This window comes from Pseudomonas sp. SBB6, assembly GCF_024213215.1.
GTDB lineage: Bacteria > Pseudomonadota > Gammaproteobacteria > Pseudomonadales > Pseudomonadaceae > Aquipseudomonas > Aquipseudomonas donghuensis.
On record NZ_JANAVH010000002.1, the window covers coordinates 227,653 to 623,701 of the forward strand.

Consider the following 396,049-nt stretch of genomic DNA (forward strand, 5'->3'; position numbering starts at 1 on the left):
GCTGTCCCGGCAAGCTAAAACACCGTTAGTTTGCCACGACCCTGTGCTTATGCCTAAGTCGCAGTGCGCTGCAGGTGGCGCCCATGATTTACTGCAAACATCGGCGGAGCGCAGGCCAGCCTCCCCTTCAAACGCCAGGGCCCGGCATTTGAACCGACAGCGCGCGCAGTTTTCTTTCGAGATTGATCATGACAAGCCACACCATCGATGCCGACATCAAGGTCAAATGGCCCGAGGGCCAGAGCGCCTACAGCCCGGCCAGCGCCGAGGAGTTGATGCTGATCGCAGTCGACCTGTTGGTCAAAGACCTGGGCCACGACGGCGCACGCAGCTACATCGACCAGGTCTTCGAACGTTACGCCCATACGGCTACGGCAGACGCGCCAGGCGGCTACTGAGCAGGTCGAAAAAGCCCTGGGCATCGCCGTCGGCGATCCAGGTGACGTTCGCCGGCTGCTTCAAGGCCCCGTACCAGTCAGTGATGGTCTGGCCAAAGGTCGGCCCATCACGGCTGTCGACCTGCATGAATACCTGGCGGCCCGTGAACAGTTCGGGCTTGAGCAGGTAAGCGATCACCGTGGTGTCATGCACCGGCCCACCAGGGATGCCATAGTGCTTCATGTCGGCCTTGACGTAGGCGTTGAGAATATCCACCACGCGCTTGCTGGCCGCATTGTTCAGGTCGGCGATCTGTTTCAGCCGGGCCTCGCTGGTCAGCACCTTGTGGGTGACGTCCAGCGGCAGGTAGGTCAGCTTGACCCCACTCTTGAGCACCACTTCGGCAGCGTGGGGGTCGGCGAACAGGTTGAACTCGGCCACCGGGGTGATATTGCCGCCGTTGAAGTGGGCGCCGCCCATGACCACCACTTCCTTGATGCCGTTGACGATTTCTGGCGCCTCGATCAGCGCCAGGGCCAGGTTGGTCTGTGGCCCGAGCATGGCCACGGTGATGCTGTGCGGCTTGGCGCTGCTCAAGGTGTCGATCAGGTAGCGCACCGCATTGCCGTTGGCCAGCCCCTTCTGCGGCTCGCTGACCGTGACACCGGGCAAACCTTCTTCACCGTGGATGTCGGCGGCGTAGATCGGCGTGCGCAGCAGCGGCCTGGGCGCCCCGGCATACACCGGAATCTCTTCGCGCCCGGCCCACTCCCGGGCCAGGCGGGCATTGCGCGAGGTCTTTTCCAGGCGCACGTTGCCCGCCACGGTGGTGATGGCGCGGATGTTCAGCTCATCAGGCGAAGCCATGGCCAGGAACAGCGCCACCACATCATCGGCGCCAGGGTCGGTATCAATAATCAGGTCAATGGGCGCGGCCTGGGCGCCAGCCGACAGCATGGACATCAGCAGTACTCCTTGGAGCAATCGTTTGGCACAGCTCAACATAAGACACGTCCTTATGGTCAGAGGGAAAAGCGCTAGAAGGTCACCCCGGCAACCAGCGCGATGTTGCTGTAGGGCTGGCATTCACCGGTACGCACAATGGCGCGGGCGCTGCGGCTCAATTGCTTGAACTCGTCATGGCTGAGCAAGCGCCGGGCACCCAACTCGCCCTGGGCAGCCAACTGTTCGACCGTTGTCAGGCCCGGCGGCTGATGCTGGAGGATTTCGTTCGCCAGCACGTGGCTTTCGACCTGCATTTCACTCAGCACCACCCGCAGGGTGCTGGCGAAATCCGGAACACCCGGCGTCAACGCCAGGTCGATCAGTTCCACCCCTGGCGGCACCGGCAGGCCGGCGTCGCCGATCAGCAGGATGTCACCATGGCCAAGGGAGGCGACCAGGCGCGACAAGGCGATGTTGAGCAACGGGGTCTTCTTCATGGCTGCAGCTCGGCAAGGTGTGGAATCGAAGGCTGCGCACCGGCACGGGTGACCGACAGCGCCGCCGCGCGCTGGCCAAAGGCGATGGCTGCGCCCTCCTCTTCGCCGCGCGCCAGGGCCGCGGCGAAACCGCCGACAAAGGTGTCGCCGGCCGCCGTGGTGTCCACGGGTTGCACCACCGGCGCGGGGAAATGCCTGAACGCCTGGCCATCGGCAAACAACGCACCCTGGGCCCCCAGGGTGACGATCACTTTGCCCACGCCCAATGCCAACAAGCGCGTGGCGGCAACCTTGGCGCTTTCCGGGTCAGTGACCGGCACACCGCTCAGGGCCTCGGCTTCGCTTTCATTGGGAATCAGGTAGTCAATGCTGGCAAACCATTCGGCCGGCAGCGGGCCGCTGGCGGGCGCCGGATTGAGGATCACTGTCTTGCCCAGCGCCCTGCCCCGTTCAAGGGTGTAGGCGACGGTCGCCATGGGCACTTCCAACTGGCAGATGATCACGTCGGCGTGTTGCAGCAAGGCATCAAAACGCTGCACTGATTCGGGCAGCAACTGGCCGTTACCACCGGCAATGATGACGATGGCGTTCTGGCTGGCGGCGTCCACCACGATCAGCGCCACGCCACTGGACACACCGGCAGCAACGCTCACCGCCTGGCAGTCGATCTGTTCATCGGCCAGGGCCTGACGCAATTGCTGGCCATAGGCATCGTCACCGACGCAGCCGACCATCGCCACCTGCGCCCCCAGGCGCGCCGCCGCCACCGCCTGGTTGGCCCCCTTGCCACCGGGCACCGTGACGAAGGTTTCACCCACCAGGGTTTCGCCGCCGCGCGGCAAGCGCTGGGCGCGCGTTACCAGGTCCATGTTCAGGCTACCTACCACTACTACATTGGCGTGCATGTGCGGGCTCGTTCTCAGCGGTAATCATTGAAAAGGTCGGGGCGCGGCGCAGTCGACTCACGCAGGACGATGCTCGGCGCGACAATGCGCTGCTCCGGCGCGCCGCGCAGCGGTTCGGCAATACGCCGCAGCAGCAGTTCGGCGGCGTTTTCGCCCAGCTCGCGGATCGACTGGCCGACAGTGGTCAACGCCGGGAACACGTACTGGCTGATCTGGATATCGTCGAAGCCGATCACCGACAGCTCGCTGGGCACGCAGATATTGCGCTCGGCAGCGGCGCGCAATACGCCGATGCCGATCATGTCGTTGCCGGCGAAGATCGCCGTCGGCCGCTCGCCTTCGAGCAGCAGCGCCGCCGCGGCATAACCGCCGAGGCTGGTGAAATCGCTGCTCAGCAGCCAGTCCTGACGTGGAGTAACGCCAGCCTCGGCCAGCGCCCGATGGAAACCGGCCAGGCGCAACTGGGCAACGCTGGTGCTGGCCGGGCCGCCGATGCAGGCGATTTCGCGATGGCCCAGGTCCAGCAGGTGCCGGGTGGCCAGGTAAGCACCCTGCTCATGGTCGATGCGTACCAGGTCGGCGGCCACGCCCTCCAGGGCGCGGTCGACGATGACCATCGGCGTGCGCACGCTGGCCAGGCTGTCGAGCAGGTCGCGGTCTTCGCCGACCGAGGCGACGATCAGGCCATCAATGCGCTTTTCCAGCAGAACGCGCAGATAGCTGCGCTGCTTTTGCGGGTTGTCGTCGGAGTTGCAGAGGATCACGCAGTAGCCGTTGCGCTCGCAGCCGTCCTCGATCCCCCGGGCCAGTTCGGCGAAGTACGGGTTGACGCTGTTGGGCACCAGCAGGCCGATGGTTGCGGTGCTGCGCGCCTTGAGCGAGCGGGCCACGGCGCTGGGCACGTAGTCGAGTTCGGCAATGGCCGCCTCGACCTTGAGGCGCACCGGCTCACTGACCGGGCGGGTCTTGTTCAGTACATGGGACACGGTGGTGTAGGAAATCCCCGCCAGTGCCGCGACATCTTTGATGGTAGCCATTGTTTCAGTTCCGCCTGCGCGCGCGCCGGCTGCGGTAAGTGTCGAGGACCACGGCGATGACGATCACCGCCCCGGTGATGATGCGCTTGGTCGGTTCCGAGGCGCCGATCTGCGCCAGGCCTGCGGCCAGCACCGAGATGATCAGCACGCCGAAAAAAGTGCTGATCACCGAACCGCGCCCACCCATCAGGCTGGTGCCGCCGATCACCACCGCGGCGATCACCTGCAGCTCCAAGCCGGAGCCGGCATTGGGGTCGGCGGCCTCCAGGCGGGAAATCTGGAACAGCGCGGCGAGGCCCGCGAGCAGGCCCATCAACGAGAACACCAGGATCTTGTAGGGGCGCGGATCGATACCGGCCAGGCGCACTGCTTCTTCGTTGGTGCCGATACCGATCAGGTAGCGGCCGAACACCGTGCGCGTGAGTACCAGCTGGGCGAGGATGATCACCAGCAAGGCAATCAGGAACGACGGCGACACGCCAAAAGCCAGGGGGTTGGACAGCCAGGCAAAGGCATCGCCGATGTAGGCGGTGCGCGAATCGGTCAATTGATAGGCCATGCCCCGGGCCATTTCCAGCACGCCGAGGGAAACGATGAACGACGGGATGCGCCAGGCTACGGTGATCGAACCGGTGATACTGCCGGCCAGCGCCGCCACCGCCATGCCGAGCAGGGCCGCGGGCATCACGCTCCAGCCCCAGCCGAGCATCGCCACGCTGACCGCCGACCCGGCCAGGGCCAGCACCGAGCCCACCGACAGGTCGATGCCGCCGATGATCAGCACGAAGGTCATGCCCACCGCCAGCACCATCAGATCGGGAATCTGGTTGGCCAGGGTGCTGAAGGTGGCGTACGACAGAAAGTGACTACTCAAAAACGAGAACAGTACGATCATCGCCAGCAAGGCGCCGGCCAGGCCCAGGTAGGTACCCAGGCCAAAGTAGGTGCCGCTGCGCTTGGCGCTCGGGGCGGCGGTGTCCAGTTGCGTGGTTTTCATGGGGTTGTCCTGGGCGCCGCTTCATGCAGCAACGCATCACGTTTCTGATAGCCGGCAAAGGCCGCGGCCAGTAGTTGGTCCTGGGTCCAGCTGTCGCGCTCGAAGGTGTCGATCAGGCGCCCGGCGCTGAGCACGCCGATGCGGTCGCAGATCAGCATCAGCTCACGCAGGTCGCTGGACACCACCACCAGCGCCTTGCCCTGGCGCGCCAGTTCCGCCAAGAGGCCATAGATGTCGAACTTGGCGCCCACGTCGATGCCGCGGGTCGGTTCGTCGAACAGCAGCACTGAACAGTCGCGCTCCAGCCAGCGGCCGATCACCACCTTCTGCTGGTTGCCACCCGACAACTCGCCGACCACCTGCTCGGGGCTGGAACTACGGATGCGCATGGCGGCGATCTGCCGTTCGGCCAGTTCGCGCTCGGCCCCCCTGTCGACCACGCCCGCGCGGGAAATCGCCGGCAGGTTGCCCAGGGCGATATTGGCGCTGATCGACTGGCTCAACAGCAGGCCTTCGCCCTTGCGGTCTTCGGTGATCAGGGCAATGCCCTGGCGCACCGCAGCCACAGGTGAGTCGACCCGCACCGGGCGCAACGGGCTGCCCAGCTCGATACTGCCGCTGTCGGCGCGGTCGGCGCCGTAGATCAGCCGCAGCAGTTCAGTGCGCCCGGCACCGATCAGGCCGGAGATACCGAAAATCTCGCCGCTGCGTACTTCGAAGGACACCGCCTTGACCTTGTCGCTACGGCTGAGGTTGTTGACCTTGAGGATCGGCGCGCCGATGTTGCGCACGCCCAGGTCGATATGTTCGCCCAGCTCGCGGCCGACCATCAGGTTGACCAGTTGCTCGCTGTTGTAACGCTGCATCGGCTCGACACACACCAGCTTGCCATCGCGCAGCACGGCAATGCGCTGGGCGATGCGCTTGAGTTCTTCAAGGCGATGGGAGATATAAATGATGGCGACGCCGCGCTGCTGCAAACGCTCGATCTGGCTGAACAGCAGCTCCACCTCGCGGGCGGTAAGCATCGCCGTGGGCTCGTCGAAGATCAGCACATGGCAGTCGCCGATCAGGTTGCGGGCGATCTCGACCATTTGCTGATGGCCGATGCCCAGCTCGCCGACCGGGGTATCCGGGTCGATGGCGTCCAGGCCGACCTGGGCCATGGCCGCCACCGCCAGTTGGCGCAGGCGCTTGCGGTTGATCCAGCCGGCACGCCCGGGCAAATTGTCGAGAAACAGGTTCTCGGCCACGGTCAGGGTTGGCAGCAGGTTGAGTTCCTGCATGACCATGCGCACGCCCAGCCGCTCGGCGGCGGCGCGGCTGCCCGGTTGGTAAGGCTGGCCTTGATAGAGCATCTGCCCGGTGGTGGGCACTTCGAGGCCGCCGATGATCTTCGACAGAGTGCTCTTGCCCGCGCCATTTTCGCCGGTCAGGGCCAGCACTTCGCCCCGGCGCAGGCTCAGGTCGATATCGCCGAGCACCGGCTGGGCGTAGGTCTTGCCGATCGCGCTGACTGAAAGTACGACATCCGCAGTCGCTGACATTGCCTGTTCTCCTGGCGCCCGCCGCACGGCGGACGCCCATCATGCGACTACTTAGTGGGTGACCAGCTCGACCGGCGTCTGGATGACGTTGTCGGCGTCGACGTCGGCTTTTTCGCCCTTGAGCATCTTCAGCGCCGCCTCGATGCCGAACACTGCCTGCTTGGCGGCGTACTGGTCGGCGGTGGCGAGCACGCGGCCATCCTTGAGCATCGGCTTGATGGCGTTGATGTTGTCGTAACCGACTACCTGCACCTGGCCGGCCTTACCCGCTGCGCGCACCGCGGAAACCGCACCGAGGGCCATGCTGTCGTTGCCGGCCAGCAGGGCTTTAAGGTCAGGGTTGGCGTTGAGCATGGAGGCGGCGACGGCATTGCCCTTGGCAATTTCCCAGTCGCCCGACTGCACCGAGACGACCTTGATCTGCGCCGCTTGCATCGCATCCTTGAAGCCGGCGGTGCGCTGCTGGGCGTTGGTGGTGGTCGAGACGCCCTCGATGATGGCGACCTGGTCACCGGCCTTGAGCTTCTGCTTGGCCAGGTACTCACCGACCAGGCGTGCGCCCTTGCGGTTGTCGGGGCCTACGAACGGCACGCTGAGGTTCTTGCTCTTGAGCACCTCGGGGTCGAGGCGGTTGTCGATGTTGATCACGGTGATGCCAGCGTCCATGGCCTTTTTCACCACCGGCACCAGGGCCTTGGAGTCGGCCGGGGCGATGACCAGGGCATTGACCCCGGAGACGATCATCTGCTCGACGATACGGATCTGGTTGCCGGCATCGGTCTCGTCCTTGATGCCGTTGGACACCAGCTCGAATTCATTGGCGTGGTCTTTCTGGTAGGCCTTGGCGCCGTCTTCCATGGTCAGGAAGAATTCGTTGGCCAGCGACTTCATCACCAGCGCGACTTTGGGCTTGGCTTCGTCGGCCAGGGCTTGGGAAAAGGGGGTGGCGAGGGACAGCGAGGACAGTACGGCGAGCGCCAGCAGGCGTCCAGCAAAGGGCAGCTTCATGGGTTTACTCCGGATCTTATGATTTTTATCGGGTCGCAAACGTTTGCGTTAGCTCACTATGAGAACGTCACCCGGTTTTGTCAAATCCGCTGCCGGAGACCACTTGGTCAGTACGTGTAGGAATCATCCTAAAAACAACCGGAAAACCGAACACCTCTTGTACACAATATTCGGAATTCCGAATAGGAAAATGCTCCGTCCGCGCATCACCGACTCTTCTAAGCCCATGAAAAACAATAGAATCAAGATGAAAACCGACGAACGGCAGTTCTGGTATGAAATCTGCTCCCTGTAAGCGCGTTACACAGCAAACTCCAGCCAGAAGAGAAATCAACGATGAAAGCTGCGCTTAATTCCTTCGTTCCGGGCGCTATGGCCCTGCTGCTGTTAATGCCCGCAGGCGTCAACGCCAAGGAAGTCGAAAACCAACAGAAACTCGCCAACGTGGTGATCCTCGCCACCGGCGGCACCATTGCAGGCGCTGGCGCCAGCACCGCCAACAGCGCGACCTACCAGGCCGCCAAAGTCGGTGTCGACAAGCTGATCGCCGGCGTTCCGGAACTGGCCACCCTGGCCAACGTGCGCGGCGAACAAGTGCTGCAAATCGCCTCCGAAAGCATCAGCAACGAAAACCTGCTGCAACTGGGCAAGCGCGTTGCGGAACTGGCCGAGAGCAAGGACGTCGACGGCATCGTCATCACCCACGGTACCGATACCCTGGAAGAGACCGCCTACTTCCTCAACCTGGTCGAAAAAACCGACAAGCCAATCGTCGTGGTCGGTTCCATGCGCCCGGGTACCGCCATGTCGGCTGACGGCATGCTCAACCTGTACAACGCCGTGGCCGTTGCCAGCAACAAGGATTCGCGCGGCAAAGGCGTGCTGGTCACCATGAACGACGAGATTCAGTCGGGCCGTGACGTCAGCAAGGCCGTGAACATCAAGACCGAAGCCTTCAAGAGCCAATGGGGCCCGCTGGGCATGGTCGTGGAAGGTAAATCCTACTGGTTCCGCCTGCCGGCCAAGCGTCACACCGCCGATTCGGAATTCGACATCAAGAAAATCAGCAGCCTGCCTGCCGTGGACATCGCCTACGGCTATGGCAACGTCACCGATACCGCCTACAAGTCGCTGGCACAAAATGGCGCCAAGGCGATCATCCACGCTGGCACCGGCAATGGCTCGGTATCGTCCCGTGTAGCGCCTACCCTGCAGGAACTGCGCAAACAAGGCGTGCAGATCATTCGCTCGTCCCACGTCAATGCTGGCGGCTTCGTGCTGCGCAACGCCGAACAGCCTGACGACAAGAACGACTTCGTCGTCGCCCACGACCTGAACCCGCAAAAAGCCCGCATCCTGGCCATGGTCGCCCTGACCAAGACCCAAGACAGCAAAGAGCTGCAGCGGATCTTCTGGGAATACTGATCCAGTAACCCAAAGCGCTTGCCCGCCCTGTAGGACGGGCAAGCCTGCCTCCCCTACCCTCGCAAAAAATACTTTAAACAGACCGCAGCAAACCACGCGGTTTGCGGTCACATGCGCTCTTTCACCGACGAGCTGTTGCGAAATTGTTTACAGTAAAATACTGTATGCGCATACAGCTAAAAAAGGAACGCTTCGTGGCCACCACTTCCGCCCCTGCCAGCAGTTACGAGCAACTGGGCATCCGCATCCAGAAAATCATCAACGCCCCCACCGCGCAAAAAGCCCGCGCCGCGCTGATCTTCCGCCTGGAGCACGAATCGCCTGAAGACTGGGCGACCCTGCTCGAGGAAATCGCCGAGAACGACAACGTCACCCTCGCCTACCGCGACGACGGTGGCGTGCAGATTTTCTGGGTTGTGCCGAAGGAAGATTGAAAGCGCATGAGATTTCCGGTTTTTGCAGTAGCTTGCCTGTTGTTCAGTGTCACCACCGCCCACGCCGATGCACCACGTACCTTCAGCGAAGCCAAGAAGGTCGCCTGGCGCCTGTATGCACCGCAGTCCACCGAGTTCTACTGCGGCTGCAAGTACACCGGTAACAAGGTCGATTTGCAGGCCTGCGGTTATGTGCCGCGCAAAAATGCCAACCGCGCCTCGCGCATCGAATGGGAGCATATCGTCCCCGCCTGGCAGATCGGCCATCAGCGCCAGTGCTGGCAAAGCGGCGGGCGCAAGAACTGCTCGCGCAACGACAAGGTCTACCAGCGCGCCGAGGCCGACCTGCACAACCTGGTGCCGAGCATTGGCGAGGTCAATGGCGATCGCAGCAACTTCAGCTTCGGCTGGCTGCCCGAGCAGCGCGGGCAATACGGTTCGTGCCTGACCCAGGTGGACTTCAAGGCCAAGAAGGTCATGCCGCGGCCGTCGATTCGCGGGATGATCGCGCGCACCTACTTCTATATGAGCAAGCAGTACAACCTCAAGCTGTCCAAACAGGACCGCCAGCTGTACGAAGCCTGGAACAAGACCTACCCGCCGCAGCCCTGGGAGCGCCAGCGCAACCAACGGGTGGCCTGTGTGATGGGCCACGGCAACGCGTTCGTCGGCCCGGTGAACCTCAGCGCCTGCGGTTGAAGCTCAGGCCAGCGCCTGCAGGTAGGCGCTGGCCTGCTGGTAACGGGCCAGGCGGGCGATGTCGTCGGGGCCGGGAACGGCAATGCGCGACAGGTCGCTGTTGTCGGCAAGATCGGCCAGCTTGACCACCCGCGCCAGCGGATCATCACCGACACGCACAACGAACGCTTCGTAGCTTTCGTCATCGCGCCGGCTTAGCGCCTGCACCGCAGCGAGAATCTTCAGGGCAAAGCCTTCACGGGCCAGGTCCGAGAGCGTCATCGGCGAATCCTCGAGCACGTCGTGGAGCACCGCGACAATGCGCTGCTCGGGCGTCGAGACCCTGAGCATCACCCGCAACGGATGCAGGATATAAGCCGCCCCGCCTTTGTCGTGCTGCCCCTCATGTGCCCTCGCCGCCACCGCAATGGCCCGCTCCAGCGTAGACATATGGCCCTCCTGCTCAGCATTGATGTCGTCGCAGACGCGCCATGCTGTAAACATCGATCAACTCACCGTCACGCATAGCATAGTCAATCAATTGACCTTCCACCGCAAAGCCGAAGCGCTTGTACAAGGCAAGCGCCGGTTGATTGTCGGTGTACACGGTCAACTCGACCCGCTGCAGGCCCATCCAGTTGTCGGCCACCTCCAGCACCGCCTCAAGCAGCCGGCTGCCGACACCCTGGCCTTGCCAGGCGGGCGCCACGCCCATGCCGATCCCGCCACAGTGGGCACGGCGGATGCGGGCGTATTGTTCCAGCGAGCAACTGCCAATGACTTCGCCCTGGTGCAGCGCCACCAGAAACAGCATCCGTTCGTTGTCCAGGCTCAGTCGCTTGCGCCAGATCTCTGCTGACTGGTAAGGCATCTGCAGCACCTGGCGCGCCACCCGCGGGTCGTTGTACAACGCGGTCAGGCCCTCGACATGCTGTTCGGTACAACGCTGCAGGGTAATGGCGGCGGATGAATCACTCATGACGGCTCTCCTTGCGTATGAGCCGCCAGTGTACGAGGCGCTTGAAGCCGCTGGCTAGCGCGGGGCGTCGTGCTGGATGACGATCGAGTCGGTGCCCAGGCGCGCCATGACGTCGGCTTGCTGAGCCTCGGCTTGAGCCTTGTCCGGATAAGGGCCGAGCAGCACCACCGGCTTGCCGTTGCGGTAGACCACCGAGGACGGGATCTGCTTTTCGATCAGGCGTGCGGTCATGTCGCTCAGGGCGCCCATGTTCGCACCCTGGACGATCTCGACATCCCAGCCTTGTGGCGCAGGCTGGTCGGCCGCAGCGTCGGCGGCGCGCTGCAGGTCGGCACCGCCGCACTGCTCACGAATACGCAGGTTGCTGCCCTGCTCGGCGATGATGATTTCATAGCCGCTGGCTTGCTTGAGGGCTACGTAGCTGCGGTACGGCACAAAGGCGCCGGCGTCGTCTTTGCCGCGCACCTGGCCGCAAATGGTGCCTTGCTGGTCGATTCGCACGTTGGCGAACTTGGCTGTCTTGGGGGTCTGCAGGTGTTCGGCCACCTGCTTGTGCACGCCTTCGACTTCGTTCTCGCAACCGGCCAGAGCCAGCACCGCCATTACCACCGCCACTTTGCGCACGCGTCTATCTCCTGAATGCAAGCGGCGGATTTTAGCATTTGCGGGCAGGGCAATGGTTACTATCGACGGCTTGTAACAATGTCTGTGGGAGCTGGCTTTGGGACCGAAATGCAAAAAGGGCGACCCTTGCGGATCGCCCTTTTTGTTACCACACAGCAGTGTGGATTTGTTTGGTAGGCACAATTGGACTCGAACCAACGACCCCCACCATGTCAAGGTGGTGCTCTAACCAACTGAGCTATGTGCCTGCTGTGGGGCGCATAATACGCAGGTCTTTAACCTTCGTAAAGCGAAATTTCATAAAAAAATCAGCAGCTTTGCTTTGCCAGGCAAAATTGCCCAGAAACAAAAAAGGCGACCCTTGCGGATCGCCTTTTTTGTGTACCGCCAGCAGGGGCGGATTTGATTTGGTAGGCACAATTGGACTCGAACCAACGACCCCCACCATGTCAAGGTGGTGCTCTAACCAACTGAGCTATGTGCCTGCTGTGGGGCGCATTCTACGCAATCGACGAACAGTGTCAACTCTTTTTTTAACGCTAAGCCACTGAATAACAAAAGTATTTGCGAAAACCCGGGGTAAAGGATTTTCAACACACGACTAGCGGGTGTTTATTATTATTGATAGCATCGGTACAGTCGTAAAAAATATAAAACAGAGGTTTCGCAGCATGGCCAATACCCCTTACCCTCAGTCCTACTACGCCGCATCGGCCAATCCGGTTCCGCCGCGCCCGGCGCTGCAGGAAGAGGTACAGACCGATGTCTGCGTGATCGGCGCCGGCTACACCGGCTTGTCCAGCGCCCTGTTCCTGCTTGAGAGCGGTTTCAAGGTTACCATGCTCGAAGCCGCCAAGGTCGGTTTCGGCGCCTCGGGCCGTAACGGCGGGCAGATCGTCAACAGCTATAGCCGCGACATTGACGTCATCGAACGCACCGTCGGCCCCAAGCAAGCGCAACTGCTGGGCCACATGGCCTTCGAGGGCGGGCGCATCATCCGTGAGCGCGTGGCCAAATACAACATCCAGTGCGACCTCAAAGACGGTGGCGTATTCGCCGCCCTGACCGCCAAGCAGATGGGCCACCTGGAATCGCAAAAGCGCCTGTGGGAACGCTTCGGCCACACCCAGCTGGAGCTGATGGACCAGAAGCGCATCCGTGAAGTGGTCGACTGCGACCAGTACATCGGCGGCATGCTCGACATGAGCGGCGGCCACATCCACCCGCTGAACCTGGCCCTGGGCGAAGCCGCCGCAGTCGAGTCGCTGGGCGGCAAGATCTACGAGCAATCGCCAGCCATCCGCATCGAGCGCGGCGCCAACCCGGTGGTGCACACCCCACAAGGTAAAGTGCGCGCCAAGTTCATCATCGTTGCCGGTAACGCCTACCTCGGCGGCCTGGTACCGGAGCTGGCGGCCAAGTCGATGCCCTGCGGCACCCAGGTGATCACCACCGAGCCACTGAGCGAAGACCTGGCGCGCAGCCTGCTGCCGCAAGACTACTGCGTCGAAGACTGCAACTACCTGCTCGACTACTACCGCCTGACCGGCGACAAGCGCCTGATCTTCGGCGGTGGCGTGGTGTACGGCGCCCGTGACCCGGCCAACATTGAAGCGATCATCCGCCCGAAAATGCTCAAGGCTTTCCCGCAGCTCAAGGACGTGAAGATCGACTACGCCTGGACCGGCAACTTCCTGCTGACCCTGTCGCGCCTGCCGCAAGTGGGCCGCCTGGGCGACAACATCTATTACTCCCAGGGTTGCAGTGGCCACGGCGTCACCTACACCCACCTGGCGGGCAAGGTGCTGGCCGAAGCCCTGCGTGGCCAGGCCGAGCGTTTCGACGCCTTCGCCGAGCTGCCGCACTACCCATTCCCGGGTGGCCAACTGCTGCGCGTACCGTTCAGCGCCCTGGGCGCCTGGTACTACAGCCTGCGCGACCGCCTGGGCTTCTAAGCTCCCCTGCCCGGCCCGGCCTGCGCCGTCATTGCCCCAGGGCGCTGACGGCCTGCCGGGCCGCTTGTTCCTGGCCCGCCTGGGCCAGGTCATTGGCCGCTTTCAGCCAGCGCTGACGGTCAACCTGGGCCGGCAACTGGCCCGGCTGCTGGAGCAGCACCGCCCAACTCCCCTGCTTTTGCCAGGCTGACTCGAAATCGTCGAATTCCATCAAAAGGCGCCGGTTCGTCCCCGCCCGCAACAACACCCGCTGCTTGTAGCGGTCGTAGCCGACCAGCAAGGCATAGCGCGGCTCGCTCCAGAACGCCGAACCCTCCTGAAAACGCAGCAACACCGGATTGCCCGCCGCCACTTGCGCCAGCAAGGCGTCCAGGCGCGGGTCGAGCGGATAGACGACCATGCCGTACTCGCGGCCAACCCGCTGGATCGAGCCTTCAAGCTTGTCGATGTTGTGCGGCAGGCCCAACGGTTTGTCGAGCAGCCCCGGGGTGATGCGCACCCCCTGTTGCGACAGCAGTGCCGCCAAGGCCATCGACGCACTCTGGTTGGCTTCGCCACGGTAGAACGGTACCGAGCCGATCTCGACCCGTTGCGGCAGGCTTTTAAGCTGGGACGGCGGCTGGCTGGCGCAACCGGCCAGGGCCAGGCTCACCGCGCAGGCAGCCAGCAGGCGCCGTGGGGTGAAGCCGATTAGGGAAGTCAGTGGAGGCATGAACACTCGCTCGATGACGGCCGGCAGCCACTGCCCGGCCCTGAGCGCTGATCATAGGCTGGCCAGCGCCCGGGGTATAGCCCGACGCAGGCTTAGAACAAAGCGGCCCAAGCTGCTAGACCATCGGTCAATAGCCTGCAACATGCAAAGGGCTAGACTGAACAGGTGTCCGCGTGGCGAGCCTTGTTGCCTTGGCGCGGACGTGAGGAGGCAGACATGAGCCTGACAATGGCAATCCTGATGCTGGTCGGCGCCTGGTTGAGCGTCGCTGCCGCCATGCTCTGGGGGGTGTTGCGCATCGCCCGGCGTCACCATCCGCACCATCGTATTCAGCCTGAAGGCAAAGACGCGGTGCCGGTGCGGCGTAGTCGCCGGCATGCCGGGGCGCATTAGAAGCATCGCTGGCAAGCCGGCTCCCACAGGGGGCTTCGGGGAGGCATAAAGCACTGTGGGAGCTGGCTTGCCAGCGATGCAGACACCGCGCAGTCACAAGCACCGCGCCGCCCCCATCGCCGGCAAGGCCGGCTCCCACAGTTTCAACTTCAGCTGTTATCAGCCCTCAACCGCCTCGCGCTTCAAGCGCGCCCGGCGCGACATGATGTTCAGCACTTCGATCGCCGTCGAGAAGGCCATCGCCGCATACACATAACCCTTAGGTACGTGAGCACCGAAACCTTCGGCGATCAGGGTCATGCCGATCATGATCAAGAAGCCCAGGGCCAGCATCACCACGGTCGGGTTGTCGTTGATGAACTTGGCCAGCGGGTCGGCCGCCACCAGCATCACGATCACGGCACTGATCACGGCGATGATCATGATCGGCAGGTGCTCGGTCATGCCCACGGCGGTGATGATGCTGTCGATCGAGAAGACGATGTCCAGCACCAGGATCTGACCGATCGCCGCGGCAAAGCCCAGGGTGATGGTCGAAGACGCCTTGGCTTCAGCCTGGGCACGCGGGTCGACACTCTCGTGGATTTCCTTGGTCGCTTTCCACAGCAGGAACAGGCCACCGGCGACGAGGATCATGTCCTTCCAGGAGAAGGTATGGCCGAACACATCGACCACCGGCTCGGTGAGCTGGACGATCCAGGCCACGGTGCTGAGCAGGCCCAGGCGCATCACCAGCGCCATGCTGATACCAATGCGCCGCGCCTTGGAGCGGTAGGCCTCAGGCAACTTGTTGGTCAGGATCGAGATGAAGATCAGGTTGTCGATACCGAGGACGATCTCCATGGCCACCAGGGTGGCCAGGGCGACCCAGGCGGTCGGGCTTGCAGCGAGTTCCAACAAGTATTCCATGAATCAAATCCTGCATCGGGGTAAGGGGTGGGTCAGATGTCCTGGGCGCTGGCGTCGCGCTCGGGTTTACCGGCCTTGTCGCTGCCTTCGGAGCCGGTGGCTTCGCTCAGGGCCTGCTGGGCGGCTTCGTTGGTTTTGTCGATGGCCTCCTTGGCCGACTCCGCCGCCTGGTTGAGCATCTGCTGGGCGGACTTTTCCGCCTGCTCGCAACCGCTCATGGCCAGCAGGGCCAGCAGCAACACCAGGGGTGTACCGATGGATTTGACGTGCAGCATCTGTGGATCTCCGTGCAATTGATCGGTGCTCATTCAGGGGCACCGTGATGGCAAGGGATTCTAAAGAGACGAATACATCAGGAAAATTCGTATTTTCAGCGGTTATACTTCGGTTTTTACGAATCGGGAATCAGCATGCTCAATTACCGGCAACTGCATTACTTCTGGGTGGTGGCCAAGACCGGCAGCATCGTGCGCGCCTGCGAGCAACTGAACCTGACCCCACAAACCATCAGCGGGCAGATCACCCTGCTTGAACACACCTATGGCATCGAGTTGTTTCGCCGGGTCGGGCGCCAGCTGGAACTGACTGAGAGCGGCCGGCAAACCCTGGCCTACGCCGAACAGATGTTCCAGATTGGCGGTGAGCTGGAGGCGATGCTGCGGGCCCGGCCGGATGAACAGCAGATCCTGTTTCGGGTCGGGGTGGCGGATGTGGTGCCCAAGTCCATCGTCTATCGCCTGCTGGCGCCGACCATGGACATGGAAGACGCCCTGCGCCTGAGCTGCCGTGAAGACAAACTCGAGCGCTTGCTGGCGGACCTGGCGATCCAGCGCCTGGACCTGGTGATTTCCGACAGCCCGATGCCCAGCCACCTGGACATCAAGGGCTACAGCCAGAAGCTCGGTGAATGCGGGATCAGCTTTTTTGCCACGCCCGCACTGGCCGAACAGTACGGGCGTACCTTCCCGGCCTGCCTGCAACACGCGCCGCTGCTGATCCCCGGCCAGGAAACCGTGGTGCGCAGCCGCCTGCTGCGCTGGTTCGCCGAACAGCAACTGCAGCCGCGAATCGTCGGCGAGTTCGACGACAGCGCCTTGATGCAGGCTTTCGGCCAATCCGGCAGCGGCATTTTCATCGCCCCCAGCGTGATTGCCGACGAGGTGTGCAAGCAGTACGGCGTCGAACTGATCGGCCAGACCGACGCGGTCAACGAGTCGTTCTATGCCATTTCGGTGGAGCGCAAGGTCAAGCACCCGGGCATTGTCGCCATCACCGAAGGCGCCCGACGCCAGTTGTTCAACTGGTAACTGTTTGCAGGCGTGGGCTCATCAACCCCAGCGCCAGCAGCACCGACAGGCCGATGAGGATAGCGGCGGTGTAACCGAGGTTGGCCAGGCCCAGGGTGTCGATCACCCGCCCGCCAATCACCGCGCCCAGGCCAATGCCCAGGTTGGCCCCGGCGATGTTCAGCGATGCGGCAAAGGCCGGGGCCTGGGGCGCGGCCTTGATCAACCGCACATGGCTGACCAGGAACAGCGCCGCCTGGGTCATGCCCCAGATCCCCAGCGCCAGACCCAACCCGTACACCGTATGGATCGCCGGGACCACGGCAATCATGCCGACCATCATCAGCGCACAGAAAGCAGCCGAGGCTTTCAACGGATGACGATCGACCGCGCGACCGCCCAGGCTGTTGCCGATCAAGCCGACTGCACCAAAGCCCATCAGGCACCAGCCGACCAGCGCGCCGTCAAAGCCGGCCAGGCGCTCGAGCATGTCGGCCAGGTAGGTGTAGGCGGTGAACATGCCGCTGAACACCAGCACCGAGAGCAGCACATGGCCTTGCAGCAGGCGGCTGCGCAGGATGCCAAACTGGCCAAGCAGTGAAGTGGCCTGGTTATGCCGGGGCGTGCGCGGCAGGTAGACGTACAGCAGCAAGGCCTTGGCCAGGGCCAGCAGCGCCAGCACCGCAAAGGCCGCGCGCCAACCCAGGGCATCGCCGATCAGGGTGCCGACCGGAATGCCGAACACCGTGGCGCAGACCACGCCAAAGCTGATCTTGGAGATGGCCCGGCCGGCATAGGCCGGGCCGACGATATCCACCGCCGTCTCACTGGCCAAGGCCCAGAACACCGGCAAACCCAGCGCCGGGACCAGACGCGCCACGCCCATCACATAGAGGTTGTCAGCGATGGCAGCCAGGGCATTGGACGCCGCGAACACCAGCAAAATGCCAACAAACAGCCGCTTGCGCTCGAATCGCGCCGCCCAGGCGGTGAGGAACGGGCCAAAGCAGGCCACGGTGAAGGCGAACAGGGTCACCAGCAGGCCCGCCTGAGACACGCTGACCTCAAGGTCGCGGGCAATACCCGGCAGCAGGCCGACGATGACAAACTCGGTGGTCAACACAGTGAAGCCGGCCGCAGCCAGCAACAGGATGGGCAATAACATCTACACTCCGCAGCTGAACAAAAACGGCCAAGGCCGTTTATAAAGGGCGCGCATACTACACGCCCGCCCTACCGTCTGACACAGCGCAAATACCAAATGTGCCCTGCTGTGCTAAAGTCGCGCCCTTTTTCTCGGCCCTGCCCTGCCAGGTGCCCCATGCTCCAGCGCCGTGGTTCGCCCGCCGCCCCTGAACAAAACAGAGAAACACCTGCCATGACCCCTGTTCTAAACCTGTTGAACCGCACCAGCCTGGTGGTCCAGATCATGATCGGCCTCGTCGCCGGCATTGCCCTGGCCATGTTCGCCCCTGCCACCGCAGCAAGCCTCGGTTTTGTCGGCAAGGTCTTCGTCTCCGCCCTCAAGGCGGTGGCGCCGGTCCTGGTGTTCATCCTGGTCATGGCCTCGATCGCCAATCATCGTCACGGCACTGAAACCCATATTCGCCCGATCCTGGTGTTGTACCTGTTCGGCACCTTCGCCGCTGCCGTGGTTGCGGTAATCGCCAGCATGGCCTTCCCCTCAAGCCTCGCGCTGAACACCTCGGACGTCGCCCTGAGCGCACCCGGCGGTATCGCCGAAGTGCTGCAAAGCCTGCTGCTGAGCGTGGTCGATAACCCGGTGAGCGCGCTGATGAACGCCAACTTCATCGGCATCCTGGCCTGGGCCATCGGCCTCGGCGTGGCCATTCGGCATGCCGGGGAAACCACGCGGACGGTGGTCGCCGACCTGTCCAACGGAGTGACCTTGATCGTGCGCGTGGTGATTCGTTTCGCGCCGCTGGGGATTTTCGGCCTGGTCGCCTCGACCCTGGCACAATCCGGGCTCGACGCCCTGCTTGGTTACCTGCACCTGCTGGCGGTGCTGATCGGCTGCATGCTGTTCGTGGCGCTGGTGATCAACCCGATCATCGTGTTCTGGAAGATCCGTCGCAACCCTTTCCCGCTGGTGCTGCTGTGCCTGCGTGAAAGCGGCATCACGGCCTTCTTTACCCGCAGCTCGGCAGCCAACATTCCGGTGAACATGGCCCTGAGCGAAAAACTCGGCCTGCACGAAGACACCTACTCGGTATCCATTCCGCTGGGCGCGACCATCAACATGGCCGGTGCGGCAATCACCATCACCGTACTGACCCTGTCCGCCGTGCACACCCTGGGCATTGCCGTCGACATCCCGACCGCGATCCTGCTCAGCGTCGTCGCGGCCGTGTGCGCCTGTGGCGCTTCGGGTGTGGCCGGTGGTTCGCTTCTGTTGATCCCGCTGGCCTGCAGCCTGTTCGGTATCCCCAGCGAGATCGCCATGCAGGTGGTGGCCGTCGGCTTCATCATCGGTGTGCTGCAGGACTCGGCGGAAACCGCGCTGAACTCCTCCACCGACGTCTTGTTTACCGCCGCGGCCTGCCTGGCCGAGGAACGCCAGGCCGCCTGAGCCTGAACAGCAGCCGGTGCGTCCTGCACCGGCTGCTTGTGTTTTACCCTGTTGCGCACCTAGGCTAGAGGCCTTTCTTCGCATAGAGACAGGGCCATGTCCGCCGAACACCAAACCTCTTCCGACGCGCGTTTCAGCAGCAGCGAAATCCGCGTGCTCGGTTCGCTGATCGAAAAACAGGCCACCAGCCCGGAAACCTACCCGCTGACCCTCAACGCCCTGGTCCTGGCCTGCAACCAGAAGACCAGCCGGGAGCCGGTGATGAACCTCAGCCAGGGCCAGGTCGGCCAGGCCCTGCGCGCACTGGAAGGCCAGGGCCTGACCCGCCTGCAGATGGGCAGCCGCGCCGACCGCTGGGAGCAGCGCGTGGACAAGGCCCTGGAGCTGGTGCCGGCGCAGGTGACCCTGCTCGGGCTGATGTTCCTGCGCGGGCCGCAGACCGTTAACGAACTGCTGACCCGCAGCAACCGCATGCATGAGTTCGAAGATGCCGAGCAGGTCGTGCACCAGCTCGAACGCCTGATCGCCCGCGGTTTCGCCCTGCACTTGCCGCGCCAGGCCGGGCAGCGTGAGGATCGTTATACCCATGCGTTGGGGGATCCGGCCGAGATCGAGGCGATTCTGGCGGCGCGTCAGCAAGGGCCGGAGCGCTCGGCTGGTGGCGCAGTGTCACTGGAGCGGATCGAAGCGCTGGAAGCGCGGATTGCAGCGCTGGAAGAGCGATTGGCGCAGTTCGAGTAAACCCGGGGCTGCTTTGCAGCCCATCGCTGGCAAAGCCAGCTCCCACAGGGTTCAGTGCCAACAGATCCATTGTGGCAAGCCAGCTCCCACAGGGTTCAGTGCCAATAGATCCATTGTGGCAAACCAACTCCCACAGGGTTTGGTGCCCATAGATCCATTGTGGCAAATCAACTCCCACAGGGTTTGGTGTACACGGATCCACTGTGGGAGCCGGCCTTGCCGGCGATGGGGCCTACGCGCTACCCGCGGGCAAACGCCACCGCCCACGCCACCTGCTCCGCCGTGGGCCGCACCCCGGTGTACAGCACAAACTGCTCCAGCGCCTGCAAGGCAATGACCTCAAGCCCGGTAATCACCGGTTTGCCCAAGCGCTGGGCCTCGACGATCAATGGCGTCAACGCCGGCATCGCCACCACATCGAACACCCGCTGCGCCGCCGCAATTGCCTCGGGGGTAAATGCCAGCTGGTCGGCCTCGACACCACCGGCCATGCCAATCGGCGTGACATTCACCAACATCGGCGGGCACAGGTCGCCCAGCGTCGCCTGCCAGCGATAACCGCAACTGTCGGCCAACTGCCGCCCTGCCTGCTCATTGCGGGCGACGATGATGCCCTGGGTAAAGCCCGCATCACGCAAGGCACTGGCCACCGCCTTGGCCATGCCGCCGCTGCCGCGCAAGGCGAAGGCGGTAGAAGGGTAGACCTGGTGCTGCTCGAGCAATTGGCGCACGGCCAGGTAATCGGTGTTGTAGGCCTTGAGGTGACCGTCGGTGTTGACGATGGTATTGATCGACTCGATCGCCGCCGCCGACGGGTCGATTTCATCGACCAGGGCCATGCAGGCTTGCTTGTACGGCATCGATACACCGCAGCCACGAATGCCCAGGGCACGAATGCCACCGACCGCCGCCGGCAGGTCCTGGGTGGTCATGGCCTTGTAGTAATAATCCAGCCCCAGCTGCTGATACAGATGGTTATGAAAACGCACACCAAAGGTGCCCGGACGCCCGGCCAGCGAGATGCACAGCACGGTGTCTTTGCCTGGAACAACAGCCATTGAGTTCTCCCCTTCGAGCAAGCCGGCATTATGCCCAAATTCGCCGCCGACCACTGATCGGCTCTTACATAACCTTTACTCAGAAGCTGTGTGATTTTCGCAATTCCCGCAGTCTTATAAGTATCCCCGGCGTCGGGGTTGTTCTGTGAGGAATGGCTATGAACCGTCATGTTCCGATAATCGCCCTGCTGGTCGGCGCCCTGGCCGCCAGCGGGCAGGCAGCCGCCCATGGCGGTGGTGGTGGCCATTACCGGGTGGCGCCGCTGATTGGAGCGGCGGTGGTCGGTGCCGTGGTGGGTTCGGCGTTCTACGGCGGCCGCGACCGCACGGTCTATGTCGAACGCCAACCGGTGTACTACGGGCCGCCTCCGGTCTACATGCAGCCACCGCCACCGGTCTATTACCAGCCGTACCCGGTGGTCGAGCGCTACGTGCCGGTACCGCCGCCCTATTACCGCGAGCGTTACTATGGGCCGCCGCCGGTGTATTACGGGCCGCCGCGCTGGTGAAGAAATACCGCTGATGATCACTATCGAGCGCGTTGATTTCAACCGCTGCGCACTGGACGTTAAGGTAGGCCCATGATTCACGGGAGGACTCCCCCATGGCCCCTATCAACATCATGTCCGTCATCGGCAGCGCTGTCCCCGCCTCGCTCAGGGAGCTGGGCCTGCTGGCCTGCTGGTATCTGGTGCGCAATGGCGAACAGATCTCCGGGCCCTTGCCCTCGCTGCCCGCCACCCAGGCCCTCGCCGACCGGCTGGAAGGCCCTGGCCTGCAAGCCTGAGGGCCGCCAAGGTTTTATCGTGCGTTGCTCCGCACAGCCCCTTGCCCCGCCCTTTGGCGGGGCTTTTTATGCGCGGTCGATCCGTTGGCCGGGGATTGTTATCATCGCCCGACGTTGAATGAGCAGGCACGCAATCGGGACGTCGTCATGAAGGTAATCAACTGGGGAATGATCGGCTGCGGCAGCGTTGCCGAACGCAAGAGTAGCCCGGCCTTCTACAAGGCGCCGGGGTCGGCGCTGGTGGCGGTGATGGGCCGGCGCCCCGCCGCTGCCCAGGACTATGCCACGTGCCATGGCATCGCCAAGGTTTACAGCGATGCGGCGCAGTTGATTGCCGACCTCGCCAGCCATGGCCTGGACCTGTTCCAGTACCTGCTCGGCGACATCGTCGACGTCACCGGCTGCAGCGCCCGCCAGGCCGGCCTGTATGCCGCCGAAGACGCCGTGGCGGCCAGTTGGCGTTTCGCCAATGGCGCGTTGGGCACGGGCTGCTGGAGCTTCGTCGCCGACCGCCGCGAGGACCGTGTCGATATCATCGGCAGCAAAGGCCGGATCGGCTTTTCAGTGTTCGACGAGTACCCGGTGCGCCTGGACGCCGACGAGCAGCTCAGCCTGCAGATCGCCAACCCCGAACATATCCAGTGGCATCACGTACTGGGCATGAATGCGCATATTCGCGGTACGGCCAGGCACCCGGCAGTCGCAGCACAAGCGCTGAAGACCGACTGGGTGATGGATCGGATTCTGGGCCGCCAATGATCGTTTTTCACCGGTCTCAGAGCAGCTTTCGCATGAAGTAGCGGGTATGCCCCGGTGGATAGTCGGCGAGCTCACCAAAAACAGTAAAACCGAGCGTGCGGTAAAACGCCGGCGCCTGGAAGCTGAAGGTGTCCAGCCAGATACCGGTACAGCCCGCGCTTCGTGCCTGCGCTTCGGCGCAGGTCATCAACCGCCGTCCCACGCCCTGGCCGCGCAAGGTTTCGGGCACGCTAAGCAGCTCGATGAACATCCAGCCGGCGGAAATCCTGCCGTACAAACCACCACTGGCATCACCACCGTGAGGGTCGCGCAGCAACCAGGCGACGGTTTGCACGTGGGGTTCGCCGGCCTGGCTGATGTTGTAGGCGCGCAGTGGCTTGAGGATTGCTTCTCGGTGCTGCTCGGTGGGGCTGCTGGTGAACTCGATGTTGGCGGTCATGAAGAGGTCGTCCGGTTGACCAAAGAAGGTCAGGACAATAACAAATGCGCACCGAGAGAGAGAAGCTCACGGGTAGATCCAGCCCCGTCAGCTTGGCAAGCGCTGGCTGAAAGCAAACGGCTCCAGATGGGTGGCTGGGTCGGCAACTTGTTGATGCAAGCAATAATATGTATCATTTAGTTTCACATAAAGGGTGCGAGGGAGTGCATTGCCCACATAAAAATAAGGTCCAGGTAATGCTCAAAATGCTACTCGTGTATGGTCATCTGATTGCCACCTGTATTGCTCTGGGGAGGGTGTTACAGGCTGATCAAAAGCTATGGCGCTGGCGCAAGGATGTGTTGAGCCAGGTGCAGCGTGAGTATCTCGAAGAGACTCAAAAAATCGTCACGCTCGCATTACTGGCACTTTGGGGAAGCGGCATGCTGCTGGTGCTCCAGGGTTACCTCTATGAGGGGAGCGCGTATCTGCTCAATCAAAAGCTCTGGGCCAAGGTGAGCGTTGTTGCGCTGCTTAGTCTCAATGGCGCTTTGTTGCACCGGATGGGTTTCCCACTGCTGCAAAAAACTCCTTTTGTCTTGCTACACAACTCTGCCCGCACTCGCCTTGCTCTTTTGGGTGCTCTCTCTATGAGCGGCTGGCTATTTGCCGCTTTCTTGGGGGTAGCTCGAGCATGGAATCACGTCCTTCCTTACTTGCATGCAATGGGTGCTTTTACGCTGTTCTCGTTGGTTGCCTGTGTAGTGGCGCTGATAGCCGCCAGCGCAACAGGCAGCATGATGACAAGGTTGACGAGACCCTGAAATGTGCCCCTCAGATCAACGGTGAGTGCGAGTCCACTCATCCGCCACTTCACCCATCGTCAAGGGCGCGCCACTCTTAATCCAGGCCATGAATGCTCGATCGAACGTGAACGACGCCCCGCATTCGCCGGTGAGGAACTGCCGGACCTTCTGCGTATTGCGGTAGTTTTTGTCCAGCGGGGTGGTACGTGTGATGGGGCCAGCGTGCCAGTCGAAGATCATTTCCATTCCTTTGGTGATGTAAATCGTTAGTCACATGAGTGCGAGCCTAGCAGTACCCGCTGTTCGGTTCACTACTGCATCCTATCGTGGCGCGCAACCCGAGGATTCACCATGGACGATCAGCATAAGAAAATCACCGGATATCGCGACCCGAGCCAGTCTGAAATCGGCGGCATGAATTCGATCAAGGTCCTGGAGGCGGATGCCGGTGAAGGGTGGGCATTTCGCCTTGGTCGGGGCTCACCTCACCGACCTAAATCGAGCACGCTGGAAAGCCAGCTAATGGGTACAAAATGGGTACGGGATTAAATCTTTTTCATGTTCCGCCCAACGGATGCAGGGCAATCGACAGGATCTGAGCCATACTCCAGAATGCAGCGGTTTTTTGGGGGAAAACCCTTGCACAGCCAACGACATAACAACTTTTAGTGAGCCTCAACGTGAAAACTTCCCTTTCGATTCTTAGCCTGCTCCTGTTGCTCACAGGTACTGCGACTGTCACGTCGACCGCTGCTGCTCAACCCCCGGCCCAGCAACAACGCGATCCGGCGAAATTGCGCCTGGCCTCCGGCAGTGCCCTGCTGATCGACCTGCAAACCAACAAGGTGCTCTACGCCAACAACCCCGACCGGGTTGTCCCCATCGCCTCGGTGACCAAGCTGATGACCGGCATGGTGGTGCTCGACGCCAAGCAGAACATGGACGAGATGCTCACGGTCACCATCGCCCAGAACAAGGAAATGAAAGGGGTGTACTCGCGGGTCAAGCTGGGCAGCCAGCTCAACCGCAAGGACATGCTGCTGATCACCCTGATGTCGTCGGAAAACCGCGCCGCCTCGACCCTGGCGCACAACTACCCGGGTGGCTACAACGCGTTCATCAAGGCGATGAACGCCAAGGCCAAGGTGCTGGGCATGAGCCATACCCGCTACGTGGAACCCACTGGCCTGTCGATCAACAACGTGTCCACCGCCCGTGACCTCAGCAAGCTGCTGATGGCCGCGCGCAACTACCCGCTGCTGAGCCAGTTGAGCACTACCCGCGAGCAGACCGTGGCGTTTCGCAAGCCCAACTACACCCTGGGCTTTCGCAACACCGACCACCTGGTCAACAAGAGCAATTGGGACATCAAGCTGACCAAGACCGGCTTCACCAATGATGCCGGCCACTGTCTGGTGCTGTTGACCAAGATGGACAACCGCCCGGTGGCCATGGTGATTCTCGATGCCTTCGGCAAGTACACCCACTTTGCCGACGCCAGCCGCATGCGCCAGTGGCTGGAGACCGGCAGCACCAAGCCGGCTCCGGCGGTGGCCATGCGCTACAAGTCCGAGCGCAGCCAGGACCGTCAGTTGGCTGACTGAACACAAAAGGGCCTGTGTATGTACAGGCCCTTTTGTGTGGCTCTTCACGGGATCCTGTGGGCTATGATCCTTGGGTTGGTTTGGGTTGTTTTTGAAGCTGCGAGCTTATCCATTCTGTGTGGCGCCGCTGCCGGCCCCTTCCGCCTTTACGGCGGGTCCCTTTTGTTCTTGGCAAAAGGAACCAAAACCGCTCGCTCCCGCATACGGCCCTACGCTGCGGTGCCTCCTGAAGTCGCGAAGTTACGGGCGGCGCCTGCACGGGCGTATCTGCGAAAGCAGATTATGGCGTAGCCAAACTGACCCCGAAGCGAGGACCGCCCTGCTTCATCTTGATGCTGATCTTGATCTTCATGCACGTAATTCCAGGCGCCGCGAAAAGCGACTTCAGGAGGCCGAGCGGAGGTGCCTGTAGGGGCAGTGCGCAGCACCTTCGGCGTCAGCCGAAGACGCGAGATGTAGACTTGCGCAGCAAGTCGTAGGCCGCGATGCCCCGGAAGGCGCCGCAGCGAGGGGACCCGAAGCGCAGCGTAGGGCCGTATGCAGGAGCAAGCGGTTTTGCCTACTTCTTCCCAAGAGAAAAGTAGGCCGCCGTAAAGGCGGAAGGGGCCAGCAGCGGCACCACACAGAATGGATAAGCTAGCAGCTTCAACAACCCAGGGATCATAGCCCCCCGGGATTGCATTAAGAACCCTTTTTATGGCTCAGGCGTTGGTACTGACCAGCGAGCCCGAACTGCTGCCACCGGCTTCGGTCAGCGCCTTGAGCAGTGCCGCCGTGGCGCTTGCGATCGCCGCCGTGGTCGCGCCCACCGCCGACTGCGCGGCAGTAACGGCCGCAGCCTTGAGGGTAGGTTCCATGTCCCTGGCCAGGACTTCCTGCAAACGCTTCTGCTGCTCGGCCAATTGCTTTTGCAGCTTCTTGATCATCTCGCGCATTTGCTTGATGTGTGCCGGCTCTTCACCCGCGCTGGCGCTTTCCTTGGCTTCTTCGGCCTTGCCGCTATCACGCACCTTGGACATGTCAACGTTGACCGCACCCTGCGCCTCCAACCCGGCCGTTTTTTCCTGCCCGGTGATGGTGATGCCTGTGCCGATGCCGCTGTTCAATGGGGTCCCGTTGATTGAGACGGCGCTAAAACCTGCCATGTTTCTATCATCCTGATGGTATTGGGGTTAACCCGGCTATCGGCCGCGCAGGCTGAAACTTGAGCCAGGCGGGCCTCTGGATAAATTTGCCCAAGCGCCGTTCGTCCCTCCTGATACCCGTGCTTTGCCCCCGGCACGCCAGTGCACCGGGCAAGCCGTTCCGATCAGCCCAGTGTCGAGATGGCAATGACCAAGACCAAGACCCGTTCCCGCAAAGCCCTGTACATCGGCCTGCCGCTCGCCCTGGCGGCGGCACTGGGCGCGGCCGCAGCCGGTTACCTGTACTACAAGCAGGCGACCGGCTACCCGCGCCCGATCGTCGAGCAGGCCAATGCCCTGCATGAGCACATGCTGACGTTCGACAGCCACATCACCGTGCCGCTCAAGTTCGGTAACGAGGGTAACGAATTCGACAAGGACGGCCCCGGCCAGTTCGACTTGGTCAAGGCCGGCAAGGGCCGGCTCTCGGGCGCCGCGCTGACCATCTTTGGCTGGCCGGAGCTGTGGAACGGCCCCAATGCCCCGCATCGGCCAACCCCGGGGTTTGTCGACGAAGCGCGCAACCAGCAGGAAGTGCGCTACAAAATCATCAGCAACATGGTCCGCGACTTCCCCAATCAGGTCGGCATCGCCTATACCCCGGATGACCTGCGCCGCCTCAATGGCGAAGGCAAGTTCGCCATTTTCATCAGCATGCTCAACGCCTACCCACTGGGCCACGACCTGTCGCAACTGGACCTGTGGGCCAAGCGCGGTATGCGCATGTTCGGCTTCAGCTATGTGGCCAACAACGACTGGGCCGACTCCTCGCGACCGCTGCCGTTTTTCAACGACACCCCCGATGCCCTTGGCGGCCTGTCCGAGCTGGGCGAACAAGCCGTCAAGCGCCTGAACGACCTGGGGGTAATCATCGATGTCTCGCAGATGTCGACCCTGGCCCTGGAAGACGTCGCCCGCCTCAGCCGCACGCCCATGGTTGCCTCGCATTCGGCGCCGCGGGCGCTGGTGGACATCCCGCGCAACCTCAGCGACAAGGAAATGCAACTGATCAAGGACAGCGGCGGCGTGCTGCAGGTGGTGGCTTTCGGCACCTACCTCAAGCCCCTGAGCAAGCCGAGCCTGGACAAACTCGAAACCCTGCGCGCGCGCTTTGGCCTGCAACCGCTGCAAGGCCTGGCCAATGCCCTGATGCCCGGCGATGCGGTTATCGCCATCTGGCCGCAGGCACGCTTTGGCGAGTACGCCGGCAGCCTGTACGACATTGTCGAGCAGGAACCCAAGGCCACCCTCAAGGACTACGGCGACGCCATCGACTACGCGGTGAAGAAGATGGGCATCGACCATGTCGGTATCAGTTCCGACTTCAACGACGGTGGCGGCCTGGAGGGCTGGAAGGATGTCAGCGAGATCCGCAACGTGACGGCCGAGCTGCTCAGCCGTGGTTACTCCGAAGCCGACATCGCCAAGCTTTGGAGCGGCAATTTCCTGCGGGTCTGGGACCAGGTGCAACGAGCCGCCCGCCCCGTTGCCAGCACCTCTACTCCTTGAATCCAGGCAGCTTCAGACATGACTGACCGTCGCACCTTTCTCAAGCAGGCCGGCCTGCTCGCCGCCAGCCTGCCGCTGTTGCCCCAGGCCCTGGCAGCCGCGCCGGCGCCACTGAGCGGCAAGGACAAATGGCACAACCTGCGCCAGCTGTTTCCCCTGGACCCGGCCTATGCGCACTTCGCCAACTTTCTGGTCACCGCCCACCCGCGCCCGGTGCAGGAAGCCATCGACTACTACCGCGCCGAGATCGACCGCAACCCGGCGCACTGGGTTGACTGGGAAACCCAGATCGAATGGCAGCGCGAAGGTGAGGTGCGCGACTGGGCAGCCCGTTACCTGGCGGTACGCCCGCGGCAGATCGCCCTGACCGGCAGCACCACCGAAGGCCTGGGAATGATCTATGGCCGCCTCAAAGTCGCCCCCGGCCAGGAAATTCTCACCACCGAGCACGAACACTATGCGACCCGCAAAGCCCTGGCGTTCCGCCAGCGTCATGAGGGCACCCAGGTGCGCAAGCTGCGGCTGTTCCAGCAGCCACGGGAGATTTCCACCGACCAGGTGCTGAGCACCCTCGACCAGGCCATCAACGCCAACACCCGGGTGCTGGGCATGACCTGGGTGCACTCCGGCAGCGGGGTGAAATTGCCCATTGGCCAGATCGGCGAACTGGTGCGCCAGCACAATCGCGACCGTGACGAAGACCGGCGCATTCTCTACGTGGTGGACGGCGTGCACGGCTTCGGCGTGGAGGACGCCAACTTTGCCGACTTCAACTGCGACTATTTCATTTCCGGCACCCACAAGTGGATGTTCGGCCCGCGCGGCACCGGGATCATCTGCGCCGCCTCCGAGCAGATGAGCAACCTGGTGCCAACCTTTGCCACGTTCTCCGAGGACGAGGACTTTGCCACCATCATGACCCCGGGCGGCTACCACGCCTTCGAGCACCGCTGGGCACTGGGCAAGGCCTTCGAACTGCACCTGCAACTGGGCAAGGCCGAGGTTCAGGCGCGTATCCACCAGCTCAACGATTACCTCAAGCAGCGCCTGCTCGAACACAAGGCCATCGAGCTGGTGACCCCGCTCAGCCGCGAACACTCGGCCGGCTTCACCTTCATTCGGGTCAAGGGCCAGGACCCCGACGCCCTGGCCAATTACCTCACCAGCAACCGCATCGTCGTCGACGCCGTCGACCGCGACGCCGGCCCAGTGCTGCGCATGGCCCCGGGGCTGCTCAACAACGAGCAGGAAATCGACCGGGCCATGGCCCTCCTGATCAAGAAACTCTGAAAAGGCTCGCTCATGTCCGCACCCTTGATGTACCGCCTCTCCCTGGCCGCCCTGCTCACCGCGCTTGGCTGGTCGAGTGCCCAGGCCGCCAACGCCCAGACACCGGGTACGGTGTTTCGCGATTGCAAGGCAGCCTGCCCGGAAATGGTCGTGCTACCCGCCGGCAGTTATCAGATGGGCACCCCCGATGACGAAGTCGGGCGCCAGCCCGATGAAGGCCCGCTGCACACCGTGACGTTCGCCAAACCCTTTGCCATCAGCCGCTTTCAGGTGACCGCTGGCGAGTGGGACGCCTACCTGCGTGAGTCCGGCGTGGTGATTGCCGACGGCGACACCCGCCCCGGCCGCGAATGCAAGGCGAGCACACCGCGCTATGAACAAAAGCCACGCCAGCCGGCGGTGTGCATGAGCTACCACGATGTCCAGGCCTACGCCGAGTGGCTGTCGAAAAAGACCGGCAAGCATTACCGCATGGTCAGCGAGGCCGAGCGTGAATACGCCGCCCGCGCCGGCAGCAGCGGGCCGTTCCCCTTTGCCATGGACCCTGGCGCCGACTATCAGATCACCCGCAACGCCAACACCTACGGCCCGCGTGACGGCTTCAGCTTCAGCTCGCCGGTGGGCAGCTACCCGGCCAACGCCTTTGGCGTGTACGACATGCACGGCAATGTCTACGAATGGGTTGCCGACTGCTGGCACGAAAACTATGTCGGCGCCCCCAGCGACGGCAGCGCCTGGGTGGAACCTGGCTGCACCACCCGCCACATTCGCGGCAACGACTGGGGCGAGGCACCGATCTTTTCCCGCTCCGGCAATCGCAACGATCGCCCGGCCGATATCCGCGGCGACTGGCTTGGCCTGCGCGTAGCCCGCGAACTCTGATGCCTGGCGCGTGGCCCGGAAGCCACCGGGCCGCGCGCTAAATTCCCCGTCTATCCACTCGTTTCAAACGGTAGATCCCCCGCTGCCATCGACCGCAGCGGGGCCTGCTTGCCATCGCACCCGCCCCGAATTTCTCCTTCAAGGAATCGACGACATGAGCCAGACGACTTCGCACGATACCCTCCACGATCTGATCAGCGTGGGCTTCGGCCCTTCCAACCTGGCCCTGGCCATTGCCCTGCAGGAGCGCGCGCAAAGCAGCGGCCAGGCACTCAAGGCACTGTTCATCGACAAGCAGCAGGACTACCGCTGGCACGGCAACACCCTGGCCACCCAGAGCGAGCTGCAGATTTCCTTCCTCAAGGACCTGGTCTCGTTGCGCAACCCCACCAGCCCCTACAGCTTCGTCAACTACCTGCACAAGCAAGGACGCCTGGTCGACTTCATCAACCTGGGCACCTTCTATCCCTGCCGCCTGGAGTTCAACGACTACCTGCGCTGGGTTGCCGAGCACTTTGCCGACCAGGCCGTCTACGGTGAGGAAGTGGTGCGCATCGAGCCGCACTTCAACGGCGACGCCATCGACCTGCTCAAGCTGGTCTCGCGTGACAGCCAGGGCCGCGAGCACAGCCGCCTGACCCGCTCGGTGGTGGTCGGCAGCGGTGGCTCGCCACGTATTCCCAAGCTTTTCGCACCGTTCAAGCAAGACCCGCGGGTGTTCCACCACTCCCAGTACCTGGCGGCGCTCGAGCAGCTGCCGTGCGCCCAGGGCCAGGCCATGCGCATCGCCATCATCGGCTCCGGGCAAAGCGCGGCCGAGGCCTTCATCGACCTCAACGACAGCTTCCCGTCGGTGAAGGTCGACATGATCCTGCGCTCCTCGGCCCTCAAGCCTGCCGATGACAGCCCGTTCGTCAACGAGATCTTCGCCCCGGCCTACACGGACCTGGTGTTCGAGCAACAACCCCAAGACCGCGAAAAACTCATCGAGCAATACCACAACACCAACTACTCGGTGGTTGACGTCGACCTGATCGAGCGCATCTACGGCATCCTCTACCGGCAGAAAGTCGCGCACCAGTTCCGCCACTCGGTACTCTGCCGCCGTGAAGTGGAAGCGGTCTCGGCCACCGACCAGGGCATCGAACTGACCCTGCGCGATCACGCCACCGGCAAGGATCAGACCCACCGGTATGACGCGGTGATTCTGGCCACCGGCTACGAGCGCCGCTCGCACCGCGAACTGCTGGCGCCGCTGCAGGAGTACCTGCAGGACTTCCAGGTCGATCGCCATTACCGCGCCCTGAGCGATCCACGCCTGAAGGCGGGCATCTACCTGCAAGGTTTCTGTGAGGCCTCCCACGGCCTGAGCGACACCCTGCTGTCAGTGCTGCCGGCCCGCGCCGACGAAATCAGCCAGGCGCTGTACCACGCGCTGGACACGCCGCGTACCCTGCGCGAGAGCCCGCTGGCCGCCGACCTCATCAACGCCTGAAGCGAGAGACGTCAATGACCCGTCCATCCCGCAGCGCCGTTCGCGACCTGTTCGGCCTGCTCAAACCGTTCTGGCCGCTGGTGGCGATGTCCATCGCCCTGGGCATGGTCGGCGGCATCAGCGTCACCACGCTGCTGGCGACCATCAACAGCGCCCTGCACAGCGACAGCGGCCTGACCCAGGGCGTTGTCCTGGGTTTTGCCGGGTTGTGCCTGCTGGCGCTGCTCAGCACCATCTGCTCCGACATCGGCACCAACCACGTCGGCCAGCACATCATCGCCAAACTGCGCAAGACACTGGGCGAGAAGGTGCTCGCCGCGCCCATCGACCAGATCGAGCGATACCGCAGCCACCGCTTGATTCCGGTGCTCACCCATGACGTCGACACCATCAGCGATTTCGCCTTCGCCTTTGCCCCACTGGCGATTTCCCTGACCGTGGTGCTCGGCTGCCTGGGCTACCTGGCGATGCTGTCGTGGCCGATGTTCCTGCTGATCCTGCTGGCCATTGCCCTGGGCACCGCCGGGCAATTCATCGCCCGCGCACGCGGCCTGAAAGGCTTCGAAGCGGCGCGTGAAGCCGAGGACGAACTGCAAAAGTACTATCACGCCATCGCCGAAGGGGCCAAGGAACTGCGCATCCACCGCCCACGGCGCCAGCGCATGTTCGTCCAGGGCATCCAGGGCACCGCCGAACGGATCTGCGCCACGCAAATCCGCTCGATCAATACCTTCGTGATCGCCAAGAGCTTCGGCTCGATGCTGTTCTTCGTGGTCATCGGCCTGGCCCTGGCCATGCAGTCGTTGTGGCCGAGCGACAACAAGGCGGCGATGAGCGGCTTCGTGCTGGTGCTGCTGTACATGAAGGGCCCGCTCGATCACCTGGTCAGCACCCTGCCGATCGTCAGCCGCGCGCAGATTGCGTTTCGGCGCATCGCCGAACTGTCGCAGCAGTTCTCCTCACCCGAGGCTCACCTGCTGCTCAGCGACCACGGCGCGGCGGCGCCTGCGGTAAACAGCCTGGAACTGATCGATGTGACCTACACCTTCCCCCGCGTGGAGGGCTTCGAGCCGTTCCGGCTGGGGCCGGTGAACCTGCGTATCGAACAGGGCGAGATCATTTTCATCGTCGGTGAAAACGGCTGCGGCAAGACCACCCTGATCAAGTTGCTGCTGGGCCTGTACGCGCCACAAGGTGGCAGCATCGTGCTCAACGGCACGCCGGTGGTGGCCGAAACCCGCGACGATTATCGCCAGTTGTTCACCACCATCTTTGCCGACTACTACCTGTTCGACGATGTGGTCCAGGGTGACACGCAGATTCCGGCCGACGCCGACCGCTACCTGCGGCGCCTGGAAATCGACCACAAGGTCAGTGTCCGCGACGGGGTGTTCAGCACCACCGACCTGTCGACCGGGCAACGCAAACGCCTGGCCCTGCTCAATGCCTGGCTCGAAGAACGCCCGGTACTGGTGTTCGACGAGTGGGCCGCCGACCAGGACCCGACCTTCCGGCGGATCTTCTACACCGAATTGCTCCCGGACCTCAAACGCCTGGGCAAGACCATCATTGTCATCTCCCACGACGATCGCTACTTCGACGTCGCCGACCAGCTGGTGCGCATGAACGCCGGCAGCGTCGTCAGCGAACCGCAACTGGCCTGATCCCTTCGCACTGAAAAAGCCCGCGGCCGAAAATATTTTTCCGGTTTGCGGGCCTACGAACGTCTCATCCCCAGTAATAGAAATCATTATCAAACAAGTAGCCACCCGCCAAGAGCCCACCATGCCAGCACACGCCCTTTCACCTCTAGCCAAAGCGCTGATGATGCGCCGGCTGCTCAAACCCCGCGTTGTTTCCGCCACCCTCGGCCTGGCCCTGGCCCTGCCGCTGGCTGCCCAGGTGCAGGCACGGGAAGTGGCCTTCGACATTCCGGCGCAACCGCTGTCCAGCGCCTTGCAGAGCTTCGGCCAGCAGGCCAACGTGCAGCTGCTGTTCAGCCCTGACGATGTGATGAACCTGCGTGGTGCGCCGGTGCAAGGGCGCCTGCAGCCGGAAGCGGCGATTCGTATCCTGCTCGGTGGCACCAACCTCAACTACAGCCTGCAGGGCGATACCCTGACCGTCACCGGCCGCGGCTCGTCGAGCTCGGTCGAACTGGGGGCGACGACCATTGGTGCCACCGGGCTGGGGAGCACCACTGAAGGCACAGGCTCCTACACCACAGGCTCGACCAACACCGCCACCAAGCTCAACCTGAGCCTGCGCGAAACGCCGCAGTCGGTCAGCGTCATGACCCGCCAGCGCATCGACGACCAGAACCTGCGCAGCATCGGCCAGGTGCTGGAACAGACGGCCGGCATCAACGTACAGAGCCCGGGCAGTGACCGCTTGTATGTGTACTCGCGCGGCCTGGCCATCGACAACTACCAGTACGACGGCCTGCCCACCACTTCCTTCGCCTTCAGCCAGGCCCTGCCCCAGGCGCTGTCGGACATGGCCATCTATGACCGGATTGAAGTGGTTCGCGGCGCCACCGGCCTGATGTCCGGTGCCGGTGACCCCTCCGGGACCATCAACCTGGTGCGCAAGCGCCCCACCGACACCTTCAAGGGTTATGTCAGCGGCGGCCTCGGCTCCTGGGACCTGTACCGCAGTGAAGTGGACGTCTCCGGCCCGCTGACCGAAAACGGCAAGCTGCGCGGCCGCGCGGTGGCCGCCTACCAGCAAGGCAACAGCTTTACCGACCACCTGCAGCAGGAAAAGACCATCCTCTACGGGATCGTCGAGGCCGACCTGACCGACAGCACCCTGCTCACCGTCGGCGTCGATTACCTCAACAGCGACCCGCGCGGCTTCTCCACCACCGGCCTGCCGATCGTCGACAACAAGGGCAACCGCGTGCACATGCAGCGCTCGGCCAACGGTGCCAGCCGCAACAGCACCAACCGCCAGGAGACAGTCAACGCCTTCGCCTCGATAGAACAGAAACTGGCCCACGACTGGACCCTCAAGGTCGCCGCCAACTCGCTGTACGGCACCCGCGACTACAACTCGATCATCGTCGGCACCTCCACCGGCTTCGTCAACGCCGACACCGGCAACGGCCTGAAATATACCGCCACCAAGGGCGACAACACCCAGGAACAGCGCGGCCTCGACATCATGCTGTCCGGCCCCTTCGAGCTGGGCGGGCGCACCCACGAGCTGGTGGTCGGCTTCAACTACCAGGACTACGAAAACCGCCGCAACGGTTTCGGCCACCCGACCGCCGATGGCGGCAGCGACAACGGCGTCAGCGGCAAGCCGGTGAACATCTGGACCTGGGACAACTATGCGCCCACCCCGACCTACTCCATGAACCGCGAAGACGACAACCTCAAGCAGCGGCAGAACGGCGCCTACCTGGCCACCCGCCTCAAGCCCACCGACGATCTCTCGGTGATCCTCGGCGCGCGGGTCAGCAACTACAAGTACGACGCCATGCTGCACTACAACGTCCCGAAAATGGTGCGCAACAATACCGATGACTCGGTCAAGGTCAGCGGCGAAGTCACCCCGTATGCCGGCGTGGTCTACGACCTCAACGACATCCACTCGGTGTATGCCAGCTACACCAGCATTTTCAAGCCGCAGCCCTACCGCTCCCGCGACGGCAAGCTGCTCGACCCACGTGAAGGCGACAACTACGAAATCGGCCTGAAAAGCGAGTACTTCGGCGGCCGCCTGAACACCGCGCTGGCCCTGTTCGAGGTCAAGCTGGACAACGATGCGATCCCAGACGGCACCCTGCCCAGCAACGACCTGATCACCGCCTACAAGGCGGAAAAAACCAAGACCAAGGGCATCGACCTGGAAGTCAACGGCGAGATCATGCCGGACTGGAACATCGCCGCCAGCTATACCCATGCGGTGGTCAAGGACCATGACGGCGAGCGGGTCAAGACCATCGTTCCGACCGACCTGTTCAAACTCTGGACCACCTACCGCTTGCCCGGCGAGCTGGATCGCCTGACCGTCGGCGGTGGCGTGAACTGGCAGAGCGGCATTCACTTCACTGTCGACTCCTGGCAACTGAGTGCGCCGGCCAAGGCCAAGCAAGGCGACTACGCGACCTTCAACCTGATGGCCCGCTACCAGCTGACGCCCAAGTGGTCGACCACCGCCACCGTCAACAACCTGTTCGACAAGAAGTACATCAGCTCCCTGGATGACAACTTCTACAGCGGCTCCTACGGTGAACCGCGCAGCTTCCTGGTGAGCACCAAGTACGAGTTCTGATCGCCCCGCACACAAACGCCGTCCCGGCAAAGGCCAGGCTCCTGGGAGCGACCTTTGCCGGTGCGGCGTTTTGCTGTTCAGGCCTCAGCGTTCGAGCACCTGGCCAAGCCAGGCCGATGCCTGTGCGTAGACCTGCTCCACCTGGGCGACGATGCCGCCCATGCGCAAGAAGTCGTGGGACAGACCGGCTTCGACACTCAAGGTCACCTCGGTACCCGCCGCCTGCAACCACTGGGCATAGGCCAGGCCTTCATCATGCAGCGGGTCGTAGCCGGCCAGCGCCACGTAGGCCGGCACCTGGGCAATGGCGCTGCCGAGCAGCGGCGAGGCGCGCCAGTCGAGACGGTCGGCTGGCGTGCGCGCGTAGTGCTGGTAAAACCACTCCAGGGTGGCCGACTCCAGCAGGTAGCCTTCGGCGTAACGCTGATGGGACGCCCGCAGCTGGCTGATGTCGGTCACCGGATAGAACAGCAACTGCGCCACCGGCCGCAGTGCCGCTGGCAATGCCCCGGACGCGGCCATCGCCGCCAGCACCGTGGCCAGGGTCGCCCCGGCACTGTCACCGGCCAGCACCACTTTACTGCTGTCCAGGTGCAGGGCGCCGGCCTGCTCGACGAGCGCTGCCAGGCTGTCGGCGGCATCCTCCACGGCAGTCGGGAAGCGGTGTTCCGGCGCCAGCCGGTAGGCCGGGGCCAACACCGCGAACTCACCGCTGAGCGCCAGGCGGCGGCACACCGAATCATGGGAATCGAGGCTGCCGACCACATAGCCACCGCCATGAAAATAGAGCATCACCGGCAAGGCTTTACCGGCGCTGGCGCTGCGGCGATAGAGCCGCGCGGCAATCTCGCTACCGTCGCGGGTCGGCAACTGCAGGGCGCTGACCTGCAGCTCGCCCGGCGGGTTGGGGTCGAGGATCTGCGAAGTGGCCTCGAAATCGGCACGCGCCTTGGCCAGCGGCACCGCGTGCAGGGGCTGGCTTTTGCCGGTCAGGCGACCGAACTCGGCAAGCTCCAGAAAGGCAGAAAGATCAGGGTGCAAGGACATGGGAGCATCCAGACAGAATAATAGGAAAAAAGGCGGGGCCGGACGGCCCCACCCCGGGTTCAATCGACCAGCGTTTCGACCCGCAACAAGTGCCGCTGCAGCTGGGCAAGCAGCTCGCTGTTGGCCAGGATGTCGTAGTGACCGGCGTCGATACGCTGCCCTGCGGCCTGCACGTGCAGGCTCGCTTCATAGGCCTCGAGCAGCTCAACCGGCAGTTCAGCGCGCCACCACACCTGTGCCGCGCAGGCGCTGCGCGGCAATGGCTGCACGTGCCGGGACAGGGCCTTCAGGCGCAAGCCCACCTGGAAGGCACGGGCCAGTTCATCGGCTTCGAAGCGACTGGCCTGGGCCGGCGTAGCCGGCTGCAGCGCGGCCAACAAGGCGCTGAGCTGCGCCAGGTCAGGCTCGTCACTCGGCAGTTGGCCAGGTTCGACCCGCAGATTGGCGGTCTGGGCCAGGAACGCCGGCAGGTCGTCACGCCAGTCATCCACTTGCGCCAACGGATCGCGCCGCGGGATAAAACTGTCGACCAGGCCCAGGAAGCTCACCGTCTGCCCTTGTTTTTCCAGCTCCGCGGCGACCAGCACCGCCAGGGTGCCACCCAGCGACCAGCCCAACAGGCGGTACGGGCCTTGTGCCTGTTTCTGGCGAATGTACTGGGCGTAATCGATGGCCATCGACTCCAGCGAGTCATCCTCCCAGTCACGGTCCAGGAGCATTCGGCATTGCAGGCCATACACCCTGCACTGCCCTTGCAGGCGCCGTGCCAACGGCTCGTAGTCGAACACCGTGCCGAAGCCTGCGTGCAGGCAGAACAGCGCCGGGCCTGGCTGCGTGGCGCCATTGAGCGCCAGCACCGGGTCAAGCTCGCCAGCCTGCTCCTCATAACCCGACAACTGAGCAATGGTTGGCTTGGCCAGCATGTCGCGCAGCTTCAGTTCAAAGCCGGCCGGTGCTTGCTGGCGCACCTTGCTCAACACCTTGAGGGTGCGCAGCGAATCGCCGCCGAGCTCGAAGAAGTTGTCCGTGGCACCGACCTGCTCAAGCTCCAGCACCTCCTCCCAGATATCCGCCAGCAGGCGTTCCAGGGCGTTGCGCGGGGCCACATACGCCTTGCCCTTGAAGTCCGGGTCGGGCAAGGCTAGGCGATCGAGCTTGCCACTGGGGTTGAGCGGCATGGCCTGAAGTTCAAGGATCTGCGCGGGCACCATGTAATCGGGCAGTTCGCCCTGCAGGGCACTGCGCAACTGCTCGACCTGCAGCCCCTGCGCCGTGGCCACCACATAAGCAATCAGGCGTTTGCCCGCCTCGCTGTCGCGGGCCACCACCACAGCCTCGCGTACCCCGGCCTGGGCCCGCAGACGGGCTTCGATTTCACCCAGCTCGATGCGAAAACCGCGAATTTTCACCTGATGATCCAGGCGTCCCAGGTAGTCGATCACCCCGTCGGCGCGGCGGCGTACCAGGTCACCGGAACGGTACAGGCGCCCGCCGGCCTCGAACGGGCTGGCAACGAAGCGCTCGGCAGTCAGCCCCGGGCGCTGGTGGTAGCCGCGCGCCAAGCCTTCGCCGCCGATGTACAACTCGCCGGCGACGCCGTCGGGCAAGGGGTTGAGCTGGGCATCGAGGACATACAGGCTGCGGTTGCCGACACGCTCGCCGATCGGCGCGTAGGCCGCTTCGCAGCGGGCCCCGGCGGCGGCGCGCCAAAGCATCGGGGTGACCACGGTTTCGGTCGGGCCATAGCCGTTGGTGATCATCCGCGGGCGCAGGGTGCGCTGGACCAGGTCGAAGTTGGCCTCGGCGACGGCATCACCGCCAAAACAGTAGATGTCCACCGGCGGCGGGTTGTCCTGGCCCTGGCCATACTCGGCGATCTGCTTGAGGTAGGCCGGCGGGAAGCAGGCAATGCTGATGCCTTGCTCATGCAGCACCGCCCAGGTTTCTTCGGCGGTCCACAGGCTGTCGTCACGCAGCACCAGGCAACCGCCGGCCAACAGCGTCGACCACCAGCGCTCCTGGGCACCGTCGAAAGCGAACGACATGAACAGCAATTCGCGGGTTGCCGGGGTCATCTGGTACAGCGCGCCGATCGCCTGGCAATGCATGGCCAGCGGCCCGCGCGCCACGGCAACGCCCTTGGGCTTGCCGGTGGAGCCGGAGGTGTAGATCAGGTACGCCAGATGCTCTGCCTCGATGTGCACCGGCGGCGCTGTTTGCGGGTACTGATCCAGCGCCAGGGTGTCGAGGCTCAGCACCTGCGCCTGCGTGGTCTGCGGCAGGCGCGCCAGCACCCGGCTATGGGTCAGCAGCACCTTCATGGCCGAGTCTTCGACGATCCATTGCAGGCGCTCCTGCGGGTAGTCGATATCCAGCGGTACGTAGGCGGCGCCGGTCTTGTGCACGGCATACAGGGCCACGATCATCTGCACCGAACGGTTCAACGCAACCCCTACGCGCACCTCCGGCCCTACGCCCTGGGCACGCAGGCAGTGCGCCAGGGCATTGGCCTGCGCTTCGAGCCCGGCGTAACTCAACTGCTGCCCGGCGCAGACCACCGCCAGCGCATCGCCCTGGCTTGCGGCATGGGCCTGGACCCGCTCGAGCAGGCTCGGCGCCTGGGGCTCTGCTGGCAGCACCGGGTTGGCGGCGGCCAACGCCTGCAGGCCGCCGGCATCGAGCATGGCCAGGCTGCCGAGGGTCGCCTGCGGCTGCTCCAGCAAGGCCTGCAACAGCGTCTCGAAACCGGCGCGGATCTGCACCACGCTGTCGGCACTGAAGCGGTTGCGCAGGTAGAGGAACTCGATGCTCAGGGTTTCGCCCAGATTGACCGCCAGGTCCATCGGGTAGTTGGTGACATCGCGACCGCTGGTGGCGCCAAACTGCAACGAGCCCTGGCCGACCTCCCGCAGGCGCTCGTCGACCGGGTAGTTCTCGAACACGATGATGCTGTCGAACAGGCTGCGGCCACTGTGCCCGGCCCAGCGCTGGATGTCGGCAAGCGATGCATGCTCGTGGTCGCGCACGTCCAGGTTGTAGGCCTGCAGTTGCGCCAGCCAGTCGCCGACGCGCTGGTCTGGCCGTGGGCTTTGCAGGATCGGCAAGGTGTTGATGAACAGCCCGAGCATCTCGCCGGCCTGAGGCAGGCTGGCCGGGCGCCCAGCCACCGTCGCGCCGAAACAGACGCTCTGCTGGCCGGTGTAGCGCTGCAACAGCAGCAACCAGGCGGCCTGCACCAGGGTGTTGGCGGTGACCCGCAACTGCTGGGCGGCGTTGCGCAACTGGCGGGTGCGGGCAGCATCCCAATCCAGGTAGAGCGCATCGTGGCCGTGCAATTGGGCCGCAGGGCGCGGCCAGGTGCAGGCCGCAAGCTCGGTGACCTCGCCCAGGTCGCGCAACTGCTGGCGCCAGAACTGCTCCAGGGCCTGTTGGTCATCCTGTTGCTGCAGCCAGGCAATGTAGTCGCCGTAGCGCCCTTGCACTTGCACCGGGCGCCCATGGTAGGCCTGGAACACCTCTGCGAGCAGGCGTGAGCTGCTCCAGCCGTCCATGAGAATGTGGTGACGGGTCCAGATCAGGTGGCAACGCTGATCGTCAAGGCGCACCAGGGTGACCCGCATCAGCGGCGCGCGCAGCAGGTCGAAGCCCTCGCGGCAATCGGCGTGCACCAGCATTTCGATGGCGTCGCTGGCCACCGCCTGGCCACGCCAGTCGAGCACACGCACCACGGACGGCGCCTGCTTGCTCACCACCTGCAGCGGTTGGGCCAGGTGGCTGGCGTTCCAGAACCCGCTACGCAACACGTCGTGGTTGGCCACTGCCAGGTCCCAGGCCGCAACGAAGCGCTCAAGCTCAAGCCCCTGCACCGCGACGCTGGTCTGGTTGATGTACAAGCCGGCCTCGTCGGCTTCCAGGGAGTGGAACAGCATGCCCTGTTGCATCGGCGACAACGGGTAGATATCGGCCACCGCGCGCGCCGGCACCGGCAGGCCGTCGAGCTGGGCCTGGGTCAGCCCGGCCAGGGGGAAGTCCGCCGGGGTCAGGCCGCCGCTGGCCTCATGGCAACAGTGCTCGATCAGCGCCTGCAGTTCGCTGGCATAGTCGGCGGCCAAGCCTTCGACGACCTGGCTGTCGAACATCTGCGGGCTGAAAATCCAGCCGATGCTCAGCCGCCCTTGGTACACCTGGCCATTGAGGGTCAGCCAGTTGCCCAGTTCGGCCAGCTCGGCGCGCTCGCTGCCCGAGGCTTCACGGGCCACGCTAAACAGCGCATCGTCGCTCTGGCCGTCGAAGCTGTTGTCGAACTGCCCCAGGTAGTTGAAGGTGATGCGCGGCAACGGCCGCTGGCCCAGCGCCTGGCGCGCCGTGCTATCGCCCAGGTAACGCAGCAGGCCATAGCCGATGCCGTTATCGGGCACCGCCCGGACCTGCTCCTTGATCGCCTTGATCGCCTCGGCCAGGCCAGGCGCTGGCGTCAGCGCCAGTGGGTATTTGCTGGTGAACCAGCCGACACTGCGGGTCAGGTCGAGATCGGCAAACAGCTCTTCGCGGCCATGGCCTTCCAGCACCACCTGGGTACTCGACTGCCCGCTCCAGCGGCAGATCACCCGGGCCAGGGCAGTCAGCAGCAGCTCGTTGATGCGCGTGCGGTACGCGGCGGGCGCCTGTTGCAACAAGCGCTGGGTGGCGGCGTTGTCCAGACGGCTGTAGACGGTCCGGGCATCACGTTGCAACAACGGGCAACGGGCATCGCGCACCGGCAGGTCGTGAACCACCGCCTGCGCCTGCCAATAGCCGAGTTCGGCCTGCAACGCGGCACTGCCCGCGCGCGCCTGCAGGCGTTCGGCCCAGTGTTGTGCCGAACAGGTTTTGCCCGGCAGGCTCAAAGCCTGGCCGGCGGCCAATTGCCCGTAGGCGCTCTGCAGGTCTTCCAGCAGGATGCGCCAGGAAACGCCATCGACCACCAGGTGGTGCACCACCAGCAGCAAGCGCTGCTGGCCATCTTCGAGGCTCAACAGCACCGCCCGCAGCAACGGCCCATGGGCCAGGTCGAGGCTGCGCTGGGCCTGCTCGCAGATCGCCGGCAGCTGCTCAAGGCAGGTGTTGCGCTGCCACAACAGCTCGTCAGCGCCCGCGCCGGGGTGGTGCTCGGCGAGCCAGCCGTCAGGTGTCTGGCTAAAGCGCAGGCGCAAGGCATCGTGTTGCCTCAGCAAGGCCTGCAAGGCCGCCGTCAGGGCAGGCGCGGACAACGGCGTGCGCGGGGCAAGCAGCACCGACTGGTTCCAGTGATGACGGTCGACCACCTCGTTCTCGAAGAACATCTGCTGGATCGGCAGCAGGGTCAGGCGGCCCTCGACCGGCCCGCTCGCATTGGGCGCCTGGGCCGCACCGGCACTGGCAACCCTGGCCAGGCGTTGCACGCTCTGGTGCTGGAACAGGTCCTTGGGGGTAAAGCGGATACCCGCTTCACGCGCGCGGCTGACCACCTGGATGGAGATGATCGAGTCGCCGCCCAGCTCGAAGAAATTGTCCTGACGGCCAACCCGCGGGACCTTGAGCACGTCCTCCCAGATCGCCGCCAGTTGCTGTTCCAGCTCGCCTTGCGGTGCACTGTAGGCATCACTCGCCGCCTGCTGGGCGGGCGCCGGTAGCGCCTTGCGGTCGAGCTTGCCGTTGGCGGTCAGGGGCAGCTGCTGCAGCAGGATCAACTGCGCCGGGACCATGTAGTCCGGTAAGCGTGCGCGCAGTTCGCCCAGCAAGGCGGCCGCCACCTCGGCCGTGCTGCCGATACGGCTGACCACGTAACCGAGCAGTTGCTGGCCGCGCTCACTGGCGTGGCCGACGACCACCGCCTGCTCCACGCCGTCCAGGCTGCGCAGGCACGCAGCGACCTCGCCGGGCTCGACGCGAAAACCGCGAATTTTCAGTTGATCGTCGATGCGTCCCTGATAGTGCCACTGTCCGGCGCTCAGGCGCACGCCATCGCCGCTGCGGTACAAGCGCTCGCCGTTGCTGCTGAAGGGGTCGGGGACAAAGCGCTCGGCGGTCAGCCCCGGCTGCCCGAGGTAGCCGCGCGCCAGGCCTTGGCCACCGATGTACAGCTCGCCCGTGCCGCCGTCCGCCACCACCTGCAGGCTGGGGTCGAGCACCCGCACGCGGGCATTGGCCAGGGGCTGGCCGAGGCTGACCGGCGCGGCCTCGAGCGGCCCGGCGAGCACACCGACAGTGGATTCGGTCGGCCCATAGTGGTTGAACACCCGGCACTGCGGCGCCAGTTGCCGCACGCGCGCGAGCAGCGCCGGCGGACAGGCTTCGCCACCGAGCACCAGCAGGCGGCGCGGCAACACCTCGGCGGCCTGGGCCGAGGCCATCAACGCCGCCAGGTGCGAAGGCACAATCTTCAGCACATCGACCTGCTGGCGCTGCATGGCCGCGGCCATGGCCTGGGCGTCCATCGCCGTGTGCGGGTCGAACAGATGCAGAGTCCGCCCCGAGCACAGCGCGCCGAACAACACGGTGTGGCCGAGGTCGGCGGCGACCGTGGAGACCATCGCCATGCTCTGCGCCTGCTCCAGCGGCAGGCGTTGCAACAGGCCCTGGACATAGTTGGCCAGGGCGCCATGGCTGACCATCACCCCTTTGGGCTGCCCGGTGGAGCCGGAGGTGTAGATGACATAGGCGCAGCTCTCGGCCAGCGGCCGCGTGTGCAGCAGTTCGCCACTGGCGAGCGTTTCGGCGCCGGGGTGGTCGACACAGACCAGCACCTGACCCGCGACCCGCGGCATGTCGGCCTGCACCGCCGAATCGCAGAGCAGCACCTGGGCGCCACTGTCCTCAAGCAGCGTGCGCAGGCGATCAGGAGCGGCTTGCGGGTCCAGCGGCAAGTAGCTGGCCCCGGCCTTGAACACCGCCAGGATCGCCACGATCAGTGCCGAACTGCGCTCCAGGGCAATCGCCACCCGCGATTCGCGGCCCACGCCCAGTGCGCGCAAGTGCGCGGCCAGGCGCCCGGCCTGCTGATCGAGTTCGGCGTAGCTCAATTGCTGCGTCGCACACACCGTTGCCAGGCGCTCTGGCGTGGCCGCCAACTGCTGCTCGAACAGCGCCAGCACGCTGCTGGCGGCAAACCTGCACTGCGGCCCCTGGCCAAGCGCGGCCAGGCGTTGCTGCTCAGTGGCCGACAGCAGCGGCAGGTCCTCGATGCGCACCTGGACGTCGTCAACGATGGCCTGCAACAGCCCTCGCCACTGCCCGGCAATGGCTTCGATGCTGCGGGCATCGAACAGGTCGCTGGCGTAGACGAAGGTCGCCTCGATCCCGCCCGGATGCTCCAGGGTATTGAGGGTCAGGTCGAACTTGCTGGTGGTCAGCGGTTGCACCAGTGGCGTCATGTGCAAGCCGGCCAGGACTGGCGAGGCACTGCCAGGCTCTTCGCGCTGATGATTGAACATCACCTGGAACAACGCCGAGTGGCTCAGGCTGCGTTCGGCCTTGAGCACGTCGAGCAACTGCTCGAAGGGCAGGTCCTGGTAGGTCTGGGCCTGCAGGGCCGCCTCGCGCACCTGGGCGAGCAGTTCGCTGAAGCGCTGCTCACCGCACACCTGTGCCTTCATCACCTGGGTATTGACGAAGAAGCCGATCAGGCGCTCGGTCTCAGGCCGCCCCCGGTTGGCGATCGGCACCCCGACACGGATCTCCTGCTGGCCGCTCAAGCGCTGCAGCAGGGCCTGGAACGCCGCCAGCATCAGCACGAACACCGTCACCCCTTGGCGCGCGGCAAGGGCCTTGAGCTGCTCGCCCAGGCCGGCGTCCAGCGCGGCATCCAGGCTGGCGCCGGCATAGCTGCGCTCGGCCTGGCGCGGGCGGTCGAGCGGCAACTGCAGGACTTCAAGCGGCCCCTGCAATTGCTCGCTCCAGTAGGCCAACTGACGCTCGCGTTCGCCGTTGTCCATCCACTGCCGTTGCCACAGGGCGTAATCGGCATATTGCACCGGCAAGGCCGGCAGGCTTGGCTCGCGGCCCTGGCGGTAGGCGGCATAGGTTTGCATCAGCTCTTGGACCATCAGTTGCAACGACCAGGCGTCGGAGATGATGTGGTGCTGGACCAGGCTGAGGACGTGCTGCTCGTGCTCGACCTGCAACAAGGCGGCCCGCAGCAACGGCCCACGGGCCAGGTCGAAACCCTGAGCGCCCTGCCCGGCCAGAAACGCCTGAATCCCGGCCTCGGCCTCCACTGCGCCGGGCAAGGTCTGGCGCATCAGCGCCAGGCCAGACGGCGCCTGTATCTGCTGCCTGACCCCGTCCGGCGTTTCGATGAACAGCGTGCGCAGGCTTTCGTGGCGGGCAACCAGCGCATCCAGGCTGCGCTGCAGGGCGCCGACGTCCAGGCGGCCCTGCAAGCGGATCGCCAGCGGGATGTTGTACGCCGGGCTGTGCGGCTCCAGCTGCCAGAGAAACCACTGACGTTGCTGGGCATAGGAAAGCAGGAGCGGCTCGTCCTCGGCACGCTGGAACACAGGAGCGATCCCGAACAGGTTGATCCCTTTCTGTTTCAGCAGGACAGCCAGCGCTTTGCGCTCTTTCGAGGAAAGCGCCCCCACAGACTCTATTAACTTTTGCACGCCACGACCCCTTGTCAGGAAAGCAGTTTCTCAAGATCTTCGGCAGATAGACGTTTGAGAGCCTCCAGGGATTTAGTCAACTCGTCCTGTAGCGGCGAAAGCGCGTCCTGCAAGGCCTGGACCTGGGCACAGAAGGCCTCCAGGTGCTCGGCTTCGAACAGCAGCTTGAGCGGCACCTCCAGGGCCAGTTGGTCGCGCAGGCGCATCACCACCTGGGTGGCCATCAACGAATGACCGCCCAACTGGAAGAAGTTGTCGTCCAGGCCTACCTGCTCGGTGCCCAGCACCGCTTGCCAGGTCGCCGCCACCTGCTGCTGCAGCGCCGACTGCGGTGGCCGATGCAGCGCCTGAGCGCTCAGGCTTGGCGGCGCGGGCAATTGCCGGCGGTCGAGCTTGCCGTTGGGGCTCAGCGGCATTTCACTCAAGGCCACCAGGTGGCTGGGCAGCATATGTTCAGGCAGGGCCTGGCGCAGGAACTCGCGCAAGCCGGCGATGGCCTCGGCACTGGCCTGGCCTTCGGCAACCAGGTAGGCCACCAGTTGCGTGCCGCCGACCGCCTCGCGGGCGACCACCACCGCTTCACGTATCGCCGGGTGTTCCAGCAGCCGCGCCTCGATTTCCCCCAGCTCGATGCGCAGCCCGCGGATCTTGACCTGATGGTCGATACGCCCGGCATACTCGATTGCGCCGTCGGCGCCAAAACGTGCCAGGTCACCGGTGCGGTACATGCGCTGGCCTGGCACGAACGGGTCGAGCGGGAAGCGCTCGGCGGTCAGCCCCGGGCGACGGTGGTAACCGCGCGCCAGGCCGGCACCGGCCAGGTACAGCTCGCCCAGCACACCCTCGGCAACCGGCTCAAGGTTGCCATCGAGGATGTAGGTGCGCAGGTTGGCAATGGCGTGGCCGATCGGCACGCTGGTCCGGCCGTCATCGACACACTGCCAGTGGGTCACGTCGATGGCCGCTTCGGTCGGCCCGTAGAGGTTGAACAGAGCGGCCGCCGGCAGCTTGGCGAACACCTGCTGCTGGGCCTCGACCGGCAGCGCCTCGCCACTGCAGATGATCCGCGACAAGCCGCTGCAGCGGGCAACCTGCGGTGCCTGGAGGAACACCTGGAGCATCGACGGGACGAAGTGCAAGGTGCTGATGCCCTCACGCTCGATCAACTCGATCAGGCGGTCCGGGTCGCGGTGATCGCCCGGCGCGGCAACCACCAGGCGCGCGCCGGTCATCAGCGGCCAGAAGAACTCCCAGACCGACACGTCGAAACTGAACGGGGTTTTCTGCAGCACCGCGTCGCTGGCATCCAGGCCATAGGCTTGCTGCATCCAGCACAGGCGATTGACCAGGGCACTGTGGCGGTTGCCCGCACCCTTGGGCTTGCCGGTGGAGCCGGAGGTGTAGATCACATAGGCCAGGTGCTCGCCCTGCACCGCCACCTGCGGATCGTCTTCGCGGCTGGCGACCGTGTGCGCCTGGTCGAGCAGCAGCGTGCGCAGCCCCGGGGTCGGCGGCAGGCCGTCGAGCAACCAGGACTGTGTCAGCAGCAGTTCGATGCCGCTGTCCGCGAACATATGCGCCAGGCGCTCGCGCGGGTAGTCCGGGTCCAGTGGCACATAGGCGCCGCCGGCCTTGAGGATCGCCAGCAGGCCAATGACCATCTCCAGCGAACGCTCGGCGGCAATCCCCACCAGCACATCCGGCCCAACCCCTTGATCGATCAACGCCCAGGCCAGGCGGTTGGCGCGGGCATTGAGCTGGGCGTAGCTCAGGCTTTGCCCGCCATACACCAGGGCCGGTGCCTGGGGCGTGCGCTGCACCTGGGCCTCGATCAACTGCTGGATGCTGCACTGCAGCGGATAGTCGGCCAGCTCTCCCGCGCCCTGGGCAACCTGCTGAGCGCGCGCCTCGGCGCTGAACAGGCTGAGGCTGGCGACCGCCTCATGCCCCTGGCAGTCGCCCAGTTGCAGCAGCAGTTGGTGCAGTTGCGCCCCCAGGCGCTGCACCGCCGAGGCATCGAAATCGGCGCAGGTATATTTGAAGGTCACGCTCAACTGCTCGCCGGCATCCACCAGCAGGGTCAGCGGGAAGCCGTTCTGCTCATGACCGATCACCTCGCCAAAGCGCAAGCCGGCCGGCGCGCCCTGCTCCAGGGCCTGGGCCACCGGGTAGTTCTCGAACACCAGCAAGGTATCGAACAGCGGCTGACCGCTGTGCCCGGCCCAGCGCTGGATCTCGTACAGCGGCGTGTGCTCCTGCTCGCGCAGGTTGAGGTTGTGCGCCTGCAGGGCCTGCAGCCAGTGCTGCAACGATTGCTGCGCCCGCGCGCCGCCGATGACCGGCAGGCTGTTGATGAACAGTCCGATCTGCCGCTCGATGCCCTTGAGCTCGGCCGGACGCCCGGACACGGTGGCGCCGAAAGTGACATTGTCCTGGCCGCTGTAATGCTGCAGCAGCAATGACCAGGCGCCCTGCACCAGGGTATTGAGGGTGACCTTTTGCGCCCTGGCAAATGCGTGCAGGCGCTGGGTCTGCCCGATGCTCAGGGCCTGCTGGTGCTGAGCGCTGCCCACTGCGGCCTGAGCGGGCTCGCGGGCGATGGCCTGGCTCAGCAGGGTCGGGCCGTCGAAGTGTTGCAACTGCTGGCGCCAGAACGCCTGGCAGGCAGCGCCGTCGCGCCCCTGCAGCCAGCCGATATAGTCGCGGTAGCGGCCGATCGGCGCGTCCACTGTTTCACCGGCGTAGCGCTGCAGCACCTCCGCCAGCAGCTGTGCATTGCTCCAGCCGTCCATCAGGATGTGGTGGCTGGTGAAGATCAGCTCATGCATCTGCTCGTCGCGACGGATCAGGCTCAGGCGCAGCAATGGCGCGCTGTCGAGGGCAAAGCCGGCGTTGCGTTCCTGGGCTGCGAGGTCGTCCAGCGCCGTGGCACCGTGCGGCGCCCCGCGCAGGTCGATGCTGGCAAACGCCAGCGGCACATCGCGCACCACCACCTGCACCGGCGCGGCGAAATCGCCTTGCCAGTGAAACTGGCTGCGCAGGCTGTCATGGGCATCCAGCGTGGCCTGCCAGGCATGGCGGAAACGCTCGACGTCCAGGCCCTGGACCTGCACCCGCAGTTGATTGATGTTGTCACCGCAGGTTTGCGCATTCAGGGCGTGGAACAACATGCCCTGCTGCATCGGCGACAGCGGGTAGACATCGGCAATCTGCCCTGGCGCCAATGGCAGACGCTCGAGCTGCGCCTGGCTGAGTGCCGCCAGGGGGAAGTCCGACGGCGTTACCGCGCCGTTGCCGGGTGCCAGGCAATGCTCGACCAGTTGCACCAGTTGCTGGCTCAGGGCATCCGCCAGGCGCTGTACCGTGGCCGGAGCGAACATGGCCTGGCTGAAGGTCCAGTCCAGGGTCAGCTCACCGCCATACACCTGGCCGTTGATGCTCAACCAGTTACCCAGCGGTGCCTGGTCGCCCTGCTCGGCCCCGGACGCTTCACTGGCCGGGGCGAACAAAGCGTGCGGGTCATCGAAGCTGGCGTCAAACTGGCCCAGGTAGTTGAAGGTAATGCGCGGCGTCGGCAGGCGGGCCAGCGCCTGGCGCTGCTCGGCACTGCCGTAGGCGTGCAGCACGCCAAAATCCAGGCCCTTGTTGGGGATCGCCCGCAACTGCTCCTTGATGGCCTTGATCGAGGCGCCGAGGCTGTTGCCTGGGGTCAGGCAGGCCGGGAACGCCGTGGTGAACCAACCGACCGTACGGGTCAGGTCGATGTCCTCGAACAGCGCCTCGCGGCCATGCCCCTCAAGCTGGACCCAGGTGGAGGCCTGGCCGCTCCACTGGCAGATCACCTGCGCCAGGGCGGTCAACAGCAGGTCGTTGATCTGCGTGCGGTAGGCAGCCGGTGCCTGTTGCAGCAAGGCGCGCGTGTGCGGTGCGTCGAGACGGCTGCGCACGCTGCAGGCCTGATCCTTGCTCAAGCTGGCGTGGCGGTTGTCGCAGGGCAGGTCCTCGCCGGCGCTAGCGCCCAGGCCCGTCCAGTACGCCGCGGCGCCAGCACTGTCGGCACTGCCGGCATACTGCTGCAAGCGCCCGGCCCAGGCCTGCACGGCACTGGTGCGCGGCGACAGTTGCGCGGCCTGGCCAGCGGCCAGTTGGGCATAAACGGCTTGCAGGTCTTCGAACAGAATTCGCCAGGAAACACCGTCGACCACCAGGTGATGGACCACCAGCAACAGGCGCTGGCCACCCTCGTCCAGGTCCACCAGCAAGGCCCGGAGCAAAGGCCCGGCACCCAGGTCGAGGCTGCGCTGGGCCTGCTCGCACAGGCTCAGCAGTTGCTCTGCCGAGGCGGCGCGACGCTGCCACACCAGGCCCTCGCCAACCGCCGCGCAGTGATCGGCACGCCAGCCCTGTGGGCCGTGCACGAAGCGTTGGCGCAGCGCATCGTGATGCGCTACCAGCAGCTGCAATGCCTGTTCAAGGCGTTGTGGCTCAAGCACCTGACGCGGCGCCAGCAACACCGACTGGTTCCAGTGATGACGCTCGGCCACGGGGCTGTCGAAGAACTGCCGTTGAATCGGCAACAACGCCAGCTCGCCACTGGCCGGGCCCTGCTCGACCTGCAACGCGTGGCCGGTGAAGCTGGCCACCGTGGCCAGGCTCTGTACGGTCTGGTACTGGAACAGGTCTTTGGGGCTGAAATGAATACCGGCCTGACGCGCGCGGCTGACCACCTGGATGGAGACGATCGAGTCACCGCCCAGTTCGAAGAAATTGTCCTGGCGCCCGATCTGTTCACGCTTGAGCACCTGCGCCCAGATCTGCGCGATCGCTTGTTCAAGATCGCCCTGGGGCGCGCTGAAGGTTGTGCTGCCCGCCTCGTTTTCAGGCAGCGGCAACGCCTTGCGATCCAGTTTGCCGTTGACCGTCAAGGGCAGTTGCGCCAACCGCAGCAGGTGGCTCGGCACCATGTGCGCCGGCAGGCGAGCGGCAAGCGCTTCGCGCAGGGCGTGCACCTGGACCTCTCCCTCGGCCACCACGTAGCCGACCAGTTGCGGCCCGCGCGGCCCCTCCTGGGCCAGCACCACCGCTTCGCGCACACCGGCCTGGGCCTGCAGGCAGGCCTCGATTTCACCCAGCTCAATACGCAGGCCGCGCAGCTTGAGCTGATGGTCGATACGCCCGACATAATGCAGCTCAGCCTGCGCCCGGCGGCTCACCAGGTCGCCACTGCGGTACAGGCGCGCGCCAGGGGCACCGTAAGGGTCGGGGATGAAACGCTCGGCGGTCAGCCCCGGCCGGCGGTGGTAACCGCTGGCCAGCGAGGCGCCCCCCAGGTACAGCTCACCCAGGCCGCCCTGTGGGCAGCGCAGCAGGTTGGCGTCCAGCACCTGGGCACTGACGTTGCTGATCAGTGCGCCGATGCGGATGATGTCCTCGGGCTCCTGCCCGGTCAGCTCATGGCTGCTGGCATCGATGGTCGATTCGGTCGGGCCATAGAGGTTGATCACGCGGCCCTGCCAGTACTGCGCCAACTGTTTTACCAGGCTGGCCTTGAGCGCCTCGCCGCCGACGAACAACAGCCGCAGCGACGCCAGTTGCCCTGGCTGCAACGAACTGAGCAGCCCTTGCAGCAGCGAGGGTGCCAGTTGCAACACGCTGATGCGCTGCTCGGCCACCAGTGGCCACAGCTGGGTCAGGTCCTCGTTCAGCTCGGCCGGTGCCAGCACCAACGGCGCGCCGCACAGCAGCGGCAGCCAGAACTCCCAGACCGAGGCATCGAAACTGCAGGCAGTCTTTTGCAGCACCCGGTCATCGGCCTGCAGCGGATAGGCGCGCATCATCCACTGCATGTGGTTGGCCAAGCCGCCGTGGCGAATGGCAACGCCTTTGGGCTGACCGGTGGAGCCGGAGGTGTAGATCACATAGGCCAGGCTGTGCGGGTGCAGCACCAGCGCCGGCGCTCCCGGGTCGCTGGCCGGTACGCCCAGGGCCTGCTCGTCGAGCAGCAGGGTACGTGGCGCCGACAGCGTCCCCAGGCGGGCGCTGAGTGCGGCGTGGCTGAGCAACAGCTGCATGCCGCTGTCGTCGATCATGTACTGCAGGCGCTCGCGTGGGTAATCCGGGGCCAGCGGCACATAGGCCGCACCGGCCTTGAGCACCGCCAGTTGCGCCACGACCATCTCCAGGCTGCGCTCCAGCGCCAGGCCCACCAGGCTTTGCGCGCCAATGCCGGCCTCGCGCAGTTGCCAGGCCAGGCGGTTGCTGCGCGCCTCAAGTTCGCCGTGGCTGTACGACTGCCCGGCGACGATCAACGCCACCGCGTCGGGCTGGCGTTGCAGTTGGGCACGCAACATCGGCAACAGCAGTTCGCCTGGCGCCTGCTCTGCCAGGCCCTGCGCACAGGCGGGCTCGGTGTCCAGGGCAATGGCCTCCAGGCACTGCCGGGTATCACCGGCGAACGCCTGCAACAGCACCTGCCAGTGGCCGGCCATGCGTTCGATGGTCGCTGCATCGAACAGGTCCAGGGCGTAGGTCAGCGATGCCCACAGACGCTCACCCTCCTCGAAGGTGTCGAGGTTGAGGTCGAAGGGCGAGGCATGGCTGTCCCAGTTCAGCGCCTCGATGCGCAAACTGCCGGCAAGCCCGGCAACACTGGCACCCTGCCCGGCGTCGACCTGGTGGTTGAACATCACCTGGAACAACGGATTGAAGCTCAAGCTGCGCTCCGGCTGCAGGGCTTCGACCAGTTGCTCGTACGGCAGGTCCTGGTAGGCCTGGGCGGCGAGCGCGGTGCGTTTGACCTGTTGTATGAACGCGCTCAGTGTCTCGCGCCCGTGCACCTCGGCCTTGAGCACCTGGGTGTTGACGAAAAAGCCGATCAAGCCCTTGGTTTCGGCGCGGTTGCGGTTGGCCACCGGCACCCCGACGCGGATCTGCTGCTGGCCGCTGTAGCGGTGCAGCAGCAGTTGGAACGACGCCAGCAGCAGCATGAACAGGGTCACCCCTTCACGCTGGCAGGTACGCCGCAGGCCACTGAGCAATTCAGGCGGCAGGTCAATCTGCCAGCGCCCGCCACGGTAACTGCTTTGCGCCGGGCGCGGGCGGTCGTGGGGCAGCTCCAGCAAGGCCTGCTCATCACCCAGGTGCGCGGTCCAGTAAGCCAGTTGCCGCTCGCGCTCGCCGGCCTCCATCCAGCAACGCTGCCACAGCGCATAGTCGGCGTACTGGATCGGCAGCGCCGGCAGCGAGGCCGGTTGGCCCTGGCTGAAGCCCAGGTACAGCGCTACCAGTTCTTGCACCAGCACCTGCATCGACCAGCCATCGGCGACGATGTGGTGCAGCGCCAGCACCAGCACATGCTCCTGTTCGTCCAGGCGCAGCAAACGCGCACGCAGCAGCGGCCCGTGCTGCAGGTCAAAGGGCTGTTGCAAGGTGCTGTCGACAAAAGCATCGATCAGCGCCTGGCGCGCCGGGGCCGGGGCCGGCGCCTCAACACTGTGCAGCTCCAGCGCCAGTTCGGCGTGTGCCTGTACCCGCTGGACGGCGTGCTCGGCCTGTTGCTCGAAGGTGGTGCGCAGGCTTTCGTGACGCGCGACCAGGGCCGTGAGGCTGCGCTGCAGGGCCTGGCTGTCGAGCGCGCCGTGCAGGTGCAAGGCGGCCGGAATATGGTAGGCACTGCTGTGCCGGTCCAGTTGCCAGAGGAACCACTGGCGCTGCTGGGCGTAGGACAGCGGCAGGTCGCCGTGTTCCAGACGGCTGACCGGGATCGGCAGTTGCGCCAGGCTCATGCCCTTGCCGGCGAGTTTTTCCAGGAACAGCCGGCGCTGCTCCGCAGGCAGCTTGATGAAGCGCTGCACCAGCTGCGAATTGTCCATTCCAGCCATGTCAGTTCGCCTCCAGTTCGTTGAGAAAGTCAAACATGTCGCTCAGGTCTTCCTCTCGATTCGATGTCATGCACGCGGCCACGGCCTCGGCGTACTCCGCCAGGCTGCGGGCCTTGAAAATCAGCTCCAGGGCCAGGTCCGCGCCAAGCTCCAACTGCGCCTGGGCGGTGGCCTGGGTGGCCAGCAGCGAGTGCCCGCCCAATTCGAAGAAGTTATCCAGCAGACCGACCCGCTCGACCTTGAGCACCTGCTGCCAGATCGTCGCCAGGCGGCGTTGCAGGTCGCTTGCCGGGGCCTGGTAGGCTTCACTGCCGTGCAGCGCCTGGGGTGCGGGCAAGGCCTTGCGGTCAAGCTTGCCGTTGGGGGTCACGGGCAGCTGTTCGAGCTGCATCAGCTGGCTCGGCACCATGTACGCCGGCAGCTGGCTTTGCAGCTGCGCCTTGAGTGCGCTGAGCCAGGTTGCAGGCGCCTCAGCCAGGCCGTCGCGGCTGGCGACCAGGTACCCGACCAGGGTCTTGCCATGGGCGCCGTCATGGGCCACCACCACGGCCTCGGCAACCCCTGGCTGGGCTTGCAGGCAGGCTTCGATTTCGCCCAGTTCGATACGGAAACCGCGCACCTTGACCTGGTGGTCGATGCGCCCCAGGCAATCGACGATGCCGCTGACGCGCTGGCGCACCAGATCGCCGGAACGATACAAGCGCCCGCCAATGCTGCCGCTCGGGTCGGGCACGAAACGCTCGGCCGTCAGCCCCGGACGGTTCAGGTAGCCACGCGCCACCCCATAGCCCCCCAGGTACAACTCACCCGCCAGGCCATCGGGCAGCAGGTTCAATGCGGCATCGAGTACCTGCACGCTACGCTCGCCGACCCGGCTGCCGATCGGCGCATACGCCGCACCACAGGTGTCGCTCGCCGCCGCTTTCCAGATCAGCGGGGTGACCACGGTTTCAGTCGGGCCATAGCCATTGATGATGAACTCGGGTTTGAGCGCCCGCCGCGCCAGTTCGAAACTGGCCTGCGCCACGGCGTCGCCACCAAAGCAATAGATGCGCACCGCTGGCGGGTTGCCACGGCGCTCGGCCAGCTCGGCCAATTGCTGCAGGTACACCGGCGGGAACGCCGCCACCGTCACCCCGTGGCGGTGCAACGCCTCAAAGGTTTGTTCCGGGGTCCACAGGCTGTCGTCACGCAACAGCACGCGCCCGCCGTGGGTCAGGGTGGTCAGCCAGCGTTCGTGAGCGCCGTCGAAGGCAAACGACATGAACAGCAGCTCGCAATCGCTGGCGCTCATGCCGTAGCGCTCGCCGATCCGCGCGCAGTGCATGGCCAGTGGCCCGTGGGCCACGGCAACGCCCTTGGGCTGACCGGTAGAGCCGGAGGTGTAGATGATGTAGGCCAGGTTGTCCGGCTCGATCGCGACCACCGGCGCCTGTTGCGGCCAGTCGTCCAGGCACAGGCGGTCCAGGTGCAGCACCTCCAGCTGCGCCGGCAGTGACACCTCCCAGGCCAGGCGGGAGTCGCTGAGCAGCAAGGCCGCGGCACTGTCTTCGAGCAGGTAGGCCAGGCGCTCGGCCGGGTAATTGATATCCAGCGGCACATAGGCGCCACCGGCCTTGAGCACCGCCAGCAGCGCCACCAGCATCGCTTCGTCGCGGCCCAGGCCCACCGCTACCCGTACTTCCGGGCCTACGCCACGGGCGACCAGGGCATGCGCCAGTTGGTTGGCACGGCGCTCCAACGCGGCGAAGCTCAGGACCCGCTCGCCTTGCAGCACCGCCGGTTGTTGCGGCTGTTGCACGGCCCACTGGGCAATGCGCTGATGCACCAGCGGGTAATCGCCCGGCCCTTGCTGCAGGTTGCGCTGATGTGCCTGGGCACGTTCAGCGGCCAGCGGCAAGGCGATCTCGCCGAGGCGAACATCGCTGCCGGCCATGAACTGCTCCAGCAGGTTGAGCAGATGCGCCGCCAGGCGCTGCACCGCCTGCGCGCTGAACTGGCCGGCGGCATAGTCGAAGCCCAGGTGCAGCGACTCTCCCAGTTCCACAGCCAAGGCCAACGGGTAGTGCGTCTGCTCGTGGCTGCGCAGCGGGCCGAACTGCAGGCCGCTGTCGGCCTGGCGCTGCAAGGCCTCGGCGACCGGATAGTTCTCGAACACCAACAGGCTGTCGAACAACGCCTCACCGCCCAACCCCGCCCAACGCTGGATTTCGAACAGCGGCGTGGCTTCATGCTCACCCATGGCCAGGCTCAACGCCTGCACTTGCTGCAGCCACTGGCCAACGGTCAAGAACGGCTGCGGGTTGGCGATCACCGGCAAGGTGTTGATGAACAGGCCGATCTGCCGGTCGGCGCCGGGCACCTGGGCCGGGCGCCCGGCCACCGTGGCACCGAAGGCCACGCTGGCTTGGCCGGTATAGCGTTGCAGCAGTAACAGCCAGGCCGCTTGCACCAGGGTGTTGACGGTGACTTTACTGGCCCGGGCAAAGCTTACCAGGGCCTCGGTGCCTGAGCGGTCGAGGCTCTGCGCATAGGTGGCACGCCCGCCCGCCTCGCTAACCTCACCATAGGCGGCCAATGCCGGTGCCAGGTGCGTCGGTGCTTCCAGCCCGGCCAGGTGCTGCTGCCAGAACCCTGCGCTGGCCGCGGCGTCTTGCGCCTGCAACCAGGCAATGTAATCACGGTAACGCCCGGCCGCCGCCAACGGGGTATGGCCGTGGTAGCGTTCGAGCACCTCGCCGAGCAACTGCGCGTAGCTCCAGCCGTCCATGAGGATATGGTGGTTGGTGTAGATGAACTGATAACGGTCCTCAAAGCAGCGCACCAGGCTCAGGCGCAGCAACGGCGCCTGCTGCAGGTCAAACCCCTGCTCGCGGTCACTGCGCGCCAGGGCCTGTACGGCCTGGTCCAGGTCGGCACGCCCGCGCCAGTCGAACTCGGCGAAAGGCAACTCGACCTGCTTGCGCACAAACTGCAGCGGCTGGGGCAGTTCGCCCTGCCAGATAAACCCGCTGCGCAGGATGTCATGGGCCTGCAGGGTCTGTTTCCAGGCCTGGCGGAAGCGGGCAACCTCCAGCCCGCGCACCTCGACCTGCATCTGGTTGACGTAGTCCCCGTTGCCTTGGGCATACAGCGCATGGAACAACATGCCCTGCTGCATCGGCGACAGTGGATACAGGTCGTCGATCTCGCCCGGCACCAATGGCAGGCTGTCGAGTTGCGCCTGGTCCAGGGCCGCCAGCGCCACATCCGAGGGGGTCAGGCCGCCCTGTTGCGGGGCGCAGCAGTGCTCGATCAGCGCTTGCAGGGCGGCGCTGTAGTCCTCGGCCAGACAGGCGATCAACGCCGGCTCGAATACCTCGGTGCTGAAGGTCCAGCCCAGGCTCAACTGGCCCTCATAGACCTGGCCATTGAGGGTCAACGGCGCGCCCAGCGGCGCATCCGGGCTCTGGTCGCGGCTACCGCTGTCGCCGGCCGGACGCAGCAAGGCCTGGGCGTCGGCAAAGCTGCCGTCGAACTGCCCCAGGTAGTTGAAGATGATCGGCGCGCCGGGCAATGCCGCCAGTTGCTGGCGGGTAGCCGGGTCGGCGAGGTAACGCAGCACGCCGTAACCGATGCCCTTGTTCGGCACCGCACGCAGTTGTTCCTTGATTGCCTTGAGCGATGCCCCCACCTCGGTCCGGGGCGTCAGGCGCAACGGGAACAGGCTGGTGAACCAGCCCACGGTGCGGCTCAGGTCCAGGCCTTCGAACAGCTCTTCACGGCCATGGCCTTCGAGCTGGATATGCAGGCTGGGTTCACCGGTCCAGCGGCAGATCACCTGCGCCAGCGCCGTCAACAGCAGGTCGTTGACCTGGGTCCGGTACGCCTGGGGCGCCTGTTGCAGTAACTGGCGGGTGGTTGCCGCATCCAGGCGGCTGTACAGCGTGTGCGCATGGCGATTGAGCGCAGGCGCCAGCGATCGGCTGCCGGGCAACGGCCCGCCTGCGCCTTGGCCCTGGGCCTGCCAGAACGCCAGCTCATCGCGCAGTTGCGGGCTGTCAGCCAGGCGTTGCAGGTGCTCGGCCCAGCCCTGATAGGCGCTGGTGCGTGCCGCCAATGCAACGGCCTGGCCAGCGTGCAATTGCCGGTAAACGCTCTGCAGGTCTTCAAACAGGATGCGCCAGGACACCCCGTCCACCACCAGGTGGTGAATGGCCAGGAACAGTCGCTGACTGCCATCGGCCAGGGTCGCCAACAGGCCGCGCAGCAACGGCCCCTGGGCCAGGTCGAGGCTGCGCTGGAGCTCATCGCACACGCGGGTCAACCCGGCGCTGTCCTGCACCCGGGCTTGAACCAGCAAGCCGGGCAACGGCGCCTGGCGATAGTGCGCCGACCAGCCCTCGGCTGATTCGACAAAGCTCAAGCGCAGTGCATCATGGTGCTTGACCAAGGCTTGCAAGGCCTGCTCCAGGTGTTGCGGGTCCAGGTGCTGCTGGGGCTCGAGCAACACCGACTGGTTCCAGTGCTGGCGCTCGGCGATGGCCTCGGCGAAAAACGCCTGCTGAATCGGCAGCAGGATCTGCTCGCCACTGACCTCGCCGCGGGCAAGCGCTGCGGGCGCCTCGCCGCGCCGGGCGACAGCGGCCACACCCTGGACCGTCTGGTACTGGAACAGCGCTTTGGCGCTGAAGTGGATGCCGGCCTGGCGGGCACGGCTGACCACCTGGATGGAGATGATCGAATCGCCACCCAGCTCGAAGAAGTTGTCCTGCACGCCCACCTGTTCACGCTTGAGCACCTCGGCCCAAATGGCGGCCAGCTGCCTTTCCATGGCGTTGCGCGGCGCCTGGAACGCAGCCTGTGCCGCTACCTGCGGCAGCGGCAAGGCCTGGCGATCGAGCTTGCCGTTGGCGTTCAGCGGCAATTGTTCGAGCAGCAGCCAGTGCACCGGCAGCATGTGCTCCGGCAGGCGGGTGCGCAGGTGCGCCTTGAGCAGCTCCTGCAACCCCTGGTCAGCCCCGGGCGCGACGACATAGGCCACCAGTTGCGGCCCCTGGGCGCCAGGCTGGGCAAGTACCGCCACGGCGCTTACCTGATGGTGCGCACGCAGGCGCGCCTCGATCTCGCCCAGCTCGATGCGCAGGCCGCGAATCTTCACTTGATGGTCGATACGGCCAAGGTACTCGATGACCCCGTCGGTGCGCTGACGGCCCAGGTCGCCGCTGCGGTACAGGCGCGCACCGGGGGCCCCGAACGGGTCCGGCACGAACTGCTGCGCAGTCAGCCCCGGGCGCTGCAGGTAGCCACGGGCCAAGCCCTCGCCACCCAGATAAAGCTCGCCAACCACCCCCCCAGGCACCGGGTTGAGCTGGGCATCGAGCAGATAGGCCGAACGTGCCCCCACCGGGGTCCCGATCGGCGCATACGGCGCCGCTTCACCCGAGGGCTCGCAGGCCCAGATCAACGGGCTGATCAGCGCCTCGGTGGGGCCGTAGGCGTTGTACAGCTGCACGCCGCGCAAGTGCTCAAGCGCCGCCACTTGCTGCTGGCTCCAGGCTTCCCCGCCGAGAATGCAGGCACGCACGTTCAGCGCCGGGCTGCCCGGGGCGGCGGCCGCGATGATGCCGGTGAGGTAGCTGGGCGGCAGGTCGAGGACACTCAGGCCATGCGCTTGAACCTGGGCCAACAGCGCTTCATAACTCCAGTGAGTCACGTCGCCGATCAGCAGCGCCGCGCCCTGGATCAGCGGCATGAAGATCTGCTCGGCGGCCGCATCGAAACTCACCGAGGCAAACTGCAGCAGGCGATCTTCGGCGCTCAGTGCATAACGCGCTGCCGCTGCCTGGCAATGCATGGCCAGGGCGCCATGCTCGACCGCCACCCCCTTGGGCTGGCCGGTCGAGCCGGAGGTGTAGATGACATAGGCCAGGCTTTGCGCCGCAACCTGCGCGTGCTCCAGCGCCTCGCTCGAGCCACTGCCCAGCTGCTCTTCCAGCACCAGGCGCCGGCAGGTGCTGTCCAGCATCAAGCCATCGAGCAGTTGCCGATGGCCGAGCAGCAACTGCACGCCACTGTCCTCGAGCATGTAGTTCAGGCGCTCGGGCGGATACTGTGGGTCCAGCGGCACATAGGCGCCGCCCGCCTTGAAGATCGCCAGCAGCGCGGTCACCAGGGCCATGCCGCGCTCGGCAAGCAGCCCCACGCGCACCTCCGGGCCCACCCCGGCGGCGTGCAGATGACGGGCCAATTGATTGCTGCGCCGATCCAGCTCGGCATAACTCAAGCGCTGCTCGCCCTCGATCAGTGCCAGCGCCTCGGGCTGCTGTTGCACCCGCGCGGCAAACAGCTCGACCAGCGATTCGGCATGCACTGCCGGCGCCTGGCCGCGTGCACCGGCGAGCAACGCCTGCCATTGCCGGTCATCCTGCACGCGCAGTTGGCCGATGGCCTGCTCAGGCTGCTCGACCATGGCCCGCAACAGGTTCTGCCAGTGCCGGGCCATGCTTTCGATGGTCGCGGCATTGAACAACTCGGCGGCATAGATGAACGCCGCCTGGATGCCATGATCGGTTTCCAGGGTTTCCAGGGTCAGCTCGAACTGCGCCATGCCGCCAGGCAGCAGCATTTCCTGCGCGCTCAAGTGCGGCAGGCTGTTGCCCGCGGCTGCGGCACCGACGGTATTGAGGTGGTTGTACATCACCTGAAACAACGGGTTGTGCTGCAGGCTACGCTGCGGGTTGAGCGCCTCGACCAATTTGTCGAACGGCAGGTCCTGATGGGCCTGGGCTGCCAGCGCGGTATCGCGCGCCTGCGCCAGCAGGGCATTGACCGAGGCCTGCGCCGCCAGCGGCAGACGCATCACCAGGGTATTGACGAAGAAGCCCACCAGGCCTTCGAGCTCTTCGGCGTTGCGGTTGCTGATCGGCATGCCGATGCGGATATCGTCCTGGCCGCTGTAGCGCTGCAGCAGCAGGGCAAACGAAGCAATGAACACCTGGAACAGGGTCAGGTTGTTGCGCCGTGCCAACTGGCGGATGCGCTGTTCGAGCGCCACCGGCAAGTGCAGCTCGACCCGCCCTTCCCGGTAATGCTGGCCGGCCTGGCGCGGATGGTCGGTGGCCAGCTCCAGCACCGGATGCTCGGTGCCCAGTTGCCCACGCCAGTAGTCCAGCTGACGCGCCAGCTCACCGCCTTCGAGCCAGCGGCGCTGCCAGTGCGCATAGTCGCCGTACTGCACCGCCAGCGGTGCCAGGCTCAGCGGCTGCCGGCGCTGGAAGGCGCCATACAGGGCGGCGAACTCACGCCCCAGCACGCCCATCGACCAACCGTCGGAAATGATGTGGTGCAGGGTCACCACCAGGATGAAGTGCTCGGCCGCCACTTCCAGCACCTTGACCCGCAGCAGCGGGCCACGCTCCAGGTCGAACAGCGTGGCGATCTCGGCGCCGACGCTGGCCTGGATCTGCGCGCTGTCCGCCTGCTCCAGGCTCTCCCAGCGCACAATGAGCGGATCATCGGCGTCGACAATCTGGTACAGGGTCCCTTGCTGCTGGCTGAAACGGGTGCGGAAGGCCTCGTGCCGAGCCACCAGGGCGGCAAAGGTCTGCTCCAGGGCGGCACGCTCCAGCTGCCCCCGCAACTGCACCACAATCGGCGTGTGGTACGCCTGGCTTTGCGGTTCCAGGGTCCACAACAACCACTGCCGCTGCTGTGCGAACGACGCCGGCAACGGCTGCCCTGGCGACAGCCGCTGCAACGCCGGGCGGCCGCTGGCGGTGCCGGCCTGTTGCACCTGGCGGGCAAACTCGGCAAGCGTTGCGCTCTCGAACAGGCTGCGCAGCGGCACATCGACCTGCAGTAACCGGCGCACCCGGGAAATAATCTGCGTGGCCAGCAACGAATGACCGCCAAGGTTGAAGAAATTGTCCTGCAGCCCTACCCGCTCGACCTCCAGCACCTGTGCCCAGATCTGTGCCAGCTGTTCCTGCACGGCGTTCTGCGCTGCCTGATAGGGCACCTGCCGCGCCTGCAACTCGATGGCCGCCAGGGCGCGCAGGTCGAGCTTGCCGTTCAAGGTCAGCGGCAGCGCCGCCAGCACGACGTAATGGGCCGGCAGCATGTAGTCCGGCAGCACCTCGCCCAGGCGCTGCTGCAGCTGTGCGGTAAAGGTATGTTCACCGCTGTTGGCCAGGGACTCGTCCAGCACCAGATAGGCGACGATCTGCGCCTGGCCACCGACAGTGGCCAGGCGGGTGACGGCGTCCCTGACCGTCACCTGGCGCCGCAGGCAGGCGCTGATTTCATCGAGCTCGATGCGGTAGCCGCGAATTTTCACCTGATGATCGATGCGCCCGTGGAAACGAATCTGCCCGTCCTCGCGGTAGCTGGTCAGGTCACCGGTGCGATACAGGCGCTGACCGGCCTGGCCATGGGGATCGGGAACAAAACGTTCGGCGGTCAGCCCTGGGCGCCGGTGATAACCGCGGGCCAGGCCGGCGCCGCCGAGCAACAGCTCGCCGTTGACGCCCGCCGGCAGCACCTGCAGGCTGCCGTCCAGCACCCGTGCGCACAGGTTCGGTAATGGCCGGCCCAACGCCGGGACGCTGCCCTGGCTCGGCTCGATCGGCGCCGTCAGCGCGCCCACGGTCGACTCGGTCGGGCCATAGTGGTTGATCACCTGACACGCCGGCGCCCAGGCGGCAATGCGTTCAAGCAAGGCCGGCGAGGCCGCTTCACCGCCCAGCACCAGGCATTGGCGCGGCAACCCGGCGCCGCGGTGGCTGTCGCTGAGCAACGCCTCGATATGCGAGGGGACGATTTTCAGCACATCAATCTGCTCGCGCGCCATGTAGGCGGCAAAACGCTCGGCATCCAGGGTCAGGTCGAGGTCGAGCACATGCAGGGTGCAACCGGAGCACAGCGCGCCAAACAGGGTGGTGTGGCCCAGGTCGGCCGCAATGGTCGAGACCACCGCCATGCTTTGCGCCCCGGCCAGCGGCAGGGTCTGCAGGATGCCCTGGACATAGTTGACCAGCGAGCGATGGGCCAGGGTCACGCCTTTGGCCTGGCCGGTAGAGCCGGAGGTGTAAATCACATACGCCAGGTGCTCGGGGTCCAGCGCCAGCTGCAGGTCATCGTCACGGTATGCGCTGGTCGATTCCTGCTCGCCATCGAGCAGCAGTACCTGCAGCGTGTCCAGTGCCGGCAAGCGCTCAAGCAGGGCCTGCTGGGTCAACAGCAGGCTCACCTGGCTGTCTTGCAGCAGGTAGGCCAGGCGCTCGCGCGGATACTGCGGATCGAACGGCACATAGGCCCCACCGGCCTTGAGGATGGCCAGCAGGCCGACGATCATCTCCAGCGAGCGCTCAACGGCAATCCCCACCAGCACATCCGGGCCTACGCCCTGGGCCTGCAGGTGGCGGGCCAGCTGGTTGGCCCGGGCGTTGAGCTGCTGATAGCTCAGGCTGCGCCCGGCAAAGGTCACCGCGGTGCGCTGCGGCCAGGCAACGGCTTGGCGCTCGATCAACTGGTGGATGCACAACGGCGCATAGCTCACCGTCGGGCTCGGGCCCGACTGCTGGAGCACCGCCTCGCGGGCCTGCGCCGAGAGCATCGGCAATTCGCCGAGCGCCAGCTGCGGCGCCTGGACCATCGCCGTCAGCAGGTTCAGCCAGTGCTCGGCCATGCGCGCGATGGTGGCCGGGGCGAACAGCTCACTGCGGTAGGTGAAGGCCGCATGCAGTTGCCCGCCGCGCTCGAAGGTGTCCAGGGTGAGGTCAAAGCGGGTGGTCCGGCTGGTCCACTCCAGCGCCTGCAACTGCAGGCCGCCAGCGCTATGCACGGCGCTCAGGTCGGCGACTTGCGGCTGATGGTTGTACATCACCTGGAACAGCGGATTGTGGCCACTGTCGCGCTCTACACGCAGGCCTTCGACCAATTGCTCGAACGGCAATTCCTGATGGGCCTGCGCCCCCAGGGCCGTGCCCTTGATCTGTTGCAGCAAGGCACTGACGGCGGCACTGGGGTCGAACTGCAGGCGCAGCACCTGGGTGTTGACGAAAAAGCCGATCAGGCCCTCGACCTCACTGCGATTGCGATTGGCGATGGGCACGCCAATGCGGATGTCGTCCTGGCCGCTGTAGCGCTGCAGCAAGAGCCCGAAGCCGCCCAGCAACAGCATGAACAGGGTGATGTTGTGCTGGCGGGCGGCGCCGCGCAGTTGCTCGGCCAGCACTGGCGGCACGCTGAATTCATGACGGGCGCCGACCTGGCTGGGCCGTGGTGGACGCGGATAATCCAGCGCCAGCGCCAGCACCGGGTGCTCATCACCCAGCTGGGCGCGCCAGTAGTCCAGTTGCCGGGCCTGCTCACCCGCCTCCAGCCAGCGCCGCTGCCACAGGGCATAGTCGCCGTACTGAATCGGCAAGGCCGGCAGCTCCAGCGCCTGGCCACGGTCGGCAGCGTCGTAACGGCGAATGAATTCGTCGATCAGCACGTTCATCGACCAGCCGTCGGCGACGATGTGGTGCATGACCAGCAGCAACACATGCGCCTGCTCGCCCATACGCACCAGGCTCACCCGCAGCAGTGGCCCCTGGGCCAGGTCAAACGGCAACAGGGCCTGGCGCTCGGCTTCGGCCCGTACCCAGGCTTCGCGCTGGTCTTCAGGCTGGTCGCTGACATCGTGCCGGGCAATCTGCAGCGCCTGCGTCACCGGCACCCGCTGCGGCAGGTCATCCGCCCCCTGGATGAACGCGGTGCGCAGGGTTTCGTGACGCGCCAGCAGGCCGGCGAAGGCCGCTTCCAGCGCCTGAAGGTTGAGGGCACCGTTGAGGCGCACGGCGCTGGGCAGGTTGTAGGCACCACTGCCGGGCTCAAGTTGCCAGAGCAACCACATGCGCTGTTGCGCATACGAAAGGCTTCCCTGATCGGCCGTTGCGATCTGTGCCGGAATCGGAAACTGGGCAAAGTCGACACCCTCGCGGCGAAGGCTTTCGAGGAAGATCCGGCGCTTTTCCAGCGGCAACTCTATGAATCGGCGGGCAAGCTTGCGAGCATCTTCGGCATTCATCGACTTTCATCCATCCAGAGGAACAACGAGCCCGCAGGCCCGGTAATTCAAGAAAAACGGATGACTGCGAAGGAAAATTAAGCGCAACTGGCCAGATCCCCCGGCGCCTCTGAAACATTTGCTTTCAACTAACCCTGCGGGTTTTACGATTCTCGTTCGTCTTATCTATTGCAGTCCCAAGGCTGAGCATCGGCTCGACCTCAATTTCTCTGAAAAGACACCTGCAATGTCCCAGAAAGCGAAAAAGTCCAAATCCAGACTGTGGTTCCTGGTCCATAGCTGGCTCGCCCTGCCGATCTGGTTTTTCGTCCTGATCGTCTGCGTGACCGGCACCCTGGCGGTGGTCAGCCAGGAAATCGTCTGGCTGGCCAACCCCGATGTGCGCGCCAGCAAGCCCGATGGCGACGCCGAGCGGCTGAGCTTCCAGCAGGTGCTCGATGCCCTGCACAAGGCCGAGCCGGACATGGCCGTGAACTTCATCAGCCAGCCGGACGGTTCGCACTTTGCCCTGACCGCGGCGGTGACCTTCCCCGATGGCAGCGCGCCGACCCTGTACGTCAACCCCTACACCGGGGCGATCCAGGGCAAGAGCCCGTCGTTCAGCTTCGAGGCCTTTACCCGTGCCTTGCACGGCTGGTGGCTGGTGCCGTTCACCAACGGCTACAGCTGGGGCTGGTACCTGGTGTCGCTGCTCGGCCTGCCGATGCTGGCCTCGCTGGTCACCGGGCTTGTGGTCTATAAACGGTTCTGGAAGGGCTTCTTCAAGCCGACATTGCGCTTTAACCATGGCGCGCGGATCTTCTGGGGCGACTTCCACCGCCTGAGCGGCATCTGGTCGATCTGGTTCATTGCGGTGATTTCCATCACCGGCACCTGGTTCCTGATCCAGGCGATCCTGGCCGACAACCACATCACGATCTCCACCGAGCCGGTGGTGCCAGTGATTGCCCGCGAAGACGTGCCACGCACCGAAGCCGGCACACCTGCCCCGCGCATCAGCCTGGATGACGCCACGCGCATCGCCAAGGAGCAGATCGCCGGCCTGGACGTCAGCTTCGTCTCCCTGCCCGGCAACGCCTATGCCCACGTCTACCTGGGCGGGCGCGGCTGGTACCCGCTGATGTTCCAGACGGTCAACGTCAACCCGTACAACAGCAAGATCGAGTCGCAGTTCTTGATCGACGACCGCTCGACCCTGGAGTTCGTTACCGAATCCATGCGACCGCTGCACACCGGTGACTTCGGCGGCCTGACCATCAAGCTGATCTGGGCCTTCTTCGGCCTGGTGCTGTCGATGATGGTGTTGAGCGGCCTGCTGATCTGGACCAAGCGCACCGCCCAGGCCACCGCCGCTGCCCTCAAGCGCGAACGCAAGCCGCGCAAGCAGGCCACCACCGCTACCGATACCGTCACGGAGGCGAGCCTATGAGCAAGGCAGCCGTTATGCCGCAAAGCCCGTTGAGCCGCTTCTGGCACAAATGGCGCTTTCACCTGAACATCCTGCTGTTGCTGATCCCGCTTGGCTTCATGCCCAAGTATTTTGCCGACGCCGCGATGTTTCGCGGTGACAGCGGCCTGGGCGAGCGTGAGCTCGGCGAGGTCAAGGTCGGCCCGTGGAGCGTGCAACTGGCCGAGTTGCGCGACGAGGCACCGCGCGCCGATGGCCCTGCCGGTTACTTCAAGACGTTCAATATCGCTCTGTGCCAGGCCTGCATCGCCGAGGTCAAGGCCGCTTACCTGCGCATCGGCAAGCCGCGCAGCCTGCGCGCCGCCGGGACGATCTTCTTCGGCACCCCGTACCGCATGAGCACCGGCCTGCCGATCCCGCTCAAGACCCGTGCGGACGCCGAGATCTGGATCACCCTCGAAGGCTGGGACGGCAGCATGCACCAGGCCGCCGTGCCGTTGAGCAAGGCCTCGCCGGCTACCGTTGCCTGGCTGAACAAACAAGGAGGCAAATGATGAAGTTTCGTAAGCAGCTCCTGCCCTTGCTGCTACTCGGCGCTGCCGGCCAGGCGTTGGCACACAACCCGATGTGCGAATGCAAGGAAGTCGACGGCGGCCAGATCCAGTGCACCGGCGGTTTTTCCGATGGCAGCGGCGCGCCGGGGGTCACCCTCGATGTGATCGGCTATGACGAATCGATCCTGGTGCCCGGCAAGCTTGGCGATGACTCGAAGCTGACCTTCAAGCGCCCGGACGGCGAGTTCTACGTGCTGTTCGACGCCGGCCCCGGCCACGTGGTGGAAATCGACTACGCAGATATCGAGCAATGAGCCGCGTCCAGGTAGTGCGCCCGGCCGGCGCCGGGCATGAAACCTTGTACGTGCTGCTGGTCAGCCTGCTGATCCTGGCCGTGGCCGCCGGCATCGTTGCCCTGCGCGGCGAACGCCTTGACGAGGTCAGCATCGAGGCCCATCAGCTGGATGCCCGCCGCGACCTCAGTGCCGCCGAACAAGGGGTGTACGCCGACTTGCGGGTGGCGTTCGACGAGATCCAGGCACGCCGCGAAGACGAGCCGCAACTGCTGGCCGTCGAGGTCCTGGCCGAGGAAGGCTTCCCGCCCTTCGTGGCCGACGCCAGCGCCGCCAGCCGCGGCCAGCACCAGTGGCAGCTGCTGACGCCGCGCGCCTACCTGGGCCTGAGCCAGGCCCGCGAGGTGGCCGGCAGTTTCCTGCTGCTGGTGCCCGAAGCCGAGGACGGCGCCGCTGACGTCTGGTTGCAGCGCAGCGCTAACGCCAGCGTGCCTGCCGACTTCAGCCAGGCCGCCCTGATCGCCGCCGGCTGGCAACAGATCGCCGCCCACTACGACGCCGGCGTCACCCGCCAGCATCGTCATTGACACAAGGACGCCCCATGTTTCGCGCCCCCCTCGCCCGTCGCCTTCTCAGTGTGTTCCTCGCCTGCGCCCTGCCCGCCCTGGCCCTGGCCGATACCGGCAAGCCGCTGCGCATCGGCATCACTCTGCACCCGTACTACAGCTACGTGAGCAACATCGTCGGAGACAAGGCCGAGGTGGTGCCGCTGATTCCGGCCGGTTTCAACCCCCACGCCTACGAGCCGCGCGCCGAGGACATCAAGCGCATCGGCACCCTGGACGTGATCGTGCTCAACGGCGTTGGCCATGATGATTTTGCCGACCGGATGATCGCCGCCAGCGAAAAGCCCACCATCACCACCATCGAATCCAACAGCAACGTGCCGCTGCTGGCCGCTACCGGCGTGGCCGCGCGCGGCGCCGGCAAGGTGGTCAACCCGCACACCTTCCTGTCGATCAGCGCCAGCATCGCCCAGGTCAACAACATCGCCCGCGAGCTGGGCAAGCTCGACCCGGACAATGCCAAGTACTACAGCCAGAACGCCCGCGCCTATGCCAAGCGCCTGCGCAAGCTGCGTGCCGAAGCCCTGGCCCAGGTCACCGAAGCGCCGGGCGCGGAGTTTCGCGTGGCGACCATCCACGCCGCCTACGACTACCTGGTGCGCGAGTTCGGCCTGGAAGTCACCGCAGTGGTGGAGCCGGCCCACGGCATCGAACCCAGCCCCAGCCAGCTGAAAAAGACCATCGACCAGCTCAAGGCCCTGGACGTGAAGGTGATCTTCTCGGAGATGGACTTCCCCTCGGCCTATGTCGAAACCATCCAGCGCGAATCGGGGGTGAAGATCTACCCACTGACGCACATCTCCTACGGCGACTACAGCAAGGAGAAGTACGAGGTCGAGATGAAGCGCAACCTCGACACCGTGGTGCGGGCGATCAAGGAGTCCCAGGCATGACCGTGGCCCAGCCGCTGCTCAACCGCGCCTGCGGGCCGGACATCGCCTTTGCCGAGGTCGACCTGACCCTGGGCCGCACGCGGATCCTCGACAAGGTCAGCTTCAACGTCGCCGCCGGCAGCGTGCATGCGCTGGTCGGCCCCAACGGCGGTGGCAAGAGCTCGCTGATCAAGACCCTGCTCGGGCAGATGCCGCACCAGGGCCAGTTGACCCTGACCTGGCCCGGCGACGAGCAGATCATCGGCTACGTGCCCCAGGCCCTGGAGTTCGACCGTGGCCTGCCGATGACCGTCGATGACTTCATGGCCGCCATGTGCCAGCGTCACCCGGCGTTTCTTGGCCTGTCACGCAAGGTGGCGCCGGCCATCGATGCCGCGCTGCAGCGGGTCGGCATGCTCGACAAGCGCAAGCGGCGCATGGGCGCCCTCTCCGGTGGCGAGCGCCAGCGTGTACTGCTGGCCCAGGGGCTGATCCCGGCGCCGCAATTGCTGGTGCTCGATGAGCCGATGTCGGCGCTGGACGAAGCCGGCATCCAGGTGTTCGAACGCCTGCTGCACGACTGGCGCGCCGCCGGCACCACGGTGCTGTGGATCGAGCATGACCTGCAAGCCGTGGCGCGCCTGGCCGACCGTGTCACGGGCCTGAGCCGCCGGGTGCTGTTCGACGCGCCGCCAACCCAGGCGCTGACCCCGGAGCGCCTGCTCAGCCTGTTCTCCATTCACCCGCGCAGCGAGAGCACCGCCTGATGAACTACGAAGAATTTCGCCTGCTGATCCAGGGCTGGGCTACCGCCGGTTACCTGCCAGAAGCCCTGGCCTATGGCTTTGTGGTCAATGCCCTGCTCGCCGGCCTGATGATCGGCCCGGTGCTCGGCGGCCTCGGCACCCTGGTGGTGGTCAAGCGCTTTGCCTTCTTCTCCGAAGCCGTCGGCCATGCAGCGCTGACCGGTGTAGCCATCGGCATTTTGCTTGGCGAGCCCTACACCGGCCCCTATGGCAGCCTGTTCGGCTACTGCCTGTTGTTCGGCATCCTGCTGAACTTTTTGCGCAACCGCACCGGGCTGTCGCCCGACACGTTGATCGGCGTGTTCCTCTCGGTATCGCTGGCCTTGGGCGCCAGCCTGCTGCTGATGCTGGCCGGCAAGATCAACGTGCACATCCTCGAGAACGTGCTGTTCGGCTCGGTGCTGACCGTCAGTGGCCAGGACCTGCTGGTGCTCGGCATCGTCGCCAGCCTGGTGCTGGCCCTGGCCTTGCCGTTGTACAACCGCATCATGCTGGCCAGCTTCAACCCGCAACTGGCAGCGGTACGCGGCGTCGCGGTGAAGCGCCTGGACTACCTGTTCGTGGTACTGGTGACCCTGGTCACCGTGGCAGCAGTGAAAGTCATCGGCGCGATCCTGGTCGGTGCCCTGCTGGTGATTCCGGCAGCCGCGGCGCGCCTGATCAGCCAGTCGCTCAAGGGCTTTTTCTGGGCCTCGGTGCTGATCGCCACCCTGAGCACCCTGGTGGGCATTCTGCTGCCGATCGTCTTCGACCTGCCGGTGCCTTCGGGTGCGGCGATCATCCTCGTCGCCGGCTGCTGCTTCGCCCTCGCCGCCCTCGCCCGCGGCCTTGTTCCACGCCTGCAAGGAAACCCGGCATGACCTTCAAACTCCAGCACCTGTGCCTGGCCCTGGCGCTCGCCGGCCTGCCCACCCTGAGCCTGGCCCAGAGCGCCCCGGCAGCGGCCAAGCAAGCAGCGGCCGGGGTTACCGTCCTGGCGTCGCTGCCGGTGACCCACAGCCTGGCCAGCGCCCTGCTCGACGGCACCTCGGTGAAACTGCACCGGGCAGCGCCAGCGAATATTCCGGCCTCGCGCCAGCCGTCGTACTTCAGCGGCCGTGGTGGCGCCAGCCTGCAAAAAGCGGCCGGCGGCGCCGATGCGGTGATCGGCCTGCGCTCGATCTGGAGCGACGACCCGCTGTACCCGGTGGCCCGGCGCAGCAATATCCGCATCGTCGAAATCGACGCCGCGCGCCCGGTGGATGGCGCCCTGCCGGGCATCGCCGTGCAGGGCAACAATGCCTTTGCCGGCTACCCCTGGCTCAACCCGAGCAACCTTGGGCGCATGGCCGATGTACTGGCCAACGACCTGGGGCGCTTGAGCCCGGCGGACCAGCCGAAAATCCAGAGCAACCTGGCTGCCCTCAAGCGCCAACTGCTGGAGCTCAGCGCCGGCAGCGAAGCGCGGCTGGCCGAAGCGGATAACCTCAGCGTGGTCAACCTCTCGGATCGCCTGGATTACCTGGTCAGCGGTTTGAACCTGGACCTGATCGATCACCCGCAGGTGGCCGATGACCAGTGGGATGCGGCGGCGCTCAAGCGTCTGGGCGATGAACTCAAGGGCCAGGACGTGGCGCTGGTGCTGCATCACAAGCAGCCGAGCAAGGAAGTGGCCGAGGTGATCGCCGCGTCCGGGGCCAAACTGCTGGTGGTGGAGACCGATGCGCAAGATTCGCTGGTGGGGCTGAAGGCCAGTGTCGAGCAGGTGGTGGGGGCGTTGCTGGCGGGTAGCAGCTGACCTTGGCTATTTTGGGGCTGCTTTGCAGCCCATCGTCGGCAAAGCCAACTCCCACAGGTATTGCGGCGTTATCAGGGTCAATGCAAGACCCGCGATAGGGCCACCACCAACTCAACGTTTCATGCAGCGCTGATAGCGCTCATCCACCCGCTTGGCAAACCAGGCCGTGGTCAGTTTGCGGGTAATCTTCGGGCTCTTCAGTTCAATGCCCGGTAGCTGCGCCCGCGGCACGGCCTTGCCCGCCGTGCCGTCGGCCAGGGCATAGACACCCTTGTACAAGCGGGTGTCTTCGAACGCCAGGCTGTCGCCCTTCTCCAGCTGGTCGCGGATGCTGACGTTGCGCAAATCCAGCTTCACCCCCAGGCGCCTTGCTGCCTGCTCGGTGGTACCCGGCATGATCGCCCCCGGCGCGATCAGGTCGCCGTCCAGCGCCAGCTGCACGCCCGTGGCCCGGCTCAAGGCACTCTGGAATGCCGCGTTGCGACTGGCGTACCAACCGGCATTGAAGTCGCCAAAACGATAGAGCGGGCGATCATAGTGGGTGGGGTAACCGAGCAGGTGAGCGATGCCAAAATACAGGCCGCCACGGCGGCTGAAGACTTCCTGGCGGATGGTCCCGCCATAGGTGTAGGGATAGCCCTGGGCATGCTGTTCGGCAAAGTCGATGCTCACCTGCATCGGCCCACCGGTACGCACCGGGTTCAAACCACCGAGCAGGGTCTTGCCCATGAGCAAGGCGCCGATCAATTGATCAAACAGGTCGCTGAGTTCTTTTTCGCTGCGCACCGCATCCAGGCGCTGGCCGTAGGTTTTGCCGGTCGGCGAGCGGGTTTTCAGGGTGGCGTCGATCAGCAGTTTGGGGATGTGCAGGCTGGCCGCGCGGCGGTCGATCTCTTGCCGAGCGATACGGCCCAGGCCCGGCACTTTCGGGTCGGCCTGGAAGGTCGACTCCTGTTCGGTAACCGCCAGCACCGCGCACAGGTTGCTCTTGCTGGCGCTGATCTTCTGCGCGGCAAAGGCGCTCTGGATATCCCGCGCCCAGCCTTCACGGTCCTTGGTGCTGGCCGGCAGCAGGCGCACGATCTGTGCGCGCACCTTGGCCGGAGCCTGCTCAGGCGCTTCACGCTGGGTGACGCAGCCCTGAACCGTTAACAGCACGCTGATAACCACCAGCCAACCGGGTACTTGCATGGGCTCTCCCGCCACATCTGGCAACAGCTGCACAGTAGCGGCGCTCGGGCACGACTGCAATCAGCAGCCTGGTTTGCTCAGTTGCGTGCCGATGGTCACCGCGGTGATCGCCACCGGTTTGAAGCTCTGCAAGGCGACCGGGTCGAAACTGCGTTCGCAGTTGTATTGGGTTTCCATGACAAAGTCTTCGCCCTTGTGCTTCTTCATCTCGTCCGCCCATTTGTTCGAGGCAGCGATAGCCGCGTCGTCGGTGAGCATGACTTCGGCCAGGACCTGGGTGAAGCCGACCGCACGCGGCCCTTCCCACAGGGCATACACCGACGGGTCGGCGGCGTTGCCACACATTTCCAGACAGTCGGCGTAGAACTCCAGCGGGCCACCGGTGGACGCATGCAGCGCGGCAAAGGTCAGCGGCTGGTTGGCGGGCGGGGCGAAGGTGCCGATGAACGAGCTGAGGTCGGCCTTGCAGGTCGGCGACAGCTCCAGGCGCAGGTCGTTGATGCTGCCGCCGGTAGCGTCGGCAGTGATCTCGCAGCCCTGCACCTTGTAGGTGTGCTTGTCGCCTAAGCTGGTGCGGGCGATGCCTGCGACCGACTCGAAGTACTTGAGGTTGGTGCCGAGCATTTCACCGTTGAAGACCTGGGCGACAGTGGCCTGGGCCTGGGCGAACAACGGCAGGCAGGCCAGGGTCAGGGTCGAGCCGATAGTCAGCAGTGCACGCGGTTTCATCTGAACATCCTGTAAGCAATGAAGTGGCGCGCACTTTAATGCAGCGCCGCGCACAACACCACTGGCCAGCGTCTCAGTTTGACGCTTACGGCTGCTCGCCCACCATGTAGGTCTTGCTGATATGACGGAACTGCTCATGGGCCGAGCTGCCCATCAGTTCGAACACCACCATCTCGCGGGTGACGATCTGCGCCCCGGCGGCACGCATGCGGGCAATGCCGGCGTCGCGGTTGTGGGCGCCGCGACAATCACAGGCGTCCTCGACCACGAACACCTGCTTGCCCAGCTCCAGCAGGTCGAGCACGGTTTGCAGCACGCAGATATGGGTTTCCATGCCGCAGACGATCACCTGCTCGCGGGCCAGCAGCGATGCCGGCAGGCACTGGGCAGCGACGCAGGAGAAGTGCAGCTTCTCGACCACCTGAGCCGCCGGCGAGGCCTCCTTGAGCTGCGCCACGGTCGGCCCCAGCCCCTTGGGATACTGCTCGGAAATTACCGTCGGCAGGCCCAGGGTAGCGGTCGCCGCCAACAACCAGCGGGTGCGCGCCAGGGTGCCGGCCGGGTCGCTCACCGCGCCAATGAGTTTTTCCTGAACATCGATGACCAGCAGGCTGGCCTGGTTCGGCTTGATCAACATCGCGTGCACCTGTGCTCTGGCTAAACCCCAAGGCTCGCCCATTCGCCATCGCTGCGTCAACGTTCAAGCCGACAGGCGATGAGGTTCCAGGGCGGCGCTGAGCACGCCGAGCACCCGCTCTTCATGCTCATGGATGAAGAAGTGGCCGCCAGGGAAAATGTCCAGCGAGAAGTCGCCGAGCGTTTCCTCGCGCCAGGCCAGCAATTGCGCTTCGCTGGCCTTGTCGGCCTCCCCGCCCAACACATGCACTGGGCAACGCAAGGGCCCACGCTGGCGATACACATAACGCCCGCACAGCATGAAATCGGCACGCAGCACCGGCAGGGTCAGGCTCATCAGCTCCTGGTTGGCCAGCACCTCTTCCGGCGTACCCTGCAGCGTGCGCAGCTCGTCGATCAGTACCTCATCGCTTTTGGGCTCGCGCCAGTTGCCACCGTCGTAATCTCCGCGGCGGGTTGGCGCAGCCGTGCCGCAGGCAAACAGTGCCACCGGTGGCGGGCAGCCCAGGGCCTGCAGTTCGTGGGCCAGCTCGAAGGCCAGCAAGGCCCCCAGGCTGTGCCCGAGCAAGGCATAGGGCTGGCTGGCGGCCAGGCGCTGCTCATGGGCAAGCTGACGCGCCAGCACCTGCATGTCGGTCAACAGCGCCTCGCCCAGGCGCGCGCCACGCCCGGGCAGCTCCACCGGGCGCAGGTTCAGCCAGGCCGGCAGCTTGCGCCGCCAGCGGCTGTAAACCATGGCACTGGCACCCGAGTACGGCAGGCACAACAGGGTCAATGCAGACACAGGTGCCCCTTACTGCGCCGCAGCGGTTTCGGCCATCTTCTGGCGCAGGCTCAGCGGGCGCATGTCGGTCCAGACTTCGTCGATGTATGCCAGGCACTCCTGCTTCAGGCCGCTCTTGCCGACGCTACGCCAGCCCGCCGGGATCGCCTTGTAGTCGGGCCAGATGGAATACTGCTCTTCGTGGTTGACCACTACCTGGAACACGATGTCGTCGCGGTCGAATACGGATGTCATTGCCTGTCTCCTGGATTGATTGGGCCCGTCACGCGCGTGGCGTACGCTGGCGTTCTAGAGAACGAGCGACCGGCCCGACAAATTAGTCCGCGCGCGGTAGCGCCCTGGTTTCAGGTATTGGACTTGAGCTTGGTCCACAGCCGCGTGCTCAGGCGGGCGATGGCCGGTGGCAGGTCTTCGACGGTGAAGAGTTTTTCCATCACGCTCTTGGGTGGGTAGATCGCTGCATCTTCCTTGACCGCAGGCTTGAGGAATTGATCTGCGGCGCTGTTGGGGTTGGCATAGTGGATGCTGTTGCTGATGTTGGCGATCACTTCAGGCGTGAGCAGGTAGTCGAGGTAGGCGTAGGCGCTGTGTTCGTGGGGCGCGCTCTTGGGGATGACCAGCATGTCCATCCACAGGGTCGAGCCCTCCTCCGGGATCGAGTAGGCGATGTCGATGCCGTTGTTGGCTTCCCTGGCGCTGGCGGCGGCCTGGACCACATCACCGTTGAAACCGATCACCGCGCAGATGTTGCCGTTGGCCAAGTCGCTGATGTACTTGGAGGCATGGAAGTACTGCACATAAGGACGAATCTTCAGCAAGGCCTGTTCGGCCTGCTTGTAGTCCGCCGGGTTATGGCTGTGGTGCGCCAGGCCCAGGTAGTTGAGGGTGATCGGCAGGATCTGCGTCGGGTTGTCGATGATTGCCACGCCGCACTGGCTGAGCTTCTTGATGTTCTGTTCGTCAAAGAACAGTTTCCAGGAACGGGTGACATCGGTGCTACCGAAGATCGCCTTGATCTTCTCGACGTTGTAGCCGATGCCGGCGGTGCCCCACATGTAGGGAAAGCCGTATTGGTTGCCCGGGTCGTTGACTTCGAGCTTCTTCATCAGCACAGGGTCGAGGTTCTTCCAGTTGGGTAAGCGGCTTTTGTCCAGCGGCTGGATCGCCCCGGCCTTGATCAGCCGCGACATGAAATGGTTGGACGGGCTGACCACGTCATAACCGGTGCTGCCGGTCATCAACTTGGATTCGAGCACTTCGTTGCTGTCGTGGATGTCGTAGGTGGCCTTGATGCCAGTCGCCTTGGTAAAACTGGGCAAGGTGTCGTCGGCGATGTAGCCGTTCCAGTTGGAAATGTTCACTTCTTCCACCGCCTGCGCGGCAGCGGCAAACGTGGCGAGCAAGGCAACCAGGGGCAACGCTTTGAATGGCATGATCAATCACCTTTAGGGGAGCTTTGTTTTTGTTGGGCTAGGTGGGGTTAGATTTCAGTCCTGGCTCGCAGCGCCTCCACGCGCATACGCAGCATGGCACCGATGTCGAGCAGCGGCTTGGGCGGCAGCCAGCCGGGTTGCGCCCGGGCCATGACCGAGGTCAGCAGCGGCGAGCGCTCACCGCTGGCCAGTTCTGCCAGCAAGCGCCCCCACAGGGTGCCGCGGGCAACACCGGAGCCGTTGCAGCCGGCCACCGCGAACACGCCCTCCTCGACCTTGGCGAAATACGGCTGGCCGGAGCGCGAGGCGCTGAGGTGGCCGGTCCAGGTGAACTGGATGTCTTGGGCGCTGAACCATGGGAAGCGCCGCTGCAAGCCGCGCAGATGGTGCTGCTGGCGCTGCTGCAGTTCCCTCGGGCTGAGGTCGCGCGCGCGGTATTCGGCGGTGTTGCGGATCATCACCCGGCGGTCCGGGGTCAGCCGTACCGTGGCGCCCAGCGGCCGGGTCGAGAGCACGCCCCAGGGCTCGACGTTGCCGATGGCGCGGAACTCGGCGTCGGTCATCGGCCGGGTGAGGCTGGCGCTCAGTTCCATGGCGAAGGTGCCGCTGTGGTCGATGCCGGCACGCGGGATAAAAGCGTTCAGGCACACCAGTACCTGCTTGGCTTCGATGCTGCCATCGGCAGCGTTGGCGCGAATCCGGCCCTGGCCGAGGCGCTCAAGGCGGTTGATATCGGTGTTTTCATACAGCGTGACCCTGGCCGGCAGCGCATCGAGCAAGCCTTGCACGTACTTGGCCGGTTGCAGCAAGGCATTACCGTTGCCGCACCAGATCGCCGCCTGGTAATGGCCGGTGCCGAGCTTGTGCTTGAGCGCCTCACCTTGGAGGAACCGCGCCTCGGCGCCGACGGCACGCAAGGTCGCCAGCTTGGCTTCGACATGGCTGAGCTTGTGCGGGTCGTTGACCGCGAAAAAGTAGCCATCGTCGCGAAACTCGCAATCGATGTTGTGGCGCACGATGCGCTGACGCACTTCGTTGCTGGCGACTTGGCCAATGGCCGTGTCGGTTTCGTAGTCGGCAAAGCCTGCATGGCCGAGCAGTTCGCTGTCCGTCGGGTGTTCATGAGCGACGACAAAACCAGAGTTGCGCGCCGACGCGCCTTGCGCAGCGTGCTGGCGATCGACCACGACAATCCGCGCCTGCGGGTGCATGTCAGCCAGGGTATGGGCGGCACTGAGCCCGGTGATGCCGGCGCCGATCACCAGCCAGTCGGCTTTTTGCCCGCCGCTCAGGCGAGCGCGTACCGGTGAACTGCCCGCCAGGGCAATCCAGCCACATTGGTTTTTCATGCATCACCTCTCGACCTGTATGCACACAGCGCATGGACGTTTTATGCTGGTGGCGGTTGCCATGGCCAGAATCTAAAAGGTCTTTGCTGATTCAACCAACGTTATAAATTCATCGGGGCATTCGAAAAACGCATGGATAAAGTTCGCCACCTGCCGTCGCTGCAAGCCCTGCAGGCACTGGTTGAAGTTGCCGACGCTGGCAGCTTCACCCAGGCCGCGCACACGCTGTGCCTGACCCAGAGCGCAGTGAGCCGCAAGATCCAGTTGCTGGAGAGCCATTTTGGCGTAGCGATGTTCGTGCGCAGCAGCCGCAGCCTGCAGCTCACCGCCGAGGGCGAACAGGTGCTGGCCAGTGCGCGGAGCATTCTCGAACAACTGAAAACCCTTGAAGAGCGCCTGTCGCCGCAACAGCGCCCGTTCCGCATCCGCATGCACGTGTCGCTGGCGGTGCGCTGGTTGCTACCCAGGCTCAGCGAGTTCTACCGCTTGCACCCGGATGTCTCGCTGTCGATCGAGACCGTGGCCACAGAGGTGGTGGAACCGGCCAGTGACAGTGATGCGTACATTCTCTACCTGCCCGCGCCGTCCAGTGACTCGGCGTGCTCGACGCTGTTCGAGGAAACCCTGGTGCCGGTGTGTACGCCCGGCCTCGGGCTGGGTTCGGAGGCCGACCTGGTGCGCTTCGCCCTGCTGCATGGCTCTACCGATAAGCAGACCTGGAGCCAGTGGCTGGCGGCGCGGGGTGGCAAGGCGCTGGCGGATTACCGGCATATACCGTTCAACCTCGACGAACTGGCGCTGGATGCGGCGGCGCGGGGCCTGGGGGTGGCGATGACCGACCTGACGCTGGCGGCAGAGTCGATTGATCGCGGCGTGTTGATCGTGCCGTTCGGCCAGCCGCTGAAAACCGGCGGTGTCTACTCGTTGTGCCTGCAGGCCGCAGGGGCCGGGCATCCGGCGTGCGCGGTGGTGATGCAGTGGTTTGCCGAGCAGAGCGGTGGCTGATCCTGTTACATTCACCGCCTGTCCAACCCTCCAGAGCCTGAAAATGGATCTTCACGCACTTCTCGCCTTCACCCTGGTTGCCGCAATTGCCATCGCCAGCCCCGGCCCCGCCACCTTGATGGCGATCAACAACAGCCTGGCCTATGGGCCGCGTTATGCGGTGTGGTCCTCGCTGGGCAATGCCAGCGGGCTGTTCTGCCTGTCGGCGGCGGCCATGCTCGGCCTCGGTGCGCTGCTCGCCAGCTCCGAGTGGCTGTTCAACGCAGTGAAAATTCTCGGCGCCGGCTACCTGTTCTATCTCGGTGCCAAGCAGCTGATGAAAAAGAGCCCGATGCTGGCGAGCGACGTTGCAGCGGACCAGGCAGCGGTCAAGCCATCGCGCTTGAAGCTATACAAGTCGGCCTTCCTCACCGCCGCCACCAACCCCAAGGCAACGATGTTCTTTACCGCCCTGTTCCCGCAATTCATCGACCAGAGCGCGGCGCTGCTGCCGCAGTTCCTGATCCTCACCGCGATTTTCATGGCCTTGTCGCTGACCTCCTTGAGCCTGTATGCCGCCCTGGCCTCGCGGGCCAAAGGCGTACTGACCCGGCCTGAGTTTTCCAGGTGGGTCAGCCGGGTGGTGGGCTCGACGTTTATCTTCTTTGGTGCGGCGATCCTGACCATGCGCCGCCAGGGTGCTTAATGTGTGGACTCATCACGGGTCACACAGCCGCTTCCACAGGTAATGCCTCAACCCTGAGAACGGCGCAAATCCTGTGGGAGCTGGACTTGCCAGCGATCGAGCGCGTAGCGGTCGTATCTCAGGCAATGCCTGGTGTGTTGGCTGTACGACCCCATTGCGGGGGTACAAACCGGGGACATCGTTTACATTTAAAACCGGGGACATGGTTTACAGGCTAATACGCATGATCAGGAGGTATCCGATCATGCCCTGGAACCAAGAGTCCCCCATGGATCAACGCATCAGATTGATCAGCGCCTGGTTTTGGGGCCGCAGGTGCGGCCCATCGCCGGCAAAGCCGGCTCCCACAAAGGGCCAGTTCACCCGCAGTTTTTGGGTAGAAGCGACCGTAAGTCTTTAGTCCCAGCTCACACCACGCTGGCGCGCTGCAGGCTGCTGACATGCCCCACACCGGCCGCCTGCAAGCGGCTGACCAGATCGCCACGGGCCTCGCCGCCACCTGCGCGGATGTATTCAAGCTCGGCCGCGGTGATCAGCACCACCGGCACCAGGGTCACCGGCGACAGCGGCATGCCCTCCAGACGGGTCGGGAAATCCGGCGCCGGGCCGCCCAGCAGCACACCGATGCAGTCGTCCTCGGTCACGAAATGCTCGGGGAGCTGACCGCTGATGTGGTGCGACTGGCTGAAGCCGGGCAGCTCCAGAGACAACGCACCGTACCTTGCCAACTGCTGGGTGATGCCGCCGGCATCGGCCACGGTTTTGGCGATGTTCTCGATCAACTCGAATGCCCAACTGCGCTTGAACGGGTCGACTTCGCCCAAAGGTCCACGGGCATGTTCCGGGATGTCCGGCGTCTCGACGAACAACTCCATCTCGAAACCATTGCCCTGCCCTTCGGCATCATCGAAGGGGTCGGACAAGCCTTCGGTCGCCAGGATAATGGAGTCGCCACGGCGCACTACCCGATAGGCCTGACGGGTCGAGGGCCAGTGCGGACCGCCGGAAAAACTCGGGCTGATGAGGTAGGCCAGGACATCCCGTTCCACGCTACCGACGCTGCTCCAGTGACGATCCAGGCAGGCTTCACCGGCAAGCCTCGCGGCCTGGTTGGCATCTTCGGCTTGCGCGTTTGGCGGGTCTTCCTGGGGCGCTGGTCGTTTAAATGAGTCGAGTAGCTTTTTGAGGAGGTTCATCTGCGATCCTTGCGAGGTGGACATCAATGCTAACCACTCATTAGCATCAGCACTACCCCTGGCAAACCAGAACACCCATCCCATGCCTGCAACACTGAAAACCTGTTGGCCCCTAGGCTGGTGCAATGTGCCCGGCATCGACTACAGCGCAGCGACCATCGACCTGCAGGCCATTGTGCCGAAAGCCGGCGAAAAGGCCTGGGCGCGGTTTGACAGGCGCGACACGGTGCAGGCTGGCGATACCGTGCAACTGCTGTGGTGCCCTCCGGTGTCCGCCGTCAATGGCTGGAGCGAACAACCTTCGGAAATTGCCCTGAGCTACTTGCTGAAGGCGAACGTGGCCAGCAGGATGGGCGAACAGGACACCTATGCACTCGACATCCTTGGCGGCCAGCGGCTACTGCCGATGCTCCGGGCCCTGCCCCGCGATCAGGGTGCCTGGGCACTGCAGCAAGTCGCTGGCGAGCAAGGGCAGATCATTGCCCTGGAGGAAGCCTGCTGGAGTGCCAGCGCGGTGGTCGAGGGGCTGACCTACCTGAGTGCCTGCACACCGTTCGAAGCGCATATGGAGCTGCTACTCGACGTGACCGGCGATGAGGTTGTCGGGCTGTTTTCGGCGCATGTCGACCCGGGCGGGGCTTTCTACTCGTTTGGCCGGCGGATACTGGCAGGCCGGGAGTTGAAGGCGGTTGAGCAGGTGCTGAAGATTGCACAACCGCTCAAAGACTCTCAGGGCCACTACCTGCTGACTTGAAGGCCTCATCGCCGGCAAGCCAGCTCCCACAGGCCCTGCACCTCTCCTGAGAACAGCAGCAAACCTGTGGGAGCTGGCCTTGCCAGCGATGGGTTGCAAGGCAACCCCGAGGGCCTACTGGCCGAGCAACTCCCGCGACATCAACCACTGCTCCTTGCCCCAGGCCTCGAACCGCTCGCGCACGGTCCAGCCGCGCTTGGCGTAGTACGCGCTCTGGTCATGGGTGTGCAGGTACAGCGTGGCAACCCCGCTGTCTCGTGCTTGCTGGCAGATCCCTGCAATCAGTTTTTCTGCCAGCCCCTGCCCGCGCGCCTGCGGCTCAACCAGCACGCACGCCAGCCAGGGGCCAAGGTCCGGCCGCGCGGGCAGGTCATCGCGGGCCAGCGCTGCCCCGCCCAGCAAGCGTCCGTGCTCCAGAGCAATCAGGCATTGCCAGTCGCCGTTGCGTTGCCCTTCGGCAAACTCGCGCTGCCACGCCTGGAGCGAGATATCGGCGTACTCGTAGCTGAATTGCCGATACAACCGTTCGGCGAAGGTGTCGCAGTGGTGCATGTGTTGTGCAAGCCACTCCAGGTTCGGCATGTGCAGTCCTTTTTGTGTAGGGGTTCAGGTGCCCGAGCGCTCGGGCAACAGACTACGGTCAAACACGAACGGCGTCTCGGCTTTCGGCGTGTGTTCGAACAGTTGCTGGGGCCGGCCCATTTTCGGGAAGTTCTTGTCGCCGGTGTCGCGAATCCAGCCCTCGTCCTTCATGCGCTCCAGGCGCTTGCGCAGGGAGGTGTTGTTGACCGGGTGACCGAGGCAGGCCTGCACCGCGTTCAAGGCATCGAGCACGGTGAAGCGCTCTGGCGCCAGGTACAGCGGCAGGTTGGTATAAACCGCCTTGGACGCCAGGCGCTCGCACGCCAGTTGCACCAGCAGGTTATGATCGAACGGCAGCACCCGCTTGCGCCCGATGACGCTGGCGACCTCGACAAAGCACAGCTGCTCAGCCCCGGCCTCGACGTCCGGGCCAAGCAAGGCCAGGTAGTAGGTGCTCATCGACCAGCCACGCGGGTCGCGAAAGGCATTGCCTTCGGTGCCCACCTGTTCCAGGTGACGCGGCAGGATCCGGGCTTTTTCGCTCATCGCCCGGTCAGCCGCCGCCGCCAGGGTGTTGTCCGGGGTGCGGCCGTTGACGATCACTCCCGGCAGCGCCCATTCACCTTCGTGGGGCGCACGCTCACGCCGGTACAACAGCACTTCCAGCTGCTTGCTCTCGGGGTTCAGGCGCAACGCGACGATGTCGACGCTGGCCAGTACTTCTGCAGCACTCACTGTGGACTCCTATACACCTCAAACTCTGCAACGATGTCGGGCAGGCACCAGGCTGCCGGCAGCGCCTGGCCATTGCGCAGGCCGGCGCGAATCGCCGAACTGTGCACGCCCAGTTGCTCCTCGGCCACCAACAGGCCGAAGTCTGCCAGCAGTTCCCGGCCTCGATAGAAGCCAGCAACATTGGCCTGGTTGTCCTCGCCGACGACCAGGGCGATGTCAGCCCGGGCAATACCGCAGCGTTCACTCAACGCACACAGCAGGTCATAGCTGTACACCGCCCCGCCCTCGCCGCCCAGTTCGCGCTCCACGGCCGAGCAACTGACCCGCTCGCTACCCAGCCGCGCAATCAGCCGCTGCAACCAACGGCAACGCAGGTCGAAGTCGACCATGCGCTTGCCATGGGCATGCCGGTAACTGGGCACCACGACGACCTGATCGGCCCACTCAAGCGCCCGGGTCATCACGCTCAAGTGACCGGGGTGCGGCGGATCGAAAGCGCCACCGTAGACCGCCAGGCGAAACCGCGCCTGACCCGACTCATATATTTCACTATGCATACTATATCCACCGTGGCTGCTTCTGAAAAAGAAAAAGAAGTTGACACACATATTACACCTAGTGAATTATGTGTCCACACCCAGTGCAGGAGCCACCCCATGAAAATCGCCAGCTTCGATGTCGACGCCCAGAACGGCTTCACCGACAACGCCCCCGATGAGTTGCCTGTACCCGGCGGCGCCGAGATCGCCCCGGCACTCAATGCCATGGCCGAGCGCGCCAGCCTGCGCATCGGCAGCAAGGATGCCCACACGCCGAAAGCCGCCTGGGTGGTGGGCAGCCACGCCGAGATGCTCAAGCCTCTGGGCATGGCCAACGCCGACCTGACCTGGGTCAGCCACTGCGTGCCGGGCACCCCGGGTTTTGAACTGCTGGCCGGCCTGCCCGCGCCGATCGACTACGACTTCTTCGTGTGGAAAGGCATCGAACCCGACCTGCACCCCTACGGCGCCTGCTACCACGACCTGGCCAACCGCCGCTCCACCGGGGTCATCGAGTACCTCAAGGTGCAAGGCGTGCAAGCGGTGATCGTCGGCGGCCTGGCTCTGGATTTCTGCGTCAAGAACACCGCCCTGCAACTGCAGGCCGCAGGGTTTCAGGTGTTTCTCTACCAACCGGCATGCCGGGCGATTTCCGCCCAGGGTGGCGCAGCGGCCCTGGCCGAAATGACCGGCCAGGGCATCATCGCCTGCGCCGACCTCGCCAGCCTCGACCAGCAACTGAACGCATTCAAGGGAGCATGAACATGAGCGAGAGCGTCTTCGGCCCAAGCATCATCCAGAACCTGCTGGACACCGACTTCTACAAGATCACCATGATGCAGGCGGTGCTGCACAACTACCCCAACGCCGAGGTGGAATGGGAATTTCGCTGCCGCAACAGTGAAGACCTGACCCCGTACCTGGCCGAGATCCGCTACCAGATCGAACAGCTGGCCGAGGTCTCGATCACTCAGGATCAACTGGCGTACCTGGGGCGCATTCCTTTCATCAAGCCGGACTTCATCCGCTTCCTCAGCCTGTTCCGCTTCAACCTGCGCTACGTGCACGTTGGCGTCGATGACGCCGGGCAACTGGCGATCCGCCTGCGCGGGCCCTGGCTGCACGTGATCCTCTACGAGATCCCGCTACTGGCGATCGTCTCGGAAGTGCGCAACCGCTACCGCTACCGCGAAGTGGTGATGGAGCAAGTCGGTGAGCGCCTGTACCAGAAGCTCGACTGGCTCAAGGCCGAAGCTTCGCCAGCGGAACTGGCCGGCCTGCAGCTGGCCGATTTCGGCACCCGCCGGCGCTTCTCCTACCGGGTCCAGGAGCACGTGGTGCATACCCTCAAGCAGGACTTCCCGGGGCGTTTTGTCGGCACCAGCAACGTGCACCTGGCGCGCGAACTGGACATCAAGCCGATCGGCACCATGGCCCACGAGTGGTTCATGGCCCACCAGCAACTGGGCCCGCGGCTGATCGACAGCCAGGTCGCTGCACTGGAGTGCTGGGTCAAGGAATACCGCGGCCTGCTGGGTATCGCCCTGACCGACTGCATCGGCATGGATGCCTTCCTCAAGGACTGCGACCTGTACTTCGCCAAGCTGTTCGACGGCCTGCGCCACGACTCTGGTGATCCGCTGCTGTGGGCCAACAAGGCCATCGCCCATTACGAAAAACTCGGCATCGACCCCAAGAGCAAGACCCTGGTGTTCTCCGATGGCCTGAACTTCGCCAAGACCCTGCACCTGTACCGCGAGCTCAGCCCACGGATCAACGTCAGCTTCGGCATCGGCACCAACCTGACCTGCGATATCCCGGGTGTTGAACCCATGAACATCGTGATCAAGATGACCGCCTGCAACGGCGCGCCGGTGGCGAAGATCTCCGACAGCCCGGGCAAGACCCAATGCCGCGACGAAAACTTCGTCAGCTACCTCAAGCACGTGTTCAAGGTTGAAGGCCAGTAAAGGAGAAGCACATGAACAGTCGTCAGATCGAGATTGCCAAGGCCCTGGGCGTGGTGGCGCCCTTCGCAGATGACGCGGCAGTACAGAATGAGATCCGCCAGCGCATCGATTTCATCAAGCAGACCCTGCTCGATGCGCGCTTGAAGGTGTTGGTGCTGGGCATCAGTGGCGGCGTCGACTCGTCAACCGCCGGGCGCCTGGCGCAGCTGGCGGTCGAGCAATTGCGCGCCGAACAGGCCGACGGCGGCTATCGCTTCATCGCCATGCGCCTGCCCCACAACACCCAGCATGACGAACCCGATGCCCAGGCCGCACTGGCCTTCGTCGGCGCCGATGAGTGCGTTACAGTCAACATCGCAGACGGCGTCAACGGCCTTGCCGGGCAACTGCCGCAACTGGCCACGCTTGCTGACGGGCAACGGGATTTCGTCCTCGGCAACGTCAAGGCGCGCCTGCGCATGCTGGCCCAGTACACCCTGGCCAATGCCCGCAATGGCCTGGTGATCGGCACCGACCATGGCGCCGAAGCAGTGATGGGGTTTTTCACCAAATTCGGCGACGGTGCCTGCGACCTGGCGCCGCTGAGCGGGTTGTGCAAGGGCCAGGTGCGGGCCATCGCCGCCGCGCTGGGTGCACCTGAACACCTGGTGCACAAGGTGCCGACCGCCGACCTCGAAGAACTGCGCCCGGGCCTGGCCGACGAGCAGGTGCATGGCGTCAGCTACGCGCAAATCGATGCCTTCCTGCAGGGTGAAAACGTCGATGACGCGGTCGCAGCCATCATCATCAACGCCTACGACAAGACCCGGCACAAACGCGAATTGCCCAAGGCACCAGCGGCACGACTCGATACAATGCTGCCATCCTGAATGGACTCACCGGAGACAATCGTGCAACGCCTGATCCTCACCGCCCTGTCCGCCGCCGTCCTCGCCGGCTGCGCGACGCCCTCCAAGGAAAGCCTCGACCAGTACATCGGCAACATGCTCGCCCAGCCGCTGTCGACCCACAGTCTGTTTCGTGAAGGCGATGTGCTGAGTTTCCAGGTTAACGTATCGGCCAACAACGGTTTGAGTGATCGCAGCTTCCAGCTCGAAGCCTCCTGCGCTGAGCCGAACGTGGCGATCATGTACCTGGATGCCGACCAGCGCGCGTACTTCAAGAGCCCCAGCGGCTACGCCCCGCCGCAGCCGATGCCTGATCGCTTCCATGCCATCCTGCTGAACAACCCGAGCTTCGCCGGGGCCTGCAAGACTCAAGCAAAGCCCGACTGGCGCAAGCTTAAAGGTGAAGATGGCGAGCCATGGGTGCTGGTCGACCGCAACAGCATCAACAAGATGGGCAACGACGTCAGCCTGTGGGCCGCCTTCGACCAGCCGAGCATCCTCCTCGACCTGCCGTACAACGCGCCCTACGCGCAAAAGCGTGAGCATCACCGCTTCAACTGCAGCGCCGGTACCTACACCCTGCTGGCCGGCTACGATGTCGATGCCAACAACCGGGTCACCGACGGCATGGTCCCGTCACTGCCCAAGCCCGAGCCAGTGGCCGGCAGCAACGCCGATTACCAGGCGCTGTTCGCCCTGGCCTGTGCCACGCCGGATAAGGTCGCGCAGCTGGCGCCATTCAGCCCGCGCTTCAAGGCTCCGATCGTCACGGCGGTGTTGCCGCCGGTCAGCCCATCGGTGATGGTCGCCCTCGAGCGCCTGCAATTGCCCAAGCCGGCGCAGCCGCTCACGTACCTGGACGCCGTCGGCACCTCGACCATAAAAGGCAAGACCTCACCCATGCGCGAGGAGCAGTTCCTGTCGGTTGATGCCAATAGCCAGCAACTGATGGTGATCCTGCGCGGCAAGGGCTATGAGGCGCAAAAGATCACCTGGCGCGGATTGATCCCGCTGGTGAGCAAGACCGACTTCACCGGCATGAGCGAAAGCAGCGCGCTGACCAGCCTGAGCTTCAAGGGTGACTGGAAGACCATGGCGGTGGGCAGCAAGCTCAGCTATGCACAGCAAGGTGCGACCAACAACAACGTGATCGGCCAGTACGCCAAGGAGCTGAAGATCACCGAGTGCACGGTGCAACAGCAACTGCCGGCCAGCACCCTCAACGCCCGCTTGAGCGGTAGCGCCAAGGCGCTGGATTGCAGCGTGCAGGGTGACGAGGACAAACGCGTCAATCACCTGTTCTACCTGGAAGACTACGGCTACTTCTTCAGCGCCAGCATCGACAAGAACACCTTCTACTACAACGATCTGCGCCTGCAGACGGTGAAGTGAACCCTGGGGCCGCTGACGCGGCCCATCGCCGGCAAGCCGGCTCCCACATTGGATCGGCATGCACCATTCCCTGTGGGAGCTGGCTTGCCGGCGATCGACCGCGAAGCGGTCGCAAACCAGGCGACTCAGTCAGATTTGCAGCCCCCAAGCTTTGGCTGGCAAACTTCGCCCATGCACGATACCCCGCTACAACCCGCTCAGCTCGGCGTCGCCCTGCGTCGCTGGCGCCTGCTGCACCGCATCAAGCAAGCGCATGCCGCACAGCTGTTCGGCGTGGCGCAATCGACTGTCTCGCGCTGGGAAAATGGCAGCCAGGCCACAGGCCCAGGTCAGCTATCACCCGGCTTTCGAAGCCACGAGTTGATCACAACTGCCGACGGAATGATTTGCACCCACGGCGATCCTTGTACAAAATCGCCGCCTTTGCCTCGAAAGGATGCGTGCAATGAAGTTCGAAGGGACTTTCCAATACATGGGCCAACACGGGATCGTCTTCAACGTCTCGCAGATCACCCTCACCGACAGCGAACGCGGGCGCCTGCGCGAGCTGCATTTTGGCGAAGCGAAAAGCGCCCACTACGAGGTCAACAGCAAGGTTGTCGAGGTCTACGACAAGATGCTGGCCAAGAACCTGCCGTGCGTGATGAAGATCGCAATCTCCAAGCCGCTGACCCGGCAACAGGGCGACACCCTCAACGCTCAGCGCACCACGGTCGTCAACGCCTGCGCCTCGGCCTTCACCGCCGCCACTACCGGCGTGGCCTCCTCCTTTGTAGGTGTGCCCGTGGGTGCCGCCGTGCGTACCTACGCCAATGAAATCCTGCCGACCTACCATGCCGGCGATGTGCTGGTCAGCATTGACGCCCAAGTCAATGGCGGGATCGGCCCGCAACGAACCATTTCGACCATGATCATCAAGACCTGAGTGAGACTGCTCCGCAAACGCCGTCGGATTGAGCAGGTTGACTGAGGTTTTGTAGGGGGCTGTTCGCTAATTTGGGATCAGCCCTACTGTCTTGTAGGAATGGTACGACATACACCCAAAGTTGTTTTGGGCATCTTTCCCTGCTTGTCGATGAGGTGCGCGCGGCGCGTCTGTATTACACAGGGAAGGTTGTTGTGCAGATACAAAGAACCTATGAGTACGCCGGTCACTTCGGCATCGTTTTCCATGTCTCGCAGCTCGTCGTCATGCCGGATCATCGCGCACGGCTGCGCGAGTTGCATATCAGCGAAGCGAAGGGGGCGCACTACGAGGTCAACACAATGCTCGTGGCGCTCTACGACAGAATGCAGGCCGGCAATCGTGCCTGCGAGATGAAAATCGCTATTTCTCAGCCGCTTAATCGGCGTCAAGCAGATAAGCTAAACGACCAGAGATTTTATGCTTCCGGTGTTGTCGGCAGCGCTGCAGGGGGGGCCTGTTGGCTTGCTTACAAAGGCAATCGTCGGAACAGCCGTTACTGCGATAACAACTTACTTGGCTAAGCGCAGGCTCCCTACACACCACGCTGGTGACGTAATCGTCAGTGTCCAGGCCTCTGTCAGCGGCGGCATCGGCCCTCAGCAGTCAAGCGTTTCGACGATCATCAAGAATCAAGGCTGAAAAGACATGTCGGAATACAGTCAATTCTTTATCGCCTTCCTATTCTTCGTACTGATTGAGTGTCTGCTCAAACCCTCCAGACTACGAAAATGGCTAAGTTTGACGTTCTTGCTGGGAGGCCTGCTGGGTAGAGTCACGCTGAGCGAAAAAAGTTACTGGGGCAGTTTTGACCTGCATCTGGTTTCGCTTTTTGCAATTGTCGGAGGCCTTGAGTTGTTCTTCAGGCGCAACCGCCACGAAGAAGATGCCTGAGCAGAGCACACACCATGTCTGAAGTTACGCAGCTATGTTACGCGTTGATCCTCATCGCATTTCTGGATCATTGCCTAAAACCCTATTTAATTCGTAAATGGCTAGGACTTTTCCTATGCACTGCCGGCATCACTTTACTGTTTACACCGGGTGGCACTTATTGGGAGGCAATGGATCTGCCCCTAGCGCCTTTGCTCGTATTCTCGGCAGGCATGACCCTGATTATCGGACGCCGCAAGTTTCAACCAGACGAATGAACGAATATCTTCAGTACATAATCCTCCTGACCCTGTTCCGGGGGACGTCGCGGGCATTTTGTGGAGCATTGCAGGACGAATACGTCGATCCTGACGCTGGACAGCGTCCCCCCGGTGCAGTTGCTGCTCGACGAGCCGAGCAACCACCTCGACCTGCCCTCCCTCGCCGCCCTGGAAGCCATGCTGCGCCAGTATCGCGGGACCTTGCTGATAGCGTCCCACGACCAGGTGTTCCTGCGGCAACTGGCACTGGACGGCTACCTGCAGGTGGGCGAAGGCTCAGAACTGCACGTCTGCGGTGGATTGCAGGCGGGCAAAGGCGCCGCCCAGGGTCAGGTTGTGGTGGGCGATGATCGCCTCGGCCGACAAGCCGGGGGTGTCCATGCAGGTGTGGGCATCGCTGACCAGCACCACGTTGAAGCCCAGCTCGCGGGCAACCCGGCAGTTGGTGTCGACGCAGTACTGGGTTTTGAGGCCGACGATGACCAGCTCATCAATGGCGGCCTCGCGTAGCTGATCGGCCAGCGAGGTGGCAAAGAAGGCACTGGGGCGGGTTTTATCGAACACGATGTCGCGTGCAGGATCGACCGCCAGCGCGGGCAGCAACTGCCACGCGGGGCTGCCTGCGGCGATCGGCGACCCTTGCGGGCCGGTGTGGCGAACCGCAAAAACCGGCGCTTGGGCAGCGTGGGCAGCGCCAATCAGGGTGTTGACCTTGTTCAGTACCCGATCACCCTGCCAGGGTTGTTCGGGGCCATGGAACAAGCCCACTTGCATATCCAGGACCAGCAGTGCGCGTTTTGCTTGCATCTTCATCTCTCCGTGATTGGCCAGCCGGGACGGAGAAAAGACAAGGCCCCGTCCATTGCTGGCGGGGCCTTGGATTACCTGCTGCCTTAAGGTTAAACAGCCGTACCCGCCCCGCGTATGGCGGTGGTAGTGGTACGCGACGAGGTCAGCAGGCAAAGCTTCATACTTCGATAATGCGCCCGGACCGAGAAACCGTCAACGCCTGTTGCAACAGGCAGCGTCAAAGATTTTCACTGCGACCATGGTCCAATCTATGACTGGGCGTTCCCGATCTGCACGGGATGTATTATCGTGGCCGAGTGCGCAATAAGAACCGCCTGCTCCAGCAGGCATCTGCAACCGAATCGAGGGTGCCATGAGTAACGAAAGCATTAACTGGGACAAGCTGGGCTTCGACTACATCAAGACCGACAAGCGCTACCTGTCTTATTTCCGTAACGGCGAATGGGACAAGGGCACCCTGACCGAAGACAACCAGCTGCACATCAGCGAAGGCTCGACCGCGCTGCATTATGGCCAGCAATGCTTCGAGGGGATGAAGGCCTACCGCTGCAAGGACGGCTCGATCAACCTGTTCCGCCCGGACCAGAACGCCCTGCGCATGCAGCGCAGCTGTGACCGTCTGCTGATGCCGCAGGTGCCGACCGAACAGTTCATCGACGCCTGCAAGCAGGTGGTCAAGGCCAACGAGCGTTTCATTCCGCCGTACGGCAAGGGCGCCCTGTACCTGCGACCGTTCGTCATCGGCGTGGGCGACAACATCGGCGTGCGTACCGCGCCGGAGTTCATCTTCTCGATCTTCGCCATCCCGGTCGGCTCGTACTTCAAGGGCGGCATGACCCCGCACAAGTTCCTGATCTCCGACTACGACCGCGCCGCGCCACAAGGCACCGGCGCTGCCAAGGTGGGCGGTAACTACGCGGCCAGCCTGCAACCGGGCTACAAGGCCAAGCAAGCCGGCTTTGCCGACTGCATCTACCTTGACCCGCTGACCCACACCAAGATCGAGGAAGTCGGCTCGGCCAACTTCTTCGGCATCACCGCCAACAACGAGTTCGTGACGCCGAAATCGGCTTCGGTACTGCCAGGCATCACCCGCCTGTCGCTGATGGAACTGGCCGAATCGCGCCTGGGCCTGAAGGTCATCGAGGGCGACGTGGAAATCAACAACCTCGCCCGCTTCGTCGAGGCTGGCGCTTGCGGTACCGCCGCGGTGATCACCCCGATCGGCGGCATCCAGTACGGCGACAAGCTGCATGTGTTCTACAGCGAAAGCGAAGTCGGCCCGGTCACCCAGAAGCTCTACAACGAGCTGACCGGTATCCAGAGCGGCGACATCGAAGGCCCGGCGGGCTGGGTTGTGAAAGTCGCCTGACCTGCAATAGGGGCCGCGCTGCGGCCCATCGCCGGCAAGGCCGGCTCCCACAGGGGTCGGTGCATGCCGGCCCATTGTGCCCCTCTCCCCTAGATGAATTTTTCTTTAACCCGGGCACCGCCTATTCTTTGGCACAATCAGGTTTCTACCCGCCGCCCAGGTAAAAGCATGCCCCGCGTACTGACTATCGAAGACGACGCTGTCACCGCCCAGGAGATCGTCGCCGAGCTTTCCAGCCATGGCCTGGAAGTGGAATGGGCCAACAACGGCCGTGAAGGCCTGGCCAAGGCCATTGCCGGCGGTTACGACCTGATCACCCTGGACCGGATGCTCCCGGAGGTCGATGGCCTGACCATCGTCACCACCCTGCGCACCCTGAAGATTGCCACGCCGATCCTGATGATCAGCGCCCTCTCGGATGTCGACGAACGGGTCCGCGGCCTGCGCGCCGGCGGTGACGACTACCTGACCAAGCCGTTCGCGTCCGATGAAATGGCCGCCCGCGTCGAGGTGTTGTTGCGGCGCAACAGCGTGCCCCTGGCACAGACCCGCCTGCAGGTCGCCGACCTTGAGCTGGACCTGATCAGCCACGAGGCCAAGCGCGGCGATCAGACCCTCAACCTGCTGCCCACCGAGTACAAGTTGCTGGAATTTCTCATGCGCCACGCCGGCCAGGTGATTACCCGGATGATGATTTTCGAGGAAGTCTGGGGCTACCACTTCGACCCGGGCACCAACCTGATCGACGTGCACATCGGACGCTTGCGCAAGAAGATCGACGCTGCTGGCCAGACACCGCTGATTCGCACCGTGCGGGGTTCGGGCTATGCCATTGCCGAACCCGTCTAAGGGCTGGAGCTCGTCCACCAGCCGCCTGCTGGCGCTGTACAGCTTCCTGTTCGTGGCCTGGAGCAGCATCCTCATGGGGGTGCTGTACTTCGAGGTTTCGGGCTACCTGAACAAGCTCACCCGCCATTCCTTGCTGCAGCGCCAGCACCTGTTCGCGCACATGAGCGGCAAGCAACTCGATGACGCGCTGATTGCCAGCCAGGCGTTCGAGGAGCGCAGCTTCGATGCCTATGGGCTGTTCGATGGGCAGTTCAATCCGCTCGGCGGGCAGATCCGCCAGATCCCGCCCGAGCTGGGCCTGGACGGCAAGATTCATGAACTGAGCCGCTGCCTGGATGCCGACGAACCGCACCTGCCCCGCGACAGCTGCGACGCGGTGGCGATCAAGGTCCGCGATGGCCGCTGGCTGGTGCTGGTGCGCGACAACGGCTCGCTGTTCGTGGTCACCCGCATCATCCTTCATGCCCTGCTCTGGGGCCTGTCGCTGACCATCATCCCCGGCATCGCCGGCTGGTACCTGCTGCGCCGCCGGCCACTCAAGCGGATCCGCGCGATCCAGGCCAGCGCCGAGCAGATCGTCGCCGGCGACCTGACCCGGCGCCTGCCGCTGTCGGCGCGGCGCGACGAACTGGACATGCTGGCGGCCATCGTCAACGCCATGCTCGACCGCATCGAGCGCCTGATGCATGAAGTCAAAGGCGTGTGCGACAACATCGCCCACGACCTGCGCACCCCACTGACCCGTCTGCGCGCCCAGCTCTACCGGATTCGCCAGCAGGCCGGCGATGATTCACCGCAGGCCGAGGCGCTGGAACAGGCCATTGGCGAAACCGATACCTTGATGGCGCGTTTTCGCGGCTTGCTGCGCATCAGTGAGCTGGAAGACCGCCAGCGCCGCGCCGGCTTCGTCGAGCTTGATCCCCATGGGCTGCTGCAGGAGCTGCATGACTTCTACCTGCCGCTGGCCGAAGACGGCGAGATTGACCTGATGCTGGACATGCCTGAACAACTACCGGCACTGCACGGTGACCGCGAGTTGCTGTTCGAGGCGCTGGCCAACCTGGTGGGCAATGCCATCAAGTTCACCCCGGTGCAGGGTCAGGTACTGATGCGTGCACTGAGCGATGCCAAGGGTGTGCATATCGAGGTGCACGACAGCGGCCCGGGGATTCCCGAGGATGAACGAGGGGCGGTGTTGAAGCGCTTTTATCGCAGTGAAGAAGGCCAGCGTCACCCGGGGTTCGGGCTGGGGTTGTCGATCGTTGCGGCGATCGTTGACCTGCACGGCTTTGAGCTGGAGGTGGGGGGGAGTGAACTGGGTGGGGCGAAGCTGGTGTTGCATTGTAGAAGTTAGGGCCTCATCGCTGGCAAGCCAGCTCCCACAGGTCCTGGGTGCACGGGTCCTGTGGGAGCTGGCTTGCCAGCGATGAACGCCCCGCCGATCAGTCAGCCAAGCGCCAGGTCGTGCCGCCCTTGCCGTCTTCCAGCACCACGCCCATGGCGGTCAGCTGGTCGCGGATGCGGTCGGATTCGGCCCAGTTCTTGTCGGCGCGCGCTTGCAGGCGCGCCTGGATCAGGGCTTCAACCTCCACGGCATCGACCTTGCCTTCGGCACCGGCACGCAGGAAGTCATCGGCGTCCAGTTGCAGCACGCCGAGCAAGTCACCCAACACGCGCAGACGACCGGCCAGGCCAGCAGCGGCCTGTGGGTCGCTCTCGCGCAGGCGGTTGATCTCGCGCACCAGGTCGAACAGCACAGCGCAGGCTTCGGGGGTGCCGAAGTCGTCGTTCATCGCCACAGTGAAGCGCTCGACGTACTCCTCGCCACCTTCAGCCGCCACCCGCGGCAGGCCGCGCAGGGCGTGGTAGAAGCGCTCCAGGGCACCCTTGGACTCGCGCAGGCTGTCTTCGGAGTAGTTGATCGAACTGCGGTAGTGGCTCGACACCAGCAGGTAGCGCACCACCTCCGGGTGATACTTGTCGAGCACGTCGCGAATGGTGAAAAAGTTGTTCAAGGACTTGGACATCTTCTCGCCATTGATGCGAATCATGCCGCAATGCATCCACGCGTTGGCGTACTGCTTGCCGGTCGCGGCCTCGCTCTGGGCGATTTCGTTCTCGTGGTGCGGGAACTCCAGGTCGTTGCCACCGCCGTGGATGTCGAAGCTCTCGCCCAGGCAGCAGGTGGACATCACCGAGCACTCGATGTGCCAGCCCGGACGGCCCGGGCCCCATGGCGACTCCCAGCTCGGCTCGCCCGGCTTGACGCCCTTCCAGAGGACGAAGTCGAGCGGGTCCTGCTTGGCTTCGTCGACCTCGATGCGGGCACCGATGCGCAGGTCTTCGATCTTCTTGCGCGACAGCTTGCCGTAGCCGACGAACTTGCCGACCCGGTAGTACACGTCGCCGTTGCCCGGCGCGTAGGCATAGCCCTTGTCGATCAGGGTCTGGATCATCGCGTGCATGCCGGCGATATGGTCGGTGGCACGCGGCTCCTGGTCCGGCGGCAGGATGTTCAGGCGGCGCTCGTCTTCGTGCATCGCGTCGATCATGCGGGCGGTCAGGGCGTCGAAGGATTCGCCGTTCTCGTTGGCCCGGTTGATGATCTTGTCATCGATGTCGGTGATGTTGCGCACGTAGGTCAGGTCGTAACCGCTGTAACGCAGCCAGCGGGTCACCAGGTCAAAGGCGACCATGCTGCGCCCGTGGCCCAGGTGGCAGAAGTCGTAGACGGTCATGCCGCAGACGTACATCCGTACCTTGTTGCCTTCAAGCGGTTTGAAGACTTCCTTGGTCTTGCTGAGCGTGTTGTAGATGGTAAGCACGAGAGTTCCTTAGCTGCCCCACGAATCGCGCAGGGTCACGGTGCGGTTGAACACCGGGCGACCCGGCTGGGAGTCTTTCAGGTCGGCGCAGAAATAGCCTTCGCGCTCGAACTGGAAGCGGTCTTCTGGCTGGGCCTGGCCCAGGGAAGGTTCCGCACGACAACCGGTCAGCACCTGCAGCGAATCAGGATTGATGTTGTCAAGGAAGTTGCCGCCATCTTCGGTCTTCTCGGGGTTGGCCGAGCGGAACAGGCGGTCGTACAGGCGCACTTCGCATTCGACGCTGGCGGCGGCCGGCACCCAGTGGATCACGCCCTTGACCTTGCGGCCCTCGGGGTTCTTGCCCAGGGTGTCCGGGTCGTACGAGCAGCGCAGCTCGACGATGTTGCCGTCGGCGTCCTTGATGGCCTCGTCGGCACGGATCACGTAGCTGCCGCGCAGGCGCACTTCACCGGCCGGCTCCAGGCGCTTGTAGCCCTTTGGCGGCTCTTCCATGAAGTCGTCGCGGTCGATGTAGATCTCGCGGGCGAATGGCAGCGCGCGCACGCCCATGTCTTCTTTCGGGTGGCGCGGCAGCTCGAGGTTCTCGACCTGGCCTTCAGGGTAGTTGGTGATGACCACTTTCAGCGGGCGCAGCACGCACATGGCGCGGGGCGCGGTGCGATCGAGGTCGTCGCGGATGCTGAATTCGAGCATCGACATGTCGACCACGCCGTCAGAGCGGTTGGTACCGATCATTTCGCAGAAATTGCGGATCGAGGCCGGGGTGTAGCCGCGACGGCGGAAGCCCGACAGGGTCGACATGCGCGGGTCGTCCCAACCGTGGACGTGCTGCTCGTCGACCAGTTGCTTGAGCTTGCGCTTGCTGGTGATGGTGTAGTTCAGGTTCAGGCGGCTGAACTCGTACTGGCGCGGCTTGGCCGGCACCGGCAGGTTGTCGAGGAACCATTCGTACAGCGGGCGATGGCCTTCGAACTCCAGGGTGCAGATCGAGTGGGTGATGCCTTCGATGGCGTCCGACTGACCGTGGGTGAAGTCATAGTTGGGGTAGATGCACCAGGTGTCACCGGTCTGGTGGTGGTGGGCATGGCGGATGCGGTAGAGGATCGGGTCGCGCAGGTTCATGTTCGGCGAGGCCATGTCGATCTTGGCCCGCAGGACGCGCTCGCCGTCCTTGAACTCGCCGGCCTTCATGCGCGCGAACAGGTCGAGGTTGTCGTCGACCGAGCGCTCGCGGAACGGGCTGTTCTTGCCTGGGGTGGTCAGGTTGCCACGGTATTCCTTGGCCTGCTCCGGGGTCAGGTCGCAGACGTAGGCCTTGCCGGCCTTGATCAGCTCGACCGCCCAGGCGTGCAGCTGGTCGAAGTATTGCGAGGCATAGCGCACCGGGCCGGTCCACTCGAAGCCCAGCCACTTGACGTCGCTCTGGATCGCGTCGATGTACTCCTGGTCCTCTTTGGCCGGGTTGGTGTCATCGAAACGCAGGTGACAGGCCCCACCGAACTCCTGGGCCAGGCCGAAGTTCACACAGATCGACTTGGCATGGCCGATGTGCAGGTAACCGTTGGGCTCTGGCGGGAAACGGGTGACGATGCTGCTGTGCTTGCCCGAGTCCAGGTCTGCCTGCACGATCGGACGCAGGAAGTTCGCAGGGATGGCGGGAGCGCCTTTGGCAGCGGCGTTGGGAGCGGTGTCGGCAGTGGGCTTGCTCATAGGATCCTTGAATACGGGGTGCACGGCCTGGGTAGGCCGACTGAATCAAAGCGCTTATCATAGCCGAAGCGGTCGAGCTGCCGACAGCATCGTGCCGACAAACTGGCGCGATATTCGCCGGCGAATGCAAAAAAACTGCCGCGAATCACGTATCGCGGGCTGTAGACTGTGCGTCAGGTGTGTATCGCGATACTGCGCGAACTATTTTCCAATGCCTTGAATAGCGAGAATTTGAGCATGACCCAAGTCAAACTGACTACCAACCACGGTGACATCGTCATCGAGCTGAACGCCGAGAAAGCCCCGATCACCGTAGCCAACTTCATCGAATACGTTAAGGCTGGCCACTACAGCAACACCGTGTTCCACCGTGTGATCAAGGGCTTCATGATCCAGGGCGGCGGTTTCGAGCCAGGCATGAACGAGAAGCGTGACAAGCGTGCCAGCATCCAGAACGAAGCTGACAACGGCCTGAAGAACGACAAGTACAGCATCGCCATGGCTCGCACCATGGAGCCGCATTCGGCCTCGGCGCAGTTCTTCATCAATGCCTCGAACAACGACTTCCTCAACCACAGCGGCAAGAACGTGCAGGGTTGGGGCTACGCGGTATTCGGCAAAGTGACCGAAGGTACTGACGTCGTCGACAAGATCGAAGGCGTTGCCACCGGTTCCAAGTCCGGTCACCAGGACGTGCCGAAGGAAGACGTGATCATCGAGAAAGCCGAGATCATTGAGTGATACTGCTGATCTCTGATCTGCACCTGCAAGAAGAACGCCCGGACATTACCCGGGCGTTTGTTGATCTGCTCGACGGTCGTGCACGGCACGCCGAGGCGCTGTACATCCTCGGCGACTTCTTCGAGGCATGGATCGGCGACGACGCCATGACGCCCTTCCAGACCTCGATCTGCCAGGCCCTGCGCGCCCTGAGCGACAGCGGCACGCAGGTCTTCCTGATGCACGGCAACCGCGACTTCCTGCTCGGCCAGGCATTTTGCCAGGCCGCTGGCTGCACCCTGCTGGCGGACCCCAGTGTGGTCGAGATGGGCGGTGAGCCGGTGTTGCTGATGCACGGCGACAGCCTGTGCACCCGCGACCTGGCCTACATGAAAATGCGCCGTTACCTGCGCAACCCGCTAAGCCTGTGGATTCTCCGGCACCTGCCGCTGAGCACCCGCCAGAAGCTTGCGCGCAAGTTGCGTAGCGAAAGCCGGGCGCAGACGCGAATGAAGGCCAACGACATTGTTGATGTGACCGCGGAGGAAGTGCCACGGATCATGCAGCAGTTCGGCGTGCGCACCCTGGTGCATGGCCATACCCATCGACCGGCGATTCACAAGCTGGTGGTCGACGATCAACCGGCACGGCGTATTGTGCTGGGCGATTGGGACCGGCAAGGCTGGGCGTTGCAGGTGGATGAGCAAGGGTTTCAACTGCAGCCTTTTGCTTTTCCCTGATTGAAGGCCCTGCGGGCCTTATCGCTGGCAAGGCCAGCTCCCACAAGGGTCCTGTGCATACAGTTCCTGTGGGAGCCGGCCTTGCCGGCGATGCTTTTACTTCAATGCCCCGCCGACGCCGGCCCGGCCTTGGCCGCAAACGGCGGCTTGGCCAGCCACACCAACAGTATCAAACCGGCGAAAATCCACCCCATCAGGGTGAAGTAATCCACCGTCGACATCATGTACGCCTGGCTGCTGAGCATCCGCTCCAGCTGCGCATACGACTGCCCGCTCGCCCCGCCCAGCTGGCTCAACGCCTCGCGGGTGGCCGGATCAAAGGTGCTGATGTTCTCGCTCAGGTAGGCATGGTGCTGGTCCGCCCGGCGAATCCAGATCCAGGTGGTCAACGACGCGGCAAAACTGCCGCCCAGGGTCCGCAGGAAAGTCGCCAGCCCCGAGCCGTCGGCAATCTGCTGCGGCGGCAGGTCGGAGAGCAGGATGCTCAAGGTCGGCATGAAGAACAGCGCCACGCCGATGCCCATGAACAGTTGCACCAGGGCGATGTGCTGGAAGTCCACTTCGTTGGTAAAGCCGGCGCGCATGAAGCAACTGGCACCAATCGCCAGGAACGCCAGCCCGGCCAGCAAACGCAGGTCGAACCTGTGTGCGTACTTGCCGACAAACGGCGACATCAATACCGGCAACAAGCCGATAGGTGCCACCGCCAGGCCCGCCCAGGTGGCGGTGTAGCCCATCTGCGTCTGCAGCCACTGCGGCAGGATCAGGTTGATGCCGAAGAACCCGGCATAGCCACCGACCAGCACGATGGTGCCGATGCGAAAGTTGCGGTGCACGAACAGGCGCAGGTTGACCACCGGGTGCTTGTCAGTCAGTTCCCAGATAATGAACACCGCCAGGAACACCAGCGAGATCAGGCTGCCGATGACGATGAAGTTCGACTCGAACCAGTCCAGGTCATTGCCCTTGTCGAGCACGATCTGCAACGCACCGACGCCAATGATCAGGCTCAGCAGGCCGATGTAGTCCATCGGCTGGCGGCTGGTGCTGACCGGGCGGCTGCGCATCTGCTGGCGCACCACGGCAGCAGCGAACAGGCCGACCGGCACATTGATGAAGAAGATCCACGGCCAGCTGTAGCTGTCGGTGATCCAGCCACCCAGTATCGGCCCGGCAATCGGCGCCACCACCGTGACCATCGCCAATAACGCCAGGGCCATGCCGCGTTTGGCCGGCGGATAGACCGCAATCAGCAGGGTCTGGGTCATCGGGTACAGCGGCCCGGCAACGATGCCCTGAAGCACGCGAAAGCCGACCAGCTCGGGCATCGACTGGGCGATGCCACACAGGAACGAGGCCAGCACGAACAGCAGCGTGGCCCAAATGAACAGCTTGACCTCACCAAAGCGCCGGCTCAGCCAGCCGGTCAGCGGCAAGGCAATGGCGTTGCTCACCGCGAACGAGGTGATGACCCAGGTGCCCTGCTCCGAGCTCACGCCGAGGTTGCCGGAAATGGTCGGCAACGCCACGTTGGCGATGGTGGTGTCGAGCACCTGCATGAAGGTCGCCAGCGACAGGCCGATGGTGGTCAGCAACAGGCTCGGCGGCGTAAAGGAAGCCTGATTGGCGCTCATCGCTGCGCCGTCTTGCTGGAGCCTGCACTGTTGTCATGGATCAGCTTGGTGATCAGGGTATCGGCCTCGACCAGCTGAAGGTCGTACACCTGGGTGGCGAACGAAGCCTTCTGCGGCGGCTGCTGGGCCAGGACCGGGCCGCTCTGGTCGTGCAGGTCGACCTCGACCTGGGTCGACAGGCCGATGCGCAGCGGGTGCTTGGCCAGTTGCTCGGCATTGATATGAATACGCACCGGTACCCGCTGGACGATCTTGATCCAGTTGCCGGTGGCGTTCTGCGCCGGCAGCAAGGCAAAGGCGCTGCCGGTCCCGGCGCCGAGGCTGTCGATGCTGCCGTTGTACTTCACCTCACTGCCATACAGGTCGGCAACAATGTCCACCGGCTGGCCGATACGCATGTTGCGCAGCTGGGTTTCCTTGAAGTTGGCGTCGATCCACAGTTGATCCAGGGGGATTACCGCCATGGTCGCGGTGCCCGGCTGCAGGCGCTGGCCCAGTTGCACGGTGCGCTTGGCCACATAGCCTGTGACTGGCGCCACCAGCGTGGTGCGGGCGTGGTTCAGAAAGGCCTGGCGCAATTCAGCGGCGCCAGCCATCACCTCGGGGTGCGACGACACCACGGTGTCATCGACCAGCGCGGTGGTGGTGTTGAGTTGCTGCCTGGCATTGCTCAGGGCACTCTGCGCCGACGACAGGTCGTCGCGGGCGTGGGACAGCTCCTCCTGGGAGATGGCCCCACCGGCGGCGAGGGTCTTGCGCCGGTTGAAGTTTTCCTGGGCCTTGCTCAGCTCGGCCTGACGCGCCGCCACCTGGGCCTTCATGCCATCAACGTTGCTGTACAGGCCACGCACCTGGCGCACGGCGCGGGCCAGCTTGGCTTCGGCGGCTTGCAGGCCGACCTGGGCGTCGCTGGGGTCGAATTCAAGCAGCACCTGGCCTTCGTGCACCAGGTCGCCATCGTCGGCGCCGATGCTGACCACGGTGCCGGTGACCTGCGGGGTGATTTCCACCACGTTGCCGTTGACATAGGCATCGTCGGTCTCTTCGCTCCAGCGCCCATAGAGCTCGTGCCAGGCCCAGACTGCGCCGCCAGCGACGACGATCAGCAAGAGAAGGCCCAGCAGCCAGGTCTTGCGCTTGCGCTGATTGTTGAGGTCCTGCGTGGTGTCATCCGCAGAAGAAGTAGTGGCCATTTCTAATACCTTGGCTTAGTGAATGCGTGAAGTCGAAGGCAGCGCGGCTGCCTGGGTGTCGCCGGCAAAGCCTCCGCCCAGGGCCTGGAGCAACTGCTGCTCGACGCTGAGCACGTCGAGGTAGTTGCCGATGCCGGAGCCGTAGCGCTGCATCACCGTGTCGTAGGACTGCTGGGCCCAACAGTGCCTGGGTGCCCGCAGCGGCACTGAGGTTGAGGTTGGGGTAGAAACGGGTCTTGCTGGCGCCGATCTGTTTGCTCGCCGCTTCGACCCGCCAACGTGCGGCGACCAGGTCCGGGCCTTTGCCGAGCAATACCGCCAGGGCGATCTGGGTCAGGTCATGGACGATATAGGCCTGACCCAGCTGACTGTAGGCGCGGGCAACATCGGCGGCATAGGCGGCGGCGCTGGCCTGGTGGGCACGGGCGCTGGCGCTCATTTGCCACCTACACGCATGGCGGTCAGGGTGTCGCCGGAGGCCAGCAGCACCTTGGTCAGAATGGCTTCGAGGGTGGCCAGTTCGCCGGGCTCAAGCACACCGACCAGTTCGTTCATCGCCGCGGCGCCGATCTGCGGCAACTGGTCGGCGAGCTTCTGGCCTTCTTCGCTCAGTTCCAGACGAATCTGCCGACGGTCGTCAGGGCAACGGCGGCGGATGATCAGGTCTTTCTGCTCGAGACGGTCGAGCATGCGCGTCATCGAACCGCTGTCCACCGACAGGTAGCGGCACAGCTCGGCCGGGGTGTCGACGCCGTACTGGGCGACGATGATCAGCACCTTGAACTGTGCGGCGGTCACGCCATAGGGCTGCATATGGCTGTCGAGGATGCGGTCTTTGACCAGCGCGGCGCGGCCCAGAAGCATGCCGAGGGTGCAGTTCTGGAAGTTTTCCGGGGTGTAATGCTGCATGGACGGAGATACCTGCTTAGGCAGTAAGTTACACAATGTTACTGCTTAGGCAGCTAACGTCAAGGCATTAATTAGCTTGCTTATTATTTGCACGGCAAAAGGGGCTGCCTTGCCGCCCATCGCCGGCAATGCCGGCTCCCACAGTGGTTCAGTGCACGCAGCACTATTGTGGGAGCTGGCGTTGCCAGCGATGGGCGGCAAGGCAGCCCCCATTCAAAGCAGGTCAGTCAGGCAGGCACGCCACTATGAAAGCGAAACTCTTCATCCGGACTGCTGATCAGTTCGGCCTCGACCGCCCTGACCTTCTCCACCACCCGCTCGATATCCGCCGCATCACCGTACTGATGCGCGAGTTTCAGGTAACCCTGGTAATGCCGTGCCTCGCTGTTGAGCAGGCCGTGGTAGAACTTGCCCAGCTCTTCGTCCAGGTGCGGCACCAGCGCGGCAAAACGCTCGCAACTGCGCGCCTCGATAAAGGCACCGACCACCAGGGTGTCCACCAGCTTCACCGGCTCATGGGTGCGCACCACCCGGCGCAAGCCCGAGGCATAGCGCCCGGCCGACAACGGGCGCAGGGCAATCTTGCGCCGCTTCATCAGGCGCAACACCTGCTCGTGGTGCACCAGCTCTTCACGGGCCAGGCGCGACATCATGTTGATCAGGTCCAGGTGCGTGTTGTACTTGGCCATCAGGCTCAGCGCAGTGCTGGCAGCCTTGAACTCGCAGTTCTTGTGATCGATCAGCAGGGTTTCCTGGTCGGCAAGCGCCGCCTGGACCCAGGCGTCAGGAGTAGGGCAACCAAGGAAGGCTTCGATTTCGGGAATAAGGGACATAGGCTCACAAACAGGCAGGGCAAACGGCAAGACCGGCGATTATACCGGCAGTAGCGCCGATCACCAGTGAACTATGCTTGATACATATCAACGCCCGTTGCCGTTGGCGCCGACTATAGTCAGGCATTGGCCGCCATTTATGAAGGGAGTTCACGCTCATGCAAGAAGTACGCAGCATCCTGGTGGTACTTGATCCCGACCACGCCCACAGCCAGGCGCTGACCCGGGCCAAACTGATCGCCGGCGTCACCGGTGCGCGCCTGCACCTGCTGATGTGCGACAAGAAACAGGACCATGGCGCCCTGCTCAGTCTGCTGACCAGCCAACTGCATGATGACGGCTATGACAATGTGACCCACGAACAGGCCTGGCATGACACCCTGCACGAGTCGATCATCGATGTGCAGCAGGCCGAAGGCTGCGACCTGGTGATCAAGGAGCATCGCCCGGACAACCCGCTCAAGCGCGCCCTGCTCACCCCCAGCGACTGGAAGCTGCTGCGCCAGTGCCCGTGCGCGGTGTTGATGGTCAAGAGCGAGCGCCCGTGGACCGGCGGGGTGATCCTCGCCGCGGTGGATGTCGGCAACCACGACGAGGCCCATCGCCTGCTGCACACCAGCATCATCGATCATGGCTATGCGATCGCAAGCCTGGCCAAGGGCGAGCTGCATGTGATCAGCGCCCATCCGTCGCCGATGCTGTCAGCGGCAGACCCGGTGTACCAGCTCAAGGACACCATCGAGCGCAAGTACCGCGAGGAATGCGCAGCGTTCCAGGCCGAGTTCGACATCAAGGACGAGCGCCTGCATGTGGCCGAAGGGCCCGCGGATGTGCTGATTCCCTTTACCGCGAGCAAGTACGATGCGGTGGTGACGGTGATTGGCACCGTGGCCCGCACCGGGATTTCCGGGGCGCTGATCGGCAACACCGCCGAAGTGGTGCTCGATGCGCTGGAGTGCGATGTGCTGGTGCTCAAGACCGAAGAAGTGAAAGTGCACCTGACTGAACTGGCACAAGGCTGAGGGCCTCATCGCTGGCAAGGCCAGCTCCCACAGAAGATGTGCCTGACAGAGCCCCTGTGGGAGCCGGCCTTGCCAGCGATGGGCTGCAAAGCAGCCCCGGCTTTTTATCCCAAGGCATCCTTGAGAAACCCCGGCGCGATATAGCGCTGGTAATGGGCTTCCGACAGCAAGAAGAATTCCCGATCAATGGCATCGCGCAACTCGGGCAGCTCCCAGTCACGAAACTCCGGCAACAACACCATGCCGTAAGCGTCCAGCTCACGGATCACCCGCGCGCCGCGGGCAATCAATTGATACGCCCAACAATATTCGGACTGGTGCGGCACGAAGCGGATCTTGCGCTGCTCCAGTTGCTGGCGCAGGCGCGTGGCATCAAAGACTTCAAGTTTGGCCACCATGACCTGCACCAGCAATTGCTCCAGGCGCAGCCACACCGCACGTTTTTCATCTTCGTTGTAGCCGTTCCAGTTGATCACTTCATGGTGAAAACGCTTGCAGCCACGGCACACCAAGTCCCCGTAAACCGTGGAACAGAGGCCGACGCAAGGCGTTTTAATTGACTGATTGGACATGAAAAAATCGACAGCTTGGCGGTGGAACAGGCTGCCATGTTAGCCCTTTGTCTAACGAGGGTCACCCGCTAAAGTCATCCAGCGCGCCTTACCTTTATCGACTTTTTACCGTAGAATCATCCGGCCTTTTTAAGGCAGCAATGTCCGTTAGAAGCTGTTTTCAAAGCGTCACGAGCACAGTTCATCCGGTAGAACGGCGTTGGCCCGGGATATTCGCTTCGCGCATGTCCCGCGCCAGCCCTCATCAGCCTCCGTTCTACAGGCGTAAAACTTTGAAAGCAGCTTCTGTAAGGATTTCCTGCAACCCTGGCTACGCGGCCCAAGAAGCCGTATTGCGCACGGGTGCCGGAATTTCTGGATGAGCGTCCCGGACACCCATTTGGGACCACTGATGAGGGTAATAACTGTGCTTGAAGCCTACCGCAAACACATCGAAGAGCGTGCCGCCCAGGGTATCGTGCCCCAGCCGCTTAACGCCGAACAAACCGCAGGCCTGGTCGAGCTGCTGAAGAATCCCCCTGCTGGCGAAGAAGCAGTCCTCGTCGACCTGATCACCAACCGCGTTCCACCAGGAGTGGACGAAGCCGCCTACGTCAAGGCCGGTTTCCTTTCCGCCATCGCCAAGGGCCAAGCCTCTTCCCCGCTGATCGACAAGAAGCGCGCCGTTGAGCTGCTGGGCACCATGCAGGGCGGCTACAACATCGCCACCATGGTCGAGCTGCTGGACAACGCCGAACTGGCCCCTGTCGCCGCCGAACAGCTCAAGCACACCCTGCTGATGTTCGATGCGTTCCACGACGTCGCCGAAAAAGCCAAGGCGGGCAATGCCCATGCCAAGGCCGTGCTGGATTCCTGGGCCGCCGGTGAGTGGTTCACCAGCAAGCCAGCCATCGCTGACAAGTACAGCCTGACCGTATTCAAGGTCCCTGGCGAAACCAACACCGACGACCTGTCCCCTGCCCCGGACGCCTGGTCGCGCCCTGACATCCCGCTGCACGCCCTGGCCATGCTGAAAATGGCCCGTGACGGCATCGTGCCTGAGCAACAAGGCGCCATCGGCCCGCTCAAGCAGATCGAAGAAGTCAAAGCCAAAGGCTTCCCGGTGGCCTACGTCGGTGACGTGGTCGGTACCGGTTCCTCGCGTAAATCCGCCACCAACTCGGTGCTGTGGTTCTTCGGCGACGACATCCCGTACGTACCGAACAAGCGCGCTGGCGGCTTCTGCTTCGGCTCGAAAATCGCCCCGATCTTCTACAACACCATGGAAGACGCCGGCGCCCTGCCGATCGAGTTCGACGTCTCGAACCTGAACATGGGCGACGTCATCGACGTCTACCCGCACGCTGGCAAAGTCTGCAAGCACGGCAGCGAAGACGTCATCACCACCTTCGAACTGAAGACCCCGGTGCTGCTCGACGAAGTCCGCGCTGGCGGCCGTATCCCGCTGATCGTCGGCCGTGGCCTGACCGAGAAAGCCCGCTCCGAGCTGGGCCTGGGCCCAACCGACCTGTTCAAGCTGCCTGAAGCACCTGTCGACACCGGCAAGGGCTACACCCTGGCCCAGAAGATGGTCGGCAAGGCCTGCGGCCTGCCGGAAGGCAAAGGCGTGCGTCCAGGCACCTACTGCGAACCGAAGATGACCACCGTCGGCTCCCAGGACACCACTGGCCCGATGACCCGTGACGAGCTGAAAGACCTGGCGTGCCTGGGCTTCTCCGCCGACCTGGTCATGCAGTCGTTCTGCCACACCGCGGCCTATCCGAAGCCGATCGACGTCACCACCCACCACACCCTGCCGGATTTCATCCGCACCCGTGGCGGCGTGTCCCTGCGTCCAGGCGACGGCATCATCCACAGCTGGCTGAACCGCATGCTGCTGCCGGACACCGTCGGTACCGGTGGTGACTCGCACACCCGCTTCCCGATCGGCATCTCGTTCCCGGCCGGTTCCGGCCTGGTCGCCTTCGCCGCGGCCACCGGCGTCATGCCGCTGGACATGCCGGAGTCGGTACTGGTGCGCTTCAAGGGCAAACTGCAACCCGGCATCACCCTGCGTGACCTGGTCCACGCCATCCCTTACTACGGCATCCAGAAAGGCCTGCTGACCGTCGAGAAGAAAGGCAAGATCAACGCCTTCTCCGGCCGCATCCTGGAAATCGAAGGCCTGGACGAGCTGACCGTCGAGCAAGCGTTCGAACTGTCCGACGCCTCGGCTGAACGTTCGGCTGCCGGTTGCACCATCAAGCTGCCAGAAAAAGCCGTTGCCGAGTACCTGAAGTCGAATATCACCCTGCTGCGCTGGATGATCAGCGAAGGCTACGGCGATGCCCGCACCATGGAACGCCGCGCGCAAGCGATGGAAGCCTGGCTGGCCAACCCGCAGCTGCTGGCTGCCGACAAGGACGCCGAATACGCCGAGATCATCGAGATCGACCTGGCCGACGTCAAAGAGCCTGTACTCTGCGCCCCGAACGACCCGGACGACGCCCGTCTGCTCTCCTCCGTACAGGGCGAGAAGATCGACGAAGTGTTCATCGGTTCGTGCATGACCAACATTGGTCACTTCCGCGCTGCCGGCAAGCTGCTGGACAAGGTCAAAGGCTCGATCCCGACCCGTCTGTGGCTGTCGCCGCCAACCAAGATGGACGCTCACCAGCTGACCGAAGAAGGCTACTACGGCATCTACGGCAAGGCTGGCGCGCGCATGGAAATGCCGGGCTGCTCGCTGTGCATGGGTAACCAGGCACGTGTTGCAGCGAACTCGACCGTGGTGTCGACTTCGACCCGTAACTTCCCGAACCGTCTGGGCGATGGTGCCAACGTCTACCTGGCCTCTGCCGAGCTGGCCGCTGTTGCCTCGATCCTGGGCAAGCTGCCAACCGTCGAAGAGTACATGGAGTACGCGAAGAACATCGACAGCATGGCTGCCGACGTTTACCGCTACCTGAGCTTCGACCAGATCGCCGAGTTCCGTGAAGCGGCTGCGAACGCCAAGATCCCGGTCGTTCAAGCGTAAGCTGACTTAGCGTGAAAAAAAGCCCCGCCAATTGGCGGGGCTTTTTATTGGGCCTGCTTTGCAGGCCATCGCTGGCAAGGCCAGCTCCCACAGGGAATGTCTACACAGGACCACTGTGGGAGCCGGCGTTGCCGGCGATGAGGCCCTTCAGATCACGAACAAATCCACAAACCGCTGCACCGCCGTCGCTTCAAGCGCCGCCTGATCCTTGCACAGGGCAAAAATCTGCGCCGAACGCTGCCCGGTAAAACGCGTCGCCAGGTTGGCCTTGAACTTCTCTTCCAGCAACGGAATCCCCTCGGCCCGCCGCCGGCGATGGCCAATCGGGTACTCCACCACCACCTGCTCGGTGCTCGAACCATCACTGAAGAACACCTGCACGGCATTGGCGATCGAGCGCTTGTCGGACTCCAGGTATTCACGGGTAAAACGCGGCTCTTCGACGATCTCCATCTTCTCGCGCAGGCGGTCGATGATCGGGTGCGCGGCATGGAAATCATCTTCGTACTGTTCGGCCACCAGGTTGCCGAAAATCAGCGGCACGGCGGTCATGTACTGGATGCAATGATCGCGGTCGGCGGCATTGGCCAGGGTGCCGACCTTGGAGATGATGCGGATCGCCGATTCATGGGTGGTAATGACGATGCGCTCGATGTCATGCAGACGGTTGCGCACTTGCGGGTGCAGGGTCACTGCCGCTTCACAGGCGGTCTGGGCATGGAATTCGGCAGGGAAGCTGATCTTGAACAGCACGTTTTCCATCACGTAACTGGCGTATTTTTGCGTCAGGCTGAAGGCGCGCTTGTCTTCAGGCTTGAGCGCCAGATCCTTGTTGGTATGACTGAACAACACATCATAAAAGCCCCACTGCGGCGCACTCAGCACCCCGGGAATACCCATCTCGCCACGCAGGGCGATATCGGCCAGGCGCACGCCACGGCTGGAAGCATCCCCCGCCGCCCAGGACTTGCGCGAGCCGGCATTCGGCGCATGGCGATAAGTACGTAGCGCCTGACCGTCAACGAAGGCATGGGAAAGTGCCGCAAGAAGCTGTTCGCGATTGGCGCCCATGAGTTTGGCGCACACGGCTGTCGAGGCGACCTTGACCAGCAGCACATGGTCGAGGCCGACGCGGTTGAAGGAGTTTTCCAGGGCAATCACGCCCTGGATCTCATGGGCCATGATCATCGCCTCAAGCACCACGCGCATGCTCAAGGGCGCTTCGCCATTGGCCACACGTTTTTGCGACAGGTGATCGGCCACGGCCAGGATACCGCCGAGGTTGTCCGAGGGATGCCCCCACTCGGCGGCCAGCCAGGTGTCGTTGTAGTCGAGCCAACGGACGATGCAACCGATGTCCCAGGCCGCTTTCACCGGATCCAGGCGGTAGCTGGTACCCGGCACCCGCGCCCCGAACGGCACCACGGTCCCCTCCACCAGCGGCCCCAGGTGCTTGGTGCATTCCGGGAAGCGCAACGCCAGCAGGCCGCAGCCCAGGGTGTCCATCAGGCAGTTGCGCGCCGTGTCCAGCGCCTCCGGCGATTCGACCTTGAAATCCAGGACATAGTCAGCGATATCCTGCAGCACCCGGTCGTAGTCGGGGCGGTTGTTCAGATCAACGTTGGCACTCATTTCACATCTCTCTGTTGACGTAGGTAACAGGGAGCCAAGCGCCGCTACTGGTTAGAAGGCATCACCGGGTACCCGTACCCAGCCCTCCATCAGTACGCGAGCGCTACGGCTCATGATTGCTTTGGTGACAGTCCACTCGCCGTTCACCTGGCGGGCTTCGGCGCCAACGCGCAGGGTGCCCGAGGGGTGACCGAAACGTACGGCGCTGCGCTCGCCACCACCGGCGGCGAGGTTGACCAGGGTGCCGGGCACTGCCGCGGCAGTACCGATGGCGACCGCGGCGGTGCCCATCATGGCGTGGTGCAACTTGCCCATGGACAGTGCCCGTACCAATAGATCAACGTCGGCGGCGGCCACGGCTTTACCGCTGGATGACTGATAGGCCGCCGGCGGCGCGACGAAGGCGACTTTCGGGGTGTGCTGGCGCTTGGCGGCTTCGTCGACATGCTCGATCAGGCCCATGCGCACCGCACCATAAGCGCGGATGGTTTCGAACCGGGCCAGGGCTTGCGGGTCGCTGTTGATCGCGTCCTGCAACTCGGTGCCGGTGTAACCGAGGGCCTCGGCCTGGATGAAGATGGTCGGGATGCCGGCATTGATCAGCGTGGCCTTCAGCGTGCCGACACCCGGTACCACCAGGTCGTCGACCAGGTTGCCGGTGGGGAACATCGAACCGCCCTCGCCGTCTTCATCGGCGGCCGGGTCCATGAATTCGAGCTGCACCTCGGCGGCCGGGAAGGTCACGCCGTCCAGTTCGAAGTCGCCGGTTTCCTGGACTTCGCCGTGAGTGATCGGTACGTGAGCAATGATGGTCTTGCCGATATTGGCCTGCCAGATGCGCACCACGGCCACGCCGTCGTACGGGATGCGGCTACTGTCGACCAGGCCGGCGCTGATGGCGAACGAACCGACTGCCGCCGAGAGGTTGCCGCAGTTGCCGCTCCAGTCGACGAACGCGGTGTCGATCGAAACCTGGCCGAACAGGTAGTCGACATCGTGCTCGGGCTTGATGCTGCGCGAAAGGATCACGGTTTTGCTGGTACTGGACGTTGCGCCGCCCATACCGTCGATCTGCTTGCCGTAGGGGTCGGGGCTGCCGATCACCCGCAGCAGCAGCGCGTCGCGGGCCGGGCCCGGGATCTGCGCGCTTTCCGGCAGGTCGTCGAGGCGGAAAAACACGCCCTTGCTGGTGCCGCCACGGATGTAGGTGGCGGGGATTTTGATCTGGGGTACGTGAGCCATGGTTGAGTTGTCCTGTGAGTGCTTTGGGGGAGCTATCGCGGGTCAAGCCCGCTCCCACTGAACTGTGGGAGCGGGCTTGACCCGCGATGAGGCCCTACCTCAAACGGCCGCCGATTCGAGGAAGTCCTGGGCAAAGCGCTGCAGCACCCCGCCCGCTTCGTAGATCGACACTTCTTCGGCGGTATCCAGGCGGCAGGTCACCGGCACCTCGACGCGCTCGCCGTTGGCCCGGGTGATGACCAGGGTCAGGGTCGCCCGCGGGGTCCGCTCGCCGAGCACGTCGAAGGTCTCGGTGCCGTCGATGCCCAGGGTCTTGCGGTTGACGCCCGGCTTGAACTCCAGCGGCAACACGCCCATGCCCACCAGGTTGGTGCGGTGGATACGCTCGAAACCCTCGGCAACGATGGCCTCGACACCGGCCAGGCGCACGCCCTTGGCCGCCCAGTCACGGGACGAGCCCTGGCCGTAGTCGGCACCGGCAACGATGATCAGCGGCTGCTTGCGCTGCATGTAGGTTTCGATCGCTTCCCACATACGCGTGACCTTGCCTTCCGGCTCGATGCGCGCCAGCGAACCCTGCTTGACCTTGCCACCTTCCTGGACCATTTCGTTGAACAGTTTCGGGTTGGCGAAGGTTGCGCGTTGCGCAGTCAGGTGGTCACCGCGGTGCGTTGCGTAGGAGTTGAAGTCCTCCTCCGGCAGGCCCATTTTCGCCAGGTACTCACCGGCCGCGCTGTCGAGCATGATGGCGTTGGACGGCGACAGGTGGTCGGTGGTGATGTTGTCCGGCAACACCGCCAGCGGGCGCATGCCCTTGAGCGTGCGCTCGCCGGCCAGGGCGCCTTCCCAGTATGGCGGGCGGCGGATGTAGGTGCTCATCGGGCGCCAGTCGTACAGCGGGGTGACCTTGGGTCCGGTGTCTTCCTGCACGGCGAACATCGGGATGTAGACCTGGCGGAACTGCTCAGGCTTGACCGCCGCCTTGACCACCGCGTCGATCTCTTCGTCGCTTGGCCAGATGTCTTTCAGGCGGATTTCCTTGCCGTCGACCACGCCCAGCACGTCCTTCTCGATGTCGAAACGGATGGTGCCGGCTATCGCATAGGCCACTACCAACGGCGGCGACGCCAGGAACGCCTGCTTGGCGTACGGGTGGATGCGGCCGTCGAAGTTGCGGTTGCCCGAGAGCACGGCGGTGGCGTACAGGTCGCGGCCGATGATCTCTTGCTGGATGACCGGATCAAGCGCACCGGACATACCGTTGCAGGTCGTGCAGGCAAAGGCGACGATGCCGAAACCGAGCTGCTCCAGCTCGTCATCCAGGCCCGCCTCTTTCAGGTACAGGGCCACGGTTTTCGAGCCCGGTGCCAGCGACGATTTCACCCACGGTTTGCGCACCAGGCCGAGCTTGTTGGCGTTGCGCGCGAGCAACCCTGCGGCAATCACGTTGCGCGGGTTGCTGGTGTTGGTGCAGCTGGTGATGGCGGCGATGATCACCGCGCCATCGGGCATTTGCCCCGGCACTTCGTCCCACTGGCCGGCGATGCCCTTGCTCGCCAAGTCGCTGGTGGCGACCCGGGCGTGCGGGTTGGATGGCCCGGCCATGTTGCGCACCACGCTGGACAGGTCAAAACGCAGCACCCGCTCGTACTCGGCATTGGCCAGGCTGTCGGACCACAGGCCTGCGACCTTGGCGTAGGTTTCCACCAGCTTGACCTGCGCGTCTTCACGGCCGGTGAGCTTGAGGTAGTCGATGGTCTGCTGGTCGATGGAGAACATCGCCGCGGTGGCGCCGTATTCCGGGGCCATGTTGGAGATCGTTGCACGGTCGCCCAGGGTCAGGGCGCGGGCGCCTTCGCCGTAGAATTCCAGGTAGGCGCCAACGACTTTTTCCTTGCGCAGGAATTCGGTCAGGGCCAGTACCACGTCAGTGGCGGTGATGCCCGGCTGCGGCTTGCCCGAGAGCTCGACGCCGACGATTTCCGGCAGGCGCATCCACGACGCGCGGCCAAGCATGACGTTCTCGGCTTCGAGGCCGCCGACGCCGATGGCGATCACGCCCAGGGCATCGACGTGCGGGGTGTGGCTGTCGGTGCCGACGCAGGTGTCCGGGTAGGCCACGCCGCGCTCGGCGTGAATCACCGGCGACATCTTCTCCAGGTTGATCTGGTGCATGATGCCGTTGCCCGGCTGGATCACGTCGACGTTCTTGAACGCCTTCTTGGTCCAGTTGATGAAGTGGAAGCGGTCTTCGTTGCGGCGGTCTTCGATGGCGCGGTTCTTCTCGAACGCCTGCGGGTCGAAACCGCCGCATTCCACTGCCAGGGAGTGGTCGACGATCAGTTGCACCGGCACCACCGGGTTGACCTGGGCCGGATCACCGCCACCGTCGGCGATGGCGTCGCGCAGGCCGGCCAGGTCCACCAGCGCGGTCTGGCCGAGAATGTCGTGGCACACCACGCGGGCCGGGAACCAGGGGAAGTCGAGGTCGCGCTTGCGCTCGATCAGCTGGCCCAGCGAGGCATTGAGGCTAGCCGGGGCGCAGCGGCGCACGAGGTTTTCTGCCAATACGCGCGAGGTATAAGGAAGACGGTCATAGGCGCCGGGCTTGATCGCATCGACCGCCGCGCGGGCGTCGAAATAATCCAGGCCAGTGCCCGGCAGGTTCTTGCGAAATTCACTATTCATGGCACAGGGACTCAATCACGGTAAGGTCGGTGGCACAGCGGCCAGCCCGGAACCCTGTGGGAGCTGGCTTTGCCAGCGATGCAGACACCGCGATGCACCTGACACCGCGTCGATTCCATCGCCGGCAACGCCGGCTCCCACAACAGCACAAGCTCCGGTGCTGGCCCAGTGAGCCAGTCTCAGCGTTGTTCGATTGGCACGAACTTGCGCTGTTCGACGCCGGTGTACTCGGCGCTCGGGCGGATGATGCGGTTGTTGGCACGCTGCTCGAATACATGCGCCGCCCAGCCGGTCAGGCGCGAGCAGACGAAGATCGGGGTGAACAGCTTGGTCGGGATGCCCATGAAGTGGTACGCCGAGGCATGGTAGAAGTCGGCGTTGGGGAACAGCTTCTTCTGCTCCCACATGGTCTTGTCGATGGCTTCGGACACCGGGTACAGCACAGTGTCGCCCACCTCATCGGCAAGCTTCTTCGACCAGGCCTTGATCACTTCGTTACGCGGGTCGGACTCTTTGTAGATGGCATGGCCGAAGCCCATGATCTTGTCCTTGCGCGCCAGCATCTGCAGCAGCTCGGTGACCGCTTCCTGCGGGCTCTGGAAGCGCTCGATCAGCTCCATCGCCGCTTCGTTGGCGCCGCCGTGCAGCGGGCCGCGCAGTGAGCCGATGGCGGCAGTGACGCAGGAGTACAGGTCGGACAGGGTCGAGGCGCAAACCCGGGCGGTGAAGGTCGAGGCGTTGAACTCGTGCTCGGCGTAGAGGATCAGCGAGACGTTCATCACCTTGACGTGCAGCGCGCTCGGCTTCTTGCCATGCAGCAGGTGCAGGAAGTGGCCGCCAATGGTGTCTTCATCGCTGGTGCAGTCGATGCGCACGCCCTCGTGGGTGAAGCGGTACCAGTAGCACATTACCGCCGGGAACAGCGCCAGCAAGCGATCGGTCTTGTCGTGCTGTTGCTCGAAGGTCAGCTCCGGCTCCAGGGTACCGAGCACCGAGCATCCGGTACGCATCACGTCCATCGGGTGGGCGTTGGCCGGGATGCGCTCGAGCACTTCTTTCAGGGCCTGCGGCAGGTCGCGCAGGGTTTTCAGCTTTTGCTGGTACTGGGCCAGCTGCGCCTTGCTCGGCAGCTCGCCGTACAGCAGCAGGTAGGCGACTTCTTCAAACAGCGCGTGCTCGGCCAGGTCGCGCACGTCGTAACCACGATAGGTCAGGCCGGCACCGGCCTGGCCCACGGTCGACAGTGCGGTTTGCCCGGCCACTTGACCACGCAGGCCGGCACCACTGAGTACTTTTGCTTCGGCCATTGTCTTTCTCCTTTCTTGAATTTGTTATGGAATCTCAGGCTGATCGCGGGGCAAGCCCGCGCCTACAGAGGACCTCAGCCCTTTTTCTGGGCGAACAGTGCATCGAGCTTCTGCTCGAACACGTGGTAGTTGATGGCGTCGTACAGCTCCATGCGCGTCTGCATGGTGTCGATGACGTTTTTCTGCGTGCCGTCGCGACGCAGCGCGGTGTAGACGTTTTCAGCGGCCTTGTTCATGGCGCGGAAGGCCGACAGCGGGTAGAGCACCAGCGAGACATCGACCGACGCCAGTTCTTCGGTGGTGTACAGCGGCGTGGCACCGAACTCGGTGATGTTGGCCAGGATCGGGGCTTTGACCCGGTCGGCGAAGGTCTTGTACATCGAAAGCTCGGTGATGGCTTCCGGGAAGACCATGTCGGCACCGGCTTCGATGCAGGCGGCGGCGCGGTCCAGGGCCGCTTCCAGGCCTTCGACGGCCAGGGCGTCGGTACGCGCCATGATCACGAAACTGTCGTCGGTACGGGCGTCAACCGCGGCCTTGATGCGGTCGACCATCTCCTGCTGGGAGACGATCTCCTTGTTCGGGCGGTGGCCGCAACGCTTGGCGCCGACCTGGTCTTCGATATGAATGGCCGCGGCGCCGAACTTGATCATCGACTTGACGGTACGCGCGACGTTGAACGCCGAGGAGCCAAAACCGGTATCCACGTCCACCAGCAGCGGCAGGTCGCAGACGTCGGTGATGCGCCGTACGTCGGTCAGTACGTCATCCAGGCCACTGATGCCCAGGTCAGGCAGGCCCAGGGAGCCTGCGGCCACGCCGCCACCGGACAGGTAGATGGCCTTGAAACCGGCACGCTGGGCCAGCAGCGCGTGGTTGGCGTTGATCGCACCGACCACCTGCAACGGGTGTTCGGCGGCAACTGCATCGCGAAAGCGCTGGCCGGGACTGCTTTTCTGACTCATGACTCACCTCGTGGGCTGGAAGCGTCCAGATAGTGACGCTCGATGTTGCGTTTGGAGGCGCCGATGTGGCGGCGCATCAAGAGCTCGGCCAGTTCACCGTCACGGTCGGCGATGGCATCGAGAATCCGGTGGTGTTCGGCGAACGCCTGGCGTGGCCGGTTGGGCGTGGCGGAGAACTGGATGCGATACATGCGCACCAGCTGATACAGCTCGCCGCAGAGCATCTGCACCAGGGTGCGGTTGCCGCTGCCCTGGATGATCCGGTAATGGAAGTCGAAATCGCCTTCCTGCTGGTAATAGCCAAGGCCGGCCTGGAAGGTGGCGTCGCGCTCGTGGGTGTCGAGCACCCGGCGCAGCTCGTCGATCTCGGCTACGCTCATACGCTCGGCGGCCAGGCGGCAGGCCATGCCTTCAAGGGACTCGCGGATTTCGTACAGTTCGATCAGTTCGGCATGGCTGAGCGACACCACCCGCGCCCCGACATGGGGCACGCGCACCAGCAGGCGCTGGCCTTCCAGGCGGTGGATCGCCTCGCGCAGCGGCCCGCGGCTGATGCCGTAGGTGCGCGCCAGCTCAGGCTCGGAGATCTTGCTGCCGGGGGCGATCTCGCCTTTGACGATGGCCGCCTGGATACGCCGGAAGACGTTTTCCGAGAGGGTTTCGCTGTCGTCTGCCACTGTGCCGGGGGCTTGGGCTGTGTCCAGCATATTGTTGACACCTCACAAATCAATGAGGGCAAAACTAGCCAAATAGACACGCATAGTCAAAGACAAAATGAATATTGTCGACAATCGTCTAAGAGCGAACTTCAAGGTCCCGGTTGTTGTCTGAGTGCAGCCGCTGGCGCCAGCACACCAGCGTGATAGAATGCCGCGCCTCCCGACGGGGCACGAATAGTGTGTCTGTCATCTGTTCATGCAGGTGGCAGGTAAACGAGGAAGCTTGCGCAGTACTGCCAGTGGCCTTGACCCGAACATCGCACAGCACCGCGCCAGGATTTATGAGACTTACGCCCCTCCCCCTGTTGTTCAGCCTCTGTCTGTTGCCGGCCCTGGGCCAGGCTGCGGAAAAGACCGTGTACGGCCTTAATGAATACGCCCGCCTGGCCGATATCGACCTGGAAGTGGCGGCCAAACTCGACACCGGGGCCAAGACCGCCTCGCTCAGTGCCCGCGACATCAAGCGCTTCAAGCGCAACGGTGAGTCCTGGGTGCGCTTCTACCTGGCAATTGACGCTGCCCACTCGCATCCGATAGAACGACCACTGGCCCGCGTCAGCAAGATCAAGCGACGCGCCGGTGACTACGACCCGGACGAAGGCAAGGCCTATACCGCCCGCCCGGTGATTGCCATGAACATCTGCATGGGTACGGCCCTGCGCAGCATCGAAGTGAACCTGACCGACCGCAGCGCCTTCCAGTATCCGCTGCTGATCGGCTCCGAGGCCCTCAAGCACTTCGACGCGCTGGTCGACCCAAGCCTTAAATACGCTGCCGGCAAACCCGCCTGCGCCACTGACGCTCACACCGCAGAGTAATCCTGATGCGCTCTCTTACCCTCCATCTGAAAGTCCTGATTACCGTCCTGGTGCTACTGGGCATCCTGGTCACGGCCTATCAGATCTTCTTTCTCGGCATTCCGGTGACCGAGGATGAAACCGATGACCTGTGGAACATCGACGCCAAGGTCGAGTTCGTTGCCAGCCCCAAGGACCCGGTCAAGGTCCAGATGTTCGTCCCCCCGCTGAGCCGCGACTACGTGAGCCTCAACGAGAGCTTCATCTCCAATAACTATGGCGTCAGCGTCAACCGCGTCGACGGCAACCGCAAGGTGACCTGGTCGGCACGCCGCGCCAACGGCAACCAGACCCTCTACTACCGCCTGGTGCTGACCAAGCGCTACAGCACCGAAAAGGCCAAGATCAAGGGCCCGACCTTCCGCGACAGCCTGGCCGTCGAAGGCCCGGAAAAAGTCGCCGCCGAAGCCCTGATGGCGCCAATCCGCCAGCATTCGGCTGACGTCGAGACCTTCGTCGGCGAAACCATCAAGCGGGTCAACAACCTCAACGACGACAACGTCAAGCTGCTGCTGGCCGGCGACACCTCGTCGCTGAACAAGGCCAAGGTCATCGACCTGCTGCTGTCGATCGCCCACGTACCGGTGGAGAAGGTGCACACCATCCGCCTGGTCGCCGACCAGCCGCAAACCCCTGAACTGTGGCTGCGCAGCTTCAACGGCACCGACTGGCTGTACTTCAACCCGGACACCGGCGAGCAAGGCCTGCCGGCCGACCGCCTGCTGTGGTGGACCGGTGATGACAACCTGATCACCGTCGATGGCGGCAAGAAAGCCAACGTCAGTTTCAGCCTCAACAACAGCGAAATGAACGCCATTCGCCTGGCCAAGCTAACCGACGAGAACACCGACGCGGACTTCCTCGAATACTCGCTGTACGGCCTGCCGCTGCAGACCCAGCAGACCTTCATGATCATGGTGATGATCCCGATCGGCGTGCTGGTGATCCTGGTGCTGCGCAACCTGATCGGCATCCAGACCCTGGGTACCTTCACCCCGGTGCTGATCGCCCTGGCCTTCCGCGAAACCCAGCTGGGCTTCGGCATCATCCTGTTCACGGTGATTACCGCGCTCGGGCTGTCGCTACGTTCCTACCTCGAACACCTTAAATTGCAGATGCTGCCGCGCCTGTCGGTGGTCCTGACCTTCGTCGTGGTGCTGATCGCCGCCATCAGCCTGTTCAGCCACAAGCTGGGCCTGGAGCGCGGCCTGTCGGTGGCGCTGTTCCCGATGGTGATCCTGACCATGACCATCGAACGCCTGTCGATCACCTGGGAAGAACGCGGCGGTGGCCATGCCATGAAAGTGGCGATCGGCACCCTGTTCGCCGCCTCCCTGGCGCACCTGCTGATGAGCGTGCCGGAGCTGGTGTACTTCGTCTTCACCTTCCCGGCGGTGCTGCTGGTACTGGTCGGCTTCATGCTGGCGATGGGCCGCTACCGCGGCTACCGCCTGACGGAGCTGGTGCGTTTCAAGGCTTTCGTGAAGGCTGACGCCTGATGTTCGGTCTCTGGAAAACCTGGAAAGCCCTGGAGGCCCGGGGCATCATGGGTATCAACCGGCGCAATGCGGACTACGTCCTCAAGTACAACAAGCGCCATTTGTACCCGATCGTCGACGACAAGATCATCACCAAGGAGCGTGCGATCCGGGCCGGCATCCATGTGCCGGAAATGTACGGGATCATCTCCACCGAGAAAGAGATCGACAAGCTCGGGGAAATCATCGGCGGGCGCAGCGACTTCGTCGTCAAGCCTGCCCAGGGTGCCGGTGGTGACGGCATCCTGGTGGTTGCCGATCGCTTCGAAGACCGTTATCGCACGGTCTCGGGCAAGATCATCAGCCACGAGGAAATCGAGCACCAGATCTCCAGCATCCTCACCGGCCTGTACTCCCTGGGCGGCCACCGCGACCGCGCGCTGATCGAGTACCGGGTAACCCCGGACCAGATCTTCAAGAGCATCAGCTACGAAGGTGTGCCGGACATCCGCATCATCGTGCTGATGGGCTACCCGGTAATGGCCATGCTGCGCCTGCCGACCCGCCAGTCCGGCGGCAAGGCCAACCTGCACCAGGGCGCCATCGGTGTCGGCGTCGACCTGGCCACTGGCGTGACCCTGCGCGGCACCTGGCTGAACAACATCATCAGCAAGCACCCGGACACCACCAACGCGGTGGACGGCGTGCAACTGCCGAACTGGGACGGCTTCATGAAGCTTGCCGCCGGCTGCTTTGAGCTGTGCGGCCTGGGCTACATCGGCGTCGACATGGTCCTGGACCAGGACAAGGGCCCATTGATCCTCGAACTCAACGCCCGCCCCGGCCTGAACATCCAGATCGCCAACGACTGCGGCCTGACCCTGCGCACCCACGCGGTGGAGGCGCACCTGGAGCAACTGGCCAAAGACGGCCGCCAGGAGAGCGTCGAAGAACGCGTACGCTTCGCCCAGGAGCTGTTCGGCCACGTGCCGAGCTGAGTCAACACTCCGCCTGCGTCAGCCTGCCCGGCTGGCGCGGGCTGGAGACTCAATGTCGTAGTCAGCGCTAGGAGCATTTCCTACAGAGGACTACAATCGCCTCCCCGCATTCATAGCTGTTACTTGCATGCCGACCTGTACGCTCCACCCCCTGCCCTACCAGGCCGATCCCGCGGCCTACTTTGCGCGCATCCGCAAGGCGCCCGGCGCCGTGCTGCTCGACAGCGCCCGGCCAACGGCCGAACGCGGTCGCTTTGACCTGCTCAGCGCCTGGCCGCTGCAGACCCTGGCACCCACGGTGGATGAAAGCGGCAGCGCTTACCTGCAGCGCCTGCGTGACAGCCTGACGCAACTGGGCCGGGCGCAGGTACCCGATGGCATCGAATTGCCGTTTGCCGGTGGTCTGATCGGTTATTTGAGCTACGATTTCGGCCGACGACTGGAGCACCTGCCCAGCGTTGCCGTCGACGACCTGGGCCTGGCCGATGCCAGCCTTGGCCTGTATGCCTGGGCGCTGATCAGCGATCACCAGCAACAGCACAGCCAGCTGCTGTTCCACCCAAGCCTGGCCGAGGCCGAGCGTCAGCGCCTGATCGAACTGTTCGAGGCACCAGCCACTGTCGACACCGCCAGCTTTGCGCTGCAGGCGCCAATGCGCGGCGATATCAGCGCAGAACACTACCGCCAGGCCTTTGACCGGGTGCAGCAGTACATCCATGCCGGCGACTGCTACCAGATCAACCTCACCCAGCGCTTTCGCGCCCCCTGCCAGGGCGACCCCTGGCATGCCTACCAGGCCCTGCGCCAGGCGTGCCCGACGCCGTATTCGGGGTTCCAGCTGCTGGCCGATGGCAGCGCGCTGCTGAGCTTCTCGCCAGAGCGCTTCATCCGCGTCAGTAACGGCCAGGTCGAAACCCGGCCGATCAAGGGCACCCGCCCACGCAGCAGCGATGCCGGCGAAGATGCACGCAACGCCGCCGAACTGCTGGGCAGCAGCAAGGATCGCGCAGAGAACCTGATGATCGTCGATCTGCTGCGCAACGACCTGGGGCGCACCTGCGAGATCGGCTCGGTGAACGTGCCGGAGCTGTTCAGCCTCGAGAGCTACCCCAACGTGCATCACCTGGTCAGCAGCGTCACCGGGCGCCTGGCGGCCGGCAAGGACGCCCTGGACCTGATCGCCGACAGCTTCCCCGGTGGCTCGATCACCGGCGCGCCGAAAATCCGCGCCATGCAGATCATCGACGAGCTGGAGCCCAGCCGCCGGGCGCTGTATTGCGGGTCCCTGTTGTATGTGGATGTACGCGGTGAAATGGACAGCTCGATTGCCATCCGCAGCCTGCTGGTCAAGGACACTCAGGTGTGCTGCTGGGGTGGCGGCGCGGTGGTGGCTGATTCGGACTGGCAGGCGGAGTACGAAGAGTCGATCACCAAGGTCAAGGTGTTGCTCGAGACCTTGCAGGGCCTCTGAAAGGCATCGCCGGCAAGGCCGGCTCCCACAGGGAATGCATGCACTGGACCATTGTGGGAGCCGGCCTTGCCGGCGACGGGCTGCAGCGCAGCCCCAAAACCATCAGAGGCTCAACGACTGGTTCGAAGCCTTGATGAACGCTTTCTTCAACGCTTCAAAATCATGCACCGCCGGGAACTGCGGGAACTCGCGAATGACGTTCTCCGGCGCATGGAACAGAATCCCCGCATCCGCTTCGCCAAGCATGCTGGTGTCGTTGTACGAGTCGCCCGCGGCAATCACCCGGTAGTACAGGCTCTTGAAGGCCAGCACCGACTGGCGCTTGGGATCTTTCTGGCGCAACTGGTAACCGGTGACCCGATCGGATTCGTCGGTGATCAGGCGATGGCACAGCAAGGTCGGGAAGCCCAGCTGGCGCATCAGCGGCTGGGAGAATTCGTAGAAGGTGTCGGAGAGAATCACCACCTGGAAACGCTCCCGCAGCCAGGCGACGAATTCAATGGCGCCGTCCAGCGGCTTGAGCGTGGCAATCACCGCCTGGATATCGGAAAGCTTCAGGCCATGCTCATCGAGAATGCGCAGGCGCTGTTTCATCAGCACGTCGTAATCGGGAACATCGCGGGTGGTGGCTCGCAGCGATTCGATTCCGGTTTTTTCCGCGAAGGCGATCCAGATTTCCGGGACCAGCACACCTTCCAGGTCGAGACAGGCAATTTCCACGGCACACTCCTCGAACAACGCCAAAAATGGGAAGCCGCACTCTACATGCGCGGCGTCGACCCCGGCAATTTTTGTTAAGATCGGGGTATTACGAGCGCCAAGCGCCACTCAACGACCGGAAGCCGCCTGATGAGCCAACCCTTCGACGTCGCCGCCCTGGCCGCGACCTACGCCAACAAGTCGCCGCAAGACATCCTCAAGCTGGCCTTCGAGCACTTCGGCGATGACCTGTGGATTTCCTTCAGCGGTGCCGAGGACGTGGTGCTGGTGGACATGGCCTGGAAGCTCAACAAGAACGTCAAGGTGTTCAGCCTCGACACCGGTCGCCTGCACCCGGAGACCTACCGGTTCATCGAGCAGGTGCGCGAACAGTACAAGCTGCCGATCGAGGTCCTCTCCCCCGACCCCAGCAAGCTTGAGCCCTTGGTCAAAGAAAAAGGCCTGTTCAGTTTCTACAAGGACGGCCATGGCGAGTGCTGCGGCATCCGCAAGATCGAACCGCTGCGGCGCAAGCTGAGCACCGTCAGCGCCTGGGCCACCGGCCAGCGCCGCGACCAGAGCCCGGGCACCCGCAGCCAGGTGGCAGCGCTGGAGATCGACAGTGCGTTCTCCACCCCCGAGCACACCCTGTACAAGTTCAACCCGCTGGCACAAATGAGCAGCGAGGAAGTCTGGGGCTACATTCGCATGCTTGAGCTGCCGTACAACAGCCTGCACGAGCGCGGCTTCATCAGCATCGGCTGCGAACCCTGCACCCGCCCGGTGCTGCCGAACCAGCACGAGCGCGAAGGCCGCTGGTGGTGGGAAGAGTCGACCCAGAAAGAATGCGGGCTGCACGCCGGCAACCTGATCACCAAGGGCTGACCTCCTCGGGCTGACAATGGCGCTCAAGGTGCCGCTCAAGCTCCACGATCGCCTGGCGCAGCAATTCCACCAGTTGGCTGATGCGGTGGGCCGGGGCATGCGCGGCGCAGGCCTTCTCCAGCTGGGCGCAGATGTCCAGCAGATCGTGGGCGCGGATCATGCGCGCCCCGCCCTTGAGACGGTGCACCAGGTCGGCAAGCGCCGCCAGGTCCTTACCGTCGTGCAGCCGGTCCAGCCGCCGCAGATCCTGGCGGTTACTGCTGAGCAAATCGCCGAGCAGGGCTTTGACCTTGCTCTGGTCGCCCACGGCCAACACCAGCAGGCTGGAGATGTCCACGCCTGGCAACACAGCTAGCGGCGGGGCCTCGACCGGCACCGGCGCAGCGCACGCCACCCCGCCCAACGCCTGTGCCAAATCATCGATACTCAAGGGCTTGAACAGGCACGCATTCATTCCCGCCGCCCGGCAGCGGGCGCGTTCGGACGCCTGAGCGTTGGCGGTTACCGCCAGCACCCGGCAGGCGAGTCTGCCGGCCCGCCGCTCATGCTCGCGGATCGCCCGGGCCAGCCGGTAACCATCGAAGATCGGCATATTGCAGTCGGCAATGACCACATCGAACGGTTCTCGCAGCCAGCAGCGCAACCCCTCACCGCCGTGTTCGCACACCCGCACGCGATGGCCCAGGTAGCCAAGCTGGTGCATGAGCAGAATGCGATTGGCCGGATAATCATCCACCACCAGCACCTTTAGCGGTTTTACCCCGCCAGCGCCCTCCCGGCACCTGCCTGGCGCAGTGCTGGAAGCCGAGGGCGGCAGACAGGTCAGGCTCAACTGCAACTCGACGCGCGTGCCCACGCCAATGCTGCTATCGAGCTGCAGGCGCCCGCCCATCAGTTCGCACAACATCCGACAAATGCTCAGCCCCAGGCCCGCACCGTTGCGCCCCGTTTGCCGGTTGTTGCTGGCCTGGCAATAGGGCGTCCCCAGGCGTGACAGGTCGGCCATGGGAATGCCGACGCCGGTATCTTCCACCACCAGGGTGACGGCTACCCGGTGGCGCTGGCGCTGCGTTTCAAGGCGAACACGCACCGAGCCTTCACGGGTGAACTTGATCGCATTGCTGACCAGGTTGGACAGAATCTGCTTGAAGCGCAGGGCATCGAGCAGCACGTCGCTATCCAGCGCACCAGCGACCTCCAGATACAAGCGCAGGCCCTTGCTCTGGGCCTGCTGTTCAAACATGCGCACCACGCCTTCGACCTGCTGGCGCAACGGGGTACGCCGTGGTTCGAGCAGCAGTTGGCCGGATTCGATGCGGGTGACATCCAGCACATCGCCGAGCAACTCCAGCAGGCCGCGCGCCGAGCTTGAGGCCACCTCGATGGCCAGCCGATCGAGGACACCCTGTTCGGCCTTTTCCTGGGCCAGCTCGAGCATGCCCAACAGGGCATTCATGGGCGTGCGAATCTCATGGCTCATGGTCGCCAGAAATGTCGTCTTGGCCTGGTTGGCCGCCTCTGCCTGCTCTTTGGCGGCTTGCAGCTCAGCGTACAGTTCGCTCAAGGCCCGTTCGGCCCGTTCACACTTGCGGATCGACTGGCGCAGGTAGTGAATCCATACCAGCGCCAGTGCCAGCAAGCTGCCGACCAAGGCACACGCCTGGGCAATCAGGCGCCCGTTGTCGTGCCAGAAACTGTCGACTATCGCCAGCGTGGGGTTTTGCACCACCACCGCATGCGCATGAGCCTCAAAGGCGCGCAAGCCGCGGATCGCATCCGGCCAGATGCCTGGCGTTAGGTCGTCGGCGCCAGCCACTTCGGCCAGGCATAACAGGGCCAGCAACCCCAGCGCTTGCAGCAATCGAGCCTGCACACAATTGCGCAACCTAGACGAGCAGATTGCGCTTGGCGACATCCGCCAGGTCCACCAATGATTTGACCCTCAGTTTTTCGATCAGGCGGGTTTTATAGGTGCTGATGGTCTTGTTGCTCAACAGCATCGCATCACCAATAGCCTTGTTGCTCAAGCCCCGGGCCAATTGCTGCAGCACCAGCAGCTCACGGTTGGTCAGGCTGGCGATGCATTCGGCCTCCGTGGCCCGCACATCGACCCTGCTCACGGAGCTCAGGGCAACCTCGGGGAAGTAGGTGTAGCCGGACATGACCGCATGCACCGCCTTGCTCAGTTCGCACAGATCATCGGTTTTCGACACATAGCCGACCGCGCCGGCCTTCATGCAGCGCAGGGAAAAATAATCAGCCTGCTGGGAGGTCAGTATCAGGATCTTCAGCGAAAGCTTCATCGCCTTGACCCGGGCAATCACTTCCAGGCCATCAAGCCCCGGAATACTGATATCCAGGATCATCAGGTCAGGGCTCAGCTCACGGGCCAGGCGTACGGCATCGATGCCGTTATCGGCCTGGCCGACCACGTTGAAACGTTCGCTGGCTAGCAGCAAGTTGACGCTGGAGCGAATAAACGGGTGATCATCGACGATCAGGACATTACTCATGCTTTCCCTCATACCACGACGGTGACAGGGCCCGATTCACCCCTTGAAGGCAATCTCGCGGCGTTGCTCGCCCTCGACCAGTTCAAAGCGATAATGACGCCCGGCCTTTTTCTCGAACGCGCGGGTATTGCCCGGCAACACATGGTGCTTGGTCGCCGGGGCACAGTCCTGGTTGCCGGCGGCGCAGTCATTGAAATGATCGAGCACGATAGTGGTATTGCCCTTGTTGGGAATCAGGAAGCGCCCTGCCTCTTGCTCTACCTCGGTCTGGTAGTGGCTTGCCTGGGGTCGCACAAACAGGATCGAGCCATAACCGGCAAGGATATTGACCCCGACCTTGAGGGCGTTTTCATAGCGCTCGGCTTCATCTTCGCTAATCGCAAAACCGTCGTCGACTTCCGGCAGCACCGGGATGAAGCGCAACCGGAAATAGCGCTCGTGGTCACGCTCGCCGCGATAGAGCAAGCGCACCGCCTGCATGCCATTGGCGGGGATGATCAGCCGCGCGGGGCTGACCACCAGGCCACGCTGCAACGCCTCGCGGCCATCCATCTCGACCTCGCGCGCCTGCCCCTGGTTGTCGTAGAGCAACTCGACGACACTGACCTTGACGAATGCGGTGGTATCACCACTATTGCGCACGCGTTTGAGCAGCGTGCTTTTGCCGCCGTCCAGATAGTCGTAAAACGTACCAATGTTGAGCTCGGGACCGGCGAGCGCGGTGGTGGCCATCAGCATCAACAGCAGCGGTATTGCCAGCGTTCCTTTCATCTATTTAGCTCCCAGCATAACTGGCTAATTAATATCATTCTCATGCACTAGACGTGACCGAGCAACCTGCAGGGCCAGTAGGAAACGTCCTGAACTAACAGAGAAATTTCCATTGCCGACGGTTAGCGGTCGTCTAAAGCGCAGCATCCAGCACCAGCGTCACGTCCCCCTGATAGGTTTCACCCGGGTACATGAGCATCGAGGCGGTGTCTGCCTGGGACACTTCGAATAGCAGGCGCGCCTGGCGGTCAAGGGTGGCCTCGACGGTTTCGATGGTCAGCGAGGACGGAGCGCCAACCGGCAACACCAGGTTGTCCACCGGCGCACCCAGGTGCCTCATGCTTGCCGGCAGCGTCAGGGCGACCTTCAGCGGAACCTGATGGCCGCCGCGACCGCGAATGCCACAACGCCCACCCAGGTCATATTCGCAGCGGGTATGCACGCTGATTGCACCCGTAGTCCAGATCCGGAACGGCAGGATCCGGTACAAGCGTTGAGGCGCCGCGCCGCGATTGATCCAGTCCATCCAGCCGCCTGGTGGTTCAAGCACCGCCCGCTCGGAACCGGCCGGAAACTCGACCTTCAAGGGGTGTTTGACAGTGAACTCGAAATTCAGCGTTAGCTGATCGGTGCTGACGTTGGTGACTCGGTTGCCCAGGTCGAAGTCCGCCCCGCTACCACCGACGCTCAACTGCAACTGAGCCCGGTAGATGCCATTTTTCAACGAAAGAGGCGACGGCAACACCAGCTCAAAGCCCAGGCCCGTGACGGTGCTGTCGACGCTCACAACAGACCCGGCACTGCCGCTTCGTGCGTCCATGTAGCAACCGCCGGGCACCAGCATATCGACCCGGCCCAGGTACTGGGTAACGGCTCGATGTTCAGTAAACGCCGCAGGCACGCAAACACCCTGACTTGGCCCGATCCCGACCGCATAACCCGGCTGAATCCTCAAACCGAAATGCGTAGGCCTGAACCGGACAGAAAACGACTCTCCTTGCTCATTGACCAGATTCAGGGTTCTGGTTGCCGGCAGCCGGAAGTAGTACTTGTCACGAATATGCGGTGCACCGTGGATGAACGCGGTAGAGAATCTCAGCGGCAAACTGACCGTGTATCGATACTCGCTGCCCACGCAAGGCACAAACCCCGAACAGAATTCTGCCCGCGGCGTGGTGTTGACGAAACCACTGGGCGGCCTGCCGGTATAACCCGGTATGTACTCGCCGGTAATATCCACCACGCTGGCCTGGGCAACGCCTGCGAGCGGCCCCAGGGACAGCGCTGCCAGCGTCGCGAGAAGTGCGGCAAAGGCTGCGCACCGAAGTTTCTCCAGCCATCGCATCAAGCATCCTCCTTTGTTTGTTTCAGCTCGGCCTGGGCCACATTGGCCCCAGCGCAGGTCAGGTCACCGACCAGCAGAACGTCGTTCTCCCGGGTGTACTTGCCCTGATCGAAACTGACCAGGCACAAGGCATCGGCGCCCCGGCGAATTTCCAGGGTCGGTGTCGACTCGCTCATCTCGATGGCGAAGAAACCATCCGCTTCGCTGACACTGCGGCTGGCGTGATTGATCACCAGCGCGCCCCTGAGCGGCTGGCCCTTGGCGTCGACCAGGCGGCCGATCACGGTGAGGGTCTGCATCACGCGGATCCGGTGATAGTCGACCCCGCCACGGTTGAGGTGATACTCGACCGTCGCTGGCTGGATGACTGCCGCATGGGCGTCTTTACCTTCGAAGTCGAAGTGCACCTGGCCGGCCTTGTAGGCGCTGACCGGAATGACATTGCGCCCCGGGCGCAGCACGGCGCTGTGGCCGTGGTGGTCATCGGCACGCATGCGCACACCTTGCAGGTCCGACTCGACATCGACAATCAGGCCTGCCTCGTGGGGCAGGTACTGGCCAGACATCGCCACTTTGCCAGCGCCGATCGCCACCACGCTGTCGAGGTTCAAACCCGCGGTCAGCTCGCCGTTATAGGAGGAGCTTTGCGCATAGGCATCGCCATGCAGCAACGGGCTCTCGAACAAGGCGCTGCCGCCAAACCCGGTACCGTAGCGGTCCAGCGCAACCGTGCCGGCCAGGCTCTGCAAGGCGCCGTAGTCAACATCCTGCTGATAGGTCAGCGAGGCGTTCTGGTCGCGCGCACCGTCGCGGGACGTGCGACTGCCCAGGGTTGCCGAAACCCTGCGTCCCGGCCCGCCGAGGCTCATGCTCATGCTCAAGGTGACGCCACGGTTGCGCGCGTCGCCGGAACTGCTGGTGCCCGGACGGTCAAACAGCGACAGGTGCCAGTTGATGTCGGAGTTCAGCAGCTTGCCAAAATACCCCCAACCGATATCGTAACCGGTGCCGTTGGCGCCGGTCCCGCTGCTATGGGAAACCCTCAAGGTGGCCGTACTGTGTCGATCGACCCGATGGTTCAGCGACAGCGCGCTCTGGCGCACCTCGCGAACGCTGAAGTGCCGATACGCGCCGGGCTGATCGTCCTCGAACCTGCGGCTGTCCAGCCATGAGCGGCTCTGGCTGAACACCAGCGAACCCGAGGCGTAGTTGTAGATGCCTTGCAGGTCATAGCCGTTGCCGTGGTCTTCGGTGTGAAAAACACTGCCGTACAGCTTGAGCGGGTCGAGCACATCCCAGTCCAGCGAACCACCGTACTGCATGAGCTCGTCGATTCGCTGGGCAGAGAGCCCGAGCACCGCCCGCGGGTGCAGCAGGTAGTTGGTGAAAACGCCGGCCGTCAGGCTGTTGTCATAGTCCTTGTCCCAGTTGCTCCACAGGCTGCTCTGCTGCCCCAGATAAACGTTGTAGCGCCAGGGTGACTCGGCGTTGCTCCAGTTATTGGGCTTGTAGATGAAGGCTTCGCTGCGAGAGGTTTCCTGGTTGTCTTCAATCAGGCGCACTTCTACTTCATAGATGCCCCCTGGCAGCACCCGGGTATCCAGCGCCTGCAAGCCGGCCTGCACGGCCTGGCTGTTGATCAGCACACCATCGCGGTAGATTTCGGCGATGCCGGCGCGGTTCGGCGTGACATAGACCGGGGTGGTGCTGGCCTGGCCGTTGTTGACCGCCAGGCTGTCGCTGCTGCCGAGCATCAGGCCACGGGTGGTATCGGGCAGGTTGCCGAGCAAGCGCGGCTGACGGGTCAGGCCCTGGGCGCCCGGGGTGAAATACCCCAGGCGGAAAAAATGCTTGTCGTGCAAACGCTCGGCATAGAGCTGATCCACGCGGTGCCGGGTTTGCTCGACGTAGTCGCTGTTACGGTCGAACCGGGCCTCGCCCACGGTGGTCCAGTTACCGAAACTGCCCTGCCCCTGCACGGCATAACGACCGGTGGTTTCCAGGTCGCCACCGACCAGGTTCAACTGGTTGCGCAGCAGCAAGCCATGACTGCCACGCTCGGGCAACTGATGATAAAGCACCGGCTGATCGCTGCGCTCCGCTGCCGTGGTCAGGATCGACAGCTGCGAATTCACCAGGCTGTAGTGCAACGCCACCAGCCCCTGCGGACAACTGGACAGGCAGTTGCCCAGCAACCTTGGCGCCTTGAGCTGTTCACGCCAGCGCGAACGCTCGGTGTCGGAGGCGTGGCTCTCGAAGGTGTCGGTGAAGTCGAGCAGTTGCACCTGCTCATCGCGCGACAGCACCACCAGGGCATCGCCCAGGTAGCGCCCGTCGAGGTCGACACGAACTGCCAAGGGCACATCGAAGAAGTGCTCGCCAAATTCCTGCGGCAAGCCTTGCGCCTGGCTCAACACCCCCAAGGGCCCGGCCTGCCCCTGGGCATCGGCCCAGGCACAGGCCGTACCTGAGAGCACAAGACACCCCAAGGCCAGTCGAATGGATGCAGCGAGAGACAAGTAATTAGCCATGTCCATTTTTTCACAGGCAATACTCACCCCGCCCTCGATCGAACGAATGAGCGACGGGGTGAATAGAAGGGGATGGAAAAGCGCTTGGCTGGCGACTTACGGCGAGACGGTCTCGAACAGCATGTTGACGATGCCCTGGTAATTGCCCGGCACGTAGCCGTTCGGGCCGGCCGACTGGGCGGCTACGTCAAAGGCGACCAGGGTGCCTGCCGCTGCCGCGGCTGCCGGCACCACCGGAACCGAAGTGGTGGTCAAACCGGTACCGTTGACCGCAACGTCCAGGCCGATGCTGTTGGCGCCGCTGTTAATCACCGCCGGGCTGAGCAGGCGGGCAGAAATCGCCCCGGTGGTGCTCTTGACCTGCAGCTGCTTGCGGATCGGCTCAAGCGATTCGCGCAGGGCATTCCAGGCCATGTTTTGCGGTTCGTTCATCCAGTTGCCGCCCACCGGCTCGACATAGAAGTTCTCGGTCGGGATGGTGGCCGTTACGGTGACTTGTTTCTCCAGCGGGTCAGACGCAAAGACGTTGCCAACAGCCAGCAAGGCGAGAGGCAGGGCCAGGAAAGTGCGCTTCATGAATAAATCTCCTCGAATAGACCTGTGAAATCGTCACAGGTGACGTGCCAACGGCGAGTGCCGCACCGCGCAGGGCGGTTGGCGAGGAGGATTATTCGGCAGATGTCCGACGCAAAAAGTCGGACCACTCCCAGCAAGATTGGGAAATTTCCCAAGAAAATATTAGCGTTCAATCGCACAAAAAAGTTCTTCACGCGATCCTGGGGACTATGATTTTTGGGTTGGGATGAGATGTTGAGATTGCGAGCTTATCCATTCGTTGTGGTGCTGCGGCTGGCCCCTTCCGCCCTTACGGCGGCCTACTTTTCTCTTGGGAAAAGGTAGGCAAAACCGCTTGCTCCTGCATACGGCCCTACGCTACGGCGCCCTCCGGGGCATCGCGGCCTACGACTTGCTACGCCAAGTCTACGTCTCGCGACTTCGGCTGACGCCGAAGGTGCTGCGCACTGCCCCTACAGGCACCTCCACTCAGCCTCCTGAAGTCGCTTTTGGCGGCGCCTGGAATTACGTGCATGAACATCAAAATCCAGACCAAGCAAGTCGGTGCTCGCTTTGCCAGCGAGCTTTTCTCGCTCCTGCGTCAGCCAGGCTGCGCCAACATCTGCTTTCGCAGATACGCCCGTGCAGGCGCCGCCCGTAACTTCGCGACTTCAGGAGGCTGAGCGTAGGTGTCTGGAGGGGGCTGGTGCGTAGCACCCTTCGGCGTTAGCCGAAGTCGCGAGACGTAGACTTGGCGTAGCAAGTCGTAGGCCGCGATGCCCCTGGAAGGCACCGAAGCGAAGGAACCCGAAGCGCAGCGTAGGGCCGTATGCGGGAGCGAGCGGTTTTGCCTACTTTTCCCAAGAGAAAAGTAGGACGCCGTAAAGGCGGAAGGGGCCGGTAGCGGCGCCACACCGAATGGATAAGCTCCAACCCAACCCAACCCAACCCAACCCAACCCAACCCAACCCAAGGATCATAGTCCCCGGGATTCCGTGAAGAGCAAAAAACGCCCCAAAAGGGGCGTTTCCTGAACATCGGACAGCTACGCGCTGATCAGTGCACCGGCAGCTCGACACCTTCGAACAGCTCTTCAAGCTCTTGCTTGTTGTGGCACTGGATCGCCTTGGCCATCACTTCGCGGGTCAGGTGCGGGGCGAACTTCTCGATGAAGTCGCACATGAAACCGCGCAGGAAGGTGCCACGGCGAAAGCCGATCTTGGTCACGCTGGACTCGAACAGCTCGCTGGCATCGAGCACCACCAGGTCATTATCGAGCTTGGTGTCGACGGCCATCTTGGCCACGATACCGACGCCCAGGCCCAGGCGCACGTAGGTCTTGATCACGTCGGCGTCGGCGGCGGTGAACACCACTTTCGGGGTCAGGCCGCGATGGCTGAAGGCTTCGTCGAGCTTGGAGCGGCCGGTAAAACCGAACACATAGGTGACGATCGGGTATTCGGCCAGGGCTTCGAGGGTAAGCTTCGGCAGCTTGGTCAACGGGTGCCCTTGCGGCACCACCACGCAACGGTTCCAGCGGTAGCACGGCATCATCACCAGGTCACCGAACAGCTCCAGGGCTTCGGTGGCGATGGCAAAGTCGACGGTGCCGTCAGCAGCCATTTCAGCGATCTGCATGGGCGAGCCCTGATGCATGTGCAGGGCCACTTCCGGGTATTGCTTGATGAAGCTGCTGATCACCGGCGGCAAGGCATAACGCGCCTGGGTATGGGTGGTGGCGATCGACAGGGTGCCCTTCTTCTCGTTGGAGAATTCCTGGGCGATCTGCTTGATGCTTTCAACCTTGCGCAGGATCTCGCCAGCGGTGGTAATGATGCGCTCGCCGGCCGGGGTCACGCGGGTCAGGTGCTTGCCGCTGCGGGCGAACACTTCGACGCCCAGTTCGTCTTCAAGCAGGCGGATCTGCTTACTGATGCCCGGCTGGGACGTATACAGGCTCTGCGCTGTCGCGGAGACGTTGAGGTCGTGGTGCGCCACTTCCCAGATGTAGCGCAATTGTTGAAGCTTCATAGGTATCCCTCAAATCAGCTGGGCGTCACCGGCAGCAGCGACGATTTATAACTATATTAGTGGTTTGAAGAATAAATCTAGAACTATTTTAGCAGTCTTCCAGGAACCTACCTGCGCCACGCAGTTACGTCTTCCTACGCCCCAGGTGTTGCGCGAGCGGCACCATATACACCGGCACGGGCGACAGCTGCAGCAAGCGCACGGCGGTGCGTCCGATCGGGATATCAACGCCAGCGCCCTGGCTATGGCTACCGAAGATCAGCAAGTCGACACTCAGGCGCTGGGCCTGCTCGAGAATCACCTGCGCCGGATCGCCCTGGCGCACGCGCACAGCCTTGATCAGGGCCAGGTCGGCTTCCTCGCCCAATTCGTCACGAAAGTTTTCCAGAACCCGCTGCTCGATATTGGCCATCACCGTGGTGACGCCTTCGCTGTGCAGTTCATCGAGGGTCTGCTCGTCCAGGTAGCTTTGCAGCAGCGATTCGGCGAACTGGCCCATGGGCTCGACCGCATGAATGACGTAGAGCTCTGCGTTGAAGGTCCGCGCCAGCGCCAGCGCGTGTTGCATGACAAAAGGCGCGTACACACCGAGGTCAGTGGCATACAGCATGGAATGGATCATTCGACCTCCTCGACTGCCATGACGGCAGAGCAAGCTTCAGCTTAGCAGCGCCAAGAACCGTCGCAGGGCCGTCCGGCGCCGAGGTTTGCCCACTAGCCCAGGGTGGGTTCGTTGCTGATCCCATGAGGCACATGGCCAGTGGCGACGACACTGCGCGCACGCTCGCAATGGCCTGCCTGGTCGTCGAAAAACACATCGGCGGCAAAGGCTTCGAGGAACGCCGATTTGTCCAGGCCACCGAGGAACAACGACTCGTCCAGACGAATATCCCACTCGCGCAGCGTGCGGATCACGCGCTCGTGGGCCGGTGCCGAACGGGCCGTGACCAGTGCCGTGCGAATCGGGCAGGCGCCTTCGGGGAACTCCCTCTGCAGCACGTTGAGTGCCGCCAAAAATGGCTTGAACGGCCCACCGCGCAACGGCTCGCGGGCCGACTGGCGCTCGCTGGCCTGAAAGGCTTCGAGGCCACCCAGCTGATAGACACGCTCGGACTCATCGGAAAACAGCACCGCGTCGCCATCAAAAGCGATGCGCAGCTCGTCACTGGCGGCGCGGCGGGCACCACCGGAGAGAATGGTGGCAGCGGCGAAGCCGGCCTCCAGGGCGCTGCGTACATCATCGGCATCGGTGGACAGAAACAGATGGCAGCCAAATGCCGCCAGATAAGGATAAGGACTACGGCCGCCGACGAAGGCAGCACGGTAAATGCCCAGACCATGGTGCTCAATCGAATTGAAGACCCGCAAGCCTGTGTCGGCGCTGTTGCGCGACACCAGCACCACCTCGACCCGGGGCTGGCCGAGGCTGGCATTCAGGCCCAGGAGTTTTTGCACCAGCGGGAAGGCGTCGCCGGGTTCGAGCACCTGGTCTTCGTGTTCGATCTGGTACTGGCGGTAGACTTCAACGCCCTGGGCCAGGTACAGGCGGTGGCTCTCGCTGAGGTCGAACAGCGCTCGGGAGGAGATGGCGACGACCAGTTTGTCGCCGAGATTCTTGCTCATGTACTGTTCCCCTTGGGGCCTTATCGCGGGGCCAGCCCGCTCCTACATTGTGGGAGTGGCGATGCGGCGGCCCGACTTGACCCGCGATGCTGTTTGCCGATCAATAAAGGCCAGGGCCTGATACAGCGCCTGCATCTTCGGCAATTCACACCCCGCCGCCCTGGCCTGGGCCAACGGCTCGGCATAAATGGCCGCCAGCTCCAACGGCCGCTGCTGGGTAAAGTCGTGGTACATGCTCGGCCAGTAGTCAGGCATCTTCTCGGTTACCGCAAACAGGTGCTCGGCATAGCCTTGCGGCAGCTCATGGCCACACGCGCGCGCGCCCTGCACCACTTCGGCCATCAATGCCTGGATCAAGGCGCGGCTGTCGGCGTCGGCCATCAGCGGCGTGGTGCTGGCCTTGAGCAGCACTGACAAACCATTGTAGGGCACATTCCACACCAGCTTCTGCCAGCGGGCCTGGGCCAGGTTGGTCATCGCCTGGGAGTCGATGCCGGCCGCATGGAACAACGTCGCCCCAGCCTCGACAATGGACTGCCGGCTGTCTTCATCCGCCGCCGGACCACTGTGATAGCCAAGGTTCACCGCGCCCAACGACTGGTGCCGGATCACCCCCGGTGCTTCGCGGTTGACGCAGATAAAACACAAGCCACCGAGCAGGTGCAGGTCGGCGGGCAGCAACGGGCGCAACTGCTCTTCGACACCCAGGCCGTTTTGCAGCAGCACCACCTTGGCATCCGGCGCCGCGACCTGAGCGATCAACGGCGCAAGCTCGGCGTTGCTGGTGGTCTTGGCGCCCACCAGCAACCAGTCGCAAGGCGGCATGTCAGCGGCATCGGCATAGGCCAAGACCGGCATCTGTACAACGCCGTGAACAGCGCTGTCGAGCCGCAACCCGTGCTGCTGAACGGCCTCGAACTCGCTGCGCAGGAGAAAATGCACCTCGAACCCGGCACGCGCCAGCATCAGGCCGTAGAAGCCGCCAATGGCGCCGGTTCCGATCACGCCGATACGCGGGTTGCTCGTGCTCATCCTGCTCTCCTCAACCGTTCATTTTCTGTTCACATTTTTTACACGCAAATCATACGTCTTGCGAACCTTCACTATACTCAAGCGAACAAGGTCAAAAAATCGACACGGAGTCGAGCATGCGTGGGTTTCTGCTGCACCCGGACGACGTTCCGGTCGTACTGACCCTGCGTCAGTCGCCCAAACTGTTTCGCCAACGTCTGCACACTATCAGCCTGGGCGGAATCGCCTGCAACCATCCACGAGCCTACCGACGCGGCATGGCGGTGGATATGCTGATCCCCTCGCTCGGCGCCGAGGCACGCTATCCCGGTTATGTGGCCTGGTGCCAGAAGCAACAGGACGGCTATCGGGTAGGCATTGCCTTCGTCGATGAACAGGCACTGTTTGGCGCGCGCATGGGCGAACAGGTGTGCCAGATCCAGCACTTCTGCCAGGCGCAGACCCAGGCCGAAAGCCCGGACGCGGACCTTGAAACCCTCGCCCAGCAATGGGTCAGCCTGCACGCCGGCGAGTTCTCCGAAGCCAGCCTTGAGGCAAGTCATACCCGGGAAATCCTCCTTCCGGGCTAAAAACCCCGTGTCTGTGGGCTTTTCCTTGCAGGAAAGCCGCCCTTGCCCATTGTCGAGCCACGGTGTAACGCGCTAAGGTTCGGCTCCCCGCTGCGTACAATTTTCGCTGCTCCGCCGCACGGGGATCGCTGGCGGCCGGCACCCGTGACCTGACGAGTAACACGATGGCTGATTTACCGATCGATGACCTAAACGTTGCCTCCAACGAGACCTTGATCACCCCCGATCAGCTCAAGAAGGAAATTCCCCTCAGCGCTACTGCCCTGCGGACCGTGACTGCCGGTCGCGAAGTGGTACGCAATATCCTCGACGGCAAGGACCACCGCCTGTTCGTGGTGATCGGCCCCTGCTCGATCCACGACATCAAGGCTGCCCACGAATACGCCGAGCGCCTCAAGGTGCTGGCGGCAGAGGTGTCCGACACCCTGTACCTGGTCATGCGCGTGTATTTCGAAAAGCCGCGGACCACGGTCGGCTGGAAAGGCCTGATCAACGACCCGTACCTGGACGACTCGTTCAAGATCCAGGATGGCCTGCACATCGGTCGCCAGCTGCTGCTGGACCTGGCGGAAATGGGCCTGCCGACCGCCACCGAAGCCCTTGACCCGATCTCCCCGCAGTACCTGCAGGACCTGATCAGCTGGTCGGCCATCGGCGCGCGCACCACCGAATCCCAGACCCACCGCGAAATGGCCTCGGGCCTGTCCTCGGCGGTCGGTTTCAAAAACGGTACCGACGGCGGCCTGACCGTTGCGATCAACGCCCTGCAGTCGGTTTCCAGCCCGCATCGCTTCCTCGGCATCAACCAGGAAGGTGGCGTGTCCATCGTCACCACCAAGGGCAACGCCTACGGTCACGTGGTACTGCGTGGTGGCAACGGCAAGCCCAACTATGACTCGGTCAGCGTCGCCCTGTGCGAACAGGCCCTGGCCAAGGCCAAGATCAAGCCGAACATCATGGTCGACTGCAGCCACGCCAACTCCAACAAGGACCCGGCCCTGCAGCCGCTGGTGATGGAGAACGTCGCCAACCAGATCCTCGAAGGCAACCAGTCGATCATCGGCCTGATGGTCGAGAGCCACCTGAACTGGGGCTGCCAGGCGATCCCGAAAGACCTCAACGACCTGCAGTACGGTGTATCCATCACCGACGCCTGCATCGACTGGGAGTCGACCGAGAAGACCTTGCGCAGCATGCACGCCAAGCTCAAGGACGTGCTGCCCAAACGCCAGCGCGGCTGACAGGCAGATACAAAAACGCCGGGCAATTGCCCGGCGTTTTTGTTGGTGCGTTGAACAGCAGCGCTGATGGCTGCCCTTCGCGATCCTCAGGCCTTGTTGGTGGCGTGTTTTTGCTGACGCTCCATGTAACGCTCAACATAGGAGCACGACGGGATCACGGTATAACCCATGTCTTCGGCGTACTTGAGCGCCTGTTCGGTGAGTGCCGCAGCGATACCCCGGCCACGCAACGCGTTCGGTACGAACGTGCGATAGATATCCAGGGTTTGCTTACCCAGGTCCATGTAGGTCAGGTAAGCACGATGACCGTCCACATTGGTCTCGAATTGATGACCAGCCTGGTCATGGTGGATGGACAACGCCTCGCTCATCACTACTCCTCGCGGGTCTTGTGCTCTGACCCCTACCTTACCGATGTTTTTCCGGCGAAGGAACCTCTACGCCACCCCGTGCCCCATTGGACAGCGAGAAGAGCATGGCTGTTCTCTGGCAAATGAGCACGTACAAATAGTAGGCGCCCCACGCCCAGATGCTCAAGGTGGCTGGTCGCAAATTTCACCCACTTGTGGCAAGCGGACACGGCGGCGAGCATCGGCCTGAACAGTTGCCGGATGTTGTAGTGCTATGACGAAGGATGACACTTTAAGTCACTTTTAGTTCAACAAAATACGCACTTGCTACACTTGCAAGCACCCGCGCGGGCGGCGCCTTCACAGTTTTTCTACATTAGGCTGTGGCGGACCCGGGACAGGCGCATTTTTTTGCAGTTCTTGCGCTCTGTCAGTTTACTTACTACAAGTAATGGGTACTATGTACGCCGGCCAGTTTCTCTTTCTTGAGAGATGGCTATTTAATAGAAAGTCCTTGAAGGGGAACACGATGAACAACGTTCTGAAATTTTCTGCTCTGGCTCTGGCCGCAGTTCTGGCTACCGGTTGCAGCAGCGTATCCAAAGAAACCGAAGCTCGTCTGACCGCTACCGAAGACGCAGCTGCTCGTGCACAAGCTCGTGCCGATGAAGCCTATCGCAAAGCTGACGACGCTCTGGCTGCTGCTCAAAAAGCACAACAGACCGCTGACGAAGCTAACGAGCGCGCTCTGCGTATGCTGGACAAAGCCAGCCGCAAGTAATAGTCCTTCGGGATTGTTATTGGAAGCCGACCCACTTGTGGGTCGGCTTTTTTATTGCTGTCAGAAAAGTGCAACGCCAGAAACGACGAGGCCTGCACGATGGCAGGCCTCGGATAAAGCAGGCAGGGCTTACTGCATGTCGTAAGGCACGCTGGAAACCATCGGTGCCTGGCCGCTGGCACCATTGGGTACGGCAATTTCCACCGGCATGCCGTCTTCGGCTGCGATGACATCACGCACCATATCCCAGTTCATGCGCAGGTTGTTGGCCAGGTCTTCACGCTTGAGCAGGGCATTGATGACTGACGTGTGCTTGTCGACCACCGACGGATCGCCCTTGTCGTCCAGCGGCGTGTGCGCCTCGAGGTAGACCTTGCCGGCACTGAGGCCGAACTTGTAAGGCTCGTTGATGATGCGTACCGGCACACCGACCGGGGCCATCTTGGCCAGCTCAAGCACGTTGTTGTTGAACATGCGGAAGCAACCGTGGCTGGTGCGCATGCCGATGCCGAACTTCTTGTTCGAGCCGTGGATCAGGTAGCCCGGCACGCCAAGGGTGAACTTGAACGGCCCCAGCGGGTTGTCCGGGCCTGCCGGCACCACGGCCGGGAGGATGTCACCGTCTTCGGCGTGTTCCTTGCGGATCGAGGCCGGTGGCGTCCAGGTCGGGTTCGGGGTCTTGGCCGTGACCCTGGTGTTGGCGATCGGCGAGCCCCAGCCTTCACGACCGATACCCAGCGGGTAGGTGTGCACCACGTTCTGCCCTTTCGGGTAGTAGTACATGCGGTACTCGGCCAGGTTGATGACGATGCCTTCACGCGGGCCCGGCGGCAGGATGAAGCGGGTCGGCAGGATGATCTCGGTGCCGGCGCCCGGCAGCCATGGGTCGACGCCGGGGTTGGCGGCGATCATTTCCAGATAGCCAAGGTCGTTGGCCGTACCGATGTCGGCAAAGGTGTCTTCGTACTTGGCCTTGATCACCTGGACCTGGCCGATGACGTCTTCACCGGGAGGCGGCAGGGGGAACTCCAGCGCAGCAGCGGGACCTGCCGCCAGCAGGGCGGCCAGGGACAGGCAACAGGTGACGGCGGGAAAGCGCGGCAACATCCGGGAAATCCTTCGCTAATTCAATTGAGTCAAGCAATCGATTGTACACCGCCCCCTGCATAATCGGGAGATGTCCCGGCAGCGGTTGGCCGTACAGGGGATGAAAGGTTATATCAGCAGGTTACAGTTCGGGCCATACCGGCCGCGTGCCACGGCGCTGGGCATCGAGAATCGCCCGGCACAGCGAGCACAGGCGGCGGTCACGGTAAATGCTGCGCTCGGCCTGCGACCAGCGCGGTTGCGCCGGCAACAGGGTGCCGCACAGGGTACGGTCGACCGAGCCACCGAGCTCGAGCTGGCGGGCTACCAGGTGAACGCGGATCTCCTGGCAGGCGAACAGGTCAAGCTGTTCGTCAGGCTCGATCAATTGATAGGCATACAGGGACCAGGCGGGACGCGGCATCGGGGGCTCCAAATCGGGGGCGCAACATTAGCCGAAAGCCGGTCACTATAAAAGCGTCAAAGCAGCGGTTTTAGTTGCGACCAGGCATTTTCCAGCAACCTGGCCTGGGCGCCCTGCCCCGGATGAATGCCATCGGCCTGCATCAGCTCGGGCACACCGCCCACCCCTTCGAGAAAAAACGGCACCAGCGGCACCTGTTTTTCGCTTGCCAGGTTTTCATACACCTTGGCGAAAGCCTCGGTGTAGCGCTTGCCGTAATTGGGCGGCAAGCGCATGCCCAACAGCAGCACCTTGGCACCGGCGTTGCGCGAGCTGTCGATCATCGAGGCAAGATTTTGTTGCAATTGCGTTGGCAGCTGCCCGCGCAGGCCATCGTTGCCGCCCAATTCAAGCACCACCAACTCCGGCTTGTGCTCTGCAAGCAGCGCCGGCAGCCGCGCCTGGCCTCCGGCACTGGTGTCGCCGCTGATCGAGGCATTGACCACCTTGGCGTCGAAACCCTCGCGCTTAAGGCGTTGCTCCAGCAAGGCAACCCAGCCCTCGCGGGTATCCAGGCCGAAAGCGGCACTGATACTATCGCCGACAATCAGCACGGTCCCCGCTGCTGCGCCCTGGGCCATGCACATCAAGGCCAGGCCAGCACTCAATAACCACACTCGCATCGGATTCTCCATGGGCCCCAGCATTCTCAGTGCGCGCAACCTTAGCAAAGTGGTCCCCAGCGCGGAAGGCGACCTGACCATCCTGCACGAACTCTCGCTGGAATTGAAACAGGGCGACAGCCTGGCGATCGTCGGCGCCTCGGGCTCGGGCAAATCAACCCTGCTCGGCCTGCTCGCCGGCCTCGACCTGCCCAGTGCCGGCTCCGTGACGCTAGCGGGCCATGACCTCGGCCCGCTGGATGAAGACCAGCGCGCGCGGGTGCGGGCCGAGCACGTCGGCTTTGTGTTCCAGTCGTTCCAATTGCTCGACAGCCTCAACGCGCTGGAAAACGTCATGCTGCCACTGGAGCTGGACGGTCGCCGTGATGCCCGCGAGCACGCCCGCAGCCTGCTTGAGCGGGTCGGCCTGGGCCAGCGCCTGAGCCACTCGCCACGCCAGCTTTCCGGTGGCGAACAGCAACGGGTGGCCATCGCCCGCGCCTTTGCCGCCGAGCCTGCGGTGCTGTTTGCCGACGAGCCCACCGGCAACCTCGACAGCCATACCGGCGAGCGTATCAGCGACCTGCTGTTCGACCTGAACAAGGAACGCGGCACCACCCTGGTGCTGGTCACCCATGACGAACGCCTGGCCCAGCGCTGCCGTCGCCTGATCCGCCTGGACGCCGGCCACCTGGTCGCGCCGCTGGAGCCTTGATGAAGCGCTTGCCGTTGTTCCCCCTGGCCCTGCGCCAGTTGCTGCGCGACGCCCGCGCCGGTGAGTTGCGCGTGCTGTTCTTCGCCCTGTTGGTGGCGGTGGCGGCCAGTACCGCCATCGGTTACTTCGGCGCCCGCCTCAACGGCGCCATGTTGCTGCGCGCCACCGAATTCCTCGGTGCCGACCTGGTCCTGCAAGGCAGCTCGCCAGCCGCGCCCGAGCAGGTCAACCGTGGCACGGCGCTGGGCTTGCAACATGCCCAGGTGGTCGAGTTTTCCAGTGTGATCGCCACCGACAACGGTATTCAGTTGTCGAGCATCAAGGCGGCCAACGCTACCTACCCGCTGCGCGGTGCGCTGCGCAGCGCCGCCGAGCCCTATGGCGCCGAAACCGCTGGCGGCGGCCCGGCGCCAGGCGAGGCCTGGGTCGAACCGCGACTGCTGGCAGCGCTGGACCTGAAGATCGGCGACAGTATCGATGTGGGCATGAAAACCCTGCGCATGAGCCGGGTGCTGACCTACGAGCCCGACCGCGCCGGCAACTTCTACAGCCTGACCCCGCGAGTGCTGATCAACCTCGCCGACCTTGAGGCCACCGGGGTGGTGCAACCGGGTAGCCGGGTCAGTTATCGCGAACTCTGGCGTGGCGAGCCCGAAGCGCTGGCCAGTTATCGTGACGCGGTGAGCAAAAGCCTCGCCGCCAACCAACGCCTGCAGGACTCGCGCGACGGCAACCAGCAGATCGGCGGCGCCCTGGGCAAGGCCGAGCGCTACCTGAACATGGCCAGCCTGGTGGCGGTGCTGCTCGCCGGTGTTGCCGTGGCGCTGTCGGCCAGCCGCTTCGCTACCCGTCGATTCGATGCCAGCGCCCTGCTGCGTTGCCTGGGCCTGTCGCGCCGCCAGGCGTTGAGCCTGTTCTGCCTGCAACTGGCAATTCTGGGCAGCATCGCCGCACTGTGCGGCGCAGCGCTCGGCTGGCTGGCCCAGTTGGGCTTGTTCGAGTTGCTGCAAGGGCTGATGCCGGCACAGATTCCGCCCGGTGGCATTGCCCCGGCCCTGGCCGGGATTGCCACTGGCCTGGTGGCCCTGGCCGGTTTCGCCCTGCCGCCGCTGGCGGCCCTTGGCCGAGTGCCGCCGCTGCGGGTACTGCGCCGCGACCTGCTGCCGGTGCCGGCCAGTAGCTGGCTGGTGTATGGCGCCGCGCTGTTTGCCCTGGGCCTGATCATGTGGCGGCTGAGCCTCGACCTGCTGCTGACCTTCGCCCTGCTCGGCGGCGGCCTGGTCGCCGCCTTGCTGCTCGGCGGGCTGCTGTTGCTCGGCCTGCGCAGCCTGCGGCGCCTGCTCGCCGATAGCCCGCTGGCCTGGCGCCTGGGCCTTGGCCAGTTGCTGCGCCACCCGCTGGCGGCTGCCGGGCAATCCCTGGCCTTCGGCCTGATCCTGCTGGCCATGGCCCTGATTGCCCTGTTGCGCGCCGAGCTGCTCGACACCTGGCAGAACCAGTTGCCCAAGGACGCACCGAACTATTTCGCCCTGAACATCCTGCCCGACGACAAGAACAGCTTTGCCCAGCGCCTGACCGAGTTCTCTGCCGAAGCCGCGCCGTTGTACCCGGTGATTCCCGGACGCCTGACGGCAATCAACGGCGAGCCGGTGCAGCAGATCGTCAGCAAGGAAACCACCGGCGACCGCGCCGTGCAGCGCGACTTGAGCCTGACCTGGGCCGCCGACCTGCCCCAGGGCAACACCCTGACCGCAGGCCAGTGGTGGCAAGCCAAACCTGCCGTCGAGGCCTTGCCCGGTGTTTCGGTGGAAGCCGAACTGGCCCTGAGCCTCAAGCTCAAGCTGGGCGACCAACTGACCTTCACCATTGGCGGCCTGCAACGCCAGGTACAGGTCAGCAGCCTGCGCACGGTCAACTGGGACAGCTTCCAGCCCAACTTCTACATGATCTTCCAGCCTGAAACCCTGCAGGACCTGCCGACCACCTACCTGACCAGCTTCTACCTGGCTCCCGGCCATGACCCGCAGGTGGTGGCGCTGTCGCGGGCGTTTCCGGCGGTGACCATCCTCCAGGTCGACGCCCTGCTCGAACAGCTGCGCAGCATCCTCGCCCAGGTCACCCTGGCGGTGGAGTACGTGCTGTTGTTCGTCCTCGCGGCGGGCCTGGCAGTGCTGTTCGCCGGCTTGCAGGCGACCCTTGATGAGCGCATCCGCCAGGGCGCCCTGCTGCGTGCCCTGGGCGCCGGGCGCGGCTTGCTGGTCAAGGCCCGGCGCATCGAGTTCGGCTTGCTCGGGGCGGCCAGCGGCCTGCTGGCGGCAATCGGCTGTGAGCTGATCACCCTGGTGCTGTACCGCTATGCCTTCGACCTGCACTGGGGCCCGCACCCGTGGCTGCTGTTGCTGCCGGTCATCGGCGCCCTGCTGGTCGGCGGCGCCGGGGTCTACGGCACGCGCCGGGCGCTCAATGCCAGCCCGCTGGCGGTGCTGCGCGAGGGCTGATCAGGGTTTGACGTAGTCGATGGCGTTGACCCACCAGCACATCTCGCCGGAAGGGGTCTGGACGATGACTTCATCGCCGACCTCTTTTTTCAGCAAGGCGCGGGCCATGGGCGAGTCGATCGAGATGTAGTCCATGCGCCCGTAGATCTCGTCGTAACCGACGATGCGAAAACGCTTGGTCTCGCCCTCCTCGTTCTCGATCTCGACCCAGGCGCCGAAAAACACCCGGCCTTCCTGCTCCGGCGAATACTCGACCACGCGCATGTCTTCCAGACGCTTGCGCAGGTAGCGCACGCGGCGGTCGATCTCGCGCAGCAGTTTCTTGTTGTACTGGTAATCGGCGTTTTCGCTACGATCGCCCAAAGACGCCGCCCAGGTGACTTTCTGGGTGATATCGGGACGCTTTACCCGCCACAGATGGTCCAGCTCCTGCTTGAGCGCTTCGTGACCTTCCTTCGTGATGATTTGCGTACTCAACAAAAATTCTCGCTTACAGGCTGACTGAGTGGCTTGCAGGGCCTGATCATCAACCCTGCCGACGCGCGGCGCAACAGCACGTGACTTGTGCCTGGCGGTTCCAGTCCCAAAGGGAAACCGCAGACAACCACAACAATACGGTCTGACCCGCATGCACGCCCAACGCACCGCCTTGCACAACGAGTTGCACGCCCGCCCGTCGCTGTACTTCGATGAGCCGGTGCATGTTTTCCACCTGGCATTTCTCGGCACCGATGCCGATTGCAACGCTCTGCTGCAGCGCTGCTGCGCGGATGCGTTCGAGCCGAACGCCGCACAGGGCATCACCCAGCTGGACGGCCATCCGTTCAAATGGGAACGCCATGCCGAGTTCTTCACCCTGACGATGGTGGTACCCGCCACCAGCCGCGAGCTGAACTGGACCACCCTGCCCCCGGCCCTCGCCGCAGGCGTCGAGCCCTACCGCGAGCAGATGATCAACGCGGTGCAGGTACTGGTGCGCGACGAACAGGACCTGGACCTGAGCCGTTATGGTTTCAAAGACCCCTGCGGCTCCTGCGTGGGCGGCGGCGATGCCGTGGTGTGGAGCGATTTTCGCCTGACTGCAGATGGCACCAACCGCTTCCTGTTCATCAACCGCAGGCTCAATGCCTACCGTCAGGGGCGAATGATCCGTCGCCTGTTGGAGATCGAGACCTACCGGATGATGGCCTCATTGTCGCTGACCGCCGCCAAGGCCCTGAGCCCGCAACTGGACGCCTATGACCGCAAGCTGGTCAGCCTGTCGGAGCGCAACGTCAGCAGTGACGGCGGCAATGCCAAGGCATTGCTCGCCGACATCGCTCAGCTGTCGCGCCAGGTGGTCGGCAGCACGGTCAAGCACCGCCATCGCTTCAGCGCCACCCAGGCCTACGCGCAACTGGTATTCGAGCGCCTGGGCGAGCTGCGGGAAAGCCATGTCGGTGATTGCCAGCGCCTGGGTGTGTTCATCGAGCGGCGGTTCAAGCCCACCGTGCGTTACTGCGCGGTCACCGAACAGCGCCTTGAGCACCTGGCCGAGAGCGTGGCCAACCTTGGCGACCTGCTGCAGGCGCGGGTGCAGGTCGAGATGGAAGAACAGAACGCCGAGATCTTGCGCAGCCTCAACGCCCGCGCCGACACTCAGATCAAGATCCAGCGAGCGGTTGAAGGCCTGTCGATCATCGCCATCAGCTACTACCTGCTGAGCCTGTTCAAACTGTTCTATGCCGGCCTGCATACCCTGGGCGCGCAGATCAGCGCACGCGAGGCGTTGTTGGGCATGGCGCCGGTGGTGGTATTGATCATGCTGGTGATTGTGCTACGGATCAGGAAAGCCAAGGCACATTGAGCAACTGACCCGGGCTGTCACTCAAGCCCGGGTAATCAGGCCCTGCCGAGCGACACGGGTCAGGTGACCGAGAACTTCGGCGGCATCTTCGGCGCTGGGCGACTGAATCACCGCCAGATCGAAACGGTCGTTGGCGAACTGGCCAAGCGAGGCGCAGGTGTCGGCAAACTGGATCAGGAAGGCAGTGGCACGGCCTTTACGGCGTGGCCAGCCATCGAGGTAGCGCAGAAGTGTTGGCTGATGGCTGCCGCCCAAGAGAATACGCGGCGTGCGCGTAGCCTGGCTGGCAGGCAACGGGGTCAGGCAAACGCTGGAACGTGGACAACTCATGGAGTAGATCTCCGCCTCGCAAAACCCGCTGGGCTGCGGTGGGAGGCGTCACCGAACCAGCGTTTTAGCGGTATTTGGTGAAACCTCCAAAGAGGTAACCCTGCGCCCCGCAAGTAGCTGTTTAAATCGGCGCAAGTCAGCATCCTAGAGAAGCCGCGGGTCAGATGTCAACATGTGACTGCAGGAGCGGGCTTGCCCCGCGATAGCGTGCTGTCTGCCACATCCCATCGCGGGGCAAGCCCGCTCCCACAAGGGCAACGCGAATTGTGCTCTTGATCTGCTTTTGATCTTGATCCACCGGCCCCGTTAACCAGAAGGGCCGAGTGGAGGTGTTGCGAAGGGGCTAGTGCGCAGCACCTTCGGCGTTAGCCGAAGTTTCGAAACGTAGAGTTGCTTGCAACTCGTAGTTCGCAATGCCCCGTAGCGACACCGGAGGGAGGGAACCCGAAGCGCAGCGTAGGGCCCCTGGTAGAGCAAGAATTTTTGTTTACTTTTTTTTCGACTGAAAAAAGTAAGGCGCCGTAAGGGCGCAAAGGTGAATCAGCATCCCCGCCCCATCCGGATCTCCCTAAACCTTAACGAGCAACATCAAACAACACCCTTACTTGCGCCCACTACCTTTCCCCCCTTTGGGCTCCAGAGATTCACGCTCGCGGTCGAAGGCCAGGAAGTACTTGTTGACGCTGTTTACGTAGCTCACCGGCCCCATGCCCACCTGTTCCATGGCGATGCGCTCGGTCTGGAAGAACCACTGGTTGCCATTGAGCCCACGCCGCCGCGCTTCGGCACGCATCGCCTGAACCCGCTCCGGGCCCAGGTTATAGGCCGCCAGGGTGAACGCCATGCGTTCACGCTCGTTAAGCTGGTTGCTGGAAAAGAACTTGCGCCGGATCAGCGCCATGTAGCGGGCGCTGGCCTGAACATTGCCATCGACATTGGCAATATTGCTCACCCCCACCCGCTGAGCGGCGCTGGGAGTGATCTGCATCAGCCCGTGGGCGCCCCCTGCCCCGCGCGCGGTCGGGTCAAGGGAGGACTCCTTGAAGGCCACCGCAGCCAGGTTCAACCAATCGATCTTCTGTTCGCTGGCGTGGCGCTGTAGCACCGGGCGCAATGCCTCCAGGCGCTTGCGATCAGTGCGTGCCAGGGGATTGTGGACCCGGTACAGACGCCGGTAGATCCGCTCAAACGCCGCATCCTGATTGGCCGGCGCCTTGTAGCCCTGAAGAAAGCGGTCGACGCTGGCGTGCAGCATTACCGCGTCACGGCGCACGTACCAGCGCATGGCCTCGGGGCTGGCCACATGCAGTTTGCGCTCGACCCGCAGCTTGGGCATGACCTTGGCCCAGCGTTCGGCAATCGGCTGCTCGACCACGGTCAGGTGAAAAATCCCGGCCTGGACCATCTCCAGCACATCTTCGACCGCCAGTGTCGGGTCGACCCACTCGACCTTGATCGGTGCCAGCTTACGCAGGGCCAGCTTCTGGTTGATCTCATGCAGGGTGTCGCCGGCGGCACTTGAGCTGGTCAGTGCCAGGGTGCGCCCGGACAGTTGCTCGACGCGCTGGAAGCTACGCTCGCCCTTGCGCCCGACCAGCACCAGGGGCACCTTGTCGACCACCGGATCACTGGCACTGAGGCCACGGGTGGAGGTTGGATCGACCAGTTCGCCCGGCGCCACCAGGTCGGCTTCGCCGCGTTGCAAGGCGGCCAGCAGCTGCTCCTTGGCGCGGGGGATGATCTTCAGGCGGATTTCCTCGCCATCGCGGGCGCGGGCGTTGAGGTAGTGCTCAAAGGCGCGCAGGCGGTGGTACTCGACGCCCACCGGCTCGCCCTTGACCTCGCCGGAGCTGTTGCGGCTCTGGTTGACCAGCACCTTCAGCACCCGGCTGCTGCGAATCTGCGCCAGGTCGCGCACCTGGGTCTTGGGCACCGCCTGTTGCGGCCCGGCCAGACGCGCGCTGGCCGGCCCTGCCGTCAGCAGCGAGAAGCTCAGCACGATCAACAAAAACAGCGCTCGGGTCATCCGTTGCGAGGTCCGCGCGTGTGGGGTTGGCGCCATAGTTTGCAGTCGTTCCATGACAGTTGACCGCAAAAGACCACGACAACTCGTTGAAGTTCTTGGCTTTATCGATTTTCGTCGAGCTTTGTTATGCTGGCCGGCCCCCGGCCTGAGGTAGCACCATGCAACTCATCGACATCGGCGTCAATCTGACCAACCCAAGTTTTGCCGACAAACACCCGGCAATTCTCGAACGCGCCGAGGCCGCCGGGGTGGTGCAGATGATGGTCACCGGCACTAGCCTTGCGGGCAGCGAACAGGCCCTTGAGCTGTGCCAGCAGTTGGATGAAGGCGCCCAGCGCCTGTTCAGCACCGCCGGGGTTCACCCCCATGACGCCAGCAGTTGGAGCACCGACAGCAACCGCCAGCTGCGCGCCTTGCTTGAGCAGCCGCGGGTGCAGGCCGTGGGTGAATGCGGGCTGGATTTCAACCGCGATTTCTCGCCGCGCCCGCAACAGGAAAAAGCCCTGGAAGAACAGCTGGCCCTGGCGGTGGAGCTGCAGATGCCGGTGTTTCTTCACGAACGTGAGGCCAGCGAACGCCTGCTGGCGATCCTCAAGGATTTTCGTGACCGCCTGCCCGCGGCGGTGGTGCACTGCTTTACCGGCGAGCGTGCGGCGCTGTTCGGCTACCTCGACCTGGACCTGCACATCGGCATCACCGGTTGGATCTGCGACGAGCGGCGCGGCACCCACCTGCACCCGCTGGTCAGCAGCATCCCCCAGGGCCGCCTGATGCTCGAAAGCGACGCGCCCTACCTGCTGCCACGCAGCCTGCGGCCCAAGCCCAAAAGCGGGCGCAACGAACCGGCGTTCCTTACCGAAGTGCTGCGTGAAGTGGCCCTGCACCGTGGCGAAAGCGCCGAGCAGCTGGCTGCCCACAGCACCGCCACTGCCCGCGCCTTCTTTAACCTGCCCGCGATTATTTGACGCATATCAAAACGTCTTGATGATCGACTGGGCACAATGATGGCACCTTGCCAACAATGTTTCCGCTCAATCAGAGAAGACCTACCATGGGTGCCTGGCTTAGCAATATCTCCCTGAAGTACAAGTTCTGGGCCGTGAATGCGGTCGCCTTTGTCACCACGCTGTTTCTGGTGCTGTATGCCGTGCACCTTGAACAGCAGGCCCGGGCCCAGAGTGCACAAAGCAAAGCCCAGGCCCAGGCGCAGCTGCTGGCGGCCTGGCCAGCCGGGCAACCCCTGCCGAGCAACGCGCTGTGGCTGACGTACACCCCCGGCCAGGCGCCGCAGTTCGAAGGGCACAGCCTCGATGCGCTGGCCACGGCCCAAGGCTGGGTCGAGCTCGAAGGCATGCCGTTGCTGGGCGACAATCCGCTGGCCGGCGCCCAGGTCATCAGCCACGGCGATCAGCAGATCGCCGTGCTCGCGCCCTCCCCCAGCCTGATCCAGGTATTCACCGACCGCTTCACCAATTACGCCGTGTGCGTACTGATTCTGATGCTGGCGATGCTCTGCGCCTCGCAACTGCTGATCCGCTTCCTGCTCAGCCAGCTCAACACCCTCAAGGACGTGATGCTGCACGTGGAAAAAACCGGCGACCTGTCAGCCCGCGTGCCCCTGGCCTGTGGTGATGAAGTCGGACAGATGGCCAGCGCCTTCAATGCCATGCAGACCACCTACCACCGGGTGGTCAACACCGTGGCGCGCACCGCCGCACAACTGGATTCCGGCGCCGCGCGCCTGGCCGCGAGCATGAACGACGTGCGTCACGGCATGCTCGGCCAGCAGAGCGAAACCGACCAGGCCGCCACCGCCATCAACGAAATGACCGCCACGGTCTATCACATCGCCCAGCACGCCGGCGCCACCCGCGACCTGTCGCAGAGCGCCGACACCCTGGCCGGCAGCGGCCAGGAAGTGGTCAGCCGGGTACAGACCTCGATTGCCGGGCTGTCCAGCGGTGTACAACAGACCGCCGAAATGATCCGCCAGCTGGCCGACGACAGCCAGAAGATCAACGGCGTGGTCGGGGTGATTCACAGCATCGCCGAGCAGACCAACCTGTTGGCACTCAACGCCGCCATCGAGGCAGCCCGGGCCGGCGATCTGGGCCGTGGCTTTGCGGTGGTCGCCGATGAGGTACGCAACCTGGCCAAACGGGTGCAGGCCTCTACCGACGAAATCACCACCATGGTCTCGGCCCTGCAGGCCGGTACCCGCGACGCCGTGGACTTCATGCAGGAAAGCTCGTTCAAGGCCGACGACTGTGTGCAGCAGGCCCAAGAAGCCGGCGCTGCCCTGGCGCAGATCACCAGCGCGGTGGCGCAGATGCGTGAAAGCAATACGCAGATTGCCGTGGCCGCCGAGCAGCAGAGCCAAGTGGCCGAGGAAATGAACCGGGCGGTGGTGAGCATCCGCGACGTCACCGAAGAGACCGTGCAGCAGACCGTTGACTCGGCCACCACCAGCAGCGAACTGGCGACCCTGGCCGGCGAGTTGAACAAGGCCATCGGCCAGCTCAAGCTATAGGCGTCATAGCCGCCATCGATTGGCCCCTTTGCCGGGGCCACACTATTCTTCAGGCAAGCCCCTGAGGAATATTTCCATGAGCAAACGCCTGCCCAACCTGCCCGCCTGGCAATGGCGTGGTTATCACCACAACCACCGCAACCCGACCAACCTGGTGCTGCACCTGATTGCCGTGCCGCTGTTCATCCTCGGCGTGTTGCTGGTGCTCTCGGGGCTGTTCTCGCTGGACCTTGGGCAACTGGCCGTGGGCATCATCGCCCTGATCGCCGGGCTCGGCCTACAGCGTCAGGGGCACCGCCTGGAAGCCGAACAACCCGAGCCGTTCGCCGACCGCAAGGATGCCATTGGCCGCCTGCTGGTCGAGCAGTTCATCACCTTTCCGCGCTTCGTGCTCAGCGGTGCCTGGTGGCGTGCCTGGCGCCAGCGTCATCGCCGTTAAGCGAACACCGACACCGTCTGGCGACTGATTGCCAGCAACTCGCCAGAAGCGCTCCATAGCGCGGCCGAGGCATGCCCGTAACCATCGCGGGCGTGGTCGATCTGCGCACAGTACCGGCACCAGTCCAGGGTGCTCAGGCTCGGCACCGGCTGCACGAACTCGATGGTCCAGGTCAGGGTGCTGCCCGCCGCCGGTTTGCTCAGGTAAGGCAACAAGGTCGGCGGCCAGGCATCGACCAGCGCCAGCAGGTGCGCTTCACTGACCGGCTCATCCTTGACGTCACCGCGCAGGCGTACCCAACCGCCCATGCTGCGCGATGGCGTGTTGCTGAACGGCAAGCCGCCCACTGCCCAGCGCAGGGCCAGGTGGCGCATGAACTCCGGCGTGATCCCCTTGATGTAAGGCAGCTCGGGCGCGGCCTCCTGCAGGCTTTTCATTTCGACCGCCGGCAAGGCCGGAACATCGACGACCGAGTCACGCCCGGCACCGAAGCTGCCCTGGATCAGCGTCACCACTTGACCGTTCTGAGTTGCCCGGCCTAACAGCGAACTGACGGCCTTGCCCTCGCGCAGCAGCTCGACGTCGAAGCTGATCGGCACTTCGGGCTCGGCCGGGCCGACAAAGGTAATGGCCAGGGAGCGCACTGGACGCCCCGGCGAAGTTTTGGCCAGCATGGCCTCGTACACCAAGGCAGCCATCAGCCCGCCAAAACAGGCACGGCCCTGGGCCCAGCTTGAATCAATGGTCACCGCCTGGGGATGCTGGCGGACCGCCGTGAGCAACTGCGAAAAGTTCATGACGACCTCAGCGATCAGAAAAAGATTGATCTTAACCAGACAGCAGCCGGTCTACAGCACGCATTTCGGCCATTTCAGCGGGCTATCGCTGCGCAAGCCGAACCTGCAGGCGCTCCAGGGTGGCATCGGCGCGTTGCTCAGCCGTGGCCTGCTGCGCTTGCCAGTGGCTGACACACGGGGCCAGGTCGGGTTGCTGCTCGGCTTGCAGCAGCCACTGCAGCAGGTCGTGCCAGGTGCCCAGGTCACCCTGGGCACGCTTGAGGGCCTTTTGCAGGCGTGGGTTGGAGTGCTGCAATTGCGGGTAGGCTTCAGCCGCGTAGCGCACCCGCTTGATCAGCAGGCGCAGGCGATGGCGGTCGTGGGCGGGATCGTCGAGGGCCTCGCGCAGTTGCTTCCACTGTTTTCCCAGGCGTTTGTCGATGCGCTGTTGCAGGCGCCGGATCAGGCCCTGGCGCTGCGCCGCGCGCAGGAACACCGGGAAAGCGTCGACGATTGCCAGCAGGCGCGCCAGCTCGGGACTGGCGGCGACATTGGCGAAGGTTTGCCTGCGCTGAGCCAGGCGCGATTGCGCAGCGGCCGTCTGCTGTCGCTCGAACAACTGCGCGGCCAGCACCTCACGGTCACGCAGTGGTGTGGTCAGGGTACCCAGCGCCTGGGCAGCCGCTTCCAGCTGGTCGACACCGGGCAATTCGCGCAGCGGCCGCAGCAGGCTGCGCAAGCGCCGCACGCCGATGCGCAGGTCGTGCAGCGCCTCGCTGTCGGTATCGGCAGCCAGACGTGCCTGGCACGCCAGCAGGCGCACCTGCAGGCTCAGTACCTGGGCAATGACATGGTCAAGCATGGCCGACGACATGGTCTACTCCTGTATCAGCGCCCGGCGCGGGATTCGCGAATGTAGAAGCGGGCTTTCTGGGCCTTCCTGCTGCAGCCTTCGAACGCTTCGAACTGCTGCTGGGTCTTGGCCCCGGTCAACAGCGACAACGCCTTGGAGTAGCTGACGGTACCGGCGAAGCCTTCGGCCTTGGCCAGGTCGAGCTCCTTCCAGGCCGCGTCCAGCTGATTGGCGCAGCTGTCGCGGTAGGCCGTCTTGCCAGCGCAACCGGTCAGGACCAGGGCAATCAAGGGCAGGCAAATCCAGGCTTTCATCGGCAATTCCTCAGAAGAAAAAGTTCAGGGTGGCGACTTCGACGGCAAACAGTGAGAAAAGTGCCCTATTCAGCGTAGCGCAGCGCCGCTGACGATTGAAGCACAGACACAATTGGGCGCATTGTTAGACCATGGAAGCAGAACACCGGGGAAGCATCATGAAAAAGCGCGTCGCACTGGTTCTGGGTTCAGGTGGAGCTCGGGGCTATGCACACATCGGCGTGATCGAGGAAATCGAACGCCGCGGCTACGACATCGCCTGCATCGCCGGGTGCTCCATGGGTGCGGTAATCGGCGGTATTTATGCCGCTGGCAAACTCGATCAGTACCGCAACTGGATCGAGAGCCTGGACTACCTGGACGTGCTGCGCCTGGTGGACGTGAGCTTTCGCCTGGGGGCGATACGCGGTGAGAAAGTCTTCGGGCAGATTCGCAAGATCGTCGGCGAGGTCAATATCGAAGACCTGCGCATCCCCTACACGGCAGTCGCCACCGACCTCACCAACCAGCAGGAAATCTGGTTCCAGGAGGGCTGCCTGCACCAGGCCATGCGCGCTTCTGCGGCGATTCCCAGCCTGTTCACGCCGGTGGTGCAAGGCAACCGCATGCTGGTCGATGGCGGCATCCTCAACCCTTTGCCGATCATCCCGGTGGTCTCCAGCCACTGCGACCTGATCATCGCCGTGAACCTCAACTCGACCAACCAGAGGCAATACCAGTTACCGGTGATCGAACGCCCGGCAGCGTTCAAGTTGCGCTTTGACAGCCTGATCAACTCGCTGGGCTCGCACCTGCCGTTCCGGCGCAAACCGGCCGAGCAATTGATGCGCATCGAGCAGGAGCTGCAACCTGAGGCGGCGCACATTCCCAACCCCTGGCTCAGCGACGCGGCCGCCCCCGAAGCCCAGCAACCGGCTGCGGCGCCGGAAGCTGACGGCGCGCCGAAATCGGCGACCGGCTCGATCATCATCGACAACGTCGGGCCTGCATCCCTGCTGGACTTGATCAACCAGAGCTTCGAGGTGATGCAGACGTCACTTGCCCAGTACAAGATTGCCGGGTATCCGCCGGATGTGCTGATCAACGTGCCCAAGCGGGTGTGCCGGTTCTTTGAGTTCTACAAGGCGCCGGAGCTGATTGCCCTGGGCCGGGAAATTGCCCGCGATACGCTGGATAACTATGAGGCGGAGCGGCGTTGACTGCTAACAGCATCGCGGGGCAAGCCCGCTCCTACATTTGCTGTGGGAGCGGGCTTGCCCCGCGATAGGGCCCTTAATTCTGCTCCGGCCCGATCAGCCTGTACCCCACCCCAGGCTCAGTCACGATAAACCGCGGCGCAGTGGGGTCATCGCCGAGCTTCTGGCGCACATGGGCGACGACGATGCGCAGGTAGTGGCTGTCATCGACGTGGGTCGGCCCCCAGATATCCTTGAGCAGTTGCTGCTGGGTGATCACCCGCCCCGGATGGCTGGCCAGCTGCGCCAATAGCGCATATTCCTTGCGGGTCAGCGCCACCTCGATGCCGTCCAGGGTCACCCGGCGAAACGCCAGGTCGACGGTCAAGGGCCCGAAGCTCAGCGCCGATGCGGTGGCTGTTGCCTGCGGCGCCTGGCGCAGCAAGGCCCGCACCCGGGCAAGGAACTCCTGGATGCCGAAGGGCTTGGTCACGTAGTCGTTGGCACCGCTGTCCAGCGCCTCGACCTTCTGGATTTCACTGGCCCGCACCGACAGCACCAGCACCGGCACCGCACTCCACTCGCGCAGTTCACGCAGCACCTGCTGGCCGTCCATGTCCGGCAGGCCCAGATCGAGCACCACCAGGTCGGGGCGCGCCAATGCCGCCTGGGTCAGGCCTTCGGCACCGGTAGCGGCCTCCACCACCTTGTAGCCCTGGGAACTCAGGCTGATACGCAGGAACTTGCGGATTTGCGGCTCGTCATCAATGACCAGCAGGGTCGCGCTTTGGCTCATGGGGCTTCGCTTTCAGGCTCGGGTTGGGTCGGCAGCGGCAAGCATAGAGTGATGCAGGTACCCTTGCCATCGATACCGTCGCCCACGCGGATGTGCCCGCCATGGGCGCCGATCATGCCCTGGCAGATCGCCAGGCCCAGCCCCGTGCCCTGCCCGCCCCGGTCACCGCGGGCAGCGGTGTAGAACATGTCGAAAATCCGCTCGCGATCGGCCTCGGGAATACCCGGCCCTTCATCGCTGACGGCAAAGCACAACAACTCGCCCTCAGTGCTGACCTGAAGCGCCAGCCGCCCAGCCGCCGGAGAAAAACGTGCAGCGTTCTCCAGCACATTGATCAGCGCCTGCTCGATCAACGCGGCGTGAACGAACAACAACGGCAAGTCGGCCGGCACCTCGGTGCGCAGCTGCAACGGCGCCAGCACCACCCGCAGGCGGTTCAGGGCACTGCCGACAATGTCGGTGGGCGCCACCCAGTCGCGCGCCAGCTTCAAGCCGCCATGGCCCAGGCGGGTCATGTCGAGCAGGTTCTGGATGTAGCGATCCAGGCGTTCGGCTTCGTTGCGGGTGCCTTCGAGCAACTCCTGGCGATCGGCCTTGGGGATCGCCTCACCGAGGGCCAGCAGGCTGTCGATGCTGCCGCGCATGGCGGTCAGCGGCGTGCGCAGGTCGTGGGACACCGAGGCCAGCAAGGCGCTGCGCAGCTGTTCGGTTTCGCCATGCAAACGGGCCGATTCAAGCTGCTCGGCCAATCGCGCCCGGGCCAGGGCCTGGGCCAGCGGCTGGCTCAGGGCCTTGAGCAGGCGGCAATGCTGGGCCGTCAGTTGCTGGCCTTTGCGCGGTCGCACGCCGAGCAGCGCCAGGCGCGCCTCGTCCACCGACAGCGGCCACCACCACCAGCGGCCGTTGGGCAAGGTATCGCTGCCCTGGCCCGCCGCCTGGTCGTGCTGCCAGGCCCAGTCGGCGGCGGCACGCTCATTGTCGCTGAACTGCAGATCGCCGCCACTGGCCACTTGCAGTCGACCCTCGGCATCGCGTTCGAGCAGGCACACCTGCAGGTCCTGCCAGCCATCCAGGTGTTGGCCGGCGGCGGTGAACACCGCCTGGCGGTCGGTGGCGGCGGTGAGCTTGCGCGACAGCTCAAGCAACTGGCTGGTCTGCTCCTGGGTTTCGCGCAGGGCCTGCAACTGCCGGCGCTGGCGTGCGGCGAGGTTACCGGTGAGCGCTGCCATCAACAGGAAGAACAGCGAGGTCAGTACGTCTTCTTCACGCTGGATGCTGAACGAGAAAGTCGGCGGAATGAACAAAAAGTCGTAGGCCAGGAACGACATCGCCGCACAGGCCAGCGCCGGGCCCAGGCTACTGCGTACCGCCACCAGCAACACCGCGGCGAGAAACACCAGGGAGATGTTCGGCAAGGCCAGCACGCTGGCCACCGCCCAGGCCAGGCCGGACGCCAACAGGGTGGCGGCCAGGGCCAACAGGTAATGGCGCCAGACCCAGACCTTTTTCACCGCTGCACTGGGCGGTTCGGGCTGGGTGTCGCGGTCGAGCACGTTGATTTCCAGGCCATGGGCATCACGCAGCAAGCGCGTCGCCACCCCGGCGCCGAACAGCCGCCGGCGCAGGCGATCGCGTGACTGGCCGACCAGCACCAGGCTCGCGCGCCGTTCCAGGGCATGCTGGATCAGGGTCCTGGCCACCTCGCCGGCGCGCAACAGCACCACTTCGCCACCCAGGCGTTCGGCCAGTTGCTGGGCCGCCTGCAAGCGCTGACGTGCGGTTTCGTCGCGCAGCCGGCCGTTGTCGACGTGCACCAGGGTCCAGGGTAGATGGCGGCGCTGGGCGACACGGCTGGCATGCCGCACCAGGCGCTCGGCCTGGGCATCGCCATCAACGCCGACCAACAAGCGACCACGCAAGGCCGGGGCGTCCTGGCCAAGTTGGCGGTAACCGTGGGCCAGGTCCGCATCGACCTGGGCCGCCGCAGTCTGCATGGCCAACTCGCGCAAGGCGGTCAGGTTGGTTTGGGAAAAAAACGCATCGATCGCCGCCCGCGCCTGCTCCGGCACATACACCTTGCCTTCGCGCAGGCGCTCAAGCAGTTCGCGCGGCGGCAGGTCGATCAGCACCAGTTCGAAGGCTTCCTGCAGCACCCAGTCCGGCAGGGTTTCACGCACCTGCACGCCAGTGATGCCACGCACCTGGTCGTTGAGGCTTTCCAGGTGCTGGACGTTGACCGTGGTGTAGACGTCGATGCCGGCGGCGAGCAACTCCTGGACATCCTGCCAGCGCTTGGCGTGGCGGCTGCCGGGAGCGTTACTGTGGGCCAGCTCGTCGACCAGCACCAGTTGCGGGTGGGCCTTGAGCAAGCTGTCGAGGTCCATTTCTTCCAGCAGCATGCCGCGGTATTCGCTACGCAGCAGAGGCTGTTGGGGCAAGCCGCCGAGCAACGCCTCGGTCTCGGCGCGGCCATGGGTCTCGACCACTGCGGCCAGCAGCACCACCCCCTGGCGCAACTGGGCATGGGCGGCCTGGAGCATGGCGTAGGTCTTGCCTACCCCGGGCGCCGCGCCCAGAAACACCTTGAGCCGGCCGCGTCCTTCGCGCGGCAGCCCAGCCAACAACGCATCTGCGCGTTCGGAATTGCTCATGCTCACTGCCTGTCCTTATTTCGACGCCGGTGCCAGCCGCTCAAGGGCGCTGTTCAGGGCCAGCACATTGACCACCGGCGGGCCGATCAAGGGATGCAGGGTGGACTGCTCGACCAGCAGTTGCAAGGCCTCGGGCGCAACCTTGCGCGCCGCCGCCACCCGCGGCAGCTGGTAGGCCACCGCCGCAGGCGACAGGTGCGGGTCCAGGCCGCTGCCGGAGGTGGTCAGCAAGGCTAGCGGCACTGGCCCCTGCGCTTCGATGTACAGCTGCGCGGCGCTGCTCTTGACCCGCTCGGCCAACGCCGGATTGCTCGGTGCCAGGTTGCTGGCGCTACTGGCTACCGTGGCGTAGTCGCCCGCCGAAGGCCGCGACTGGAACCAGGCGTCGCCGTCGAAGCGTTGCGCGATCAACTGCGAGCCGCGCACCTGGCCCTGCTCATCGCGCAGCAGGCTGCCATTGGCCTGGTCGGGGAAGGCCACTTGGGCGATGCCGGTGACCACCAGCGGGTACACCGCGCCGGTGATCAGGGTCATCAACAGAATCAGGCTCAGGGCCGGACGAATATGGGTAGTCATGGTCATCTCCTTGGTTCAGACCAGCTTCAGGGCGGTGAGCAACAGGTCGATCAGCTTGATCCCGGCGAACGGCACGATCAGCCCGCCCAGGCCATAGATCAGCAGGTTGCGACGCAGCAGGTGGGCAGCACTGGCGGCCTGCACCCGCACCCCGCGCAGGGCCAGCGGGATCAGCACGACGATGATCAGGGCGTTGAAGACGATTGCCGAGAGGATCGCGCTCTGTGGGCTGCTCAGGTGCATCAGGTTGAGCACGCCCAGTTGCGGGTAGATCGCCGCGAACAAGGCCGGGAGGATGGCGAAGTACTTGGCTACGTCGTTGGCAATCGAGAAGGTGGTCAGCGCGCCACGGGTCACCAGCAACTCCTTGCCGACCTGGACCACATCCAGCAGCTTGGTCGGGTCGCTGTCCAGGTCGACCATGTTGGCTGCCTCGCGGGCTGCCTGGGTGCCGTCGTTCATGGCCATGCCGACATCGGCCTGGGCCAGCGCCGGGGCGTCGTTGGCGCCGTCACCGCACATGGCCACCAGGCGGCCGTCGTTCTGTTCCTGGCGGATGCGCGCCAGCTTCTTCTCCGGGGTGGCTTCGGCGAGCACGTCATCGACCCCGGCTTCGGCGGCTATCGCCGCAGCGGTCAGCGGGTTGTCGCCGGTGACCATCACCGTGCGGATGCCCAGTTTGCGCAACTCGGCAAAGCGCTCGCGGATGCCCGGCTTGACCACGTCCTTGAGGTGGATCACGCCGAGCAGGCGCTTGTCGAGGCACACCAGCAGCGGCGTGCCACCGCTCTGGGCAATCTTGTCCACTTCCCGGGCCAATGACGCCGGCATTTCCAGGCGTTGCATGCCGACGAAGGCCAGCACCGAATCCACCGCGCCCTTGCGATAGCGACGTTGCTGATAGTCGATGCCGGACAGCCGGGTTTCGGCGCTGAAGGCCACGGGCGTGAGCTGATCGGCCGTCGGTTCGCTGAAGTCATGCAACTGGCGCAGGTACTCGACAATCGACTTGCCTTCGGCAGTGTCGTCGGCCAGCGACGCCAGCAAGGCGCCCTCGCCCAACTCCCGCGCGGTAACGCCGGGCGCCGCATGCAGGGCGCTGCAGCGGCGGTTGCCGAAGGTGATGGTGCCGGTCTTGTCGAGCATCAGCACATGCACATCACCGGCAGCCTCTACCGCACGACCGGAGCGGGCGATCACATTCAGGCGCACCAGGCGGTCCATGCCCGCGATACCGATGGCCGACAGCAGGCCGCCGATGGTGGTCGGGATCAAGGTCACCAGCAGCGCCACCAGGAACACCAGCGGGATGCTGCCACCGGCAAAATGGGCGAACGGCTGCAGGGTCACCACGACCACCAGGAAGATCAGGGTCAGGCCGATCAGCAGGATGTCCAGGGCGATCTCGTTGGGCGTTTTCTGCCGTTTGGCGCCTTCGACCAGGGCGATCATGCGGTCCAGGGTCGACTCGCCGGGGTTGCTGGTGATGCTGATCAGCAGCCAGTCGGAAACCAACCGGGTGTTGCCAGTGACCGCCGAACGATCACCGCCGGACTCGCGGATCACCGGCGCGGATTCACCGGTAATCGCCGCCTCGTTGACTGCGGCGATGCCTTCGAGCACCTCGCCGTCGCCAGGGATCATTTCCCCGGCCGAGACTTTGACCACATCGCCCTTGCGCAGGCTGGTGGCCGGGACAATCTCGAAGCTGCCCGAGGCCGTACGGCGACGGGCACTGAGGCCCTGGCTGCCAGCCTTGAGGCTGTCGGCGCGGGCCTTGCCACGGCCCTCGGCGAGGGCTTCGGCGAAGTTGGCAAACAGCACCGTGAACCACAGCCACAGGGCGATCTGCAACGCCACGCCAGTGGGCACGCGGCTGTCAGGCAGCAAACACAGCAAGGTGGTGAAGATCGCGGTCAGTTCCACCACCAGCATCACCGGCGAGCGCTTGAGCTGGCGCGGGTCGAGCTTGACGAAGGCCTGTACCAGCGCCGGGCGCCACAGGGCGGCAACGGTGGTGCGCGCAGCTTCGGCGGCCTGCACCTTTACTTCGGGAATCGGCATATTCATCAGTTGTTCCTCACAAGCCCAGGCTCAGGTATTCGGTCACCGGCCCCAGGGCCAGGGCCGGCAGGAAGGTCAGGCCACCGACCAGCAGGATGGTCACCACCAGCAAGGTGACGAACAGCGGGCCGTGGGTCGGGAAGCTGTTCTGCCCCACCGGTGCGGATTTTTTCAGCGCCAGGCTGCCAGCCAGGGCCAGCACCGGCAGGATGTAGCCGAAGCGGCCGATCAGCATGCCCAGGCCGATCATCACGTTGTGGAAGGTGGTGTTGGCACCCAGGCCGGCGAATGCCGAACCGTTGTTGGCGCTGGCCGAGGTGTAGGCATACAGCAGTTGGCTGAAGCCATGGGCACCGGGGTTGCTGATCGCTGCCGCAGGTCCCGGCAGGCTGGCGGCCAGGGCGCCGAGCACCAGCACACCGACCGGCATCACCAGCAAGGTCGCCACCAGCAATTGCACTTCCCGCGCCTGTAGTTTCTTGCCCAGGTATTCCGGGGTGCGGCCAATCATCAGGCCGGCGAGGAACACGGCGACCAACACGTTGAGCAGCATGCCGTAGAGCCCGGCACCAACGCCGCCGAAGATCACCTCGCCGACCATCATGTTGACCAGCGCAACCATGCCGCTGAGCGGGTTGAGGCTGTCGTGCATGTTGTTCACCGAGCCGTTGGAGGCGGCGGTGGTGGTCACCGTCCAGAGCACGCTGGCAGTGGTGCCGAAACGGCTTTCCTTGCCTTCCAGCGGCGCGCTCTGTTCAACCAGCGGGCTGCTCAGCGCCGGGTTGGCCTGGTGCTCGCTCCACAGCGCGGTGCCGCCACCGATCAAGAACAACGCGAGCATGCCGGCGATGATCGCCCGGCTCTGGCGCATGTCCTTGACGTAATGGCCAAAGGTGAACACCAGGGCCACCGGGATGAGGATGATCGAAGCCACCTCGAACAGGTTGCTCCAGGCCGTCGGGTTCTCGAACGGGTGCGCCGAGTTGACGCCGAAGAAGCCGCCGCCGTTGGTGCCCAGTTGCTTGATCGCGATCTGGCTGGCGGCCGGGCCCAGCGGGATGGTCTGGTCGGCGCCCTGCAAGGTCAGTGCATGCACGTAATCGGCAAAGGTCTGCGGCACGCCCTGCCATACCAGCAGCAAGGCCAGCACCAGGCACAGCGGCAACAGGCCGTAAAGCGTGGCACGGGTCATGTCGACCCAGAAGTTGCCCAGGGTCTTGGCCGAGCGACGAGCGATGCCGCGGCACAGCGCGACCAGAACCGCCAGACCGGTGGCGGCGCTGACAAAGTTCTGCACGGTCAGGCCGAGCATCTGGCTCAGGTAACTGACCGAAGCCTCACCGCTGTAGGACTGCCAGTTGGTGTTGGTGACAAAGCTCACCGCGGTGTTGAATGCCAGCGACCACTCCTGCCCCGCCAGGTGCTGCGGGTTGAGCGGCAGGTAGCCTTGCAACTGCAGCACCGCGAACACCAGCACGAAGCCGGCGAGGTTGAAGGCCAGCAGGGCCAGGGTGTATTGCTGCCAGCTCTGCTCCTTGTTCGCGTCGACCCCGGCCAGCCGGTAGCAGCCACGCTCGAGCGGCCCGAGCAGTGTCGACAGCCAGGTACGCTGGCCCTCCATCACCTTGAAATAGAAACGCCCGAGCAAGGGTGCCGGGAGCAGTACCAGCGCAAAGAACGCCAGCAGCAACACGTAATCGTAACTGTGCATGGTCGCTCCTAGCCCCGATCGGCGCGCAGCAGCGCGACCAGCAGGTAGATCATCAAGGCCACTGCCAACAGCAGTGACACCCCGTCCAGAATGCTCATGAAAACTCTCCGTCCTTACGGCACGCGCCGCTGACGGTCATTGTCGGCAGAGTGGCTGTAAAGGGACGAGACCAAGAGCCCGGGGCGGGCATAAAGAATACGTAAATAACGCCGCCCAACTGTAGGAGCGGGCTTGCACCGCGATGAGGCCAGTACTGTCAGTAGATCCGGCGTCGCCTGGGTTGCGACCGCTGCGCGCTCGATCGCGGGACAAGGCCCGCTCCCACAGAAGGCTCGCGCCTACAGGGGTCTCCACTCAAGAGGCTGCTGGTAATTGGCAACCCAGTCGACCACCTGCTCGGCCGGCATTGGACGGGCGATGCAGTAGCCCTGGGCGATGTCGCAACCCAGGCCCATCAGCAACTGACCATGCTCGACCGTCTCCAGGCCCTCGGCAATCACCTGGCGGCCAAAGGCCCGGGCCAGGCCGATCACGGCGCGGGTCAGGGCCAGGTCGTCCTGGTCGTGGAGGATGTCACGGACGAACGACTTGTCGATCTTGATGGTGCGCGTCGGCAGGCGCTTGAGGTAACTGAGCGACGAATAGCCGGTGCCGAAATCATCCAGCGAGAATTGCACGCCCAGGCGCTGGCAAGCCTCCAGGCACTGGCTGACGCGCTGGATGTTTTCAATCGCCACCGACTCGACGATCTCCAGGTCGAGCATCGCCGGCGCCACGGCTGGATGACGGCCCAGCGACAACTGCAGGCGTTCGACAAAGTCGTCACGCTGCACATGGCGGGCGGCAATATTGACGCTGACCGGCCATTGATACCCCAGCGCCTGCCATCGCTGCATCTGGTTCATGGCCTGGTCGATGACCCATTCGCCGATCTCGACGATCAGGTCGGTCTGTTCGATCTGCGGCAGGAAATCAGCGGGCATCACCAGCCCCTTGCCCGGGTGCTGCCAACGCAGCAGCGCTTCAAAGCCGATCACCGCGCCGTTGTGCATGTTGACCTTGGGTTGGTAATGCAGGCACAGCTCGCCCATGTACAAAGCCTGGCGCAGGCGCGCCACGGTCTGGTGGGTGGCCTTGACCTCCCGGTCCAGCGATACGTCGAACAGGTGGAAACGATTGCGCCCACTCTGCTTGGCCACGTACAGGGCCTGGTCGGCGTGGCGCACCAGGGTATCGGTGTCCTCGTTGTCCTGGGGGAACAAGGTCACGCCGATACTGGCGCTGACGCGAATCTCCTGGTCGCGGATCGGGTACGGCGCGGCTATCGCGATCAGCACCCGGTCGAGCGCCGCCTGCAAATGCGCAGGGTCCTGTACATGGCGCAGGATCAGCACGAACTCGTCGCCCGACAACCGCGCCACGGCATCACCGCCGCGCAAGATGCCCTTCAGGCGCGTGGCCACTTCGACCAGCAGAAGATCGCCGCTGGCATGCCCGTAGCCGTCGTTGACCGCCTTGAAGCCATCCAGATCGAGCATGCACACCGCCAGCGGAATGTCCTCGTTGCGCGAATACTCCAGGGCCTGGTTGAGCAGGTCGGACAGATAGGCACGATTGGGCAGGCCGGTGAGCACATCGTGGCCCACCCGCCATTGCAGGGTATGCAACAACTGGCGCTTCTCGGTGACATCGAAGCGGATCGAAACGTACTTGCGCACCTGGCCGCTGGCCGGGTCGATCAGCGGCACCATAGTGCTGTCGACCCAGTACAACGAGCCGTCCTTGGCACGGTTGCAGATCTCGCCCTTCCAGACCCTGCCGGCGACCAGCGCGCGCCACATGTCGATGAAAAATTCCGGCCCGTGCAGGCCGGAGTTGAGAATCCGGTGATTGGCCCCGAGCAGTTCCTCGCGGCTGTAGCCGGAGATGCTGCAGAACTGCTCGTTGACGTAAGTGATCCGGCCACTGAGGTCGGTTTCGGAAAAGATCGCGGCGGCATCGACGGCCGTGCGGTAGTTATCGTCCATGAATTCCTCTGCGCCCTGGTGGCTAGCGGTTGAAACGCTCGACCAGGGCCCGCAGGCCCGAAGAAATGCTTTGCAGCTCGGCGCCGCGGTTGGCCGCGGCATTGGCGTTGCGCGCGGTGGCCTGCACCGTGCTGGCAACGTTGTTGATCTGCTCGCTGACTTCTTCGGCCACCGAGGATTGTTCTTGCGAGGCGGCGGCCATCTGCTGGCTCATGTCGCTGATGCGCTCGACGGCGGCACGAATGCCCTGCAAGGCGCGTTGTGCCTCCAGCACCTGGGCCACGCCCTGCTCGGCCTCGTTGATGCCCAGGTTGGCGATGCTCACCGCCTCGTCGGCACCGCTGCGCAGGTTCTCGATGATGCCCTGGATCTGCACGGTCGACTGGCGGGTCTTGGCCGCCAGGGCGCGAACCTCGTCGGCGACCACGGCAAAACCACGGCCCTGCTCGCCCGCCCGGGCCGCTTCAATGGCGGCGTTGAGCGCCAGCAGGTTGGTCTGCTCGGCAATCGCACGGATCACTTCAGCGGCGAGCATGATGTCCTGGGTCTGCCCGGCCAGGTGGGTGACCGCCTGGTTGATCTGGCTGACGGTGTTGGCCAGCAACTGGATGGCCTCGCGGCTGGTACCGGCAACCTGGCTACCCTGCGCGGCCAGTTGGTTGGCGGTCTGCGCCTGGACTGCGGTTTGCTGCACATGCTCGGCCACCTCGCCGATGGACGCCGCCATTTCGGTCATGGCGGTGGCGGTCATGTCGGTTTCCGCGCGCTGTTCCAGCAACGCGGTTTCGGTGCTCCTGGACAGACGGCTGGAGTCGCTGGCGGCTTCGGCCATCTGCGAGGCCAGGTCGCTCAGGCGGGTAAGCGCAGTCTTGAGCCGCGCTTCTTCGCTGATCAGGATCATCTGCAATTGTGCTGCCGAGCCCAGTTGATCGCTGTAGGTCAGGGCGCTGATCGGGTCGGCAAAGGTGTGATTCGAGCACGCCACGATCTGCCCAAGCTGGCGGCCCAACCGGCTGCGGGCCCAAAGGCCGATCAGCCCGAACAGGCCAAGGGTAATGCCCTGGCCCGGCCAGCCCGGCAGCGCCTGGTTGGCGGCCACTGCCACTGCACCGGCAGCCAATGGCAGGCTCATCACCTGGCTCAGTTGGGCCAGGCGGCGGCCGGCCGACACCGCAGGCTTGCCTTCACGCAACCGCGCATACAGCTCCTCGGCACGACGCACCTGCTCGCGGGTCGGCTTGACCCGCACCGACTCGTAGCCGACCAGGCGGCCGTCTTCGAGGATCGGCGTAACATAGGCGCTGACCCAGTAGAAGTTACCGTTCTTGCAGCGGTTCTTGACGATCCCCATCCAGCTCTGGCCAGCCTTGAGGTACTGCCACATCAGCGCGAACACCGCCGGTGGCATGTCCGGGTGGCGGACCAGATTGTGCGGGCTGCCGATCAGCTCGGCCTGGCTGAAACCGCTCATGGCGGCGAATTCGGCGTTGCAGTAGGTGATGTTACTGGCGGTGTCGGTAGCGGAAATAAGCCGCTGGTCCTCGCCGAAAGTCTGTTCGACCGAGGTGACCGGCATGTTGAGACGCACGATAAAACTCCATTTGCTGTGGTCTGTCAGGTTGTCCTGTGCAGCGCACGAACCATTCGTCCGACATCGAGATCAGCCTTCTGCCGAGGTGCTTTGCTGAATACTCTCAGCCTGCTGCCCCCGGTTGAAACTCGATGGCTTTTGGCCTGTCCAAACCGGTAATTCTACGAATTACATCACATTATGCAAATAAAGGTGATGAATCGTGGCGTTGCCTAATGCGCATAGATATCGTTAAGTTCTTGATTCTAAATGGGAATTAAGCGATGACAAATTCAAGTTTGGGTTCGGCCATCAGACGTTACCGCAAGGTAGCCGGGCTCACTCAGGCTGAACTTGGCGAGAAAACCGGTTTTGACCCCAAGACCATCAGTCGCTTCGAAACCGGCACCTACACCCCCAGCGTGGAAGCCCTGTCGACCTTCTCCGAGGCGCTGGGGATCAAACTCAAAGCCTTCTTCGCAGACGAGGACGACGAAGATGAGCAACGTGCCTACCTCTTCGGCGTCATCCATAAGGCGCCTTCCCAAGACCTGGGAAAGCTGATCGCGGCGGTAGACCTGGCCTTGTCCAAGCCTTAGTCCCGGCAACACGGAAAAAGCGGCAGGTTGAACCTGCCGCTTTTTTTTGCCCGGGTATTGCACCAACTGGTCAGACCGGTAAAGCCAATTCTCACCCACTCAACCGAAAAACCCTTGCAAAGCCGGAAAAACCGCGCTTACACTGCCCACGCACTGGACATACCGGTAAGACCACAATAATTAAGTCCTCCGCTCTTTCGCCCCCGTGGCATCGAAGCAGGGACACCGACCAGAGATCCCTCCCATGCTCAAATGGTGCTCGCGTTCGATCTTCCTCCAAGTGGTGTTGGGCCTTGTGCTAGGCATAGCCTGCGGCCTGAGCTTTCCTGAAGTTTCCCTGCAACTCAAACCCCTCGGTGACGGCTTCATCAAGCTGATCAAGATGTTGATCGGGCTGATCGTGTTTTGCGTGGTGGTCAGCGGCATCTCCGGTGCCGGCGACCTGAAAAAAGTCGGGCGCATCGGCCTGAAATCGGTGATCTACTTCGAAATCCTGACCACCATCGCCCTGGTGATCGGCCTGGTGTTCGCCTTTACCTCCGGCATCGGCAGCGGCGCCAACATTCACCTGGACCCATTGGCCAGCAGCGAAGCCAGCAACCTGGCCGAACGCGGCCAACACATCCACGGCACCGCCGCCTTCCTCATGGACCTGATCCCGACCTCGGTGGTTGGAGCGTTTGCCGACAACAATATCCTTCAGGTCCTGCTGTTTTCGGTGCTGTTCGGCAGCGCCCTGAACCTGGTGGGTGAAGCGGCCTCGGGTATCTCGCGGCTGATCAACGAACTGAGCCATGTGATCTTCCGCATCATGGGCATGATCGTGCGCCTGGCGCCGATTGGCGTGTTCGGTGCCATCGCCTTCACCACCAGCAAATACGGCCTGGAATCGCTGCAGCACCTGGGCGGCCTGGTGGCCTTGTTCTACCTGACCTGCACCGGCTTCGTGCTGCTGATTCTGGGCACCGTGATGCGCCTGTCGGGGCTGAAGATCCTGCCCTTCATCAAGTACCTGCGCGAAGAGCTGACCATCGTCCTCGGCACCGCCTCCTCCGACGCCGTGCTGCCGCAGATCATGCGCAAGCTTGAGCACCTGGGCGTGGGCAGTTCCACGGTCGGCCTGGTCATCCCCACGGGTTACTCGTTCAACCTCGACGGCTTCTCGATCTACCTGACCCTGGCTATCGTGTTCATCGCCAATGCCACCGGCACACCGCTGGCCATGACCGACCTGCTGACCATCCTGCTGGTGTCGCTGATTACCTCCAAAGGTGCCCACGGCATCCCAGGCTCCGCCCTGGTCATCCTGGCCGCGACCCTGACCGCCATCCCGGCGATCCCGGTGGTCGGCCTGGTGCTGGTGCTGGCGGTGGACTGGTTCATGGGCATCGGCCGGGCGCTGACCAACCTGATCGGCAACTGCGTGGCCACCGTGGCCATCGGCCGCTGGGAAGGCGATATCGACATGGAGCGGGCCAACAATGTGCTGTCGGGTAAACAGGGCTTCGGCTTTGCCCAGCGCAAGACCCCGAACGCCCATCAACAAGAGTTCTGAGTAACATGGCCGGCAGCCCCACTGCCGGCCACAGGAGCAAACCATGCAAGTGTTCTCATGGAGTGAACAATGATTACTTCATCGACCGTCGTGAACTCGGTGGTAGAAAAACTCCGTCAGGCCCTGGCCCGTGGCCAGTGGCGCTCCGGCGACATGCTCCCGGGCCAGCGCGAACTGGCCGAGCAACTGGGCATCAGCCGCCCGAGCCTGCGTGAAGCGGTGACGGTGCTGGAAACCCTCGGCCTGGTGCGTTCGATGCCGGGCAAGGGCGTGCTGGTGCTTGATGCCGATACAGTGCAAACCACCCTGCCCCAGAGCGGCGTCGCCGAGGCCAGCCTGGAAGACGTGCTGCAGCTGCGCTATACCCTCGAGCCGTTCATCGTCGGCCTGGTGGCGCAGTCGATCAGCAGCAAGGAAATCGGCCAGCTGCGCCTGACCCTGATGGACATGCGCGAGGCCCTCGAGGCCCAAGACAGCGAAGCCGGCGTCAACGCCTACATCGCCTTTCACGAAGAGCTGTTCACCCTGACCGCCAACCCGATCTTCCAGAGCGTGGTGCAGCAGACCAGCAACGCCCTCAAGCAAAGCGCCGCAGTGCTGCGCAACTCGCCCGAGCATTTGGCGGCAAGGCTTGAAGAAAACGAAGCGGTGGTACGTGCCATCCGCAACAAGAACAGCGCCCAGGCCAGCGCGCAGATGCGCCACCACATCCTCCAGGAAGGCCGGCGCATGGGTATCGAACTGAACATCCCGGACGATCATCCGGGCAACTGACCCCAGGAGTGCGACCATGAACGCCAGCGCCCACGCCCATGACCCTGCCCTGCCGCCACTGCTCGCCCAGGGTGAACGCCGGTTGTCGGCCGAGCAGATCTACCCGCGGCTGTTCGATGCCATCCTCGAACAGCGCCTGGCCCCTGGCAGCGCCCTGACCGAGCAAGCCCTGGGCGATGCCTTCGGGGTCAGCCGCACGGTGATCCGCCGGGTACTCGGGCGCCTGTCCGACCAACAGGTCATCGTCCAGCGCCCCAGCCACACCGCACGCCTGGCCGCGCCCGACCCACAGCATGCACGGCAGATCCTCAGCGCCCGGCGCCTGGCCGAAACCACCTTGATCAGCCTGGCGGCCAAGCGCTCACGGCCGGCCAAGATCCGCCAACTGCGCGAGCTGGTGGCCCGCGAGCGTCAGCACCATGAACAGGGCCAGCGCTGCACGGCGATTCGCCTGGGTGGCGAGTTTCACCTCAAACTTGCGGAAATGGCCGACAACGCACCCTTGGCACGTTTTCTCAATGGCCTGGTGCCGCAAACCTCGCTGATCATTGCCCAGTACGAAGCGCGGCCATGCAGTCATTGCGCCTGGCAGGAGCATGCGGCGATCATCGATGCGCTGGAGGACGGTGATGGCGAGGCGGCGTTGGCGTTGATGCATGAGCATCTGGACCATATCGAGGCCAAGCTCGACCTGGAGGGGTGACCGAAGGGCCTCATCGCCGGCAACGCCGGCTCCCACAATAAATCTGCATGCACCGAACCTGTGGGGGCTGGCCTTGCCAGCGCTCGCAATCCAGGCGACAGCTGTTGCCCGCCCGCTTTACCATGGGCCTCGATCGCCTTGGAGGGCACACTGATGAACGAAAGGATCACCTCGGTTAAACCCGAGCCCGCTGCTGCACCTGCGCCGCAAATGACGCCGCAACAGCGTCATCAGGTGCGCGTGGCGATGTCCGATGCCTTCGTCGACACCCACATCGAATACCTCTGGATCGCCCGCCACCTGGTAGGGTTTGACCGCGAGCTGCTGAAAGAAATCTTCTACAGCGAAGTCGCCCCCGCCTGCTACGGCAACATCATGACGCCGGTACCGCCGATCTGGACCGGTTTCGACGAAACCTGGCTGCAGGAAGAGATCGAAGAAATTCTCCAGGCACGCCGCGACAGCTGGTGGCGGCGCCATATCGACCGGGTGCTGAATGCCACCTGGGTGTGGTTTTTCTGCAAGGAAATCTGGGCAGAGATCGTCGAGGCGCTGGATCAGGCCGAGGCCGAACAGCAGCCCGAGTGACGGCACCTATACTCAAATAACCACCGTGCTCGACCTTCCCTAACCACAGGGGGCTGCGATTTTATGCCGCGTTCCCCGCTTACCGTGTTGCTGCTCGCCTTGTTCCTGGTGCTGGCTGGCTGCGGCTCGCGGCAAACGGTCAGCGAGCCGCCGCCCATCCCGGTCAGCGCGGCGACCTGGCAACAGATCGACCGCGACATCATCGACGCTTCGCTGGCCACCACCAGTTCGGTCAACGACTATGCCCGGCGCTCCATGCGGGTGTGGAAGGAGCGCGTGCAGCAGTACACCGAAAGCGACTTCATCCCCTGGTTCACCGGCTACTGGACCCAGCAATGGCTGACCATGAAAGTGGCCTGGTACAAGATGAACAGTGGCGAAGGCCGTGAAACACCGGAAAAACGCCTGGCCCTGTACCTGCAAGAGCAGTACCACGAGCGGGTGCTCGACCCGGTGGCCAAGGAAATCGACCCCGAAGCCATTCGCGACCGGGCCATGGAGCTGTATATCCAGCTGCTCGGCCAGCAACTGCAGCAGATCGCCCAGCGCTACCGCGCACCAACGGAGCAGTTCAACCTGCACCTGACGCGCATCCAGGCCATTGGCCTCGGGCCGCCGGCCAACAACAACGCATCGCTGCATCAACTGCTGTTCAGCAAACCGCTGGAACAGCAACCCGCCTATGCAGCCCTGGTCAAACGCCTGCACAGCGCCGTGCGCGCCGGCACCCAGCGCTCGGACATCGGCTTGTCATCGGTCGCCCAGCAAGCCAGCGAAAAGCTCGGCGCCACCCTGGCGCCACGGGGTATTGCCAGCGCCGTGGCGGCGGCGGTCGGGCGCGCCGCGGGCACGGTGATTTCTCTGGCGGCGACCGGTTTTGGGGTCGTGAGCCACAACCGCGAGCAACCGGCGATGATCGAACAACTGCGGGTGATCCTCAACGTGGCGCTGAACGAGGAGTGGCGCGATCTGATGGAGAATCGCAAGACCGGCGCCATGGCCGGCGTCTATTACCTGTCGGGGGAAATCGAAGACAGCCTGCTAGCCGCCGAAGGCCCCGAGCACGAGCCGCAGCCCGCCGCCCAAGTGATCACTCTACCCGCCCAGTAAGGGTCTTGTTCATGCCGGCTGCGCCTGGGCCGAGCTCGGCAGGCCAAAGATGCGGTCGAACAACCCGTTGTAGATGAAGGTGTAGCAGGGGATGAGAATGATAAAGGCCAGGTCCACCAGCACGGCTTCGACCAGGCTCATGTTCAGCCACCAGGCAATCAGCGGGATCAGGTACACCACCAACGTCAGCTGGAAACCGATGGCGTGCGCCACCCGCCGGGCAACACTGCGCCCGCGCTTGGCCTGACGGCTTTCCCAATACTCGAACAGGGTGTTGTAGATGAAGTTCCAGGCCATGGCGATGGTGGTGATCATCACCGCCAGCGGCCCGGTATTGCTCGGCGCGCTGTCGGCCAGGTAGGCCAGGCCCAGGGTCGACATGCACAGGCCGATCAGTTCATAGGCGGTCACGTAGACCAGTTTGCGTTTGACACCTTGCACGTTGCTAACCTCGGTTTTGCACTAAAACGCCGCCCTTTGGCGCGGCTGAGGCGGGCAAGCCTGCGTCAATCCTGTTGACAACCAAAGTCAACAGCTATCAGATTTACTGATAGGAGATTGCCATGAACTTTTCCAGCGACAACATCGAACTGTTTCTCGCCGTGCTCGACCGCGGCTCGTTTTCGGCCGCCGCACGCGCTCTGGGCCGAGTGCCTTCAGCGGTGAGCATGGCCATCGGCAACCTTGAAGCGGAGCTGGGCTTCAGCCTGTTCGATCGCACTCCCCGGGAAACCCGCCCCACCGCCATGGCCCAGGCGCTGGAGCCGCATGCGCGGATGATCGCTGATCAACTGGGGCAGTTGCAGGTGCATGCCCTGGAGTTGTCCCAAGGGCTGGAAAGCACCCTGAGCATCAGCGTGGTGCCGGACATCGAGCACAGGCGCCTGCTGGCAGCGATCAGAACCCTCAGCGAGCGTCACCCGTTACTGAATGTCGAGGTGCTGACGGCCCCACAGGAAGACGCCCTGCAACTGCTGCACGACGGTCGCGTCAGCCTGTGCCTGGCCTTTGCCGGGCTGGCAGTGGACGCCCGCCAGCGCTTTCAGAACATCGGCCTGGAATCGCTGGTGGCCTGCATCGGTCCGCAGCACCCGGCCCTGCAGCAGCGCCCGCGGCAGATCGTCTACCTCGAAGACCTGGCCAACGTGCGGCAGATCCTGGTGGCCAGCCGTGACCTGCCGCTGAGCGACACCCGCGCGCTGATCGGCAAGGCGCACTGGCGCACCGACAGCCTGGCCATGGCCATCGAGATGGTTGAAGCCGGCCTTGGCTGGGGCGACTTCCCGTTGTCGCGGGTGGCGCCTCTACTGGACGCCGGACGCCTGGTGCGCCTGGATTTCAGCAACACCCGCAACGAGTTGCAGCTGCCGGTGCATGCCTTCTGGCGCCAGCATCAGCCGCTGCAAAAAGCCGCCCAGGAGCTGGTGCGTTTGCTCGGGGTGCAGTAAAGCGCCTGGCTGAAACACGCACGCCAGAGCAGGCCGTAGGAAAATCCTGTCAGCCCCTGCGGCAAAACTACCTATCAATTTTTCCGCTTCGCGGCCGATACCTGTCTGGATAGGTACGAGCACACGCCAAAAGCGCCGCTCGGCACTCCTCTTTACTGGCACAAGGTCTCGGAACATGAACCTGAAATTTCGCCACAAGATCCTGCTGTGCGCCTGCGGCGTCGTGGTTCTGGCATTTGCACTGTTCACCCTCTACAACGATTACCTGCAACGCAACACCATCCGACAGAACATCGACTCGTCGGTCAAACAGGCCGGCGCACTGGCCGCCAGCAGTGTGCAGAATTGGATGAGCGGACGCATTCTGGTCCTGGAAAACCTCGCCCAGGACGTCGCCCACCAAGGCGCCAATGCCGACTTCCCGGGGCTGGTCGACCAGCCATCGTTCACCAACAACTTCCAGTTCACCTACGTCGGCCAGTCCAACGGCGTGTTCACCCAGCGCCCGGACGCGAAGATGCCTGACGGCTACGACCCGCGCCAGCGTCCGTGGTACACCGCCGCCGTCGCCGCCAACCAGACCATGCTGACCCCGCCCTACATGGCCGCGGTCGGCGGCCTGGTGGTAACCATTGGCATGCCGGTGAAAAGCAAGGCCAACGGCGAGCTGCTCGGCGTGGTCGGCGGCGACCTGAGCCTGGCCACCCTGGTCGATATCATCAACGCCGTGGACTTCGGCGGTATCGGCCACGCGTTTTTGGTCGACCGTAACGGCCAGGTGATCGTCAGCCCGGACAAAGACCAGGTGATGAAGAACCTCAAGGACATCTACCCGGGCAGCAACCTGCATATCGCGCCAGGCACCCACGAGGTGACCCTGAACAAGCAGGAGCGGATCATCTCCTTCGCCCCGGTCAGCGGCCTGCCGACGGCGGACTGGTACATCGGCCTGTCGATCGACCGCGACAAAGCCTACGCCGGCCTCAGCCAGTTCCGTACCTCGGCGATCATCGCCATGCTCATTGCCGTGGCCGCCATTGCTGGCCTGCTGAGCCTGCTGATTCCGGTGCTGATGCGTCCGCTGACCACCATGGGCCGCGCCATGCAGGACATTGCCCAGGGCGAAGGCGACCTGACCCGCCGCCTGGTGGTGGAGAACAAGGACGAGTTCGGTGAACTGGCCGGTGCCTTCAACCAGTTCGTCGAGCGTATCCATGCCTCGATTGCCGAAGTGTCCTCGGCCACTCGCCAGGTCCATGACCTGTCCGAGCGGGTGATGAGCGCCTCCAATGCCTCGATCATCGGCTCCGAAGAGCAGAGCATGCGCACCAACAGCGTCGCCGCGGCAATCAACGAGCTGGGCGCCGCCACCCAGGAAATCGCCCGCAACGCCGCCGACGCCTCGCAACACGCCAGCGGTGCCAGCGAGCAGGCCAATGATGGTCGTCAGGTGGTGCAGGAAACCATTTCGGCGATGACCGCGCTGTCGCAGAAGATCAGCGAATCCTGCGAGCAGATCGAAACCCTCAATGCCAGCACCGATGACATCGGCCAGATCCTCGACGTGATCAAGGGCATCTCCCAGCAGACCAACCTGCTGGCGCTCAACGCCGCCATCGAAGCGGCCCGCGCCGGTGAAGCCGGGCGTGGTTTTGCCGTGGTTGCCGACGAGGTGCGCAACCTGGCGCACCGCACCCAGGAGTCGGCCGAAGAGATCCACAAGATGATCACCACCCTGCAGGTCGGTTCCCGCGAGGCGGTACACAACATGAACGCCAGCCAGGTTTCCAGCGAAGAAAGCGTGCTGGTCGCCAACCAGGCCGGCGAGCGCCTGAGCAGCGTGACCCAGCGCATCGGCGAGATCGACGGCATGAACCAGTCGGTGGCCGCCGCCACCGAAGAGCAGACCGCCGTGGTCGAAAGCCTGAACCTGGACATCACCCAGATCAACGTGCTGAACCAGCAAGGCGTGGCCAACCTCAACGACACCCTGCGTCATTGCGATGCCCTGGCCCAGCAGGCCGGGCGCCTCAAGCAACTGGTCGACAGCTTCAAGATCTGACGCGTAAACAACAAAGGGGCCGCTCAGGCCCCTTTCTTTTACACCTCCCGCTACACCGCCAGCACCCGCTTGGCCCGCCCCAGGCGCAACCAGCCGATCAATACCGCCAGCATCAGCACGAAGCCCAGGTAGCCGAAGAACGGATAGACCTGGCCGACCAGGCTGATAAAGCCGATCAGGCTGCAGATAAACGCCGCCACTCCCGCCACCACCGAGCCCAGGCGAAAACTGCGGGTACCGGCCGGCAACAGCCGCGCCAGGAACGAATACAGTGTGCCCACCGCAGTGTTGACGATCATGCCGAAGATGATCACGCACATGATCACGCCCAAGGCCGGAGAGATTTCGCTGGCAATCGACAGCATCGGCATCGGCAGATCGGCGACGGTATCCAGGCGCGACAACAAGCCTGCGCTCATCACCAGCATCAGGCCGCCCAAGGCCGCACCGCCGAGAATCCCGCCCCAGATCGCAGTCTTCTCCAGGCGTGCCGAGCCACCGAGAATCGCCAGGATCGGCGCACCGGCGACAATGTTGTACGACACATACAGGAACGCGCCGAGCAGCCAGTGGCTGGTACCCGCCTGCTGCTGGCTGGCCACCTGATTCAGCGCGGCAAAGCTCAGCTCGCGGGTGAACACTGCGTACAAGGCGATGGCCGTGGCGATGAGGATCAGGAACGGCGTGACCGCCCCGATCAGCAGGATCACCTTCTGCACATCCAGACACACCACTGCCACCACCAGCAGGGTCACCAATACGCTACCGGTCAGCGCCGGAATGGCGAACTGCTGTTCAAGCAATGCCCCACCGCCGGCAAGCATCACCACGGTGACCGCAAACATGAAGAAGGTGATCAGCAGGTCAACGAACAAGCCCAGGTAGCGCCCACAAATGGCATACACCACATCCTTGTGCGAGGCGGCCTGCAAGCGGTTGCCCAGCCCGGCCAGGGCCATGCCGAGAAAAGTGAACAAGGCCGCGCTGACCAGCGCCCCGAGCAGGCCCCAGAGGCCGAAGTCGACAAAGAACAGCAACAGCTCCCGCCCCGAGGCGAAACCCGCGCCGACGATCACGCCGATAAAGGCGCCTGCAATTTTCAGCTGCTCTTTCATTTTCAACCCTCTGGTATCGATGGCCCTGCCCGGGCCTTGTTGTTGTTTTTACCCAGTGTTGCTGTGGTGCCTCAGTCGTTGCCGATCCAGGCCTGTACTTCGATCTCCACATCCACGCCCAGGGCCAGGCCGGCACTGACGGTGGAACGCACCGGGTAGCCGTTGGCGAAGACGCTTTTGTACACCTCGTTGAAACCGGCGAAATGGGCCATGTCGGACAGCCACACAGTGGCCTTGATCACCTGATCGAAACCGACGCCGCATTCGGCCAGGGTTTCGCCGATGCGTTCCAGAGCGGCCTGGGTCTGGACCTGAATGTCGCCACGCACCACTTCGCCGTCGGCGCGCATGGGGATCTGCCCGGAAAGGAACAGAAAGCCGCCGACCTTCACCGCCTTGGAGAACGGATACGGCAGGTGGCTGGGGATACGCTGGATAGTCGAGCTCATGGGAAATCTCCTTGGGGAGTTAACGAAAACGCGCCGGGGACAAGCATTGCGGCTCGACCCCTTCGGCGCTCAAGGTTGCTGCAAGCGGCTGCTCTAGCAGCAATGCGCAGGCCAGTTGCGAAGCGCCGGCAGCAGACTGGATACCGTAACCACCCTGCGCCGCCAGCCAGAAAAACGCAGGATTTTGCGGGTCGTGGCCGATCACCAGGTCGCCGTCGGCGACGAACGAACGCAAGCCCGCCCAGGTATGGCTGGGGCGGCGAATCGCCAGGGTGGTGATGGCTTCAATGTTGTAGATGCCGATGGCCACGTCGAGCTCTTCGGGCATCACGTCCTGGGGCTCGACCGGGTCGGCATTGGCTGGCGAGCCGAGCAACTGCCCGGCGTCGGGCTTGAAATAGAAACTCTCATCGACGCCGATCACTGCGGGCCAGCGACTGAAGGCCTGGTCTTGCGGGCCTTCGAAGGTAAAGGCCGAGCGTCGGCATGGCTGCAGGCCGACGGGTTGGATACCACAGACCGCCGCGACGTGATCGGCCCAGGCGCCCGCGGCGTTGACCAGTTGGCGCGCCTGAATACGACTGCCATCGGCCAGGCTCAACTGCCAGTGACCTTCGTGGTAGCCGCCTTCAACCACCTCGGCATTGCAACGCAACTGGCCACCGGCCTGGCGGTAACCGCGCAGGAACCCCTGGTGCAGCGCATGCACATCCAGGTCCATGGCACCGGGCTCCAGCACTGCTCCGGCCAATACCTCGGCACGCAGGCTCGGCACCAGCGCCAACGCCGCGTCACGGTCGAGCAAGGTGACGTCGGTGCCGTTGGCCAGGCTTTGCGCATAGGTGCTGTCGAGCAGTGCCTGCTGCTCCAGCGTTGCCACATACAGGCAACCCCGCGGCTCGAGCAACGCATGCTCACAGAAGCCCGGTGGCGGCGACTCATAGAATGCACGGCTGGCGCGGGTCAGTGCCTGGATCTGCGGCGTGCCATAAGCCTCCATAAACATCGCGGCCGAGCGCCCGGTGGAGTGGTAACCGGCCTGGGATTCGCGCTCGAGCATCAGCACCCGTTGTCCGTCAGCCAGGCGATAGCCCAATGAAGCGCCGGCAATACCGGCGCCGATGATCACGATGTCGAAGGTCTCTGTCATAGCCGTGCAATCGCCTGCGCAGTGAAATTATCATTTGTGAGAATTCTAATATATGAGAATTTCGGATTATGCAAGCGGCCACGGTAAGATGCGGGTCCGTTTTGTCTGACCGAGATGTTTGATGAGTGCCGACCGCTCCCCTGCCGACGACCGCCCTGGTGCGCTGCCACTGATTGACCGCGCCGAAGTCGGAGCGCGCCTGCGTAGCGTGCGCAAGGCCCAGCAACTGACACTCAAGCAACTGTCAGCGCTGTCCGGGGTACCGGTGTCGACCCTGTCGAAAATGGAACTGGCCCAGGTCTCGGTGAGCTACGAGAAACTGGCGGCGGCGGCGCGGGCGCTGAAGGTTGATATCGCCCAGCTGTTTCGCGCTTCAGGCGTGAGCGATATGCCGGTGCCGACCACGGTGGTGGTCAACTCCCTGCCCACAGCGCCCGGCTACAGCACCGGGACCTACGACTACCACCCGATCGCCGGAGAATTTCCCGAGCGGCTGATGACGCCAATGTATGCGCGGATCATCGCCCGCGAGCGGCAACAGTTCGATGAATTCATCCGCCATCCGGGACAGGAATTTGCCCTGGTGCTCAGCGGACGCGTGCGGATTGTGTTTGAGACGGGTGAGGCCGTGAGTATCGGCCCGCAGGAGACGGCGTACTTCAACAGCAATGTCGGGCATATTTATCTTTCCGAGACGGAAGATGGTGGGGATGCGCATGTGATGGTGGTGATGACGGATCGGTAACAGCGTTGTCTGTAACACCGCATCGCGGGTCAAGCCCGCTCCCACAGCGCCACGCGCTCAGCAAGAGCGAAGCGAATTGTGCTCTTGATCTTGATCTACCGGCCCCGTTAACCAGAAGGGCCGAGTGGAGGTGTTGCGAAGGGGCTAGTGCGCAGCACCTTCGGCGTTAGCCGAAGTTGCGAAACGTAGAGTTGCTTGCAACTCGTAGTTCGCAATGCCCCGTAGCGACACCGTAGCGAGGGAACCCGAAGCGCAGCGTAGGGCCCCTGGTGGGGCAAGCCCTTTGGTTACTTTGGGGCGACTGCCAAAGTAACCCGCCGTAAGGGCGGAAAGGTGACTCCGCGCCACCATCACAACCGGATAAGCCCCTCCTCTCACAGCCACCACCGGTTATAACCTAATAACGAACTAGTCTATTTGGCTATAAAAAAACCTTTATGCTGGCTGCCATCCGATCACGGGCACGTTGGGCGTTTAGGTTACTTATGGATGTAGGTTCTTTCGGTTTTACCATTGCAGGCCTGGTAGTAGGTTTCATCGTCGGCATGACCGGCGTCGGCGGCGGCTCCCTGATGACCCCGATCCTGCTGTGGTTCGGTATCAACCCCGCCACCGCCGTAGGCACCGACCTGCTCTACGCCGCCATCACCAAAGCCAGCGGCGTCTGGGTCCACGGCAAAAACAACAATATCGACTGGAAAATCACCGGCTGGCTGACCCTCGGCAGCGTCCCGGCCGCGGCCCTGACCCTGTGGTTCCTCGCCAGCCTCGATGCCGACACCCAAGCCGCCAACGCCATCATCAAGCAAGGCCTGGCCGTGGTGCTGGTGCTGACCGCCCTGGCCATCCTGTTCAAAAGCAAACTCCAGGCATTCGCCAGCAAACACGCCGGCGACCGCTATCACCTGAGCGGTACCAGCCTCAACCTGCTGACCGTAGTCACCGGTGTGATGCTCGGCGTCATGGTTTCGCTGACGTCCATCGGCGCTGGCGCCCTGGGTACCGTGGCGCTGTTCCTGCTCTACCCCTACCTGGTTACCCGCCGCCTGGTCGGCACCGAAATCGCCCACGCCGTGCCGCTGACCCTGGTCGCCGGCCTGGGCCATGCAAGCATGGGCAACATGGACTGGTCGCTGCTTGGCTACCTGCTGCTGGGCTCGCTGCCGGGCATCTACATGGGCAGCCACCTGACCGGACGGATTTCTGACAGCATCCTGCGCCCGTGCCTGGCAGGCATGCTGCTGATGATCGGCTACAAACTGGCGTTCTGAGTGTGTCGTTTGATCTACGAGTGCTACGCACTCGATCGCTGGCAAGGCCAGCTCCCACAGGGGTAGCAGGCGACATCAAGCCCTGTGGGAGCCGGCCTTGCCGGCGATGGGCTACGCCGTAGCCCCAAGGTTCAATCCTGCGTGCGCCACAGCACCGGCCACATCTGCGACCAGCTCCCACTGCAACTGCCCATCCGCGCCAGCGAGCGCAGTTGCATGCGCTGCCCATCAAAACGCCAGCTCTGATCGACACCGCAATCACCTATGCCGCGCCCCTTGGTAAAGCTACTGAGTACTCCGGTGTCTGCGTTGTACTCGACCGAGCCACCAAAGTCGCCCCACTGCTCCAGCCCGGGAAACTCCGCGAACTGCAGGGCCTGGGCCTGCTGCGGATGCGCCCGTGAAGTGGTGAACATGGCGTACTCGCAGTTGTAGGCGCCACAGCCATAGCGAAAGCTGACCAGCGCACGCTTGCCACTCAACGCATAGGCTTGGGCAGTATCGGGCTGCCAGTCATCACCCACGTCTTGCCAGGCATCGGCGCTGGCTGCATGCACGGCGGCGACAATGCGCCTGGCCTCTGCTTCCCCCAGCGGCTCGGGCCGTGCGAAGGGCGCCAGCTTCGGCAGCGCCGGCGCAGGCGGCACGGCACTGTCTGGCGCATCACCTGCACGCATGAAGGCACTGCGGTGGCCCAGCCGCCCCTGCACCGAATCGATCAGCAACAATGAGGCGCTCAGGCCATTGAGCGAACTCCCCAGCTCACCATCATTGCTTGCCGAGGTCAGCCGCGAGCCATTACGCAAGGCCTTGACCAAGGCCACGGCCTGCTCGCCACTCGCCCGCCAGGACACCACGCCGTTGTGCTGTTCTTCATGCAGTGCCAGCGCCAGAGGCTTGCCATCGAGCTGCAATGGCCCCTCCAGCGAACTCTGACTGTAAATCGTTACCTGCAACGGCCCATCCAGACCCGCGCCACGCACGATTTGAATACCCAACGGCATGCCGTCGACGCTTTCATCGGCCGCCAGTGCTGTACATTGGCGGGTGTTGTCACACCCCACCACCCAGTCCTTGAGGTGCCGGTACAAGGGTACCGGTTCTGCCGTCGTGGCCTGGGTAGCGCCGGGCAAGGCCAGCAGGGAGAGAAAGGCTGCGTGCAGCGGTGCGCTCATGATGAAGTCCGTTTCAGGTGAGCGCACATTCTACCCCTGGAACTTCTCGAAGTCCGGTTGGCACAGCGGGCTTGTCATTTACATATGGAAATTCGTATATTCGAATTTCCATATATCAAATCCGGACCGATTCGATGCTTACCCCTGCCGCCCTGTTCAAATGCCTGGCCGACGAAACCCGCGTTCGCGCCACGCTGTTGATCGTCCGCGAAGGCGAACTGTGCGTGTGCGAGCTGATGTGCGCACTCGACGACAGCCAGCCGAAGATCTCCCGCCATTTGGCCCAGCTGCGCAGCTGCGGCCTGTTGCTCGACCGCCGCCAGGGTCAGTGGGTGTACTACCGCCTCAACCCGCAGTTGCCAGCCTGGGTGAACGAGGTGCTGCAGCTGACCCTTGAGGCCAATGGCCAGTGGCTCAGCGACGTCAGCGAGCGCCTCGAGGCAATGGGTGATCGTCCTGTCCGTGCGACCTGCTGTTGAGGAATCAGCCCATGCGAGTCTTGTTCATGTGTACTGCCAACAGCTGTCGCAGCATCCTCTGCGAAGCGCAGTTCAATCACCTGGCCCCGGCCGGTTTCCACGCGGTCAGTGCCGGTAGTTTTCCCAAGGGCCAGGTGCATCCTCGCAGCCTGTCGACCCTGCAACGCGCCGGCATCGCCATCCACGGCCTGACCAGCAAAGGCAACGACGCCTTCGCCGACAACCCGCCAGACATCGTCATCACCGTCTGCGACAACGCCGCTGGCGAAGCCTGCCCGCTGTATTTCGGCCCAGCGCTGAAAACCCACTGGGGCCTGGCAGACCCTTCCGAGGCCCACGGCAGCGATACACAGATCGATGCCGCCTTTGACGCCACCCTGGCGCGCATAGAACTACGCTGCAAAACCTTCCTTGCCCTGCCCTTCGAGCGCCTGAGCCGCGACCAGTTGCAGGCTGAAATCGACCGCATCGGCACTTTGTAAACGGAGCCCCCATGAGCGACCACCTGCCCAATCTCGACCTCGGCCTGATCCCGGCCAACGCCCCCCATGATGGCCACAAGCCGCGCATCCTGCTGCTCTACGGCTCAACCCGGGAACGCTCGTTCAGCCGCCTGCTGAGCGAAGAAGCCGCGCGCCTGCTCGAGCATTTCGGTGCCGAAACGCGGATCTTCAACCCCAGCGGCCTCCCCCTGCCCGACGACGCGCCGGACAACCATCCCAAGGTCGTGGAACTGCGCGAACTCATGCAATGGTCCGAAGGCCAGGTGTGGTGCTCGCCAGAGCGTCATGGCGCGATGTCAGCGGTGTTCAAGGCGCAGATCGACTGGGTGCCATTGGCCATGGGCGCAGTGCGCCCGACCCAGGGCAAGACCCTGGCGGTGATGCAGGTGTGCGGCGGCTCGCAGTCGTTCAACGTGGTCAACCAGCTGCGCGTACTGGGGCGCTGGATGCGCATGTTCACCATCCCCAACCAGTCCTCGGTACCCAAGGCCTGGCTGGAATTCGACGGCAACGACCGGATGAAGCCTTCGGCCTACTACGACCGCGTGGTCGACGTGATGGAAGAGCTGGTGAAGTTCACCCTGCTGCTGCGCGGGCGCAGCGATTACCTGGTGGACCGCTACTCCGAGCGCAAGGAATCGGCAGAGGCGTTGTCACAGCGGGTTGGCCAGCGTTCGCTCTGAGCGGCGCGCTGCGCTTCCCTATTGCGGGCCTGCGTTGATGATCGACTGCGACGCCGCACCAGTTAGCGGTTGAACCGGCGGGCATACACCCGCCCCGCCGGGGATCATGTATGGGATTGAGCCGGTGCTTTGCGACCCAGGGAAATCAACTCGTTGGAGAAACACAGGCCGGTGATGATCAGGCCCGCACCCACGTACAGGCTTTCTCGCGGCACCTCATTGAGGACCAGGAACGCCAGCAGCGCAGCGAACAGGGGCTCGGTCAGCTCCAGCGCCTGCACCTGGGATGGTTTCAGGTACTCGATGGCCTTGGTGGTGCAAAAGAAGCCCAGGATGGTCGGTAACGTGGCCAGCGCCAGCAATGCGGCAATCGCCAGGGGCGACAGCTCGCCAATCACAAAGCCATCGGCCGCAGCCGGCATCAGCAGGTATAGGCTGCCGAAGAACAACAATTGCCGAGTGAAGTGCAACCCCCCGGAGACGCCCATATGCTTCATGGCCACTGAAAACGCCCCGTATCCGCAGCCGGCCATGGCAGCCAGGGTAGCGCCTTGCAGGGTGAACCCCTGTTGCAGGTCAGCACCAAAGATCACTGCAATGCCGGCGATGGCCAAGGCGGCGCCAACGGTAGCGTTTGCGGTAATGGGATCTTTCAGGAAGATCCGCCCCAACAGGATCGAGGAAATAGACGCACTGGCCATCAGCATCACCACCACGCCCGCGGCGGCGTAATGGCGGTAGGCCGATGTTTCGAAGTGGAACAGCACGAAGATTCCGAGAAACGCGCAAATCGCAGCCTGGGTCCACTTCGCCGTCGTTTGCGGGCGCCTGATGAACAGCACCAAGGCCGACAGCAGCAGGCAACCTAGAATGGTTTTGATCACAGCGACACTGCTGGCGGTGAAGCCATTTTCCATGAGCACTTTGCTCAGCACACCGATTGTCGCGTTCAACGCGGCGGCGGAAAGCGCAAAAACAACGCCTTTACCAAAACTGGATTGCATGAATGACCGTCCCTGTCGTTGCGTGGTGGCTCGCTAGAATATCCATCCAAATGAGGGATGCAAGCCAAAGATAAGAGCGCACTGGACAACCCACCTGAAAATCCTCGACTGTCTCCAGTACGGTGGGTCCACGCAGTGGGAGGGGTTGCGGGTTCGGTGGGCTGATGGGATGTTGACGCATCCACTCAGCGCGCTCCTTTTGGAAACTGAGTCAACTGGTCAAACTAGCGAGCATTGAGTAATGGACGCAAAAGCATTCGCGAACGCACTGAAGACCTCTATTAACGAGGTTAAATCGCAGGGTCATGAAACAGTCAATTGCGACAAGTTAATAACGTATATCGATAGGGTTGTCGAAGCCACCTCAACAGACAACAACCCCGAGGAGAACAGCGAAGTACTCAAGGCGAGACTCCAGCTTTCCCTGGACGCGCACAAACACAACCTGTCAGCCAATTCGGAAATGTTCAAAAGCATTATCCAATCAGGGCAAAACGCACTCAAGACGATGCTGCTACTGAATGGAGGAGCCGCGATTGCCCTGCTCGCCTTCATTGGCAAACTCTCAGACAACAACAGCAGCGCCATCCCAGAGTTCGCATATTCGCTAACAGCCTTTGTAATCGGGGCATTGGCTATCGGCATCACCTCTTGCTTGACGTATCTTTCGCAGATGGCCTTTGACAGCGCTGTAAAGTGGCACAACAACGTCGCCACTACCTTACAAGCCACCGGCGGCGTATTGGGTTTGGTTTCAATATCCGCCTTTGCATATGGCACCTATAAAACCTACCAAGCGCTCTTGTGCCTAGCTACTTGCGCGTAACCTGTCGAATAGCTGAGCTTGGCATTCCAGGTTCAGCCATCTTTGTCTCTCGTCGCTTTGCCCAGGCCGGGGCAGCCAGCTTGCGGGCGAATGCCTGGCACTCTTGGTAGACTATGGCACCTTTGTTTTTGATACGGATCCTGGCGAGGTGGTACATCGTACCCACGATCCATCAAAAAACGCCCAGCTAATGGTACAAAACACGTAACCGAAAATGCCCCTAGAATCAGCCACAACCCCAGTAATCCCGCGCCCTGAGCCGTCTCGCCGCTTCAGCGTTGCGCCGATGATGGACTGGACCGACCGCCACTGCCGGTTCTTCCTGCGCCTGCTCTCCAGCAACGCCCTGCTCTACACCGAAATGGTCACCACCGGCGCGCTGCTGCACGGTGATGCCGAGCGTTTCCTGCGCCATGACGAGGCCGAGCATCCGTTGGCCCTGCAATTGGGCGGCAGCGTGCCGGCTGATCTGGCCGCGTGCGCCAAGCTGGCCGAGGCCGCAGGCTATGACGAGGTCAACCTCAACGTCGGCTGCCCGAGCGATCGGGTGCAGAACAACATGATCGGCGCCTGCCTGATGGGCCATCCGGCGCTGGTCGGCGATTGCGTGAAGGCGATGCAGGATGCAGTGCAGATTCCAGTGACGGTCAAGCACCGCATTGGTATCAACGGTCGCGACAGCTATGCCGAGCTGTGCGATTTCGTCGGCCAGGTGCGCGACGCCGGTTGCCGCAGTTTTACCGTGCATGCACGGATCGCGATTCTCGAAGGCCTGTCGCCAAAGGAGAACCGCGAGATTCCACCGCTGCGTTACGACGTCGCTGCGCAGTTGAAAGCGGATTTTCCCGACCTGGAGCTGGTGCTCAACGGCGGTATCAAGACCCTGGCCGAATGTCAGGAACACTTGAAGATTTTCGACGGGGTGATGCTCGGCCGCGAGGCCTATCACAACCCGTACCTGCTGGCCGAGGTCGATCAGCAGCTGTTCGGCAGCACCGCGCCGGTGATCAGCCGCAGTGCGGCGCTGGCCAAATTGCGCCCTTACATTGCCGCGCACCTGGCATCCGGAGGCGCCATGCACCACATCACCCGGCACATTCTCGGCCTTGGCCAGGGCTTCCCGGGGGCGCGCAAGTTCCGCCAGTTGCTGTCAGTGGACATCCACAAGAGCAAGGACCCGCTGGCCCTGCTCGACCAGGCCGGCGAGCTGCTGCAGGGGCGTTAGTTCAGGAACCTGTGGCCGGTTCGGCACTCGAAGGCTTATCCCCTTCGCCCCGCTTGCCAGCCAGCCCTTGAGCGGCTGGCGGCGCTCGGGTAATGTCGAGCCATTGCACAGGACAGAGCACGCCCATGACTTCCAAGCTGGAACAACTCAAGCAGTTCACCACCGTGGTTGCCGACACTGGTGACATCGATGCCATCAGCCGCCTGAAACCGGTCGATGCCACCACCAACCCTTCCCTGCTGCTCAAGGCCGCCGCCATGCCCGGTTATGCCGAGCTGCTCAAGCAATCGGTCGAGCACAGCAAGGGCGATGTCGGCCTTGCCTGTGACGCCTTTGCCGTGGCGGTTGGCGCCGGCATTCTGAAGGTGATTCCGGGGCGTATCTCTACCGAGGTCGACGCCCGCCTGTCCTTCGACCAACCGGCGCTGCTGGCCAAGGCCCGGCAACTGATCGCGCTGTACGACAAGGCCGGTATCGGCCGCGACCGGGTGCTGATCAAGCTGGCCTCGACCTGGGAAGGCATCCGCGCCGCCGAGGTGCTGGAGAAGGAAGGCATCCAGACCAACCTGACCCTGCTGTTCTCCTTCGCCCAGGCCCAGGCCTGTGCCGACGCCGGAGTGTTTTTGATTTCGCCGTTCGTGGGGCGCATCTACGACTGGTACAAGAAGTCCACCGGCAAGGACTACGTCGGCGCCGAAGACCCGGGCGTGCAGTCGGTAACGCGCATTTACGACTACTACAAAACCAATGACTACAAGACCGTGGTCATGGGCGCGAGCTTTCGCAATATCGGCCAGATCGAACAACTGGCCGGCTGTGACCGGCTGACCATCAGCCCGGAGCTGCTGCAGCAGTTGAGCGAGGATCAGGGCGAGTTGCCGCGTATCCTCAAGCCTGGCAAAAACGGCGAGGCGCGTCAGCACCTGAGTGAGAGCCAGTTCCGCTGGGCATCGAACGAAGATGCCATGGCAACCGAGAAGCTGGCCGAGGGGATTCGCCAGTTTGCCCGGGATCAGGAGAAGCTGGAGGCGTTGTTGGCGGCAAAGGCCTGATACAAATCTGGGTTTGCCAGTGAGGGGTGCAGCGTAGAGCATCTTATCGGCCTTCAGGGCCTCATTGCGGGTCAAGCCCGCTCCCACCCATCAAGTGGGAGCGGGCTTGACCCGCGATGCTTTCGACTTTGCTTTCAGAGATGTTGATGTCTGAATCTTCCGAATTACCCGCAGTACTGGCCGGCCCGTTGCTGCGCCGCCTCGAACCCACGCGGATCGTGTTCTGGCTGGTAGCCTCCGAGCCGCTGCAAGCCGAGCTGCAACTGAGCTGCGCAGGCGTTAGCGCCGATATCGACTGCACGGTTGTCCCGATCGGTCGCCACGCCTTTGTCCACCTGCTCGACATCAACCTCGACAGCCCGCTGCCGTGCGACGCGCAGATCGACTACGACCTGCTCCTCAACACCCAAGGCATCGCCCAGTACGCCCCGCACCTGCTCTACCCAGGCGCGCAACGGCCGAACTTCGTCCTGCGCTCGCACCTTGAGCAACTGCTCCACGGCTCATGCCGCAAACCCCATCACCCGGCAGCAGACGGCCTGCTGTGCGCCGACCGCCTGCTGCTGGAACACCCCGCGCCACTGCAGCGCCCTGCCCTGCTGATGATGAGCGGCGACCAGGTTTACGCCGACGATGTCGCTGGCCCGATGCTGCGCGCCATTCATGCGCTGATCGAGCGCCTGGGGCTGTTTGGCGAGCACCTGCAAGGTGCGGTAGTCAATGACAGCGCCGCGCTCTACCGGCACCCGGCCAGCTATTACCACCGCGCAGACTTGCTGCCGGCACTGGAGAGCAACGAAACCCTGCGCGAGCGTTTTTTTGGTGGCACGCGCAAACCGATCTTCACCAGCAGCAACGCCGACAACCACCTGGTGACCTTCGCCGAAGTCATGGCCATGTACCTGTTGGTCTGGTCGCCGGTACCCTGGAGCCTGATCGAGCCACAGATGCCGGCGGGCCTCACCACCGAGCGCCAGGCGCGCTACCGCCAGGAACAACAGCTGATCAACGGCTTTGCCAGCGGCCTGGGCGGGGTTGCGCGGGTATTGGCACACTTGCCGAGCCTGATGATCTTCGACGACCACGACATCACCGATGACTGGAACCTGTCGGCACAATGGGAAGAAACCGCCTACGGCCATCCGTTCTCCAAGCGTATCATCGGCAACGCCCTGCTCGGTTACATGCTCTGCCAGGGCTGGGGCAACAACCCTGAGGCGTTCAGCGGGCTGCTGGAGCACTGCCAGGCTTGCAGCCACAGCGCCGATGCCGATGACTACCTCGACACGCCGCTGCAGGACACGCTGATCAACGAATTGCTGCGCTTTCAGGGCTGGCAGTTCGTCCTGCCGAGCAGCCCGGCGCTGCTGGTGCTGGACACCCGCACCCGGCGCTGGCGCAGTGAAAGCAACTTCAAGCGTCCCTCCGGCCTGCTCGACTGGGAAGCCCTCAGCGAGCTGCAACAAGCGCTGCTCGACCATCCTTCGGCGATCATCGTCTCGCCGGCGCCGATCTTCGGCGTCAAGCTGATCGAAACCGTGCAGCGGGTGTTCAGTTGGCTGGGTTATCCGCTGCTGGTGGATGCCGAGAACTGGATGGCCCATCGCGGTGCCGCGCAAGTCATCCTCAATATCTTCCGCCACTCGCGCACGCCGGGGCATTACGTGATCCTCTCCGGTGACGTGCACTATTCGTTCGTCTACGAGGTGCAGATCCGCCATCGTCAGCGCGCCCCGCACCTGTGGCAGATCACCAGCAGCGGCATCAAGAACCAGTTTCCCAAGCGCCTGCTGGATACCTTCGACCGGCTCAACCGCTGGCTGTACTCGCCACGCTCACCGCTCAACTGGTTTACCAAGCGTCGGCAAATGCAGGTGATCCCGCGTACACCCGCCCACAGCAAGGCCGGCGAGCGGCTGTGGAACAGCGCGGGCCTGGGCCAGGTGTTTTTCAACGAACAGGGGCAGCCGGCGCAGATTTTTCAGCTCAATGCCGATGGCAGCGAGGCGACTGAGTTTCCACCACGGGAAGCTGACTTGAAAGAGGTTTGACCGGCGCCAGAACGGCGCCCGGGTCGACGGTCAGGTACGTTCGAGGGCGTTGACCAGGTCGTGGAAGGCTTCGCGGTTGGAGTCGTTCAGGCCCATGAGGATCTTGTGCGCCTCGAGCACCTTGGAGCGCACCACGTCTTCGTTCTGGTCCTGGGACGGCAGGTCGGTCAGGCACTCCGGGCACGGGATCGGCCGGTCAACGATGTTGAACACCTGGTCAAAACCCATCGACTGCAGCAAGCGGGTGATATCGGCATGGGTGGTGACCACCGTTGGCAGCAACCCGACTTTTTGCCGCGACAGGATCGAGAGCTTGGCCAGCAAGCCCAGGGTGGTGCTGTCGATGCTGTTGGTTTCCGTCAGATCGATGACGATCGCCGAGAAATTCAGCGCCGTGAAGATTTTTTCAATCGTCGCATCCAGCGCCGAACATAAGGTCAGGCGCACTTCACCGACAAACTTCAGCACGAAGGTGCCATTCTGCTCGGCGAACTGGATTCTACCCGTACTCATTGAAGGTTCCTGCTCAACACCAATAGGGCGATATCATCCGGCATCTCCCCAAGCGTAGCTAATCCGAATCGTTGGCGCAGCCCATCCAGACTACCGCCCGCGGCCTTGATGATTTCAGGCAGGGCCGCCTCTTTATCTTTGAGTGTCTCACCCGGCAAAAGGTCCAGAATGCCATCAGATAGCAGGGTCAGGCTGAACTGCGGCGGCAACTCCAGGATATGGTCCTGGTAGACAGCCTCCTCGAACAACCCCACCGGCAATCCACGGCCTTCCAGGTAACGGCTCTGGCCCGGGGTGTAAAGCACTGGCAACGGCAGGTGACCGCCGATGCTGTAGGTCATGATACCCGTATCTTCGTCGATTACGCCGCCGACCATGGTCACATGCTTGCCCAGCTTGCAGTTGATCAGGCCCCGGTTGATGTGCCCGAGCACCTCGGAGGGCTTGAAGTCGCGCAACGTGCCGCCGCGCTTGAATTCGAACAGCAAACGGGTAGTCATGAACTTCAGCAGCACGGTGACGAAGGCTGACGAGGCGCCATGCCCGGAAACGTCTGCCAGGTAGAACGCGATCCGCCTGTCATCGACGCGGAAATAGTCGGCAAAGTCGCCCGACAGGTACAGCGACGGAATGATCTGGTGCTCGAACGACAGGTCGTCGGCCACCCAGGGGCTTTCCGGCAGCATGTTCATCTGCACCTGACGCCCTGCGGTCTGGTCCTCCTGCAGCAGGTGCAGGCTGGCCTCCAGTTCGCGGTTGGCGGTTTCGAGCTTTTCCCGGTAGCGCTGGTTTTCCAGCACCAGCCGTGCGCGATCCAGTGCCCGGCGCACCGAATGCTCGAGTACGGCGAGGTCTTCCAGCGGCTTGATCAGGTAGTCGGCCGCGCCCAGGCGCAGGGCCTCGACGGCGTCATTCATCACCCCGGCGCCCGATACCACGATCACCGGTAACTCCGGCGCGCGCTCGGTCACCTGGCGAATCAGCTCCAGGCCGCCCATTTGCGGCATGCGCAGATCGCAGATCACAAGATCAGGGTGTTCCTGTTCGAAGACCTGTAGGCCCTGCTGGCCATTGCTTGCCTGCAGGACGCTGAAACCGCTGTCTTCCAGGTAGGCGGCAAGACTCGCACGTACGACGTCGTCGTCATCGATTATCAGCAGCGTTGCACTGGTTTTCTGCATGTGGGCAAACGGCGCCAGGAATAGGTTGGGCGTAGGTGAGCGGGGCCCACGTACTGGATTCACTTCGAGCTACTCTTCTATGAGTTGTAGGACATCAAAACCTGTCCGGCAAATAGCAGAGGTGCCTTGTAAGGCGCAGACGGTACTCCCATCCGCCGGGCGTTTCAAGGGCACACCGATGGTCGCCGATGCTCTTTACAGCTGAAAGCACCGGGAGTTATAAAAACCCCTCCAACCGCAACGCAATGGAAGGATGCAGACATGAGTTCAGTGCACACGGACTACAGCGAGAAGCGCGATTTCATTCGCATGCGGGTGGATGCAGATGTCAGCCTGATCCACGCGGATCAAGTCATCGCTGCCGTCTGCCTGGACCTCTCCAGCAGCGGCATGCAGGTCCAGGCGCCACGCCCGTTCAAGGTCGGCGATAGGCTCGAGGTGCGTATCGACTCCGAGCACCAGGCGCTGAAGGGCCTGGAAGCAAGCACCGAGGTGGTGTGGATCGCCGACCAGCCTGGCGGCGAACAGAAGCTTGGCCTGCGCATCCTCAACATGAAATAAATGCAGACACAAAAAAGGCGACCCGAAGGTCGCCTTTTGTTTGCCTATGCGGATCAGAAGTCGTCGACGACTTCGCCATCCTTGACCTTGAATTCGCGATTCTGCAGATAAGCATTGCGAATGAAGATGTATTTGTCGCCCTTGATCAGCTTTTCTGCCGACAGCAGGCTGGCGCGGGTATCGACCACATCGACGGCCATGGCGGTGTTGCGGGTCGGCACATGGTCGATGTAGCGGTAGGGTTCGGTGTAGGTGTCCGGGTACTTGGCGATGGCATCACGCACAGTGCTTGGGCCGAGCAACGGCAGCATCACGTACGGGCCACTGCCTACACCCCAGTAGCCGAGGGTCTGACCGAAGTCTTCATCGTTGCGCTGCAGGCCCATCTTGGTGCCGACATCGAAGAAGCCGCCGATGCCGAAGGTGGTGTTGACGATCAACCGTGCGGTGTCGACGCCGGCCGCGTGCGGCTTGAACTGCAGGACGTTGTTGGCCAGGTTGGTGACGTCGCCCAGGTTACGGAACATGTTGTGGATGCCGTCTTCGAGGAACTGCGGGGTGACCGCCTGGTAACCCTGCGCCAGCGGCTTGAGGGCATAGGTGTCGACCGTGTCGTTGAAGCGGAAAATCGGCCGGTTGATGCTTTCCCATGGATCTTCTTCGGTCGCCGCCTGGGCCGCGACTACAGGTGCCAACAGCACGCCGGCACAGACACAGGCCCGGGTCATCCGATCGATCAGGCCGATCCTACGCATAGAGTTACTCCTCGAACTGGGGCAGACGCTGCGCGTCCTACGCCGAAAAATGAAGCAAGTATAAGGCCTCTGCTGCCGTTAAGCAGCTTGGCATAAACAGCGCCGCAAAAAAGTGAATAACTGTGTATCGGCAGCGTCACCAAAAGGTAACAACCCAAGCGTAGCCTGCAAGGTATTTCAGGGACCTTGCCATGCCAGACTCCCCCGCCATCACGGCCCTGCTGTTCGGCTTGCGCGGCTGCCTTGTCGAAGTGAACCCGGGCGCCGATGCCCGCACTCCCTGCCCGACTCCCGGCGCGCTGCCCACCCTTGACTGGCTGTATCAACAAAAGGTTCCTTGCGCCTGGCTCGATGAGCTCCCGGCCGCCGAGGGCAACCATCTGGCGCGCCCCCTGCCCGCCTGGCTCAATGGCTACCCCGGCGGCAACACACCCTGGCCTGCGCCAGATGCCTGCTGGCAGGCGCTGATGCACCTGCAGGCGGGTAAACTCGAGGGTTGCGTGCTGGTCAGTGACGAACCGCGCCTGCTGCAATCGGGCCTCAATGCCGGGCTGTGGACCATCGGCCTGGCGTCCTGCGGGCCCAGCAGCCAGTGGCAAGCCCTCTGCCCGCAGGAGCAGGAACGCAAGCGTGGCCAGGCCACCTTGCAGTTGTTTGCCCTGGGCGTGCACTCAGTGATCGACCACCTTGAAGCCCTGGCCGATTGCCTGGCGGATATCGGCCAACGCCGGCGCAAAGGCGAAAAACCCTGAAACAGCGCCATTGATCAGGGTCATGCAAAGCGCTGGCCGGTGGATTACTCTAGTAGACAGGGCATGGACCTTTCACCCGCTGCCGGGGTCCATGACTGTGCCTATTCATAGAGGGAGAACACCCATGCCTGCCCGCGAACTGCAACAGCAACTCAACGAGCTGCGCGAGCAACTGGAGCAAAACCCGCCACTTTCAGAAGTAGAGCGCGAACACCTGCATGAACTGATGCAGCAAATCGAGGCCAAGCTCGAACTGGAAGCCGCAAGCCCTGACAACGATCTGATCGATAGCGTCAACCTGGCTGTGGAAACCTTCGAAGCCAACCACCCCAGCTTGACCGGCATCCTGCGCAGGCTTGCCGTAAGCTTGCACAGCATGGGCATCTAAGCCCAGCTGAATAAAAAAGCCCCGTCATCGAACGGGGCTTTTTCGTTACTGGCGAACCAGTCGCAGGTTCGCCAGGGTCACCTGCCCGGTGCTGCGGTACGGGTTGATATCCAGCCCGCCGCGGCGCACGTAACGGGCATAGACCGTCAGGTGCTCAGGGTTGAGCAGGCGCTTGAGGTCCAGGTAAATACGCTCGACGCACTGCTCATGAAAGTCGGCATGCTGGCGGAAGCTGATCAGGTAGGTCAGCAGGCTGGCGTGATCCAGCGCCGCGCCACGGTAATGCACCGCCACACTGCCCCAATCCGGCTGACCGGTAACCGGGCAGTTGGACTTGAGTAAATGGCTGTGCAGGGTTTCTTCGACAACGTGGCTGCTGTCGCAACGCAGCAGCTCCGGTTGCGGCTGCTCATAGTTGCTGATGCTGACATCCAGCTCATCGATGCACACCCCCGGCAAGCCGACCACACCCTGCCCTTCGACCTCGGCCAGGCTACGGATCTGCACGCCCACCGGCTTGCCGGCGGCGGCGGAGAGGTCCTTGACCAGGCACGCCTGCAACGCCGCTGGCGACTCGAACACGGTCTGGTTCAGCGAGTTGAGGTACAACTTGAAGGACTTCGACTCGATGATGTTCGGCGAATCGGCCGGGATGGCGAACTCGCCAATGGCCACCACCGGCTTGCCCGACGGCAGCAACCAGGACAGCTCGAAGCAGTTCCAGAAGTCGACACCCAGCCATGGCAGGGTCTCGGCGCTGACGCCCAGCTCGGCCCATTTCGCCGCCCGCGGAATCGGGAAAAGCAGCGAAGGTGTGTAGGTGGCGACGTATTCGCTGGATTTACCCAGCGGAGAATGTTCGGCGGCAGGATGCATGGCTAAAACCTGTAGGAGCAAATGCGCCTAGTTTATCGGTTTTAGGCCATGCATTGGGTAATCGGCTGTTATTGGCCGATGGTCAGCCTGCCGACCATGCCCGCCTGGTAGTGACCGGGTACGTTGCAGGCGAACTCGATCGGCGTCGATTGACTGAATGTCCAGGTCAGCTCTGCGGTCTTGCCAGGTTCGACCATCACCGTATTCGGGTCGTCATGCTGCATGGCTGCGCCATGCTCCATGCCACCGTGGCCCATGGCCGAATGGTCCATCTGGCCCTGCATGGCGAGCATTTCTTTCTGGTGCTTGGCGTGCATCACGGCATCGCCCAAGCTGAACTCGTGCGCCACTGCGCCCTTGTTGATCAGCACGAAGCGCACCGTTTCCCCGGCCTTGACCGCCAGGCTGCGCGGCGCGTAGTACATGTCGCCCATCACCACTTCGACGGTGCGGGTAGCCTTTGCTGCTGCAGCCGGCTGACCAAAAGCATAGGAATGTGCCGGGGAAGCCAGCGCTGGCACGCTGAACAGCGCCAGGGCGCCGACGATAAGAAGGTGTTTCATTCAAGCCCACTCCAGGGTTGCGACGATTCAGGCTTCACTGTAGAAAACCGCCGCTGGCAGTCACCTGACAAAAAGATTACAACTTTGTCAGCTTGGCCACCCGACACACCCGGCGCGGTATAACCCTCCGGCAATCCACGCTAATAGAGCCTGCCGATGAAACTGTTGATCGTCGAAGACCAGACCAAGACCGGCCAGTACCTGTGCCAGGGCCTCAGTGAAGCAGGCTTCGCCACCGAGCTTGCCAGCGACGGCAATACCGGCCAGCACCTGGCCCTGACTGGCGACTATGACCTGCTGATCCTCGATGTCATGCTGCCCGGCCGCGATGGCTGGCAGATCCTTCAAGCCGTGCGCGCCGCCGGCCTGGATATCCCGGTGCTGTTCCTCACCGCTCGTGACGCGGTGGAAGACCGCGTGCATGGCCTGGAACTGGGCGCCGACGATTACCTGGTCAAGCCTTTCGCCTTCTCCGAACTGCTGGCACGGGTGCGCAGCCTGCTGCGCCGCGGCAGCAGCCCGGCGCAGGAAACCACCCTGGGCCTGGCCGACCTGCGCCTGGACCTGATCCGGCGCCGGGTCGAACGTGCCGGCCAGCGCATCGACCTGACCGCCAAGGAATTCGCCCTGCTCGAATTACTGTTGCGCCGCCAGGGTGAAGTCCTGCCCAAGTCGCTGATTGCCTCGCAGGTGTGGGACATGAACTTTGACAGCGACACCAACGTCATCGAAGTGGCGATCCGCCGCCTGCGCCTGAAGATCGACGACGCCCATGACAACAAGCTGATCCATACCGTGCGCGGCATGGGTTATGTGCTTGAAGAGCGCAGCGCCTGATGCGCCGCCTGTCCCTTGGCAGCCGCCTGGCGCTGTTGTTTGCCGCCTGCACTGCGGTGGTCTCGCTGACCGCCGGCATCCTTTTCAGCCGTGCCAGCGAAACCCATTTCATCGAACTTGACCAGCAATTGCTCAACAGTCGCCTGTCGTTGTTGCGCCAGATGCTCGAGGGCGCGGATGACCCGGCCAGCCTCGCCCCGCGCCTGCCTGCCCTGCAGACCGAACTCAGCCACCAGGCAGACCTTGCCGTGCGTATTCGTGGCAGTGACGGGCGCATCTGGTTCGACAGTCAGCCAGGCCTGCCCGATTCACCGCAGCGGGTCGGGCTCAGCACCTTGCACACCAGCGCCAGTGACTACCGTAGCCTGTGCGTCAACCTGAACAACGGCAAAGCCCAGCTGACGCTGTTTCTCGACATCACCCACCACCAGCACTTTCTTCAGCGCATGCAGCAGCTGATCTGGCTTACCGTCGGCCTCTCGGCGCTGGCTACCGCACTGCTCGGCGCCTGGGCTGCGCGCAGCGGGTTGCGGCCGTTGCGGCAGATGGGGGAAGTGGCCTCCGGGGTGTCGGCGCGGTCGCTGACCACGCGCCTGCCGGAGGGGCAGATGCCGGTGGAGCTGGCGGAACTGGCGCAGACCGTCAACGCCATGCTCGAACGCCTGGACGATGCCTTCCAGCGCCTCTCGGCGTTCTCCGCCGATATTGCCCACGAACTGCGCACGCCGCTGTCCAACCTGCTGACCCACACCCAGGTGACCCTGACCCGGCCACGCAGCCTGGACGAATACCGCGAAGCGCTGCACAGCAACCTTGAAGAGCTGCAGTGGATGGCGCAACTGGTCAACGACATGCTTTACCTGGCCAAGGCCGACCACGGCCTGCTGATGCCCAGCCGCCAACAGTTGGCGCTTGAGGAGGAAGCCGATGCCTTGCTCGAGTACTACGCCCCGTTGGCCGAGGACGCCGACGTGAGGTTGAGCCGCGAGGGGCAGGCGCCGCTGGCAGGTGACCGGCATATGTTGCGCCGGGCGCTGTCCAATCTACTGGACAATGCCTTGCGCTTTACTCCGGCCGGTGGCGAGATTCGCGTCACGCTTGAACAACGGGAAGGTCTGGTGCGGCTACAGGTGGCCAACCGTGGCGAGCCGATTGACCCGGCGCTGCTGCCGAAGTTGTTTGACCGCTTCTACCGGGCGGATCCGGCGCGGCGCGAAGGCAGCAGTGAGCATGCGGGATTGGGACTGGCGATTACCCGCTCGATCGTGCAGGCGCACGGGGGGAGTATTCGTGGGGAGTCGGCTGGGGGCTGGACCAGATTTGTGGTCGACTTGCCGACAGTGTAGCCCTCATCGCCGGCAAGGCCGGCTCCCACAAAGGCCCTGCCTACATCAGACCCTGTGGGAGCCGGCCTTGCCGGCGATCGGCCGCAGCGCGGCCGTAACGGCCATCACTCGTAACGCAAGGCGTACGCCGGCTCCACCTGCGATGCCCGCCACGCCGGGTACAGCGTCGCCAGGAAGCTCATGATCAAGCCGGCACTGCAGATCAGCGCCACGTCGCCCCACTGCAGCTCCGACGGCAAGGTGCTGATGAAGTACACGTCCGAGGTGAAGATATGCTGGCCGCTGACCCGCTCCAGCCAGCCGACGATCTGGCTGACGTTCAGCGCCGCGATCACCCCGAGCACGCCGCCAATCAAGGTACCGACGATACCGATCAGGCTGCCCTGGACCATGAAGGTGCCCATGATCTGCGCCGGCGTCGCGCCGATGGTGCGCAAGATGGCGATGTCGGCGCCCTTGTCGTTGACCACCATGATCAGCGTGGCAATGATGTTGAACGCCGCCACGGCGATGATCAGCAGCAGCAACAGGCCAATCATGGTCTTTTCCATCTTCATGGCGCTGAACAGGCTGCCCTGGGTATGGGTCCAGTCATCGGCGCGGAACTGCTCGCCAAGGCTCGCGGTAATCGCCTTGGACACCTGCGGCGCAGCGTACAGGTCCTTGACCTTGAGGCGCACGCCCTGCACCTGGTTCGGCGCCCAGCGCTGCATCTGCGCGGCGTCGGCCATGTGCATCAGGCCCAGCGAGCCATCCAGCTCGGCGCCCACCTTGAATACCCCGACCACGTTCAGGCGCTGCATGCGCGGGGTGATGCCACCTGGCGCGCTGCTGACTTCCGGCACGATCAGGGTCAGCTTGTCGCCGACGTTGAGGCGAAAACGCCGCGCGGTGATTTCGCCGATGACCACGCCGAACTCGCCCGGCTTGAGGTCTTCGAGGCGACCCTGAACGATATGCTGGGCCACGATCGAGACCTTGCCCTCCTCGGCCGGGTCGATGCCGCTGACCTGGATCGGCTGCATCGAGCCCTTGTAGGACAACATGCCTTCCATCTCGGTCAGCGGTGCGGCGGCGATCACTTCAGGGTTCTTCAAGGCTTCGGCCGCCACTGGCCGCCAGTCATCCAGCGGCTGGGCACCGAGCACGCTGGCATGCGGCACCATGCCAAGGATGCGCGAACTCATTTCGCGTTGAAAGCCGTTCATCACCGACAGCACCACGATCATCGCCAGCACGCCCAGGGACAGGCCGATCATCGAGGTCATGGAGATGAACGAGATGAAATGGTTGCGGCGCTTGGCGCGGGTGTAGCGCGCGCCGATGAAAATAGACAAGGGTCTGAACATGAACGAAAGCACCCGGGTAAAGAAAAGGAACCAGGTACCCGCCTAACGGTGGCGGGCACGTTGCGCGGGCAATCAGATCGGTACCAGGTGCCCGTCATCCAGGCGCAGCACTCGGTCCATCTGGCGCGCCAGGTTGAGATCGTGGGTCACCACCAGGAAGGCTGTCTGCGAGGCGCTGCTCAGCTCCTGCATGAGGTCCTGGATGCCCTGGGCGGTGTGATGGTCGAGGTTGCCGGTCGGCTCGTCGAGCATGACCAGTCCCGGCCGGTTGACCAGGGCCCGGGCGATGGCCACGCGCTGGCGCTCGCCACCGGACAGCTCGGCCGGCTTGTGGCTCAGGCGGTGCCCCAGGCCCACGCGCTTGAGCAGCGCCTGGGCACGTTCACGTGCTTCGGGAATGGCGGTGCGGCCGATCAGCAACGGCATGCACACGTTCTCCAGCGCAGTGAACTCCGGCAGCAGGTGGTGGAACTGGTAGACAAAGCCCAGGGCGCGGTTGCGCAGCAGGCCACGGGCGCGTTCGCCCAGCGCCGAGAGCTCTTCGCCGGCCAGCCAGACGCTGCCTTCGGAAGGCGTGTCGAGGCCGCCGAGCAGGTTGAGCAAGGTACTCTTGCCCGAACCTGAACTACCGACGATCGCCACCCGCTCGCCCGGGTGCAGCTCCAGCTGCAAACCGGACAACACCTGGACCTTCTCCGGGCCTTCCTCGTAGGACTTGCCCAGGTTGCGGCAACTCAGCACTGCTTTATCACTCATGCCCAACTCACTCATAACGTAGCGCCTCCGCAGGCTGGGTGCGTGCCGCACGCCAGGCCGGATACAGGGTGGCGAGGAAACTCAGGACCAATGCCGCACCGCAGACCATCCACACGTCCTCGGCCATGATCTGCGAGGGCAGGTAGTCGATGAAATAGACGTCGGCATTGAGGAACTTGTGCCCGATCAGGGTCTCGATGCCGGCGATCGCGGCGCTGACATTGAGCGCGGCGAAGATGCCCACCAGCGCGCCGATCAGGGTGCCGACCACACCGATCACCGTACCCTGAACCATGAAAATGGCCATGATCTGCCCGGGCGTCGAACCCAGGGTGCGCAAGATGGCAATATCGCCCTTCTTGTCGTTGACCACCATCACCAGGGTGGAAATGATGTTGAACGCCGCCACCGCGACGATCAGCAGCAACAGCAGGCCGATCATGGCTTTTTCCATGCGGATCGCCTGGTACAGGTTGCCGTGGCTGCGGGTCCAGTCGCGGGCATAGAACTCCTGCTCGCCGAGCTTCTGGGCGATATCCCAGGCCACCCGCGGCGCCTGGAACAGGTCGTCGAACTTCAGGCGCAGGCCCTGGACCTGGTCGGCCTTCCAGCGGTGCAGGCGGGACAGGTCCGAGAGGTTGGTCAGGCCCAGGTAGCCGTCGATCTCACCGGCGCCGACATGAAAGATGCCGACCACGGTAAAGCGCTTCATGCGCGGGAACATGCCAGCCGGGGTCACGGTGACCTCGGGGGCGACGAAGGTCAGCTTGTCGCCGACGCCAACGCCCAGCTTGGTGGCCGCCTTGTCGCCGATCATGATGCCGAACTCGCCGGGGGCCAGGTCATCGAGCTTACCCTCGCGGATAAAGTCGTCGATGATCGAGACCTGGCGCTCCTGGGCCGGGTCGATGCCGTTGAGCAGCACCTTTTGCACCTTGCCGTCATGGGTCAGCAGGCCCTGCATCTGGGTGAAAGGCGCCACCGCCAGAACCTGCGGGTTCTGCTTTACTTGACTGGCAAGGGCCGGCCAGTCGTTGATCGGCTGGCCGGTTTCCAGTGTGGCGTGGGGCACCATGCCCAACACCCGGGTGCGCATCTCGTGATCGAAGCCGTTCATGACCGACAACACCACGATCATCACGACAACGCCCAGGGCGAGGCCGATCATCGAGGTCAGGGAAATGAACGAGACGAAGTGGTTGCGACGCTTGGCACGGGTATAACGCGTGCCGATGAATACGAAGAGAGGTCTGAACATGTCGGGGCTTGTTCGGATGAAAGAGGAACGTCCTTGTGGCGGGGCTTGAATAGCAGCTTTACACTCAGACCACCGCCGCTACCATGGGTTCGCCATGTCGACATTAGATGAAGAAGATCGCCGCGAATACTACCGTATCGAGGATCGGATCGCACTGGAAATTAGCCCGTTGAGCGCCGCCGAAGCGCTTGGCACGGACTTGTTGCAAGATACTTCGCCGCTGTTCAACCTGCTCAGTGAATTGCACCTGAGCGAGTTCGAGTCCCAACACCTGCTGCGCCAGCTCAGTGACAAGGACCGCACCCTGGCCGCCTTTCTCAAGGCCCAGAACAAACGCATCGACCTGCTCAGTGCCGTGGTCGCGCAGACCTTGCTCGGGCAGTTGAGCGCGCCGCAAGCGGTGGTGCTGTCCGAAGGCGGCATCGAGTTCAGCCAGGCCGAGCCGCTGGCCGCTGACACCTGCGTTGCGGTGAAGATGGTGCTGATGCCCCAGGCCCTGGGCCTGTTGCTGCGCGCCAAAGTCACCCATTGCGACCGCAACGCCGACGGCCAGTACGAGGTCGGCACCGAGTTCATCGACATCACCGATGCCCAGCGCCAGCTGCTGGCCCGCTACATCCTGCAACGCCAAGCGCAACAACGACGCCAGGCCCTGGAGCAGAACGACCCAAGCGCCTCCTGAGTTTCACTTATTTGTTGAAGGAACAGACGTGACCACGATTTACGGCCACCGCGGCGCCAAGGGCGAAGCCCCCGAAAACACCCTCGCCAGCTTCCAGCAGTGCCTCGGGCACGGCGTGCGTCGCTGCGAACTCGACCTGCACCTGTCAGCCGATAACCAGCTGATGGTGATCCATGACCCGAGCCTCAAGCGCACCACGGGCCGGCGCGGCAAAGTGGTCGAACACTTCGCGGTCGATCTTGCGACGTATGACGCACGCAAGGGCGGCCCGGGCTGGGTCTCGCCCTGCCCTATCCCGCGCCTTGAAGAACTGTTCGAGAAATGCGAATTCGAGCACTGGCAACTGGAGGTCAAGAGTGCCTCGCGCACCCGCGCCGCCACCACCGTGCTGGCAATCCGCGAAATGGCCCAGCAGTTCGGCCTGCTCGACAAGATCACCATTACCTCAAGCTCACGGGAAGTGCTGGGCGCAGCGCTTGAGCTGACACCGGATATTTCCAGGGGACTGGTCGCCGAATACGCCTGGCTCGACCCACTGAAGGTCGCCCAGAACTATGGCTGCAACTTGCTGGCGTTGAACTGGACACTGTGCACCCCCGAGCGCCTGATCAAGGCTCAGCGCCAGGGGTTGCACGTGTCGGTGTGGACAGTCAACGAGCCGGCGCTGATGCGCAGGCTCGCCGACTTCGGCGTAGACAGCCTGATTACAGACTTTCCCGGTTTGGCCAGCGCCACCCTCGAGAATCGCTGAAATCGGTCTCCCCGGCCGGCTCAGGCCACCGGCCGGAGCCGCTCAAAAAAGCCGGTTGAGGCCGTCGTAAGCCGCTACCCGATAGGCTTCGGCCATGGTCGGGTAGTTGAAGGTGGTGTTGACGAAGTACTTCAGGGTATTGCGCTCACCCGGCTGATCCATGATCGCCTGGCCGATGTGGACGATCTCCGACGCCTGGTAGCCGAAGCAATGCACGCCAAGGATTTCCAGGGTTTCGCGGTGGAACAGGATCTTCAGCATGCCTTGCGGCTCACCGGCGATCTGCGCCCGGGCCATGCTCTTGAAGAAGGCCTTGCCCACTTCATAAGGTACCTTGGCCTGGGTCAGCTCCTGCTCGTTCTTGCCGATCGAGCTGATCTCCGGAATGGTGTAGATACCGGTCGGCACATCGTTGACGAACCGCCAGCTGCCGTTGTCGACGATGCTGCCGGCAGCCGAGCGACCCTGGTCGTGGGCGGCACTGGCCAGGCTCGGCCAGCCGATCACGTCACCGGCACCGTAGATGTTCGGCACGTGGGTGCGGTAGTTCTCGTCGACTTCGATCTGACCACGGCTGTTGACCTTGATGCCAATGTTTTCCAGGCCCAGCTTGTCGGTATTGCCGGTACGGCCGTTGCACCAGAGCAAGGCGTCGGCCTTGATCTTCTTGCCGGATTTGAGGTGCAGGATCACACCGTTGTCCAGGCCTTCGACACGGTCGTACTCTTCGTTGTGGCGAACGGTGATGTTGTTGTTGCTGAAGTGGTAGCTCAGCGCCTGTGAAATTTCCGAGTCGAGGAAGCTCAGCAACTGAGCGCGGTTGTCCACCAGCTCCACCAGCACACCCAGACCACTGAAGATCGAGGCGTACTCACAGCCAATCACGCCGGCGCCGTAGACGATCAGTTTGCGCGGGGTGTGGCCGAGGCTGAGGATGGTGTCGCTATCGTAGATACGCGGGTGGTGGAAATCGATATCGGCCGGGCGATACGGGCGCGAACCGGTGGCGATGATGATGTGCTTGGCCACCAGTTTCTCGACCACGCCGTTGGCGCAGACCACTTCGATGGTCTGCTCGTCGGCGAAGCTGCCGGTGCCGAAGAACACATCGACGCGGTTGCGCGCATAGTAGCCGGTGCGCGAGGCAACCTGCTTGGAGATCACCTTCTCGGCGCTTTTCAGTACGTCAGGGAACGAGAACCAGCGCGGTTCACCAATGGCCCGGAACATTGGGTTGGTGTTGAACTGCATGATCTGGCGCACTGAGTGACGCAGGGCCTTGGACGGGATGGTGCCCAGGTGGGTGCAGTTGCCGCCGACCTGGCGACGGCTATCGACCATCGCCACCTTGCGTCCTGCTTTGGCAGCATTCATTGCCGCCCCTTCTCCTGCGGGGCCGGAACCCAGCACCACTACGTCGTAGTTGTAGACAGCCATGCGTACTCCTTCAGAACAGGCCCGCGCGCCACATCGGCGGGCGGGGCTACCTCATGCCGCCAGCGGCGCCATGAAAAAATTCGGGTGCAGTCTAATCAAGCTTGAACGCCGCGCACATTAACCCTTGGTCGCGTCGTAGGCTATTTTTCTCTGCACTACATGTCATTTACACAAACCCTGTGGGAGCCGGCCTTGCCGGTGATGGCATCAGCGCAGTGTCAGCGATTGCGCGTCGCCTGCATCGCTGGCAAGGCCAGCTCCCACAAAAACTGGTTACTGCTTGTTCACCTGGGCAAAAGCCGGCGTGCTTCGGGAGACGAAACCTTCCGCAACCCGGGTCACGAACACCGCGGCAATCCCGTGTTTGAGGGCAAACTCCCAGCCTTTCTCGGGCCCGAGGATCAACAGCAAGGTCGAGTACCCATCGGCCATCAGCGTCGAACGGTCAAATACCGTCACCGCCGCCAGGTCGTGTTTCACCGGTTTCCCAAGGCGCGCATCGAAGGTGTGTGAATAGCGCAGGCCATTCTCCTCGAAATAATTGCGATAGTCACCGGAGGTCGACACACCAAAACCGTCCACGGCCAGCACTTGCTGGGCAATCTGGCGGTCAGTCCCCGGTAGCTCCAGAGCCACTTTCCATTTGCTGCCATCAGGTTTGCGCCCGATCGCCTTGAGTTCACCGGTCGCCTCGACCAGCAAATCCGCGATGCCCAGGGCTTTTAGCCGCGCCACCAGCAGGTCCACCGCATGCCCGGCAGCAATGCTGTTGAAGTCGACTTCCACCGGTGCATCCTTGCACAGCTGCTCACCGTTTATGCGCAAATGCCCATACCCGACCCGTTGGCGCGTGGCGGCCAGGGCCTGGGCATCCGGCACTTTTTCCCTGCGTGACTGCGGGCCAAAGCCCCACAGGTCGAGCAAGGGCTCCACGGTCAGGTCAAACGCCCCGTCACTCTGCTGCGCCAGCTGCTCGCCAACCCGCACCAGCGCCAGCACATCGGCCGGCATCGACTGGCAGCTGTTGGCCGGCAGCCTGTTGAAGGCCTCGATCAGCGAGTCGCTGCGGTAGGTGGAAAATCGCTTGTCGATGCCCTCGAGAATCCGCTCCACCTCGCGCTTGACCTGCTCCGGCGCCGGCCCCTGGGGCGTGCGCACATACTGCACGGTGTAGCTGCTACCCATGGTCGGGCCACTGATGCGTTCAAGGGTATTGCCCTGCCCGCACCCGGCCAGACTCAGCAACGCGCCTGTCAACACTGCCTTGCGCATCCAACCTCCTGGAGAAATTCAGGCAAAAAAAACGGGAACCCTGAGGTTCCCGTCTTTCACGACCAAGCCAAGCTTAGCGTGGGAAAGCAGGCGGATTGACGCCAGCCATGTCTTCCATCACGCGCACTACCTGGCAGCTGTAACCGAATTCGTTGTCGTACCAGACGTACAGGACAACACGGTTTTCGTTGCAGATGGTGGCTTCGGCATCGACCACACCGGCGTGGCGGGAACCGACGAAGTCGGTGGAGACCACTTCCTGGGAGCTCACGTAGTCGATCTGCTTGTGCAGGTCCGAGTGCATGGCCATCTGGCGCAGGTACTCGTTGATCTCTTCGCGGCTGGTGGCTTTTTCCAGGTTCAGGTTGAGGATAGCCATCGACACGTTCGGCGTTGGTACGCGGATCGCGTTGCCGGTCAGCTTGCCCTTGAGCACTGGCAGTGCCTTGGCGGCTGCAGTGGCGGCACCGGTCTCGGTGATAACCATGTTCAGCGGCGCGGCACGGCCACGACGGCTGCCCTTGTGGAAGTTGTCGATCAGGTTCTGGTCGTTGGTGAACGAGTGAACGGTTTCAACGTGACCGTTGATGATACCGAACTTGTCGTTGACCGCCTTCAGCACAGGAACGATGGCGTTGGTGGTGCAGGAAGCCGCGGAGATGATCTTGTCATCGGCGCTGATTTCGCCATGGTTGATGCCGTGCACGATGTTCTTCAGCGCGCCCTTGCCAGGTGCGGTGAGGATCACGCGGGCAGCGCCCGGGCAGGCCAGGTGCTGGCCCAGGCCGTCGGCGTCGCGCCATACACCGGTGTTGTCGACGATCAGGGCATTCTCGATGCCGTACTGGGTGTAGTCGACTTCGCTCGGGTTCTTGGCGTAGATAACCTGGATCAGGTTGCCGTTGGCAGTGATGGTGTTGTTGGCTTCGTCGATGGTGATGGTGCCATCGAACGGGCCATGTACCGAGTCACGACGCAGCAGGCTGGCACGCTTGACCAGATCGTTCTCGGCGCCTTTGCGCACGACGATGGCGCGCAGACGCAGGCCGTCGCCACCACCGGTTTTCTCGATCAGGATACGCGCCAGCAGACGGCCGATACGACCGAAGCCGTAGAGGACAACGTCGGTGCCTTTGCGCGCCGAAGCGTTTTGCTGGCCAACCACGTCAGCCATTTCTTCGCGCACGAACTGCTCGGCGCTACGGCCGTTGCCTTCTTGCTTGAATTTGTTGGCCAGCTTGCCCAGGTCGACCGAAGCGGCGCCCAGTTTCAGCTCGCTCATGGCTTTGAGCAGCGGGAATGTCTCGTGTACAGACAGTTCGGTTTCGTCGGTCTGGCGATGACGGGCAAAGCGGTGCGCTTTGAGGATCGAGATCACCGAGCGGTTGATCAGGCTACGGCCATAGATCGAGCTCACCACATTGTTATTGCGGTAGAGCTGACCGATAAGCGGGATCATCGCTTCTGCAAGCGCTTCACGATCAATCCACTCACCAAGACACTGGTCGGGCTTCTGAGTCACGGGAACCTTCCACATGTAGGGACAGAAAAAAGGGGCTACATTATGACGCCCCGCAGCCCATCGGGCAATGAGCGCCTGTCGCCGACAATCCACTACATGCTTTTAGCCTGCACAAACCTGACAGCGCGGGCCTGCGCCCGGTACAATTGGCGTCTTTGTCGCAACGCTTGGAGCTCGACCTCCCGTGCCTGTTCTGCGTCTACCGCACCTGCCGGCCACTGCCGGCAAACAAACCTGGGGCAACCTGCCGGGCGCCGCCCTGAGCCTGGCGATTGCCGAAGCGGCCAGCGCCGCCAAACGCTTCACCCTGCTGCTGACCGCCGACAGCCAGAGCGCTGACCGCCTCGAGCAGGAGTTGCGTTTTTTTGCGCCCGAGCTGCCGGTACTGCCCTTCCCCGACTGGGAAACCCTGCCCTACGACCTGTTCTCGCCGCACCAGGACATCATCTCCCAGCGCATTTCCAGCCTGTACCGGCTGCCGGAGCTCGATCACGGCATTCTCGTGGTGCCGATCACCACGGCCCTGCACCGCCTGGCGCCGACGCGCTTCTTGCTCGGTAGCAGCCTGGTCCTGGACATCGGCCAGAAGCTTGATGTCGAGCAGATGCGCACGCGCCTTGAAGCCAGCGGCTACCGCTGCGTCGATACCGTGTACGAGCACGGCGAGTTCGCCGTGCGCGGCGCGCTGATCGACCTGTTCCCGATGGGCAGCAAGCTGCCGTACCGCATCGACCTGTTCGATGACGAAATCGAGACCCTGCGTACCTTCGACCCGGAAACCCAGCGCTCGATCGACAAGGTCGACTCGGTGCGGCTGCTGCCGGCCCGCGAGTTCCCGCTGCAAAAAGAGGCGGTGACGCGCTTCAAGGCACGCTTTCGCGAGCGCTTCGACGTCGACTTCCGCCGCAGCCCGATCTTCCAGGACCTCTCCAGCGGCATCACCCCGGCCGGTATCGAGTACTACCTGCCGCTGTTCTTCGAAGACACCTCGACCCTGTTCGACTACCTGCCCCAGGACACCCAGGTGTTCTCCCTGCCGGGCGTCGAACAGGCCGCCGAGCACTTCTGGAGCGATGTGCGCAACCGCTACGAGGAACGCCGCATCGACCCGGCGCGACCGTTGCTGCCGCCCGCCGAACTGTTCCTGCCGGTTGAGGACTGTTTCGCCCGGCTCAAGAGCTGGCCGCGCGTGGTGGTCAGCCAGGACGACGTCGACAGCGGCGTCGGCCGCGAGCGCTTCCCGGCCCAGGTCCTGCCCAACCTTGCCATCGAAGCCAAGGCCAACCAGCCGTTGGCAGCGCTGTCGGGTTTTCTTGAGCAGTTCTCTGGCCGCGTGCTGTTCACCGCCGAGTCGGCGGGCCGTCGCGAAGTGCTGCTGGAGCTGCTTGAACGCCTGAAACTGCGCCCGCAAACCGTCGACAGCTGGAGCGCCTTCGTTGCCGGCAAGGAGCGCCTGGCAATCACCATCGCGCCGCTGGACGAAGGCCTGCTGCTGGATGACCCGGCCATCGCCCTGGTCGCCGAGAGCCCGCTGTTCGGTCAACGGGTGATGCAGCGCCGGCGCCGCGACAAGCGCAGCGACGCCAATAACGATGCCGTCATCAAGAACCTCACCGAGCTGCGCGAAGGCGCGCCGGTGGTGCATATCGATCACGGTGTCGGCCGCTACCTGGGCCTGGCGACCCTGGAAATCGACAACCAGGCCGCCGAGTTCCTCACCCTCGAATACGCCGAGGGCGCCAAGCTCTACGTGCCGGTGGCCAACCTGCACCTGATCGCCCGCTATACCGGCAGCGACGACGCCCTGGCGCCGCTGCACCGGCTCGGCTCCGAAGCCTGGCAAAAAGCCAAGCGCAAGGCCGCCGAACAGGTGCGTGATGTCGCCGCCGAACTGCTCGACATCTATGCCCGCCGCGCCGCGCGCAAAGGCTATGCCTTTGCCGACCCGTCGGTGGATTACGCCACCTTCAGCGCCGGCTTCCCCTTCGAGGAAACCCCGGACCAGCAGAGCGCCATCGAAGCGGTGCGCGAGGACATGCTCGCGGCCAAGCCGATGGACCGCCTGGTGTGCGGCGACGTCGGCTTCGGCAAGACCGAAGTGGCCATGCGCGCAGCCTTCATTGCCGTGCACGGCGGCCGCCAGGTAGCGATCCTGGTGCCAACCACCCTGCTCGCCCAGCAGCACTACAACAGTTTTCGCGACCGCTTCGCCGACTGGCCGGTAACGGTCGAGGTGATGAGCCGCTTCAAGTCGCCCAAGGAAGTCGCCGCCGCGGTGGCGGACCTGGCCGAAGGCAAGATCGACATTGTCATCGGCACCCACAAGCTGCTGCAGGACGACGTCAAGATCAAGGACCTGGGCCTGGTGATCATCGACGAAGAGCACCGTTTCGGCGTGCGCCAGAAGGAGCAGCTCAAGGCCCTGCGCAGCGAGGTGGACATCCTCACCCTGACCGCCACGCCGATCCCGCGCACCCTGAACATGGCCGTGGCCGGCATGCGCGACCTGTCGATCATCGCCACGCCGCCGGCGCGCCGGCTGTCGGTGCGTACCTTCGTCATGGAGCAGAACAAGAGCACGGTCAAGGAAGCGCTGCTGCGTGAACTGCTGCGCGGCGGCCAGGTTTACTACTTGCACAACGATGTGAAGAGCATCGAAAAATGCGCCGCCGACCTTGCCGAACTGGTACCGGAAGCACGCATCGGCATCGGCCACGGGCAGATGCGCGAGCGCGAACTCGAACAGGTGATGAGCGACTTCTATCACAAGCGCTTCAACGTGCTGATCGCCTCGACCATCATCGAGACCGGCATCGACGTGCCCAGCGCCAACACCATCATCATCGAGCGTGCCGACAAGTTCGGCCTGGCGCAGTTGCACCAGTTGCGCGGCCGGGTCGGGCGCAGTCACCACCAGGCCTATGCCTACCTGCTCACCCCGCCGCGCCAGCAAATCACCCCGGACGCCGAAAAGCGCCTGGAAGCCATCGCCAACACCCAGGACCTGGGGGCTGGCTTTGTCCTGGCCACCAATGACCTGGAGATCCGCGGCGCTGGCGAGCTGCTCGGCGAAGGCCAGAGCGGGCAGATCCAGGCGGTCGGTTTTACCCTGTACATGGAAATGCTCGAACGCGCGGTCAAGGCCATCCGCAAGGGCGCCCAGCCAAACCTCGACCAGCCGTTGGGCGGCGGCCCGGAAATCAACCTGCGCTTGCCGGCACTGATTCCCGAGGACTACCTGCCGGATGTGCATGCGCGGCTGATCCTCTACAAGCGCATCGCCTCGGCGGTGGACGAAGACGGCCTGAAGGACCTGCAGGTAGAGATGATCGACCGCTTCGGCCTGCTGCCGGAACCGACCAAGAACCTGGTGCGCCTGACCCTGCTCAAGCTGCAGGCAGAAAAACTCGGCATCAAGAAGGTCGACGCCGGCCCCAACGGCGGCAAGATCGAATTCGAAGCCGAGACCCCGGTCGATCCGCTGGTGCTGATCAAGCTGATCCAGGGCCAGCCCAAACGCTACAAGTTCGAAGGCGCCACCCAGTTCAAGTTCCTGGTACCGATGGAGCGCCCGGAAGAACGCTTCAACAACCTTGAGGCGCTGTTCGAGCGCCTGACCCCACAATCTGCGTGAAGGAAGATCCATGCGTGTAACGCGTAGCCTGACCCTGCTGCTGGCACTGATTGCCCCGACGGCATTTGCCAACGGCACCTATCAGGTCGAAATGATCCTGGTACGGCAGAACGCCGTGCCGGCGATTACCAGCAAGTCGGCCCCGGAAGACTGGCGCAATGGCGCCCAGATCGTCGCCGAGGGTGACCTGCGCCAACCAGCGCTCACCGACGAGGCGGCCAAGCTTGCCGCCGACCCGAACCAGTACACCGTGCTGCTGCACAAAGCCTGGAAACAGGATGCTGGCACAGTGGCGATCAGCGACGGCGAAGAACACTTCGACCAGTTCCCCATCGAGGGCAACCTGACCGTCAAGGAAGACCGCTTCATCGCCGTTGATGCCAGTTTCTGGGTCAACCAGTTCGACGGCAATGGCAGTGTGACCTTGAGCGAACCGCTCAAGCAGAGCAACAGCACCATCAAGAATGGAGAACTGACCTTCCTCGACGGCGGCCACCTGGCCCTGCTGCTCAAGGTCACGGCCAACCGGCCAGCCAGCGCTCCCACTGCGCCTGCGGAGATGATGGAGCAGTAAGCCGATGCCTAACGATGGTATTGCCCCCACGCCTCACCTGATTCTGGGCAGCCACGAGTTCAGCGCCTACGTGCCGCAAACCGGCAGGATGCAGCGCCAGCACCAGCACCGGGCGGCGCTGTCGTTCAACTATGACGGCATTCGCGCCAGCGGCAGGCACGTCAAGGAAGCCAGCCGCCTGGAGAGTACTGGCAGCCAACGCCTGCAGCGCCACGCCGAGGCCGAAAGCCAAATCCGCCAGACGCTCCAGCGCCTGGGCTTCAAGATCGCCACCCGGCAGAGCAAAGCCCTGCCGGAGAGCGCCGGCGACCTGCTTGAGCTGGCCTCCGAAGCAGCCTGGCTACGCTTCATGCTCAATGACCTGCCGACCCTGCGCGAACAAGGCTGGGAGATCGAGTACACCGACGACTTCGCCTTCAATCTTGCCGAGGTCGACAACTGGTACGCACAGATCGACGAAGCCAGCGGCCGGGACTGGTTCGACCTGGAACTGGGTATCGAGGTCAATGGCCAGCGCCTGAGCCTGCTGCCGATTCTGCTCAACGTGCTGCGCAGCCACCCGGAACTGCTCAACCCTGCGCAGTTGCACAAGCGCCGGGACGACGAACAATTGCTGGTGCAGATTCCCGCGCCTGCGGGTGAAGTGCGGCGCAACCTGCAAGTGGCCCTGCCCTACGGTCGCCTCAAGCCGGTATTGGCAACCCTGGGCGACTTTTACCTGCGTGAACCCGGCGAAACCAGCGTGCGCCTGCCGACGCTGGACGCCACGCGCCTCAATGCCCTGGAAGAGCTGCCGTTGAGCTGGCAAGGCGGTGAGCAGGTGCGCAGCCTGGCCGAGCGCCTGCGCGATATCCGCCTGCAACCGGCGCAAACGCCTGAAGGCCTGAACGCCACCCTGCGCACCTATCAGCTCGAAGGCCTGAGCTGGATGCAGGCCCTGCGTGAGCTGGAGGTCGGTGGCATCCTCGCTGACGACATGGGCCTGGGTAAAACCCTGCAAACCCTCGCTCACCTGCTCAGCGAAAAAAATGCCGGACGCCTGACCCGCCCGGCCATGGTGGTGATGCCCACCAGCCTGATCCCCAACTGGCAGGACGAAGCCGAACGCTTCGCCCCCGGCTTGCGCGTGCTGGCCCTGCAAGGCATCGGCCGACGCAAGCATTTCGGCAGCCTGCAGGACTACGACCTGCTGTTGACCACCTATGCCCTGCTGCCCAAGGACCTGGCGCACTTCAAGGGCCTGATGCTGCATGTGCTGATCCTCGATGAGGCGCAGTACATCAAGACCCCGGGCAGCAAGGCGGCCCAGGCGGCGCGCCAGCTCGAAGCCCGCCAGCGCCTGTGCCTGAGCGGCACCCCGCTGGAAAACCACCTGGGTGAGCTGTGGTCGCTGTTTCACTTCCTGCTGCCGGGCTGGCTGGGCGACGCCAAAGCGTTCAACCGCGACTACCGGGTGCCGATCGAGCGCCAAGGCAACGATGAGCGCCTGCAACACCTCAATGCACGGATCAAACCTTTTTTGCTGCGCCGCACCAAGGAGCAAGTGGCCACCGAGCTACCGGCCAAAACCGAGATGATCCACTGGGTCGAGCTCAGCGATGCGCAGCGAGACGTGTACGAAACCATGCGCCTGGCCATGGACCAGAAAGTACGCGCGGAGATCACCCGCAAGGGCGTGGCGCGCAGCCAGATCATTATCCTCGAAGCGCTGTTGAAGCTGCGCCAGGTCTGCTGCGATTTGCGCCTGATCAACAGCCAAGCCTCGACCGCGCGCGGCGCCCACTCCGGCAAACTCACCAGCCTGATGGAAATGCTCGAAGAACTGCTGGCCGAAGGTCGACGCGTCCTGCTGTTCTCGCAGTTCACCAGCATGCTGCGGCTGATCGAGGCCGAACTGCAGCACCGCGGTATCGCCTATGCCCTGCTGACTGGCGAAACCCGTGACCGCCGGGCACCGGTGCACAACTTCCAGAGCGGGCAATTGCAGATCTTCCTGATCAGCCTCAAGGCTGGCGGTGTCGGCCTGAACCTGACAGCAGCTGACACCGTGATCCACTATGACCCCTGGTGGAACCCGGCGGCGGAAAACCAGGCCACCGACCGCGCTTATCGAATCGGCCAGGAAAAACCGGTGTTCGTCTACAAGCTGATTACCCGGGGCACGGTGGAAGAGAAGATCCAGCAACTGCAGCAGGAAAAATCCGCGCTGGCGGCCGGCGTGCTGGATGGGCGGCAGGCGGGGGACTGGCGTTTGGCGGCGGAGGATATCGATGCGCTGTTTGCGCCGTTGCCGGGGAAGCGGCAAGGCACTAGATCCGGTTGAATTCATCGCGGGTCAAGCCCGCTCCCACCCTGTGGGAGCGGGCTTGACCCGCGATTGCAATCAATCAACCAGTTGCGCTTCCTTGAGCGCCCCAAGCGCCTCCAGCCAACGCGGCTGTTGACGATAGTCGGTACGGGCAAAGCCCTGTCCGCGCATCTGCGCGATGCGTGGCGACGGCTTGACCTTCAGGCGCTGGGCCGCCGTCAGGGCCAGCTCGGCTGCTGCGCGGTCATTGCACACCAGGCCCATGTCACAACCGGCGCTCAGCGCCGCCTCGATACGGCTGGCCGCATCACCGACCACATGGGCACCGGCCATGGACAGGTCATCACTGAAGATCACCCCATTGAAGCCCAACTCGCCGCGCAGGATGTCCTGCAACCAGCGCCGGGAGAAACCGGCCGGCTGGTTGTCCACCTGCGGATAGATCACATGGGCCGGCATCACTGCCGCCAACTGCCCGCTCAAGCGAGTGAACGGCACCAGGTCGGCCGCGCGGATCTGCGCCAGGCTGCGCTCGTCGGTGGGAATCGCCACATGGGAATCGGCCTCGGCCCAGCCATGACCCGGGAAGTGCTTGCCGCAAGCGGCCATGCCCGCGGCGTTCATGCCGCGAATAAAAGCACCGGCCAGCAGCGTGGCGCGCTGCGGATCACCTTCGAAGGCGCGGCTGCCGACCACGGCGCTGCGCTGGTGATCGAGGTCCAGCACCGGCGCAAAGCTCAGGTCCAGACCGACCGCCAGCACTTCGGTGGCCATCAGCCAACCGCATTGCTCGGCCAGGTATTCGGCGTTGTCGTTATCGGCAATCGCGCGCATCGCCGGCAGGCGCACAAAGCCCTGGCGCAACCGCTGCACCCGACCGCCTTCCTGATCCACCGCCAGGATCAACTCGGGGCGAATAGCGCGAATCGAGGCGCACAGCTCGCGCACCTGGCGCGGGCTTTCGATGTTGCGGGCAAAGATGATCAAGCCGGCCACTTCGGGCTGGCGCAAAAGCTGGCGGTCCTCGGCGGTCAGCCAGGTACCGGCGATGTCGACCATCAGGGAGCCTTGCAGGCTGGCACTCATAATTGATCCTTCAGTTGACGCTGATGTGGGCCCATTGGGGGCACGCGGCTTCGTCGATCTGCACCGGGCAATGCACCGGCACCTGGTCGAACAGGTTCAGCAGGTCGGCGTTGCGCAAGCGCACGCAACCATGGGACAACGGCACGCCCATAGGTTCGCTATCGGGGGTGCCATGCAGGTAGATATAACGATGGAAGGTGTCGACCGGCCCCAAGCGATTGACGCCCGGCTCGCAACCGCTGAGCCAGAGTATGCGCGTGAGGATCCAGTCACGACCGGGAAAGTGTTCGTGCAGTGCCGGCGACCAGATTTCGCCGGTCCAGCGCCGCCCCCTCAGCACCGCGCCTTGCGGCAAGCCGGCACCGATCTTGGCGCGCACCTGGTGGCGACCCCGCGGCGTGCAACCCGAGCCCTTGAGCTCACCGGCGCCGTTGCGCGCGGTGGAGACTTCAAGACGCAGGCGCAACTGCCCCCGGACGAACCCATAGAGGCATTGATCAGCAAGGGAGATATGCAGAAAATCGAGACTGGCCATGGGGCGCTAGCTTAGCCGATGCGGCTCGCCGCGCCCAGCCGTGGCGTCAGGCCTTGGCGGCGACCGGGGTGCTGCCGGACTTGCTGCGTGGGCGCAACTGCGCGGCAGCCATGGCTTCGTCAGTGACACCGCTGTCGGCGCGCATGCCGGCGGCCAGGAACGGCACCATCAGGCGCATGACCTGCTCGATCGAGGTATTGATGCCGAAATCGGTTTCGGCGATGGCGCGCAGGGCCTTGATCCCGGACATGCTGAACGCCGCGGCGCCGAGCATGAAGTGCACGCGCCAGAACAGCTCGATTGGCGGAATGCGTGGCGCGGCTTCGTTGACCAGCAGCATGTAGCGGCGAAACACCTTGCCGTACATGTCTTCAAGGTAACGGCGCAGGTGACCCTGGCTCTGGCTGAAGGCCAGGCCCAGCAGGCGCATGAAGATCGACAGGTCATTGCCGCTGCGTGGCTGCACCACCAGCGCCTGCTCGACCAGCATCTCCAGCAGCTCTTCAAGGCTCGGCTTTTGCTCGGGGCGGGCCTGGCGGCGCTCCAGCTCGCGCTCAAGGCTTGCGCAGAACGGCCCCAGGAAACGCGAGAACACCGCCTGGATCAGGGCCTTCTTCGAACCGAAGTGGTAGTTCACCGCCGCCAGGTTGACGCCGGCCTTGCTGGTGATCAGCCGCAATGAGGTTTCGGCAAAACCTTTTTCCGCGAACAACTGCTCGGCAGCATCGAGAATGCGTTCTACGGTTTCCGACTGGGCCATGACTACTCCGCCTGACAAACACTTGTTTGAAACATACGTTTCAAAGCGGTGACTTGTCAAGTCCGCGCAGCCGCTTTGCGGCCATGCGGTCACGTATTAAACCATAGCTGCAAGAGCGCCCATCGGCCTTTTCTTGGCGCCTGGCGCTTGCAGCCTGCCACCCACTGTATATAATCCCAGTCACTGTATAAAAAGACAGAGCGATCGACATGCTAAAACTGACGCCACGCCAAGCTGAGATTCTGGCTTTTATCAAACGCTGCCTGGAAGACAACGGCTTTCCGCCTACCCGCGCGGAGATCGCCCAGGAGCTGGGTTTCAAATCGCCCAACGCCGCTGAGGAGCACCTCAAGGCCCTGGCCCGCAAGGGTGCGATCGAAATGACCCCGGGGGCGTCACGGGGCATCCGCATCCCCGGCTTTGAAGCCAAGCCCGACGACAGCGGCCTGCCGATCATTGGCCGGGTGGCGGCCGGTGCGCCGATCCTCGCCCAGCAACACATCGAAGAATCCTGCAACATCAACCCGGCGTTCTTCCATCCCCGCGCCGACTACCTGTTGCGCGTTCACGGCATGAGCATGAAGGATGTCGGCATCGTCGACGGCGACCTGCTGGCCGTGCACACCTGCCGCGAAGCCCGCAACGGCCAGATCGTCGTCGCTCGCCTGGGTGACGAAGTCACGGTCAAACGCTTCAAGCGCGAAGGCAGCAAAGTCTGGCTGATTGCCGAGAACCCCGAATTCGCCCCAATCGAAGTCAACCTGAAAGACCAGGAGCTGGTGATCGAGGGCTTGAGCGTCGGCGTCATACGCCGGTAAAGGAGGCATCATGCAGTTCCCCCCTGCGTCACAGAACGTACCGCTGCAAGCACAATTGCCATTGTTCGAAGCATTCCTGGTCCAGCCGGTGCTACCCGGACTGAAAAGTGCCAAGCCAGCGCCCCACCCCGGCGCGGCCCAGGTTTTCAGCGAGCTGTCTTTGCGTGGCGCACTGGGTAGCTGCCAGAGCCTATTGGCCCCGATGCTGCGTGAACTGAGCGAGTTGAGCGAAGAGCATGACGCCCGCTGGCTGACCCTGATCGCCCCACCTGCCAGCCTGACCCAGGCCTGGCTGCGCGAGGCCGGGCTGAACCGCGAGCGCATCCTGCTGCTGCAACCGCGCGGCAACCAGAGCGCCTTGCAACTGGCCTGCGATGCCCTGCGCCTGGGCCGCAGCCACACCGTGGTCAGTTGGCTCAACACCGTCAGCAGCAGCGCCCGCCAGCAACTGAGCAATGCGGCTCGCGCTGGAGACGCACAAAGCCTGAACATCCGCCTCGGCTGATATCCAGGTCTGTTTCAACCATTGATTTCGCCAGGCTTCCTCAGGACGAGGAAGCCATGCAGGCGATCAGTGCAGGACCCGTGGCCCTTCGTCGCGTTCGATCTCGCCTTCTACCAGCTTGCCGGCCATCTGCACGCCAACACTGAGCATGGCCTTGGCCACTTCCACGTGCTGACCTTGCAAAAAGGCTTTGGCGTCCTCGGAGAAATCCAGGGTTACCAACGAACCCTCGTCCTCGGCACGGCGCAGCTCGATCCGGCCATCAGGCAACTCGACAATTTCTAGAAAGGACGTTGGCATAAGGGGCTGTTCTCCGCGAAAGGCCGGCATTGTACCAGCCACCGCCCCAATCAGCACTCACTCAAACCTTCACGAAAACGAACCGTAAGCCCCTTGAGGTTCTGCCGCCAGCTTTCCAGCTCTTCGCGCGACAGCGCTGGCGCCTCGGGTTCATCGAGGCTTAGTGCCTGGATCAGCGGCTGGGTAACGTCGGTTTTTGGCGCTTTTTTCGCGACCGGCGGTCGGAACAAATCGGCATAAGCACTTAGCAATTGCGCCAGCCAGGTTTCGCGCTGTTCGGCCAGTTCAACCAGTTCGGCCATCTCTGGAATGGCCACAGCCTCGAGCACTTCGCGGGTCAGCAACAGCTCGGCACGGGGTGCGCCGGCCTGGGGCAAACGATAGAACCCGGCAATCTCGTGACACAAGCCCAGCAGCGCGCCGTACAGGTGAAACAGCGCCGACTCACGCTCGGCCTGGATCAGCGCCTGGGCATTCATGGCCCGGCTTTCCTGCGCCTTGCCAAGGGCTTCGAGGGCCAGGCCTGCGAAGTAAATCTTCTGGTTGGTGCGGGTGTAGAGTTCCTGGGCCATCTGGGTGCCCTCCGAAAGGCTGCAAGGCGGTCTGTGAGTGTCACGGATTGCCCTGCCCTACTGCAAGTCTAGATGGCGACCGCTTTGCGGTCGATCGCCGGCAAGGCCGGCTCCCACAGAGTCGGCGACGATTGCACTCCCTGTGGGAGCCGGCCTTGCCGGCGATGGGCCGCGAACAGCGGCCCCAAGTTCAATCAGCGCTTGTCTTCGACCTTCCAGGCATTGCCGTCATAGAACGCACGCCAGCCGGTCGGCTTGCCATCGACTTCGGTCTGCACGTACTGCTCCTTGGTCTTGCGGCTGTAGCGGATGACCGCCGGGCGACCGTCCGGGTCCTTCTTCGGCGCCTCGCAGAGGAAGTGATACTTCGGATCGATCTCGTCCTTGTGCGGGATGATCTCGATCACCAGGGGTGCGCGGGTCTCGCGGTTTTTCGGGAACTGGCTGGCCGCCAGGAACAGCCCCGAAGCACCGTCACGCAGCACGTAGGTATCGTTGACCTTCTCGCACTTGAGCTCCGGCATCTTCACCGCATCCATCTTCGGCGGCGCCGCCTCGCCACTTTTGAGCAGCTTGCGGGTGTTCTTGCATTCGGCGTTGGTGCAACCGAAGAACTTGCCGAAACGGCCAGTCTTGAGCTGCATCTCGCTACCGCACTTGTCGCACTCAAGGCTCGGCCCTTCGTAGCCCTTGATGCGGTAGTTGCCTTCTTCGATCTCGTAGCCGGTGCAGTCGGGGTTGTTACCGCAGATGTGCAGCTTGCGCTTCTCATCGAGCAGGTAAGCATCCATGGCCGTCGAGCAGATCGGGCAGCGGTGTTTGTTGAGCAGCACGCGCGATTCCGATTCACCCTCGTCGTCGGCGGCGATTTCATCGCCCGGAACCAGGTTGACGGTGGCCTTGCAACGCTCTTTGGGCGGCAGGCTGTAGCCCGAGCAGCCGAGGAACACGCCGGTGGAGGCGGTGCGAATCATCATCGGCCGGCCACATTCCTTGCAGGCAATGTTGGTCAGGGTCGGCTGGTTGGCACGCATGCCCTTCTCGCCGTCTTCGGCCAGCTTCAACTTGTTGCTGAAGTCGCCGTAGAACTCGTCCAGCACGTTTTTCCAGTCGCGCTCGCCCTGGGCCACGTCATCGAGGTTCTCTTCCATGCCGGCGGTGAAGCCGTAGTCCATCAGGTTGGAGAAGCTCTCGGACAGGCGCTCGGTGACGATGTCGCCCATTTTCTCGGAGTAGAAGCGGCGGTTGTGCAGGGTCACGTAACCGCGATCCTGGATGGTCGAGATGATCGCAGCATAAGTCGAAGGACGACCGATGCCGCGTTTTTCCATCTCCTTGACTAGGCTGGCTTCGGAGTAACGCGCCGGCGGCTTGGTGAAGTGCTGGCTTGGGTCGATCTGGATCAGCTTGAGCACTTCGCCCTGGTTCATTTCCGGCAGCACATCGTCATCGCCCGGCTTGCTCTGTTGCGGCAACACCCGGGTGTAACCGTCGAACTTGAGGATACGGCCCTTGGCGCGCAGCTCGAAGTTGCCTGCGGTGACGCTGACGGTGGTCGACAGGTACTGCGCCGGTGGCATCTGGCAGGCCAGGAACTGGCGCCAGATCAGCTCGTACAGACGCTCGGCATCGCGCTCCATGCCACTGAGCTTGGTCGGATGGGTGTTGACGTCGGATGGACGAATCGCTTCGTGCGCTTCCTGGGCACCCTCTTTGCTGCCGTAGACGATCGGCGCTTCAGGCAGGTACTTCTTGCCGAACTCGCTTTCGATGTAGCTGCGGGCCATTTCCACCGCATCGACCGAGAGGTTGGTCGAGTCGGTTCGCATATAGGTGATGTAGCCGGCTTCGTACAGACGCTGGGCCATCATCATGGTTTTCTTCACGCCGAAGCCCAGGCGGTTGCTCGCGGCCTGCTGCAGGGTCGAGGTGATGAACGGCGCCGACGGCTTGCTGCTGGTCGGGCGGTCTTCACGCTTGGCCACGGTGTAGCTGGAGGACTTGAGCTGCGCCAGCGCTGCCATGGCCTGGGCTTCGTTGAGCGGCTTGAAGGCTTCGCCGTTCTCGCGGGCCACTTCGAAACGCACCTTGGCGTCCTTGGCGGTACCCAGGTCGGCGTGCACTTCCCAGTACTCTTCAGGAATGAAGGCACGGATCTCGCGCTCACGCTCGACCACCAGCTTCACCGCCACCGACTGCACACGGCCGGCGGACAGGCCGCGGGCGATCTTTGCCCACAGCAACGGCGAAACCATGTAGCCCACCACGCGATCGAGGAAGCGTCGCGCCTGCTGGGCGTTGACCCGGTCGATATCCAGCTCGCCAGGCTGCGAGAACGCTTCCTGGATGGCTTTCTTGGTGATTTCGTTGAACACCACGCGCTTGTAGCGGCTGTCATCACCACCGATGGCTTCGCGCAGGTGCCAGGCAATGGCTTCCCCCTCGCGATCCAAGTCGGTTGCGAGATAGATGGTGTCGGCATCTTTGGCCAGGCGACGCAGTTCGTCGATGACCTTCTCCTTGCCCGGGAGAATCTCGTACTTGGCTTTCCAGCCGTGGTCAGGGTCGACGCCCATGCGTGCGACCAACTGCTTGCGCGCCTTCTCTTTTGGCGACAGGGCCGGCGCTTCGCCTGCGGCGGCCTTGCCGCGCTTGGCGGCAGGCTCCTTGCTGGCGCTGGCCGAACCGCTGGTGGGCAGGTCTCGGATATGGCCGATACTCGACTTCACCACGTACTGGCTGCCCAGGTACTTGTTGATGGTCTTGGCCTTAGCCGGGGATTCCACAATGACCAGCGATTTGCCCATGGATCGGAAAATTCCTGAATACTGAAAATAAAAACACGGCAGGTACCTGACGCGGCACCGCTATATATAGTGGCAACAGAGTGAGGTCAAGCGCGGGGCTCTAGCCACCCTCGGCATCGGGCCGGGAAAACAGCTCGGTTTCAGCCTTGACCAAAGCAAAGCGCGGCACTTGCTCGCCGTCAACCTCGACCGACTCGAGAAACATCGAAAGCGGTCGCACCCACAGGCCGAATTCACCGTACAGCGCCTGGTAGAACACCACCCACTCCTCTGTTTCGGAATGGCGCGCGGTGCCGAACACACGATACTCAGGCCCCTTGTAATGCCGGTATACGCCTGGTTGTATCTGCATGTTGCTCACCCTCTTGAATAAAAAATTCCTGCAAAAACAAAAACCGGGGCACCAGGCCCCGGTTTCCACCCGCCGAACGCTTAAACGCGTTCGAAGATGGTGGTGATGCCTTGGCCCAGGCCGACGCACATGGTCGAAACGCCGAGGGTCCCGCCATTCTGCTTCATGACGTTGAGCAGAGTGCCGGAAATCCGCGCACCGGAGCAACCGAAAGGATGGCCCAGGGCGATGGCGCCGCCGTGCAGGTTAACCTTCTCATCCATCTTGTCGAGCACTTTCAGATCCTTCAGCACAGGCAGGGCCTGTGCGGCGAAGGCTTCGTTGAGCTCGAAGAAGTCGATATCGGCGATGGACAAGCCCGCACGCTTGAGTGCTTTCTGGGTCGCCGGAACCGGACCGTAGCCCATGATTGCCGGGTCGACACCGGCCACGGCCATGGAACGGATCACCGCCAGAGGCTGGATACCGAGGTCCTGGGCACGCTGGGCCGACATGACGATCATGCACGAGGCGCCGTCGGTGATCTGCGACGAGGTGCCGGCAGTCACGGTACCACCTTTGGGGTTGAAAGCAGGCTTGAGGGCCGCCAGGCTTTCCAGGGTGGTATCCGGGCGAATGGTTTCGTCGTAGTCGAAGACCTTGAGGAAGCCGTTCTCGTCGTAGCCCTGCATCGGGATGATTTCATCCTTGAACTTGCCTTCGACCGTCGCCTTGTGGGCGAGCTGGTGCGAACGCAGGCCGAACAGATCCTGCTGCTCTCGGCTGATGCCGTGCATCTTGCCAAGCATTTCGGCGGTCAGGCCCATCATGCCCGAAGCTTTGGCGGCGTACAGCGACATGTGCGGGTTCGGGTCGACACCGTGCATCATGCTGACGTGGCCCATGTGCTCGACACCACCGACGACGAAGACATCACCGTTGCCGGTCATGATCGCCTGCGCCGCGGTGTGCAGCGCGCTCATCGACGAGCCGCACAGGCGGCTGACGGTCTGGCCGGCGGCGGTGTGCGGGATCTGGGTCATCAAGGAGGCCATGCGGGCGATGTTCCAGCCCTGCTCCAGGGTCTGGTTGACGCAGCCCCAGATGACGTCCTCGACTTCGCTCGGATCGACCTTGGCGTTGCGCGCCAGCAGCTTGCTGATCAGGTGCGCGGACATGTCTTCGGCACGGGTATTGCGATGCATGCCACCCTTGGAGCGGCCCATCGGGGTGCGACCGAAGTCGACAATCACCACGTCTCTTGGATTCAGGCTCATATATTCACTCTCGCTCTATATCGTTGGGCGCTTAACCGAAGAAGCTCTGGCCATTCTTGGCCATTTCACGCAGCTTCGCGGTGGGGTGATACAGCGGACCCAGATCGGCGTATTTGTCGGCCAGGGCAACGAATTCGGCTACACCGATCGAGTCGATGTAACGCAGCGCGCCGCCACGGAAAGGAGGGAAACCAATACCGTAGACCAGGCCCATGTCGGCTTCGGCGGCGGTGTCGACGATGCCGTCTTCCAGGCAGCGGACGGTTTCCAGGCACAGCGGGATCATCATCCAGTTGATGATGTCTTCGTCGCTGACTTCACGCTGCTCGTAAACGATCGGCTTGAGCACGTCGAGGACTGCCGCGTCAGCGACTTTCTTCGGCTTGCCGCGCTTGTCGGTTTCGTAGGCATAGAAGCCCTTGCCGTTCTTCTGGCCCAGGCGCTTGGCTTCGTAGAGCACGTCGATGGCCGAACGACGGTCGTCCTTCATGCGGTCCGGGAAGCCTTCGGCCATGACGTCACGGCCGTGGTGGCCGGTGTCGATACCGACCACGTCCATCAGGTAGGCCGGGCCCATCGGCCAGCCGAATTTTTCCATGATCTTGTCGATGCGCACGAAGTCGACACCGGCGCTGACCAGCTTGGCGAAACCGCCGAAGTACGGGAACAGTACGCGGTTGACCAAAAAGCCCGGGCAGTCGTTGACCACGATCGGGTTCTTGCCCATCTTCTTGGCGTAGGCCACGGTGGTGGCGACCGCCACTTCGCTGGACTTCTCGCCACGGATGACTTCAACCAGCGGCATCATGTGCACCGGGTTGAAGAAGTGCATGCCGACGAAGTTTTCCGGACGCTTGAGGGCCTTGGCCAGCAGGTTGATGGAAATGGTCGAGGTGTTGGACGCCAGGATCGCATCTTCCTTGACCTGGCCTTCCACTTCAGCCAGCACTGCTTGCTTGACCTTCGGGTTCTCGACCACGGCTTCGACGACGATGTCGACGTTGCCAAAATCGCCGTAGGACAGGGTCGGGCGAATCGCGTTCAGCGCTTCGGCCATTTTCGCCGGGGTCAGGCGGCCTTTTTCAACGCGCTTGCCGAGCAGCTTGGAGGCTTCGTTCAGGCCCAGCTGGATGGCGCTTTCGTTGATGTCCTTCATCAGGATCGGGGTGCCCTTGACCGCCGACTGGTAGGCGATGCCGCCCCCCATGATTCCGGCGCCGAGCACGGCAGCCTGCTTCACGTCGCGCGCGATTTCGTCGTGGGCCTTGGCTTTGCGCTTGAGTTCCTGGTCGTTGAGGAACAGGCCGATCAGGCTCTCGGCAACCGAGGTCTTGGCCAGTTTGACGAAGCCTGCGGCTTCGACTTCCAGGGCCTTGTCACGACCGAAGTTGGCGGCTTTCTGGATGCTCTTGATCGCTTCGACCGGCGCCGGGTAGTTCGGGCCAGCTTGACCGGCGACGAAACCCTTGGCGGTTTCGAACGACATCATCTGCTCGATGGCGTTGAGCTTGAGTTTTTCCAGTTTTGGCTGGCGCTTGGCCTTGTGGTCGAGCTCGCCGCTGATGGCGCGCTTGATCAGGTCCAGGGTCGCAGCCTGCAGCAGCTCAGGGGTTACCACGGCATCGACGGCGCCGACTTTCAGCGCGTCTTCAGCACGGTTTTCCTTGCCGGCGGCAATCCACTCGATGGCGTTGTCGGCACCGATGATGCGCGGCAGGCGCACGGTACCGCCGAAGCCCGGGTAGATGCCCAGCTTGACTTCCGGCAGGCCGATCTTGGCGCTGGTGGCCATGACGCGGTAGTCGGCAGCCAGGCACATTTCCAGACCGCCGCCCAGGGCGATGCCATTGATTGCGGCAACGGTCGGCACGGCCAGGTCTTCGAAATCGCTGAAAATCCGGTTGGCTTCCAGGTTGCCGGCGACCAGTTCGGCCTCGGGCAACTTGAAGTTATCGACAAACTCGGTGATGTCCGCGCCGACGATGAATACGTCCTTGCCACTGCTGACAATCACGCCTTTGATCGATGCATCGGCTTTGATGGTGTCTACGGCCTGACGCAATTCGTTCAGGGTAAGACGGTTGAACTTGTTGACGGACTCACCCTTGAGGTCGAACTTCAGTTCGACGATGCCGCTTTCAAGAGCCTTAACCGTGATGGCTTTACCTTCGTAAATCATCAACTGATCTCCACGATATGGAAGCTGAACTGTACACGCCGATCGCTGGTGAAAGATCCGGCCGGCCATTGGCCGTTGTTGCCGAACCCTTGCTCCAGGCACACCCGCCAGCGCGATAGTCGGGATTCTGTAAGAGCCGTCTGACAATACAAACGCTCAATTCATACGCCCGTTTGATTTGGGTATGCACACATTCAACGAAAAGATCGCCGTTGTCAAATACCCAAAAGCACCGTGAAAACGCGACTTTCCGGTCATTTTCTGCTGACAGGGGGCAAACGGCTGCTCTGCTGATGGCACGCCATTCAGCGCTGCGATAGTGGTCAATGGCTTACACACGTTGATCATCGATCAACGCGAAACAAGAGAGGGAGTAGGCAGCAAATTACCGCTGGATGGCTACACTGCAAGGGACTGAAACATTACACCGGCCTGCCTGGCCTGCCCGCCCGATCTGTGCATCGGGCTTTTTATTGATAGCGATCAGGCCAGGGCGTTGAGCACTGCGGCAATATCCTGCAATACAGCCGTTTCACCGCGCTCGCCCCAGTACAAGGCAACCATCTGCGGGCCCGCCTCGACTTTGTAGACACTCTCCGGCAAGCGCGCCAACTGCTCGGCATGCGCGGCATCGGCGCAAGGCTCGCGCCACTGGTTGAGCCACACGCCGGGGGTGGTCTGCCAGTAGCACCAGCTGTCGCTACGGCCCTGGCGTCGTGGCCGCAGGTACTGTGCGCATGGGCTGGGTGGCTCCTTGGGCAGCCAGTGCGGCCACTCCTGGGGCGCCAGTTGCATGGCCAGGCCCATGCGCCGGGCTTCCATGCGCAGGGCCATCTGGCCGCTTTGCTTGCGCGAAGGACGCAGCCAGGCCAAAGGGCTGAGAATCAGCGCAAGGATTGACACCACTACCCAGACCGTCATATCAGTTGTTCCCACAAAGCGTTGCAAATGAGCTGGTTAGCCGTGATTCGAAGCGATCAGCCTGAAACCGACCATACTTTACCTATCGCGACTGTCAGGAGAGCTTCTCATGCCCTACGAACACATACTGGTTGCCGTCGACCTGACCGAAGAATGCGATCCGGTCATCAAGCGCGCCATGACACTGGCCGAGCCGACACAGACCAAGGTTTCCCTGGTGCATATCGTCGAGCCCATGGCCATGGCCTTTGGCGGCGACGTGCCGATGGACCTGTCCCAGCTGCAACAGCAACAGTTCGACCAGGCCAAGGAGCGCATGGATCGTCTGTTCAACAAGTACCCGGGCATCAACCGCGGTGATTCGCACCTGACCTACGGCCAGCCGCGCCAGGAGATCCACCAATTGGCCAAGGACCAGAAGTGCGACCTGATCGTGGTCGGCAGCCATGGCCGCCACGGCCTGGCCCTGCTGCTGGGTTCTACCGCCAACGACGTGCTGCACGGCGCACCCTGCGATGTGCTCGCGGTACGCCTGCAGAAAAAAGCCGAGTAACACCCGGGTGGGCCCGGCGCAGGCTCATGCGCCGGACCCTGCCCTTCAGCTGTCGAGTTCGGCCCAGCGCTCGACCAGCACGTCCAGCTCAGCCTGCATCTTCTCCAGGCTCGCCAGTACCGCACTGGTCTGCTCGATCGGGCGCTGGTAGAAAGCCGGGGCAGAAATCTCTTCCTGTACCGCCGCCATCTTCTGCTCCAGCACATCGATCTGGCCCGGCAAGGCTTCCAGCTCGCGCTGCAGCTTGTAGCTGAGCTTTTTCTTTGCCGTTTCAGCCACTGGCGCCGCTACCGGCGCAGGCGCCACGGTTTCGACCACAGCGGTGTTGAGTTCGGACTTGCCCGACTTGCTCTCGGTAACCCCGAGCAACTTCGGCGAACCGCCCTGGCGGATCCAGTCCTGGTAACCACCGACGTACTCGCGCACCTTGCCCTCGCCTTCGAATACCAGGGTGCTGGTCACCACGTTGTCGAGGAAGGCCCGGTCGTGGCTGACCATCAGCACGGTGCCCTTGAACGCCGACAGCACTTCTTCGAGCAGCTCGAGGGTCTCGACGTCGAGGTCGTTGGTCGGTTCGTCGAGTACCAGCAGGTTGGCCGGCTTGCTGAACAGCTTGGCCAGCAGCAGGCGCGCACGCTCGCCACCGGACAGGGCCTTGACCGGGGTCCGGGCGCGCTGCGGGCTGAACAGGAAGTCGCCCAGGTAGCTCAGCACGTGACGGCTCTGGCCATCGATGTCGATGAAATCGCGACCTTCGGCCAAGTTGTCGATCACGGTCTTTTCCAGGTCCAGCTGATGGCGCAGCTGGTCGAAATAGGCCACTTCCAGGCGCGTGCCGGACTCGACCTTGCCGCTGGTGGGCTCAAGATCACCGAGCATCAGCTTGAGCAAGGTGGTCTTGCCGGTACCGTTGGCGCCGAGCAGGCCGATGCGGTCTTCGCGCTGCAGGACCATGGAGAAGTCCTTGACCAGCTGCGGGCCGCCCGGATGGTTGAAGCTGACGTTTTCCAGGACCATCACCTGCTTGCCGGATTTCTCCGCGACATCGAGCATGATGTTGGCCTTGCCCTGGCGCTCGCGGCGTTCGCTGCGCTCGACGCGCAGGGCCTTGAGGGCACGCACGCGGCCTTCGTTGCGGGTACGCCGGGCCTTGATGCCCTGGCGGATCCACACTTCTTCCTGGGCCAGCTTCTTGTCGAACAGGGCGTTGGCGGTTTCTTCGGCCGCCAGTGCCGCTTCCTTGTGCACCAGGAAGCTGGCGTAGTCGCCGTTCCAGTCGATCAGGCCGCCACGATCCAGTTCGAGGATGCGCGTGGCCAGGTTCTGCAGGAAGGAACGGTCGTGCGTGATGAACAGCACGGCGCCGCCGAACCCGCTGAGGGCATCTTCAAGCCAGGCAATGGCGCCGATGTCCAGGTGGTTGGTCGGCTCGTCGAGCAACAGCAGGTCGGGCTCGGACACCAGCGCCTGGGCCAGCAGCACACGGCGGCGCCAGCCACCGGAGAGCTCGGCCAGGGTCTTGTCGGCCGGCAGTTGCAGACGGCTCAGGGTGCTGTCGACCAGTTGCTGCAGGCGCCAGCCATCGCGCGACTCGAGGTCGTGCTGGACGTGCATGAGCTTATCCAGGTCGGCATCGCTGTGGATGTTCTGGCTCAGGTGGTGGTACTCAGCCAGCAAGGCGCCGACGCCATCGAGGCCTTCGGCGACCACGTCGAAGACGGTACGGCCGTCGGCCACCGGCAACTCCTGCGGCAGCTCGCCGATCTTCAGGCCCGGGGCACGCCAGACATCGCCTTCATCAGGCTTCTGATCGCCCTTGACCAGGCGCAGCATGCTCGACTTGCCAGTGCCGTTGCGGCCGATGATGCACACCCGCTCACCACGGGCGATCTGCCAGGACACCTTGTCCAACAACGGCGTGGCGCCGAACGCAAGGGACACATCGCTTAATTTGAGCAGGGTCATGATCTTCTCCAAAAACCGGGCGCGCATTCTACCCGACTTGGGCCGGCTTCACATTAAGCAGCGCGTCCTGCAGTACCTTCCGACGACAGGCCGCTTCTTTACAAGCAGATACAAGCACAATGCTTTCATCCGCCTGCGGCAACCGGCTAAGCTAAGGCAATGCAACTCCAACAGTGCTGGCTTCGCCGTCACTTTTCATGGTCAAACTGCCCGGAAGTCTCATGCGCAGCCGCCTGCTCCACCTCGTATCCAGCCTGCTTCTCACTGCCTCGGCGGTGGGTGTCGCCCAGGCCACCGACATCACCCAGCAACGTCAATATTACGATGAAGCCAAACGCGCCCTGGCCAAGGGCGACAAGGGCCCCTACCTGCGCTATGCCGATGCCCTGCGCGACTATCCGTTGACGCCTTACCTGGCCTACGACGAGCTGACCGCCCGGCTGAAAACCGCCAGCAACGCCGAAATCGAGAAGTTCCTCGGCGCCCACGGCGACCTGCCCCAGGCCAACTGGATGAAGCTGCGCTGGTTGCGCTGGCTGGCCGAGCGTGGTGACTGGGCGACGTTTACCAAGTACTACGATCCGAAGCTCAATTTCACTGAACTGGACTGCCTCAATGGCCAGTACCAGCTCAGCCATGGCCAGCGCGCCGAAGGCCATGCCAGCGCAGAAAAACTCTGGCTGGTCGGCAAGTCGCAACCGGCGGCCTGCGATGCCCTGTTCGAGCGCTGGGCCGCCGAAGGCCAGTTGACCGAGCAAAAGCGCTGGGAGCGCGCCAAGCTGGCGGCACAAACCCGCAACTATGCGCTGGCCAATACCCTGGTCAAAAGCCTCAACACCCTGGCACCGCAAGGCCGCCTGCTGATCGACGTGGCGCAAAAGCCCGAACTGCTCAACCAGCCCGGGCGCTTCACCCCGGTCAACGAGGCGATGGCCGACGTGGTCAGCCTGGGCCTGCGCCGCCTGGCCCGCCAGGACCCGGAGCGGGCCATGAACCTGCTCGATGACTACGCCAACCGCATGCATTTCTCCCGCGACGAGAAAGTCGCCATCGCCCGCGAGATCGGCCTGACCCTGGCCCGCCGCTACGACCCACGCGCCCTGGACCTGATGACCCGCTACGATCCGGAGCTGCGCGACAACACCGTCACCGAGTGGCGCCTGCGCCTGCTGCTGCGCCTGGGCCGCTGGGAAGATGCCTACGCGCTGACCAAGCGCCTGCCGCAAGACCTGGCCAGCAGCAACCGCTGGCGCTACTGGCAGGCGCGCAGCCTGGAGCTGGCCCAGCCGAAGGACCCGCAAATCCTGCTGCTGTACAAAACCGTGGCTCGCGAGCGTGACTTCTACGGCTTCCTGGCCGCCGACCGCTCGCAAACGCCTTACCAGCTGAGCAACAAGCCGCTGGTGCTGAGCCAGCAGGTCGTCAACAAGGTCCGCAACACCCCGGGGGTCAAGCGCGCACTGGAATTCCACGCCCGCGGCCAGATTGTCGACGGGCGCCGCGAGTGGTACCACGTCAGCCGCCACTTCAACCGTGACGAGATGGTCGCCCAGGCCAAGCTGGCCTACGACATGCGCTGGTACTTCCCGGCCATTCGCACCATCAGCCAGGCCAAGTACTGGGACGACCTGGACATCCGCTTCCCGATGGCCCACCGCGATACCCTGGTGCGTGAAGCCAAGGTACGTGGGCTGCATTCGAGCTGGGTGTTCGCCATTACCCGCCAGGAAAGCGCGTTCATGGACGACGCCCGCTCAAGCGTCGGCGCCAGCGGCCTGATGCAACTGATGCCGGCCACCGCCAAGGAGACCGCGCGCAAGTTCAGCATCCCGCTGGCCTCGCCTGCGCAGGTGTTCAACCCGGACAAGAACATCCAGCTGGGCGCCGCTTACCTGAGCCAGGTGCACAGCCAGTTCAATGGCAACCGGGTACTCGCCTCCGCCGCCTACAACGCCGGCCCCGGCCGCGTGCGCCAGTGGCTGCGCGGCGCCGACCACCTGAGTTTCGATGTCTGGGTCGAGTCGATTCCATTCGACGAGACGCGCCAGTACGTGCAGAACGTGCTGTCGTATTCGGTGATCTACGGGCAGAAGCTCAATTCGCCGCAGCCGCTGGTGGACTGGCATGAGCGGTATTTTGACGATCAGTGATCGTGCAGCCATCGCCGGCAAGGCCGGCTCCCACAATAGACTTGCATGCACCTGTGGGAGCTGGCGTTGCCAGCAATGAGGTCAGTCCAGCCAGCCTATTCGGCGTTGTCCGAATTACGACCGCTTCGCGCTCGATCGCCGGCAAGTCCGGCTCCCACAGGATTGGCAGTGCCCTCAGGGATGGTGCAACAGCTGTGGGAGCTGGCGTTGCCAGCGATGCAAGGCAAAGCCTTGCCAGTTTACTCCAGCACCGTCACCGCCATCCCCACCTCAAGCACCCCCGCGCCATCCGCCACCAGGTTCTGGCCAAACAGCACATCCCCCTCCTTCTGCCGATAGGTGCGCAAGGTCGCCAGCGGTTCGCGGTCCGGGCTGCGCTCGCCGGTCTGCGGGTCAATGGTGGTCATGATGCAACGCTCGCACGGCTTTAGTACCCGGAACTCGACCGCGCCGATGCGGATACGCTTCCAGCCATCCTCGGCAAACGCCGCACTGCCCTCCACCACCAGGTTGGGACGAAAGCGCAGCATCTCCAGTGGCCGCCCGACCTTGTCGACCAGGTCATCCAGCGACGCCTGGCCAATCAGCAGCAAGGGAAAACCGTCGGCGAACGCCACGCGGTCGCTGTTCAGACCATAACCATTGGGTAGATAACGCGTGCGTTGCTCTGGCACATGAACCAGGCGCACGTCCTTGCCGATGAACCGACTGAGCCACTGCGCGGCAGCATCGCCGGCATCCGGCACGCGAAAGGTATCGCGCCAGATAGTGATGCCGCGCAGATCGCTATCGGGCTCCGGCACGCCAACGTGCAGCGTCGGGTAGCCGGGAGCCTGAAGGGTGAGGCTGCCGTCGGCGTTGTGCAAGGCCGCCAGCTGGCTCATCTGCGGGTACATGCGCTGGGTCAGAAAGCGCCCATTGTCACGCTCCACCAGCATCCAGCGGCGGTCCCCGCTCAACCCCAGAGGGTCCAGCGAGGAGGTTTGCAGCGCCTCACCGCGCGCTGATTTGAGCGGGTATCGGTACAACGCACTCAGGCGCATCATGACCTGCCTTGTGTCGGTTAAAACCCTAGCTTATACCGACTCAGGCCGTGGCTTCATCCAGCATCAGCCGTTGGCGCACGACATCGACCAGCTTGTCGGGTTGGAACTTGGAGAGGAAGTTGTCGCAGCCGACCTTCTTCACCATCGATTCGTTGAAGCTGCCGGACAACGACGTATGCAGCACCACGTACAGCGAGCGCAGGCGCGGGTCGTTGCGGATCTCGGTGGTCAGGCGGTAGCCGTCCATTTCTGGCATTTCGGCGTCGGTAAAGACCATCAGCAGCTTCTCGCAGACATCCTCGCCAGCGTCGGCCCAACCCTTGAGCATGCGCAGGGCCTTGAGGCCATCGCTGGCCACGTGCATCTTCACCCCCAGTTGCGACAAGGTGTCACGCAACTGCGCCAGGGCCACGGTGGAGTCGTCCACCAGCAGCACTTCGCGACCGCGGGCACGGCCCAGCACCGGATCTTCGAGCTTGTCGCGCGACACCTTGGCGCTGTACGGGACAATTTCCGCCAGCACCTTCTCGACGTCGATGATTTCCACCAGTTGCTCGTCGACCTTGCTGATCGCTGTCAGGTAGTGCTGACGACCGGCACTGGTCGGCGGCGGCATGATGGCTTCCCAGTTCATGTTGACGATGCGGTCGACGCCACCGACCAGGAAGGCCTGCACCGAGCGGTTGTACTCGGTGACGATGATGGTGCTGCCCGGGCCCGGTTCCAGCGGGCGCATGCCGATGGCCTGGGACAGGTCGATCACCGGCAGGGTCTGCCCGCGCAAGTTGACCACGCCACAGACGTACGCGTGACGCTGTGGCATCAGGGTCAGCTTGGGCATCTGCAGCACTTCCTGGACCTTGAACACGTTGATCGCGAACAATTGCCGGCCCGCCAGGCGGAACATCAGGATTTCCAGGCGGTTCTCGCCCACCAGCTGCGTTCTTTGGTCTACCGTGTCGAGAATGCCAGCCATCGAAGAGCCCCCAGGTGTGTCGAAAATGATCCCAATGGCCCTGTATCGGCCGCTTGTCGCAGAGCTTGACCCCTTGAAGAAAATGCTCTGCAGCCCATTGATGTCATTTTACCATCATGCTTTACTGCGCTCACCTCTCCGCTGTCGCAAACGCCCGCAAAGGGTCGTATCGAAAACACCGCATCAGGGAATCCCCTAGTGACAATCGGGTGAGACCTGATGTTCGCAATATCCATTAGCCATTAATGTGACGCCATTCTCATTGCATGAACGGAGTCAGGCTTTTGTCAGCGATCGCCTCATGGTGGCCAGCCCCTGCTCCAGCCTTTCGCGCTGGAGCCAAATGATGGCTAACGACGCACTGCACAACAGCGCCCTGCAGGATTTCCTGATCGACGCCCAGGTGCTGCTGACCAAGGCAGAGGAATGCCTGCTGCACCTGCAACTGATCGATAACGATCCGGATGCCTGCCACTGCCTGAACGATACCCTGGCAACCCTGGTGGAGCGCGCACAGACCCTTGGCCTGGTCGAGGTCGCCGCCTACAGCCAGCAGTTGCAAGCACTGCTGGAGCCGGCACAGGCGCAACCGGCACTGCAAGGTGAAGCCCTGCAGGCCCTGGAAAGCTGCCTGACCTTGCTGGCCTGGCAACTGGAATTGATCGACCCGCACACCGGCCGCCTGAGCCTGGACACCGAGGAACAGGTGCAGTTGCTCGATACCCTGGCCATCGCCCTGAGCCCGCAAGCCGCTCTAACCTGCGCCTCCTGCATCGAGACCCAGCACCTCTGCGAACACTCTGAACCGTCCATGACTGCGCCCGCCACCGCGCATGCCAGCGCACTTTCCTCGCCAACCAGGGGCAACTAAGCGGCATAACAACAATGCCCTGGCGAAGATAACCGGCTCCCCGACGAGTGCACACTAAGGTCAAACTTAGTGTATTTTCCGGCACCTCTAATTATTCGCAAAAAAATATTCCGTTTAATTGATATCGGGCAAAATTCCATCCCCACAAACTGATGGCATAGTGCTAGATTCGAAGGCAATCGGAACCGCCGTACCAGCCCGTAAAATCTGGCTATTCAGTCAGTTATCAGAGTTCGCGACCAATTGTATTTGAAGTGATACCATGCGCGCTGATGAAGTCATGCACCTCACCTGGCACCCCCAAGACAGAGCACGCCGACTTTCATCGCCACACCCCAGCGCCGACATTTAAACGTTATTGAAGGCAATTCGACAAAAGCCTCTAGTTTGACCTTTGCAAGGCTTTCAACAGCGATATTTCAGTGGCTTCATTTCCTATGCTCTCAAGCCTCAAGACACTCAAGCGCTGGCGCCCCGGCGCCTCTCTGTTGCGCTGGGCGACCGCCCTGCTGTGCCTGGCCTCGATTGCCGTCAACCTGGCCTTGTACCTGCTTGAGCAACCGTTGCCGGGCGCGGCCCTGGCCCTGCAACTGATCGCCCTGCTGAGCATTGCCTGGCAACTGCGCCAGTGGGCGCGCTCGATTGCCCTGCGCCCGGCGGAACTTGCCGACCGGTTGCTCAAGGTGCAAGAAAGCGAACGCCAGCGCCTGAGCCGCGAACTGCACGACGATATCGGCCAGCTGCTGACCGCCGCCAAGCTTCAGGCCGACTGGCTGCAACGTCGTGCCCCGGCTGAGCTACAGGAGCACTGCAGTACTTTGCGCAGCACCCTGGATGACACCCTGGCCAATGTTCGCGATGTCTCGGCCATCCTCAACCCCCGGCAGTTGGCCAGCCTGGGGCTGGAAGCCAGCCTGCGCGCCCACCTGCTGCGCACCCTGGAGAACACCAATGTGCACTGGAGCCTGGAGTGCCGTCAGCGCCTGGGCGGTATCCCGGAAGACATGGCAATTGCCGCCTTTCGCATCACCCAGGAGGCGGTGACCAACATACTGCGCCATGCCAGGGCCAACAACCTGGTGGTTCGTATCCAGCGCCAGCCCGAAGGCCTGGCACTGTCGATCAGCGATGACGGCCTGGGCTTTCTGCCCGCCAGCAATCCGGCCGACGAAGGCCAACGCGGCATGGCCGGAATGCTCGAGCGTGCCGGCTTGCTCAATGGCACACTGTCAGTCACCAGCCAGCCCGGCCTGGGCACCCAGATCGACGCCCTGCTCCCCTGGCCTCCCCGTACCCTCGAACGCGCCAAGACAAGTAACGCCCCATGACCTGTACATTGTTGTTGGTAGATGACCACTCATTGATCCGCGCAGGTGTTCGCGCACTGGTGTCAGATATACCCGGTTATGCCGTGATCGGCGAAGCCAACGACGGCGGCCAGGTGCCCGAACTGGTCATGCAACTGGACCCGGACATCGTCTTGCTGGATATCTCCATGCGCTGCACCAGCGGCCTGGACGCCTTGAGCCGCTTGCGCGCCCTCGGCTGTCGCAGCAAGGTGTTGATTCTCTCCATGCACACCGACCCGGAGCTGATCATGCAGGCCCTGGAAAGCGGCGCCCACGGCTACCTGCTTAAAGACACCACCGCTACCGAACTTGAGCAGGCGCTGGCTGCACTGCGTGGCAACGAGCGCTACCTGAGCCCGGCGATCGCCCACACCGTGATCAACCAGGCGCTGCTGCGCGCCCAATCAGGCAAGCCGGAAGCGGCCGAAAAGCATAACCTCACCGCCCGCCAACTGGAGATCCTGCGCCTGATCGTGCGCGGCAAATCGACGCGGGAAATCGCCCAGGGCCTGGGCCTGAGCATCAAGACCGTGGAAACCCACCGCTCGCAGATCATGAAACGCCTGCAAATCTACGATGTTGCCGGCCTGGTGCTGTTTGCCGTGCGCGAGCAGATCATCAGCCTGGACGACTGAGCAGCGGTGAACCTGGCGCCAGGTGCACACGCAAGGCCGTGACACAGCACGTGCCCGCCTCCAGCCTGGCGGCCATGGCCAATGCCCAGGGCCCATTGAGCATCGAACATCGAACATCGAACATCGAACATCGAGTATCGACGCCTTTTCTGGCGCGCCTTTACTGCATCGCACTTAACGTTTCAGCAGTCATTCGTACACCATTCATACAAATATCATTGAAAGCTTCGCCGCCCAGGCGCATCATTCGACAAATATTTGGCCTTTATGGGTGGCGCCAGTGGTAAAAGTCATTTAATTGACTAATTGCGCAAAAGCCTGCCAGGTTGCCCTGTTTACTTTTGCCGCACTGCCCAGGCAGTGCCCCTGACTCGAGGCTGTGAGATGAGTGTTCTGATCCCTTGTATCATCGCTGGCGGCGCCGGCACCCGCCTGTGGCCGGTATCGCGCGAAACCATGCCCAAGCCGTTCATGCGCCTACCCGATGGCCAGAGCCTGCTGCAGAAGACCTTCGCCCGCGCCAGCCGGCTGGCCGATGTCGAGCGGGTACTGACGGTGACCAACCGCGAGGTGTTCTTCCGCACCCAGGACGAGTTCCGCCAGCTGAACAAGACCAACCTGGCCCTGGACTATATCCTTGAACCCTTTGGCCGCAACACCGCTGCCGCCATCGCCGCAGCCGCCCTGCACTGCGCCCGGCTGTATGGTGAGGACGCACAATTGCTGGTGCTGCCGGCCGATCACCTGATCAACGACCTCAGCGCCTTCGACCAGGCTGTCAGCCAGGCCCGCGCGCTGGCTAGCCACGGCTGGCTGACCACATTTGGCCTGCTGCCGACCCGCGCCGAAACCGGATTTGGCTACATCGAAAAGGGCCAGCCGCTGGACGCCCATGGCTTCAAGGTCGCCCGGTTCGTGGAAAAACCCGATGCCGATACCGCACAGCAGTACCTCGAGGGCGGCCAGCACCTGTGGAATGCCGGGATGTTCTGCATGCGCGTCGATGCCATCCTGCATGAACTGGAACAGCACACCCCGCAACTGCTGGCAGCGGTCAATCGTTGCCTGGCCCAGAGCCCCTGCAAGGAAGGCGCGCGCGAGTGCCAGGTGGAACTGGACCCGGACAGCTTTGCCCAGGTGCCGGACATTTCCATCGACTATGCGGTGATGGAGGTCTCGCAACAGGTCGCGGTACTGCCCAGCCAACTGGGCTGGAGCGATATCGGCAGTTGGGAGGCGGTGCGCGAACTCATGACCGGCGACCCTCAGGGCAACCGCTGCACCGGCGAAACCGTGCTGCACGATGTGCGTAACTGCTACATCGACTCACCACGGCGCCTGGTCGGTGCGGTGGGCCTGGATAACCTGATCATCATCGATACCCCCGACGCCCTGCTGATCGCTGACGCGGCCCGCAGCCAGGAGGTCAAGGTGATCGCCCAGCAGCTCAAGCGCCAGGGCCACGATGCCTTCCGCCTGCACCGTACGGTCAACCGCCCCTGGGGCACCTATACCGTGCTCGAGGAAGGCCCGCGGTTCAAGATCAAGCGCATCATGGTCCGCCCCGATGCCTCGCTGTCGCTGCAGATGCACCACCACCGCAGCGAGCACTGGATCGTGGTCAGCGGCATGGCCTGCGTGACCAACGGCGAAGAGGAGTTTCTGCTCGACACCAACGAATCGACCTTCATCAAGCCCGGACGGGTGCACCGCCTGACCAACCCCGGGGTGATCGATCTGGTGATGATTGAAGTACAAAGTGGCGAATACCTGGGCGAGGACGACATCGTGCGCTTTACTGATATCTATGGACGCGCCCCGGAGCCAGCCGCAAGCTGATCCCCTTGGCGCGTCCATTTTTATCTGCATGCCGTTACCCGCCTGAATACTGAGGAAAGGGGTCATGCGCATACTCTGGACACTACCCTACCTGCCCTGGCCGACCACCAGCGGCGGTAAAACCCGGCAATACCACCTGCTGCGCAACCTGGCGCAGCGCGGTCATCGCATCACCTTGCTGGTGCAGTCGAAGATCCCGCCCGGCGACGCGGCCCGACAGGCGTTGGAGCCTTTGCTCGAACGCCTGATCGTGCTCCCCAGGCGCCCCTTGCACAGCCCGCTGAACCTGCTGGCGGCGATTTACCCCAGCTACCCGATGCGCGCCAGTATCAATGGCCTGGCGCCGCACCTGCGCCACTGCTTCGAGCAATTGCTGGACGAGCCCTGGGATGTGATCCAGATCGAACACAGCTATAGCTTTCAGCCATTCGAAAAAGCCCTGCAGAGTCGGGGGCTGCCGTTCGTGCTCAGCGAACACAACATCGAATCTGTCAACGGCGCCGCCTGTCACGACCGCTTGCCACTGTGGCTGCGCCCCTTCAATGCCTTCGATCGCTGGCGTTATCGGCGCTGGGAAAACCGTGTGCTCAGCCAGGCCCATGAAGTGGTAGCGGTCAGCCCCACTGACGCCGAGCACATCAGCCAGGTGACCGGCTCTGCGGTGTCGGTGGTGATCAACGGCGTGGACTGCGCGCATTACCAGGACATCCAGCCGTCGCTGCACAGCCAGCGCCTGCTGTTTGTCGGCAACTTCGAGTATGGCGCCAACCTTGAGGCCATCGAATGGGCGCTGGAGGACATTCTGCCGCAAGTCTGGCTGAGCAACCCGGCGGTGCGCCTGGCGGTGGTCGGCCACGCCTTGCCGCCCAGCTGGAAACTGCGCTGGACCGACCCGCGGATCGAATGGATTGGTTACCTGCCTGACCTGCGCGAACTGCAACGCAACTCGGCAATCTTCTTCGCCCCGCTACGCTACGGCGGCGGCTCGAAGATCAAGGTACTGGAAGCCATGGCCGCCGGGCTGCCGGTGGTGACGACGGACAAAGGTGTGTCTGGCCTGCAGGTGACCCATGGCGAGCACTATCTGGCCAGTGACGATGGCGACCAGTTGGCCCTGATGATTACCCAACTGCTGAACCAGCCCTGGCGCCTGCGCCAGTTGTCGCAAGCGGCCCGGGAGTTTGTCTGCTGCCGGCATGACTGGAGCGTCGCCGCTGCCCAGCTGGAAAGCGTGCATGCACGCCCCAGCCTGCGCGCGCCAAGCGGTGCCACCCTGGTGGACGGCACGCTGCTCAGCCGATCAGCCAAGTAGTTCGCTCAAGGGAATGAACTGGACGATATCGCCTTTGCCCGGGGTCTGGCCCTCACGGACTTCGACCAGCCCCTCGGCCCAGGCAGCGCTGCGCAATACACCCGAACTCTGGTTTTTGTAGATCAATGCACTGCCCTGCTCCAGACGCCCGCGCAGGTACTCGCGGCGGCTTCCGGCCTTGGGCCAGTCGAATCCGGCCGGTACCGGGAACTGCAGTGGCGTGACCTCGCTGACGCCCTGGCGGCGCAGCAGGTAAGGCCGGGTCAACAAGCCGAAGGTCACCAGGGTCGAGGCCGGATTGCCAGGCAAGCCGATGACCGGCACGCCTTTGTAATGACCAAAGGTCAGCGGCTTGCCCGGCTTGATTGCCAGCTTCCACAACGACAGCTCGCCTTCTTCACGCAGCGCGATACCCAGGTAATCCGCCTCGCCCACCGAAACGCCACCGGTAGACAGAATCAGATCGACGTGCTGCAACCCGGCCAGGCATTCGCGGGTTTTCTCCAGGTCGTCAGCAAGAATGCCAGCATCGATCACTTCGCAGCCCAGGCGTTGCAGCCAGCTGCCAAGCAACCGCCGGTTGCTGTTGTAGATCTGTCCGGGACCGAGGGGCAAACCGGGCTCGACCAGCTCATCCCCGGTCGACAGCACCGCTACCTTCACCCGCCGCACCACAGTCAGTTCGGCGCAGCCCAGTGACGCGGCCAGGCCCAGCTCGATTGGCCCAAGGCGCGTACCGGCGGCCAATACCGCCTCGCCAATCCGGGTTTCCTGCCCTTGCGGGCGAATGTTCTGGCCGACGCGCAGCGGCTCGGTGAAACGCACACGCTGATCGTCCAACAGCTCGGCGTTTTCCTGCATTTCGACGCAATCGGCCCCCACAGGCAGCGGCGCCCCGGTAAAGATTCGTGCACAGGTGCCCGGCTGCAACGGCTCGGGAGTATGCCCGGCGAATATCCGCTGGCTGACCGGCAACGGCGCGCCAGTCCAGTCGGCCAGGCGCAGGGCATAGCCGTCCATGGCGCTGTTGGGCCAGGGCGGCAGGTCGAGGCTCGATACCAGCTCATGGGCCAGCACGCGGCCTTCGGCGGCGGCCAGCGCGACCTGCTCGGTGTCGTTGATTGGCGCGGCTTCGGCCAGCGCGAGCAATTTGGCCAGGGCGTCTTCGACGGGTATCAATGGCGTGTGCATGGGCGTCTCAACCACGGCTTTCGCAGGGCGCAGCCTGCTTGAGGTGGGTGACGAAGTTGCACGGGCGATGACGGGCGTCGAGTTGCTCGGCAAGGATACCGTCCCAACCGGTGCGCACGGCATTGGTCGAGCCCGGCAGGCAACACACCAGGGTGCCATTGGCCAGGCCGGCCAAGGTGCGGGACTGCACCGTGGAGGTGCCGATATCGGCCAGGGAGATATGGCGAAACAGCTCGCCGAAACCATCGACCTGCTTGTCCAGCAGGCAAGCCACGGCTTCCGGCGTGCTGTCACGCCCGGTGAAGCCGGTACCGCCAGTGATCAGCACCACCTGCACCTGCTCATCGGCGATCCAGGTCGCGACCTGAGCGCGGATCTTGTACAGATCGTCCTTGAGCAGCACCCGCGCAGCGAGGGCGTGGCCGGCCTCGGTCAGGCGGTCGACAAACACCTGGCCGGAGGTGTCGGTCTCCAGGGTGCGGGTATCGCTGACGGTCAGTACGGCAATGTTCAGCGGCACGAAAGGTACATCTGCCTTGGCTTTCATGGGACCTTGAATCCATTGATAGGAACGAATGAGCGGTGTTATATCACAGCCCTGCCCGCCTCGCGCCCGCCACCGGGTCAGGCATTGTGCCCAGTCAATAATGCTGGATTGCCGCTATGCTGCAATCTGCACGGAACTTGCGCAGGCGCCATGCGTCTCAAGAACCATTACGCACCATCCTTTACTGGAGAAACACAATGATTCAACGGACTCTTCCCGCTTTCCTGCTCGCCCTGGGTCTTGGCACCCTGGCCGGCTGCGCTTCGCCAACCGTCATTACCCTGAACGACGGTCGCGAAATCCAGGCGGTCGATACTCCGCAATACGATGAAGACTCGGGCTTCTACGAATTCGAACAGCTGGACGGCAAGCGCACCCGCATCAACAAGGACCAGGTCCGTACCGTCAAGGACCTGTGAGCTGATCGACAAGCCGCTTTCGGGGGCTTGCCGAGGAGAGAATTTTGAGTAATATTTTCTCCATCGGAGTGTAGCGCAGCCAGGTAGCGCGTCTCGTTCGGGACGAGAAGGCCGCAGGTTCGAATCCTGTCTCTCCGACCAGATTACTCAGCGAAAAGCCCGCCCTCGTGCGGGCTTTTTCGTGCCCGGCAGACGAGCAGCACTGGCCAGCATTGCACGGCGACGGCGCTACCAGCAGAATGCGCGCCTTTCGAACATTGAGGTTGATTCACATGCGTAAGACTCTTGCCGCCCTGACCCTGGGCCTGGTGTGTGCACAAGGCGCCATGGCCGGCGATGGCCAGACCGCTGTAGGCGGTGGCCTGGGTGGTGTATTGGGTAACGTGGTCGGGCAGAAGCTGGGTGGCAGCACCGGCGCGGCCATTGGTGCCGGTGTCGGTGGCGCAGCGGGCAGCGCCATGGCTGCGAAGAAAGGCAACAAGACCAAGGCGGCCATTGGTGGCGGCCTGGGTTCGGCCGGTGGCTCGCTGGTAGGCGGCAAACTGGGTGGCAGCACCGGCTCGGCGATTGGCGCAGGCTTGGGTGGTGCGGCCGGTGGTGCGCTGGGTAATAACCTGGCGGACAGTCACCGCAAGAAGCGGCACTGATCCACAACCGAGCAGCCCTCAATCGCCGGCAAGGCCGACTCCCACAGGCGTAAGCCAAATCCACCGTGGGAGCCGGCCTTGCCGGCGATGCTTTTTGAAGGCCTGAAACAAACAACCCCCTGAACAGGGGGTTGTTTGTTTCTACCGTAGCAAATGCTTACAGCGCAGGCTCAGCCTGTACCGCAGCGGCCGCTTCCGGCAGCACCGGAACGTACAGCAGGCCCAGACGCGAGCTGCTCCATTCACGGGTCTTGTTGGTCAGCTCAAGATTGTTGTTGAGCTTCTGGCCATAGGTCGGAACGATTTCCTTCAGCTTGGCCTGCCACTCAGGGGTCTTGATGCGATCCTTGAAGGTCTTTTCCAGCACGGTCAGCATGATCGGCGCAGCGGTCGAGGCACCTGGCGAGGCGCCCAGCAGCGCGGCAATGGTGCCGTCCTGGGCAGCAACGACCTCGGTACCGAACTGCAGGATGCCGCCGTGCTCAGGGTCCTTCTTGATCACCTGGACGCGTTGACCGGCCTGCAGCAGCTTCCAGTCTTCGTTCTTGGCGTTCGGGAAGTACTCGCGCAGGGCCGTCATGCGGTCATCGAAGCTCAGCATCAACTGACCCATCAGGTAGGTGCTCAGGTCGATATTGTCGATACCGGCGTGGGTCATCGGCATGATGTTGTGGGTAGTCAGCGCCGCGAACATGTCCAGCAGCGAGCCGTTCTTCAGGAACTTGGTCGAGAAGGTGGCAAACGGGCCGAACAGCAGCACTTCCTTGCCGTCGATCACGCGGGTGTCCAGGTGCGGAACCGACATCGGCGGTGCACCGACCGAAGCCTTGCCGTACAGCTTGGCCTTGTGACGGGCAACGATGTCCTGGTTGTCGGTCATCAGGAACTGGCCACCGACCGGGAAGCCGGCATAGCCGTCTGCTTCAGGGATGCCCGACTTCTGCAGCAGCTTCAGGGCGCCACCACCGGCACCGATGAAGACGAACTTGGCCTTGACGCTGCTCTCGACACCCTTGTTGGCCAGGTCAGCAACGACCACGGTCCAGGTATTGTCGGCATTGCGCACGATGTCGCGCACTTCGTGCTGGACGTGCAGCTTGACGTTGTCGTGCTTGGTCAGCGAGGCGAACAGCTGGCGGGTGATCTCGCCGAAGTTGACGTCGGTGCCGATCGGCATGCGGGTGGCGGCGATCTTCTGGTCGGCAGCACGGCCTTCCATCACGATCGGTACCCACTTCTTGATCTGCTCGTGGTCTTCGGAGTACTCCATGCCACGGAACAGCGAGCTGTGCTGCAGGGCTTCATGACGCTTCTTGAGGAACTCGACGTTCTTGTCGCCCCAGACGAAGCTCATGTGCGGCACGTTGTTGATGAACGACTTCGGGTTGCTCAGCACGTTCTGCTCGATCTGGTAGGCCCAGAACTGCTTGGAGATCTCGAACTGCTCGTTGACCCCAACGGCCTTGCTGATATCGATCTTGCCGTCGGCGCCTTCGCTGGTGTAGTTCAGCTCGCAGAAGGCGGAGTGACCGGTACCGGCGTTGTTCCAGGCGTTGGAGCTTTCTTCGGCGACCTTGTCCAGGCGCTCGTAGATGTCGATCGACCAACCGGGTTCCAGCTCATTGAGGTAGGTACCCAGGCTTGCACTCATGATGCCGCCGCCGATCAGCAGCACGTCTACGGTTTTCTCGGGCTCACTGGGCTTGGAGCAACCGATGACACTCAGGCACAGGAGCGTCAGCAGGATTTTTTTCATAGTTCAATCCAATTGAAGTGAAGTAATTGGCAATGACCGCAGGTCCCGTAGTGCACGCCCGGATTCTTGTTGTTGCTCGCGCAGTCCAAGGCTCAGCGTAGCTGGTGCTCAGGCAGTCGGCCGGATGCACAGGCAATGGATGGCGGCTGGGGTTGTTCGATGGATCGGGAACGGTCGTCACGCCAGACACGGGGCAAGGCCGCCGCTGTCAGGGTGGGTCGCCTTAAAGCAGGAAACGGGCCAACTTTCACAAGACCAACGGCTAATAGCTAGGACGAGTCGTCGCACCCCAACTTTAACGGTTTAGCTGGCGACAATCCGCCACATTGCCAGGCTGCGGACGCTGGATGTGGCGGATTTCCCCCTTCGTTGCTCAAGCACTCAGGCGTGCGGTGACTTCGCCAAGCTGCCCGGACAGCCCGTGCAAATGCTGGCCGGCCTGCTCGGTCTGCTGCACGGCCTGCTGGTTGGTGGTGGCGATGCGGGTGATTTCCACCAGGTTGCGGGAGATATCCTCGGCAACGCTGGTTTGCTCTTCGGCGGCCGTGGCAATCTGCCGGTTCATATCGCGAATGGCCTCCACCGCCACGGTGATGCGCTGCAGCATCTGCCCGGCCTGCTGCACCTGTTCGGCCCCCTCTTCACTGCGCCGCTGGCCGCTTTCGATGGCCTTGACCGCGTCCACCGCGCCGGACTGCACGGCACTGATGATCTGGTTGATTTCAGCAATGGAGGCCGCGGTGCGCTGGGCCAGGCTGCGCACTTCATCGGCGACCACGGCAAAACCGCGCCCGGCCTCCCCGGCCCGCGCCGCCTCAATGGCAGCATTGAGCGCCAACAGGTTGGTCTGCTCGGCAATACCGCGAATCACTTCCAGGACCTTGCCAATGCGCCCGCTATCGGCTTCCAGATGACGAATCACCACGGCGGTGCCGGCGATTTCCTGGTTGACCACGGCAATGGTGTCGATGGTCTGCTGCATCACCTGCTCGCCGGCCTGGGCGCTGTGATCGGCTTCATCGGCGGCACGCGCGGCATCGGCGGCATGGCGGGCGACTTCCTGGGCGGTCGCGGACATTTCATGCATCGCCGTGGCGACCTGGTCGGTACGCTGGAACTGATCGTCGGTGCCGCGCGCCATGTTGCCGGCAATACCGCGCAGGTCGCCACTGGCGCTCTCCAGCTCCCCGGCGTTGCGCTGCAGGCGGCTGAAAGTGTCGGCAAGAAAGTCGCGCAGGGTGTTGGCCGCCACCGCCAGCCGCCCCAGCTCATCCCGACGGTCACTGGCGACCCGGGCCTCGAAGCGCCCCTGGCTCAGTTGCGCGACATAGTCGATCAAGCCGCGGATCGGCTCGATCAGGCTGCGGTTGACCAGCCACAGGCTGAACAGGCCGACCAGCACGGCCGAGCCGAACATCACCAGCAGCCCCAGCCAGACGGTGCGCTCAGCCGACTGGCTGATGGCCTGGGCGCGCGCCTGGGCATCAGTGCGCAGTTGCGTGACCAGCGCGCTCATCTGTTCGCTGGCGGCGCGGTCGACGCCTTTTACCGCCTGGTCGCCGACCGCAGGATCAGCACCCGCGGCCAGAAACGCCTGACGCCCTTGCGCGTATGCCTGGCCCAACTGCCGGTGACTGTCCTTGAGCTGCTCGGCGCGAGCCTTGAGCGGCTGCTCGCTGTGCTCGATCAACTGGTCAAGGATGCCTTGTACCTGCTGCTCGCGCGCCAAAAACTGCTGCCAGTACTTGTCCAGCTCGGTGGGCTGCTTGCCGCGCAGCAGCACGTTCTTCCATTCCTGGACCTGAACCTTGAACTGCAGGTTGGCCTCATCGATCAACTGCGACGCCTGCAACGGCCCGTCGATCAATTGCCCATAGCCACGCACGCTGGAGGACAACAATTGAAAACACACCAGGGCGATCAGCAGAATCGCCAGCAGGCTGCCGCCGAGCAAGGCGAGGATTTGCACTCTGAGGGATGTACGCAACATCGGAAGAAGTCCCGAAACAAGGAATGAGGACGCGACGCACGTGGCGTCGACCCGGCAAAGACCTCCCTGTCCTTGTTCTTTGGCCGCTGACGGCAGACCAAAAAAAAGCTGCCATCGATCGATAGCAGCCAGGTTCAAGCATTACGCAACAGCTGGAGCAGATAGTCTCAAGGCATTGCTACAGAATTGTGACAGTTTGCAGGAAGCCGTCACAAATCCGTCATGGTGTTGAACTGCAACGCCGCCAGCCGCGCATACAAGGGGCTCTCGGCAATCAGCTGGCGATGACTGCCGATCGCCACCAACCGGCCCTGGTCGATCACCGCAATGCGATCAGCATGCTGCACCGTGGCCAGGCGATGGGCGATCACCAGGGTGGTGCGCCCGCTCATCAAGGTCGGCAGCGCTTGCTGGATCAGGTGCTCGCTCTGGGCATCGAGGGCGCTGGTGGCTTCATCGAGCAACAGGATCGGTGCATCCATCAGCAATGCCCGGGCAATCGCCAGGCGCTGGCGCTGACCACCCGACAATCCGAGGCCTGCATCCCCCAGATGGGTCTGATAACCCTTGGGCAGCTGCAGGATGAATTCATGGGCATGGGCACTGCGGGCCGCGGCCTGGACCTGCTCGACCGTGGCATCGGCCCGCCCGTAGCGGATGTTGTCTTCCACCGTACCAAAAAACAGCGCCGGGTTTTGCGCCACCAGGGCGAAGTGGCGGCGCAGGTCCTGGGGATCCAGGCGACTGATATCCTGGCCATCGAGCCGGATGCACCCTTGCTGCGGGTCATAAAAGCGCAGCAGCAGGTCGAACAGCGTCGACTTGCCCGCCCCCGACGGGCCGACCAGGGCCAGGGTTTCGCCGGGCTCGACCGTCAGGCTCAAGCCATCGATGGCGGGCGGCGTCGGCCGTGACGGATAGGCAAAACCCACGGACTGCAACTCGACCCGCCCGCTGACCCGCGCCGCCGTACGCTGCAGGCCTTGCGCCGGCGCAACAATCTCGCTGCGCGCCGCCAGCAGCTCGGCAATCCGCTCGGCCGCCCCTGCGGCACGCTGCAGCTCACCGATCACTTCGCTCAAGGTGCCAAAAGCACTGCCGACGATCAGGCTGTAGAACACGAAAGCGGCCAGTTCACCCCCGGAAATGCGCCCGGCGATCACATCCATGCCACCGACCCAGAGCATCACCCCGACCGCGCCAAGCACCAACACGATCACCAGGGTGATCAGCCAGGCGCGCTGGAGGATGCGCTGGCGTGCCACAGCGAAGGCCGCCTCGACCGTCGTGGCGAATCGCTGCTGGTCACTGGCCTGATGGTTGTAGGCCTGCACGGTCTTGATCTGGCCGAGGGTTTCGGCCACGTAGCTGCCGACATCGGCCACCCGGTCCTGGCTTTGCCGCGACAGGCTGCGCACCCGCCGGCCGAAGATCAGGATCGGCGCCAGCACCAGCGGCAAGGCCAGCACCACGATGCTGGTGAGCTTGGGGTTAGTGACAAACAGCAGGACGATCCCGCCCAGCACCATCAAAGCATTGCGCAGGAACAACGACAGCGACGAGCCGATCACCGACTGCAGCAAGGTGGTATCGGCGGTCAGCCGCGACTGGATTTCCGAGCTGCGGTTGTTTTCGAAAAAGCCCGGGTGCAGATCGATCAGGTGGTCGAACACCTGCTGGCGAATATCGGCCACACAACGCTCGCCAATCCAGGACACCAGGTAAAAGCGGCTGAAGGTGCCGATCGCCAGGGCCAGCACCAATAGCAGGAACAGGCCGATGGACTGATTGAGCAGGTGCGGCGAGCGGGTCATGAAGCCCTGGTCGACCAACAGGCGGATGCCCTGGCCCATGGACAGGGTAATCGCGGCGGTGACTATCAGCGCCAGCAAGGCCAGCAGCACCTGCTTGCGGTAAGGACGGATGAAACGCCACCCCAGGCGCATGGCCTGGCGCTGGCGGGGAGAAAACCGGTTGAGCATGGAGTACGCCGTTTGTCTGCTGTTTGCGCCAGCCTACACCGGACCGCTCGTCCAGCGCCAAGGAACTCCCGGTAATGGCAGGCGTCGGCACCAGAACCTGGGCATATAAGACCCAGGGCGCAGCGGGCTAGACCGTTTCGGTCTAAAGTACCACTGGAGGTTTACTCACCTTTCTGGTGGAGTGGACAGGTCGCGCAGTGATAAACAAGAGAGCTGTCACAGGCCGGTCACGAGGCGATTCTAGTCTGAGCTTGCAACCTGATGAGGAGACAGGAAATGAGCTTGCAACAAGGCAATACCCAGGAAAAACCCGTGTCTAACCCGCAGGCATCGGTAGGCGGCACGATCATCGACAAGGATGGTAAAGAAATTATCATCACCGAAGAGATGATCCAGCATGCCTGCGAGGAGCTGGAAAAAAGCCGGGTAGAACTCGCCAAGAAAGACTGACCCACCCGAATTCTTCAACCCGGCGCACGCGCCGGGTTTTTATTGCTCGCGATTCAGACCAGCACTGCGCCCAGGGCGCGGACCAGCTGCGCCAACTGCGGTGCCTCGCCGTGCAAGCGCACGGCCAGGCCTTCGATCTCGCGACGCGGCGGGTAGTGTTTGCGCAGGCGGTCGAAGGCGGCCTTCTGCTGAGCCGGGTCGCGGCTCAAACTACGGCGAAAATCGGCATCGTCGCGGCGCGGGTCATACACTGCCCGGCACAGGGTGGCCAGGGCCCAGGCCGGATCGGTCTCGGCCTGCAAGGCGATTTCGGCCAGCCACGGCTGCGGTAGCAGGTCGGCCAGTTGCACCCGCTCAGGCTCGCCGCGCCAAGCGCAGAACGCCTGATAGATCTGCGCCGTGCCGCGTTGCTTGCCGTCCAGGCTGTAGCCGGCAATATGCGGGGTGGCAATCACGCAGAGGTCGGCCAGGGCCAGGTCGACCTGGGGCTCGCCTTCCCAGACATCGAGTACCGCCTGGAGGTCATCGCGCTCGCGCAGCAGTTGGCGCAGCGCCTGATTGTCCACTACCGGGCCACGGCTGGCGTTGATCAGCCAGGCCCCCGGGCGCAGGCGCGCCAATTGCTGCTGGCCCAGCAAGTGCCAGGTGGGTTGCTCGCCGCCGTGGGTCAGCGGGGTGTGCAGGCTGATCACATCGCACTGTTCAAGCACCTGCTCCAGGCTCACGTAGTCGCCGCCTTCGCGCGCCTGACGCGGCGGATCACACACCAGCACCTGCCAGCCCAGGCCACGCAGCACCTCGACCAGGCGCCCACCGACTTCACCGGCCCCCACCACCCCATAGGTACGCGCAGGCAAGCTGGCGCCGTCGAGTTCGGCCAGGGTCAGCAGGCTGCCAAGCACATAATCGACCACCCCACGGGCGTTGCAGCCCGGCGCGCTGGACCAGTGAATACCGGCCTCGGCGAAGTAATCCAGGGCCAGGTGATCGGTGCCGATGGTGCAGGTGCCGACAAACTTCACCTGGCTGCCGTCGAGCAAGGCCCGGTCGACCTGGGTCACCGAACGCACCAGCAGCACGTCGGCGTCCTTCACGCAGGCGGCATCGATAGCGCGCCCGGGATAACGGCGGATCTCGCCGAAGCCGGCAAAGAAGGCATCGAGCAGCGGGATATTCTCGTCAGCAACAATCAGCATGGCGCTCTCCTATCGGGGTGCGCAGTGTAGGCCGAGACGGGTGGACTGATCCACAGGCAGGCAAGGTTTCCTGACTGCCGCGTCAAGGCGTAGACTAGCCGGCTTTGCCCATCTTTTATGTGGACGCCTGCCTTGTGACACCGATGACCGCCGATACCCAAACCCCCTCCCTGTCGCGCCCGGCGCGGGTCCGCACCGAGCTGCGCGGCCTGCTGATGCTGGCCACGCCAATCATCATTGCCCAGTTGGCGACCACCGCCATGGGCTTTGTCGATGCGGTGATGGCTGGCCGGGTCAGCCCGCGCGACCTGGCAGCAGTGGCCCTGGGCAACTCGATCTGGATCCCGGTGTACCTGCTGATGACCGGCACCCTGCTGGCGACCACGCCCAAGGTTGCCCAGCGCTATGGCGCCGGCCAGCATGCCGAGATCGGCCCGCTGGTGCGTCAGGCGTTGTGGCTGGCGCTGAGCGTTGGCCTGATTGCCAGCGGCCTGTTGCTCAGCGCCGAACCGATCCTGCTGGTGATGAAAGTCGACCCGCAACTGGTAGCGCCGAGCATGGGCTATTTGCAAGGCATCGCCTTCGGCTTCCCCGGCGTCGCCCTTTATTACGTGCTGCGCTGCTATAGCGATGCCCTGGGCCGGACCCGGCCAAGCATGGTCATCGGCCTGTCCGGCCTGCTGCTGAACATTCCGCTGAACTATGTGCTGATCTACGGCCATCTGGGCCTGCCGGCCCTGGGCGGTGTCGGTTGCGGCTGGGCCAGTGGCATTGTCATGTGGTTCATGGCCCTGAGCATGGCCGCCTGGACCCGCTGGGCCCCGGCCTATGCCATGAGCCGGGTGCTGGTGCGTGTCGACAAGCCGCAATGGCCGGTGATCAAGCGCCTGGTCGGGGTCGGCCTGCCGATCGGCATCGCGGTGTTCGCCGAGTCGAGCATCTTCGCGGTGATTGCCCTGCTGATCGGCAGCCTCGGCCCGACCGTGGTCGCCGGGCACCAGATTGCCCTGAACATCAGCTCGCTGCTGTTCATGATTCCGTATTCGCTGGGGATGGCGGTGACCGTACGGGTCGGTCAGGCCATCGGCGCCGGGTTGCCACGCCAGGCGCGCTTCGCCGCCCTGGTCGGCCTGGGCGCGGCGCTGGTGTTCGCCTGCTTCTCGGCCAGCTTGATCCTGCTGATGCGCGAGCCGATCGCCTCGATCTACACCCCGGATACGGCAGTGATCCAGATTGCCGCGATGCTGATCGTGTATGCCGCGCTGTATCAGTTCTCCGACGCCATCCAGGTGATCGCTGCCGGCGCCCTGCGCGGCTACCAGGACACCCGGGTAACCATGATCCTGACCCTGTTCGCCTACTGGGGGATCGGCTTGCCGGTGGGTTATGTGCTGGGCCTGACCGACCTGTTCGGCCCGGCCAGCGGCCCTAACGGCTTGTGGGAAGGCCTGATTGCCGGGCTTACCTGCGCGGCGCTGATGCTGGCGATTCGCTTGGCGCGCAGCAGTGCCAAGCACATTCGCCGCGCCGAAAAGCGTTAGTCGAGCTTCTTGCGGATCCAGTACAGGTAGGTGCCCGCCTCTTCCTGCTGCTGGACCAGCTCGTGGTCCAGGAACACACAGAACTTGGGGATATCGCGACGGGTCGAGGGATCGGTGGCGATCACCTTGAGCAGGCCACCGGGGGCCAGGTCGCGAATGTGCTGGTGCAGCATCATCACCGGCTCCGGGCAGTTCAGGCCGGTGGCGTCGAGGATGGCATCTGGGGTGAAGTCAGTCATGTAGAACTCCGGAAACAATCAGCTATTGTCGCTCAAGCCACTGGCAAGGTCATCCTGTAGGAGCGGGCTTGCCCCGCGATAGCGGTTATCGCGGGTCAAGCCCGCTCCCACAGCCTCACCGCGGTTTCAGATCCAGGCGGCGCAAGTGGCAGGTCACTTCTTCGCGGTCGTGATACAGCTGCTTGCAGCCAATCGACACCTTGACCTTGCGCGCCTTGAAGCCTTCCTCGATGCGTTCGAGCAAGCGCCGCACTTCGGCATAACGCTGCTTCATCGGCAACTTGAGGTTGACCACCGCCTCCCGGCACAGGCCTTCGCCCAGCCAGGTTTCCAGCAAGGCGGCACTGCGCGCCGGCTTCTCGACGATATCGCAGACCATCCAGTCCACGGTCTGCTTGGGCTTGTAGGTAAAGCCGTCGGCCATCAGGTGCTGGACCAGGCCGGTGTCCATCAGGCTTTCGGCCATGGGGCCGTTGTCGATGGCGGTCACCAGCATGCCGCGCTTGACCAGTTGATAGGTCCAGCCACCCGGCGCCGCGCCGAGGTCGACCCCGGTCATGTCATCGGACAGCCGCGCATCCCACTGCTCGCGCGGGATGAAGTGGTGCCAGGCCTCTTCCAGCTTCAGGGTCGAACGGCTCGGTGCTTCGCGGGGGAATTTCAGGCGCGGAATGCCCATCGGCCACATCGCCGAGTTGTCCGCCGCCGCCAGGCCGACAAACACCCGCCGGCCGCTGACGAAGGTCAGCAGCAAACGTGGCTTGTGCGCATCCTCAACCAGGCGCCCGGCCTTGCTCAGGGCTTTGCGCAGCGGCACTTCGAACTTGCGGCAAAAGGTCGAAAGCTCCTTGCCGTCGTTGGTGTCCATCACCTCCAGCCACAGGCTGCCGCACTGCGGATAATCAGCCAGGGCTTCGAGCAGTACGCTGATGCGATCGGTTTCCGGCAGCTCGATGAACGCGCCGCGGGCCCATTGCCGGGGGAAGATCAGCTGGGCAAAACGCAGCTCGCGCATCATTTGCTCGGCACCTTCGGCGTCGTTGCAGATGAACTCGGCGCAGGCGCTCTGCGGCTTGGCCTTGGCGTAGCCGGCGACGTTCAGGCGCGCAGCGTGCTCGGCGATTTCGGCACAGACTTCACTTTCGAAACCGGGCCGGCAATGCATAAACAGGGTATTCATCTTCACTCCAGGACGGATGGCGCCCAATCACGCCAACCCTGACCGGGCGCAATACGCAGCGCCGGTAAATCGGCGAATGATAAAGGAAGTTCGGAACCTGCGACACTTCCTGCCGGTCCAGTACATGGTCAGGTCCGCCAAACAGGGCTAACCTGACCGTTCAGCCAGGTCCGTGCCGTGCGGACCGTCACAGAGGCGGTGAACCGGCGACAGCAGGGAAGATTGCCGTTCACCGGCGCAGAAGGAGTTGGTAATGCCCTCGCTCGATAGCCTGAAAACCCTCAAGACCCTGACGGTCGATGATCGTCTCTACCACTATTACAGCCTGCCCGACGCCGCTCGCACCCTCGGCGACCTGCAGCGCCTGCCGATGTCGCTGAAAGTGCTGCTGGAAAACCTGCTGCGCTGGGAAGACGGCAAGACCGTCACCAGCGGCGACCTTTCGGCGCTGGCCAACTGGCTCAAGGAGCGGCGCTCCGACCGCGAAATCCAGTACCGCCCGGCACGGGTGCTGATGCAGGACTTCACTGGCGTTCCGGCGGTGGTCGACCTGGCGGCCATGCGCGCGGCCATGGCCAAGGCCGGCGGCGACCCACAGCGGATCAACCCGTTGTCGCCGGTCGACCTGGTCATCGACCACTCGGTGATGGTCGACCGCTACGCCAGCCCGCAGGCTTTTGCCCAGAACGTCGACATCGAAATGCAGCGCAACGGTGAACGCTATGCTTTTCTGCGCTGGGGCCAGAACGCCTTCGACAACTTCAGCGTGGTGCCGCCGGGCACCGGCATCTGCCACCAGGTCAACCTTGAGTACCTGGGCCGCACCGTCTGGACCCGTGAAGAGGACGGGCGCACCTACGCCTTCCCCGACACCCTGGTCGGCACCGATTCGCACACCACCATGATCAACGGCCTGGGCGTGCTGGGCTGGGGCGTGGGCGGTATCGAGGCCGAGGCGGCGATGCTCGGCCAGCCAGTGTCGATGCTGATCCCGGAAGTGATCGGCTTCAAGCTGACCGGCAAGCTGCGTGAAGGCATCACCGCCACCGACCTGGTGCTGACCGTCACGCAGATGCTGCGCAAGAAAGGCGTGGTCGGCAAATTCGTCGAGTTCTACGGCGACGGCCTGGCCGACCTGCCCCTGGCGGACCGCGCCACCATCGCCAACATGGCGCCGGAGTACGGCGCCACCTGCGGCTTCTTCCCGGTCGACCAGATTACCCTCGACTACCTGCGCCTGTCGGGCCGCCCTGAAGCCACGGTGAAACTGGTCGAGGCCTACTGCAAGGCCCAGGGCCTGTGGCGCCTGCCCGGCCAGGAGCCGGTATTCACCGACGCCCTGGCCCTGGACTTGAATGAAGTCGAAGCGAGCCTGGCCGGGCCCAAGCGCCCGCAAGACCGCGTGGCCCTGCGCAATGTCAGCCAGGCCTTCGATGACTTCATCGGCCTGCAACTCAAGCCGTCGAGCAAGGAAGAAGGCCGCCTGGAAAGCGAGGGCGGTGGCGGCGTGGCGGTGGGCAATGCCGACCAGGCCGGCGAAGTCAGCTATGAGCATCAAGGCCAGCAACACCTGCTCAGAAACGGCGCGGTAGTGATCGCTGCGATCACCTCCTGCACCAACACCTCCAACCCCAGCGTGATGATGGCCGCAGGCCTGGTGGCGAAAAAAGCGATCGAGAAAGGCCTGCAGCGCAAACCCTGGGTCAAGAGCTCCCTGGCCCCCGGCTCCAAAGTGGTGACCGACTACTACAAGGCCGCCGGCCTGACCCAGTACCTCGACGCCCTGGGCTTCGACCTGGTCGGCTATGGCTGCACCACCTGCATCGGCAACTCCGGCCCGCTGGACGAAGCCATCGAGAGAGCCATCACCAGCGCCGACCTTACCGTCGCCTCGGTGCTCTCGGGCAACCGCAACTTCGAAGGCCGCGTGCACCCGCTGGTGAAAACCAACTGGCTGGCCTCGCCGCCGCTGGTGGTCGCCTACGCCCTGGCCGGCACCGTGCGCATCGATATCAGCCGTGACCCGCTGGGCATCGGCAAGGATGGCCAGCCGGTGTACCTGCGCGACATCTGGCCAAGCCAACGGGAAATCGCCGATGCCGTGGCCAGCGTCGATACTGCAATGTTCCACAAGGAGTATGCCGAGGTGTTCGCCGGCGACGCCCAGTGGCAAGCCATTGAAGTGCCGCAGGCGGCCACCTATGTATGGCAGGACGATTCCACCTACATCCAGCATCCACCGTTTTTCGATGCCATTACCGGGCCACTGCCGGTGATCGAGGATATCCACGGCGCCCGGGTGCTGGCCCTGCTCGGCGACTCGGTGACCACCGACCACATCTCCCCGGCCGGCAACATCAAGGCCGACAGCCCGGCCGGACACTACCTGCGCGACAAGGGCGTAGAGCCCCGCGACTTCAACTCCTACGGCTCACGGCGCGGCAACCATGAAGTGATGATGCGCGGCACCTTCGCCAATATCCGCATCCGCAACGAAATGCTCGGCGGAGAAGAAGGTGGCAACACCCTGTACGTGCCCACTGGCGAGAAACTGGCGATCTACGACGCGGCCATGCGCTACCAGGCCGATGGCACGCCCCTGGTGGTGATTGCCGGGCAGGAGTACGGCACCGGCTCCAGCCGCGACTGGGCCGCCAAGGGCACCAACCTGCTGGGGGTCAAGGCGGTGCTGGCAGAGAGCTTCGAACGCATCCACCGCTCCAACCTGGTGGGCATGGGCGTGTTGCCGCTGCAGTTCAAGCCCGGGCAGAACCGCAAGAGCCTGGCGCTGGATGGCCGCGAGCGTATCGACATCCTCGGCCTGAGCCATGCCCAGGTGCAACCGCACATGACCCTGAACCTGAAGATCAGCCGCGAGGATGGTCGCCAGGAACAGATCGAAGTGCTGTGCCGGATCGACACCCTCAACGAAGTGGAGTACTTCAAGGCCGGCGGCATCCTTCACTATGTGCTGCGGCAATTGATCGCAGCCTGAAGTCACGGCCCGGTCCTTGGTGACCGGGCCTTTGCCCTGTGCAGCAGAACACGTAGGATAAGCAGTAATGGCCAAAGGATGGCCGAGAGGCGTGTCCTCGACCGCAGTAACGCAGTCGAAGGGTTCACGTTTTGCTTTTCATAGGATGTCTCATGCTTGCTCCGCAATGGATCGGCCTGGCGCTGCTCGGCCTCGGTTATATCTTCGCCCTGTTCAAAGGCAACCTCGGCCTGCTGGCCCTGCCCACCCTGATTGCCCTGCTGTGCGCCGGCCTGCTGGTGCGCCGCGCCAGCCTCTGGCAAAAACTGGTCGGCCATGCCCTGTTCGTGATGCTGGCCATCGCCCTGGCCCTGCATATGCTGCCGGGCTTCAGCGGCGCCAAGGTTATCGACAAGGTGCGCTTTAGCAGCGATGCCCTGCCCTTTTCCATGTACCTGAACCTCGACAAGCCGCTGATTGGCTTCTGGCTGCTCCTGGCCTGCCCTTGGGTGCTGGCGCTGAAGAACAAGCGCCCATTGGCCAGCCTCGCCCTGACCTTACCCGTGGTTGTCGCGGTGTGCCTGGGCGCTGCCTGGCTGTTGGGGATGGTCGCCTGGGCGCCAAAGTGGCCAGAGCAAGGCTGGGTCTGGGCAATGAACAACCTGCTGCTGGTGTGCCTGACTGAAGAGCTGCTGTTTCGGGGCTATATCCAGGGCGGCCTGCAACGGCTGCTAAAGAACCAGAACCTGGCCCTGCTATTGGCCGCCACACTGTTCGGCCTGGCCCACCTGGGTGGCGGCTGGCAATGGGTGTTGCTGGCTGGCCTGGCCGGTATTGGCTATGGCCTGGCTTACCGTTATGGCGGCCTCTTCGCTGCGCTACTGTGCCATTTTGGCCTGAACCTGGCGCATTTTTCCGGTTTCAGCTACCCGATGCTGATGCCGTCGTGAACAGGCGGTCATTAGCTGACTTTTGTGTCAAAAGCATGAAAGAATGCAGCTAATTTGTTGAACTTTGCACGGATGTCTTAGCGCAGGTCAGATCAGGACTCCTTGATCAAAATCAAACCCTGCAAATATTCATTCAACAAAACCCCCGGCGTGCCGATACCTTTCGAAAGCCTTGCGGATTGAACAGCTAATGCGTAACAACCAGCCGATTACCCAGCGCGAACGGACTTTCCCAGCTCAGCAACGGTTGATTTCGACCACTGATGCCAAGGGCGTGATCACTTACTGCAACGACGCTTTCGTCGAGATCAGCGGTTTCTCCCGCGAGGAGCTGATGCGCGCGCCGCACAACCTGGTGCGTCACCCGGATGTGCCGCCCGCAGTATTTGCGCATATGTGGACCACGCTCAAGCAAGGCCTGCCCTGGATGGGCATCGTCAAGAACCGCTGCAAGTCGGGTGACCATTACTGGGTCAACGCCTATGTCACGCCGGTGTTCGAGAACAATCAGGTGGTGGGTTTCGAGTCGGTGCGGGTCAAGCCCTCCGCCGAGCAGGTACGCCGCGCCGAGGCCTTGTACCAGCGCATCAACCAGGGCAAGCCGGCGATTCCGCGTCGCGACAAGTGGCTGCCGGTGGTACAGGACTGGCTGCCGTTCATTCTGGTTAGCCAGGTCGGCTTTTTGATCGGTAACTGGCTGGGCCACTCCTGGGGCTTCGCCCTGGCCGCCGGCCTCTCGGTACCGCTCGGCCTGCTCGGCCTGAGCTGGCAGCAACGCGGCCTCAAGCGCCTGCTGCGCCTGGCCGAACAGACCACCTCCGACCCGCTGATCGCGCAGATGTACACCGACAGCCGCGGCGTGCAGGCGCGCCTGGAAATGGCCATGCTCAGCCAGGACGCACGGATGAAAACCTGCCTGACCCGCCTGCAGGACACCGCCGAACACCTTAACGAGCAAGCGCGTCAGTCCGACACCCTGGCCCACAACAGCTCCTCGGGCCTGGAACGCCAGCGGGTCGAGACCGAGCAGGTCGCCGCCGCCGTCAACCAGATGGCCGCCACCACCCAGGAAGTGGCCAACCACGTCCAGCGCACGGCCGATGCCACCCAGGAAGCCAATCGCCTGACCGGCCGTGGCCGCGACATCGCCGGGGAAACCCGCGAAGCCATCCAGCGCCTGTCGGCTGCCGTTGGCGAAACCGGCCTGACCGTCACTCAGCTGGCCCGCGACAGCGACGAGATCGGTGGCGTGGTCGATGTGATCAAGGGCATTGCCGACCAGACCAACCTGCTGGCCCTGAACGCCGCCATCGAAGCGGCCCGTGCTGGCGAGATGGGTCGCGGTTTTGCCGTGGTCGCTGACGAGGTGCGTCAACTGGCACAACGCACCGCCGAGTCCACCGGGCAGATCCACGGCCTGATCGCCAAGCTGCAACAAACCGCCAACAGCGCCGTGCAGACCATGGAAAGCGGTCATCGCCAGGCTGAAGAAGGCGTTGCACGGGTGATGGAAGCCGACCAGGCATTGGTGGGTATCAGTGAAGCGGTGGCCAACATCACCGACATGGCCACGCAGATTGCCGCCGCCACCGAAGAGCAGACTGCGGTTGCCGACGAAATCAGCCGCAACATCAGCACCATCGCCCAACTGGCCGACCAGACCTCGGAACAGGCCCAGCATTCGGCACTGCTCAGCGAAGAGCTGACCCGTACCGCGACCACCCAGTACTCGCTGGTGGAGCGTTTCAACCGCTGAGCCCTACCGCGCACCGCCTTTGGCGGTGCGCGGCTTCGCGCCTTACCAGTCGAGCGTCAGCCGGCTTTCGAAGTAACGCTCTGCGCCATTCAGCGGGTCCTTGAAGCGCAGGCTGTGGGCCAACAGCTTCAATGGTTTGCTGTAATCGTCCGGCCCCTGAACGATGTCCGGATAGAACGGATCATTGCAGATACTCGCGCCCAGCGCGGTCATGTGCACGCGCAGCTGGTGGGTCTTGCCGGTCACCGGCGACAGCCCGTAGCGCCACAGTTCGCCGTTTTTCTCCAGCACGTCGGCCAGGGTTTCGCTGTTGCTCAGCCCGTCCACCTCCTGCATGCGAAAGAACGGCTCGCCATTGACCAGGCGGCTCTTGTGCACCAACGGAAACGCACGCTCGGGCAAGGCGCGGGCGATGGCCTGGTAGCGTTTGTCGATCTGCCGGTTGGGGAACAGCGACTGATAGGCCGAACGGCTCTGCGGGTTGGCCGAAAACAGCACCAGCCCGGCGGTATGCCGGTCGATGCGGTGCAAGGGCACCAGATTGGGGTTGTCGAGACGACGGATCAGCCGGCGCAGCAAGGTCTGCTCGACATACTCGCCAGTCGGGGTGACCGGCAAAAAATGCGGTTTGTCCGCCACCACCAGGTGCTCATCGATGTGCAGGATGGCCTCTTCGACCGGAATCGGCTTCTCGTTCGGCACTTCGCGAAAATAATGGATGCGCAGGCCCGGACGGTAGACAAGCGTGGCGCTGATCGGCGCCCCCTGAGCATCCAGCACCCGGCCGCGGGCGATGCGATCGAGCCACTGCTCGCGGCCAATGGCCTTGAAGTGCTCGCTCAAGCAATCGAGTACCGTCGCCCAGTTGCCAGGCGGCAGGCAGACAGTACTGGCTTGATGCTGAGCCGGATCGAAGGGGGGCGTGGCCATGGGAACACTCGAGACAGGTGGACCGGCCATTATCCCCCATGCCCGCCCGCTCAGCCAGCTTCGGCGGCTGCAGCCTCGATGTACTCCTTGAGCCAGCGCAGCACCTCGACCGCCTCCCAACGGCTGGGATCGTAGAGGGCGTACAGCAGGCCCTGATAACCGACCACATCCAGCGGCCGATGATAGCCAGCACGCTGGAACAAGGCTTCGATCTCGGCGAAGCACGTGTTGAAGTGCACTTTGTTGAACGGCGTTTTGCCTTCCAGCACCAGGCCGTCAAGGCGCAACTCGAGCACCGCTTCACTCACGACCTCGACAGCCATGCGATTGACGGAATATTTCAGTTGTTCGACATTGACCATTGATCCGGACCCTCGACGCAAGCGCCACCCCTGTACTGTATTTATATACAGCATATTCAGAGATATCGCCGGCGTCAATCAGACAGCAGCTGTCAGACCAGGCCAGGGAGATAACCACTGTCGTAGCGAATGGTCAGCACCTGACGGCGCGGCACATTGGCGCTTAGGCCAAAGTGCACCCACTGGTCGAACTCCAGGATCAACTGATCGAACATCAGGTCACTGTCCATTACCCGCATGGCCAGCTCGCGGGGCGACAGCCCGGCAGCGTTGATATCCGCCGCCAGGCCTTGAGTATGAACACTGCCGGCTGAGCCACCGATCGCCTGGTTCAGCGCTTGCGAGCGGTAGCCGCTGCTGATCAGGATCGGCCGCCCGATCAGGCTGCGAATCTCTTCGAGCCCGGCGCTGAGCCGTTGCAGGTTGCTGATGATCTGCTCATTGGGGGAATTGTCGATACCGCGACGTGCGGCGGTTTCCGAGACGGTCATCTCGGCGAGAGTGAAATGCGGGGAAAGCAGCATAGGACCATTCCTTGGCGTTTTGAATTCGCCAAGGATTGTCCCCGCACCGCTCAATCAACGCACGACCGGAAGCGGCTCCCCGCCCACGACTGCTTTACTTCAGAAAGGTCACGACTTGTTCGGCGTCAAACGGCCAGTTCAGCTCCGCCCCGGAATCACATCGGCGCAGCACAGGAATTCGCAGGCCATAGGCTTCGAACATACCCTCATGGTCGGCGATATCAACCAGCTCGACCAGCAGCCCATGCTCAACAAACGGCATCAGCAGCGCCTCGGCCACTTCACACAGGTGACACCCCAGGGTGCCGAACAATTGGCATTCAGGAGGCATTTATGGGTACCAGCATCTGTAGGAACGGATCATTATTCTAGGTCTGCATTCGGGGCCAGTCGAGCGCCGCCCTTGAAGTCGGCGAACGGCATTGAAGTGCTGATGCACATCAATGGCCAAATGGCGCAAGTCGTTCAGACTTAATGGTTTTTTCGCTGTTTCGCAAGGGAGTGTTTTGTGTTTGCCAACCTGTTGATCATCCTGGCCTCATCGCTGGTCGTCATCGCTATCTTCCGGCGCCTGAAGTTGCCGCCGGTACTCGGCTATTTGTGCGTCGGTCTGTTCGTTGGCCCTACCGCCCTGGACTGGGTCAATGAAAGTGAGGAGCTGCCGGACCTGGCCGAAATGGGTGTGGTGTTTCTGCTGTTTTCCTTAGGGCTTGAGTTTTCCCTGTCGAAGATGCTTGCCTTGCGCCAGGTGGTGTTTGGCCTGGGTAGCCTGCAGGTGATCTGCACCAGCATCCTGCTTGCCGGGCTGCTGGCCCTGCTGGGCATGCCGAGCAACGCGGCATTGCTGTTAGGCGCAGGTCTTGCGCTCTCGTCCACGGCAATCGTCAGCAAGGAGCTGACCAGCCTCGGTGAGATCTTCAGCAGCCACGGCCAGAACGCCATCGGCGTGCTGCTGTTCCAGGATGTGGTGGCGGTGTTGCTGCTGACCCTGGTCCCGGTGTTTGCCGGCCAGAGCGGCCAGGCTTGGTATTGGGCCTTGCCCTTGACCCTGGGCAAGACCGTAATCCTCTTCGTCGGCCTGCTGCTGGCCAGCCGCTGGCTGCTGCCGCGCCTGTTTCATGAAGTGGCCAGCTCGCATTCGGCGGAATTGTTCGTGCTTCTGGCCTTGGTGATCGTGCTGCTGACTGCATGGCTGACTCATCTGCTGGGGCTGTCCCCGGCCCTGGGGGCCTTCCTCGCCGGCATGCTGCTGGGCGAAAGCAATTACCGTCATCAGATCGAAGCGGACATCCGCCCGTTCCGCGACATCCTGCTGGGGCTGTTTTTCGTCAGTATCGGCATGCTTATCGACCTGCAGCTGTTTGCCAGCCATGGCCTGCAGATCCTCGGCCTGACCCTGGCACTGCTGCTGGTCAAGGGCTGCATCGTCGCCGCCCTGGTGCGGGTGCGCGGCAGCGACGCTGAAACCGCCTGGCGCAGCGGCCTGGCCCTGGCCCAGGGCGGCGAGTTCTGTTTCGCCCTGATGGCGCAGATGCAACAGACCCAGCTGCTGCCCGAGGAGTTGGGGCACCTGCTGCTGGCCGCGACCTTCTGCTCGATGCTGGTCACCCCCCTGCTGCTCCGAGCCGCCCCCGGCATTGCCGCGCGCCTGCATCGCAAGCCCAACCAGGAAGTTCAACTGGAAGAAATCGAAGCCCAGAGCGCCTCGATGAACGGCCATGTGCTGATCTGCGGCTACGGCCGGGTTGGCCAGTCGATCGGGCGCTTCCTGCGCCGCGAGGACATTCCCTTTATCGCTCTGGATGACGACCCGGTGCGGGTTCAGGAAGCCGCCGCCGGGGAAAGTTGCGTGCACTACGGCGACTCGCGCCGTGGTGAACTGCTCACTGCCATCGGCCTTGAGCGGGCGCGGCTACTGGTGATAGCCGTGGACAAGACCGACATCGCCTTGAGTGTGCTCAAGGCCGCCCGCGCGCGTCACGCCCAGGTGCAGATCCTGGTACGCACCCGCGACGACAGCCAGCGCGACGAGCTGCGCGCGGCCGGCGCCACGGCGGTGGTCCCGGAGCTGCTGGAGTCGAGCCTGATGCTGGCCTCCCATGCCCTGGTGATGCTCGGCCTGCCGCAAGATCAGGTACAGCACCGGGTGGATGAGGTGCGCAAGACCCGCTACCGCCTGCTGCATGCCTTCTACCATGGCGCCCAGACCAGCCCGGTCGACAGTGAAGGCCTGCCCAAGGCCATGATGCACGCGGTCAACCTCGGCGCCGAAGCCTTCGCCTGTGGCCGTTCCTTGAGCGAACTGGGCCTTGAACAACTGGGCGTCGAGCTGCAGGCGGTCCAGCGCCAGGGCGAGGAGCTGCAAGTGGACACCGGCACCTGCCTGCACGCCGGTGATGCGGTGCTGGTCAGCGGCCCGTTGAGCGCCGTGGAAGCCTGCCAAGCACGCTTGCTCGCCGGGCGCTGAACGATTCAGTCCTGACTGGTGGCGCCGATCTTGTGAATCGACAGGTCGGCGCCGTAATACTCTTGCTCCTGACTCAGGCGCAGACCGAGCAACAGTTTGATCCCCCCGTACACGGCAAAGCCGCCGATCAGGGCCACCAGCACCCCGGCCAAACTGCCGAGCAGCTGGCTGACCAGGCTGACCCCGCCCAACCCGCCCAAGGCACTCTGGCCGAAGATCCCGCAGGCAATCCCGCCCCATACCCCGCACAAGCCATGCAACGGCCACACGCCCAGCACATCATCGATCTTCCAGGTGTTCTGCGCGGCGATAAAGCACCCGACAAACAAGGCGCCGGCAATCGCCCCGGTAGCCAGCGCGCCCACCGGGTGCATCAGGTCGGAACCTGCGCACACCGCCACCAACCCGGCCAACGGACCGTTGTGCAGGAAGCCCGGGTCATTGCGCCCTACCACCAAGGCCGCCACCGTTCCGCCAACCATGGCCATCAACGAGTTGACCGCCACCAGGCCGCTGACCCCTTGCAGGGTTTGTGCGCTCATGACGTTAAAACCGAACCAGCCGACGATCAGGATCCACGAACCCAGCGCCAGGAAAGGAATGTTCGACGGCGCAAACGCCACCAGCTTGCCGTCGCGATAACGGCCGTTGCGCGGCCCCAGCAGCAATACCGCTGCCAGCGCCAGCCAGCCCCCCACAGCATGCACCACGACGGAGCCGGCAAAATCATGAAAGCCTGCACCAAAACGCGCCGCCAGCCAGGCCTGCAGGCCAAAGTTGCCATTCCAGACGATGCCTTCGAAGAACGGGTAGACAAAGGCCACGATCAACACCGTGGCGCACAATTGCGGGGCAAAGCGTGCACGTTCGGCGATACCGCCGGAAATGATCGCCGGAATCGCCGCGGCAAAGGTCAGCAGGAAAAAGAACTTTACCAGGCTGTAACCATGCACCTGGCTCAACACCTGCGCCGGCTGCAGGAAGCTGACACCGTAGGAAATCCAGTAGCCGATAAAAAAGTACGCCAGGGTCGAAACGGCAAAATCGCTGAGAATCTTCGACAGGGCGTTGACCTGGTTCTTGTGCCGCACAGTGCCCACCTCAAGGAAGGCGAAACCTGCGTGCATGGCCAGGACCATCACCGCACCGAGCAAAATGAACAGCGTGTTGGAGCCGTGGACCAGGGTGTCCACTGCGCTTTGCAAATTTTCCATGGAGTAGGCAGGCCTGCAAAAAAGCACCAAGACAGCTCAGATACACTCCTTCGTGCACCAACCTGGATCGTTGTCACGGCCACCTCCCTGGCCAATCCGGGTGATACGGGAGTTTTTCCTTGGGTTTGTCGTGGATTGGGTTAAGGTTTACAGGTCCGGTGTTTGTCCACGCCCACAAGCGGCGCAGGCACCGGCCCCGGCGCACCACGGCAAAGCAAAAGCTGTACCAGTGAATTGCACTTGAACCTTCGCCCGCGCCCACGACTCGAAATAGCCATACACACTGTTAGGGAGAGCCCCATGGCCAGCAAATCGGCAAAGACTGCTCAAGAAATACTGATGGCTGACTTCCAGGCCCTGGTACGCGATACCGAGAAGCTGCTGGAACACACGGCAACCCTGGCTGGCGATCAGGCCGATGAACTGCGCGAACAGATCCACGACAGCCTGCTGCGCGCCCGGGAAACCCTGCAACTGACCCAGGACTCGGTACGCGAACAAGGCCAGGCGGCCCTGAGCGCCACTGAAGATTACGTGCAGAGCAATCCCTGGCAGTCGATCGGCATCGCCGCCGGTGTCGGCTTCCTGATTGGCTTGCTGGCCACCCGCCGCTGAGGACCGAGCATGGAAAGCGAACCACTGGCCGGCGCCGGCCCCTCCAGCAAGCGCCTCGGTGCGGCGGTACTGGGCCTGTTGCACGGCCATGTCGAACTGTTTGGCATCGAATTGCAGGAGCAGAAGGCCCGGACCCTGAGCCTGCTGCTGTTGGCCGGGCTGGCCCTGGTATTTGCCCTGCTGTTGCTGACCGCCCTCTCCGGCCTGGTGCTGGTGATGCTCTGGGACAGCTATCGTCTGGCGGGCATCGTTGGCCTGTGCGTGTTCTATGGGCTGGCGGCGCTGTTTTGCGGCCTGCGCCTGAAGGCTGCGGTGTTCGATGAATCGTCGCCGTTCAGCTCGACCCTCGAAGAACTTGCCAAGGACCGGGAGCGCCTGTTGCCATGAGCCTGCCTGAACTACCGCAATCGACCAACCGCCGAGAGCTGCGCAAGGCCCTGGTGCGCCTGCGCCTGGAGATGCACCGCCAGGAAATTCGCCATGAGTCCGGGCAACTGCTCAACCCCCTGACCCGCCTGCGCGCCATGGGCGACTCGCTGCAAGGCGGCCTGGGCATCAAGCACGCGCCGTTGTGGGGCATTGGTGCCGTGGTGCTGCTGGGCTTCCTGACCGGCAAAGGCGCCCGCAGCGGCAGCGTCAGCCGACTGGTACGCCTGGGGACCAGCTTGATTCCGTTGTTGAAGCTGGCCATGCAAGGGGCTGGTAGCAAGCGTTAAGTGCAGCGCCTGAACGACGACCGCTGCGCGCTCGATCGCGGGTCAAGCCCGCTCCCACAGATCTGCGCGTTTAGCAAGAGCGAAGCGAATTGTGCTTTTGATCTGCTTTTGATCTTGATCCACCGGCCCCGTTAACCAGAAGGGCCCCTGGTGGGGCAAGCCCTTTGGTTACTTTGGGGCGACTGCCAAAGTAACCCGCCGTAAGGGCGGAAGGGGCCCGCAACGCCCAAACAGTAAACGGATAAGCTCACAAAGCCACTTGCACCCCCAGACCCAAACCACGAAGCTACCCCCCTGCCCCCCGCACCGGAGAAATGGCCTTGGATTGGCACACCCTGCTCACCCGCGAACGCCTCGGCAAACCCCTGCACAGCCCCGAAGAACTCGGCCGCAGCCCGTTCCACAAAGACCACGACCGGATCATCTTCTCCGGCGCCTTTCGCCGCCTGGGGCGCAAGACCCAGGTACACCCGGTGTCAAGCAACGACCACATCCACACCCGCCTGACCCATTCCCTGGAAGTCAGCTGCGTCGGCCGCTCGCTGGGCATGCGCGTTGGCGAAACCCTGCGCGCCAGCCTGCCGCAATGGTGCGAACCCAGTGACCTGGGCATGGTCGTGCAGTCAGCCTGCCTGGCCCATGACATCGGCAACCCACCCTTCGGCCATTCCGGCGAAGACGCCATCCGCCACTGGTTCCAGCAGGCCGCCGGGCGCGGCTGGCTGGATGCGATGAGCGAGCCCGAGCGCGCCGACTTCCTTAACTTCGAAGGCAATGCCCAGGGTTTCCGGGTGCTCACCCAACTTGAGTACCACCAGTTCGATGGCGGCACCCGACTGACCTATGCCACCTTGGGCACCTACCTGAAGTACCCCTGGACTGCGCGCCATGCCGACGCACTGGGTTACAAGAAACACAAGTTCGGCTGCTACCAGAGCGAACTGCCATTGCTCGAACAGATTGCCCGCAAGCTCGGCCTGCCACAGCTCGAAGAACAACGCTGGGCACGCCATCCACTGGTTTACCTGATGGAGGCGGCCGATGACATCTGCTATGCCCTGATCGACCTGGAAGACGGCCTGGAAATGGACTTGCTTGACTATGCCGAAGTGGAGTCGCTCCTGCTGAGCCTGGTGGGTGACGACCTACCGGAAACCTACCGTCAGCTGGGTCCGGACGACTCTCGACGGCGCAAACTGGCGATCCTGCGCGGGAAAGCCATCGAGCACCTGACCAACGCCGCCGCGCGTGCCTTCGTCGAGCAACAGCACGCCCTGCTGGCTGGCACACTCCACGGCGATCTGGTCGAGCATATGCATGGCCCGGCCAAACGCTGTGTATTGCAGGCCAAGGACATCGCGCGCAAGAAAATCTTCCAGGACAAACGCAAGACCCTGCATGAAATTGGCGCCTACACCACCCTGGAAATTCTCCTCAACTCGTTCTGTGGCGCCGCCCTGGAGCAGCATGGCGGTCGCACGCCCTCGTTCAAGAGCCGACGCATCCTCGACCTGCTGGGTAACAACGCGCCAAGCCCCAACGCCTCGCTGCACACCTCCTTTCTGCGCATGATCGACTTCATTGCCGGGATGACGGACAGCTATGCCAGTGAAATGGCCCGTGAAATGACTGGCCGCTCCAGCCCGACCTGAACGGCTGCGACGCACTGTCCGGATACCGGACGGTGCGTGCGTATCCATAGCCAGTAGGAAATAACTTACACGCAGATAACGATCATCAACAGACTAGCACTTTCGTAACTTCACCTTACTTTCAACCCGCCCAACACCCGCCCTACAAAGAACCCTCTGTAATCTCCGTTTGCAAAGTTAGTAGGACTTTTCCTATATATCGATTAACACGCCTTGAGTTCATGTGCGACCTGTTCTATCTGCGTTAAGGTGCTATTTCTCTCTGACACCTTTATGGAAGTTCAACATGTACTCTGTATTCATCGTCGACGATCACCCGGTCATCCGCCTGGCGGTGCGCATGCTTCTGGAGAACGAAGGTTATCGAGTGGTCGGAGAATCGGACAATGGCGTGGACGCCATGCAAATGGTTCGTGAATGCCTGCCTGACCTGATCATCCTCGACATCAGCATCCCGCGGCTGGACGGCCTGGAGGTGCTCTCGCGCTTCCATGCCATGGGCGTCCCCGCAAAAATGAAAATCCTGGTACTGACCGCGCAATCGCCGGCGCTCTTCGGCAGTCGCTGCATGCATTCGGGCGCCGCTGGCTATGTGTGCAAAGCAGAAGACCTCTGCGAACTGCTCAGCGCAATAAAAGCTGTACTTTCCGGCTACAACTATTTCCCAAGTCAAGCCATCAACCCTGTACGTCGCCAGGATGATGCGGTATCGGAACTGGACCTGTTCAAACAGGTCAACGATCGCGAACTGATGGTTCTGCAACTATTTGCCCAAGGTAGAAGTAACAAGGAAATTGCCCAGGGCATGTTCCTCAGCAACAAGACCGTCAGTACTTACAAGAAAAGACTGATGCAAAAACTCAAAGCCAACTCACTGGTCGAATTGATTGAGATGGCGAAACGCAATGCGCTGGTTTGAGGCCACTCATGCATAGGCAACGCCTGATCCTGTTACTGTGCGCTGCCCTGGCCTGTCTGAGCCTTGCCGCCCAGGCAGATGAAGTCGCCGCCAGCCTGTTCACGCTGTTCAGCCGTGCCGGTGCGCTGCCCACAAAACTGCCACTGACGTCGACCCAGCGGATGTGGGTCCAAGGCAAGGGCCAACTGGTTCTGGGGACTTCAGCGCCGGATTACCCGCCCTTTGACATGACCGCCAGCGGCCGTGATTACGAAGGTCTGACCGCCGACTTCGCCGGGTTGATCGGCTCGGCACTGAACCTGCCGATCCAGGTTCAACGTTTCGCTACTCGCCAGGAGGCGGTAAAGGCCCTGGTACAAGGACAGATCGACCTGCTGGGCAGCACCAACGGCTTCGAGGCAGCGACTCCCGGCATTGCGCTGTCCAAGCCTTATGCCGTCGATCAGCCGGTGCTGGTGACCCGCGAAAACGAGTCACGCCCGCTCGATATGGGCTTGGCGGGCCTGCGCCTGAGCATGGTCTATCACTACCTGCCGTTGGATGAAGTGCTGGCCAGTTATCCCGATGCCACCATCCAGTCATACCCGTCCTACCAGAATGCCCTCAATGCGGTCGCCTTCGACCAGGCCGATGTGTTTCTGGGCGATACCATCTCGACCCACTACCTTATCAACCAGGGCCATCTGCAAAACGTCAAGATGGCCAACTTCGGCAAGCACGAGCCCGTAGGTTTCAGCTTCGCCGTGCGACACGACAACCAGACCCTGCTGGAACTGGTCAACACCACCCTCGACCTGGTGTCCAGCAGCACCCGAGAAAGCATCTTCAAACGCTGGAGTGCCGGCAGCGACGTCTTGCTGACCGACCGCAAACTGCAGTTGTCACAACGTGAGGAGCGCTGGCTGAGCGGGCATCCGGTGGTGCGGGTGGTGGTTAACGAAACCGCTGCGCCGTTGACCTTCTTCGATAGCGCCGGCAACTTTCGCGGGATTGCCGCCGATTTGCTGGAACTTATCCGCCTGCGCACCGGGTTGCGCTTCGAAGTGCAACGGGCTAGCGGCATCAGCGACATGATCGACCGCCTCAACCATGACCAGGCTGACATCATCGCAGCGATTTCACCCAGCCCTCGTCGCGCCGGGACCCTGGCGATCAGTCGCCCTTACCTGGAAAACTCCTACGTATTAATGACCCGCAAGGGTGCCGACAGCCCCGATTCGCTCGAGCAGATGGCCGGCCGGCGTCTGGCCCTGACCCGCGACAGCCCCTTGTACGATGATTTGCGCCAACGCTTTCCCGACATTCAACTGGTGGAGACCGAGAGCACGTTCTATTCCACTTCATTGCTGGCCAGTGGCCAAGTCGATGCGGCCATCACGGCGCTGATCAATGCCAACTTCAGCCTCGCGTCCCAGCGCGACCTGATGATCCGCTCCTCGGTCGGCGCGGAACCGGCCACCTTCGCCATGGCCACTGCGCGCAGCGCCCAGGAACTGGCGTCGATCCTCGACAAGGCGCTGTTGAGCATCGCCCCGGAGGAACTGGGCATCATCAATAGCCGCTGGCGCGGCTACAGCACAGAAACCGACGCCTACTGGCAAAAATACCAGCGCCTGATTCTCCAGGTGGTCCTGGGTACCAGCCTGTTGCTCCTGCTGTCACTGGCCTGGAACGCCTGGATGCGCCGCCAGATCAAGCAACGTGAGGCCGCCGAACGGGCCCTGAACGACCAGGTCGAGTTCATGCGCGCCCTGCTCAACGGCACTCCCCATCCCATGTACGTTCGCGATCGCGACGGACTGCTGCAAAGTTGCAACGACAGTTACCTGGAAGCTGTCGAGGCGCAACTGAGCGACGTGCTGGGCAAAAGGATCCAGGACAGCACCCTGGGCGACAGTTGCTATGCCAGTCAGATCCAGGCCGATTACCAGAAGGTCATGCACGAAGGGATCCCGTTGATCGTTGACCGGCCGCTGTTGCTCAAGGAGCGCGAACTGACCATCTACCACTGGATCCTGCCTTATCGGGATTCCCTGGGCGAAGTACAGGGGATCATTGGCGGCTGGATCGATATCAGCGAGCGACGCCAGCTGATTCAGGACCTGCGCCTGGCCAAGCAGCGCGCCGATGACGCCAATCGCGCCAAAAGCGTCTTCCTGGCGACCATCAGCCATGAAATACGCACGCCGATGAATGCCATCATCGGCATGCTCGAACTCACCCTCAAACGCGCGGATCAAGGGCATATCGATCGCCCGGCCATCGAGGTGGCCTACAATTCGGCCAAAGAACTGCTGGCCTTGATTGGCGACATCCTCGACATGGCGCGCATCGAGTCCGGGCACCTGACCCTCGCGCCGGAGCCTGTCAACCTGGCGGAGCTGGTCGAATCGGTCGGTCGTGTGTTCGATGGCGTGGCCCGGCAGAAGGACCTGCTCCTGCGCCTGCAGATTGCCCCGCAGGCCCACTGCGAGGTCCTGTTGGACCCCCTGCGTTTCAAGCAAATCCTGTCGAACCTGGTCAGCAACGCGATCAAGTTCACCGAAAAGGGCCAGGTCACCGTGCACCTGGCCCTGGAGCCCGGCCCCGCTGCCGACCGGCCGACCTTGCAGGTAATGGTACAGGACAGTGGCATCGGTATTAGCCCGCAGGACCAGCAGCGCCTGTTCCTGCCGTTCGCCCAGGCCAACCCGGACAGCAACCTGGCCCGCAGCGGTACTGGCCTGGGCCTGGCGATCAGCCGCGACCTGTGCCAGTCGATGGGAGGCAACCTGACCCTGCACAGCGTGCTCGGCCAGGGCACCCGTGTGTACATCGGCATGCCCATGACCCTGTTGGCGGCAACCCCCAAGCCTGCCCCGGCAACGCCAGAGCCCTGTGCCGTGCTGCCCCCCCTGCGCGTGCTGGTCATCGATGACCATCCCGCCAACCTGCTGCTGATTGCCCAGCAGCTGAATTTTCTGGGGCTTGAACATGCAAGCGCCGACAATGGACTGAGTGGCCTGAGCACCTGGCGCCAGGGGCAGTTCGATGTGGTGATCGTCGATTGCAACATGCCACAGTTGAATGGCTACCAGTTCACCCAGGCAGCGCGGGACCACGAACGGCAGTATCAATGGGTACCCTGCACCATCCTCGGCTACACCGCCAACGCCCAGCCGGAGGTACGCGAGCGCTGCCGCCAGGTTGGCATGGACGACTGCCTGCTCAAGCCCATCAGCCTCAATGCACTGAGCCGGCGCCTGGCCGAAGCGCCCTTGCTGGCCGCGCAGCCGCCAGCGCCCGCGCCGCTGCCATTCGACCTGCAGGGGCTGGAGCCGGTGGTGGGCAAGAGCATGAGTGATTTACGCCAACTGCTCGAAGAACTGCTGCGCAGTTTCAAACATGACCGCGCCTCGCTCAAGGCCATCGATCCGCTCGGCGATGCAGTGCAACTGATGAATCAGGCACACAAGATTCTGGGACCCGCCCGCATCATTCAGGCCGACAGTCTGATTCAGGCCTGCGAGCAGCTGGAGGCCGATTGCCAGAGCAACCAGGCAGCATCGGTATTGGAGGATCGCCAGCAGCAGCTACTGAGCGTCTTGAGCGCGCTTGAAGACGCGTTGCAGGGGTACTTGCACGCACAGCCAGCCCAACCATCGCGGGGCAACACCTGAACAGGCGGCGGGGCAGAAACGAAAACGGCGGCCACTGGGGCCGCCGTTTCAGCAGGATCAGGAAGCCGAGTTAACCGGGTTTTCCGGATACCAGGCGTCCAGCAACGGGCTGACTTCGATTTTGGTCAGTTCGCTGCGGCCTTTGAGCCAGCTTTCAACAGTTGCACGCTGCTCTTCAGTGACCGAGCCGCGCTTGGCGCTGCAGACCAGACCGAAGTCGTCGCCGCCAACGTAGTCCAGACCATTGGCATCCATGGCGTCATCCAGGAAAGCATCGAGGAAGGCGTCAATGGCTTCGTCGGACAGATCTTCCTTGAATTCCAGGTTCAGCTCAAAACCCAGCTCTTTAGTTTGACTACTTAGCGATGCATGTCATTATCGCTAGAACGGCCATTTTAAAGGCCTTCCAGACTAGATTACCAGCGATATAAAAATGACAATTGTCAAAAACCTCACCGCAATCACCTATCATCCCTTCAAGGCTATCGATGAAGACGTGAGGAGTCTTGTTGAGCAGGCAGCCGAGACGCTGCGCAAGGCGCTGAACCTCAAGAGCTACCTCATCAACCGCCCTCTTAAGATGCTCGAAGTCTACTGCGACCTCACAGGCCAGCTGATCACCATGGAGACGCTCAGAACACCGGAGATCCAGTGCATCCTTGAAGATTTCACGGTAGCGATGGCGGGCAAAAGCCTGACTGATATCGCTGAAAAGGAACGGTTGAAATTCTGCCGCCTTCTATACCAATGCCTCATCACGGCCCGGGACACCCAGCCTGACCTTCACCCCTTGGAATGGGACTTCACCCAGTTCGAGGCTGATGCTGCTATTTGCGCTTCGATCCTAGAGGCGGCCAACGATTTCCAAATTTGGTACTGGAATGGATGGAGCATTCACCGTCCTGACTACAGCTCAGCTCATCTTCGCCTCGCTCAGTTGGTGACTCCTTACGGGCAAGACTTCGTCCAGGATATTTTTACTGAGCTGGAGAAGCAGTACCGGAATCGTCCTGACCTATTCCGAATCGAATGGAACCATATGTTCGACTATATGGGTGAAAACGCTCATCGCTGGCCTGCTAGCACCTTCAAAACAGAAGCTGGCATTAAGCAATTTATGCAAGCCTTTGGAAAGGCACATTTCGAATACTGCGAGGCTGCCGACCTTGATGCGGAAACGCACATTAAAAATTACAACCGTTTCCTGAATAACCTTGAAGCCAACCTGTGCAAAACTGATGTCTGGGCGAAATTGTCATCTCCAATTAAGCGCCCGCCTCCGGCCACCAAACACCCCTCGCAAACTAAAATCAAGGAAACAGAAGACGGTCTGTTGGTACAAGAAAAGCTGCTCACAAGTATCCCGTTGCATGTAACCGATGTTGAAGCAGTCGAGATCCTGTTTTTCCACATAAAACATGACGTATCAATCGTACGCCGATGGGCAACCGCGCAAGCTGAAGATTTGAAAGCTCGATATACTCGCCGAGTCTCATTAGCCAAAGAAGGCAATAAAATCATTGAGCACGGCAAAAAAACTTACAGAAAATATTCTCTGGCAGACATTTGTGCCACGCTTGAGTCAATGGACAACAGTGTGCCTCTGAGCTTTCTTTGCAAAGTCTACACATATATTACCGGCGAAGAATGCAGCGCTAAGCAGTTAGCCCATACATTCGGTTTTCCAGTCGCCGGCAGCCTTTTTCCATTCCAATGTTTACTTGTGCTTGAACACCCGGAAATCACGACTGAGTTCCTGAGGAGTTTCGAACTCTACGACGAGCATGACTCTCTGAGTGGCTTCCACGAAGCGGCCAGGCAACTGATCGGCTATAAATCACGAAAGCAGCCAGATACGCGCGAGCAAGTGATCGATCTCAATGACATCTCCTTGAGCATTGTCAAAGACCTCATTGATATTACCAGCATTGGCCGACGCAAGCTGCGGTCTGAGCGAAACGACACCTATCGTTATCTGTTCCTAACATCAGGCCAGTCGTGCACATCTTTCCGATTGGCCAAAACAACAGCATGGAAAGAATCTTCGTTCGATAATGACAGAGGGTTGCGCGACAGACTGCTTGAACAGTTCAAACCCCATTGCGATCTGACAGACGCCGAGCTTCTCGGTTTCTTTAAGCGCATTCGCTTAACGACGGTGCGCGCATCCAGGGCAGTCGAGATTTTCATTCAAAGTAAAAGCTCTGAAGAGATGTCCAAAGCACTTGGACATGAGAACTATTATGCCGACTTGCTGAGCCACTATCTCCCGGACGCTCTTTTGGCGTTCATCAAGGCCCGTTGGATCAGGGTATTTCAGAAAGCAATGGTATGTGAGGCTATGAAAGATAGCCCTTACCTCTTCAGGGTGACCGAATTCAACACTATGGACGAGTTAGATAGCTTTTTGGAAAAGCATCGTATCCAGGAAATCCCGCCTGAGGCATCGGATCCGGAGCGCAAGGCGCAGCGCCAAGAAGTCAAGCGCACAGAGGCGATACTCTCGATTGGCGTACCGTTCCTGGCCTCGCTTCTTTCACTTGAAGCGGCTGTGAAAGCTTCCACCGACAGGATCAGGGTCTGCGGCAAGGCAGAATTCTGGGCATCTATTGCGGAAACGGTTCGAACAGAAATCACCAGCGGTACTAAGGGGGTGCTGAAGAAGTACCTGAAGGCCGCACTCGAATTAGTTGATGCGAAGAAAATGGAGGGGCTGATCTATGTCTCAGGTCGCTAAGCGTAAGCGCGGCTATGCGTTCCTCGACACATTCGGAGAAAACAACTCGGCGCCACACACGACCGCCCCTTGGCTACTCACCGACTTTGCGACGAATGTCTGGCGAGTCAAAACCTCCCAAAATGAGCCTTTCGAACTGCATTGGGGGGTTCAGCTCTGGGACGGCAGTCTGCTGACAGATGAGCATCATAGCGAGCTTTTGCGCTCTCTAAAGCATCTGCTGATCATCGGCGCCAATGGAGTCAACGAGGAATTCGCGACCCTTGCGCCGGTCTCTCAGAACATGCGCGTTATGAACGCGCTGAGGGTCGTTGACTACCTATTAATCCACGCCAAGGGATTCCAACTGATCCCATTCGGACTTGGGGCTCTAAACGGTGACGACCTTAAAGGTATTCTCAACCAGCTGGCATCTACGCCTCGTTTCGCGGATTCAGTTTACCAATGGCACGCTCGCGTTTCCGCATTCTGTGCAAAGGCGCTAAGCGAGCTTACCCAATCGGAAGAAGAAGAGATTTTTGCCAAGTATCCGACGATGAAGGAAGTCAGCGACGATGAACTGGAGGACTTGAAGCTCGACATCGCAGTTCCTGACATCCCAAGAGTCAGGGCAGCCCTGATGAAAGCTGACTTGTATTACGGTTCGAGCCATCTTGGCTGGAGAGTCAGTACCAAATCACTTTCAAAAATCCTCTACCCCGACACAATTCGTGGCTGGGGCACCCCAAAAACAGCACTTCATGCCCTTACATTTCACCCAGAAGACCAAAGGTACTTACGGGAGTATCCCGGCGTTAGTGTAACAACTGGGAATTCTGAAACTCTACAACAGAGCCTGTACTACTATTTTCGCTACACCATTGTTAATAGCGCAGCGCTGAAAGCGCTCGGACTGCCTTACCCTTCGGACACTGAAGAAATTATCGACTATATTCCTAAGGTCAACGAACCCTCTCGCTACAGAAGCGTTCCATCAGCAAACCTGATGAAGCTTTTCCGCAAAAGCATGGAATTCCATGTAGAGCATGGCAGAAAAGTTTTAGATGGATTTGTCAAAGTAGCAAGTTATTGCCGTGCTCAAGGCATCCCAATGATTCATATCACAGAAGAGGACTTTCGGAGGACTATTGGGCCAGAGCTTGTCAACCTGGGGGTAAAAAAACTAGGACTTTCCAGCCACAACAGTTTCGAAAATAGCAAGAACAAAGCGCACAGAGGAAATGGGCGCCAGAGTACAAGGCGTCGAAAAGGTACGCCTGAGAAATACTTTACTGATTTGAGAGCAAATTACGGCTTACTCGAATTGGTGTACGTCTATCTGGGAAGCATTCAAATGACGGTCGGCATGCTTATGGCCCGACGCGTCGACGAACTGGTAACGCTCAACGTAAAGAAGTGCCTAGACGAGAGCAAGTCATGGCTTATTTTTAAACTGGCCAAGTCGACGCGCAAAGCGCTGGGCTTACGCCAGCGCGAGTCTCGCCCCATCGACGCGATTGCGGTCGAGATGATCGAAGAGCTCCAGCGCTTTCAAAACCAACTGAAGGCAGCGGGAGTAATTGATGAGCTGACCGATTTGTTTGCCACTCCGTCATCACAGGGTTATGACGGCCTCCGAGATTGTACGCTACATCTTTACAACCGCCACCTCGACTTCGCCTGCGACTACTTCGAAAGTGATTTGAATGACAACGGTGAGCGTTATTACGTCCGCCAGCATCAAATGCGGCGTTTCTTCGCCATTATGTTCTTCTACACCAATAGTTACGGCGAGCTGGACACGCTACGCTGGATGCTTGGGCATCGTGATATTGAACACGTATGGCATTACTTGACTGAGTGTTTGGAGCCCAAAGATATCCGAGGGGCTGGCGCTCGGTATTTTGCTGATCGGGCCAAGCAAGATCGCCTGGAAAATTACGACAACCTCAAGAAGTTGTTGGCTGAAAAATTTGGTACGACGTCCTTCAAGCTGGTCGATGAGCAACAAATCGAAAGCTACCTAGAAGCAATGCAAGAAGAAGGCAAAGTACAGATCAAGCCGCATTTTTACCACGATGAAAACGGCAAGTCCATGAAGGTTCTTTTCATCGTAACAGAAGAACAATAAGGCGCACCCCAATGAGCACACTAACCAAACGCGAGCAAATAGAACAGTCCATTGAGAACATTTTCCGACTGCTTGAAGATGTTTGCCGTGCGCCTGGAACTTACGCCGAAAACGAAAAGGTGCTTCATGCACTGAGGAGTCAAGGTTGCCTTTGCGCGCTCGATGCCGAATTCAGCATTCGAAACGAACAGGTGGCCATTAAGCCGATAAGCCTGAATACACTGAAGAAAAAGCTGGCGAAAAACGGCCCTGACCGCGACTTCACCTATCTGGACAAACTACGAGCCTATGCCCAGGCAGCCATCACCGCACTGAGCGAAGATCCACCAGAACCGAAGAAGCGATCTAATAGCGCCCTGGAGCAGCAGGTTGAAGAGCTGAAGGCTTCGGTATCGCAACTCCACGCAGTAAACATGGTGCTCATACAAGCATTAGAGGTTAACCGGCGAGACCTGATTACTATCGCTGACACTCCAGGCACCGGATTGCGACAAAAGCGAATTAAAGATGCGATTGATCGAGTGATCAGGATCCTAGGGATGAACCCCGCTCCTTTCGATGACATTACCCTGTTGTCTACTGAAAAACACCTGAAGCTGGTGCCTAATGAAAAAACAAGTCCTTAAATACCCCGAGTCAGGTCAGCTTTTCACGCCCATACCGGAGCTTCGACTGTACGACTACATGACTGAAGGGGAATTTCACACCATCAGCGGCAATATGATGCCATTCATGTGCTGGCCTGATGGCTCACCTTGCTTGCAGGCAAATGCCTACATGATAAAACTTCGAATGCACTCTGGCCGAGGCGGAAATGGCCCATCGAGGCAGGGCACGAAAGGTGGATCATTCGGGCAGTACGCTGGACAGATCAGTCATTTGATCAGATTTTGCTACTACAACAAGACCAATTTCATCGCTTTATCCGACGACGACTTTTGTAATTTCATTGACGTCCTTCGCCAAGAAAGAAAGCTCGACAAACCCAAACAATTTAAGAGAAATGAGCGGACAATCACAGGCATCGGCAGGCGCTGTTTAAACTTCCTTGCTCATGTCGCCGAAATGAACGGAATACATAACTTCGTGGGAGTCAACGGTACCATTTCGATTGTTATGGTAGATTCCATCTACTACAGAAATGGTAAAGCATTGAAACGCTCAAGCGTCCATCACAGGTCGTTCAGGACACCGTCTGCGAAGAAAACTCGCAAGCCGATCGGTGAGGCCACCATCGCGAAATTGAGGGATGCAATTGACGCGACCTCGGCGTCCGATTTCTTGAGCACCCGCCGACATTTGATGATCTCGCTGTTTGAGGAAATGGGAACTCGCCGAGCCGAAACCCAGCCTTTGATGGTGGCCGACATCATTGCTGCCAGTAAAGTTAGAAAGCCAACGATCACGGTCAATACACTAAAGCGCGGCGGCTTGGGGATCACACGTGATCTGGAGCTGAGCCCGCCACTGATCGACGAGCTCATAGACTACATTCGCGGCCCGAGACGGGCCATTATGAAGAAGTTTAAGGACTCCCCGGATCACGGATACTTGTTTGTGACAGAGCGAGGGGGCCGACCCTTAGGCATCGACAGCATTACGACGGAGTTCTGGAAAATTAGGCGCGCAGCAGGAGTAGATGAGCAGGCTTGTGCTCACTTGTTCCGTCACTTATTTTGCACCAATGTAGTTGCCGAGCTAATTTCAGCAACTCAGGCGCTGAGTCCAGATTCGTTCAGGCAGACGTTGATGACCAACAAAATGCTGGCGGAGCGGGCGATGACAAAGAGCGGGCACGCCACCTTGGAGAGCTTGTTGGACTACGTCGATTCTGCGTTCAAACAGAAATCGAAGTACCAGCAGATCATTCAAAACGCCGAAGCTGCCCGAACCTATGAGAACTATGAGAAGCGCCGAAAGCGACTGCGTGACGACTTCAAAAAAGGCAAGCTCACAAAAGAGCAATACATTGAACGTGATGAACAGCTGGATGCTGCTATGGATCGCGACCTCCAAGCTGCATAGTCTCAGTTAGGAGGCCAACATGGAGTGCCCTCGAAGATGAAATGCTTGCACTCCAAGGTTTCTGAATCCTTTGGGCGGAGACCGTGAGAATAAAGATGCCTGGCTTTGCTAGCGCCTTGGCCCGTCTGACTGCTTACTTTGGTCGGTAGTGTCGTTCCAGGAATGCAGTTCGATGGTGCCCACCTGCACGGCACCGACCAAGGCTTCGACGCCGTTGATGGCCATACCCGCTTTGCGTGCTTCGGCCTTCGGCGCGTTTGTGATGTTCGGGCACCGGTGATTCCCACGGGCGCCCTGACCAGAGCGATGAGGCCGTCTTTCAGGTGAGGAAGAAGCAAGGGTGAGGCCTGAGCATAATATTCGGCCAAGTTTCTTTTAGTGAGGCCGTTAGTAGGGTCAATTTTTTGCTCAGGATGGGTTATCAGTCCTCTGGTCGCGGCAGCCATGTCATCCAACGTCGCCTGGGAAGACTGTCGCCCCTTCGGCGCGGGCGCCGGCTTCTCCTAATGATATCCTGGGCACGCTTGTCCGTCCGATTACCCGGGACAACGCATGAATGACCACGCCGTCGGAGGTGCGCTCAGCGAAAGTGACCTCGGATAGGAGCGTCGGCTGAAACGAGTGCATGCCTTTGCCGTCTACCCCTTCCGGTCGGTTCATGCCGGCATCTGTTTCTGCTCCATCGATGGCTTTCGTTTCGATGAAGCGCCACCGTAACCGGCGAGCCCCGATCTATACGCGATACAGCCCTCCCCGCCTGACCATGCGCCGCCGACACGAGCAGAGTGGGGATGAACAGTGGCTGTAGCTGAGTAGGTTTGCAGCCCCCTCCCCGATCAGTACACTGGTGGCCCATAGCCAGACAGCCTCGCTAGAGCTGCCCGTGGCACCATAGCTCAGCCGTATCGCCTGGCACCAAGTCGTTGTCACATCGTCGCCACGTCGCTACTAAGACATCCCGGCCTCGTACCAGGACGGCCAATCGGGCTTCATGCTCGACAGGGTGATTGGATTTGATCCAACTTTGACATGAGGGAGTTGTATGGGCATCAAGATGGATCACGCCTTCGACCAGAATGGCGATCGTTGGGAAGCAGATACATACACCAAGGGCACCGGCGCTGAGCCTTTGCAATGCAAATGCGGCACCCCAGTCGCTCATAACCCACCGTACACCCGGGAAATGTACGACAAATCTGTTTTCGTCCAAGGTTATTTTCGTCTCTATCCCAAAGGTGCTCATGCCGCGAATTGTCGTTTCGGGGTGGACGAGGAAATTAGCGACATTGCCAGTACCTCCGAAGATCTGATCGAGAGCATCCAGCACAATCGATACCGCATGCGGCTGGTGATGATCAAAGAAGCCTTGGAAACAGGTGGCCGTAACTTCGCGGACGATGGAGGCACCCGGGCCACAGCGGGTCGGACTTACACCCATAACCCAAACCTTCTTCCCGCCTACATCAACTCTGCCAAGCGAGCCCTCAAGCTTCGCGCGCTCTGTGACAACGACCAGGACATCGAACAGCACCTGGAGCTGGTGTTTGAAGGCAATGTGAAGGTCGCCTGGAATCAGTTCTATTTCGAGGCTGAGCGCCACGCAGAGGCGTATTACGCGGTGTCGCACAACGTCGTACAACACCCCATTGCGATTCAGGGCGCCGTGAGCAGCGTCAGGACTGAAATCAGGGGTGACAAGTCCAAGAACGTCATCAATTTGCAAATGAACAAATTCCGCGTCGACCCCGACGACTCGGAAAATGGCATCGGCCTTGAAGTGAGCATTTGGGCCAAGGATCCGGCTTGGCTCAAAGGCATTGAGAAGGACGATGAGATCGTGGTCTTGGGCATGTGGAAGCACTCCAGTACCGCACCCGAAAAAGCGCCCAGGGAGGGACGCTTCAAAACCCTGACCAAGCGCAGATTGACCTTGAACCTAGTTCTGAAGGCCCAAGTTTCCAAAATCGATCAGTAATCTCTCACGGCACAGACGACCCTACCCAAGCCAGCGTGCACCTGCATCAGGAACCCTCATGACCAATAAGACCCTCTACATCATTGGCAACGGCTTTGATCTTCACCATGGCCTTCCCACCCAGTACTGGCGATTCAAGAACTACCTGGAAGCGACGGATCGGGAGGTTTTCGATTGGGTCGAAAGCTACATCGCCATCGACGAAGACTGGGCGGAGCTTGAACTTTCGCTTGCCGACCTGGACACCGAGGACATTGTCACCGAACTGGAGGGCTTCCTCGTTCCCTACTCGGCTGAGGATTGGAGCGATGCTGGCCATCACGACTTTCAGTACGAAGTGGAGAAGGTCGCGACCGGTTTGTCGGCTGGGTTGCAGCAACACTTTGCGAACTGGATCAGATCCATCCCGATGCCTGACCGCGATCAGGTTCCCCAACTGCTGACGTCCCTGGACAAGGATGCGGCCTACCTGACATTCAACTACACCAGCACGCTGACGAAACTGTACGACATTGCTCCAGAGAACATTCTGCACATCCATGGTGAGGGCGAAGACGAGAGCTCTGATCTGGTGCTTGGTCATGCACGGGCAGCCGCTGATCGCTCGTCGCTCCAAGACGGGGTGGACGAGAACACTGATACCCGGTTTGCGGAGGCGATGAGCATTCTGGATGACTATTTCGAGAAGACTTTCAAACCGAGCGCCAAGATCATCGAGCAGCAAAAGCCTTACTTCGAAGGACTGAAATCGATCACTCAGGTCGTCGTCCTCGGCCATTCCCTTTCCAAGGTGGATGAGGCGTATTTCCTGGCGCTCGTTGAAGCCTTGCAGGCTAGCCCGCGTTGGACAGTGGCGGTCAGGTCGCTCAATGAGAACACGAGCAAAGCAGCGTGTCTCATCGATTTCGGTGTGCCCAACGAATGCATAGACTTCAAGCCATGGTCGCAACTGTAGCCAGCCTGCATCAACGCTCGCGGCCATCTATTGATAGCCAAAGCCCTGCCCGACCTGCGCCTGACATCAGGTGCGTCAGTTCGGCTCGGAGTGTGACCTGCCCAGGCGCCTGCCCGAGCGGCATTGATAATTGATACAGCCCCAACCTCTGGTATGCACAGTACTGACGAAGAAAAATGAGCATTCGGTTGGTCTTCCTTCTCCATCCAGTCGTCCTCGACCTCGGCCTGTAAACTAAATTTTTGACCTATTAACCAACGCGGTTTACACATCAAAAAAAAGGTTTACAGGGTCGTGAGCGGCGAAGCTCTGCTTGGTGGTGGTATCGACGCGACCGCCCGCGTCCCACGATGAATAATCCAGACGGCCTGCCTTATATGCCCGTGTCCACTCACCGGCCCATATAGCATTCACATGGACATTTTGCGCTCAAACCTGAACATCACCTCGTCCAACCAATGACGGTACGCCGCCGGCGTGGCAGGAATCAACAAGCTCCGCTCTTCCAGCTTCTGCTCAGATCGGAACGGCAACGAAACGCTGTTGGAAGATGAAGCCGGAGGCTCAGCGAAGAGCTTGTGGTCAACCCCAGTCAGGCTGATCTGGAACCACCCACTCTTCCCATCGCACAGCAACCCGAATGCAGCTTCAGCACCTGCTCTGACCCTGGATGGCGATAGGTAATACGAGTCCATGATGCCTCGCGACGTCGAAGCGTTGGCCAGTGAAATAGACAACCAGCACAACCCACTCTCATGGTGCCGCCACTTCACATCCGGGGTATCAATTCCCGTCTGATAGGCGCTATCGAAGTCCTTGTAGCCGCCTTTGATCGAGCCAAGCCCAGCCTGGCACAGCTTGAGAAAGAACGGATCGTGTTGAGCATGGGCGGCGCGCAACGTGTCGAGGGTTTCAGGCTGAGGCAAGAACGCTACCTCCAGGCGAGCTTCGTGGTCATAGCCAACCCGCCGGCCATTGCCATCTTTCTGCTGCAAGCGCTGTACGAACTCCTGCTCCGAGATGGCCTTACGATTCACGGAGAGTTGATTCAGGCCCTGAACGATGCCGTCTGATAGCTCATACTGATCAGAGAATGTCAGCCGGAACAGGCCATCGAGGTAGTCGGAGACTTCCCGAGAAAACGCTCTCTGGCTCTCTTCCATCTCCACTGTTTCGAGAAAAGCCAGGATAGGCTTGCCGGTCGTCTTCGCTCGCCGAAACTCCTGTTGAGTGACTGACTCACCAGTGGCAGTTTCGTAGCCGAAATTCGCGCCAAGGATCAGTACCACGACATCAGCTTGGTCGATCTCCGTCATGCACGCATGCTGCGAAGAGTAAGGACGTGCACCGAATTCCTCGCACATCACTGGCGTGTGCCCCAGCAGTGTGATCGCCTTCCTAGCTGCAGCCCGGTACTGCTCAAACCCTCCAACCACGGAGCTCACGAACACCTTCATAATGATCCCCCAATCTGTCGCCAACTGACGGCCTTAGGGGACTACTGTATGTCCTAACAGCGGTCAGTGCCAAGCACTCGACCTGAGCCAAGTAGCCCCCAAATTGGCGGGTGATCAGTCCTTCCCCAACTGCAGTGAACAGAGCTTTCAACAAGCAAACCCATGCTCGATCTGAGTCAGCACCTCGATCACCCGTTCCAAGCCTTCCTGGTCTTTCACGAAGTCGATAGGTGCCTCGCCACCGAATAACTGACTAGCCGTCGACAGCCATGCTGAGGCTTTGGCCCTGTCGCCAAAAACTTGCTCAGCTTTCTGCCACACCGCATCTAAATTTTGCACACGCCACCTCGCACTTCCGAGCTCGCTATCACCGTGCGAGCCTGGTCTGCTCTGTGATCACGGAAGGTCATGCAGCCAGGAAGAGCACCATGACTCCAGCCTGGCCAACCTTTAGAGGCATGCTGCCCATGACTGATCAGGTCATCCAAGAGTATCAAGCTCCTCTTCCTGATGCGACCTCACCAATCTGGTAGAGAGCACCAGAAGACGCTGAGCTTCACGTCCATGTGAAGGGCCACCGAGGCACGTACATGGACGCGAAAACGCGTTGCAGAGAACACAGATGGAGATGACCAGAACGACCGACGCCTTGACAGCTTCGCAAGAGTTACCGCACCATTTCGGCTATAGGTACGACTACAGGTGCCTGAGCCGCCCGCTGGCCCAAGTGAGAACACTGATAGCAAAAATCTGACGACTACCCACAAATCTTGGGCCTGAGCGGGCCAGAGCTCCGTATTGGATTTATGGGATAGCTATGTCCAAATCTCTTACCCCCACACAGCCCCTCACCCCCGAGCTTCTTCAGCAGATTAAGCGCGAAGCCAAGATCTTGAAGCGGAACAGCCAGAAGGCTTTGCGACATAAAGCTTGCTTGTCGATCGTCGCGCGCCGCTACGGCTTTGAGTCGTGGAAAAACTGCTTCGAGGCCTTCAAGAATACTTTCAAATCGTGGCGCGACCACGGTAAAGACCGCTGCGCAGCGGCGCCAGCCGACGAAAGCAAATCCTACTACTTTGTCCAGTTGCACGATTTCTTTGAGCGCAGCTTCTTTAGCCATTGGGTTGGGTGGTCGGATGACGGCTATGAGCTCCGGGTTCCCTCCCAGATCAACCCCACATGGTTCATCCGTGTCTTCAGGGAGACCAGAAAAGAAACGCTATACATGATCGAGACGAAGGAAGACTACAAACGCTGGACACTGTTCTGGCACGGCCCTGCATTGGTGGAGTGTGATCTGATGCTCTCGGAGGTGCCCACATTCCTCAGCCCCGAGCCGTCCTATGGCCGTCCTCGACTGAAGTAAATCGCACAATGAGAAGGGCTCGCATCCCAGGCTACGGGCCCTTCTCAATGCCTCCAGTTCGACTAGTCGAGCCTGTTCCGCATTGGTGCCAGCGATTACGACTCTTCAATGTGCTTGAGTACCTGCTCCAGCTTCTCCTTTGGCCAAAGGAGCTCTTTACCGTTTTCCCTAGAGGCGTTCAGAACCTGTCCCGGGTTCATGACGTTCACTTTGCGAATGACGCTAGCGACGGTCGCTTGGTGTACCTTCGTGGCGATGTTCAAATCGTGGGCTTGCAGCTGATCGGGGGTGAAGATGCGAAGATCTAGGTTCTGAGTCATGGCCAGCTCTCCTCAATAGCTCATTGTGAGCTCATCAATCTACGCCTGTTTCCAGCAAGCACAACGCCGCTCCTCCGACATGTTCATGCCGTCGACGAGCGGTGAGAAACCCTCACCACGCCAATGCTCAAGCCAGAGCAAAGGCCTCTTCCCCCGACTCTGGATGCCCTCCCCTCCCCCTGATGGCATGTTCATTCCAGGGGATTAGTTCTTTCTGAGCCCCACCGAGAGCCCCCAAGGCCATGGCGTTGACATGGAGCCCGGAAGGAGCAATCACTGCGTCAGGGATGGCCATTAGCTAGAATACCCCCGCCCAGGATAACGTCTGCGAATCCAAGAGTTTGGAATTCACCCTCCCCAGAACACAAGGAAGACCCTATCGAGCCTGTTTCGCCAAGCATGGCGTTAACTGGAGCCAGTGCCCTGTGAACTTCTCTATTTTGGAGCAAGTGGTGCTGGCTCGGAATGCTAGCCAGCATGCGGCGTCTATAACGTCTACGCGAGCTAGCCACAATTTCAGAGCTCTTCGAAAGCACCCAAGTCCTCTATTTGTCAGCAACTATGAGAAAAGTCTTCTGGCGAGCAAAGGCGGCAGCTGGAGGATGGCGCCCACCGTTCATGTGACCCGCGATGCGCTTCATGCCGCGATTGATGAGGGGATAAGCTTGCTAAATGGCTGGAGCATGGCTGAAATACAGCTCTCAGCGGTGCCTCCACCCATTCTCCTTGCGCGCCTTCACTGCTCAGGCGAAAGGAAGTGGACAGTCAGTAATCACGTGCTTCATGACGAGGGTGGAGATCAAACGCTGGACGTTCGGAAGCCTGGATAGCTCTTCATCGTAGAGACTCTGAAACGCATGAAGTTCAGTGGTCACCACCTCAACATGTAGTCCGGATCGCGGAACAAGCGCTGCGCTTGGGTGGGGCCAAAAATGTCGCAAAATGGCATAAAGTGTCGCAATTAAATAGCCTTGTACGGTACTGACCGCACAAAAGGCCATTTTTAGCGACGCGCTCAGAAATTCGCAGCTGTGCAATTTGAGCAGGCTGTGGCCAAGTTTCAGAAGAAGGTCAGCATGGGCTAGGCGCAGATGATAGCCAGGCTGGCATCAGGAAGGAGCATGATAGAGAGGGTGCAGCTACCACCTAGGTACGTTCAATTAACGGCGCGGAAGGGAGCGCATGTGCGTGCACACGATCTCCCATTGCCCCAGCCGGAAACGGTTGTACTGGCGAACCAGGACAACTTTTCCATGATCGGTCATGGCGTATTCTCCATCTGATCTCAGCGGGCCGCTGATAGCCTTTACACGCCACGTGCAAAGCGAGCAGATGAGTGCCAGGCAGGAAGGAGAGTCCTTCGGTGGTAGTTGCAGGCCCAATGCTATCAGTGGAAAGCCGGTGTGAAAAGGCCAGTACTTGCCTCGGTTAAATTTGCTCCCTTACCACTGATTAGCCTTCCAGCTCCCCTCCTCCCTGAACAACCTCACGCCATCATCTTGTCAAAATGCGCTTCGAAATTCGTTTCCACGAACACATCCTTGAAGCGGTCGATGAAGGTGGTAGGGTCGATTTCACCGAAGTCCGTGATGTTCACCGAGTCCGTATGGGACTCACGGTTGATGTAACGGAAAAACGCCCTGAATTCTGGCTTGTCCTCGCTGAGTTTCATCAGCGCCTGGCGCAGTGTGGGTGTCTGGTGCACGAAGCTGAAGTAATACTCCAAGATGTTGCGCATCATGTTTGGCAACACGTTGGGAGACGTCCTCCCCTGCAGGGCATCCTTGATCGTCTGCCAGCACGCCTGGTAGTCGTTTTGTATTTCCCGCTCCTCCATCGCCACCACCGAGCTGTATTCGGACTTGGTGATGCGGAACAGCGCAAATTCTTTCTCTCCATCCTCTTTCAACAGCTTGACCATTTCATGGAAGAAGAAGAGGTTGTGCGTCAGGATGATCACCTGCTTGAAGCGCTCCTTCGGCATCAGCACCTGACGCCTGATCAAGGACGCGATGTCGTAGACGTAGTTATGGGAAAGGCTCGAAATCGGATCGTCGATGACGATGATCCGATCACTCTTGAGCTTCCCAGCTCCAGAGCCCATCTCTCCGTTGCAAACCTCCAGGAAGTAGAGGAATGAGATCAGCGTTTTCTCGCCCTCGCTCAGGGTCTTGAACACCCCTTCAGTCTGGCCAGGACGCTCAAGCCGATATTGAGGTACAGTACCCTCCTCCCTGATCAGCGTAAAACCCTTCAGTCCAAGCATCCGCAACCAATATTTTATGTTCTCGACCGCTTGATCGATATTGGTGATTGACGCTCTGGAGGTTGTCACGATGCCCTGCTGCTCTTGGATACGATTTCTGAGGGCCTGGACTTCATCCTTGGCCGCCTGGCGTATTCGACCTTGTGCCCTCTCAACTTTGTCGAATGTCACGAAAAAGGCGTTGCACGCACCTCTGTACCACTTCCAAAAGCGTTGTTTGATGGCTTCCTCATGTTCCCTACGATTTCTTATCTTCGCGTTGATCTCGTCAATCTTCCGCTGTTCAGCCGCAATCGCAGCATTCAATTGAGCTGTTAAAGGAACGGTGGACTCCAACGTCGTTATCAAGGACGGACTGGTGATTTTCCCGGCCAAGGCTTGGAGGTTTTTTTGGAGCAAAGCCTGTAGCTTGGAGAGATGCAGCTTGATTGCTTGGTGCTGATACTCCGGAGCCTCGCACCGACGAAAAAACTGCTCGACTCCGCTCCGGTACCGACCTTCGAGTTGTCGCAGCACATCCAGGCGCTCCTCGTAGGTCTTGTCGAAGACTTTACGAACCTCAGCGTAAAAATCCGGTGGCAGATTTTGCTGGCAAAGCGGGCATTTGTCGTGCGCTTCTGTCTCATAACGCATAGCGTGCTTGACCCAGTCCGAGTTTCCCAGTCGCTGAATAAATGCAGAAAGGTAAGAGTCCCCTGACCCCGTAATTACCTCTTGCAAGATCGGATCACTCTCCAGACTTTGGGCTTGGAACGCGAGCGACGGGATGCCTGGCAGCTCCTGATCGCTGAACTCCTTGAGCGCAACTGCCTCAGCTAATAGCACTTGCGCAGTCTCGGTGGAGACCGCCAGCGGTACACTCCGGACGTGCTCTAGCAATCGCTCTCTGGTGTTGAGCGACTTGAAGCAATAAGCCAGAGCAGTACCATCAAACTCGCGCTTGGGCTTCCACACACTATCCAGGAGTACCTCATACGCAGCGTCACGAACCTTCTTGCTGTTAACTCCCTTCTCCATTTCAGCATCATGGGCGATCGTCAGCTCAGCAATGGACGCCTCTGCCGTCGCCAATGCTTCTTTGGCCTCAATGTTCCCCTCATTGAGCGTGAATACCCCTGGCTGAGAGGTCGCTTCCTGGAAGTTCTTCTCCATGAAGTGATGGTTGTAGACCAGCACCTCGCGGCCTACCTTAACCGGCTCAACCCCGCAGGCGTTGTAACAGGCCTCGCCTTGGGCTTGGAGGTAGCTGCCAATGGTGGTCTTTCCTGTGCCGTTCTGACCGTAGAAGAGGCTCACGCGCTTGAGCGGAGCGATGGAAACGGCAGCGTCAGGGGAGTAGCTGGAAACATTGCGCAGTAGAATTTTTTCGAGCATGACACAGTCCCTGGCAGAGGCAGATCCAGCTCAAAGATAAGCAGAAAATGTGCGATTTCATAGGGCCAGCATACCCTCTGAAACAACTATTGGTCTGACCGGCGTGAGTCCGGGGATGTTTCAGGTTCAGAAGCTCATGCCAACCTGGCTCAGAGTTTATGCGCTGGACTGATCAAGTTGGCTCACCTCTCGATTGAGTGGATGATCCACAAAGGGCACGATTGCGCTCGCTGACCAAGTTGGCGAATTGCATGAGGTCACTGATCTGCCCCATCCCTGACCGATCCAAGTGATACCCCTCGATCCCCACGGCTCTGGGGCCATCTCTGTCGCATTTTCTGGAATCGCCAATCATCACCACTCGATCTTTCTCTCGGGTTCTTTCAAACTCAGTGTGGCTGGCCTCCATCCCCAGTTCCCGGCAAATACTCAGGTAGATACGGGGGTCAGGCTTCATGACCCCGAGCTCGTAACTGAAAGCGTGACTCTGCACCTGCGGAAAGGCTTTTCTGACCACAGGGCCGTAGGGCTGGGCTAGGTTGGAACATATACCAATGACAACCCCTACTTCCTGTAACAGGTCAATCGCCTCAAGCGCGTCAGGGTAAAGCTCGATAGATGCCAGCTCCTTGCCTAACGCATGGTTCATCTCGTCTCGCTTCGAAGAAGAAAGCTCGATCTGCAGATGATCAGCTACATGGTCAAAACTGAGGTTCGCCGTCATAACGAAATGCGTGCTGTCGGGCGCTAGCGCCACACCCTGGCGACGCCCCTCTCTAAGTAGGGCACTGTAGGGGTTGGTACGTTGACCAATGCGAACAATGGTACCGAAGGCGTCGAAAACGACTGCCGAAATCATATGCCCTCCTTCCTGGCTAAACTGATTCAAACAGAGCGCCTCATGGGCTGGGACGAATACTAGCTTCACCGGCTTCCAGCCAATTCACGACGACGTAATGATCTCGACCGCAAAGGCTCTGAAGTAATACAAAACCCTGCTGTTCAACGACAGTCTTAGCCGGAGGGGTGGCGACAGTCTCTCCGTCTTGAATGAGGCCCGAGCGATCCGAGAATGCCATGGCCGAGTAGCGTGTCCCTACCCTCACTGCATCGATTAGGTAGGCATCGATGATCACACCCCACTGGATACGCTTCGCAGCTAAGACCCTCAGAGGGATGGGGGGCTCGTGGTTCAACGAGCACCTGGCGTCGTTCAACACTTCAAATCTCCAAAATTTTGCACGGGTTGAAACCGGTATCTTCTGATGGGTACCCACGCGGATTTGAGATCAGCCGACAGGGCCCGAAAGACCGATCGATTGCATGGTGGGTATGCCCGAAGATCCAGACATCAGCCTGGTCAACCAGCGTGTGCCAACGATTGAAATAGCCTGCACTCAAGTGCCCTGAGTACTCTGACCCTGAAGCCTCAGGTATGGGGCAGTGATGGGTTACGACGACGGTTTGACCGCGGAACGGTGTGGCGAGCTGCTCCCGGAGAAAATCGTACGAAGCACGATTCATTTCGATGAGATCTGCAGGCCGGATACGCCGATACTCAATGCCCGTACGGATCATTCGAAAATCGTTCATTCCCCGCACACACGCACTGGAGGCTACCATCACATCGCCGGTACCACTGAAATCTGTCCAACACGTCGCGACCAGAAATCGGACGTTCTTCGACATCCAGACTTGGTTATCCAGAACGTGGACATGCGAGGCGGCTACAGCCTCCATTTTTTCGCGAGTACGGGTGAGATGGCCTTTGTAAAACTCGTGGTTGCCGCTGCAATAAATCACATCACTGTTGAACGTCTCATTGGCCCACTTCACACCTCGGTTCAACAGGTCGATATCCCCTGCCAAAATCACAAGATCTACGTCAACATTCGGAGGGGTGAAAGGGTCAAATTCGTTGTGCAGATCCGAGTAGATCAAAATCTTCATTCAGGAACCTTTGCCTGGGCCGGGGTGGCGTGCCTGACCGACCACATAGCGTGCTGAGAAGCTTCTGCATCGCCTCCCAATTGACGGTTTATCGATATATTGATTCGTGGAGGCTGACCCTGTGTCATACCCATATTAGACATCTAGCGCGACCACCCCTAACCCACATTGATTCCCAGCTGGGAGAAGTCCTCCAACAGCCGCTTTCGACTCAGGATGGCTGGGATCCTGAAAATCTGCTTATAAGCTTGGTACAGGCCGAAGGGAATCAGCAGGAGGCCGGCACCGAAGGTCGCAGTCGCAATGACGATGCCCGCAGGGATCGACGCAACGCCAATCAGAACACCGGCCCAAAAGCCGGAACGTGACAGCTCACGAACTTCGTCAAGGTCATACTCTACCGTGCCATTTTTGGTTTCAAATGCGACCAGTACTACGGCGGACTTATGAATGTTTTTAACAAACCATGTTCTCGGGACATCCTGAGCAAACGCACCTTTGCGCTCAAGGTATTTTGGAACGATTAGGTTTTTATGATAAAAAATCTTGCCTGACTCATCCAACAAGCGAACCTTTTTATAAAGTCGCGCGCAGTCTTGAGAAGAGTGTAATTCATAGTTTTTTACCGTAACAGTTACTTTCTTCAGCTCCGACATCATGGCTTCCCTTAGTGCCCGTCCCGCAAGACAAATATTCAAACAGCCTTGATCGCTCGCAGGCTCATCGCCTACGCAAGCTCAGTCGTCTCCCACGGACAAAAAACACTCATCGCCAGCGCGTGACTCCTTCGGCCATGAAGACGAAAAACCCATACGATTCAATATATAGATTTGTCTGGAGTCAGGCAAACGCGGCATACCGTCTGCTTTTGGGATGCTGCCATGTCGATCCAGGAAGGCTTTGCCGCCGCGCTGCGGCTGATCCGCACGACCAAAGGACTGAAACAGAAGGATTTAACCGGAGCTGTGACCGGATCGCATGTGAGCCAGCTCGAAAATGGCAAGACTACTCCGACGCTCAAAGCAGCGGGCGAACTTGCACAGGCCTTAGGCCTGTCACCTTCAGCGTTGATCGCCGTTGCCATGGCTTGCGATTCGCGCGCAGCGCCAAGGGCCGTGTTGCTGCAAGCCATCAATGAGCTTGAGACGCTCGGCTTGGTTGATGAAGTCCCTCCTGCCTCAGCGGATGCTCTGGAGAACGCACATCCCACTAGCATCCGGGCAGCCGCTATTCGCGCCCAAGTCCAAGAGCTGAAAAGCCAAGGGCTTAAGCAGGTCGATGTGGCGAAGGAATTGGACCTCCCTAGGACTACAGTCCAGCGGCATTGGCATTAAAGCACTTTGGCTGACAGCCAACCCTCTGATCCCGCCGTTCTGATCTCAATGGAGCGCTGGCCCCATGATAACAGCCAGTTACAGACGCCAGGTTGTTCGATCCCACAAGGCTCCGAGTCATTCAGGCTCGATCATTTTACAACGGTTCGTTCTGGCGGGTTCTGCCACTGCTAACTCGCCTCCAACTCCTGTCATCCCGGTTCGATTTCAGCTTATAGTGATGCCCATAAGCCAGTATGCGCACACCAACCAGATTCGGTGACGCGCTCCCCCACGGCATCCGCCCATGGAAGGCTCACCACCCTTGGTTTATTGGAATGGAAAGATGAAAGCCGAAGAAAGCACCGTTGGGCATATTCTCACCGATCAGATCTGCTACGAAATTCCCCCCTATCAACGCCCCTACTCCTGGAAATCCGAGAACGTCCGCCAGTTGCTAGAGGACGTCTGGGAGGCCTACGAAAACTCCGACGAGGAGTATTTCATTGGCTCCCTCATAACAATCGAGATTGAGAAGGGTAAACGCTATGATGTGGTCGACGGCCAGCAGCGTCTAACCACTCTGAATCTAATTCTTGCTCGGCTTCGTGATCATGTTGAAGACGGCGCCGCCAAGGCAGTGCTGGGCAAGCGGGTACTACCCCGCAATGAGTTGACTGGTGAAACAGAAACGCCTCGTCTCTTACTGCGACGGAAGGATCAGGGCTTTTTCCGTCGCCATGTTCTCGACTCTCAACCACTACCGCCGCCTTCTGAGCGCAGCAAGCTCGACGCACCTCAGCAACGTATCACAGAAAACCTTGAGGCGATCGATTCGTTTATCGGGCAAAAAGACCAGCAAACCCTAAAGCTCTTCGCCAACTACTTACTGATGAAGGTGTATGTAGTTTTTGTGAAGACCGAATCGCTAAAATCCGCCTACCGCCTATTCAACGTATTAAACGCTCGCGGCATGTCTCTGTCGAACGCAGACTTGATTAAGAACATGCTTTTTAGTCAATTAGAAAGCAACCAAAGCCTCAATGATGAATTAGAAGATAGATGGTTGGAGCTTGAAGATATTGTTGGCATCGAGATGTTGGACAGTTTTCTCAGCCATCACCGAACCTCGATGATGGCGGCAAAAGCAAGAGGATCACTTCATGAAGAATATCGCTCGATAATTGACGGTTTTGTTGGCGGCCCCTTTGCGTTCCTAGACCAAGTCATCCTGTCAGCTAGAAACTTTATGCGCATCTGGGATTGCGAGTTCCAGGATGCCGCCTCGGTGCGAGCACTTAATGCTCTATGGCGTGTCAGCTATGACGAGTGGATACCGCCCTTGCTTGCATACCTTAACCAGCCAGTACGAGGTTTAAGCGAGGCAAAATTCCTTGATCTTCTGGAACGGATCACCATGCAGAACTGGGTGCGCCGTCTAGGACGAACAGCCAGGCTGACCGTTTACTTTAAGCTGATTAGCGCAATCAGAGCTGAGAAATCCGTCGATGAAGTTATTGGTGTTTTCCGAGCCCACGCCAATAATGACGAATTCATCAACCTTTTGGGTGGTGAAATTTACGGTAAACCTTTTGATGCAGCAGTGCTGTTGCGCTTAGAAGAGGCCGCTCAAGACGACTCGGTCACTAAAACGTACAGTGGCCGGTTGACCATTGAGCATGTCATGCCACAGGCGCTCAAAGATGCTTATTGGACGGATCGATTCGACACCGAGCGCCATGGCCTATGGCTTCACCGTCTCGGCAACCTTGCTATGCTTTGTGGGAGCAAGAATTACAAAGCACAATATTTTGATTTTGATCGCAAAAAGAAGATTTACTTAGATAGGGATAAGAAGGTTTCATTCGACCTGACTAAGGAAATATGCACGTTGGATGAGTGGACTGAAACAGCCTTGAAGGCTCGCCAAGAGCGTTTAATCAAATTGGCTCTTGCGACATGGCTAATTGATTAGAATGATGTCGGGAGTTGAGCTATCTATTGCACATGAATCACTAGGTGTTCACGCCGACGAGAGCAGCGTTGCAGAGGCTACCTTCCCTATGGACACTGAACCCACAATGTTGCGTACAGACAACTGGACAAGCCGCTGAAAACATTACAGGTGTAGGGCCATAGCGAAGGAGTTAATTGGACGCGAATGGAATTCGACTGCCCCCTACGATTGCCGGCGACCGGCCCACTATCGTCATAGGGCGATGGGCATCAATTGGCCAGAAGCTGTCAGCAGGTAGGTGAATCGAACGTCTACTCGTGAAAAGAGAGCACCCCAGCAAGGTGTGAAGAGGTTTACTGATGTGAGTCATGGCCGAGTGGACTGAAGGAAGTTTCGTAGCCGTAATTAGGTTCAGATCCTTCACCTTGGCGGCACTTTGACGCAACAGTCGCGCATCTGATGATTACAACGGCTCCTCTGCACGGGGGGATATCGTCTAGACCACGCAAGACCACTACGGCATGCGCGACGCAGCTAGCTAAAATTCAAGCCCCCTTCGGGATTAATGATGTATTCAATTACGACATCTTGCCCTTTAACATTTGAAGCTGGTGGAGCAATAGAAACGATACGAAACAGAGCATAATTATTGTAACGATTCTTCAGAATGACAATATCATCGACACTCGGAGAGCAGTCCTCAGGGGAGAGCTGGTACGAGCTTGCATCTTTCACATCCGTAAAATAATTGGCATCGCCAGCTATCGCGCTTCCGATAAGGCTAGGATGGTACCGTGTTATAAGATGGACAGAGGTTGCTGAGTTTGTCGAGAGGCTCGGGCAAAATTGGTAATCGCCATCCCCTATCTCGGCAGTCTTTCTGATATGAAGCTGCACTGTGACCTTGCCGGATTTTCTCTTAGACCTGTACCTAGGGTTAAACGGCCACCAGAGAGTCAAAATTGGAATAGCACTGGCACAAGTGACCACCAGGGGCTCCATATTAAAATGGGCATTACCGCCACACACTACTTCCAGAGCCAACCAAACCGCAGCCAAGATCAATGAGATGGAGGAGAGCGTTATCAGTGTATATTTCTGTGCTTTTGATAAATTCTGGCTCATCCAATAAAACCTGAAATTTCAAACATCGTTTTCTCCCATGCCTCGCCCCATAACCTTCCAAGCGAGCGGCGATTTCTGGCACCACATATATGTTTCAATCGCCTCGTCCCGGGTACATCTCTAGCACCTGAGCGAGTTCACATAGAACGGCATCCTTTAGGGAAATCACCACGGTCGGTGCACCCTCCACGAAGCAATCTAGCCCACGATGATATCTCACAACCCTTGAAATAGGCGCGCGCTTGGATAGCTCAGATCACCATTCACTGCTGCCGAGCTTCGAAAAGCTTGTTAGCAACAGCGAAGGCTTGAGCAAAGCAGAGACCGCGCGGGGGCCAGGCTTGCCCGCTTCAACCGTTGGACTTCTCCGGGAGCGATCGCCGGTGAACCTCGGGCTGTACTTCCTAAACATCAACATCACACTTTCCTTCTGGACAGAGTTGCCTGGTATCGAACCGCTCTCACGCTACCAAACTCGCAACTGAGAGAGCATCCCAAGGCATTGCACATTGTTGCCATCTCAACCTGCACGGCTTGCCCAACAGCTCCTCAGCGACTCCATGGCTGTGCAAGAATGCCAAACGCCTCTGCGTGTACTGCTCGCTGCAGCGAACCTGAGGCACATAGGAAAAAACGAATTCCATACGCGATTCCGCGAGGGAGGCAGCATGAAGCAATATGCAGCGAATAGCGTCGACGAGCTAAACCAACTCATAGCGAGCTTCGGTGGTGATGTGTTGTTTCGTGGTCAGACCTCCCATTACGGCGAGGAAGGAGCACCCTCCATCGGAACGTCCTTTGACAGGAAGGGGTGCATTCCCCGCGAAATGCTCAAATGGTGCCGTTACTCCCAAGGTGTGTTGGATGCATACATCACCCAGCATCGAGAAGATTTTGGCTTTCAGCAGGCGCTACTTCAGCATTACGGATGGCGTTCGTTTTACGTGGACTGCACTTCTAACCCTGCCGTGGCGGCGTGGTTCGCAAGCCACAAATACACCGAAAACACCACGCTGGAACTGAGTGAAGACGTCGAAGAGCAGTCGGTAATGGTCAGAAAGCGCATGGCCCATTATGCCCCGGTGATCGGGACTGGCCATTTGTATGTCATCAGCAAACAGGCCGCGAACCAAGTGGGCTTGGTTGACCTGACCACACTGACCGTTGAGGGTTTTAGGCCACGTACCGTGGCTCAGTCAGCATGGCTTCTGGGCCCTTTGCAGAACCCCATTCCGCAGAACTGCTACCTCGCACAGATCACTGTCCCAAGCGACGTACTGCAAAATTATGCCGCTGCCGGCGGCTTAACCGACACGAACACTCTATTCCCCTCTCCCGCTGAAGATCCGATCTTGAAATCACTGCTGGGGTTGCCTTGGGAGGAGATCAAATCTGAAGCAGCACTCAAAAATCTGCCTGCGTTCAAACGAGCACTGGAGCTTCCGGAGTACCACCCGAGCTACGTGAAGATCGCACGTGCACAAACGGCGTTCTATCGGGGCACCAGGATCCTGGATACCCAGATTTCGATCGATGGAGATCCTCACGGCGGAATCTTCGTCGAAATTCCGGATATGGCGCTCTATGGCTCAGCCGACCGGACTAAGCCCCTTCGCTTTCCTGAGATCGAGAAGCTGATCAAGGAGAATGGTACGATAGCATTCGAGGCTGACACGCTGATCAAGCATCCAACCCATGATCACCTGACCCTCTACCAGAAAGGCGTTGGCGTCATTCCTCGCGGGGCCGACCTGTTTGAGGTGTGTGAACTCATCGTCAAACATCCCGGAGTACAACTGACCGGCGCTGGCTTCATTACGGGTTGGACATATCGCAGACAGCCAAGCGGCGTTTGGATACGGGAGGCGCAGCCCACAGATTGTGCATGCGGCAATCCCATCGTCCACGCTCAGCACATCAGCGCGCTGCACATCGCAGAAGAGTTTTTGAGGGATCCCGAAGCCTTCGAGTAGCGAAGCATGTTGGCGCAGCCACGCAGATCGCCATGGAACACGGATGCCAATGCGCTATGTTTCCCATGTGCAGATGCAGGCATGACAGGTCGAATTTGCAAAGGCTCGCGCGTATCTACGCTGAGTCCACAGAGGAGTTGGTTCACGATGTATCCACCCTTCAACATGGAAGACCTCGCAGCCGGTGCCGTCGAGGCGTTCAAGATGCTCGGCGATGCACGTGCCATAGCAGTGCTCGTCTCAGGTGAATGCAGCTTGGAATTGGTCGATACCAATTTCGGCGTGAACTACTGGCAGCTCATGATCGCCCTGCCCGTCCCCCTGTACTACGCGATGACAGAAGCGGAGCGCGAAACCACATCAATGGCGATCAGCGACGTCGTGAAACCCTTCTACGCCAGGCTCACAGATGATGATCTCTCCGGCGTCACCATTGCACCTCGTGTTGGCGAGGCTCCAGACAACTGGCGAGATGAAGCATTGCGTTACGTGAAAGGCGAAGGCGTCACAAATCAAGGACGGGTTCGGAGTGACAACATCGCGTCCCGGGAGCATCAGGGGCTGCTGTTTCGCTCGAAAGCTGAGGTTACGCTTTTCATTGCCCTGACACGTGCCCAGTTGGCAGTATCACCACTTCCCGTTTTCGTCCGGATTGGCAAATTCTACAACCGCTTGGAACCCGACTTCGTTGTCGTCTACAAGGGACTCACCTTCATCATTGAGGTCGACGGCGATACCTATCATCGCGAGTCTCCTGCCGAGGCCGACAAGCGCTTGGTTCCACTGACCTGGGAAGGCGTGGAAGTCCGCAGGATTCGCGCAGCAGATCTGTCCAGCGATTCAGCCGCCGACGACGTCGTGAAGGATCTGATCGATTTCATGTCGAAGAGAAAGGCGGCTCGGTAAGCCAATATCCAAACCACTTTCTTGGTTTCATCCTTCTCACCGTTGCGCTCAGTGCAGCGTTTTGGCATTTGCATCTGAAAGAAGGCCAGACCCTCGCCAAGTTAAATACATCTGCCTACCTGATGCCGCTACTGGCCAACCTCAGCATCGGGCTGGGTAGCGTGACGATTGGCATCACACGTAAAGCCGCCAGTAAGAACCACGACCTGGAGTTCGCGAAGGAGCGGAAAGCGCTGCGTGAGCACGTTCAGGTGTACTACATGACCCACCAGCAGATGCTTCTGCCCAATCGTCAACTAGATCATCGCAAGGCCACCGCCTACATGGAGTAGCATCAGGGAAATTCCACATATAGGCTGCCACCGGGTAGAGGAAAATCAATGAGTTCGTACGGCGGGTACATCGAGAGGTTGGCCAGGAAGGTCGAGGCACGCTTGCAGGACATCGAGGCCATCTACAATTTCGACTTAGGGGATGAGTTCGAGATCGCCATTTGTGATTTGCTGGAGTCGCTACTCCCCGCCAAATACGGTGTCTGCCGGGGCTTCGTGGTGGCGGAGAATGGTGAAAAGGCTGGGGACGACCTCATCATCTACGACAAGATGTCCAGTCCAACCCTGCGCTCCAGTATGACCCGTCAATTTCCGGTCAAGGAGCAGATTCCTGTCGACGCAGTGTTCGCCTACATCGAATGCAAGCACTCGATCTCGGACGCTGACGTCCTGCAGAAGGCGGTCAACCAAGCCGAAGCAGTAAAGAAACTGGTGCTTACCCGCCGAGGCCGTTCAAACCCGGAATACCTGGCGAGCGGGCAGGTCTACAACGGAAAGGTCAGAGACTGGCCACGTACCTACCCCCCGCTCAAGAACCAGCCTTTTTGCGCAGTCTTTGCTCGCAAATACTCGCCGGACGTTTCTGTTCATCACATTAAAGGTGAGTACGCCCCAGATCTGCTGATTCTTGGAAATGACCATATCGCAACGCCTACCGTGTACATGGGGCCAGATGGCATCCACTCGTCCCTGTTTTCCGATACCAAGTTTGGCACCCCTCTATGCCGGGAGGTGGCTACCGGAATGCCTACGGCCTGGATCTAGTGATCCTTCTCCAAGCGCTTAGCTGGATTGAACTGTTGCCGATCGACTGGACGGATACGCTGAGCGACACCTTCTGGGAAAACCTGGGCAAAAGCACGTCAGGCTCTTCGTGATGAAAAAGCACAGTCGACGCGCGGGCCTGAGCAGGGAGCGAAAAAGCTTACTTGGGTGGATCATGCCCCCTACGCGTCGAGACGTTCGACAGCGATTCCTCACTGGAAGACCTATGCAAGGAAAACCTCGGCCTGACCAAAATAAACTGGAACAACACTCAGCTTGATGAGCGTCTCCCTCACCCCACCAAGAGAGGCCGGGGAACATCAAGCGTTGGACGACCAAGAATGGCTGGCGGCCAGGCAGCAGAACGGCTGGAGACCTTGGCTGAAAAGGCGTTCGCTTTGCGTTCAAAGCCAAAGCTCGATAACCCTGCCCATGCCGAGCAGAGCTATCAGCGCTGGGCTGATGCGGCTGAATCAGTTTATCAACTGATTGATAGGTGAAACCTCCAATCCATCTGGGCCAACCTCCTGCTTCGGCTTGGCGCATGTGAGCTAGCGGGAGGCAAATGAGTCCTTCGCTAAGCGGAGCGCGCAGATGTGAAGGATAGAGGCCCGGAGGGCCAAGACTGACCGTAGAGACAGGCTTAATTCACGACAGCCCGACCGCAAGGACACCGCAAGACGCCGCACAAGAGGAGGTGAGTTTCACTCCGACATGGGCATTGTTTCTTTCAATGCTCAGCAGGATTTTCCCCACTGAGGATTGACAATCAACAGCTCAGAATCCAGCACTGTCCGAGATATTAACGACAACGTTTCAAGCGTCGGTCGGGCCCGGATCACCCTACTGAGCTCCTGAGTATTAATCTCCTTCAGCCTTGACTTAGTCTTGAGTCGACGTACCTTCGCGCCCTCCACCGCCTCAATAATTTCTTCACCTAACCTGACCACTCCCTCGTTATCCAAAGACTTTAGTGCAGGCATATTGATCTTGCCATTGAGGAAGCGGCTCAACTTGGTGAAGCTTACTTGGGCTGGATCGTCTGAGCAGCGATAAGCCAAGCCACGTCGATTGAAAACGATGTAATGATTTTCTTCATCTGGAAGCTCCCCAATATCCGAAGGGCTAAATGCCATGGAATTATCGAGGATTGCGTCATTCAGATAGTGGCTATTTAGCTCTGCACATTCATAAAAAAGAGGGGCCGCGTAAGCAACAAAGTTTCCTTTGCTTTCGAGTTCAAGGAGCAAGTTGTGCTGGTCGGATCGCTGGAGAGAATGCAGATGCCACCGATAATAAACGCCACCCATGAGGTCGTGCTCCTTGCAATTCGTCCGCGCCATATAGTGGCTAAGCTTGAATTGCAGGAAAAGCGGAAGCCCCCCAACTATCTTGACGTCATACCCACCCCCTGCCTGACCTTCAGCATATAGCGTCGGGAATTGCGGCGCAGCGGCGATTGACGTCCCCAGCAGCTTGACGACTTCGCTGGTCACTGCGTAGCCATAGGAAAACTCGGAGATGTTAGGCGTCATAGATAGTCCCTATCGTAGTTTTTCGATGTTAGCCACGATGGCCAGGCCAAGGCTCGGCTACGGCAGTTCCAACTGTGGGATCGGTCGCGCGCCCTAGCTACTGGAACCTAACGAGATTGCCGATGAGTGCTGATTGCACATCCAGCTACGACTCGAAAAATTTAACGACCGACGCCAAGACGTAGGCCGGTATATTCTCAAGTACAACTTGACTCGCAGACTTCAATGGCGCGCGGATCGATTGGCTCAACCTTCAGTTGCCTGCCACTTCCCAACATAGCCAAGAAACTCTTCATGTGGCCTACGCACGGTTTTCCAACTGCTGATGTCGGCGAGTTCGTCTCTTGTCTTAGCCGTTGTGACCACAAGACGCCTCTTGGCGCGGGAAATACCCACGAAGAACGTGCATCGAACTTCTCGGGTGTCATTGCCCCAATAGGCCTCGTTCTCCAGACCTAGCAATATGACCGAATCAAACTCAAGGCCCTTGCTCTTGTGAACGGTCAGGATGCGGATTGACTGGTCATCAGACAGCTGGGCAAGAGCTTTGAGCAGGTCAGGCTCCTGGTCTAGTGCAGCATCAATATGTTTCTTGAGCTCACGGATGATCTCCTTCAAACGATCACGCGACTCGTAATCATGGGAAAGGCCCGTCAGCAGGCTCACACCCACCATGGACAGAAACTCTTTCAGTAGCGTCCACCTCTGAGCATAGTTTTTTGCGGCGAGATCCTCGGCAGCGGTCTTGCGTGCCTCCTTGATGAACCTGTTCCAACCGTTTCGCACGGAGCCCCCGTGGTCGTCGTCATCGGCTGGAATGATCCGCCTCAACAACCGCGTCCAGGCTTTCGGCTCCCGCGAACCATAAAGGCACAGCAGGAAGTCCACGACGACCAAGGCAATGGGCTCGGTGGTGATGTCCTGCATCTGATTTTCGTTGCGATAGGCGATACCAAGCCCATCAAGCGCAGAGGTCAACCGGACGGTGTAGGCCTCTGGATAACTCCTGACCAACACCGCAACTTCGGAGGGCGCCACACCCTCGACGTTGATCCAGGTGTTGATCTGATCGGCAAGACTGAAGGCCTCGTCGGTGCAGTCCTTGAAAGACTGAAGCAGGATCTCGCCGCCCTCACCGCCCAATAGCTTTGCGGGCATTTCAGAACCGGGATCGAGCACTTTGATGAGGTCGTTCTGCAGCCTGAGAAGCTGAGGTTGCGAGCGAAAATTGCGGTAGATGTTGAGATGGTTGGCTGCAAAATCCGCTTCAAACTTTCCGAATACGCCGTCGAGCGCGCCGGCCCAGCCCATGATTTTCTGTTTCACATCACCTACTGCAGTGACCCGGCGCGCCGTGCCGACAAAGATCTTGCTGACCAGTGCGTACTGTTCCTCCGTGCAATCTTGGAACTCATCGAGGAACACATCACTGTAGGTTTGCCTGATGGCATTAGCTGCCATGGGATAGACGTCGAGGATCTTCAGGGCCAACGGAATCAGCAGTCCAAATTCAGTCTGGACAGGGTGGGCCTTCCCCTTAGGTACCACTCGAAAGCCAGCATCCAGCGCATCGTCGCCGGTCAGAACAGGCCGAAATCGCTCGATAATTCGCTTTGCGAAGCCATGGAACGTGTAGCTGTCGAACCGGCTTGCATAGTCGGGCCCGCAACGCCGCCACACCCGCTCTTTGAGGTTATTGCTCGCATCGACCTTGAACGCGATGGCCAATATCCTCTTCGGGTAACGGCATGCCCCCGTGGTCAGCAGGAAGTCAGCGCGCTGGGCAAGCAGTTCAGACTTACCGGCGCCCGGGCCAGCAGTCAGCGCCACGCACCGTTTGACCTCCCTGACAGCTACCTCCGCATTTGGCTCCAAAACAATGCCTTCGGAGGGCTTCCAATCCTCCGGGGAGATCATTCCGACAGCCCTTCAATCTTGGCGATCACAAAGTCTGCTAGACGATTAAGAGATGCGGGCATCTTGGCTATCAACTGATCGTCCGTCAGTTTGGAAAGCGCTTCGATATGCGACTTGGGCTTGCTATCGAGCTTGAAGCGCTTGTGGTAGGCAACAAAGTGCTTTCGCTCAACCAACGAGTATTGGAAGCGGTCGTGATGATTATCGCCCAGCACTGACTTGGTCTGGCCCAGCTTCGGGACAACCAGATCTTCAGGGGCTACCGCGTACGCAGCTGGATAAGCTCTAAGCATAGAAAAATCCAGATCCATCGGCGCTGAAAAAAATACGCCCAGCGGCTCCAGATTCGCTATGCAGGATTTGTATTTCGGATCCTTCTCAACCTGCAGAATTTTATGGGTCATATCATTCCAGGCAGGTAGATTCTTGAGCTCGTCGTCTGTCAGGTACAGATCGTCTGGGCGATGCTTTTTCATCTCCATCGCGACGTATTTGATACGACCCCATCCCCCGCCGAAACGCGCCACATCCAAATCCAGCAGCGTGACGTAAGGGATCTTGAGACCACTGAGCAGTCTCCAGAAATGGTTGATATGGCGGCCACCTAGGGGGGCGATGGTAATGGCCGCTTCATCGACTTCAAGCTTCTTCGCTGCGAGCAGCCGAGGCAGGACTATTTCCTCACTGTCACCTTCCCCCAGGATGACCAGGCGGGAGAAATACACCTCTGGATAGGCTTGAACGGCCTCCCTCACGAACTTGTAGGCCTCACCCTTCTCGTTGGGTGGCATTTGAATCTTCGTCACCACGGTGCATCGCGACTCGTCCAACCTCAAATATCTTATGGCAGAAGGATCTACGCGCCGAAGCATCGATGGCGCATGAGTTGCAATCAGTGCCTGAGAGTCGGCAAATTTCGAGTCGCCCACCAACGCTTTGAGGGATGACACGATTCGTCCAAGGTAGTGCGGCGACAAGCTGTTCTCTGGCTCCTCCAAAGCAACGATGGTGAACACCGCAGGCCGCAGCTTCTCAGCATCAAAGGAATCATCATTGCCATGCAGCACCGCTCGCCCGACGGCTTGGGAGGACAAAACCAGCGAGAGGTAGAGCATCGATTTTTGCCCATCGCTGAGCCGTGAAAAATCGACCAACTGCTCGCCATGGCCTGGGGAGAAGGACACCGAAAGATGGCGCAGCAGCGACTCGATTTCGTTGGCCATGAATGTCACGCTCGGCTGCGTGAAAAACTGGCCCTTGTGGAGCTCTTTCCAAGTCTTGGTCAGGCCGGCGCTAAGACTGAGCACCGATTCATTCTGAGTCAGGCTCTGGGAAATATCCGTGGTGAGCTGCTGGATCGTCTCGCGCTGCTCCGACCAGTTCACGGCCCGCAGCAGACGCCCAAGCAAGGCGTTCGCGCCATAAGCGATATGGTCAGCCGGATCTCGGCGAGCCGGAAGGTAGTGAACCTGGATGAAGTTTCGCTCGTCCCTGGGCACCGGGGCGGTGTCGACGGGAGCATCATCTTCATCCACGTCCAGGACGTACACGAGACTCTGCTCGATTTCATCGTCAATACCAATGGTCGCATCCAGGCGGTATCTGACCCGAGGCACACCATCCGGGGTATCGAGGCGCATGTGCCCAAAGTGCGTTGGAATCGTCGGGTGTTCGTTCTCGTCGTCGCTGAGTTCGGGAAAGGTGAACTCGGCCTCGATCCAGAGCGCTCGCTGATCTGGCGCCTGCGTCTCATCGTGCTGGACGAAGAAATCCGATTTACGGAGTCGCCGCTGATTGGGGTCAAATGAAAAGAGGCGGCAAAGCGCCTGAAGAGTTGCGGTCTTGCCGGAGCCGTTGGGCCCGATCAGAAATGTGAGGTTGGCGAAATCAACGGTGACTGGTTCCGCACCAAACGACTGAAAACCACATATACGAGCGAACTGAAGCTTCAAATTAGAATCCTTTCCTTGTGGGATCAGTGGTGCGGGAGGAAATACGCTCCAATCCCAATCAGACGCTCAAACAATCCAGCGGAACATTGCGGGCGCGATCGCGCGAGCAGTACAGACGCGATTGAGCACATACAGCAGCCAAAGACCCCGAAGCCATTACGACGGTTCGGGGGGCCGAGTCTTTGTAGGACATGACAAAAGGTCAAATGCCGCTAAGCGTATGCGAGCATTTGGCGGATCTTGCGCCCCCAAGTTTTATCGTGGATGAAACGTTGATGGTCATGATCACCGTTGATGATCTCGTCCTTGGTCAGGGTCGAAAGGACTTCCCAATCCTCACCAAACTTGTAGGTGGCGTTATCCAAATGTGAGCTCTCAAGGAGATAAATCCCACGCGTGGAAAAGCCAAAGACGAAGTAGCCTTGATATCCCCCTCGGCCCGTCGCGAAGAAATCGGGCTCGAACCGAGTGATCTCTCTGATCCGGTGTTCGATCACTCCCTGCTCTGACGCCCGCAGACCGGCCAGATAGGGTTTTACGATGGCTTCAGCACTCTTCCATGGGTATTTCCCAGGGGGCAGCAAATCCCATTGCAACTGGCGGGCCTGCACCTTAGCGATGCGCTGCCGCTCAACGTCGAAAATCTCAAATTCCTGGAAGAATTCGAGCATGAGGTTCGCCAGGTGAACAAGCGCTGCGGGCGGTTCATCGACTTTCACCCGGCGAGTCACAATGTACTCTTTCCCATCGATGACGCTTAGAGAAAGGTGCTCCATGGGCGGACGAACAAAGTCGATGGGATACACATCCATTGTTCGAATTTGCACACCGCTGTGCTCTTGACCATGCCAGTCTTTCCAGCTTCGATATTGGGGGACTGATTTTTTGATTAGCGGGAGATCTCGCCGTTTAATCTCCTTGCCGCGAGCATTAAATTCGCTGATTTTTCCGATCACCGCAGGAAGGATCGAATCACCGTCTTTTTCGAGGTGAGCAATCGCCAGCCGCGCCTGAGCGTCTTGATCGACTTTGTCTCGCTCAATTACAAACAGCATCTCGCGCGCACCATGCGAGTGCGCGATGATTCTGTTGACGCTGTTGATCGACTTGCCTGTGACCATTGCATTCGCCCTTGCCATCCGTGAGAGAAGCCCAAGGTAGCATACTGCCAGCAGAACTGAAGTGGTTTGTCGGTTGGCCGAGACTCATGTGTCTCATGCACAAGATTTGGAATACGCAGGCAGTTCCTGCTGTATGGGGAGCTCTCGCAACCAGTCATAATCTTCACTAGAGGATGCCGAATCAGGGGGCAGTGGTTCCCCCCCCAAATACAGCTACTAGATGCAGAGGCTGCATCCGGCCCACCGATTATCTCGCGGAGCGCTCTGCGGGACACGTCCGTTGGTAGAGGTTGATCATCGCGGCAAAAAGGTAGCCAATAGTTGACTGGCCTATGGAGGTAATCGGCCTTTGACCCATAGCCGTTCACGCCCCGTGTGACTGCCTAGAACGCGACCTTGGCACCTCGGCTGATCGGACAAAGCAGGCATTTGAATGTGTTAGCTGATAGACTGCGCGCCGTAATTACTTTGAGGATTTTTTGATGGCCACTAACCGCTCCCGTCGTCTTCGCAAAAAGCTTTGTGTGGACGAGTTTCAGGAATTGGGCTTCGAGCTGAACCTGGAATTCAAGGAAGATCTGGATGATGAGGCAGTCGATGCATTCCTCGATGACTTCCTGACCGAAGCCATGGATGCCAATGGCTTGGACTATGTCGGCGGCGAAGACTTCGGGCTGGTTTGCAAGGCAGAACGCGGCTCGGTTACCGAAGAACAACGCGCAGCTGTCGAAGCCTGGCTCAAAGCTCGTAGCGAAGTGACCAAGGTTGAAGTCAGCCCTCTGCTGGACGCTTGGTACCCAGAGAAGCCGGTCAACGCTGCAAAGTGATCGTGCTGAGCCGCAGTCGCTAACTGCGAGCTAGTGAAAAGCCACCTTTCCAGGTGGCTTTTTTTTGCGTTCTCGAAAACCCAGGGGCCAAGCACAGCTGCATTCTGAGGCGAGGAATGATCAATCTCAACTTGCCCAACTCCCCCTCCTTTCCCACACGATCACCGTCATATATGACCCGCAGCTCAACCCGACTCAACGTCATTACGTGCCATGAGTTCGAGGTGCGACCACTCAACCCTAGTGTGTGAATCTGTTCTTAGGCCGACGCAAGCACCGGATGCGGAGGGGTTAAGGGGCACGATCTTGACGGCAGAATCTGACATTTCAAGGCGCGTGAGAGTCAGTACGAGATGTCACAAGCAGCACGGCAGGGAGGGGGGAGAATTGCTTAGGGAGCGTGAATCCGGTGAGGGCAGGCTTCGAGGGGGGGGCTAGAACGAGGGAATTTTTGACAACCAACCAACTATTTTTTGCTAATTAGCAAAACCTGGAATTCATCCACGCAGAGTTTTTTGCGCAGACGGCGGGAACGGTTAGTGGCCATGAAACAATCCTCTTGAGTATTAACGCGCGGCACTTTACCAGTTTCGCCGCGCCCTTGCCGGACTAAAAGCCGATAAGCTGCTGTTCGATCCGGTATTCACAGGCCCATGGGCGTTCGGCTTGGGGCATAATGCGCGCTATATTTTTCCGTATCGGGGCCTTCACCTTTTTTCGCTCCGTTTTTTTCACCCCTCGCTCGCAGGGTTTTATCGCACATGATCAGATCTCTTCGCCCTCTTCTGCTTGCCGGCCTGCTGATGCCCCTGGCGCTTTCCAGCCACGCGGCCGCAGTCAACACCACGCTCTCACCGAAAGTGCAGCAAGCGCTGAAAACCAACAAACTGCAGGATTCAGCCCTGTCGCTGGTGATGCTGCCGCTCAACGGCCCGGGCACCCCGACCGTGTTCAATGCCGATGTCTCGGTCAACCCGGCCTCGACCATGAAGCTGGTGACCACCTATGCCGCCCTGGAAATGCTCGGCCCCACCCACCAGTGGAAGACCGAGTTCTACAGTGATGGCCCGCTGCGCAATGGCGTGCTGCAGGGCAACCTGTACCTCAAGGGCGGTGGCGACCCGAAACTGAACATGGAAAAGCTCTGGCTGCTGATGCGCGACCTGCGCGCCAATGGCGTGCAGACCATCAGCGGTGACCTGGTGCTTGACCGCAGCCATTTCATCCAGCCGCAACTGCCGCAGTTCAACGATGACGGCGGCGATGAAAACAAGCCCTTCCTGGTCAAGCCCGACTCGCTGCTGATCAACCTCAAGGCCTTGCGCTTCGTCGCCCGTAACGACGGTGGCAAGGTCCTGGTGTCGGTCGAGCCGCCGATTGCCAACATTCGCATCGACAACCAGGTCAAGGCGGTCAACGCCAAGCAGTGCAGCGGCGACGTGCGCTACAACCCGGTGGTTCAGGCCGACGGCGTCAGCGTCGTGGTCAGTGGCCAGCTGGGCGATGGCTGCAACTCGCAAACCTACCTGTCGCTGCTTGATCACCCGACCTACGCCGCCGGTGCGGTACGGGCGATCTGGAACGAACTGGGTGGCAGCATCCAGGGCCGCGACCGGGTCGACAACGTGCCGAAAAGCGCCCGCTTGCTGGCGCGCGCCTTCTCTCCGGACCTGGTCGAGATCATCCGCGACATCAACAAGTACAGTAACAACACCATGGCCCAGCAGTTGTTCCTGAGCCTGGGTGCGCAGTTCCGTACCGACGCCGATGGCGACGACGCCCGTGCCGCCCAGCGTGTGGTGCGCCAGTGGCTGGCGAAAAAAGGCATCACCGCGCCGCACCTGATCATGGAAAACGGCTCGGGCCTGTCGCGCGCCGAACGGGTCAGCACCCGGGAAATGGCGGCCCTGCTGCAAGCTGCCTGGAACAGCCCGTACGCCGCCGAGTTCATCAGCTCGATGCCGCTGGTGGGCATGGACGGCACCATGCGCAAGCGCCTCAAGCGCACCGCCATGACCGGTGAAGCGCACATCAAGACTGGCACCCTGAATACCGTACGGGCCATCGCCGGCTTCAGCCGCGACAGCAACGGCAATACCTGGGCGGTGGCGGCGATCCTCAACGATCCGAAACCCTGGGGTGCTTCGGCAGTGCTCGATCAGGTCCTGCTGGACCTGTACCGCCAGCCAAAGCTGGTCAACAGCACCGCCGCCGTTCAGCCCTGAGCCTGGCTCAGGGCTGTTCGCCCTCGACCCGGTCGCGGCCAGCCTGCTTGGCCGCATACACCCCAGAGTCGGCGCGCAGCAGCAAGGCATCGGCGCCCTCCCCGGGGCGCCAGCCGGCTACGCCGAAACTCGCCGTGACCATGCCGACACCGTCCACCGGCACACTGCGCAAGCCCTGCCAGAGTTCCAAGGCCAGGGTGTAGGCCCGTTCGGCATTGCTGCCCGGGCACAGGACCATGAACTCCTCGCCACCCAGGCGGCAGAACACGTCGGTGCGGCGCAAGCGATGGTTGATGCGCTGGCACAGGCTGCGCAGCACATGGTCACCCACGGCATGACCATACAGGTCGTTGATCCGCTTGAAGTGGTCGATATCCAGCATGATCACTGCCAGATCCTGACTATCGCGCTGGGCCCGCTCAAGTTCGGTTTTGAGCCGCTCCTGGAAGTAACGCCGGTTGTGGATGCCGGTCAGCGAGTCCGTCACTGACAACGCCCGCAGCTCCTCCTCGACGCGTTTGAGATCGGAAATATCCGTCAGGTAGCCATGCCACAAGGTAGCGCCCTGCTCGGCCGGCTCCGGCGTGGCCTCGCCACGTATCCAGCGCATCCCGGCCGCCGGCAGCAGCACTCGGTACTCTTCACGCCAGGGCGTCAGGTGATCGGCGGAATAGCGGATCGAAGCACGCACCTGGGCCAGGTCGTCGGGGTGAATGCGCTCGAACACCGCCGTAGCGTCCTCGCGCAGCCGCTGCAGATCTATCTCGTAGATCTCGCGCAAGCCCTCGCTGGCGTAGCTGAAGCAGGAGCTGCCGTCGGGGTCGAGGCGGAACTGATAAATGCCGCCAGGCACCTCGGCGCTGAGTTTTTCCAGTAGGCGGTCACGGGCCGCCAGCGCCTCGTGCACGCGCTTGCGTTCAGTCACGTCAATACAAATGGCCAGGTGCCCGACCCACAGGCCGTGCTCGTCGAGCACCGCGGTGACCAGCATATTGGCCAGCAGGTGGCTGCCATCCTTGCGCAACAGGGTCCACTCGCCCGGTTCGCTCTCACCCTCCTGGACCGTCTCGGCAAACATCGCCTGAGCCGGACTGACCTCACGGCCGTAACGCTGGCTCAACGCCCGCGCACGCGTCTGCAGCTCCTGCGGCGATATCAGATCTTCAAGGGTCAGCTGGCCGATGACCTCTGCACTGTGATAGCCGAGCATGCGTTCGGCACCGGCGTTGAAGGTACTGATCACCCCGCGCAGACTGGTGGCAATGATCGCCACCTGGGTGGCGGCATCCAGCACGCTGCGCAGTTGGCTGTGGGTATCACGCAGGGACTGTTCGCTGACGCGCAACTCGGCGGTACGCTGCTCGACCAGGGTCAAGGCCCGCTGGCGCTGGCCGAACAGGCTGAACAGCAAGGCACTGAGCAACAGGCTGAGCAAGCCGCCGAGCAGCACCACGGCGTTGACCGCCGAGGAGCGGTTGGCGTCCATGAACGCCTGGCTGGGCTGGATATCCAGTTGATAGTCATGATCGGCCAGGCGCAACAGGTGGCTGGCGGCCAGATCCGTGTCGGCGCCTTCATTGCCGGACTGGAACAGCACCTCATGCCGGCCTTGCCCGGACAGGTCGAGAATGCGCACCACCAGGTTGTCCTGGCTCGGGCTGGGCAGACCTTCGGCCATCAACTGCTGCAAGCTGATCACCGCCACTACATAGCCGTCGGGGGACGTCGCAGCGTTGCCCGGGGCAAATACCGGTGCCACCATCAGCACCCCGCGCGCGTAGGCCGGGTCGACATTGGTCAGGTTAAGGGGCGCCGAGACGGCCATACTGCCCGGTTGCCGGGCGCGATCGAGGGCAGCCTGACGCAGCGGCTGGGACAGCATATCCAGCCCCAACGGCTGGGCCTGGCGGCTCAGGGCCTGGGTGTAGAAAACCGGATAATAGAGCGCCCGTTGCGTAGCGACCTGCAAAGTGCCGGCGTCATCGAGTTCGTAGATTGCAAAGGGTTTGCCCAGGAGCTGCGCCGCACTTTGTTCGAATGCAGCACGCGCCTCGCCAGCCACCCGCGGCGCCCAGGCATAGGCCTGGGTGCGGTACAGCAAGGGTTGGGCATAGCCGTTGAACTCGGCGAGGGTAACGCTGGAGGAGAACACGAAAAAACGGCGCAGGCCATCAAGACGCTGCACCTGATCCTCGAAGCGTTCTTCGATACGGCTGTAACGCTCACTGGCCAGCAGTTCGAAGCGTTGCCGCAACTGCTGGCGGTACAGGTCATGGGTCGCCAGCGCCAGCAGCGCTGTCAACAGGCTGCCGGCCACAAACGCCACCCCGGCCACCAGCCAGGCGGAAACCTCTTCGCTGACAAAGCCGAGCATCTTCGGACGAGCGGCGTGCATCGACATAGAAAGCACTCAAAACGCCAGCGTCCAGCGGATCGCAGGCTCTGATTGAGTTATAGCCATTAGCCATTAACGAAGCAATCATCGCCCGCGACAATCAGCCGATCAGCGCGCCTGAATTTTCCATGCCCGGTGAATCTTGCTGTTACGGGCAAAATCCGGGTCCAGGGTTTGGGCGGTGATCTCTTCCACGGCATAGCGTTCAGCCAGGTTTTCGTCGAGCTGGAACTTGCGGAAGTTGTTCGAGAAGTACAGCACACCGCCCGGCGCCAGGCGCGCTACGGCCAGGTCGAGCAACTCGACATGATCGCGCTGCACGTCGAACACCCCTTCCATGCGCTTGGAGTTGGAAAAGGTCGGCGGGTCGATGAAGATCAGCTCGTACTCGTCGCGACAGGCTTGCAACCAGGCCATGACATCGCCCTGCTCCAGGCGGTTCTTGTCCGAAAAGCCATTGAGCGACAGGTTGCGCCGCGCCCAGTCCAGGTAGGTTTTCGACAGGTCGACGCTGGTGGTGCTGCGCGCGCCACCCTTGGCCGCATGCACACTGGCGGTGGCGGTGTAGCAGAACAGGTTGAGGAAGCGCTTACCGGCCGCTTCACGCTGAATGCGCAAGCGCATCGGACGGTGATCGAGGAACAGGCCGGTGTCCAGGTAATCAGTGAGGTTGACCAACAGCTTGACGCCGCCCTCCTGCACCTCCAGGAACTGGCCCTGGGTGCTTTGGCGCTCGTACTGGCGGGTACCGGTCTGGCGCTCGCGGCGCTTGACCACCACCCGACTCTGGTCGATGCCCAGGGCTTGCGGAATCGCTGCCAGGGCGTCGAACAGACGCGCCTGGGCTTTCTCCGGGTCGATCGAACGTGGCGCGGCGTATTCCTGCACGTGCACCCAGTCCTGGTACAGGTCGATGGCCAGGGCGTACTCGGGCATGTCGGCATCGTACAGACGATAGCAACTGACGTTCTCGCGCTTGGCCCACTTGCCCAGTTGCTTGAGGTTCTTCTGCAGGCGGTTGGCGAACATCTGCCCGCCTTCACTCAGGCGGGCCGGCTCGCTGGCCACGGCAGCGGGCGAACGCTGCTCGGCAGCTTCGCCGTTGCGCTCCGGCTGACGGCGCTCGCCGGTGACGAACTGGTCGGGCTGGACCTTGATCAGCAGCAGCTTGCACGGCAAGGCGCCGTTCCAGAAGGCGTATTGCTTGTGGCTACGGATACCCATGCGCTTGCCCAGGTCCGGCGCGCCAGTGAACACCGCCGCTTCCCAGTTCAGGCAGGCCTGGCGCAGACGTTCGCCAAGATTCTGGTAGAGGTACAACAGGCTGGCTTCATCGCCCAGGCGCTCGCCATACGGCGGGTTGCAGATCACCAGGCCTTTCTGGTTCTGGTCCGGGCGCGGCTCGAAGGTGCCGACTTCGCCCTGGTAGATCTTCACCCAATCGCTCAGGCCTGCGCGTTCGACGTTGTTACGGCCCGGCTGGATCAGCCGTGGATCGGCTTCGTAACCACGGATCCACAACGGTGGACGAGCCAGGCCGGCTTCGGCACGGGCCAGCGCCTCGTCATGGAGTTTGCGCCACAGTGCTGGCACGTGGCCGAGCCAGGCGCTGAAACCCCAACGCTCGCGACGCAGGTTCGGTGCGATATCGGCGGCGATCATTGCCGCTTCGACCAGGAAGGTGCCCACACCGCACATTGGGTCAGCCAGGGCGCCGCCTTCGGCGGCGATGCGCGGCCAGCCGGCACGGATCAACACCGCGGCAGCGAGGTTTTCCTTCAACGGCGCAGCGCCTTGCTGCAGGCGGTAGCCGCGCTGGTGCAGGCTGTGGCCGGACAGGTCCAGGGACAGGATCGCCTCGCCGCGCTCCAGGCGCAGGTGCACGCGCAGGTCGGGGTTGAGCTTGTCTACAGACGGGCGCTCGCCGCTGCTGGTGCGCAGTTTGTCGACGATCGCATCCTTGACCTTCAAGGCGCCGAAGTGGGTGTTGTCGATACCCGAGCCGTGGCCGCTGAACTCCACCGCCAGCGAGCCGCTGGCTTGCAGGTGATCCTGCCACTCGACTTCATTGACGCCGTCGTAGAGGTCGTCGGCGTTTTTCATGTTGAAGCGCTTGAGCACCAGCAGCACGCGGTTGCCCAGACGCGACCACAGGCACAGCCGGTAGGCGGTTTCCATGTCGGCGCTGCCGCGAATGGCCGAGGTGTGCTCACGCACTTCTTCAAGGCCAAGGCCACGCGCTTCTTCGGCAAGCAGGCCTTCAAGGCCTTTGGGGCAGGTGAGGTAAAGTTCGAAACGGTCCGACATGGGGTATCCAGAGCCTTGAGCAATAAAGTGGAAGAGCAAGCGCATCGCCCTTCCGATGTTTAATCGAACGCCTTTCCACAGCGTTCGAGTGGCGCTCTTTTAGCGCCGGGCCGCCCGCCAATCTGACTTTTGCCATGGGCTGAAAAGTCTTTGATTGCCGGGCAGAATGAAAAATTCAGGCAAAAAACCGGGGAAAATGACCCTTCGTCGTTTTACCTTCGTTGTTACAAATTATCACATAGCGATGGCCAGATGACTTCGCTGTAGAGCAAACCCTGATCATAGCGGGCTTTGCGTCAGATCCTAATCAGACGCATTTATTTACTTATCCTCTGACCCTATGAAAGGTTACGTCCTTATGACAAAACGATCATTCACACTGTGTCGTGCATTGGTTAGAACTGGTCTCAGGTTGTCACCGCAACGGTACAACACTTGCGCTCGCGACGCCGGCAGCGAGCGCAAACCGGCAGAACGATTCTGCCCGACCTTCTAGAGGTCGACGGGACATTACAGTCAACAAGTGAGGGCAACACCCTATGAGAAGACTTAAGCGTGATCCGTTGGAACGAGCATTTTCACGTGGCTACCAATATGGGGTCACCGGCAAATCCCGCGAGCTTTGCCCTTTTACTCTACCGTCTGTACGCCAGGCATGGATCAATGGCTGGCGCGAAGGACGCGGCGACAACTGGGACGGTATGACCGGCACTGCGGGTATCCATAGACTCAACGAACTTCACGCCGTTGGCTGAACGAGGAACTGAATCCGATTACCATGCACGCCCCATCCGGGCGGCGGGCTAAGGCCCAGGGGCCCCTTGAGGGGGCCCTTTTTTATGCCTGCCGTTTTAGCGTGGCAAGGCAGCGATGGCGTCCACTGCCTCGCGGATCAGGGCCGGCCCCTTGTAGATGAACCCCGAGTAGATCTGTACCAGGCTGGCACCGGCGGCAATCTTCTGCGCCGCATGCTTGCCTTCGGTAATCCCGCCTGCGGCGATGATCGGTAGCTTGCCGCCCAGCTCGCCGGCCAGCACCTTGACAATATGGGTGCTTTTTTCCAGCACCGGCGCGCCTGACAGGCCACCCGCCTCATCACCATGCAACAACCCTTCGACGCCTTCGCGGCCAAGGGTGGTGTTGGTGGCGATCACCGCGTCCATGCCCGATTCGACCAGGGCCGAGGCGACCAGCGCGGTTTCTTCATCGCTCATGTCCGGGGCGATCTTGATTGCCAGCGGCACATGCTTGCCGCGTTCGGTCACCAATTGCGAGCGGCGCTCGGCCAGGGCGTCGAGCAGTTGCTTGAGCGAATCGCCGAACTGCAGGCTGCGCAGGCCCGGGGTGTTGGGCGAGCTGACGTTGACGGTGATGTAGCTGGCCTGGTCGTAGACCTTGTCGAGGCAAATCAGGTAGTCGTCGACCGCGCGTTCGACCGGAGTGTCGAAATTCTTGCCGATGTTGATACCGAGAATGCCGCGGTATTTGGCCGCACGTACCCGATTGAGCAGGTTGTCGACACCCAGGTTGTTGAAGCCCATGCGGTTGATGATCGCTTGCGCTTCCGGCAGGCGGAACAGGCGCGGCTTGGGGTTGCCCGGTTGCGGACGCGGGGTGACGGTGCCGATCTCGACAAAACCGAAACCCAGTTGGGCAAAGCCGTCGATGGCCGCGCCGTTCTTGTCCAGGCCTGCTGCCAGGCCGACCGGGTTGGCAAAGTTCAGGCCCATGACGGTGACCGGCAAAGAGGCCGGCGCCTTGGTCAGCAGCCCGTTTAGGCCCAGGCGGCCACCGGCGCCGATCAGGTCCAGGGACAGGTCATGGGAAGTCTCCGGGGAGAGCTTGAACAGCAACTGGCGGGCCAGGGTATACATGGGCGGCGTGAACTCGGGTGGCGGCGAAGGGTTGGCGATTATAGCCGGGTGACCACCACTTCGGCGAGTTCGCCGGGTTGCAGGGCGTGGCTTTGATAGAACGGAGTCAGGATATAAGTGGCCAGCAGCGCCCCTGTCCCGTTGGCCAGCCAGTAGTTCTGGCTGTCATTCAGGCCCATCGCGCCGATGTGCTGGGCGGTGGCCACGCCGGTGGAGATGATGGCAAAGGCGGTCATGCGTGGGATGCCAGTGTTTTCCAGACGGGTAACGATTTGCCGCCAGCCGGGAACCTGCACTTCGTAGTTGAGCCTGAACGACTGCTCGTCGACTGCCTCGTCGCGCCCGTGCATCCACGCTGAAAGCTCTTCATTGAGGGCAGGCTCAACGCTTTCGATCAAGCCATTGATCAAGGCCCCCACCAGGCCCGAATCCGTCCACAGCGCCGCGGCCCCGGCAGCGAACTGCAGGGCGCCATAGGCGATGCCATCGACCAGGTTGACCGGCAGGCTCAGCCCGGTATTGCTGCCAAGCCCGTGAAACGGCTGCAACAGGTCGCGACTGAGGCAATACAGGGCTACCGCCGGCGCCGATCCGGCCAACCCGGCGAAGATCGTCGCCGGCCCAGTAGCCAGGGCGGCGCCGAGGACCAGCGCCGAAACCGCGAGAAACGCGCCTTGTGAGGCCAGGTAGGCGGGTGTGGCAGTGCCGTTGTAGAGATGGTGCCCGGCAGCGGCGAGGGTCAACAGCAAAGGCAACGCCGAGCAGGCGGCACCGGTGATGATCGCTGCCGAGCCTGACACGCCTTCGGCGACTGCAGCGCTGAGCGCACTGCGGGCCATGGTCAGGGCGCAGACCGATGGCAGGTTGAAAGCGGTGGATACCAACAGGTTGTTGACCGGACGCGGCAGGTTGTCCAGGGTTTCGCGAAGTTGCGTTTGCAGAAATTGCGCCAGGGCACCGATGCGTTGGGGCACGGTCTCCAGAGGCTGCCCCTGCTGGTGAGCTAACACCCCACTCTGCGAATCAACGCCTGCTACAAAGGACTCTACTGCCTGGGTATCCGGTGCAGACAAGGTTATTTGCCGCTCAAAGTCTTCAAGTGTCCGGAGGATATCGATGCAGACATCTTTCTCTTCACGACCCAAATGCGCTTGCGGACCCAGCAAGTCAATCGGGTCAAAATCCGCTGGCATATCGATGACAACATACTCTGATGTCGTTGGCTGCTCTGGAGCCTCGACCGGCACAAAGCTGGTTTGACTGGCACTGCTGACTGAATCAACCATTGGCACTACCTCTTTCTTGTTGGGAACACCGCCCGCTTACCACTCAACCTCTTCCCGACTGTCCTCATCCCACTGCGGATTCATCGCCTGTTGCAAAAACGCCTTCATCTGCAACTCGAGACCGAACACCCGGGTATGCACACCGCGCATCTCCTGATACAGCAGATCCTCTTCCAGCCCGTCAGCCTTGAGCTGTTGCAAGACCTGCAAGACCACCGCCAACTGCGCGGCGACAGTGCGATAAGCCGGCCCGCCGCCCTGGCCGTCCGGCCAGTCGCGGATGCACTGGTGCAACGCCTGTGCGCCCTGCCCGCTCAGGGTGCGCAACTGCTGGTACAAAGCGTCGAACTGCAGCGGCGCCTGGGACATTCGCGACGCCAGGGATTGCACCGCCTCTGTTACATGCAGCGACGCTGCTGGGGTACCCTCAACACGCATCCTGGCTTGCCTCCTCGCCCTGTTCAGGCGTTGCCAACCAGCGCTGCAGGCTATCCGCCAGGGTCACCCGTGCGGCGTGATCCAGCTGGGTGTCTAGCCGTGCCAGGCCGTCGCAGCGCATCAGCACCCGCTCGGCCAGCTGCACTTCAATCACCTCGGGATGAAACTCCAGGGCCAGTTCACCCAGGTGCAGGCGATAATGGCTTTGCTGCTGGTAGTCGACCTGCAGCTCGCCCAGCCACTGGCGGCCCATTGCCCTCACGATTCGGGCGTGCGCGCCCTTGCTGTGCAGGGGCGCCTGCAATTGCAAGGGCTGGCCGATGTCGACGGCCGCTGCCGGCCAACCATCGACAAGCGCCTCGAGCCACTCGGCCTGCCCAAACACCTCGCGCAGCAGGCCGCGCGTCGTCTCGATCAGTTCACGGCGCACTTGCTCGGCCAAGCGTTGGCTCTGCAGCAAGGCGTCAGCCAGGTCCTGCGCGGCGTGCAACACGCCCTCGGCATAACCCTGCTGCCTGGCCGCCTCACGCACTGCATGAGCGTGCTTGTGTGCCTCGGCGACCTGTTGTTTGGCCGCTTGCCGGGCCTGCTGTTCAAGGGCCTGGCAGTGTCGCGCCAGGGCCCGCTCGGCTGCACGGACCTGCACCGGATCCAGGCCCGGGAGTGCGTTTTCACAGCGCAATGAATCGAGCATGCTGTACGGCCATCCGTAAAAGTCCGTGGTCCGCTTGCGCTGCCGGCAGCTCGGCTTGGCGGGCAACCACATCGGTTGAGAACTGCAGGGCCAGTCGCGCCACCAGGGCCACCGGTATCTGCGCCTGCCAGGCCAGCAAGGCATTGAGCCCGACCGCTTCAAGGCGCGCTTGCAGGTCCAGGCTCGATAACTCATCGAACCATGGTCGGGCACCCAGCGCGCAGCTGGCGAACGAGCGCTGTGCCGCTGGCAACCGATCGGTCGCAGCCCCGTCGACCAATGCCGGCCACAGCCGATAAGCACCGAGCAGGCGCGCCACCTGGGGCAACAGCAGCCAGTGCTCAAGCCATAATCGGGTAATGTCGTTATCCGGCCAGGTCTGCGGCATGGGCGGCAGATCCAGCCCTTGCACCAGCATCTCGTCCACGACCTGCATCACCGCGGCGCTGCGCAACGCGTCAGGCAGCTGGAGCCGCTCGGCACTGAGGTAGCGCGATGGCTGCCGGGCAATCTGATCGATCCACTCAACTGACGGCGACATCACCGGCCTCCCGCCGCTGGTACCATAGCCACCCCCCACCGCCTGCAAGGCCGACGATGAACAACAACAGCATCCACAGCCAAGGGCCCGGCATACGGCTCGCTTGCATGCCGTGCGGCGAGTGGTGCTGGATCGCCACACGCGGCGTCAACACCACCGATATGCGCTCGTAATCCACTTCGCTGAAGCTGTTTTTGAGAAAGCGCTTGAGATCGTCGATCAGAATATCGACCTCGCTGTCTGGTTCGTGCACGACCAACGCCGACAGATGCACCGGCGCACTGCTGCGCCCTCCTTCACCGGCGGCCAGGTCATAGCTGACATGCACCCGTGCCGAGACCACACCATTCAGCGCCGTCACCGACTGTTCCAGACGTTGTTCGATGGCCGAGTACAACCGCGCCTTCTCCGCCCGTGGCGAAGCCACCAGGGCGTCGGCAGGAAACATTTGCGCCACCTGCATTCTTGCCCTTGACGGCAGGCCGTACTGGGTCAACAGGTCAACAGCAGCCGGGAAATCCATCTGCGCGACCAGTACGGTGTAACCGCTCTTGCCGGTATCGACTTTCTGCACGGCAATGTTGTTGCGCTGCAGCAAGGCCACCACTTCATTGGCCTGCTGCTGATCCAGCCCCTGCAACAGCAACGGCTGGCGGCAGCCGAGCAAGAACAGGCACAGCAACAACCCGAGCAGCCACCTCATGACTGACGCAACAAGGTTTCGGCAGTGCCGACGACTTTGCGTACCAGGGTATTGAGCAGATTGATATCGACGTTGTACTGCCCGGTCTGTTCCTGCAACTGCGCCAACACCTGCGGGCTGGTGATGTCGGGACGCTGCAACAGTTGCTCGATACCGGCAACATGCAGATCGCTAGCCTGGGCCGACTCAGCGAAGGTTTGCAGCAAGCGGTCCTGCAAGGACACCGGAGCGCTGTCAGCACCTTGGTGCAGCGTGTGAATCTGGCGCGGTGCAAGGCCGGCAATGGAATCGATAGCCATTGATGCAAATACTCCTGAATGAGTGACCATCCACCGGGACGATCAACGAGCTGCCTGGATGATCGCCATGTCGATGTCCTTGAAGCCCTTGACCGTGTTGGTCTGCGCATTGCGAAATACGGTGTAGGAAGAGAACGCCGCCTGATACGCGGCCAGCAATGTCGGGTCGGAAGCATCGGCCTGCAAGTCTTCCAGCGCTTTATCCAGGGCTTCTTTCAACCCCTGCGCGCCCTGCTCGAAGGCATCCGCCTGACGCCCGAGAAAATCATCATGGAACTGGACCGGATCTGAAATGCTGCGCATGGTTCAACTGCCTGTATGGGGGGAATGAAATTGCCAGGAGGTAGACGAGGATTTGATGTACCCCTGCTCGCCCGCCTGGTATGAAAGACCCTTGAGCCGGTCGTCCTGAAGGACGATGGAAAAGTGCACAAAGCCCGAGCCCCATTGCTGCTCGAATCGGCGAATGAAGCGCCGGGTCGCTTCCAGCTGGCTGTCCTGCAAGTTGCCCTCGATGCGCAAGGCAACACTGCCCGACTGGTCACTGCGCCGGAACGGCACACCCAGCTGACGCAGGCCGGCAAGCGCTTGATCGATGCTTGCGCTGTCGTCCTGCAGCCGAAACTCGAGGTGCCCGGCGTAGGGAGCAAGCCGTAGCAATTGCTGCTCGAGACGGCTCTTCAGGGGTTGCTCCGGCGGTTTGCCGGCAAGCACCAGCAACGGCCGCTGCGGCTCGCTCAGGTCGAGCAGCCGGATCGCCAGCCCAGGTTCGAACGCCCGCAGTTGCTGCTCCAGCCGTTGCTGTTCCTGGGCCATCACGATGACCGCGACACCGCCCAACTGGTGACGCATCAGGACCTGACGATTCCAGGCTGCTTCGCGTAGCGAGTCGACCAGCACGTAGAGCAACTGATCGCGCCCTTGCACCACTTGCGCCTGAGCGCTGACCAGCGCCGTGACACTGCGCTGCTGTGCCGAGACGGTACGGTCCGGCAGCGACCAGACGCCCAACGAAACCACTAGCAGGCACAACGCAAACCCAGCGCTGGTGACGCGCAACGAGCCAAGCCGATTTTTCCCGTTGCCCGACCTCGTAGCGGCGTCTTGCACATTCCATTCTTGTGAACTCAAGCGAAACGCAACCTGCAATCCACCGATCTGCTGCCGTTGCTGCAAAGGCCAGAGCTGCCATGACGCTGATGGAGGTTGCAACGGCCTTACCCGCACCGATTGCCTCGCCTCGCCGAGCATGACCTCGAAACTGCACCCGCCCGTCTCCAGCAGTATGAACAACGCCTGCCCGGTGGCGGCAGCCAGCCCGTCAGCCGTCCCGACCATCACCCGGGTCGGGCCTGGGCCGGCTGCCAGGCTGAACTCGCAACCGGCCATAGGGCCATTGAACACGCGCATGACACAGGAATCTATCGAGGTCTCTTGCATACCAGCACTCTAGAAAAACGTGACCAAGCACGAACAGAGCAAAGCCTAAGAGAGCTGGCGCCTGCGATCCTGATGAGAATCTGATGATTGCCAGGCATCTGCTGCCAGTATCGGGAAATTCGCTTCGAGAAATGCCAGCAACTGGCCCAGCACCTGTTGCCGGCACCCGGCGAACCGTCGGCAATCCACTATCCGGTGATCATGTCCCCTGACCAGTTCAACCGCCAGTTGGTGGTAACCCTCGGTATCGACGCAATAACCACACAGGTAGTAACCCGGTGCCAAGCATTCGATCAGGTCGATGGCTTCCAGGGGGGTTGCACACAGGCTGGCCACCGACAGGGACAACAGTTCGACGCGCCGCTGCAAGGCATTGCGCACCACACCTTTGATGGTTTCGTTGAGTACCAGCGTCTCGAGTGGCTGCCCGCCGCGCAACGGCAGGATGGCCAGGGTAGGCAAACCCGGGCAACCGGCGAGCGCGTTGGACATGTGTTGCACCGGGCAAGTGAACCGATAGCCCTGGCCGTAAACGGTGACAATGAAATGGCGACGGTCCTTGAGCAACTTGCGCAATACGCAGATGCAGCGTGTCAGCGACTCTTCAGCGGTATCCAGGCCTGGCCAGACAGCGTCCAGCAAGCTGTCCTTGGATACCAGCGTACCGGCATTGGCCAGCAGCAGACGCAGGACCTGGCGTTCCTTGGGCGGCAGGTGCTGGCCCTGTTCGTCGTACCACAGCACACCATCGGGGCACAGGCGCCAGCCCTCGAATGCGTAGGTGACAGTGTTGGGGGGGTTGTAAAAGGCGGTCATCGGGGCGGGGCCTGTCATTATTGTTCGAATGCCCTGCAAGCACTCCGTGGGCTACTCGCAGGCCAATGACTATAAGAATTCCTTCCCGGCAAAAATGTAGGCATAAGGGTACGGACGCACCAAAGCTAATCCGTAGGACGATGTAGGACTATTCGGCTAAACACCCTTGCAGTGCCTGCTGAACCGTTCGAATCACGTCACCAACACAGCGCCAGTGCCTGACCGCCTCAGGGGCCAGCCGCCGGTCGAAACACTCATTGAGTGCCTCGGCCATCTCGACGATGTTCAGCGAATCACAGCCCAGGTCATGCACCAGGTCGGCCTCGCGCGTCACCTGCCCTGCATCGACACCCAGGCAGGTCATCAGTACGGCGATGACCTGCTGCTCCAGTGGCGAACTCACCAGGTACTCATGTGCTTGAGCATGTCGGCGAACTGGTTCAGGTGCGCCGACAGGGTCCTGTTGAAGTTGTCGTGATAGCTGTTAGCGTTGGAATACTTCTGACCCAAGGACTGCAACTGGTTTTTCATCCGCTCCTCCTGTGCGTTGAAGCCCGATTGCCAGACCTGAAACCTGGCGGGGTCCCAGGTCACAAACCTGTTTGGCGTTCCATCCTTGAGTTCTTTGAGCGGCCCCAAGTCCATTACCACGACATAGCCGCCGCTGGGTGACCTTTGCACGGTGTCGGGCGGCAGGCCCAGGGCCAGCTGCCATTTTATGGCGTCTTGTTGACTGGCCGCAGGCCTGCCCGGTGCCGGGAACAGGATGGCGGCACTGTTGGGCAATGAGAACTCCCGCTGTAATTCATTGAATGCCGCATGGAACAGGTCACCGCTGAAGTAAATATCTTTCCCCTCATTGCCGGCGGCGACCCAATCCCACATTTCGCTGGTCACGTTGCTGGTAAATGCCGCAAAAAACTTCTGATAGGCATCGAGAATATGGGTGTAAGCGCCCAGGTACTGATCCTTGATGATGCCAATCAGGTCAATCAACTTGTCAAAGAACTCGTTTGCCGCCATCGGCGTGTCTTGCAGCTCCGCAGGAAGGTCCTTGTTGATAGCCTCGGCCATTGTCTGCAGGTGCTGATCCGCTCGCAGACGGCCAGCCTCGGCAAGCGTTGCCGTGCAACACTCCACCGTACTGGCAAACACATGAACCTCCTGCTGGACAAAACTCAACCTGATGCGTTGGGTCACTTCCTCGGCGGCATTGAGCTCCGTTGCCAATTGATGCTGCAGCGCCTGATGGGCATTTTCCAATAGCTGCACACTCGCCAAGCGTCCCGGCACACCGTTTTTTGACAAAGGCACGGGCATTGGCGCAGCGTGCGGCACCTCGAAAGCAAGCGTTTCAGGTGCGTGCGAGTGCTCGCTACTCAGGGGATGGTGCGGCGTACTGTTAATTGCGGTGCTCATGCTGCCCCCATTTTATTTTATGGCCGACGCATTGGCGCGCGATTGCAACAACTGCAGGACCATGTCCATCAGCTTGTTGAGCAAGCTGGTATCCCCGCCATTCTTTTGTGCCACTTCATCAGCCAGGCCTTTGACCAGGCTCTGGGCGCTTTGTAGCAGCACCTCTCGCGAACGCGCCTGGTATTCACCCAGACGCACTGCGCTCGATACCGCATTGCTGACCGTCATCGCCAATGAGTTGATCATCTGCCCATATAGCTGCGGCTTCATGTAGCCTTTCTCATTCATCGCACCGAGCCACTCGGACTCCTGGGCCTGCTTGCGCGCCTTGAGGATCTCACGATCAAACCAGGCCAGTTCATCTGTGCTGGGTTTCGCTCCCTTAGGAATGAACTCCGACTCGTGAGGCGCCCCCTTGTCGTTCAGTGTGCGCACCTTTGTCGGCACACCCGGCTCAAAATCGGTACGCGCACGCATTGCCGTTAGATCGTTGCCAATATTATTGGCGTCCATGGCGGTGCGCTTGGTGGTACTGATATCCGCATGCTTGGCTGCAAGCCCCTTGAAACTATGGGTGGCGCCGCCAATCGACATTGCCCCCGCCAGCACCGCACCGCTGATTGCACTCATGAACTGCGCCTGGCCCCCATCGATGATCGCCTGCGCATTCTGCTCAGCCACCTTGGCGACAATCGTGGCAAACTGGCCACGCGACGCAGCATTGGCTATCAATACCGCCATTATCGTCAGGAGCGCATCGCGCAGAATGTTTGCATGCTCCTCCCAGGCCCCAGGATCGAAGCTCAGCGTGTCGAGGGTATCCAACACGCGTTCGCTCAACTTACTGGCCAATTCATCAACCGCGCTCGAATCCTCACTCGCCATCAATTGCACGACCTGATCCAGGCTCAGAAATGCCAGCGGCATGACTGACGAAGCAAGTACCTGGCCTTGCCCCAATCTCAATGAGTCGAGCACTGAGGCGATGTCGCGAAGCGCATCGCGCTGGCTCGAACCATCGACAAATACAGGTCTTACAGGGGCTACGGTATTAATAGTGGTCATGAAAGCTTCCTTAGATATTCCTGGCCATTTGTTGGCTGGTCGCACCCCTTTTCTGCAGGTCCTGGAGCACTTGCTCCACTTCCTTCTCTCGTGCTCGCATCCACTCGCCAAAGCGCTCAAGCAACTCCCCCATGTACTGGGTAATCGCCTCATTGACACTGCGGGAAAGCTCGACTTCGGCCAGGCGATCTGCCGCTTGTCTCTGGTGCGCGGCCCCCTTTACCTGAAACGTCGATTGCGCCGCCACGCTGCCGACCTCGACGACTGCCAACGCCATCTCTGCACGGGTGGCGTAAAGCGAAGCGGTGGTTTTATTGACGCTCAGCCCAAGCGCCTTGCTCAATTTGCCCAGCGCCTGGGTCAGGCTGCTGCCCACTGTGCTTGCCGCCTGCTGCAGGGTCTGCACCAGGGTCGGGAGCATTTTGCTGATCATCTCGCCTATTTTTGCCGCAACCTTGGAAATCACTGGCCCCAAGGCAGCCCCTGCGGCCATCGCAGCCAACGCCACAGCAGCGATGGTGGCGAAGATTCCAGCGATCATTCCACCGATCTCGGCGATTCGCTGCGCGGTTTTCTCACTGAAAATCCCGACCCCCTTGAGTACCTCGGCGTAGATTTTGGTGAACAACTTGATGGCTTCCTGCATGACCGCCATCAACGGCTTGGTAACCTCGCCCATGATCGAGACACCCGTGGTGTGCTCAACCAGTTTTTCGCTGGCCAGCAACGCCACACCAATCAGGGCCGCCGCCACACCGGCCAAGGCGCCTCCCGAAACCGCGGCCACCACCACGCCGACGATAGTCGCCACCACCGCAATCAGCGGCCCGAGGATTTTGCTCAGGCAGTTGCCGGTTTTCTCGGCCGCTTCAGCTTTGCGCGTTTCCTCCAAGTACTTGTCGGATTCGACCTGCATATGCTCCTGAACCTGCTTCTGCAGCGCCTGGAACAGGTCGCGGCTGAACTGTTCCGCCTCCTGCGCGGACTCACCGAGCAGATCGATGGTCTGCAAGCGAAGCAGCAACGCCTGGGCTGAAACATCGAGCAGGCGCTGGCTGATGGCCTTGAGCGGATCCCCGCCCACCCCTGCTTGCTGAACCTGAGCGGCCTTGTCCTGAACCTTGCTTGCCGCTTGATCCGCGGTTGCCACAATCAGGCGATGCTGTTCCAGGGTGGTTCGCAGATGCTGCTCGGCGCCGCGCAACTGAGTGCGCAGTTGCTGCTGTACAACCAGTTCAGCGTCATGCTCGGGCGTCCCTGGCTGCAACCCGCTCAAGCGCTCGTCACTTTCGCGCAACTGCTGATAGGTATGCGCCACCCGTGCTTGCGCCTGGGCCAACTGCTCATGACTGACTGCCACATCCGCTTCAGCTGCTGCCAGCGCTTCAACCGCCGCGGCATAGTGCTCAGAAAGCTGGGCCAAGCCATTCTGACGCGCCTGGAACAGCTCCAGCGTCTGATTCAAAGACCGCGCACGTTTGTGCCCTTCGAAATTATCCAGTTGCGCGGCGAGCGAAGCCATTACCGCTATAAAGTTCGCCTCCGCGCCCGCCGATGGTGTCGCCGGGGGTGTCAACTGGGGACGTCCGGCGACCGACTGGCCGGTACCGGAGTAATTGACCGAGGCCAATCCGCTTGCTGCGGCCAGGGCTAACGTTTCGGTGCGCGCCGCGAAAGCGGCGGCAGCGGCGTAGGGGGACGAAGATTCGGCGGCGGACTGCGCCGCGGTCTTGAACAATGAATCGATATTCACCTGAGTTACTCCTGCTCTTGGGTACGCAAGACTGCCAGTGCATCCAGCCCCGCCTGCGCTTGTGCTTTCAATTGAGGGTCATCGCTATCCTTGAGTACATACTCGAAACACAGGCGCGCTTTACCCGGTTTGCCCGCAGCCAACTGGCATTGGCCACTGTGAAACAATGCCCGATAGTCTTTGCGGCTTTGGGCAAAGGCCACGGCGTACAGGTCAATGGCCTTGTCGTAATGGCGCTTGAGCTGGTGCACCGCGGCCAGGCCCATCCAGTACTGAGGGTTGTAGAAGTCGTAGATGCACAGGAAATGAAACAACTTTTCGGCATCGTCCAACCGTCCTTGCTCGTAAAACTGGTAGGCAAAGGCATATAGGCTGTCCATCTGCGCGTCCTCCAGGCCTCGCAGATCCTTGAGGCTCGCACCGGCCATCACCGCATCGACTACGCCGAGGGCGGTGGCCTCATCCCGTGTCTTGTCGCCTTTCATCGAAACCCTCCTCGAAGCTAACGTTTGCATTGGGCCAGATACCCATAACGCTCGCTGCCATATAACGCTCATTACCAGGCCTCAGGCCTGCTCGACCTGCTCGAGCCAGACCAGCAGACGCAACACCTGCTCGACTTCCTGCACCTGCAGGAAGCTGTAACGCCGATGGGTCTTGAAAATGCGCCGGGCCAGGTTGACGTCGGTGATCACCGGCACCCCGACCTCCTTGGCATACTCGCGCACCGCCAGGGCGCGCTGGTTGGTCTCGATGACAGAGATGAACGGCAGCAGGCTGACCTCCGGGCGGAAGTAGATGCCGATGGCGATATGGGTGGGATTGGCCAGGATCATCCGCGAGTTGCGCACGTCGGAACGCACCTGCTCATTGAGCAGCTCCTGATGCAGTTGGCGACGCTTGCCCTTGATCTGTGGATCGCCGTCCTGTTCTTTGTGCTCGCGCTTGACCGAATGCAGATCCATCTTCATTTCGCGCATGAACAACCAGTACTCCGCCAGCGCATCGAGCACCACGATCAACACGATGCAGCCGAGGATCAGCATGAACAAGGCGAACAGCAGCTCACCCCAGATCGCCAGCAGCGCCAGCGGCGAGGCATGCAACTGAGCAAACAGCACCTGCCGGTACTGCCACCACATCAGGCACAGGGCCAGGGCGAAGCAACCCAGGTACAGCAGCGCCTTGAGCGTGTCCTTGAGCGTGCGTACGCTGAACAGCTTCTTGAATCCGTTGATCGGATTCAAGGCGCCCAGGTTGAGCTTCAGCGCTTCGCTGGCCAGACGAAAGCCAGTTTGCACCAGGGCCGGCAAGGCGCTGCCCAGGGTGCAGACCAGCACCATCGGCAGGATCAGTTCCAGGGCCAGACGCAGCAGGCTGGCGGTGTACTGCGCCAGATCATCCTCCATGCCACTGGCCAGGATCTGCCGGTACACCTGCATGATCTCCAGCACGCGGGCATCGTGGAGCATGAAGGCCAGGCCCACGAGCATCATGCAACTGGTGACCAGGTCGCGGGCCTTGAAAGTCTGGCCTTTGCGGGCGGCATCGCGCAGGCGTTTGGCCGTGGGCTTTTCGGTTTTCGAGGCACTGGAGGACATCAGTGCGGTTCCTCTGCCTGTAGGTACTGCGGCAGGTATTGAGGTACCGCGGCCATGCGCATGATTTCCTCGGGCAAATGCGTGCCGAAATACAGCAGCAGTACCACCAGCGCCACCAGGCTCTTGATGGTCAGCGAAACCGAGAAAGCGTTCATCTGCTGGGCATAGCGTGACAACAGCCCGAGCAGGGCCTCGCTGAGCAGCAATGCGGCCACCACCGGCGCACTGATCGCCAGAGTCTTGGCGACGATGGCATCCAGCAGCGCCGCGACAGCCGACAACGAAAACCCGCAACTGCGCCCGGGATCGCAGAGCTGGTAACTCAGCTCGATCGCCTGGAGCATCAACAACAGCCCGCCACCTTCCAGGTAGATGACAGCGGCAAACATCTGCAGAAAACCCGCCAACTCCGAATTGTCGACGCCGTTGGCCGGATCGATGACATTACTGAGCATCGCCCCACGCTGATTGTCGATGAGGTTGCCCATGCCGTGCAGAACCCAGAACGGCCAACACAGCAAGCAACCGAGCAAGGTGCCGATGCCCGCTTCACGCAACAGCAGGCCCAGAAACGCCAGGCTGTCGAGCGCCGGCAACTGCTCACCGATCAACGGCGTAAGCGCCAGTGCCAGCAGGAACAGCACCGCCTGGCGCGGCGCACCGGTCAGCACCCCACTGTTGAGGAAGGGCATCATGAAAAACAGCGGCGCCAGCCTTGCCACCCCCAGCAAGGCCACGGCCATCAGGTTGTGCAGTTCAAAAAACAGCCCCGCGGCCATCAGCGCAACGCCAACTGCAGCACTTCACGACTGAAACCGAGCAGCACCTCGCCGTACCAGTCAGACAGCAAAAACAGACAAAGCGAGACTGCAAGCAACTTGAAGCCGAACGGCAAGGTCTGTTCCTGCAACTGGGTGACCGTCTGGAACAGGCCCACCAACAGGCCGACCACGGTGGCGACCACCACCGGCCACGCCACCATCAGCAGAATCAGGTACAGCGCCTTGTTGCCCGCGTACACCAGCTCACCCATGCTCCACCTGCCCACGCACGGCCAGGTACTGCTCGACCAGGCCAGTGGAGAGCAAGGCCCAACCATCAAGGGCAACGAACAGCACCAGCTTGATCGGCACCGAGATGATCACCGGGCTCATCATCATCATGCCAAGCGCCAGCAACAGGCTGGAGATCACCAGGTCAACGATGACAAACGGCAGGTACAGGTAGAAGCCGATCTTGAAGGCGCTCTTGATCTCACTCAGGGCGTAGGCCGGCAACAAGGCGAACAGCGAAGGCTCGGCCTGCTCATCGTGCCACTGATCCGCGCCTGGTTGGCCACTGTGCTGGGCGCGCTCGAAAAACTGAGCAAGCTCAGGGTCGGTGTACTGGCGCAGGTAGCGCTTGTAGCTGCCCAGGCCGTTCTCGGCAAAGTCCACCACCGCCTCGATGTCGTTGAACGCGACCTGATGCTCCTTGTAATAGCTGTAGCCCTGCTGCACCACCGGGGTCATGACGAAGATTGCCAGCATCAACGCAATGGCATTGAGGCTCATGTTCGAAGGCACCTGTTGCAACCCCAGGGCGTTGCGCACGATCACGAAGACAATCGAGAACTTCAGGTAGCAGGTGCCTGCGGCCACCAGAAACGGCAACAGCGAGGCGAAGGCCAGAATGGCGATCAGCGAAACATCATTCATTGCCTGGCATATCCCGCACCTGATGCAACTCGAGCAGCAGCTGCTCGCCCTGGCGCACCAGCTCGCCACAGCCCAGCCACTGCCCGTTGGCACGCACCTGGACCTGCTGCAATGCCTGCGGGTCGAGCTTGAGCAGGCCGCTCTCGAGGCTCGCGGCCAGTTCGGCAAAGCTCAGGTCGACGGCGGGCAGAAAGAACTCCAGGGTCACCGGCAATGCCGCCAGCAATGGCTCTGTGCATGCCTGCTCGGGATCGGGGGAAGGGTCAGTGGTCATGTGTATTCCTTGCTCAATGAAACTGAACGCGCCGCCGAAGCGGCCGCCCAGACGCCAGTGCGGAGTGAAATCAAGAATGCGCAACAGGTCGCCCGCGACCGGTGGCAGCACCGGTCGCCACTGGCTCAAGCCAAGCAACAGCTCAAGGCTGGCAGGCAGCCCCGAGCACGGCTCAAGTACCGGTTCGGGCAGCGGCAACGCTGCGGGCAGTTCGCTCAGCCACAGCGACCCCGCAGCGCTGCTGAGCACCGGCAGCGGCCAGTGTGAAAACGCTGCGCCCGTCACGCGTTCGACCGACTCCAGGCGCTCGTAGGCCAATGCCGGCAGCGGCGCGGGTACGGGCTGCGGCAGGCGTTCGAACAGTTGGCGGATGTGTTCCGTGCACGGTGGGCGCAGTAACAGAGCCGACAGTTGCGGCAGACGCTGCTCCAGCCAAAGGGTGGCAACCACCAGCCCTGACCACCGGCCCGAGGCGCAATGGGCGCGAAACAGCAGGCAGTCGGTGTCTGCGGGCAGTGTGCTCATTTGCAGCTGCCCTGTATGGCGCAGCAAGCGCCGCTGAAGCGTTGCCTGGGGGTGAACCTGGCGCAGGGCGAGCGCACTCAACGCGGATCCTCCTGCTCATCATCCAGCTCGTCCTGGTTCGGCTGCCCACGCTCCTGTGGATGCTCGCCGGCGCGCTCTGCCAAGCGCCAGGCGGGCTGATCCAGCCGCGCCAGAGGTTCGCGCAACTGCTCCAGCACCAGGCTGTTGCTGGGGGTCAGCAGCATGCCCTGCGTGCTTTCACTGCCCGTGACCAGCAAGCTGCCGCTGACCCGACCGTTGTTGAACGGCACCCGCAAACCCTCGCCCGGCGCACAGGTTGACGCGGGGGCGATCGGCAGCATCGGGGCGGCAGGCGGCAGCGTGGGTAGCGATGGTTTGCCCTGCAGCGCAGATTGCGCAGCGCCAGGTACAGGTCGAAGTGGCTCGACAACCACCACAGGACTGGCCAGTACGGCGCCGGGTACGGCGGCCCTTTCACTATCGGTTTCGAGCACCGGTGCTTGCGCTGGCGCCGGTATTGCGGGCAATGGGCTCTCGATGCTCAGCACGGGTCCCGCAACAGGCGGACTACGCTGCTGCTCGCCAGTAACCGGCATCGCTACAGCAGACAGGGTTGGCGTTTGCGCTACGTCGGCAACCACCGCCTTTGCCTGCGGTGTGAGGCTCAGCTGCGGTTGCAGAAAAAAAGCTGTCAGGGCCTGCACAACAGCTTCGGGCATTTCTGGTAGTTCAAGTGGAAGCTCGAGCGCTTGCGGCTTCAGCGTTTCCAGATCAAGGTGCAGCGCGTTGCGATTTCCGACCGATGTGATCATTCGTTCCATACCTTGCCCTTGAGCCTCTGCTCATCCAGTTCGTTGTCTTCCTGGCGTTGCAGCAGCCATTGCCGATGCAACTGCTGCAGATGCTGCTGATACTTGTCATGGCGGCGCTGCAAGGCGCTCATCTGCTTTTGGCTGTCTGCTTGTTGCTGCTGCAGTTGCTGCTGTCGATGGCTGATCTGCTCCAGTTCCAGGGTCAACACCTGGGCCTGGCGGCGCAGCAAGGCCTGGCGACGCAACAGATCGAGCAACTGGCTGTGACTGAGCCGCTGGCCCGGCTCCTCGACCCGCAACTGGCGCAGCGTTGCCTGTTGTTGCTGCAGCTCGCCCGCCTGCAGCTTCAATTCCTGCAACTGCTGGGCGTTGCACGCCAGGTGCTGCTGCAACGCCTGCAAGCGCCCTTCGCCCAGGCGCAGCCAGGCCTGCCACTCAGGTGAACAGCGCATGCAGGGCCTGCTCCGCGTCGTCGGCCGTGACGGCCTGATCGCTGCTCTGGCGCAGCCATTGCTGCAAGTCATCACGACGCGCCAACGCCTGGTCATTGAGTGGATCGACGCCGCTCTGGTACTCGCCCAGTTCCAGCAGCAAGCGCATGGCCTGCAGCCGGGCCAGACACTCGCGGGCCTGGCCGGCCAGGGCAATACTCGCGACGCTGCACACCTGATGGGCAACCCGACTGGTGCTGCGCAACACATCAATAGCGGGAAAGTGGCCTTTGCCAGCCAGCTCGCGGCTCAGGTAGATATGCCCATCGAGGATCGAGCGGATTTCCTCGGCCAGTGGATCGGGCTCGTCGTCGCTTTCCAGCAGCACCGTGTAGAACGCCGTGATACTGCCGCTGGCCGTCACCCCCGGGCGCTCCAGCAGGCGCGGCAAGGCTTCGAACACCGAGGCCGGATAACCGCGCCGCGCCGGTGCTTCACCGGCGGCCAGGGCCAGGTCGCGACGAGCGCGGGCATAGCGGCTCAACGAATCGATCAGCAGCACCACACGCTGGCCGCAGTCGCGGAAATACTCGGCGACACTGGTGGCCACCAGGGCCGCGTTACAGCGATCGACCGCGGCGCTGTCGGAGCTGGCCTGTACCACCACGCTGCGGCTACTGCGCGCCGAACCGCGCAGGCGCTGGACGAACTCCGCGACTTCGCGGCCACGCTCGCCGATCAGGCCGATGACGAACACGTCCGCCTCGCTGTGCTCCACCAGCATGTCGAGCAAAGAGGTCTTGCCGGTACCGGCCGCGGCAAAAATACCCACCCGCTGACCGACGCCGCAGGTCAGCAGGGTGTCAATCACGCGGATCGCCGTGTCCAGGCGCTGGCTGACCGGACGGCGCTGGCTATAGTGCGGTGGTGGGTTGTCCAGACCATAGTGGTAAACCGGCAGGCCCTGGGCCGGCGCCAGGCGCTCGACCACCTGCCCGCGGGCATCCAGTACGGCGCCGAGCAGATCATCGCCACAGTAAAGGTGCATCGGTGCCCCCGTGGCCATTACCAGTGACTGGCGCGACAACCCCTGCGGCTCGCCCAGCAGGCTCAGCAGCGCCACTTCGGCATTGAAGCCGATGACCTGGGCCCAGGCTCGCGGCACGGGGTCGCGCCAATGCTGAAAGACTTCGCACAGCTCACCGATGGCCACGCCGGCCAGCGGCACCTCAAGCAGGGGCCCGAGCGAACGGCGCGGGTGCGCGCCCTGGCGGGCCAGTTGCAGCAGCGTCATCGCAGCACGAGGGCGCGCAGTTGCAGAAGCACGCCAAAGAACTCGTCCAGGGCCATGGCAAAGCCCTGGACACTGCTGTGGGCCTGGTCGGCCAGCAGCATGCGCAGCTCCAGGCTGTCGCCCTGGCCAAACAACTGTAATTGTTGGTTACGCGCAAAGGCACTGGGGCGCATCAGCAGTTGCAGGATCGGGTCGGCATGGCAGCGCAGCAAGGCCGGCGTCAATGGCACAGCCGCTGCGGAAAACCAGATATCGCCTGCCTGCTCGCTGATGCTGATGTCCGGCAGGTCATCCAGCAGCCGTTCAAGACGCGTGTCGCCGTGGTGATGCTGGCGCAAGGTGCCACGCAACAGGTTATCAACAGTTGCCATACCTACTCCTAGAGTGTCTTGATCACGTTGACCGAAATGTTCTCGGCGACTTCAGCGAAGGACATCACGTCCAGCTCCCTGAAGCGGCCATCAATCAGCTTCTTGATGTAGCGCCGGACATCCACCGAACACAGCAACACCAGGTCCTTGTGCGGGATGTACAGGTCGCTCAGGCCCGCGCCGGCGCGATCGAGCAGCTCTTCGACCTGGGCCGCATCAAGGTTGACGAAATTGCCTGCCGAGGTCTGGCGCACGGCCGAACGCACCACCTCCTCGAATTCGGCACCGAGCAACAGCACGTTGAGCGTGTCCTGCCGAGCGAACTTGTTGCTGATGTAGCGGGCCAGTGCGCCGCGGACATGTTCGACCAGGGCCAGGGTGTCCTTCTCGCGCGAGGCCCAGTGCGCCAGGGTTTCCATCACCAGCTTCATGTTGCGCACCGAAATGCGCTCTGCAACCAGCCGCTGCAGCACTTCACTGATCTTCTGCACGGTGACGTAGCGGTAGACTTCCTTGAGCAGGTCGGGGTACTGCTTTTCCAGTTCATCGAGCAGGTTCTTGGTTTCCTGGACGCCGAAGAACTCCTGGATATTGCGCGCCAGCACCACCGCCAGACTGTGATAGAGCTCCTGCTGGGCGGCCCGCAACGGATAACCGAGAGCGGCGATGGCCTGGCTCTGGCTGTCGGCGACCCACAGGCTTTCGACTTTATTACTGTCGTGCCCGCGCTTGATCTCGATCCCCGAGTCCTGCAACTGCTCAGCGAAATCGAGCAAGCGGTGATACTCGAAGAACAGGTCAAACTGGTCGGCGCGCACTTCGTTGATCAGGATAGTGACCTGGTGCTCGGGCAAGGTCTGCGCCGCCCGCAGGTGCGGCAGCGGAACACGCAAGCCGTAGTCGATGAAGAACTGGCTGCGCAAGCGCTCGGTGAAGCGTGCCTGCTGCAATTCGGCCAGCCGGGTTGACGGGACCAGCAACAGCAGCGGCAGGGTTTCGGTGTTCAGGTTGTCGATATCAACCAACCCCTGTGCCGATCCTGTGTCGCCAGCGGGCTGGGGGCTTGCGCCCTCTCCTGTCACAACCTGCTGCGCCCGGCGGCGCCGGCGCCAGAGCACAGCGACCAGGGTAATGGCAATGAACACGAACACCGCCAGCGGAAAACCCGGCAGCAAACCGACGCCCAGCGCCAGCAAGGCACTGACGCCAAGCACGAAGGGGTTGCCGAGCACCTGGCTGAGCATGTTGCGCCCCAGGTTCTGCTCGTCACCGTTGACGCGGGTGACAATGAACCCGGCACCGATGGCAATCAGCAACGCGGGAATCTGCGCCACCAGGCCATCACCGATGGTCAGCAGGGTGAAGGTCGACAGCGCCGTGGACAGGTCCATGCCCAACTGCCCGACACCAATGGCAATGCCACCAATGAAGTTGACGAAGATGATCACGATGCCGGCGATGGCGTCGCCCTTGATGAACTTCATGGCACCATCGAACGAGCCATACAGCTGGCTTTCACGCTCCAGCTCGCTACGTTTGGCCCGCGCCTGGGCGGCGTCGATGGCGCCGGCCTTGAGGTCGCCATCAATGCTCATCTGCTTGCCCGGCATGCCATCCAGGGAAAAGCGCGCGGCAACTTCCGCCACCCGCTCCGAGCCTTTGGTTATCACGATGAACTGGACAATGGTGACGATCGAGAAAATAACGAAGCCCACCACCAGGTTCTCGCCAATCACGAACTCGCCAAACGAGGCGATGATCTCGCCAGCATCGGCCTGGGTCAGGATCAGTCGGCTGGTGCTGATCGACAGGGCCAGGCGAAACAGGGTGGTCAGCAGCAACAGGGCCGGAAAGGTCGAGTAACTGAGAATGCGCTCGATATAGAACGAGCCCATGAAAATCAACAAGGACAGGACAATGTTCAGGCCGATCAAAAAGTCCACCAGCACCGTCGGCAGAGGAATGATCAGCATGGCGATGATCATGACCATCAACGCCAGAATCAGCAGTTCCGGACGCGCGGCGAGCCTGGCCAACCAGAGGTTCAGCAATGCCATGGGGTCACCCTCGCAACGCCGACGGCAGGCCGTGCAGGTGACGTTGCAACAGCACTTCAGCAGCGAAACTGCTGTCGGCCAGGTGCTCGAAACGCTCAGCCAGATACAGCAAGGCATGCTCTTCGCTGAACAGTTGCTCCGGCAGCGTCAGGCAGGCCCGGCGCACGCACTGCAAGAGGCCGGCGCGGGCAACCGCATCGACCTGCAGCAACATCGGGCCGAGCGCCTGCTGCAGCAATTCATCCAGTGCATGGGGGTAGCGCAGAACGCCGAGCAGCAGGACCAGCCAGTCCAGCTCGCTGACCGCGAAGCGCCCGAGTAACGCACCAACGAAACTGCGATCGGCCGAGCGTAACCGTTTCAACTGCCCGAGCAGAATCAGCAGCGGGCCGAACTCGTGCAGGCTGCAACTGGGGTCTTGGCCCTGGATATCGGTCAGCAGGCTTTCTTCTAGAAAGCTAAGGACGCTGTGGCGGTGCTCGGGCCCATACAGTCCGATCCACTGTTCGTAGTGGTCGGCAGCCTCGCCGTCGGACTCAAGAAAGTCCCGGTAGTTTTCTCGCAGGGCACCGGCGCGCACGGCCATGCGGCGCCCATAAAGCCGCGCCTTGAGCGCGGTGTTGATGCCCGCTTGCAGACGTTTGGGACAGGCTCGCTCACGCAATGCCTGCTCAAGTTGCAGCAGGCGCTTGCGGGTTTCATTTGGCAAGTCGGACTGGCGCAACAACAGACCGAGGATCAGCGCCAGGTCACTGTCATCGGCAAACAGCCGCGTCGCTTCCTGCAGCAGCAGCCTCAGGGGCAATTGCCGGTCCGCCGCCAGGGCCTGGAGTTGGCGCGCCTTGGGCGGGGCGTCGTCTTCGAGCACGCGCTCGAACAACTCGCTGGCCGACTCGTTTTTGAGCTCGAACTGGCGGCGGCGAAACTGCGCCATGACCTGGGCCAGGTCATCACTGCTTTGCACCGCATGCTGCAACAGGTTATTGCGCGGATCCTGGCTGTCATCCTGTGTTTCGGCCGTCGGCGCCTGGCTCTCGGCCGCCAGCTCCCGGCTCAGCCGTGCCTGCGCGGCACGCCCGCTCAGATGGGGTAAACCGGTAATCACAGCGACACCACGCGCAGGAAGGCCTTGCGCAAGCGCTCGTGCTGTTCGGCTTCGAACAGCTCCTGCTTCAGGCTCTGCGGGTCGAAGGCCAGGGCCTCGCCAATTTCCCGCGGCTGAATGAGAAACACCCGCACGGTGTTGGACGAGCGCTCCAGACGGTAGCTGAACAACCGGCCGATCCAGGGCAAGGCACCGAGCACTGGAACCCTGCCGACCTGCTCGGCGCTTTCATCGCGGCTGAAGCCACCGACCAACAGGCTTTTGCCTTGGGGTACGCGGGCTACGGTGCTGATCCGCGTGCGGCCGACCGTCGGCAATACTGTATCAGTACGGCGTGACTCCACCTCGTTACCATCTTCGATGTTCAGCGACATCTCGATTTCATCGCCCAAGGCAAAGCGTGGTAGCACGCTGACCAGGGTGCCATAGGTGACATGCTGCAGATCGACACTGCGCTCGCCAACCAACGGCGCATAGAAGGTGCGGTTGTTATCGAAGATCGCCGGGACGTTTTCCTGGGTCAGGATTACCGGCCGTGCCACCACATTGGCCAGGTCGCCACGGGCCAGGGCCGAGACCCGGGCGATGAACGACAGACCATCGAGGGTGGTGGCCGAGCCACCGTTGAACGAGATGGAAAACTGCGTTCCGACGTTGACCTGCCCCTGCCAATCGATACCCAGCTGCTCCAGCGCCTCTTTGTGCAGGTCGATGATCCACAGCGACAGCTCGACATGGCGCTTGGGCGTATCCAGCGCCTCGACCAGGTTTTCGATGAAGCGCACCTGCTCGGGCAGGCCCTTGACCAGCAAACTGTTGGTATCCGGGTAGGCGACCACACGAATGTTCGCCGCGGCCATTTGCTCCGCAGGCAGGCGCACGCCCTCCCAGGCGTCCTCGATCAACTGCTCGTTCAGCGTCGAGGTCAGCATGCCCGGCGCCTGCTCGACTGAGCCGGGCTCGCCTCGCAGATCGACCCGGGCTTTTTCGTCGCGCAGCAGGTTTTCGATGACGCTGGCAATGCCCGGGATGCTGACAGACTGATCGCGCAGCTCATAGCGGCGATCCCCCACAAAGGTATTAAGCAGGTGAATCACCCCGACCTGCTGGCGCCCCAGAAGGATCTGCGACGGCTCCTGATCAACCAAGGCCGCCGAGCGCTGGACCAGCTCGACATAGATCGGCGGCCCCGAGACATAGAACGTGCGCCGGCCATCGCCACGTAGTGGGTAGCGGGCATCAAGCAGGCCGGAGCGACGCAAGAAGGCGCGCAGGCTGTCAACGCTGGTGTTCTGCAACGAGACCACCGCGCTCTTGAGTTCGGCGCTGTCATACAGGTAGATCGCCTGGCCGTCGCTGTACCAGATCAGGCCCATCTGCCGCACCACGCGATCGAACACCTGTTGCGCCGAGGTCATGGCGAAATCACCGGAGATACGCTTGCCGGCAGCCGCCTTGCTGACGATGATCGGCTTGCCCAGCGGCTCGGAGAGGGCGACGAAGAAACTGCGCAGGCTTTCTTCCCGCGCCCGGTAGCTGTCCGCATGCGCCATGGCACTGTGAAACAGGCACAGCAGTAGGGTGCAGCACCAGATCAGCCCACGGCTGTCGAAACGCGCCACCCCGGTCATGGACGCAGGGTCCCGATGATATCGCCCAACTGGCTGGGCGCCACACCCAGCAGCTCACGCACCTCCCGCGAAAAGTGCGAGGACGAACAGTACCCCTGATTCTGCGCGACTTCAGTCAACGAGCGCCCTTCACGGATGCTCTCCAGCAATGCCCGCGCTACCCTCCAACCGCGCAGAGCCGGCTTGGTCGCCCCGCCCAATGCCTGATGGCACAAGCGGCGAAAGTGCGACACCGACACGCCATAACGCCGGGCCAGCATCTGCAGGCTGTCCTGACCAGTACCTTGCTCGAGCAGATAGCGGACCAACCAGTATTCCTCGCTGCTGCGCAAGGCTGTGGCAAAGCGTTCGAAGCCAAGGCTCGCACCCAGCGCTTGCTGGATGTACCAGGACTCAAGCAGCTGGGCCTCCCGGGCCACATCAAACGCCAACGGCAAGCAGGCAGCCGCGGTGCTGGTCACGGGCTGGTGCTGCGCGACCTCGCCCTGGTCAATGAACACCTGCAGCCTGGTCAGGGACTGGCAGCGGACGACTCGAAGATCTGCCGGCAGGCCATTGAACCGACTGTGAGCGGTAATCGCCAGCAACCCCTGCCAACCTGGCGCCACGCTCGATTGCGTTACCCCCTGCTGCCAGCGCAGCGGATGACGGCCAACCGTCACGTGCCAGACCCCTTCGGCCAGGTACTCGTTCAGTTCAAGTGACAGGAGCGGCTGAGACACCATGGCCTCCTTGGGCATCGACAGGTGGAAAGCTCGCCACAGTGCGCCAGCGCAGCCCGGCAATCCTGATGGAAAGCTGATGAGCCCTGGCACAGGCCTTGCTCCAGAAGCACAACACACAGGAGAACTTCACAGATGCCGAGCGCCAATCCGCTGGCCTGGGTCCATGGCAGTGACGCACCGGAGAAACCGCTACTGGAGCTGGGCTTCATGGCGCTTACCGATTGCGCCCCGCTGGTGGTCGCCGCCACCCAGGGCTTCGCCCAAACCTACGGTCTGAGTCTGAACCTCAGGCGCCAGAGCTCCTGGGCCAGCCTGCGCGACAAACTGCTCAACGGCCAACTGGACGCCGCCCACAGCCTGTACGGCCTGATCTACGCCCTACAACTGGGCATCGACGCCAGCGGCGCCACCGACATGGCCGTGCTGATGGGCCTGAACCAGAACGGTCAGGCCATCAACCTGTCGCCGGCCCTGCTGCGCCATGGCGTGACCAGTGGTGAAGCACTGCGGCGCTTCGTGCACCAAAGCGGGACAAAACTCACCTTTGCCCAGACCTTTCCCACTGGCACTCATGCCATGTGGCTGTATTACTGGCTGGCCAGCCACGGTATCCATCCGCTACACGACGTCCACAGCGTCGTGGTGCCACCCGCGCAGATGCTGGCGCACCTGCAGGCCGGACGCATCGATGGTTTCTGCGTCGGTGAGCCCTGGTCGGCGGGCGCCGTCGAACAGGCGCAGGGCTTTACCCTGGCCACCAGCCAATCGATCTGGCCCGACCATCCGGAAAAGGTCCTGGGCTGCACCCGGGCCTTCGTCGAGCAGCACCCGAACACTGCCAGGGCCTTGGTCATGGCGGTATTGGCCGCCAGTCGCTTTATCGAACAGAGCTGCGAGAATCGCCGCAACACCGCGCAACTGCTCAGCGGCAAGGCCTATCTCGACGCCCCATTGACCCACATCGAGCCACGCCTGCTGGGTCACTATCAGGATGGGCTGGGTAACCAATGGCAGGATCCGCACGCCTTGCGCGTGCACGATGACGGGCGGGCCAACCTCCCCTACCTGTCCGACGGCATGTGGTTCATGACCCAGTTCCGGCGCTGGGGCCTGCTGCGCACCGACCCCGACTACCTGGGCGTCGCCCGTGCGGTTCAGCAACGCGCGTTGTACCGCGATGCGGCCACAGCGATTGGCGTGCCCTGTGCCGATACGCAAATGCGCAGCAGCCAACTGATCGATGGCCGCCACTGGGACGGCAGCGATCCTGGCGCATATGCCCGCAGTTTCTCTTTGCATGCGCTGGCCGAAATGCCTGCTGCACTCACCCGCCCCTGAAGGAGACGCAAGCATGCTGCGAATCCTGTTGATCGACGACACCGCGAAAAAAGTCGGTCGCCTCAAGGCCGCCCTGGTCCAGGCCGGCTTCGAGGTGATCGAAGAGTCGGGCCTGACCATCGACCTGCCGGCGCGCGTCGAAACGGTGCATCCGGACGTGGTGCTGATCGATACCGAGTCACCGGGCCGGGATGTCATGGAGCAAGTGGTGCTGGTCAGCCGCGACCGGCCGCGGCCGATCGTCATGTTCACCGACGAACACGACCCCAGGGTAATGCGCCAGGCGATCCAGGCCGGGGTCAGCGCCTACATCGTCGAAGGCATCCAGGCCGCGCGGCTGCAGCCGATCCTTGACGTGGCCATGGCCCGCTTTGAAAGCGACCAGGCGCTCAAGGCCCAGCTGCAGGCCCGCGACCAGCAACTGGCGGAGCGCAAGCGGATCGAACTGGCCAAGGGTCTGTTGATGAAAATGAAGGACTGCAACGAAGAACAGGCCTACACCCTGATGCGCCGCCAGGCCATGAGCAAGCAACAAAAGCTGATCCAGGTGGCCGAGCAGATCATTGCCATGAGTGACCTGCTGGGTTAAACGCAACGCCCGGCCTCATGCCGGGCTGGCTCAGCCCGTGCGCGTTGAGGCTTCACTCAATTGTTGCGCCAGCCGGACAATCTCGTGATTGACACGGGATTTGTTGCACACGACATCATTCAACTCCCAGGCTTTTTCGAAGGCGACGGCGAGTGGGCTGCCCTGGGTAGTGTCGCCAAATACGGAGTGCATATTCACATTCGCTACCGCAGGCATAAACTTTTGCAGCTCTTCAATTCGATACCCGGCCATGACCTCTTCGAGGTTGTGACCGCCCGCAAGGAATACCAGCGCCGAACCCAAGACGCCAAATAGCTTTTTCTCTTCTATACCTGAAGCCCCCAACTCCAACAGCAAACGTAACTGTGCGAATGCGCCCCCGGAGGTCGAGTTGACGAAGGATTGAACCTCCGAAGCAGTCACCGCTGTCGGCCAACCGGCTGACAGATTTGGCACGCTACGATCTGTCGACTTCGTCAGGGCCTGGGTAAACATCAAATCATTGTACGGCGCCGTCCTTTTAATGGTTCCTGGATAAAGCGACTCGGACCATTCATCAATGACATCCTGACGGCCACGAAACTCAGCAGAAAATAATGCCGAACCAAAGTAAACGTCTTGGAATGCTGTTCGGTCCACGGCGTGTGCAGCGCTGAAAACAATGTCGCTCAAGTCCCGTAAAAAACACTGGACCTGATCATCGTCGAGCGTCGCCTGTGGGTCTAGCGCGACCCTGTAGCCACCGGCCTGAAGGTGCCGAACGACCGCAGCGTGTTCGCTCAGACTGGTATTGAATGCTTCATGGTGTTCACCGCGGGCGGCCATTTCAATCAGCTTTTCCTTCTGCTCCAGTTGCAACAACTGACGCTCGCCGGCAGCCCCGTCGCTACGCATCTTGTCAATTTTTTCCACGGCGCCCTGCAGTGCCTTGATACGTGCAGAGATGAACTCAACTTGATATTCGGAAGCCGAACTAGCGGTGCCTAGTGCATCCCGTTGCGCAATCAAACCCTCCAATTTAGTCTCAAGGTTTTCCTTGGATATATATAAATCACTCACGTAGTCCCTGGCCGCCTGGGCCAGACCACAAATTTGCGTACTCAATCTATCGTCCTGTGCAGCCTGACGAATGTACTCAGCCGACAACGCCGTTTCAAAGTATCGCCTGACCGGATCCTTGAACTGCCTGTGCTCGCTGACATCGAGCGTTGAAATATCCACGCCTTGAGCGCAAACATAATCACCCACCGTGCACTCGGGGCTACTGCCCACCAAATATAAACTCATGACCTGAGTCCAGTTTTCCTTCCCCGGTGCTGTCAACGTCAGCAGCGCCTGTCCTTTCGTCAGTCCTTCAACCGAACAGGCATTTTCAATGCCTGCATTACTTGGCGTATGGCCGATCAACGAAGACCCGATTTGCATACTCTTCACCTTTACACTGACGCATGGCTGCTGCCCGATGCAGCTGCCCCGTCACCGTGCATCGCCCCTCGCCAGCAATCATGATGAAAATCTGATGATGAGCTGAAATTTCTGGTCCGGCATTTGCTTGGCAATACTCAGCGGTAGCCAACGGCGGTTGCCCCCTTCACGACAAAGACGTCGCACCCCCACTCGCGCAAGCGGGTCGGGTGGCGACGTCTTTTTCGTTTCCGTCCCTGTTCAACGAGGTGTTCGATGAATACGAGTTTCTGGAAGTCCGGGCATGTCCCCACCCTGTTCGCCGCCTTTTTGTATTTCGACCTGAGCTTCATGGTCTGGTACCTGCTCGGCCCGCTGGCGGTGCAGATCGCTGCTGATTTGCAACTGACCACCCAGCAACGCGGCCTGATGGTCGCTACGCCAATCCTTGCCGGGGCGATCCTGCGCTTTGTCATGGGCCTGCTGGTGGACCGGCTGTCACCCAAGACCGCCGGGCTGATCGGCCAGGTCATTGTCATCGTCGCACTGTTCTGCGCCTGGCGCCTGGGTATCCACAGCTACGAACAAGCCCTGTTGCTCGGGGTGTTCCTCGGCGTTGCCGGGGCCTCGTTTGCCGTTTCGCTGCCGCTGGCCTCGCAGTGGTACCCGGCCCAGCACCAGGGCAAGGCCATGGGCATCGCTGGCGCCGGCAACTCCGGCACCGTGTTCGCCGCGCTGCTGGCCCCGGCCCTGGCCGCAGGCTTTGGCTGGAACAACGTCTTCGGTTTTGCCGTGATCCCGCTGCTGCTGACCCTGGTGCTGTTCAGCCTGCTGGCGCGCAATGCCCCCGAGCGGCCCAAGCCCAAAGCCGTGGCCGATTACCTCAAGGCCCTGGGCGACCGCGATAGCTGGTGGTTCATGTTTTTCTACAGCGTCACCTTCGGTGGCTTTATCGGCCTGGCCAGTGCCCTGCCCGGCTACTTCAACGACCAGTACGGCCTGAGCCCGGTGACCGCCGGCTACTACACCGCCGCCTGCGTATTCGCCGGCAGCCTGATGCGCCCGTTGGGTGGTGCCCTGGCTGATCGCTTCGGCGGTATCCGCACCTTGCTGGCGATGTACAGCGTCGCCGCCATCTGCATTGCCGCCGTCGGCTTCAACCTGCCCAGCGCGGTGGCCGCCCTGGCCCTGTTCGTCAGCGCCATGCTCGGCCTGGGTGCCGGCAACGGCGCGGTGTTCCAGCTGGTGCCGCAACGCTTTCGCCAGGAAATCGGCGTAATGACCGGGCTGATCGGCATGGCCGGCGGCATCGGCGGCTTCCTGCTCGCCGCGGGCCTGGGGACGATCAAGCAGCACACTGGCGACTATCAGTTGGGCCTGTGGCTGTTCGCCAGCCTCGGCATTCTCGCCTGGTTCGGCCTGCACGGCGTCAAGCAGCGCTGGCGCACCACCTGGGGCTCGGCGGCGGTGACCGCGGCGCGGGTCTGAGGGTTACCCCATGAGCCTGCAACTGAGCTTTGCCCAGGCCAGCGCCAGCGGCCCCCGGGAGGAAAACCAGGACGCCCTGCGCCTGGTGACCCCCAACCCGGAACTGGCCGCCAGCAAAGGCTACCTGTTCGCCCTCGCCGACGGTGTCAGCCAGTGCGCCGATGGCGGCCTGGCGGCGCGGGCGAGCCTGCAGGCGCTGGCCCTGGACTACTACGCCACGCCGGCCACCTGGGGCGTGGCCCAGGCCCTGGACCGCCTGCTGCTGGCGCAAAACCGCTGGCTGCGCGCCAACGGCGGCGGCCAGCCGTTGCTGACCACCCTCAGCGCCCTGGTGCTGCGCGGGCGGCGTTTTACCCTGGCGCATGTCGGCGACTGCCGGATCTACCGCTGGGCTGCCGGGCAGCTGCAACGCATCAGCGAAGATCACGTCTGGGACCAACCGGGCATGCAGCACGTGCTCAAGCGCGCCCTGGGCCTGGACCAGCACCTGCAGGTCGATTACCTGGAAGGCGAGCTGCAGGCTGGCGAATGCTTCGTCCTGCTCAGCGACGGTGTCTGGGCCAGCCTCAGCGAAGCGCAGATCAGGGCCGTACTGCGCGAACAGATCGACCTGCAGGATGCCGCCCAGACCCTGGTGAGCTCAGCCCACCACAGCGGCAGCCAGGACAACGCCAGCGCGCTGCTGGTACGGGTCGAGCAACTGGGTGCCAGCAACCTTGGCGATTCCCTCGCGCAACTGCAACAGTGGCCGTTGCCGGTCGCCCTGCGCAGCGGGCAGTTGATTGACGGCTGGCGGGTCGAACAACAGTTGGGCCACAGCCGCCAATCCCTGCTGTACCGCGTACAGGACAATCAACAACAGGCATGGCTGCTGAAAACCCTGCCTGCCGAGCGCAAGGACGAACCCGGTGCGCAGCAAGCCCTGTTGCTCGAAGAATGGTTCATGCGCAGGGTGGCCGGGCGTTATTTCCCCGAAGTGCACCCGGCCAGCCAGCGCCAGCACCTGTACTACCTGATGCGCGAATACCCGGGCCAGACCCTGGCGCAGCTTTTCGCCCGCAGCGGCCCTTTGCCGCTGGCCCAATGGCAGTCACTGGCCCAGCAACTGCTGCAGGCGGTGGGCCTGCTGCACCGGCGCAATATCCTCCATCGGGACATCAAGCCGGAGAACCTGCACCTGGGCGATGACGGTCAACTGCGCCTGCTGGATTTCGGCCTGGCCTTCTGCCCCGGGCTCTCCGAAGACCGCGCCCATGAGCTGCCGGGCACGCCATCGTTCATTGCCCCCGAAGCCTTCGAAGGCACGCCGCCCAGCGCCCAGCAAGACCTGTACAGCGTTGGCGTGACGCTGTTCTACCTGCTCACCGGCCACTACCCCTATGGCGAAATCGAGGCTTTCCAGCGCCCGCGCTTCACCCAGGCGGGCAGCGCCGCACGTTATCGCCCAGACCTGCCCGAATGGCTCGAACACAACCTCGCCCAGGCGCTGGTGGCCGATCCCCAGCAACGCTTTGAAACCGCCGAGCAATGGCTGTTGCTGCTTGAACAAGGCGAACGCCAGCCGTTGAGTGTGCGCCCTCGGCCACTGCTTGAACGCGAACCGCTGAAGGTCTGGCGCGGCCTGGCGCTGCTGTCCTTGTTACTCAACCTGATCCTGCTGATCAGCCTGCTAAAAGGCTGACGGCACCCTTTGCCGATGAGGAATACTCTATGCATGCGAAAGTCTGGCTGATTGGTGCCGGCCCCGGTGATCCGGAGCTTTTGACCCTCAAGGCGGTACGCGCCCTGGCCGAAGCCGAAGTCGTGCTGATCGATGATTTGGTCAACCCGCAGATCCTTGAACACTGCCCGCAGGCGCGAGTAATTGCCGTGGGTAAACGCGGTGGTTGCCGCTCCACGCCGCAAGCCTTCATTCAGCGCCTGATGCTGCGTTACGCCCGCCAGGGCCGCTGCGTGGCCCGCCTCAAGGGCGGTGATCCGTGCATCTTTGGCCGCGGCGGCGAAGAGGCAGCCTGGCTGCAGGCCCATGGCATCGAAACCGAGCTGGTCAACGGCATTACCGCCGGCCTGGCTGGCGCGACCCAATGCGGCATCTCGCTGACCTTGCGCGGCGTCAGCCGTGGCGTGACCCTGGTCACCGCCCACACCCAGGATGACAGCCCGTTGAACTGGCAGGCGCTGGCCCAGGGCGGTACCACCCTGGTGGTGTACATGGGCGTGAGCAAACTGGAAGAGGTGCAGCAGGGCTTGCTGGCAGGTGGCCTGGCGGCGCAGACGCCGGTGGCCATGATCGAGAACGCCTCGCTACCCCAACAGCGCGAGCAACGCAGCAGCCTGGCGCAGCTGTGCCTGGATGCCGCCCGCTTCAAGCTGAGCAGCCCGGCGATCCTGGTGATCGGTGAGGTGGCTGCAGCGGACAGTGCAGCGCTGATGCAACTGACGGCCTGAATCGCAGGCAAAGAAAAGCCCGGCCTAGGCCGGGCTTTTCAGTAGGGCTTGGACCAATTACTTGGCTTGGGCTTCTACTTGTGCTTCTACGCGACGGTTAACAGCGCGACCAGCGTCGGTGGCGTTGTCAGCAACCGGACGGGTTTCACCGTAGCCAACCGATTCAACGCGGCCCGACTCAACACCGTACTCGTTGGTCAGAACCTGTTTAACGGCGTTTGCACGACGCTCGGACAGCTTCTGGTTGTAAGCGTCAGGACCGACGGAGTCAGTGTGACCTTCAACAGTGGTGGTGGTCTGTGGGTACTGCTTCATGAAGTCAGCCAGGTTCTTGATGTCGCCGTAGCTGTTTTGCTTCACAACCGACTTGTCGAAGTCGAACTTGACGTCCAGCTCAACACGTACGACTTCAGCAACAGCTGGGCAGCCGTCAGCGTCAACGGTAACGTTGGCAGGGGTGTCAGGGCACTTGTCGACGTTGTCGCAGACGCCATCGTTGTCGCTGTCGGAGCAGACTTCAGCAACTGGAGCAGGAGCGGCTTCAACCTTGCCACCACTACCACCGAAGTTCAGACCCAGACCAACGGTCGGACCCCACTCGGTGTTGCCGTTGTCGATGTTGTACATGGCTTCAACGCCGGCACGGGCGAAGAACATGTCGGTGATGTACCACTTGGCGCCAGCGCCCAGGTTGGCGAAGGTGGAGTGGTCACGACCGCTGCGCTCAGCCTGGCCCAGGCTCTCGTGAGCGAAACCAGCCGAAACGTACGGACGCAGAGCGTCGCCGACGGTACCGAAGTGGTAGGTCGCGTCCAGCTTGGTCTTGGAGCCTTTGATGTCTTTGTTGAAGACGTCGCCACGAGCGTTGTGAGTCTCGTTGTAGCCCAGGTCCAGGGACAGGTCGTCGGTCAGGAAGTAACCAAGGCGAACACCAGGATTGGTGCCAGTGTTCTTGAAATTGCGCTCGCTATCGTAGTATTGCTTGGTGACGTTGCCTTCAATTTCGACCGCGCCTTGGCCTTGTGCCAGAGCGCCGAAGGAAGTTGCGGCTACAAGAGAACCAATGGCCAAGCCCAAGGTGTTTTTCAATTTCATCCGTTAAATCCCCATCTGGTGATAGTTAAGCAGTCCCACCAACATCCGGGGGACAACTCGACGGCAAGTTTAGCAGAACTTGCCGGTACGTTAGAGATATTTGCGCGCCACTAAGTTTCAGTGAGGCCCGCAAATTTCTCACGTAGCTTGTCAAGCGCACGCTTGTACCGCATTTTCGTTGCGCTCAGGCCCATGTGCATGATATCGGCGATCTCCTGGAATTCCAGCTCTGCGACAAATCGTAGCACCAGAATCTCGCGGTCAATCGGATTGACATGCACTAGCCATTTGTCCAGCCCGCCTTTCTCTTCCGGTTTAGGCGCCTTCTCTTCCGAGGCTTCCTCGAGTGGATCAAGACTCAAGGCATCCATCAGTCGACGTTTGCGCCGCTCCTTGCGGTACTGGGTGATGCATTCGTTGTAGGTGATGCTGTAGAGCCATGTCTTGAACTTCGATTTGCCCTCGAAGTTCTTCAGCCCATAGAGCACCTTGAGCATCACCTCCTGACAGACATCGTCAGCGTCCCGATCGTTCCCTAAATAACGTGCACAAACGTTAAAAAGGGTCCGTTGGTAGCGGCGCATGAGCTCCTCATACGCGCGAGTAACATGAAACAGCTCCTCATGCGAACGCGCCACCAACTCCTCATCAGTGAGCTCGCGGGGGTCGTAACGCATGGGCAGCGAGTGAACTTTATTCAAAACGGATCTGGCCGACAGTCAGGTCAATGTCGCCGCATACCCCTGCCTGGGGCATTTTTGCGGCGGCATACATTAGCAGGATTTGCCCGGTTAGCGGCTATTGACTCGCTGTTCGAGCAGAATCCGGTTGGACAACGAGACCAGCTCGCCGTCGTCGGTCAGCAGGGTCGTCTTGACCGTGCCGATCTCCTCGATGTGCCCTTCGACCTCGCCAATCCGCACGTGTTGGCCCACTTGATACAGTTCACGCACGTAAATTCCAGCCAGAATCTGCCCGGCAATTTCCCGGCTGCCCAGGCCCATGGCCAGCGCCACGGCCAGACCAACGGTAATCAAACCGATGACAATCACGTGGTTGAGCAGGTCGGTCTTGACCTCGAGCTGGCTGATTGCCACCGAGATACTGATGATAATCACCAGGCCCTGGGCGATACGCCCAACACCTGCGGCATACTCCAGACCAATGCCTTCGGCGGCGCCGCGCACCAGGCCGTTGACCAATTGCGCCAGCAATACGCCCGCCAGCAGCACCAGCGCCGCGCCGAACACTTTCGGCAGGTACAGGGCAAGCATGTCGAGGGTCGCCGAGACGCGCTCAAGGCCAAGGGATTCAGCGGCCGAGACGAGGAAAATCAGCAGGACGAACCAGTAGACGATCTTGCCGATCAAGGTCGAGATCGGCACTTGAATGCCAACCCGGCTGAGCATCTTGGTCAGGCCGGTGCCGCCCATCAGGCGATCCAGGCCGAGCTTGGCCAGCAGTTTCGACAGCAAGGTGTCGAGCAGCTTGGCCACGACGAAACCGAGCAACACCACAACCAGGGCGCCGAACAGGTTGGGAATGAAGTTCGCCACTTTGGTCCACAATGCTGTCATGGCAGTGACCAGGCTCTGGGTCCAGAGATCAAGTTCCATATTCAATCGGCCTTATCAGCTTTACGAGCGGTAGCGTTTCGGCGCACCGGCGCAACATGCGCCGAGCCATTGTTCACGGCAATCATCAGCGCCTGGCTCCAACGGCCCAGCAGGCTGAACAGATCGCCCGCGCCAACCTGGCGGTTGGCGGTTTTCAAGACCCGGCCCAGGCAGGCATCGTCGTCGCGGTCCTGGCCGGACGGCGATGCCTTGAGCAGGTCTCGCAGGGATTCTTCAAACGGATCGTGCATAGGCACCTCGCGCAATATCTGTCAAAGACGAGGTCGCCACACAACGGGTCACATGAACCGGCCAGGCAGTTTGTGACTGCATGTTCACAAATTTCATCTTCACACCCAGCGCAGGCGGCGAAACAGCCACCATTGCCCCAGCGCCAGGGCCAGCACCAGCAAGCTGGCGAAGAGGAAGCCGTACGGGCTGTCGGAACCGGGAATACCGCCGACGTTGATGCCCAACAGCCCGGTCACGAAGCTCATGGGCAGGAAAATGCAGGTGATGATGCCAAAGCGGTACATGGTCCGGTTCATCCGCTCGCTGCGGCGCCGGTCTTCGCTTTCGAGCACCAGGGCGGCGCGTTCGCGGGTCAGTTCCAGCTCTTCCAGGTAGCGGGTCAGGCTGTTGTTGAGCTCGTTCCAGTAATCGGCGTCGTCGGCGGCGAACCAGGTCCACTTGTTGCGCGCCAATTGCGCGTAGATTTCCCGCTGCGGGTTGAGAAAACGCCGCAATCCGGCCGCGCGTCGGCGGATCTGCTGCAGGCTGCCCTGGTCCGGGGCATAGCGTTTGTCGACTTCAAGCTTCTCTTCTTCGCCATCGACCACTTCCGACAGGTCGCTGATCAGCGCCTGGACCTTTTCGGTCAACAGTTGCGCCATGCTCAGCAGTAGCTCCGAGGCGGTTTTCGGCCCACGACCCTCGGCCAGTTGCTGCAGCAGTTCATCACTGGCGCGCAACGGCCGCAGACGCAACGAGATCACCCGCTGGGCCTCGGCGAAGATGCGCACCGAGACCATGTCTTCAGGCTCGGCGCCGGGGTTGAGGTTGACCCCGCGCAAAAACAGCAGCATTTGCGCATCCGGCAATGGCAGCAGGCGCGGACGGGTGTTTTCCTCCAGCAGCAGATCGCAGGCAAACTCGTTCAGGCCGCTGTCGTGGCGCAACCAGGTGCGGGTCTGCGGGTGGCTGCGGTCCCAGTGCAGCCACAGGCTTTCCTGGGGCTGCAGGGCAAGGGCGTCCAGTTCAGTTCGGGCGATCGCACGGGCACCGCCTTTGCCATCCAGCACCAGGGCATGCACCAGCCCCCATTGCGCATTTTCTTCCTCGAACATCCCTACCCCACTGACCGGTTTCAGAGCTTTACTCAGGCATTTTCAACGGGCTTGGCGAGACGATCACGCCGTTGTTGTCGGCGTAGATGTATTCGCCCGGACGGAAGGTCACGCCGGCAAAGGTCACTGGCACGTTGAGTTCGCCAATGCCGCGGCGCACGGACTTCAGTGGGTGGCTGGCCAGGGCCTGCACGCCGACATCGGTTTGCGCCAGGACATCGACATCACGCACGCAGCCATAGATCACCAGGCCTTGCCAGTGATTCTTCGCCGCCTTTTCGGCCAGCATGTCGCCCAGCAAGGCATGGCGCAGCGAACCGCCGCCATCGACCACCAGCACCTTGCCGGTGCCATCGAGCTCGACCTGCTCTTTGACCCGCGAGTTGTCCTCGAAGCACTTGATGGTGACGATCTCACCCCCGAAGGAGTCGCGGCCACCGAAGTTGCTGAACATCGGCTCCAGCACCTGCACCAGTTCCGGGTAGGCGTCGCACAGATCGGGGGTGATGTAATGCATGGGAAACTCCTGTCGATTATCGAGACGATGAATGTCGCAGTTTCACTCAGTGAACGAGGCCCAGCGAGGCGGCTTTAGCCCCAAGGCTACACGTCACTGGCGGTGCGGTCACCTTGGTAGAGCAATCAGCGAACAGATGTTCGCTGAAAAACCCAAAAAATGACCAAAACCTTCACAATCGTCATATCTTAACGGGATCAGCCTGCCGGCGAAATGCCCTGCGCCGTCTCCGGCAGCAAAGCTGCCCGCGGATCCTGCAACCAGCGCTCGACCAATGGCCAGACCTGCGCCTGCGCCGGCTTGCTGACCAGCATGTCGACATGCCCGAAATTGTCGAAGCCCTCTTCGCGCCCCAGGCGGACAAACTGCTTGTGCTCACTGCCCAACTGCTCGAACAGCTTGCGGCAGGCCCACACCGGGTCCTGGTGATCCCCCGCGCCGGCCACCGCCAGCACCGGCACCTCGACCCCGGCAAGCCCCGCCCACCAGTCACGGTCCTTGTCGCCAAAGCGGCCAAACAGGCCGAACCAGCGCATGCTCTCCAGGGCCAGGCCAATGGGTTCGTCTTCCGGCCCACGCTTGAGCCGCGCGCCGGAAATCTGCGCAAAGCGCTTGAGCAGCAGACGCCCGCCCCACTCTACCGGCGGCAACTTCAGCGGCCAGTAAGTACGGCTGACCTGGGTGCCGAAAAACGCCACGCTGGCCACCTGTTCGGCCCCCAGGTACTGGCCGCCCAGCGCTGCCGCCAGGGTCGTACCACCGAGGGAATGACCGATCCAGTGCGCCGGCTGGCCGGCCTGCTCACAGACGAAGGCGGCAATCACCGGCAGGTCGTAACGGGCGTAGTCGGCCACGCGGTTGTGCCGGTAGTCATGGTTGCGCGGCGACAGCCCGTGGCCGCGCATCTCCGGGATCCACACATCGAAACCGGCGCGCGCCAGGTATGCGCCCAGGCCAATGCCCCGGGGCGAATACCAGAAGCGCCGGTTGGAAAAGCTGCCATGCAGCAAAACCACCGGGGTGCCACGCACCTCGGCTTGATCGGCCATGCCAAGACGGGTGAGCGCCAGCTCCACGGTGCGATCCGGGCTGTTACCGGCTTTGATCCGGTACACGTCCTCGCTCAGGTCGCCACGGCGCTCGGCACTGAGCAAGGCCACGGGAAAAAGGGTACTGCTGCTTTGCATAAGGTTCTTGCACAAAAAAGGGCGAGGTCCATCACTGGAACACGCCCTGGAATACGGTCGAAACCTTCACCGGCGTAACGGCCAGGTGAAGGTTCCGGTTCAGCGCATCAGTTCGCGGCCTGGCCTTCAGCCAGGAAGAACCAGGTCTCAAGGACCGAGTCCGGGTTCAGCGAGACGCTTTCGATGCCCTGTTCCATCAGCCACTTGGCCAGGTCCGGGTGATCGGATGGGCCCTGGCCGCAGATGCCGATGTACTTGCCCGCCTTGTTACAGGCCTGGATGGCGTTGGCCAGCAGCTTCTTCACCGCAGGATTTCGCTCATCGAACAGGTGCGCGATGATCCCCGAGTCGCGGTCCAGGCCCAGGGTCAGCTGGGTCAGGTCGTTGGAACCGATCGAGAAGCCGTCGAAGAACTCGAGGAACTCTTCGGCGAGGATGGCGTTGGACGGCAGTTCGCACATCATGATCACGCGCAGGCCGTTGTCGCCACGGGCCAGGCCGTTTTCGGCGAGCAGGTCGACGACCTGGCTGGCTTCGCCCAGGGTGCGCACGAACGGCACCATGATCTCGACGTTGGTCAGGCCCATCTCGTTGCGCACGCGCTTGAGGGCGCGGCACTCGAGCTCGAAGCAGTCACGGAAGGCTTCGCTGATGTAGCGCGAAGCACCGCGGAAGCCCAGCATCGGGTTTTCTTCTTCCGGCTCGTAGAGCTTGCCGCCGATCAGGTTGGCGTATTCGTTGGACTTGAAGTCCGACAGGCGCACGATGACCTTCTTCGGCCAGAACGCCGCAGCCAGGGTGCTGATGCCTTCGACCAGTTTCTCGACGTAGAAGCCGACCGGGTCGTTGTAGCCGGCAATGCGCTTGTCGACGCTCTCTTTCAGTTCGGCAGGCAGGCCGGCGTAGTTGAGCAGCGCCTTGGGGTGCACGCCGATCATGCGGTTGATGATGAATTCCAGGCGCGCCAGGCCGACACCGGCGTTGGGCAGCTGGGCAAAGTCAAAGGCGCGGTCCGGGTTACCGACGTTCATCATGATCTTGAACGGCAGCTCTGGCATGGCGTCGACGGAGTTCTTGCGCACGTCGAAGCCCAGCTCGCCTTCGAAGATCAAGCCGGTATCGCCTTCGGCGCAGGACACGGTCACGCCCTGGCCATCCTTGAGCAGCTGGGTGGCGTTGCCGCAACCGACAACCGCCGGAATACCCAGTTCACGGGCGATGATCGCCGCGTGGCAGGTACGCCCGCCACGGTTGGTAACGATGGCGCTGGCGCGCTTCATCACCGGTTCCCAGTCCGGGTCGGTCATGTCCGAAACCAGGACGTCGCCGGGCTGGACCTTGTCCATCTCCGAGACGTCCTTGATGATCCGCACCTTGCCGGCGCCGATGCGCTGGCCAATGGCACGGCCTTCGACCAGCACGGTGCCGGTTTCTTTCAGCAGGTAACGCTCCATGACGTTGGCCTGGGCGCGGCTCTTCACGGTTTCAGGGCGGGCCTGAACGATGTACAGCTTGCCGTCGTCACCGTCCTTGGCCCATTCGATGTCCATCGGGCACTTGTAGTGCTTCTCGATGATCATCGCCTGCTTGGCCAGCTCGCTGACTTCGGCGTCGGTCAGGCAGAAACGGGTGCGGTCAGCCTTGTCGACATCGACGGTCTTGACCGAGCGACCGGCCTTGGCTTCTTCGCCGTAGACCATCTTGATCGCCTTGCTGCCCAGGTTGCGACGCAGGATCGCCGGGCGGCCGGCTTCCAGGGTGCCTTTGTGCACGTAGAATTCGTCGGGGTTGACCGCACCCTGGACGACGGTTTCACCCAGGCCGTAGGCGCCGGTGATGAACACCACGTCACGAAAGCCCGACTCGGTGTCGAGGGTGAACATCACGCCGGCGGTGCCGGTTTCGGAGCGGACCATGCGCTGCACGCCAGCCGACAGGGCCACCAGCTTGTGGTCGAAGCCCTGGTGCACGCGGTAGGAAATGGCGCGGTCGTTGAACAGCGAGGCGAACACTTCCTTGGCGGCGCGGATGACGTTGTCGACGCCGCGGATGTTCAGGAAGGTTTCCTGCTGGCCGGCGAACGAGGCGTCCGGCAGGTCTTCGGCGGTGGCCGAGGAGCGCACGGCCACGGCCATGTTCGGGTTGCCCTGGGACATTTCGGCGAAGGCGCTGCGGATTTCGGCGTTCAGACGCTCGGGGAACTCGGCTTCCATGATCCACTGACGGATCTGCGCACCGGTCTTGGCCAGGGCGTTGACGTCGTCAACGTCCAGCGCATCGAGGGCGGCGTGGATCTGGGTGTTCAGGCCGCTCTGCTCGAGAAAGTCACGATACGCCTGAGCCGTAGTGGCAAAGCCGCCGGGGACCGAGACACCGGCGCCCGCGAGGTTACTGATCATCTCGCCGAGGGATGCGTTCTTGCCCCCCACATGCTCTACATCATGGACGCCGAGCTTATCGAGGGAAACTACGTACTCTACCAAGGTGATCTCTCCACTAACTGTGTTGGAAAAGCTCAGGTCGCCCGCCTGCCAGCTCTGGCTTGGCCGGGCGCTTGTGGCCTGGACCTGGAAAATAAGTGAGAATGCCGAACGCAGTGTTCGGTAAACCGAACCTATCATATCCAAGATTCGTCACCAGCTTAAGGCCCAAGGCGCAAATGAAACGATCTGCTTTCTTTATCTCCGATGGCACCGGCATTACCGCCGAGACGCTGGGACAAAGTCTTCTAGCGCAGTTCGATACCATTCCGTTCAATAAATTCACACGTCCGTACATCGACAGCGTAGAAAAAGCGCGTGCGATGGTACAACAAATCAATAGCGCCGCTGAAAAGGACGGTGTCCGTCCGATCATCTTCGACACCATCGTCAATCAGGATATCCGCGAGGTGCTGGCCACCTCCAACGGCTTCATGATCGACATCTTCTCGACCTTCCTGGCCCCGCTGGAGCAGGAACTGACTGCCCATTCCTCGTATTCGGTGGGCAAATCCCACTCGATCGGCGGCAACTCCAACTATATGGAACGCATCGAGGCGGTCAACTTCGCCCTCGACAACGACGACGGCGCGCGCACCCACTACTACGACAAGGCCGACCTGATCCTGGTCGGCGTGTCGCGTTGCGGCAAGACCCCGACCTGCCTGTACATGGCCATGCAATTCGGTATCCGCGCGGCCAACTACCCGCTGACCGAAGACGACATGGAGCGCCTGCAACTGCCCCAGGCCCTGAAGAACCACCAGCACAAGCTGTTCGGCCTGACCATCGACCCCGACCGCCTGACCGCCATCCGCCACGAGCGCAAGCCCAACAGCCGCTACGCAAGCTTTGCCCAGTGCGAGTTCGAGGTGCGCGAAGTGGAGAACCTGTTCCGCCGCGAGAACATTCCGCACATCAACTCCACGCATTTTTCCGTGGAAGAGATTTCGGCGAAGATTCTGGTCGAGAAAGGCGTCGAGCGCAGGTTCAAGTAAGAGCGGGCTTGAGGCAAAAAAAGCCCCGGCAGATGCCGGGGCTTTTTCATTTCAGCTCACACTCAGGACGGCACCACCATCGCCTGGCCACTCAAGGCCAGGTCCACCAGCTCGCGGTTGGCCACCGCGTACATGGCGTAGTCGGTACCGGTCGCCGCGCGCAGCTCGTCGAGCATGGCACGCCAGCGCTCGACCATGACCCGGTGCTGGTTCAGCCACAGGGCCACGCGGGCGTCCATGTCCTCCGGCGCATCGTCCATCTGCAGCACCGAGATGGTGATCGCCCGCTGCTGCAGGTCGATATCATCGCGGAAGGCTTCGCGGGCCAGGGCCTGCCAGTTGTTTTCCACCGGCAGGTTGCTGATCTCCTGCAGGTACCAGGTCAGGTCCAGGGCGCTGCCAACGGCGAAGAAGGCCTTGGCCACTTCGGCCGGGTCCTGGCCGGTGACGTCGGACGCTTCGATGATCGGCAACAGGGTGTACAGGTGCGTGGTTCCAGCCACCATGCGCGCCAGCAGCTCCGGCACACCGGCGTCGACGAAGCCCTGGTAACGGGTCATCCAGCGCTCGCGGGTCGGCCCTTCGAGCAGTTCGTCGAGCTTCAGGCCCAGTGCGGCGATCTTCGGCCCGAAGTGCGCCACGTCACGGCCAGCATCCTGCTCGTTGCGACGGCTACGCAGGAACCAGCGGGTCGCGCGGCGGCCCAGGCGCATCAGCTCGTCCATCAGGGTCAGCTGGATTTCCGCCGGGACTTGATAATCCAGGGCCTCGATCTGACGGAACCAGTGCGGCAGGTGGAAGATGTCACGCACGATCACATAGGCACCGGCGACGTTCGCCGGGCTCATGCCGGTGGACTCTTTCAGACGCTGAACGAAGGTGATGCCCATGTTGTTGACCAGATCGTTGGCGATCTGGGTGCTGACGATCTCACGTTTCAGGCGATGGCGGCGCATGGCCTCGGCAAACTTGCTCACCAGCGACGGCGGGAACGCGGTTTCCATGTCGCGGGTCAGGTAGTCGTCATCCGGCACCAGCGACTTGAGCAGTTGTTCCTTGAGGTCGATCTTGCTGTAGGAGATCAACACCGACAGTTCGGCACGGGTCAGGCCCTGGCCGGCCGCCAGGCGCTCGGTCAGTTGCTCTTCGGTCGGCAGGAACTCGATGGCACGGTCCAGCTTGCCACGGCCCTCAAGGTCGGCCATCAGGCGCTTGTACTCGGCGATGCGTTCCTTGGCCCGACGTGCAGCCAGCGACAATGCCTGGGTCTGCTTGTAGTTGTTGCCCAGCACCAGGCCGGCCACTTCGTCGGTCATGCTGCCCAGCAGCTGGTTGCGCTGCTTCTCGGTCATGTCGCCGGCCTGCACCACTTCGTTGAGCAGGATCTTGATATTGACCTCGTGGTCGGAGCAGTCCACACCACCGGCGTTGTCGATGAAGTCGGTGTTGGTCGCACCGCCGTTCAAGCCGAACTCGACCCGGCCCAACTGGGTCATGCCGAGGTTGCCGCCCTCGCCCACCACCTTGCAACGCAGCTCGTTGCCGTCCACGCGCAGGGCGTCGTTGGCCTTGTCGCCGACGTCGGCGTGGCTTTCTTCACTGGACTTGACGTAGGTGCCGATACCGCCGTTCCACAGCAGGTCGACCGGCGCCTTGAGCAGTGCGTTGAGCAGCTCGGTCGGGGTCAGCTTGTCGGCTTCGATGGCGAAGCGCTCTTTCATCTGCGGGGTGATCGCGATGCTTTTTGCGCTGCGCGGGAAGATCCCGCCGCCTTCGGACATGATGCTGGTGTCGTAGTCGCTCCAGGCCGAACGCGGCAGGTCGAACAGGCGCTGGCGCTCGGCAAAGCTGCTGGCAGGCTCCGGGTTCGGGTCGATGAAGATGTGCAGGTGGTTGAACGCCGCCACCAGTTGCAGCTTGTCGGACATCAGCAGGCCGTTGCCGAACACGTCACCGGCCATGTCGCCAACACCGACCACGGTGATCGGGTCTTCCTGGACATTGATGCCGCGCTCGCGGAAGTGCCGCTGCACGCCGACCCAGGCGCCACGGGCGGTAATGCCCATCCTCTTGTGGTCGTAACCGGCCGAACCACCGGAGGCAAACGCATCGCCCAGCCAGAAGCCGTAGTCGATGGCAATGCCGTTGGCGATGTCGGAGAAGGTCGCGGTGCCTTTGTCGGCGGCCACCACCAGGTACGGGTCATCGTCGTCATGACGCACGACGTTGGCCGGCGGCACCAGGGCGCCGTCCTTGAGGTTGTCGGTGATGTCCAGCAGGCCGGAGATGAAGATCCGATAGCAGGCGATGCCTTCGGCCTGGATATCATCGCGGCTGCCGCCCAGCGGCAGGCGGCGAGGCAGGAAACCGCCCTTGGCGCCGACCGGCACGATCACCGAGTTCTTCACCTGCTGGGCTTTTACCAGGCCCAGCACTTCGGTACGGAAGTCTTCCTCGCGGTCCGACCAGCGCAGGCCGCCGCGGGCGACGTTGCCAAAGCGCAGGTGCACACCCTCGACCCGTGGCGAGTAGACGAAGATTTCGAACTTCGGCACCGGCTTGGGCAGCTCGGGGATCAGCTTGGGGTTGAACTTGAAGCTGAAGTACGACTTGTTATGACCCTGGGCATCGGTCTGGTAGAAGTTGGTGCGCAGGGTGGCCTTGATCAGGTCCAGGTAGCGACGCAGGATGCGGTCTTCGTTGAGCACCTGAACGTCGTCCAAGGCAGTCAGGATGGCCTGTTCCAGACGCTGCTGCTTGTCGTCGAGGTCGTCGCTGGTGAGCTTGCGCGCCAGGTAGAAGCGGGTCTTGAACAGCCGGGTCAGCTCGCGGGCGATGTCGGTGTGGTTGTTCAGGGTGCTGGCGATGTAACCCAGGTCGAAGCCCAGGCGGATCTGCTTGAGGTAGCGGGCGTAGGCACGCAGCAGCGCCACGTCGCGCCACGGCAGGCCGGCGGTCAGTACCAGGCGGTTGAAGGCGTCGTTCTCGGCATCGCCATTGACGATGTGCACGAACGCATCCTGCAGGGTGTCGTTGAGCTGCTGGATGTCGAGGTTCAGGCCTTCGGCGGCGGTGAAGGCAAAGTCATGAATCCAGTACTCGCGGCCATTGGCATGGCGCAGACGGTACGGGAACTCGCCGAGCACGCGCAGGCCGAGGTTTTCCAGGATGGGCAGCACGTCCGACAGCGCCAGCGGCGTATCGGCGTGGTACAGCTTGCAGTGCAGTTGCTGTTTGCCAGCCTGGGTCAGCGGCTGGTAGAAGCTCATCACCAGCGGCTTGCGCTCGGACAGGGTCAGCAGGTGCTGCATGTCGACCACTGCCGAATGGGCGGCGAAACGCTCGCGGTAACCGGCCGGGAAGCCTTTCGGGAAGTCGGCCAGGACATTGGTGCCCTGGGCTTCGCCGAAGCTTTCGACGGTCAGGCTGGCGTAGTCGTCCTGCCACGAACGGCAAGCCTGGATCACTTCGTTTTCCAGTTGCTGCGGGTCGATGTCGATGCGGTTTTTCGGGTCGACACGCAGGATCAGCTGGACGCGGGCCAGGACCGACTCGGAGAAGAAGGTCCAGAACTCGCAGTCGCTGGCCTTGAGGCGCTCCATCAGCACATGCTGGATCTTCTGCCGCACTTCGGTGGAGTAGATGTCGCGCGGCACGTAGGCCAGGCAGTAGCAGAAGCGCCCGTACGGGTCCTTGCGCAGGAACACGCGAATCTTGTTGCGCTCCTGGATCTGCACGATCGACATGACGGTGCTGAACAGCTCGTCGACCGGGGTCTGGAACAGGTCGTCGCGGGGCAGCACTTCGAGAACCTGGGCCAGTTCCTTGCCCAGGTGCGCCTTGGGGTCGAAGTGCGAGCGGCGCTCGACTTCGGCGACCTTGCCGCGGATATACGGGATCGCGCGTACGCTTTCGCCGTACACCGAGGAGGTGTACAGGCCCATGAAGCGGCATTCCTTGATGACCTTGCCGTCGGCGTCCAGCTGGCGGATCGACACGTAGTCCGGGTAGGCCGGACGGTGCACGCGGCTTGGGTGCGCGGCCTTGGCGAAAGACAGCAGCAGCGGCTCTTGCAGGTAGTTGACGGCGTAGTCTTCGATGCGCAGGTCTTCAGCGGTGAGGCCGGCGCGCAGCAGCCGGGTCAGGCCGAGGAACGACTGCTCGTCGTACTGCAGCTGACCGCCCTGGGCGTCGCCATGCACGACGAATTCTTCGTAGCCGAGGAAGGTGAAGTGGTTGCCCAGCAGCCACTCGAGGAACGCCTTGACCTCGGCCTTGTCGTTTTGCGCCGGGGCGTAGGCGATCTGCTCGACCAGCGCCACGACCTCGCGCAGCTTGACTTTCATCGGCTCGAAATCGGCGACGGCGACGCGCACTTCAGCCAGCACCTGCTCAAGCTCGTGGGTCAGCAGGTTGAGTTCGGCGGAGTTGGCGCAGCGGTCGATCTCCAGGTACATCAGCGACTCTTGCAGTACGCCTTCGCCCTGGGTGCCCTTGGGCAGGATTTCCAGCAGCTCGCCCTTCGGCCCGCGACGCACGCTCAGGACAGTGGTCTGCAGGGTGTGGATGCTGTAGCCGCGGCGGTTGAGCTCGGTGCGCACCGAGTCGACCAGAAATGGCAGGTCATGGTGCAGGACTTCGACCGCCGTGTGGGTCGACTGCCAGCCATGGCGCTCGTAATCGGGGTTGTAGACGCGAACCTGAGGCTGGGTGTGATCGAAACGCTCGATGATGCGCCAGGCAGAGAGGGTGCAACCGGCCAGGTCCGACATACGGCGCTGGGTAAGCTCGTCCAGAGAGATGATGCCGAAGAACTGTTCGGCGAACAGCGCCACTTGTGGCAGTGCCTGTTCGCTGATGTGCTGCGCCAGGGCCGCTTGCAGTTGATGCTGGAAGTCGGCTTTGCTGGCTGCGGTGAAAAACGCCATCTGTGGTACTCCGCTTGGGCTTTATTATTGAGTGAAGCGTCGCGCGCGTCCGCCGTTTACGGATCAACGATAGCCAACCCGTAGCAGGAGGACGGTAAAACCATAGAAACAGGCGCTCGATGTGACCTATAAGTCACATCTTCCCGCTCCACGGATGGGCATCTGCAAAAACGACTGCCAGACGGGCTGTGTCTTTACGGGTGTCCATCGACAGCGCAGCTTAACGAGTGCCCGCCCGCCCCTGCTTGCGATGCTGCGACATATTCGGTCATTGAGGTGCAACCGCACGTTTATCCACCGGCCGAAGACTGGCAGAATCCTCTTTCAACTTATTGATCGAGCCGCTCATGCAACTGAAAACCGCCCTGCTCTTCGCCACCCCCTGCGATGATGAAGAAGACAACATGGCCACCCTGTGCTGCCACAGCGACAAGGGCCAGATGTTTCTCATGACCCGCTATCCGGACGAAGACCGAGTGGACATTACCCTCGACGAGCATTACGCACCCGTCGAAGGTTTGAAGGTTACGTTCAGTGCCGAAAGGTTGCTGATTGAAGTTGCACCACTGGATGCCGACGCCCTCGGTGGTGACGACCATCTGGAAATCATCCTGACTTCAAAAGGCACCGACCTCGCCGAAGTCGAAGAAACCCTGCAGAACATCCTCAAGGGCACCGGCACCTACGTCAGCGAGCTGTAATCGCCCACGCGGTTTCTTGACAAGGAACCGCCGCAAAAGGCATTGTCTGACAACCTGATTAATGAGCTACCCTTCATGCTTGAGCTTCAGCGCCCCGATACCCTGGTCGAACGGGTTGTCGGCGCCATCCGTGCCGAAATCGATTCCGGTCGCCTGGCGGCCGAATCGCGCCTGCCCACCGAACAGCAACTGGCCGAGCAATTGAACGTCAGCCGCTCGGTGGTGCGCGAGGCCGTGGCTCAGCTCAAGGCTGACGGGGTGCTGATCGCCCGCCGTGGCCTGGGTTCGTACATCTCGCAAACCCCGACCGGCACGGTGTTCCGCTTTCCTTCTGCGCAAGGCCGCAGCCCGGACCTGGTGCAAATGTTCGAAGTGCGCCTGTGGATCGAGACCCAGGCCGCCTCGGTGGCTGCCCAGCGCCGCGATGCCGCCGACCTTGCGCGCATGAGCAAGGCCCTGCAGGAAATGCTCGACAAGCGCAGCGACTTTGCCGTGGCCGCCGCGGCTGATGTCGAGTTCCACCGCGCCATCGCCGAAGCCAGCAAGAACGATTACTTCGTCGCCTTCCATGATTTTCTCCGTGGCCAACTGGCCGCTGCCCGCCGTACTGCCTGGGAAAACTCCGCGGCGCATTCGGTGGGCGGCTCGGCCGATGCCCACCGTGAGCACCAGGCGCTGTACCAGGCCATCGCCGATGGCGACCGGGCTGGCGCTGCAGCTTGCGCCGAAGCGCACCTGCGAGCCTCGGCCAAGCGCCTGAAACTGGACCTGCCGAGCATCGACTGAACCCGCGTATTTAACGGGCGCCGATAGATAGCGCCCTTTTGTTTGACCTGCTTAGTCTGACAACCTGATAAGCAGACTCTATGACAAGAACAAACCAAGGTGACACCTGCATGATCTACGACTACTGCATCATCGGCGGCGGCATCGTCGGCCTTGCCACCGCCATGGCGCTGCTGGAACGCCAACCGGGCGCTTCGTTGCTGATCCTGGAAAAGGAAAGCAGCCTGGCCAAGCACCAGACCGGGCATAACAGTGGCGTGATCCACGCGGGCATCTACTACGCCCCGGGCAGCCTCAAGGCCGACCTGTGCAAGCGCGGCGCCCAGGCCACCAAGGACTTTTGCACCGAGCACCAGATCAAGTTCGAGGTCTGCGGCAAGTTGCTGGTGGCCTCCACGCCGCTGGAAGTCGAGCGCATGCACGCCCTGTACCAGCGCTCGCAACAGAACGGCCTGAAGGTCGAGCAGCTGGATGCCAAAGAGCTGCAACGGCGCGAGCCGAACATTATTGGCCTCGGCGGCCTGTTCCTCGATGCCACCGGCATCGTCGACTACACGCAGGTCTGCGAAGCCATGGCCCGGGTAATTCAGAAGGCCGGCGGCGAAGTCCACCTGCAAACCACGGTACGCGCTATTGTCGAAAGCGCCGACAAGGTCACCATCAGCAGCGACGACAAGGTCTGGAACGCGCGCCAGCTGGTCGCCTGCGCCGGCCTGCAATCCGACCGCCTGGCCACCCTGGCCGGGGTCAAAATCGACCACCAGATCATCCCCTTTCGCGGCGAATACTTCCGCCTGCCAGCGGCCAAGAACGACATCGTCAACCACCTGATCTACCCGATCCCCGACCCGGAGCTGCCGTTTCTCGGCGTGCACCTGACGCGAATGATCGACGGCAGCGTTACCGTCGGGCCCAACGCCGTGCTCGGCCTGGGCCGGGAGAACTACCGCAAGTTCTCGGTGAACTGGCGCGACGTGGCCGAGTACGCACGCTTTCCGGGGTTCTGGAAAACCCTCTGGAACAACCTCGGTTCCGGCACCGCCGAGATGAAAAACTCGTTGTTCAAAAGCGGCTACCTGGAGCAGTGCCGCAAGTACTGCCCATCGCTGAATGTCGAAGACCTGCTGCCCTATGAAGCCGGCATCCGCGCCCAGGCGGTGATGCGCGACGGCACCCTGGTGCACGACTTCCTGTTCGCCGAGACCCCGCGCATGGTGCACGTCTGCAATGCCCCGTCACCGGCGGCCACCTCGGCCATCCCGATCGGCCAGATGATCGCCGAAAGGATCTTCAACGCCCGCTGAACCCTGCTGCACACCTAACTACAAAGACAAAAAAGGAAACCTCAGATGTCGGTACATGAGGCGGCTGCGGCCGCGACCGAAACCCCGGAACAAAAAAGCAAGCGCCTGCGCAAGGTCGCCGCCGCGACCATCTTCGGCTCGATGCTGGAGTGGTACGATTTCTACCTGTACGCGACCATGGCGGCGATCGTCTTCTCGAAGATCTTCTTCGACCCGAGCAACCCGGCGGTGGCGTCGCTGCTGGCGTTTTCAACCTTTGCCATCGGCTTTATCGCCCGCCCCTTCGGCGGCGTGCTGTTCGGCTACCTGGGCGACCGCTTCGGGCGCAAGCAGGTGCTGGTCATCACCTTCTGCATGATGGGCGTGTGCACCACCCTGATCGGCCTGATCCCAAGCTACGCCTCGATCGGCATCTGGGCACCGATCATCCTCGTGCTGGTGCGCATCATCCAGGGCCTGGGCGCCGGCGCCGAGCTGTCTGGCGCGGCAGTGACCTCCTACGAGCACGCCAGCGAAGGCAAGCGTGGCAGCCAGGGCGCCTGGCCGGCACTGGGGCTGAACCTGGGCCTGCTGCTGTCGTCGCTGACCGTCTACCTGCTGACCATGAACGGTAACGAGTTCCTGCTTTCCGGCGGCTGGCGCATCCCGTTCATCTGCAGCATCGTGCTGGTGGGTGTCGGCCTCTGGGTGCGTAAAAGCATCCCGGAGACCCCGGACTTCAAAGAGCTCGACAAAACCCCGGCCGAAGACCAGGAATCGCCGCTCAAGCTGCTGTTCAGGAATGACCTCAAAGGCCTGGCCGTGGTGTTCTTCGTGGCCATCGGCTACAACGCCCTGAGCTACATCTTCAAGACCTTCTCGCTGGCCTACCTGACCCAGTACAAGGGCGTCGAAGCCCATGTCACCTCGCTGTCGGTGACCATCGCCAGCCTGGTGGCCATCATTGCCGTGCCGTTCTTCGGCTGGCTGTGCGACAAATGGAGCAGCAAGACCGTGCTGATGCTCGGCGGGATGTTCTCGGTGCTGTTCGCCTACCCGTTCCTGACCCTGCTCAACACCGGCGAGCCGATGATGATCTACCTGGCGATTGCCATCGGCACCGGCATCCTCGCGCCGATGATGTTTGCCCCGCAGGGTTCGTTCCTCAGCCGCCAGTTCCCGACCCAGACCCGCTCTTCGGGCTTTGGCACCGGGCGCGAGATCGGCACGGCGGTGGCTGGCGGCCTGGCACCGCTGGGTGGCCTGGCGCTGGTGGCCAATTCGGCGACCCACTCCACCGATGGCGTGGCGCTGATCCTGGTGGTGGCGGCGGTGCTGGTGGTGGTGTTTGCCCTGTGTGACCAGGGGCGCAAGCATTCCAGCTTCAAGAACTGAGTGACCGGCAAGGCTCTGCCTTGCATCGCTGGCAACGCCAGCTCCCACAGGGTCAGCGCGATCCCTGTGGGAGTTGGCGTTGCCGACGATGGGCTGCGCAGCAGCCCCTGACTTTGCGATTTGAACAAATTTCCCTGCTGCCGTTAGTCGCCAGCCCCCCGGATGCATTAAAGTATCAGCCCCCGCCCGGGCGCTTTTACGCCGCACGCCCTGGCTTTTTTCCAGGAACCTTCAACGATGGAACACCGTGAGGCGCTGATCGCGCTGCGCACCTTTCTTTCAACCCAGATCCTGGGCCAGGAAAAACTCGTCGAGCGCTTGCTCATCGTCCTCCTCGCCGACGGCCACATGCTGGTAGAGGGCGCCCCGGGCCTGGCCAAGACCAAGGCCATCAAGGAACTGGCCGAAGGTGTCGAAGCCGAGTTCCATCGTATCCAGTTCACCCCCGACCTGCTCCCTGCCGACATCACCGGCACCGAGATCTATCGCCCGGAAACCGGCAGCTTTGTGTTCCAGCAAGGGCCGATCTTTCACAACCTGGTACTGGCCGACGAAATCAACCGCGCCCCGGCCAAGGTCCAATCGGCGCTGCTCGAAGCCATGGCCGAGCGCCAGGTCAGTGTCGGGCGCAGTACCTACGAGCTGTCGCCGCTGTTCCTGGTGATGGCCACGCAGAACCCGATCGAACAGGAAGGCACCTACCCGCTGCCCGAAGCCCAGCTCGACCGCTTCCTCATGCACGTCAAGATCGGCTTCCCGGATGCCGCCGTCGAGCGGCGCATCCTCCAGCAGGCCCGTGGCGAAGCGCTCAATGGCGAGACCAAGCCGGAGCGCCGGGTCAGCCAGCAAGCGATCTTTGCCGCGCGCAAGGAAATCCTCGGCCTGTACATGGCCGATGCGGTGGAGGAATACCTGGTGCAGCTGGTCATGGCCACCCGCACTGCGGCCAAGTTCGACCTGGAACTGGCCGACTGGATCGCCTACGGCGCCAGCCCGCGGGGCTCGATTGCCCTGGACCGCTGCGCGCGGGCCCATGCCTGGCTTGCCGGGCGCGACTTCGTCAGCCCCGAAGACATCCAGGCGGTGCTGTTCGACGTACTGCGCCACCGCATCATTCTTTCCTTCGAGGCCGAGGCCGCCGGGATTGACCAGGACCGGGTGATCCAGCGCATCCTCGACGTCGTCGCCGTCGCCTGACCCCATGCCCAATCGCCTGCTGGCCGCGCCCGGAATTCGCATCAGCCTCACCGAGCTGATCGAGATGCGTCACCGCGTGCGCGAAGTGCAACTGTTCTCCCGGCCGGGCCAGCGCAGCCCGCTGGTGGGCCTGCACCACTCGAAACTGCGCGGACGCGGGGTCGACTTCGACCAGGTGCGGGTCTACCAGGCCGGCGACGATGTGCGCAACATCGACTGGCGGGTCACCGCGCGCACCCAGGAGCCGCACACCAAGCTGTTTCATGAGGAACGCGAGCGGCCGATCTTCATTCTCGTCGAACAGAGCCAGCGCCTGTTCTTCGGCTCGGGACTGATGTTCAAGTCGGTGCTCGCCGCCCAGGCCGCGGCGCTGATCGGCTGGGCCGCCCTGGGCCACAACGACCGCATTGGCGGCCTGGTGTTCGGCGACAACGAGCACTACGAGATCAAGCCACGGCGCAGCAAGCAGAGCCTGTTGCAACTGCTCAACCGCCTGGCGCGGGTCAACCAGTCGCTGCATACCGAAGCCGTGCCCCAGGCCGACAGCCTCGGCATTGCCCTGCGCCGCGCCCGTGAAGTGCTGCGCCCCGGCAGCCTGGCGATCATCATCTGCGACGAGCGGGCGCTGACGCCTGCGGTCGAACAACAGCTGAGCCTGCTTTCGCGCCATTGCGACCTGCTGCTGTTGCCGCTGTCCGACCCGCTCGACCACGCCCTGCCCGCCGCCGGCCTGCTGCGCTTTGCCCAGCGCGGTGCGCAACTGGAGCTCGACACCCTCGACCCGACCCTGCGCAAGAGCTACCGCCAGCAAAGCGAAGCGCGCATCGAGCGCTGGGAACTGCTGGCGCAAAAGCTGCAGGTGGTGTTGATGCCGTTGAGCACCCAGAGCGAAATGATCGAGCAACTGCGCGAGTACCTCAACGCGCAACGACCGGGGAAAACCTCGTGAACCCGCTCGATCAGTTGCAACCCTTGATCAGCCCGACGCCGATCGGCTGGTGGCCGCTGGCCCCGGGCTGGTGGGCACTGCTGTTGCTGCTGCCACTGCTGGTTTGGGGCCTGTGGCGGCTGCGCCACTGGCGCCCGGGCAAAAAAGCCATCGTGCGCGCCGAGCTGCCCCTGGACCCGGTACGCATCGAAGCCCTGGCCGAACTCGCGCGCCTGCCCAAACCCTACGACGGCGCCCCGGCCGGTGCCTGGCTGCAGCAGATCAACGCCCTGCTCAAACGCCTGTGCCGCAACCATTATCCGGGCAGCCACAGCCATACCCTCAACGGTCGCCAATGGCTGGCGTTTCTCGATAACCGCTGCCCGGCCGCCGGCCTGACCCGCTGGATGGTGCTGGTCGAAGGCGCCTACAAACCCGAATGCAAACTCGACGACAAAGCCATCAACGGCCTCAACCAGTCGGTCGAAACCTGGATCCGCAAACATGTTTGAGCTGGCCTGGCCGTGGGTCTTCATACTGTTGCCGCTGCCCTGGCTGGCGCGCCTGCTGCTGCCGGCCGCCGACAGTGGTGAGCCGGTGCTCAAGGTCAGCTTTCTCGATGAACTCGAAGGCCTGGCCGGGCGCCGCGCGCGCCTGAACCTGCCGACCTGGCGCCAGCAGGCGCCGTTCGTGCTGGTGTGGCTGTTGCTGCTGTTTGCCGCCGCCCGCCCGCAATGGCTGGGCGAGCCGTTGCCGGTGGCCGCCAGTGGCCGCGACCTGCTGGTGGCGGTGGACGTCTCCGGCTCCATGGACTTTCCCGACATGCAGTGGCAAGGCGACGACGTCAGCCGCCTGACCCTGGTCAAGGCCCTGCTCGGTGATTTTCTTGAAGACCGCCAGGGCGACCGCGTCGGCCTGATCCTGTTCGGCAGCCAGGCCTACCTGCAGGCCCCGTTGACCTTCGACCGGCGCACCGTACGTACCTTCCTCGACGAAGCGCAGATCGGCATCGCCGGCAAGAACACCGCCATCGGCGACGCCATTGGCCTGGCCCTCAAGCGCCTGCGCCAACGTCCGGCACAAAGCCGGGTGCTGGTGCTGGTCACCGACGGCGCCAACAACGGCGGGCAGATTCACCCGCTGACCGCCGCGCGCCTGGCCGCCCAGGAAAACGTGCGCATCTACACCATCGGCATCGGTGCCGACCCGGAACAAACCGGTACCGCCGGCTTGCTGGGCATCAACCCAAGCCTGGACCTGGACGAAGCCTCGCTCAAGGAAATTGCCGAGCTGACCGGTGGTAGCTACTTCCGCGCCCACGACGGCGAAGAACTGCATGCCATCGGCGAAGCGCTCGACCGCCTGGAGCCTGTGGCCCAGCAGCCAACCCAGGCGCGCACCGCCCAGCCGCTGTACAGCTGGCCGCTGGCCTTGGCCTTGGTGCTGAGCCTGCTGCTGGTGATCGAGCAGCAATGGCCGGACAACCTGCTGCAGCGCTTGCTGCGCCGCCCGCGCTTCTTGCAGCCGCACCCGGAATGGCGTCAGCGCCTGCAACGGCTGCGCTTGAGGAGGCGCCGATGAGCGAATTGTGGCCGCAATGGCTGCGCCCGCTGTGGCTGCTCGTCCTGCCGCTGCTGGCCTGGCTGCTATGGAAGCTTTGGCACCGGCAAAAACGCGCCGGGCGCTGGCAGATGATCCTGCCACCGGCCTTTCATGCCGTGCTGCTCGGTGGCGGCAGCGGCCGCGACAGCAAACTGCCGTGGATCGCCCTGGGCCTGGCCTGGTTGATCACCGTGCTGGCCCTGGTCGGGCCCAGCTGGCAGCGCCTGGAAGATACCCGCCAGCGCCCGGCCGACCCGCTGGTGATCCTGCTTGAGCTGACCCCGCAGATGCTCGCCGACGACGCGGCGCCAACCCGCCTGGAACAGGCCCGACGCAAGATCCTCGACCTGCTCGAGCACCGCCGCGACAGCCAGACCGCGATCATCGTCTATGCCGGCAGCGCCCACACCCTGGTGCCGCTGTCCGACGACCTGGCCACCAGCCGCAACCTGCTCGAAGCCCTGGATCCTGCGATCATGCCGCAAGCCGGGCAGCACGCCGACCTGGCCGTGCGCAAGGGCCTGGCCCTGCTCGCTCAGGCCGGCCTGGGCCAGGGCCGGCTGCTGTTGATCGGCTCCTCGCTCGATGCCCAGGAGCGCCAGGGCATTGTCCAGGCCCTCGGCCGCCAGGGCCCGAGCCTGTTGATGCTCGGCGTCGGCAGCGCCGAGGGGGCGCCGGTCAAGCAGGCCAACGGCGAGTTCCTCAAGGACGACCAGGGCGGGATCCTCCTGCCGCGCCTGGACAGCGCCAGCCTCAAGGCTTTTATCAACAGCACCGGCGGGCGCTACCGCAGCGCCCGCATCGACGACCTCGACCTACGCGGCCTGCGCCTGTTCGACAACCCGCGCAGCCTGCGTGACGATGGCCAGACCGTGCAACTCGACAGCTGGGCCGACCAGGGCTACTGGCTGTTGCTGCCACTGTTGCTGCTGGCCGCGTGCGCCGGCCGTCGCGGTTGGTTGTTCTGCCTGCCGTTGCTGCTGGCCGTGCCGCAGCCCAGCCACGCCTTCGAGTTCAACGACCTGTGGCTGCGCCCTGACCAGCAAGGCCAGCGCCTGCTTGAACAGCAACGTCCGGCCGATGCCGCCCGGCACTTCGCAGACCCACAGTGGAAAGGCCTGGCGCTGTATGAAGCTGGCGACTTCAACGGCGCCGCCCGCCAGTTCGCCCAGGGCAACAGCGCCGCCGACCATTACAATCGCGGCAACGCCCTGGCCCGCAGCGGTGAACTGGAAGCGGCGCTGGATGCCTACGAGCAGGCCCTGGAACGCCAACCGGAACTGCAACCGGCACTCGCCAACAAGGCACTGGTCGAACAGTTGCTGCAACAACGCCAGGCCGAACACGCGCCCGAGCAACCGCCGGAAGACAACCCGCAGAGCAACCCCAACAGCAGCAGCGACACTGCCAGCAGCTCGCAGAACGCCCAGGACCAGGCCGCGGCAAAACCTGCGCAGGATCCGGATGAAGCGGCCAAGGCTGAGGACAGCAGCAGCGAGCAGGCGCAGAACAGCGCCAGCGGCGCTGACGACGATGACACCACCCGGCCGCCCCAGCGCCCGGCTGACAGCAGCCTCGATGCCGAACAGCGCCAGGCCCTGGAACAATGGCTGCGACAGATCCCGGACAACCCGGCCGAGCTGTTGCGGCGTAAATTCTGGTATGAACAGCAACAACATCAGGAAACCCATCGATGAGTCGCGTTTGCGTCCTGGTCTTCAGCCTCTTTCTCGCCCTGCAGGTGCAGGCAGCGGCGCTGCTCGCCAGTGTCGACCGCACACGCCTGAATGCCGGCGAAACCCTTGAGCTGACCCTCGAGACCCAGGACGTCACCCAGTTCGGCAAACCCGACCTGACGCCACTGCAGGCCAACTTCGAAGTACGTGGCACGCGCCAGGTCAACAGCCTCAACAGCCTTGACGAGAGCAGCGCCAACACGCGCTGGATCATTACCCTGCTGCCGCGCCAGAGCGGCAGCGTGGAAATTCCCGCCCTGCAGCTAGGCGAAGTGCGCAGCCAGCCGATCAGCCTGCAGATCCAGGCCAACGAAGTCAGCCGCGAAAACCAGGGCCCGGTGTTCATCGACGCCAGCCTCGACCAGCCGCAAGTCTACGTCCAGGCCCAGGCGGTGCTGACCCTGAGCATCTACCACTCGGTACCGCTGTACGACGACAGCAGCCTCAGCCCGCTGCAACTGGACAACGCCAAGGTCGAGCCGCTGGGCGAGTCGCGCACCTTCGAGAAAGTCATCGACGGCGTGCGCCACGGGGTGATCGAGATGCGCTACGCGATCTACCCCCAGCAAAGCGGCGATCTGAAAATCCCGGCCCTGAACTTCAGCGCCACCGCCGCGCAGAACGATGCCGAGCAGGAGCTCAACTCCCCGCGCGCCGGCAAGCAGGTGCAGGTCAGCTCGACGCCGCTGGTGCTGACAGTCGACCCGATCCCGGCCGACTACCCGGCCAATGCGCCCTGGCTGCCGGCCAACAGCCTGACCCTGGAAGAACACTGGAGCCCGGACCCGGCCCAGCAGCAGACCCAGATCGGCGACTCGCTGACCCGCACCGTGATCCTCCAGGCCGAGGGCTTGTCCAGCGCCCAGCTGCCGCCGCTGCCGGGCACCGAAGTGACCGGCCTGCGCCGCTACCCGGACCAGCCGCAATTGCGCAACCAGGTCAACGACCGTGGCCTGCTCGGTGTGCGTGAAGAGCGTGAAGCGCTGGTGCCGACCCACAGCGGCCGGCTGGAACTGCCGAGCCAGGAAGTGGTCTGGTGGAACACCCGCGAAGATCACCTGGAACGCAGCAGCCTGCCCGCTCGTAGCCTGCAGATCGAGGACAACCCGGCGTTGAGCGCCGACAAGCCGGCCAGCGTCGATCCGGTCACGGTGCAAACCCACCTGCTCTGGCCCTGGCAGCTGAGTACCCTGGTACTGGCCCTGACCACCCTGCTGGGCTTTGCCCTGTGGTGGCGGGCGCGCTCGCAACCGGCGGTGCTGCGTGCGGCGCAAACCGGGCCGAGCCCGCGTACTCTGCTTGATGACCTCAAGCGCGCGTGCCAGGCCAACGACCCCCAAGCCACGCGTCAGGCCCTGGATGCCTGGGCGCGCCAGCAACCGGAAACCCTGGCCGAGATGACCGCACGTTTCGTGCCGCTGTCCGATGCCCTCGATGGCCTCAACGGCGCGCTGTACAGCGAAAGCGGGCAGTATTGGCAAGGTGAAGAATTATGGCGGGCCATTGGCACCATCCCGGCCGCCGAGCAGGTCCAGCCTGCGCAAAGCGAGAGCGGCAGCCTGCCGCCGCTGTACCCCAAATAACCTCAAGGCGTGGCGCCCCGGGCGCTATGCCGGCACACTGCGGAACCCTTCATGCGTCTGTTTCACACCTCCGACTGGCACCTGGGACAAACCCTGCACGGCCAGGAACGCGATTTCGAACACGCCTGTTTTCTCGATTGGCTGCTCGGCCAGCTCAAGCTGCGCCAGCCCGATGCCCTGCTGATTGCCGGCGACATCTTCGACACCGTCAACCCGCCGGTCAAAGCCCAGGAGCGGCTCTACGACTTCATCGTCCAGGCCCACGAACAGCAGCCCAAGCTGAACATCGTGATGATCGCCGGCAACCACGACTCCGGCTCGCGCATTGAACTACCGGCGCCGCTGATGCGCCGCCTGCGCACCCACGCCCTGGGCCGGGTGCAGTGGCTGGACGAAGGTGAACTGGACAGCGAGCGCCTGTTGATTCCGCTGACCAACGCCAAGGGCAAGGTCGCCGCCTGGTGCCTGGCGCTGCCGTTCCTGCGCCCGGCGGAAGTCACCGGTGCGCACCTGGGCGATGACTACCTGCGTGGCATTGCCCAGGTCCACGAGAAACTCATCGCCGCCGCCCTGCAACGGCGCAAGGCCGGCCAGGCGCTGATTGCCGTGAGCCACGCGCACATGGCCGGTGGCTCGGTCTCGGAAGACTCCGAACGCAGCCTGATCATCGGCAACGCCGAAGCCTTGCCGGCGCGCCTGTTCGCCCCGCAAATCAGCTATGTTGCCCTCGGCCATCTGCACAAGCCGCAGAAGGTCAACCGCGAAGAGCGCATCCGCTACAGCGGCTCGCCAATCCCGCTGTCGTTCTCGGAAATCGGCTATCAACACCAGATCCTCGAAATCGAACTGGACGGCGCCAACCTGGCCAGCGTCGAATCGCGCCTGGTGCCGCGGGCCGTGCACCTGCAACGGCTGGGCCCGGCGCCGCTGGCCGAGGTGCTCGAGCAATTGGCCGAGCTGCCGGTGATTGACCTGCTCGACGATCCGCAACGCCAACCCTGGCTGGAGATCCGCGTACGCCTGGACGAGCCCCTGCCCGACCTGCGCGCCCAGCTCGAAGGCGCCCTGCACGGCAAGGCCGTGCGCCTGGTGCGCATCGCGGCCGAGTATGCCGGCAACGGGCGCAGCGAGGATGAGCGCAGCGCCGACTTGCTGGAACTGGGCCAACTGACCCCGCACGAGCTGTTCAGCCGCGCCTGGGAACAGGCCTATGGCAATGCCGTCGACGAACAGACCCTGGCCGACTTTGCCCTGTTGCTCCAGGACGTCCAGCAGGAGGAAGAACAGCCATGAAGATTCTCGCCATCCGCCTGAAGAACCTGGCCTCCCTGGAAGGCCCGATCGAGATCGACTTCACCGCCGAGCCGCTGGCCAGCGCCGGCCTGTTCGCCATTACCGGGCCCACCGGCGCCGGCAAGAGTACCCTGCTCGATGCCCTGTGCCTGGCGCTGTTCGGCGCCGTGCCGCGGCTGAACAACATCGGCCGCGAGACAAAGCTGCCGGAGGTCGACAGCGACATCCTCACCAGCGACCCGCGCACCCTGCTGCGCCGGGGCTCGGGCAGCGGTTTTGCCGAGGTGGATTTCGTCGGCATCGATGCTCGCCGCTACCGTGCCCGCTGGGAAACCAACCGCGCCCGCGACAAGGCCAATGGCAAGCTGCAAGGCAGCCGCCAGAGCCTGCACGACCTGGACAGCGACCAACTGCTGAGCAACCAGAGCAAGGCCGAATACAAGCAACTGATCGAGTCGCGCCTGGGCCTGAACTTCGAACAGTTCACCCGCGCGGTGATGCTGGCCCAGAGCGAGTTCAGCGCCTTTCTCAAGGCCGATGACAAAGAACGCAGCGAGCTGCTGGAAAAGCTCACCAACACGGCGATCTACAGCCAGTTGGGCCGCCGTGCCTACAGCAAGAGCAAGGAAGCCGAGGAGGCGCACAAGGCCCTGCAGGATCAGGCCAGCGGCGTGATGCCCATGGCCGCCGAAGCCCGCGCCGAGCTCGACCAGCGCTATGGCGCAGCGCTGGAGCGCTTCAAGGCCGAACAGGCACACCTGCGCCAGCTTGAGCAGCAACGCACCTGGTTGAGCGAACTGTTGCAGTTGCAGGAGCAGGTGCACGCCAGCACTGCGCAACTGCACAGTGCCCAGCAACACAACGACAGCCTGCACGGCGAGCGGCTGAAACTGGCGCGCCTGGAACAACTGGCACCGCAGCGTCACCAGTTCGCCCGTCAGCAGGCGCTCAATGCCCAGCTCAGCCCGTTGGCGATGAGCATCGCCGCGCAGCGCCAGCTGCATGACGACCTGCACAGCCGCCAGCAACACGTGCAGGATGACCTGAGCAAGGCCCGCGAAGCCCTCACCCAGGCCCTGGCCCAACAAACCGACAGCGCGCCATCGGTACGCCAGGCCTTTGCCGAGCAGAACACCCTCGCCCGCCTGCACCAGGAACTGGCCAACAGCTCGACGCTCAAGCAGCAGGCCGAACAGGCCAGTGGCGAAGGCCAGCAACAGCTGTTGACCCTCAATGAACAACAACGCCTGAGCGAACAGCGCCTGCAGCAGATCGGCCAACAGCTGGAGCAAAGCGCGCCGCTGGCCGGGCTGAGCGAAGCCTGGAGCGCCTATCGCGACCGCCTGCAGCAACTGATGCAACTGGGCAACCGCCTCAACCAGGGCCATGCCGAGCTGCCTGGCCTGCAGGAGCGTGCCAGCCAGGCCAGTGCCCAGCTTGAGGAGCAGCGCGCCGCCCTGGCCCTGCTCTACCGCGAAGCCGAGGCTGAGCCCCAAGCCCTGGCCGAACAGATCGGCCTGCTCGGCGAGCTGCTGCAGAAAAACCGCCAGCAGCAGCGTCAGGTCGAAGAACTGAGCCGGCTGTGGAGCAACCAGCAGGACCTCGAACAGCGCCTGCAAGCCTTGCGCGAGCGCCAGCAAGCGGCGTTGAAGCAACGCGAGCAGCTGATCAGCGAAGGCCTCAATGGCAAGAACCAGCTGACCGCCGCCGAGCAGGCGCTAAGCGTTACCCGCCAGTTGCTCGAACGCCAACGCCTGGCCCGCAGCCAGAGCGTCGAAGAGCTGCGCGCGCAACTGCAAGACGACCAGCCCTGCCCGGTGTGCGGTAGCCAGGAGCACCCTTATCACCAGCCAGAAGCGCTGCTGCAAAGCCTCGGTCGCCATGACCAGAACGAAGAGGCCAACGCCCAGCAGGTGGTCGACGGGCTGAAGCAGCAGCTCGATGAGCTGCGCACTCAACTGGGCGGCGTCAACGGCCAGATCAAGGAGTACCTGCACCAGCAGGAGCAACTGGGCAACCAGCAACACGCGCTGCAGCCAAGCCTTGAAGCGCACCCGCTGTACCCGTCGCTGGTCGAGCAGGACGCCAGCCAGCGCAGCGCCTGGCTGGACTTGCAGGCACGCAACCTGAACCACGACATCAGCCGTGACGAACAGCGCCAGCACGCCCTGTTGACCCTGCAAAAAGACGCCGCGCGCCTGCAACAGCAATTGCAGGCGGCCCAGCAAGCCAGCCAGCAGGCCGACCAGCACCTGAGCCAGCAGCAAACGGCGCTGGCCAGTGACCAAGAGCGCCTGGAGCAGGAGCTGGCCAGTTTCGCCAGCCTGTTGCCAGCCGAGATCCTCAACGACCTGCGCCAGGAGCCGGCTGCCGCCTTCATGCGCCTGGACCAGCAACTGGCCCTGCGCCTGGACCTGCTGCAACGGCAAAAGGACGAACAGCAGGAGCACGGCGAGCGCCAGCAGACCCTGGACAAAGCCCAGCTGCAGCAACAGGCACGGATTCAGAAGCAGGAAGAACTGCAACAGCAGTTCAGCGAGCTGGAGCGCCAGCATCAAGCCAGCCGCGACAGCCTTGCCAGCCTGCTCGGCGAACAGGCCAGCGCCGAGCATTGGCAGCAGCATCTGGACCAGGCAGTGGAGCAAGCGCGCCAGGCCGAAACCCAGGCCGGCCAACAGCTGCAGGAAACCCAGGCACGGTTGATCGAACTGGCCGCCGAGCTCAAGGCCAAGGGCGAACGCCTGAGCGCGCTGGAGCAGGAACACCATGAGGTGCGCGGCCAGATCGAACAATGGCGCCAGGGCCACCCGGAGTTGGACGACAGCGGCCTGGAGCAGTTGCTGGCGCTCGACGACAACGCCGTGGCGCAACTGCGCCAGGGGCTGCAGGACAGCGAGAAGGCCATCGAACAGGCGCGCACCCTGCTGCAGGAGCGCCAGCAACGCCTGGACCAGCATCAGGCCCAGGGCAATGCCGAGCTCACCCGCGAAACGCTGGAACAGGCCTTCGACAGCCTGCAAGTGCAACTGACCGCCAGCGAACAGACCTGCGCCGAACTGCGTGCCGCCCAGGCCGAAGACCAGCGCCGGCAACTGGCTCACCAGGCCCTGGCCGAGCAGATCGCCACGGCCTACAGCGAGTGGCAGCGCTGGGCACGGCTCAATGCCCTGATCGGCTCGGCCACCGGCGACACCTTCCGCAAGATCGCCCAGGGCTACAACCTCGACCTGCTGGTGCACCACGCCAACGCCCAGTTGCGCCACCTGGCCCGGCGCTATCGGCTCAAGCGCGGTGGCAGCCTGCTCGGGCTGCTGGTGCTGGACACGGAAATGGGTGACGAACTGCGCTCGGTGCATTCGCTGTCGGGCGGTGAAACCTTCCTGGTCTCGCTGGCCCTGGCCCTGGGCCTGGCCTCGATGGCTTCGAGCACCCTGCGCATCGAATCGCTGTTTATCGACGAAGGCTTCGGCAGCCTCGATCCGGAATCGCTGCAACTGGCCATGGACGCGCTCGACGGCCTGCAGGCCCAGGGCCGGAAGGTCGCGGTGATCTCCCACGTGCAGGAGATGCATGAGCGCATTCCGGTGCAGATCCAGGTCCGCCGCCAGGGTAATGGCCTGAGTACCGTGGAGGTCAGCGGATGATCCTCTACTCGTTCCGCCGCTGCCCCTGGGCCATGCGCGCGCGCCTGGCCCTGCGCTACGCCCAGTGCCCGGTGGAGATCCGCGAAGTCAGCCTCAAGGCCAAGCCAGCCGAACTGCTGGCCCTGTCGCCCAAGGGCACGGTGCCGGTGTTGAGTGCCGATGACCTGGTGCTGGAGGAAAGCCTGGACATCATGCGCTGGGCCCTGGCCCGGCACGACCCGCACGATTGGCGGCTGACGGCCGACCCGCAGGCGGCGCAAGCCGCTGATGCGCTGATCGCACGCAATGATTGCCAGTTCAAGGTCCAGGTCAACCTGTACAAGTACGCCGAACGCTATCCGCAGCATTCACGTGAGGAGTACCGGGCGCAGACCGAAGCCTGGTTGGCCGAGCTGAATGAGCGACTGGCGCAGCAGACGTACCTGTTCGCGGACCATCCCAGCCTGGCTGACGCGGCATTGTTGCCGTTGATGCGCCAGTTTGCCGGGGTGGAGCCTGAGTGGTTCGCCCACGCCCCCTACCCGCACTTGCGGGCATGGTTGCAGGGGTGGCTGGAGTCGGCATTGTTCAAGGCGATCATGGCGCGTTGAACCCATCGCTGGCAAGCCAGCGATGAGGCCAGAAGCTACAGCGCCAGAATCGGCGAAGAATAGAGGAACAGCAACACCGCCAGAATTCGCCATTTCATGTGTTATCCCCTGACGCCAATAAATTAGCGTCAAATTCAATCACATGGCGATATGCTATTACCAGAAAAATCTACACGCTCAATGCTGCGACTTGTGGTCCAGCGCGGCGTAGAAGTTGGCACTTTGTTGCAGGTATTTCTGGGTATAGCTCTGGGTCGACGATTTACGCTCGCTGAGCTCGACATGGGCGTTGGCCGGCAGGACCACCGAAGCAGAAATGGCGGAAGCGGCGATGACCGGGAAAAGGTTGAAGTTCATGGCGCTGACCTCGAAGTCTGTGGTTTGAAGTGGCCGCTTGGGGCCGTGGTTCAAACTTACGCCGCTGGCGCGGCGCACAGAAATTCATTGCAGCAGTAGCCAACATCAAGGCAATTGATAGTCAGTTGACGAACTTCAGGTCCGACGGCGCATCCTGGGCCAGCTTCTGTACGGTTTCGCCCAGCAGGCCACTGCGTGGATCACGGCGGATCACCACGATCTGGTTGCTCTTCTGATTGGCCACCAACAGGTACTTGCCAGTGGGGTCGAGGGTGAATTCCCGCGGGTGATCGCCCTCGACACTGCGCCGCTGCACCTGCATCAGCTTGCCGCTCTTGTCATCCACGGCAAACACCAGCAGCTCGTTGGCCGTGCCACGGTTGCTGACATACAGAAAGCGCCCGTCGGCCGATAGGTGCAATGCCCCCGCCGCCTTGGCCGAGGCATCGTTCTGCTCGGTCAATGGCAGGCGCTGCAGCTCCACCAGCTTGCCGTCCTGATAATCGAAGGCCACCACTTGGGCGCTCATCTCCAGGGTCAGGTAGGCATGCTTGCCATCGCGGTCAAACAGCAGGTGCCGCGGCCCGCTGCCCGGTGGCAGGCTGACCGGCTCGACCGCGCTCAGTGGTTGCGTGGGGCTGGCGCCGTCGTAGCGGTAGACAAACACCTTGTCGGCCCCCAGGTCGCTGGCGAACACGTACTTGCCGTCGTCCGATGACACCACAGAGTGCACATGGGGCCCGGTCTGGCGCTCCGGGTTGACGCCGCTGGGCTTGTGCCGGTCTTGTTGCACCGAGGCTTGCAGATAGCCGTTACGCCCCACCGGCAACACACTCAGGCTGCCGCCCGGGGCGGGCAACACGCCGTAATTGGCGACGAACAGGTAGCGTTGGTCCTGGCTGAGGCTGGAATGGGTCGGTTCATCGCCCTGGCTTGGCACCTGGTTCAGCGCCTTGAGGTTGCCGTCCTTGCCAATCGCAAAACTGCCGACCTGGCCGTTGCCGGCGCCGTTCTCGTTGACGGCAAACAGCAGGCGCTTGTCCACCGAGAGGGTCAGCCAGGACGGGTTTTCGCTCATGAGGATCTGCAGCGGCGTAGGGTCGATCTGGCCGCTGTCGCTGTTGAAGCGGTAGCGGTAGATACCTTCGCTGCTGCCTGCGGTATAGCTGCCGACCAGCAGGTCGTGGGCCTGGGCGGTGAGCGTCAGGCTCATACTACTGGCGATCAGCAGATTCTTCAGCAGGCGCGTCATCGTCTTCCTCATCGCTGGCACTAAAGGCACTCATACAGACTAGCCGATGCTCGCCAGTGTCGGCCGAGATCAGCCAGTCGGTACCTTCAAGCCGGGCGGCGCCGATTTGCTCGGGGGAGAAGTTGTATTTTTTCAAGGCACGGCCGTCCATCAGCTCGATGCTCAGGCCGCTTTTATCGAAGGTGAAGTCAAAGGCGTGCAGGCCGTCGACCAGGAGCATGTCGCAGGATTCGAGGGCTTGGGAGAGGGTTGTCATTGCAGGAAGATCACTGGCGGGAAAACCCCATGATACCCGATCGTCAAAAGCATCGCCGGCAAGACCGGCTCCCACAGGTAATGCGCACCTGTGGGAGCTGGCCTTGCCGGCGATGGGCTACGAAGTAGCCCCGATTACAGCAGCGGTCAATGGGCAAAAATCGAACCACCCTCCTTGCCCACCATTTTCTCCGGTTTGATCAGGAACCGCGCCAGTGCCGGCAGCAGCCACAGCGCACCAAACATGTTCCACAGCAGCATGAAGGTCAGCATCAGGCCCATGTCGGCCTGGAACTTGATCGCCGAGAAGATCCAGGTGCACACGCCGATGGCCAGGCACAGACCGGTGAACAATACCGCCTTGCCGGTGGACTTGAGGGTCTGGTAGTAGGCTTCCTGCAGCGGCAACCCGGCGCGCAGGAAGCTCTCCAGGCGGCTGTAGATGTAGATGCCGTAGTCCACGCCAATGCCTACGCCCAGTGCCACCACCGGCAGGGTCGCGACCTTGACGCCGATGCCCATGTAGGCCATCAGCGCGTTGCCCAGCACCGAGGTCAGCACCAGCGGCAGGACGATGCACAGGGTCGCGGCGAAGGAGCGGAAGGTGATCATGCACATCACCGCCACGCAGATGTACACCAGGATCAGAATGGTCAGCTCGGCCGACTTGATCACTTCGTTGGTGGCCGCCTCGATACCGGCGTTACCGGCCGCCAGGAGGAATTCCAGGCCTTCCTTGTTATGGCTGTCGGCAAACGCCTGCACCGCCTTGACCGCACGGTCGAGGGTCTCGGCCTTGTGGTCGTTGAGGAAGATCAACACCGGCGCCAGCGAGCAGTCGGCGTTGTACAGGCCGTCGGCACGGGAGATCGAGCTGTTGAGCACGTCAGGGTTGCGCGACAGGCTTTCCCATTTCAGGTTGCCCTCGTTCATGCCCTTGATCACCTGCTTGGACACGGTCACCAGCGAGATCGCCGACTGCACCCCAGGGGTGTTCTCCATCTTCCACATCAGCTCGTCGATCGGCGCCATGGTTGCGTGTACCGAGCAGCCTTCGGTCGGGGTCTTGACCATCACCACCAGCACGTCGGAGCTGGTCGAGTAGTTGTTGATGATGAAGGCGTTGTCCTGGTTGTAGCGCGAGTCCGGACGCAGCTCCGGCGCACCCTGGTCGAGGTCGCCGATCTTCAGGTTCTGGCTGTACCAGAGGCCGCCACCGAAGGCCAGCAAGGCCAGGACGATGGACACCGGCGCGACCTTGGCGCTGGCGAAATTGGACAGCAGGCGCCAGAACGGATGCTCGCGGGTGGCGTCCTTCTTGCTGCGCTCGATGGCCTTCTTGCTGATGCCGACATAGGAGATCGCCACCGGTAGCAGGATCAGGTTGGTGAAGACAATCACGGCTACACCGATCGACGCACCGATGGCCAGCTCGCGGATCACGCCGATGTCGATGATCAACAGGGTGATGAAGCCCACGGCGTCGGCGAGAATGGCGATCATCCCCGGCAGGAACAGTTGGCGGAAGGTACGCCGCGCGGCGGTCAGGGCGTTGTCGGCATCGCTGGACTGCAAGGCGATGCCGTTGATCTTCTGCACCCCGTGGGAGATGCCGATGGCGAAGATCAAAAACGGCACCAGCATCGAGTACGGGTCAAGGCCGAAGCCCACCGCGTGCATCAGCCCCAGTTGCCAGACCACCGCCACCAGGGTGGTGATCAGCACGGCGATGGTGCTGCGGATGCACCAGGTGAACCAGTACAGCAGCACCCAGGTGATCAGCAGCGCGATCCCGAAGAACATCGCCACCATCATCAGGCCGTCGATCAGGTCGCCGACCTTCTTGGCGAAGCCGACGATGTGCACCTTCACATTGGGGTTCTGGGCCTGGAACTTGTCGCGGATCTTCTCTTCCAGCTGATGGGAGAACTGCTGATAGTCGAGCTTGATCAGCTTGCCCTGGTCCTGCGGGTCGGGGTAGGACTCCAGCAGCGGAATGTCGATGATGCTCGACTTGAAGTTGTTGGCCACCAGGCGCCCGACCTGCCCGGACTTGAGCACGTTGTTGCGCAGCTTGTCGAGGCTTTCCGGCGAGCCGTTGTAGGTCTGCGGGATGACTTCACCACCGGCGAAGCCCTCTTCGGTCACTTCGGTCCAGCGCACGCTGGGGCTCCACAACGACTTCAGCCCGGAACGGTCGACGCCGGGAATGTAGAACACCTCGTCATGCACCTGACGCAGGGTTTCCATGTACTCCTTGCTGAAGATATCGCCGTCGGTGGCCTCCACCGAGATGCGCACGGTGTTGCCGAGGTTGGCCAGGTCATTGCGGTGCTCGAGCATCTTCTCGATGAAGGGGTGCTCGAGCGGGATCATTTTTTCGAAACTGGTGGAAGGGCGAATCTGCGTGGCCTGCCAGAACAGGAACACGCTGACCAGCAAGCAGATGAGGATCACCACCGGGCGGTTGTTGAAGATCAGGCGTTCGAGCAAGGTCGTCTTGTCCTGATGATGTTGCTGGCTCATGTTGAACTGCTCCTGACCGGTCATGGCTGCACTCCTTCGGCGCCCTGGGCCGAAGCCAGGTGCACGCCACCCTGGCCTACCAGCACCAGGCGCCCTCCACTCAGCCCGCTGACGCCGGCCAGGGCGATGCGATCGGCCCGGTTGAACACGCTGAAGCTCTGGCCGTCGTCGCTGCTGCGCAACACACTGCCGCCATTGCCCACGAGTACCAGGCTGCCATCATCGAGAAGCGTAGCGCTTGCCAGGCCAAATTCGAGGTTGCCGCGCGCGGCTTTCAATTCGATCTGTTGCCAGCTATCGCCAAAATCCGTGGAACGGTAGAGGTTGCCGCGCAATCCGTAGGCCAGCAAGGTACGCGGCTGGGCGGTGCCGGTGACACCGAACAGCGAGCCTTCATAGGGGCCTTCGAGCTTTTCCCAGGTCTGACCGTCGTCGCTGGAGCGGAACATGCTGCCCTGCTCGCCAACGATGAACAGGCCGGCGTCTTTCACCGCGGCGATACCGTTGAGGTGGAACTGGTCTTCGTTGTTCAGCCGATCGCCGACCTCGTTCCAGGTCTTGCCGCCGTCGGTGGTTTCCAGCAATGCGCCGTAGGCACCCACGGCGAAGCCGTGCTGGGTGTCCTTGAACCAGACGTCGAGCAACGGCGCTTCGCGCGCCTGGTCTTCAAATTGTTTGCTCCAGGTGGCGCCACCGTCAGTGCTGGCGAGGATCTGCGCATCGTGGCCGACCGCCCAGCCGTGCTGGTCGTCGACAAAATAGACCGCCGTGAGCAGTTGCCGGGTCGGTACCTTGGCTTGGGTCCAGGTCTTGCCCTGGTCATCGGAAAACAGGATATGGCCGCGATCACCGACAGCGACCAGACGCGCGCCAGCCTTGGTGACGTCCAGCAGCAGGCTTTTTACCGCCTTGGACGATTCGGTGGAGTAGACATCGGTTGCAGCGGCTGCGGCCTCGACCGTGTTGGCCCAAAACCCGATTGCCACTACCAGCAAGCCGCTGGCGGCCAATGCCCAAGGGCGACTGCCGGCTTTACGCGCAGCACCGCCGAGACCCGCCATGACAGGCTCAGTCATAGATCTATCCCCCTTTATTGTTATTTGGGTCAATCTATATGCAGGTACTGCCAAAAACCGTGTTCCAGAGCCCCGCAATAGCTGAGAGCCATCCTATCGGGGTTTGCAAAGGACTGACAACGAACGGGACGTTATCTTTTGTTAAGCGGGGGGGATTTGCGGGGAAGCAATCGCTGGCAAGCCAGCTCCCACAGGGTCGGTGCATGCAGTTCCCTGTGGGAGCCGGCTTTGCCGGCGATAGGGCCATCAAGCCAGACTTTTGCTCACGACTTCATACACATCACTGGACAGCGAACCGCTGGCCAGAATGCGCTCCAACTCAGCCTTCATCAGCGCCTGACGCGCGCTGTCGTATTTGCGCCAGCGGGTCAGCGGCGCCAGTTGGCGCGACGCGATCTGCGGGTTGAGTGCGTTGAGCTCGATCACCAGGTCCGCCAGGAAGCGATAACCCGAGCCATCGCCAGCGTGGAAGTTGACCAGGTTCTGCCCGGCGAAGGCACCGACCAGGGCGCGGACCTTGTTCGGGTTCTTCATCGTGAACGCCGGGTGCTGCATCAGTGCCTTGACCCGTGCCAGGCCGCCCGGCAGGGTGCTGGCCGCCTGCACGCTGAACCACTGGTCCATGACCAGCGGGTTGTCCTTGAAGTGCTCGGCAAAGCTCTCCAGGGCCTTGGCCCGCTCGGCTTCGAACGGCGAATTGACCAGCACGGCCAGCGCGGTGAGACGCTCGGTCATGTTGTCACAGGCGTCGAACTGCTCCAGGGTCGCGGCCAGGACTTCAGGCTTGGCGCTGAGCATCAGGTACGACAGCACGATGTTCTGCAGGCTGCGCCGGGCAAAGTGCTCGGCCTCGGCGACGTACTCGGTGCCACGCGATACCCCGCGGTTGGCCTGGTAGCGCGCCTGCAGGGCCTCGAACAGCTGCTCGGCGATCTGTTGGCGGGCGAACTCGCGGGCGGCGTGGATGGCATCGACGTCGGCCACTTCGCTGATTTCGGTGAGGTAGGCCTCACTGGGCAGCGAAAGCATTTCGGCGACCATGGCCTGATCCAGTTGCTCGTTGGCCAGCACCGTGCCCAACGCGCTCACCAGGCGCTGGTCAAGCACCAGCTTGGCGCCCTGCTGGTGCTGGGCGATCAGCTCCTGCAGCACCTGCACCGACAGTTGCTGCCCCGCCTCCCAGCGGTTGAAGCCATCGCTGTCGTGCTGCATGAGGAACATCAGCTGGTCGCGGTCATAGGGGAAGCTCAGCTTGACCGGTGCGCTGAAACCACGCAGTAACGATGGCAGCGGCTTGGCGGCAACATCTTCGAAGGTGAAGGTCTGCTCGGCCTCGGTCACCGACAGCACCCGCGAAGTGCCGACCGCAGCCGCCTCGCCTTGCAGGCGCAGGGCGATATCATTGCCCTGGGCATCGAGCAGGCCCAGTTCCACCGGGATCACGAACGGCTTTTTCTCGACCTTGTCCGGGGTTGCCGGGCAGCTTTGACGGAAGGTCAGGCTGTAGGTTTGCGCAGCACTGTCGTAGGCCTCGCTGACCGCCAGGCGCGGCGTGCCGGCCTGGCTGTACCAGCGCTTGAACTGGCTCAGGTCGACGCCGTTGGCGTCTTCCATGGCCTTGATGAAGTCATCGCAGGTCACCGCCTGACCATCATGACGCTCGAAGTACAGGTCGCTGCCTTTGCGGAAACCCTCGGCACCAAGCAGGGTGCGGACCATGCGCACCACTTCCGAACCCTTCTCGTACACGGTCAGGGTGTAGAAGTTGGAGATCTCGATAAAGCTGTCAGGGCGCACGGCGTGGGCCATGGGCCCGGCATCTTCGGCGAACTGGTGGGTACGCAGGTAGGCGACATCCTCGATGCGCTTGACCGTGCGCGAGTTCATGTCGGCGCTGAATTCGGAATCACGGAACACCGTGAAGCCTTCCTTGAGCGACAACTGGAACCAGTCGCGGCAGGTCACGCGGTTGCCCGACCAGTTGTGGAAGTATTCGTGGGCGACCACCGCCTCGACCCGCTGGTGGGCGGCGTCGGTGGCGGTTTCGGCGCGGGCCAGCACGCAGCTGGAGTTGAAGATGTTCAGGCCCTTGTTTTCCATGGCGCCCATGTTGAAGTCGTTGACCGCAACGATCATGAAGATGTCCAGGTCGTACTCACGGCCGTAGACTTCTTCGTCCCAGCGCATGGACTTCTTCAGGCTGGTCATGGCGTGCTGGCACTTGTCGATGTTTTCCGGCTCGACATAGATGCGCAGGGTCACGTCACGGCCCGACTGGCGGGTAAACTTGTCTTCAACGCACCACAGGTCACCGGCGACCAGGGCGAACAGGTAGGCCGGTTTCATGAACGGGTCTTCCCAGGTCGCCCAGTGCCGGCCGTCGTCCTGCGGGCCGCTGCCGACCGGGTTGCCGTTGGACAGCAGCACCGGGTAGCGATGCTGCTCGGCGATCACCGTGGTGGTGAACGTGCTCATCACGTCCGGGCGGTCGAGGTAGTAGGTGATCTTGCGAAACCCTTCGGCCTCGCACTGGGTGCAGAACATGCTGCCGGACTTGTACAGGCCTTCGAGGGCAGTGTTGCTCTCGGGGTGGATCTTCACGCTGGTGTCGAGGGTGAAGGTCGCAGCCTTGGGCTGTACGGTCAGGTGGCTATCGTCAAGCTGGTAGTCGCCGGCAGCCAGGGCCTGGTCGTCCAGGGCCACGCTGAGCAGCTCCAACTGCTGGCCGTCGAGCACCAGCGGCGGCAGCCCGGCACCACGGGCCGGGTTGCGGCGCATGACCAGCTGCGCGTGGACCAGGCTGTGGTCCTCGAACAGTTCGAAGGTCAGGTGCGTCTCGTCAATCAGGTACTCGGGGGCCTGATAGTCCTTGAGGTAGATCACTTGCGGCTGTTCGGTACGCATGTGGCGGTCCTTTTTTACTGATGCACGGCGAGCTGGTACGCCGTGTATTTGCGAATATTGATCACGCCGGTGTCGAAGATCAGGTACTGGCCCTTGATGCCCAGCAGCGTACCTTCAGCCACGGGATTCTTGTCCAGGTTGAAGCTGACGATCTTGCTCGGGTAGGCCTCGACCGGGTAGCGGATTTCCAGGACCTCGGCGTCAGTCAGCGGCTGGATCGCCTGCAGGCCGAATCGCACCTGCAGGGCGCTGAAGCCCTCGGCGCAGCTGTCGAACAACTGCTGACGCACGGCCAGCAGGTCGACCGCCTCGGCATCGCCCTTGAGCAAGGCGCGCCAGTTGGTACGGTCGGCGACCTGGCTGCGGAACAGGTCTTCGACCAGCCCCGATTGCTGGCGGGTGGCAACCCGCACGATCGGCAGCGCCTGGCTGGCGCCCTGGTCAAGCCAGCGCGTCGGTAGCTGGCTGGCGCGGGTGATGCCGACCTTGATGCCCGAGGAGTTGGCCAGGTACACCACATGATCGGTCATGCAGAACTGCTCGCCCCACGCGGGTTCGCGGCAGGTGCCCTGATCGTAGTGGCATTTTTCCGGGGCCATGATGCACACGTCGCACTGCGCAAGCTTGGTCATGCACGGGTAGCAGTAACCCTGGCTGAAGCTGGTCTTGGTCTTGCGCCCGCAGTGGCTGCAATGGATGGCACCGAGGTATTCCAGGCGCACGGTCTTGCCGATCAAGGGGTTGACCGGCACTTCCTGCTCGCCCAGGCGAAAAGCGTACTGCACCACCGACGCGTCGAGGCGCGCCGACATTTTGCTGATGGAGCCGCGGCCGAGTTCGATCAATGGATCGCATCCGACTTGAACAGGATGTTCGCCACCGGTGCCGATTTGGAGCTGCATTCCTGCGGCCCCATGTAACCGGTGCGCTCTTCCTCGGGCAGGTTCTGCAGTTCCCAGGCGATCACCGCCTGCAGCGACAGCTCTTTCTGCTCGGTGGTGAGCTTGCGCCCGTCTGCCCATTTGCCCAGTTCCACGGCCAGTTTCAGGCTCTGGTAGATTTCCGGGGTGATGTTTTCAATCATTTGCGCAAAAGTGGACATAACGTCTCCCAAAATCAAGCGGTCAGTTTACGCCGGGCCAGCGCCCCGCCCAAGAGCCCGCTGAGGCAACCGACCAACAGCCCGCCGACATGAGCGGCGTTGGCGATCTGGCCGAAGCCGAGCAGGCTGATCAAACCGGACAGGCACAGCAGCAGCCAGACCAGCATCATTACCAGCACGCCGCGCGGCATGCGATACACAGGGTTGGGCGCCAGCCATTGGTACAGCCAGACATGCCCGAGCAAACCGTAGAGCACCCCCGACAGGCCGCCGAACAGGCTCGGGCCGCCAAACAGGTACTGGGCGGCGTTGGACACCAGGCTGAACAGCAGGGTCATGCCGAGCAGGTTCCACGGGCCCTGGCGCAGTTCGATGCGCCGGCCCAGCTCCCAGTACCAGAGGCCGTTCATGGCCAGGTGGAGGATGCCGAAATGCACCAGCATCGGTGTGAACAGGCGCCACCACTGGCCATCGGCAAGGCTTGCGGCCAGCGGGGTGAAGTACAGGTAATCGCCCTGTACGCGAAAATCGAGGAAAGTCAGCCAGCTCAAGGTGGCGAAGTTGTCGCCAAGCCCGGTGAGGCCGGCGACGATCAGGCACAGCAGCAGGATCGCCGCCGTGGCCTTGCTGGCGCGCAACTGCTCGCCAAAGCTTGGCTGTGCCGGTGGCGCCAGGGCGGTGTCGGCCGGCAATTCAAACTCCGCATTGCCCTCTGGGAAGCGCTGATACAGCTCGCGCACGTCTTCGGCGAAGTTCTCGGCCACCCACAACACCAGGTCGCCGCCCTCCTCGCTGACCCGGTGCGGCACCTGCAGGCGCCGTAACAGGCCGACAAAACCGCTGAGATCGGTACTCAGCGGCATGCGTAATACCTCCACTACAATCATTGGCTGGCCTCCGGCCGGTCGACATCGACCCAGACGAACTTGCGTGGGTCGATGCGGGTTTCAGCATCCAGACGGTAAGCGACCAGTTTGCCGTACAGCACCGCACTGTAGTCCAGGCAGGCCAGGTTGGCGCGGATCGGCGCCGGTTTGCCGCTGCGCCAGTAATGGCCGACAAACAGCATCGGTTCGTCCTCGCTGTAGCGCAGCAAGGCGTTCTTCTGGCTGTGGCTGAGCGGCGCGTTGGCCACCTGTTCGGGCAGCGCATCGGGCTGGAAGACGATATCGCCGTAGGTTTGCGGGTCTTCTTCCCAGAACTTGGTGCGGAAAAACGCGCGGGTCAGGCCGTCGCCCCCGGTCAGGGTCAAACCGTCCGGCAGGCGCATGTCGGTACCGCGCAACAGGCGGTTGCAGACCGTGGCGGCAAAGCTCTCCGGCACCGCCGAAGCCTGGATGAAATGCTCGTCGATGCGCCCGTCCGGGTATTGCTGGCGCAGCGGCTCGATCAGGCGCGCGTCCCAGCAGGCATGCACCAGGCGAAAACGCCCGGCATCGATGAACAGCGGCAGCTCGTAGAACCACTCGAGGAAGTCCTGCCAGTCGCCCGGATGCTGTTCGAACTGGGTCAGGGTCTCGTAGATCAGCCGCCCATGGCGCGGGGTGTGCTCGCGCACGTAATGCTTGCCGCTCTCGGGCAACGCCGGGGTGTTCCAGCCCAGGGCGTTGTACTCGTGGTTGCCCATGATGCAGTAGGCCTGGCCGGCTTCGACCATGTCATGGACGATGTGCAGCGCTTCGCGAATCCGCGGGCCACGGTCGATGATATCGCCGAGGAACAGCGCCTGGCGCGACGGATGACGCCAGACGCCGCCCTGGCGCGTGTAGCCGAGGGCATCGAGCAGGCGTTCGAGGGTGTGCGCACAACCGTGCACGTCACCGATCAGGTCGAAACTGCGAGCGGGATCGAGCATCACTCGCCTCCACCACCCAGGCGGCTGCCCCAGCCGAGCTTGGTCCGGCATACCTCATAGTAATTGTGATCCAGCGGGTGGATCAGGCGCAGCTTCTGCGGCTTCTTGTTCACCGTGATGGTGTCGCCCGGTGCACAGGTGAAATGGTTCTGGCCGTCGCAGGAAATCTGCGGGTAGATCTGCAGGTCCTTGGACACCACGATCTTCAGCTCGCTATTGCCGTCGACCACGATCGGCCGCCCGGACAAGGTGTGCGGGTACATCGGCACGATGACGATGGCGTCAAGCTTGGGGTGCATGATCGGCCCGCCCGCCGACAACGCGTAGGCGGTGGAACCGGTCGGGGTGGCGACGATCAGGCCGTCGGCCTTCTGGCTGCAGACGAACTGGCCGTCGATGTAGATCTCGAATTCGATCATCCGCGTCGACTTGCCCGGGTGCAGCACCACATCGTTGAGGGCGTCGCCCTGGCCGATGGCTTCGGCGTGGCGGCGGACCTCGGCCTGCAGCAGGAAACGGTTTTCCACCAGGTAATGGCCGTCGAGTACCTCGGCGACTTTCACTTCCAGCTCATCGGGGCGGATATCGGTCAAGAAGCCCAGGCTGCCACGGTTGATACCCAGCACCGGAATGTTGTGCCGGGCCAGGGCGCGGGCGGCGCCGAGCAGGCTGCCGTCGCCACCGACGACGATCACCAGGTCGCAGACTTCGCCCAACAGTTTGCGCGTTGAGATCTGCAGGCCGTGGCCGGGCAGGACTTCGGCGATGGTGTCCTCAAGGATGACGTGCAGATGCCGCTCCAGCAGGAATTTTTTCAGTCGGCGAATGGTATCGAGCACCTGGGAGCTGCCGAGGCGGCCGATGATACCGATATTGCGAAATTGCTCCATGGGGCTCCAGGGCTCTACGGCGGGTAAATAGGCGATGCTCGCCAAAGAGTTCGATTATGGGCGAAAGCGCCGTGCAGCGGCAAACGCCAGAGAAATTCGCCAGGCGCGCAGGCTTAGCGGCTATGCTCGCTGAATGAACCCGTTTCCCAGCCTGATCGACCTGCCCCGCCAGTTGCGCCAGCCTCAGGTGCGCGACCTGGCCTGGGTCATTCTCGCGCCGCCGATGCTGCGCGACACGCCGTGGCCGCAGCGCCATCCACTGGCCGCCAGCCGTTGGGTGGCCGAGCCTGAACGGCTGCAGCAGTGGCTGCTCGAACAGGACCGTGACAGCCACGCCCTGCTGTACTGGCTGACCCAGGCCAGCACCCGGCGCCTGGGGCTGTACTACGAACGGCTATGGCAGTTTGTCCTCCAGCATGCCCCGGGCGTGACCCTGCTGGCCGCCAACCTGCCGATCCGCAACGGCGGGCATACCCTCGGCGAGCTGGACCTGCTGCTGCGCGACAGTGACGGCGTGCACCACCTGGAACTGGCAATCAAGCTGTACCTGGGCCCGCAGCACGGCACCGACGACAACCCGGCGCAGTGGCTGGGGCCGGGTTGTCACGACCGCCTGGACCGCAAGCTTGCGCACCTGGCCGAGCATCAATTGCCGATATCGGCCCGTAGCGAAAGCCGCGAAGCGCTGGCGGCGCTGGAGATCGAGCAGTTCAGTGCGCAGTTGTGGCTGGGCGGCTACCTGCTGTACCCCTGGCCGGGACAGGCGCAAGCGCCGCGCGGGGCCAATCCACAGCACTTGCGTGGGCGATGGTTGCACCAGCGTGACTGGGCAGCGTTCCGTGCCCAGAGTGCGCCTGGTCGCTGGCAGCCATTGCCACGCCATGCCTGGCTGGCGCCGGCCTGTTACCCGACGCAGGACTGCTGGTCGGCACAGCGCTTCGAGACCTGGTTGCAGGCACTGGACCCGCTGGCGCCAGCGCAGTTGCTGGTGCGGCTGGTCGCGGGTGAGCGTGGCGAGTGGGAGGAGGCGGAGCGGTTGTTTCTGGTCTCGGACTTATGGCCGAACCTGCCAGGGTGACGGGTTTTGCAAGCCCGCTCCCACATGCACACAGATCCACTGTGGGAGCGGGCTTGACCCGCGATCAGGCCACCTCTAAACCACAGTCAAGCGCAGTGCCAGCGCCACCAGGGTCAGCAACAACACCGGCACCGTCAGCACGATCCCGACCTTGAAGTAATACCCCCAGCCAATCTTCACCCCCTTGCGCTCCAGCACATGCAGCCACAGCAGGGTCGCCAGGCTGCCGATCGGGGTAATCTTCGGCCCCAGGTCGCTGCCGATCACGTTGGCATAGATCATCGCCTCCTTGACCACACCCGTGGCAGAACTGGCGTCGATCGACAAGGCGCCGATCAGCACCGTCGGCAGGTTGTTCATGATCGACGACAGCACCGCGGTCAGCAGCCCGGTGCCCAGCGCCGCCCCCCACACCCCGCCCACGGCAAAACCGTCGAGCCAGCCGGCCAGGTAATCGGTCAGCCCGGCATTGCGCAGGCCGTAGACCACCAGGTACATGCCTAAGGAGAACACCACGATGTGCCAGGGCGCTTCCTTGAGCACCTTGCGCGTGGAGATTTTGTGCCCGCGTGCCGCCACCAGCAGCAACACCAGTGCGCACACTGCAGAAATCGCGCTGATCGGAATGCCCAGCGGCTCCAGGGCAAAGCAACCCAGCAGCAGGATCACCAGCACCAGCCAGCCGGCGACAAAGGTCGCCGGGTCCTGCACCACGCTGCGCGGGGCATCCAGTTGCAGCGGGTCATAGTTGCGCGGAATGTCGCGGCGAAAGTACCACAGCAGCACTGCCAGGGTGGCCGCCACGGCGACCAGGTTGACCGGCACCATCACCGCCGCGTAACGGTTGAAGCCAATACCGAAGAAGTCGGCAGAGACGATGTTGACCAGGTTCGACACAACCAGCGGCAAGCTGGCGGTATCAGCGATAAAGCCTGCGGCCATGACGAACGCCAGAGTCGCCGCCGGGCTGAAGCGCAGGGCCAGGAGCATGGCCACCACGATCGGGGTAAGGATCAGCGCCGCACCATCATTGGCGAACAGCGCCGACACCAGTGCCCCCAGCAGCACGATAAAACAGAACAAGCGCCGGCCACTGCCGCGTCCCCAACGCGCCACATGCAACGCCGCCCAGGCGAAGAAGCCGGCGGCATCGAGCAGCAGGCTGATGATGATCAGGGCGATGAAGGTGCCAGTGGCGTTCCAGATGATGTGCCAGACCACCGGGATATCGCTCCACTGCACCACCCCGCAAAGCAACGCCAGCAGCGCCCCGCCCGTGGCGCTCCAGCCCACGCCCAGGCCACGGGGCTGCCAGATCACCAGGGTAATGGTCAGCAGGAAAATCAAAGATGCCATCAGCATGAAGTACAAACCTTGCAAAATAGTGGGGCACAAGCGCCGGATTCTAGCGACAGATCAAGCCGGCCGTGATGAATTTCTGCTGCAATGCCCGGGTAACCGGCTGACAAGCGGTTACAGTTAGCTGACTGCGCCAGAAGAGCGCGGACTTCGACCTGATGATGAGGAACACCCATGACTCTGAGCCCAAACCAGGCCCGCTACAGTGGCCTGTCGATTGCCCTGCACTGGCTGATGCTGGTGCTGCTGGCGGCGGTCTACGCCTTTATCGAACTGCGCGGCATGTTTCCCAAGGACAGCGCCGAACGCGCATTGATGAAAGACCTGCACTTCATGCTGGGCCTGAGCGTGTTCGTGCTGGTCTGGTTACGCCTGGCCCTGCGCCTGGGTCGCCCGACCCCAGCGATCATTCCGGCGCCACCGGCCTGGCAGACAGGCCTGGCGCACCTGATGCACCTGGCCCTGTACCTGCTGATGATCGGCCTGCCGCTGGCCGGCTGGCTGCTGCTCAGCGCCGCCAACAAGCCGATCCCGTTCTACGGTTTCGAGCTGCCGGCGCTGATCGCCCCGGACCCGGACCAGGCCAAATTCATCAAGGGCTGGCACGAGCGTATCGGCACCTGGGGCTACTGGCTGATCGGCCTGCATGCGGTCGCCGGCCTGTTCCATCACTACGTGCAGCGCGATAACACCCTGCTGCGCATGTTGCCGCGCAACAACTAGGCAAAACCGCGGCGGCCCTGCAGGCCGCCACTGTGCAGGAAGATCAGCCGGGTGCCGGGGGCAAAGGCCCCGGCTTCGACCTCCCGGCGTAGCGCCAGCAAGGCTTTGGCGGTGTACAGCGGCTCCAGCGGCATCGCCGACTGCGCCTCGCACTCGGCCATGAACGCCAACAATTCGTCATCGACCTTGGCAAAGCCGCCACGGCAGGCCTCATGCAAGCGGTAACCAGCCTTGCCCACCAACGTTTGCACCGCCTCGGGCACGCCATGGTCCAGCGGCACGGCCAATGCGCCATGGACCTCGTGCCTGCCTGCTTCCGCCAGCACCAACCCGGCCAGGGTGGTACCGGTACCTGCCGCCAGCCACCAGCCGTGATAATCCGCCCAGCCCAGCGCCGCCAATTGCCCGTGCGCCTGCTCGACGATCAAGGCGCAGCCCTTGGCGCCCAGGGCCCCGCCGCCGCCTTCGGCGACACAATGCCAGCCGGGGTAGAGCGCCTGCCAGGGTTGCCAGAAACCCGGCTGATGACGCTCGCGATAGCCGCCATACCCCAGCCAATGCAGCTGCATGCCAAAGGCCTGCAGGTCGCGCACCGTCGGTGTGTCTTGCGCGTGCCCGCGCAGTAGGCCTGCGGTGGCAAAGCCGAAACGCTTGCCGGCGGCTGCCAGGGCATGCAAGTGATTGGAATGGGCGCCGCCAAGGCTGATCACCCCAGGCGCCCCCTGGGCCTGGGCGATTCGCAGGTGTTCGAGCAGCTTGAACCACTTGTTGCCGCTGATCAGCGGGTCGATCAGGTCCAGGCGCAACACCGCCAGCTCCACGCCATGCGGGCGCAGCCAGCTCAGGGGCAAGGCTTGCAGGGGCGCAAGGGGAAGGTCGTCGAATCTGCCGATCATGGGAGGGGCACAACAGGGCTGCCAGGGCAGCGCAGTGTAACAGCGCGACGGGCCCGGCAGCCCGCCGCGCTGCGCCAATCAGAGCTCGGCGGCCAGGCGCGAACCCTGGTTGATGGCGCGCTTGGCATCCAGCTCGACGGCGACATCGGCACCGCCGATCAGGTGCACCGACTGGCCGGCGGCGACCAGGCCGTCCTGCAGTTCGCGCAGCGGATCCTGGCCGGCACAGATGACGATGTTATCCACTGGCAGCACCTGCGGCTCGCCCTCGGCGATGCGGATGTGCAGGCCGGCGTCGTCGATGTTCAGGTACTCGACACTGTTGAGCATCTGCACCTGCTTGTTCTTCAGGCCGGTGCGGTGAATCCAGCCGGTGGTCTTGCCCAGGCCATCGCCGACCTTGGTTTTCTTGCGCTGCAGCAGGAACACCTGACGCGCCGGCGCATGCGGCTCGGCCTTGATGCCGGCCACACCACCGCGGGCTTCAAGCTGGGTATCGATGCCCCACTCCTTCCAGAACGCCTCACGGTCCTGGCTGGTGGCCACGCCCTGGTGCACCAGGTACTCGGAGACGTCAAAGCCGATACCGCCAGCGCCGATCACCGCGACCTTCTGCCCTACCGGCTTGCGCTGCAGCAGCACGTCCAGGTAGCTCAGCACCTTGGCGTGCTCGATGCCGGGGATGGCCGGCAACCGCGGAGCAATACCGGTGGCGAGGATGATCTCGTCAAAGCCGCCCGCCGCCAGCTGCTCGGTATCGACACGGGTGTTCAGGCACAGCTCGACGCCGGTGGTCTGCAGCTTGCGCTTGAAGTAGCGCAGGGTCTCGTAGAACTCCTCTTTGCCCGGCACGCGCTTGGCCACGTTGAACTGGCCGCCGATTTCGCTGGCCGAATCGAACAGGGTCACCTCATGGCCACGCTCGGCCGCCACGGTGGCAGCAGCCAGGCCGGCGGGGCCGGCGCCAACCACGGCGATGCGCTTGACCTGGGCCACCGGCAGGTAGTTGAGCTCGGTTTCATGGCAGGCGCGCGGGTTGACCAGGCAGCTGGTCAGCTTGCCGCCGAAGGTGTGGTCCAGGCAGGCCTGGTTACAGCCGATGCAGGTGTTGATCTCGTCGCCACGCCCGGCGGCGGCCTTGTTGACGAACTCCGGGTCAGCCAGGAACGGTCGCGCCATCGAGACCATGTCGGCATCGCCTTCGGCAAGGATCTGCTCGGCGACTTCCGGGGTGTTGATGCGATTGGTGGTGATCAGCGGGATCTGCACCGCACCGCGCAGCTTGGCGGTGACCTTGCTGAACGCCGCGCGCGGCACTTTGGTGGCGATGGTCGGGATCCGCGCCTCGTGCCAGCCGATTCCGGTGTTGATAAGGGTCGCGCCGGCCTGTTCCACGGCCTTGGCCAGCTGCACGATCTCTTCCCAGCTGCTGCCGCCCTCGACCAGGTCGAGCATCGACAGGCGGAAGATGATGATGAAGTTCGGCCCTACCGCTTCACGCACCCGGCGGACGATCTCCACCGCCAGGCGCATACGGTTCTCGTAGCTGCCACCCCAGCGGTCGGTACGCTGGTTGGTGTGGGCGGCGAGGAACTGGTTGATGAAGTAGCCTTCCGACCCCATGATCTCGACGCCGTCGTACTCGGCGCTTTGCGCCAGCAGCGAGCAGGTGACGAAGTCCTGGATCTGCTTCTCGATGCCCTCTTCATCCAGCTCGCGCGGCTTGAACGGGTTGATCGGCGCCTGAATGGCGCTTGGCGCTACCGATTTCGGGCTGTAGGCATAGCGACCGGCGTGAAGGATCTGCATGCAGATCTTGCCACCGGCCTCATGCACCGCTTGGGTGACGATGCGGTGTTTATCGGCTTCTTCCGGGGTGCTCAGCTTGGCGGCGCCGGAGTACACCCCGCCCTCCACGTTCGGGCCGATGCCGCCGGTCACCATCAGGCCGACGCCGCCACGGGCGCGCTCGGCAAAGTAGGCCGCCATGCGTTCGAAACCGCCGGGCTTTTCTTCAAGGCCCGTGTGCATCGAGCCCATCAGCGTGCGGTTACGCAAGGTGGTAAAGCCCAGGTCCAGCGGGGCGAGCAAATGCGGGTATTGAGCGGCGGCCATAGTGAACTCCACAACAAGCGTAATCACGGAATGCGGGCGCCTCGCCAAGTCTGGCGGGGCCCGTCAGTTATCTGAGGCCGACATTAAAGAGCCAGCGGGCGCGGCTCAATGACCGAAAGTGACAAGTTATTGATCCTACTGCGCGCGGGGTCTACCCTAGGGGCCGAATCCCTTGTCGACGCTGTCCCGTTTCATGCGAAAACTTCTGTTGTGCGCCCTGGCGCTGGTTGTCATTGCCGCCCTGAGTGGCTACGGGTTCTGGACCGAACAGCGCCCGGCCGGCCACTACCTGTCGGACCTGCGCATCGAGCTGGCCCTGAGCGAGGGCGTGCCGGCCGATCACGGCAATTTGCTGGGGGTCGAGCCGCAACTGTTCCCTGGCGACTACCAAAGCTTGCAACGCCTGCACCGCAAGCTGGCCGCCTACCTTGAACACGCCCGCGCCCAAGGCCTGATCAACGCCAAGACCATTGTCATCCTGCCCGAACACATCGGCACCTGGCTGTGGGCCCGTGGCGAGAAGAGCGAGCTGTATCAGGTCGCCCAGCGCCGCGAAGCCCTGCAGTGGCTGGAGCTGAGCAACCCGCTGCGCTACGGCCTGGCCATGCTCGGCGCCGAAGGCGACGACCGCCGTGCCGATGCGCACCTGCGAATGAAAGCCGGGCAGATGGCCGAGGATTACCAGCAGTTGTTCGGGGGCCTGGCCAAGGAGTTCGGCGTGACCCTGGTGGCGGGCTCTATCGTCTTGCCTGAACCTTATGTCGAGCGCGGCACCCTGCGGATCGGCTCCGGTGCCCTGTACAACGCCAGCCTGGTCTTCGCCAGCGACGGCTCGGTGCTTGGCCAGCCGCAGCGCCAACAGCACCCCGACAGCGAAGTGCGGCGCTTTATCAGCAGCGGCACCGATCAACCGCCACAGGTGCTGCAAACCCCCGCCGGGCGCCTTGGCGTGCTGATCGGCAGCGACAGCTGGTACCCCAGCAACCAGCAGCAACTGGTCAACCAGTTTGCCCAGATCGTCGCCAACCCGGTGTTCCTCAGCGGCCACAACAGCTGGAGCGCGCCATGGCGCGGCAACCGCCACCAACCCCTGGCCTCGTCGCTGACGCTCAAGCCGGGCGAGGTGAGCGAACGCGACGCCTGGCAGCGCCTGACCCTGGAGGCCAACACTGCCAAGGTCAGCAGCATGAGTGTGTTCCTGCGCGGGCGCTTCTGGGACCAGGCCGCCGATGGCCAGGGCTTTGCCCAGCTCAACGGGGTGAACCTGGGCGGCACTGCCAGCCCCGGTGCGCGCCTGCTGAACGTCTGGTTGTAAACGCATGAATCGCCCACGTGTGCGCTTGGGCGACCTGTCGGTCGGTTTCATCCAGCCGCTGAGTGAAACCCTGCAGCAACGCGGGATCGATCCCACTCCCCTGCTCGCCCGCTACGGCCTGAACCCGGCGCGCCTGGCCGAACCGGGGGCGCGCCTGTCGATCCCGCGCTACATGCACCTGGGCCATGCCGCCATCGAGCTGACCGGCGATCCGGCCCTGGGCCTGCACATGGGCCATATCAGCCGCCTCGGCCAGGCAGGCCTGGCCGGCGTCACGGCGGCACAAGCGCCGACCGTGGGCGAAGCCGCGCGCACCCTGCTGCGCTTCGAGCCGCTGTATGCGGCCAATTACCGCGGGCATTCAAGCTTTCACGAAGACAGCGGCGGCGCCTGGCTGCGCTTCTACTCGATCAGCCCGTACAACGCCTACAACCGCTTCGTGGTGGACTCACTGCTGGCCGGCTGGCTGGCGCAGTTGTCGAGCCTGGCGGGGGTGACCCTGTTGGCAGAACGGGTCGAGATCGAATTCGACGCGCCTGCCTACGCCGCCCACTACCAGGCCTTGAGCAGCAACCCGGTGCAGTTCGGCACAGGCACCAATCAGCTGCGCCTGAGCCGCGCCAACCTGGCCCTGCGCAACCCCGCGCACTGCCCGAGCACCTGGCAGCACCTGCTGCAACTGTGTGAGGCCGAGCTTGAACAGCGCACGCGGATACGCAGCCTGGGCGAGCGCATCGCCCACCTGCTGGGGCCGTTGCTGAACGGCGGACGGGAACCGGATCTGGAGGAAGTGGCCAGGCATCTGCAACTGCCGACCTGGACCCTGCGGCGCAAGCTGGCCGAGGAAGGCACGCAGTTTCGCGCGATCCTCAACGATACCCGGCGCGACCTGGCCATGACCTACATTCGCGACACGGCGCTGGCCTTCGGCGAGATTGCCTACTTGCTCGGGTTTGCCTCGGCAGAGGCCTTTCAACGCGCGTTCAAGCGCTGGAACGGCATCACCCCGGGCGAGTTTCGCCGCAGCCAGCGGCGTACCGGCTGACTACAGCTCGGTGGCGTCTTCGGCGGGCTCGACCGGGTCGAGCTCAATGGCGCGGTATTCGAGTAGTTCTTCTTGATAGTCGTCCATCATCTGCTCCGTCGTTTCTCATTCATGTCATTGATTCGTCAACGAGCCTAAAGTGCCGTGATGAAAGAAAAATGACAATGACGCTTGTCAAAACAACGTAGCAGACACTGGCGAAGTTACAGCGGCGCCTGCTCGGCGCTGCTGGCCGGCGCTGCCGGGGCGACGGTCGGGGCCGGTTCGGCAGCCGGCGTGCTGCTGTCCTGGACACTGATCGGCGCAGCTTCTGCCGGCGGCGGTACCGGCTGCGAGCCATTGCTGTCATCGACCACGGGTGCGGCAGGCACCTCGGCAGCTGGCGCCGCAGCAGGCTCGGTGACCGGTACTGCTGCAGCCGGCGCTGGCGTCGCAGGTGCTGGCGCAGGTGTCGGGGCCAGGGCGGCCGCTGGCGCTAGCGGCGCAGTCTCGGGCACGCCCAGTTCCACTGCCGGCTTATCCGCAGGCTTGGGACCGGCCTTTTTCTTGTTTTCCTTGGGCAGGAAGCTTTCGACCAGGGCGAAGTAACGCTCGTAGAACTTGGCCGAGGTCACGGTTTCGCTGGCGACCTTGACCATCGAGTCGTCACTGGAGCCGATCGGCATCGACACCGAACCCAGCACACCCACGCCAAGGCTGGCCGACGTGTTGGATTTTTTCAGCGCGTAGCGGTCCTGCAGGGCGTTGGCGAACATGGTCGAGCGCTGCTCGTCGCCGCTGTCACGGGCGCAGACCACGTTGAAGCTGATCTGCAGGTGCGAATCGCCGGTCTGCTGGAAACTCTTGTTGCCATTGACCTGGCCTGCGTCGCTGCTGGTGATGATGTAGCCCTGGCTGAGCAAGGCACGGCGGGCAGCCTCGCAGGTACCGGCTTCACTGACCGGAAAGCTGCGCGAAAAGGTACCCGAGTCGTCGAAATTCTCGTGTTCGTAAATGGCAGCTTTCTTCGAAGAACAGCCGGAAACACCCGCCAGCACAAGGGCCAGCCCGAGCGCACCGCAGACGGTTGACTTTGACATTGCAAATCCTGAGGAAAACGGTCGGTGCCTATTGTGCAACACATCGGCGGCATGCTGAAACCGTAGGCTGCCAATCACCGCAGAAAATTCATCCAAGGGGCCAGCGATTCCCCCTGATGGCGAGGGTTGACCATTGGTCGATAAGCCCACAATTACTTCACTCAAACCCTACTGCCGGATCGGATCCATCTGACTTTTGCCCTGCACACTCTGCGACTACGCTGGCAACTAGCCATTATTCACGCCATACCGGTCGACAGGAGTTACCTCGGTGAAAAACCTATCCGTGAAAATCAAGCTGCTGCTCGGCTTTACGCCCATCCTGGTATTGATGGCGCTGCTGGCCATTACCGCCATCAGTAGCCTGAATACCCTGACCCAACGGGCCGACCGCCTGGTGTCGGTCAATTACATCCTCGACAACCTCAATGAAATGCGTGCCGCCCAGCTGAGCTTCGAGCAACGCCGCGAAGGCACCTTCGCCAGCCAGCTGACCAAGGCCCATCAGCGGGCCACAGAGTTGGTGGAGGAAAACCTCGCCGCCCTGCCCGATGCCGACTCGCAGCGCCTGCTCAAGGCCACTGGGGATGATCTCAAGCTGTACCTGGAACAATTCGAGCAACTCAAGGCGGCGACCGGCGGCACCCTGCTGCAGACCAAGCTTCACGATCAACTGCTGGAAAACGTCCACCAGGGCCTGGAGGCGATCAACCAGTTGATCACCCTGCAAAACCAGAAGAGCACCGAAGAATCCAGCAACAGCCGCAGCCTGATGCTCGCCTTGCTGTTCGCCGCCCTGGTGCTGGGTGTGCTGATCAGTGCGCTGATCATCCGCCAGGTCACCCAGCCACTGCGCCAGGCGCTGGAGATTGCCCGGCGCATTGGCGAAGGCGACCTGACCAACACCGCCAGCGAACCGCGCCGCGACGAGTTCGGCCAGCTGTTGCAGGCGCTGGCGCAAAGCGGCGATAACCTGCGGGAGATGCTCGGCCAGGCCGGGCATGTCACCCGTCAGCTGTCGAGCGCCGCCGAAGCGCTGTCGACCATCACCGAGCAGACCAGCGCCGGCATCACCAGCCAGAAGGTCGAGACTGACCAGGTAGCCACGGCGATGAGCGAAATGGTCGCCACCGTCCAGGAGGTCGCGCGCAATGCCGAAGAAGCCAGCGAAGCCACGCGCCAGGCCGACAGCCAGGCCAAACAGGGCAACCGCGTGGTGCAGCAGGCCCTGAACCAGATCGGCCAGCTGGCGGACGATATCGGCAGTTCGGCCAGCGCGGTCAGCCAGCTGTCGGAAGAAAGCGAACGCATCGGTACGGTGATGACGGTGATCAACGCCATCGCCGAGCAGACCAACCTGCTGGCGCTCAATGCCGCCATCGAAGCGGCGCGCGCTGGCGAGGCCGGCCGCGGTTTTGCCGTGGTGGCCGACGAGGTTCGCGGGCTGGCCCAGCGTACCCAGCAGTCGACAGCGCAGATCGAGACGCTGATCGTCTCCTTGCAACAGGGCGCGCAGAAGGCCGCCGAAATGATGCACGCCAACCAGCAGCAGGTCGGCGGCACGGTGGCACTGGCCAATCAGGCCGGTATCGAACTGCAAGCCATCACCCAGACCGTGACCAGCATCCAGACCATGAACCTGCAGATCGCCACCGCCGCCGAACAGCAGAGCGCCGTGGCCGAATCGATCAACCGTAGCGTGCTCAGCGTTCGTGATGTCGCCGAACAGTCGTCCACCGCTTCGCAGCAGACTGCGGCCTCGTCAGTGGAACTGGCGCGCCTGGGCTGCGAACTGCAACAGCTGGTGGCGCGCTTCAGGGTTTAGCCGTTGACTCAGCCGAACAGGCCGCCGTCGTCGCTGTCGATGACGATCGACGACAGGCTCACATGCCGCGGCCGGGTCACGGCAAACAGCACCGCCTCGACCACATCCCGGTTGGTGCCGCGCTCACCCTTCTGGCGCTCGCTGACGGCCTCCCAGGCAGGTTCGGTCGGGGAGATATCGTCCAGGTACGGCGGGTGCACGCACAACGAACGGATCGGCGTACCCGCCAGTTGTTGACGCAAGCCTTCGGCCAGCGCCCGCTGGGCGTGCTTGGCTGCGTAGAACGGCACTGAGACGCTGTGCAAGGCGGCATTGGGCAATGCGCTGATCGAACCTATGGTGACGATGTCCGGGCGCCGGGAGCGGCGTAGCGACGCCAGCAGGCCCTGGGTGAAGAGGAAGGTGCCGGTGACCGCGGCGCTGATCACGCCCTGCACGTCTTCGGGCGAGTAGCCCTGCTCGTTCGCTTCCAGCCACATGGCGCCGTTGTTGATCAGCACGTCGAGGGTGGGAAAGCGCTGACTGATGGTTTGCGTGGCACGGGTAACGCTGGCGCTGTCGGCCAGGTCGACCTGGACAGTGGTCGGCAGTTGGCCTGTGCGGGCTTCGATAGTGGCGGCGACGTGTGCCAGCGCCGCTTCATTGCGCCCGCACAGCACCACCTTGCAACCGGCGTCGGCCAGCGAGATGGCCAGGGCGGCGCCCAGGCCGCGTCCGGCGCCGGTGATCACCGCGATCGAGTCTTGAAGATTGTTCATCCTGAACCTCAGTGGAAGACTGGAGGCGCTAGCATAACGGTTGTGAGGACTGGATGTAGACCAAGTAGGCCTCATCGCTGGCAAGGCCAGCTCCCACAAGTTTTGTGTACACCGCGCTCCTGTGGGAGCCGGCCTTGCCGGCGATGGCCGCACCACGGTGCCGAAATTCAGGCACAAAAAAAGCGACCCGCAGGTCGCTTTCTTTGTTACTTCGATATGGCGCAGCGGACGGGACTCGAACCCGCGACCCCCGGCGTGACAGGCCGGTATTCTAACCGACTGAACTACCGC

Annotated in this window: 343 protein-coding genes, 3 tRNA genes and 5 pseudogenes; 157 read left to right on the top strand and 194 right to left on the bottom strand. The window is 62.5% G+C overall.

Annotation, left to right across the window (positions count from 1 at the left end; genetic code table 11):
• Positions 1-188: 188 nt before the first annotated feature.
• A complete protein-coding gene (locus tag NLX68_RS04335; protein WP_010222421.1) occupies positions 189-398 on the top strand; it encodes a hypothetical protein in 210 nt (69 codons plus the stop codon).
• Here NLX68_RS04335 and NLX68_RS04340 read toward each other — a convergent pair.
• The 7 genes from NLX68_RS04340 to NLX68_RS04370 all read right to left on the bottom strand — a co-directional run bounded on the left by NLX68_RS04340 (position 370) and on the right by NLX68_RS04370 (position 7,314).
• Positions 370-1,341 carry a nucleoside hydrolase gene (locus NLX68_RS04340; RefSeq protein ID WP_254282869.1) on the bottom strand — a complete coding sequence of 324 codons (972 nt, stop codon included), beginning with the start codon at positions 1,339-1,341 and terminating at the stop codon, positions 370-372. The genes NLX68_RS04335 and NLX68_RS04340 overlap by 29 nt on opposite strands.
• Before the next feature lie 74 nt (positions 1,342-1,415).
• Entirely contained in the window at positions 1,416-1,820 is a 405-nt protein-coding gene (rbsD, locus tag NLX68_RS04345) for a D-ribose pyranase (protein ID WP_254282870.1), read from the bottom strand.
• Positions 1,817-2,725 (bottom strand): ribokinase, encoded by a 909-nt coding sequence (gene rbsK / locus NLX68_RS04350; RefSeq protein ID WP_254282873.1) that lies wholly within the window; start codon positions 2,723-2,725, stop codon positions 1,817-1,819. The genes rbsD and rbsK overlap by 4 nt, the downstream gene beginning before the upstream one ends.
• A 14-nt stretch (positions 2,726-2,739) precedes the next feature.
• A complete protein-coding gene (locus tag NLX68_RS04355) occupies positions 2,740-3,762 on the bottom strand; it encodes a LacI family DNA-binding transcriptional regulator (RefSeq protein ID WP_254282875.1) in 1,023 nt (340 codons plus the stop codon).
• A 4-nt stretch (positions 3,763-3,766) separates the two neighbouring features.
• Positions 3,767-4,759 carry an ABC transporter permease gene (locus NLX68_RS04360; RefSeq protein ID WP_036996268.1) on the bottom strand — a complete coding sequence of 331 codons (993 nt, stop codon included), beginning with the start codon at positions 4,757-4,759 and terminating at the stop codon, positions 3,767-3,769.
• Positions 4,756-6,306: a sugar ABC transporter ATP-binding protein gene (locus NLX68_RS04365; RefSeq protein ID WP_254282877.1), complete on the bottom strand. Its 1,551-nt coding sequence runs from the start codon at positions 6,304-6,306 to the stop codon at positions 4,756-4,758. The genes NLX68_RS04360 and NLX68_RS04365 overlap by 4 nt, the downstream gene beginning before the upstream one ends.
• Before the next feature lie 51 nt (positions 6,307-6,357).
• Positions 6,358-7,314 carry a sugar ABC transporter substrate-binding protein gene (locus NLX68_RS04370; protein ID WP_254282880.1) on the bottom strand — a complete coding sequence of 319 codons (957 nt, stop codon included), beginning with the start codon at positions 7,312-7,314 and terminating at the stop codon, positions 6,358-6,360.
• A gap of 336 nt (positions 7,315-7,650) precedes the next feature.
• Here NLX68_RS04370 and NLX68_RS04375 point away from each other — a divergent pair, with 336 nt between their 5' ends.
• From NLX68_RS04375 to NLX68_RS04385, 3 genes are all read left to right on the top strand, one after another.
• On the top strand, positions 7,651-8,739 hold the full coding sequence (locus NLX68_RS04375; protein ID WP_254282882.1) for an asparaginase: 1,089 nt from the start codon (positions 7,651-7,653) through the stop codon (positions 8,737-8,739).
• A 164-nt stretch (positions 8,740-8,903) separates the two neighbouring features.
• On the top strand, positions 8,904-9,173 hold the full coding sequence (locus NLX68_RS04380; protein WP_026001273.1) for a DUF1654 domain-containing protein: 270 nt from the start codon (positions 8,904-8,906) through the stop codon (positions 9,171-9,173).
• 6 nt (positions 9,174-9,179) lie between these two features.
• On the top strand, positions 9,180-9,872 hold the full coding sequence (locus NLX68_RS04385; RefSeq protein WP_254282884.1) for an endonuclease: 693 nt from the start codon (positions 9,180-9,182) through the stop codon (positions 9,870-9,872).
• A 3-nt stretch (positions 9,873-9,875) separates the two neighbouring features.
• Here NLX68_RS04385 and NLX68_RS04390 read toward each other — a convergent pair whose 3' ends face one another.
• The 5 genes from NLX68_RS04390 to NLX68_RS04410 all read right to left on the bottom strand — a co-directional run bounded on the left by NLX68_RS04390 (position 9,876) and on the right by NLX68_RS04410 (position 11,939).
• Positions 9,876-10,301, bottom strand: a complete 426-nt coding sequence (locus tag NLX68_RS04390; RefSeq protein WP_010222434.1) for a bifunctional (p)ppGpp synthetase/guanosine-3',5'-bis(diphosphate) 3'-pyrophosphohydrolase — start codon at positions 10,299-10,301, stop codon at positions 9,876-9,878.
• Positions 10,302-10,314: 13 nt separating this feature from the next.
• Positions 10,315-10,830, bottom strand: coding sequence for a GNAT family N-acetyltransferase (locus NLX68_RS04395; protein WP_010222435.1), 516 nt, complete (start codon positions 10,828-10,830; stop codon positions 10,315-10,317).
• Between the two features lie 54 nt (positions 10,831-10,884).
• Positions 10,885-11,454, bottom strand: a complete 570-nt coding sequence (locus NLX68_RS04400) for an SPOR domain-containing protein (RefSeq protein ID WP_254282886.1) — start codon at positions 11,452-11,454, stop codon at positions 10,885-10,887.
• A gap of 171 nt (positions 11,455-11,625) precedes the next feature.
• Positions 11,626-11,702: transfer RNA gene (locus NLX68_RS04405), tRNA-Val, on the bottom strand.
• A gap of 160 nt (positions 11,703-11,862) precedes the next feature.
• A tRNA-Val gene (locus NLX68_RS04410) sits at positions 11,863-11,939 on the bottom strand.
• Positions 11,940-12,125: 186 nt separating this feature from the next.
• Between NLX68_RS04410 and NLX68_RS04415 the strand changes: the two genes are divergently transcribed.
• Positions 12,126-13,409 carry an FAD-binding oxidoreductase gene (locus tag NLX68_RS04415; RefSeq protein WP_254282888.1) on the top strand — a complete coding sequence of 428 codons (1,284 nt, stop codon included), beginning with the start codon at positions 12,126-12,128 and terminating at the stop codon, positions 13,407-13,409.
• Between the two features lie 28 nt (positions 13,410-13,437).
• Here NLX68_RS04415 and NLX68_RS04420 read toward each other — a convergent pair whose 3' ends face one another.
• Positions 13,438-14,121, bottom strand: coding sequence for a peptidase C39 family protein (locus NLX68_RS04420; RefSeq protein WP_010222438.1), 684 nt, complete (start codon positions 14,119-14,121; stop codon positions 13,438-13,440).
• 216 nt (positions 14,122-14,337) lie between these two features.
• Here NLX68_RS04420 and NLX68_RS04425 point away from each other — a divergent pair, with 216 nt between their 5' ends.
• Entirely contained in the window at positions 14,338-14,514 is a 177-nt protein-coding gene (locus tag NLX68_RS04425; RefSeq protein ID WP_010222439.1) for a hypothetical protein, read from the top strand.
• Positions 14,515-14,673: 159 nt separating this feature from the next.
• On the opposite strand, the gene NLX68_RS04430 is transcribed toward NLX68_RS04425, so the two are convergent.
• Together NLX68_RS04430 and NLX68_RS04435 are read right to left on the bottom strand one after the other, a co-directional pair.
• A complete protein-coding gene (locus NLX68_RS04430) occupies positions 14,674-15,423 on the bottom strand; it encodes a TerC family protein (RefSeq protein WP_254282890.1) in 750 nt (249 codons plus the stop codon).
• Positions 15,424-15,455: 32 nt separating this feature from the next.
• Positions 15,456-15,698, bottom strand: a complete 243-nt coding sequence (locus NLX68_RS04435) for a hypothetical protein (protein WP_010222442.1) — start codon at positions 15,696-15,698, stop codon at positions 15,456-15,458.
• A 135-nt stretch (positions 15,699-15,833) separates the two neighbouring features.
• Here NLX68_RS04435 and nhaR point away from each other — a divergent pair, with 135 nt between their 5' ends.
• On the top strand, positions 15,834-16,730 hold the full coding sequence (nhaR, locus tag NLX68_RS04440) for a transcriptional activator NhaR (RefSeq protein ID WP_254282892.1): 897 nt from the start codon (positions 15,834-15,836) through the stop codon (positions 16,728-16,730).
• Here the strand turns inward: nhaR and NLX68_RS04445 are convergent.
• Positions 16,720-17,874, bottom strand: a complete 1,155-nt coding sequence (locus NLX68_RS04445) for an MFS transporter (RefSeq protein ID WP_254282894.1) — start codon at positions 17,872-17,874, stop codon at positions 16,720-16,722. The two genes, nhaR and NLX68_RS04445, sit on opposite strands and share 11 nt — an antisense overlap.
• A 213-nt stretch (positions 17,875-18,087) precedes the next feature.
• Between NLX68_RS04445 and sstT the strand changes: the two genes are divergently transcribed.
• Together sstT and NLX68_RS04455 are read left to right on the top strand one after the other, a co-directional pair.
• Positions 18,088-19,299, top strand: coding sequence for a serine/threonine transporter SstT (gene sstT / locus NLX68_RS04450; protein WP_254282896.1), 1,212 nt, complete (start codon positions 18,088-18,090; stop codon positions 19,297-19,299).
• 96 nt (positions 19,300-19,395) lie between these two features.
• Positions 19,396-20,040 carry a YceH family protein gene (locus tag NLX68_RS04455; RefSeq protein ID WP_036996277.1) on the top strand — a complete coding sequence of 215 codons (645 nt, stop codon included), beginning with the start codon at positions 19,396-19,398 and terminating at the stop codon, positions 20,038-20,040.
• Positions 20,041-20,279: 239 nt separating this feature from the next.
• On the opposite strand, the gene NLX68_RS04460 is transcribed toward NLX68_RS04455, so the two are convergent.
• Entirely contained in the window at positions 20,280-21,098 is an 819-nt protein-coding gene (locus NLX68_RS04460; protein ID WP_254282898.1) for a shikimate 5-dehydrogenase, read from the bottom strand.
• A gap of 158 nt (positions 21,099-21,256) precedes the next feature.
• Between NLX68_RS04460 and NLX68_RS04465 the strand changes: the two genes are divergently transcribed.
• The 3 genes from NLX68_RS04465 (at position 21,257) to NLX68_RS04475 (ending at position 22,644) form a co-directional block, all read left to right on the top strand.
• Positions 21,257-21,607, top strand: coding sequence for a hypothetical protein (locus NLX68_RS04465; protein ID WP_010222450.1), 351 nt, complete (start codon positions 21,257-21,259; stop codon positions 21,605-21,607).
• A gap of 95 nt (positions 21,608-21,702) precedes the next feature.
• Complete coding sequence (locus NLX68_RS04470; protein WP_254282900.1) at positions 21,703-21,885, top strand: hypothetical protein; 183 nt, start codon at positions 21,703-21,705, stop codon at positions 21,883-21,885.
• 147 nt (positions 21,886-22,032) lie between these two features.
• The gene (locus tag NLX68_RS04475; RefSeq protein ID WP_254282902.1) at positions 22,033-22,644 is read left to right on the top strand and encodes a Gfo/Idh/MocA family oxidoreductase; all 612 of its coding nucleotides are present in this window, start codon (positions 22,033-22,035) and stop codon (positions 22,642-22,644) included.
• Between the two features lie 16 nt (positions 22,645-22,660).
• Here the strand turns inward: NLX68_RS04475 and NLX68_RS04480 are convergent, their stop codons facing one another.
• On the bottom strand, positions 22,661-23,083 hold the full coding sequence (locus NLX68_RS04480) for an N-acetyltransferase (protein WP_254282905.1): 423 nt from the start codon (positions 23,081-23,083) through the stop codon (positions 22,661-22,663).
• A gap of 236 nt (positions 23,084-23,319) precedes the next feature.
• On the opposite strand from NLX68_RS04480, the gene NLX68_RS04485 reads away from it, so the two are divergent.
• Positions 23,320-23,886, top strand: a complete 567-nt coding sequence (locus NLX68_RS04485) for a hypothetical protein (protein WP_254282907.1) — start codon at positions 23,320-23,322, stop codon at positions 23,884-23,886.
• A 15-nt stretch (positions 23,887-23,901) separates the two neighbouring features.
• On the opposite strand, the gene NLX68_RS04490 is transcribed toward NLX68_RS04485, so the two are convergent.
• On the bottom strand, positions 23,902-24,108 hold the full coding sequence (locus NLX68_RS04490) for a DUF6434 domain-containing protein (protein WP_254282909.1): 207 nt from the start codon (positions 24,106-24,108) through the stop codon (positions 23,902-23,904).
• Between the two features lie 111 nt (positions 24,109-24,219).
• On the opposite strand from NLX68_RS04490, the gene NLX68_RS04495 reads away from it, so the two are divergent.
• Together NLX68_RS04495 and pbpG are read left to right on the top strand one after the other, a co-directional pair.
• Positions 24,220-24,417: a hypothetical protein gene (locus NLX68_RS04495; RefSeq protein ID WP_254282911.1), complete on the top strand. Its 198-nt coding sequence runs from the start codon at positions 24,220-24,222 to the stop codon at positions 24,415-24,417.
• 131 nt (positions 24,418-24,548) lie between these two features.
• A complete protein-coding gene (gene pbpG / locus NLX68_RS04500) occupies positions 24,549-25,472 on the top strand; it encodes a D-alanyl-D-alanine endopeptidase (protein ID WP_026001274.1) in 924 nt (307 codons plus the stop codon).
• A gap of 701 nt (positions 25,473-26,173) precedes the next feature.
• Here the strand turns inward: pbpG and NLX68_RS04505 are convergent.
• Positions 26,174-26,617: a hypothetical protein gene (locus tag NLX68_RS04505; protein WP_254282913.1), complete on the bottom strand. Its 444-nt coding sequence runs from the start codon at positions 26,615-26,617 to the stop codon at positions 26,174-26,176.
• Between the two features lie 186 nt (positions 26,618-26,803).
• Here NLX68_RS04505 and pvdM point away from each other — a divergent pair, with 186 nt between their 5' ends.
• The 6 genes from pvdM to NLX68_RS04535 all read left to right on the top strand — a co-directional run bounded on the left by pvdM (position 26,804) and on the right by NLX68_RS04535 (position 36,113).
• Complete coding sequence (gene pvdM / locus NLX68_RS04510) at positions 26,804-28,165, top strand: pyoverdine-tailoring dipeptidase-like protein PvdM (protein WP_254282914.1); 1,362 nt, start codon at positions 26,804-26,806, stop codon at positions 28,163-28,165.
• 18 nt (positions 28,166-28,183) lie between these two features.
• Positions 28,184-29,455 carry an aminotransferase class V-fold PLP-dependent enzyme gene (locus NLX68_RS04515; RefSeq protein ID WP_010222458.1) on the top strand — a complete coding sequence of 424 codons (1,272 nt, stop codon included), beginning with the start codon at positions 28,184-28,186 and terminating at the stop codon, positions 29,453-29,455.
• A 27-nt stretch (positions 29,456-29,482) separates the two neighbouring features.
• Positions 29,483-30,337: a formylglycine-generating enzyme family protein gene (locus NLX68_RS04520; protein WP_254283315.1), complete on the top strand. Its 855-nt coding sequence runs from the start codon at positions 29,483-29,485 to the stop codon at positions 30,335-30,337.
• Between the two features lie 154 nt (positions 30,338-30,491).
• Entirely contained in the window at positions 30,492-31,832 is a 1,341-nt protein-coding gene (locus tag NLX68_RS04525; RefSeq protein ID WP_036996282.1) for a lysine N(6)-hydroxylase/L-ornithine N(5)-oxygenase family protein, read from the top strand.
• A 14-nt stretch (positions 31,833-31,846) separates the two neighbouring features.
• Complete coding sequence (locus NLX68_RS04530) at positions 31,847-33,496, top strand: cyclic peptide export ABC transporter (RefSeq protein WP_254282915.1); 1,650 nt, start codon at positions 31,847-31,849, stop codon at positions 33,494-33,496.
• A gap of 121 nt (positions 33,497-33,617) precedes the next feature.
• The gene (locus NLX68_RS04535; protein WP_254282916.1) at positions 33,618-36,113 is read left to right on the top strand and encodes a TonB-dependent siderophore receptor; all 2,496 of its coding nucleotides are present in this window, start codon (positions 33,618-33,620) and stop codon (positions 36,111-36,113) included.
• 84 nt (positions 36,114-36,197) lie between these two features.
• Here NLX68_RS04535 and NLX68_RS04540 read toward each other — a convergent pair whose 3' ends face one another.
• From NLX68_RS04540 to NLX68_RS04555, 4 genes are read right to left on the bottom strand one after another with little or no spacing between them, the layout of a single operon-like run.
• A complete protein-coding gene (locus NLX68_RS04540; RefSeq protein ID WP_254282917.1) occupies positions 36,198-37,160 on the bottom strand; it encodes an alpha/beta hydrolase in 963 nt (320 codons plus the stop codon).
• 59 nt (positions 37,161-37,219) lie between these two features.
• Positions 37,220-45,781 (bottom strand): non-ribosomal peptide synthetase, encoded by an 8,562-nt coding sequence (locus NLX68_RS04545; protein WP_254282918.1) that lies wholly within the window; start codon positions 45,779-45,781, stop codon positions 37,220-37,222.
• Between the two features lie 14 nt (positions 45,782-45,795).
• On the bottom strand, positions 45,796-53,661 hold the full coding sequence (locus tag NLX68_RS04550) for a non-ribosomal peptide synthetase (RefSeq protein WP_254282919.1): 7,866 nt from the start codon (positions 53,659-53,661) through the stop codon (positions 45,796-45,798).
• 1 nt (position 53,662) lies between these two features.
• Positions 53,663-64,714: a non-ribosomal peptide synthetase gene (locus NLX68_RS04555; protein ID WP_254282921.1), complete on the bottom strand. Its 11,052-nt coding sequence runs from the start codon at positions 64,712-64,714 to the stop codon at positions 53,663-53,665.
• Positions 64,715-64,940: 226 nt separating this feature from the next.
• Here NLX68_RS04555 and NLX68_RS04560 point away from each other — a divergent pair, with 226 nt between their 5' ends.
• Genes NLX68_RS04560 through NLX68_RS04595 form a run of 8 tightly spaced genes read left to right on the top strand, consistent with a single transcriptional unit; the run spans position 64,941 to position 71,050 of the window.
• Positions 64,941-66,143, top strand: coding sequence for a PepSY domain-containing protein (locus tag NLX68_RS04560; protein ID WP_254282923.1), 1,203 nt, complete (start codon positions 64,941-64,943; stop codon positions 66,141-66,143).
• Positions 66,140-66,676 (top strand): thiamine pyrophosphate-binding protein, encoded by a 537-nt coding sequence (locus NLX68_RS04565; protein ID WP_254282925.1) that lies wholly within the window; start codon positions 66,140-66,142, stop codon positions 66,674-66,676. Before NLX68_RS04560 ends, NLX68_RS04565 begins: the two co-directional genes overlap by 4 nt.
• On the top strand, positions 66,676-66,990 hold the full coding sequence (locus NLX68_RS04570) for a hypothetical protein (protein ID WP_254282927.1): 315 nt from the start codon (positions 66,676-66,678) through the stop codon (positions 66,988-66,990). The genes NLX68_RS04565 and NLX68_RS04570 overlap by 1 nt, the downstream gene beginning before the upstream one ends.
• Entirely contained in the window at positions 66,987-67,556 is a 570-nt protein-coding gene (locus tag NLX68_RS04575) for a DUF6162 family protein (protein ID WP_254282929.1), read from the top strand. Before NLX68_RS04570 ends, NLX68_RS04575 begins: the two co-directional genes overlap by 4 nt.
• Positions 67,557-67,570: 14 nt before the next feature.
• Positions 67,571-68,488 carry a metal ABC transporter substrate-binding protein gene (locus NLX68_RS04580; RefSeq protein ID WP_254282931.1) on the top strand — a complete coding sequence of 306 codons (918 nt, stop codon included), beginning with the start codon at positions 67,571-67,573 and terminating at the stop codon, positions 68,486-68,488.
• Entirely contained in the window at positions 68,485-69,234 is a 750-nt protein-coding gene (locus NLX68_RS04585; RefSeq protein ID WP_254282933.1) for a metal ABC transporter ATP-binding protein, read from the top strand. Before NLX68_RS04580 ends, NLX68_RS04585 begins: the two co-directional genes overlap by 4 nt.
• Entirely contained in the window at positions 69,234-70,133 is a 900-nt protein-coding gene (locus NLX68_RS04590; protein ID WP_010222479.1) for a metal ABC transporter permease, read from the top strand. Before NLX68_RS04585 ends, NLX68_RS04590 begins: the two co-directional genes overlap by 1 nt.
• A complete protein-coding gene (locus NLX68_RS04595) occupies positions 70,130-71,050 on the top strand; it encodes a metal ABC transporter solute-binding protein, Zn/Mn family (RefSeq protein WP_254282935.1) in 921 nt (306 codons plus the stop codon). The genes NLX68_RS04590 and NLX68_RS04595 overlap by 4 nt, the downstream gene beginning before the upstream one ends.
• Before the next feature lie 111 nt (positions 71,051-71,161).
• On the opposite strand, the gene NLX68_RS04600 is transcribed toward NLX68_RS04595, so the two are convergent.
• The 7 genes from NLX68_RS04600 to NLX68_RS04630 all read right to left on the bottom strand — a co-directional run bounded on the left by NLX68_RS04600 (position 71,162) and on the right by NLX68_RS04630 (position 77,172).
• Complete coding sequence (locus tag NLX68_RS04600) at positions 71,162-72,241, bottom strand: DUF1615 domain-containing protein (protein ID WP_254282938.1); 1,080 nt, start codon at positions 72,239-72,241, stop codon at positions 71,162-71,164.
• 60 nt (positions 72,242-72,301) lie between these two features.
• Positions 72,302-72,970, bottom strand: a complete 669-nt coding sequence (locus tag NLX68_RS04605; RefSeq protein WP_254282947.1) for a hypothetical protein — start codon at positions 72,968-72,970, stop codon at positions 72,302-72,304.
• 85 nt (positions 72,971-73,055) lie between these two features.
• Positions 73,056-73,607 (bottom strand): hydrolase, encoded by a 552-nt coding sequence (locus NLX68_RS04610; RefSeq protein ID WP_254282948.1) that lies wholly within the window; start codon positions 73,605-73,607, stop codon positions 73,056-73,058.
• A gap of 63 nt (positions 73,608-73,670) precedes the next feature.
• Positions 73,671-74,390, bottom strand: coding sequence for an alpha/beta fold hydrolase (locus NLX68_RS04615; protein WP_254282949.1), 720 nt, complete (start codon positions 74,388-74,390; stop codon positions 73,671-73,673).
• Between the two features lie 9 nt (positions 74,391-74,399).
• Complete coding sequence (locus NLX68_RS04620) at positions 74,400-74,624, bottom strand: MbtH family protein (protein ID WP_010222487.1); 225 nt, start codon at positions 74,622-74,624, stop codon at positions 74,400-74,402.
• A 110-nt stretch (positions 74,625-74,734) separates the two neighbouring features.
• The gene (locus tag NLX68_RS04625) at positions 74,735-75,823 is read right to left on the bottom strand and encodes a polyamine ABC transporter substrate-binding protein (RefSeq protein ID WP_254282950.1); all 1,089 of its coding nucleotides are present in this window, start codon (positions 75,821-75,823) and stop codon (positions 74,735-74,737) included.
• 47 nt (positions 75,824-75,870) lie between these two features.
• Entirely contained in the window at positions 75,871-77,172 is a 1,302-nt protein-coding gene (locus NLX68_RS04630) for an FAD-binding oxidoreductase (RefSeq protein WP_254282951.1), read from the bottom strand.
• A gap of 132 nt (positions 77,173-77,304) precedes the next feature.
• Here NLX68_RS04630 and NLX68_RS04635 point away from each other — a divergent pair, with 132 nt between their 5' ends.
• Both NLX68_RS04635 and NLX68_RS04640 read left to right on the top strand, forming a co-directional pair.
• A complete protein-coding gene (locus NLX68_RS04635) occupies positions 77,305-78,177 on the top strand; it encodes a LysR substrate-binding domain-containing protein (protein ID WP_254282952.1) in 873 nt (290 codons plus the stop codon).
• A 43-nt stretch (positions 78,178-78,220) separates the two neighbouring features.
• Entirely contained in the window at positions 78,221-78,862 is a 642-nt protein-coding gene (locus NLX68_RS04640; protein ID WP_254282953.1) for a LysE family translocator, read from the top strand.
• Between the two features lie 407 nt (positions 78,863-79,269).
• Here NLX68_RS04640 and NLX68_RS04645 read toward each other — a convergent pair whose 3' ends face one another.
• On the bottom strand, positions 79,270-80,058 hold the full coding sequence (locus NLX68_RS04645; RefSeq protein WP_254282955.1) for a suppressor of fused domain protein: 789 nt from the start codon (positions 80,056-80,058) through the stop codon (positions 79,270-79,272).
• Between the two features lie 127 nt (positions 80,059-80,185).
• On the opposite strand from NLX68_RS04645, the gene NLX68_RS04650 reads away from it, so the two are divergent.
• On the top strand, positions 80,186-80,812 hold the full coding sequence (locus NLX68_RS04650) for a hypothetical protein (protein WP_254282957.1): 627 nt from the start codon (positions 80,186-80,188) through the stop codon (positions 80,810-80,812).
• A 114-nt stretch (positions 80,813-80,926) separates the two neighbouring features.
• On the opposite strand, the gene NLX68_RS04655 is transcribed toward NLX68_RS04650, so the two are convergent.
• Genes NLX68_RS04655 through NLX68_RS04665 form a run of 3 tightly spaced genes read right to left on the bottom strand, consistent with a single transcriptional unit; the run spans position 80,927 to position 82,686 of the window.
• Positions 80,927-81,394, bottom strand: coding sequence for a GNAT family N-acetyltransferase (locus tag NLX68_RS04655; RefSeq protein ID WP_254282959.1), 468 nt, complete (start codon positions 81,392-81,394; stop codon positions 80,927-80,929).
• A gap of 24 nt (positions 81,395-81,418) precedes the next feature.
• Entirely contained in the window at positions 81,419-82,129 is a 711-nt protein-coding gene (locus NLX68_RS04660; RefSeq protein WP_254282961.1) for an NUDIX hydrolase, read from the bottom strand.
• The gene (locus NLX68_RS04665) at positions 82,126-82,686 is read right to left on the bottom strand and encodes an adenylyltransferase/cytidyltransferase family protein (RefSeq protein WP_254282963.1); all 561 of its coding nucleotides are present in this window, start codon (positions 82,684-82,686) and stop codon (positions 82,126-82,128) included. The genes NLX68_RS04660 and NLX68_RS04665 overlap by 4 nt, the downstream gene beginning before the upstream one ends.
• Positions 82,687-82,785: 99 nt before the next feature.
• On the opposite strand from NLX68_RS04665, the gene NLX68_RS04670 reads away from it, so the two are divergent.
• From NLX68_RS04670 to NLX68_RS04715, 10 genes and pseudogenes are all read left to right on the top strand, one after another.
• The gene (locus NLX68_RS04670; RefSeq protein ID WP_254282970.1) at positions 82,786-83,430 is read left to right on the top strand and encodes a nicotinamidase; all 645 of its coding nucleotides are present in this window, start codon (positions 82,786-82,788) and stop codon (positions 83,428-83,430) included.
• 2 nt (positions 83,431-83,432) lie between these two features.
• Positions 83,433-84,638 (top strand): nicotinate phosphoribosyltransferase, encoded by a 1,206-nt coding sequence (pncB, locus tag NLX68_RS04675; RefSeq protein WP_254282972.1) that lies wholly within the window; start codon positions 83,433-83,435, stop codon positions 84,636-84,638.
• Positions 84,639-84,649: 11 nt separating this feature from the next.
• Positions 84,650-85,507 (top strand): ammonia-dependent NAD(+) synthetase, encoded by an 858-nt coding sequence (gene nadE / locus NLX68_RS04680; protein ID WP_254282974.1) that lies wholly within the window; start codon positions 84,650-84,652, stop codon positions 85,505-85,507.
• Positions 85,508-85,528: 21 nt separating this feature from the next.
• Positions 85,529-86,917: a hypothetical protein gene (locus NLX68_RS04685; RefSeq protein ID WP_254282976.1), complete on the top strand. Its 1,389-nt coding sequence runs from the start codon at positions 85,529-85,531 to the stop codon at positions 86,915-86,917.
• 171 nt (positions 86,918-87,088) lie between these two features.
• Positions 87,089-87,235: pseudogene (locus NLX68_RS04690) on the top strand (helix-turn-helix domain-containing protein); the annotation flags it as partial.
• Between the two features lie 127 nt (positions 87,236-87,362).
• On the top strand, positions 87,363-87,842 hold the full coding sequence (locus tag NLX68_RS04695) for a hypothetical protein (RefSeq protein WP_254282978.1): 480 nt from the start codon (positions 87,363-87,365) through the stop codon (positions 87,840-87,842).
• Between the two features lie 194 nt (positions 87,843-88,036).
• On the top strand, positions 88,037-88,405 hold the full coding sequence (locus NLX68_RS04700; RefSeq protein WP_254282980.1) for a hypothetical protein: 369 nt from the start codon (positions 88,037-88,039) through the stop codon (positions 88,403-88,405).
• Between the two features lie 124 nt (positions 88,406-88,529).
• A complete protein-coding gene (locus NLX68_RS04705) occupies positions 88,530-88,775 on the top strand; it encodes a hypothetical protein (protein WP_254282984.1) in 246 nt (81 codons plus the stop codon).
• Between the two features lie 14 nt (positions 88,776-88,789).
• Positions 88,790-89,032: a hypothetical protein gene (locus NLX68_RS04710; protein ID WP_254282985.1), complete on the top strand. Its 243-nt coding sequence runs from the start codon at positions 88,790-88,792 to the stop codon at positions 89,030-89,032.
• A gap of 120 nt (positions 89,033-89,152) precedes the next feature.
• A pseudogene (locus NLX68_RS04715) lies at positions 89,153-89,299 on the top strand (ABC transporter); the annotation flags it as partial.
• A 12-nt stretch (positions 89,300-89,311) separates the two neighbouring features.
• Here NLX68_RS04715 and NLX68_RS04720 read toward each other — a convergent pair.
• Positions 89,312-89,842 carry a cysteine hydrolase family protein gene (locus tag NLX68_RS04720; RefSeq protein ID WP_100782474.1) on the bottom strand — a complete coding sequence of 177 codons (531 nt, stop codon included), beginning with the start codon at positions 89,840-89,842 and terminating at the stop codon, positions 89,312-89,314.
• A 355-nt stretch (positions 89,843-90,197) separates the two neighbouring features.
• On the opposite strand from NLX68_RS04720, the gene NLX68_RS04725 reads away from it, so the two are divergent.
• From NLX68_RS04725 to NLX68_RS04735, 3 genes are all read left to right on the top strand, one after another.
• Positions 90,198-91,217, top strand: a complete 1,020-nt coding sequence (locus NLX68_RS04725) for a branched-chain amino acid aminotransferase (RefSeq protein WP_254282986.1) — start codon at positions 90,198-90,200, stop codon at positions 91,215-91,217.
• Between the two features lie 168 nt (positions 91,218-91,385).
• The gene (locus NLX68_RS04730; protein WP_010222508.1) at positions 91,386-92,066 is read left to right on the top strand and encodes a response regulator transcription factor; all 681 of its coding nucleotides are present in this window, start codon (positions 91,386-91,388) and stop codon (positions 92,064-92,066) included.
• Entirely contained in the window at positions 92,044-93,420 is a 1,377-nt protein-coding gene (locus NLX68_RS04735) for a HAMP domain-containing sensor histidine kinase (protein WP_254282987.1), read from the top strand. The genes NLX68_RS04730 and NLX68_RS04735 overlap by 23 nt, the downstream gene beginning before the upstream one ends.
• 88 nt (positions 93,421-93,508) lie before the next feature.
• On the opposite strand, the gene cysS is transcribed toward NLX68_RS04735, so the two are convergent.
• Together cysS and NLX68_RS04745 are read right to left on the bottom strand one after the other, a co-directional pair.
• On the bottom strand, positions 93,509-94,891 hold the full coding sequence (gene cysS, locus NLX68_RS04740) for a cysteine--tRNA ligase (RefSeq protein WP_254282988.1): 1,383 nt from the start codon (positions 94,889-94,891) through the stop codon (positions 93,509-93,511).
• Between the two features lie 9 nt (positions 94,892-94,900).
• Positions 94,901-96,604 (bottom strand): glutamine--tRNA ligase/YqeY domain fusion protein, encoded by a 1,704-nt coding sequence (locus NLX68_RS04745; RefSeq protein ID WP_254282989.1) that lies wholly within the window; start codon positions 96,602-96,604, stop codon positions 94,901-94,903.
• A 237-nt stretch (positions 96,605-96,841) separates the two neighbouring features.
• Here NLX68_RS04745 and NLX68_RS04750 point away from each other — a divergent pair, with 237 nt between their 5' ends.
• Together NLX68_RS04750 and lpxH are read left to right on the top strand one after the other, a co-directional pair.
• Positions 96,842-97,345: a peptidylprolyl isomerase gene (locus NLX68_RS04750; protein WP_254282990.1), complete on the top strand. Its 504-nt coding sequence runs from the start codon at positions 96,842-96,844 to the stop codon at positions 97,343-97,345.
• Positions 97,342-98,064 carry a UDP-2,3-diacylglucosamine diphosphatase gene (gene lpxH, locus NLX68_RS04755; RefSeq protein ID WP_254282991.1) on the top strand — a complete coding sequence of 241 codons (723 nt, stop codon included), beginning with the start codon at positions 97,342-97,344 and terminating at the stop codon, positions 98,062-98,064. The genes NLX68_RS04750 and lpxH overlap by 4 nt, the downstream gene beginning before the upstream one ends.
• Positions 98,065-98,165: 101 nt before the next feature.
• Here the strand turns inward: lpxH and NLX68_RS04760 are convergent, their stop codons facing one another.
• From NLX68_RS04760 to miaE, 5 genes and pseudogenes are all read right to left on the bottom strand, one after another.
• Positions 98,166-99,698 carry a DHA2 family efflux MFS transporter permease subunit gene (locus NLX68_RS04760; RefSeq protein WP_254282998.1) on the bottom strand — a complete coding sequence of 511 codons (1,533 nt, stop codon included), beginning with the start codon at positions 99,696-99,698 and terminating at the stop codon, positions 98,166-98,168.
• Complete coding sequence (locus tag NLX68_RS04765; RefSeq protein WP_254282999.1) at positions 99,695-100,891, bottom strand: HlyD family efflux transporter periplasmic adaptor subunit; 1,197 nt, start codon at positions 100,889-100,891, stop codon at positions 99,695-99,697. The genes NLX68_RS04760 and NLX68_RS04765 overlap by 4 nt, the downstream gene beginning before the upstream one ends.
• Before the next feature lie 15 nt (positions 100,892-100,906).
• Positions 100,907-101,285: pseudogene (locus NLX68_RS26435) on the bottom strand (hypothetical protein); the annotation flags it as partial.
• Positions 101,286-101,326: 41 nt separating this feature from the next.
• Positions 101,327-101,800, bottom strand: a complete 474-nt coding sequence (locus NLX68_RS04775; RefSeq protein ID WP_254283001.1) for a MarR family winged helix-turn-helix transcriptional regulator — start codon at positions 101,798-101,800, stop codon at positions 101,327-101,329.
• A 227-nt stretch (positions 101,801-102,027) separates the two neighbouring features.
• The gene (gene miaE, locus NLX68_RS04780) at positions 102,028-102,633 is read right to left on the bottom strand and encodes a tRNA-(ms[2]io[6]A)-hydroxylase (RefSeq protein WP_254283003.1); all 606 of its coding nucleotides are present in this window, start codon (positions 102,631-102,633) and stop codon (positions 102,028-102,030) included.
• A gap of 158 nt (positions 102,634-102,791) precedes the next feature.
• Here miaE and NLX68_RS04785 point away from each other — a divergent pair, with 158 nt between their 5' ends.
• Positions 102,792-103,655 carry a universal stress protein gene (locus NLX68_RS04785; protein WP_254283011.1) on the top strand — a complete coding sequence of 288 codons (864 nt, stop codon included), beginning with the start codon at positions 102,792-102,794 and terminating at the stop codon, positions 103,653-103,655.
• A gap of 104 nt (positions 103,656-103,759) precedes the next feature.
• Here the strand turns inward: NLX68_RS04785 and NLX68_RS04790 are convergent, their stop codons facing one another.
• Positions 103,760-104,227 (bottom strand): DUF1289 domain-containing protein, encoded by a 468-nt coding sequence (locus tag NLX68_RS04790; RefSeq protein WP_010222520.1) that lies wholly within the window; start codon positions 104,225-104,227, stop codon positions 103,760-103,762.
• Positions 104,228-104,633: 406 nt separating this feature from the next.
• Between NLX68_RS04790 and acnB the strand changes: the two genes are divergently transcribed.
• Positions 104,634-107,243 (top strand): bifunctional aconitate hydratase 2/2-methylisocitrate dehydratase, encoded by a 2,610-nt coding sequence (gene acnB, locus NLX68_RS04795; RefSeq protein ID WP_254283316.1) that lies wholly within the window; start codon positions 104,634-104,636, stop codon positions 107,241-107,243.
• Positions 107,244-107,390: 147 nt separating this feature from the next.
• On the opposite strand, the gene prpD is transcribed toward acnB, so the two are convergent.
• The 6 genes from prpD to NLX68_RS04825 form a co-directional block, all read right to left on the bottom strand.
• On the bottom strand, positions 107,391-108,875 hold the full coding sequence (prpD, locus tag NLX68_RS04800) for a 2-methylcitrate dehydratase (protein WP_254283021.1): 1,485 nt from the start codon (positions 108,873-108,875) through the stop codon (positions 107,391-107,393).
• A 51-nt stretch (positions 108,876-108,926) separates the two neighbouring features.
• Positions 108,927-110,117, bottom strand: a complete 1,191-nt coding sequence (gene prpF / locus NLX68_RS04805; RefSeq protein WP_254283023.1) for a 2-methylaconitate cis-trans isomerase PrpF — start codon at positions 110,115-110,117, stop codon at positions 108,927-108,929.
• A 99-nt stretch (positions 110,118-110,216) separates the two neighbouring features.
• Entirely contained in the window at positions 110,217-112,805 is a 2,589-nt protein-coding gene (gene acnD / locus NLX68_RS04810) for a Fe/S-dependent 2-methylisocitrate dehydratase AcnD (protein WP_254283025.1), read from the bottom strand.
• 179 nt (positions 112,806-112,984) lie between these two features.
• Positions 112,985-114,112 carry a 2-methylcitrate synthase gene (prpC, locus tag NLX68_RS04815; protein WP_254283027.1) on the bottom strand — a complete coding sequence of 376 codons (1,128 nt, stop codon included), beginning with the start codon at positions 114,110-114,112 and terminating at the stop codon, positions 112,985-112,987.
• A gap of 74 nt (positions 114,113-114,186) precedes the next feature.
• Positions 114,187-115,077 (bottom strand): methylisocitrate lyase, encoded by an 891-nt coding sequence (gene prpB, locus NLX68_RS04820; RefSeq protein ID WP_010222526.1) that lies wholly within the window; start codon positions 115,075-115,077, stop codon positions 114,187-114,189.
• Positions 115,074-115,784: a GntR family transcriptional regulator gene (locus NLX68_RS04825; protein WP_010222527.1), complete on the bottom strand. Its 711-nt coding sequence runs from the start codon at positions 115,782-115,784 to the stop codon at positions 115,074-115,076. Before NLX68_RS04825 ends, prpB begins: the two co-directional genes overlap by 4 nt.
• A 293-nt stretch (positions 115,785-116,077) precedes the next feature.
• Here NLX68_RS04825 and NLX68_RS04830 point away from each other — a divergent pair, with 293 nt between their 5' ends.
• From NLX68_RS04830 to pabB, 4 genes are all read left to right on the top strand, one after another.
• Positions 116,078-116,614 carry an ATP-dependent zinc protease gene (locus NLX68_RS04830; RefSeq protein WP_026001282.1) on the top strand — a complete coding sequence of 179 codons (537 nt, stop codon included), beginning with the start codon at positions 116,078-116,080 and terminating at the stop codon, positions 116,612-116,614.
• A 5-nt stretch (positions 116,615-116,619) separates the two neighbouring features.
• The gene (locus NLX68_RS04835) at positions 116,620-118,152 is read left to right on the top strand and encodes an inactive transglutaminase family protein (protein ID WP_254283029.1); all 1,533 of its coding nucleotides are present in this window, start codon (positions 116,620-116,622) and stop codon (positions 118,150-118,152) included.
• Complete coding sequence (locus NLX68_RS04840) at positions 118,152-119,129, top strand: alpha-L-glutamate ligase-like protein (RefSeq protein WP_254283031.1); 978 nt, start codon at positions 118,152-118,154, stop codon at positions 119,127-119,129. Before NLX68_RS04835 ends, NLX68_RS04840 begins: the two co-directional genes overlap by 1 nt.
• Positions 119,130-119,256: 127 nt before the next feature.
• Positions 119,257-120,600, top strand: a complete 1,344-nt coding sequence (gene pabB / locus NLX68_RS04845) for an aminodeoxychorismate synthase component I (protein WP_254283033.1) — start codon at positions 119,257-119,259, stop codon at positions 120,598-120,600.
• A 102-nt stretch (positions 120,601-120,702) separates the two neighbouring features.
• Here pabB and thrH read toward each other — a convergent pair whose 3' ends face one another.
• On the bottom strand, positions 120,703-121,320 hold the full coding sequence (thrH, locus tag NLX68_RS04850) for a bifunctional phosphoserine phosphatase/homoserine phosphotransferase ThrH (protein WP_254283035.1): 618 nt from the start codon (positions 121,318-121,320) through the stop codon (positions 120,703-120,705).
• Positions 121,321-121,449: 129 nt separating this feature from the next.
• Between thrH and NLX68_RS04855 the strand changes: the two genes are divergently transcribed.
• The gene (locus NLX68_RS04855; protein ID WP_254283037.1) at positions 121,450-122,184 is read left to right on the top strand and encodes a phosphoadenylyl-sulfate reductase; all 735 of its coding nucleotides are present in this window, start codon (positions 121,450-121,452) and stop codon (positions 122,182-122,184) included.
• On the opposite strand, the gene NLX68_RS04860 is transcribed toward NLX68_RS04855, so the two are convergent.
• The 6 genes from NLX68_RS04860 to NLX68_RS04885 all read right to left on the bottom strand — a co-directional run bounded on the left by NLX68_RS04860 (position 122,171) and on the right by NLX68_RS04885 (position 129,920).
• Positions 122,171-124,057, bottom strand: coding sequence for an ATP-binding protein (locus NLX68_RS04860; protein WP_254283039.1), 1,887 nt, complete (start codon positions 124,055-124,057; stop codon positions 122,171-122,173). The genes NLX68_RS04855 and NLX68_RS04860 overlap by 14 nt on opposite strands.
• Before the next feature lie 13 nt (positions 124,058-124,070).
• Positions 124,071-124,697: a response regulator transcription factor gene (locus NLX68_RS04865; protein WP_254283041.1), complete on the bottom strand. Its 627-nt coding sequence runs from the start codon at positions 124,695-124,697 to the stop codon at positions 124,071-124,073.
• Between the two features lie 36 nt (positions 124,698-124,733).
• Positions 124,734-125,468, bottom strand: coding sequence for a molecular chaperone (locus tag NLX68_RS04870; protein WP_254283042.1), 735 nt, complete (start codon positions 125,466-125,468; stop codon positions 124,734-124,736).
• Positions 125,469-125,601: 133 nt separating this feature from the next.
• A complete protein-coding gene (locus NLX68_RS04875) occupies positions 125,602-126,816 on the bottom strand; it encodes a hypothetical protein (protein ID WP_254283043.1) in 1,215 nt (404 codons plus the stop codon).
• Complete coding sequence (locus NLX68_RS04880) at positions 126,813-129,290, bottom strand: CS1-pili formation C-terminal domain-containing protein (RefSeq protein ID WP_254283044.1); 2,478 nt, start codon at positions 129,288-129,290, stop codon at positions 126,813-126,815. The genes NLX68_RS04875 and NLX68_RS04880 overlap by 4 nt, the downstream gene beginning before the upstream one ends.
• A gap of 150 nt (positions 129,291-129,440) precedes the next feature.
• On the bottom strand, positions 129,441-129,920 hold the full coding sequence (locus tag NLX68_RS04885) for a CS1 type fimbrial major subunit (RefSeq protein ID WP_254283045.1): 480 nt from the start codon (positions 129,918-129,920) through the stop codon (positions 129,441-129,443).
• A gap of 512 nt (positions 129,921-130,432) precedes the next feature.
• Here NLX68_RS04885 and NLX68_RS04890 point away from each other — a divergent pair.
• Positions 130,433-130,582: a hypothetical protein gene (locus NLX68_RS04890; RefSeq protein WP_254283046.1), complete on the top strand. Its 150-nt coding sequence runs from the start codon at positions 130,433-130,435 to the stop codon at positions 130,580-130,582.
• Positions 130,583-130,955: 373 nt separating this feature from the next.
• On the opposite strand, the gene cysB is transcribed toward NLX68_RS04890, so the two are convergent.
• The 4 genes from cysB to NLX68_RS04910 all read right to left on the bottom strand — a co-directional run bounded on the left by cysB (position 130,956) and on the right by NLX68_RS04910 (position 134,585).
• Entirely contained in the window at positions 130,956-131,930 is a 975-nt protein-coding gene (gene cysB / locus NLX68_RS04895; protein ID WP_045189882.1) for an HTH-type transcriptional regulator CysB, read from the bottom strand.
• 124 nt (positions 131,931-132,054) lie between these two features.
• Positions 132,055-132,552, bottom strand: a complete 498-nt coding sequence (locus NLX68_RS04900; protein ID WP_254283047.1) for a universal stress protein — start codon at positions 132,550-132,552, stop codon at positions 132,055-132,057.
• A 92-nt stretch (positions 132,553-132,644) separates the two neighbouring features.
• On the bottom strand, positions 132,645-133,553 hold the full coding sequence (locus NLX68_RS04905) for a 5'-nucleotidase (protein WP_254283048.1): 909 nt from the start codon (positions 133,551-133,553) through the stop codon (positions 132,645-132,647).
• Between the two features lie 42 nt (positions 133,554-133,595).
• Entirely contained in the window at positions 133,596-134,585 is a 990-nt protein-coding gene (locus tag NLX68_RS04910) for a putative 2-dehydropantoate 2-reductase (RefSeq protein WP_254283049.1), read from the bottom strand.
• A 116-nt stretch (positions 134,586-134,701) separates the two neighbouring features.
• On the opposite strand from NLX68_RS04910, the gene NLX68_RS04915 reads away from it, so the two are divergent.
• Together NLX68_RS04915 and NLX68_RS04920 are read left to right on the top strand one after the other, a co-directional pair.
• Entirely contained in the window at positions 134,702-135,154 is a 453-nt protein-coding gene (locus NLX68_RS04915; protein WP_254283051.1) for a PilZ domain-containing protein, read from the top strand.
• Positions 135,155-135,318: 164 nt separating this feature from the next.
• Positions 135,319-136,395, top strand: coding sequence for a 3-deoxy-7-phosphoheptulonate synthase (locus NLX68_RS04920; protein ID WP_254283053.1), 1,077 nt, complete (start codon positions 135,319-135,321; stop codon positions 136,393-136,395).
• Positions 136,396-136,481: 86 nt separating this feature from the next.
• Here NLX68_RS04920 and NLX68_RS04925 read toward each other — a convergent pair whose 3' ends face one another.
• The gene (locus NLX68_RS04925) at positions 136,482-136,766 is read right to left on the bottom strand and encodes a GNAT family N-acetyltransferase (RefSeq protein WP_010222546.1); all 285 of its coding nucleotides are present in this window, start codon (positions 136,764-136,766) and stop codon (positions 136,482-136,484) included.
• Between the two features lie 508 nt (positions 136,767-137,274).
• Between NLX68_RS04925 and oprI the strand changes: the two genes are divergently transcribed.
• The gene (gene oprI / locus NLX68_RS04930; RefSeq protein WP_003259780.1) at positions 137,275-137,526 is read left to right on the top strand and encodes an outer membrane lipoprotei OprI; all 252 of its coding nucleotides are present in this window, start codon (positions 137,275-137,277) and stop codon (positions 137,524-137,526) included.
• A gap of 129 nt (positions 137,527-137,655) precedes the next feature.
• On the opposite strand, the gene NLX68_RS04935 is transcribed toward oprI, so the two are convergent.
• The 3 genes from NLX68_RS04935 to NLX68_RS04945 form a co-directional block, all read right to left on the bottom strand.
• The gene (locus tag NLX68_RS04935; RefSeq protein ID WP_254283055.1) at positions 137,656-138,633 is read right to left on the bottom strand and encodes a L,D-transpeptidase family protein; all 978 of its coding nucleotides are present in this window, start codon (positions 138,631-138,633) and stop codon (positions 137,656-137,658) included.
• A gap of 121 nt (positions 138,634-138,754) precedes the next feature.
• Entirely contained in the window at positions 138,755-139,036 is a 282-nt protein-coding gene (locus tag NLX68_RS04940) for a hypothetical protein (protein ID WP_254283057.1), read from the bottom strand.
• 56 nt (positions 139,037-139,092) lie between these two features.
• Positions 139,093-139,698 (bottom strand): arylesterase, encoded by a 606-nt coding sequence (locus tag NLX68_RS04945; RefSeq protein WP_254283059.1) that lies wholly within the window; start codon positions 139,696-139,698, stop codon positions 139,093-139,095.
• A 10-nt stretch (positions 139,699-139,708) separates the two neighbouring features.
• Between NLX68_RS04945 and NLX68_RS04950 the strand changes: the two genes are divergently transcribed.
• Positions 139,709-140,392 (top strand): ABC transporter ATP-binding protein, encoded by a 684-nt coding sequence (locus NLX68_RS04950; RefSeq protein WP_010222550.1) that lies wholly within the window; start codon positions 139,709-139,711, stop codon positions 140,390-140,392.
• Positions 140,392-142,890: an ABC transporter permease gene (locus tag NLX68_RS04955; RefSeq protein WP_254283067.1), complete on the top strand. Its 2,499-nt coding sequence runs from the start codon at positions 140,392-140,394 to the stop codon at positions 142,888-142,890. Before NLX68_RS04950 ends, NLX68_RS04955 begins: the two co-directional genes overlap by 1 nt.
• On the opposite strand, the gene greB is transcribed toward NLX68_RS04955, so the two are convergent.
• Positions 142,891-143,367: a transcription elongation factor GreB gene (greB, locus tag NLX68_RS04960; protein ID WP_010222552.1), complete on the bottom strand. Its 477-nt coding sequence runs from the start codon at positions 143,365-143,367 to the stop codon at positions 142,891-142,893.
• A gap of 151 nt (positions 143,368-143,518) precedes the next feature.
• On the opposite strand from greB, the gene NLX68_RS04965 reads away from it, so the two are divergent.
• Positions 143,519-144,736 (top strand): DUF3422 domain-containing protein, encoded by a 1,218-nt coding sequence (locus tag NLX68_RS04965; RefSeq protein WP_254283069.1) that lies wholly within the window; start codon positions 143,519-143,521, stop codon positions 144,734-144,736.
• Between the two features lie 21 nt (positions 144,737-144,757).
• Here NLX68_RS04965 and NLX68_RS04970 read toward each other — a convergent pair whose 3' ends face one another.
• Both NLX68_RS04970 and NLX68_RS04975 read right to left on the bottom strand, forming a co-directional pair.
• The gene (locus tag NLX68_RS04970; protein WP_115086172.1) at positions 144,758-145,066 is read right to left on the bottom strand and encodes a hypothetical protein; all 309 of its coding nucleotides are present in this window, start codon (positions 145,064-145,066) and stop codon (positions 144,758-144,760) included.
• A gap of 601 nt (positions 145,067-145,667) precedes the next feature.
• Positions 145,668-147,092 (bottom strand): transglycosylase SLT domain-containing protein, encoded by a 1,425-nt coding sequence (locus NLX68_RS04975; RefSeq protein WP_254283317.1) that lies wholly within the window; start codon positions 147,090-147,092, stop codon positions 145,668-145,670.
• A gap of 158 nt (positions 147,093-147,250) precedes the next feature.
• Here NLX68_RS04975 and NLX68_RS04980 point away from each other — a divergent pair, with 158 nt between their 5' ends.
• The 3 genes from NLX68_RS04980 to NLX68_RS04990 all read left to right on the top strand — a co-directional run bounded on the left by NLX68_RS04980 (position 147,251) and on the right by NLX68_RS04990 (position 150,061).
• Positions 147,251-148,057: a TatD family hydrolase gene (locus tag NLX68_RS04980; protein ID WP_254283076.1), complete on the top strand. Its 807-nt coding sequence runs from the start codon at positions 147,251-147,253 to the stop codon at positions 148,055-148,057.
• 86 nt (positions 148,058-148,143) lie between these two features.
• Positions 148,144-149,622, top strand: coding sequence for a methyl-accepting chemotaxis protein (locus tag NLX68_RS04985; RefSeq protein ID WP_254283078.1), 1,479 nt, complete (start codon positions 148,144-148,146; stop codon positions 149,620-149,622).
• Between the two features lie 76 nt (positions 149,623-149,698).
• Positions 149,699-150,061, top strand: coding sequence for an Mpo1-like protein (locus tag NLX68_RS04990; RefSeq protein ID WP_010222559.1), 363 nt, complete (start codon positions 149,699-149,701; stop codon positions 150,059-150,061).
• Here NLX68_RS04990 and NLX68_RS04995 read toward each other — a convergent pair.
• The 3 genes from NLX68_RS04995 to NLX68_RS05005 all read right to left on the bottom strand — a co-directional run bounded on the left by NLX68_RS04995 (position 150,058) and on the right by NLX68_RS05005 (position 152,004).
• On the bottom strand, positions 150,058-150,858 hold the full coding sequence (locus NLX68_RS04995; RefSeq protein WP_010222560.1) for an acyl-CoA thioesterase II: 801 nt from the start codon (positions 150,856-150,858) through the stop codon (positions 150,058-150,060). The two genes, NLX68_RS04990 and NLX68_RS04995, sit on opposite strands and share 4 nt — an antisense overlap.
• 82 nt (positions 150,859-150,940) lie before the next feature.
• The gene (locus NLX68_RS05000) at positions 150,941-151,711 is read right to left on the bottom strand and encodes a CHAD domain-containing protein (protein WP_254283080.1); all 771 of its coding nucleotides are present in this window, start codon (positions 151,709-151,711) and stop codon (positions 150,941-150,943) included.
• Positions 151,712-151,725: 14 nt separating this feature from the next.
• Positions 151,726-152,004, bottom strand: a complete 279-nt coding sequence (locus NLX68_RS05005) for a hypothetical protein (protein WP_010222562.1) — start codon at positions 152,002-152,004, stop codon at positions 151,726-151,728.
• A 158-nt stretch (positions 152,005-152,162) separates the two neighbouring features.
• Here NLX68_RS05005 and NLX68_RS05010 point away from each other — a divergent pair, with 158 nt between their 5' ends.
• Positions 152,163-153,203, top strand: a complete 1,041-nt coding sequence (locus NLX68_RS05010) for a patatin-like phospholipase family protein (RefSeq protein WP_254283082.1) — start codon at positions 152,163-152,165, stop codon at positions 153,201-153,203.
• 73 nt (positions 153,204-153,276) lie between these two features.
• On the opposite strand, the gene NLX68_RS05015 is transcribed toward NLX68_RS05010, so the two are convergent.
• The 8 genes from NLX68_RS05015 to NLX68_RS05050 all read right to left on the bottom strand — a co-directional run bounded on the left by NLX68_RS05015 (position 153,277) and on the right by NLX68_RS05050 (position 164,592).
• Positions 153,277-153,975 carry a response regulator gene (locus tag NLX68_RS05015; RefSeq protein ID WP_010222564.1) on the bottom strand — a complete coding sequence of 233 codons (699 nt, stop codon included), beginning with the start codon at positions 153,973-153,975 and terminating at the stop codon, positions 153,277-153,279.
• On the bottom strand, positions 153,972-156,626 hold the full coding sequence (locus tag NLX68_RS05020) for a sensor histidine kinase KdpD (RefSeq protein WP_254283084.1): 2,655 nt from the start codon (positions 156,624-156,626) through the stop codon (positions 153,972-153,974). Before NLX68_RS05020 ends, NLX68_RS05015 begins: the two co-directional genes overlap by 4 nt.
• A 15-nt stretch (positions 156,627-156,641) precedes the next feature.
• Complete coding sequence (gene kdpC / locus NLX68_RS05025) at positions 156,642-157,202, bottom strand: potassium-transporting ATPase subunit KdpC (protein WP_254283085.1); 561 nt, start codon at positions 157,200-157,202, stop codon at positions 156,642-156,644.
• A gap of 15 nt (positions 157,203-157,217) precedes the next feature.
• On the bottom strand, positions 157,218-159,272 hold the full coding sequence (kdpB, locus tag NLX68_RS05030) for a potassium-transporting ATPase subunit KdpB (protein WP_254283086.1): 2,055 nt from the start codon (positions 159,270-159,272) through the stop codon (positions 157,218-157,220).
• 10 nt (positions 159,273-159,282) lie between these two features.
• Positions 159,283-160,977 carry a potassium-transporting ATPase subunit KdpA gene (kdpA, locus tag NLX68_RS05035; protein WP_254283087.1) on the bottom strand — a complete coding sequence of 565 codons (1,695 nt, stop codon included), beginning with the start codon at positions 160,975-160,977 and terminating at the stop codon, positions 159,283-159,285.
• Between the two features lie 8 nt (positions 160,978-160,985).
• The gene (gene kdpF, locus NLX68_RS05040) at positions 160,986-161,075 is read right to left on the bottom strand and encodes a K(+)-transporting ATPase subunit F (protein ID WP_036996387.1); all 90 of its coding nucleotides are present in this window, start codon (positions 161,073-161,075) and stop codon (positions 160,986-160,988) included.
• Positions 161,076-161,315: 240 nt separating this feature from the next.
• A complete protein-coding gene (locus NLX68_RS05045) occupies positions 161,316-163,004 on the bottom strand; it encodes a bifunctional diguanylate cyclase/phosphodiesterase (protein WP_254283088.1) in 1,689 nt (562 codons plus the stop codon).
• 22 nt (positions 163,005-163,026) lie between these two features.
• A complete protein-coding gene (locus tag NLX68_RS05050; RefSeq protein ID WP_254283089.1) occupies positions 163,027-164,592 on the bottom strand; it encodes a PAS domain-containing methyl-accepting chemotaxis protein in 1,566 nt (521 codons plus the stop codon).
• 266 nt (positions 164,593-164,858) lie between these two features.
• On the opposite strand from NLX68_RS05050, the gene NLX68_RS05055 reads away from it, so the two are divergent.
• The 6 genes from NLX68_RS05055 to NLX68_RS05080 all read left to right on the top strand — a co-directional run bounded on the left by NLX68_RS05055 (position 164,859) and on the right by NLX68_RS05080 (position 169,903).
• The gene (locus tag NLX68_RS05055; RefSeq protein WP_010222571.1) at positions 164,859-165,173 is read left to right on the top strand and encodes a helix-turn-helix domain-containing protein; all 315 of its coding nucleotides are present in this window, start codon (positions 164,859-164,861) and stop codon (positions 165,171-165,173) included.
• Between the two features lie 244 nt (positions 165,174-165,417).
• The gene (locus NLX68_RS05060) at positions 165,418-166,728 is read left to right on the top strand and encodes a C4-dicarboxylate transporter DctA (protein ID WP_254283091.1); all 1,311 of its coding nucleotides are present in this window, start codon (positions 165,418-165,420) and stop codon (positions 166,726-166,728) included.
• 69 nt (positions 166,729-166,797) lie between these two features.
• Positions 166,798-167,502 carry a FadR/GntR family transcriptional regulator gene (locus NLX68_RS05065; RefSeq protein ID WP_254283093.1) on the top strand — a complete coding sequence of 235 codons (705 nt, stop codon included), beginning with the start codon at positions 166,798-166,800 and terminating at the stop codon, positions 167,500-167,502.
• 16 nt (positions 167,503-167,518) lie between these two features.
• On the top strand, positions 167,519-168,205 hold the full coding sequence (locus NLX68_RS05070) for a GntR family transcriptional regulator (protein WP_254283095.1): 687 nt from the start codon (positions 167,519-167,521) through the stop codon (positions 168,203-168,205).
• Between the two features lie 153 nt (positions 168,206-168,358).
• Entirely contained in the window at positions 168,359-168,793 is a 435-nt protein-coding gene (locus NLX68_RS05075) for a hypothetical protein (RefSeq protein WP_254283097.1), read from the top strand.
• A gap of 63 nt (positions 168,794-168,856) precedes the next feature.
• Positions 168,857-169,903 (top strand): hypothetical protein, encoded by a 1,047-nt coding sequence (locus NLX68_RS05080; protein ID WP_254283099.1) that lies wholly within the window; start codon positions 168,857-168,859, stop codon positions 169,901-169,903.
• 9 nt (positions 169,904-169,912) lie between these two features.
• Here the strand turns inward: NLX68_RS05080 and NLX68_RS05085 are convergent, their stop codons facing one another.
• On the bottom strand, positions 169,913-170,344 hold the full coding sequence (locus NLX68_RS05085) for a PACE efflux transporter (protein ID WP_254283101.1): 432 nt from the start codon (positions 170,342-170,344) through the stop codon (positions 169,913-169,915).
• 122 nt (positions 170,345-170,466) lie between these two features.
• On the opposite strand from NLX68_RS05085, the gene NLX68_RS05090 reads away from it, so the two are divergent.
• A complete protein-coding gene (locus NLX68_RS05090) occupies positions 170,467-171,351 on the top strand; it encodes a LysR family transcriptional regulator (protein WP_254283103.1) in 885 nt (294 codons plus the stop codon).
• 175 nt (positions 171,352-171,526) lie between these two features.
• Complete coding sequence (locus NLX68_RS05095; protein ID WP_010227044.1) at positions 171,527-173,413, top strand: methyl-accepting chemotaxis protein; 1,887 nt, start codon at positions 171,527-171,529, stop codon at positions 173,411-173,413.
• A 50-nt stretch (positions 173,414-173,463) separates the two neighbouring features.
• Here NLX68_RS05095 and NLX68_RS05100 read toward each other — a convergent pair whose 3' ends face one another.
• The 3 genes from NLX68_RS05100 to NLX68_RS05110 form a co-directional block, all read right to left on the bottom strand.
• Entirely contained in the window at positions 173,464-174,528 is a 1,065-nt protein-coding gene (locus NLX68_RS05100) for a hypothetical protein (RefSeq protein WP_254283105.1), read from the bottom strand.
• 71 nt (positions 174,529-174,599) lie between these two features.
• On the bottom strand, positions 174,600-174,977 hold the full coding sequence (locus NLX68_RS05105) for a RidA family protein (RefSeq protein WP_254283106.1): 378 nt from the start codon (positions 174,975-174,977) through the stop codon (positions 174,600-174,602).
• Between the two features lie 19 nt (positions 174,978-174,996).
• Complete coding sequence (locus NLX68_RS05110; protein WP_254283107.1) at positions 174,997-176,127, bottom strand: FAD-binding oxidoreductase; 1,131 nt, start codon at positions 176,125-176,127, stop codon at positions 174,997-174,999.
• Between the two features lie 121 nt (positions 176,128-176,248).
• On the opposite strand from NLX68_RS05110, the gene NLX68_RS05115 reads away from it, so the two are divergent.
• Together NLX68_RS05115 and NLX68_RS05120 are read left to right on the top strand one after the other, a co-directional pair.
• Positions 176,249-176,872: a helix-turn-helix domain-containing protein gene (locus NLX68_RS05115; RefSeq protein WP_010227048.1), complete on the top strand. Its 624-nt coding sequence runs from the start codon at positions 176,249-176,251 to the stop codon at positions 176,870-176,872.
• Positions 176,873-177,357: 485 nt separating this feature from the next.
• Complete coding sequence (locus NLX68_RS05120) at positions 177,358-178,143, top strand: sulfite exporter TauE/SafE family protein (protein ID WP_254283108.1); 786 nt, start codon at positions 177,358-177,360, stop codon at positions 178,141-178,143.
• A 131-nt stretch (positions 178,144-178,274) separates the two neighbouring features.
• Here NLX68_RS05120 and NLX68_RS05125 read toward each other — a convergent pair whose 3' ends face one another.
• Positions 178,275-179,318 carry a DUF1176 domain-containing protein gene (locus NLX68_RS05125; protein ID WP_254283109.1) on the bottom strand — a complete coding sequence of 348 codons (1,044 nt, stop codon included), beginning with the start codon at positions 179,316-179,318 and terminating at the stop codon, positions 178,275-178,277.
• A 134-nt stretch (positions 179,319-179,452) separates the two neighbouring features.
• Between NLX68_RS05125 and NLX68_RS05130 the strand changes: the two genes are divergently transcribed.
• Genes NLX68_RS05130 through arsH form a run of 3 tightly spaced genes read left to right on the top strand, consistent with a single transcriptional unit; the run spans position 179,453 to position 180,983 of the window.
• Positions 179,453-179,797 (top strand): metalloregulator ArsR/SmtB family transcription factor, encoded by a 345-nt coding sequence (locus NLX68_RS05130; RefSeq protein WP_036996394.1) that lies wholly within the window; start codon positions 179,453-179,455, stop codon positions 179,795-179,797.
• Positions 179,798-179,808: 11 nt separating this feature from the next.
• Positions 179,809-180,279 (top strand): arsenate reductase ArsC, encoded by a 471-nt coding sequence (locus NLX68_RS05135; RefSeq protein ID WP_254283110.1) that lies wholly within the window; start codon positions 179,809-179,811, stop codon positions 180,277-180,279.
• Between the two features lie 11 nt (positions 180,280-180,290).
• The gene (gene arsH, locus NLX68_RS05140; protein WP_254283113.1) at positions 180,291-180,983 is read left to right on the top strand and encodes an arsenical resistance protein ArsH; all 693 of its coding nucleotides are present in this window, start codon (positions 180,291-180,293) and stop codon (positions 180,981-180,983) included.
• A gap of 104 nt (positions 180,984-181,087) precedes the next feature.
• Here arsH and NLX68_RS05145 read toward each other — a convergent pair whose 3' ends face one another.
• On the bottom strand, positions 181,088-181,987 hold the full coding sequence (locus NLX68_RS05145) for a DMT family transporter (RefSeq protein WP_010227056.1): 900 nt from the start codon (positions 181,985-181,987) through the stop codon (positions 181,088-181,090).
• Between the two features lie 241 nt (positions 181,988-182,228).
• Between NLX68_RS05145 and NLX68_RS05150 the strand changes: the two genes are divergently transcribed.
• The 4 genes from NLX68_RS05150 (at position 182,229) to NLX68_RS05170 (ending at position 187,141) form a co-directional block, all read left to right on the top strand.
• Positions 182,229-182,813: a hypothetical protein gene (locus tag NLX68_RS05150; protein ID WP_254283115.1), complete on the top strand. Its 585-nt coding sequence runs from the start codon at positions 182,229-182,231 to the stop codon at positions 182,811-182,813.
• Between the two features lie 214 nt (positions 182,814-183,027).
• Positions 183,028-184,038 carry a tRNA dihydrouridine(20/20a) synthase DusA gene (gene dusA / locus NLX68_RS05160; RefSeq protein WP_254283117.1) on the top strand — a complete coding sequence of 337 codons (1,011 nt, stop codon included), beginning with the start codon at positions 183,028-183,030 and terminating at the stop codon, positions 184,036-184,038.
• Positions 184,039-184,163: 125 nt separating this feature from the next.
• Positions 184,164-185,090, top strand: coding sequence for a transaldolase (gene tal, locus NLX68_RS05165; RefSeq protein WP_010227059.1), 927 nt, complete (start codon positions 184,164-184,166; stop codon positions 185,088-185,090).
• Between the two features lie 146 nt (positions 185,091-185,236).
• Positions 185,237-187,141 (top strand): alkaline phosphatase D family protein, encoded by a 1,905-nt coding sequence (locus NLX68_RS05170; protein ID WP_254283119.1) that lies wholly within the window; start codon positions 185,237-185,239, stop codon positions 187,139-187,141.
• Between the two features lie 30 nt (positions 187,142-187,171).
• On the opposite strand, the gene rssC is transcribed toward NLX68_RS05170, so the two are convergent.
• Both rssC and rssB read right to left on the bottom strand, forming a co-directional pair.
• A complete protein-coding gene (gene rssC / locus NLX68_RS05175; RefSeq protein WP_010227140.1) occupies positions 187,172-187,654 on the bottom strand; it encodes an anti-sigma factor antagonist RssC in 483 nt (160 codons plus the stop codon).
• Complete coding sequence (gene rssB, locus NLX68_RS05180; RefSeq protein WP_010227138.1) at positions 187,651-188,835, bottom strand: two-component system response regulator RssB; 1,185 nt, start codon at positions 188,833-188,835, stop codon at positions 187,651-187,653. The genes rssC and rssB overlap by 4 nt, the downstream gene beginning before the upstream one ends.
• A 261-nt stretch (positions 188,836-189,096) precedes the next feature.
• On the opposite strand from rssB, the gene NLX68_RS05185 reads away from it, so the two are divergent.
• Complete coding sequence (locus NLX68_RS05185; RefSeq protein WP_254283121.1) at positions 189,097-189,396, top strand: PilZ domain-containing protein; 300 nt, start codon at positions 189,097-189,099, stop codon at positions 189,394-189,396.
• Positions 189,397-189,449: 53 nt separating this feature from the next.
• Here the strand turns inward: NLX68_RS05185 and NLX68_RS05190 are convergent, their stop codons facing one another.
• Positions 189,450-190,151: a VacJ family lipoprotein gene (locus tag NLX68_RS05190; protein WP_254283123.1), complete on the bottom strand. Its 702-nt coding sequence runs from the start codon at positions 190,149-190,151 to the stop codon at positions 189,450-189,452.
• A gap of 191 nt (positions 190,152-190,342) precedes the next feature.
• Between NLX68_RS05190 and NLX68_RS05195 the strand changes: the two genes are divergently transcribed.
• The gene (locus tag NLX68_RS05195; RefSeq protein ID WP_254283126.1) at positions 190,343-190,903 is read left to right on the top strand and encodes a phosphonoacetaldehyde phosphonohydrolase-related protein; all 561 of its coding nucleotides are present in this window, start codon (positions 190,343-190,345) and stop codon (positions 190,901-190,903) included.
• 124 nt (positions 190,904-191,027) lie between these two features.
• Complete coding sequence (locus tag NLX68_RS05200; RefSeq protein WP_254283128.1) at positions 191,028-191,291, top strand: DUF4404 family protein; 264 nt, start codon at positions 191,028-191,030, stop codon at positions 191,289-191,291.
• Positions 191,292-191,336: 45 nt separating this feature from the next.
• Here the strand turns inward: NLX68_RS05200 and queF are convergent, their stop codons facing one another.
• Together queF and NLX68_RS05210 are read right to left on the bottom strand one after the other, a co-directional pair.
• Positions 191,337-192,167, bottom strand: a complete 831-nt coding sequence (gene queF / locus NLX68_RS05205) for an NADPH-dependent 7-cyano-7-deazaguanine reductase QueF (RefSeq protein WP_254283130.1) — start codon at positions 192,165-192,167, stop codon at positions 191,337-191,339.
• A 68-nt stretch (positions 192,168-192,235) separates the two neighbouring features.
• Entirely contained in the window at positions 192,236-192,730 is a 495-nt protein-coding gene (locus NLX68_RS05210; RefSeq protein WP_254283132.1) for a plastocyanin/azurin family copper-binding protein, read from the bottom strand.
• Between the two features lie 156 nt (positions 192,731-192,886).
• On the opposite strand from NLX68_RS05210, the gene NLX68_RS05215 reads away from it, so the two are divergent.
• Positions 192,887-193,567 (top strand): heavy metal response regulator transcription factor, encoded by a 681-nt coding sequence (locus NLX68_RS05215; protein WP_036996402.1) that lies wholly within the window; start codon positions 192,887-192,889, stop codon positions 193,565-193,567.
• Positions 193,564-194,913 (top strand): heavy metal sensor histidine kinase, encoded by a 1,350-nt coding sequence (locus tag NLX68_RS05220; RefSeq protein WP_254283318.1) that lies wholly within the window; start codon positions 193,564-193,566, stop codon positions 194,911-194,913. The genes NLX68_RS05215 and NLX68_RS05220 overlap by 4 nt, the downstream gene beginning before the upstream one ends.
• Before the next feature lie 104 nt (positions 194,914-195,017).
• On the opposite strand, the gene NLX68_RS05225 is transcribed toward NLX68_RS05220, so the two are convergent.
• From NLX68_RS05225 to NLX68_RS05235, 3 genes are all read right to left on the bottom strand, one after another.
• Positions 195,018-196,262, bottom strand: a complete 1,245-nt coding sequence (locus tag NLX68_RS05225) for a lipoprotein-releasing ABC transporter permease subunit (protein WP_254283134.1) — start codon at positions 196,260-196,262, stop codon at positions 195,018-195,020.
• Between the two features lie 72 nt (positions 196,263-196,334).
• A complete protein-coding gene (gene lolD / locus NLX68_RS05230) occupies positions 196,335-197,018 on the bottom strand; it encodes a lipoprotein-releasing ABC transporter ATP-binding protein LolD (RefSeq protein WP_174242301.1) in 684 nt (227 codons plus the stop codon).
• Positions 197,019-197,025: 7 nt separating this feature from the next.
• A complete protein-coding gene (locus NLX68_RS05235) occupies positions 197,026-198,276 on the bottom strand; it encodes a lipoprotein-releasing ABC transporter permease subunit (protein WP_036996404.1) in 1,251 nt (416 codons plus the stop codon).
• Positions 198,277-198,370: 94 nt separating this feature from the next.
• Here NLX68_RS05235 and NLX68_RS05240 point away from each other — a divergent pair, with 94 nt between their 5' ends.
• Complete coding sequence (locus NLX68_RS05240) at positions 198,371-198,958, top strand: PilZ domain-containing protein (protein WP_254283135.1); 588 nt, start codon at positions 198,371-198,373, stop codon at positions 198,956-198,958.
• A gap of 28 nt (positions 198,959-198,986) precedes the next feature.
• Positions 198,987-199,709 carry a glycerophosphodiester phosphodiesterase gene (locus NLX68_RS05245; RefSeq protein WP_254283136.1) on the top strand — a complete coding sequence of 241 codons (723 nt, stop codon included), beginning with the start codon at positions 198,987-198,989 and terminating at the stop codon, positions 199,707-199,709.
• 42 nt (positions 199,710-199,751) lie between these two features.
• Here the strand turns inward: NLX68_RS05245 and sthA are convergent, their stop codons facing one another.
• The 3 genes from sthA to NLX68_RS05260 all read right to left on the bottom strand — a co-directional run bounded on the left by sthA (position 199,752) and on the right by NLX68_RS05260 (position 203,955).
• The gene (gene sthA, locus NLX68_RS05250) at positions 199,752-201,146 is read right to left on the bottom strand and encodes a Si-specific NAD(P)(+) transhydrogenase (protein ID WP_010226951.1); all 1,395 of its coding nucleotides are present in this window, start codon (positions 201,144-201,146) and stop codon (positions 199,752-199,754) included.
• A gap of 273 nt (positions 201,147-201,419) precedes the next feature.
• A complete protein-coding gene (locus NLX68_RS05255; protein WP_254283137.1) occupies positions 201,420-202,418 on the bottom strand; it encodes an FAD:protein FMN transferase in 999 nt (332 codons plus the stop codon).
• 73 nt (positions 202,419-202,491) lie between these two features.
• The gene (locus NLX68_RS05260; RefSeq protein ID WP_010226956.1) at positions 202,492-203,955 is read right to left on the bottom strand and encodes a glyceraldehyde-3-phosphate dehydrogenase; all 1,464 of its coding nucleotides are present in this window, start codon (positions 203,953-203,955) and stop codon (positions 202,492-202,494) included.
• A gap of 169 nt (positions 203,956-204,124) precedes the next feature.
• Between NLX68_RS05260 and mfd the strand changes: the two genes are divergently transcribed.
• Genes mfd through NLX68_RS05275 form a run of 3 tightly spaced genes read left to right on the top strand, consistent with a single transcriptional unit; the run spans position 204,125 to position 210,471 of the window.
• Positions 204,125-207,574, top strand: coding sequence for a transcription-repair coupling factor (gene mfd, locus NLX68_RS05265; protein ID WP_254283138.1), 3,450 nt, complete (start codon positions 204,125-204,127; stop codon positions 207,572-207,574).
• A 10-nt stretch (positions 207,575-207,584) separates the two neighbouring features.
• On the top strand, positions 207,585-208,148 hold the full coding sequence (locus NLX68_RS05270) for a CsiV family protein (RefSeq protein WP_254283139.1): 564 nt from the start codon (positions 207,585-207,587) through the stop codon (positions 208,146-208,148).
• A gap of 4 nt (positions 208,149-208,152) precedes the next feature.
• A complete protein-coding gene (locus tag NLX68_RS05275; protein WP_254283140.1) occupies positions 208,153-210,471 on the top strand; it encodes a DEAD/DEAH box helicase in 2,319 nt (772 codons plus the stop codon).
• 60 nt (positions 210,472-210,531) lie between these two features.
• Here NLX68_RS05275 and nagZ read toward each other — a convergent pair whose 3' ends face one another.
• Genes nagZ through NLX68_RS05290 form a run of 3 tightly spaced genes read right to left on the bottom strand, consistent with a single transcriptional unit; the run spans position 210,532 to position 212,837 of the window.
• On the bottom strand, positions 210,532-211,530 hold the full coding sequence (gene nagZ, locus NLX68_RS05280) for a beta-N-acetylhexosaminidase (RefSeq protein WP_254283319.1): 999 nt from the start codon (positions 211,528-211,530) through the stop codon (positions 210,532-210,534).
• A 22-nt stretch (positions 211,531-211,552) separates the two neighbouring features.
• On the bottom strand, positions 211,553-212,077 hold the full coding sequence (locus NLX68_RS05285; protein ID WP_254283141.1) for a L,D-transpeptidase: 525 nt from the start codon (positions 212,075-212,077) through the stop codon (positions 211,553-211,555).
• A 46-nt stretch (positions 212,078-212,123) separates the two neighbouring features.
• Complete coding sequence (locus NLX68_RS05290; protein ID WP_010226965.1) at positions 212,124-212,837, bottom strand: TetR/AcrR family transcriptional regulator; 714 nt, start codon at positions 212,835-212,837, stop codon at positions 212,124-212,126.
• Positions 212,838-213,046: 209 nt separating this feature from the next.
• Between NLX68_RS05290 and lexA the strand changes: the two genes are divergently transcribed.
• Positions 213,047-213,655, top strand: a complete 609-nt coding sequence (lexA, locus tag NLX68_RS05295; protein ID WP_010226967.1) for a transcriptional repressor LexA — start codon at positions 213,047-213,049, stop codon at positions 213,653-213,655.
• 10 nt (positions 213,656-213,665) lie between these two features.
• Complete coding sequence (sulA, locus tag NLX68_RS05300; RefSeq protein WP_254283144.1) at positions 213,666-214,160, top strand: SOS-induced cell division inhibitor SulA; 495 nt, start codon at positions 213,666-213,668, stop codon at positions 214,158-214,160.
• A 66-nt stretch (positions 214,161-214,226) separates the two neighbouring features.
• On the opposite strand, the gene NLX68_RS05305 is transcribed toward sulA, so the two are convergent.
• The 7 genes from NLX68_RS05305 to NLX68_RS05335 form a co-directional block, all read right to left on the bottom strand.
• Positions 214,227-214,460 carry a hypothetical protein gene (locus NLX68_RS05305; protein ID WP_010226971.1) on the bottom strand — a complete coding sequence of 78 codons (234 nt, stop codon included), beginning with the start codon at positions 214,458-214,460 and terminating at the stop codon, positions 214,227-214,229.
• 50 nt (positions 214,461-214,510) lie between these two features.
• Positions 214,511-215,032: a DUF6586 family protein gene (locus NLX68_RS05310; RefSeq protein ID WP_010226974.1), complete on the bottom strand. Its 522-nt coding sequence runs from the start codon at positions 215,030-215,032 to the stop codon at positions 214,511-214,513.
• Between the two features lie 194 nt (positions 215,033-215,226).
• The gene (gene topA / locus NLX68_RS05315) at positions 215,227-217,839 is read right to left on the bottom strand and encodes a type I DNA topoisomerase (protein WP_254283146.1); all 2,613 of its coding nucleotides are present in this window, start codon (positions 217,837-217,839) and stop codon (positions 215,227-215,229) included.
• Positions 217,840-217,939: 100 nt separating this feature from the next.
• Positions 217,940-218,191, bottom strand: a complete 252-nt coding sequence (locus NLX68_RS05320) for a DUF1653 domain-containing protein (RefSeq protein ID WP_010226982.1) — start codon at positions 218,189-218,191, stop codon at positions 217,940-217,942.
• 80 nt (positions 218,192-218,271) lie between these two features.
• Positions 218,272-219,447 carry an acetyl-CoA C-acyltransferase FadA gene (fadA, locus tag NLX68_RS05325; protein WP_254283148.1) on the bottom strand — a complete coding sequence of 392 codons (1,176 nt, stop codon included), beginning with the start codon at positions 219,445-219,447 and terminating at the stop codon, positions 218,272-218,274.
• Positions 219,448-219,478: 31 nt separating this feature from the next.
• Positions 219,479-221,626, bottom strand: a complete 2,148-nt coding sequence (fadB, locus tag NLX68_RS05330; protein WP_254283150.1) for a fatty acid oxidation complex subunit alpha FadB — start codon at positions 221,624-221,626, stop codon at positions 219,479-219,481.
• Positions 221,627-222,109: 483 nt separating this feature from the next.
• Positions 222,110-222,547 (bottom strand): hypothetical protein, encoded by a 438-nt coding sequence (locus NLX68_RS05335; protein WP_010226993.1) that lies wholly within the window; start codon positions 222,545-222,547, stop codon positions 222,110-222,112.
• Between the two features lie 109 nt (positions 222,548-222,656).
• Here NLX68_RS05335 and NLX68_RS05340 point away from each other — a divergent pair, with 109 nt between their 5' ends.
• Positions 222,657-223,100 (top strand): universal stress protein, encoded by a 444-nt coding sequence (locus NLX68_RS05340; protein ID WP_010226995.1) that lies wholly within the window; start codon positions 222,657-222,659, stop codon positions 223,098-223,100.
• Between the two features lie 45 nt (positions 223,101-223,145).
• On the opposite strand, the gene NLX68_RS05345 is transcribed toward NLX68_RS05340, so the two are convergent.
• Positions 223,146-225,065, bottom strand: coding sequence for an ATP-binding cassette domain-containing protein (locus NLX68_RS05345; protein WP_254283152.1), 1,920 nt, complete (start codon positions 225,063-225,065; stop codon positions 223,146-223,148).
• A gap of 221 nt (positions 225,066-225,286) precedes the next feature.
• On the opposite strand from NLX68_RS05345, the gene NLX68_RS05350 reads away from it, so the two are divergent.
• Positions 225,287-227,215, top strand: coding sequence for a transglycosylase SLT domain-containing protein (locus NLX68_RS05350; protein WP_254283154.1), 1,929 nt, complete (start codon positions 225,287-225,289; stop codon positions 227,213-227,215).
• 239 nt (positions 227,216-227,454) lie between these two features.
• Here the strand turns inward: NLX68_RS05350 and NLX68_RS05355 are convergent, their stop codons facing one another.
• Positions 227,455-228,261, bottom strand: coding sequence for an MOSC domain-containing protein (locus NLX68_RS05355; RefSeq protein ID WP_254283157.1), 807 nt, complete (start codon positions 228,259-228,261; stop codon positions 227,455-227,457).
• A 40-nt stretch (positions 228,262-228,301) separates the two neighbouring features.
• Positions 228,302-229,237 (bottom strand): chemotaxis protein CheV, encoded by a 936-nt coding sequence (locus NLX68_RS05360; protein ID WP_254283159.1) that lies wholly within the window; start codon positions 229,235-229,237, stop codon positions 228,302-228,304.
• A 346-nt stretch (positions 229,238-229,583) separates the two neighbouring features.
• Between NLX68_RS05360 and NLX68_RS05365 the strand changes: the two genes are divergently transcribed.
• From NLX68_RS05365 to NLX68_RS05385, 5 genes are all read left to right on the top strand, one after another.
• Entirely contained in the window at positions 229,584-230,108 is a 525-nt protein-coding gene (locus NLX68_RS05365; RefSeq protein ID WP_254283161.1) for a histidine kinase, read from the top strand.
• 437 nt (positions 230,109-230,545) lie between these two features.
• A complete protein-coding gene (locus NLX68_RS05370) occupies positions 230,546-231,436 on the top strand; it encodes a sensor histidine kinase (protein WP_254283320.1) in 891 nt (296 codons plus the stop codon).
• Entirely contained in the window at positions 231,433-232,092 is a 660-nt protein-coding gene (locus NLX68_RS05375; protein WP_010223364.1) for a response regulator transcription factor, read from the top strand. Before NLX68_RS05370 ends, NLX68_RS05375 begins: the two co-directional genes overlap by 4 nt.
• Positions 232,093-232,476: 384 nt before the next feature.
• Complete coding sequence (locus NLX68_RS05380; protein WP_254283163.1) at positions 232,477-233,931, top strand: mannose-1-phosphate guanylyltransferase/mannose-6-phosphate isomerase; 1,455 nt, start codon at positions 232,477-232,479, stop codon at positions 233,929-233,931.
• A 64-nt stretch (positions 233,932-233,995) separates the two neighbouring features.
• Positions 233,996-235,243: a glycosyltransferase family 4 protein gene (locus tag NLX68_RS05385; RefSeq protein ID WP_254283165.1), complete on the top strand. Its 1,248-nt coding sequence runs from the start codon at positions 233,996-233,998 to the stop codon at positions 235,241-235,243.
• Here NLX68_RS05385 and glp read toward each other — a convergent pair.
• Together glp and moaB are read right to left on the bottom strand one after the other, a co-directional pair.
• On the bottom strand, positions 235,232-236,434 hold the full coding sequence (glp, locus tag NLX68_RS05390) for a gephyrin-like molybdotransferase Glp (protein ID WP_254283166.1): 1,203 nt from the start codon (positions 236,432-236,434) through the stop codon (positions 235,232-235,234). The genes NLX68_RS05385 and glp overlap by 12 nt on opposite strands.
• Before the next feature lie 7 nt (positions 236,435-236,441).
• Positions 236,442-236,981, bottom strand: a complete 540-nt coding sequence (gene moaB / locus NLX68_RS05395; RefSeq protein WP_254283167.1) for a molybdenum cofactor biosynthesis protein B — start codon at positions 236,979-236,981, stop codon at positions 236,442-236,444.
• Positions 236,982-237,178: 197 nt separating this feature from the next.
• Between moaB and NLX68_RS05400 the strand changes: the two genes are divergently transcribed.
• The 3 genes from NLX68_RS05400 (at position 237,179) to NLX68_RS05410 (ending at position 238,047) form a co-directional block, all read left to right on the top strand.
• The gene (locus tag NLX68_RS05400; RefSeq protein WP_010223359.1) at positions 237,179-237,400 is read left to right on the top strand and encodes a YgdI/YgdR family lipoprotein; all 222 of its coding nucleotides are present in this window, start codon (positions 237,179-237,181) and stop codon (positions 237,398-237,400) included.
• A 64-nt stretch (positions 237,401-237,464) separates the two neighbouring features.
• A tRNA-Pro gene (locus NLX68_RS05405) sits at positions 237,465-237,541 on the top strand.
• A 131-nt stretch (positions 237,542-237,672) separates the two neighbouring features.
• Positions 237,673-238,047, top strand: a complete 375-nt coding sequence (locus NLX68_RS05410) for a bacteriocin (protein ID WP_254283168.1) — start codon at positions 237,673-237,675, stop codon at positions 238,045-238,047.
• A 157-nt stretch (positions 238,048-238,204) separates the two neighbouring features.
• On the opposite strand, the gene mqo is transcribed toward NLX68_RS05410, so the two are convergent.
• The 3 genes from mqo to NLX68_RS05425 all read right to left on the bottom strand — a co-directional run bounded on the left by mqo (position 238,205) and on the right by NLX68_RS05425 (position 243,775).
• Positions 238,205-239,803: a malate dehydrogenase (quinone) gene (mqo, locus tag NLX68_RS05415; RefSeq protein ID WP_254283170.1), complete on the bottom strand. Its 1,599-nt coding sequence runs from the start codon at positions 239,801-239,803 to the stop codon at positions 238,205-238,207.
• Between the two features lie 373 nt (positions 239,804-240,176).
• The gene (locus NLX68_RS05420; protein ID WP_254283172.1) at positions 240,177-241,793 is read right to left on the bottom strand and encodes a methyl-accepting chemotaxis protein; all 1,617 of its coding nucleotides are present in this window, start codon (positions 241,791-241,793) and stop codon (positions 240,177-240,179) included.
• Positions 241,794-242,002: 209 nt separating this feature from the next.
• Positions 242,003-243,775 carry an ABC transporter transmembrane domain-containing protein gene (locus tag NLX68_RS05425; protein WP_254283174.1) on the bottom strand — a complete coding sequence of 591 codons (1,773 nt, stop codon included), beginning with the start codon at positions 243,773-243,775 and terminating at the stop codon, positions 242,003-242,005.
• 276 nt (positions 243,776-244,051) lie between these two features.
• Here NLX68_RS05425 and NLX68_RS05430 point away from each other — a divergent pair, with 276 nt between their 5' ends.
• The gene (locus tag NLX68_RS05430) at positions 244,052-244,225 is read left to right on the top strand and encodes a PA1571 family protein (RefSeq protein WP_254283176.1); all 174 of its coding nucleotides are present in this window, start codon (positions 244,052-244,054) and stop codon (positions 244,223-244,225) included.
• 53 nt (positions 244,226-244,278) lie between these two features.
• Here NLX68_RS05430 and pdxB read toward each other — a convergent pair whose 3' ends face one another.
• Entirely contained in the window at positions 244,279-245,421 is a 1,143-nt protein-coding gene (gene pdxB, locus NLX68_RS05435; RefSeq protein WP_254283178.1) for a 4-phosphoerythronate dehydrogenase PdxB, read from the bottom strand.
• A gap of 143 nt (positions 245,422-245,564) precedes the next feature.
• Between pdxB and NLX68_RS05440 the strand changes: the two genes are divergently transcribed.
• The gene (locus NLX68_RS05440; RefSeq protein ID WP_254283180.1) at positions 245,565-246,962 is read left to right on the top strand and encodes an MATE family efflux transporter; all 1,398 of its coding nucleotides are present in this window, start codon (positions 245,565-245,567) and stop codon (positions 246,960-246,962) included.
• Here the strand turns inward: NLX68_RS05440 and tusA are convergent.
• Both tusA and rlmM read right to left on the bottom strand, forming a co-directional pair.
• A complete protein-coding gene (gene tusA, locus NLX68_RS05445) occupies positions 246,959-247,201 on the bottom strand; it encodes a sulfurtransferase TusA (RefSeq protein WP_254283182.1) in 243 nt (80 codons plus the stop codon). The two genes, NLX68_RS05440 and tusA, sit on opposite strands and share 4 nt — an antisense overlap.
• Before the next feature lie 115 nt (positions 247,202-247,316).
• The gene (gene rlmM / locus NLX68_RS05450; RefSeq protein WP_254283184.1) at positions 247,317-248,381 is read right to left on the bottom strand and encodes a 23S rRNA (cytidine(2498)-2'-O)-methyltransferase RlmM; all 1,065 of its coding nucleotides are present in this window, start codon (positions 248,379-248,381) and stop codon (positions 247,317-247,319) included.
• A 253-nt stretch (positions 248,382-248,634) separates the two neighbouring features.
• On the opposite strand from rlmM, the gene acnA reads away from it, so the two are divergent.
• The 3 genes from acnA (at position 248,635) to NLX68_RS05465 (ending at position 254,061) form a co-directional block, all read left to right on the top strand.
• On the top strand, positions 248,635-251,376 hold the full coding sequence (gene acnA, locus NLX68_RS05455) for an aconitate hydratase AcnA (RefSeq protein ID WP_254283185.1): 2,742 nt from the start codon (positions 248,635-248,637) through the stop codon (positions 251,374-251,376).
• A gap of 152 nt (positions 251,377-251,528) precedes the next feature.
• Entirely contained in the window at positions 251,529-252,305 is a 777-nt protein-coding gene (locus tag NLX68_RS05460; protein ID WP_254283193.1) for a CPBP family intramembrane glutamic endopeptidase, read from the top strand.
• A 190-nt stretch (positions 252,306-252,495) separates the two neighbouring features.
• A complete protein-coding gene (locus NLX68_RS05465; RefSeq protein WP_254283194.1) occupies positions 252,496-254,061 on the top strand; it encodes a PAS domain-containing methyl-accepting chemotaxis protein in 1,566 nt (521 codons plus the stop codon).
• 42 nt (positions 254,062-254,103) lie between these two features.
• Here NLX68_RS05465 and NLX68_RS05470 read toward each other — a convergent pair whose 3' ends face one another.
• From NLX68_RS05470 to NLX68_RS05485, 4 genes are all read right to left on the bottom strand, one after another.
• The gene (locus NLX68_RS05470) at positions 254,104-254,991 is read right to left on the bottom strand and encodes a pseudouridine synthase (RefSeq protein WP_254283195.1); all 888 of its coding nucleotides are present in this window, start codon (positions 254,989-254,991) and stop codon (positions 254,104-254,106) included.
• A 50-nt stretch (positions 254,992-255,041) separates the two neighbouring features.
• Entirely contained in the window at positions 255,042-255,353 is a 312-nt protein-coding gene (locus NLX68_RS05475) for a transcriptional regulator (protein ID WP_254283197.1), read from the bottom strand.
• A 92-nt stretch (positions 255,354-255,445) separates the two neighbouring features.
• The gene (locus NLX68_RS05480) at positions 255,446-255,877 is read right to left on the bottom strand and encodes a D-Ala-D-Ala carboxypeptidase family metallohydrolase (RefSeq protein ID WP_254283199.1); all 432 of its coding nucleotides are present in this window, start codon (positions 255,875-255,877) and stop codon (positions 255,446-255,448) included.
• A 94-nt stretch (positions 255,878-255,971) separates the two neighbouring features.
• On the bottom strand, positions 255,972-256,208 hold the full coding sequence (locus tag NLX68_RS05485) for a glutaredoxin family protein (protein ID WP_010223342.1): 237 nt from the start codon (positions 256,206-256,208) through the stop codon (positions 255,972-255,974).
• 177 nt (positions 256,209-256,385) lie between these two features.
• Here NLX68_RS05485 and NLX68_RS05490 point away from each other — a divergent pair, with 177 nt between their 5' ends.
• Positions 256,386-258,344: a monovalent cation:proton antiporter family protein gene (locus NLX68_RS05490; protein ID WP_254283201.1), complete on the top strand. Its 1,959-nt coding sequence runs from the start codon at positions 256,386-256,388 to the stop codon at positions 258,342-258,344.
• A 5-nt stretch (positions 258,345-258,349) separates the two neighbouring features.
• On the opposite strand, the gene NLX68_RS05495 is transcribed toward NLX68_RS05490, so the two are convergent.
• Positions 258,350-259,558, bottom strand: coding sequence for an ammonium transporter (locus NLX68_RS05495; RefSeq protein WP_254283202.1), 1,209 nt, complete (start codon positions 259,556-259,558; stop codon positions 258,350-258,352).
• 300 nt (positions 259,559-259,858) lie between these two features.
• Between NLX68_RS05495 and NLX68_RS05500 the strand changes: the two genes are divergently transcribed.
• The 6 genes from NLX68_RS05500 (at position 259,859) to NLX68_RS05525 (ending at position 267,119) form a co-directional block, all read left to right on the top strand.
• Positions 259,859-260,173, top strand: coding sequence for a YqjD family protein (locus NLX68_RS05500; protein WP_036996427.1), 315 nt, complete (start codon positions 259,859-259,861; stop codon positions 260,171-260,173).
• A 9-nt stretch (positions 260,174-260,182) separates the two neighbouring features.
• A complete protein-coding gene (locus tag NLX68_RS05505) occupies positions 260,183-260,560 on the top strand; it encodes a phage holin family protein (protein ID WP_254283203.1) in 378 nt (125 codons plus the stop codon).
• Positions 260,557-260,889: a hypothetical protein gene (locus NLX68_RS05510; RefSeq protein ID WP_254283204.1), complete on the top strand. Its 333-nt coding sequence runs from the start codon at positions 260,557-260,559 to the stop codon at positions 260,887-260,889. Before NLX68_RS05505 ends, NLX68_RS05510 begins: the two co-directional genes overlap by 4 nt.
• A gap of 320 nt (positions 260,890-261,209) precedes the next feature.
• Positions 261,210-262,541 carry a deoxyguanosinetriphosphate triphosphohydrolase gene (locus NLX68_RS05515; RefSeq protein ID WP_010223335.1) on the top strand — a complete coding sequence of 444 codons (1,332 nt, stop codon included), beginning with the start codon at positions 261,210-261,212 and terminating at the stop codon, positions 262,539-262,541.
• Between the two features lie 286 nt (positions 262,542-262,827).
• Positions 262,828-263,460 carry a response regulator transcription factor gene (locus tag NLX68_RS05520; RefSeq protein WP_254283205.1) on the top strand — a complete coding sequence of 211 codons (633 nt, stop codon included), beginning with the start codon at positions 262,828-262,830 and terminating at the stop codon, positions 263,458-263,460.
• A gap of 8 nt (positions 263,461-263,468) precedes the next feature.
• The gene (locus NLX68_RS05525; RefSeq protein WP_254283206.1) at positions 263,469-267,119 is read left to right on the top strand and encodes a transporter substrate-binding domain-containing protein; all 3,651 of its coding nucleotides are present in this window, start codon (positions 263,469-263,471) and stop codon (positions 267,117-267,119) included.
• A gap of 57 nt (positions 267,120-267,176) precedes the next feature.
• Here the strand turns inward: NLX68_RS05525 and NLX68_RS05530 are convergent, their stop codons facing one another.
• Positions 267,177-267,461 (bottom strand): YggL family protein, encoded by a 285-nt coding sequence (locus NLX68_RS05530; RefSeq protein ID WP_254283321.1) that lies wholly within the window; start codon positions 267,459-267,461, stop codon positions 267,177-267,179.
• A gap of 91 nt (positions 267,462-267,552) precedes the next feature.
• Here NLX68_RS05530 and NLX68_RS05535 point away from each other — a divergent pair, with 91 nt between their 5' ends.
• From NLX68_RS05535 to NLX68_RS05550, 4 genes are read left to right on the top strand one after another with little or no spacing between them, the layout of a single operon-like run.
• Complete coding sequence (locus NLX68_RS05535; RefSeq protein ID WP_254283209.1) at positions 267,553-269,856, top strand: hypothetical protein; 2,304 nt, start codon at positions 267,553-267,555, stop codon at positions 269,854-269,856.
• Positions 269,840-271,966 (top strand): integrase, encoded by a 2,127-nt coding sequence (locus NLX68_RS05540; RefSeq protein WP_254283212.1) that lies wholly within the window; start codon positions 269,840-269,842, stop codon positions 271,964-271,966. The genes NLX68_RS05535 and NLX68_RS05540 overlap by 17 nt, the downstream gene beginning before the upstream one ends.
• A gap of 11 nt (positions 271,967-271,977) precedes the next feature.
• Complete coding sequence (locus NLX68_RS05545; RefSeq protein ID WP_254283214.1) at positions 271,978-272,592, top strand: hypothetical protein; 615 nt, start codon at positions 271,978-271,980, stop codon at positions 272,590-272,592.
• Positions 272,573-273,991, top strand: coding sequence for a site-specific integrase (locus tag NLX68_RS05550; protein WP_254283216.1), 1,419 nt, complete (start codon positions 272,573-272,575; stop codon positions 273,989-273,991). Before NLX68_RS05545 ends, NLX68_RS05550 begins: the two co-directional genes overlap by 20 nt.
• 2 nt (positions 273,992-273,993) lie before the next feature.
• Here the strand turns inward: NLX68_RS05550 and NLX68_RS26495 are convergent, their stop codons facing one another.
• Positions 273,994-274,437 carry a hypothetical protein gene (locus tag NLX68_RS26495; protein WP_367949523.1) on the bottom strand — a complete coding sequence of 148 codons (444 nt, stop codon included), beginning with the start codon at positions 274,435-274,437 and terminating at the stop codon, positions 273,994-273,996.
• Positions 274,438-275,033: 596 nt separating this feature from the next.
• Here NLX68_RS26495 and NLX68_RS05555 point away from each other — a divergent pair.
• Both NLX68_RS05555 and NLX68_RS05560 read left to right on the top strand, forming a co-directional pair.
• Positions 275,034-275,966, top strand: coding sequence for a hypothetical protein (locus NLX68_RS05555; RefSeq protein WP_254283217.1), 933 nt, complete (start codon positions 275,034-275,036; stop codon positions 275,964-275,966).
• Positions 275,967-276,024: 58 nt separating this feature from the next.
• Positions 276,025-276,921, top strand: a complete 897-nt coding sequence (locus NLX68_RS05560; protein ID WP_254283219.1) for a bacteriophage abortive infection AbiH family protein — start codon at positions 276,025-276,027, stop codon at positions 276,919-276,921.
• Between the two features lie 410 nt (positions 276,922-277,331).
• Here the strand turns inward: NLX68_RS05560 and NLX68_RS05565 are convergent, their stop codons facing one another.
• Both NLX68_RS05565 and NLX68_RS05570 read right to left on the bottom strand, forming a co-directional pair.
• The gene (locus tag NLX68_RS05565) at positions 277,332-278,378 is read right to left on the bottom strand and encodes a DUF4062 domain-containing protein (RefSeq protein WP_254283221.1); all 1,047 of its coding nucleotides are present in this window, start codon (positions 278,376-278,378) and stop codon (positions 277,332-277,334) included.
• A 147-nt stretch (positions 278,379-278,525) separates the two neighbouring features.
• Positions 278,526-278,717 carry an MbcA/ParS/Xre antitoxin family protein gene (locus NLX68_RS05570; RefSeq protein WP_254283222.1) on the bottom strand — a complete coding sequence of 64 codons (192 nt, stop codon included), beginning with the start codon at positions 278,715-278,717 and terminating at the stop codon, positions 278,526-278,528.
• Between the two features lie 478 nt (positions 278,718-279,195).
• Between NLX68_RS05570 and NLX68_RS05575 the strand changes: the two genes are divergently transcribed.
• Positions 279,196-279,744 carry a hypothetical protein gene (locus NLX68_RS05575; protein ID WP_254283223.1) on the top strand — a complete coding sequence of 183 codons (549 nt, stop codon included), beginning with the start codon at positions 279,196-279,198 and terminating at the stop codon, positions 279,742-279,744.
• 95 nt (positions 279,745-279,839) lie between these two features.
• Here the strand turns inward: NLX68_RS05575 and NLX68_RS05580 are convergent, their stop codons facing one another.
• The 6 genes and pseudogenes from NLX68_RS05580 to NLX68_RS05610 form a co-directional block, all read right to left on the bottom strand.
• Positions 279,840-280,064: a hypothetical protein gene (locus NLX68_RS05580; protein WP_227974149.1), complete on the bottom strand. Its 225-nt coding sequence runs from the start codon at positions 280,062-280,064 to the stop codon at positions 279,840-279,842.
• 743 nt (positions 280,065-280,807) lie between these two features.
• Positions 280,808-280,983, bottom strand: a pseudogene (locus NLX68_RS05585) (Lrp/AsnC ligand binding domain-containing protein); the annotation flags it as partial.
• A gap of 567 nt (positions 280,984-281,550) precedes the next feature.
• Positions 281,551-283,704 carry an AAA family ATPase gene (locus NLX68_RS05590; RefSeq protein ID WP_254283224.1) on the bottom strand — a complete coding sequence of 718 codons (2,154 nt, stop codon included), beginning with the start codon at positions 283,702-283,704 and terminating at the stop codon, positions 281,551-281,553.
• A 172-nt stretch (positions 283,705-283,876) separates the two neighbouring features.
• Entirely contained in the window at positions 283,877-284,563 is a 687-nt protein-coding gene (locus tag NLX68_RS05595; RefSeq protein ID WP_254283225.1) for an HAD family hydrolase, read from the bottom strand.
• Positions 284,564-284,925: 362 nt separating this feature from the next.
• Entirely contained in the window at positions 284,926-285,654 is a 729-nt protein-coding gene (locus NLX68_RS05605; RefSeq protein WP_254283226.1) for a metallophosphoesterase, read from the bottom strand.
• 158 nt (positions 285,655-285,812) lie between these two features.
• The gene (locus NLX68_RS05610) at positions 285,813-286,310 is read right to left on the bottom strand and encodes a hypothetical protein (protein WP_254283227.1); all 498 of its coding nucleotides are present in this window, start codon (positions 286,308-286,310) and stop codon (positions 285,813-285,815) included.
• Between the two features lie 225 nt (positions 286,311-286,535).
• Here NLX68_RS05610 and NLX68_RS05615 point away from each other — a divergent pair, with 225 nt between their 5' ends.
• Both NLX68_RS05615 and NLX68_RS05620 read left to right on the top strand, forming a co-directional pair.
• Positions 286,536-286,988, top strand: coding sequence for a helix-turn-helix domain-containing protein (locus NLX68_RS05615; RefSeq protein ID WP_254283228.1), 453 nt, complete (start codon positions 286,536-286,538; stop codon positions 286,986-286,988).
• A 325-nt stretch (positions 286,989-287,313) separates the two neighbouring features.
• Positions 287,314-288,942 (top strand): DUF262 domain-containing protein, encoded by a 1,629-nt coding sequence (locus NLX68_RS05620; protein WP_254283229.1) that lies wholly within the window; start codon positions 287,314-287,316, stop codon positions 288,940-288,942.
• Positions 288,943-289,458: 516 nt separating this feature from the next.
• Here NLX68_RS05620 and NLX68_RS05625 read toward each other — a convergent pair.
• Entirely contained in the window at positions 289,459-290,049 is a 591-nt protein-coding gene (locus NLX68_RS05625; RefSeq protein ID WP_254283230.1) for a hypothetical protein, read from the bottom strand.
• Between the two features lie 668 nt (positions 290,050-290,717).
• Between NLX68_RS05625 and NLX68_RS05630 the strand changes: the two genes are divergently transcribed.
• The 5 genes from NLX68_RS05630 to NLX68_RS05650 all read left to right on the top strand — a co-directional run bounded on the left by NLX68_RS05630 (position 290,718) and on the right by NLX68_RS05650 (position 294,525).
• Positions 290,718-292,022, top strand: coding sequence for an FRG domain-containing protein (locus tag NLX68_RS05630; protein WP_254283231.1), 1,305 nt, complete (start codon positions 290,718-290,720; stop codon positions 292,020-292,022).
• Between the two features lie 147 nt (positions 292,023-292,169).
• A complete protein-coding gene (locus NLX68_RS05635; protein ID WP_254283232.1) occupies positions 292,170-292,928 on the top strand; it encodes a hypothetical protein in 759 nt (252 codons plus the stop codon).
• 68 nt (positions 292,929-292,996) lie between these two features.
• Positions 292,997-293,260 carry a hypothetical protein gene (locus NLX68_RS05640; protein WP_254283233.1) on the top strand — a complete coding sequence of 88 codons (264 nt, stop codon included), beginning with the start codon at positions 292,997-292,999 and terminating at the stop codon, positions 293,258-293,260.
• Between the two features lie 48 nt (positions 293,261-293,308).
• The gene (locus tag NLX68_RS05645) at positions 293,309-294,025 is read left to right on the top strand and encodes a DUF6602 domain-containing protein (protein ID WP_254283234.1); all 717 of its coding nucleotides are present in this window, start codon (positions 293,309-293,311) and stop codon (positions 294,023-294,025) included.
• A gap of 341 nt (positions 294,026-294,366) precedes the next feature.
• Positions 294,367-294,525 (top strand): hypothetical protein, encoded by a 159-nt coding sequence (locus NLX68_RS05650; protein ID WP_254283235.1) that lies wholly within the window; start codon positions 294,367-294,369, stop codon positions 294,523-294,525.
• 237 nt (positions 294,526-294,762) lie between these two features.
• Here NLX68_RS05650 and NLX68_RS05655 read toward each other — a convergent pair whose 3' ends face one another.
• The 4 genes from NLX68_RS05655 to NLX68_RS05670 all read right to left on the bottom strand — a co-directional run bounded on the left by NLX68_RS05655 (position 294,763) and on the right by NLX68_RS05670 (position 300,550).
• Positions 294,763-295,560 (bottom strand): hypothetical protein, encoded by a 798-nt coding sequence (locus NLX68_RS05655; protein WP_254283236.1) that lies wholly within the window; start codon positions 295,558-295,560, stop codon positions 294,763-294,765.
• A 246-nt stretch (positions 295,561-295,806) separates the two neighbouring features.
• Positions 295,807-297,477: a UvrD-helicase domain-containing protein gene (locus tag NLX68_RS05660; protein WP_254283237.1), complete on the bottom strand. Its 1,671-nt coding sequence runs from the start codon at positions 297,475-297,477 to the stop codon at positions 295,807-295,809.
• The gene (locus NLX68_RS05665) at positions 297,474-299,429 is read right to left on the bottom strand and encodes an ATP-dependent endonuclease (RefSeq protein ID WP_254283238.1); all 1,956 of its coding nucleotides are present in this window, start codon (positions 299,427-299,429) and stop codon (positions 297,474-297,476) included. The genes NLX68_RS05660 and NLX68_RS05665 overlap by 4 nt, the downstream gene beginning before the upstream one ends.
• A 212-nt stretch (positions 299,430-299,641) precedes the next feature.
• On the bottom strand, positions 299,642-300,550 hold the full coding sequence (locus NLX68_RS05670) for a hypothetical protein (RefSeq protein ID WP_254283239.1): 909 nt from the start codon (positions 300,548-300,550) through the stop codon (positions 299,642-299,644).
• Positions 300,551-301,032: 482 nt separating this feature from the next.
• Here NLX68_RS05670 and NLX68_RS05675 point away from each other — a divergent pair, with 482 nt between their 5' ends.
• Positions 301,033-301,377, top strand: a complete 345-nt coding sequence (locus tag NLX68_RS05675) for a YggL family protein (RefSeq protein WP_254283240.1) — start codon at positions 301,033-301,035, stop codon at positions 301,375-301,377.
• Between the two features lie 484 nt (positions 301,378-301,861).
• Here NLX68_RS05675 and NLX68_RS05680 read toward each other — a convergent pair.
• A pseudogene (locus tag NLX68_RS05680) lies at positions 301,862-301,924 on the bottom strand (hypothetical protein); the annotation flags it as partial.
• 214 nt (positions 301,925-302,138) lie between these two features.
• Between NLX68_RS05680 and dacB the strand changes: the two are divergent.
• Positions 302,139-303,602 carry a D-alanyl-D-alanine carboxypeptidase/D-alanyl-D-alanine-endopeptidase gene (dacB, locus tag NLX68_RS05685; RefSeq protein WP_254283241.1) on the top strand — a complete coding sequence of 488 codons (1,464 nt, stop codon included), beginning with the start codon at positions 302,139-302,141 and terminating at the stop codon, positions 303,600-303,602.
• Between the two features lie 7 nt (positions 303,603-303,609).
• Here the strand turns inward: dacB and NLX68_RS05690 are convergent, their stop codons facing one another.
• Together NLX68_RS05690 and rlmKL are read right to left on the bottom strand one after the other, a co-directional pair.
• Positions 303,610-306,003: a diguanylate cyclase gene (locus tag NLX68_RS05690; protein WP_254283242.1), complete on the bottom strand. Its 2,394-nt coding sequence runs from the start codon at positions 306,001-306,003 to the stop codon at positions 303,610-303,612.
• 102 nt (positions 306,004-306,105) lie between these two features.
• Positions 306,106-308,304, bottom strand: coding sequence for a bifunctional 23S rRNA (guanine(2069)-N(7))-methyltransferase RlmK/23S rRNA (guanine(2445)-N(2))-methyltransferase RlmL (rlmKL, locus tag NLX68_RS05695; protein ID WP_254283243.1), 2,199 nt, complete (start codon positions 308,302-308,304; stop codon positions 306,106-306,108).
• Between the two features lie 539 nt (positions 308,305-308,843).
• Here rlmKL and rmf point away from each other — a divergent pair.
• On the top strand, positions 308,844-309,059 hold the full coding sequence (gene rmf / locus NLX68_RS05700) for a ribosome modulation factor (RefSeq protein ID WP_010223328.1): 216 nt from the start codon (positions 308,844-308,846) through the stop codon (positions 309,057-309,059).
• A gap of 96 nt (positions 309,060-309,155) precedes the next feature.
• Here the strand turns inward: rmf and NLX68_RS05705 are convergent, their stop codons facing one another.
• From NLX68_RS05705 to NLX68_RS05840, 28 genes are all read right to left on the bottom strand, one after another.
• On the bottom strand, positions 309,156-310,178 hold the full coding sequence (locus NLX68_RS05705) for a quinone-dependent dihydroorotate dehydrogenase (protein ID WP_254283244.1): 1,023 nt from the start codon (positions 310,176-310,178) through the stop codon (positions 309,156-309,158).
• 38 nt (positions 310,179-310,216) lie between these two features.
• Positions 310,217-311,152, bottom strand: a complete 936-nt coding sequence (locus tag NLX68_RS05710) for a hypothetical protein (RefSeq protein ID WP_254283245.1) — start codon at positions 311,150-311,152, stop codon at positions 310,217-310,219.
• A gap of 348 nt (positions 311,153-311,500) precedes the next feature.
• Entirely contained in the window at positions 311,501-311,833 is a 333-nt protein-coding gene (locus tag NLX68_RS05715) for a hypothetical protein (RefSeq protein WP_254283246.1), read from the bottom strand.
• A 58-nt stretch (positions 311,834-311,891) separates the two neighbouring features.
• A complete protein-coding gene (locus NLX68_RS05720; RefSeq protein ID WP_254283247.1) occupies positions 311,892-312,596 on the bottom strand; it encodes a hypothetical protein in 705 nt (234 codons plus the stop codon).
• Complete coding sequence (locus tag NLX68_RS05725; RefSeq protein WP_254283248.1) at positions 312,574-313,137, bottom strand: protein OrgA; 564 nt, start codon at positions 313,135-313,137, stop codon at positions 312,574-312,576. The genes NLX68_RS05720 and NLX68_RS05725 overlap by 23 nt, the downstream gene beginning before the upstream one ends.
• Complete coding sequence (locus NLX68_RS05730) at positions 313,121-313,840, bottom strand: EscJ/YscJ/HrcJ family type III secretion inner membrane ring protein (RefSeq protein ID WP_254283249.1); 720 nt, start codon at positions 313,838-313,840, stop codon at positions 313,121-313,123. Before NLX68_RS05730 ends, NLX68_RS05725 begins: the two co-directional genes overlap by 17 nt.
• Positions 313,837-314,139 carry a type III secretion system inner rod subunit SctI gene (sctI, locus tag NLX68_RS05735; RefSeq protein ID WP_254283250.1) on the bottom strand — a complete coding sequence of 101 codons (303 nt, stop codon included), beginning with the start codon at positions 314,137-314,139 and terminating at the stop codon, positions 313,837-313,839. The genes NLX68_RS05730 and sctI overlap by 4 nt, the downstream gene beginning before the upstream one ends.
• 42 nt (positions 314,140-314,181) lie before the next feature.
• A complete protein-coding gene (gene sctF / locus NLX68_RS05740) occupies positions 314,182-314,442 on the bottom strand; it encodes a type III secretion system needle filament subunit SctF (RefSeq protein ID WP_115086034.1) in 261 nt (86 codons plus the stop codon).
• Positions 314,443-314,445: 3 nt separating this feature from the next.
• Positions 314,446-315,579 (bottom strand): PrgH/EprH family type III secretion apparatus protein, encoded by a 1,134-nt coding sequence (locus NLX68_RS05745; RefSeq protein ID WP_254283251.1) that lies wholly within the window; start codon positions 315,577-315,579, stop codon positions 314,446-314,448.
• Between the two features lie 45 nt (positions 315,580-315,624).
• A complete protein-coding gene (locus tag NLX68_RS05750; protein WP_254283252.1) occupies positions 315,625-316,395 on the bottom strand; it encodes a winged helix-turn-helix domain-containing protein in 771 nt (256 codons plus the stop codon).
• A gap of 148 nt (positions 316,396-316,543) precedes the next feature.
• Complete coding sequence (locus tag NLX68_RS05755) at positions 316,544-316,798, bottom strand: acyl carrier protein (protein ID WP_254283253.1); 255 nt, start codon at positions 316,796-316,798, stop codon at positions 316,544-316,546.
• Positions 316,795-317,814, bottom strand: a complete 1,020-nt coding sequence (locus NLX68_RS05760; protein WP_254283254.1) for an IpaD/SipD/SspD family type III secretion system needle tip protein — start codon at positions 317,812-317,814, stop codon at positions 316,795-316,797. Before NLX68_RS05760 ends, NLX68_RS05755 begins: the two co-directional genes overlap by 4 nt.
• Before the next feature lie 12 nt (positions 317,815-317,826).
• Positions 317,827-318,879, bottom strand: coding sequence for a cell invasion protein (locus NLX68_RS05765; protein WP_254283255.1), 1,053 nt, complete (start codon positions 318,877-318,879; stop codon positions 317,827-317,829).
• Between the two features lie 10 nt (positions 318,880-318,889).
• Positions 318,890-320,632 carry a type III secretion system translocon subunit SctE gene (gene sctE, locus NLX68_RS05770; protein WP_254283256.1) on the bottom strand — a complete coding sequence of 581 codons (1,743 nt, stop codon included), beginning with the start codon at positions 320,630-320,632 and terminating at the stop codon, positions 318,890-318,892.
• Positions 320,633-320,637: 5 nt separating this feature from the next.
• Entirely contained in the window at positions 320,638-321,117 is a 480-nt protein-coding gene (locus NLX68_RS05775) for a SycD/LcrH family type III secretion system chaperone (protein ID WP_254283257.1), read from the bottom strand.
• An 81-nt stretch (positions 321,118-321,198) separates the two neighbouring features.
• On the bottom strand, positions 321,199-322,233 hold the full coding sequence (locus NLX68_RS05780) for an EscU/YscU/HrcU family type III secretion system export apparatus switch protein (RefSeq protein ID WP_254283258.1): 1,035 nt from the start codon (positions 322,231-322,233) through the stop codon (positions 321,199-321,201).
• Entirely contained in the window at positions 322,233-323,012 is a 780-nt protein-coding gene (gene sctT, locus NLX68_RS05785) for a type III secretion system export apparatus subunit SctT (protein ID WP_254283259.1), read from the bottom strand. Before sctT ends, NLX68_RS05780 begins: the two co-directional genes overlap by 1 nt.
• Positions 323,012-323,266, bottom strand: coding sequence for an EscS/YscS/HrcS family type III secretion system export apparatus protein (locus NLX68_RS05790; RefSeq protein ID WP_254283260.1), 255 nt, complete (start codon positions 323,264-323,266; stop codon positions 323,012-323,014). The genes sctT and NLX68_RS05790 overlap by 1 nt, the downstream gene beginning before the upstream one ends.
• Entirely contained in the window at positions 323,259-323,930 is a 672-nt protein-coding gene (locus NLX68_RS05795; protein WP_233674050.1) for an EscR/YscR/HrcR family type III secretion system export apparatus protein, read from the bottom strand. Before NLX68_RS05795 ends, NLX68_RS05790 begins: the two co-directional genes overlap by 8 nt.
• Positions 323,923-324,729 (bottom strand): protein SpaO, encoded by an 807-nt coding sequence (locus NLX68_RS05800; protein ID WP_254283261.1) that lies wholly within the window; start codon positions 324,727-324,729, stop codon positions 323,923-323,925. The genes NLX68_RS05795 and NLX68_RS05800 overlap by 8 nt, the downstream gene beginning before the upstream one ends.
• Positions 324,730-324,806: 77 nt before the next feature.
• Positions 324,807-325,571, bottom strand: a complete 765-nt coding sequence (locus tag NLX68_RS05805; protein WP_254283262.1) for a hypothetical protein — start codon at positions 325,569-325,571, stop codon at positions 324,807-324,809.
• Positions 325,559-326,014, bottom strand: coding sequence for a hypothetical protein (locus NLX68_RS05810; protein ID WP_254283263.1), 456 nt, complete (start codon positions 326,012-326,014; stop codon positions 325,559-325,561). Before NLX68_RS05810 ends, NLX68_RS05805 begins: the two co-directional genes overlap by 13 nt.
• Positions 325,998-327,287: a type III secretion system ATPase SctN gene (gene sctN / locus NLX68_RS05815; RefSeq protein WP_254283264.1), complete on the bottom strand. Its 1,290-nt coding sequence runs from the start codon at positions 327,285-327,287 to the stop codon at positions 325,998-326,000. Before sctN ends, NLX68_RS05810 begins: the two co-directional genes overlap by 17 nt.
• Positions 327,284-327,658: a hypothetical protein gene (locus NLX68_RS05820; protein ID WP_254283265.1), complete on the bottom strand. Its 375-nt coding sequence runs from the start codon at positions 327,656-327,658 to the stop codon at positions 327,284-327,286. Before NLX68_RS05820 ends, sctN begins: the two co-directional genes overlap by 4 nt.
• Before the next feature lie 8 nt (positions 327,659-327,666).
• A complete protein-coding gene (locus NLX68_RS05825; RefSeq protein ID WP_302056094.1) occupies positions 327,667-329,709 on the bottom strand; it encodes an EscV/YscV/HrcV family type III secretion system export apparatus protein in 2,043 nt (680 codons plus the stop codon).
• A 10-nt stretch (positions 329,710-329,719) separates the two neighbouring features.
• Entirely contained in the window at positions 329,720-330,820 is a 1,101-nt protein-coding gene (sctW, locus tag NLX68_RS05830) for a type III secretion system gatekeeper subunit SctW (RefSeq protein WP_254283267.1), read from the bottom strand.
• A complete protein-coding gene (gene sctC, locus NLX68_RS05835; RefSeq protein WP_254283323.1) occupies positions 330,817-332,373 on the bottom strand; it encodes a type III secretion system outer membrane ring subunit SctC in 1,557 nt (518 codons plus the stop codon). Before sctC ends, sctW begins: the two co-directional genes overlap by 4 nt.
• A 74-nt stretch (positions 332,374-332,447) precedes the next feature.
• Positions 332,448-333,173 (bottom strand): helix-turn-helix domain-containing protein, encoded by a 726-nt coding sequence (locus tag NLX68_RS05840; RefSeq protein WP_254283268.1) that lies wholly within the window; start codon positions 333,171-333,173, stop codon positions 332,448-332,450.
• Positions 333,174-333,308: 135 nt separating this feature from the next.
• Here NLX68_RS05840 and NLX68_RS05845 point away from each other — a divergent pair, with 135 nt between their 5' ends.
• A complete protein-coding gene (locus NLX68_RS05845) occupies positions 333,309-334,514 on the top strand; it encodes a CmpA/NrtA family ABC transporter substrate-binding protein (RefSeq protein WP_254283269.1) in 1,206 nt (401 codons plus the stop codon).
• A 13-nt stretch (positions 334,515-334,527) separates the two neighbouring features.
• Entirely contained in the window at positions 334,528-335,103 is a 576-nt protein-coding gene (locus NLX68_RS05850) for an ANTAR domain-containing response regulator (RefSeq protein ID WP_254283270.1), read from the top strand.
• Positions 335,104-335,133: 30 nt separating this feature from the next.
• Here the strand turns inward: NLX68_RS05850 and NLX68_RS05855 are convergent, their stop codons facing one another.
• Positions 335,134-336,528, bottom strand: coding sequence for a hypothetical protein (locus NLX68_RS05855; protein ID WP_254283271.1), 1,395 nt, complete (start codon positions 336,526-336,528; stop codon positions 335,134-335,136).
• 255 nt (positions 336,529-336,783) lie between these two features.
• Between NLX68_RS05855 and NLX68_RS05860 the strand changes: the two genes are divergently transcribed.
• The 3 genes from NLX68_RS05860 to cobA are packed head-to-tail and all read left to right on the top strand — an operon-like array spanning position 336,784 to position 340,443.
• A complete protein-coding gene (locus tag NLX68_RS05860) occupies positions 336,784-337,995 on the top strand; it encodes a NarK/NasA family nitrate transporter (protein WP_254283272.1) in 1,212 nt (403 codons plus the stop codon).
• A 10-nt stretch (positions 337,996-338,005) separates the two neighbouring features.
• Entirely contained in the window at positions 338,006-339,676 is a 1,671-nt protein-coding gene (locus NLX68_RS05865; RefSeq protein ID WP_254283273.1) for a bifunctional protein-serine/threonine kinase/phosphatase, read from the top strand.
• A 29-nt stretch (positions 339,677-339,705) separates the two neighbouring features.
• On the top strand, positions 339,706-340,443 hold the full coding sequence (gene cobA, locus NLX68_RS05870) for a uroporphyrinogen-III C-methyltransferase (RefSeq protein WP_115086027.1): 738 nt from the start codon (positions 339,706-339,708) through the stop codon (positions 340,441-340,443).
• Between the two features lie 57 nt (positions 340,444-340,500).
• On the opposite strand, the gene NLX68_RS05875 is transcribed toward cobA, so the two are convergent.
• From NLX68_RS05875 to ppsA, 8 genes are all read right to left on the bottom strand, one after another.
• Complete coding sequence (locus tag NLX68_RS05875; protein WP_254283274.1) at positions 340,501-341,538, bottom strand: OmpA family protein; 1,038 nt, start codon at positions 341,536-341,538, stop codon at positions 340,501-340,503.
• Between the two features lie 110 nt (positions 341,539-341,648).
• Positions 341,649-342,239, bottom strand: coding sequence for an RNA polymerase sigma factor SigX (sigX, locus tag NLX68_RS05880; protein WP_026001337.1), 591 nt, complete (start codon positions 342,237-342,239; stop codon positions 341,649-341,651).
• 90 nt (positions 342,240-342,329) lie between these two features.
• Positions 342,330-343,154, bottom strand: a complete 825-nt coding sequence (locus tag NLX68_RS05885; RefSeq protein ID WP_010223316.1) for a mechanosensitive ion channel domain-containing protein — start codon at positions 343,152-343,154, stop codon at positions 342,330-342,332.
• Positions 343,155-343,156: 2 nt separating this feature from the next.
• Positions 343,157-343,405 (bottom strand): hypothetical protein, encoded by a 249-nt coding sequence (locus NLX68_RS05890; protein ID WP_010223315.1) that lies wholly within the window; start codon positions 343,403-343,405, stop codon positions 343,157-343,159.
• 99 nt (positions 343,406-343,504) lie between these two features.
• Positions 343,505-344,500: a zinc transporter ZntB gene (locus tag NLX68_RS05895; RefSeq protein WP_010223314.1), complete on the bottom strand. Its 996-nt coding sequence runs from the start codon at positions 344,498-344,500 to the stop codon at positions 343,505-343,507.
• A gap of 28 nt (positions 344,501-344,528) precedes the next feature.
• Complete coding sequence (gene rraA / locus NLX68_RS05900; RefSeq protein ID WP_036996437.1) at positions 344,529-345,017, bottom strand: ribonuclease E activity regulator RraA; 489 nt, start codon at positions 345,015-345,017, stop codon at positions 344,529-344,531.
• A 197-nt stretch (positions 345,018-345,214) separates the two neighbouring features.
• Complete coding sequence (locus NLX68_RS05905) at positions 345,215-346,204, bottom strand: alpha/beta fold hydrolase (protein ID WP_254283275.1); 990 nt, start codon at positions 346,202-346,204, stop codon at positions 345,215-345,217.
• A 107-nt stretch (positions 346,205-346,311) separates the two neighbouring features.
• Positions 346,312-348,687, bottom strand: a complete 2,376-nt coding sequence (ppsA, locus tag NLX68_RS05910; RefSeq protein WP_254283276.1) for a phosphoenolpyruvate synthase — start codon at positions 348,685-348,687, stop codon at positions 346,312-346,314.
• Positions 348,688-348,863: 176 nt separating this feature from the next.
• Between ppsA and NLX68_RS05915 the strand changes: the two genes are divergently transcribed.
• Positions 348,864-349,682: a pyruvate, water dikinase regulatory protein gene (locus NLX68_RS05915; RefSeq protein ID WP_254283277.1), complete on the top strand. Its 819-nt coding sequence runs from the start codon at positions 348,864-348,866 to the stop codon at positions 349,680-349,682.
• 62 nt (positions 349,683-349,744) lie between these two features.
• On the opposite strand, the gene NLX68_RS05920 is transcribed toward NLX68_RS05915, so the two are convergent.
• Positions 349,745-354,610 carry an NAD-glutamate dehydrogenase gene (locus NLX68_RS05920; protein ID WP_254283278.1) on the bottom strand — a complete coding sequence of 1,622 codons (4,866 nt, stop codon included), beginning with the start codon at positions 354,608-354,610 and terminating at the stop codon, positions 349,745-349,747.
• Between the two features lie 347 nt (positions 354,611-354,957).
• Here NLX68_RS05920 and NLX68_RS05925 point away from each other — a divergent pair, with 347 nt between their 5' ends.
• The 13 genes from NLX68_RS05925 (at position 354,958) to NLX68_RS05985 (ending at position 371,348) form a co-directional block, all read left to right on the top strand.
• Entirely contained in the window at positions 354,958-355,311 is a 354-nt protein-coding gene (locus NLX68_RS05925; protein WP_254283279.1) for a hypothetical protein, read from the top strand.
• A gap of 75 nt (positions 355,312-355,386) precedes the next feature.
• The gene (locus tag NLX68_RS05930) at positions 355,387-356,097 is read left to right on the top strand and encodes a FadR/GntR family transcriptional regulator (RefSeq protein WP_010223305.1); all 711 of its coding nucleotides are present in this window, start codon (positions 355,387-355,389) and stop codon (positions 356,095-356,097) included.
• Between the two features lie 110 nt (positions 356,098-356,207).
• Positions 356,208-357,401, top strand: coding sequence for an L-2-hydroxyglutarate oxidase (gene lhgO, locus NLX68_RS05935; protein ID WP_254283280.1), 1,194 nt, complete (start codon positions 356,208-356,210; stop codon positions 357,399-357,401).
• Positions 357,402-357,446: 45 nt separating this feature from the next.
• Complete coding sequence (locus NLX68_RS05940) at positions 357,447-358,775, top strand: MFS transporter (RefSeq protein WP_254283281.1); 1,329 nt, start codon at positions 357,447-357,449, stop codon at positions 358,773-358,775.
• A gap of 237 nt (positions 358,776-359,012) precedes the next feature.
• Complete coding sequence (locus NLX68_RS05945; RefSeq protein WP_254283282.1) at positions 359,013-359,972, top strand: MoxR family ATPase; 960 nt, start codon at positions 359,013-359,015, stop codon at positions 359,970-359,972.
• A gap of 4 nt (positions 359,973-359,976) precedes the next feature.
• Complete coding sequence (locus NLX68_RS05950) at positions 359,977-360,921, top strand: DUF58 domain-containing protein (RefSeq protein ID WP_254283283.1); 945 nt, start codon at positions 359,977-359,979, stop codon at positions 360,919-360,921.
• Positions 360,918-361,412: a DUF4381 domain-containing protein gene (locus tag NLX68_RS05955; protein WP_254283284.1), complete on the top strand. Its 495-nt coding sequence runs from the start codon at positions 360,918-360,920 to the stop codon at positions 361,410-361,412. The genes NLX68_RS05950 and NLX68_RS05955 overlap by 4 nt, the downstream gene beginning before the upstream one ends.
• Positions 361,405-362,481 (top strand): VWA domain-containing protein, encoded by a 1,077-nt coding sequence (locus tag NLX68_RS05960; RefSeq protein ID WP_010223298.1) that lies wholly within the window; start codon positions 361,405-361,407, stop codon positions 362,479-362,481. Before NLX68_RS05955 ends, NLX68_RS05960 begins: the two co-directional genes overlap by 8 nt.
• Positions 362,478-364,199, top strand: a complete 1,722-nt coding sequence (locus NLX68_RS05965; RefSeq protein ID WP_254283285.1) for a VWA domain-containing protein — start codon at positions 362,478-362,480, stop codon at positions 364,197-364,199. Before NLX68_RS05960 ends, NLX68_RS05965 begins: the two co-directional genes overlap by 4 nt.
• Positions 364,196-365,821, top strand: coding sequence for a BatD family protein (locus NLX68_RS05970; RefSeq protein ID WP_254283286.1), 1,626 nt, complete (start codon positions 364,196-364,198; stop codon positions 365,819-365,821). The genes NLX68_RS05965 and NLX68_RS05970 overlap by 4 nt, the downstream gene beginning before the upstream one ends.
• A gap of 51 nt (positions 365,822-365,872) precedes the next feature.
• Positions 365,873-367,114: an exonuclease SbcCD subunit D C-terminal domain-containing protein gene (locus tag NLX68_RS05975; protein ID WP_254283287.1), complete on the top strand. Its 1,242-nt coding sequence runs from the start codon at positions 365,873-365,875 to the stop codon at positions 367,112-367,114.
• Positions 367,111-370,758, top strand: a complete 3,648-nt coding sequence (locus tag NLX68_RS05980) for an AAA family ATPase (protein WP_254283288.1) — start codon at positions 367,111-367,113, stop codon at positions 370,756-370,758. Before NLX68_RS05975 ends, NLX68_RS05980 begins: the two co-directional genes overlap by 4 nt.
• Positions 370,755-371,348: a glutathione S-transferase gene (locus NLX68_RS05985; RefSeq protein WP_254283289.1), complete on the top strand. Its 594-nt coding sequence runs from the start codon at positions 370,755-370,757 to the stop codon at positions 371,346-371,348. The genes NLX68_RS05980 and NLX68_RS05985 overlap by 4 nt, the downstream gene beginning before the upstream one ends.
• Positions 371,349-371,525: 177 nt before the next feature.
• Here the strand turns inward: NLX68_RS05985 and NLX68_RS05990 are convergent, their stop codons facing one another.
• From NLX68_RS05990 to NLX68_RS06040, 11 genes are all read right to left on the bottom strand, one after another.
• The gene (locus NLX68_RS05990) at positions 371,526-371,705 is read right to left on the bottom strand and encodes a hypothetical protein (protein ID WP_010223291.1); all 180 of its coding nucleotides are present in this window, start codon (positions 371,703-371,705) and stop codon (positions 371,526-371,528) included.
• A 121-nt stretch (positions 371,706-371,826) separates the two neighbouring features.
• On the bottom strand, positions 371,827-372,957 hold the full coding sequence (locus NLX68_RS05995; protein ID WP_254283290.1) for a lactonase family protein: 1,131 nt from the start codon (positions 372,955-372,957) through the stop codon (positions 371,827-371,829).
• Positions 372,920-373,213: a DUF5629 family protein gene (locus NLX68_RS06000; protein ID WP_254283291.1), complete on the bottom strand. Its 294-nt coding sequence runs from the start codon at positions 373,211-373,213 to the stop codon at positions 372,920-372,922. Before NLX68_RS06000 ends, NLX68_RS05995 begins: the two co-directional genes overlap by 38 nt.
• 146 nt (positions 373,214-373,359) lie before the next feature.
• Positions 373,360-375,738 carry an RND family transporter gene (locus NLX68_RS06005; RefSeq protein WP_254283324.1) on the bottom strand — a complete coding sequence of 793 codons (2,379 nt, stop codon included), beginning with the start codon at positions 375,736-375,738 and terminating at the stop codon, positions 373,360-373,362.
• Between the two features lie 20 nt (positions 375,739-375,758).
• Positions 375,759-376,814 (bottom strand): YCF48-related protein, encoded by a 1,056-nt coding sequence (locus tag NLX68_RS06010; RefSeq protein ID WP_254283292.1) that lies wholly within the window; start codon positions 376,812-376,814, stop codon positions 375,759-375,761.
• A gap of 246 nt (positions 376,815-377,060) precedes the next feature.
• A complete protein-coding gene (pepN, locus tag NLX68_RS06015; RefSeq protein WP_254283293.1) occupies positions 377,061-379,718 on the bottom strand; it encodes an aminopeptidase N in 2,658 nt (885 codons plus the stop codon).
• 14 nt (positions 379,719-379,732) lie between these two features.
• Positions 379,733-380,563, bottom strand: a complete 831-nt coding sequence (locus NLX68_RS06020; RefSeq protein WP_254283294.1) for a DUF2797 domain-containing protein — start codon at positions 380,561-380,563, stop codon at positions 379,733-379,735.
• On the bottom strand, positions 380,560-380,820 hold the full coding sequence (locus NLX68_RS06025) for a YeaC family protein (RefSeq protein ID WP_254283295.1): 261 nt from the start codon (positions 380,818-380,820) through the stop codon (positions 380,560-380,562). Before NLX68_RS06025 ends, NLX68_RS06020 begins: the two co-directional genes overlap by 4 nt.
• Positions 380,821-380,834: 14 nt before the next feature.
• Positions 380,835-381,707, bottom strand: a complete 873-nt coding sequence (locus tag NLX68_RS06030) for a rhomboid family intramembrane serine protease (protein WP_254283296.1) — start codon at positions 381,705-381,707, stop codon at positions 380,835-380,837.
• Positions 381,704-382,675 (bottom strand): metallophosphoesterase, encoded by a 972-nt coding sequence (locus NLX68_RS06035; RefSeq protein WP_254283297.1) that lies wholly within the window; start codon positions 382,673-382,675, stop codon positions 381,704-381,706. The genes NLX68_RS06030 and NLX68_RS06035 overlap by 4 nt, the downstream gene beginning before the upstream one ends.
• Positions 382,675-383,565 carry an NAD(+) kinase gene (locus NLX68_RS06040; RefSeq protein WP_254283298.1) on the bottom strand — a complete coding sequence of 297 codons (891 nt, stop codon included), beginning with the start codon at positions 383,563-383,565 and terminating at the stop codon, positions 382,675-382,677. The genes NLX68_RS06035 and NLX68_RS06040 overlap by 1 nt, the downstream gene beginning before the upstream one ends.
• Positions 383,566-383,698: 133 nt before the next feature.
• Between NLX68_RS06040 and NLX68_RS06045 the strand changes: the two genes are divergently transcribed.
• Positions 383,699-384,643: a DUF1853 family protein gene (locus NLX68_RS06045; protein WP_254283299.1), complete on the top strand. Its 945-nt coding sequence runs from the start codon at positions 383,699-383,701 to the stop codon at positions 384,641-384,643.
• Positions 384,644-384,718: 75 nt separating this feature from the next.
• On the opposite strand, the gene NLX68_RS06050 is transcribed toward NLX68_RS06045, so the two are convergent.
• Positions 384,719-386,005 (bottom strand): arsenic transporter, encoded by a 1,287-nt coding sequence (locus NLX68_RS06050; RefSeq protein WP_254283300.1) that lies wholly within the window; start codon positions 386,003-386,005, stop codon positions 384,719-384,721.
• Between the two features lie 171 nt (positions 386,006-386,176).
• Here NLX68_RS06050 and NLX68_RS06055 point away from each other — a divergent pair, with 171 nt between their 5' ends.
• Complete coding sequence (locus tag NLX68_RS06055) at positions 386,177-386,725, top strand: cytochrome b (protein ID WP_254283301.1); 549 nt, start codon at positions 386,177-386,179, stop codon at positions 386,723-386,725.
• Here NLX68_RS06055 and NLX68_RS06060 read toward each other — a convergent pair.
• Positions 386,722-387,621 carry a 1-aminocyclopropane-1-carboxylate deaminase/D-cysteine desulfhydrase gene (locus tag NLX68_RS06060; protein ID WP_254283302.1) on the bottom strand — a complete coding sequence of 300 codons (900 nt, stop codon included), beginning with the start codon at positions 387,619-387,621 and terminating at the stop codon, positions 386,722-386,724. The genes NLX68_RS06055 and NLX68_RS06060 overlap by 4 nt on opposite strands.
• Positions 387,622-387,699: 78 nt before the next feature.
• The gene (locus NLX68_RS06065) at positions 387,700-389,736 is read right to left on the bottom strand and encodes an NADPH-dependent 2,4-dienoyl-CoA reductase (RefSeq protein ID WP_254283303.1); all 2,037 of its coding nucleotides are present in this window, start codon (positions 389,734-389,736) and stop codon (positions 387,700-387,702) included.
• A gap of 193 nt (positions 389,737-389,929) precedes the next feature.
• On the opposite strand from NLX68_RS06065, the gene NLX68_RS06070 reads away from it, so the two are divergent.
• Together NLX68_RS06070 and NLX68_RS06075 are read left to right on the top strand one after the other, a co-directional pair.
• Positions 389,930-391,051, top strand: a complete 1,122-nt coding sequence (locus NLX68_RS06070; RefSeq protein WP_254283304.1) for a nitrilase-related carbon-nitrogen hydrolase — start codon at positions 389,930-389,932, stop codon at positions 391,049-391,051.
• 4 nt (positions 391,052-391,055) lie between these two features.
• The gene (locus tag NLX68_RS06075; RefSeq protein ID WP_254283305.1) at positions 391,056-392,096 is read left to right on the top strand and encodes an AraC family transcriptional regulator; all 1,041 of its coding nucleotides are present in this window, start codon (positions 391,056-391,058) and stop codon (positions 392,094-392,096) included.
• Positions 392,097-392,299: 203 nt separating this feature from the next.
• On the opposite strand, the gene NLX68_RS06080 is transcribed toward NLX68_RS06075, so the two are convergent.
• Positions 392,300-393,175: a DUF2242 domain-containing protein gene (locus NLX68_RS06080; protein WP_254283306.1), complete on the bottom strand. Its 876-nt coding sequence runs from the start codon at positions 393,173-393,175 to the stop codon at positions 392,300-392,302.
• 331 nt (positions 393,176-393,506) lie between these two features.
• On the opposite strand from NLX68_RS06080, the gene NLX68_RS06085 reads away from it, so the two are divergent.
• Positions 393,507-395,000, top strand: coding sequence for a methyl-accepting chemotaxis protein (locus tag NLX68_RS06085; protein WP_254283325.1), 1,494 nt, complete (start codon positions 393,507-393,509; stop codon positions 394,998-395,000).
• A gap of 8 nt (positions 395,001-395,008) precedes the next feature.
• Here the strand turns inward: NLX68_RS06085 and NLX68_RS06090 are convergent, their stop codons facing one another.
• Positions 395,009-395,758 (bottom strand): SDR family oxidoreductase, encoded by a 750-nt coding sequence (locus NLX68_RS06090; protein ID WP_254283307.1) that lies wholly within the window; start codon positions 395,756-395,758, stop codon positions 395,009-395,011.
• Positions 395,759-396,049 lie beyond the last annotated feature (291 nt).

Coding starts and splice junctions, on each gene's coding strand:
- NLX68_RS04920 (WP_254283053.1), top strand. CDS start 135,319: ATGGCTGATTTACCGATCGATGACCTAAACGTTGCCTCCAACGAGACC.
- NLX68_RS04990 (WP_010222559.1), top strand. CDS start 149,699: ATGAGCAAACGCCTGCCCAACCTGCCCGCCTGGCAATGGCGTGGTTAT.
- queF (WP_254283130.1), bottom strand. CDS start 192,167: ATGCATCCTGCCGCCGAACATTCTCCGCTGGGTAAATCCAGCGAATAC.
- NLX68_RS05105 (WP_254283106.1), bottom strand. CDS start 174,977: ATGAGCTCGACTATCCAGCGTATCCCCAGCCACCTGCCGTATCCGTTC.
- NLX68_RS05335 (WP_010226993.1), bottom strand. CDS start 222,547: ATGACGGTCTGGGTAGTGGTGTCAATCCTTGCGCTGATTCTCAGCCCT.
- NLX68_RS05270 (WP_254283139.1), top strand. CDS start 207,585: ATGCGTGTAACGCGTAGCCTGACCCTGCTGCTGGCACTGATTGCCCCG.
- NLX68_RS05410 (WP_254283168.1), top strand. CDS start 237,673: ATGCGTAAGACTCTTGCCGCCCTGACCCTGGGCCTGGTGTGTGCACAA.
- NLX68_RS05100 (WP_254283105.1), bottom strand. CDS start 174,528: ATGAAAGAGCAGCTGAAAATTGCAGGCGCCTTTATCGGCGTGATCGTC.
- NLX68_RS05675 (WP_254283240.1), top strand. CDS start 301,033: ATGGCCACTAACCGCTCCCGTCGTCTTCGCAAAAAGCTTTGTGTGGAC.
- NLX68_RS05120 (WP_254283108.1), top strand. CDS start 177,358: ATGGATGTAGGTTCTTTCGGTTTTACCATTGCAGGCCTGGTAGTAGGT.
- NLX68_RS05350 (WP_254283154.1), top strand. CDS start 225,287: ATGCGCAGCCGCCTGCTCCACCTCGTATCCAGCCTGCTTCTCACTGCC.
- NLX68_RS05150 (WP_254283115.1), top strand. CDS start 182,229: ATGGACGCAAAAGCATTCGCGAACGCACTGAAGACCTCTATTAACGAG.
- NLX68_RS05970 (WP_254283286.1), top strand. CDS start 364,196: ATGAGTCGCGTTTGCGTCCTGGTCTTCAGCCTCTTTCTCGCCCTGCAG.
- NLX68_RS05145 (WP_010227056.1), bottom strand. CDS start 181,987: ATGCAATCCAGTTTTGGTAAAGGCGTTGTTTTTGCGCTTTCCGCCGCC.
- rssB (WP_010227138.1), bottom strand. CDS start 188,835: ATGCAGAAAACCAGTGCAACGCTGCTGATAATCGATGACGACGACGTC.
- NLX68_RS05440 (WP_254283180.1), top strand. CDS start 245,565: ATGACCGCCGATACCCAAACCCCCTCCCTGTCGCGCCCGGCGCGGGTC.
- NLX68_RS05950 (WP_254283283.1), top strand. CDS start 359,977: ATGCCCAATCGCCTGCTGGCCGCGCCCGGAATTCGCATCAGCCTCACC.
- tusA (WP_254283182.1), bottom strand. CDS start 247,201: ATGACTGACTTCACCCCAGATGCCATCCTCGACGCCACCGGCCTGAAC.
- NLX68_RS05760 (WP_254283254.1), bottom strand. CDS start 317,814: ATGAGCACCGCAATTAACAGTACGCCGCACCATCCCCTGAGTAGCGAG.
- NLX68_RS05425 (WP_254283174.1), bottom strand. CDS start 243,775: ATGCTCAACCGGTTTTCTCCCCGCCAGCGCCAGGCCATGCGCCTGGGG.
- cysB (WP_045189882.1), bottom strand. CDS start 131,930: ATGAAGCTTCAACAATTGCGCTACATCTGGGAAGTGGCGCACCACGAC.
- NLX68_RS04790 (WP_010222520.1), bottom strand. CDS start 104,227: ATGTCCAATCAGTCAATTAAAACGCCTTGCGTCGGCCTCTGTTCCACG.
- NLX68_RS05115 (WP_010227048.1), top strand. CDS start 176,249: ATGAGTGCCGACCGCTCCCCTGCCGACGACCGCCCTGGTGCGCTGCCA.
- NLX68_RS05975 (WP_254283287.1), top strand. CDS start 365,873: ATGCGTCTGTTTCACACCTCCGACTGGCACCTGGGACAAACCCTGCAC.
- moaB (WP_254283167.1), bottom strand. CDS start 236,981: ATGAAAGCCAAGGCAGATGTACCTTTCGTGCCGCTGAACATTGCCGTA.
- rssC (WP_010227140.1), bottom strand. CDS start 187,654: ATGAGTACGGGTAGAATCCAGTTCGCCGAGCAGAATGGCACCTTCGTG.
- NLX68_RS04375 (WP_254282882.1), top strand. CDS start 7,651: ATGAAAGCTGCGCTTAATTCCTTCGTTCCGGGCGCTATGGCCCTGCTG.
- NLX68_RS06000 (WP_254283291.1), bottom strand. CDS start 373,213: ATGACAACCCTCTCCCAAGCCCTCGAATCCTGCGACATGCTCCTGGTC.
- NLX68_RS04455 (WP_036996277.1), top strand. CDS start 19,396: ATGTCCGCCGAACACCAAACCTCTTCCGACGCGCGTTTCAGCAGCAGC.
- NLX68_RS05775 (WP_254283257.1), bottom strand. CDS start 321,117: ATGAAAGGCGACAAGACACGGGATGAGGCCACCGCCCTCGGCGTAGTC.
- NLX68_RS05460 (WP_254283193.1), top strand. CDS start 251,529: ATGCTTGCTCCGCAATGGATCGGCCTGGCGCTGCTCGGCCTCGGTTAT.
- NLX68_RS06040 (WP_254283298.1), bottom strand. CDS start 383,565: ATGGAGCAATTTCGCAATATCGGTATCATCGGCCGCCTCGGCAGCTCC.
- NLX68_RS05620 (WP_254283229.1), top strand. CDS start 287,314: ATGAAAGCCGAAGAAAGCACCGTTGGGCATATTCTCACCGATCAGATC.
- sulA (WP_254283144.1), top strand. CDS start 213,666: ATGCAGTTCCCCCCTGCGTCACAGAACGTACCGCTGCAAGCACAATTG.
- glp (WP_254283166.1), bottom strand. CDS start 236,434: ATGCACACGCCATTGATACCCGTCGAAGACGCCCTGGCCAAATTGCTC.
- rmf (WP_010223328.1), top strand. CDS start 308,844: ATGAGAAGACTTAAGCGTGATCCGTTGGAACGAGCATTTTCACGTGGC.
- NLX68_RS05095 (WP_010227044.1), top strand. CDS start 171,527: ATGAACCTGAAATTTCGCCACAAGATCCTGCTGTGCGCCTGCGGCGTC.
- NLX68_RS04855 (WP_254283037.1), top strand. CDS start 121,450: ATGAGCCAACCCTTCGACGTCGCCGCCCTGGCCGCGACCTACGCCAAC.
- dusA (WP_254283117.1), top strand. CDS start 183,028: ATGCCCCTAGAATCAGCCACAACCCCAGTAATCCCGCGCCCTGAGCCG.
- sstT (WP_254282896.1), top strand. CDS start 18,088: ATGACCCCTGTTCTAAACCTGTTGAACCGCACCAGCCTGGTGGTCCAG.
- lhgO (WP_254283280.1), top strand. CDS start 356,208: ATGATCTACGACTACTGCATCATCGGCGGCGGCATCGTCGGCCTTGCC.
- NLX68_RS04590 (WP_010222479.1), top strand. CDS start 69,234: ATGAACTACGAAGAATTTCGCCTGCTGATCCAGGGCTGGGCTACCGCC.
- NLX68_RS05525 (WP_254283206.1), top strand. CDS start 263,469: ATGCATAGGCAACGCCTGATCCTGTTACTGTGCGCTGCCCTGGCCTGT.
- NLX68_RS05610 (WP_254283227.1), bottom strand. CDS start 286,310: ATGTCGGAGCTGAAGAAAGTAACTGTTACGGTAAAAAACTATGAATTA.
- NLX68_RS04550 (WP_254282919.1), bottom strand. CDS start 53,661: ATGGCTGGAATGGACAATTCGCAGCTGGTGCAGCGCTTCATCAAGCTG.
- NLX68_RS05845 (WP_254283269.1), top strand. CDS start 333,309: ATGCCGAGCGCCAATCCGCTGGCCTGGGTCCATGGCAGTGACGCACCG.
- NLX68_RS05745 (WP_254283251.1), bottom strand. CDS start 315,579: ATGCAAGAGACCTCGATAGATTCCTGTGTCATGCGCGTGTTCAATGGC.
- NLX68_RS05465 (WP_254283194.1), top strand. CDS start 252,496: ATGCGTAACAACCAGCCGATTACCCAGCGCGAACGGACTTTCCCAGCT.
- NLX68_RS05930 (WP_010223305.1), top strand. CDS start 355,387: ATGCTTGAGCTTCAGCGCCCCGATACCCTGGTCGAACGGGTTGTCGGC.
- NLX68_RS04910 (WP_254283049.1), bottom strand. CDS start 134,585: ATGAGCACGAGCAACCCGCGTATCGGCGTGATCGGAACCGGCGCCATT.
- NLX68_RS04565 (WP_254282925.1), top strand. CDS start 66,140: ATGAGCAAGGCAGCCGTTATGCCGCAAAGCCCGTTGAGCCGCTTCTGG.
- NLX68_RS05780 (WP_254283258.1), bottom strand. CDS start 322,233: ATGTCCTCCAGTGCCTCGAAAACCGAAAAGCCCACGGCCAAACGCCTG.
- prpB (WP_010222526.1), bottom strand. CDS start 115,077: ATGAGTCAGAAAAGCAGTCCCGGCCAGCGCTTTCGCGATGCAGTTGCC.
- NLX68_RS05195 (WP_254283126.1), top strand. CDS start 190,343: ATGCCAGACTCCCCCGCCATCACGGCCCTGCTGTTCGGCTTGCGCGGC.
- prpF (WP_254283023.1), bottom strand. CDS start 110,117: ATGGCTCACGTACCCCAGATCAAAATCCCCGCCACCTACATCCGTGGC.
- NLX68_RS04710 (WP_254282985.1), top strand. CDS start 88,790: ATGTCTGAAGTTACGCAGCTATGTTACGCGTTGATCCTCATCGCATTT.
- NLX68_RS04360 (WP_036996268.1), bottom strand. CDS start 4,759: ATGAAAACCACGCAACTGGACACCGCCGCCCCGAGCGCCAAGCGCAGC.
- NLX68_RS05855 (WP_254283271.1), bottom strand. CDS start 336,528: ATGCAAATCGGGTCTTCGTTGATCGGCCATACGCCAAGTAATGCAGGC.
- NLX68_RS04765 (WP_254282999.1), bottom strand. CDS start 100,891: ATGGCCACTACTTCTTCTGCGGATGACACCACGCAGGACCTCAACAAT.
- lolD (WP_174242301.1), bottom strand. CDS start 197,018: ATGAGTGATAAAGCAGTGCTGAGTTGCCGCAACCTGGGCAAGTCCTAC.
- NLX68_RS04620 (WP_010222487.1), bottom strand. CDS start 74,624: ATGACATCCGTATTCGACCGCGACGACATCGTGTTCCAGGTAGTGGTC.
- acnD (WP_254283025.1), bottom strand. CDS start 112,805: ATGAATAGTGAATTTCGCAAGAACCTGCCGGGCACTGGCCTGGATTAT.
- NLX68_RS05820 (WP_254283265.1), bottom strand. CDS start 327,658: ATGGCAACTGTTGATAACCTGTTGCGTGGCACCTTGCGCCAGCATCAC.
- NLX68_RS04445 (WP_254282894.1), bottom strand. CDS start 17,874: ATGTTATTGCCCATCCTGTTGCTGGCTGCGGCCGGCTTCACTGTGTTG.
- kdpA (WP_254283087.1), bottom strand. CDS start 160,977: ATGCACAGTTACGATTACGTGTTGCTGCTGGCGTTCTTTGCGCTGGTA.
- NLX68_RS04580 (WP_254282931.1), top strand. CDS start 67,571: ATGTTTCGCGCCCCCCTCGCCCGTCGCCTTCTCAGTGTGTTCCTCGCC.
- NLX68_RS05345 (WP_254283152.1), bottom strand. CDS start 225,065: ATGACCCTGCTCAAATTAAGCGATGTGTCCCTTGCGTTCGGCGCCACG.
- NLX68_RS05475 (WP_254283197.1), bottom strand. CDS start 255,353: ATGGTCAATGTCGAACAACTGAAATATTCCGTCAATCGCATGGCTGTC.
- rraA (WP_036996437.1), bottom strand. CDS start 345,017: ATGCATTACATCACCCCCGATCTGTGCGACGCCTACCCGGAACTGGTG.
- NLX68_RS04395 (WP_010222435.1), bottom strand. CDS start 10,830: ATGAGTGATTCATCCGCCGCCATTACCCTGCAGCGTTGTACCGAACAG.
- NLX68_RS04415 (WP_254282888.1), top strand. CDS start 12,126: ATGGCCAATACCCCTTACCCTCAGTCCTACTACGCCGCATCGGCCAAT.
- NLX68_RS06050 (WP_254283300.1), bottom strand. CDS start 386,005: ATGCTGATGGCATCTTTGATTTTCCTGCTGACCATTACCCTGGTGATC.
- NLX68_RS05505 (WP_254283203.1), top strand. CDS start 260,183: ATGGAAAGCGAACCACTGGCCGGCGCCGGCCCCTCCAGCAAGCGCCTC.
- NLX68_RS05655 (WP_254283236.1), bottom strand. CDS start 295,560: ATGACGCCTAACATCTCCGAGTTTTCCTATGGCTACGCAGTGACCAGC.
- NLX68_RS05850 (WP_254283270.1), top strand. CDS start 334,528: ATGCTGCGAATCCTGTTGATCGACGACACCGCGAAAAAAGTCGGTCGC.
- NLX68_RS04980 (WP_254283076.1), top strand. CDS start 147,251: ATGCAACTCATCGACATCGGCGTCAATCTGACCAACCCAAGTTTTGCC.
- NLX68_RS04915 (WP_254283051.1), top strand. CDS start 134,702: ATGCGTGGGTTTCTGCTGCACCCGGACGACGTTCCGGTCGTACTGACC.
- pncB (WP_254282972.1), top strand. CDS start 83,433: ATGAGCGAGAGCGTCTTCGGCCCAAGCATCATCCAGAACCTGCTGGAC.
- NLX68_RS04975 (WP_254283317.1), bottom strand. CDS start 147,092: ATGACCCGAGCGCTGTTTTTGTTGATCGTGCTGAGCTTCTCGCTGCTG.
- NLX68_RS05800 (WP_254283261.1), bottom strand. CDS start 324,729: ATGAGCACACTGCCCGCAGACACCGACTGCCTGCTGTTTCGCGCCCAT.
- NLX68_RS05110 (WP_254283107.1), bottom strand. CDS start 176,127: ATGACAGAGACCTTCGACATCGTGATCATCGGCGCCGGTATTGCCGGC.
- NLX68_RS04995 (WP_010222560.1), bottom strand. CDS start 150,858: ATGAACTTTTCGCAGTTGCTCACGGCGGTCCGCCAGCATCCCCAGGCG.
- NLX68_RS04665 (WP_254282963.1), bottom strand. CDS start 82,686: ATGCATAGTGAAATATATGAGTCGGGTCAGGCGCGGTTTCGCCTGGCG.
- NLX68_RS05945 (WP_254283282.1), top strand. CDS start 359,013: ATGGAACACCGTGAGGCGCTGATCGCGCTGCGCACCTTTCTTTCAACC.
- NLX68_RS05235 (WP_036996404.1), bottom strand. CDS start 198,276: ATGTTCAGACCTCTCTTCGTATTCATCGGCACGCGTTATACCCGTGCC.
- rlmKL (WP_254283243.1), bottom strand. CDS start 308,304: ATGTCGGACCGTTTCGAACTTTACCTCACCTGCCCCAAAGGCCTTGAA.
- NLX68_RS05545 (WP_254283214.1), top strand. CDS start 271,978: ATGAGCACACTAACCAAACGCGAGCAAATAGAACAGTCCATTGAGAAC.
- NLX68_RS04865 (WP_254283041.1), bottom strand. CDS start 124,697: ATGAGTAATGTCCTGATCGTCGATGATCACCCGTTTATTCGCTCCAGC.
- NLX68_RS05690 (WP_254283242.1), bottom strand. CDS start 306,003: ATGTCGATGCACGCCGCTCGTCCGAAGATGCTCGGCTTTGTCAGCGAA.
- NLX68_RS04940 (WP_254283057.1), bottom strand. CDS start 139,036: ATGCCGCGTCCCGCCTGGTCCCTGTATGCCTATCAATTGATCGAGCCT.
- NLX68_RS05135 (WP_254283110.1), top strand. CDS start 179,809: ATGCGAGTCTTGTTCATGTGTACTGCCAACAGCTGTCGCAGCATCCTC.
- NLX68_RS05240 (WP_254283135.1), top strand. CDS start 198,371: ATGTCGACATTAGATGAAGAAGATCGCCGCGAATACTACCGTATCGAG.
- dacB (WP_254283241.1), top strand. CDS start 302,139: ATGATCAGATCTCTTCGCCCTCTTCTGCTTGCCGGCCTGCTGATGCCC.
- NLX68_RS05305 (WP_010226971.1), bottom strand. CDS start 214,460: ATGCCAACGTCCTTTCTAGAAATTGTCGAGTTGCCTGATGGCCGGATC.
- NLX68_RS04535 (WP_254282916.1), top strand. CDS start 33,618: ATGCCAGCACACGCCCTTTCACCTCTAGCCAAAGCGCTGATGATGCGC.
- NLX68_RS05480 (WP_254283199.1), bottom strand. CDS start 255,877: ATGCTGCTTTCCCCGCATTTCACTCTCGCCGAGATGACCGTCTCGGAA.
- NLX68_RS04585 (WP_254282933.1), top strand. CDS start 68,485: ATGACCGTGGCCCAGCCGCTGCTCAACCGCGCCTGCGGGCCGGACATC.
- NLX68_RS05275 (WP_254283140.1), top strand. CDS start 208,153: ATGCCTAACGATGGTATTGCCCCCACGCCTCACCTGATTCTGGGCAGC.
- NLX68_RS05520 (WP_254283205.1), top strand. CDS start 262,828: ATGTACTCTGTATTCATCGTCGACGATCACCCGGTCATCCGCCTGGCG.
- NLX68_RS05895 (WP_010223314.1), bottom strand. CDS start 344,500: ATGTTCGAGGAAGAAAATGCGCAATGGGGGCTGGTGCATGCCCTGGTG.
- NLX68_RS04495 (WP_254282911.1), top strand. CDS start 24,220: ATGGACGATCAGCATAAGAAAATCACCGGATATCGCGACCCGAGCCAG.
- NLX68_RS05965 (WP_254283285.1), top strand. CDS start 362,478: ATGAGCGAATTGTGGCCGCAATGGCTGCGCCCGCTGTGGCTGCTCGTC.
- NLX68_RS05810 (WP_254283263.1), bottom strand. CDS start 326,014: ATGCGCTGTTCACCTGAGTGGCAGGCCTGGCTGCGCCTGGGCGAAGGG.
- NLX68_RS05255 (WP_254283137.1), bottom strand. CDS start 202,418: ATGCGCAAGGCAGTGTTGACAGGCGCGTTGCTGAGTCTGGCCGGGTGC.
- NLX68_RS05285 (WP_254283141.1), bottom strand. CDS start 212,077: ATGGCCAGTCTCGATTTTCTGCATATCTCCCTTGCTGATCAATGCCTC.
- NLX68_RS04385 (WP_254282884.1), top strand. CDS start 9,180: ATGAGATTTCCGGTTTTTGCAGTAGCTTGCCTGTTGTTCAGTGTCACC.
- NLX68_RS05060 (WP_254283091.1), top strand. CDS start 165,418: ATGCTCAAATGGTGCTCGCGTTCGATCTTCCTCCAAGTGGTGTTGGGC.
- NLX68_RS05730 (WP_254283249.1), bottom strand. CDS start 313,840: ATGAGGTGGCTGCTCGGGTTGTTGCTGTGCCTGTTCTTGCTCGGCTGC.
- NLX68_RS04955 (WP_254283067.1), top strand. CDS start 140,392: ATGAAGCGCTTGCCGTTGTTCCCCCTGGCCCTGCGCCAGTTGCTGCGC.
- NLX68_RS05080 (WP_254283099.1), top strand. CDS start 168,857: ATGCCGCGTTCCCCGCTTACCGTGTTGCTGCTCGCCTTGTTCCTGGTG.
- NLX68_RS05645 (WP_254283234.1), top strand. CDS start 293,309: ATGAGTTCGTACGGCGGGTACATCGAGAGGTTGGCCAGGAAGGTCGAG.
- NLX68_RS05185 (WP_254283121.1), top strand. CDS start 189,097: ATGAGTTCAGTGCACACGGACTACAGCGAGAAGCGCGATTTCATTCGC.
- NLX68_RS05400 (WP_010223359.1), top strand. CDS start 237,179: ATGATTCAACGGACTCTTCCCGCTTTCCTGCTCGCCCTGGGTCTTGGC.
- rbsD (WP_254282870.1), bottom strand. CDS start 1,820: ATGAAGAAGACCCCGTTGCTCAACATCGCCTTGTCGCGCCTGGTCGCC.
- mqo (WP_254283170.1), bottom strand. CDS start 239,803: ATGAAAAAAATCCTGCTGACGCTCCTGTGCCTGAGTGTCATCGGTTGC.
- NLX68_RS06035 (WP_254283297.1), bottom strand. CDS start 382,675: ATGCTCGATCCCGCTCGCAGTTTCGACCTGATCGGTGACGTGCACGGT.
- NLX68_RS04515 (WP_010222458.1), top strand. CDS start 28,184: ATGACTGACCGTCGCACCTTTCTCAAGCAGGCCGGCCTGCTCGCCGCC.
- NLX68_RS04475 (WP_254282902.1), top strand. CDS start 22,033: ATGAAGGTAATCAACTGGGGAATGATCGGCTGCGGCAGCGTTGCCGAA.
- NLX68_RS04460 (WP_254282898.1), bottom strand. CDS start 21,098: ATGGCTGTTGTTCCAGGCAAAGACACCGTGCTGTGCATCTCGCTGGCC.
- NLX68_RS05720 (WP_254283247.1), bottom strand. CDS start 312,596: ATGCTCGATTCATTGCGCTGTGAAAACGCACTCCCGGGCCTGGATCCG.
- NLX68_RS04490 (WP_254282909.1), bottom strand. CDS start 24,108: ATGATCTTCGACTGGCACGCTGGCCCCATCACACGTACCACCCCGCTG.
- NLX68_RS05995 (WP_254283290.1), bottom strand. CDS start 372,957: ATGACGCGCCTGCTGAAGAATCTGCTGATCGCCAGTAGTATGAGCCTG.
- NLX68_RS04945 (WP_254283059.1), bottom strand. CDS start 139,698: ATGCGAGTGTGGTTATTGAGTGCTGGCCTGGCCTTGATGTGCATGGCC.
- NLX68_RS05370 (WP_254283320.1), top strand. CDS start 230,546: ATGCTCTCAAGCCTCAAGACACTCAAGCGCTGGCGCCCCGGCGCCTCT.
- NLX68_RS05635 (WP_254283232.1), top strand. CDS start 292,170: ATGTATCCACCCTTCAACATGGAAGACCTCGCAGCCGGTGCCGTCGAG.
- NLX68_RS05070 (WP_254283095.1), top strand. CDS start 167,519: ATGAACGCCAGCGCCCACGCCCATGACCCTGCCCTGCCGCCACTGCTC.
- NLX68_RS05365 (WP_254283161.1), top strand. CDS start 229,584: ATGGCTAACGACGCACTGCACAACAGCGCCCTGCAGGATTTCCTGATC.
- NLX68_RS05420 (WP_254283172.1), bottom strand. CDS start 241,793: ATGTTGCGTACATCCCTCAGAGTGCAAATCCTCGCCTTGCTCGGCGGC.
- NLX68_RS04735 (WP_254282987.1), top strand. CDS start 92,044: ATGCCATTGCCGAACCCGTCTAAGGGCTGGAGCTCGTCCACCAGCCGC.
- NLX68_RS06030 (WP_254283296.1), bottom strand. CDS start 381,707: ATGATTGTAGTGGAGGTATTACGCATGCCGCTGAGTACCGATCTCAGC.
- NLX68_RS04365 (WP_254282877.1), bottom strand. CDS start 6,306: ATGTCAGCGACTGCGGATGTCGTACTTTCAGTCAGCGCGATCGGCAAG.
- NLX68_RS04540 (WP_254282917.1), bottom strand. CDS start 37,160: ATGTCCTTGCACCCTGATCTTTCTGCCTTTCTGGAGCTTGCCGAGTTC.
- NLX68_RS06045 (WP_254283299.1), top strand. CDS start 383,699: ATGAACCCGTTTCCCAGCCTGATCGACCTGCCCCGCCAGTTGCGCCAG.
- tal (WP_010227059.1), top strand. CDS start 184,164: ATGACTTCCAAGCTGGAACAACTCAAGCAGTTCACCACCGTGGTTGCC.
- pvdM (WP_254282914.1), top strand. CDS start 26,804: ATGACCAAGACCAAGACCCGTTCCCGCAAAGCCCTGTACATCGGCCTG.
- pepN (WP_254283293.1), bottom strand. CDS start 379,718: ATGCGTACCGAACAGCCGCAAGTGATCTACCTCAAGGACTATCAGGCC.
- NLX68_RS04935 (WP_254283055.1), bottom strand. CDS start 138,633: ATGTTGCCGCGCTTTCCCGCCGTCACCTGTTGCCTGTCCCTGGCCGCC.
- NLX68_RS04965 (WP_254283069.1), top strand. CDS start 143,519: ATGCACGCCCAACGCACCGCCTTGCACAACGAGTTGCACGCCCGCCCG.
- NLX68_RS04900 (WP_254283047.1), bottom strand. CDS start 132,552: ATGATCCATTCCATGCTGTATGCCACTGACCTCGGTGTGTACGCGCCT.
- NLX68_RS04885 (WP_254283045.1), bottom strand. CDS start 129,920: ATGAAGCGCACTTTCCTGGCCCTGCCTCTCGCCTTGCTGGCTGTTGGC.
- NLX68_RS05310 (WP_010226974.1), bottom strand. CDS start 215,032: ATGGCCCAGGAACTCTACACCCGCACCAACCAGAAGATTTACTTCGCA.
- kdpB (WP_254283086.1), bottom strand. CDS start 159,272: ATGAATATGCCGATTCCCGAAGTAAAGGTGCAGGCCGCCGAAGCTGCG.
- NLX68_RS05010 (WP_254283082.1), top strand. CDS start 152,163: ATGAAAAAGCGCGTCGCACTGGTTCTGGGTTCAGGTGGAGCTCGGGGC.
- NLX68_RS05590 (WP_254283224.1), bottom strand. CDS start 283,704: ATGCTCGAAAAAATTCTACTGCGCAATGTTTCCAGCTACTCCCCTGAC.
- NLX68_RS05670 (WP_254283239.1), bottom strand. CDS start 300,550: ATGGTCACAGGCAAGTCGATCAACAGCGTCAACAGAATCATCGCGCAC.
- NLX68_RS05865 (WP_254283273.1), top strand. CDS start 338,006: ATGAGCCTGCAACTGAGCTTTGCCCAGGCCAGCGCCAGCGGCCCCCGG.
- NLX68_RS04775 (WP_254283001.1), bottom strand. CDS start 101,800: ATGCAGCATTACACCCCGGAAAACTTCCAGAACTGCACCCTCGGCATG.
- NLX68_RS05090 (WP_254283103.1), top strand. CDS start 170,467: ATGAACTTTTCCAGCGACAACATCGAACTGTTTCTCGCCGTGCTCGAC.
- NLX68_RS05885 (WP_010223316.1), bottom strand. CDS start 343,154: ATGGAACTTGATCTCTGGACCCAGAGCCTGGTCACTGCCATGACAGCA.
- acnA (WP_254283185.1), top strand. CDS start 248,635: ATGCCCTCGCTCGATAGCCTGAAAACCCTCAAGACCCTGACGGTCGAT.
- NLX68_RS04340 (WP_254282869.1), bottom strand. CDS start 1,341: ATGTCCATGCTGTCGGCTGGCGCCCAGGCCGCGCCCATTGACCTGATT.
- NLX68_RS04600 (WP_254282938.1), bottom strand. CDS start 72,241: ATGCAAGTACCCGGTTGGCTGGTGGTTATCAGCGTGCTGTTAACGGTT.
- NLX68_RS05380 (WP_254283163.1), top strand. CDS start 232,477: ATGAGTGTTCTGATCCCTTGTATCATCGCTGGCGGCGCCGGCACCCGC.
- NLX68_RS05385 (WP_254283165.1), top strand. CDS start 233,996: ATGCGCATACTCTGGACACTACCCTACCTGCCCTGGCCGACCACCAGC.
- NLX68_RS04890 (WP_254283046.1), top strand. CDS start 130,433: ATGAACATCAAAATCCAGACCAAGCAAGTCGGTGCTCGCTTTGCCAGC.
- rbsK (WP_254282873.1), bottom strand. CDS start 2,725: ATGCACGCCAATGTAGTAGTGGTAGGTAGCCTGAACATGGACCTGGTA.
- NLX68_RS05290 (WP_010226965.1), bottom strand. CDS start 212,837: ATGGCCCAGTCGGAAACCGTAGAACGCATTCTCGATGCTGCCGAGCAG.
- NLX68_RS06085 (WP_254283325.1), top strand. CDS start 393,507: ATGGCGCTGCTGGCCATTACCGCCATCAGTAGCCTGAATACCCTGACC.
- NLX68_RS04425 (WP_010222439.1), top strand. CDS start 14,338: ATGAGCCTGACAATGGCAATCCTGATGCTGGTCGGCGCCTGGTTGAGC.
- NLX68_RS05765 (WP_254283255.1), bottom strand. CDS start 318,879: ATGACCACTATTAATACCGTAGCCCCTGTAAGACCTGTATTTGTCGAT.
- NLX68_RS04605 (WP_254282947.1), bottom strand. CDS start 72,970: ATGAAACCGCGTGCACTGCTGACTATCGGCTCGACCCTGACCCTGGCC.
- NLX68_RS05510 (WP_254283204.1), top strand. CDS start 260,557: ATGAGCCTGCCTGAACTACCGCAATCGACCAACCGCCGAGAGCTGCGC.
- NLX68_RS04785 (WP_254283011.1), top strand. CDS start 102,792: ATGCAAGAAGTACGCAGCATCCTGGTGGTACTTGATCCCGACCACGCC.
- NLX68_RS04525 (WP_036996282.1), top strand. CDS start 30,492: ATGAGCCAGACGACTTCGCACGATACCCTCCACGATCTGATCAGCGTG.
- NLX68_RS05430 (WP_254283176.1), top strand. CDS start 244,052: ATGAGCTTGCAACAAGGCAATACCCAGGAAAAACCCGTGTCTAACCCG.
- NLX68_RS05560 (WP_254283219.1), top strand. CDS start 276,025: ATGACCAATAAGACCCTCTACATCATTGGCAACGGCTTTGATCTTCAC.
- sctF (WP_115086034.1), bottom strand. CDS start 314,442: ATGCGCAGCATTTCAGATCCGGTCCAGTTCCATGATGATTTTCTCGGG.
- NLX68_RS06065 (WP_254283303.1), bottom strand. CDS start 389,736: ATGGCCGCCGCTCAATACCCGCATTTGCTCGCCCCGCTGGACCTGGGC.
- NLX68_RS06055 (WP_254283301.1), top strand. CDS start 386,177: ATGACTCTGAGCCCAAACCAGGCCCGCTACAGTGGCCTGTCGATTGCC.
- sctT (WP_254283259.1), bottom strand. CDS start 323,012: ATGGCCGCGGGGCTGTTTTTTGAACTGCACAACCTGATGGCCGTGGCC.
- NLX68_RS05790 (WP_254283260.1), bottom strand. CDS start 323,266: ATGGGTGAGCTGGTGTACGCGGGCAACAAGGCGCTGTACCTGATTCTG.
- NLX68_RS05340 (WP_010226995.1), top strand. CDS start 222,657: ATGCCCTACGAACACATACTGGTTGCCGTCGACCTGACCGAAGAATGC.
- NLX68_RS05985 (WP_254283289.1), top strand. CDS start 370,755: ATGATCCTCTACTCGTTCCGCCGCTGCCCCTGGGCCATGCGCGCGCGC.
- NLX68_RS04595 (WP_254282935.1), top strand. CDS start 70,130: ATGACCTTCAAACTCCAGCACCTGTGCCTGGCCCTGGCGCTCGCCGGC.
- NLX68_RS05500 (WP_036996427.1), top strand. CDS start 259,859: ATGGCCAGCAAATCGGCAAAGACTGCTCAAGAAATACTGATGGCTGAC.
- NLX68_RS05905 (WP_254283275.1), bottom strand. CDS start 346,204: ATGCAAAGCAGCAGTACCCTTTTTCCCGTGGCCTTGCTCAGTGCCGAG.
- NLX68_RS05065 (WP_254283093.1), top strand. CDS start 166,798: ATGATTACTTCATCGACCGTCGTGAACTCGGTGGTAGAAAAACTCCGT.
- NLX68_RS05320 (WP_010226982.1), bottom strand. CDS start 218,191: ATGCAGATACAACCAGGCGTATACCGGCATTACAAGGGGCCTGAGTAT.
- prpC (WP_254283027.1), bottom strand. CDS start 114,112: ATGGCCGAAGCAAAAGTACTCAGTGGTGCCGGCCTGCGTGGTCAAGTG.
- pabB (WP_254283033.1), top strand. CDS start 119,257: ATGCCGACCTGTACGCTCCACCCCCTGCCCTACCAGGCCGATCCCGCG.
- pdxB (WP_254283178.1), bottom strand. CDS start 245,421: ATGCTGATTGTTGCTGACGAGAATATCCCGCTGCTCGATGCCTTCTTT.
- NLX68_RS26495 (WP_367949523.1), bottom strand. CDS start 274,437: ATGGCTGCCGCGACCAGAGGACTGATAACCCATCCTGAGCAAAAAATT.
- NLX68_RS06005 (WP_254283324.1), bottom strand. CDS start 375,738: ATGAGCCAGCAACATCATCAGGACAAGACGACCTTGCTCGAACGCCTG.
- prpD (WP_254283021.1), bottom strand. CDS start 108,875: ATGAGTGCCAACGTTGATCTGAACAACCGCCCCGACTACGACCGGGTG.
- NLX68_RS04970 (WP_115086172.1), bottom strand. CDS start 145,066: ATGAGTTGTCCACGTTCCAGCGTTTGCCTGACCCCGTTGCCTGCCAGC.
- NLX68_RS04470 (WP_254282900.1), top strand. CDS start 21,703: ATGGCCCCTATCAACATCATGTCCGTCATCGGCAGCGCTGTCCCCGCC.
- NLX68_RS04520 (WP_254283315.1), top strand. CDS start 29,483: ATGTACCGCCTCTCCCTGGCCGCCCTGCTCACCGCGCTTGGCTGGTCG.
- NLX68_RS05470 (WP_254283195.1), bottom strand. CDS start 254,991: ATGGCCACGCCCCCCTTCGATCCGGCTCAGCATCAAGCCAGTACTGTC.
- NLX68_RS04420 (WP_010222438.1), bottom strand. CDS start 14,121: ATGCCTCCACTGACTTCCCTAATCGGCTTCACCCCACGGCGCCTGCTG.
- NLX68_RS04505 (WP_254282913.1), bottom strand. CDS start 26,617: ATGGCAGGTTTTAGCGCCGTCTCAATCAACGGGACCCCATTGAACAGC.
- NLX68_RS04570 (WP_254282927.1), top strand. CDS start 66,676: ATGAAGTTTCGTAAGCAGCTCCTGCCCTTGCTGCTACTCGGCGCTGCC.
- NLX68_RS06010 (WP_254283292.1), bottom strand. CDS start 376,814: ATGACTGAGCCTGTCATGGCGGGTCTCGGCGGTGCTGCGCGTAAAGCC.
- NLX68_RS05045 (WP_254283088.1), bottom strand. CDS start 163,004: ATGGACGATAACTACCGCACGGCCGTCGATGCCGCCGCGATCTTTTCC.
- NLX68_RS05725 (WP_254283248.1), bottom strand. CDS start 313,137: ATGTCGCCGTCAGTTGAGTGGATCGATCAGATTGCCCGGCAGCCATCG.
- NLX68_RS04670 (WP_254282970.1), top strand. CDS start 82,786: ATGAAAATCGCCAGCTTCGATGTCGACGCCCAGAACGGCTTCACCGAC.
- nadE (WP_254282974.1), top strand. CDS start 84,650: ATGAACAGTCGTCAGATCGAGATTGCCAAGGCCCTGGGCGTGGTGGCG.
- NLX68_RS04825 (WP_010222527.1), bottom strand. CDS start 115,784: ATGCTGGACACAGCCCAAGCCCCCGGCACAGTGGCAGACGACAGCGAA.
- NLX68_RS04390 (WP_010222434.1), bottom strand. CDS start 10,301: ATGTCTACGCTGGAGCGGGCCATTGCGGTGGCGGCGAGGGCACATGAG.
- NLX68_RS06080 (WP_254283306.1), bottom strand. CDS start 393,175: ATGTCAAAGTCAACCGTCTGCGGTGCGCTCGGGCTGGCCCTTGTGCTG.
- NLX68_RS05795 (WP_233674050.1), bottom strand. CDS start 323,930: ATGAATGATGTTTCGCTGATCGCCATTCTGGCCTTCGCCTCGCTGTTG.
- NLX68_RS04730 (WP_010222508.1), top strand. CDS start 91,386: ATGCCCCGCGTACTGACTATCGAAGACGACGCTGTCACCGCCCAGGAG.
- NLX68_RS04925 (WP_010222546.1), bottom strand. CDS start 136,766: ATGAGCGAGGCGTTGTCCATCCACCATGACCAGGCTGGTCATCAATTC.
- NLX68_RS04625 (WP_254282950.1), bottom strand. CDS start 75,823: ATGCCATTCAAAGCGTTGCCCCTGGTTGCCTTGCTCGCCACGTTTGCC.
- NLX68_RS05190 (WP_254283123.1), bottom strand. CDS start 190,151: ATGCGTAGGATCGGCCTGATCGATCGGATGACCCGGGCCTGTGTCTGT.
- NLX68_RS04985 (WP_254283078.1), top strand. CDS start 148,144: ATGGGTGCCTGGCTTAGCAATATCTCCCTGAAGTACAAGTTCTGGGCC.
- NLX68_RS05805 (WP_254283262.1), bottom strand. CDS start 325,571: ATGGAACGAATGATCACATCGGTCGGAAATCGCAACGCGCTGCACCTT.
- NLX68_RS04435 (WP_010222442.1), bottom strand. CDS start 15,698: ATGCTGCACGTCAAATCCATCGGTACACCCCTGGTGTTGCTGCTGGCC.
- NLX68_RS05130 (WP_036996394.1), top strand. CDS start 179,453: ATGCTTACCCCTGCCGCCCTGTTCAAATGCCTGGCCGACGAAACCCGC.
- NLX68_RS05375 (WP_010223364.1), top strand. CDS start 231,433: ATGACCTGTACATTGTTGTTGGTAGATGACCACTCATTGATCCGCGCA.
- NLX68_RS05750 (WP_254283252.1), bottom strand. CDS start 316,395: ATGACCGCCTTTTACAACCCCCCCAACACTGTCACCTACGCATTCGAG.
- NLX68_RS04465 (WP_010222450.1), top strand. CDS start 21,257: ATGAACCGTCATGTTCCGATAATCGCCCTGCTGGTCGGCGCCCTGGCC.
- sctN (WP_254283264.1), bottom strand. CDS start 327,287: ATGACGCTGCTGCAACTGGCCCGCCAGGGCGCGCACCCGCGCCGTTCG.
- NLX68_RS05925 (WP_254283279.1), top strand. CDS start 354,958: ATGCAACTGAAAACCGCCCTGCTCTTCGCCACCCCCTGCGATGATGAA.
- NLX68_RS06060 (WP_254283302.1), bottom strand. CDS start 387,621: ATGATCGGCAGATTCGACGACCTTCCCCTTGCGCCCCTGCAAGCCTTG.
- NLX68_RS06025 (WP_254283295.1), bottom strand. CDS start 380,820: ATGTCCACTTTTGCGCAAATGATTGAAAACATCACCCCGGAAATCTAC.
- NLX68_RS04555 (WP_254282921.1), bottom strand. CDS start 64,714: ATGAATGCCGAAGATGCTCGCAAGCTTGCCCGCCGATTCATAGAGTTG.
- NLX68_RS05875 (WP_254283274.1), bottom strand. CDS start 341,538: ATGAAATTGAAAAACACCTTGGGCTTGGCCATTGGTTCTCTTGTAGCC.
- NLX68_RS04830 (WP_026001282.1), top strand. CDS start 116,078: ATGAGACTTACGCCCCTCCCCCTGTTGTTCAGCCTCTGTCTGTTGCCG.
- NLX68_RS05605 (WP_254283226.1), bottom strand. CDS start 285,654: ATGAAGATTTTGATCTACTCGGATCTGCACAACGAATTTGACCCTTTC.
- kdpF (WP_036996387.1), bottom strand. CDS start 161,075: ATGAGCATTCTGGACGGGGTGTCACTGCTGTTGGCAGTGGCCTTGATG.
- fadB (WP_254283150.1), bottom strand. CDS start 221,626: ATGATTTACGAAGGTAAAGCCATCACGGTTAAGGCTCTTGAAAGCGGC.
- NLX68_RS04480 (WP_254282905.1), bottom strand. CDS start 23,083: ATGACCGCCAACATCGAGTTCACCAGCAGCCCCACCGAGCAGCACCGA.
- sthA (WP_010226951.1), bottom strand. CDS start 201,146: ATGGCTGTCTACAACTACGACGTAGTGGTGCTGGGTTCCGGCCCCGCA.
- NLX68_RS05630 (WP_254283231.1), top strand. CDS start 290,718: ATGAAGCAATATGCAGCGAATAGCGTCGACGAGCTAAACCAACTCATA.
- NLX68_RS06090 (WP_254283307.1), bottom strand. CDS start 395,758: ATGAACAATCTTCAAGACTCGATCGCGGTGATCACCGGCGCCGGACGC.
- topA (WP_254283146.1), bottom strand. CDS start 217,839: ATGGGCAAATCGCTGGTCATTGTGGAATCCCCGGCTAAGGCCAAGACC.
- NLX68_RS05990 (WP_010223291.1), bottom strand. CDS start 371,705: ATGAACTTCAACCTTTTCCCGGTCATCGCCGCTTCCGCCATTTCTGCT.
- NLX68_RS04335 (WP_010222421.1), top strand. CDS start 189: ATGACAAGCCACACCATCGATGCCGACATCAAGGTCAAATGGCCCGAG.
- NLX68_RS04905 (WP_254283048.1), bottom strand. CDS start 133,553: ATGAGCAAGAATCTCGGCGACAAACTGGTCGTCGCCATCTCCTCCCGA.
- NLX68_RS04640 (WP_254282953.1), top strand. CDS start 78,221: ATGGATCTTCACGCACTTCTCGCCTTCACCCTGGTTGCCGCAATTGCC.
- NLX68_RS04870 (WP_254283042.1), bottom strand. CDS start 125,468: ATGAAAGGAACGCTGGCAATACCGCTGCTGTTGATGCTGATGGCCACC.
- NLX68_RS05005 (WP_010222562.1), bottom strand. CDS start 152,004: ATGAAAGCCTGGATTTGCCTGCCCTTGATTGCCCTGGTCCTGACCGGT.
- NLX68_RS05015 (WP_010222564.1), bottom strand. CDS start 153,975: ATGAGCCAAAGCGCGACCCTGCTGGTCATTGATGACGAGCCGCAAATC.
- NLX68_RS05575 (WP_254283223.1), top strand. CDS start 279,196: ATGTCCAAATCTCTTACCCCCACACAGCCCCTCACCCCCGAGCTTCTT.
- NLX68_RS05920 (WP_254283278.1), bottom strand. CDS start 354,610: ATGGCGTTTTTCACCGCAGCCAGCAAAGCCGACTTCCAGCATCAACTG.
- NLX68_RS05960 (WP_010223298.1), top strand. CDS start 361,405: ATGTTTGAGCTGGCCTGGCCGTGGGTCTTCATACTGTTGCCGCTGCCC.
- sctI (WP_254283250.1), bottom strand. CDS start 314,139: ATGGCTATCGATTCCATTGCCGGCCTTGCACCGCGCCAGATTCACACG.
- NLX68_RS04355 (WP_254282875.1), bottom strand. CDS start 3,762: ATGGCTACCATCAAAGATGTCGCGGCACTGGCGGGGATTTCCTACACC.
- NLX68_RS04835 (WP_254283029.1), top strand. CDS start 116,620: ATGCGCTCTCTTACCCTCCATCTGAAAGTCCTGATTACCGTCCTGGTG.
- NLX68_RS05210 (WP_254283132.1), bottom strand. CDS start 192,730: ATGAAACACCTTCTTATCGTCGGCGCCCTGGCGCTGTTCAGCGTGCCA.
- kdpC (WP_254283085.1), bottom strand. CDS start 157,202: ATGACTACCCATATTCGTCCGGCCCTGAGCCTGATTCTGTTGATGACC.
- NLX68_RS05020 (WP_254283084.1), bottom strand. CDS start 156,626: ATGAGCAATTCCGAACGCGCAGATGCGTTGTTGGCTGGGCTGCCGCGC.
- nhaR (WP_254282892.1), top strand. CDS start 15,834: ATGCTCAATTACCGGCAACTGCATTACTTCTGGGTGGTGGCCAAGACC.
- NLX68_RS05540 (WP_254283212.1), top strand. CDS start 269,840: ATGTCTCAGGTCGCTAAGCGTAAGCGCGGCTATGCGTTCCTCGACACA.
- rlmM (WP_254283184.1), bottom strand. CDS start 248,381: ATGAATACCCTGTTTATGCATTGCCGGCCCGGTTTCGAAAGTGAAGTC.
- NLX68_RS05215 (WP_036996402.1), top strand. CDS start 192,887: ATGAAACTGTTGATCGTCGAAGACCAGACCAAGACCGGCCAGTACCTG.
- NLX68_RS04380 (WP_026001273.1), top strand. CDS start 8,904: ATGCGCATACAGCTAAAAAAGGAACGCTTCGTGGCCACCACTTCCGCC.
- NLX68_RS04745 (WP_254282989.1), bottom strand. CDS start 96,604: ATGAGCAAGCCCACTGCCGACACCGCTCCCAACGCCGCTGCCAAAGGC.
- NLX68_RS05550 (WP_254283216.1), top strand. CDS start 272,573: ATGAAAAAACAAGTCCTTAAATACCCCGAGTCAGGTCAGCTTTTCACG.
- NLX68_RS04725 (WP_254282986.1), top strand. CDS start 90,198: ATGAGTAACGAAAGCATTAACTGGGACAAGCTGGGCTTCGACTACATC.
- NLX68_RS04760 (WP_254282998.1), bottom strand. CDS start 99,698: ATGAGCGCCAATCAGGCTTCCTTTACGCCGCCGAGCCTGTTGCTGACC.
- NLX68_RS04720 (WP_100782474.1), bottom strand. CDS start 89,842: ATGCAAGCAAAACGCGCACTGCTGGTCCTGGATATGCAAGTGGGCTTG.
- NLX68_RS04610 (WP_254282948.1), bottom strand. CDS start 73,607: ATGTTGATCAAGCCGAACCAGGCCAGCCTGCTGGTCATCGATGTTCAG.
- NLX68_RS04635 (WP_254282952.1), top strand. CDS start 77,305: ATGGATAAAGTTCGCCACCTGCCGTCGCTGCAAGCCCTGCAGGCACTG.
- NLX68_RS05170 (WP_254283119.1), top strand. CDS start 185,237: ATGTCTGAATCTTCCGAATTACCCGCAGTACTGGCCGGCCCGTTGCTG.
- NLX68_RS04705 (WP_254282984.1), top strand. CDS start 88,530: ATGTCGGAATACAGTCAATTCTTTATCGCCTTCCTATTCTTCGTACTG.
- NLX68_RS05055 (WP_010222571.1), top strand. CDS start 164,859: ATGACAAATTCAAGTTTGGGTTCGGCCATCAGACGTTACCGCAAGGTA.
- NLX68_RS05860 (WP_254283272.1), top strand. CDS start 336,784: ATGAATACGAGTTTCTGGAAGTCCGGGCATGTCCCCACCCTGTTCGCC.
- NLX68_RS05580 (WP_227974149.1), bottom strand. CDS start 280,064: ATGACTCAGAACCTAGATCTTCGCATCTTCACCCCCGATCAGCTGCAA.
- NLX68_RS05200 (WP_254283128.1), top strand. CDS start 191,028: ATGCCTGCCCGCGAACTGCAACAGCAACTCAACGAGCTGCGCGAGCAA.
- NLX68_RS04655 (WP_254282959.1), bottom strand. CDS start 81,394: ATGCCGAACCTGGAGTGGCTTGCACAACACATGCACCACTGCGACACC.
- NLX68_RS05225 (WP_254283134.1), bottom strand. CDS start 196,262: ATGTTCAGACCCTTGTCTATTTTCATCGGCGCGCGCTACACCCGCGCC.
- miaE (WP_254283003.1), bottom strand. CDS start 102,633: ATGTCCCTTATTCCCGAAATCGAAGCCTTCCTTGGTTGCCCTACTCCT.
- NLX68_RS04430 (WP_254282890.1), bottom strand. CDS start 15,423: ATGGAATACTTGTTGGAACTCGCTGCAAGCCCGACCGCCTGGGTCGCC.
- NLX68_RS04630 (WP_254282951.1), bottom strand. CDS start 77,172: ATGAAAAACCAATGTGGCTGGATTGCCCTGGCGGGCAGTTCACCGGTA.
- NLX68_RS05915 (WP_254283277.1), top strand. CDS start 348,864: ATGAAACGATCTGCTTTCTTTATCTCCGATGGCACCGGCATTACCGCC.
- NLX68_RS05615 (WP_254283228.1), top strand. CDS start 286,536: ATGTCGATCCAGGAAGGCTTTGCCGCCGCGCTGCGGCTGATCCGCACG.
- NLX68_RS05890 (WP_010223315.1), bottom strand. CDS start 343,405: ATGCACGATCCGTTTGAAGAATCCCTGCGAGACCTGCTCAAGGCATCG.
- NLX68_RS04750 (WP_254282990.1), top strand. CDS start 96,842: ATGACCCAAGTCAAACTGACTACCAACCACGGTGACATCGTCATCGAG.
- NLX68_RS05660 (WP_254283237.1), bottom strand. CDS start 297,477: ATGATCTCCCCGGAGGATTGGAAGCCCTCCGAAGGCATTGTTTTGGAG.
- NLX68_RS05495 (WP_254283202.1), bottom strand. CDS start 259,558: ATGGAAAATTTGCAAAGCGCAGTGGACACCCTGGTCCACGGCTCCAAC.
- arsH (WP_254283113.1), top strand. CDS start 180,291: ATGAGCGACCACCTGCCCAATCTCGACCTCGGCCTGATCCCGGCCAAC.
- NLX68_RS05625 (WP_254283230.1), bottom strand. CDS start 290,049: ATGAGCCAGAATTTATCAAAAGCACAGAAATATACACTGATAACGCTC.
- NLX68_RS04530 (WP_254282915.1), top strand. CDS start 31,847: ATGACCCGTCCATCCCGCAGCGCCGTTCGCGACCTGTTCGGCCTGCTC.
- NLX68_RS05260 (WP_010226956.1), bottom strand. CDS start 203,955: ATGTGGAAGGTTCCCGTGACTCAGAAGCCCGACCAGTGTCTTGGTGAG.
- NLX68_RS05360 (WP_254283159.1), bottom strand. CDS start 229,237: ATGGCTGGCATTCTCGACACGGTAGACCAAAGAACGCAGCTGGTGGGC.
- NLX68_RS05000 (WP_254283080.1), bottom strand. CDS start 151,711: ATGTCGTCGGCCATGCTTGACCATGTCATTGCCCAGGTACTGAGCCTG.
- oprI (WP_003259780.1), top strand. CDS start 137,275: ATGAACAACGTTCTGAAATTTTCTGCTCTGGCTCTGGCCGCAGTTCTG.
- NLX68_RS05075 (WP_254283097.1), top strand. CDS start 168,359: ATGAACGAAAGGATCACCTCGGTTAAACCCGAGCCCGCTGCTGCACCT.
- NLX68_RS05705 (WP_254283244.1), bottom strand. CDS start 310,178: ATGTATACCCTGGCCCGCCAGTTGCTGTTCAAGCTCTCCCCGGAGACT.
- cobA (WP_115086027.1), top strand. CDS start 339,706: ATGCATGCGAAAGTCTGGCTGATTGGTGCCGGCCCCGGTGATCCGGAG.
- NLX68_RS06070 (WP_254283304.1), top strand. CDS start 389,930: ATGCGAAAACTTCTGTTGTGCGCCCTGGCGCTGGTTGTCATTGCCGCC.
- NLX68_RS04370 (WP_254282880.1), bottom strand. CDS start 7,314: ATGAAGCTGCCCTTTGCTGGACGCCTGCTGGCGCTCGCCGTACTGTCC.
- NLX68_RS05355 (WP_254283157.1), bottom strand. CDS start 228,261: ATGATGCGCCTGAGTGCGTTGTACCGATACCCGCTCAAATCAGCGCGC.
- NLX68_RS05650 (WP_254283235.1), top strand. CDS start 294,367: ATGGCTGGCGGCCAGGCAGCAGAACGGCTGGAGACCTTGGCTGAAAAG.
- NLX68_RS05940 (WP_254283281.1), top strand. CDS start 357,447: ATGTCGGTACATGAGGCGGCTGCGGCCGCGACCGAAACCCCGGAACAA.
- NLX68_RS05980 (WP_254283288.1), top strand. CDS start 367,111: ATGAAGATTCTCGCCATCCGCCTGAAGAACCTGGCCTCCCTGGAAGGC.
- NLX68_RS05125 (WP_254283109.1), bottom strand. CDS start 179,318: ATGAGCGCACCGCTGCACGCAGCCTTTCTCTCCCTGCTGGCCTTGCCC.
- NLX68_RS05715 (WP_254283246.1), bottom strand. CDS start 311,833: ATGTCCCAGGCGCCGCTGCAGTTCGACGCTTTGTACCAGCAGTTGCGC.
- lexA (WP_010226967.1), top strand. CDS start 213,047: ATGCTAAAACTGACGCCACGCCAAGCTGAGATTCTGGCTTTTATCAAA.
- NLX68_RS05595 (WP_254283225.1), bottom strand. CDS start 284,563: ATGATTTCGGCAGTCGTTTTCGACGCCTTCGGTACCATTGTTCGCATT.
- NLX68_RS04575 (WP_254282929.1), top strand. CDS start 66,987: ATGAGCCGCGTCCAGGTAGTGCGCCCGGCCGGCGCCGGGCATGAAACC.
- NLX68_RS04840 (WP_254283031.1), top strand. CDS start 118,152: ATGTTCGGTCTCTGGAAAACCTGGAAAGCCCTGGAGGCCCGGGGCATC.
- NLX68_RS05485 (WP_010223342.1), bottom strand. CDS start 256,208: ATGCCTCCTGAATGCCAATTGTTCGGCACCCTGGGGTGTCACCTGTGT.
- NLX68_RS04645 (WP_254282955.1), bottom strand. CDS start 80,058: ATGAACCTCCTCAAAAAGCTACTCGACTCATTTAAACGACCAGCGCCC.
- NLX68_RS05555 (WP_254283217.1), top strand. CDS start 275,034: ATGGGCATCAAGATGGATCACGCCTTCGACCAGAATGGCGATCGTTGG.
- NLX68_RS05565 (WP_254283221.1), bottom strand. CDS start 278,378: ATGAAGGTGTTCGTGAGCTCCGTGGTTGGAGGGTTTGAGCAGTACCGG.
- NLX68_RS04695 (WP_254282978.1), top strand. CDS start 87,363: ATGAAGTTCGAAGGGACTTTCCAATACATGGGCCAACACGGGATCGTC.
- NLX68_RS06075 (WP_254283305.1), top strand. CDS start 391,056: ATGAATCGCCCACGTGTGCGCTTGGGCGACCTGTCGGTCGGTTTCATC.
- fadA (WP_254283148.1), bottom strand. CDS start 219,447: ATGAGCCTGAATCCAAGAGACGTGGTGATTGTCGACTTCGGTCGCACC.
- NLX68_RS04560 (WP_254282923.1), top strand. CDS start 64,941: ATGTCCCAGAAAGCGAAAAAGTCCAAATCCAGACTGTGGTTCCTGGTC.
- NLX68_RS04485 (WP_254282907.1), top strand. CDS start 23,320: ATGCTCAAAATGCTACTCGTGTATGGTCATCTGATTGCCACCTGTATT.
- sctC (WP_254283323.1), bottom strand. CDS start 332,373: ATGGCGCATGCGGACAGCTACCGGGCGCGGGAAGAAAGCCTGCGCAGT.
- NLX68_RS04950 (WP_010222550.1), top strand. CDS start 139,709: ATGGGCCCCAGCATTCTCAGTGCGCGCAACCTTAGCAAAGTGGTCCCC.
- NLX68_RS05535 (WP_254283209.1), top strand. CDS start 267,553: ATGACAATTGTCAAAAACCTCACCGCAATCACCTATCATCCCTTCAAG.